This is a genomic window from Sinomicrobium weinanense, from assembly GCF_018863395.1.
GTDB classification, from domain to species: domain Bacteria; phylum Bacteroidota; class Bacteroidia; order Flavobacteriales; family Flavobacteriaceae; genus Sinomicrobium; species Sinomicrobium weinanense.
Window position 1 is genome coordinate 807402 of the sequence record NZ_JAHKRR010000001.1, and the last position, 461373, is coordinate 1268774.

Sequence of the window (461373 nt, forward strand, 5' to 3'; positions counted from 1 at the left end):
TAAATTACGGCTCAAGGAACGGGAAATGGAATTCCTGAAACTGGCCTGTACGGAACGGACCTATAAAGAGATTGCCGAAAACATGTTCCTCTCCCCGAAAACGATAGACGGTTACCGGGAAGTACTCTTTGAAAAACTGGAGGTAAAGAGCAGGGTAGGACTGGTGCTGTATGCCATAAAGCATAAACTTATTGAGGTATGAACACCGAATACCACCCGCCTTAGCGGTAGTCCTTTTTGATCCTGTCCAGGTTTCGCTTGTTATCCCGATCCTTGATAGTCTCGCGCTTGTCGTGTAGTTTCTTTCCCTTTACCAGGGCTATTTCCATCTTGGCCAGTCCGCGGTCGTTGACAAAGAGGCGCAGGGGGACTATGGTCAGTCCCACATTCTTGACTTCCTTATTCAGTTTGCGAAGTTCGTTCTTGTTGAGAAGGAGTTTGCGTTCACTCCGGGGCTGGTGGTTGTAATGCGTACCGTGCGAATATTCCTGGATATACATATTGATCACAAAAAGTTCGCCCCGGTCGTTAAATTCACAAAAACTTTCGGCAATAGAGGCCTTCCCCAAACGTATGGATTTTATTTCCGTACCGGAAAGCACTATCCCGGCAACATACTTGTCCAGGGTCTCGTACTCAAAGCGTGCGCGTTTATTCTGTATGTTGATCTTTTTTTGCATAAGGACAGCAAAAGTAATAACTATTATCCGGATTTACGAATTACGGTTTTAGATTTGTGATTTGAGGTTGCTGACAAGAGTCGAGAGATACGATTTAGTTTGATGGGATGGTCCGGGCAAGCCCCCCTTGTGTCCGGGGGGCTTAATTCCGTTAAAAAGCCTAACAGCTCCCCCCTTGAGGGGGGCAGGGGGGTGTTACCCTACAACAGAATAAATCTTTCCCAAAAAAACTTTAGATCCCCAACGCCAAAGTGACCATCTCTTCCAGCGAAACCTGCCGTTCTTCCGTAGTAATATGCTCCCCTGTAATAAGATGGTCCGTAACCGTAAGGATGGCCAGTGCCTTTACACCGTATTTGGCGGCAATGGAATAGAGCGCGGCGGTTTCCATTTCTACGCCGAGTATACCGTATTCCGCCCATTTTTTGTAGTAATTGGGGTCGTTGTCATAAAAAATGTCACTGGTAAGGATATTCCCGGATTTAACAGCAATCCCTTTGGATTCGGCAGTTTTTACGGCTTTTAGAAAAAGTTCGGGATCTGCGGTCGGGGCAAAGCTGTCCTGGTTAAAATGGATACGGTTGATGTTACTGTTCGTCGAGGCAGACATGGCCAGTACAATATCACGGATCTTTATATGGAGTTGGTAAGAACCTGCACTGCCGATCCGGATAAGCTGCCGGGCACCGTAATCGTTGATAAGCTCGTGGGCGTATATGCTTATGGATGGAATACCCATGCCCGTGCCCTGTACGGATATTTGCCGCCCCTTGTACATGCCGGTAAAACCGTACATACCACGTACATCATTGTATAGCCTGGTTTCAGTAAGGAAATTTTCTGCGATCCATTTTGCTCTCAGGGGGTCGCCCGGGAGTAATACGGTTGCTGCTATTTCTCCTTTTTCGGCTCGTATATGTAAACTCATGTCAGTAAGATTCGTTAGAAGTAAGTCCTTTTACTATGGCTACGCCGCTGGAAGTCCCGATTCGGGTAACTCCCAAATCTATGTATTTTTTGGCAACTTCGAAACTTTTTATGCCTCCCGAGGCTTTTAGCCGGGCTTTTCCCTCTACCGCCTCTTTCATGATTTCGATATCGCGAAGCGTAGCTCCGCCTGTACCAAAGCCCGTGGAGGTTTTGACAAAATCGGCCCCGGCATCTGCGGCCAGGGTACTGGCCAGCGCTTTCTCGGCATCTGTAAGATAACAGGTTTCTATAATTACTTTGAGAATGTGTGGACCTATCGCTTTTTTTATGGCCCCGATCTCCTGTTGGGCCTTTTTTGTATCGCCCGATTTGAGCCATCCCAGGTTTATGACCATATCAATTTCGTCTGCACCGTCTGCAATGGCCTGTTCCGATTCAAAGATCTTGGTTTTGGTGCTCATGGCCCCCAGGGGAAAACCGGCCACGGCACATATATGAATGTCATCGGCATCGCCCAGGGTTTTGCGGGCTACGGATACATAACAACCGTGCACACATACCGAATAAAAACGATATTGCAGAGCCTCTTTGCACAGATGTTCGATATCCCTTTCGGTAGCCACAGGCTTTAATAGCGTATGGTCTATATAGCGATTTATTTTCATTAAAAATCCCGTTGTATTGCGTAAGCACTATTGATTTTCTTCATGCCGATTTTCTGGTAAAAGCCTTCGGCATCTGCGTTGGAATGAAGAATAAGTTTACAGCGTTCGCCGGCCTTTTCTTTTGTCAGCTCTACCAATTTTTTGCCTATGCCGCTTCCTTTATAATCATCCCTGACGGCGAGGTCAGATAAATAACAACAATAGCAGAAATCGGTAAGTGCTCTCGAAATACCTATAATTTTACCACGGTGCCAGGCAGAAACGACAAGATTGGCATTGTCGAACATTTCCCTGAGGCGTTCCGTATCATTTTTATCTTTAAAAGGGAAATAGCCCGAATGCTCAAACAGGTCCAGAAGCTCGTTGATCTTTAAATCTCCGGAGGTACTGTATGTAATTTCGTTTGTCATTTTTTCTTTTGGGTGCGTACTGAATATTCATTTTAATATTCTGTCGGGCTTCATTATCAATCTCATTCAACCTCTTTCTGATCTTTTATCAATACCTCAGACGTAAGCATTCATGAGGTCTTTTGAAACCTGAAACTTTTATGCCGTTCTTCAAAGGTAGTATTTTTTACGGGGAGTAATATTTCCCGGAAAAGCTCGAGGAATTCTTCCGGGTGTTTTTGTACTTTATTGGTCCTGAGGTTAAAGTGAACGAAGTTCAGCCAGGCCAGTGATTTCAGGATGTTTTTGTCCCGGTCCCACATACGGGCTTCCACGAGCAGGTGTTTGTCGGCATATTGAACAAGCTGGGTCTCTATAACCACTTCCTCCATGGTGAACACGGGTTTCAGGTAAGCCACCTGGCTGCTGCTTACTACCCATCCAAGCCCTTGTTCACGGGCAATCCGGAAAATGTCGATGTCGTAATATTCCAGCAACTGGTCTTCCCGGGCATTGATAAAATAATCCAGATACCGGCCGTTGTTCAGGTGGTTAAATGGGTCGCAGTCCTGGAATCGTATTTTTGTTCTGCTTTCCAAAATGGTGTTTTGTTTTTTCATAAGTATTCTTTTTTATACCGATCGGTATATTAGTGATTAAAAAAATAGTGTGCTGTCAGGCCTGTCTTTTTCTTTTGCTGTATTTTGTAAACTAATATTGCATTACTTGTTTTTCCATTCTTCCAGGATCATACGCTCCAGAATATCCATAGTACTCTCTAAATAGGAGAGGTCGTCCATCGTAAAACTCATAAAGACGGCACCTTCTATGATACTGAACATTTGCCGGGCATTTTTTACAGGGTCTGTATCGGGTTTCAGTTCACCGAGAGCCCGTCCTTCCGCTATGATATCTGCAAGGCTGCGTTCTATTTTCCGGATAATGTCCCTGACGCCTTCCAGGAGCTTTTTGTTCTGATGGTTGGCATCAACACCGATATTAATAATAGGGCATCCTCCGATATCCCTGGAAAAATCATAGTAATTCCGATAAAAATCGGTGATGAGGAGGAGTTTTTGCAAGGGAGAGGAACTGCTTTCCTGGTGTTCGCGTACCTTCCGCAAAATTCTTTTTACATTATAGCGGAACGCTTTTACGGCAAGTTCTTCCTTGTTCCGGAAGTTACCGTATATGGCGCCCTTGGTGAGTCCGGTTGCACTGGTAATGGTGCTCATACTGGTGGCGGCATAACCGTTCCGGTTAAAGATGGGAGCTGTAGAAGCAATGATGTGCCTGGATGTCCTTTCCGCTTTACTGTACATATGATGTCTGTGAAATTATATACAAATATATAAAAATATACCGAACGGTATATTTTTGTCGTTTAAAATTTCACTTATCACCAGGGGAGGGGTAATATATGTGAAATAAGCCAGCGGTGTGTACCTGTTTTTCTATACTTTTGTATTTCGCTTGTTCACAGTAAAAAAGGTAGATATGGCCGAACTCATCAGAATATACGAAGAGAACCCCAACCCGAGGGAAATACAGAAAGTGATAAAGGTGCTTAAGCGGGGCGGGTTGGTTATTTATCCTACGGACACTGTTTACGGACTGGGGTGTGACATCACCAATTCCAAGGCTCTGGAGCGTATTGCCAGGATCAAAGGTGTAAAGCTGGAAAAGGCCAATTTCTCCTTTATATGTGCCGACCTGAGCAATTTGTCCGATTACGTGAAACAGATCGAAAATTCTACTTTTAAGTTATTAAAGCGGGCACTCCCCGGGCCGTTTACCTTTATCCTTTCCGGGAACAATAACCTGCCGAAAGATTTTAAGAAGAAAAAAACCGTGGGTATCCGCGTGCCGGGCAACAATATTGCACAGGCTTTGGTGCAGGAACTGGGAAACCCGATCGTATCGACTTCTATACACGACGAAGACGAACTCCTGGAATACACTACGGACCCGGAACTGATCTACGAAAAATGGGACAATCTCGTGGATGTGGTCATCGACGGGGGGTATGGAGATAACATGGCTTCTACCGTAGTGGACCTTACAGGGCCTGAACCCGCAGTGATCCGGCAGGGCAAAGGTGATCTTGAGGAGATTTTATAAAATCCCGCTCCTACATCTTGTGTATCTTTTCCAGCGTATATGAAATAAGGCTTTCAACGATCTTTTTCGGTTGAGATGCAAAGGTGCCATTGGCCCGGTTGGCTATGATGGCATTAAGGGATATAGACCGGTGGCCGAGGAGCCTGGAGAGCCCGTAAATGGCCGAAGTTTCCATTTCGAGATTGGTTATTTTCAATTCTTTATGGATAAAGCTGTCTATTTTACGGTTGAGTTCAGCATCCTGTAATGGCAGGCGAAGTACGCGTCCCTGCGGGCCGTAAAATCCCCCTGCGGTAGCGGTAAATCCGGGATAGATCTCCTCATCGTTAAAATATTCCCGGAGCTTTTCATCGGCAGGGATCACCAGTGGCCTGGCCTTGCGGTCGCTCCATCCGGTGTGTTTTATAAAAGCGTCTTCTATTTCGGGATCAGTAATGTTTTCTGTACGGTAGGCGTGCAACATGCCGTTAAGGTCCAGCGCAAAAGAACTGGCAAGGAAAGCCCCGACGGGGATATCTTTTTGCAATGCACCCGAGGTGCCTACGCGGATAATGTTGAGGGAGGTGTGTTCTTTTTTAACCTTGCGTTCTTCCAGGTCAATGTTTACCAGTGCATCCAGTTCGTTGAGTACAATGTCAATATTGTCCGGTCCTATTCCTGTGGAGATCACGCTAAGCCTTTTGCCCCGGTAAATACCGGTCTCTGTCCGGAATTCCCGTTTTTGCGTCGTAAATTCCACAGTGTCGAAATGACGGGTGATCTTACCCACACGATCCTGGTCGCCTACAAAAATAATGGTGCTTGCTATGTTTTCCGGCCGCAGGTTCAGGTGGTACACACTTCCGTCGGCATTGAGCATAAGTTCGGATTCGGCTATTTTCATGTAAAAAGTGTTCTGGGACGTAAGACTATAAGGCTTATGACTTAAGATAAGAACATACGAAAATACTAAGTCATACGTCCTGTGGTCCTATGTCAATTCAAAATATCGTTAAAAACAGAAAGAAGGACAAAATGCCCTTCTTTCCGGTGCTGTTGTTTTTTTCGGGGGGTATTATAATTTCAATAACCTGGCTGTATCTTCGTGATACAGGAAGCTGTATTTTTGGGTCCCCCCGAGATAAATATCGTCTCGCTTTATAAAGGGATAATAATTTTGTACTTTGTTCAACACATCTTTGCCCATAGGGCTGAGTTTTACCGGGTTGAACGATTTAAATAAGGGCTTTATGGAATTGATGATCCTCAAATACTGCAAATCCCCGAAGCCGTAATTACTCTCATTTTTGATCAGGGTCTCCACAAATTTTTCCCTGGATACTATTTTTCTGCCGGCCGCAATTTCCAGGGTGCTGTTTTCGAGGTGATTTAATCCGTTCTTAACTGTGGGGAATCTGTGCAGGTGAAGGGCAATAGCGTCGGTGAGGTAAGGGAATTGGGAGGCGTTGAATTTAGAGAAGGTTTCGAGTCGGAGGGGAGTGTCGCTGCAGTAAAGTTGCCAGATGTAATCGGCATATTCTATATCGTCCTGTGTGAGTTGTGTTCGTGAATCGTATAATTTGAGTAGTTGCTGTTTGGTGTGGTTGGTAAGGATAAAAGATTTGTTCCCCTTTTTCTTTCCGCAGACCAGGGAGATCTGTGCTCCCTTGCGGTGTTTCTTCAGCCAGCTGACGACCGCTATCATATTGATCTGGCAGAAGAGGTCCTCGTCAAACCACAGAACGATCTCTTCCTGACTCTTCTGGTTACACAATCGCCTGTATTCCTTTAGTGTGGCCTCTATGAAATTGGTTTTGGAGATTTTGTAATTCTTGTTCAAAAACTCAAAACGGGCCTTCCAGAACGATTCGCTGCCCACTTCCGTCATAGTCCTCCCTTCACAGAGCATTTCTCTCCAGGTAATGATCTCTCCTTCCAGCTTTAATTCTTTAAGATGCGAAGTAAAGCCATCTCCATTGGTAATGTGCAAGGTTGTAGTCATTTTTATGGTTTGTTTAGATTAGCCAAAAATATGTTTTATATATGAGCCTAAAACCACTTTTATATTTTTATCAAATAACTTTGACTTTTTGTTATTTGCTTAACCTTATGTTCAATTATTAAAAAACGATCCTATCCGCCTACGCGTTTTATATGGTAGCCTTCGTTTTTCAGTAATTCCATGACCTTGTCGCGGTAATCCCCCTGTATGATGATCTCTCCGTTCTTGGTGGAACCCCCGACACCGCATTTGGTCTTCAGGAATTTTCCGAGTTCCCTGAGGTCTTCTTCCGGTCCCTGAAATCCCCGGATGACGGTAACTGTTTTTCCGCCTCTGCCTTTATTGCTGAAATGAGCTTCCAGATATTGTTCGGCAGGGGAGAGGCTTTCCGGTTCTTCTTCTTCGAAAACAGGTTGTTCTCCGGTAGAAAAAACAAAGTTTCCCAGGTCTTCCAGATTGTTCAGTTTGTTTTTGTTGCCCATGTTTCTCCCTTTTTTGACAAGGCTATCTTAAAGTAAACGTATAAAAAATGGTTAACGTATATTCTTTAACAACAATTAAGTAATAATGATTATAAATTCCAGGTAATCAACGGGTTGTGTTTGTGGGATTTCCATGATACGCGCCCTTCATATTGATGTTCTTACGTTTTAATAAGCCCGAGTTCTACGAGGCGTTCGTGCAGGAACTCGCCTGCAGTGATATCTTCATATAACCTGGGATGCTCGTCGTCTATACAGTTTTCCAGGCAATTAAGGGGCATTTCGCTGATCGGGTGCATAAAGAAAGGGATGGAATACCTGGAGGTGCCCCACAGTTCACGGGGTGGGTTTACTACCTGGTGTATGGTAGATTTAAGGCGGTTATTGGTATGGCGCGAAAGCATGTCTCCGACATTGATCATCAGCTCGTCCGGTTCGGCAATGGCATCGAGCCATTCTCCGTTGTGGTTCTGTACCTGTAACCCTTTACCGTGTGCTCCCATGAGCAGGGTTATCAGGTTAATGTCTCCATGGGCTGCGGCACGGATGGCATTTTCGGGTTCCCGGGTTATCGGTGGGTAGTGAATGGGGCGCAATATCGAATTGCCGTTCCTGATCCATTTGTCGAAATAGGTTTCTTCCAGATCCAGGTGCAATGCCAGTGCCCTAAGCACATATTTGGCTGTTTTTTCCAGCATTTTATAGGTTTCCTTTCCCACTTCGTTAAACCGGGGAAGTTCTTCCACAATAACATTCGGCGGGTATTGGGCCTCCAGTTCGGGATCGTCTTCTACATACTGTCCGAAGTGCCAGAATTCCTTGAGGTCGCCTTCTTTTCGTCCCTTGGCGTGCTCTTTTCCGAAGGAAGTATAACCGCGTTGCCCGCCGATGCCCTCAATTTCATATTTCTTTTTAATGTCTTCGGGCTGGGCAAAAAATTTCTTTATTTCGGTGTATAGATCCTTCTCCAGCTGATCGGAAAGGAAATGCCCCTTAAGCGCCACAAAACCTATTTGCTCATAAGCATCGCCGATCTCTCTTATAAACTTTTTTTTCTTATCGGGATCGTCCGAGAGAAACTCCCTTAGGTCCACACTTGGTATCTTGTTCATGTATTCCGTATTTGAAGCCGGAATCCCTGTTGGTATTTTCCGGAGTATATTGTGCTTTCTTATACAAAGTTAGGCAATTAGCAGGCTAATTTAAAAAGATAGTTATTAACAACATAAAAAAATATCACATTAGCATACCTTAATGTTATTTTTTCCTACTTTTGATACGGTTAATAAAGTATATTATACATGAATCCCGTGACCTCCAAAGATATGGCCTTCACTTACGACAGAAAAGGTCTGAGCAATAAAGAACTCCTCGGTTTATACAAAAAAATGCTGCTCCCCAGGATGATAGAGGAGAAAATGTTGGTATTGCTCCGGCAGGGTAAGATATCCAAATGGTTCAGCGGTATCGGCCAGGAAGCAATTGCAGTAGGGGTGGCCTCTGCCCTGGAAAAAGACGAGTATATCCTGCCCATGCACCGCAACCTGGGGGTGTTTACCACCCGGGAAGTGCCGTTACACCGTCTTTTTTCGCAATGGCAGGGAAAAGCCGGCGGGTTTACCGGGGGCAGGGACCGTAGTTTTCACTTCGGTACTCAGGAATACCGTATTGTGGGGATGATATCGCACCTGGGACCTCAAATGGGGGTTGCCGACGGTATTGCCCTGGCTCATAAAATAAGGAAAGAGCAAAAGATAACTGCCGTATTTACCGGGGAAGGGGGAACGAGCGAAGGAGATTTTCACGAAGCGCTCAATGTAGCTGCCGTATGGGACCTGCCCGTTTTATTTTGCGTGGAGAATAACGGTTACGGGCTTTCCACTCCCGTAGAGGAGCAGTTTAAATGTAAAAACCTGGCCGACAAGGGAGCCGGATATGGCATGGAAGCACATATCATAGACGGGAACAATATCCTGGATATATATAATAAGGTGTCAGAACTGACCGAAAGCATGCGAAAAGATCCCCGGCCGGTATTACTTGAGTTTAAGACCTTTCGAAGGAGGGGGCACGAAGAAGCGAGCGGTACCAAATATGTTCCGGCCGAACTTATGGAGTACTGGGAAGCCAGGGACCCCATAGCCCATTACAGCGAATTTCTGACCCGTGAAGGGATACTCTCCGGGGAAAAGGATAAGCTCCTCCGGCAACAAATGACTGCTGCGATACAGGAAAACCTGAAAAAAGCCTTTGACGAAGCCCCGGTGACTTTTGATGAAGAAAGGGAACTGGGCAACGTGTACGGCAAATTCGAATACCGGGAAACTGTTCCCGGCCCTTCCATGAAGAACATCCGCCTTGTCGATGCTGTTTCCCAGGGGCTGGAACAGGCCATGGAACGTTTTGATGATCTCGTGGTCATGGGGCAGGACATTGCCGAATACGGTGGGGTTTTTAAGGTAACCGAAGGCTTTGCGGAAAAATTCGGCAGGGAACGGGTTCGGAACACCCCTATTTGTGAATCTGCCATTGTATCTGCCGCCATGGGACTTTCCATCAACAGGATGAAAGCCGTTGTGGAAATGCAGTTTGCCGATTTTGTATCGACCGGGTTCAACCCCTTGGTGAATTATCTGGCCAAAGTACACTACCGCTGGGGGCAGCATGCCGACGTTGTGGTACGTATGCCCTGTGGCGCAGGAGTAGGAGCAGGGCCATTCCATTCACAGACCAATGAAGCCTGGTTTACAAAGACCCCGGGACTAAAGGTGGTATACCCGGCTTTTCCTTATGATGCCAAGGGCCTGCTCGCTACTGCCATAGAAGACCCTAACCCCGTATTGTTCTTTGAGCACAAGGCCTTATACCGCAGTATTTACCAGGAAGTCCCGGAAGATTATTACACCTTGCCATTGGGCAAGGCTTCCGTACTCCGGGAAGGCAACGATATTACCGTAATATCCTACGGGGCGGGGATACACTGGGCCCTCGAAGCCCTGGAAGAACATCAGGAGATAGGTGTGGACCTCATAGACCTTCGCACCTTACAACCGTTAGACACGGAAACCATCTTCACCTCCGTACGGAAAACCGGGAAAGTTATTATTCTCCAGGAAGATACCCTGTTTGGCGGGGTGGCCAGCGATATTTCTGCTATGATCGTAGAAAACTGTTTTGAACACCTCGATGCCCCTGTGCAGCGGGTCGGTAGCCTGGAAACCCCTGTGCCCTTTGCCGGTGCACTGGAAGAAGGCTTTTTGCCCAGACAACGGTTTAAAGCTGCATTACACCGATTATTGGTATACTGATATCGAATAAGGCGGCGGGATGACATTTAATTATTCCCTTTTATAATAAATTGATTTTTTTTACGTATTTTTAAACATAAAAAATACATAAATTATGACAAAAATTCGTGTAACCCTTATCTTATTGGTTGTCCTTGTGGCTTCTTCCTGTTCACTTTCCAAAGTCAACAGGGAATACAGAGGAGCTATTGTCGGCAACTGGATTTTGAATGAAGTTACTTACGCAGGTAACAGTGGAAATTTCAAATCCGTTCTCTTTAACGATGTTTCGGACGACTGCTTCAAGGGAAGCCAGTGGTTCTTCCGGAACAGTAACAGCACCGGCACCTACACCATCAATCCCGGGGCGGAATGTATGGACGGGGTGCGGAATATCCGCTGGTCCGTAAACGAAACGGGAGGTGGAACCAACCAGCTTCAGTTTAAGTTTATAGATGAGAAGAGAAAAGATGTCAGCGGAGGCTATGGTTACAGGCTCGATATCGTGAGCCTCAACCAGCAGGAAATGACCCTGCAAACCAATACCACGGTAGAAGGAGAGCCCATTACCGTAGTATATCATTTTTCAAGATCTTATTAAGTTAAAAATATAAAAGTCAGTTATGATAATCAATTCATTACAAAAATTGGGAGCCGGCCTTCTTGCCATAGCCCTTATGACAACAGGATGCGACGCTGTACAAAACGCCGGAAAAAAGGAAAAAGGAGCCGTGATCGGTGCAGCTGGAGGAGCTGTGATCGGTGGTATTATAGGGAATAATGTAGGCAATAAAAAGAATTCCGCACTCGGAGCCATTATCGGAGGTGTTGTGGGCGGTGCAGCCGGAACATATATCGGTGACCGTATGGACCGCCAGGCCGAACGTATCGAAGAAGAGATCCCCGGAGCGGAAGTGACCCGTGTAGGAGAAGGGATCAATGTAACCTTCGATGAGAAAAGCGGGGTGTATTTTGCTACGGACAAATACAATATCAACTCGGCGTCTGCAACAACGCTGAACAAACTCGCCGGTATTTTCAAGGAATACCCTAATTCCCTTATCCTTGTAGAAGGACATACCGATAATACCGGAAGGGCAGAATACAATACCGGGCTTTCCCAGCGAAGGGCAGAATCCGTGACCAATTACCTCGTAAGCCAGGGATTGTCCTCAGGCAGGTTTACAACCAAATGGTATGGCGAAGACCAGCCCAAGTACGACAATAGCACAGCAGAGGGCAGGGCCAAAAACCGAAGGGTAGAGGTTGCTATTGTGGCCAATGAAAAACTAAAAGAAGAAGCGAAGAAAAACACACAATAATTTGTTGTGATTACCGTACCATATTTTATGTGGGGGCGCGATACATTGCGCCCCCACATTTTTTTTACAGGGGTTTCGTGTTTTTTTCGTACCTTTTTATAAACAAAAGGATACATCATGCATCGCGTACTGATACCCACTGATTTCTCTGATAACGCATGGAATGCCATAAACTATGCCATTTCCATGTACCGCGGAGAGGAAACCGTGTTTTTCCTTTTCAATTCCTATTCTCCGAATGCTATTAATCCCGGGGAGGTGATGACGTCATCGGCGGCAACGAAAACACTTCTCGATGCGGTGAAGTCTTCTTCTGTGAAAGGGCTTAAAAAGTCCCTCGAAAAGATCATGTCTGGCAATCCGGATGAAAAACACCGTTTTGAAGCCATTTCCAAGTTCGACTATTTTACCAATGCCGTGACGGAAGTGTGCCGGGAAGAGGAGATCGACATGGTGGTTATGGGCACCACCGGAGCAAGTGGCCTCAAAGAAGCCCTGGTGGGCAGTAATACCGCAAGCCTTATAGGAAAAATAAAGATCCCGCTCCTGGCCATTCCGGAATCCTCCTCGTTTACATCACCCGGAGAGATCGCCTTTGCTACCGATTACGATACCGAATACCGGGAGAGGAACCTGGAGGTGTTGTTTCATATCGCCGATAAATTCTCTTCCGTCATCCGGATATATCACGTTATCCAGAAGAAGGCCGAACTTACGGAAAAAAATAAACAGGTACGGGAGGAAATGGAAAAACGGTTTTCCGGACATCGGCACGAGTTCTTTCTGCTTACAGATACTTCCCTGGCTACGGCCACACGCATTTTTGTACAGAGCCGGGGTATACAAATGTTGTGTATGGTGGCCAAGAAACACAGCTTTCTCCAACATTTGTTCGGGCTAAGCCATACCCGGGACATGTGTTACCATATCGATATTCCCCTGTTAATATTACAGAACGAGGTGGGGTAAATTCACCGATAATTTATAAATTTGAGCTTTTCGTACAAATAAAACCCAGGTCCCGGGCTTTCCGGTACAGGGAATTAAATAAAACAATCTGCAATGGAAAAAGTGCTTTTGCCCACCGATTTCTCGGATAACGCGTGGAATGCTATAACATATGCCTCACAACTCTTTAAAGATATCGAATGTACCTTTTATCTCCTTCATGTACTCCCGCCTACATTGGGAAGCCGGAAGACGCTGGCCTCGAGGACTACGGAAGAAATGTTGTCCAGTGCCGAGACCGATGCCGCGAAAAAACTGGAAGAACTGGCAGGTGAAATAGCGTCTTTAACAAATAACAACAAACACAAGATAGAGACTGTGACCAGGTTCGATCTTTTTTCAGATGCGGTGGAGGACGTTGTAAAAGATAAAAAGATCGATATAGTGGTCCTGGGGTCGCACGGAGCAGGGGGGATAAGGGACCTTTTCCTGGGAAGCAATACCTCCAACCTTATCGGCAATGTCAAATGCCCTATACTGGCTGTTCCGAAGGACCTGGAATTCCAGGAGATCGATGAAATAGGTTTTGCCCTCGATTACGAATTTGCGTACCGTAAAGAAGGGCTTGCCCCGCTATTCCGGATCGCAGAGAAATTCAAAGCCGGTATCCGTTTCTATCACGTCATGGAAAAACGGGACGAATGGACCGGGGAAAAGGAAAAGATAAAAAAAGAAATAGAGAAAGCCTTTGAAGGTTTTGATATCTCTTTTTTCCTGCTTACCGACGCTCCTCTCGATGTGGCCACCCGGCTTTTTGTGGAAAGCAGGGAAATAGACCTTCTTTGTATGGCTGCTGAAAAACGGAATTTTATGGATAGCCTGCTCGGGAAATCCCCCGTGAAGAACATGAGTTATCACAGTACCACACCTTTACTGGTGTTGCATAAGGACACCCTGAAATAGATTGAAGAAGATTGAATCCCGATGGTTATCGGGAGATTGATCCTGAACATTTCAATCTCATTCAATCTTCCCGCGTAGCGGGTTCAATCCCCTATCAATCTTTTAACCAGATACCCCGGATCATATGAAAGAAATACAGCTAAGGCGAGCGGTTTTGGACGACCTGGACACCCTGCTCGAATTTGAACAGGGCATTATCGAGGCCGAACGCCCTTTTGACGAAACCCTGAAAGAAGAAAAGATCAGCTATTACGATCTGAAAGCGTTTATCCTCGATCCGGATACGGAAGTCGTGGTTGCCGAAAGCGATGGAAAACCCGTTGGCTCGGGCTATGCCCGTATTATGGATGCCAAATCTTTCCTTAAACACGGGAAGTACGCCTATCTCGGTTTCATGTATGTACACCCGGAATACCGTGGCCGGGGGATCAACAAACGTATTGTGGATGCTTTGAAACAATGGAGCCTTTCCCGTAATATCAGCGAAATACGGCTGGATGTTTACAGCGATAACCTGGCCGCGATAAGAGCTTATGAAAAAGCCGGGTTTCAACGCCATCTTTTGAATATGCGGATAGCTTCGGGGTCTTCCGGCGAAAAAGAATAATGACCCGGATGAAAACAGGATAGGAAGCCCCGCTTTGCAGCTCGAATTTTAGCTTCCTGTAAAGTATACGTCTTCGCCCGGCGTAAATTCGGGAGAATTCATGAGATTCCGGACAATTATCGTACCTTTACGCGGCGGGAATCGTATAAATACTCCTTAAAGTAATGCTCAGGCCTTCTATCCGGCAGTTGCCGGTACTGCCCCTCGTTTTGCTCTCCGGCTATTATTTCTACGACCTGCCGGCCGCTTACCATAACGCGGCAATTATTTCATTCACTAAAAACCTGACGACTATATGGCGAGATCACAAGAGAGTTTTGGCAAAAAAGAAAGAGAGAAAAAGCGGCTGAAAAAGAAAAAAGAAAAGCAGCAAAAGAAAGAAGAACGTAAAGCAAGTGGCAAAAGCAGCAACCTGGAAGATATGCTGGTATATGTCGATGAATACGGCCGTCTGACCGACACCCCGCCCGACCCGGCAAACAAGACAGAAATAGATGCGGAAAGTATTGTAATAGGTATCCCTAAAAAAGAAGAAGAAGACGAACTTCCGTCTGAGTTTCACGGCAAAGTGGCCTTCTTTAACAACTCCAAAGGCTATGGCTTTATCCGGGAGCAGGAAACAGGGGAAAAATATTTTGTTCACATCAACGGCCTGCTGGATGACGTAGAAGAGAACGACAAAGTCGTCTTTGAACTGGAAAAAGGGCCCAGGGGAATGAATGCGGTTCGCGTAAAAAGAGTCTAATCCATAAAGCTTATTCCTCCCGGATCGCCCGGCATTTATAATATCTCTATCTATGTTGTAAATACGTGCATAAATTACGGAGGCGTTTTCCGGGATATTCTGAAAAACTTTTCGAAGTCCGTTTCTCTGTGTGGCTTGGCTGCATATCACCATTCCGTGGAGGTCATAAACACACAGAGAAAGAAAACGGCATTGCGGCATGGCAGTTACTTTATTGCTCCTTAACGGATCGGCCTGTGCACAATATTTCTAAAGATACCTTTTTGTAATCATTCTTCATCGTCCGTAGAACAGAAAAAGATTCGCCTCGCCTTGCGAAATGAGTTTTATAGGTATCGGAAGATTGATCTTAAACATTTTAATCTCCTTCAATCTTACGGCGTAGCCGGGTCAATTTCCTATCAATCTTTTAACCCTGCCTTTATACCACCGCCTTTTACCTCGCAGAAAAATGTTTGCTGTTAAATAAAATACAATTGTTTTGTTGACCGCTACATATTATGTAGCTTTGCTACACTAAATGTAGTGAAAGATAAAACTATGGCATTTCCAACACCCGGAAAACCTGTAAGGGGTTCCAGATCAGGTCAACCGATCATGGCACTTTTCGATCTTTTGGGGCGAAGCTGGGCCATGGGGATCATATGGCATCTCTCGGCAGGCCCCGGTACATTCCGCGCACTTCAGGAATATTGCGAAACCATTTCTCCGACCACCCTCAACAAGAGAATAAAAGAACTGATACAGGCCCGTATGGTCACAAAGACCCTGGAAGGTTATGCCCTTACGGAAACGGGCGAAGAACTTTTTAAAATGCTGTTTCCGCTGGGTAAATGGGCAAAAGATTGGGCACAAAACCTGAAAGAAAACAAATAATATGAAATGCCCATAAGCAAAATTGTTATGCCAACCGACATGCTTGTTCCGGGCATTCCATGCTGTGCCGGGTTTGTCGAAACATAACCTGTGAAAATTTATAGTGAGTTTACCGGGCCGATAAATAAAAAATAAACAGATGAAAGCAGTACAATATTATAGCAATACGGGGTTTGACAGGGCTCCGCACCTCAGGAAAAAGGAAGGTGAAGTTTTCACCGGCAAAACGATCTACTTGTGGAAAGGTAAAATTTTTACGGATCACAAGGGCAGTCCCTTTGTCCCTTTTACCGGGAAAGAGAGTGCTCTTTCCGACCGGCTCTTTTTTCTGGGGTGTGAAGGGCATAGTGAAATACTGTGTACCGACCTGTCGCACCTGGAAGACGGGATATTAGGCCATTTTACAGGGAAGGGCAGTTTTTACGACCTGCGTGAAATAGCCCATCGGCTGAGCAGAAAAGACGCGGCCGTGCTGGCCTATGCCAAGGGACTTGCGGAATGGAATGCCGGGAATGCCTTTTGCGGAACATGCGGGCATAGCACCCGGAGCCTGGAACGGGGACACAGCAGAATATGTGCCAATGCCTCTTGTGCAAGGATCATATATCCACGGATAGACCCGGCTGTTATTGTTTTGATAGAATACCGCCCGGAAAACGGAGAACCCCTGTGCCTTCTCAACCGCGTAAAAACTTCCGACGGGTATCGCTGTTCTACCTTTGCAGGTTTTGTAGAAGTAGGGGAGAGCCTGGAAAATGCCGTGGTGCGTGAAATGAAGGAAGAAGTGGACGTAGATGTAAAGCATATAACCTATGTTGCCTCCCAGCCCTGGCCGTTCCCGTCCTCTGTAATGATCGGTTTTACGGCAGAAGTTAAAACAACAGCATTTTGCGTGGACAACGAGGAGATCAAGGATGCCGCGTGGTATTCGGCAAAAGAGATCAGGGAATTGGCCGCCAGCGGCCAGCTGGTCCTTTCTAAAAGCGATTCTATCGCCCGGTCCCTTATAGAGCATTGGGTAGAAAATAACGAATGCGTTGAAAGCAAGGTCCGATAGATAGGAGTAAAAATCAAAATATTATATCGTTGCCATGCGGATCATAAATAAACCACTGCCCGAAGAATACCCCGACTACATCTGTATTTACATGGACCTGCTCGGAGAGGACGGAAAAATACTGGAACACCTGGAACAGAATTTTTCAGAGATCCGGGATTTTATTTACCGGCTGCCCGAAGAAAAGCTGTATTACAGGTACGATACCGGTAAATGGACCATAAAGGAAATCCTGGTACACCTCATAGATGACGAACGTATTTTTGCCTACCGGGCACTCCGTTATGCCAGGAATGACGATACCCCTCTTCACGGTTTTGAACAGAATTCCTATGCTCGATATTCCGAAGCAGGATCCCGAAGCCTGGAAAGTATTTTTTCCGAATACGAAGCCGTAAGGAAAGCCACCATAACCCTTTTCGAAAACCTGCCCAAAACCGCATTGGACAGGGGAGGGCGTTCCGCGAGCGGGCTGTACTGGAGTGTCCGCGCGCTGGTATATCATATTGCCGGTCACGAACTGCGCCATTTCAATATCATTAAGGAGAGATATCTGTAAGGGATTCGTTTCCCGGTGAAAAAATTTAGACAGTTCCTTAAAATATTTTAAGAACAGATCCGACTATAATAATATACCCCGCTTGTTATCCGGGGCAGATGAAAAAGAGATTTGTTCTAAAAATATTCTGCTATGAAAAAGGTACCTGTTTTAAATCCGGCCCGGAGATTCCCCGACACTTCTGCCGAGAAAAAAGGGATCATCATTATTCCGGATATTAGTGGTTTTACCAGTTTTGTTCGCGATATCGATGCCGTGACCGGAAAATACATTATACAGGATTTGCTTTCTTCCATAATAAACAGCAATATCCTCAATCTTAAAGTTTCCGAAATAGAAGGAGATGCCGTATTGTTTTACGGTTACACCATGCCCCCGGATATGCAGTGGATCATGCGGCAATACGAGATCATGCTCAGGAGTTTTAACCAGAGACTGTCCCGGCTGGAAAAGTATGTAGGCAGAAAAATTGACCTTTCACTGAAACTGATCGCACATTACGGCTCATTTGCCGAATACAGTATAGGTAAATTCCGGAAATTGTATGGAAACGTGGTCGTGGAAGCCCACCAGTTACTCAAAAACCCGATAAAGAGCAATACCTATATATTGATGTCCGACAGCCTGGTAAAAGCCCTGTCCCCGGCACTGGACTATCGGCCGTTGCACGAAATGAACGGTAGCCTGAAGGATATTGGCTATACGTATTACAACTATGCCCCCGTACGGATTCAGTAATCGGTAATTCGGTAATCGGTAATCAGTATCTGGTTTATCAAAAAAATACACCGATTACCGAACACAGGTGTCTTCCGTGAAACTTTAACCTCCAAACATTTTAATTCCGTGGCGTTTTTGCTAACTTTGAGAAGAATGTTTCCCGTAATATGCGAAATACCGGGATGTTTCCATCAGTCTTTTCAAACCCTTTTATAACCAAATCATATATTATGCCGGCATTGAACGTAGCGCAAAAACTTATTCGTTCTCATCTTATCGAGGGTGAAATGATCCCCGGAAAGGAAATCGGGTTAAAAATAGACCAGGCCCTGATGCAGGATGCCACGGGTACCCTGGTGCAACTGGAACTGGAAGCGATGAACCTCAAACGTGCCAAAACGGAAGTTGCGGTTCAGTATGTAGACCACAACCTGCTGCAAACGGATTTCAGGAATGCAGACGACCATTTGTTCCTCCATTCCGCAGCGCAGAAATTCGGATTGTGGTTCAGCCGTCCCGGGAACGGAGTAAGCCATCCTGTACATATGGAACGTTTCGGAAAGCCCGGGAAAACCCTGGTTGGGTCGGATAGCCATACCTGTGCTGCCGGATCGCTGGGTATGCTGGCTATCGGAACAGGAGGGCTGGATGTAGCGGCAGCCATAGCCGGACAACCCTATTATGTGAAAATGCCAAAAGTTATGGGGGTAAAGCTCACCGGGACATTACCGCCCTGGGTGAGCGCCAAGGATGTGGTCCTGGAAATGCTTCGCCGCCATGACGTCAAAGGCGGGGTAGGCAAGATCATAGAATATTACGGGGACGGCCTTAAACACCTTAGTGCGATGGACAGGCATGTCATTGCCAATATGGGGGCTGAACTCGGAGCTACCGCAACCGTATTTCCCAGTGATGAAGAAACCCGGCATTTCCTGAGATCACAGGAAAGGGAAGATGACTGGACGGAATTAAAGGCCGACGAAGGTGCGGAGTACGACCTGCACGATGAGATTGTTCTCGACGAACTCATTCCGCTTATTGCGTTGCCCACCAGTCCGGGAAATGTAGTTCCCGTTCGCGAGGTAGAAGGAAAACCCATCAGCCAGGTGGTCATCGGTTCCTCCGCCAATCCCGGCCTGCGCGATTTCTGGATCGCAGCCGAAATTGTAAAGGATAAATTTGCCAGCCCGGATGTTTCCTTTGACATCAATCCCACCTCCAGACAAATTATTCAAAACATGATCGATAACCGGGCCTTTGCCAATCTTATCAAGGCAGGAGCCCGTTTTCACCAGTCCGGTTGTATGGGATGTATCGGTATGGGGCAGGCACCTGCGTCGGGGACCATAAGCCTGCGGACCATGCCGAGAAATTTTCCCGACCGTTCAGGAACAAAGGACGACCAGGTTCACCTGTGCAGTCCTGAAACCGCAGCCGCATCTGCCCTTACCGGGAAAATAACCGATCCCCGTGATATGGAAAAATTATACGGGATGACCTACCCGGAATACCGCTCCCCGGAAAAAGAGATCATCAACACCGATATGCTGGTCGCTCCTCCCGAAAATGGGGAAGGGATCGTGCTCAAAAAAGGCCCCAACATCAAATCCCTGCCGCAGATATCTCCTTTACGCGACAATTACGAGGTTCCGGTATTGCTGAAAATGGGAGATAACATATCTACGGACGAGATCCTGAAAGCAGGGGCAGAAGTATTGCCTTTCCGGAGCAACCTGCCGGAGATCAGTAAATTTGCCTACATAGTGATCGATGAGACCTTTTATGACCGCGCGATGAAAAGCAAAGAGGAATTTGGCGGACATATCGTAGTTGCAGCCGACAACTACGCCCAGGGGTCCAGCAGGGAACACGCTGCCATAGCGCCGAAATATCTCGGCCAAGTGGCTGTCATCGCTAAAAGCTATGCGCGCATCGCCTGGCAAAACCTCGTGAATTTCGGTATCCTTCCCCTCGAATTTGTGAATAACAACGATTACGACAAAATAGACCAGGGAGACATGGTGGGTTTCAAAAACCTGGTAGCGAATGTAAAGAACCGGGAAGATATTGAAGTGAAAATTGTAAAAAAAGATGGAAAGACCTTAACGGTACCTACGAAACACTCCCTCAGCGACCGGCAGATACGGGTGTTGCTCGTAGGAGGGATCATCAATGATTTTAAACAAAAACTGGCAGATTAAATAAACGGACAAACTAAAATATTTGACAAAAAAATGCCATTTGATTTTCAATCTGCCTGGTAAATACTTCCCTGAATTTTTCCCCGGATGGCGCTGATTTTCGCAGAAAGCAATAAAAATCAGCGCCTATTTACGAGATCTGCGGGCTGTATTTTTCATGCAATAAATTAAAGTCATTGTTTTATGAAGCCTCTATATCCCTTTGTTTCTCATTCCATTAATGGTCCGGTTCAGGCTTCTCAACGTCACCCCGAGATAGTTGGCAATATCCCGCTTGGCAATCACATCGATAAGCCGGGGAAATTGTTTTTTTAACCGGAGCAGGTTATCCTCTATGGCGTGCGATTGGTGGTAGGAATGCCGTATGGCCGTGTAGTGCACTTTGGAGGCAAGAGCTTTAAGGATTAATTCGTTGAATTTTTTATCAGTTTGCAATAATTCCCCGAAACGGTCGCCCGGAATTTTACAGACTTCCGTATCCGTAATGGTTTCCAGGGCACAGAAGCTCGGATTACCGTTCAGTACTTCGATTTCCCCGAAGATCTCGCCTTCACCAAAAAACTCCTGGATAAAATCGTTGCCGTTGTCTTCGGTCAGGTAGCATTTTACGATACCGCTTTTTACAATGCGGACAGAAAGCACCCTTTTCTTCTGGCCAATGATCTCTTCCCCGGGACCGTAGGTCTCACAGGTGATGCCCGAATCTTGCAGTTCGGTAATGTATTGTAATAATTCCCTGTTGATGCGTATCATAATATGGGACAAATGTCCTTTTTCATTATCAAAAGTAATGTTTCCTTTGCAAAGGATAAAACTTAGACAGTTTCTAAGAATAGTAAATGCAAATAACTCAAAACAATCGTCCTATGCCATCCAACAGATTAGCAGCACAGATAGCGTTTATCCATGAGATCGACAAACTGAAATATATCCGGCGCAAGACCCGGCTGTTCAACAGTGACAGGAATGAAAACGATGCCGAACATAGCTGGCACCTGGCCGTGATGGCCATAGTACTTGCCGAGCATGCCGACGAAGACATAGACCTGCTTAAAGTACTTAAAATGGTACTGATACACGATATTGTGGAAATAGATGCCGGAGACACTTTTCTTTTCGATACCGTAAAAGGCCACGACAATACAGAAGAAGAACTGGAAGCCGCAAAAAGGATATTCGGCGTGCTCCCCGAAGATCAGGCCGAAGAACTCATTAAAATATGGCAGGAATTCGAAGCCAGAAATTCCCCGGAAGCAAAATTTGCCAGAACACTGGACAGGTTTGAACCGGTACTGCAAAACATTTCCAACAAGGGCGGTACCTGGGCCGAGTTTGACATCAGTTATCCGAAAGTCATGGAAAAAGTAAAAGTGATCAAAAATGGTTCTGCCAGGATCTGGGACTATTCAGAAGCCCGGATCCGGGAGAGTGTGGACCAAGGCATATTAAGAGAACAGTAAATGTAAAGAGCTACGGATAAGCGTATATTTCATGTGTATATTTTTTAACAATCATTATGTCCCAATTTGCATTTAGCAGCCCTGTATACAATTTTCGCTTCGGCCTGGTTTGTCTCAGTTCATTGTTGTTCTCCTCCAGTTACAATATGCTTATTCCCGAACTTCCGGCCTACCTGAGCAGGCTGGGAGGTGCGGAATACAAAGGACTGATCATTTCCCTTTTTACGCTCACTGCCGGGTTGTCCCGCCCTTTTAGCGGCAGGTTAACAGATACTATTGGCCGTATTCCCGTGATGATCGCGGGAGGTATTGTCTGCCTTGTATGCGGACTGTTCTATCCGGTGCTGGGAAGTGTTTCGGGCTTTTTGTTCCTGCGCCTTGTACACGGATTTTCCACGGGATTCAACCCTACGGCCACAGCAGCATATGTAGCAGATATCATCCCCAGAGAGCGATGGGGGGAGGCCCTGGGGTTGCAGGGCCTCTGTTTTAGCCTGGGTTTTGCCCTTGGGCCTGCCATAGGCAGTCTTGTTAAGCTGCATTATTCCTTTGATATCCTGTTTTACACTTCCTCAGTCTTTGCATTGCTCTCGGTTGTTATACTGGTAAACATGAAAGAAACCCTTGGCCATAAGCAAAACTTTAACCCGGGGCTGCTACGGATCACAAAAAGAGATATTATTGCGCCCGAAGTATTGCCCGCAGCTATGATCACCTTTTTTTCCTATGTGGCCTTCGGTATTATTCTCACCCTGATCCCTGACTGGAGCGAACACCTGGGGATATCCAATAAAGGAGCGTTTTTTATCGCTTTTACCATATCTTCCCTGACTGTCCGTATCATCGCCGGCAAGGTTTCCGATAAAGTCGGGCGGCCACCGGTCATATATGTAGGGCTGGTCTTTCTGTTTGTTGCTCTTCTGCTTATAGGTTATTCCGGCTCATTTGCCGGGTTGATGACCGGTTCTGCCGTTTACGGTATGGCCATGGGTATATTGCCCCCGACCTTAAATGCCTGGACCATAGACATGAGCCTTGAAGGACAACGGGGAAGGGCACTGGCTACAAGATATATTGCCCTGGAAGCGGGAATCGGACTGGGAGCGTTTTTTTCCGGTTGGTATTATTCAGATATCATTAACAGGATCCCCGCGATCATGTATACCGCCGCAGTTATCCCGCTGATAGCCCTGGGGTATATGTGGTATCTGCGATATCGCCGCGCGGAGGTAAAGCATCGGTAATAAACCACTTACAGTAAAAGTACAAATAAATCGCGGGAAAACTTCGTCAAATAAATCGTTTGCAATACATTTGATATTCAGTTTGCGAATGATTTGAAAAAGGAGAAGAAAAAGAGATCGAAGTTTTTACGGATCGCAGCGAGGATATTGCTGGGGTTTTTCGTGTTTGTCATACTCCTTCTTCTCTTTATCCGTAGTCCCTGGGGGCAGGGGATCATCGTGGATAAGGTCATCTCGTATGTTTCCGGGAAAACCAACACCAGAGTAGAAATAAAACGCCTTTTTGTCACCTTTTCCGGTAATATTGCCCTCGATGGGTTATTTCTAGAAGATACCAAAGGAGACACGCTTGTCTATTCCCGGAATCTTGAGGTCGATGTTCCGTTGTGGCCCCTTATCCGGGGCAGGGATATTGCAGTAGACCGGGTGGACTGGTCGGGCTTAAAGGCAAATATTATCAGGAAAGACTCCCTGGAAGGTTTCAATTTCCAGTTCCTTATCGATGCTTTTGCAGGTGAAGATACTACTGCGGTTGAAACGCCGGATACTACCGGTACAACCCCCGGTATACACCTGGGGAAGATCAGTTTTGAAGATATGGACCTGGTATATAAAGACGATGTGAGCGGTATGGACGCCCGGCTTAAGCTGGGAGAACTTTTTCTCAGGATGAAAGAGACTGACCTGGACGGTATGAAGTTCCACATCTCAGAAGCCCGGATCAGCAAAACCGATGCCTGTTATCTGCAAAGCCTGCCGTTTTCCGAAACCGATGAACCGGAAGATACGGAGACCACCATGCCCCGGCTCATAGTCGATAATTTTGAAATAGAGTCCCTCACCGCGGATTACCGCTCGCTCCCGGACGGTATTTCCACACAGGTAGACATCGGGAGTTTTACACTGAAATTACCAGGGGCCGATCTTGTAGAAAACTCCGTAAATGCAAACCTTATTCGTCTCGAAAATTCTGATTTTTTAATTGAAACTACCTCTAACGATAAGGGAGTTAAAGATACATTGAATCAAGAGGTTGAAAAGGTTGGAAATGATGAGCCTTTCGAATGGCCTGACTGGACGGTACACATCGGGGAAGTGGCTTTGGAAAACAATAATATCAGGTATTTTGCAAACGGCTCCCGGCCCGAACCGGGATCATTTAATGCTGATGCCATAAGCCTGGAAAACCTTCATTTTTCCGCAAAGGATATTTTCCTGGCCGATCGGGCAGCAGGGCTAGACCTGGATGGACTTCAATTCCGCGAGGCCTCGGGGGTCGATCTCAGGGAATTTGTTTTCAGGGCAAAGGCAGATCATAAAAACCTGACCGTTTCCGGTCTTAAGTTACTCTTAAACAACAACCGTATCCTCGGTGATCTCACCCTGGACTATAACACCATAAACGAGCTGATACAACACCCGGAAAATGCGGAAATAAGCCTTCGCCTGTCCGATTTTGCCCTGGCTACCTCATATATTTTCTATGTTCAGCCCGATCTGAAAGAGAACGAATACCTCCTTGCCCTGGGCAAACACAGGCTCAAAGGAAATATAGACACCAAAGGCACCCTGAACGCTCTTAAGGTCCCCGTGTTCAATATCCGCTGGGGAGAAAACACCGCTATTGATGTTAACGGGAACCTTAGTAACGTAATGGAGCCCGACAGCCTCAGATATGATCTTTCGGGGATTGATTTCGCTACGGTCAGGGAAGACATCCTCGCTTTCGTTAACGAAGAAGAACTCGGGCTAAGTTTCCCCGACACGCTCGCCCTGTCCGGGAATGCCAAAGGCAGCCTGCAGGACGTAGAGGCTGTACTTGATCTCCGGACAACAGATGGCGGAATAAGCCTTGCCGGGAATTTTAAAAACGGGGAGGAGATGATTTTTGATGCCGATATGGTAGCAGAAGATCTCCATCTGGAAAAATTATTGCGCAATGAGCAACTTGGCCCGCTGGACTTCAGCCTGAAAACTTCCGGAAAAACCCGCGACATTAATACGCTGGACGCTGTCCTCGAAGCAAATGTTTCCCGTTTTGAGATGAAGGACTACACCATAGAAGACCTTCCGCTTTCCGGGAAGATCACAAACGGGGAGGGAACCATTACTTCCGGATATAAAGACAAGAATGTGGATGTGGCCCTGGAAGCCTTCGTGCAGCTCGATTCCGTTTCCCCGCGGCTTGTGGCCGATATTGACCTGAAAGGAGCCGACCTGAAAGCGCTGGGCCTCATGCAACAGCCCGTAAAAAGTGCCCTGAAACTGCATGCGGACTTCAAAGGAAATGCCGAGAGTTTTACCCTGACTTCCAATATAACAGACGGTGTCGCTGTGTATGACAAAGATCCCTACACCATGGGGGGGCTGACGTTAAAAGCCCTGGCAGACACAGATACCACTTCGGTAGAAATAAGGAACAAAATACTGAACCTGGACCTGTATTCCAATACAGGCCCTACGGGAATTACCGACGCACTGCAAAGGCATTTCCGGTCCGTTTTGGGCAATGAACAGGATACGGTATCAATTGCAGGGGATTCGCTTCAAAATAAAGTTCCTGAAAAACCTGCGGAACTAAAACTAAAGGCCAGGATGAACAATGCCCCCATCCTGAGCGATGTTTTCCTGGCTGGTCTCCAGGAACTGGATACCGTACGGATGGAGGTAGACTTTAACGAGCAGGATCGTTATCTCGTAGCCGATATACGCATGCCTCATGCCAATTATTCCGGTAACGAGCTGGACAGCCTGTTGCTTCGTATCGACTCCCGGAACGGGCAACTTTCGGGGCATTTCGGGTTTAAGGGATTGAATGCAGGCCCGGTAGCTATTAAAAACACCTCGCTGGACGGACGTATTTCTGACAAAAAACTTTACCTCGATTTCAATGCTTTGCACGAAAAGGAAAAACTTGTCGGGATACAGACAGAAATATCCCGGATAGGGGATACCCTGAATATTCATATCAATCCTTCGGAGTTCATCCTTAACAAAAAGCAGTGGAGCATACCGTCTTCCAATGCCATTCTAACCCATGGAAATATTGTGGAATTCCACGATTTCCGGCTTGGGCATAACGGGCAGAAGCTGGACATCCGGAGTGAAATGGCGGCGACTGAAGGGCGGTCCCTGAGTGAAGCCAAAGGGGAGAAAGACCGTATTGCCGTACAGTTCAGCAATTTCGGGCTGGATGCTTTGTTCAGTTATCTGAACCCTGAAGAACCTCTCGCCAGCGGCACCCTTAACGGCAATATTGTAGCAGAAGACCCTTTTGGTATCCCGGGGTTCCTGGCCGACCTCAAGATAGAGCAGCTGGAAGCCATGAAGGCCCCTCTCGGAACACTTTCCGTGAACGCCAGGTCACCCGGCGGAGAGCGCTATGACTTCGGGCTCGACATGAAGGGTGGGGATATGGACATGGACCTCGCCGGGAGTTATGAGGCCGATGAAACCGGGACAATAGAACTGGACCTGAACCTGAATGAACTGAAAACAAGCCTTGCGGAGATCTTTGCCGACGGGCAGATCACCGAGCCGGGAGGATACGTCTCCGGAAAGGTGAAGGTCAGCGGAACTACGGCAGATCCGGTATACGACGGTGATTTCCGGTTTAACGATGTCCGCTTCAGGGTAACACAGCTCAATACATTGTTCCGGTTGCCCGATGAACGCCTGAAAATAGACAACGGAGGCCTGTACCTGGACAATTTTGCCTTGGCGGATGAAAATGACAATAGATTTACTGTGAACGGGAAGGTTGTCACGGAAAATGCACTCAATCCCGTTTTTGACCTGCAATTCAAGACCAAAGATTTTCAGGTGCTCAATTCTACCCGGGAAGATAACGATCTTTTTTACGGCAAGGCCTTTTTTGATATTGACGCCAAACTAACGGGCGACCTGAACATGCCCAGGATAAGTATGAAACTGAATATAGGTCCGAAAACCGATGTGACCTATATCCTCCCCGAATCCGAGCTCGATATAGAGGAAAGGGACGGGGTGGTGATCTTTGTCAACCGGGAAGACCCCGATGATATTCTTGCCAAGACCAGGAAAGAATCTGCCACCCTGTCCGGTTTTGAGGTATATTCCCTGATCTCCCTGGACCGGAATGCGGTCTTTAATGTTATTATCGATGAACGGACTAACGATAACCTTCAGGTCTCGGGAGAGACAGATCTGAGCTTTAATATCTATCCCAACGGCAGGACCACCCTGTCCGGAAAATACATAGTCAACAAGGGGCATTACGAAATGAACCTGTACAATATGGTACGGCGCAGGTTTGAGCTCGCAGAGGGCAGTAGTATCACCTGGGCCGGGGATCCGTTGGATGCCGAGCTGGACATGAAAGCCACCTATGAGGTAAAAGTGGCCGCTTCCCCCTTAATGGCAGGCCAGATCTCGGGCATGAATGAATCGGAAAAGATGAAGTTCAGGCAACAATTACCATTTCTGGTGTATCTTAACGTAGCAGGAGAGCTCATGGAACCCGATCTCAGTTTTAATCTCGATATGCCGGAAGACAACCAGGGAGCCATAGGCGGACAGGTATACAGCCGGGTACAACAGCTCAACAAGCAGGAAGAGGAACTCAATAAACAGGTGTTCTCCCTGCTCGTATTCAAAAGGTTTTTCCCTGAGTCCGGCAGTGACGGGAGTGGTGGTGGAGCAGCTTCCATTGCCAGGGACAATCTCAATCAGGCACTTTCAGGGCAGTTGAACGCCCTGTCCGATAAATTGCTGGGAGAATCGGGAGTAGAGCTCGATTTTGGATTGGACAGCTATACCGATTACCAGGGAAGCAGCCCCCAGGAAAGGACACAACTCGATATTACCGCAAAGAAAAAACTGTTCAACGACAGGGTCATTGTCAGTGTAGGCAGCGAAGTGGACATACAGGGGAGCAACCAGGAGCCCGGACAGGGCAGCCCCCTCATCGGAAATGTGAGTATTGAATACCTCCTCACACAAGACGGCAGATACAGACTGAAAGGTTTTCGGAAGAACGAATATGAAAATGTCATTGACGGACAGCTTATCGTAAGTGGCATTGCCCTGATATTTACCCGGGAATTCAATAAATACAAGGAACTGTTCGAAAAGGCCATCAGGGAAGAAGAAGATGAGAATGATGAGGATTAATGTGTCAATCAGGAGATCAGATAAAATTTTATTAAGGCAGGATATCACGCGAAGAACAAAAAAGTATATATGAGCATAAGGGCTTTGAACATACGGAAACAGACCGGGGGATTTTTAAGAAAAAGTTTTTTCGCAGGAGTGTGTGCACTGCTGCTTTCGGCCTGTAGCGTAAAAAAATACATGCCGGAGGAGGAATTGCTGTATACAGGGGCAGATATTGAAGTCCAGGTTCCGGATTCCTTAAAAGAAGGGATCAAAGACCTGGGGAGTATTAAAACAGAACTGGAAGGCGTGTTGAAGCCCAAACCCAACAGTAAAAGCCTGGGAGTCCACTGGGGGCTGCTCGCACATTACAAGGTTCAGCGAGAAAAACCGGGGTTTATCAATAAATTCCTGAACAAGAAAATCGGGGAAAAGCCGGTCTATGCTTCCGATGTAAAAACCTCAAGAACAGAAGATATTATCCGGAACCGGTTAGAGAACAGGGGATTTTTTTACAGCAATGTTACTTCTGAACTTCAAAAATATAAAGACAAGAGAGAGGCCCAAGCCTTCTATACTGTTCGGCTCGCACAACCTTATCTGATGGAAAATTACGTCGTAGACCCGGATACGGTTCCCGTAGTAAAGGATATAGAACAAAACCTGGGTGGAACAAGGATCAGATCCGGTTCGAGGTTTGACCTGGGAATGTTGAAAGCAGAAAGGGAACGCCTGGACAAAGTAGTTAAGGGCAAAGGTTACTATAACTTCAGTCCTGGCTTCCTGATCTTTGAGGCAGACACGAACCAATATAAAAATAAGAAATTCGATCTCTTCCTTCGGCTCAAAAAGGATGTTCCCCCGAAAGCTACGGTACCTTACCGTATAGAACAGGTAACCATTTATCCGAATTATGTGGCGCAAGACACGATAAACCGGGATACCGTAAAACTGGATAACAAAGATTTTATCCAGGGTGAAGATTTTTTCAAACCCAAACGTCTCGATCCTTTTGTGCTCATAAAAAAAGGGCAGCAATACAACCCGGACGTTTCCCGGAATACCAGCCGCAGGCTCACTTCAATAGGGACTTATAAATTTGTGAATATCCGTTATGACGAGATCGATTCTCTGGCTACCGATAGTACAGGGGCCCTGGCCGCCAGTATTTATTTGTCTCCCATGAACAAAAGATCGCTTCGTGCAGAATTACAGGGAGTAGCGAAATCCAACAACTTTGTGGGGCCTAACCTGGCATTAACCGTGACCAACAGAAACCTCTTTAACGGAGGGGAGATCCTCAATATTACCGCTACGGCCGGGTATGAAATGCAGATTGCAGGAGGGGACCAGGCCGGGCTGAACAGCCTGCAGCTTGGTTTGAAGACCGACCTGATCTTTCCCCGGATGTTGTTCCCCATCCGCATTCAGGACGACTGGTTTAAATACGCCATTCCAAAGACAAAGATCAGCCTGGGGGTAGATTACCTGAAGAGGAGTAAACTATACAGCCTTACCTCCGTCTCTTCTACTTTCGGTTATATATGGGATGCGAACAGGTACGTCACCCATGAGTTTAATCCCGTTTCCCTGAATTATGTGAACCTGGGAAATACCACTCCGGAATTTGAAAAGATCCTGGCCGACAATCCTTTTTTGCAAAGCAGTTTTAACCAGCAGTTTATTGCCGGACTTACATATTCTTTTACCTATAACGGTATGGTGGATGTTTATAACAGGCACCAGTTCTTTTTTAATTCTACTTTTGATATTGCCGGAAATTTAATAGACCTTTTCAGTGGAGGAAATGAAAGGCCCCGCACTTTTCTGGGCCTGGAATACTCGCAATATGCAAAAGCCGATGTAGATATCCGGTATCACTTCCGGCTGAATGGGGAACAAAAGATCGCGACCCGATTTTTTGCGGGATTGGGTGTGCCTTACGGAAACTCGGATATTATGCCGTACAGCAAATTGTTCTTTTCGGGAGGGCCGTATAGTGTAAGGGCCTTCCGTATCCGTTCTCTCGGTCCGGGAACATTTAACCCGGAAGATTCAGGCGCCGGCTCTTTTTTCGACCAGACAGGGAACCTGAGACTGGAATTCAACGTGGAATACCGATTTCCGATCATATCTTACCTCAAGGGAGCCTTGTTTGCCGATGCCGGCAATGTATGGAACACCACAGAGAACGACGCCCTTCCCGGCGGAAAGTTCAGCGGAAGTTTTATAAAGGAACTCGGCGTAGGGGCAGGCGCCGGGATGCGTCTCGATATTCAGGGTTTTGTAATACGCCTGGACCTGGCCGCACCACTTAGCAAACCCTGGCTGCCGGAAGGAAAGCGATGGAAGTTCGACTACGAGAACCCGGTGGTGAATTTTGCGATAGGATATCCTTTTTGATAAAGTTCAAAGTTTAAGGTTCAAGGTTCAAGGTTTGGGTATGAACCGAAACTTTAAGCTTTGAACCTTAAACCTCTTATCCTAAGCACAGTCGAAGGGCTGAACTTTCCCATTCCCTTCCAGCCATTTCCTGGCATTCACAAAGGCCTCTATCCACGGAGAAACTTCATCGTTCCTGTCATTCGGATAGTATGCCCAGTTCCACGGAAATATGGAACGCTCAAAGTGTGGCATGGCCACCAGGTGCCTGCCATCGTCAGAAACCATCATGGCTGTGTTGTAATCCGAACCGTTCGGGTTGGCCGGATAGCCTTCGTAAGCAAATTTGGCCACGATGTTATAACGGGACGCTTCGTACGGAAAACTGAATTTGCCTTCCCCGTGTGCAGACCATATTCCCAGCCTGGTGCCGGCAAGGGAGCCGAGCATTACCGAATTGTTCGGTTGTATTTCCACAGCCGAGAAGGTACATTCGAATTTACGGGACTCGTTGTGCAGCATTTTCGGTTTTTGTTCATGCCCGGGGTTTATCAGCCCCAGTTCAACAAATAGCTGGCAGCCGTTACAGACCCCGAGAGAGAGCGTGTCTTCCCGTTTAAAGAAATTTTCGAGGGCTGTTCTTGCCTTTTCATTGTAGAGGAATGCTCCGGCCCACCCTTTGGCAGAACCGAGGACGTCAGAGTTGGAAAATCCTCCCACGGCACCGATAAAACGAATATCCTCGAGGGTTTCCCTTCCGGAGATCAGATCGGTCATATGTACGTCCTTAACATCAAACCCGGCCATATACATGGCATTGGCCATCTCGCGTTCGGAATTGCTCCCTTTTTCCCTGAGGATGGCGGCCTTTGGTCTTCCTTTTGTTTCGTTAAGAGGTTGAATAACAGGGCGTTTCCCGGTAAATGAAGCGGGAAAATCATATTTTAAAGGCTGCTTCTTATAATTGTCAAAACGCTGCTCCGCCTTTTCTTCCCCGCTCTGTTTTTTATCGAGCAGGAAAGAGGTTTTGTACCAGGTGTCTCTCAGGCTGCTTATGCTGAACGAGAAATTGTCGCTGTTGTTTTTCAGTTGCAGGCGGTCGCCCTCCACGACGTTTCCGATACGGAAAAACTCGATGCCGTTTTCGGTAAGAAAGTCTTCTGCTTCGGAAGAAACGGCCTGGAACACTATACCTGCATTTTCATTGAACAGTAGTTTTACAGAATCGGGTTCTCCCAGGGCGGTAAGGTCCAACTGTGCTCCCAGGTTATTGTCCGCAAAACACATTTCGAGAAGCGTGGTAATAAGCCCGCCGCTTCCCACATCGTGGCCGGCCGCTATTTTGCGGTCTTTAATAAGCTGCTGTACCGTATCAAACGCCTTTTTGAAATAACCTGCATCCTGAATGGTAGGGGCCTCGCTACCTATTTTATTGCGGACCTGTGCAAAAGACGATCCGCCGAGTTTAAATTTGTCAGCAGAAAGGTTTATGTAATAGATACTTCCACTGTTTCGTTGCAATACGGGCTCAACGATGCCTGTAATATCATTACAGTTTCCGGCTGCGGAGATGATAACGGTCCCCGGGGCGATGACCTCTTCGTCGGGATATTTTTGTTTCATGGAAAGGGAATCCTTGCCCGTAGGGATGTTTATCCCGAGTGCAATGGCAAAATCCGAGCATCCTTTTACGGCTTCGTAAAGCCGGGCATCTTCACCTTCGTTTTTACAGGGCCACATCCAGTTGGCGGAGAGGGATACACTTTTTAAACCATCTTTAAGCGGCGCCCATACCAGGTTGGTCAGTGCTTCGGCAATACTGTTCCGGCTTCCGGCCACAGGGTCGATCAGGGCAGAGACGGGGGAGTGGCCGATGGACGTGGCTACTCCTTCCCGGCCCTGGTAATCCAGGGCCATGACCCCACAATTGTTCAGGGGCAGTTGCAGGGGGCCGGTGCATTGTTGTTTGGCAACACGTCCGCTAACACAACGGTCTACTTTGTTGGTCAGCCAGTCTTTACAGGCCACGGCTTCCAGTTGCAATACCTGTCGGAGGTAGTCTTCCAGATGATTGGTATCGTATTCCGGATCGGCGTATTTAATCGGTACCGTTTTGTCTTTCATAATGGTTTTCGGGGAACTGCCGAACATGTCCTCCAGTTCAAGGTCCATGGGTTTCAGTCCGTTGGAGGAGGATTCGAAAGTAAAGCGATCGTCGCCTGTAACGTCCCCTACCTGGTACATGGGTGAACGCTCCCTTTCGGCTATACGGCGCAGTGTATCAACATCTTTTTCCCCGATGACCAATCCCATACGTTCCTGCGATTCATTCCCTATGATCTCTTTGGCGGAGAGTGTGGGATCGCCGATGGGAAGTTTGTCCAGGTCTATTTTTCCACCGGTTTCTTCCACCAGTTCTGAAAGACAGTTCAGATGTCCCCCAGCACCGTGATCGTGAATAGAGACGATGGTATTGACCTCGTTTTCCACCATACCTCGAACGGCATTGGCGGCCCGTTTTTGCATTTCAGGGTTGGAGCGTTGGATGGCATTGAGTTCGATGCCGCTGCTGAATTCCCCGGTATCTGCCGAAGAAACGGCGGCGCCTCCCATACCTATGCGATAGTTGTCCCCGCCTAGTATCACTATTTTATCCCCTTTTTTCGGAGTTTGTTTTTTGGATTGGTCCGCTTTGCCGTAACCGATACCTCCGGCCAGCATAATAACCTTGTCAAATCCCAGTTTACGGGCATTTTCCTGGTGCTCGAAGGTGAGAAGGGACCCCGTAATGAGGGGCTGTCCGAACTTATTGCCAAAATCGGAGGCTCCGTTAGAGGCTTTGATAAGGATGTCCATCGGGGTTTGGTAGAGCCATTTCCTTTCGGGCATTCCGTTTTCCCATGGACGGTTTTCTTCAAGGCGGGAATAAGAGGTCATATAAACAGCTGTACCTGCAAGTGGCAGTGAACCCTGCCCGCCGGCCAGCCTGTCGCGGATCTCACCTCCCGATCCGGTTGCAGCACCGTTGAACGGTTCTACCGTGGTGGGGAAGTTATGTGTTTCCGCCTTGAGCGAGATCACCGATTCGAAATCCCTGATCTCGTAAAAATCGGGCTTATCAGCGGTTTTAGGTGCAAATTGCTGTATTTTAGGGCCTTTTATAAAGGCTACATTGTCTTTATAAGCGGAAACAATATCGTTAGGGTTCTCTTCGGAAGTCTTTCTGATTAGCTTGAACAGCGATACGGGTTTTTCTTCCCCGTCTATAACAAAAGTGCCGTTGAATATCTTGTGGCGGCAGTGTTCTGAATTTACCTGTGAAAAACCAAATACTTCAGAATCTGTAAGTTTCCTGCCCAGTCTGGCAGCGAGTTTTTCGAGGTATTCTATTTCCTCTTCATTCAGTGCCAGGCCTTCCTTTTGGTTGTAAGCAGCGATATCGTTTATTTCGATGACGGGCTCGGGCTGTATGTTTATAGTGAATATATCCTGGTCGAGCCCGTTGTATTTCTGGGAAAGCATGGGGTCGAAATCTGTAAAATCTTCCGGAACCCTTTGAAATTCCTCTATCCTGGTTATACCGGAGATCCCCATATTCTGGGTAATCTCCACCGCATTAGTGCTCCAGGGTGTGATCATTGTGGCCCTCGGGCCAACAAAAAAGGCGTCGAGAGACGCCACTTCGAGGCTCGGCTCACCGCCAAACAGCCACGTTAATTTCGAATTATCTTCTTTAGAAAGTTCTTTGTCGGTCTGAACTGCAAAAACCTTGTGGTCTGGGTTTCCGAAGAAAAGGATCATCATGTTGTTGAATTAATGCCTGTTTATACTGTTTGGTAGTATCGTTGTTTAAAGCTGCAAATTTAATTATTTATTTAGATCATTCCCTCTGGTTTCAGGGTTATTTTAGAACGGTTTTATAAAAAGGTAAATGAAAAAAACAGTGAAATGGCTAAGGGGAGAAGGAAGTTTTTATACTTAATGCAGAAGGTTTATTTTCTGCCTTTCCAAATTTGTGGGTTCCTTGAAGTGTTGAATATGGCTCTTATCGTAACTTCTTTCCGTTTTTTGTCAATAGTGAAGTGTATCATGTAGGGGTATTTTTTTATAGGGAGGCAAGTGCGTAGTATCATAACGAACCTGGAAGAAAGGATTTTTCTTTAACGCGATTAAATGTTTATTCAGAACAGCTTCAAATTTCTCTCCAAGTCCGGGTTGTTGTTCGTCATAATAGTCAATGGCTTCCTGAATATCCTGAATGGCCACAGGTTCTACAATGACAGAATAAGCCATTATTACGATTTATTTTTAAAAGTGAACTGTTTACGGGCTTCTTCCCAGGGAATTAAGTTCTCAGGTTTGGAATTTTTAATCCGTTCTCTGACAATGGCCTTGTGCTCTTCTGAGATTTCAATATCATCAGCCACCTGAATGCCCAGCTGCCTGATCAATTCCATAAAAAAAGAGAACTTTTTATCCGGTATTTTAAGTGTTATTTCCCTCATGAGATATTGCTTTTCTACAAATATACGAATTGCTTTGTGATTTTGGTTCTAAAAGTCAGGTAGGGGTAGCTGATCGAATTTAAATAATGGTTATCAGTGAGTAACACATTTTATTTCCACCCCGTAAAGCTGTTCGAATATTTCGGCGACCATCCCGGCCTCCCTTTTTCTGACGGTAATGGTGATCCTGCAATCCAGTTCCAGCTTTTGGTCTGCAATGTTCAGGTTCTTCTCCTTGATGATCCGCATCACCTTGTTCATGTCCTTGTACTCAAAGGCAAGTTCATATTTTACGTCGATCGTTCTTTCTTCAATGTCTGCGGCTTCCAAAGCCATTTGTGCGGCATTGCGGTAGGCATTGATGAGTCCGCCCACACCGAGTTTCACCCCGCCGAAATAGCGGACCACGACAATAAGCACATTCGTTACGTCAAAAGATTGTATTTGCCCATAGATAGGCATTCCGGCAGAGTTGTTGGGTTCCCCGTCGTCATTGGCGCGAAACCGGGGGTTTTCCATGCCCAGTTGCCAGGCATAGCACCAGTGCCGGGCTGAATGGTGTTTTTTTTTCAGGGATTCCAGGTGATCCCTGATCTCTTCTTCTGTGGTTACCGGGTAGGCATAGCCGTAAAATTTACTGTTCCTGTCCTTGAAGAGTACTTCAGGAGAAGCCCCGGTTATGGTTTTGTAGGTGTCTTTTTCTGTCAATCGTCCTGGTTTTCTTGTTTTATGATATTTAACAGGTTGCCCTTAATGTTTTTCTTTAAGAATGGCCGCCCTGTGATCCCGGGAGCACGGGTACCGCCATTGAGCCGTACATTTCCCCGGAATACCCGGGCTTCGTCCCACAGGCCTTCTTCTATAAAGGTGCGGAGTGTTTGTGCCCCGCCTTCTACAATGACGCTCTGAAGTTGGTGCCGGTAGAGTACCTCACAAACCTGCCGGGCAATATCTCCGGAAAAATCAATGGGTTCGATATAAATGTTTTCTTCCTGTGGTGCCTCCTTTCCGGTTATAAACAAGGTTTTTACACTTTTGTCCCAAACGGCAAAATCTTTCGGGCTGCGCAGGTTTTTATCCAGCACTACCCGCACCGGGGACTTTCCGGTCCAGTCTCTTGTGTCCAGTTTCGGATTGTCTTCCACGACTGTATTGGTCCCCACCAAAATGGCCTGTTCCTCACTTCGCCATTTATGCACCAACTGGCGGGAATAAGGGTTGCTTACCCATACCGGTGCCGTCTTTTCCTTTTGAGAGGGACTGATATATCCATCGGCACTCTCAGCCCATTTTAATATGATATAGGGCCGTTTTTTGTTGTGGAAGGTGAAAAAACGCTTATTCAATTCGAGACACTCTTTTTCGAGAACCCCCACAACTACATTACAACCGGCCTCCATGAGCTTTTTTACACCTCTTCCTGCAACGGCGTCGAAAGGGTCGATAGTGCCGATGATCACATTTTTAATGCCTGATGAGATGATGAGATCACTGCATGGCGGGGTCTTTCCGTGGTGACTGCACGGCTCCAGGCTTACATAGATCGTGGACTCTGCCAGCAGGGATGTATGGGTAACGGACCTGATTGCGTGGACTTCTGCATGGGGCTCACCTGCTTTCCGGTGCCAGCCCTCCCCGATAATGGTATCATTATGAACCACAATGCTTCCTACCAGCGGGTTCGGATAGGTGGTCCCCAGTCCATTTTTGGCTAACTGGATGCAGCGTTTTAGGTATTTTTCATGTATATTCACGTGCTCAAAATTCTTGTTTTTGCGAAGGAACAAAATTGGTTCCAGCTAACAAAAATAACATAATAAAGAGGACCCGCCGTAATATGAAACAGTAAGTTGTAAAAAAACTAAACGGGAAACAATATAACCTGAAAGCTGCGCGGGAATTATACAAAAAGAAAGGATTTTATTATCTGGATGCATCCCAGGGAACTACCGGATATTGTTCCGGCCCCAAATGGATGCCCAAAGACCTGAAATAAACAGATTGCGATTTTGAGATTAAAGGAAATTCAACATATTTTTCAGTCGGAACTGAAAGAAATATACGATGAAAAGGAGATCGATACGCTGTTTTTCCGGCTGACCGGGGATTTTTGCGGTATCTCAAGGCTCACTTTAGCTTTACAACCAGAAATAACCTTGACCAGGGAAGAAGAACAACCGCTATTCGAGGCTCTCGCACGCCTGAAAGAACATAAGCCGGTTCAGCAGATCCTGGGGAAAGCTGATTTTTACGGTCTTGAATTCAAGGTTGATGAACACGTATTAATACCACGGCCCGAAACCGAGGAGCTGGTAGCCTGGATATGTAAAGACCATGAAAAGGAAAAAGGAAAGGGCCTTACCCTGCTCGATATAGGTACGGGCAGCGGTTGTATTGCAGTTTCCCTTGCCGTGCATTTACCGTTGGCCAGAGTGGCAGCGCTGGATGTTTCTAAAAAAGCGCTGGCCATTGCAAAAGAGAATGCAAGCAGACACAAAGCGCATGTGGGTTTTATACATCTCGATATTTTAGCCGTAGAAGATATACCTATATCAAGACTTGATATAATAGTATCTAACCCTCCTTATATTAGGAATTTAGAGAAGTCAGAAATAAAAAATAATGTATTGCTGCACGAACCTCACCGGGCTTTGTTTGTAGAAGATACAGCACCACTTGTTTTTTACGAAAAAATAGCCCGGCTGGCCTGGGAAAAACTACAAAAAGGAGGGAAGCTGTATTTCGAGATCAATCAGTATTTAGGTAAAGAAACGGTTGATATGTTAAAAGGTAAAGGATTTAAAAATATCGAATTACGAAAAGATCTGTCAGGTAATGACCGGATGATAAAAGCAACAAAAAAGTAGCCCCATAGGGGCGCCCTGTTTATAGAACGTTTATTATATAATCACATAAAAATCAAGCTCCATGGGAGCGCCCTGTAAACATGCCTAATACCTATTCACAAATCTACATTCAAATCGTTTTTGCCGTAAGAGGCCGGCAAAACCTTATTTCAAAACATCACAGAGAAGAATTACATCAATATATAACGGGTATTGTACAGAAAAGAGGACAAAAAATGTTGTCTATATTTGCGATGCCTGATCATATTCATATATTGGTAGGCCTTAAGCCAGGAATTGCCATTTCAGATCTGGTAAGGGATATAAAGGCGGGATCATCCAAATTTATAAACGACAATCGGTGGATCAGGGGAAAATTCCATTGGCAGGAAGGTTTTGGGGCTTTTTCGTATTCTCTTAGCCAGATAGATCGGGTTATAAAATATATTCAAAACCAGGAAGAACATCATGGAAAGAGATCGTTTAAAGAAGAATACCTGGATTTTTTGGAAAAATTTAAAATTGAATACGATACCAAATACCTGTTTGATTGGATAGAATAAACAGGGCACCCCTAACGGGGTTGAATATGATTTTTACATACATTTTCTATAAACAGGGCACCCCTAACGGGGTTGAATACGATTTTCACATACATTTTTTATAAACAGAGCACCCCTAACGGGGTTGTATTATGCATAAAACAGATTATAAATTATGAATCCCGCTCAAAAACAAATAGAGGAACTCAGGGCAGAGCTCACAAAACACAATTACAACTATTATGTATTGGATAATCCCACCATATCCGATTATGAATTTGACATGAAACTGAAGGAACTCCAGCAACTGGAGGCCAAACATCCGGAATATTACGACGCTTTGTCGCCAACTGTTCGTGTGGGAGGGATGATCACCAAGAATTTCGAGACCGTGGTGCACGACTATCGCATGTATTCGCTGGATAATTCCTATTCCAGGGAAGAACTGGAGGAATGGGAGAAGCGGATATTGCGGATTCTGGGAGATGTTAAGGTGGAATTTGTCTGTGAACTCAAATATGACGGGGCTTCTATGAGTCTTACTTATGAGAACGGGGAACTGGCCCGTGCCGTGACCAGGGGCGACGGTTTTCAGGGAGACGATGTTACCAATAACGTAAGGACCATACGCTCGGTACCGCTACGATTAAAGGGCGACTATCCTGAAAAATTCGATATCCGGGGAGAGATCATCCTGCCCCGTGATGGTTTTGCCAAAATGAACCAGGAACGAGTAGAGGCCGGGGAAGATCCGTATATGAACCCCAGGAACACGGCTTCCGGAAGCCTGAAATTACAGGACAATTCGGAAGTGGCTAAACGGCCGCTGGACTGTTTGCCATACAGTATCGTCGGGGATAACCTGAATTTCTCCACCCAGTTCGAGGGATTGGAAAAAGCCCGGGACTGGGGTTTCAAGGTCCCTTCGGTGGCCAGGCTATGTCAGAGTACGCAGGAGGTCATGGATTTTGTGAATTACTGGGATGTACACCGCCATGAACTTCCGTATGAAACGGATGGTGTTGTGGTTAAGGTCAACAGCATAGCCCATCAGGAGGAACTGGGATACACTGCCAAAGCCCCGCGTTGGGCAATGGCGTATAAATTCAAGGCAGAACAGGTTTCTACCACATTGAACAGTATATCCTATCAGGTGGGAAGGACCGGGGCTATCACTCCTGTCGCCAACCTGGAACCTGTACTGCTTGCCGGAACTACGGTAAAACGGGCCTCCCTGCACAATGCAGACCAGATCGGGAAGCTCGACATCCGGGTAGGAGATACTGTGTTTGTCGAAAAAGGAGGAGAGATCATCCCCAAGATCATCCGGGTAGATTTTACGCAGCGTAAACCGGATTCGACACCTACATCATACGTAACCCATTGCCCTGAATGTGATACAGAACTTATCCGAAGGGAAGGAGAAGCACAACACTACTGCCCTAATTATTACGGTTGTCCGCCGCAGATCACCGGACGTATACAGCATTTTATTTCCCGTAAAGCCATGGACATTGAAGGCCTGGGGGGCGAAACCGTGGAGCTCCTCTACAAGGAAGGGTTAATAGAAAACTATGCCGACCTTTATCTCCTTAAAAAAGAACAGATCGTTCCGCTGGAGCGTATGGCTGAAAAAAGTGCCGAAAACCTGGTGGCCGGGGTAGAAAAATCGAAAGAGATCCCATTTGAGCGGGTATTGTATGCCCTGGGAATCCGTTTTGTAGGGGAAACTGTGGCCAAAAAACTGGCCAGGGCCTATACTTCTGTTGAAGCACTAAAAGATGCTACGCTCGAAGACCTGGTTACGGTAGACGAAATCGGTGTAAAAATAGCGGAAAGTGTGGTAGAATTTTTCCGGAACGAAAACAATGTGGATATCGTGGAACGGCTTCGGTCCTATGGCGTACAGATGGAGATTGCCCCGGAAAAACTGCAAAATCAAAGCGATAAATTAAAGGGACTGACTTTCGTAGTGTCCGGAGTATTTGAAACCCTGTCCAGGAATGACCTTAAAAAACATATCGAGGACAACGGCGGGAAGGTAGCTTCTTCCATATCTTCCAAAACCAGCTATGTCGTAGCCGGGGATAATATGGGCCCCAGCAAAAGGGATAAAGCCGAAAAACTCAATATTCCCATTATTTCCGAACACGAATTTTTGGAAATGCTGTAAAAGATGATAAGGTGATTTGTAGAGATTTGTGGTGACTTATGGCGATTCGTAGAAATTTGTTGAATGATGTGTCACTAAAAAACTTTACAAATCACCATAAGGACCTATAAAAACATTTTATTCGTTGACGGTTTTATTTTTCATTTCCCGCTTTTTCCGCATCTTCATATTCAAAAATTCCACAAGCAGGGAGAAGGCTATCGCGAAGTACAGGTAGCCTTTTGGAATAGCTCCTATTTCCTGGTCAAACACTTTGGTATGCGACAGGTGTGCGGCTTCTGCAATAAGCATAAAACCGATCAGGATAAGAAAGGCCAGGGCCAGTAATTGCACGGACGGATGCTGGTTGATAAATTTGCGGATAGGGTTGGCAAATGTCATCATAATCACAATGGAGACTACCACGGCAATGATCATCAGTATCAGGGCATCACCGGGTTTATTGCCAATACCATTGGTCATCCCCACAGCAGTGAGAATGGAGTCTATGGAAAAGATAAAATCAATGATCACGATCTGGGTGATGGCTTTGGACAACGAGCTTATCTTTTTGGATTTCAATTCTTCCTCACCGTGTTCCGGCATATCCACTTTTTCGTGTATTTCCGATGTACTTTTATACAGCAGAAAAAGGCCTCCTACAAACAAAATAATACCCTGTCCGCTGATCCCCATGGAGAGCCATGATGTGTCTATATGATAAAAAGGTGCTTTGAGGCCCACGAGAAACGATATGGCAAACAACAGGAGTATCCGTTGTAGCATAGCCAGGAAGAGTCCCCAATTGGTGGCTTTTCGCTGTTGGTTTTCCGGTAACTTGTTAGCGGTTATGGATATAAAAACAATATTGTCTATCCCGAGAACGATCTCGAGGAACGTAAGTGTAAGCAGGGCAATCCAAGCGTCGGGTGAAGAAAGGATCTCAAACATGGACTAATTGACTTTTATTGCGGTTCCCCGCTGTTTATTTTTATTGTCTCCAACAATGGAATATTCGAAAGTATAGGAATCCTGGTCCGTGGTGAGTATTCTAACCTGTACGGCCTTCCGCTCCCTGATGGAGTTTGGGTGTAGCTTTCGCATAACAAACTCGCAATCATTCACCCAGTTCACAGAAGAGGTGTCGATATGTTCACCGATATAATCGATGTTGATGGAATCATTTCGCACAAACCTGGATTTCACTTCTTTTCCATCCAGGGTATAAGTAAATTCAAAGGTGCCTGTTTTGAAATCTTTGCAATTGCGTTCGGCCTGATAACAGGAAACCAAAAGAATAACCAAAGACAGACAGGCGATCTTGATAAATAATTTCACGGATATACGGTAATTTTTGTGATACGATACAAACAAAGATACATATTTATAACACACAACAAATTGATGTCAGGGAACATTTTCTGAGCCCTTTTTTAGAAATGATACGGAATTTTAGTTTTCGTTCCTGTATTCCTTGAAAGTACCGTCTTTATAAAAGAAAACGATGCGTTCCAGTTCGGCATTACCCTGCTGGAAGCTGGTGTTTTCGGGTACAGAAAGTGTTTTGCCCGGACCGGAAAAGAGGTCGGGAGAAGGACCGGCCTTTGTTTCTTTTGGTGTTTTTTGTTTTTCTGACGGGAAAACCCCTTTGCCGTTCAATAACCAGTAGAGCTCCACCTCGGGAAAAGTCTGCAATATTTTCAGCACAAAATCCAGGCTCGGTTTGTTTCTTCCGGAAAGTATGTGAGATATGGACGAGCGTTGTACCCCGATCCTGTCGGCAAAGGAGGAAGCGCTCAGGCCGTAATAATCCAGCACCTCCTGAAGTCTTTTGCTAAAATCTTCAATGTTTACCATTGTAAACAGGGTTAATGAAAGAGTGTGAGTTACAAATGTAAACAAGATAGCTTAGAATAGCAAATTTCAAGCTAATATAAGTTGATTTATCTTTTAGTTATTGTTTATATTAAATATTATAAATAATTGAATAGATGGTAATTAAATATAAGATATAAATTTCAGGCAATTTGATGCTTCTCTTAGGCGTCCATAGTGTGTTACAAAGGATGTACCTGTTTAAATATGTAAACATAAAGCAATCAATTCGCTGTTTACAAATGTGAAATTACAAATGTTTACTTTTGTAACCTTATAAAATCAACCTGATGGAATTAGCGCAGTGGCACGACAATAACCGGGAAAGAAATGTAAACAACAGGTATATTATTCTCGACGATATAGAACCCCTTTTAAAAAAATATAGAACCCTGGGGGAACTTTCGATAGCAGGATATTCGGTAGAAGATCGTCCTATATATCTTTTTAAAACAGGAAGAGGCCCCAAAAAGGTGTTGATGTGGTCGCAAATGCACGGCAATGAATCCACAACGACCAAGGCTGTTATGGATCTTCTGGCATTGCTGGATCAGGGAGGGGAAGTGGCTTCAGCTATACTCGACCACTGTACCATATATATAATACCCATGCTGAACCCGGACGGGGCAAGGGCTTATACCCGGGTAAATGCCAACGGGACGGACCTGAACAGGGATGCTGCAAAACTCAGCCAGCCGGAGAGTCTTACACTCAGGCATGTATTTGATACCGTTTTGCCCGATTTTTGCTTTAACCTGCACGATCAGCGTACCATTTTCAACACGGGGAATGCGGCAAAACCGGCTACATTGTCTTTTTTATCGCCTGCAACCGACGAAGAACGGAATATAACCCTCCCCAGGAAAAAGAGCATGGAGATCATTGCGGTCATAAACAATGCCGTTCAAAAGTTTATCCCGGGACAGGTGGGGAGGTACGACGATACTTTTAATATAAATTGTGTGGGCGACAGTTTTCAGTCGCTCGGAGTGCCCACCCTGTTGTTCGAGTCCGGACATTTCCCGGAAGACTATGCCAGGGACATCACCCGGAAATATGTGTTTTACGCCCTGGTCACCGCCCTTCAGTATATTGCCGAAAATGAAGTGGACGGAACAGGTTTTAACGCTTATTTTGATATTCCGGAGAACAATAAACTCTTTTTCGATATATTAATACGTCGTTTTCCGTTCAAAGAAGGAGGGAAGATACAATATAAGGATATAGGTATATTATATAAGGAAGAACCCGGGGATTCCAAAATCGAATTTGTGCCCTATGTCTCAGAAACCGGTGATTTACAAGGGTTTTACGGTCATAAGGAATTTGATGCAGACGATCTGGAAGCCGACCCCATAGAAGAAAAAAGATTAAAAACAAGTGAATTACTTAAATTATTCATTTAAATTAACCCTTTCTTAACAAAATATCCAAACATTTACGTGTATATATTGAATATTTTTCATTTTTTTGCATTTTAATATTCTGTGTTAAACAAAGCAAGTGTAAATTTATTTAGTTTAAAGTAAGATTAATATGGCAAAGTTTAGATTAGACGAAGTAGATCACCAGATTTTAGATATGCTTATTGACAATACGCGTACACCGTTTACCGATATAGCAAAAAAATTGCTGATCTCCGCGGGTACCGTTCACGTAAGGGTTAAGAAAATGGAAGAGGCCGGTATCATTAGGGGTTCTTCACTTACCCTTGACTATGTAAAGCTCGGGTATTCTTTTATAGCATACGTAGGTATATTCCTGGAAAAGACGCACCAGACGAAATTCGTTATCGAGCGTCTCAATGAGATCCCGAATATTACTGTGGCTCATGTCACCACGGGTAAATTTAATATTTTCTGTAAAGTAAGGGCCAAAGATACCAAGCACGCCAAAGACATTATCTTCCGTGTCGATGATATCGACGGAGTGGCAAGGACAGAGACCATGATCTCCCTGGAAGAAAGTATCAACGATAAAAAACGCCTGATGCACTCCATTTTTAACGAAATGTAAAATTTTTGTTTATAACAAGCTAAAGAACCCTTTCCAGTGCTGTATTGGAAAGGGTTTTTTGTATCTTCGGGCAAAGAAAAAAGAAGAGTATTTATGTTGAGAAAACCTAAAATTGAACGTTTTAACGAAAGTGTATTGTCCAAATATCAGATATACAACAGTATACTGATGACCCTGCCTTTTGATGAAATAACCAATACAGGGGTTTTATTGCCCTTATTCAGTGAAATTTGTGAGAAAGGGTATGACGAGAACAAGAATCCGTCCGAGATCGTGGAGGCTTTCTTTTCCAAGTTTTATGACAATCCCGATGAAGAGGAAAAGAACGACCTGCTTTTTCGTTTTATCCAGTACATAGAGCGGCAGGTAGTATTGTTCGATGCCATTGAAGACGCCGCTTTTCCTGTTGTGAACAATATGGATGGGCGGGGGACCCTGAGAAGCATCAAAGAAGAAGCCGAAGGAAAGAACAAGACGGCAGCGCTACGCGAATTTCTTCAAAGGTTCAAGGTAAGGCCCGTGCTCACTGCGCATCCTACACAATTCTATCCCGGCCCGGTGCTGGGGATCATTACCGATCTTACCAGGGCCATACGCAATAACGACCTGGCCCTGATTGAAAAATTATTGGCCCAGCTGGGGAAAACCCCGTTCTTTAAAAAGGAAAAGCCCACACCGTATGACGAGGCCGTAAGCCTTATCTGGTTCCTGGAAAATGTGTTTTATCATGCCGTAAGTAAGATATACAACTATATACAGAACAATATCTTCGAAGAGGTTGAGCTCAACAACCAGATCGTCAACCTGGGCTTCTGGCCGGGAGGTGACCGTGACGGGAACCCTTTTGTCAACAGCGAAACCACCCTGAGAGTGGCTGAAAGGCTGCGTATTACCGTATTGAAAAATTATTACAGGGACATCCGGAGACTCAAACGCAGGATCACATTTAAGGTCGTGGACAAACTGATGGCCGACCTGGAACAAAAAGTATACGAAAGTATTTATATCCACACGCAAAAACCGACCATAACGGCAGAGGAAATGCTTGCTACCCTTCAGGAAATAAAGAATATCCTTGTCAACGAACACCAGTCGCTTTTTGTGGAAGAGATAAACGACCTTATAAACAAGGTGAAAATATTCGGATTTTATTTTGCCTCGCTCGATATCCGCCAGGACTCACGTGTGCATCATACTGTCATTTCCGACATTATCCGTGAATCCAGGACACTCGGACTGGATATTTTCCCCGACAATTATGAAAGCCTGTCCGATAAGGAACAGGTCGAAGTGCTTGGAAAGGTCAACGGAAAACTGAACCCGGAACTCTTTAAAGAAGAGATCACCCGGTCTACCCTCGAATCCATTTACGCCATTAAGGAGATCCAGAAGAGCAATGGCGAACTGGGAGCCAACCGTTATATCATCAGTAACAACGGTAGCGAGCTCAACGTCATGGAAACTTTTGCCATGATACGCCTGTGCGACTGGAAAACCCCGACCCTGGATGTGGTTCCGCTGTTTGAAACCGTAGATGATCTGCAAATCGCCGATAAGGTTATGGAAAACCTTTACACAGACAAGGTCTATGCCGAACACCTGAAAAAACGGGGCAACAAACAGACCATCATGCTCGGTTTCTCGGATGGTACAAAAGATGGCGGGTACCTTATGGCCAACTGGAGTATCTATAAGGCCAAGGAAGTACTTACCGAAGTGTCCAGGAAATACGGTATTAAAGTGGTATTCTTCGACGGCCGGGGAGGACCACCCGCCAGAGGAGGCGGAAAAACCCACCAGTTCTATGCTTCACTCGGACCTACGATAGAAAACGAAGAAGTACAGCTCACCGTACAGGGGCAGACGATCAGCTCTAATTTCGGTACGCTGGATTCCTGCCAGTACAACCTGGAACAGCTACTCAGCTCCGGGGTGGTGAATGAAGTGTTTGCCGATGAAGACAGTATTCTCCGTGACGAAGATAAAAAGACCATGGAGGAACTGGCCGATATCAGCTATGACACTTATGTGGAATTTAAAAAACACCCTAAATTCCTGCCATACCTGGAAGAGATGAGTACGCTGAAATATTATGCCAAGACCAATATTGGCAGCCGTCCGTCTAAACGGGGAAAATCAGATAAACTCGATTTTTCTGCCTTGAGGGCCATACCCTTTGTAGGTAGCTGGAGCCAGCTAAAGCAAAATGTACCCGGATTTTATGGCGTGGGTACAGCCATAGCACAACTGGAGAAAAAAGGAGAGTTCGAAAAGGTACGATCATTATATAGAAATTCCGCATTTTTCCGTACACTTCTGGAAAACAGTATGATGAGCCTTACCAAGTCATTCTTTAAGTTAACAGCTTATATGAAAGACGACCCGGTATATGGCGAATTCTGGAGCATCATTTACGAGGAGTACCTGCTCAGCAAGGAAATGATACTCAAAGTGACCGGAGATAAAAGCCTGATGCAAAATACCAGGTCCGGAAAGGCATCCATAGAAATACGGGAAAAGATCGTATTGCCATTGCTCACCATACAGCAATATGCACTGCGTAAAATACAGGAATTGCGAAAAGAAGGAAAAGTTGATACGAAGCAACTCGACATTTACGAAAAAATGGTAATGCGTTCACTCTTCGGTAATATCAACGCCAGCAGAAATTCCGCCTAGGCCGGAATGAAGCGGGGAATATATAGGGGGGCCACGGATACACCAATTACATTTTATTGGTGTATCCGTGGCCTGTTTATTTTAAGGGCTTTGCATAAAAACACTCCGGTCACTTGCTAATTGAGCGAGTCATTTACATCTTATAGGTTCGGCACTTTAACGCTACCGCCGATCCAGCAATTGAATTTAATGGTTTTTCCGGCCATATTAGAACTGAAAATGTCCTGTCTGCTCGGTGCCCGGCCTTCATAGCCGGCGACGGCCTGTGCAGCCCTGCTCTTCAGAGACGGGTCTACCTGGCCGGCCTTTCTGGCCATTTCGGCCGCTTTCCAGTAAATGGCCCTTTTCTCAAAGGTAGTACTTCCACACTCGTTGGCGCTGTTGGCATACAGGTTGGCGAGGATCAGGTAGGGGGTACCGTTGGCAGGATTTAACTTCAGGGCCTGTTGCGAATAGTTCCGTGCCGCAGATTTCTGCCCGCGTTTACTGACCTTGGATGCTATATAGGTTAGCCTTTGGGATTTTTTTAAAGGATCGGCTTCCAGGTCTATGGATTGTTTATAAAACTCCAGGGATTTGGAGGAATTTCCCTGTTCTTCATATAAAGAGCCCAGGTATAGTTTGGAACTTGCAGAAGGTTCTATTTTATCCAGGGCCTCAACGAGTTTAACAAAAACGGCATCTGAAGTACACCCTTTTTCATCCATTTTTCCTGCGGCGCTCTTCAGCCAGGCAGCATCGTTTTTGTGAGCTTCGAAATTTTTCTGGTAAAGAGGAATAAGGTTATCACAATCCGCCAGTTTTCCGAGTTTGGTATCGATACTGCCACTTATTTTCTCATAGTTCTCCCCGTTCTGACGGGCGGCGGCCAGTATTTTTTTCTCTTTGCTCTTCAGGGTACCGGCATCTTCCCCGGGGACATATTTTACAATGGTCTCCGCAAGCTCCTGGTTTTCAGTAGCGATCTTTTCCGTAACGTCGTCATAGACGTCAAAAACCTCCTGAAGGTCTTTTTTTCCCGCAGCCTGCAGATCGACCAGGGTGGAGAAGTAAAGGTACAGGGCCTTGGGGTTTTTAAAGTCGTCCTTGTTTTTTTTGAAAGCCTTGTCCAAAAGATTGTAGATCTCCTCGTCCGAACCCAGCTTATAATCGTTTTTCATCAGGGCCATATCGATAAGGCTACCTACTTCAGTATAATGGTCAGGGAAATTTTTCGGGGCGGTTTCGTAAAGTTCTGTCAGCATTTTAATATACATCTCCTTGTTGGCCGGGTCCTTTTTTATTTTGTGCTGTAAGATCCGTTCCCCATAATGATAAGTGGCCCAATGCAGTTTAGGACAATTTTCATAGACCATCTTCCAGGGGTCATAAGCAGCGTCATAATCCTTTTTCTTGGCATGCTGATCAAAGATGGAGAGGTTTTGCGGACATTCCGGATTCTGCACCTGTTGCCCTGAAGCAACAAAGATAAAGCCCAGAACGGCGGCCCATACGGAGATTTGCTTTTTCATGATCTGTGTTTGTTGGTTAACCATTAACGTACTGCCTAACAAACTTATAAAAACAAAAGTTGCTTAAAAGTACATCTACTAAATTACAAAAAATCTTAGTAGCAGTTTAAATTTTGTTTACGGAAGATTAATCCTGAACATTTCAATCTCATTCAATCTCCCGGCGTAGCCGTATCAATTTCCTATCAATCTTTTAACGGCAACCAAAGGCGTTTCCGGGATCTTTTTTGTTATTTCGTAGCCCATCGTAATCCGGAAACTCAGCCAGTCATGGAACAAAATAAAATAACAACGCCAGACAATACCGGAGAGATAGTTCCTTTTTTTAGTTCTGCACTATTCCCGGAAACAGCTTCCGGATACAATCTTACAGAATTAAAAATGAGGTGGATAACTTATTTTTTCTGCTCCTTTTTTTCGGGAATTTGGTATATTTACGTAGCCCTTTCTTTCTAACCGCATAAAAAGGACCAGGCTAAACTCACCTTTTGAGACCGATAGAAACATGGTAAAGGACGGTTACGTTATACAAAACCCGGGAATAAATTATCGGGCATAGCTTTCTATAAATAACACAATAAGTAAAACACCATGAAAAAAATCATTGTGATCATGACGTTAATTGGGGCCCTTCAAACGACTGTAGCACAAGGCTTAGCTCTTGTTGAATATGCCGATGACACTCAAAAGCTGAACGGGCTGGTTACTGGTAATTCCGGGAAAAAATCTCCGGGGGTTTTAGTGCTTCCCGCCTGGATGGGAATTGACAATGAGGCCAGAACGGCTGCGTTAAACCTTGAAAAAGAAGGCTACATCGCATTTGTTGCGGATATTTACGGAGAAGGGAATGTCCCTGCCAACAGGAGCGAGGCCGGAAAAATAGCAACAGCATTTAAAACCGATTATGCCTTATACCAAAAACGTATTCAACTGGCGTTAGATCAACTTCAAAAAGCAGGTGCTGACCCGGACAAACTGGCTGTCATAGGGTATTGCTTCGGCGGCACAGGGGCCCTGGAAGCTGCTCGGGGCAACCTGCCGGTATCGGGTGCGGTTTCCATACACGGCGGACTGGGCAAGGATGCCACCCGGGCCAATGTGGCCTTAAAACCAAAAATACTGGTTCTTCACGGAGCTGATGATGCCTCGGCCAGCGAACAGATCTTAAAGGACTTCCGGACCGAACTCGATGAAGGAAAAGCCGACTGGCAGATGATCTATTATGCCAACAGTAAACACACATTTACCAACCCCGAATCGCCGGACTATAATGAGATCATGTCCAAACGCTCATGGCGGCATACCTTGATGTTTTTACAGGAATTATTTGATGATTAACTTCTTTTTAAGACACGGAAATATTTGAATTTCATAACTTACTGCTTGAATTTTATAATAAAATATTTCGATAGCATCCTTAAATTAACCAAAAAAACAAACATGACTAATTTTAACCTTACGATTAACGGAAAGACCCGGCAGGTCGATGTCGATCCTTCTACCCCCATGCTTTGGGTGCTCAGGGACCATCTCGGGCTGGTGGGAACCAAATTCGGTTGCGGCATTGCCCAATGCGGAGCATGTACCATTCATCTCGATGAAATGGCGGTCCGTTCGTGCCAGATCCCCGTCTCGGCCGTCGGAGAAAAGAAGATCACTACCATCGAAGGCTTGTCTGAAGAGGGCGACCATCCCGTACAGAAGGCATGGCTCGAACAGGATGTGCCCCAGTGCGGATACTGCCAGGCCGGACAGATCATGACCGCCGCTGCACTTTTAAAAGAAAACCCTCATCCCACAGATGAGGAAATAGAAACAGCGATGAACGGTAACATTTGTCGTTGTGGCACCTATACCAGGATTAAAGCAGCAGTTAAAGCGGCCTCGGATTCATAGCCATCCGGAGATCCGGAAAAGGGAATTCTACTCATCACCACAAAAACATTCAAAAATGACAATCATTAAAACAACATACAACAGGCGTTCTTTCCTGAAAAGTACGGCATTGGCAGGAGGCGGTATGATGCTCGGTTTTAGCTGGTTCGTGTCCTGCAAACCGAGTCCCGAACAGGTATCCAACATGCCCAGGGAATGGTTTGAGATCAACGGCTTCCTGAAAATAGGGGAGAACGGAATGGTCACTATCATGTCGCCCAACCCTGAAATAGGGCAGAACGTAAAGACTTCCATGCCCATGATCGTCGCCGAAGAGCTCGATGCGGACTGGAAAAAAGTCATCGTGGAACAGGCGCCGCTCAACACCTCCATATTTACCCGTCAACTGGCAGGAGGGAGCCAATCGATCCGGCAGGGCTGGGACGGCCTCCGTATGGCCGGGGCTACGGCAAGGCAGATGCTGGTAGCAGCAGCAGCCAGGGCATGGGAAGTGCCCGCAGAAGAGATCACTACGGACAACGGTACCTTGCATCACAAAAACAGTGGAAAATCGGCAGGTTATGGCGAAATGGCTTCGGCCGCTACTGAGATCCCCGTACCGGAAGAAGTAAAACTGAAGGACTCCAAAGATTTTAAGATCATAGGGACATCCCGAAAGAATGTCGACGGCAAGAAGATCGTCACGGGGAAACCGCTGTACGGACTGGATTACCACAAAGAAGGAATGCTCATTGCCATGATCGCGCACCCGCCTGCTTTCGGCCTGAAGCTAAAATCGGTAGACGATGCCGAAGCAAAAGCCATGCCGGGGATCAAAGATGTTCTAACCATAAAAACCTATAAAGACGATTATGTAAGAAGTATGTTCGATGCCGATGCTTTCCAGGAATTGGTGGTGGTTGTCGGTAACACCACCTGGGAAGTTATGAACGCCAAAAAAGCACTGAAACTGGAATGGGAACCCTTTAAAGGGTATGAAGAAGCCTTTAAGACGTACTCGGGTGACGACACATTTTCCAAAAAAATGCCGGGCGGATTGGAAAACACCGGTGTCCATATGGAAAAAATGGACAAGTTTCCGGCCAAACAGTTAAAGGTGGCCCGTAAAGACGGTGACCCGGAAGCGGCTTTCAAAAAAGCCGCAAAAGTCATCGAACGCAGCTATACTGCTCCTTTCCTGGCACATAACACTATGGAACCGATGAACTTTTTTGCCCACGTAACGGAAGATAAGGCCGAGCTTGCGGGGCCGGTACAAACCCCGGAGTTCATGGAGCAGTCTGTGGCCGCCCGGATCGGTCTTCCGCTGGACAAGATCGATATACAAATGACCCGTCAGGGTGGTGGTTTCGGACGACGCCTTTACGGACATTTTGTTGTAGAGGCCGCCGTGATCTCCCAGGAGATAAAAGCCCCGGTTAAACTGATCTATACGCGCGAAGACGATATGACTTTCGGAAATTACCGCCCGTCGTATCACGCCACCTACCGGGCTGCCCTGGATGCCGACAATAAGCTCATTGCATTTCATGTAAGGGCAGGAGGGATACCCGAGAGCCCGCTCTTTGCCAACAGGTTCCCGGCAGGTGCCATAGACAACTATCTCGCCGAGTCCTGGGAGATGGAGTCAAATATTACCGTAGGTGCTTTTCGTGCCCCGCGTTCCAACTTTATAGCTGGTGTGGAGCAGGCCTTCCTGGACGAGGTGGCAGAGACCATGGAAAAGGACCCCATTGATTTCCGCCTGGAACTTTTAAAACGGGCCACTTCAGATCCGGTAGGGGAAAATAATGATTACGATGCCAGCCGTTATGCAGGTGTTTTAGAACTGGTCAGGGAAAAATCGAACTGGAAAACGGAGAACAATACCGGTGTGCACAGGGGTGTTTCGGCTTACTTCTGTCATAATTCATATGTGGCCAATGTTCTGGAAATGGTCATGAAAAACAACAAGCCCGAGGTCCGGAAAGTATATTGTGCCGTAGACTGTGGTATCGTGGTCAACCCGATAGCGGCCATCAACCTCGTCGAAGGAGGTACCGTAGACGGAATAGGACATGCCATGTACAGCCAGTTGACCTTTAAGGACGGCAAACCGGAACAACGCAATTTCGACCGCTACCGGCTTATCAGGCATGAAGAAGCTCCAAAAGCCATAGAAGTTCACTTCGTAGAAAGCGATGAACATCCTTCCGGCCTCGGAGAGCCACCTTTTCCGCCCATCATGGGAGCCCTGGCCAATGCCCTGTACAAAGCTACCGGACAGCGCCATTATCACCAGCCGTTTATTGCAGAAAAACCGGTGATCGGGTAGTGATGGGGTTTAAAGTTCAAGGTTTAAGGTTGCAGGTTGTAGATTGATCTAAACCTGCAACCTGCAACTTGTAACCTGCAACTTGTAACTTGTAACTTGTAACCTGTAATTGGCAACCGCCCTTTAATTCCAAAAATTATTTTAACCTAAAAACATAGATGACCTTTCAGAACCCGGTTTTGTTTTTTTTCTGTGCCCTGGGGGTTTTTAACGGATTTCTTGTAAGCCTGTATTTTCTGTTTTTCTCCCGTCAAAAACGGGTTCAGAACTTTTTTTTCGGCTTGTTGATGCTTATGCTCAGTTTGCGTATAGGAAAATCCTTATATGCCCTTTTTGTTGAACCCCCGAACCTGTTATATATCCAGATCGGGCTTTCTGCATGTTTCCTGATCGGGGTTTCCCTGTATTTTTACCTGAAATCCTCGGTAGAGAACACTAAAAAGGTCCCGGTTTCCTGGAAGGTTCACTATGCGGTTTTAGTGATCCTTATCCTCGGTATCGGCATAGTTAAGCCTCTTGCGACCGATGAAAAAGAGTTCTGGGACAATTATCTGGCATTGTTCATTTATATCGTCTGGGGAATTTATTTGCTTCTTTCGGGCTTTGTTCTCAGGGATATCATCAAAAAACTCTTTGACAGGAAAGCACAGTGTACCACCCAGGAACTGTGGCTTATAGGGGTATATACGGGGAACGGGCTGATCTTTACGGCTTATGTTATCGGCTACTTCCTGCTCTACCTGGTCGGGACATTGACCTTTTCTTTTGTATTTTATGCATTGCTGTTTTTTCTGTTGTCCAAGAAAAACAGGGATACGGTCTTCCGGGATATCCCGCAGAAATACGCCTCAAAAAAAATCGAAGACGCCGAGGCCTCGGCCCTGGTGCAGGCCCTGCACAAAACAATGCTGAGCGAAGAATTGTACAAGGATCCCAATATTAAATTGGGGCAGGTGGCACGGAAAATAAATATCCCGCCCCATAAACTCTCTCAATTATTGAATGACAACCTGGGAAAAAGTTTTGCCCTGTTTATCAATGAATACCGGATTGAAGAAGCCAAAAAGCTGATCAGGGAAAGTGAGCAGTTCACGCTGGAAGCCATTGGTTTTGAAGCCGGGTTTTCTTCGAGATCTACATTTTACACGGCATTTAAAAAATGTATCGGACAAACCCCTGCCGAGTTTAAAAAGCGGTTTTCCTGATTTTATCCGAATTTATAATTCCGGACCTCTTGTGATGACCGATCATCTCATTTTGTAATAATTTAAATATTTTTGTTTAAATCCCATGATTCACATATGTACAAAATCTGTATTTTATTCCTGCTCCTTTTTACAGGAGGAACTATACAGGAGGAACTATAAAGGCCCAGGACATTATCGTTAAGGATATTGATATCATTCCGATGACTTCGGACACTTTGATAAAAAGACAGAGTGTTTTGATCCGGGAAGGAAAGATCAAACAGGTCGATAAGTTCTCGAAAATCAAAAAAAACAAGCGGACAAGGGTCATTAACGGAAAGGATAAATTTTTAATGCCAGGCCTGGCCGATATGCATGTCCATATGCCCGAACTTGAAAAGATTGATACCCTTTTACTCATGAATATTGCAGCCGGGGTAACACATATCAGGGTCATGAACAGCAAAGTACCTCAAAAGGAGATAAAAGAAAGAATAGCTTCAGGACAATTGGAAAGCCCAAAAATTTATTACAGTCATATTATAAAACGAGATGAGACCTATTCAGGGCCGGAAGCAGACAGCCTGATGGTTACGATCAAAAATCAAGATATCAGCTTTATCAAACTATTTAGCCTATCTGACGAATCCACTTTTGACAATCTTGTAAGGTCTGCCCAAAAATATAATATTACAATTTGCGGGCATTATCCGACTTACCAGAATGAGGGTAAGACCGTTATGGTTGAAATGGAAAAAGTGCTCAAAAACAAGTATAAAAGTATTGAACACCTGGCGGGATATAACGGATTTGAAACTAATGAACAATTACAGGAAGCGGTTCTGTTAACCAAAAAATATCAGGTGTATAATTGCCCAACACTCGACTGGGACATCATGGCTTATGATTTACAATACCCCGAGCTTTATAAAAAGCGGCTGACCTACCGGATGCTTCCTTCAAAATATATACAAAAATGGGAAAGCAGGTATGCTGAAGCAATTGATAAAGCGGGCGGGAGTGACAAAGTAACTGTTGCCAGGGATAAATACAAAGAACAATTTAAAAGGAAACAGTATATTCTTAAAAAGCTCTATGAAAATGATTGCATACTTCTAATCGGAGGAGATGCCGGGAACCATTTTCAGGCGGACGGGTTTAATGTATACGAAGAAATGATAAACTGGAGCCGGATAGGGGTAGACAATTATACCATACTCAAATCGGCCACCACAAATCCTGCAATGTTTTTTAATAAAAACGGCCAATGGGGAACTGTTGAAACCGGTAAAGACGCAGACCTTGTTATCCTTGCTAAAAATCCGCTTGAAAATATAGAAAATATAGCTACGATTACAGTAACCATTACTAACGGCAAAGTTTTTCATCAAAAAAAGCTGCTCGAAAAAATTATACGATAGGAAGTACAGGACATCCATACTTGCCGGATATCAAAACCTTTAAGTATATATCTTTTTATATTTTGCAGGCGTAGTACCTTTGAGGTTTTTAAAGGCCGAATAAAATGTAGATTTTGAAGAAAACCCGCATTCGTATCCTATCGCCTCTACGGTAAGGTGATGGTCGGTGGCCAGCATTTTTTCGGCTTCCTTCACCCTGTATTCATTGATAAATGCCGAAAAACCCCTGCCCAGGTTATCGTTCAGGCATTGCGATAAATGATGTGAAGGCATGTCCAGTTGGTCGGCGACATCAGCCAGTTTCAGGTTTGGATTTTTATAGGATTCCTTTTGTTCAAAAAGTATATTTAACCTGGAGAGGATTTCAGTAGCTTCACCCGTTTCGATTTTCTTATTGGCATATTTCGTCTGTTCGGCAAAGAAAAAGGGAGTTGTTTTTCTTCTTTTAAAAAACCAGAGGAGCAGTATCAGGTAAAAGACAAAAGAAAAGGACAAAGCCCCTACGATATACGAGGTGTATTCCGTTGTTCTGTAAGCGGCCCAGATAATGGCTACTCCGGCTACCAGGCTGATAAGCCAGATTTCTTCATCGGTCATTTTTTTTCCTTTTTTGACCAGGGTGGCAAAAGCACTTTTTATAACGATTCCCGAAAGGATCACATAAACAATCCACTGCGTATATAAAAAGTTGAAACCGAAAAAATTCCAGAACCCCCTATGCTGTCGGTAAGGATAGAGGTATTCAATAATCACCATAACCAGCACTGTGGGTACAATATGATAGAGCCAATACCTGTTGCGGTAATTTTTACGGGTAGTGGTGTTTTTTACATACAGATACAAAAATGGCCCGATGAGTGCACAGGCAGATAATCCGATATGTATAAACAGCTCGGAAATGAACGGATAAAAAAATAGAAAAACGGATTTTATGATCCTTATACTAAGTACCAGCATCAATGCCGAAAGAAAATAATTGGCCCTGTTTCTGTGCTTTACAAAAAAGGCAAAATAAATGCTAAGAAAGAGACCGTTAAAAGCACCTATGGCACTAAAGAAAAACAGGAGTTGATGTTCCGGATCCATAAAATATTTTAAACACAAAGATTTTAGTACATGACAAAAATTCAAAAATCCATTGTTTTTTGACTTAAGACTTCAAGACATAAGATATAAGACATTAGATTTTAGATTTACAGTTAGTAGTGATGCGTTAATTTTTGGTCAATCCTTGTAAAGTACTAATACAACTGGCTTTAAGCATATTATTTGTTTTTTTTGATTTGATTTTGCCCCTGTGAGCTTTGTGTAAACCTTTGTGGTCTCCGTGGTTAAATATCAACCACAGAGGACGCCAAGTAGGCACAAAGAGCACAGAGTAGACTTAACGCATCAGTAATAATTTACGATTATGGTTCATTTTATTTGAATGCCTTATGGAGCCTGTCCTAAGTCTTACGTCCTATAATCTTACGTCCAAGATCTCATATCTGAAATCTTCCTTCATGCCGATATTTTTTTTGTCAAGTACAGAACACAAAGATATTCATTGAGCAAAAACAGGAGGGATCCGGAAGGGCAATTTCCCGGTTTTTTTATTCGAATTTATAAATCCGTACATCTCCATTATAACTTAATACCCTTTTTTTACCCGATTTAAGGATGTTTACCCAAAATTTAAACATCGGTCAAAATGAAACACTTAGTTTTTTGGGTATTTACAATAGTCTTTTTCTCTTCTTTTACGGGTATTTCCCAAACCAATAAAAGGGATAGTATTGAAGCGGTAAAACAACAGCTGCTCATAAAGATCTACGGGAACAGGAACGAACAGCAGATCGTCGATCACGATAAAAGTTTTGTAAGTGACAGCAGGCTCTATTACGAAGGCCTGGGAGGTTCCCCGGCTCGTAATACTTATACGGACCGGGACCTTATAGAAAAAACACTTCAAAATTATATAACAGGTAGTTCATACAACAAGCTAGATAAGCTGGAAAGTGCATTTGCCGGGAATGCAACCTTATATTTAACTATCAATAATGAATTTAAAATAATCACCCCTAAAGAGTATCTAACATACTTTAAAGGGAAACCGGGCACATTCAATGGCAGAATAGGCGAGATTTTAACCATTGATATTTCGGATGATATTGCTACGGCTAAAGCCGAAATTATAATCCCCGCAAGAAAAACACGGTTTACAGACCTCTTTTTGCTGAAGAAAACCGGAGAAGGATGGCAGATTGTCAGCAAATCTGCGAGCTATGAGAAAAGCAATCGATCCGGGAACCGTATTCTTTTTATTGTATCTAATGCATATTATCATGGCAGTTCTGACATACCGACAGGAAACAGTTTTTCAGAAATCGTAAACGCCTATGATACCTTTAAAGAGGCCGGGTTCACCGTAGATTTTGTAAGTCCGGATGGTGGGAGTATACCACTAGCCTATATTAATACATCCGATTCTCTGCACAGGAAATATTTGTATAATCCGGATTTTATGTATGCCCTTAAACACACGCATAAACCTGGAGAAATAAAACCGGAACAGTATAAAGCTGTTCATTATATCGGGGGAGGAAGCGCTATGTATGGAGTACCTGAAAATAGCCATATCCAAAAAATATCCATGGAAATTTTTGAAGCCTATAACGGTATAATCTCTTCAGTATGTCACGGAACTGCGGGAATTGTTAACCTGAAAACAAAAGAAGGAAAGTATCTCGTACATGGAAAAGTGATTAGCGGATATCCTGATGCGTACGAAAAACAGGATGCGGATTATTTCAAACAATTTCCTTTTCATATTCAAAAAACCATTGAGAATAGAGGCGGAACATTTAGGTTTTCCCCAAGAAATTCTCCACATGTTGAAGTACAGGAAAACCTGGTAACCGGTCAAAACTATTTATCATCTAAAGATGTAGCCATAGAGGTAATTGAGAAAATAAAAACGAAAACAGACAGGGAAACCAACCGAAGTTAGAAAATATAAAAATCAACAGGAACGGATGAAAAAAGTGGTGCTATTATGCTGTTTTTTGGGCATGGCAGGTATCAAAGCACAAACAATAGTGTTTAGAGATGCTGAAATAACTATTGACGGAAATCCTAAAGAACCTGTCTGGCAACAATTACCGGAATATACCGGGTTTTACAACCATCTCCCTACCGATGAAGGCCTGGCCGAAAACCAGACTTCGGTAAAGCTGTTTCACAATGGGGAGTATTTGTATATCAGCGCAATTTATAAAGACAGCACTTCAAAAGTGCAGATAAGCTCTTTAAAAAGGGACGATCTGACCAACACAGTATCTTCCAGTGATACATTTGTGCTTATTCTCGATACGCAATACCAACAACAAAGCGCCTGCTATTTTGCAGTTAATGCAGGCGGTGCACAGGTGGACGGACTGATAGAGCGTGTGGGCGACGGCGACAGCTATGGTATAAATACCAGTTGGAATGTAGTCTGGAAAACCAACACTTCCACAGCAGGAGATTTAAAAAGATATGAAATAGAAATTCCGCTGAAAGCACTGAATTACAATAAAAACAACCCTGTTTTCGGGGTACAGTTTTATGTACGAGATATAAAGAACAATTCGTGGACCATTTTTAAAAATGTAAAACGGAATTACAGGCTTTTCGACCTTCGGTTTACCGAAGCATTTGACGTGGAAAATTTGCCCGATATCTCTGCCTCCCGCTTTGCAGTAACGCCGTCGGTTACCGTAAACCATCAAAATGATGTGATAAATGATACCGAAACAACCACGATAAAACCAAGTCTGGATGTCCAGTACAATCTGAATTCCTCATTAAAACTGGATGCCACCATAAACCCGGACTTCTCCCAGATCGATGTGGATCAGCAGGTAACCAATTTAACACGCTTTGCCGTCTTTTTTCCGGAAAGGCGCAATTTCTTTTTAGAGAACTCGGACCTGTTTTCTAATTTGGGGGCCGATGGGGTCAACCCGTTTTATTCGAGGCGGATAGGTGCCGGTACCGACATCCAGTTCGGCCTGAAGTTATCCGGGAACATTTCACCGAAAACACGGTTGGGGGTTTTAAATGTACAAACGGAAAAGGAGGGAAGTGCAGCGTCTCAGAATTACGGGGTTTTGGTTACAGAACACCAACTGTCCAAAAACTTCACCACTACCGGTTTTTTAATCAACAGACAGCAAACCGATAAATTCAATTTTATAAATGAGTACAATCGTGTAACAGGAGTTAACCTTAACTATAAGTCGGACAATAACAGGTGGACAGGGTTGGCCAATTACGGCAGGAGCTTTAATCACGGGGTCTCCGGGGATAACAGTTTTTACAATGCAGGTATATGGTATAATAAAAGAGGCTTTCTGTGGAATGCTTCCGTAAAAAATATAGGCCGGAATTATATGGCCGATGTTGGGTTTATCCCTCGCCTGAACCATTATGATGCCTTAAACGATACAGTGGTCCGGGAAGGGTATACACAATCTTCAACGGGCCTGCAACTCACCAAATATCCTGAAAATTCAAAGGCTGTTAATTCCTATCGCTATGTCAATTTTTCCAACGATACCTATTGGGATGATCATGGGGAGGTCACAGAATCTGCCACATTTTACAATGCTGCGGTTTTCTTTAAGGACCTGTCTGCTGTTTATTTCAATGCCTACCACAATTATGTAAACCTGAAATACGCATTTGATCCTTTGGGCAATGGCCATGTGCTTATGCCGGATACTTACCGGTTTGTCCGGGCGAGAATAGGATATAATTCCGTAAGTAATAAAAAACTCGTGTACCAGGGATATATACATCACGGAGAATATTACAGCGGAAAAAATTCGGCCGCATTTGCCGGCCTGACCTATCGGCTATTGCCCCTCGCCAATTTAGGGATTTCATATGAGGTCAATGCGCTGGATCTGAATGAACTGGGTAATAAAACTTTTCACCTGGCTCAATTTACGGGAGAAGTGTTTTTCAGTAACCGTCTGAACTGGACCACTTATGTACAATACAATACCCAGGAGAACAACTTTAATATAAACAGCAGGCTGCAATGGGAATATAAACCGCTTTCGTACATCTACCTGGTGGTAACCGATAATTATAGCGATACCATTTCCAGGACCGATTGGGGAGTGGCTTTTAAGATGAATTACAGGTTTGATTTATAGAAGCTACCCGGGCTTTATCATGCAATACCTTAGCTATTTTTCAATATATGGGTTATGACCCGCCCATGCCTCCTTGTTTTTTGATAAATCATATCGCAAATTATAATTTTGTCAAATCATTTTTTTAATTTCCATCTTTATATCGGCAATATGAAATCCGGTAATATTATGGAAGAACAATTAAGAAAATATTTTGGCCGTTATGTGGCTTTGGACGATGCAGAGTTCAATATGCTTCTCACTAAGCTGGAATACAAAAAATACGGGCGAAAAGGCCATTTACTGGAACAGGGGGAGGTTTGCCGGTTTAATTATTTTATTCTTAAAGGCCTGGTCAGGACGTATTATTTTGACAAGGAAGGGAAAGACAGGATCACCCGCTTTGCCATAGAGAACTGGTGGGTGACTCAAATGGAGAGCTTCGTCAGCGAAAGCCCGAGCAAATTGTTTATGCAGGCCATAGAAGAGACTGAGGTTTTAAGGATAAGCAGGAAAAACTTAGAAGCCTTGTATGTTTCCGTCCCCAAACTGGAAAGGGCTTTCAGGATCATTACCCAAAATATGCTCATCGCTATCCAGCGAAGAAATGACTTTTACTCGCAATTGAACAGTAAAGACCGGTATTTTAACTTCGTTCAAAGCCTTCCTGATTTTGCGCAACGGATCCCTCAATATATGATAGCGTCTTACCTGGATATCTCTCCGGAATACCTCAGCACGATCCGGAAATTTTAAACAGGGAAGGCTATTTATTAATATATCTTAAGCAATGGTCCGCAGGCTATTGCTAGCTTTGTTGTATAACATAAGAACATATACAAAAGATGCAAAGTACAAAGAACAGGATTGGCGCCTCCTTATCCCGAAATAACATTCGGCTTTACTTTAAAACACACCTTAATAGTAACACATCTCCTTTTAAAAAGTAAGCATGAAATTTACTGAAGAAAAAATAATAGAATGGTTTTTACGTATTGCTATCAGTGCAGGGTTTTTATCGGCTGTTGCCGACCGGTTTGGCCTATGGGACGAAGCGCATACGGTCTGGGGAAACTGGGATAATTTCATAGCCTACACACAAACTTTAAACCCCTGGTTTCCCACTCCCATGATCTCTTTTACAGGAGGCCTGGCCACCGCATTGGAAATTGTTTTTGGTATAGCTTTGCTCACTCCTTTTAAAACCTCGCTTATTGCCAAAGGCGCCGGAGGCTTACTGCTTTTATTTGCACTGTCCATGACATTTTCCGATAGTATAAAGGCTCCCCTGGATTATTCCGTGTTTTGCGCTTCGGCGGCTGCCTTTGCTTTAAGTCTGCTCACAAAAAAAAGGTGACCTAAGTACATAACAAAAAATAATATCCATATCATTTTCAGTCTTTTGAGTAAATGTTGCGCCTGGATTTTTCCCGCAGATGGCACAGATTTTCGCAGAAGGCTATAAAAATCTGCGCCTGTTTTTTAAGTCAGATCATAGATTTGTTTCATAATTCACATAAGAATGTCCAATTTCCCTGATCCCGATCATTATTGATGTGTATAACCATTAAATATTTAAACCAATATGACAACCATGACTCTTTATCACATGGCCCTGGTAATACATATTACCGGTCTGACAACGATGGCAGGAATTACCCTGGGAAACTATGTAATGACCCGACAATTCTGGAAACAATATGCCATTGATAAACACAGGGGAATTGCCATTCACCAGACTATTTCCCGGTTGGAGATACTGATCCGTATCGGTATAGGTCTCCTTATCCTGTCAGGGATCTCCATGATGGCCCTCACCCAGGGTGTGTTTGGCGAACATACCTGGTTCCGGACAAAGATGGGATTACTCCTTATTATTATTTTCAACGACCTTATTGTTGGAAGAAGGCAACGCTCCAGGCTCAAAAAACTTTTGAGTGAGGGGGCATCCGATCAAAATGAACAGCAAAAACTATTAAAGATCAAAGCCAATATCAACATATTATACATGGCCCAGATCACCTTGTTTTTAATCATATTTGTGTTAAGTGTTTTTAAATTTAATTAAAGAACCTGTTTAAACTTCCTTAATCGATTTCAAAATGATCTTTTTACTTCATATAATACTCTATTTTTTTCTAATCAATCTAACAGGCGGAAATTGAAAATGGAACTCAAAGCTATCGGAACCATACACTCGGAGCTCCAAAAGCCCGGGGAATGCCCTTTACAGGAAAATGAACATGCCCCTGAAGCGGTCATTGAAATTTTTGATGAATTTACCGTAGGACTAAAAGATATAAAACCAGGTGATCATATTGTCCTGCTCACCTGGTTACACCGGGCAGACAGGACCGTTCTGGCCACCAGGCCCCGCAATGATCCGAAGGTGGCCATAACAGGTGTTTTTTCAACCCGGTCACCGGACAGGCCCAATCCTATTGGGATCCATTATGTGCATGTAACCTCAATAGAACAAGGTGATAAAATAACAGTTTCCGGACTGGAGGCTATAGATCAGACACCGGTGATAGACCTAAAACCCGATCTGAAAAAAGAACACTACGGTATTAAATAAAAACCACCTCTTGTTACAGTTGTTTAACCTCAAAATAGTAAATATGAAAAATAAAAATGCATTTCTGAAATTTTATGCGGTCACCCTTACCGCCTTTTTGTTGTATATCGGTATTACAGGGTTTCGACCTGATTCTTCCCCGAAAAAATTTGAAGAGATCACTGTGGAACGAATTAATGTTGTTGAACCCGACGGCAAACTTAAAATGGTGATCAGCAACTCTGACAGACAACATCCCGGGATGCTCGACGGTAAAATGATCGGGGACAGGAAAAGGCCTCCCGGAATTATATTTTTTAATGAAGAACAGGATGAAGTGGGCGGACTGGGCTACGGCGGAAATAAAAAGGAAGGTGCAAGCATGGTTTTTTCTGTCGATCAGTATAAGAACGATCAGATCATGCAAATGCAATATTCCAGGAACAAAGACGGAAAGCAGCGTTATGGATTGAAACTCTGGGACCGGTCAGAAAAAGTAACCCTCTCGGAATTAATACATGTTTGGGATTCACTGAAGGCCAAAGGTTTTTCCGATGATAAAGTGATGAAAGTGCTGGAAGCACAAAACGATGGAAAACCCGTTAGAGCGACACGCATGTTCACAGGTAAAAACTTTGACGATCAGGTGGGCATGTTCCTCAAGGATGAATTTGGCAATGACCGGATCAAAATATATGTCGATGAAAATAATGAACCGAAAATTGAAATCCTGAACAGTGAAGGTAAAGTATCAAAAGTGGTTGCCAACTAAATCTCGAAGATACGGTTCGCATTTAAAAGCGATGTAAATAAAGATCAGGCAGGGTCTAAGCCTGCCTGGTTCTATATGACAAATAGTTTGTCCCTTCTTATCAAAGATTAAATCATACATTTGGCAAAATTTATCCAGAAAATCAAGATATGTGCCGGTATGGCATGACCACATACAAACCTCATTATGCCTGTCATTCCCAATTTATGCAGTTGTTAAAACATTACTTCTTGCAATCTCCGGCTTTTAACTCATCTAATGTCGGATTGTATAAATTACCTCTCGCCGTAAAGTATTCAGCCCCGGATTGAACGAAGGGCACAATAGCACAATAGTCCGACAATCCGGCATTATCCTTAATTTGTAAAGAAGTGCCGATTTTGGTAAGATTATTTAATCCGTCTAAGTTTGTGACCTGGGTCCTGACTATCGATAACGATTGCGTAATTTCCCTGAGGCTGGACAATCCTGATAAATCGTTGATCTTTGATATCGAATCATCAATCCCTATAAGAATAATGACCCGGCCTTCAACTTTTTCATAATTCCTTTCGGCAAAAGTATCGAGTGCGGATTGACTTCCGATCCTCATTTCACCGTGATATGTGTTTGACGGTACTTCCTTTTGACAAACACCGTCGATAATTTCAGTAAGAGTGGGGTTATACCTGTTATACCTCATGACATAAAAAGTTCCGTGCAGCCCCCCGGAAGACAGTAAGGGCCTGAGTCCGCAAAAGCTGTATAACTGATCATTATATGAAATGGAAATATTCCCGTTTACTACAGACAGATTAGCCAGGGCATCCAGGTGGGTTATTTTAATGTTCTCTCTGATGGTCAGCCCGTAGTTAATACTTTTTAAATTGGCCAGCCCGTCCAGGTTTTCCAGGTTTTTATTACGGGCCAACTGCAAAAAATCTATAGAAGTAACACCGGAAAGGCCGTTAATATCGATCAGGCTGGAATTTTCAGCGATATTGACAATAGCTATTTCCTCATTGTTCTTTGGAAAATGATCCAAATTGACCAATAATTCGTTTTGCCAGATCGTTATGCCCGTTTTCAGTTCCATGTTTTCAATACCTTCGAGCGAGGTAATTTTTGTATTGAAAATTTTCAGCCTGTCCACCGTGGTAATATTTTGCAATGGTTTGAGGTCAAACAGGTCGTTCGGGTCAAAACCCGGATTACACGACCCCAGGCACAGGTCTCCGGTGACCCCGGTATATCCCGAAGTGACAAAATCTTCAAGCTCTTCCTGGGTTTTCAAAAGAATATCTCCGTCATATACCGGGCTTATCCCGGTTCCGGTGACCGGGATGGAATATGAAGCATTGCTTGCATTGCTCGAAAATGTGATTTTTCCCGAATACTGTATTTCCTCGGTGGGCAAAAAGGTTATTTTTAAGGTTTTGGATGCTCCCTTTTTGATAGTGCCGGAAGTCCAGTCGCCAGAATAACCATTGGGCAATGTTATATCCGAAACAGACAAGTCCGTATCACTATCGTTATAAACAATAACTTCTTTGACCTTATCGATACGGGTCACAACTTTTCCAAAATCAAATTGAGAATCGTCGGCAGTTTCCACCCTTATCTCAGCCGATGATGCCGTAGGAGGGGCTTCCGGCTCATCGGAATCGGAGTTGGAACAACTAAAAATCCCAAAGGCTACAAAGGTGATCATCAAAAATCTAACTAAAGCATTTGTTTTCAAGTAATTATTGGCCATATTAAGGTTGTTTTTAAAAATTAGTATTCCCGTAGAGATTTCATCAGGAGGATGGGGGAAATTCCCGGTATAAAATCCTAAAATTACGAATTTAAATAAAATGGCTTCCTGTCCTTCCTTAACTTTTAGAAAACAACTGTAACATTTTACATTGTATGTCATCTTTACGATAAAAACGTAACCGATGAAAACCATTATTTTATGGATGACTTTGCGTCTTGATCATAGAGTTGGATTATACCGACCGGAAAACCATAGAAACCTTTGTAGAGGGTACAGGTTATTTTCCCAAAAGGCTGAATTTCTATAAAGAATAATATGAAAACAGCAGGCCAACAGTAGAGATACAGGACAGAAAATGCGATACCGTTAAAACCTTACACCCTCAAATTCAGAACAGGGAAATAGAAACAGTTGCGTTACCGTCCGCGATCATCAAATGTCAGCCGCGATAAGGATATTAGTTTCAATGAAAAAATATTGTTTTTTAGTTGTTATTGTTTCAACCCTATGCTTTGGGCAAGACCCGGTCGGGGACCTGATTGATGCAGAATATAAAAACGGGCATTTTAACGGGACTGCGCTAGTGGTCAAGGATAAAAAAGTGATCAGTAATATAAACAGGGGATTTGCAAACTTTCAATTTAAAGTCCGTATCGATTCCTGCACAAGATTTCCAATAGCATCTATAACCAAATTATTTACAACCGTTGCCATTTTACAACTTCAGGAAAGATCAGTGATCGATTTGAATGACAAAATTTCAAAATATATCGAAGGCCTACCGGCAAATTGTCAAAATATACATATTTCCGATCTTTTGATTCATCATTCGGGCCTGTCTAATGAACCTGTTCGGGCATATCTTTCCAAATATAAAATAGATCGCTATATCAAAGAATTTGTGTTCAGAAAAGATACGGCCGGCCCTGCAAAGTTCAACTACAACAATGTAGATTTTGTTTTGCTGTCCGGAATTATAGAAAAAGCGACCCAGAAAACCTTTTCCGAAGTCATCGAATCCCAGATATTGATCCCTTTGAAGTTGGACAATACAGGGTTTGTAAATGAGAGCGATATTATTTTAAACCTGGCATACGGATATCATAATTATTCTTTTGGAAAGGGAGGGGCAAATGATCCTCTTTATAACGACAGGAGATTCCTGTCAAATTATTTTGGTGCAGGACAGATGTATTCTACGACCGAAGATTTGTACAGGTTTATAATGGCATTAGGGAATGATAAATTAATTTCTGAACAAACCCGCCGGGCTTATTTGATAAAACCTCAGAAAGAAAACCGGATCGATGGGTTACAGGGCATGCCCACATACGGGTTTTATTTTGACGACAAAACATATGGCCATCCCGTTTTACGACGCGGAGGAAGTATTGACGGCTTTAACACGGAAATTATCACGGATATGAATTTCAACAAGATCGTGATCATTCTGTGTAATACCGATACGGGCGATCTGAAAGAAATAAGTAATAAGATATTCAGCCTTGTAAATTAGGAGACTGTAAGTGCATCACAAGAATAATACCCATACGATCCCCCGGTCTTTTGAATTGGTATTTCGCCTTTCTGCGGTATCTGCGGGCGGTTTTATGTGTAATTTATGAGGTATCAGTAAAATATGAATTTTTATGGCGTGGTAAAAAATAACGGTTTGCTGTAACTTTTTAATAAATTCATAGTCCTATTTATATACGAAAACCAATACCGGGATAGGGTAGGAGAATAACGGATGTAAACAGGTTGTGTTTAATTCCGGTAAAAATACAGTTCACAAATTAAAACTGCAGGCATGAGTATTAGATTTTTTTTAGCTGTACTAATAATGGGTACTACGGTATGTTGCAAACAAGCAGAACCGGGTGACAGTCACAAACTCATTGAGAAACATACCGATCGGATTTTCGACAGTTTAGTCGAGATCAGAAGGGACCTGCATAGGCACCCGGAAGTTTCAGAACAAGAACAGAGAACTTCCAAAATTATAGCGGAGTATTTATCGGGTTTAGGCCTGGAAGTTAAAACAGGTGTCGGAGGATATGGCGTGATAGGCATTTTAAACGGGGACAAAAAAGGTAGAAAAATAGCCTGGCGTGCAGATATTGATGCCCTTAAAAGCGACGCACCTGATAAAGTTACGTTCAGGTCGGAAAATGAAGGGGTAAGACATATTTGCGGGCACGATATCCATACCGCCATAGGATTAGGGATTGCAAACGTTCTTGTAAATCAAAAACCAAATATAGAAGGAACGGTCTATTTCATTTTTCAACCGGCTGAAGAAAATTTTAAAGGGGCCAAACGAATGATTGATGACGGTTTACTCGAATTCGCCAGGCCCGATGAGATCTATGGCGCTCATATCGTCCCTATGCCATCAGGGTATATTTCGGCAAAACCAAATGAAATGTATTCATATACAAGGCGGATTAAGGTCAGGTTTAAAAAAGGGCAGGGCCTGGAGAAGTTAAAGCCGATAACCGATTCAATATATAAAGATCTGTTTCGTGTAATAGCTGACAGCCAGCCCTGGGCATTGGAGCATGTATTTGCCCCTGAAACCGGGCTTGAGAATCCTCAAACCATTTATCGGGATTATTTGATCTTTCAGGGGGAATTTGCAGGTACGGAAAATGATAATGATATAGCGTTCGAAGTTACTTTTAACGAAACCAACCGGGCCAGGCTCGAACAAATTCCCTTGAGCATAGAACAACGGATCCGAAAATCGAACTATAAAGACGAGTTTTTGTCCGTTGAATATGTTAGTGAGGTCCCAACGGTCATTAATGATCCGTTGCTCACCGAAGAAGCGTTAAACACCATACGTAAAATTTACGGAAATGAATTCGTAAGGCCCATTTACGGACAAGTACCATTTTTTAATGACGATTTTGCCTATTTTCAACAACAGACCCCCGGGGTATATTTCTTTTTGGGGGGGTCTAACCCGGAGAAAAACTTCATTGCCATGCCACATTCGCCCGGTTTTGCGGTTGATGAAGAAAGTATAAGGTTTGGTGTACACTATTTTTCATCATTGCTCCTGGAAAGGGCAAACAGTAAATAGCCGCCTAAATATAACTGGCTATAATTCAATCTTGAAGCTAAGCGATACGGAAAACACCCGTTAGAAAAACCGCAGAAAAATTTGCGTAGTTAAATAACTACATATATATTCGTAGCCAAATAACTTCATAATGAATTTAAGGCGAGATGTATTTCAGGCCATAGCAGACCCGACAAGAAGGGCCATACTGCTGTTGGTAGCTTCCCAATCCATGACGGCAGGAGCAATAGCTTCAAACTTTGACACCGCAAGACCGACAGTTTCAAAACACCTGCAAATACTCACCGAGTGTGAGTTGCTCAAACCGGAACAAAACGGGAGGGAAATACACTATCACCTGAATCCTCAAAAATTAAAGGAAATAGCAGATTTTATTGAGCCCTTCCGCACGTTGTGGGACGACAGGTTTAATAAGCTGGAGAGCATCATGAAAAAATACCAATCAAAACAATAGAATAATATGAAGCGCAAAACAAAGATCGACGCCGAAGAAGGTCAACAGGCATTACTGGTAACAAGAGAGTTTGACCTTCCCCTGGAATTACTTTTTAAAGCCTATGTAGAGCCCGACATCGTTGAGCAATGGATGGGTACAAAGGTGCTGAAACTCGAAAATAAAAATCACGGCGGCTACCGGTTCGTAACCACTGATCCCCAGGGAAACAAACACGGATTCAACGGGGTGATCCACGAATTTATCCCGGACCGGAAGATCACACGGACCTTTGAAATGGAGAATACGCCTTTTTCCGTTCAGCTTGAGTTCCTGGAATTTGAAAAACTTACAGACACTACCAGCAGGCTCCGTATGCATATCGTATTCAGATCGGTGGCAGACAGGGATCAAATACTGCAATTACCCTTTGCCCAGGGAGTCAATATGGCACATAACCGGTTGCAGGATGTCGTACATCAATTGATGGACCATCAGTAGATCAATATATATACAACCTTAAAGTAAAAAGATCATGACCGAATTTATTTTAATTTTCAGAAGAGACATTGAGGAGTTTACACAGGACTACAAAGAATCCCTGGCCACAGCCGTTCCCGGGATTGGGAAAAAATGGTTTTCATGGATGGGTAAACTCCATGAAGAGGGGAGAATGGTCGGTACTTATCAAAGGATCAGCAAAGCAGGCAGGACAGTGATGCCGGATTCAACCGTGCAAGAGAAGCCATATACGGAAATAAAAGATGCGTTCTCCGGTTTTTTAATCATCAGGGCACATGATTTTGATGAAGCCTTATCTATCGCCAAAGACTGCCCCAACCTGTTACAAAACGGGAGCGTAGAGGTCAGAAAATTCATAGACCACAATGACCAGGTGAGCTAACCTGAACAGAATAATGCAATCATAACAAATTTAAATCACACTTTATGACTAAGCGAAATAAGATCATTTATTGGATTGCCACGGTCTGGCTTTCCCTGGGCATGCTTTCAACAGGAATAGTACAATTGATAAGAATGCAGGAGGAGGTAGACATGATAGCACATCTGGGTTACCCGGCCTATATTCTGACGATATTGGGTATCTGGAAAATTTTAGGGGTTATTGCCGTACTTATCCCGAAATTCCCTATATTGAAGGAATGGGCGTATGCAGGTTTTTTCTTTGTTATGTCGGGCGCTGTTTTTTCGCATGCCGCCAATGGAAGTGATGCCAAAGAGTTTTTCGGCCCCGTCTTATTAATTGTACTCACTGCGGTATCGTGGTATTTAAGGCCTGCCGGCAGAACATTGAACTATCAAAAATAATTGTATCTTTAATACTGATGCGTTAAAATTTTAGTTGTTGGAATGATCTTGGTTTTAACAGATTTTAAAAGTTCCTCTCTTCAGATGAAGAGAGGTGGGCCACCTTCGGTGGGGCGGAGAGTTTGACCAAGCCGAAGCCTCGGGATTCAATCCTAAACTTTTATGTTTCACCAATGCCCCGGGCTTTCTAACCCTCCGTCCAAACTAAAGTTTGACCACCTCCCTTTGTCAAAAGGGAGGAACCTCGTTAGGCTTTATAAAATCAAATGTAAAAATTCAAAATAGTGTTCAATCAACTCATAATAAGCATTTTGTATTTAATTTTTAAAAATTAACGCATCATCAATATTGTATCTTTAATTAAAGAAAAACATGAAGAAACCAGAAAACGTCGATTTGTATATAGCCGGTTCCGCCATGGAAGCCCGCCCTATTATGGAAGAACTCCGGGAAATAATACGGTCCACCGTTCCGGAAGCAGAAGAAGGAATAAGCTGGGGCGTTCCGTATTACAAATACTATGGTGAACTCGGCGGATTTGATGCAGCAAAGAACCATGTCAGCTTTGGGTTTGATGCGGGGACACTTGAGGACAAAGACCGGGAGATGCTCGAAAAAAAGGGGTATAAACTCGGAAAAATGACGCTGCAAATCCGGTTCGACCAAAAAGTGCCGGCTGCGGCAATAAAGAAAATCCTAAAAACAAAAGCAGGGATCAATGAAGCTAAAAAAGCAATGAAATAAATATATTTTTTGTCATGTACTTAGAAATATAATATAAATAGCAGTATGAATCCTAAAGCAGACCCCTTTTTTAACAAAGCCCAGAAATGGCAGGAAGCATTTGAACAATTGAGAAAGATCGTTCTCGATTGCGGGCTGACCGAAGAAATGAAATGGATGCATCCTTGTTACACATTTCAGAAAAGCAATATCGTTCTGATACATGGATTTAAAGACTACTGTGCACTTTTATTTTTCAAGGGGGCGTTGTTAAAGGACAGCAATGGTATTCTTATCCAGCAAACGGAGAATGTCCAGGTAGGGCGCCAGATCCGTTTTACCGATATCCAGGAGATCGTTGAGATGGAAGCCACGCTGAAGGCCTATATTTACGAAGCTATCGAAGTGGAAAAATCCGGTTTAAAAATGGATTATAAAAAGACTTCGGAATTCACCGTCCCCGAAGAATTTCAAAAGAAACTCGATGAAACCCCCGAGCTGAAAACCGCTTTTGAAGCCCTTACCCCGGGACGGCAAAGAGGGTATCTTCTTTATTTTTCGTCGGCCAAACAATCAAAAACCCGGGAATCCAGAGTGGAAAAATATATGAATAAAATTCTCGATGGAAAGGGGTTGAATGATTAATACGACTTTTTATAACTTACTCAGTTCCCTGAGTGCGGCCTCCAGTTGTGTATCAATACCTTTTCTGGTATCTGCAACGGTTGGAAGCACCAATTTATCCGGTAGCACCCCTTTTCCCACAAAATCCTCTCCATTTGCAAGCATATCCCGTTTGGTACAAATTCGTGCTTTTCCGTTTCCGGGTAAGCTGATAAACAAGGGTTGCCCCGAGCTGCCCCCGGTGGGCTCTCCGACGATCAATCCCCGATGTAGGGATTTAAAAGCCCCTGCAAAATCTTCCGCTGCCGAAAAAGTCCTGGCACTTGTCAATACAATGACAGGTTTGTTATAGAAAAACTTTCCATTTGGAGATAAGTAGCTTTTGCCGCCATGAACCTGCTGAATATGGTTCCACGCTCTGTAACTTGGTTTATATTCCCTGGTATACCAGGAATGGACCAGTTCGGGCTTTTCAATAAGGTAATCCAGGATTTTCCATCCTACAGAAGTGTTGCCGCCACCATTGTTCCGGACGTCGAAAATAATGGCTTTTGCTTTTGAAATCTGTTCATAGTGGGCCGTAAAGGCTTTTGCCGCAGAATCATTGCCAAAGCTATTCAGGGCTATATAAGCAATATTTTCCTTTAGCATTTTATGTTCAAAAGGGGGGACTGCCATTTTCCCGGAACGCTCCTCACCCTTTACCCGATAAATGGTATGATCTTCTGTATTTCCTTTTGCATCACGCAATCGTAGTTGAATGGGTTCATTGATCGATCCGGAAAATAATGCGTAATCATAAGCCCGGACCTCCAGATCCTGGGGTGTAGAAGAACATTGATAGGGAATCACATATTTTGCAGCATATTCTTTTACCGGCAATCCATTTATCTCAACAATTTCCTGACCTTCCCTGATCCCCTGTTTCTTCAGGGCAGGGTCGTAGATACCTGTCACTAAAACCTTGTTCTCTGTTAATCTGCTACGCAGTAAAGGCCTTGCATATACCTCATTAGTGAGCTCTTTCGGAACGATAACATTGGTGTGCCCGTCTCTTAACAGGGCCGCAAATTTCTCCATTGTTCTGTAATACTCCAGAGTAGACCTGGTTTGCCTGACCTTTGGCAGGTAAGCAAAGTAAAGAGAATCCAGGTCAACATCGGGGATCAGGTCAAAGTTGACAAAATTGTATTTGGCCTCCGACCAGAATTTTGACAATCCTGCTATTTTTTCATTTTCCGATATATTTTCCCGATAGGGAGTTTGTAGTATCCCGGATTCCCAAAAACTAGCCTGATTAAAGAAAGTCCCCTCCGCTTCCTTATATTTAGCTGCATTATCCTTTACTCCTTTATATATAACAGGCCAAAGCGAATCCTTATGCAGGGAGTTCAGGTCAGTATCTTTTTCTATGGTTTTTAAGTTGGAAAAGCCATCGTCAAACACCGCTTTTTTAAGATATGCAAAGGCCAGGGTTTGTTCTCCCTTCAATGCAAAGTAACATGCCGTGTTATAATTTGATATTTGTGCCTGACCATTTACAATTTTTTTTCGTAATTCCTCTGCTTGTTTAGGGGTGTTGTCGCTTTCCTGTGAGCAGCATATGGTTGCAGATTGTATTACAAATAAAACAAGAAAAAGAAGTTGTTTTTGGTTCATAATCGACTGTTTAATTTGTTCTACTTTTGTATTAAAGATAAAACAATTTGGGTTTTGTTACAGACCATGGTTTCCAAGATGTAGCAATGAGGATACCACGGAATCCGGATAGCATCTGATCGGATATAAGAAATATAAATGATCTCACCACCTTTTTAATCCACAATATATTCCCGGCCTTCGAGGTTTACCACGAATTCCCTGTTATCCCTTTCGGCCTTGAGTAAATGGGGCGTAACATGTAAAAGGGAGTGGTATGAAAAGGGGAGGAGTACCTCTCCGCGGGCAGACAACAAACCATATTTGCCTTCTTTTTTAGCTATAAAACACCCGTATTTCAGTGTAATATCTTCATATGGGCCTCCAAGGGGTTTTCCCTTTAAATTCATCAAGCGGTATTTATGGTCATTTTCTGTGGGAAGTGTTACCTCTATGACCTTATCGAAAGGCAATATTTTTGTATATTCCGGTGAAATGACAACCCCGGTTTTAATATTGATCAGCCCGTAGAGGTCGTTGTCTTTTACCGATACCCAGTCCTTAGAGTATTCTTCCGTCCGGTAATTATCTGCAATGTGAATATAATCATATTTTACGGGGATAAGTTGCTTGCCATGGCGGTTAAACATTCCCCATTTGTCGTCTTTTTTAGCGGTAAAATAAATTTCAGCCGTATCGTTTACGGTTTTAGTATTGAAGATGGTGTTGAATTCCAGGGGAAGGATCTCGTTGCCCAGGGAATCGATCACTCCCTGATATTTACCGTCCCAGACTTCGGCCAGGCCATCGGTGAAAGACAGGTGCCCCTTGTAAATAAAGGGGATTACAGTATTTCCTTTTGCATCTATAACGCCATATCCTTTTTTTTCTTTGTCGAGGGCAATATAGTGTTTGCCGTTTTCCATAGGGTGTATCTGCCTGTAAATAAAAGGAATGACTTCTTCGCCCCGGGTATTTATCACTCCGAGATATGGAAGTCTTTGATCCCCGGGGTTGGGGTTGGTAGCGATAATGCGGTCTTTGCCGTAAAAACGCATTTTTTGGTATTTGGGGGACAGGACTGTATTTCCTTCCGGGTCGGCCAGACCGTACAGGCCGTTTTCCCTGAAAACCCGCCAGTGGCCCAGCCCGGCTTCCCCGGGCGATACAGGGCTGCCGTCTTCCAGGCTAAAATAATCGTGTTCCCGCGTAACCGCTTTTTCGCAGGTAATAAACCCGTTGGTTACCGTTGGAAAGTAGCGGGAGTAAAACCGGGCAAGCTCTTTTCCTGTTCCGTCCAGCAGATAATTTTCCACCTTGTCATCCTCATTTTCATGGGCCATCATTTTTTCCAGTAGTTTTTTCAGTGCAAGAGAATCGGCTGCATTCAGGTTCCTTTCTCCCTTTTCATCCACCCGGGTCATCAAATCTTTGTCGGCCTGTGACAGCAGGTTGTCTTTAGAAGCGATAAACCGGTTGTTTTCAGGATAATAACTGACTTCCATATACTCAGCGGGAACTATGATATGTCCCTGCCAGTCGCTTATTCCCTTTTGATACCTGTTGTTGAGAGGGGTAATACGGAACAACTGGTTTTCCCGGTCGACCCAGTCGATACGATGCCCCTCCGGAACTTTATATTTACGGCCTTTGTCTATATAGACCCGGTTGTTTACCAAAAAACGTTCCCGGTCATAGCATATATAGTTGGGATAACCGCCATCGCCATTCCCGAATTCACCCGGAGCGATAATCCATTGCCCGTCAGTCATCCGGATGATGCCGCTACCTTTTCCGTTTTCGAGTTTAAGCAGGTCTTCCAGTTCCCTGTTGCCCGCCCTTACGGGAGTCCCCCTGGTATATTCAACAGGGCACAGTTCCTTTCCCGAGGTGTCGATAAGGCCGTTCAGGTACTTGTCATAATAATAACCGGAAGCGCCATTGGGGTCTATGTTACTTACCAGGGCGGTGTTTCCCTTAAAAAAACCAACCTTGTCGTAGCGTGCAGGTATGACCACCCGGCCGGATGCTGCATCGAGATAGCCCCATTTCCCCGTTTTGCTTTTATAGGGGACAAGGCTTTCGTTATAAAGCGAGTCTTTCGTCTGGCTATAAGCTATTCCATACGCCAGTATGAGCATTGCAAATAACAGCAGGACGGGCTTTTTGGAAGGGACATCGTTGAGCATAGCTTTATTTTCTGGCGAATTTAGATTACCCGGAGCAGTTGTACAACCCCTGAATACAGGGATTTCTTTCAGGCGGGCAGCGGCCAGATTATTTCGTACTAAAATCTGTATATTTGAATAGTTCTTTCTCCTTTGAGACTTTGTTTTACCACAGAGCCACGCGAAGCAGGCACAAAGTGACACAAAGAGTTTTAAAGATATAACCCGAAAACTTTATATACACCGTAAAGTAGTTTTTTTATGGAAAAGAACCTGATCCTTTTATATCTCATCATTGCGGGTTGTTCTACGCATACGGGACGGACGCCGGACATCAATTATCCGTCCCCGCGCCCGGATTCAACAGCGTTGACTTTTTTGCCCGGGACAGTATCGGGCGACAGCCTTGATTTTAATGCCGCTTTTTCGCCGGATGGCAGATCTTATTATTTTTCGCGGTCCTCTGACGGAATATCCGATATTTATGTTTCTCAATTTGAGGATAACAAATGGCAACTCCCCGAAATGGTCAGCTTTAGCGAAGGGCCGTTTTCTGAAGCCGATCCCGTTTTTGCCCCGAACGGGGCCCTGTATTTTATATCCGACAGGCCGGTGGATGAAAATGATAGCCTGAACAATTTTAATATCTGGTATGTAAAGCGCAACGGGAAGGAAAAATGGACAGCACCGATCAATGAAAAAGCCGTTAACTCGGACAGTACCGAATTTTATATTTCCTTCGGCGCTAACGGAAATCTCTATTTTGCGTCAAACAGGCCCGGCGGATACGGTTCGCATGACATCTACATCAGTCGCTTTGAAGACGGAAATTATACAACACCCGTAAACCTTGGCCCGGCCATAAATGCCCCGGAAATGGAACACGATCCTTATATAACTCCCGATGAAAGTGCTATCATATTTACATCAGTGGACCGTAACGATTCAAAAGGTACGGCAGACCTGTATTATTCCGTTAAAGACCCGGATAATTCCTGGATACCGGCTAAAAATTTAGGTGCTTTGATAAATACCCCGACCTATGATTTCTGTCCCTATATCACACCGGATGGGAAATATTTCTTTTTTAGCAGTGAAAGGGACGTAAAATGGATAAGGACCGAAACCCTCCCTGATGAATTGAAGCTTTCGATCGTTAAAACGGAATAGCCGGTTGTGATGTACAAAAACCGGTCAAAACCAATAAAACAAAAAATGATTTATCATCAAGTTAAACCTCACCCGGACCTGGCGGACTTCATCGATGCTTTCTGGACTGCGGAAGGTGCCGGTAAGCCGTGCGATAAAGAGATCATATTACCCGATGGCTGTGTCGATCTGATTTTTAACCTCAGGGAAGATTGCAAAACAGACCACGGAACATTAACCATGCATTCGCAAAAAACCTACCTGGTCGGGACCATGACCACTTTTAAAGAAACCTTTTTGAACGCATCGAATAAACTCGTGGGAATTCGTTTTAAGCCTGCCGCTTTTTCATCATTTTATCAGTATGCCCCGCTCCACGAGATCACCGACAAGACCATAGAATTTGAATCGTCGATCTCGCCCGACATTCACAAAATAGAACAATCTTTCGTTTCTTATCTCAATACTTTTTTTTTAAACAGGCTGGGCAAACCGAAACACAACCTGGCTGCTGTTGTTAAAGATATTCAAACAGCCAACGGGCAGATCGGTATTGGTACACTGGCAAAAAGGAACTATACCACCATAAGGCAGCTGGAAAGGAATTTTAAAAAACATATCGGTATCAGCCCCAAAGAATTTGCCAATATTGTCCGTTTCAAGGCAGCCCTTTCCAGAATAAAACACAACAAGCAACAGCAAAGCCTGTTGGATATAGCTTTTGACTGCGGGTATTACGACCACGCCCATCTGACCAATGAAATAAAACGATATTCAGGAATTGCTCCTTCCCACTTTTAATCGCGGTTAAACTTATCCCTGCATTGAAATAAGTTGTGACCGGCTCCTTTTAAATATCGTGCGGAGCCTGTCCAAATATAGGTTGATTTTTGTCGTTTTTTTCCAAAGACCGGAACATCATTGTCGTGTACATTTGTAAAAAAACAAGACATTATGACTAAAACTGATCCACAAAGAAAATTAAAACACGAGCAGGTACAATACATCGAATTCCTTTCAGGGGATATTGTCCATGCCAAAAATTTTTACACCAAAAGTTTCGGTTGGAAATTTACCGACTACGGACCGGAATACACTGCTTTTGAAGGTGACTATGTCGACGGTGGCTTTACTTCCGGGACCCCGGTTAACGGAAGCATCCTGATAGTCCTCTATTCCGGGGATATTGAAACGACCAAAGCCAGGGTGATCAGTGCCGGAGGTACCATTGTAAAGGATATTTTCAATTTCCCCGGAGGTAAGCGCTTTCATTTTACAGACCCGGACGGCTATGAGCTCGCTGTTTGGTCGGAATAAACCAGATATACCGGTTATATGAAACGAATTGCCATCATTTTAATTGTAAACACTTTGATTTTGCTGTCCTGTAATGACCCTGCAAATAAGACAAATTCAACTGTAAACCCCTCAATAACATCAAATATCATGACCTATCCCGTAAAAAATATCAGCATCTCCATTAACAAACCTGCCGATGAAGTGTATCAATTCGCTTCAAATCCGGAAAATTTTCCTGCCTGGGTCGCATTTATTAAATCCACAACCCGGGAAAAAGCGAATATCTGGGCTGCAAAAACAGACCTGGGAAATATAAAAATAGCATTCACACCGAAGAACAATCTCGGGATTATAGATCACCTGGTCACACTCCCTGACGGTTCAACGGTAAACAACCCCATGAGGGTGGTTGCCAACGGAAAAGGGAGCGAGTTTATTTTTACGCTGTTCTGGATGCCCGGCAGAACAGAGGAAGAATTTAATCAGGACGCAAAAATGGTAGAAAGCGATTTGCAGGATCTGAAAAACATACTTGAAAAAGGGTGACCGAAGCAGCCTTTAATTTCCAACATCATTTTTTTGTATTTCCTCCAGCATTTTTTCAGCATTAGCATTCTCAGGATTAAGTTCCAGGGACTTTTTATAATTTTCAACGGCCAGGTCTAACTCGCTATTTTTCAGGCATGCTTCGGCATAGCTGTCATAAACGTTGAAACTATCAGGGTAGAGAAACATATTTATTTTAAATATATCCCTGGCCAATTTTACCTTTCCCGAGTTTAATAAACGATACCCTGTCTGGTTCAAACGCGTTTCCTGAATGGCAGGGTCGTCCGGATCGGCTTTTGTTAACCTCTGATATTCCTTTGCAGCCTGTTCAAAATTTCCTGCTTCCAGAAATTCAAACGGAAGTTTTTCGCCATCTTTCATCCGGGAAAGATCAGATTCGATCGTTTCATTGTCAGCGTTCAGGATTAGCATATTGAACCCGTTCTCCGTATTGGCTTTGAACAGGATGGGCTGGTTATTTTCACGGCTAATATATGTACTGTCAGAGATTTTAAACAGCTCCACCGCATCTTCCCTTAATTCTTTTTTGAATAAGCTATTGCCGCTTTGGTATATTTCAATGAGCGCATCGTTATTTAAACGGTAGCGTCCTGTAATTTCTGCAATTTCAGATTGATCCGGTTCCATTTTTTTATACACCGGAACAAAATTATCCCATCCATAAGTAAGCGCTACCGATCGGATCAGTTCCTCAACAAATGCCGGATGATTAGCGTTGGTTAATACTACAACCCCATATCCCTTGTTTTTGTGGGCTATAAATTGGCTGGAAAACCCTTCGTTCCAGCCTCCATGTCCAAAATATATATCATCTTTCTTTTTATCCAGAAAAATTCCAAGGCCGATAAAATCTTCGACAAAAGGGGTCAACATTTGTGCCGCCATATGTTTAGACAGAACTGTTTCACTTTCTCCTTTCAGTGTTTTCTGTATGTCTATGGGAAATTTTGCCAGGTCTTCTGCGGTGGTCCATAATCCTGCTGCGGCCATTTCCGGGTATGTATGGCTTTTACCTTTTGTCATAGAACCATCAGGTAAATAACCGGTCGAAGCCATTTTTAATTGTTCGTCCCGTAAGGGTTGGTCATAGGTGCTGTTATTCATTCCCAAGGGTTGTAATACCAACGCTTTCATAATAGCGGGAAACGGATTTCTTTCTGTATCGATCATCATTTGTTGTACAATACAATATCCTCCGCCCGAATAACGGAAACTTTCCTCCGGAAGTTTGTCTACCCGGATGGCGGCCGAGTTGGCCGGGGGAGTTCCGTCCAGTACCTCTGCCAGTGCCGGTACCGGAAGGCCCGGACTATACCCCAGGAAACCATGGACGGTTAAACCTCCTGAATGATTGAGTAGTTGTTTAAGAGTAACCGCCTTTTCTTCGGTGAATTCATTGTCCGGTAAATTCCAGGACTGTAAGTAGGTGTTTACATCTTTGTCAAGCCCCAGTTTATTTTGTTCTACAAGTTTCAGGGCTCCGTATGCGGTTAACGGTTTACTGATAGAGGCAGCCTGAAAAAGGGTCTGCGTGGTAACCGGGGATTGACTTTCCTTATCCACCACACCATAGCTCTTTACCCAATCAATTTCAGAGTTCCGGATCACTGCAATACTCACACCCGGAACCCCGTAATGTGCCATTCGTTCTTCAATTGTCCATGTCGAATCACCTTCGAGGTATACGGGATGGATAAGGCCCGTTTCTACCTTTCTGATCTTATCCGTTTTAGATTCTGAAGGATTGGAACACGCCTGAAGAAAAATAAGGGTCAGGAAGAATAAAGAGGTGGTTTTCATATGGTTTGTTTTGATGTTGGATAAAGTCAGAAAGATAATAAATGATGCATCTGTATCCCAATAATTTTTCAGGGATCATTTTTTGTGTTTTTATAAAAGACGAGGTCATTTCTATTTGGTTACAGATAAAGAGATTATTTTGCTTTTTTGATATTTTTGTGTAATAAATATCTATTTGTGGAATGAAGTATTTAGTCTTTACATATAAAAGACATTAAACTTATGCCCGTCAGGGTCGGCAAAAACAAAACCGTAATATCCCTTTCCGAATTCTTCCGGCTTGGAAACAATTTTTCCGCCTGCGCTTTCAACCTCTTTCGCCCAATGGTCCACTTGGTCTTTGCTTTCTGCAGAAAGTGTAAACACAATCTCGTTTGCACTTTGTGAGTCGGCTATTTCACTTTTTAAAAAGTTTTGAAGTATGTTCTTTAAAAAGAAATGTATAATAAAGTGATCTTCCCCGACAAAAAAACTTGTCAGTTCATCAGAGTCATTTGCACCGTTGGGCTTAAACCCTAATTCAGTATAAAATTTAGTTGTCCGGTCTAAATCGCTTACGGCTAAATTTGACCATATCTTTTTCGGATTCATAATTTCTGGTTTTTGATGGTTAATTTAATGAACTCGTTTAAACTTTTTCTATTACCTGCAAAATTAAGGCCCGGAGAACGAACTTTTGTGGTGCTTAAATGACATTTGGGAGGGGTATTTGTGACAAAGGGCAGGGGAGTAGGTGTGAAATGAAGGGTTTGGCTAAACCCTCAATATCAGAGACCCTGAAAAACAATTAACAAAATTTAAAGGGGTCCACTTTTATGATGCCTGGTTTTCCGCAAATTCTTTAAAATCACCCAGGTATTTACGGGTTTGTTTTTTAAAAACACCGGACATCAGGGGCGCTATGAACTTCATTATTCCCTTAAACCTGTACTCGGTATCGACAACCAGCCTGGTCCGGTTTTCCTTGAGTTTTTCGAACCTGTTCCGGACCGTATTGAAAACGGTCCCGGCATCGTATGTAAAACTCATTTCTTTCGGTAGGTCTATGGCGGTGATAGTCTCCGTCATTTCCATTTTTCGTTTACCCGTTTGAAATGTAAGGCGCGATTTGGCCCCCTGTGTTCCGGGGGTTCCGCTTAGATGCTCAATGTTTTGGAATCCGTCCATCCATTGGCCGAGATGATCGGGATTTGTGAAAAGCCTTACAACCGTTTCAACAGGCCGATCGATCTCTATTGATTCTGAAAATTTCATAATAATGTGTTTTTAGTTTGGAATTTAAGTATTGAACCCGTTTAAATAAGTTTGCTATCCCGGCAGTTGGGACTCGTCTACCCAGGTAAGTTCCCACTGGTGGCCGTCGGGATCGGCAAAGCTGTGTTGGTACATCCAGCCATGGTCCTGGGGATTGGCATAAATCTCAGCTCCCAGTGATTGTGCCTTGCTTATCTTTTGTATCACTTCCTCTTTTGATGAAACTTCAAGGGCGATAAGCACTTCAGTGACCGTTTTGGCATCACTGACAGGTTTTTTCGTAAAGGTCCGGAAATAGCCCTCCGTGAGCAGCATCACCGATAATGTATCGCTTATGATCATACAACCGGCTTTCTCGTCCGTAAACTGGTCGTTAAATTTAAAACCTATGCCTTTAAAGAAATCCATTGACTTTCCCAGGTCTCTCACCGGCAGGTTAATAAAGGTTCTCTGTGCCATAATTGTATTGTTTTAAAGTTTAAGTATAACACAAAGATGAGGCAGGGCGGGGAACAAAACTTTTACATTTGTTGAGAAAATGAAAAATTATTTGTTGGCAAAGAGAATCCTGCTCAATTGCGTGGGGGTAATGCCGAGATAAGAAGCAATATGATGCTTTTTAAGCCGCTTCACCAACCGGGGGTATTTGATCAGAAAATCACGGTAACGCGCCGCAGCCGTATCGTTGCGAAAAGAGATCTCATCGGGTTCTTTTTCTATGACCCAGTATTTTTCCATGTATTGAATATAGGCATCTGCAATACACGGGTGTTTCCGTACCAGTTTTTTAAATTTAAGGAAATCGAACTCAAGAACAGTTGCTTTTTCCAATGCTTCTATGGCAAACGGACTTTCTTTTCCCGTAAGGGTAGCCGGAACAGAACCGGCCAGCCTGCCTTCGGGAAAGAAGTTTTTAATGACGTAATTTCCCGCTTCGTCTATATAGTACTGAGAAAATAACCCCCGGGCCACATAAGCCGTTTTTCTGGGAATTTGCCCTAGCCTGATAAAATAATCTCCCTTTTCATAGACCCTCAATTTTAAAAGGGAAGCCCAATCTCCCTTGGCGCCAGCACTTAGAATGACGTACTCTTTTACTTGTTCGAAGAATTGTTCTATGATGTCGTTGTCATTCATTATTGTCCCCTAAATCAGGAGGTACTCGGGTTTCTTTGTTTGAACTAATTTAGTTAAAGTTTTTGTTTTTTGCCTTTTGAACGGTAAAAAAGTCTTCGGATAAGCGGCGGAAAGGAATATGACACGCCGGATAAAAACCAAAAACACGGTGGCTCAATCCAGTTTCCACCTTTTGGCCAATTCGGCGTTAAACCCTTCTTTATCTTTTGGATTGGGGTCCCCTTTGCCGGTGGTGATCAGGTTGTAAAGACTGGTTTTAATATATTGTGCCCACCCATCCCTGCAAACGTCATAGCACTCATAATCGGGGACCAATCCTTTGTGTGTAAAGGTTATTGTGGTTTTCCCGCCTTCCTTTGTGATGTCAAAAATCAGTTGGGTATCTACCCACTCGGTCTTGTCTTCAATAAAATTAAACTCGTTTTCCAATACCTGGTAGACCAACTTTTTGTTTTTATCTATTTCAACCAGCTTTATCTTACATAAATGAATGTCTTTGTAATGATAAAAAAAGGTTTTGTTGAGTTGGTCTGTCGGCCCTTCGATTTCTTCGGACCACCAGGCCCGGATGTCCTTAATGTAGTTAAAAGCCGTTTCCGGGGTTTCGTTTACTACGATCGCTGCGGTGTAATCTCGGTTTTCCATGTCATTTTGTTTTAAAGGTTTTACTGTTGTTTTATTTTCCCGGGTTCGCCCCCTTTCGTTATGGGGTATTGCCAGCAAGAATACCGACAAAAGGATCAGTATTGTTTTCATTTTTATGATTTTTAAGGGTTATCGCTTGTTTTTTTGACCGTTGTTTCCATAGACCTGATGTTTAAATGAAACGGCTGACTTCTTTTTACTCTACAAATGTAGTGTCTGTATAAGCTCCTTATAGATGTGTATATAGACATTATTACGGGTTGATTTGGACAATATTCCTTTTTACCTTTGTCTAAAACCCATTGTGATGAAACATATAAGTATCCTGGTCCCCGACGGGCAAAGTAATTTAACCACCATCTCCAGTATAGTGGGGGCTTACGAAATTTTTATCAGGGCCAATGCCCATTGGGAAGAAAAACAACAAAAAACGCCCTATACCATAGAACTTGTGGGAGCTGCCGACAAGGTGGATGTATATCAGGGCCTTTTTTCTGTCCGGTCCCAAAAGCACGTATCGGAAGTACCCGCATCCAACCTTATTGTTATCCCGTCGTTGGTCAGGAGTTACGAAAAGGCACTTAAAGGGAACCAATTGTTGGTTAAATGGATAAAGGAACAATACAAAAACGGGGCAGAAGTGGCCAGCATGTGTACCGGGGCATTCCTGCTGGCCTCCACCGGGTTGCTCGATGGTAAAAGTTGTTCTACCCATTGGGCGGCAGGTCCTGAATTCAGGGAGAGGTTTCCCAGGGTAAATTTGAAAACCGATAAATTGATCATCTACCAGGACGGGCTCTATACCAACGGAGGCGCCTTTTCCTTTCTGAATTTGATCATTTACCTGGTGGAAAAGTATTACGACCGTCAAACGGCCCTGTATTGTGCCAAGATTTTTCAGATTGATATGGGAAGGAACCTTCAGTCGGAATTCAGTGTTTTTAACGGTCATAAAAAGCATGAAGACAAAGAAGTACTGGAAGTTCAGGCTTATTTTGAATCCCATTATCAAGACAGGATATCCATTAAAGAGTTATCGGAGAAACTCCATGTAGGGCGAAGGAACTTTGACCGGAGGTTTATCAAAGCCACCGGTATTACTCCATTGGAATACTTGCAGAGGGTCAGGGTTGAAGCGACTAAAAACTACCTTGAAAACACAAGAAAGACGGTTAGTGAAATCATGTACGATGTAGGGTATAATGATGATAAGGCTTTTAGAAATGTGTTTAGCCGGTTTACAGGTATTTCACCCAACGATTACAAATCGAAATACAATAAGGAGAGAATACTATCATAAGGAAGATATCAGATATGAGATCTTAGACGTAAGATTATAGGACGTAAGACTTAGGACTTTAAGATATGACTAAGTCAACTACCTCGGAGAAGCCCTTCGATAAATACTATACTGAGCTTGCCTGCACTGAGCTTGCCTGCACTGAGCTTGCCTGCACTGAGCTTGTCGAAGTGTCGAAGTGTTCAGGAACAACTTGCCCAAGTGCTTAGGACAGGCTCCATAAGGCATTCAAATAAAATGAACCATAATCGTAAATTATTACTGATGCGTTAAATTCTAATGACAGGTCTATTCTGTGCTCTTTGTGCCTACTTAGCGTCCTCTGTGGTTGATATTTAACCACGGAGACCACAAAGGTTTACACAAAGTTCACAGAGGCAAAATCAAATCAAAAAAACAAAAAATATGCTTAAAGCCAGTTGTATTAGTACTTTACAAGGATTGACCAAAAATTAACGCATCACTACTAACCGTAAATCTAAAATCTAATGTCTTATATCTTATGTCCTGAAGTCTTAAGTCAAAAAACAATGGGTTTTTGAATTTTTGTCATGTACTAAAATCTCATATCTAATAAATGGTAAAAGTTTAAACGGGTGCTCTATTCAAACCTTTTGTACAGCGCTTCGGCGGCCACCCGGTAAGCAGTATTTGCTTGCTGTTGTTCAATGATCTTTAATGCCTGGTCATTGAGCCCGTTCGGGGTTGTGGCCTCCTTTTTTAATTCGGAAAAATCAAACGGAATATTCTTCCTGGGATAGCAGGTCAGGGCTGAAAATAATTCCATAACATACCTGTTGGCTACCGAAGGTTCCACATTATGGGATTGCGCCCAATGGCTCAGGGTTTCGGTAAGGTCGTAAAACGGGGCTATTAAACCGGTAAGGGTCCATAATAGTTTCAGTTCCGGTTCACTTGCTACGGGGACGGGAGTGCCGATATTTTTAAATATACCCGAAATCGTTTCGTCGGGATGGTAAAGCAAGATCGGGCATTCGTGATTTTCCACTGTCGGGAAAGGGACCGCCCTGCTTACTTTGGAGGCGGGACCAACACTGTTGAGAAGCTCTTCCAGATCGAGAAAAGGCACAAACGAAACCACCCTGTGATCCTCATTAAAAGACAGGCCTTTAAGTATATCTTTTGCAAAGGCAGGGGGCAGGGCAATAAAAATAACTTCGGAATGGTCCAAAACCGATTGGTTGCTCTCCATCCTGGTGACCTTATCAAAAAGCCCTTCCAGAAACAGCGACTTCTCCTTGTTCCTCGGGGAAATATTGATGTGACTTGTACTATTTGAGGTACACAGCCCCTTAATTACCGAAGTGGCTATATTTCCTGTACCGATAAATCCTAAATTCATTTGTTTTTCGATTATTGTAGTTCAAACTTCCTTAAAAATGTAATGGAACACTCTTTGCCTGGAGTAGCGGTAGGAGGGGAGGGCATCCTACCGCTACTCCGGGCAAAGTTTAAAGAACACAGTAGTATGGGTGTTGGATTTAATATTGATGTCAGATATTAAAAAACGTGATACAACGCTGCACATTGGCTACAAAAAATCTGCCTCAGGGAACGGAAAGCCATTGTTTGAAGACCTGAAAAGCCCGGTGGGATTAAAATGAACAAAAAAAAGGTGCGGGCAATACCCGCACCTGTATCATTGTGCTAAAATATTAGTAAAAAAGCGGATTTCTCACCCTAAAAGCACCGGATAAAAATTCATGGTCATTAGCAGCATCGATATCAGTAAAAGGCTCGGTGCCGCCGGTTATTTCCTTCGATTCCTGGATACTGAGTTTTTTCAAATTCAAATTTTCTAAGTTCATAATATTCAATTTAATTATTAATTAAGTGTATATTCTCAAATATACCCTGCTTTATCTTGAATCTTAATTTAAAAATGAATATTTTTAACCATATTTTGAATTAAACAATGAATATAGGTGTTAAAATCAAGCGCTTAAGAGAAAGCAGAAAAATGTCACAAGAGGAATTGGCTATTGAATTAGACATTTCTCAAACCAAACTGAGCAACATAGAGAGCGGCACAACAAAAGCTGTCGATTTTGAATTAGTCAATAAAGTCCGCAACCTGTTTGAGGTGAGTTTTGAATACTTCACGGAAACCAGGCAAAGCCATAAGAAAAAACACAACCAGGGCAAGGTAGCGGGGAATAACTACGGCACCATCAACAACCATCCTACGCCCGAAGCACTTCTAAAACAAGTTAAAGCCCTGATCGGGGAATCGCTCTCAAAATTGGAAAGGGAACTCCGTCAGAACAGGAATTAACCCGTTAAACTTCTTTACTTCCGGCGTTCTATACTCAAGAACGAACCATATAAGTACCCAGGTAAAAGTTTGGGATTGCACCACACAACATATTATAATTCGTACCTTTATAAAATGCACCGGGAAAGTGAGTGTATGTAAATAATAAGGAGATGGCTGATAAAAATGATTTGGATTTTACCTATACCACGATCGACAGGATATTCCGACTGAGCATGGGAGAAACCGGCGATTACAGCGGGGCAAAATACGACGGTGATTTTTCCCTGACGCTTGAGGAAGCGCAGCGCGCAAAGCATCGCTTTATCGCCGATAGCCTCAACATCGGAAAGGGGAGCAAAGTATTGGACATGGCCTGCGGGTGGGGCCCTTTTCTAAAATACCTTAAGGAAGAAAGAAGCGCTGAAAGTATGGGGCTGACCCTTTCGGAAGGACAGGCAGCAGCATGCCAAAAGAACGGGTTGCAGGTATTCGTGCAGGACTGCCGTTATGTGAAGCCCGGGGATTATGGAACATTCGATGCAATTACCTGTATCGGCGGACTCGAACATTTTTGTTCGGTCGAAGAATGGAAAGCGGGAAAACAGGAGCAGGTTTACAGGGATTTTTTCACCACATTGACCAAACTGCTGCCCGTTGGCGGCAGGTTTTACATGCAAACCATGACCTTCAGTAAAAATATGCCGGACTTTGAGGATATCAATATCCACGCCAAAAAGGGTTCGCCCCCTCATGTAATGGCATTAATGATCAAGGAGTTTCCGGGTTCCTGGCTTCCATACGGACCGGAAATGGTTATACAAAATGCAGCTCCCGGCTTTAAACTGATCTCAAAGAGCAGCGGCCGGCTCGATTATATCGAAACGATCGGGCAATGGAGAAAAAGATTCAGGAAATTTAACCTGAAAAAGTACGGGCTTTATTTTTCCCTAATGCTGAAATACATCACCGATAAGGAATTCAGGCACCAGGCAGATGTATTCAGGATCAGCCCCAACCGTATCTGTTTTGAACAGGAGATCATGGATCATTATAGGCTGGTGTTTGAACGGGTTTAAGAAAAACACTGCAATAAATGATCATTGCTCCGGGGCTTAAAAAATACTAAACGATGAAATTTTACTACCTTTTTCTTAGCATAGTATTGTTTAATTTTCATAGCCTCGTCCTCCTGGGGCAGGTTAGTCAACAAGATCCATTAACTCCTTTGAGTTTTGCCCGGCAGGATAGTTTTTATTCGGAGGCCTTAAATGAAAACCGGAAGATGAACATTTATCTTCCCGAAAGTTTCCATGAAGTATCAGACGATCATACATATCCCGTACTTCTGCTTCTCGAAGATGAATTCTTTTACATGGTTTCCGGTGTGGTAAAGCATCTGAGTTCCGTGGAAAGGATGCCCGAAACGATAGTGGTCAGCATTTTAGACATGTCATATGTTCCTACGGTCCATACCAACGGAAGTACCTTTTGGCCCACTGAGAAATTAGCAGACCAAAACCCGGATCCTTTTACCAAACACCTGAAAGAAGAACTTTTTCCCTATCTCAAATCAAAATACCGCGCCAACGATTTCAGGATCATCATGGGGCTTTCTTTTACCTCCGTTTATGTTCATCACACTTTTGTAAACGAACCGGGGTTGTTCGACGCTCATATTGCCATTGCTTCAGGAGATATTTTAGGTATGGGCTATAAGGAAGGGGAACGTTTTATTGATTTGATTGCCGGTGAAGTGAAGAATCATCCCGGCAGAAAAAACTACCTGTATGTAACCTCGGCAGATGGCGATGGCGGGGGCAACTCCCCCGAGATCGGGGAGAACCTTATGGAGCTGGACAGCATTCTTTCGCCCCTTGAATCGGAAAATTTCAAATACATCTCAAAACTATTTCCCGATGAGGGGCACTACGATGTGGCACTTCCGGCATTGATCGAGGCCTTAGGTATGGTTTTTCCGAAAAAAGAGTGGTTTGCCAGGTACCGGAACATCGTAAACCAGCCGGGAAATGCCATGCATAATATTGACAAATACTATGAACGGCTGTCAAAAAAATATGGCTTCCGGATTTTACCGAGAGCAGAACGATGGAATAGCGGGAACAGGCTAAGCCTCATTGGCCCTTACCTCATAAAACAAAAAAGGGTAGCGGAGGGGATAGAAATTCTGGAAAGGTGCGTTGAACTACGGCCCAATTCCCCCGATTCATTTTATGACCTTGCAAAAGCATACGAGAACGATAACCAGATAGAAAAAGCTGTTGTAACATTGTCAAAAGCCTACGAGCTTTCTCGTCAATTGAAATTACCAGGTTCGGAACAATACCTGGATCACCTGGAAAAACTAAAAAAGAATGCTGACAAACAATAAGCTCAATATAAACTAAGGCCGAAGGGTAACTTTACTTGGGGAAAAAGCATCCTGCCTTCGGAAGAACAGGGTGCTTTTCCGCTTTAAAGCCCGGAAAACGGTTATATAAGGGATTGTGTATACGCCGAACGGGGTTGCTTAAGCAACATACCGGTTTACGTATGCGGCGTAAGGGGTTCAGTTCACCGCTTACCGGGTTGCTTAAGCGGCATACCGGTTTATGTATGCGGCGTAAGGGGTTCAGTTCGCCGCTTACCGGGTTGCTTAAGCGGCATACCGGTTTACGTTTGCGGCGTAAGGGGTTCAGTTCGCCGCTTACCGGGTTGCTTAAGCGGCATACCGGTTTACGTTTGCGGCGTAAGGGATTGTGTTCGCCGCTTATACCGGATTGCTTAAGCGATATACCGGTTTGCGTTTGCGGCGTAAGGGGTTCTGTTTGCCGCTTACCGGATTGCTTAAGCGGCATACCGGTTTACGTTTGCGGCGTAAGGGATTCAGTTTGCCGCTTACCGGATTGCTTAAGCGGCAGCCCGGTTTACGTTTGCGGTATAAGGGATTGTGTTCGCCGCTTACCGGGTTGCTTAAGCGGCATACCGGTTTACGTTTGCGGCGTAAGGGGTTCAGTTCGCCGCTTACCGGATTGCTTAAGCAGCATACCCAACCCGGTTCGGCGTATACACAATCCCTTAAATGGCCAAAGCATGTATTTGAACTATAATGTACTTGTGTGTAGCCTGTCCTGAGTATAGCCGAAGGATAACTTTGCTTTGGGGGAAAAGCATCTTGCTTTTATTTATCTTCTGAAAAGTTTTTTTAAAGGATTTGAAAAAAATAGCGGAAATACTCGATGTAGATATCCGGGACTTACTGGTTTCTACAAAGGACTAATTATAGTATGCCTGGCTGTCACGATCTTTTCCCGGCCTCAGAAAACTTTGGCTAAAACAATAGGGGAGTGAGCGTTAAATATTTTAGGGGGCTGGCTCTAAAGTTCTTTAAACAGATAAATAATCAACAGCGTTCAAAACGGTCTGAATAAGACACAAACGTTCCTAAAATATAGCGAGCGACCCGTACATTGTTTCCAAAGTTTTCTGAAGCCTTGATTTTTTGTTTCTTTTGTATCAAGACAAAAGAAAAGGCTGCATCTTTCAGGGAAGATTACACGAACTATTCATTATGATCCCCACAGACAACGACATACAAAACTTTATGCTCGCTGAAACAGAAGCAGCGAAGTTTGTGGTTACACCAAATGGCAATGGGAGAGAAGGAACAGACTACATTTTAAAGACCGAAAAAGGCAATCTCTACAACTTATATCTTTGCTCGATAAACCTCGATATAGAACGAGATATAAAAATCCCCAAACATACACTCGGAGATTTAAAAGACGATCTATGGATAGCCTTAGTTGTACTTCTAAAAGAAACACCCACGATATTGTATTTAATTCCGTCCAGAATATTTGAAACCCCTGATAACCGAATATTCTTTGATAATGAGATAACTGTAATGCCAAATCTATCGAACTGGCATATCAAGGTCTTTACCAATGCCATAAAAGAATTAAGCCAGTACGAAATTCAGAATATCAAAGACAAATTATAATCTCTATTTGACATAATGTAAGGATGGATTAAAAAAAATGTGCAACAAAAGCGAGAACGAGTAACGGCTAAGAAATTTTACAACCAGGAGAATGCGGCAGGGAAAATTTTTAGCGGTTACGGACAAGCTGGCCAAAACTTCCTCAAAAACTTTTCACAGCTAAAATAATCAGTATAGCGTAATTTTCAGGCAACAGCCAAAACGTTCTGCTTTTTTAGCGCTGGCCAGGCGGCTGGAAATTGTGTGTAAAAATAAATACCAAAGCATTTAATTTTTACAAAGCAATAGCACGTTGGCAAAGCGGCAATTTTACATAACGGCAAATTATAGGGCAAATGCAGCCAATTTGGTTTAAATTACAGAAACAGGTATTTGAACTATAATGTACTTGCGTTATGTAACTTTGCTTTGGGAAAAAAGCATCCTTACCAAAATAATCTTCTGAAAAGTTTTTCCGCCTAACATCCTTTACCCAACGAATGGAATACTCTTTGCCCGGAGCGACGGTAGGAGAGTAGGGGAATGTGTATGGAATGGTGGAATAGACAAAATATTCTATTTTAATGTGGCTTCCCGTAAAATTTGTTACGACACTTTTTCTATATTTGATAACACCCTGATTAAAAAGAAAAATGAATAAACTCTACAAATATGGACAGATTGAATTACTATTTAAATATTGAAGATAAAAAGACTTCGTAACTTTGCATTAAAATAAAACACCTTCTTGAAAATAGAACAAAACATAGCACGATTAAATTATTTGCTGGATTTATATAAAATCTCGCACAAGGAGTTTTTGGCTATGATTAGTAAAGGATTAAAAAATTCTTTAACTGAAAATGATGTGTTTGTCAAAAACATAAAAGTTGCCTATTTAAAGCGAATTGATAAAATTTTCAATAAAGGACTTCACTATTATTTAGACCCAAAAACCCCCGAAGCCAACAAAGAAGCAAGTATATTTTTCAGGAAGAAAAAATTCAATACAGAACTGAATTTTGGAGCCAAAAAAATAGTTAACCAATTTGAAGAATTTAAAATTTCGCTCTCTACAATAGCAAAACTTGCCGAATTAAAAATTGAGCGTACCGTTCCTGTCTATACGGTTCAAGACTCATCTAAAGTAGTTGCTCAGGCAATTAGAGCCGAGTTTTATCCTAAAAAGTATAGAAAAAATAAAGATTTTTTAAAAGCATTAATTGGTAAGCTTGCAGAAAAAAATGTTTTGGTTTTTGAATTTGTAGAAACTTGGAACAAAAAAGATACTGCAAACATTGAGGGGTTCTTTCTTAATCCAAATGTCATTGTATTAAAGCGTATGCAAGATGCAATGAGTAGAGAAATTTTCACATTGGCTCATGAATTGGGTCATTACCTTTTAAATATTGAGGAAATTGAAAAAATTGACTTCAATGACATGACAGGAGCAAGTCTTTCAAAAGTAGAAAGATGGTGTAACGATTTTGCTTATTATTTTTTAGTTGGCGAATATGGTGATGTATTAGATAATTTAGAAACTGCAAGTGCGAAAAATGATTATCATTTTGATTTAATCGGAAAAATTTCGATGGAAACTCACCTTAGTAGATTAGCATTATTTACAAGGCTTTTGTTCAAAAATCAAATTTCCAATACTAATTACAACAAGGTAAAAATCGATTTAGAAGAACAATATAGAGCAAGAAAAGAAAAAGAAAAGAAGCAAAGAGAATTGGAAAAAGAGATGGGTAAAAAGCCGGGTGGTTCAAGTCCGAAACCCATTAATTCTCCCTTGTTGATTTCAACAATTCAAACTGCATTTTACGAAGGTATTATCAACGAGCAGGAAGTCTGTAAAAGACTAAATATAAAACCCGAAAAATTAACCCAGTTTATTAGATGAGAATAGTAATAGATACCAGTTCGCTTATTGCCTTGGTTCGTTACTACTTACCATTTGATGCAAACAATAATCTTTATGAATTAGTAAAGAAAAAAATTCAGTCAGGTGATATTGTAATTTTAGACGCAGTTCTTACAGAATGTAAATTTCAATCTAATGGTTTGGTTTTAAAAAAACTCGACTTTTTAGAAGATAAAGATTTCAAAAAGAAATATAAAATTCCTTTAAAAACCGATGATTTATTTCCTCCAGCACCTGCAAAGTTTATACGCCAAGTAGAAAATCAGTTTTCTATTGGAGTAATGAAAAATAAATTAAAAGATTTTGAATTTGAACTGGAAAAAGAGAGGTGGCTAAATTCAGCAGATGCCAAGCTGATTATTTATTGTTTAAACCATAATAATCAAGGAACATTTGAAGAAATTTACCTTGTAACAGAAGAAACAAAAGCTCAAAATGATTTGAAAGTATTTCAAAAGATTCCAGCTATTTGCGCTATATTAAACATTAATGTGCTCGCATTACCCGAATTGATAAATAAATTCAATAATGAGATCAATGTTGATTTTATTAACAAATAACTAAATACTACAAATACGCCCAACAGTATTCACCGCTATATTGATACAATACAATTTGAACTATAATGTACTTGCGTTATGTAACTTTGCTTTGGGGAAAAAGCATTCTGCCTTTATAATCTTCTGAAAAGTTTTTCTCCTTAACTTTCTTAAAAATGTAATGGAACACTCTTTGCCGGGAGTGGCAGTAGGAGGGGAGGGCAATGTGTGTGGAATGGGTTGTTCAGCCAAAATTTTTCGATGTGGTTTTCCGTAAATTATTGCCTGTTAGTATCTTTATCTTTGTATGAAATCTTTATTTACCAATATTTATTATCAATGAGCACAGCAATTACATTAGAAAGTAACCCTATTGAAAAGGACTATGAAGACTATATTTGTGCGTACTTTCAAAGTGGTGGACTTTATGTAGAAAGGTCTATAATACATAGAGAAACAGAAGAAATACTCGAATTAGATATAATTTTTACTGATTTCAAGGAAGATACTACTACTAAAAAACTTGTAGAGATTAAATCAGGAAAATGGGGTTTTAGTGAAATATTCAAGGTTAAAGGATGGCTCGTTTATCTAAAAATGGGTAATGGGATATTTATTGTTAAAAAAACAAGAAATTCAATTGATTACTTTAAAAGAAAAGGGGAGGAACTTGGTATCGAATTAATTGATAATTCTGATTTAAAAAAAACAAGGAAATGTTTAGAAAAATTCCTTAATCAACCTACTGAAGAAAAAGAAATTGAAACTTTGCGTTTTTCCTATCTTTTAGAAAGAAAACTTTTAAAACAAATTAAGAATTTAAAGAAAGATTATCCTGATAACGAAGGCTTCAAAAATTTAGATGATTACTTTTTTAAAATCAATAGCGGTTCTTTTTTCTCAAGTAATCCTGTTAAGAGGATTAAACAGCTCTTTGAAACTTTCATTAAATACAAAAATGTGACGGCTAAAATATGTCACGAACTTGAAACGGAGGAGTATGATGATGAAGTAGAAGAACTATCGGCCGATTGTTTTAAATCTTTATTTTACAAAGCAGAAAACTCACCATTACAGATAGCTCTGTATGTAGAGCACATGGCTCGTTTAACAATCTTAAAATCATGTACAGAGCATTTAATTGAAAATCATAGAGAAGCATTCTTAGAAGATACATTTTCAGAAAATTTGGATTACTTAGGTATCCCTCAAACAATTAAAAATGGGCTTGCCATTCTTGTAAAAGAACCATTTTTTCATAGATATCCTGTTTTTTGGCAATTTTTCACTTATGTAATGGGAGGATTTATTTTAACAGACCTACGCGAACAAGAATACCAGTATATTTCTGAAAACACAGGTATACCTGTGGAGGAAATCCCAAATGCATTTGAAAGTTTCAACAAACTTTTTCCGAAGGTAGACGGCTGGATGTTTTCTATGCCAAAATCAAATATTGAATGGCATAGGTTTTTTCCTATTCCTTTTAGTGGTGTAGGAGCTAACCACAGAAGATTCCTTCACTTAAAAGAAATGGCTGAAGACGATCAGACTTATGAAGAACTTTCTAAACTCATTAGTGGAGCAAAGACCATGACGGATCTTAATAAATGGAATAATTTGGGATATGAGATGTTAAAACAGTAGTTTATTTATACCAAGAGTGTTCAAATTTATAACTTTCTAATATCCCATTTAGTAAGCCCAGTATATTTTTTGATAGTATCTATATCAATACCGTCATTTTTCATTTTTTTGGCAATCATAAGGTTACTGTCCTTAACTGCCTGTTCCTTTTCAAATTCAGCTTGCCACTTTCTTGTTTCAGCTTTTTCTTTATCAAGGATTTCGTATTTGCCATTCTTTTTTAATTGGCTCATAACACCTGCATTGGCAAAACTATAATATTTATGCTCGGAAATAACCAAATGATCAACAACTTCAATGTTAATCAGTTCCCCGGTTTTCATCATCCGATCAGTTAAATCCAGGTCTGCTTGGGAAGGTTCTGTTTCACCACTCGGATGATTGTGTACCAGGATCATTTTTACAGCCATTTTGTAGATAGCCATTCTGAATATCTCCGGCGGGTTGACCATAACACGATTAACCGCCCCAAGACTAACCAGTTCTATAAAGAGGATTTTGTTCGCATTGTCTAACCCGACTACCCAAAAATGCTCCTGATTTCGCCTGATCTTATTCTCACGCAACAAAACCTGCTGCATGACCTTATAGACATCATCGGAGTTTAAAATTCTTATTTTTTGTTCCTGGGTAAGACGTACGTTCATATTTCAAATATACAAATAGTATTAAGTAAAAATTCCAAAATTAAGGGGATATGATGTTATTCGGAGATTTCAATACGGTTTCCCGTAAATTGTTGATTGCTATAATTCTGTATATTTGGTAAGAAAAAAGAATAAATAAACAATAGTATATAATTTGAATGAAAATGGAAATAATTAATAAAATATTAGAAGATAAAGTATTAAAAACCACTTTCCTTGTTTTGGTAATTATAATCGTCTTGATTTTTGTGGTCTTTTTAGTACAATATAATATTGATCGATCCAGAGGTGTGCATGCTAAGTTTCTTTGGTTTGAATCAAACATCCCGTCAAAACAGAATGAAAACACTGAAAAAAAAGAACCTCCAATTAAAATTGACGATTCAAAAAATGTAAACACTGGAACTAATCTTGGTAATATTGGTGACACTTATGAAGGGATTGAACAAAGACATGTAACCAATGGTGATGCAGAGATATTATTAAATGAAATAAAAAACTTTAGGGAAAGTTATAGTGGCAAAATAAATTATTCTCACATAACCATTGGGTATCCAGGAGATAAGGAAAGTATAATTTTAGCCCAAGAAGTAGAAATATTGCTAAGAAATAATGGATATGATAAAATTGAGCCTATGATCTTACAAACATATGGTGTTACAGGAAAAAAGTTTGGAATATCTAATGCTCCTGATAATTCTATAATGGTAGAAATTTACCCTGCTGATAACGTTAAATAGAACAAACTGTACTTAAAATTCACAATCTAAATCCCGGCCTCAGAAAACTTTGGCTAAAACAATAGGGGAGTGAGCGTTAAATATTTTAGGGGGCTGGCTATAAGGTTCTTTAAACCGATAAATAATCAACAGAGTTCAAAACGGGCTGAATAAGACACAAACGTTCCTAAAATATAGCGAGCGACCCGTACATTGTTTCCAAAGTTTTCTGAAGCCTTGATTTTTTGTTTCTTTTGTATCAAGACAAAAGAAAAGACCCCAGCTTCCGGGAAGATTACACGAACTATTCATTATGATCCCCACAGACAACGACATACAAAACTTTATGTTCGCTGAAACAGAAACAGCGAACTTTGAGGTAGAACCAAATCGCAGTGGGAGCGAAGGAACAGACTATATTTTAAAGACCAAAAAAGGCAATATCCACAACTTATATCTTTGCTCGATAAACCTTGATATAGAACGAGATATAAAAATCCCAAAACATAAACTCGGAGATTTAAAGGACGATCTTTCGGTGGCGTTAGTTGTTATTCTACAAGAAACACCCACAATATTGTATTTAATTCCGTCCACGATCTTTGAAACCCCGGATAACCGGATATTCTTTGAAAATGAAATACCTGCAATGCCAAATCTATCGAACTGGCAAATCAAGGTTTTTACGAATGCCATAAAAGAATTAAGCCAGTACGAAATACAAAACATCAAAGACAAATTATAATTTCTATTTGACATAATATTAGTAGGATGTGTCAGAATCGGGAAGCGTCCAACAGAAGCGAGAAACGAGTAACGGCTAAGAAATTTTACAACCAGGAGCATGCGGCAGGGAAAATTTTTAGCGGTTACGGACAGGCAGGCCAAAACTCTCTTAAAAACTTTTCTCAGCCAAAATATCCGGTATAGCGTAATTATCAGGCAACAGCCAAAACGTTCTGCTTTTTTAGCGCTGGCAAAGCGGCTGGGAATTGTGTGTGAAAATAAATGCCTAAAGCATTTAATTTTTACAAAACAATAGCACGTTGGCAAAGACGGCAATTTTACATAACGGCAAATTATAGTTAAAATACCGGCCGTCCTTAAAAAGCCGAATTTTACTTTTCTCTTTAAAAGATAAAACGTTCAGGAAAGCCTGATCTATATATTTTACATAATATAATTATAGGGCAAATGCGGCCGATACAGTGTAAATTACAGAAACAGGTATTTGAACTATAATTTATATTATGTAAAATATATAATTTCAGTCTGTCCCCGATTTTACTTTTTTCATCAAAACTACCCGCTCAATACTCGCGTATTTGAAAACTTCCTGGGCATCGGTACGATTTGGCGAAGTATTTAGAATAAGCGACCAACCTTATTCTAAACTCCACCTAAGGCATTTATTCCATTGGGATCTTTATTTCGTCTATGTTTTTTATAAGATCATCCAGGTATTCCATTTCTTCATATGGCAACAGCTGTAACGCAAATTCGAGTGCCGATCGTATATTGATATGAGGTTGTGGCACAAGCTCGGAAAAACTGTCCCCCGAATCTCCAAGGGCTACGATACACACTTTGATAAGACCTGATACATTATACAACACATCTGCCGGGCCGTCGAACATAAAATCACTTTTGTAAAATGTCCTCGGCGAACCGGGACGAAGTTTAAAAAACTTTCCCGCTACGAGTTTTTGCAAGCCCTGTTTTATGTTTTGGAATTCCTCCAAAGTATTTTCTGATGATCTTTCCCCAGCCTTTTCCTTGTTTATACTTTTCGTTCCATATATTTCCCCGCCTTCGGGATTGAACAATTTTTCGAGGATAGCCAGTTGCTTCTCCGATTTGACACTGATATGTGCCAGCTGTTCCGGCGTAATACTGAAGTCCCTGCTATAACGCACTCCTTTATAAGCATGGTCCAGCAGTTGCAACAAATTGTTTTCTTCTTCCTTTTCCGGATTAAATAAGGTATATAGTTCCGGGATAAATACCTTTACATATTTACGGTGTCCCGTAATGCTGTGACATATCTTCTCCTTGCCCATGGCCTCCAGTTCGGCAAGGCGGAACCCCAACTCCACTGACTGATGCAACATAAATGCAGCCTGCGAATAATCTTCCTTTTTCTCAAAAAATACTGCGCCTTCCCGGAAAGCCCTGGCCCTGGCCATTCCGCTGTCAAAGTTTCTTTTTGCAGCTGCAAGGGCTAGCTCCTGGTCCATATCTTTTGCCGGAGCCGGAGCATGTTGTTCCGGATGCCTGTATACCAGGTTTTTGGTCTGACAAATGCGAATAAAAAAGAGGTTTCCCTCCCGGATCAACCGCTCTGCATAAGGAAGCGAATATACCCGAAGTAAAAAACCGGTATGCTCCCGGAATACTTTCCCGGTAAGTGAGACCACGTCTTCCGACAGGCCGGGATCTCCTTCCTTTAACAATACGACCAGTAATGTTCTTTCTTCTTTGCCTGCCGGCATGGCTGAAGCATAAATATACTGCGCCTCCAGGAGATTGGTCAGCCGATTGATTGCCTCTTGTATAGAAGTGTTCATGATATAATTATTTATAGGTTAACAGAAAATGGAACAGGCTGGCTTGCCCTCTATCTGTTTATTGTACACCCAGATGAATATAGAAGACCCAAATAAAAAAGCATTTTTTATGTGCGGTAAGAACAGGAAATCCTGGTCGAAGCACTGAATACAAGCCATCAGGCTGTTTTCAGATACGAAGAACTACCGGAGCAGGAAGATAAAAAGCAATAATAATTACTGAAGTGTTTGCAAGGAACTAATACCCTCTCCCCGCACTTTTCCGGTAAGCTACCGGGCTCTGGCCGTTGTATTTACGGAACTGACGGCTCAGGTGGCTTTCGTCGGTATAGCCCAGTTCACCTGCGATCTGGCTTACGGTAAGCGGACTGTGTGCCAGGCGTTGTTCTACCAGACGTACTTTGTATTGTGTAATATAGCGTTGCAGGCTCTCCCCGGTAAACTTCCTGAAATATTCGCTCACATAGTTGGCCGAAAGATTGAACCTTTCCGCAAGGTGTTCTATACGGAGCTTTTCGGGATTTCCGATATGTTCATGGATATACAGGAGTATACGGTTTATCAGCGGTTCCTGTTGCACATGGCCTGCAACGGTATCGTCCGTGACATTTCTGGATAGTATATTGAGTACCAGGGTAACAAGATGTTTCAGGTTTTCTTCATACAAGGGTGGTTTGTGGGTATATTCTTCTACCATATGGTGAATGAGCCCCGAGATCATCCGGCCGTCTTCCGGCCGTCTTATTTTTAATTCCCGGAAGCGGTTGTGATGAAAGAAAATGTGTTCCAGTTGTCGCAGCCATTCGGTGGTCCGCTCCTTTTCGGCCTTGGTTTTGCACTGTCCCAGGAACATTTCAGAAAAACGGATGGAACAAAAACGTGTGGGTTCTTCGATATCAAACCCCCGGCAATCCAGTGGCGTAAAGAGAAAAATACTGCCCTGGTCATAAGGAAAGTGATTGTTGTTGACCTCACGACTCCCCCTGCCCTCCAGGATCTGCACGATCTCAAAAAAGTGATAGACCAGCGGACGTTGACCCCAGCAATCCATATCGGATACATACAATTCAAAGGGACGATATAATACCTTTTGTTCCATAACCTGTAAAAGTACAAAAATAACCCCGTTTTGTATCTGTTTTGCCCTCCCCCGCTCTATTAACTTTGACCCTGTAAATCATCAAAAGCAAATTAGTTATGAGCATAAAAAGAACATTACTGGAACCTTTCCATACGCCTTCACTTCATCTTCGCAACCGGGTAGCTATGGCCCCTATGAGCAGACGGCGGTCCAAAAAAGGTATTCCCGGCCCCTCCACGGCCATCTATTACGGGCAACGGGCAGGCGCCGGACTTATTATTGCGGAAAATACCGCAGTGGCCCCCAACGGCATAGGCTACCTGCATACGCCGGGAATCTACAACGAAGCCCAGAAAGCGGGATGGAAACGGGTTACGGACGAAGTGCACCGCAAGGGCGGCAAAATAGTTATGCAACTCGTACATGCAGGCCGTATCGGCCACCCGGTAAACCATGAGGACGGTTCGCCCCTGGTAGCGCCTTCTGCCGTAAGGGCTACCGGGAGTATCCGCACCCTGAATCACGGCCATTTACCTATTCCCGAACCGGAGGGCCTGAGTACGGAAGGGGCAAAAGCTCTTGTAAACGCCCATATACAGGCTGCAATCCATGCCGTGGAAGCAGGTTTTGACGGGGTGGAGATACACGGGGCACACGGTTTTCTTCCGGAGCAGTTCCTGCATCCCCTGACTAACAGGAGAACAGATCGCTATGGCGGAAGCATTGCCAACAGGAGCCGTTTTTTACTGGAGATCATGGAAGGTGTGGTTGCCGCTATCGGAAAAGAACGTACGGGAATAAGGCTCTCCCCTTTTGCTACGATCAACGACCTGCCAGCTTATGAGGAGGAAAAGGCAACCCATGAATATATCATTGATGCGCTGCACGAAATGGATATTCTCTATATTCACCTGTCCGATCAGCCTGTAAATGGCAAGCCTTCCATAACCCCGGGTTATGTAAAAGAGGTCAGGGAGCGATTTCCAAACCTGCTGATCCTGGCCGGAGGGTATACGGCCGATTCTGCCGAAGCCGTATTACAGGCCGGGCAAGCCGACCTTATCGCTTTCGGCCGGCCGTTTATAGCCAATCCGGACCTGGTGGAACGTTTTCGTTACGGGACCTCTCTCGCCCCTGGAGATAAAGATACATACTACCAGGGCGGAGACAAGGGATATATTGATTATCCGGCCGTCTATGATACACCGGTAGTCTGAAAAGGAAAAAGGGTTTGTTTCTGGATGGAAGACCGGTGACCGGTGACGGATGACAGGTATATACATCGGTCATCGGTCCTCCGTCACCGGTCCTCCGTCTTCCGACAGGAATACTATAAACGTGCCTCAAGGTTCTATTTAAAATGCCGTTCCAGAAACCTAAGGGCATTCTCCGAAAAGATACGCGCCACAATTTCATCGGCCTCTATCCTGTTCTCCTTGACCCGGAGTTCAGGGGCATCAGATTCCATATAATTATAGGCATGCCGTTCCAGAAAATCGGCCAGGTAAGGCAGTTCTTCGGAGGTCCAGAAGCTGTTCAGGGGGTCTATAATGCCGTCGTAATCGGTGCCCAAAGCCATACAGTCCCAGGCAAACAGCCCGGCATGGTCCAGCACTTCCAGGATGTGTTGTACCTGGTACCACAACAATTCAGAACGATAGTGCATGATCTTGGATCGCCACACCGAATGTTTAACCTCTTCCAGGGTCTCTTTACCCGCTATCCGCCTTTCGTCCAATTGAAGCCCGAGTATTCCCTCGCTTTTCGCTATTCTGATGAGCTCGTCGTTAAAGATGTTGATATCCACCGGGTTCAGCTTTCCGGCAACCTCAGAACCTTCTGCGGTTTTGTCCCCGAAAGACCGGAGCCCGTTGGCCGCACCGTGACTCACAATGACCGGAACATCTTTAAACCCGGGATTATTTTCCAGCATCTGGTAGAACTCGTTCCGCGATACGGGGCTCATATGTTTTACATCAATGAGGATGCGTTTACCGTCAGTACGGTCCAGCAATCGGGTTATGATCTTCTTTCCCAGGGGTGTAAAACCGGTATTAAGCCCCTCTGTCTGATCTACCTTCTTTTTTACAAGGCCGCTGAAACTCTCCGAATGCCCGCATAGGTGGTTCCAGAAATGGTGGGCTACCGTGACGAAAAACGGAGGATGTTCCCAGTTTTTGAGCTTTTGAAGATTGTTTAAAAAGGATGCCTCCCCGGGCTTTTTGTCAATATCGGGGTTCAGTACGTGCATGCCTTCGATAGAAAGCACTACACATATGGTATTTATATTTTTGGAGGGTTGTTTTTGCAGCGCTTTGATCTCCGCATAGCTGTTGACTATCCGGTATGTGAATTTCCCTTCCGGCAAGCGGATGACCTTACCGTCCAGTTGCCGGTAAAAATCGTATTCCTGCTCGAGATCTTTAAAATAATTGGTCATTGCCTGGACGGCATCCACCCTGTTTTTTCCGATCCCAGTGGCAAAATTGGCCGTGATGTCGCGGATAAATTCATTTTTGATCCTGTTCACAAAAAACCATTTCTCTATGGGGTACAGGGAGGCACATATCACCCGGACCCCTCCCCTTGCAAGGCTTGTAAAATCCGATTGCCGGAACTTGGTGAGACCGGTCAGGTAATTGAGTATTTTGTCACCGATCGAAGGCGGATCGTGTTTCCAGATACTGTTCAGGCGGCTTCTATGGGGATGATTGATCCCCACGGGCTCGTAGTTAAAACTTTTTCCAAAGGGTTTTAAGGCCGCGTGGCAATGCAGGTCCACATAACCGTTTTTCCAGTCTTTATTTTTAAAATTGGCCATGGCGCATAAGATTTTGGACGGGTTAGTGTTGATGAAATGAACGGAAGCATGGAAATATAAAGTTACAAAAATACCTGCGTTAAGAAGTTGTCTAAGTTTTATTTCCTTCGGCAGGCTCAGGGCAACGCCTTCTTTTTTTTACGCATCTTTTTCATGTTAACAAAAGTAGGGTTAAAAGATTGACAGGAGATTGACCCGGTTACGCCGGAGGATTGAATGAGATTGAAATATTTAAAATCAATCTCTCCCACTATATTGTTAATATGCGTTATTTTATCACGAAGCGACAGAAATTTTTACAATAAATTTAACACGGTGTATGGAATAATAAGTTCTATTTTCGCGTTGAACACGATATATCCTTACTTGCCATTACCTTAAATTCTAACTTTCCAGCGGATATGAACAACGCTTCGGATACCGTTTTAGTCAAATTGTTGTCAGAAGGCAATGAGAGCGCATTTACTACGCTGTATTACAGGTATGTTGGAAAACTAAGGGCTTTCCTGATCCGTTTGAAGCTGGACAAGCACATGGACGACATTATCCAGGAGACCTTTATCATCATCTGGAAAAAGCGCCATGTACTCCAGGTCTCCCGGTCGCCGGAAGCCTATATCTTTACCATAGCTAAGAACCTGGCCCTGAAATCCCTGAAAATTGAACTGCAACTTGCAGTTTCCGATCTTCCCGACACCGAGATCCCCGACCTGGCAGATGCTGAGAGTGCCATGACCAGGGAAGCCTTCCACCGGGCACTGGAAGCCTCCATTGAAAAATTACCCGACCGCCCCCGGGAGATCCTTATCCTAAAGCGAATCAAAGGGCTGTCTACCGAAGAAATTGCCCGCGAACTCGGTATCAGTAAAAGCACGGTAGAAAACCATATGAACCGCGCCCTGGCCACACTAAAGGAAGAACTTTCCAGTTTTTCTGCCATCTCCCTGTTATTCCTGGAAATCTATTTTCTGAATTGATACGAGTGTTCCGGTGTTCCAGTATCCGGGTATATGAATGTTCCGATCTATAACTAAACAAAGACCCGAACACTCGTGTACTCAAAAACTCATTTTTAACATCCATTTAACAAAAAAGCATTAGGTGTTTTTGCACTTCTGCGGATATATCTTATAACGAAGGCCTAAAAAGCAATACAAATGGACCAACTAAAAGTTTTGTGGCAAAAATATCTCCGGGGGGAATTGTCGGGCGAAGAAACCAGGCAATTGCTGGAAGCTATGGAAAAGGAAGAAAACCGCCTGCTGTTTTCCCTGCTCATGAAAGAAGAATGGGAGGCTTCCGAAATACAGGAGAAAACCGTTTCGGACCGTAAGCTATTGAACAAGATCAGGAAAGGACTCGGAATGAAACAACAGTCTGCACCCCCTTCGCGAAGGACCTTCATCTATACCGCAGCGGCCTGTCTGCTACTGCTGTTGGGGGGCTGGTGGGCCTTTGTTCAAAAAGATTTCATCAGGCTGGAAGTAGCTGCGGGACAACCGGCAAGTGCCTTTACCCTGCCCGACGGTTCTGTAATATGGCTCAATTCGGCCACCGTACTGGAATACCGTAAAGATTTTACAGAGGCCAGGGACATAAGGCTGGACGGGGAAGCATATTTTAATGTGTCTCCGGACAGCAACCATCCTTTTAGTGTACAATTTCGAAACAATAAACTCGTGGTTACCGGGACCCGTTTTGTGATAAAATCATATGCCGGAGAAGAACTATCGCAGGTCAATGTGGAAGAAGGGAGTGTAAAAGTCTATCACGATTCCGGCACTACGGACCTGTTAAGGAATAACAGCCTTATTATTGATGAGAACAAGGATACGGCAACATTCCATGTATCTGACTTTGCCGGGGCCGATTCCTGGAAAGACGGTCTGTTGAGTTTCAGGAATAGTTCTCTGGACGAAACCCTGAACACCCTCGAAAGGTATTACGGCATACATATCGATACCGGTACACTTTCCGGCACCGCGGCAACAAAGCACATCACTGCAACATACCCCGCCGGGACATCGCTTAAAGAAGTTATGAACGGCCTGAGCGACCTCCTGGACCTCCATTATGAATTTACGGGTCCCGGAACGCTGAAAATCTACGAAACACAAGATATGGAACACCCCTGAATCTTTTCTGCCTCTTTATCGTCAAACAACTATAAACATTAAATCCAAAACAAACGTATGATGAATCTTTTATGTAAAAGAGCAACCCTCTTTGTGCTTATAATTTGCGGCCATATCCCCACATTGATGGCCCAGGAGGGCAATATTCCGGATAATGTCAGGGTACGCCTCAAGCCGGGGAGTTTACGGTCTGTCCTCGAACAGGTACAACAACAGACCTCCTATTCCTTTGCCTATAATAACGAAGAAATAGACCGGGTATCTGACGCGGGAATAAAACAGGGAGAATACAGCCTTGCCGATCTGTTAAAAACGCTGAAACAAAAATATCAGCTGAATTTTAAGAACAGGAACGGGGTGATCTATGTAAAGCGAAAAAAGTCCGGCACCCTCCGAAGCATAAAAGGCCGTGTGCTGGACGAATCTGGCGGGCCCCTTCCCCAGGCCAATGTCCTGGAAAAGGGTACTTCTAACGGTGTGGTAACGGATATGAACGGGAATTTCAATATCCGGATTTCGGCCGAAGATGCCGTTCTGGCCGTTTCCTACCTGGGATATTTGTCGCGCGAGATCCGGCCGGGAAACAAAACCGCGATCAACGTAGATCTCGAACCGGACGCTGCCCTGCTCGACGAGGTGGTGGTCACGGACCGGCGGAACATTGCGGAGATCAAAAAACCGCAGATGAGCGTCAACCGGCTCTCCGCAGAACAGATCAGGAAAATTCCGGCGGTGCTCGGGGAGACCGACCCGTTAAAGTCGCTGTTACAGCTTCCGGGAGTGACCAATGCCGGGGAAGCCTCTTCGGGCTTTAATGTCCGCGGGGGTGCTGCCGATCAAAACCTGATCTTGCTGGATGGTTCCCCTATTTTCAGCGACTCCCACCTTTTCGGCTTCTTCTCCGTGTTCAATGCCGACGCCATCAGTGATATGGAACTCTATAAAGGCGGTATTCCTTCAACTTTCGGCGGGCGCGTTTCTTCCGTGCTGGACGTGCATCAAAAAACCGGGGACTACCAGGGTTTCCACATGAACGGCGGCATCGGATTGATATCGAGCAGGCTATTGGCGGAAGGACCATTTGCAAAAGGAAAGGGTTCGTTTCTCGTCGCCGGAAGAAGTTCTTATGCACATCTCTTTTTAAAACTGGCAGACAATGATAATTCTGCATATTTCTACGACCTGAATACAAAACTGAATTACAGGTTAAATGAAAACAATACCCTGTATTTCTCCGGTTACTTCGGCCGGGATATTTTCAACTTCAATAAAAGTTTTTCCAGCTCATACGGAAATACCATGGCCAACCTCCGGTGGAAACACGATTTTTCCGATAAGCTGAGTTCCGATCTCTCCCTGATATACAGTGACTATCGCTTTGGCTTGGAACTGGATGCCCAGGATTTTCAATGGGACAATACTATTGAAACGTACAGCGCAAAATACGATCTGAGACACCATTTATCAGATAATTTCAGCCTGCACTACGGCGCCCATGCTACATATTACGACTTTAATCCCGGTACGTTAAAGCCGAAGGGAGAAGACTCCGGGATCAATTTTGAACAGCTGGATAAAAAATATGCCCTGGAGCCGGCCTTTTATATCGATGCCGAACATAAGATCTCTGAAAAACTATCGGTAAGGTATGGCCTGCGATACAGCATGTTCTATCGCTATGGGGAGCAGGATGTCAATGTTTATGAAGATGACCGGGCAGTAGTCTTTAACCCGGATTTCCACATCTATGAAGAAGGAACCCCTGTGGGCTCAACACATTACGGCAGTGGAGAGACCATTGCCAGTTTTGATAACCTGGAACCCCGCATAGGGATTTCCTATGCCTTGAATGATAATGCATCCATAAAAGCCAGCTACAACAGAATGTCGCAATACCTGCATCTGCTCTCCAATACCCAATCCCCGACTCCTATAAATATCTGGACGCCCAGCGGCCCTTTTATAGAACCACAACTGCTGGACCAGGTAGCATTGGGGTTTTTTAAAAATTTCAGGGATGAAGCCTATTCTCTGGAAACCGAAGTCTTTTATAAAAAAGTAAAGAACCGCATCGATTATATCGATGGTGCAGACCTTATTGCCAATAACGATATAGAACAGGTGATCCTGAACGGGAAAGCCCGTTCTTATGGTCTGGAGGTATTGCTGCGCAAAAATACCGGAAGGCTCACAGGATGGCTCTCCTATACCCTCTCCCGTGCCGAACAAAAAACGGTGGGGCGTACTCCCGAAGAACCGGGGATCAACAATGGCGACTGGTACCTGTCTCCCTACGATAAGCTGCATAACCTGTCTTTAACCGGAGGGTATGAACTCAATGAAAAATGGTCTTTGGGAGGAAGTTTTACATTTCAGACCGGGCAAACGTACACCTATCCAAAAGGACAGTACGAGATCGGGGGAATTATGGTGCCCAATTACACATCGCGGAACGAAGACAGGCTCCCCTCCTATCACCATCTGGACGTTTCGGCGACTTATACGCCGAAACCAAAAAAGAAAAAGGGCTGGCAGGGCGAATGGGTCTTTAGTATCTATAACCTTTACAGTCGGAAAAATTCAGCTTCCGTCAGCTTCCGGCCCAATGAAGATACCGGTATTAACGAAGCGGTCCGCCTTTCCATATTTGGCATTATTCCCAGTGTAACCTATAACTTTAAATTTTAAAACATGGCCTCTTTTAAATATATATTTCTTTTCGTCGTACTTGCGGGTTTAACTTCATGCGAAGACACCGTTAATGTTGACCTGGACACCGCCGAGCCGCGCCTGGTCATCGACGCCGGTATAGGGTGGGTAAAAGGCACTGACGGAAGCCGGCAAACCGTTAAACTGAGCACAACCACCGATTATTACACCTCCGAGATCCCCCCGGTTTCCAATGCCGTGGTGTCTATAACTAACAGTGATGGCACCCGCTTTGATTTTAAAGAAACACCCGGAACCGGAATATATGTCTGCACCAATTTCATCCCTGTTATCGGCGAGACCTACGAGCTGACCGTTACGGTAGATGAACAGACCTATACAGCCAGCGAACAGCTTATAAGCGTTCCCGGGATTACACGTATAGAACAGGACAATGAAACAGGATTCGGGGGCGATGAGATCGAGGTTACATTTTATTATCAGGACAACGCCGAAGAAGATAATCATTACATGGCCAGGTTTGACGCTGATGTTCTTGTGAACCCGGAATACGATATCGATAGTGATAAATTTACACAGGGCAATGAAATGTTTGACAGTTTCAGTCATGAAGACCTCGAAGCCGGAGATAGTATCGATATAAGCCTGAGCGGGATCTCCGAACGTTTTGATAACTATATGTCCCTGATCCTGGAAGCTGAAGAAAGCGGCCCTTTTGGCACACCACCTGCCAACATACGGGGAAATATTATAAACACAACTGCTGAAGAGAATTTTGCCTACGGTTATTTCAGGCTTTCTGAAGTAGATAAAACCTTATATGTGGTAGAGTGATTCAAAGCGTCTCATAGTCTACTTTAAGCCCTCCTCTTCGAAAGCCTGTACTGAGCTTTCCGAAGCGGAGGCTTCCCTGAGAAAAAAGAGTTTAACAGAAAACAAGCCCCTTAAAAGAAACCTGCAACTGGTAACCGGAAACCCGCAACAAAAACACAAAATCCAATGAAAAAAACACTACAACCCACCATAGAGATATTCAGTACCAACATTACCGACCCGGTTGTAGCCGACATATGCACCCTGGTATTATCTCATCACTTCCCCCGCACCCGTATTGATTTTGACCTGGAAGACAGTGACCGCATCCTCAGGGTCGAAGGCAGGGAGATCGATGCGGAGAAGATCATAGCAGTGCTTGCTTCCCTGGAGATAAACTGTATGCTGCTGGAATATTAGCCCCCGGAACAGAAAAGGCTGTCCCCGGTAATAAATAACCTGTGGGACAGCCTCCGTAAATATGGTTTGACCCGGTTTTGCTAAAACAGATTTTCCAAACATGCTTTAGAAAACAGGGTGCTTTGGAATTTTATTATTTTATCTCTACGAGTTCCAGGTCAAAAACCAGGTCGTACCCGGCAAGGGGATGGTTTCCATCCAGGACCACATGGTCTTCTTCAACTTTTGAAACGCGTAACTGGTATTCCGAGCCATCGGGATTTTTGGCCACCAGCCCCATACCCACCTCGGGGGTGATATTGGGAGGCAATTCTTCTTTTTTTACGGAATGAAAGAGCTCGTCACGAATTTCGCCATAAGCCTCTTCCTTGGGGATGGTTACGGTTTTCTTTTCGTTCACCTCCATATCTATAAGCCCTTTTTCAAAGCCGGGGATCAGGCTTCCTTGTCCCAGTTGTACTTCCAGGGGATCCCGGTCCACAGAGCTGTCAAACACCTGTCCGTTTTCTAGTTTTCCCGTGTAATGTACTCTTACCGTGTCGTTTGCTTTAACTTTAGTCATAAATGAAATATATCTAATTTTTAGTCCTTTAGCTACAAAGGTAAGATTTCTGAATTTCCCTCCAAGGAATATATTATGATAAATTCCTGATTATGACCAATTTTCCCGTGCTTAGCTTCCAGGTTCGTGCTTTTTAGCTTTCCCCGGGCCGTTTTTAAATCGTAATACGGCGCCTCCTGGCAGTAATTTCCCAGACCTCTGCTTTTTTGCCTTTCCTGATCACGGAAACCTCGTCGTGGAGGTTGATCGTGGGACATATATGATACGGCACACCATACAGCACATCCCCTACTTTGATATTTTCCCAGTCCTGTACCCGGAGGACCCCGTGTTCTTCACTCTGCGAAAGAAGTTCGTAACCAGACAGGTTCAGGAACCTTACCCTGTTGTGGATAGGGTTTTCTGAAGCTACGGCCTTATGCCCGAGGTCTATGGTCACTATACCATTTGTGGGTTTGGAAATGACCCGGCTTACGAGGAGTACGGCAAATTTAAAGTCCTGCTCCGTAAGTTTTTCGTTATACCCCCAGTCCCAGAACACACAGGTTCCCGGGCTGCATATCCGCTCCTTCTCCTTTAAATGTGAAGTAAAAGAAGGCGTTCCGCCCGATATAAGCTCCAGGTGCGGCCTGTTTTTCTTCAGGCTTTTATACAGGGCAAGAATGTCCCGGAACCCCTCCTCTACCTTGTGTTTCCGGGTCGGGTAGTCCTGGTCCCGATGATGTCCGTCATAAACATGTAATCCTTTTAAAATTAAATGATTAAAATTATTTATCTCATCAATCAATTTATAAAGTTCCGGCCCCGGCTCTATCCCCGACCTGTTCATCCCGTTATTGATATCCACATAGATCTTTACCGGCTTATTACCTCGCTTTCCCGCTTCCATATCCAGCCCTGCCGCAGATTCCGGATTGTCCACTATGGTAGAAAATTCCGTAGCCGGAAAACGTTGGGCAAGCGTAAAAAGCCTTTTCACCTTTGGCCCTACAAGCTGATGTGCTATTAAAACACTGTCTGCACCTTCCTCCGCTGCCATTTCTGCTTCTGCTATGGTCGAAGCCTTGAAATTCTTTATCCCCAGCCCGATCATACGCTTTATCACTTCAGGCATTTTATTGGTCTTGATGTGAGGGCGTAACCTACGGGTATCACCTCCGGTCATTTCCAGCATTTTATGGAGATTGTAGGCCAGGTGGCCCTCATACAATACGGCCGACGGGGAATCGACTTCTGCTATATTACTTATGGTAAACCACGGTTTCATAAAAGTTGTTTTAAGGGTTGTAAACAGCCTCAAAATTAACTAAAACCGCTGTATTTCCGGCAGCTTTTATCCGGAAGTGATTTACGTTTTTCTTTCCGGGCTCTCTGTGTCACTTTGTACCTGCTTTGTGAACCTTTGTGGTAAAACAAGGCTTACGACATAACTCAATAATCACACACCCATTCAATAAATCTCTATAAGTCTTTGTAAATCAGCACATTTACCCTCCTGTTATCATCCGTCAGAACAAAAAACATCAAAATAAAATTGTGTAACCGAATGGTTTTATATAGATTTGTAACCAAAATGTTACATATAAGATGAGGAGAGATGTATTCCAGGCCATAGCCGACCCTAACCGGAGGGCGATCATTCACTTACTGGCCAGTGAAAGACTTACCGTCAATCAGATCGCAGATAATTTTAATGTGAGCCGGCCGGCCATATCCAAACATATCAAGATACTTACGGAATGCGGACTGGTAGCGATCAAGCCACAGGGCAGGGAAAGATATTGCGAGGCGAAGTTCGGTAAATTAAGGGAAGTATCGGAATGGATAGAACAATACCGGAAATTCTGGAACAGCAAGCTGGATGCCCTGGAAGATTTTCTGGACAACAATTAAAAGCCTCCACCCTGCTCCGCAAAGAAGATAAAACCATTTAAACTCAAGTATTTTATGAAAAACGATCCATTAATCATTGAACGGACGCTGAATGCTCCCGTAGAAAAGGTATGGCAGGCCCTTACCGTTAAAGAGCAGATGAAGCAATGGTACTTTGACCTGGCAGAATTTCGTCCCGAAGTAGGGTTTAAATTCCAGTTTATGGCAGGAAAAGATGAAAAGATGTATCTTCACTTGTGCCAGGTAACCGAAGTCGTGGAGAACAGGAAATTGTCCTACACCTGGCGTTACGATGGCTATGAGGGAAACTCACACGTTATTTTTGAATTGTTCCCTGAAGGGGACCGAACCCGGATAAAGCTCACCCACGAAGGCCTGGAGACCTTCCCGGAAAGCAACCCGGACCTGGCCCCGGAAAACTTTGCCGAAGGCTGGACGTATATTATGGGTACGGCACTCCCCGGTTTTGTGGAAAGCGTTGTAAAAGGATAAAGTATCTCCCGGGACGGCGGACCGATACGGCAGGAATGCCCGGAAGTATCGGTCAGCCTGTCTGGAGACCGGATTAATTAAACCGCTCCTATGGATTTGAGATCTGCAGGTTTATATCAGACTGAAAGTCTGTCTGCCACGGATTCACGAATCATTTTTTAACTATTAATATATATCAGTGTATTCGTGGCAAAAGCTATAGAAGCTAAAGTAACCGCAATGAAATTGCAGGGCTTGAACCTTTAACTTGATAATCAAATAACGATGACGACAAACAGATCAAACTGTGTTGAAGCACAAATGCTTATCCGAAAGCCTGTTGCTACCGTTTTTCAGGCATTTATCGATCCGGAGATCACCCGGAACTTCTGGTTTACCAAAGGAAGCGGTAGTCTCGAACCGGGAAAATCCGTGACCTGGGAATGGGAAATGTACGGCTTTTCTACCGATGTTTTCGTAAAGGAAATAAAGGCTGATAAATTGATATCCATCACATGGAACTCCCCTCCTACCACAGTCGATTTCGAATTTACGCCCCATGGAGGCCATGCCACCTATGTAGTGATCCGCAACTACGGATTTGACAAGGAAGGAGATGAACTACTCCGGGTTATCATGGATTCCACCGGAGGGTTTACTACCGTATTGGACGGACTTAAAGCCTACCTCGAACACGGAATACAACTTAATCTTATTGCCGACAAGTTCCCCGACCGGAACATTAAGTAAAAAATAGTAAACCTACATTTCATTTTTGCTTTGTTTGTCATCAGAAAACAAGGGGTACTTCCTGTTGTTTAATGAGATATAGTGAAATAAATACCTTACCGGAAGTATGGCTTTAATTTGAAGAGTTGATAACGATCAGCTCTTTTTTTTACAGATCACATTGGTTTATATCGACAATTTTTATAATTTGCAATCCCGATTGTCCGGATATTTCCGTATATTTACTGTAAGAGGACAGGGTTTAAAACAGCAGAAGATGACCGAAGTTACCCGTATTTTTGACATCCCCCATTACCAACTCAAAACATATGATCTTAAAGATGCTTTAGTAACCAAGCAGAACGGTGAATGGAAAAAGACCTCCAGTGCAGACTACGTAGAAAAAGCGGCTGCAATAAGCAGGGGGCTTCTGAGAATAGGGCTGGAGAAAAATGACAAGATAGCCATAATCTCTTCCAACAACCGTACTGAGTGGCATATCCTCGATATCGGGATACTTCAGACAGGCGCACAGACCGTCCCCATCTATCCTACCATTTCTGAAGAAGACTACCAATATATACTGAACCATTCAGGGGCTGTTTATTGTTTTGTGTCTGATGAAGAGGTGCTGGTCAAGGTCAATGCTATACAGAGCAAGGTACCTGCACTGAAGGAAGTGTATTCATTCGATAAGATCGACGGTATAAAACACTGGACAGAGATCCTGGAACAGGGAAAGGACGATGCTAACCAGGAAGAAGTAGAAGCCAGGAAAAAATCCATAAAACCGGAAGACCTTGCCACATTGATCTACACTTCCGGAACTACCGGAAGGCCCAAGGGAGTTATGTTGTCGCACAACAACCTTGTATCTAACGTGCTGAGTTGTTCTGAAAGGGTGCCGCTCAATGCAGGAAATTCCAGGGCCTTGAGCTTCCTCCCCATCTGCCATGTTTTTGAGCGTATGGTGGTTTACCTGTATCAATATTACGGGATCTCCGTTTATTTCGCCGAATCCATAGATAAAATGGGAGACAATCTCAAGGAGGTAAGCCCCAATGTCATGACCGTAGTGCCGAGGCTTCTGGAAAAAGTGTATGACAAGATATACGCCAAAGGCGCGGAGCTTACGGGCATTAAGAAAAAACTCTTTTTCTGGGCGCTGGAACTCGGAGAAAAATATCAGCCATACAAAGCTAACGGTTGGTGGTACGAATGGCAGCTGAGCCTTGCCCGTAAGCTGATCTTTAGTAAGTGGCAGCAGGCTTTGGGAGGCCAACTGGATGTCATGGTTTCTGGTGCCGGGGCCTTACAACCCAGGTTAGGCAGGGCATTTGCAGCAGCCGGTATTCCCGTTATGGAAGGCTATGGCCTTACCGAAACATCACCGGTAATTGCCGTGAACTGCCAGGAAAACCGTGGATGGAAAATAGGAACTGTGGGAAAAATAATCCCGGGAGTGGAAGTGAAAATAGCCGAAGACGGGGAAATACTGTGTAAGGGCCCCAATGTAATGATGGGGTATTACAAGGAACCCGAAAAAACGGAAGCGTCCATGACCAACGGGTATTTCCATACCGGGGATATCGGAGAAGTGGACGAAGAAGGTTTTTTACGGATCACTGACCGGAAAAAGGAAATGTTCAAGACGTCCGGGGGGAAATATATTGCCCCGCAGATCATCGAGAACGAAATGAAACAATCGCGTTTTATAGAGCAGATCATGGTTATCGGGGAAGGCGAAAAATTGCCTGCCGCTTTTATACAGCCCAATTTTGAGTTTATCAAAGAATGGGCGGCACGGAAAAAGATCGATATTGGCACGACAAACCAGGAGATCGTAAAAAATCAGGAGGTCATAGCCCGCTATGCTGAAGAGATTGCACGGTACAATAAAAAATTCGGCCATTGGGAACAGATCAAGAAATTTGAACTGACCCCCGATGTATGGTCCATCGAAAGCGGCCACCTTACGCCTACATTAAAACTGAAACGAAAGATCATCCGGGAAATACACAAAGACCTGTATGACAAGATCTATAATCACGAAAACGGAAACAAAAAGTAAAAACATGATATAAGATAAGAGATCCGGCACCACTCCTCCCCCTGCGTATTGCCGGAATATAGTGAAAGAAGTCCTTAAAAAATTGTTTGGGTGCTATGTGCCCCACCGGCCTAATCGGGTATTGTTTTCCTAAATTTGTTTTTTCATAATCAAAAACTACCTCACTCTCGACCACCCGGACAACAAGCAAACCAAAATTTTTAAGGACTTTTGTTTTTTTAGTCTTGGAGTTGATGAGTAGAGTAGTTCCGGAGTTAAAAAGATTATTTTTTCTCCCCTTGAGGGGAGATGCCATGGTTACTGAGCTTGCCGAAGCAAAGGCAGAGGGGTGTAAACTCCCCAACTCCAAAACTAAAAAACTATTTCTCTTCTTCCACTTTCGGGCCATACTTATTGAACAGTTCCAGCGGGCTGTCCAGCTCTACTTTCAATACGGTCATATAAGTGTCAATAACATTTTCCGGGACTTTGATATATGCGATACCCGGATATTTGGCCCAGTCTATCGCCCCCTTGGTATAAAAGTCCAGTTGCTCTCCGCTGCCTACTACGCTGACAGAATTGATCTTGTTCTTAACTCCTTTCAGCACCAGTTCGTTTTCTGATGTTCCGGGCACAAAAAGATAAAGGGTTTTCCGGTCTTTGGACAAGGTGGTCGGCCCGTAGAAATAGTGCAGGTCTATTCCCTTTCGGGTAGCATAGATCGCTTCTTTGTGTTTGTTGAGCCATTGTCCCAGTTCCTTTAAAATATGTACCTGCTCTTCCGGGATTTCCCCGTTTGCTTTAGGACCGATATCCAGCAGCAGGTTACCGCCCATGCTTACCATATCTACAAAGATCCGGACCACCTCATAAGGGGTTTTATATTCGGTATCCAGAGGTTGATAACCCCAGCTCCCGTTCATGGTAAGGCAAAGTTCCCAGTATTTTGCAGGGGGATTGAATATCGGGGTCCCCTGTTCCGGTGTGGAATAGTCTCCATGCCCCTGTAACCTGGAATTAATGATAGTGTTCGGGTTGTTCTTAAGCAATAGCTCCCTCACCTTCGGGGCCTCCCACTCTTCAGCACTGTGCTCCCAGTCGCCGTCGAACCACCACAGGTCGGGGTTAAAGTTCTCTGCCACTTCCCGTATCTGTCCGAACATGTATTTTTTGTAACGCTCCCAACGCCTGGGCTCTTTCTTAATGTCGTAGCGTTTTTCTTCGCGGGTAAATTCGTTGTAATCCTTGTGAGACCAATTGGAAAGGGAATAATACATCCCTACCTTAATATCCCTGGCTTTTATGGCATTTACAAATGGAGTTACCAGGTCGCGTTTGGCCGGGGTGTCTTTTATGGTATTCACGCCCCCCTGTTTGCTGTTCCACAGGGCCACTCCGTCGTGATGGCGGGAAGTGAGCACGGCATACTGCGCCCCGCTCTCTTTAATGAGGTCTGCCCAGTACTCCGGATCGTATTTGTCCGCCGTAAAACCGCGGAGCTGTTTCATATAATCCTTATGAGATATTTTGTCGTTATAAAAAGACCAGGATTCGTCGATCCCGTTTACCGCATAGATCCCCCAATGGATAAATATTCCCAGTTTGGCATCGGCAAACCATTCCATTTTACGCTCATCGACCGCATCCGATAGTTTTTCATTACCCTGTCCATAACCCATAACGGACAGTACACAAAAAGATAAGGCAAGTAAGTAGTTTAATTTTTTCATCTGGACCATAAATTATAAAAACGTGTTCGAAAACAAATATACGCTTTTGTTCGGTATCCCGGTAATCGGTAATCAGCGGTCAGTAATCCAGTATTCGGTGATCGGTATGACCGTTTTACTGACCACCCTTTTGCATTTCCTTTAAATTATTGTTAAGGCATCAGGTCTTGCAGGTTTTTGTTAAAAAAATGTCATAAATTAATAGTCCTTGCTGTTGATAGTGAAATTTAAGTTTTATTTATTATGCATGCATAGCAAATTTTTGTATATTTGGCATTCAGGCCCATCCAGATGAAACGAACATGATTTTTTTTAATCAAAAACTACCCGGAGGGTGTGATTAAAAAAACTTTATGTAAGAGTGTAGCGGTGCTATCTGTGCAATAAATTTTTTGCACATTTCATCTTCGCAAAAAATTTTAAATGCATGAAAGACAAAACCATAGATTATGCCCTGAGGGCTACCTGGCAGGCCGTCGCCAGGATGTATAACGAAGAAGCCGGTAAATACGACACAACGATGGCCACCGGGTTTACCCTGCTGAGCATTGACCGGGAAAAGGGAACCCCTTCCACCTCGCTCGGGCCTAAAATGGGAATGGAAGCTACCAGCCTCTCCAGGATATTGAAAAACATGGAATCCAAAGGGCTTATTGAACGCAAGCCCAACCCTGAGGACGGCCGGAGCGTGCTTATATGTCTCACCGAACTGGGCAGGGAAAAAAGGGAACAGTCCAAGACGGTGGTGCTGAAATTCAACGAGGTTGTCCAGGAGCAGGTTTCCGAAGAAAAGCTCCGCCATTTTTTTGAGGTTATCGAAGTGATCAATAATCTTATTGTAGAAAAAAAGATATACCGGTAAAAGAATGAAGTACAAAGTACAAAGTACAAAGTACGAAGAACAAAGTACAAAGTACAAAGAATGGAATATGCAGGGACTTAAAATTTTACGTCCTCAATACAAAGACAGATTTAATGAATATATAACAACACCCGAACACATATAAAAAAGTAGGAAGTCAGAAGCAGAGTTATCCCGTATGCAAAACCTCGGACCTCGGACCTCTGGCTTCGGACCTGAAAAATCATAATTTATGAAACGACACATTAAAAAGGTAGCGGTCATTGGTTCCGGCATTATGGGAAGTGGTATTGCCTGCCATTTTGCCAATATCGGTGCAGAGGTGCTGCTCCTCGACATTGTTCCCCGGGAACTCACGGACAGGGAACAGCAGAAAGGGCTGAGCCTGGAAGACAAGGCCGTACGTAACCGTATTGTAAACGACAACCTGGCATCTGCATTAAAATCCAACCCCTCTCCTATCTATCACAAAAAATTTGCAGGACGGATATCCACCGGGAACCTCGAAGATGATATTTCCGGGATCGCTGATGCGGACTGGATCATCGAAGTGGTCGTAGAGCGGCTCGATATCAAGAAAAAGATCTTTGAACAGGTCGAACAACACCGCACACCCGGATCCCTCGTTACCTCCAATACTTCGGGGATCCCGATTCACTTTATGAGCGAAGGGCGGAGCGAAGACTTCCGGCAACACTTCTGCGGCACGCATTTCTTTAACCCCGCAAGATACCTGAAACTTTTTGAGATCATCCCCGGGCCGGAAACTTCAAAAGAAGTCCTCGATTTCCTCAATGCCTATGGCGATAAATTCCTCGGAAAAACTTCTGTTGTAGCTAAAGATACCCCGGCCTTTATCGGTAACCGTATCGGGATTTTCGGCATTATGAGCCTTTTCCATCAGGTTAAGGAAATGGGACTTACCATCGAAGAAGTGGACAAACTTACGGGCCCCGTCATAGGGCGCCCCAAATCCGCCACCTTCCGCACGGTAGATGTTGTAGGGCTGGACACCCTGGTACACGTAGCCAACGGCCTCTACGAAAATTGCCCGGATGACGAAGCTCATGAGCTGTTTAAACTGCCCGGATTTATCAATACCATGATGGAAAACAAGTGGCTGGGAAGCAAAACCGGGCAAGGGTTTTACAAAAAGATAAAAAATGATGCCGGGAAAAGCGAAATACTTTCGCTCGACCTTGATACCATGGAATACCGCCCCCGTAAAAAAGCCTCCTTTGCCACGCTCGAGCTTACCAAGACCATAGACAGGCCCATAGACCGGTTTAAAGTACTTGTGGGCGGGAAGGATAAGGCCGGCGAATTTTACCGCAAGAACTTCTCGGCCATGTTTGCCTATGTCTCCAACCGTATCCCCGAGATCACAGACGACCTGTTTAAGATCGACGATGCCATGAAAGCCGGTTTCGGCTGGGAAAACGGCCCTTTTGAAATATGGGATGCCATCGGGGTGGAAAAAGGTATGGAGATCATAAAGGCCGAAGGATATGAGCCCGCAGCCTGGGTCAGTGAAATGCTCTCTTCCGGGAATGACAGCTTTTATACCGTAAAGGAAGGAGCTACCTATTATTATGATATCCCGTCCAAAACACAGGTAAAAGTACCCGGACAGGATGCCTTTATCATTCTTGACAACATACGCGAAAGCAAAAAAGTATGGAGTAACAGCGAAGCCGTTATAGAAGACCTGGGCGACGGTATCCTCAACCTGGAATTCCAGTCCAAAATGAATACCATCGGCGGCGGGGTGTTACAGGGCATTAACAAGGCCATTGACCTGGCCGAAAAGGAATATGCCGGATTGGTCATCGGTAACCAGGCGGCCAACTTTTCCGTTGGTGCCAATCTCGGAATGATCTTTATGATGGCCGCAGAACAGGAATACGACGAACTCCATATGGCCATAAAAATGTTCCAGGACACCATAATGCGGGTACGGTATTCTTCCATTCCCGTTGTTGTTGCCCCGCACGGCATGACCCTCGGCGGCGGATGCGAGATGAGCATGCATGCCGACAAGGTAGTCGCCGCAGCAGAAACCTATATCGGACTGGTGGAATTTGGCGTAGGTGTCATCCCTGGCGGCGGAGGCTCCAAGGAAATGGCACTGAGAGCGGCCGACACCTTTAAAAAAGATGATGTGGAACTGAATGTCCTTCGCGAGTATTTCCTCACCATCGGAATGGCCAAGGTGGCCACATCGGCCTATGAAGCCTATGATTTTGGTATTCTCCAGAAAGGGAAGGACATTGTGGTGGTCAATAAAGACCGTCAGATCGCCGAAGCCAAAAAGCATGCGCTTCTTCTCGCTGAAGCAGGTTACACCCGGCCCGTACGGAGAAAAGACGTCAAAGTCCTCGGCAAACAGGCACTGGGCATGTTCCTTGTAGGAACGGATAGTATGGAAGCCGGAAAATATATTTCAGAACACGACAAAAAGATCGCCAACAAACTCGCCTATGTCATGGCCGGGGGCGACCTTTCCGAAGCAACGCTTGTAAGCGAGCAATACCTGCTCGATCTGGAAAGAGAAGCCTTCCTCTCCCTCTGTACCGAACGAAAAACCCTGGAGAGGATACAGCATATGCTGAAGACAGGGAAACCACTGAGAAATTAATTGTTTGACTTAAGACTTTACGACTTAAGACATAGGACTTAGAACTTAGAACTAAATGATTATGGCTTCAACACACAATTTTAGAAAATTAGCTATTTGGAAAGATGGTATACAGATAGCTAAGGAGACCTATGCAACCACTAAAATATTCCCTAAATCTGAGGTTTATGGTCTATGTAGTCAAATGCAACGTTCAGCTGTTTCTATTCCATCAAATATTGCAGAGGGGACAGCCCGAAGCACAAATAAACATTTTATTCAATACCTTGAAAATGCACTTGGATCGGCATATGAATGGGAAACACAACTCATTATTGCCTTTGAAGTGGGATATGTGTCAGAAAAAACATATACGCATTTAGAGACAAAAATCAATAAAATTCAAGCAATGATTTCAAAATTTATAGATGGATTATCCCAAAATTAGTCCTACGTCTTAAGTCTTGAAGTCATAAGTCATAAATCACAATACTATGAAACAAACAGCATACATAGTCAAAGCATACAGAACCGCCGTAGGCAAAGCCCCCAGGGGAACTTTCCGGTTCAAAAGGCCCGATGAACTGGCCGCAGAGACCATTCAGCACCTCCTGAAAGAGCTCCCGGACCTCGACAAAAGCCGTATAGACGACGTCATGGTAGGCAATGCCATGCCCGAAGCCGAACAGGGCCTGAACATGGGGCGGCTCATTTCCCTGATGGGACTTGATATTGTCGACGTACCCGGGGTAACGGTAAACCGCTACTGCGCCTCCGGAATAGAGACCATAGGCATGGCCACCGCCAAAATACAGACAGGAATGGCCGACTGTATCATTGCCGGCGGGGCGGAAAGCATGAGTTATATCCCCATGGGAGGATATAAACCCGTTCCCGACTACGGTATGGCCAAGGCCGGGCATGAAGATTATTACTGGGGTATGGGGCTAACCGCTGAAGCCGTTGCGGAAAAATTCAAGGTCTCCCGCGAAGACCAGGACGAGTTTGCTTATAATTCCCATCAAAAAGCCCTGAAAGCCCAGGCTGAGGGTAAGTTTGACAAGCAAATCGTCCCTATTGAGATCGAACAGGTGTTTGTTGATGCTTCAGGAAAAAAAGCGACAAGGTCATATACCGTAACCAAAGACGAAGGCCCCCGGGCAGATACCTCAATGGAAGCTCTGGCCAGGCTCAGGCCCGTATTTGCCAATGGAGGGAGCGTCACTGCCGGAAACTCGTCCCAGATGAGCGATGGAGCGGCTTTTGTTATGGTAATGAGCGAAGAAATGGTAAAAGAACTCAACCTCGAACCCATAGCCCGGCTGGTGAGCTTTGCCTCAGCCGGTGTAGAACCCCGTATTATGGGAATAGGCCCGATAAAAGCCATTCCCAAAGCACTGAAGCAAGCCGGGATGCAGTTAAAGGATATCGAACTCGTAGAACTCAATGAAGCCTTCGCTTCTCAATCGCTTGCAGTGATCCGCGAACTGGGCATGGACCCCGATATTGTAAATGTAAATGGCGGTGCAATCTCCCTGGGCCACCCGCTGGGATGTACCGGGGCCAAACTTTCGGTACAATTGTTTAACGAAATGAAGCTCAGGGGCAATAAATACGGTATGGTAACCATGTGTGTAGGTACCGGGCAGGGTGCAGCGGGGATTTATGAACTTCTGGGTTAAGAGAGTACATAGTACTAAGTACTAAGTACCAAGTATTAAGTACAGTGTTGTGATATAATAAGTGAAACTGATAAAACTTAAATTATGCATCGATTTGAAGAACTAAAGATCTGGCAAAAGGCTATGGATATAGCAGAACATTGTTACCGGGTTTCAGCTGATTTTCCTAAAGAAGAGAAATACAATTTAACTTCACAGATCAGGCGTAGCAGTGTTTCTATTCCTTCGAATATTGCGGAAGGTGCAGGAAGGAATTCTAATGGTGAATTTAAGCAGTTTTTAGGAGTTACCAATGGTTCGTCATTCGAATTACTCACTCAATTATATCTTTCGGAAAGACTAAAATTTTCAACAAAAGAAAGAGTACAACCCATTATAAAAGAACTCCTTGAAGTTTGTAAAATGAACTATTCGCTACAAAAATCATTATTGTAACGACAGAGCAAAGTATTCGGTCATCAAAATCACCTACACAATTATACTTAGTACTTGGTACTTAATACTTTGTACTCTACATAAAATCTAAAAAAAAATGGAAACAACAACAGAAAAAGACAACATCCTCCGCGGCGGGCAGTTCCTGGTCAGGGAAACCGCATGCGAAGACGTCTTCACTCCGGAAGACTTCTCAGAGGAGCAAAAGATGATGCGCGACACCGTAAGGGACTTTATCGACCGGGAAGTATGGCCCAATAAAGAACGCTTCGAAAAAAAGGACTATGCCTTTACCGAAGAGATCATGCGGAAAGCCGGTGAACTCGGCCTGCTGAGCGTAGCTGTTCCGGAAGAATACGGGGGTATGGGAATGGATTTTGTGTCCACCATGCTGGTCTGTGATTATATTTCCGGGGCAACGGGCTCCATAGCCACTGCCTTCGGGGCGCATACCGGAATAGGCACCATGCCCATCCTCCTCTACGGAACCGAAGAACAAAAAAAGAAATACGTACCCAGACTGGCCACAGGAGAATGGTTTGGCTGCTACTGCCTCACTGAACCCGGCGCGGGAAGTGATGCCAATAGCGGAAAGACCAAAGCAGTACTCAGTGAGGACGGAAAACACTACCTTATATCCGGCCAGAAAATGTGGATATCCAATGCCGGGTTTTGCGACCTCATGATCGTATTTGCCCGTATTGAGGACGATAAGTACATCACCGGGTTTATTGTGGAATACGATCCGGAAAACGGCATTACCCTCGGAGAGGAAGAACACAAGCTCGGTATCCGGGCCTCCTCTACCCGGCAGGTATTTTTTAACGAGACCAAAGTTCCCGTAGAAAACATGCTTTCCGAAAGAGGCAATGGTTTTAAGATCGCCATGAATGCCCTGAACATAGGCCGAATAAAACTGGCCGCCGCCTGCCTGGATGCCCAGAGGCGCGTGATCAGCAATTCGGTAAAATACGCCAACGAACGCGTACAGTTCAAAACACCTATCGCCCAATTCGGGGCCATAAAAGCTAAACTGGCGGAAATGGCCGCTACGGCTTATGCCGGCGAATCGGCATGTTACCGGGCAGCGAAAAATATTGAAGACCGGATAGCCATCCGGAAATCGGAAGGTAACAGCCACCAGGAAGCCGAACTCAAAGGCGTGGAAGAATATGCCATCGAATGTTCCATACTCAAGGTAGCCGCTTCAGAAGATGTGCAGAACTGTACTGACGAAGGCATACAGATCTTCGGCGGTATGGGCTTTTCTGAAGACACCCCGATGGAAGCCGCCTGGAGGGATGCCCGTATTTCCCGTATCTACGAAGGTACCAATGAGATCAACCGGATGCTCACCGTTGGGATGCTCGTAAAAAAAGCCATGAAGGGACATGTAGACCTCCTTACCCCTGCCCAGAATGTCGCAGACGAACTGATGGGGATCCCTTCCTTCGATACGCCCGACTATTCCGATTTATTCTCCGAAGAAAAGGAAATGATCGGCAAACTGAAAAAGGTATTTCTTATGGTGGCCGGATCTGCAGTTCAGAAGTACGGCCCGCAACTGGAAGAGCATCAACAGTTGCTCATGGCCGCTGCCGATATCCTTATTGAGATATATATGGCCGAGTCCGTAATACTCAGAACGGAAAAACTCGCCAAAAAAGAAGGAGAAGACAAGGCAGCCGCACAGATAGCCATGGCCAGGTTGTACCTGTACAAAGCTGTGGATATCATTAACCTGAAAGGAAAAGAAGGGATCGTTTCGTTTGCAGAAGGCGACGAGCAGCGCATGATGCTCATGGGCCTCAAACGCTTTACAAAATATACGAACATCCCCAACGTAGTTGCCCTGAGGAACACTATTGCGGACAAGTTGATCGCAGATAACGAATATAAATTCTAATCCCGGTTTCATCGCCGGGAGGTTTTGGTTGGTTGAAAACGCCCTGTATTGTTCAGGGCGTTTTTTTATATTAGAAGGAGTGTAAAGCGCATGATGTAAAACAATACTTGATTTAATTTTCAGCCTGTTCAACAAGTATTTTACCCGGTTTTTTTCTGCAGAAAGCAATAAAAATCAGCGCCTATCTGCGATATCTGCGGGCTGGCTTTTTAAATTTTACCATTAATTACAATGCTCTGTGTCTCTTTGTGCCTGCTTTGTGAACCTTTGTGATAAAAACAAAACCCATAACATTGGAAATCATATCGTAATTTTTATTACCTCTCCAAAGCCTGAAATACGTTCTGTGCAGTAATATTTCCATGTGAAGTATGGTAGACGACCTTTCCGTCCTTCAAAAGCAGCAACTGCGGGCTTTCGTGCGCAATCCCGAAGCGGGAGGCAACCGCATTGGAAACCTGGCGGTATGCAAGCAGGTCCAGGTAATACAGTTTTATCCCATCCACGGTCGTATCCCAGTCGCTTTCAAAGTTCCGATAGGCCATCCGGCTGATCCCGCATCTTGTACTGTGTTTAAAGATAATCACAGCGGTCGAGGCGCTCTCCTGCACAATTTCATCCAGCTGTCCTTCTGATGTCAACGGGATCCACTCCGGCCCTTTTTTTCTTTTATCCTGCTCCTCTCCTCCCCTTCCCGGGGTCTTTTTTCCAAAAATAGTATCGAAAAAACCCATAACTTTATATCGTAATATAATATTCAGTTTGCAAATGTACGGCATCCTGATGACTTATACATCAGGGAGATCCATTCAGATACCTGCATACTAACACGTCAAATTGTCGTTTATTTTTAAGAAATTACTGACATATTGTCTGCACATCTCTCTTGGAACAGGAATTGACTAAGCAAAGTCATAACGCAAAAAAACAAAAGAACACATACAGATGAACCTTAACAATTTTACCATAAAATCACAGGAGGCCATCCAGCAGGCACAGCAGATCGCCCAGGGATACGGCCATCAACAGATCGAGAACGAACACCTCTTCAAAGCCATTTTTGAAGTGGATGAGAACGTATTGCCTTTTCTCCTTAAAAAACTGCAGGTCAATGTACCGCTGCTCAAACAGATACTGGATAAGACCCTTGAAAGTTTTTCTAAGGTAGAAGGCGGGCAGCTCATGCTTTCCAGGGAAGCGGGGTCCACCCTCAACGAGGCCGGTATTATAGCCAAGAAAATGAACGATGAATACGTTTCTGTCGATCATTTGATCCTGGCTATTTTTAAGTCCAAAAGCAAGATCGCCCAGATACTGAAAGACCAGGGAGTGACCGAAAAAAACCTCAGGGCTGCCATTGACGAACTCAGAAAAGGCGAAAGGGTTACGTCGACCGGGGCTGAGGAAACCTATAACGCCCTGAACAAATATGCCAAGAATCTCAACCAGCTGGCCAATGACGGAAAGCTCGACCCCGTGATAGGCCGGGACGAGGAGATACGCCGTGTGTTGCAGATCCTCTCAAGGCGGACCAAGAACAACCCCATGCTGGTCGGAGAACCGGGTGTGGGTAAGACTGCGATTGCCGAAGGACTGGCGCACCGGATCATACAGGGAGACGTTCCTGAAAACCTCAAGGACAAGGAAATATACTCCCTGGATATGGGGGCACTGATCGCCGGTGCCAAATACAAGGGTGAATTCGAAGAGCGGCTGAAATCCGTGATCAAGGAAGTCACCTCTTCTGATGGAAATATCGTGATGTTTATCGATGAGATACACACCCTCGTAGGTGCCGGGGGGGGCGAAGGCGCCATGGATGCAGCCAATATTCTCAAACCTGCCCTGGCCCGGGGTGAGCTCAGGGCCATCGGGGCCACCACGCTCGACGAATACCAGAAGTATTTCGAAAAGGACAAGGCCCTGGAACGCCGTTTCCAGAAAATCGTAGTGGATGAGCCCGACACCGAAAGCGCCATTTCCATACTCCGCGGTATCAAGGAAAAATACGAAACCCACCACAAGGTCAGGATCAAGGATGAAGCCATTATTGCTGCTGTTGAACTGTCTCAGCGATACATCACCAACAGGTTCCTTCCGGATAAGGCAATCGACCTTATGGACGAGGCCGCATCGCGCTTGCGTATCGAGATCAATTCCAAACCCGAGGAACTCGATGTCCTGGACCGGAAGATCATGCAGCTCGAAATTGAGATCGAAGCTATAAAACGCGAAAACGACGAAGAGAAACTCAAAGCGCTGAACGCTGACCTTGCCAACCTGAAAGAAGACAGGAAGGAGATCTATGCCAACTGGCAGGGCGAAAAAGAGGTGGTAGATAATATCCAGAATGCCAAAGAGGCCATAGAGAATTACAAACTCGAAGCCGAACGCGCCGAACGCGAAGGCGACTACGGAAAAGTGGCGGAATTGCGCTACGGAAAGATCAAGGAAACCCAGGAAAAACTGGACAAACTGCAGGAACAGCTCACAGAGCAACAGGAAGGTGGAAGCCCGCTTATCAAGGAAGAAGTGACCAATGAGGATATTGCCGAAGTCGTTGCGAAATGGACAGGCATCCCGGTAACCAAAATGCTGCAAAGCGACCGGGAAAAGCTGTTGAAACTGGAAGACGAACTGCACAAAAGGGTGATCGGCCAGGAAGAGGCCATACAGGCCGTTTCTGACGCCATTCGCCGAAGCCGTGCAGGATTGCAGGATGAAAAGCGCCCCATCGGTTCTTTCCTCTTTCTCGGAACTACGGGAGTAGGTAAAACCGAACTGGCAAAAGCGCTTGCAGAATACCTGTTTGACGACGAAAGTGCCATTACGCGTATCGATATGAGCGAATACCAGGAGCGCCATGCCGTAAGCAGGCTTGTAGGGGCACCTCCCGGATATGTGGGTTATGACGAAGGCGGACAGCTTACCGAAGCCGTGAGGCGTAAACCCTACTCGGTAGTCCTGCTCGACGAGATCGAAAAGGCCCACCCCGATACTTTTAATATATTGCTCCAGGTCCTGGATGAAGGCCGTCTTACGGACAACAAGGGGCGCCTGGCAGATTTCAGGAACACCATTATCATCATGACCAGTAACCTCGGCAGCCATATCATACAGGAAAAGTTCGAAAATGTGAGCGACCTGCACAGCGCCACCGAAGCCGCCAGGGTGGAAGTGCTCGGGTTATTGAAACAGACCGTAAGGCCGGAATTCCTGAACCGTATAGACGATATCATTATGTTTACACCTTTATCAAAGGCCGATATCAGTGAAATTGTCCGGTTACAGCTTAAGAATGTTACCAAAATGATCGCCAGGCAGCACATTGTCCTGGATGCGACCGAAGAAGCCATTTCATACCTGGCTAAGAAAGGATTCGACCCCCAGTTTGGTGCAAGACCGGTAAAACGGGTGATCCAGAAGGAAGTGCTCAATGAACTTTCCAGGGAGGTCCTGAGCGGCAAAGTATCTGCCGACAGCATTGTGCTGCTGGATGAATTTGACGATAAGCTGGTCTTCAGGAACCAGACAGAGACAGATACGGTAGAGAAATAAATTTAATAACATATCAACAAAAAAATAGCGGGAAAGAAGATCCCGCTATTTTTTTATTTGAATTCAGCGTGTTGCCGTTCACTATTGTTCCATAGAACCCAGCTTCGCTTTCATTTCTTCGTATTTGGCATTCTCGCCTATCGAACCGTAAATATTCATAAGTGTTTTTGTTGCTTCAACACTTTTAGGGTTCAGTTCCAGGATCTTTTCCAGGTAAGGGATCGCTTTCTTGTACAGGCCTTCCCTTTTATCTTTCAACACGTCATAACGCTTGTTGTCGGCCTGAGAAGTCCCGAGACTGTTCATTTCGTCTACAATAGCCACTTCTTCACCCAGGACCAGGGAAGCCATGTTCATATAACTGGCTTCGTTTTTAGGATCGAGCTCAATAGCTTTTTCGTAATACTTTTTGGCTTGCTCCTTATCACCTTGTTCGGCAGTGATAACACCCAGGTTGTAATAAAGCATGGGATTGTTCGGGTCTTTCTGAATAGCCTGCTCCATAATCTCCTTGAACTTGTCTTTCTGGTCGAGTTTGATGTAAAGGTTGGCTTCGGTCATCAGAAGGTTAAGATCTTCCGGATCAATTTTTCTGGCCTCTTTTACTGCATCTATGGCTTTCTGGCTATCTCCCTTCTGATTGTAGATATACGCGATGTTTTTTACAATCTCAGGCAACCTGGATTCTGTTTTCTCTTCTTCCGGGTCCTTGTAGGTACCGGCCTTTACCATAAGGTCGCGCTGGTCCTTGGGCAGTTCTTCTCTTTCACCACTTTCTTTGTTGGTGGCAAAATACCTTGTGGTTTCTCCGGTGTATCCCAGGTCTTTCAACTCTTTGTAATATTCCAATGCAGTGTCGAAATCTTCGCCGTTCACGGCGCTGGATGCTGCAAAGTAGAGGTAGTCCTGATTGTTAGTGTCGAGCTGGTAAGCCATGTACAGTTTTTTGGCTGCTACGGCATAGTCTTTGTTCTTATTGTCTTCTACGGCAGCATTCACCAGGTCGGCAGAGATGGTCTGGATGAGTTGGGAGGCTTCTCCCGTATATTTTTCTCTTCCTGATTCTTTTTCGACAGCGATAAGTTGTTTAAAGGCCTCTACTGCTTTTTGATAAGCGGCATCGGTATTTCCTCCTTTTTTTGCTTCCTCGTAGTTTACTTTACCTTCAAGGAAATAATATTGTGCCTTGTACTTATCGTCAGCAGAAGAAATGGAGCCGTCAAGGCTTTGCAAAGCTGACTTGGCTTCCGTGATACTCCCGTTTTTTAATGCCTTTTCCGCATCTCTAAGTTCTTTCTTCTGCGCGATGGATAACGAAGAGATCAACAACGACGCGGAAAAAATAAAAATCTTTTTCTTCATGGGTCTTGAATTAATAAGTTTTTAGTTCTTTAATTATATCCGTGTTAACAACGGCTTAAGATTAGGTTTATTTTTTGATTTTACCCAAAAAAGGGCAAAAGTATTAACAAAATTAATCATTTATATCCACATGGTCAGTCCCGGCGTCTATGATATCCTCATCTCCGTTCTCTTCACGCATCACCTTGGCTACCGCTGCAATGGAATCCTTGCCTTTGATATTGATAAGTCGTACGCCTTGTGTTGCACGGCCCATAACACGCAGGTCACTCACTTTTAATCGTATGGCAATTCCGGATTTATTGATGATCATCAGGTCATCCGTATCCGATACGCTTTTTATAGCTACTAATTTACCGGTTTTTTCCGTAATAGAAATAGTTTTTACGCCTTTTCCGCCCCGGTTGGTGATCCGGTATATCGGGCTGCCGTCTTCCGGATCGTCTATAAAGGTACGTTTCCCGTAGCCGTTTTCCGATACGACCAGCACGCTTTCTTCCTGCGGATTGTTAACGGTGATCATGCCTACAACTTCGTCCGATTCGTCGGCCAGCCTTATTCCTCTTACTCCGGAAGCGTTCCTTCCCATCGGCCTGGTCTTCTCTTCTTCAAAACGAACCGCCTTGCCCGACCTTACGGCCAGCATTACCTGGCTGTTGCCCGTAGTGAGCTTGGCTTCCAGCAATTCGTCGTCTTCCCGGATGGTAATGGCATTAATACCATTTTGCCGCGGACGGGAATACTGTTCCAGCGAGGTTTTTTTCACGATACCTTTTTTGGTGGCCATGATCACATAGTGATTGTTGATATATTCCTCGTCCTTGAGGTCTTGCGTACAGATAAACGCTTTCACCTTGTCGTCCTGGGAGATATTGATAAGGTTTTGTATGGCTCTTCCTTTGGAGGTTCGCGTTCCTTCCGGAACTTCATAGACCCTCAGCCAGAAACATTTTCCTTTCTGGGTGAAGAACAGCATGTACTGGTGATTGGTCCCTACAAAAAGATCTTCCAGGAAGTCCTCGTTCCGTGTTGTAGATGCCTTCTGCCCTACACCTCCCCTGTTCTGGGTCTTGTATTCCGAAAGCGAGGTCCTTTTAATATATCCCGCATGAGAAATGGTGATCACCACCTGCTCGTCCGGAATCATATCTTCGATACTCAGGTCACCTCCGGCATATTCGATGTCAGACCTTCTCGGGTCACCGTATTTTTCTTTGACCTCGAGAAGTTCTTCCTTGATGATCTCCATCCTGCGCTCTTTACGGGCCAGGATGTCCTTCAGTTCTTCGATAAGGTTTTTGATCTCCTCATATTCTGCACGGAGCTTATCCTGCTCCAGTCCGGTGAGTTGTCTCAGGCGCATTTCTACTATGGCCCTGGCCTGGATTTCAGAAAGTGAGAACCGTTCTATCAGTTTTTCCCGGGCCTCTTCCGTATTGCTAGATGCCCGTATCAGGGCGATCACTTCATCTATATTGTCCGAAGCAATTATAAGTCCTTCGAGGATATGTGCCCTTTCTTCGGCTTTTCTCAGCTCGAACTCGGTCCTTCGCACCACAACCTCGTGACGATGTTCCACAAAATGGTGGATCATCTCCTTCAGGTTCAGTAATTGCGGCCTGCCATGCACCAGGGCAATGTTATTGACACTGAAGGAAGATTGCAGGGCCGTATATTTATATAAGGTATTGAGTACGATATTGGGTATGGCGTCCCTTTTCAGTATATATACGATACGCATTCCCTTCCGGTCCGATTCGTCCCGTATATTGGAAATGCCTTCCAGTTTCTTATCGTTTACCAGTTCGGCGGTTTTCTTGATCATTTCCGCCTTGTTCACCTGGTAGGGGATTTCCGTGACCACAATACACTCGCGTCCCTGTATCTCTTCGATAGTGGCCTTGGCACGGATAACCACTCTTCCTTTTCCTGTTTTGAATGCTTCCCTTACGCCGTCATAGCCGTAAATGATCCCCCCGGTAGGAAAATCAGGGGCCTTGATATGCTGGATGAGCTCATCTATTTCTATATCGTTATTATCGATATAGGCAATGGTACCGTCTACCACTTCCGACAGGTTGTGGGGAGGCATATTTGTAGCCATTCCTACGGCGATCCCCGAAGCACCGTTGATCAAAAGGTTAGGTACCCGGGTAGGCAGTACGGTGGGCTCTTTTAAAGAATCGTCAAAATTAAGGCTATGGTCTACTGTCTCTTTGTCTATATCTGCCAACATGTCTTCCGAGATCTTACGCATCCGCGCCTCGGTATATCGCATTGCAGCGGGCGGATCTCCATCGACAGAACCAAAATTACCCTGTCCGTCAACCATCATATAACGCAGGCTCCACTCCTGGGCCATCCGTACCATGGTGTCATACACAGAGCTATCCCCGTGCGGGTGGTACTTACCTAAAACCTCTCCTACTATCCTCGCCGACTTTTTGTACGATCTGTTGCTCATCACCCCAAGCTCATACATTCCAAACAAAACTCTCCGGTGTACCGGCTTTAATCCGTCTCTCACATCGGGAAGGGCACGTGACACAATGACCGACATCGAATAATCGATATAGGCGGATTTCATCTCGTCTTCGATATTAATAGGTATCAGTTTTTCTCCTTCTGCCATATTAAAAAAATTAATTATACAGGTTTAATTTCAAATCGAGCCAATATACGGATTTTATTGACTTTACTTTTCTAAAACGCGCTCCTTTTTTAAGTATTTTATCAACAGCGGGCGCGAACAGTAATATGTGGTATTATTTTTGCTGATTGCCAGTGTATTCGGTGGTCGGTGCCCGGTATTCAGTAATCGGTATGCGGTGATCGGTAAGTAGTTTTAAATACAGGTTACGAATACAGACAACCTCTTATTAAGAGGTAAAAGACCCCGCAGGCAACCGTCAAATCAAAATGCGAACCACCTGCCACCGAATACCGAATACCGTATACAAATTACCCCCGCCTTCCGGTTAATAAATTGAACCCGAAAAATTTTTGTTTTTCATAGATTTTTCGTCTATTAGCAGTAAGTTCCATTTCAAAGGGTACAGTTTTTGTAATAGTGTTGTAGATTTTTATTATTTTTAAACCTGTCCCCATTACATGTACCGAATTAATGACCCGGGGATATCGAAAGGAGACAAAATTATGGATGACAATTTTTCACCAAGAGTAAAAGATGTTATTGCCTATAGCAAGGAAGAGGCCCTGCGTCTCGGTCATGACTTTATAGGAACGGAACACCTTATGCTTGGACTATTACGTGATGGTAGTGGCAAAGCAATCAATATACTTAATGCAATGGATGTGGACCTGGATGTGCTCCGGCGAAAAGTGGAGATCCTCAGCCCGGCAAACTCCAGTTCCTCCTTTGTGGCCCATGACAAAAAGAATTTACACCTCACCCGGCAGGCAGAACGCGCATTGAAAACGACTTTCCTGGAAGCCAAGCTCTTTCAGAGTTCGTCTATCAATACAGCACATCTGCTGCTGTGTATCCTGAGAAACGAAAACGACCCCACCACCAAATTGCTCAATAAGCTGCGGGTGGATTATGACGGGGTTAAAGAACAATTTAAATATATGAGCACAAACGAAGACGAATATATAGACCTCCCCTCGGCCGAATCCTATTCGGACGAACCGGGAGCGGCCGACGAGCCTTCCAGGGACAACCCCTTTAACAATCCCTCCGGAGGGAAATCTGCCAAGAAATCCAAAACCCCGGTACTGGACAACTTTGGCCGGGACCTGACCCAGCTTGCCGAAGATGGCAAACTGGACCCCGTAGTAGGGAGGGAAAAAGAGATCGAAAGGGTATCCCAGATACTCAGCCGGAGGAAGAAGAACAACCCGCTGCTTGTCGGTGAGCCCGGAGTGGGTAAAAGCGCCATTGCAGAAGGGCTCGCCCTGCGGATCGTAAAGAAAAAGGTATCGCGCATACTCTACAACAAAAGAGTAGTGACGCTCGACCTGGCCTCTCTCGTCGCAGGGACCAAGTATCGCGGGCAGTTTGAAGAAAGGATGAAGGCCGTAATGAACGAGCTTGAAAAGAATGACGATATCATTCTTTTCATCGACGAGATCCATACCATTGTAGGTGCCGGCGGAGCAACGGGCAGCCTCGATGCCTCCAATATGTTCAAGCCCGCACTGGCACGTGGGGAAATACAATGTGTGGGAGCAACCACACTGGACGAATACAGGCAATATATCGAAAAGGACGGCGCCCTGGAGCGACGGTTCCAGAAAGTGATCGTAGAGCCTACCACTGTTGAAGAAACCATCGAGATACTCCACAACATCAAGGAAAAATATGAAGACCACCACAACGTGGATTATACAGACGAGGCTATCGAAGCCTGTGTAAAACTCACCAACAGGTATATGACCGACCGTTATCTTCCGGACAAGGCCATCGATGCCCTGGACGAATCGGGCTCAAGGGTACATATCACCAATATGGAAGTCCCGAAACAGATCCTCGAACTGGAAAAACAACTCGAAGACGTGAGGGTGCTTAAAAACTCGGTGGTCAAAAAACAGAAATACGAAGAAGCCGCCAAGCTGCGCGATGACGAAAAACGCCTGGAAAAAGAACTGGCCACTGCCCAGGAAAAATGGGAAGAAGAAAGCAAGCTCCACCGGGAGATTGTCAGCGAAGAAAATGTAGCCGACGTGGTTTCCATGATGAGCGGAGTTCCCGTAAACCGTATTGCACAGGCCGAAAGCAACAAGCTGGCCAAACTCCCCGAACTCATCAAGGGCAAGGTTGTAGGCCAGGACGAAGCGGTGAGCAAGGTGGTAAAAGCCATACAGCGAAACCGCGCTGGGCTCAAAGACCCGAACAAGCCTATTGGTTCTTTTATATTCCTCGGACAGACCGGAGTCGGAAAAACCCAGCTCGCCAAGGTACTGGCCAGGGAATTGTTCGATTCCGAAGACTCCCTGGTACGTATAGATATGAGCGAATACATGGAAAAATTTGCCATATCCAGGCTTATAGGAGCGCCTCCCGGATACGTTGGATATGAAGAAGGCGGACAACTCACGGAAAAAGTAAGGAGAAAACCCTATGCCGTGATCCTGCTGGACGAAGTAGAAAAAGCACATCCCGATGTGTTTAATATGCTTCTCCAGGTACTCGATGACGGCTACCTGACCGATAGCCTCGGAAGAAAAGTGGATTTCAGGAACACCATCATCATCATGACCTCCAATATCGGTGCGCGACAGATCAAGGATTTCGGACAAGGTGTAGGTTTCGGTACTTCAGCCAAAAAATCACAGGAAAGCGACTACCAGAAAAGCGTTATCGAAAATGCACTGAAAAAGGCTTTTGCTCCCGAATTCCTGAACCGTATAGACGATGTCGTGGTCTTCAACTCACTCGAAAGGGAACATATCCACCAGATCATCGATATCGAACTGGAAAGGCTTTATACCCGGATCAAAGACCTCGGCTATGATCTTACACTGAGCGACAGTGCCAAAGACTATATCGCAGAAAAAGGCTTTGACAAACAATACGGTGCACGTCCGTTGAAAAGGGCCATCCAGAAATATATAGAAGATACACTTGCCGAAGAGATCATCTCATCCAAGATCGCTGAAGGCGACAGCATTTATATGGACCTGGACAAGGATAAAGATGAATTGACCGTGGCCATCAAAAAAGAAGAAGAGTCCACCAAAAGTTAACGGACCGGAATAAATCAGTACAACGCAAAGCCGTACTTTATTTTTCTTATAAAGTACGGCTTTGTAAGTTAATGTGAGTTTACGTAGGCCAAGAACAGCGCACTACTCCTGCGTCGTAGCACTCGGCCTGACGATTCCGTAAAAAGCAGGAAACAAAGATTTAATTTTTTTTCTTTTATAATTTTAATAGTTTGCAGTTTATTTGCCGCAGCAAACGGACAAGCATATACATCCAGCATGATAGAAAACAAAACCATAGTTGGCAGTGAGGAGTGGGTTGCTCTTCCCCAGCTCCAGATACCGGCCATAAAAGTACGCGTAGACAGCGGGGCTAAGACCTCTGCCCTTCACGCCGTGAATATAACCCCGTTTCAGCGAAGCAACGAAACCTGGGTAACGTTTGATGTTTTTCCCATACAGAACAACGGTAAAAAACACATTCGCTGTGAAGCCCGGGTCGTCGACAAACGGATAGTAAAAAGTTCTACGGGCAATCGCGAACACAGGTATCTTATCAGGACTTCCCTGCATGTAAACGGATCGGCCTGGGACATTGAGCTTACACTTACCAACAGGGACAGTATGGGCTACCGGATGCTCCTGGGGCGGGAAGCCATGATAGGCCGGATGCTTGTTGACCCCGAAAGCAGTTTCCTGCTCGGGGAATTGTCTGATGAAGATGTGGAAAACACATATAAATTAAAGACAAACAGTGCTAACGGCCTCAAGATCGGGCTGCTTGCCAGCAATCCCGATCTTTACAGTAACCGGAGGATCATAGAGGCCGGAGAGCGGAGAGGCCATGACGTACAGTTTTTAAACATCCGTCAGTGCTATATGAAGCTGGACGCCAAAACTCCCGAAATACATTACCGGGGCGGTAAAATACTTAATGACCTGGATGCCGTGATACCCCGCATTCGCCCGGCCATAACATATTACGGCTGTTCGCTGGCATGGCAGTTCGGATCCCTCGGAATATTCTGCCTTAATAGCGCCAAGGCCATAAGCCAGTCCAGGGACAAATTGTTTTCCCTGCAACTGCTCCTCAATAATGGTATAGATATCCCCACTACCGGATTTGCCAACTCTCCCCTGGACACTAACGACCTTATAAAAATGGTAGGTGGCTCTCCCCTGATCATTAAACTCCTCGAAGGGACCCAGGGCAAAGGAGTGGTCCTGGCCGAAACCAAAAAAGCCGCAGAAAGTGTTATCAATGCCTTTAAAAGCCTCAATGCCTATATCCTGGTACAGGAGTTTATCAAAGAGGCCAACGGAAAAGATATCCGGTGTTTTGTCATAGACGGCAAAGTAGTTGCCGCAATGCAACGGGAAGCTCCTCCCGGAGAATTCAGGGCCAATATGCATATGGGCGGCACAGCCTCCCTGGTCAAAATTACAGCGGCTGAAAAAAAGATGGCCATAAAAGCTACCAAAGCCATGGGGCTTCAGGTTGCGGGAGTTGATATTATCCGGTCTTCCAAAGGGCCATTGTTGCTCGAGGTCAATTCTTCTCCCGGACTGGAAGGAATTGAGGCTGCTACGGAAAAAGATATCGCCTCCTTAATGATACAGGCTGTGGAAAGACATCTGAAATACCATTCGCAGGGGTGATCTGTTTAGTGGTTTCCAGTATTCGGTAATCGGTATTTTTGGTAATTAGAGCAAAACACAATGTCGGTGCGGATTCCATCCGGATAGGTTGCAACCTGTAAACCACCACACCGAATACCGATCACCGAATACTGTTCACTGAATACCCTTAAAAGTTTTTTCTTCGATAAAATCTGCCTTTCATCCGTTTTTTTTCTATCTGCCTCAAAACCAGCTTACTTTTGTGGCGTTCTCTAAAGACAGTCTCTGTGCTACTTATATTTTTTTAACTGCGATGCCACCCCTTATTACTATTATGCCTAAAAGAGTAAAACTGGATTTTGGAATTCTCGAGTTTCACGAAAACTTTGTCATTAGTGAATTGGACGAAGGAATCCACTTTGTCTCAGAACAGAACAAGGTCCTGATCTCTGCCTGCCTTAAACATTTTAAAGACAAGCCTTTCGGATATATTTCCAACCGGATATATTCCTATTCTGTGGACCCTTTTATTTACGTGGAAACAGAGCATATAGAAAATTTTGTTGCCATGGCCGTAGTGGTAAGTACTTCCGCACAAAAACTCAGTTCCAGGGTAGAGAAAATGTTCTGTAAACGGCCTTTTAGATATTTCTACAACCTGGAAGAGGCCCGGGCATGGATCGAAAACACAATAAACACAGGGATAGCATCCGGGCAACACCCCTTTACTAGGCCCCCCGGAATTTAAGGAAGTTAGAGCCCAAAATCCATAAGATTGACGGAAGATTGAATCCCGATCGCTATCGGGAGATTGATCTTGAATATTTTCAATCTCGTTCAATCTTCCCGCGTAGCGGGACCAATCTCCTATCAATCTCCTTCAATCTTTTAACCTTAATCCACCAGCATATCTTCACTGATCTCAAAATTCTTCAGAAAATCTGTTGCCGCCATAATATCATTGTGCAGCACCCTGTCCTGACTGATAAACGGGACCTCCTTCCGGAAGGCCTCTAAAAATTCCCTGAGAAAAGGTGATGTTTGTGCCGGTTCGCGGAACACCAGCGCCTGGGAAGCATTAATTAGCTCAATAGCCAGTATACGTTCTACATTGTCCAGCAGCCTGAGGCATTTGGTCGCGGCATTGGCTCCCATGCTCACATGGTCTTCCTGCCCATTAGACGACACTATGCTGTCTATACTCGCCGGAGTGGCCAGTTGTTTGTTCTGGCTTACAATACTTGCTGCGGTATATTGCGGTATCATCAGCCCCGAATTAAGCCCGGGGTCGTTGACGAGAAATGCAGGTAATTCCCGTAACCCGGAAACAAGCTGGTAGGTACGCCGCTCTGAAATATTTCCCAGTTCGGCCATTGCAATACCCAGATAATCCAGGGCCAGGGCGAGGGTTTGCCCGTGAAAATTCCCTCCTGAAATGATCTTGTCCTCTTCCAGGAAGATATTCGGGTTGTCCGTAACGGAATTGATCTCCGTTTTGAAAGTCTTGCGTACAAAATTCAACGTATCTTTCGTAGCCCCGTGTACCTGGGGCATACAGCGGAATGAGTAAGGATCCTGTACGTGTTTCTTTTCGCGGACAATAAGCTCGCTTCCCTCGAGGAAAGCGGAAATGCGTTCGGCGGTCTTGACCTGTCCCCGGTGCGGCCTTATAAGGTGAATGGAAGCATCGAAAGGTTCTATTCTACCGTCATAGGCTTCCAGGGAAATGCTCCCGATCAGGTCTGCCAGGTAAGAGAGTTTATAAGCCCGGATAACCATGGATATCCCGTAAGCACTCATAAACTGGGTGCCGTTCAACAGGGCAAGCCCTTCCTTGGACTGTAATTGTATCGGCTGCCAGCCCATCTCCTGTAACACCTTTTCTGAAGGTAATATTTCTCCTTTGTAATACACCTCTCCTTTACCGATAAGGGGCAGGGAAAGATGCGCCAGGGGAGCCAGGTCGCCCGAAGCCCCCAGGGAGCCCTGCGTATAGACCACAGGTATAATATCATTATTATAAAAATCAATAAGCCGCTGTGCGGTAGACAACTGTGCCCCGCTATGCCCGTATGAAAGCGATTGCACCTTGAGGAGCAACATCAGTTTTACAATATCGGCCGGGGCCTTCTCCCCTGTTCCGCAGGCATGTGAGGCTACCAGGTTTTCCTGGAGTTTGTTCAGGTGTTCCCCCGATATTTTTATGTTATAGAGAGAGCCAAAACCAGTGTTGATCCCGTATACAGGCTCCTTTTGTTTTTTCAGTTTTTCATCCAGGTACGTCCTGCACTTTTTGATGTTTAGTTTGGCCTCTTCAGAAAGGGCTATTTCCTTGTTATTTTTAACAATATCCAGTACCTGTTCTAAATTCAGTACGTCCGTACTTATATAATATGTGTCTCGCATGCTATCAGAAGTTGAAAATCGGTCAAAATTCCATATTCGACCCAAAAAATCCAAGTTTATTGCCAATTATTTATCAGCATTTCGAAAAAATAAGAATCCCTCATTTTGAAAAACGGTACGGCTGGTTATATTGCCCTTTGCGAACTTGTGTACAAGAGCTTTAAAATAATAGGGCCAATGGAATTTTCAACGGGAAAAACGGGAGGTGTTTCCTTCATCGGCCATTGTTTTAACCTTTTTCCGGATCTTCTTCTTCCTTTTCCGGAGGAAGGTGTTCCTCCCTGGCAAAAAGGTCCATAAAAGCATTTCCTATATGGTCGATGATCCCGGTTGCGGTGAGTGCTTCATAGCCCATACCGGAAACGGCAATGTCTCCGGCTTTTCCGTGCAGGTAAACCCCGAACACGGCTGCGTATAAAGCAGTATACCCCTGGCTTATCAGCCCGGTGATCATACCTGTAAGGACATCGCCGCTGCCGCCGGTGGCCATTCCGGGATTCCCGGTGCTGTTTACGTATATCCGGTCTTTGTGTATGGTTGTGGTATGAGCACCTTTGATCACCAGGATCAAATTGTATTTCCCGGCAAATTGCCTGCTTTTTTCCAGTTTTTCAAAATCGTCTTTCCAGCTCCCTATCAATCTTTCCAGTTCTTTGGGGTGAGGGGTCAGTACGGATTCCAGGGGCAGTAATTCCAGCAGGTCGTGGTTTTCAGAAAGTATGTTAAGTGCATCCGCATCGACGACCAATGGAGATGTGTTTTTCCGAAGGAAGGCCTTGAAAGCATCGACGGTGGCCCGGTGCCTGCCCAACCCTACTCCTATACCGATCACGGTAGGTTTCAGGTCGAACGCTATGGTAGAAATATGGTCTTCATTGACGTCAGTGAGTACCATGCCCTCCGGCAATGCGGTTTGCAATACCGGATATCCGCATTTGGGAAGGTAGGTGGTCAACAGTCCCGCTCCAACCGACAGACAGGCTTTTCCGGCCAGGTAAACGGCCCCGACCTTTCCGTAGCTTCCGCCAATTACTAAAGCATGGCCGTACGTCCCTTTATGGGAAAATTTCTTCCTCGGGATATAAAGAGACAAGGCTTCCTGTTTACCTATAAGAACGGCTTCCGGTTCCACACTTTGCAGATAAGCCGCATCCAGGCCGATGTCTACAGCCTCCCAGGAATCGGTATACACGCCTGATCCCGGAAGAAAGAAAGCCAGTTTGGGCGACTGGAAGGTCAGGGTGTGATTGGCCTGTATAACCGGTGCATCCGTTTTGGGAGCAACATGCATGGAAAGTCCCGAAGGCATGTCTACGGAAAGTACAAAAGCGCCGGATGCGTTGATATGATCGATGAGCTTGCCCACCCAACCCGAAGCCGGGCGGTTGAGCCCTACCCCGAATATGGCATCGACTATGATGTCCTCGGGTTTTAGTTGGGGTAGCTCCTCCCCTTTTTCTCCCCCGAAATGTTCGGGCCAGTGTTTCAGGCTTTTTATCCGGTCCAGGTTCAGCAGGAAATCTTTGGATCGCTTTTCGCTGAAATCTACAATATAGCTCTTCACCTTATAACCGCTTTCCAGTAAAAGCCTGGCAATAACAAGGCCGTCCCCTCCGTTATTCCCGATACCGCAAAAAACATGGATCAGCACCGGGTTGCCCTGCAACCTTCCGTCGAGCCATTCAAAAACTCTTGTTCCGGCCCGCTCCATCAATGCATCACTGGTGATATTCTGGTTTAAAATTGTCAATCTGTCAGCTTCGCGTATCTGTTCCAGGGAAAAAATATTCATTGTGCATTAATTTTTGGCTAATGATTAATATTTCGCAAAAGTTAAAAAAATGTTTGCTTCTTTTGGTAAAAGTACTACTTTTGGATTGTAAATAATTCAATTCAGTGTCAAAGAATATACACATATCATCAATCACTCCCACAGCGTGCGCTTCTGCATCTGAGTGTATTTCTTCCGGCATTATTATTACAATTACCGGTATTACCCCATTCGGGGTATAATTTCATTTCATATCATCCGTCCTTTTTTTGTTTGAACCAAATTCAAACCACTAAAACTATATATAAATTCAACTTTTTCACACATGAAAGTTTTAAAATTCGGAGGATCCTCCGTAGCCGATGCCAAACGTATAAAATTGGTAAAAAAAATTGTAGAAAACAATATCAAAGACGATAAACAGATCATTGTTGTCTCTGCTTTTGGCGGTGTTACGGACCTTTTGCTGGAAGCTGCCCACCAGGCTTCCCTGCGTGACGAAAACTATACCGGGGTCATGGAAAAAATAGAAAAACGCCACCTCGAAACCATGCAGGAGCTGCTGCCCATTGCTTCCCAGAGCAAGGCGATCAGTGCCGTAAAAAGGGAACTGAACACCCTGGAAACCCTGCTCGAAGGGGCTTTTCTTATCGGTGAGACCACCCCGAAACTGCTGGACAGGATACTGGGCTATGGCGAACTCCTTTCGTCCTACATCGTCAGCGAATTTTTTACCTCCGAAGGCATGGACTGTATCCACAAAGACAGCAGGGCACTTATCAAGACCGATGAAAACTACGGAAAAGCCGCAGTCGATTTTAAAATGACCAACCGTCTTTGCGAAACCTATTTTGGGACCGTTACCTATAAAACCATCGTAGTCCCCGGTTTTGCGGCTTCTTCTCCCGAAGGCAATTCCACCACCCTGGGAAGGGGCGGATCGGACTATACCGCGGCGATCATGGCCGGGGCCGTAAACGCTTCCGTACTGGAAATATGGACCGATGTAAGCGGTATGTACACCGCCAATCCAAAACTGGTAAAACAGGCCTTTGCCATTCCTGATATATCCTATGAAGAGGCTATGGAGCTCTCTCATTTCGGAGCCAAAGTCCTTTATCCGCCCACCATTCAACCTGTGCTTTCCAAAGGAATACCGATACACATCAAAAACACCTTCCAGCCGGAAGAACAGGGAACCCGCATACGGAAAAACACCAACGGTTCTGCCCGTCCGGTAAGAGGCATAAGCCATATAGACAATATGGCACTCCTTTCTCTCGAAGGAAGCGGCATGGTAGGGATCTCCGGTATATCCAAGCGGTTTTTCGAGGTGCTTTCACTCCACAATATCAATGTAGCCCTTATTACCCAGGCCTCTTCCGAACACTCTATCTGTATAGGTATTGCCGAAAGCGATATGCAAAAAGCAGAAAAAGCCGTTAATGAGGCCTTTGAATATGAAATAGCGACTAAAAAGATCAACCCGGTCGTTGTTGAAGACAATTTGGCCATCATAGCATTGGTCGGCGATAATATGAAAAGCCACCAGGGGCTCAGCGGTAAGATGTTCAGCTCCCTGGGGCAAAACAACGTCAATATAAGAGCTATTGCCCAGGGAGCCTCGGAAAGGAACATCTCAGCGGTGATCGACAGGGCCGATGTTAAGAAAGCCCTGAACACCCTGCACGAACACTTTTTCGAAGAGCATGTAAAACAGCTCAATATCTTCGTTATGGGTGCCGGGAATGTAGGTGAAAAATTCCTGAACCAGATCCGCCAGCAAAAGAAATACCTGAAGGAAAAGCTACGGCTTAACGTCCGCGTAGTGGCCCTGTCCAACTCCCGGAAAATGTATTTTGACGATGGCGGTATAGACCTTAAGAACTGGAAGGACTTTCTCGATAAGGGGGAACCGGCCGACATCGATAAATTCTTTGAAAAAGTAAAGGCCCTGAACCTGCGGAACAGTATATTTGTGGATAATACGGCCAATGCCGTAGTAGCGGGCACCTATGCGGGTTACCTCAAAAACAGTATCGCCGTGGTCACCTGTAACAAAATAGCCTGTTCTTCCGAACTGGAACACTATTCGCAATTAAAGGATCTTTCGAGGCAATACAACGCGCCTTTCCTTTTCGAGACCAATGTAGGTGCAGGACTGCCTGTTATCGACACCCTGAAAAACCTGATCGCCTCCGGGGACAGGGTCAACAAGATACAGGCCGTATTATCCGGAAGCCTCAATTTTGTCTTTAACAATTTTGACGACAAAAGTTCTTTCGAAGGTGTGGTAAAACAGGCCCAGGCAGAAGGATATACAGAACCCGATCCGAAGATCGACCTCAGTGGTGTCGACGTGATGCGGAAAATACTTATCCTGGCCAGGGAAAGCGGCCATGAACTGGAGATCGACGATATAGAGAACGAGTCCTTCCTGCCGCAGGAAAGCCTGGACACCACCACGGTCGATGACTTTTACGCATCCCTTGTCAAACACAGCTCCCATTTTGAAAACATATATGCCGAAGCAGCCAAAAAAGGATGCAGGCTCAAATATGTGGCGCAGTTTGAGGACGGCAAGGCCAAAGTGGGTCTTCAGCATATCCCGAAGGACCACCCGTTCTACAACCTGGAAGGAAAAGACAATATTGTACTTTTCTTTACAGAAAGGTATAACGAACAGCCACTGCTGGTAAAAGGTGCGGGTGCAGGTGCGGATGTCACCGCATCCGGTATTTTTGCAGATATTATCCGGGCAGGCAATTTTTAAATGATATGGCCCATCTCGTAAAGACGCACGGCCGTCTTGCACGATTGAGACGCACGGCCGTGCGTCTCTACATAGATAGGGTTTAAAAAATAATAATATGAACGAAATACGAATTTTCTGCCCCGCTACCATTGCCAATGTCTCCTGTGGATTTGACGTGCTCGGACTCTGCCTGGACAAGGTGGGAGACGAAATGGTGATCCGCAAAACGGGGAACAACCAGGTGACCATTTCCAAAATCGAGGGCCAGGACCTGCCTCTCGACACCGAAAAAAATGTGGCCGGGGTATCTGCTTTGGCACTGCTGGACCACCTGGGAAGCACCCAGGGGTTTGACATTGAGATCTACAAGAAGATCAAACCCGGCAGCGGTATCGGCAGCAGTGCCGCAAGTGCGGCCGGAGCAGTATTTGGCATCAATAAGTTGCTTGGGGAACCTTTGTCTGCCAGGGAACTTATTCCTTTTGCCATGGAAGGCGAAAAACTGGCCAGCGGATCATGGCACGCCGACAATGTAGCCCCTGCCCTTCTCGGCGGGTTTTCCCTGGTGCGAAGCTATGAACCGCTCGATGTGATAAAACTGCATACTCCCGGGGAGCTCTATGCTTCCATCATCCATCCGCAGATAGAGGTAAAAACGGCAGACGCCCGTTCCGTGCTTAAGCATTCCGTTCCCCTGAAAAAAGCGATACAGCAATGGGGAAATGTGGGAGGATTGATAAGCGGACTATATACCGAAGATTACGATCTCATTTCAAGGTCGCTTCACGACGGGATCATCGAACCCCTGAGAAGCCTGCTTATTCCCAGGTTCTCTCTGGTTAAGGGGGCAGCGCTCGAAGCAGGTGCCCTGGGCAGTGGAATTTCCGGCTCAGGTCCATCTATATTCGCATTGAGCCGGGGCGAAGATACAGCTCAGAAGGTGGCAGAGGCCATGGCCGGGGGTTATGCAGGTTCCGGGGTGGATTTTGATATCCATATTTCCGGTATAAACCCGGATGGTATGCGGGTGCTGCAATAAACTAAAAACACAATTATAATGCCCATTAACCAGCAAAAACACAGGTTTTACGTTATGACAGGTGGCCCTGGTGTGGGTAAGACCACTACCCTGCTGGCACTGCAAAAGCACGGGTATGATCACGTGCCCGAAGTGGCCAGGCAGGTTATCCGGGAACAAATGGCACAGGATGGAGACGCCCTGCCGTGGAAAAACACGGAAAAATACAGGGACCTTATGCTAAGCCGATCGGTTGATTCCTATCTTTCAGCTCTGGAGAAGCAAGCAGAAAAGCCCTTGTTTTTCGATCGCGGCATCCCGGACACCCTGGCTTATTCCTATCTCGAAGATATTCCCGTTTCCGATGAACTGAAAGAAGGATTGCAGGATTATCGCTACCGCTCCGAAGTGTTCATATTTCCTCCGTGGGAAGAGATCTATAAAACTGACGGGGAAAGAAAACAAGACTTCGAAGAAGCCGTAAGAACCTATGAAGTAATGGCGGAAGCCTATACCCGGCAAGGATACGAACTCCTGGTAGTCCCGAAAACCGATGTGGAAGAACGCGTAAAATTTATATTGAACCATCTCAACACTTAGAACAAAAATGAAACCCCCAAGATAAAATTTCATTTAACACAAACAAGCATGAATATGGGTGTTCCATGTGACCGTTGAAAAACAAATAAAAAATATACACATGAAATATTACAGCTTAAATCATAAAAGCGAACAGGCTTCTTTTAAAGAAGCAGTTATAAGGGGCCTCGCGCCGGACAAGGGATTGTATTTTCCGGAATCTGTCCCGCCCCTTGATCCCGCATTTATCGAGGACCTGGAAAACCAGTCAAATGAAGAGATCGCCTACCGGGCCATTGCGCCATTTGCAGGAGATGAGATCCCGGAAAATGAACTCCGCAGGATTGTAGGTGAAACCCTGTCCTTCGATTTTCCATTACAGGAAATTGAAGAAAATGTTCACTCCCTGGAACTCTTTCACGGCCCTACCATGGCTTTTAAGGATGTAGGTGCGCGCTTTATGGCCAGGTGCCTGGGCTATTTTAACCGGGACAAAAAACAGGATACCGGAAAAGTAACTGTCCTTGTAGCTACCTCCGGGGATACGGGAGGAGCCGTTGCCAGTGGTTTTCTCGGGGTAAAGGGTGTAGATGTGATCATCCTCTATCCAAAGGGCAAAGTAAGCGACATCCAGGAAAGGCAGCTCACCACCCTGGGGCAGAACATCACTGCCCTGGAGGTAAACGGTACTTTCGACGATTGCCAGGATATGGTAAAAAACGCCTTCCTGGACGATAGCCTTAGCGCAAAGAACCTCACTTCTGCCAATTCCATAAATGTAGCCCGCTGGCTTCCACAGATGTTCTACTTTTTCTTTGCCTACAAGCAATTAAAGGACAAGAGCAAGGATGTGGTCTTCACCGTGCCCAGCGGTAATTTCGGTAATATCTGTGCAGGGATCATGGCGCGTAAGCTCGGCCTGCCCGTAGATCATTTTGTCGCTGCTACCAATATTAACGATACCGTTCCGCAATACCTCCAAAGCGGGGTCTATACCCCGAAACCGTCCAGACAGACCATCTCAAACGCTATGGATGTGGGCAACCCCAGTAATTTTGTGCGTATCCAACACCTGTTCGACAATGACCTGGATGCATTGAAGGCCGGCTTTTCCTCTTATAGTTTTACGGATAAAGCTACCCGCGATGCCATGTCGCAGATATATAAAAAGTCCGGGTATATTGCAGACCCTCATGGAGCCGTAGGCTACCTGGGACTGAAGGAATACCTCAAAAACAACCCGGGAAAGGCCGGGATATTCCTCGAGACCGCCCACCCGGTAAAGTTCCTCGATATTGTAGAAGATACCCTGGGTGTTCACATATCCATACCTGAGCAGATCAAAACCGTAATGGATAAGGACAAGGTAAAACACAACATCAGTAACTATGAAGAGCTGAAAGGGTTTCTTTTGGAAAGGGAATAGACTGTATTGCTTTAATGAGCGGTTTCCTGAAATGCAATTTCGTCATGCTAAACTTGTTTCAGCATCCCATCCCCATTGTCGGACCAGTGTGATGAGACCCTGAAACAAAGCCTGTCCCGACACATCGGGGTTCAGGATGACGGGTCATGCATGATCTTTCAGGAGACCGCTTTTTTTGTTGTATTTCATTTTTTTCTCCTTATCTTGTGTGGATAAAATATCCTGATAAACAACACTAAATCAAAAATATACGATATGCGACATTTATGGGTACTGGTGCTGTTGGTAACGCTCATAGCGTGCAAACAGGCACAAAAACAAAAGGACGAAGACCAGCAAAACGTTTCTGAACAGGAAACGACAGATACTATTGAAAAACCCGCTGTTGATTATGCCAAATTCGGAATTGATACCGGCGATCTTCCGGAAGGGCTTCAGGAAGGAGACCCCGCTCCGGAGGTATCTTTTGTATCCGGGGACGGAGAAACCGTAGCCCTGGCAGACCTTTATAAAGAACAACCGGTAGTGGTGCTGTTTTACCGCGGGTATTGGTGCCCGGTATGCAACGCATACCTTTCGGACTTTGCCACCCGGGCCAGGAAGATCGAGGAAAAAGGGGCAAAACTCATAGCCATTACCCCGGAATCCTATGACAATGTAGCAAAGACTGTTGAGAGTACCGGGGCTGACTTCACCATTTATTCAGATACGGACGGGCAGATCATCGAGGCCTTTGATGTGGATTTTGACGTTACGCAGGATTACCAGAACCTGGTCGAGGAAAAACTGGGGGCTTCCATAGCTGATGTCAATGCTTCAGGGGATGCGGTATTGCCGGTACCTGCAACCTTTATCATCGATACGAATGGCAAGGTTGTTTTTAAACAGTTCAATCCGGACTATACCCAAAGGGCATCTGTGGATGAGATCGTAGAGAACCTGCCGTAAATGAAATTCAAAGTAAAATAGGCCCGCCGGAGGTTCTTCGCTTTGCTCAGAATGCCGGAGGGGATTTTCAGACGATTAAGGCTTCTCTGAGAATGGTGACCGGATGTTTGGCCTTTTTGCCTGTCCCGTCCAGGATCTGGTGGCGGCAGCTTGTGCCGTTTGCCGCGATGATCGTATCTTTTCCGGCATTGCGTACTGAAGGGAACAATCGTAACTCCCCTACTTTCATGCTGATGTCGTAATGCTCCTTTTCATAACCGAACGATCCGGCCATGCCGCAACAACCGCTGTTAATGATACTCACCTTGTAGTTTTCAGGGAGATTGAGCATGTCAAACGTCACTTTTTGATCAGACAGGGCTTTCTGGTGACAATGGTTATGTATTTTAACCTGCTTCGTTTCTTTGGTAAACTGCGAAGCGGAAATATTCCCCTTTGTTATTTCGGAGGCGATAAATTCTTCGATCAGCCATGTGTTACCGCTTATCTCTTCTGCAGCTTTACTGTCGGAAGCCAGTTTTAAGTATTCGTCCCGGAAAGACAAAATAGCCGATGGTTCAATCCCTATCAGGGGGCAATCTGCGGAGACCATATCCTTCAGGTCCCCGATATTTTTGTTGGCGGCCTTTTGTGCCTGTTTTAAAAAGCCTTTCGAAATAAAGGTCCGTCCACTTTCCCCCCGGTACACTTTTACCTTATATCCCAGCCTGCTCAGGAGTTCAACCGCATCATTGCCTACATTTCCATCTAAATAATTAGTAAACTCGTCAATAAACACAACAACTTCAAGTTTTACTTTAAGTGTTTCTGATCTGTGGTTTGTGATATTACGTGACTTTTTAAAAGGGATGAGCGGCGGAAAACTCCGCTCCCCGGAAATGCCGATCGCCTTTTTAAGGAAGGCGCCCGTGATCTGGTTTTTATACATTTCATTGGCCAGCCAGGGAAAAACAGAGGCCATACTATTGAGCCGGGTATTATATGCAAAGGCCTTGTCCCTGATGCTCGTTCCGTTTTCCTTTTGGTACTGATACAAAAACTCTGCTTTGAGCGTGGCCATATCCACATTGCTCGGGCATTCACTGCCGCAGGCCTTGCAGCTCAAACACAGGTCCAGGACTTCCTTGATCTCGCTGTGATCAAACCTGTTCTCCTTTTCGGAGCGGGTCAGGAATTCCCTCAGTGTATTGGCCCTCGCCCGGGTCGTATCTTTTTCATTCTTTGTAGCGTGATAACTGGGGCACATGGCTCCGGCCGACAGATGTGTTTTCCTGCAATCACCGCTGCCATTGCACTGTTCCGCAGCCCTTAATATGCCTTTTGTTCCCGAGAAGTCGAGAAAGGTCTTTATTTCCGGTTCGGTACGATCCTTTTCGTAACGCAGGGATGTATCCATCTGTGGGGAATGCACTATTTTTCCCGGGTTAAAGATGCCTTTGGGGTCAAAAACCGATTTTATCTCCGAAAGCAGCCGGTAATTCTCCTCTCCCAGCATCAGCTTTATAAATTCCGAACGCACGATCCCGTCCCCGTGTTCCCCGCTCAGGGAACCCCTGTATTTTTTGACCAGGTGCGCCACATCTGTGGTGATCTGCCTGAAGAGGGCTACATCTTCGGAAACTTTCAGGTTCAGTATGGGCCGAAGGTGAAGCTCTCCGGCACCCGCATGGGCATAATAGACCGCTTTTTGCCCGTATTTCTTCATCAATCCGGAAAATTCGGAGATATAGGGAGCCAGGTCCTCCACGGCCACCGCCGTATCTTCAATACAGGCCACCGCTTTTTTATCGCCTACGATATTTCCGAGCAGCCCCAACCCGGCCTTACGCAATTCCAGGGCTTTCCGGATATCGTCGGCATACAGCACCGGGAAAGCATAGCCGAGCCCGCTTTCTTTCATAGTGTCCAGGAGCCGTTTTTTCCTGTCTTCCAGCTCATTTTCGTCATCCGATCTCAGTTCGAGCATCAGGATGGCTTCGGGATCGCCTTCTATGAAAAACCGGTTGGGTAGCTGGCCCTTGTTGCTCTTAGTACGATCCAGGATCACTTTGTCCATCATTTCGCAGGTAAAAAGCTGGTGGTTCATGGCCGGGACCACGGCGTTCAGGCAGTTTTCGATACTTTCGAAATGAGCGGCCACCATAACGCTGTATTTCGGCGGCAGGTCTTCCAGTTGCAGCCTGATCCTGGTTATAAAAGCCAGGGTGCCCTCGCTGCCACAGATCAGCTTACAGAGGTTGAAATCCCCGCCTTCCGGCGCAAAGGGTTTTAGCTTGATGATCTCATCTATGGCATAACCGGTATTCCGGCGGTGTATTTCCGGTTTCGGGTAGTTGTCTTTGATCCTTTCTCTCGTTTCTTTAGATATTAGCCTGTTATGTAACTCCCTGTAAATACTACCTTCCAGTGTTTTTAATTCAAGTTTTTCTTTAAACTTTTCTTCTGAAAGGGATTTAAAGACCACTTCAGATCCATCAGAGAGTATGGCTTCGATCTCCAACACTTTGTCGCGGGTAACGCCATACTGTATGGAAGTGGTTCCGCTGGAATTATTGCCCACCATTCCACCGATCATACAGCGGTTGGATGTGGAGGTGTTCGGACCGAAAAACAGGTTATACAATTCGAGGTACTGGTTCAGTTCGTCCCTGATAACCCCGGGTTCTACATCTACTGTTCTCTTTTCCTGGTCAACGTGAAATATCCTGGTGAAATGTCTTGATACGTCCACCACGATCCCCTCTCCTACACATTGTCCCGCAAGAGAGGTGCCGGCAGTCCTGGGAATCAGGGAAAGACGATGCTGCGAGGCATAAGTGATCAGTTTTTTGATATCTTCTTTGGTACGGGGGTAAGCCACGGCCATCGGAAGTTTCCGGTATACAGAAGCGTCCGTGGCGTATATATTCCTGTACAGATCGTCAACATGTAGTTCTCCCTCGAGTTGTATCTCTGTTTTTTTCAACATCCGCATAAGATTTGTGTAAAAATAGCGTTGTAATGGCACTAAACAAAGTTAAAACATATTATATGAAAAAATTATTTGTATTCCTTATCATTGTCCTGGGGGGTATTACAGTATCACAGGCACAACTGATATCACCAAATGCCCTGGGACTCCGTATAGGGGATAGCGATGGCTTTGGTGCAGAGATATCTTACCAGAGAGCCCTGAAAAGCGACACCCGACTGGAACTGGACCTGGGATGGAGGGATTCCGACCATGTAGACGCCTATAAACTCACTGCCCTGCATCAATGGGTATGGAACATTGACGGTGGTTTCAACTGGTTTGCAGGTGCCGGTGGAGGAATCGGGAGCTATGATTACGACTATATCGACGAAAGCGGAACCTTTCTTTTCGCTGCCGGGGATATTGGTATTGAGTACAATTTTGATATCCCGCTGGTACTTTCCCTGGACATGAGGCCGGAACTCGGCTTTACGGACGAGTACCGGGACGACCTGGACCTGGACATTGCTCTCGGGATCAGGTTCCAGTTTTAAATTTTCCCCGGCTGACTTACAGGGTTTTGTAGTTAAATCTGCAAATTTGATGTCGGTTTTTGGGAGGATCAATTGAGAAAAAATCCATATATTGCATATATTGGACCATTAATTTAATAGTATCTGTTATGAAGAAATTGATTTTTTTAGCTGTTTTATCATTGGGATTTATGGCGACTTCCCAGGCACAGGAGATCTCTCCGAATGCCATAGGGCTTCGTTTAGGGGATAGTGATGGCTTTGGTGCAGAAATCTCTTATCAAAGAGCATTGGGAGCCAACAACCGTCTGGAACTCGATCTCGGATGGAGAGATTCGAAACATACAGACGCTTTTAAACTCACAGGTTTATACCAGTGGGTTTGGAACCTCGAAGGTAATTTTAACTGGTATGCCGGTGCCGGTGGCGGCCTGGGAGGCTACGACAATAATAAAATCGACGATAGCGGCGCTTTCTTTTTCGTAGCAGGTGATGTAGGTATTGAATACGATTTCGATATTCCGCTTATGTTGTCCCTGGATTTTCGTCCTGAACTCGGTTTTACCGATGAATACCGGGATGGATTGGACCTGGACATCGCACTGGGTATCAGATACCAGTTCTAAAAATAAACGTTTATAATTTATGCTCCCGGGAAACACTGCTTTTCCGGGAGCATTTTTATTGGTACCCTTTATATCTTTGAGGAACTGTCCATTTTATTGCACAGGGATAGGATTTTAGTGGTTTATTATTACCTTTAGGTCCAAAATCAACCAGAATGCGCAGAAAAAGTTTTTATCTTATTACAGGCTCTTTTTTTCTTATCACAGCAATTTCCTGCCACTCGTCCCGAAAGGATAAGGCAGGAGACAATTCACAAAAACAAGTTCCGGATAGCATCACTTCCTGCGAAACAGGGCTGCCGGACCGGTTCTCTGCAGGCAGGGAGAACTCCACAAACATTCCGAAGGGAGAAGCTTCCCTTGAAGGGATGGTATGGATCCCCGGTGGCGAATTTACTATGGGGGCAAGTGATGATGAAGGCCGTCCGGATGAATATCCCGCGCATCAAGTAAAGGTCAACGGTTTCTGGATGGATGAAACCGAGGTGACCAATGCACAGTTCAGGGAATTTACAGAGGCCACGGGCTACGTGACCACGGCAGAGCAGGCCCCGAAATGGGAAGACATCAAAGAACAACTGCCTCCGGGCACTCCTAAACCTCATGATAGTTTACTCGTAGCTTCATCCCTTGTATTTACACCGCCCGATCATCCTGTTCCCCTGAACAATGCGGCTCAGTGGTGGAGCTGGGTAAAAGGTGCCGACTGGAAGCATCCCAACGGCCCGGAAAGCAGTATTGAAGGAAAAGGCAACTATCCCGTAGTGCATATTTCATGGGATGATGCCAAAGCCTATGCCCGATGGGCCGGAAAAAGGCTCCCGACCGAAGCCGAATGGGAGTTTGCCTCCCGCGGAGGACTGGACGACAACAAATACCCCTGGGGCAATGAGGATATCGAATCGGGAAAACCCAAAGCCAATACCTGGCAGGGTACGTTTCCCAATAAAAATACCGATTGGGACCAATACGACCTGGCGGCTCCCGTAAGGTCTTTTTCACCTAACGGTTACGGCCTGTATGACATGGCCGGGAATGTCTGGGAGTGGTGTGCAGACTGGTATCGTGACGATTATTACAAAAAACTGAATAACACCACCGCCGAAAACCCCACAGGACCGGATAACAGTTATGACCCGATGGAGCCCACAGTGCCCAAAAAAGTCATTCGCGGCGGTTCTTTTTTGTGCAATGCATCCTATTGCAAGGGCTACCGGGTGACCTCCCGTATGAAGTCCTCTCCGGACACCGGAATGCAGCATACGGGGTTCAGGTGTGTCAGTGATAAACCAAAAACAGGAAAGTAGGGTTATGAAGGACTTAGGACTGCAAGACATAAGACTTAGGACCTTATGTAATCGTCATACGCCATAAGTCGTGTAGTCTTATGTCAGCCCATCAATATACAAATCATTCTGAATGAAGACCATAAGAATAACCGGAGTGCCGGAGCATTTTAACCTTCCCTGGCACCTTGCCATGGAAGAAGGAGCGTTTGAAAAAAGAGGTATTGACCTTCAATGGGCAGATACGCCCGAAGGTACCGGAAAGATGTGTCAGATGTTACGCGAAGGAACTACAGATATGGCCATCATTCTCACCGAAGGGATCGTAAAGGATATTACGGCCGGAAACCCTTCAAAGATCGTTCAAACCTATATAGAAACCCCATTGATCTGGGGTATCCATGTTGCAGCAGGATCTCCGTATCAAAAGACTGAGGCCCTGGAAAACACAAAAGTGGCGATCAGCCGTTTCGGGTCCGGTTCTCACCTGATGTCTTTTGTCAATGCGAGGAATATGGGCTGGGATATCAATACACTGAAATTCGAGGTCATCAATACCATCGAAGGGGCCGTAGATGCCCTTACGGCAGGTAATGCCGACTATTTTATGTGGGAACGTTTTATGACCAAACCCCTGGTAGACCAGGAGATATTCCGCCGTATCGGGGACTGCCCTACCCCCTGGCCCTGTTTTGTCATCGCGGTACGGAACGGGATACTCGAAAAAGACCGGAATATCGTAAAACACATCCTGGAAGTGATCAACACCTATACCGCCGATTTTAAGCAGATCCCCAGCATAGACCGGACCCTGGCCAACCGGTTCGACCAGAAGACGGAAGATATACGGGAATGGTTGACCTTAACGGAATGGAGCCAGGATACAATGTCCCCGGAAACCCTGAAAACCGTGCAGGACCAATTATCGGAACTGGACCTTATCCCGGAAAAACTGTCTTACGAAAAAGTAGTGTCCCCGGTGTAAATGATTTACATTACTTTTAATAGGTATCGTATTTTTGATTAAATTTGATATATGAAACACCTCACACTTAACATACCTGATAAATTAAATCTTGATGAACGAGAAATAAAGAGGTTTCTAGCGGCAAAAATGTATGAGTTTGGAAAACTTTCACTGGGACAAGCTGCGGAACTGGCCGGGCTGTCCAAAATTGCTTTTACAGAAATATTAGCGGACTACGATGTTTCATTAATTAATCATCCTTCTTCAGATATATTAAGAGATGCCGCTCAATTCTGAAATTATTATTTCTGATACAAGTTGCCTGATTCTTTTGAGTAAAATTGATGAGTTAGAGTTATTGAAAAAAATGGGGGAAACCATTTATATAACCTCTACAATTCATAAAGAATTTGGGAAGAAATTACCCAATTGGATCAAGGTCAAAAAACTAAAAGACAATCATTACCAAAAAATTCTTGAAATGGATCTGGATCCTGGTGAAGCAAGTGCCATTGCTTTATCACTTGATCTTGAGAATGCCGTACTTATATTAGACGACCTTAAAGGAAGAAAGGTTGCAGAACGATTACAACTGAAATACTCGGGAACATTTGGTTTGATTCTAAGAGCAAAACAAGAAGGTATTGTAAATCACGTACGACCTATACTGGAAAAAATAAGGATGACAAATTTTCGGTTTGATGAAAATTTATTCAAAATCATAATAGAAGAATCCGGAGAGTAAAAATTTATCGTTTATCCTTGTCCTCTCCGACTACTTCTTATAAATCACCACTGTATAGCAGCTTTACCCACACTCTCCAGGTATCCATTGGCCTTGCTAAAGTGTTTGTTACCGAACCAGAACCCCCGGTTGGCACTTAACGGTGACGGGTGGCCGGTTTCCAGCACCAGGTGTTTGCTTCTGTCTATCTTGCTCCCCTTTTTTTTGGCATAACCGCCCCAAAGCATAAACACCATGTTTTCCTTTTCTTCAGATACTTTTTGTATCACGGCATCCGTAAATGTTTCCCATCCCCTGTTCTGGTGGCTACCAGCCTGGTGGGCCCGTACGGTAAGGGTGGCATTGAGCAGAAGTACGCCCTGGTCGGCCCAGCGTTCGAGGTTACCGCTCTTGGGATAAGGAGTCCCGAGATCTGCTTCTATTTCCCGGAAAATATTGATCAGCGAAGGTGGATGGGCTATACCATCATTCACTGAAAAACAAAGCCCGTTGGCCTGTCCCGGGCCATGATACGGGTCCTGTCCGATGATCACCACTTTTATATCGTCAAAACGGCAATGATCAAAAGCGGCAAATATTTCACTGCCCCTGGGATAACATTTGTGTTGGGTATATTCATTCCTTACAAAGCCTGCAAGGGATTCGAAATAGGGCTTTTCAAATTCCGGTTGTAGCCGGGCTTTCCAGCCAGGGTCTATGTTTACGTTCATATTTTTGGGTTTGTCGCTTTCAAAAATACTTATTCTACAGGATTTGGGCAAAGAATTAAAAGCGCACGACAAGTTACCTTACCGCTAAAATCCCATAAAACATGGATATTTACAGGTAAAATCGGCGAATGTCCGTTACATCCGTGTCCCATCCCCCACCTCGGGAAGGCTTTTATCGCAACAAATCCCCGGTTCGTATCCGAAAACATCTCTTTGGTAGCTACTTTAATTCTATAATCCCTAAAAAGGTTAACTTTGAGAGGATACAGAAAACAATACATGGCCTTTCCCCTTAAATCCAAATACACCACACCTCTTCTCCACGGAATAATCTGGTGTGGTATTATGGTCCTCCCTTTTATAATAAGGAGTCCCGATGGCAATGTTTTTCCCCCGGCTTTTACCCTTATAGCCAATATCATACACCTGGGGCTGTTCTATTTCAATGCCCTGTATCTCTTTCCGAAGCTGATGAACCGCAAATGGTGGTGGCTTTATATCATCAGTGCTTTTGTGCTCATAGCCAGCATATTCCAGATCAAATCTTTGCTCTTAAGGCTCCTGGCTCCGCCTGAAGTTGTTGTGTTGGAATATACGAACGCTTTGATAGGTTCGCCCATCATTCTGTTTTTTATAGTCAGTATCATATACAGGATCGTGGCAGACCGGATCAATTATGAAAAGCGGTTAAAAGAGCGCGAAGCCGAGCAGCTTTCTACCGAATTAAAGTTTCTCCGCTCCCAGATCAGTCCGCATTTTTTGTTTAATGTACTGAACAATATGGTATCCATGGCACGGCATAAATCCGACAGGCTGGAACCGTCCCTCATCCGTCTTGCCGGGCTGATGCGGTATATGTTATACGAATCCGAAGCCAGGAAGGTCCCTTTGGCCCACGAGATCGATTACCTGAAAAGTTATATCGAACTCCAGAAAATGAGGTTTGAAGACCATGTAAAGGTTACTACGGATATTGATTACGAAGACCATTCGGAAACCATAGAACCCATGCTGCTGATCCCTTTTGTCGAAAACGCCTTTAAACACGGGGTAACATGGGTAGATCAGCCCTTTATTCACATAGAGCTCCATGTAAAGAAAGCTGCCCTTCACTTTTCGGTAAAGAACAAATTCAGTATGGATGAAGAACTGTCCAAAGATAAGGATTCGGGCATTGGCCTGGCCAATATACAAACACGTCTGCAATTACTGTATCCCGGTAAATACAAGCTGACGATAAATAATAGCGACGGAATATTTTATACACATCTAATTCTCCCTTTAACATGATACGTTGTATAGCAGTTGATGATGAAAAACCGGCACTCGACCTTCTGGAAGACAACATCCGGCAGGTGGCTTACCTGGAACTGGTAAAGCGCTGTAAAAATGCCATGGAGGCCATTGAAGTGCTCCAGTCAGAAAAAATAGACCTTATATTTCTCGATGTACAGATGCCCGGGCTGAGCGGCCTGCAATTTGTACAAACACTGATGGCTCCTCCCATGATCGTCCTGGTTACTGCATATGAAAAATACGCCCTTGAAGGATTTAACCTGGATGTTGTGGATTACCTGGTAAAACCTGTTGCCCTGGAACGTTTTATCAGGGCCTGTAACAAGGCCAAGGCCCTTTTTGACCTGAGGCAATCCAAAACCCCACAGGCAGACAGCAGTATCCGCGACCACTTTTTTGTCCATGTGGAATACGGGCTTGTAAAGATCGTTGTGGATGACATTCTTTACGTGGAGGGCTTAAAAGACTACATTAAGATCCATTTATCGTCTGCTTCCCGGCCGGTTGTTACCAGGATGAGCCTTAAAGCCATGATGGAACAACTTCCTGACGACCGGTTTATACGCACACATAAGTCTTATATTGTGTCTATTCCCCGGGTGACTTCCATTAAGCGCGATCTGCTCTATATCGGCGACATAGAGATCCCCGTAAGTGAATCTTATAAAGAGAGCATGGCAAGGATACTGGGCCGCTCCAAAAACTGAAGTCGCTACATTTCACCCTTTCGTCTCTTTGTTTTCCCCGTTGGTATACTTCAAAAAAAACCGATGGACATAGTCATTACTTTTATTTCAGCAATCGTAAAAATCCGGTAGCTACGATTCAGAAAATGAAATGTTTAACTTTTAAAATTTATGACTATGATATTCGGATTCATCATTTTTACCCGACTGTTATTTATTGCTTGTATGGTATTTGTCATCGGGCATGAATTCGGTTCTTTTTCAAAAAACCGGGTATTGCGAAGGATTACCAGAGTAGCAGCTATTCTGGCTGTTGTTCTGTTCTTTTTCTCTACGGGATTTGCCATGCGCGGTACTCCCTGGAGGGGACATTGTTTTGATCCGCAGGGTCGTCATTACAAAGACAGTACTATGACCCACCAGGGATACTACAATAAACCATACCATCTGCAATCAAATAACGCTGAACAGTAGATGTATATACTATATGTATACATCGAAACCGGTACCTGGCTACCCGGTACCGGTTTTTATCTTTTGACACTTCAACCTGTTTAAAGAAAGTCATTTTTTATCCTGTACAATCTCTGATGTAGCCGGGCCTTTCCGGTTCGGTATACCCACTCCCCTTTTGTTATGAAAACGTTCATATTTATTTTTATCGCAAGTATGTTTTCCGTAAACGCCGTGCTTTCCCAACCTGTCGTTCTTATCAAAGGGAGCAAGGCTCCAGGCATGGTCATGGAAATGGTAGAACAATTTATGGAACACCTGGATATCGTGGAAAACATACACCTCACGATAAGTTTCACCAGCCATGTGCCGAAAAACATGAAAGGAATAACCTTTTGCCTGGATTCTCCCAAACCAGATGGCTATCATCATATTGCCGTATGGCTGGATATAGATTTGAGCTTAATGCAAAACCTTGTCGTTCTGGCGCATGAAATGGTTCATGTAAAACAGTATGCCAAAGAAGAGCTCATCATGATAAACCGGGAATGGGTTGCCTGGAAAGGAAAGCGCTACAAGGCAAAAGTATATAGCCGGAAAATGCCCTGGGAAGTCGAGGCTTTCCGTTCTGATAATAAACTGGCCAAAAAGTACCGCACGGAAACATCCGGTTCTCTCCCGGAACTGGCCTTGAATCCATAAAATTTAAAAACACTGAAAAATCAATATTATGAAAGCATATAAAGAACGAAAAATAATCCGCTGGATACATATTATTTTAAGCATCCCGGTAATAGGGCTTATCTACGGGCCTGTTTACGAAATTCCCCGTGCTGTCACAGCTATTCGCTGGGTATTCTTTCCGGTTATCCTTATCTCGGGTTTCTGGATGTGGTACGGGCAATTTTTAAAACGATGGATTAAGAAAAAGTACCTGAAGAAAAGATCTTGAAACAGCTATCTTACAACTTCACTTCTTTGCCGCTCGCCGCCGATTTATAGATGGCTTCCACGACACGGATATCCCGTAGCCCTTCCTCCCCGGGAACGAGCATGGGTTTTCCTCCCATAATGGCAAGGGCATCATCGTCCATTTGCTTCGCCTGCTGCCAGGGAACCTGGTACGGGTGATCGATCTCCCCGAGCGGGCTACTGCCTTTAACCCCTGCATAAGCTGAAAAAGGAGCTATTTTGATATCTCCTTTTTCACATTCGATATCCAGGAAGTTGAAATTTTGCCCGAAACTGGTCTTGATATCAGCAAAAACGCCACCGGGAAATTCCAGTTTGGCTACCGCAGTTTCATCCAGTCCGTTCTTATAGATCTCCGGTCTGGTCGTAGATGTTTTTGCAGAGACCACGGCAACAGGTTCCATATTCGATCCCAGCCGGGCTCCCTGAATGGGATATACGCCCATATCATAAAGCGCCCCTCCCCCCATTTCTTTTTTCTGTTTCCAATGGTCGGTACGGTCGTCCCGGTAGCCGGCCCCACAGTTTATATATTTAACCGGCCCCAGCAACTGTTCACGGACAATCCGCCTGTATTCCTGTGTGTTTGGTTCGTGTTGCAGGCGATACCCTATGGCCAGCGACTTTTTGTTTTTGGCACAGGCATCTATCATATCCCGGCATTCCTGCGCTGTCAGGGCCATCGGTTTTTCGCACCACACATGTTTCCCGGCATCGGCTGCCCTGATGGTATATTCGCGGTGCATGGACGGGGGCAGCACCACGTATACCACATCGATATCGGGATTGTTGGCTATATCGTCAAAGTTTTCGTAGTTGTATATATTCTTATCGGGAATATTGTATTTTTTGCTCCATGCCTCTGCCTTGGAAGGTGTTCCGGTGACAATGCCTGCCAGGTAGCAATGTTTCGTCTGCTGAAGGGCCGGTGCCAGGAGGTCCGTGCTGTAATATCCCAATCCTACGAGGGCCACTCCCAGGCGGTCCTTTTGGAGATCTCTTGCTGACAGTAATAATCCGGGGGCCAGGGCTATGGCTCCACTGCTCAGGGCCATGGTCTTTAAAACAGTTCTTCGGGATGAGGAGTTCACGGTTGTATTTGTTTTTATGATGAGCTGTTTAAATTAAATCATTTTTTACAGTTTGTCAAATTTTCGTGTAGGATTAACAAATAAAACGGCCGGCAAAACGGCCGGCCGCTTCTTTTTCCGTATTTCCTTTATGGAATAAACGTTACTTTTTTACAAATCGAATGGCGGTCCCCCCGCCTTTTCCGAGATGCAGTTTCAGGCCGTCTTTTGCGGTTAGGTCCCGGCTGCTGATCGTTATGGCCGAAGGATTGGTTTCATAACCGGTACCTTCTGCGTCGGCATAGATACGGGCTTCATAGGTAGCCCCTTCGTCGAGAAAATCGAGTGCGATGTCCAGGTCCCTTGCTTTTTCGTCAGTGATGCTGCCCAGGTACCAGTCGTCGCTGTTTTTGTCTTTACGTACGGTGGTGATATACTTGCCGATTTCGGCATTGAGGACTTTGGTATCGAACCAGTCTACCGGGACGTCCTGTAAAAATTTAAATGCCGGGTTGCCCTCGTAATTTTCGGGGAGGTCGGCCAGCATTTGAATGGGGGAATACAGCACCACATACAGGGCCAGTTGTTTGGCGGCTGTGGTGTGGACATCCCGTCCTTCGTGTCCTTGTTTGATCTCCACATCCAGGACCCCGGGGGTAAAATCCATAGGGCCGGACAGCATTCTTGTAAACGGAAGGATGGCCGTATGTGAAGGTGGGTTTCCTTCGCTCCAGGCATTGTATTCCTGTCCCCTCGCTCCTTCGCGGGCCATCATGTTGGGATAGGTCCTGCGTTCGCCGGTGTCTTTAATGGGTTCGTGGAAGTTCACGGCAAGCTGGTATTCGGCGGCCTTGTCCAGTACAAACCTGTAATAGTTTACCCCGAATTGCCCGTGATGCCATTCTTTCATATTCAGTCTCGAACCTACCTGGCCGATCTTAATATCGTGCATGCCGTATTTATGGTAAAGCCCTATTCCGGCATCGATCTGTTCCAGGTAGTTGATGATGTTCGACCCGGTCTCGTGATATCCTATGATGCTGACATCCTTTGACCGGGCATAATCGGTCACCTCTTTAAGGTCAAACCCGTCCGCTTCTTTAGTGAAGCTGAACATATGCATGGCATTCTCATACCACTGCGGGGTCCAGCCCTTGTTCCATCCCTCGATGAGAAGGTGGTCTATACCGAGTTTCCGGCAGTAATCGATATACATTCTGGCATTTTTGGTGGTGGCACCCTGTATCGGGCTTTCCCAGAACGAATACTTGCCGATATGCATGCCCCACCAGATACCGAGATATTTGTGGGGTTCTATCCAGCTGGTATCTTCCAGCTTGTTGGGATCATTCAGGTTTAATATCATATAAGAGGTGATCAGTTCACCCGGTTTTTCGGCAATCTGAAGGGTTCGCCACGGGGTGGTGAACGAACCGCCGGTTTTTACCCGGTCGCCATCAGCCCAGGGGACCAGGTCGCACTTAAGGGTGGTATTGTTCTCCCGGGCCAGCGCCATGCTCGCATAGTTGACCAGTTTGGCTTCGTGAAAGCTCAGGAACAGTCCGTTGTTGCTTTTAATGGTAAGCGGGGTATGGACAGTATCTAAAGTGCTGACCGCCGACCTGGTGAACAGGTATTCGTAACGGTTGTCCTGATACGCAGGGATCCACCAGGCATTGCCATCGCGGTTCAGATTAAAGCGGGTCAGTTCATCCATGATCACCAGGCTGTCTTTGGTGCCATTGCCGGGGTATCGGTACCTGAATGCCACCCCGTCGTCAAAGGCTCTGAATTGTATTTTAAGCTGTCTTTGCTGCCCCGACTCTTCCTGAAGGACGACTTCCAGTTGCTGGTAATGGTCCTGTATAAACTGTTTTTCGCCCCAGACCTGTTCCCAGGTTTCATCGTGTGTGGTGGTATTGCTGCTTAACACCTTGAGGTTGTTATACAACGAATCCCCGTTCTTAAACACAAAGCCCATATCCGATGCGTTGATCACACCGGTTTCCCCGTGTTTTACCGAATAGGTCGGTTTTCCCTCTCTTAGCTCAAAAGTGATGGTGTTCTTTCCGCCGGGGGAATTAACGGTGAACTTCGAGGCCTTCTTTTCAGGTGCCCCGCAACTGAAGAAAAGCGGGGTGAATGCTATAAATATCAGTTTTTTGATCATTTTATCTGATTTAATCTTTTTCATTACGATTTCTGGTGGTGTTTATCACCAGTTTTTGAGGTTTTAAACCTTTGCTTTTGGCCGTGAGTTGTATTTCTCCTGCTGTTCCTGCCGACTGTACGATAACCAGGCATTTTCCATAAAAGGCTTTTCTGTTCTTTGCTTTAAAAGATTCGTGACTGGTAGGGTCTCCGTTGTCTACCCCGACAATTTTACCGGGGCCGGATATTTCAAATTCGATCCTGTTGGTTGCCGTAGGGACAAAATTTCCGGTAGTATCAGCGATGGAAACAGTTACAAAAGAAAGGTCCTTGCTATCTGCCGATATGGTGTTTCTGTCTGCTTCCAGTTGTATTTGGGCAGCCGTTCCGGCAGTTTTGATCTCTTTCACCAAAACGTCCCTGCCGTCTTTTCTGGAAACGGCCTTAAGTGTTCCGGGGTTAAAAGGAACGCGCCACATGACATGAAGGTCGTCGCCCTTTTTGGAGCGTTTTCCGAGCGATCTTCCGTTGAGGTACAATTCCACTTCATCGGCATTGTTGTAATAGGCCCAGATATCGACTTCCCTCCCGGGTTCCCAGTTCCAGTGCGGGAAAATGTGGAGAACCGTTTCGTCGGTCCATTCGCTTTTGTACATATAGTACGCATCTTTCGGGAAACCGGCCAGGTCTATCACCCCGAAATATGAACTTCTGGAAGGCCAGACATAGGGTGTGGGCTCGCCGAGGTAGTCAAAACCTGTCCAGATAAACATGCCCGACAGAAAATCGTGTTTTTTGATGATTTTCCAGGTCTCTTCATGGGTTGATCCCCAGGGAGCGCTCACCTGGTCGTAGGCCGAAACGGTATTGTCCGGGTTTCCGTCGAGGAAAAGCTGATCCCAGCGGTAAGGCCATCTTTTGACCGTATCGGATCTTTGATCGTAATAGCCCCTTGTGGCCAGGGCCGATGTCGTTTCGGTGGCTATGAACGGCGTTTCCGGAAAATTTATCTGGTGCTGTAAATAGGTCCGATGGGCATAATTGTAACCGATAAGGTCCAGAGCCCCCGATCCTGCCAGGGCATTGGGCGTGGCAGGCTCATCGAATTGCAGGGTGACGTCCTTGTTATTGGTGTGAATGGGCGGGTTCATACCGGCAGTTACCGGACGGGTATCGTCCAGTCTCCTGACGATCTTTGACAGTTCCCTGCCTGTTTCAGCGCCGCGTTCTTCCCACTGTTCGGGGATCTCATTACCTATGCTCCAGATAAAGACACTGGGGTGGTTGCGGTCGCGCTTAATAAAATCGATCAGGTCCTGCCTGTGCCATTCGTCCCAATACAGGCTGTAATCGTACCTGGACTTGCCTTTTTCCCACATATCGAAAACCTCGTCCATCACCAAGAAACCCATTTTATCACAGAGTTCCAGCAGTTCCGGCGCGGGCGGATTGTGTGCGGTACGGATAGCGTTTACACCCATACCCCGAAGTATCTCCAGCTGCCTTTCGAGTGCCCGCGTATTGACAGCAGTCCCCAGGGCACCCAGGTCGTGGTGATTACACACTCCCCTGATCTTAAGCTGCCTGCCGTTGAGGATAAAACCCTTGTCCGTATCAAAATCAAAACTGCGGATGCCAAAAGGGGTCCGGTGACGGTCCACAAGCCTGTCGTCGACATAGATCTCGGTTTCCAGCGTGTAGAGAGCCGGCGTTTCTACCGACCATAGTTGCGGGTTTTTAACAGTGTGATCGTCCGTGACCAAATGGGTGTTGCCGGCTTTCAGCGTTACGGTTTGTTCTTTTTCTGATACCTTTTCGCCCTTGAAAAGCACGATGGTCCTGACCACTCCTTTCCTGTCTTCGGCACGGTTGTTTATCACTTCTACCTCCGCATGTACATCCGATTGATCTTTGCTTACTTTCGGAGTGGTTACGTAGGTGCCCCAATGCTTCACGTGTACTTTACCGGTTACGGTAAGCCATACATTGCGATAGATCCCGGAACCGGAATACCAGCGGGAATTGGGTTGCTGCGAATTATCCACTTTTACTGTCAGGGTATTGCCTGCCCCGACATTGAGATAGGGCGTCAGGTTATATTCAAAACCGATATAACCATTGGGGCGCCTTCCCAGCAGTTTTCCGTTGAGGTATACTTCGCTGTTCATATAAACACCGTCAAACTCTATGTACACCTGTTTTCCGGCATAACCGGAAGGGACATTAAACTCCTTTTTATAATAACCGATACCTCCCGGCAGCGCACCTCCGCTGAACGTGGCCGGATGATCTTTATTGAATTCTCCTTCTATGCTCCAGTCGTGCGGAAGGTTTAGCTTGTGCCAGGAAACGCCGGCCGTATCCCCGGAGCAGAACTGCCAGTCCCGGTTAAAGGGTTGTTTTCTCACCGGTATACTTTTACTTTTCCCGGTATTCATACAGGACATGAACACCAGGGCCAGCAGACCGGCGCATACCGGCCATATTGATCTGTTTGCCTTCAATGAGATATTTTTTATTTCCTGACTTTATAATGAAAAACAATCCTGGCATCTCCTTCCCCGTTTCTGTCCTGATCCCTGAGAACACCCAGGCGCATGGAATTTTCAGAGACTTCTATAACCTTTATATTCTGCCAGTTGCTTACATCGGGGTAATAATCACCGCCGTATAACAACTCCACATCCCCGAGAAACCTAAGACTACGGTTGTCCGGATCAAAACTGAACCATGCGCTTTCCGTGGTTTGCGTACTTCCTTCCAGTTCCGTTTGAGTTACAGTTATGTTGGGAGCCCCGTTCAGGTCAAATGTCATTTCTCCCCAGTTTTTGTTTTCCATGACCCATTCATTCCCGGCATAATCGGGGAACCAGGCCCAGTTGTCCCCATCGGGATCGGGATAGTCCAGGCCTGCCCAGCCCATAGGGCTTTCCATATCCAGAACCCAGGTTTTTCCTTCGACACCCCCGGTAATCATTTCCCACTGCGGATCGGCAAATGCCTCCGGGTCTTCATACGGAACTGTTATGGGAACGGGTTCGGCGCTGACCGATCCGCCCCCGGCAAATGCGGTGAATGTTACCTGGTGCTCGCCGGCAAACCGAAGGTTGATCGTATCTTTGTTCTTATTGGAAGTCCCGAGCCTGTAATCCCAGTATGCCAGGGTTTCGGGGGTGTTGTTCTCCACTATGACCTTATATGCTTCACCTTCGATCTGGGTGACCGAAAAATCCAGCGCTGAAGCGTCCGGTCTATCTCCGAGGCCGGTCCTGTCCTCTTCAGGGGTACAGGAAATGACCAGTAGCGAGGCTAATATTCCTTTTGTGATGTTGGTTATTGTTTTCATGAGATTGTTTCTTTTGAGCCGGAAGAAGTTGTCTAAAAAATAGCCTTTACGTCACCCTGAGCCCCGATGTATCGGGACAGGCTTTGTTTCAGGGTCCCACAACGATTGTCCTATCAGTATCATGAGATGCTGAAACAAGTCAGCATGACGAGTATGGACTTTTAGACAGTCTCTTAATTCCGACTGTTTTATTCTTAATTATGGTTTACTCCCGGCCGGAAGAACAAAATCCTGTGTTACCTTTTAACTTCGGACCCCGGTCTTCCGGCTTCGGTCCCAGATTACCATCCTTCGTTTTGTTTCAGGGTTCCGCCGGACAACTGGATCTGATTGTAGGGGATGGCCAGAAAGCCCCCGGTTTCGGGACGGAAGGTGGTGCTGTATTCTTCTCCTCCTTCGGTATAATCGATGGCAGCTTTGGTTTTTGCCATACTGTTCCTGATCAGGTCCCAGTAACGGTGTCCTTCCAGGGCAAGTTCCAGTCTCCTTTCTTCCATAATGGCTTCTTTGGTCACGTTTTTGTTATGGCCCGGATCTCCACCAAAAGCACGCTCCCGGACACGGTTGAAGTATTGCTGTGCTTTTCCGGAATTAACCTCCAGGTTGAGTTCAGCCGCCATAAGCAACACATCGGCGAAGCGGAGTACGATATAGTCTTCGGGATTGTCCCGCTGGAAATCCCCCCCGTCGGCTTCCGTATCGGTCTCCTCTTCACTGCTGGCGGTAGGAATGTATTTTTTCCAGGCATAGCCGGTATATTGCCGTTGGTCGGAATCATCAAAGGGGACTCCTTCTTCATCAAAACCTATGATGGTGGCATCTCTCCGGCTGTCTCCGTTTTCATAGGCCCGGTAAAGCTCAGCCCTAACCGGGGCGGCGCCCCAGCCTTTGGAGTATGGCGGGTGTATCTGGTTGCGAAGCCCGATCATTACATTCCAGGTGTTGCCTTCGAGGAAGTCCCAACTGTCATTCCCCTTGTTCACATACCGTACGGACCAGATAAATTCCTTGTTATCTTCCCCGGCATAGTCTTCTCCGGAAGCGGCAGGCCAAAGCGTGGAAAAATCTTCAACAAGATGATGCCCGCTGTTATTGATCAGGTCTTCCAGATAGCCTATGACCTCTTCTTTAGATACCACACCCGCGAGATCGGGTTTTTCGTAATAGTCGGTATAAAACAGGTAGGCCTTGGCCAGGTAGGCTTCTGCCGCCCATTTGGAAGCCCGCCCGAAATCTTCATTGGCCACTTCCCCGAGGTTCTCGGCTGCAAATTTGAAATCCGATGCGATCAATGCATAAATCTCTTCGGGTGAGGACTGCGGGGTCTTATATTCTTCCTTCTCCCGTATCACATGATCGACCGCTACGATATTGCCGAATACCCGGGCCAGTTCAAAATGAAAATGAGCGCGGAGAAACCGTGCTTCGGCTTCGTAGCGCAATTTCAGTTTCTGCTGGTCGCCCCATTCTACCTGGTCTAGTTTTTCCAGGAGCACATTGGCCCGGTAGATTCCCTGATAATTAAACTTCCAGAGGCTACCGTTCAAATTGGGATTGGAGGTCTGCATAAAGTTGTTCCATTCCAGCGCCTCGGTATTATCGGTCTTGCCGAACCCGCCGAAACAATTATCGGAAATGAGCTCGGACGTTAAGATAAAATGCCCGTAACCCACACGCTGCAAATTGTCATATACGGCTATCAGTCCTTCAAAAGCATCTTCTGGCGTCTTGTAAAAGGTCTCTTCGTTCTTCTCGGTATAAGTGTCGGTTTCCAGGAAACTTTCGGAACATGCAGAGAGCAAAACTCCGCCTGCAAGAGCCATTCCCAGGAGTCTGGAATATAATTTGAATGTTTTCATCGTTCTCTGTTTTTAAAAGGTTAGATTCAGCCCTATGGTATAGGTCCGCGGTTGGGGATAGAAACCTACGTCTACCCCGGAAGCCCATGGATCGCCGGTATTTCCGCTAAATCCTATTTCCGGGTCCATGCCTTTGTAACTGGTGAACGTAAAAAGGTTGTTTGCGGACACATACAACCGCAGTTGGGAAAAAGGTAGTTTGTCGGTCAGTTTTGTAAGGTCACATCCCAGGTTTACGGTTTTTATCCGGAAAAAGGAAGCGTTCTGAATATAGAGATCGGAAAAACGGGTATAGTTCCCGTTGGCATCCCCGCCCGAAGTGACTCTCGGAATGCGGTTGGATGTCCCCTCCCCGTGCCAGCGGTTGAGGATGTCGGTGGTGTAGTTGTTGTAAAACCTTTCGTAGGTGCGCACACCGAAAGCGTTCTGGTTTCCGGCCACACCGTAGGTATATACCGAAAGATCAAAGGCCCTGTAATTAAGGTTGAGATTAAAGCCATAGGTGAGGTCCGGGTTAGGGTCCCCGATCTTGGTTTTGTCTTCGGCATTGATCACCCCGTCCCCGTTCAGGTCCACAAACCTTACATCTCCGGGCCGTGCATTGGGTTGAGCTTCTTGTGCAGCCACTTCTGCCTCGTTCTGGAATATCCCGTCGGTCTTTAATCCGTAGAAATAACCTACGGGCATGCCTTCCTCCACACGATACATTTCATCCAGTCCCTGGAAAAGCACATCAGTGGAACCTTGTATCAGCCCCTCGTCGTTCTCGATACGGAGTACCTTGTTCCCGTTACGGGCCAGGTTCCCGGAGGCGGAGATGGTGAAATCCCCGAAATGCTGTGTATATCCGAGCTCCAGTTCAAACCCTTCGTTGCGGATGTTCCCGCCGTTTATAAAAGTACCGTCGGCACCTACAATATCCGGTGTCGGGATATAGACCAGCCAGTCCTTGGTATCTTTCCGGTAATAGTCGAAAGTAAGGGTAAAGTATTTCAGGAGCCGGGCATCGAAGCCGATGTCTACCTGCTCTGAGGTTTCCCATTTGATATCCGGGTTGGCAATGGCATCGGCTACGGAACCGATGTATCGTTCCAGGGAATTTCCGATGCCGAAATAGTAATTCTTGTCTGTGGAACTGATCAGGGAGCGGTATACATTGTCCCCGATACGGTCGTTTCCGTTCTGCCCCCATCCGCCACGGAGTTTCAGGGAGGCTATAAAAGACTCTTTAGGGAAAAATGCTTCGTCACTGATGTTCCAGCCCAGGGAGAAGGACGGGAAATAACCGTACCTGTTGTCTGAACCGATCCGGGAAGAACCATCTCTTCGCAATGTAGCCGTAAAGAGATAACGGTTGTTGTAGTCATAAAGCACCCGTCCGAAATAGGACTGAATGGCATAATCGGTATTTCGCCCGCCGGATACGATATTTTCCACATTGGTGGCATTGCTCAGGTAGGCATGGTCAAAATCGTTGAACGTAAGGTTAAAACCTGTAGAACTGCTCCATTCATAAGTGGTTTTCTGGGCGGAAGTTCCCACGAGTGCATCCAGATTGTGTTTGCCGAACTCGCGGTGATAGCGCAATACGTTCTCCCAGTTCCAACGACGGCTCCTGCCACTGCCCTGGGTGACCTGCGATGAAGAATTATTGTTCCCGGACGACAGGTAGTATTCCGGCACAAAAGACCTCGTCTGTTCATTGCGTACATCCAGTCCGATATCGGTTCGGAAAGACAGGCCATCCAGCAGAGTGATCTCTGCGAAGATATTCCCTACAATGCGGTCGATCTTGGTTTCGTTGAAATTGTTATAATACAGATTCCCGAGAGGATTGGACTCATCGGCCCAGGGCGACATTCCGAATTCTCCGGCTTCGTCATACGGGGAAAAGATCGGGCTTGCATTGAGAAAACTGCGAATGGAATTGTTATAGATATCCTCATCGCTTACCCCGTTCTTTTCGGTATTCGTATAGGTGAAGTTCTCCCCTACTTTCAGCCTGTCCCTGACGATCTGGTGCTCGCTGTTGGCAGAAAAACTGATCCTTTCGAAATTGGACTGGTTGAACTGGCTGCCTATGATCCCCTCGTGCCCGAGATAGGAAAGTGAGGTAGCATAGCTCGAATATTCGCTCCCTCCGCTCACCGACAATGAATGGTTTTGCCGGATGGCACCGGAATTTACGGCTTCGTCCTGCCAGTCGGTACCTTTTCCGAAGGCCCTGATATCTTCGGGGGAATAGAATGGTGCATCGCCCGAATTTACGGTGGCCTCATTCATGATCACAGCGTATCCCTGCGCGTCCAGCAAGTCGAGTTTTTTATAGATATCCTGGAAGGAAATATAGCTGTTGAGTGCTATTACGGGTTTTCCTTCTTTCCCTTTTTTGGTGGTGACCAGCACCACCCCGTTTGCGGCCCTTGCCCCGTAAATAGCTGCGGCAGAAGCGTCCTTGAGCACATCGATCCGCTCTATGAATGAAGGGTCCAGATATCCGATGCCATCGGTTACCGGAACACCGTCCACCACGTAAAGCGGAGAAGAATCCCCTATGGTCCCGGCCCCCCGGACGAGGACTTTCATCTCTGAGTCGGGCTGGCCGGAAGTGGATGTGATGTTAACCCCGGCCGATTGTCCCTGAAGGGCCTGGGTAACATCCGAACTTACGGTATTTACAATGTCCTCGCTCTTTACCATTGAGGTAGAGGCCGTGGAGACTTTCTTTTGTTGGGTACCGTAGCCTATAACCACAACCTCGCTCAACTGGTCAGTTTCTGGTTCCAGGGAAATATCTATCTTTTCCCGGTTGTCCACGGGGACGGTTTGGGCCGTATAGCCGATATAACTGAACTTGAGCTCTGCCCTATCCGGTACTGATATTTCATAGTTCCCGTCAAAATCCGTAGTAGTGCCCAGGGTAGTCCCGACCACTACGATGCTCACCCCCGGAAGGGGAAAACCGTCATCTGCGGCAGTTACCTGACCGCGGACCGTGCGGTCCTGTGCCTGTGTGGGAACAATTACAAAACTGCTGCATAGAAGTAGCAGACAAAATTGAATTATCCCCGAAGGCTTAAAGCAATAATTCTTTGTCATAATGATTGATTTAGTGTTTCAATTAATAGTCTTATGTACTATTTCTTATAGTTTGTTTGACTACAAGTGTAATCAATAATTTTAAAAACCACAATAATTTTTGAGATCATTTTTGTAATTAGTAAAAAAATGAGATATTTATAACCCTATTGACAATAGTCCTTCTCCCCTTTTTCGTTTACCGGAAAAACAGGAACTTTGCAAACGGTATTCATCGGGAATAGAACTTAACTTAAACACAGTAACAGATGAACAAAAAGGCCATTGATTCCGTATCGATCAAAGAGATGGACAGTGATGTTGTAGATGCCGTAACCATAGATTGCACCATATTCGGGTTTCATGAGGGAACACTTGAAGTATTGCTGGTTCAACATGCAGAAGGGATAAGCAAAGGCAAATGGGGGCTGCCTGGTGGCTGGATAAAAAAGAATGAAAGTATTGACAACGCGGCATACAGGCTCTTACGCGACCTCACTGGTATAGATAACATCTACCTGGAACAGCTAAGGGCTTTCGGCAGCCCGGAGCGGTTTCCGCTGAGCCGGGTCATAACCATAGGGTATTACGCCCTGATCAAAAAGGAGGATTATCGTCTAACCCCCGGTTTCACGGCTTCTGCAGTAAAATGGTATAAAGTGAAGGAAGTGCCGGAACTCATCTATGACCATGCCGAGATCCTGGAGACCAGCATCAAGCGATTGAAAAGACGGGTGAGGCAGGCTCCTGTGGGCTTTAACCTCTTACCGGAAAAATTTACCCTGTTGCAACTGATGCACCTGTATGAAGAGATCCTCGAGGTGGAAATGGACAAACCCAATTTCCGCCGTAAATTCCTCCGGATGAAACTTCTCGTCCCCCTCAATGAAAAACAGACCGACGTATCGCACCGGGCCGCACAACTCTATAAATTTGACCCGAAAATCTATAAAAGCCTTACCGAAAGAGGGTTTAACTTTGAGTTTTGATACGGGTATACGAGTATCCGGGTGTTCGGGCATATTGGTGTTGTTTTAAAAATACTCATGTATCCGGATACCCTGCAACCGACAATTTCCACACTTTCCTTTTACTACTCCTTATTTTTTGAATACTTTAGCAGCGCTTAAAAAAACAGTTGTCCGTTCCCGGTTTTTCCGTTACGGTTTTTTACTGTACCGAGTTGCTTGAATCTTAAAATTTTATACAGACACTAACACAATTATACCAGTATGAAAAACACAGCACTTACCGATGTTCATATCGCCCTGGGCGCAAAAATGGTTCCTTTCGCAGGGTATAACATGCCTGTACAATATGAAGGGGTTAATGCCGAACACGAAACCGTGAGGAACGGTGTGGGCGTTTTTGACGTAAGCCATATGGGAGAATTTCTCATCAGCGGTGAGAAGGCCCTGGACCTCATACAAAAGGTCTCTTCCAACGATGCTTCCAAACTTACCATAGGCAAGGCACAATATAGCTGTATGCCCAACAACGAAGGCGGTATTGTAGACGACCTTATTATATATCGCACAAAAGACGATGAATACCTATTGGTGGTCAACGCTTCCAATATAGAAAAGGACTGGAAATGGATTGAATCTCATAACACTTTCGGTGCCGAAATGAAAAACATCTCTGACGATTATTCCCTCCTGGCCATCCAGGGTCCCAAAGCCGTGGAAGCCATGCAATCGTTAACTTCAGTAAACTTATCGGAGATCCCTTTTTACCATTTTGAAGTAGCCGATTTTGCCGGAGTACCCGATGTTATCATTTCTGCCACCGGCTATACTGGCAGCGGCGGATTTGAGATCTATTGTAAAAATAACGTAGCAAAACAGGTCTGGGACAAGGTATTCGAAGCCGGGGCCGATCACGGAATAAAACCCATAGGCCTGGCAGCACGCGATACATTAAGGCTCGAAATGGGCTACTGCCTGTACGGTAACGATATAGACGACACCACATCGCCCATAGAGGCCAAATTGGGATGGATCACCAAATTCACCAAGGACTTCGTCCATGCAGAAGAGCTCAAAAAGCAAAAAGAAAACGGGGTGGAAAGAAAACTGACCGCCTTTGAATTGACGGAAAAAGGCATCCCGAGACAAGGCTATGAGATTGTGGACAGTGAAGGTCATAAAATAGGCCATGTAACCAGTGGCACCATGTCCCCCTCCCTCGGAAAAGGCATTGGCCTGGGCTATGTACCCACTGAACTTGCCGGGGTGGGAAACACCGTTTATATACAAATAAGAAAAAAGGCTGTTCCCGCTACCGTGGTCAAACTGCCTTTCTATAAATAGTAGTGTAGATGACCGGTGATAGTTATTACCATCTGTCACCCGTCATCGGTCACCCGTCATCGGTCACCCGTCATCGGTCACCCGTCATCGGTCACCCGTCATCGGTCACCCATCCAAAAAACAATCCATGGAATATCAGCATATCCTGGAAGAAATTCACACCACGCTTCAAAACAGCCCGCAAAAAGGGACCGTGGCTTCCTATATCCCGGAACTCGGGAAGGTCAATGCTGACCACCTGGGCATCTATCTCTTTACTCTGGATGGGAAAGAATACGGCACAGGCCATTTTGATATTCCTTTTTCCGTACAAAGTATCTCCAAGGTACTTTCGCTGGCCAAAGCCCTGGACTTTGTGGGAACAGACCTTTGGAAGCGCGTAGATGTGGAGCCTTCGGGAAACCCGTTCAATTTCCTGACCCTGCTGGAGCTGGAAAAGGGGATTCCCAGAAACCCGTTTATCAATGCGGGGGCGTTGGTGATCAGTGATATTCTCCTGTCCCATTTAAAAAATCCGAAGGAAGATTTCCTAAATTATGTCAGGGAACTTGCAGAAGACAGCTCTATTTCTTATAATGAGGATGTGGCCGCTTCAGAGAAAGCTACGGGCTATCGCAACACCGCAGCAGCTAATCTGTTGAAATCCTTCGGGAATATGGAGCACAATGTAGAAGACGTCCTGGATTTTTATTTTTATCAGTGTTCCCTGTCCATGAATTGCAGGCAACTGGCCAGAACGTTCTATGTGTTTGCCAATTCGGGAAAGAATGTAAGTGGCAAGACCTTTCTGCCACCGGGACTGGTTAAAAGAATCAATGCCATTATGCTCACCTGTGGCTTTTACGATGAAGCCGGGGAATTTGCCTTCGAGGTAGGGCTTCCCGGAAAAAGTGGCGTAGGTGGTGGTATCGTGGCAGTACTGCCCGGAAATTACTGTATCTCCACCTGGGCACCTGGCCTTAACGAAAAAGGAAATTCGTTGCTGGGCATGCAGGCCCTGGAAATGTTTACCACAAAAACGAAACTTTCTATATTTTAAATTGATGGGTTTTGGAGTTTCTTGGTCCTGGAGTTCGGTAGTACAGACAACTAAAAAACAGCAACATTGAAAAGAGTATTGATTTTAGGAGCAAGTGGATTTTTAGGAGGAGCCCTCTACCGGGAGCTCTGCCCCTATTACGATACTTATGGCACCTATTTTACCAATACTTCTTACACAGACAACCAGCATTTTTTATATTTTAACCTGGAGACCGACCCGGTTGAATCCCTTATCGAATCCGTAAAGCCCACCTGTATCATATCGGCCCTACGCGGTAATTTCGAAGCACAGGTTAACCTGCACAAGGAGATAACCACGATCATAGCCAGGCGCAACATTCGGATCCTCTTTCTCTCCTCGGCCAATGTCTTTGATGCCTTCAGTAACTTTCCGTCATACGAATACGACAAGACCTTATCTGAAAGCGTATACGGCCGGTTTAAAATAAAAATAGAGAACATGCTCCTCCGCCTGCCCGTATGGCAATACGTCATTGCCAGGCTGCCTATGGTCTTCGGGCCAAAATCGCCCAGGCTTAATGAATTGAAAGATTTCCTCGAAAACCATCAGGCCTATGAAGTTTTTCCCGACCTGGTCATGAACGTTACCTGTGCCGACAAGTTTTCACAGCAGGTGCATTACCTGATCAACAGGCATATGTCCGGAATATATCATCTGGGGAGCAGGGATCTTGTTCACCACGACGAATTTATCCGGGATATCAGTGAAGAACTCGGGCATAAAAAACCGCTTTTCAAGAATGTATATACCCGGAACACCGACAGGTTCCTCGCCGTACTGCCCAAAGACAACAAGCTCCCCGAGCAATTACAGATCGAGGTCACGGATGTTATAAAAAGTACAATACTCCGGTAGTTCCCGGACCTATGAGAGCTTCTGCCCCGAGAGAGGCTTTGACAGGGAGCAAAGAATAAACTAAAGCGGGAGGCAGGAAGTTGGACAATACGATCGAACTTTATATTTTTGTACGGATACAACAAACAATACATAATTTATAACGCATAATATTTATGGGAAGAGCTTTTGAATTCAGAAAAGCACGGAAACTGAAAAGGTGGGGGGCCATGGCCAAAACCTTTACCCGTATCGGTAAGGATATTGTCATCGCAATAAAGGAAGGCGGGCCCAACCCCGAAACCAACGCACGTCTCCGGGCCGTGATACAGAATGCCAAGGCAGCCAATATGCCCAAGGACAATATAGAACGTGCCATTAAAAGAGCTTCCGACAAGAATACTGAAAACTATAAAGAAGTGCTTTTTGAAGGCTATGGCCCCCACGGGATCGCAGTCCTCGTAGAAGCCGCTACCGACAATAACAACCGTACCGTGGCCAATATACGCAGCTACTTTAACAAGTGTAACGGAAACCTGGGCACCAGCGGTTCGGTGGAGTTCATGTTCGACCATACCTGTAATTTCCGTATCAATGCGGAAGGGATAGACATAGAGGAACTGGAACTGGAAATGATCGATTTCGGTGTCGAGGAAGTGTTTCTGGACGATGATGGCATCCTGATCTATGCTCCTTTCGAGAGTTTCGGCGCCATACAAAAAGAACTGGAAAGCCGTGATATAGAGATCCTGTCTTCGGGCTTTGAAAGAATACCCCAGGTGACCAAAAAACTCGATCCCGAACAGGTGGCCGATATCGAAAAGCTACTGGAAAAAATAGAGGACGACGACGACGTGCAGAATGTCTACCATACTATGGAAGAATAGCGTGCAGGTTCAATTGATCTTTAAAAGAGGTCTCGACTGCGCTCGACCTGACAGATACTGTATGTGTAATACCAAATGCTTTACAAAAATGCGCCATTGGTAATGTTTTTCGGAGCCTGCGGTCTTCTGTTTTCTTAGTTTTTATATCTCAGAACCCCCTTCAAAGCTCCAGTCCATCACAAAATCGTCCATGACATAGCCGTTGCCGATAGAGATGACCTCTTCGGCGGTCTTTTTAAATCCTATTCTTTCATAAAAACCAATGGCCGGGTTGTATTTGTTTACGTTGAGGGAAAGAATAACATCGCCCTTCTCCCTCGCCACTTCCGCACTTTTCCGGATCAGTTTCTTTCCTACTCCCCTGCCCTGTGTTTCGGGCAGGATATATATTTTGTGAATTTTGGTCTTTGCCGAATTGTTATAGCCCGTTTCACAAGATACAAAACCCAGGCAACGACCTTCTTCCTGCGCCAGAAAAAACAGGTGCCCTTTTTGTTCCATCTGTTCGGCAAGCGATGCTGTGCTGTACATCATGTTAAGCATATAAGCAATTTGTTCCTCTGTCAAAATATCCTTAAATGTATCCGGCCATGTTTGCCGGGCTACCTGCTGAATCGCCGGGATGTCCCCGGTAGTGGCTTTGTGAATTTCTATCATTGATTTTATTATTGTGTATTCTGGACGGAAATACCCTTCCTTTCTGGTGTAAAAAATACAAAAACTCTCCCCTTAGGGGAGATACCGCGGTTGCTGAGCGTAGCCGAAGTAAAGGCAGAGGGGACCTCTACTCCATTATCAAATTATCTCATCAATGTTTTTGCTTTTTCCTGAATGATCTGCCCCACGGTCTTGTTCTCGATCTTGCTTTCCAGCCAGGAGATGATATCGAGGTAGAGAAAAGCCCTTCTTTCGTAGGGGTCATTTTCGAGTTCCTTAAAGCGGGCGTGAAGTTTCCTGAATTCCCCTTTCAGTTCGTGGGGGTAGATATAGCCCAGGTTCCTGAGGAATTTTATCATTTCTTTCTGCACTTCATGCAGGTCGTTCATTTTCAGCAAAAACTTATAGGTGCTTTTTAGCTGTACCTCCAGGTGATAGTCCATCCCGGCCTCGTAATGGGCCACCAGGCTCAGTACCCGTGCAAAGCACATAAGGTCTTCGCGCATAATAAGGTTTTTGTTTTCTATGATCTTTTTCAGGTAAGTAATACACATCCTGTTGTCCCCGGCCCCGAAATACATACAGGCTATCTTATAGTAAAAGACCATCACGTGGTGTTCGTCTATCCGGTCCCGGTGCTCTTTCAGTTCTTTCAGAATATCTTCAACCAGCGAAAGCCCTTCTTTAAAAGAACCTTCTATAAAGTGCATGTTCAGCCTGTTGGCATATATGTACAGGAAGGAAAGCGATTGTACATTGTCGTTCTTCGGGAATGGCTTGGAGGCAATGACTTCTTCAAGCCTGTCCAGGACCGCCTTGGACTGGGTTTTGTACTTCAGCATAAACAGGGATTCCAACAGATAATTGTTGGCTTTGAGGTAGAACACGGGATTGAGGTAGATCATCTGTTCATTCTCGTAGAACAGGTCTACCAACTTACTGGCATATTTAAAGCACGAGAGAAAATCCTGTGTCAGGAAACTGTACCACAAATGTGCCTTATAGAGCCAGAGCTTTTCGCGGAATCCCAGGTCCTCCATTTTGCATTTCGGCAGCCGGGAATAAAAATACTCCGTAATGCGCTGGTTTTCCTCATCGCTCTTCACATAGCCCGATTTGAGCAATATACCATAAAGTTGCAGGGAAAGGTTGGAGAGCCTGCTGGTAATGACATTTTGCATGCTCAGTTCCTTGGCCTGAACGGCAAGTTCATCTGCCCTGCCCCCGATACTTCGGGTGATGTATTGCGTTTCAATGATCTTTTCGAACTCCACGATCTCATAGGCAATGTTCTTTTCCTGGTTCTCTATGGCCAGGAACTTGGCCTTGTCCAGTATCTTCAGGCTTTGCCTATACAATCCTTTGTGATAGAGTATCGTAGCAAAATCTAGCTGTTCGCGAACCTGTATCCGTATGTTCTGATTTACGGGATTTAACCGCAAACTCACCAAAACCTGTTTGTACAAATGCGCTTTGAGGTTAGATAATTGCTGTTTCTTTACGATACCGCTTTTCAGTATTTCCCTTTCACTGTAATCCGGCATTTTATCCAGAAGATTAAAAAGGGCAAGAAATTTGGCGTCGGCATTTACCCCTAACCGGTTCACATACAGTTTGAATTGTCTCTTTTCGGACTTGGAAAGGGATTTGACCAAAACAAACAACGAATCTTTTTGTCCATTTGTCATTGTAATAAAATCGATATTAAAAACCTAATTATCAAATTGTTAAGTTTTATATTTTTTTGTTAAGCATTGTAAAGCACCACAACAAAACTTCTTTGTTTGAATTTGCAAAATATAAATTCGTATTAGAAAAATAAAATTAAGCCTAATAATTTGACATGAGTAAAGAAAAAGTACAAATCTTTGACACGACCCTCCGAGATGGCGAACAAGTTCCCGGATGCAAGCTGAATACCAAGCAGAAACTGGTAATTGCAGAGCGCCTGGACGAGCTTGGAGTGGATGTCATTGAGGCCGGATTCCCCATTTCCAGCCCTGGAGATTTTACATCGGTCGTCGAGATAGCAAAAATAGTGAAAAATGCAACGGTTTGCGGACTCACCAGGGCGGTAAAAAAAGATATTGAAGTTGCTGCCGAAGCCCTGAAATTTGCTAAAAAACCCCGAATACATACGGGGATAGGGACTTCGGACTCCCATATCAAATACAAATTCAAGGCTACCCGCGAAGAGATCATAGAAAGAGCGGTCACTGCAGTGGCCTATGCCAGAACCTTTGTAGATGATGTAGAATTCTATGCCGAAGACGCCGGGCGTACGGACAATGAATTCCTGGCGCGGGTCTGTGAGGCTGTGATCGAAGCGGGTGCAACTGTACTCAATATCCCGGATACTACGGGATACTGTCTTCCCGAAGAATATGGTGCCAAGATCAAATACCTTAAGGAAAATATAAAAGGCATTGAAAAAGCGATCCTCTCCTGCCATTGTCACAACGACCTCGGCCTGGCTACCGCAAATTCCGTGGCCGGAGTGATCAACGGTGCCAGACAGATTGAATGTACTATAAACGGTATAGGCGAACGCGCCGGAAATACCTCACTCGAAGAAGTGGTGATGATCCTTCGCCAACATCCCACGCTCAACCTCGATACCAATATCAATTCCAGGTTACTCTATAATACCAGCCAGATGGTGTCTGAAAGCATGGGAATGCCCGTTCAGCCCAATAAGGCTATTGTTGGGGCCAATGCCTTTGCTCATAGTTCTGGTATTCACCAGGACGGGGTGATCAAAAACAGGGAGACTTATGAGATCATAGATCCGGCAGAGGTGGGTGTTACCGAATCGGCTATCGTACTCACCGCAAGGAGCGGCCGCGCTGCACTGGCATACCGGGCCAAAAAGGTGGGCTATGAGCTCACCAAGCTGCAACTGGACAATGTATACCAGGAATTCCTGAAATTCGCCGACAGGAAAAAAGAGATCGTAGACGAAGACATTCATCAGATCATGAATGTTTGCAAAATAGGTGAAGTGAGAGCCGTTTAAATAAAGTACAAAGTATCAAGTACAAAGTATCAAGTACAAAGTATAAAATGCGGAATAGGATGTAGAGACGCAAGGCATTGCGTCTTCGGTATGAAATAAGAATTGTAAAAAAGGCATATAGCGTTATAAACAATCGGTACCCGAATGCAACCGGGAACACGATTTAAAGTCCCCGAGCAGTGGTCCCTGAGCGGAGCCGAGGGGAAAAAATAAAGAAAACAAATGAAAAAGACATTATTTGATAAAGTTTGGGATAGTCATGTGGTCGATTCTGTGGAGAATGGGCCACAGATCTTGTATATAGACAAACATCTTATACACGAGGTAACAAGCCCACAGGCCTTTGCCGAACTGGAGCAGCGGAATATCCCTGTTTTCCGGCCCGACCAGATCGTGGCCACGGCAGACCACAATGTGCCTACCCTCAACCAACACCTGCCTATCAAGGATGCCTTGTCCAGAAATCAACTGGAACAGCTCACTAAAAACTGTGAAAAACACGGTGTCACCCTGTATGGCCTCGGTCATAAATACCAGGGAATTGTTCATGTTATGGCTCCCGAACTGGGAGTAACACAACCGGGAATGACCATGGTATGCGGTGACAGCCACACCTCTACCCACGGTGCTTTTGGCACCATCGCTTTCGGTATAGGTACCAGCCAGGTGGCCCAGGTATTCGCCAGCCAGTGCCTGCTCATGGCCAAGCCGAAAAAGATGCGGATAAATGTCAATGGCAAACTCAAGAAAGGTGTGCTTCCCAAAGATGTCATTCTTTATATCATTGCCAAGCTCGGCACAAATTCGGGTACGGGATATTTTGCGGAATATGCCGGAGATGTTTTTGAAAACATGAGTATGGAAGGCCGTATGACGGTGTGTAATATGAGTATAGAAATGGGTGCCCGCGGAGGTATGATCGCACCGGACGAAACCACTTTTGCCTATGTTAAAGGAAGAGAATTTGCTCCCCGGGGTGAAGCGTTCGATAAAAAAGTGGCTTACTGGAAAACGCTGAAAACCGATGAAGGCGCTGTTTTTGACAAAGAATACACATTCGATGCAGAAGACATTGCACCCATGGTGACCTACGGAACCAATCCCGGAATGGGAATAAAAATAAACGGACATATCCCTGAGCTGGACGATATTTCTTTCGAAAAATCCCTGGAGTACATGGGGTTCCAAAAAGGAGAAGCCCTTTTGGGCAAACCTATAAATTACGTATTCATCGGAAGCTGTACCAACTCCCGTATAGAAGATTTCCGCATTGCGGCAAACTATATCAAAGGAAAACAAAAAGCGGCAAATGTAAATGCCCTTATCGTTCCCGGTTCGCAACAGGTGGCCAAACAGATCGAAGATGAAGGTTTAAAGCGGGTATTCGAAGAAGCCGGTTTTGTATTGCGCCAGCCCGGTTGTTCTGCCTGCCTGGCGATGAACGACGACAAGATCCCAGCAGGAGAATATTGCGTATCCACCTCCAACAGGAATTTCGAAGGCCGGCAGGGACAGGGAGCCCGTACTATACTGGCAAGCCCTCTCATAGCGGCGGCAACGGCGGTAAAGGGAGTCATAGCAGCTCCTTATGAAGAAGAAATGACTGCCTTGGCAGAATAAAATTAATAGTAGTAAAATATGTAAAGACGCACGGCCGTGCGTCTCAAACGAGAAAGACAATTATAATCTTTCAACGAAGAAAGAAAAAATGGAAAAATTCATCACTCATACATCAAAGGCAATACCACTGCCCATAGAAAATATAGACACCGACCAGATTATCCCGGCCCGTTTCCTGAAGGCCACCAACAAGGCCGGATTCGGAAAAAACCTTTTCCGGGACTGGCGGTATAAAAAAGACGATTCCGTAAATGAGTCTTTTGCCCTGAACGATCCCAGGTTCAGCGGCACCATCCTCATTGCAGGTAATAATTTTGGCTGCGGTTCCAGCCGGGAACACGCTGCATGGGCATTGGCCGACTACGGACTGAAAGTTATCGTGTCCAGCTATTTTGCCGATATATTCAAAGGGAATGCCCTCAACAACGGCTTATTGCCTGTACAGGTTTCTCCCGAATATCTCAAAGAGCTGCTGTCTGCGGTACAAAGCGACCCTGATACGGAAATAGTCGTAAACCTTGAGGAACAGTATATCGCTGTAAAAGGTTCGGACAAGAAGGAATCTTTTGAGATCGACCCTTACAAAAAACTGTGCCTGATCAACGGCTATGACGATATCGATTTTCTGATCAGCAAAAAAGATAAAATAGAAGAATTTGAGCTTCGGTCTTAGTTTATCCTGAGCCCCTTATCAACTGCCGAAAGACTCAGTTATCGAATTATAATAAAACAAGAAACAGACATGAAATTGAACATCGCACTTTTACCCGGAGACGGCATAGGACCGGATGTAGTGGTACAAGCCGTAAAATCCTTGCAGGCCGTGGCCGAAGCCTTCGGACATAGCTTTCAATTTGAAGAGGCCGTCGTAGGGGCCGCAGCTATTGATAAAACAGGAGACCCGCTTCCGGATGAGACCCTGGAAGTATGTAAGAAATCGGATGCCGTGCTTTTCGGTGCGATCGGGGACCCCAAATATGACAACGATCCCAAAGCCAAGGTACGCCCGGAACAGGGATTGCTGAAATTGAGAAAATCCCTGGGGCTGTTTACCAATATACGTCCCATAAAGGCCTTTCCTACCCTTATCGATAAATCTCCTTTGAAAAAAGATATTATTTCAGGAACCGATTTCACCATTTACAGGGAACTCACCGGAGGCATTTATTTCGGAGAGAAAAAACTCAGCGAGGATGGTACTGTGGCTTCCGACCTGTCGGAATATTCCGAAGCCGAGATCGAACGTATTGCTCACCTGGCCTTCAAAGCCGCAAGGAGCAGAAGAAAAAAACTGACACTGGTAGATAAAGCCAACGTACTGGAAACTTCAAGGCTATGGCGCAGGGTAGTGACCTCTATCGGAAAAAGCTATCCGGACGTGGAACTGGATTTTCTTTTTGTGGATAATGCCGCCATGCAGATCATCCTCAACCCGAGCCAGTTTGACGTGATCCTTACCGAAAATATGTTCGGCGACATCATTTCTGACGAAGGAAGCGTTATCGGCGGCTCTATCGGCTTACTCGCTTCTGCTTCGGTAGGCACGGACAATGCCATGTTCGAACCCATCCATGGGTCTTATCCGCAGGCCAAAGGCAAAGACATTGCCAATCCTGTGGCATCCATCCTTTCTGCCGCAATGCTCCTGGAGCACTTTAACCTGAAAGAAGAAGCCGAAGCCGTAAAATTTGCCGTGGAAAGGTCTCTGGAACGCGGTGTAGTAACCCCGGACCTCGATAAGGACAGCAAATACGGCACCAACAAAGTGGGAGATTATATCGCCGACTTTATCCTGCACGCAGAAGATACCTTGCAGGTCAACAAAGAAAACATCGAATTTGGGCAGTCTACTATAATATAAATTTGATTTAGCTAACTAAACTTTCCCAAAGAAAAAACCCGGAGCTTTTAAAGTCCGGGTTTTTGTTGTTTTATAATGAATAATCAGCATCACTGCGAGAACTAACATTTAATCAACCGCATAAATTGTACTGACATTTAAAACCGTCACTGCCAGCGAAGCAGCCTGCCCTGAGCCGAGCCGAAAGGTCGGCAGTCTCCCGGCCATGCCTTTGAGGGTCTGCTGCCAGCCTCCATGAGATTGCCACCCTCCGATAAACTCAGGGCAGGCTCAAGCTGCTTATGCAAGGTTCGCAATGACGTTTTAAATTAAAGAATATAATCCGTACTCACAAAGTTAGACGCCTTGCTGTCCAGCAGTTCGTTCAGAATGGCATTGTTGTATTCATTGTCCTTGGAGGCCACGAAAGTACGTACGGAAAAGGACCTCAGGGCATCGTGTACGCTGAGCGTGCTCACAGCGGAGTCTTTCCTTCCGGTAAAGGGGTATACGTCCGGGCCTCGCTGGCATGAGCTGTTCAGGTTTACCCGGCATACCAGGTTTACGAGGGTGTCGATAAGCGGTGCCAGGGTCTTTATGTTCTGCCCGAAGAGGCTCACCTGCTGTCCGTAGTTCGATTCGGCCATATCGTTCAGGGGTTCTTCTATATCCTTAAAGGACAATACAGGGATCACCGGACCGAACTGCTCTTCCTCATACACCCTGGCATCCTTGCTTACGGGATATAGCACTGCGGGAAAAATATAGTTTTCCGTCTGCTCCCCTCCTTTTTTATTCATGATCTTTGCGCCTTTCCTTACGGCATCATCAATAAGTTCACGGATATAACCGGGTTTGCCTGGCTCCGGAAGTGGAGTGAGCATAACTCCGGGTTCCCAGGGATTTCCGAATTTGAGTTCGTCCACCCTTTGGGCAAACCTCTTGTTGAATTCCTCAACGATATCTTCGTGTACATAAAGCACTTTAAGGGCCGTACAACGCTGACCGTTAAAAGAGAGGGTCCCGGAAATACATTCGTTCACAGCCAGATCAAGGTCGGCATCGGGCAGCACTATGGCCGGGTTCTTGGCCTCAAGCCCGAGCACAAGGCGAAGCCTGTTCTTATTGGGGTGCTGATCCTGCAATGCTATGGCCGACTTGCTGTTGCCTATCAGCGCCAGTACGTCTATTTTCCCAGTTTTCATGATGGGAGCGGCCACTACCCTTCCCCTTCCGTAAACGATGTTTACCACGCCTTCCGGAAAACTGTTCCTGAAGGCTTCCAGCAATGGGGAAAGAAGTAACACTCCGTGCTTTGCGGGCTTAAAGACCACTGTATTCCCCATGATAAGGGCCGGAATAAGCAGGGCAAAAGTTTCATTCAGGGGGTAGTTATACGGCCCCATACAAAGTACAACACCTAATGGTCCGCGACGGATATGTGCATTAACCCCGCCGTGTTTTTCAAAACGGGCGCTGTCGCGGTCCAGTTGTTTGTAGTCTTCTATGGTGTCGTAAATGTACTCTACGGTCCTGTCGAATTCCTTCTGGGAGTCGGGCAGGTTCTTCCCTATTTCCCACATCAAAAGCCGGACGACTTCTTCGCGCTGGCTTTTCATCTGGGCAACGAATTTCTCCATGCAGGCTATACGGTCTACCACTTTCATGGTAGGCCAGAGCCCCTGTCCCCTGTCATAGGCCTTACAGGCGGCATCCAGGGTTTCCAGGGCAGAGGTTTCGTCCATATTGGGAACAGTACCCAGTAGCGTAGGGCCGTATTCGCCCCGATCATTCCTGGTACGGATAGACGAATACACTTCGGCATGGTCTCCTCCCCATTTTTTTAACTCGCCATCGGCCAGATAGGTTTCCTGCCGTATGGTATTCTTTATCTTAAATTCTTCTTGTACGGTTTGCATTAATGTGTGTTGTGTTTTGAGGTTAATCAGTTCGTTTTTCGTGTTTGTGCTATACCAGATACTGGAACAGGTCCGGTTTGTCATTGAGGTAGTCCCCGTAAAAGTGATGGGCTTTCATACGCTCTATCAAAGGTAATAAATCCTTTTCACTTTTGAGTTCGATACCCACCACTGCGGGGGCATCTTCCCGGCTGTGTTTTTTGGTATACTGAAAATGCGTAATATCGTCATTAGGCCCCAGTATTTCCGCAACAAACTCCTTAAGTGCTCCTGCCCTCTGGGGGAAGCGCACTATAAAATAATGCTTCAGGTTGGCGTACAACAGCGCTCTTTCCTTGATCTCGGCCGTCCGGGTAATGTCGTTATTACTGCCACTCACTACACAGACCACATTTTTTCCCCTGATCTCGTCCTTATACTGATCGAGTGCTGAAATGGTGAGTGCCCCTGCGGGTTCTACCACAATGGCGTCTTTGTTGTACAAATCTAAGATGGTCTGGCAAACCTTTCCTTCGGGAACTGTTATCATATGATGAAGAAATTGTTTGCATATTTCAAAGGTTTTGTCCCCTACTTTCTGGACAGCCGCACCGTCCACAAATTTTTCAATTTTGGTGAGTTCTGTGTTGGCGTTGTTTTTGATGGACATGCTCATGGAAGGTGCTCCTTCCGGTTCTACACCTATGATCTTTGTCCTGGACGACAAGAGATTGAAAACGCTTGAAACCCCGGAAGCCAATCCGCCCCCGCCTACAGGAACAAAAAGGTAATCGATGGGCATATTGGCCTGTTCCAGGATCTCCAGTCCCACGGTGGCCTGGCCTTCTATCACTTTTTCGTCATTAAAGGGATGCACGAAGGTTTTGCCGAGTTTGTTACACTCAGCGATGGCCGCCTTGTTCGAATCATCAAAAGTATCTCCTTCGAGGACAATATCGATCTGGTCTTCCCCGAACATCTTTACCTGGTTGATCTTTTGTTTGGGCGTAGGTGCCGGCATGTAAATAGTGCCTTTTATGCCGAGTTTATTACAGGACATGGCTACTCCCTGAGCGTGATTTCCGGCACTGGCGCACACAATTCCCCTGGCTTTTTCTTCTTCAGACAGCGAACGCATCTTGTTATACGCCCCCCTGATCTTATATGACCTTACCACCTGTAAGTCTTCCCTTTTTAAAAAGACATTGGTGTCAAAGGCCCTGGAATAGGTAAGACTGTGTGTCAGGGGAGTATTGACCGCAACCCCTTTCAGGGTCTCTGCCGCCTCTCTGACCTGCTCTATTTTCGGTATGTACTTCGTTGTGACGTCCATAATTTATTGTTCAAAATCCAAGGTTCAAAGGTTATGGCTGCAGGTTTCAAGTTGCAGGTTGGGCATTCCTATCAAAAACCTGTAACCTGTAACGTGAAACCTGCAACCTGCAACTTCAAACTCTTTCTATTTAATCGCACCAAATGCCGCGAAACAGCTGTTTTTATGTAATATTTCCACAGTGCTGAACCCTACTTTTTTCATCAGCTGAAGCTGGTAGTTCACAGAACGGGGTGTGTCTTCCTTTTCGATATAGGCAAAGACTTTTTCCTGATAGTCCTTTCCTCCGATTTCCCGGAGATATTCGCCGTACCTGTTCCAAAGCAGGGTGTTTACGGCTTCTGAATCGTGTATCACAAGGTCGGATATCCAAAAGCTTCCTCCCGGTTTTAACATCCTGTAAATGTTTTTGAAAACCGATTCCCAGTCTTCGTCTTCCCTTAAATGGTGCAAAACTGCTCCTGCAAGTACAATATCGAAGTGCTTATCCGCAAAATCCGCTTCCCTTATATCCCCGTGAAAAGCATCGATCTTTCCGCTGGTCTCAATTCCCACTCTTTCTTCTGCCCTGTCCAGCATGGGCTGTGACAGGTCTACCAGCGTGCAGTTAAGACCTGGGCATTTAGACAGCATCTTCAAGGTATAATTTCCTGCTCCGCAACCGATGTCCAGAAGATCTTCTGCGCCGGGATTTACACTCCTGGCGGCTTCGATGATCAGTTCGAGGGCCAGGGGAGCATCTATGGTAGATTGCTGCCCGGTATCGAGATCGGAAAACCGCTCGACATCCTTATCAAACCGTTGCCTTATTTCTTCGTTGGTCGATTTTTGTATAGTGGTTGCTTTCATATATGTTGGGAATTAAAAGACGATAGTCATAATTTTTTCTGTGCCTCTAACACCCCCCCCTTGCCCCCCTCAAGGGGGGAACTATAAGTCTTTTTAAAAAGAATAGGGCTCCCCCCTTGAGGGGGGCCGGGGGGGCGCCCCTTTAAGACAATTCAATCTACCGGCTCCCACACACTTCTAAAAAAGAAGTTTATACGATCTTCTTCATCTCTGTCATGGAAGAACGCAGGTACTCCCCTACTTTCTCCACGGGATGGTTCCTGATCTCGGCATTGACCCTGATCAGTTCCTGGTTGTCCACGTCATTTCCGTTGCTGAAAGATTTGCCGATAACATTGGTATCGATCTTTTTCATAAAGTCAGACAGCAGGGGTTTACATGCGTGATCGAACAGGTAGCAGCCGTATTCGGCCGTATCGGAGATCACCCGGTTCATTTCAAAGAGCTTTTTACGCGCAATGGTATTGGCGATAAGCGGGGTTTCGTGCAGGGATTCGTAATAAGCAGATTCCGCGATGATCCCGGCTTCGGTCATAGTCTCAAAAGCCAGTTCTACTCCGGATTTTACAAAAGCCACCATCAGCACTGCATGGTCGAAATATTCCTGTTCCGATATAGGATCGTTTGTGATCCCGGTTTTCTCGAAAGCAGTTTCGCCGGTAGCCTTTCTCCAGGATAAGAGATTTTTATCGTCATTGGCCCAGTCTTCCATCATGGTCTTTGAGAAATGTCCGCTCATAATGTCGTCCATATGTTTCTGAAACAGCGGCCGCATGATCTCCTTCAGTTCTTCCGACAGACGGAAGGCCTCTATTTTGGCCGGATTAGAGAGCCTGTCCATCATATTGGTTATACCTCCGTGTTTGAGGGCCTCAGTTATGGTTTCCCATCCGTATTGTACCAGTTTGGCGGCATATGCAGGATCGATGCCTTTTTCTACCATCTTGTCAAAGCTCAGGATAGATCCGGTTTGCAGCAATCCGCACAGTATGGTCTGCTCTCCCATCAAATCCGATTTTACTTCGGCTACGAAAGACGAACGCAGCACTCCTGCCCTGTGTCCTCCGGTAGCAGCGGCATATGCCTTGGCCTGTTCCAGACCGTCTCCGTCGGGATCGTTTTCCGGGTGTACGGCAATAAGTGTAGGCACGCCAAAGCCTCTTTTGTATTCTTCCCTCACTTCAGAACCGGGACATTTGGGGGCTACCATGATCACGGTAATATCCTTGCGGACCTGCATGCCTTCTTCAACAATATTAAAACCGTGTGAGTAAGAAAGCGTAGACCCTTCTTTCATAAGCGGCATTACAGTGTTGACCACTGAACTGTGTTGCTTGTCCGGCGTAAGGTTACACACCATATCTGCAGTCGGTATGAGTTCTTCATAGGTACCTACCTTAAACCCGTTTTCCGTTGCATTTTTATAGGATTGTCTTTGTTCTTTTATGGCGGCTTCCCGGAGGGCATAGGAAATATCCAGTCCGGAATCTCTCATGTTCAGGCCCTGGTTCAGGCCCTGGGCGCCACATCCTACGATCACTATTTTTTTACCTAACAGTTTTTTTACACCTTCACTGAATTCAGACTTGTCCATGAATTCGCATACACCTAATTGTTGTAATTGAAGCCTTAGCGGAAGCGTGTTAAAGTAATTTGCCATTTTTATTGATTATTATTTTGATTTATAATTTAATTGTGCACTAAAATATACGGCCGTTTGATGTTTTATGGGAAAAGCCATGGAGACGTACGGCCGTACGTCTCTATCTGAAAATCATTCCAAGGATATATTGACCTATGCATTTTGAAATTCCTGTAACAGGGCGGATATATTCATTTCTGCCTTCGATACTGCTATCCTGCCGGAACGCACAAACTGCATAATACCAAAGGGAGCCAACTCATCGTAAAGGGCGTCGGTTTCGTGCCGCCTGCCGGTCTTTTCGATCACGAAAAACTCCCGGGCCACCGTAACGATATTGGCATTACTGTTCTTGATGATATTCTGTATCTGACGCTCGTCGAACAACAGATCCGACTTTATCTTGAACAGTGCAGTCTCCTGATAGATGGTCTCTTCATCGGTATGATAATAAGCCTTGATTACCTCGATCTGTTTTTCCAGCTGGCCTACGATCTTTCGCACCTGGTCCTCATCCATCGCGGCTACAATGACAAACCGGCTCACATGCTCTATCTCACATTCCGAAACGGTAAGGCTCTCTATGTTGATATGCCGTTTTAAAAATATGGCTGATATCCTGCTCAGCAATCCTATGTTGTTCTCCGAATATATGGAAACGGTATATGTTTTATTCATTTTAGTTTCTTATTTAAAATTGTTGTTGTAGAGTTTTGGAGTTCTTAGTTTTTTAGTTATCAATACTAACAAACTCCAGGGCTCCAAAACTCATTACTCCAATCTGCAATCAGATACGGAAGCGCCCGTGGGGATCATCGGAAATACATTGTCTTCCTTCTCCACGCAAACCTCCAGGAAATAAGCCTCTTCTGACGCGATCATTTCGTCAATGGCTCCATCCAATTCTTCCCGTCCGGTTACCCTTTTGGCCGGGATGTGGTATCCTTTGGCTATGGTTATAAAATCCGGATTTACCAGTTCGGTGGAAGCGTATCTCTTATCGAAGAACAATTGCTGCCACTGGCGTACCATACCCAGAAAGTCGTTATTGAGCACTACGATCTTTACGGGGACCCGTGTCTGAAAAATAGTGCCGAGCTCCTGGATGGTCATCTGGTACCCTCCGTCTCCTATGATGGCAACCACTTCCCTGTCCGGGGAGCCCATTTTAGCCCCTATGGCCGCCGGGAGGGCAAATCCCATGGTACCCAGTCCACCGGAAGTGACATTGCTCTTGGTCTGGTTGAATTTGGCATAACGACAGGCGATCATCTGGTGTTGCCCTACGTCAGATACGATCACGGCATCGCCCCCGGTACGCTTGTTTATCTTTTCTATCACTTCTCCCATGGTTAGTTTTTCTTTCGCAGGGAAAAGATCGTTCTTAATGACCTTATCGTATTCAATGGCATGCTTTTCTTCGAATTCACGGCACCATGCCTCGTGTTTGTTCTCTTTCACCAGGGGCAGCAGGTGTTGCAGCGTTTCCTTTACATCACCGAGAACAGCGACGTCGGTCTTTACGTTCTTGTCTACTTCGGCAGGGTCTATCTCAAAATGGATAACCCTGGCTTGTTTGGCGTAGGTATTGAGATCCCCGGTCACTCTGTCGTCGAACCGCATACCTATTGCTATCAGAACATCACATTCGTTGGTGAGCAGATTGGGGCCATAATTGCCATGCATCCCCACCATTCCCATATGTAACGGGTGTTCCGTGGGCAGAGCAGAAAGTCCCAATACCGTACTGGCTGCTGGGATCCCGGCTTTTTCGATCAGGGTCTTTAATTCCTCTTCTGCTTTTCCCAGTATAACGCCTTGTCCGAATACAATATATGGTTTTTTAGCGCTGTTGATCAGTGCAGCGGCCTCTTCCACCTTTGCAGGATCCATGACCGGTTTGGGTTTGTAGCTTCGTATCCCGGTACACTTTTTATAAGAAAAATCAAATTCCTCGAACTGGGCATTCTTGGTAATGTCTATAAGTACGGGACCGGGACGGCCGGAACGGGCAATGTAGAATGCTTTTGCCAGGGCCGTCGGTATGTCTGCCGCTTTGGTTACCTGGTAGCTCCATTTGGTCACTGGTGTGGAAATACCGATGATGTCGGTTTCCTGGAAGGCATCTGTTCCCAGCAAATGCCGGGGCACCTGCCCGGTGATACATACCATGGGAGTGGAATCGATCTGGGCATCGGCAATTCCGGTCACGAGATTGGTTGCTCCGGGACCGGAGGTTGCCATGGCAACACCTACTCTGCCCGAGACCCTGGCGTATCCCTGTGCCGCATGTGTGGCTCCCTGTTCGTGACGGGTAAGCACATGGTGCAGTTGATCCCGAAATTTATACAATTCGTCATAAACGGGCATAATAGCCCCCCCGGGATAACCGTAAATGAGGTCTACTCCTTCTTCCAAGAGACACCGGATCACGGCTTCAGCCCCACTGATTTTTATGGATGCTTTGCTTTCCGTCTCTACTAATTTTTCTTTTAATGTTTCCATATTTGTTCTTGTTGTTACACCAGATATGTACGGTCTAATATGTACGACCATACATATCCTGCGAGGCACAATGCATTGCGCCCCTACGGGGATTAAAATTCATCGGTAACACATCCTTCGGATGCGGATGAAACCGTTTTGGCGTATTTGTACAATATTCCTTTTTTCTCTTTTAATGGCGGTTGTTTCCACTTTGCCCTCCTCTGACTGATCTCTTCATCGGACAGTTCTACTTCTATCGTGTTCTTTACCGCATCTATGGTAATGATATCACCATCTTCTACCAGGGCAATAGTACCTCCGTCCTGAGCCTCGGGCGAAACATGCCCTACAACGAACCCATGAGATCCTCCGGAAAACCGTCCGTCGGTGATCAGGGCCACATCTTTTCCGAGTCCTGCTCCCATAATGGCAGATGTCGGTTTAAGCATTTCCGGCATCCCGGGGGCTCCCTTAGGGCCTTCATAGCGGATGATCACCACATCCCCTTTTTCCACCTTACCATCTTTGATCCCGGCATTGACCTCGGACTCGCCGTTAAACACCTTGGCTTTTCCGGTAAAACTCAGGCCCTCTTTTCCGGTGATCTTGGCTACGGCCCCTTTTTCGGCCAGGTTACCGTATAAGATACGTATATGCCCTGTGGTCTTTATCGGCTGGTCCAGAGGACGGATAATGTCCTGCCCTTCTTCCAGGTCGGGGACTTCTGCCAGGTTTTCTGCCAGTGTTTTCCCGGTAACTGTCATACAATCGCCGTGCAACATCCCTTCTTTCAGCATATATTTCAGAACCGCCGGAATACCTCCTATGCGGTGAAGGTCTTCCATCACATACTTGCCGCTGGGTTTCAGATTGGCCAGCAGGGGGGTGTTATCGCTTATACGCCTAAAGTCATCCAGGGTAAAGTCTACTTCCGCAGCTTTGGCTATGGCCATAAAATGCAGTACGGCATTAGTAGAACCCCCGAGAACGGTGACTACGCGAAAAGCGTTCTCCAGGGATCTTCTGGTGACAATATCCCTGGGCTTAATATCGTTTTCCAACAGGTGCCGCAATGCTTTACCTGCTGCAATACATTCTTCTTTTTTTCCATTGTCAACCGCAGGGGTCGAAGAATTATAAGGAAGCGACATTCCCATGGTCTCTATGGCAGATGCCATGGTATTCGCAGTGTACATACCACCACAGGCCCCTGCACCGGGGCACGCTTTATGAATAACATTTTTATACTCTTCTTCGGTGATGCTTCCGGCTACCTTGCTTCCCCAGGCTTCGAAAGCTGAAATAATATCCAGTTTTTTATCGTTGTGACATCCGGCTGCGATAGTTCCGCCATAAACCAGTACGGACGGACGGTTTAAGCGTAGCATTGCCATTAGTGCCCCGGGCATGTTCTTATCGCATCCCACTACCGTGGCAACTCCGTCATAACTCATCCCCTCGACGACCGTTTCTATGGAATCGGCTATAATATCCCTGGAAGGAAGGGAATAACGCATTCCCTGTGTTCCGTTGGAAATACCGTCGCTTACTCCGATGGTGTTAAAAATAAGCCCTACAAGGCCGGCTTCTTCCGTACCTTTTTTTACATATTCGGACAAACCATTGAGGTGCATGTTACAGGGGTTTCCTTCATAACCGGTACTTGCGATACCGACGAGTGGTTTCTTCAGATCGTCGTCGCTCAGGCCTATGGCATGTAACATGGCCTGCGCAGCGGGTAGTGTCGGATCCTGAGTTACTTGTTTGCTATACTTGTTTAACATTATTTAATAAATATTTATTTTTCCTGTTATAGTTTACGATCAGCTAAATTATTTGATATAAAATCACCAGTATTTTAACATTAAAACCGTTTTTTAAACTCAATCTTCTTTACAATTAATTACCGTGTTGATTTACAGAGTTTTATATTACTTATTCTTATCATATCCAAAAAAGAATAAAACTGTAAAAACAAAGGGCCCGTATCTTCCTTCTGGTTGATACAGGCCCTTTGCTATGGCATATCATTACTGTATCAACCCGGGAGTGAGTTCACAATGACAATAATAATAATGACTATTTGGTGTACCATTTGCATACTTTAATCTATAAGCTGAAACAAAAAAGCCTCCCCGTTTTTCCGGGAAGGCTTTGCATCAAAAATATATTGTACATACCATTCCCAGTCAGGGTGAAATAATCACAATGACGATGACGGTAATGATATGGATAAAATTTGTCTTCATTTATAAGTACAATATTAGTAAGATTTTTTTAATGATAAAGCACTTTTGTTTCACTTTTATCATATTATTAATAATCTGCTTTTATATCTTACATATATTCAATATGATACGGGTTTCTGTTTGCAAAAAAGCCGCCTTAAATAATTAAGGCGGCCTTTTCTAATTCAAAAAATTACAAAATTAGAACTAAACATGATCGATCATTTAACATCCCACCACAGTCTGGTATGCAGATTATCCGGTCCCTGGAAGGATATCATTTCATCGTAATTGGCTTTATTATTATCTGCGATGGAAGCATCGTAAGCATGTCTTACCGGGATCCTCGGATCATTCGCAAAGGAAGAAGGTGTCAGGGAAGGAGCGTCGAGTCTCCTCCATTCGGCCCAGGCTTCGGGACCGTTCAGGTATAATGCCACCCATTTTTCATAGGCGATGTCTTCAATGTCTCCGTAAGGATGGTCGGCAATATAGTCCGCAGTGTCTTCTTCACTAATCCCCCAATATTCCATAGACGCAACAATGGCCTCTTCATACAGGGTGGCTGCATCGCTTCCGCCTACATTCCATCCTTTTCCGGCAGCTTCCGCCAGGGCGAATTTTACCTGGGCAGCCGTATAGATCGGGGAAGGATAGTCGGGGGTGTAAATGATCTCAGCTGGCATAAAGGAGTAATTCGGTACATCTCCGTTTACCTTGCCGTTCGGGGCCCCTACATAACCCGCATCCATTCCATCGGGGAACTTGGTCACTGTGGAAACACTGTCCCTCGCCGGCTCTGCATATTTAAAAAGCCTCGGATCGAGGTTGTCCCGTAAAGATTCTATCATGGTCCGGGAAAGGATGTAGTCTTCACGGGTTTTGAAATTATCGTTCCACGGACTGTCGCTGTTATCGTCGGTGCCGTAATGATACTCTATATTATCGTCATTTGACATTACCAGCAATCCCGATGCCACAGCTTCTTCGAATTTGGTCTGGGCCAGCCCGGGCTTTACATCTGATATTCTCAACGCCATGGTCATTTTAAGATTATTAGCGAACGATGCCCATCTTTCCAGGTCCCCGTCGAACAAAAAGTCCCCGTCCGGCGCAGGAGTTTCGTAATCTATAAGCGACAAGGCCTCTTCGATCTCGGCAAAGAGAAAATCGTATATACTCTCCTGTGTATCGAATTTCGGCTGAGGGTTGTCAATCCCCATAAAAGCCTCCGACCATGGGAGTGCCCCCCACCTGTCGGTCATATAGTGCAGGAAATAGGCCCTGACTATTTTGGCTACGGCTATTTGATTGTCGTTGCTTCCGTAAGTCAGTACATCGTCTGCTGTTTCGGGATCACTATTGAGCTCTATGATCTTGTTCAGATCCTGTAACGGGCCCACATACCAATCGTCATAGCTATATGTCAATCCGGAATATCTCGATGCGCCCGGATACTGTCCTTCTGTAATATGTTGCATGTACAGAATGGGGGTTTCATCAATCACAATGTCCGGGATATTTGATAATGAATTTGCCAGTAATAAGGAAGTAACCCCTTTGGTCGGGCCATTCGGGTTATCGTTAGTGTCGCCATAATCGACAGTGTCACATGAGCTGTACAGTATTGTAAGGCACAGAACCCATCCAATATATTGATATAAATTACTCATTTTCATTTCTGTTTAAAATGTTAAGTTTAAATTGACACCAATAGTACGTGTCATTGGCAATGTACCGGCTTCCGCCCAATTGATATCACTCCTTTTTTCCAGCTCTGAAGGGTCTATCCACGGGAGATCGGATGAAATCAGCCACAGGTTGTTGGCAAATACGCTAATAGAAGCGGCAGACAGGTTGAACTTTTCTATGAGACTTTTATTGAAATCATACCCCACTCGAACAGTCCTCAGTTTTACGTATGAGGCATCGTGGAGATTATTTTCATAGATATTACCGAGGTTCCCCAGGTTATACAGCACCTGCGGATCGACATAGGTATCTACCACCGTTCCGTCGCTGACAGGATTTCCCTGGTCGTCTATCCCGGTTTGCAATACACCGACGATATGCTCTCCCCCGCCGGAAGCTGCGGGATCCCTTTTCGGGTTCCCTTTGTCGTTTAAGCCTGCGGTATAGGAAGCAAGCCCGGAGTGATCCATGTACCGTTCTGTTCTCGAATAATACTTTCCGCCTTTCTGGAAGTCAAATCCGAGAGCCAGGGAAATGTTCTTGTATTTGAAATTCGAAGTAATACCCCCTGTAAAATCGGGCAATAAAGAGCCGAGGAATTTGTTTTGCTGGATACTGTAATAATAGTTCCCATCATTTTCGGTAAACATAATATTTCCCTTATCATCGGTTGCAAAACCCGTTCCGTAGAAGAGTCCCCATTTTTCTCCAACCCGTTCCTGCAGCCTTATATTTGAAGTATAAGTACTCAGATCCCGTGCATCAATGCCGGGATACAGCTCATCGACCACTCTTTCCATGGTTGCAAAATTTACCCCGAGCTCCCAGCTTACATCCTCAGATTTGAAAATCTCCCCGGTTAAACCGATCTCAAACCCCTTTGTAGTCTGCTGACCGCTGTTTACCGTTATATTCGAATACCCGGTTGCTCCGTCCAATGGTACATTAATGGGGAGGTCGGTATCAATTCTGTTGTAGTAGGTAAGGTCGAGATAGATTCTGTTCCTCAGAAATTGCAATTCCGCACCAACTTCAAATTCGTCTCTCACACCGCCTTTCAGTGCCGGATTTTCCTGAGTATCAGACACGCCGATCCTTCCGGTACCCTGATAAAGCGACCCTACATCATATACGTTCTTTGTAAGATAGGGATCCGGGAAAAACGGGGCACTTGCATAACCGGCCCTGAGCTTGGCAAATGTCAGGACGTCGTTGTCCGGCAATACATTGTGCAACAGGAAGCTCAGTGAGCCACCGTAGGTCTCTACCCTGTTGGCATCTGACCTGGCTGTGGATGACCAGTCCAATCTGTACGACCCGTCCAGGTACAGTGTGCTTTTATACCCGAAAGAGGCCTTGGCAAACAATCCGTTCCTCTTTTCTCTTTCGGTTTCATTTGTTGCCGTAACCGGATCCTGCGACCCTGCCAGGTTATAAAAATCTGGGATCATCAGGTCTCCGTTGGTTGTGGCATTAAGTCCTCTATAGTCTTTTTTTATCTTTTCTCCTCCAACGGACAGATCGACATCGAGATTATCATTGAAGAAACGGTTGTTGTAATTCAACATCCCGAAGAAATCCTGCCTCTCATGCCGATAATGCTCTTCCTCGTAAGATGCGGGATCGAGCAAACTGATGGTCGTTGCCCGGTCGTCCCACATATAAGAGTGGAATGTTTTCCTGACATCAAAAACAAAGTTCAAATGGTCATTGATCTCGTATTGAATGCCCAGTTTTGCAAAATAGGTGTTCTTGTTCCAATGCGCTTCATTTTCATAAGAATGAAAGTAAGGCGAGTCCCAGTATAAAGGCCTTGCATCTCTCGGCCCACGGATATTCCAGGAAACAGTTTTACTATTGCGGACATAGTTCCGGAGCCTTTTAAAATCGAGCTGTCGCTGCCACCACTGGTTAAAATTAGATCCCAGGTTGTTGTAGTTTTGATCGGGATTGTTCAACATATCCCTGTCTTCCAGGTTGATATTGGCGATAAATTTCAGTTTTTCGGTGACATTATAAGAACCGTTTATCGATATTTTCATCGATTTGTTACTCGAGTTGGGGATCACACCATTTTGGTTGATGTATGTGGCCGTACTCATAATATTGTATTTATCTCCGGCCTTGGAAAACGACAAGGTGGTATTGGTGGTCAATGCGGTATCGTAAAAACTCCTGATACCATTCGGGGATTTAGTCCAGGGACGGAGTTTTCCAAACTCAGGTGTATCCTGGATCCAGCTATCCCAGTGCCTTACCATTTGCCCGTCCAATCTCGGTCCCCAGCTTTCATCGGCCCAGAAATCGGGATATTTTTGTCCGTCAAAAGCCGCCCATTCGGCGGGGTCTGCAGAAGGGTCATATTCAAATACGTTAAACGTTTGGCTATATCCCCCTCCGTATTCATCCTGATAATCCGGCAGCGTGGCCACCGAATTCAGTCCCATGGAATGATCTATTTGAAATTTAGCTACACCGGATGTTCCCGTTTTACTGGTAATGATAACAACACCATTCCTCCCTTCGGGTCCGTAAATGGCCGTTGCAGAAGCTCCTTTCAGTACAGAAATATCAGCGATATTATTGGTGTTAATGTCGCTGGAATTATAGATCCTGATCCCGTCTACCACATACAGGAGATCGTCGTTCCCCCTGAGCCTGATCCTGGACTCTCCGAAAGTAGAACTGTTGTTCCCCACGATCTGTACCCCCGAGATCTTACCGGCTACCGCGTTGGCAACATCGGTCTCTCTCGCCTGTATGAGCTGATCTCCATTGACAGACTGTTGCGAATACCCAAGAGCTTTTTTCTCCCTTTTGATACCCAGCCCGGTGACCACCACCTCGTCCAATGCCTCCGCATCCTGTATGAGCGTAATGTCCATAGTTCCGGAGGCGGCCACTGTCCGCTCTTCCGTCTTTTGTCCGATATAGGAGAAAACCAGAACATCCCCTACGTTGGCCTGGACGGAATAATTTCCATCAAAATCGGTTTGGGCACCGTTTGTACTACCCTTTACCAATACATTTACTCCGGGTAACGGCATACCGTTTTGATCGACCACCGTTCCAGTAACAGTTTTTTCCTGTGCAAAAATAAATTGCACAAGCAACGTCAAACTAAGCACAAAAAATGTGCGTAATGGTGCTTTCATATGAATTAAATTTGAATTAGTTGGCGGCGAATGTAAAAAAAATGAGTCCTAAAACAATTTTAAATCTTAATTTTTTCTTAACAAAACACTACTTTTAGTTAAAATTCAATAAAAACGTGTTAAAAATGTGAATTTTAATACGGATAAAAAATTAAATCTATCAAATTTCATAACATTATGTTACAATTTATAGACGGTGTATTCGAAAACATTTTTAAATTTGTACGATAACACAACTAATAAACACCATTGTAATGATCTGTCTGTACAAAAACATGAAATACCTGCTTAGTGCGTTATGCCTTTTTTTGATTGTATTCTTCTTGTCGTGTAACCGGTCTCCTTCCGGCACTAAAAAAAGCACTGAAAAGAAAACCGGCCCGAAAAGGCCAAATGTGGTACTTATTTATACTGACGATCTGGGCTATGGAGACATCAGCACTTATGGTGGTGAAATTCCCACGCCTCATATAGACCGGTTGGCCGAAGATGGCTTAAAGTTCACCAATGCCTATACCACGGCTTCTACCTGTACCCCGTCCAGGTACTCCCTTCTTACCGGAGAATACGCATGGAGGGCCAAGGGAAGAGGTGTGGCCCCGGGCGATGCTTCGAGCCTTATAAAACCCGGAACGGAAACATTGCCGGGTGTTTTACAAAAGGCAGGATATAAAACGGCTGTGGTAGGTAAATGGCATCTGGGGCTCGGCGGTGAAGATGGCCCGGACTGGAATGGAAAGATCGCCCCGGGACCGCTGGAAATAGGTTTTGATTATTCTTTTCTTATTCCCGCTACGGGCGACAGGGTGCCCTGCGTTTTTGTAGAGAACCACCACGTGGTCAACCTGGACCCTGACGACCCCATACAGGTAAATTATCGGAAAAAAGTAGGCAACTGGCCCACGGGAAAGGACAATCCGGAACTCCTGACCACCAAATGGTCGCACGGACACGATATGACCATCGTAAACGGTATCAGCCGTATAGGTTTTATGACCGGAGGCAAAGCAGCGCTCTGGCGGGATGAGGATTTCGCAGATAAGCTGGTAGAAAAATCTACCGCTTTTATCCGGGAGAATAAAGACAAACCGTTCTTCCTCTACTTCTCTACCCATGATATTCACGTACCCCGGATCGCCCATGAGCGTTTCCAGGGAAAGACAGACAGAGGCCCCAGGGGCGACGTTATCGTACAACTGGACTGGACTGTGGGTGAACTGACCAAAACCTTAAAGGAGCTCGGGCTTGAAGATAATACCATTGTAATATTTACCAGTGACAACGGCCCTGTCCTGGACGATGGCTACGAGGACCAGGCCGGGGAGCTGGTCGGTGACCACCATCCTTCCGGTATTCTCCGAGGCGGAAAATACAGTGCTTTCGAAGCCGGTACACGAATCCCCATGATCGTCAAATGGCCGAGGCAGATAAAGCCGGGGAGCACTTCCGGTACACTATTCAGCCAGATAGACCTGATAGGATCGTTTGCCGCGCATACCGGGCAGGATATTGCGCCCGGACAGGCCCCGGACACACAGAATCACTGGGATGTCCTTACCGGAAAAGATTCTGCGGGCCGTAAAGGAGTGGTACAGGAAGCAACTCACGGGGTCCTTTCTTATGTGAGCGGGGACTACAAATATATCCCTCCGAGTGATGGCGGGCCGAAGATCACCTGGGGGCCGGACATAGAAACCGGCTTCTCTGAAAACGAGCAGCTCTACAATATAAAGGATGACCCTTCCGAAACCAAAAATATTGCAGAAGAACATCCCGGGATTACCGGGAAGATGCGGGAGGAACTTATGGCTGTCAGGGAGATGGGGAGGTAGGTTTTATTGCCCGTCACCGGCTACCGGTTGAAGGTTGAAGGTTGCAGGTTGAAGGTTTGTTATTTTAGATTGGACCTGGTACATATTATAAAAAGCCCCATGGCGGGGCTTTTTATGTTTTGGAAGTTGGAACTTGTCTCTCCCTTTTATTCCAGGCCATATACATGGATCTCTGCCAGAAAAGCATAATGATCGGGGCCTTCTATGGCTACGTACTTAAAATATCTCGCTGTTGGATTTGACATTATTGTATAATTCTGACCTTCATCCGTACCGGGATCCATGTCGAAAGTTCCGGCATCCGTCCAGTTTTCCCCATCGCTGCTGACCAGGAACTGGTGTCTGGTCTGTCCGTTGTCATTGCCCTGCCTCCTGAACACTTCAAAACTGCCAATGGTTTTTTCGGCCCCCATATCGATCACCACATAATGGGGATATTCCGGGGTTCCGTTTTCCCAGGCAGAATGCCAGAAGGTATCCGGGTTATCGTCTATAACTGCCATGGCCTTGCCATTATCGGGATAAGTTTCCGTTCCTTCAGCGGGTTCTTCGGACGAAAAATCATATACGGTCCAACTGCTTTTGTCCAGTTTTACTGCTTTTCCCGGGGCAACGACATAGGTTTGGGGCCCAAAGGAATTGCCTTCTGTGTCCGAAATAGTTACCCGGACCTCCTGTTCTCCTGCTTCCATCCCGGAAATTGCGGTTTTCCCTGTTATTTCTCCGGATTCTACGGTATGTGTTTTTTCTTCCCCGTTTGCCGTATAGGCGAAATCCAGTCTCAGGTCCAGCCCGTCCGGGTTATTCCAATCTGCGGTAACCCCTCCCAGTATATCCGTAAAGGTGATGTTTTCTATGATCGGGAGTATCTCTGGCAGCTCCAGTACTTTCCAATCCGATCCGAATTCATCGAGAGCGGTTTCCACACCTTCCACTGCCGGAGTAGGAACATAATAGGTACGGTACATAATATCTTTTTCCACATCGCAACCCGGAAGGTGTATTGTATCTGTTTCCCTGGAAATAACCTCTACGGTTTCTTCATTGGCCGTATTGGTATATTTAACTTCCGTATTCCTTTCATTTTCAGTACCGGACACAAAAGCCATCATAGCCCGGGCACCGTCAAAAGAGAATGTACTGACTATTCTCGATACAAGGTTGGACCTGTAATTTTCGCCATAAGCCGTTGCGGAGTGTTCTACGGCAATGGATTTGTTTCCTTTACTGTCTTTGAGATATACCTCAAAATCATAATTGCCTTCGGGTATCCGGACCTCCACGTTCAGCGAATCTCTTTGGTATGTGGTACGGTCCACTTTAAAGTTTGTGGAGTCTTCCGCACTCCATCGAATAACACCTTCTTTTATCTTGGGGTCTGAATTAATGAATACTTGAAACAATATACGTTCCTTTCCCGAACGCGATATAATGGTGTCGGGCTTCCCTACACTCACCGGTTCTTCCTGATCGACATAATCATCATAGGTGTCGTATATATCCGAATTGCACGAGTAGCTTAGCCCGATTATAAGGATAAGCGCCCATGCTTTATACAATATGTTTTTTATAGGTATCATAGCTTTGTTTTTAAATTATTCTACAACCTGGCCGTACACTTCTACTTCCATGATATGCAGGTAGGTGGTTCCTGGCCCTGCCCAGCTTTGTAAATTGACAAAGCGTATAAAGCGAACTGGGGGCGCACTGGAAATAATGGTGGCTTCCTCTCCCCTGGCCGCAGCATCTACATCTTCGCTGGAATTTTGCTGAAGCGGTTGCCCGGACGGTTTTATGACCTCTCCGTTTTCCACGAGTTTGGTCCACCCGTCAAAACTGCCATCGCTGTTGAGCTGGTCTGTTCCCCATATTTCGTAATACCTGGGATTTCCGTGAAAATAGATCCACGACCCCTGTCTTTGCCAGAACTTCAAACGGCTAAGTTTGGCTGTCACCCCCAGGTCGAATGTAAAGAAGTGCGGGTCCTGGCCCTCGTATGTCGGCAAGGGGTCGTCGTCTTTCCAACCCTGGGGCGTATGGAAACCCGAACCGATGTCATCGTTGAACAGGTTGGACATCACCCATCCGAAGGCATCGGGTGCATCGTGTGGGAGTGACATAGGAGCATGAAGATTTTTGTCCAGTAACTGTTCAAATAATGGGGATACAGTGGTTTCTTTAACTTCAGAAATATTATCGTACCTGTCCCGGATAAAAACACTGAACGACCTTGGGATAGTATCATAGCCCCGTACGGCAAAATCGTCTTCTTTCCTGGAAGAATACCGTACTTCTATCTGTTCTGTCTGTCCGATTTCGTTATCCGTGAGTACGATCAGGGAAACGGGGGCCTCGGCTTCATTTTCCCAGTACAGGTGCATTCCCCCGAAATCTGCTTCCATGCTCAGGCTCTCCCGGATAAGTTGAATGGGAGGCGTTTTGGGTTTTATGACCACATCCACCGGTTCGGATTCATTTTCACTCTGGTCTACGGTAAATAATTGTACCTGATATTCGTTAGTATCCCCAAACCCTTCTACGGTCAATGAGTTATTATATACGGAAGACTTTACGCTCGCCATCTCACCGGTAGTACGTTGAAACCGGGCCACAACATATAAAATGTCATCATCACCCGGAAGCGCATAGGTTATATCAGCCCCGCCGGATATGCTCTTTATTTCTATGTCCGTCACCTGCCCCGGAGGGATATCGTCCGCAACCAAAGGCCTCCGTATATCGTCATCGCAACTTGTGCAAACAACAAAACACAACAGCAAACAATAAAAATGTATATTTTTCATTTTTTAATCATTTAAAGTTTAAAAAAATTACCAGCCGGGCGCCTGGTCCAGATTGGGATTTACGATCAGGTTTGCTTCGGGAATAGGCCATAAATAATCTTTTTTGGTAAACACGGTACGGTCTATGGTCCTTAAGCGGTAATATTCCAGGTCTGATTCCTGGTCAATATCCCATCCTTTAATATCACTGTTCATATATGCTTCCAGTTTTAGCCATCTCCTCAGGTCCCAGAACCGGTGCCCTTCGAAAGCCAGTTCAATGAGGCGTTCCTGGTGGATAATTTCCCGAAGGCCGTCTTTTGATGTGGGTTTACCGGGCTTATTGGAATAATTGGCCCAGGAGGTCATAACGCCTTCCAGGCCTGCCCTCTCCCTTACTTTATCTATATATTGGTACACTTCGGCACCGGGGCCTCCGGATTCGTTGAGGGCTTCGGCATAAAGAAGATAGAGGTCTGCCAGCCTTATTATCGGCCACGGATATGTTTCCTGGGTGTAGTTATTGGCCAGTATATCATCTTCATGGATCAGTTTTTTGGGCCAGTACCCGGTAACGCTATACTGATAACTGTTGATCCTGGCAGAGACCTGTCCGCTTTTGGCCTGGACCACCCAGGGGTCCTTGTCATTCTTTCTTCCCTGGCCATAGATGATACCACCGTCAAAAGCCAGGGAGGAATAAAACCTCGGCTCCCTGTCAAAATGCAGAGCGGCCGTCTTATACCCTTCCTGTATATAATATTTATGATCGGCACCTGCGGTTCTCAGGTCCATCCGGCCACTGTAATTGTAGGCCTTGTCTTCCTCTATGGGAACGCCATTGCTGGAATAAAACAACTCTGCCATACGGAACGTAGGCGCCCAATTAGAATTAACCCTTTCCACCACTTCGGCCTTAACACCGGCATCTACCCTTACAAAGGAAGAATTTTGCAGGGACCCGGCGGTGGGGTTGGCACTCCCCCATATGACTTCGGGATTCCACTTTTCGGAAACGGCTCCGCGCAAACTCATTTTAACGATGGTAGAGTCGGATAGTTCGAATTGTGCTGAGCCGGGATAGGTATATAGGGAATGGCCGCTGGATTCAGCTATGTCTATCGCTTCTTTACAGGCCACTGCTGCCTTTTCCCATTTGGAGGCGTCGAATGTCTGGTTTATATAATCCTCTCCTTCATCATTTGTAAAACCTGCATACTGACTGTTGCCATTAAAGATCGGGCTCGCTGCATACATCAACACCTTTGCTTTCACTGCCGCGGCAACCGGCTGGGTGACCCTTCCCAATTCTTCTCCGGGATTCTGAATTAATGGGGGCAGATCTGCAATGGCTTCGTCCAATAGAGAGACAATATACGTTACCGCTTCGTCTACCGGGCTTCTCTCTTTGCGCAGTTCTTCTATATCACTATCTACGGAGATGTTTTCGTCCATAATAGGAATAGGGCCGTACATCCGTAGCAGCCAGAAGTGATAATACGCTTTTAAGAATTTGGCTTCCGCTATCCACCTTTCCCTTTCGTGTGCCTCGATATCCTTTGGCCTGTCTATATTTTCTAAAAATATATTGCAATCCCTCAGGGCTATAAATGTTCCAAAACCCGACCAGTAATTCAAATAAGGGGTAGTGACACGTTGGTTGCCCCTGGCTATATTCAACCCGGGCAAATCCCTGCCTGCTACATCATTCAGCCATATTTCATCTCCTGCGATCAGGCCCGGATTGGAGGTCGAGGCATGTTCGGGCATATAACCATAGAGGGTATAAAAGAAGCGCTCTGCATTGACCCGGCTGTTAAAAGCGATGTCTATGGTGGCTATATTATCCGGTACCACATCGATGTATTTTTCACAGGAGGTGGTCCACAAAAGTGTGGACAGCACTATCAGTTTTATATTTTTTGCTTTCATAGTCTTAGTTTTTAAAAGTTAACTCTGGCGCCAAGGTTTATGACTCTTTGCAACGGATAATTAAATCCTTTGCCACGCAGTTCGGGGTCCCATAGTTTAAATTTGCTCCAGTGTACCAGGTTGGTGCCACTGAGGTAGATCCTGATATCGGCCAGACCGAGGAGGCCTCCTTTCCTGCCTTTTATATTGTAGCCTATTTCGGCTTGTTTCAGCCTTATGAAGGCTCCATCGCGCATAAACCAGGTGTTGGTCCGTGTATTGTTAGATACCGGATATGTGGAGAGGCGCGGCCACATGGCGTAAATATCCCTGTTGTCTTCAGACCAATGATTATCTGCAAAGGCCTGTATTATTTGATTTTCCGATCTCTTTTCGGGTAAATAATCGTAATAGGGGTCGCCGGAAACATCTGTATCCGAAAAAGGGGTTAGTTTAAACGCATCTATAAAAAAGGACATCCTGCCCAGGCCCTGGAAGAATGCTGAAATATCAAAATTCTTATACCCTATCGAAAAGCCGAAACCATAACTGACCTCCGGCTGGGTGGACTCTCCTATGGGGACACGGTCCAGATCTGTAATTACACCATCCCCGTTAATATCCTTGTATTTTATATCTCCGCCCATGACTTCACCGAAATCCTGCCGGGGCGAATTTGCAACATCTTCTTCATCTACAAAAAGGCGTTCTGCTATAAACCCGTAAGCCTGGTTTAAAGGCCGGCCAACCTTGGACAGCCAGGGTGTACCAAACCCTGCATAATCCGGTTCTTCAAAAACCGTGAACTCACTGCGGGTATCTACGTAATTGCTTCGGATCGAAACCCACAGGTTTTCGTTGAATTGGTGATTTATATCCAATGTAAGCTCAAACCCCCTGGATTTTGCTTTGCCTACATTAGCACGTATAGGGGCCTGAAGGCCAACCAAAGACGGTATATCGCTACGTGTTTGTAAAATATTGGTCCTTTTTTCGGAGAACAGCTCGCCCTGGAACTGGATGGCATCGTTGAACATGTTTATCTCCAGGCCAAAATTCTTTTTATACGCGGTTTCCCAGGTAACACTGCGGTTTTCGTAACGGGATATGGATACCCCGGGCCTGAAAAAATCGAAATTCGTCCCGAAAGAGGCTCCCCTGGAATTATCGATCAGATTAACATTTGACAGGTAGAAAAAACGGTCATTTCTGTCTCCGATAGCATCATTTCCTACTACACCATACGAACCTCTTATCTTTAAGCGATTCACCGCTTCTATATTCCAGAATTTTTCATTGGAGATCACCCATCCTGCACCTACCGACGGGAAGAAGCCAAAGCGGTGGTCTTTGGAAAACCGCTCCGAACCGTTATAGCCGAAATTGAATTCTACAAAATACCTCCTGTCGTAATCGTAGGTAAACCGTCCGGACAACCCTACGTTCCTGCTGGGCAGGGAAAGCTGAAGATCCTGGGCATTGCCATCCACATAATCGCGGATGATCCCAACCAAAAGCCCGCTAACCGTGTGTTTTTCCTTAAAAGTATGGTCATAATTCAACGCGGTTTCCATATATATCACGGAATTGACTATCCTGTCGCTATCATTCGGATCGAAGGTCAGGAATTCGGTACCGCTGTCCTCATTCAAGGGGGTTAAGGTATATTTATCTTCTGCGGAATTGTATAGGCCAACCCTGTAATAGAACGGGTTATAGGCCCTGTTGATCCCGTAGGCGGAAGTACGGTTTATATTCCCCAGAAACCGCCAACGCAATCCGGGTGCCACAAAAGACAGTTCCTGCTTTACCTCCAGTTGTACAAGGTTCAAAGAGCGGCTGTAATCCCGGTAACCGCGTACCAGTTCTGCGTAAGGGTTAAGAAAATTCCCTCCTTCGTCATTACCGAACAAAATGTGTTCTGTGAATTCATTGGCCTCATCCGGTTCAAAATAAGCCGGGAACCTTACCGGGTTGGACCGGGTTATCATATTATAAACCTGTGATCCTCCCGGTATAGGGCCGGTATAGTCATCGATCGTGGCATTTAACCGGACAATGGCTTCTGTGGTCTTGGTCAGGTTGATGTTTACGTTAGACCTTAGTGAAAACTTTTTGAGGTCTATATTGTTGTTAAAATTATTCCGATTGTCTACCTTCAGGATACCGTTGTCCTGCGAAAACCCACCGGCAACATAATATCTCGCCACCTTGCCGCCACCTGCCACACTGAAGTTAACCCTTTGGTTAATGGTAAAATCCTTGAGGAGCTCATCCTGCCAGTCAACATACGGATAGACATTCGGGTTACTGCCTTCCAGTAAGGTATTGTCTATTTTATTCTGGGCATACGGAAGCGGTGCCAAAGGGTCGCGGGTTCTTACGGCTTCGTTGTGCAGGCGCAGATATGTGAGAGGGTCTGCAAATTCCACATTTTTTGTTGGTTGGGAAAGGGAGCTTTCATATCTTAAATTCACTTTGGGTTTGCCAATTTCCCCGGTTTTAGTGGTTACGCTGATGACGCCATTTGCCCCGCGGGCACCGTAGATTGCCGTTGCAGTGGCATCTTTAAAAACCGAGAAACTCTCTATATCATCCGGCAGCATCCTCGCCAGGTCGTTTGTAGTTAATTCAATACCGTCTATCAATATCAACGGGCTCTGGCGGATACCAAAAGTGGTGGCACCCCTGATAAAAAACTGGGCATTATCCTGCCCGGGCTCTCCCGAAGGCTGATAAGAGATCATCCCTGCAACCCGGCCGGCCAATGCGGTAGTAAGGTTACTCGAGGGTATTTTCAGATCTTTGGGTTTCACCTGGGTAATAGAGCCCACAAGGCTCTCCTTCGTCTGTGTGTCATAACCGACAACAACCACTTCGTCCAGTGTGGAAACATCGGTCTTTAATGTGATGTTTATCGTGGCCTTCCCCCCTACCTTTACCTGCTGTGAAATCATCCCGATATAGGAAAACTCCAGGGTACTATTATCGTCAGGAACGCTGATACTGTACTTGCCGTCGAAATCGGTAGATACCCCTGTGGTCGTACCCACCACAAGTACAGAAACACCAGGCAAAGGTTGGTTGTTATCTTCAGAAGTGACAACCCCACTTACTTTCTTCTGGGCAAAAGACATCGTTCCGCAAAACAGCAGAAGGACATACAAACGCATTCGCCTCTTTTGGTAGTTTTTTTTCATGCTTTCAATAGTTTTAAAATTGGTTGGTGGTTTTACTTGATATGATCCCGATATTTTTACTTAAAAAAATACCTTTATAGTAGTGTTTTCACATTTCATCAAATGTATGTAGTTTAAAAATGTTAATATTGTCTTAAATTCACCATCTGTTGTATAATATTTGCAAAAATGAATTATTCTTAAAATAAATTGAGTTTTTTGCGTTTTTCAACACCAATCGATAGCTTTAATTGTTTTTATTACAATTAAAAGAAGGTTTAACAGAACAAAACAATGTGACGTAAAGACTATTTTTAGAAGACAGCCTGTATAGGGATGGTCAACGGTCGATACGTTGCGCCATAAAAATATTCGTAATATTGTTTTAAGGAAAAGAACTGACATGAATAACAATAACTTTATCGAAATAAATACGGAAAGGCTTTCCCTGCGAAAACTAAATTCCGCAGACTGGGAAATGATCGCTTACCTGCGTACCGACAAAGAGGTCAATAAATTTGTTAAAAGGCCGGATGCAGGATCAAAAGAAAAAGCACTTGCTTTTATTTCAAAAATTGAGGGTGGAATAAAAAAGGGGGATATGTACTATTGGAGCATCTCCGAAAATAACAATCCCGGAATGATCGGAAGCATTTGCCTGTGGAATTTTCCGGAAGGCCGTAAAACCGCAGAGATCGGATATGACTTAAGCCCTGAATTTCAAGGGCAAGGCATCATGAACGAGGCTTTAAAAAGTATTCTTGAATTCGGATTTTACAACTTAAACCTCGAGTCTATTGAGGCCTATACCCATAGGGATAATGAAAGCTCAAAAAGATTGCTGGAAAGAAACGGGTTTAAACGCATTACAGGTAAAAAAGACGAAAATAACCAGGACAATATAATTTATGAAATAAGAGAGCAGCAGTTCCATGTAACAGAAAAAGTAAAGGATGCCTAAAAGCTAATTTTTACGTCACCCTGAAACAAGTTCCGCATGACTGGATTCCACTCTTTTAGACATCCTGTATCCACAAAATTAAATATTAGCAATAAAAGGAGCTTTCCTTATAAAACTTTTCGAATCCAGTTGTCCGATAAGAAAAGTTGCCAGATCCGTAGCGCTTATTTTATCTCCGGGGCAATCTTTCAGGCTCATATCCACTTTACAGCTTTCTTCGGTTTGTACTATCAGTGGGAGACGAACCAATGTCCAATCCACAGAACTTGCGGTAAGTATTTCGTACTCCCTTTGTTTATCCGTAGTTGAAACCGGAAACGTTTTTTTCATCCATACCGTTCCGTATGCAGTTTTCGGCCCTTTGTTGTCCAAAGGCGTATCTACACTAAGGCCGGTAATTACAATATAGCGGTGCACATTCAATACATTCATTGCCTTTATAACATTTGCCGTTGCCTGACTGAATATAGTAGGTTCACTGGGCGGGACACCCAATCCTAATGTACTTATAACCGCTTTACAATCCATTATTAACCGAAGAACATCGGCATAGTTAGCTACATTTCCTTCTACAATTTCTACATTCGGATGGTTAATTATTAAATTTTTGGGGTTTCTCAGAAGTAGTTTTATGGGGAAACCCTGGTCTGTCAGTTGTCGGGTAAGATATTTTCCCGATTTACCTGTACCGCCGATCACGGCTATTTTTATGTTTTTATGCATGATTTACTCTTTATAAAATTAGATACAAAAATTGCGCCCGATCCTGCCGGAAAAGCCGATCGCGTACACAAAAGCCTTTTAGACTCTACTGAAAACTAATATTTATAAAGAGATTTTAATGTTGTAAATATATGGCCTTTATCCGGTTTGAGCAAAACATATAGCACTGGAAGTTAATACTCTCTTAATTGACAAAAATTTTAAAATCTATTATTCCCGGACTTAAGACTTCAGGACATAAGATATAAGACCGAGGAGTAATTAAACTTTATATTTTGAAATCACTCATTTAATTTTAGCTCACTTATTTACAGGTTATTCAGTTTATAAGGTTGTGTTTGACACCTTTTTATCCACATTTTAAAGTCCTATGTCTTACGTCCTGCGGTCTTATATCATAGCTGATTTTTTTTCATGTACTAAATTAAAAAGTAAATAATCGTATCTTTACGCTATTCAACCCAATCAAAATACACTGTGAACGTTTCCCTTAGTCCCCAGGTTTATACAACCATTATTTGCTGGTTGTTATTTTCTATCATATGGTTGTGGCAGCGCAACAAGACCAAAGAAAATGTCAGCACCCGTACAGTTTCCCAGAAAATCGCTGCATTTTCCGGATATGTCATTATTTTTTCCGCACTGTATTTACCTCTTTTTTTTACTAAAGGCACGGTAGCAGAAAGCATCATACCTCAATACGACATCATACAGAATTTTGGGGTTTTACTTTGTGTATGCGGTATTTTCACCTCCATATGGTCCCGTTTACTTCTGGGATGGAACTGGAGTGGCGGTGTCACCGCCAAAAAAGATCACGAGCTGATCGTAACAGGTCCTTATCGTTTTGTACGGCACCCTATTTATACCGGATTTATTGCGGCACTTATAGGAACCTGCCTTGTTACGGGAGGAATAGTAGGCATTGTCATTACCGGGCTCTATATATTCGGGTTGTACGCCAAGATCAACAAGGAAGAACAATTGTTGGCCGACCTGTTTGGAGATGTGTATTCCGATTATCAGAAACGGACCTGTAAATTAATCCCCTTTTTATGGTGATCGCGGTATCCATACCCATTGGGGCAAGGTAAAAGCACCTGTCGCAAAAAATAATATCCGGAATTTCAGGCCGGCGTTTCCCAAAAGTACACATTTGTCCCATTATACCCTCTGAAATGGCCTTTTTGCACCTTCGGAATATCAGGTATTATCGGGAAATTTGTATGTAACAAATCCTAAAGCATTAATTTTATGTCATTCCAAGCGTATTTAACCAATATTGAAACGAAAACCGGGAAAAGCCCGGAAGATTTTATACAACTTGCCACAGAAAAAGGACTCCTGCACCAGGGAAAATTAACTCCCGGAATCAAAGCCGGGCAGGTTGTACAATGGCTTAAAGATGACTTTGGCCTTGGCCACGGACATGCCATGGCCATTTATGCCTTCTTCAAAGGTAAACGAAGTTAATATTTTTTATCTATTATGGGAGGAAGAGTTTATGAACAAGCTCAACCATCCATTAAGATCGGAAATGGAAGCCGTAATCGGAATAAGATTTATCCCTGAGGCCGGTTTCTCCGGTATAAACACCTCCCTGTATTCCCATTTGCTTATAATTACTCTGGAGCATCCTTCCTTTGGTGCAAATCCTTTATAACTGGTTTCCGGGAATTGCTTTGTCGTTACTGAATTTCCCATGTGTTGATCCGTAATTGTTATATTTGCGCTTGCAAAATACAATAACAAACACCCGGGATTAACGATATACCCCAGATCGCCAAACAACTATGCAAATTAATATCAGGCAAATAAACCATGTCTCCGTTGCAGAACTCATCTCGGATAAGGTAGAGATCAAAAATGCACAGGATGCCCTGGATATTATGATGAACAGTATGTATCAGGGAGCAGAAAATATCATGATACGGGAAAAACATCTCATCCCCTCGTTTTTTGACCTGAAAACCGGGGTGGCCGGAGAAATACTTCAAAAATTCTCCAACTACAACGCTAAACTGGCCATCATAGGCAACTTTGAAAACATATCGAGTAAAAGCCTGAGGGATTTTATTCGTGAAAGTAACAGAACAGGCCGGATCAATTTTGTAAATACGCCCGAAGATGCCGGAAAGGCGTTTAGCAGGTAAAACATTCGAACATGACCGTAAAACAAATACTCAAAACTACCGAACACCGTCCCTGGGAGCTATCGCAGGGAAACTGGAAATTTTATCAGGAATGGAACAATGCCGTATTTCTGCATTGGAGGGTTGAACCGGAAGAATTGAAGAAATTTGTTCCGGACGAACTGGAAATCGACCTGCATAACGGGGAAGCCTGGGTATCCCTTGTTGCTTTTACCATGGAAAAGATAAGGTACAGGTATCTGCCCTCCTTTCCCCCGATCTCGGATTTCGACGAGATCAACATCAGGACCTATGTCAGATACCGTGACAAACCGGGGGTTTATTTTTTAAGTATCGAAGGCGGAACGAAGATCTCCTGTGAAGTAGCAAAACGGCTTTCAGAACTCCCATACCGTTATTCAACTATGAATAGAGATAAAGGGATATATACATCTTTAAATCAAAATTATAACGATCATTTAAATATAAAATATACCATTGGTTCTCCGGTCCGGGATAGGACCCCGCTGGATCACTGGCTCATCGAAAGATATGCCCTTTTCCAGGATACGGAGCGTACCATCAATACCTTTGACATTCATCATGTAGCATGGCCTGTATACGATATTCAATTACATCATGCCGAAGTCAATTATCCGCGATTTAACGGCTTAATACGATCGAATAAACCCGATAAGATCCATTATTCAACAGGGGTGCAGGTTATTGCCTGGGATAAGGAAACGTATCTTCAAGGATCAAAAGAGCATTAGATCACCCGGTTTTTTCCTGTCTGCCATCCATCCGGGATCAAAAAAATCCCGCCTGTGTCCAATTCAAATGTTTTCGATCATTATTAAGATATAACCATATATCTTTTTAAAATGAAACAAAATAATAAAGTTGAAAAGTGCAGGAAAATTGCTTATTGGATCACCACGGGTTTACTCTCATTCGGTATGCTTTCGGGTGGTATTGCACAATTACTACGATTGCAGGGCACCGCTGATGGTATATTGAACCTGGGGTACCCTTCCTATTTTATGTCCATTCTCGGAACGTGGAAAATAATCGGGGTGACTGTATTGTTGCTACCCCGGTTCCGGCTTTTTAAAGAATGGGCCTACGCAGGTTTCTTTTTTGCCATGACCGGAGCTGTTTTTTCACATTTGGCAAATAGCGAAGGTATCGGGGAAATAACGGCTCCTGCACTATTTGCAGTTTTGGCTGTGCTGTCCTGGAGATTAAGACCTTCTAACAGAAAAATTCCGTATATTAACTCATCCGTAAAGGTGAGCTCCGGAAAAAGTCTATAAGACGGACGGACCACAAATATTTATCGCAAAAACAGGAATCGGCGGGGCTGTATAATGTCCCGTCATTTCGCCGATCATAACCCCTATATTATACGTAAAATGGAATTTATTGAAAAGAGAGCCCTTTCGGAGAAACAAAAACAGCAGATCCTGGACCTCTGGAACAGGGAATACCCGAATGCCCTTTCACTCCCCGATATCAGGTCTTTTGAAAAATACCTCCGCTCCCTGGCAGACAAACATCATCTCCTGTTGCTGGACGATGAAAAGAACATCAAAGGGTGGCTTGTTTATTTTATCCGTGACGGAGCGCAGTGTTTTGCCATGCTTTTAAACCCCGATCAACAAGGTAAGGGGCTCGGGTCCCGCCTGCTGACACTTGCCAAGGAACGCACTGCCGAGCTTCACGGATGGGTCATAGACAACGATAACGAACCCAAACACAACGGAGAAAAATACAGGTCACCCATAGGTTTCTATGAAAAGAACGGTTTTGACATACTGCATGACCACAGGGAAGTAAAAAACGGCATCAAGGGAATAAGGGTCAGCTGGAAATCCCCCTGAATCTCCACCAATAAACTGAAAGTATATGGGAAAAGTAATATTAGACCTCGCCGTAACCCTCGACGGGCATATAGAAGGGCCGAACGGGGAAATAGACTGGCTCGTCAAGGATGATAAAACAGATTTCGGGGACATTCTCTTTGAAATTCTAGACGGCGTGGATGCTATCTTTTACGGAAGAAAGAGTTATGAAGCGTGGGGAAACTACCAGCCCGGGGAGAATACGGGTACAAAACTCCGGGATGCCTATAAACTATTGCACAGCAAAACAAAATATGTGTTTTCCACTAAGCTAAAAAGCGACGGCTCCAACACTGTTTTTATCAATTCCGGTATCAGGGAAAAAGTACTGAACCTCAAACGGGACATCAAGGGTCATATCTGGTTATACGGAGGTGGAGACCTCATAACTTCCTTTGTCAACCTGGGACTGGTTGATGAGTACAGGCTGGCTGTCCACCCAGTAATATTGGGAGAAGGAAAGCTGCTTTTCAAAAATATTAACAAACGCCTCAGACTAAAACTGACCAATACCAGGAGTTCTTCATCAGGAGTGGTACTGCTTACCTATACCGCAGAAAACGGTTCTTCATAAGCCTTAAACAAAATCTTGTATATATATATATATTTGAATATTGTTTGTCCACACCATACAACATCCATGAACATCACATTCGAAAAGTTACAGGAACACCATTTGCCGGAAGTAAAAGAAATATACGACTGGTATATAAAAAACTCTACGGCCACTTTTCATACGGAATCTTTACAGGTCAATGAATTAAAAGAGTTCATCTACATAGGGCATCCCCTTTATACCTCTTTCCTGATCTGTGCAGACGATAAACCGTCGGGTTATTGCTTTTTTGCCCCCTACAAAAAAAGGCAAGCCTATAACCGTACGGCCGAAGTTACCATATACCTGAAACCGGGGTTCGAAAAAAAAGGCATCGGCAAAACAGCCCTGGAATATCTCGAACAAAAAGGAAGGGAAAACGGCCTCAAAAACCTATTGGGCATCATCACAGGTGACAACGAAGGAAGTATGGCCCTGTTCAGAAAATGCGGCTATACACAATGCGCCTGTTTTAAAAACGTAGGGGAAAAATTCGGCAAGGTACTGGATGTGGTGGCTTTTCAGAAAGAGATCTGATATTACTCGTCATCCTCTTTTACAATGATCATCGTTGCCTTTCCCCCGGTATTGAGCAGCCATTCATTGGCAGAAAGGAGTTCTCCCTGGTCCCCGTATATGCGGAGTTCTGCCGTATTGGGACCGGAAGTTCCCTGGTTAAGGGCCTGAAAATCTATCTTATTGAAACCTTTTTGAAGCGGCAGGTCAAATCCTTTATACCCGCCCTCCAGGACAATATCATCCACCACTATACTGTCGTTGAGATATATCCTTACCCGGTCGCCATCTACATACTCGTGGTCGCGGCATACAATCTTTACGGCCCGGGATTTTGTCTTGAAATCGCCCAGGTACCTGGTTACTTTGTAATTACCTCCGCGGTCCTCCCCTTCACCTTGTCTCCGGTTTAGACGCTTTTCGTATTTTGTTCCAGGGTTCAGGAATTGCTCTTTTTCCATAAAATTGTCACTCTCGGAAGTCGACAGGTCAAAGGAGGAATTCGTATTATTTTTATTCAGGTTTAAGTTCGGTGATGGCAAAAATTCCGGAGAACTGAATATGGATGAATTATTTTCGGGTGTATTTGTATTGGGCAAAGCGGAATTTTCTGCCCGGATCGGGATAGACTTTTTGGGCAGCATTTCCTGGGCGTCCAAAGAGGCGGAAAATCCCATGACGATAAGTAATATTACAAGCTGTCTCATACTCCCAAGTCTAACAAATTTTATGCCCAACCGGACTAATATCCGGGAGTTTTTGATTCTTTTCTTTGTTCCGGATACAACCTCCTGGTACTTAACGTCAAAAATACACAAAGCTGCTTATAAAATTATAATATATTTGTTAAAATAACGTGAATTTGACCTGGGAATGCCCCTTATCATCAGGTCGGCAGCTATAACGCAGGAATAGTGTGCAACCCTGCCCCCTTCCTTTCCTGCCCGCGATTGTCAGAAGGTATGTTGTTTATAAGATAGTTAACAACTATGCGGCCTGCGGGCTTTTTCCCTCGTTGATATAAAGTATCTTTAAGAAAACTTCGTTATGGACATCAGAACAAAGGACTTACTTCACATCCGTCCGGAAATTCCAAACGCATTGGTTTATGAAGAAATGAGCAGCGACGAACGTTTTCAAAACGTCACCATTCGTCCTGTTATCAAACTGCAGGGGGAACTGTTGGTCGAGGCTTTCAGGAATTATGCCAACAAGCACAAAGGGGTGTTTTATACCCTTACTCTCGAAAAGCGGCTGGAATACATCGAAAATGCCATTCAAAAGGACATTAAATTCCGGAACTCACTCAAGGGAATGATCATCGGCCAGTTTACGGTAGAGGAATACCTGACCTATATTGAGAACTCCTCTGCCCTGAACAAAAGGATGATGGGCATGGTCATAGAAACCATAAAAGACCGTGTTCAGTTGCTGGATGTGAGCGTAGCGGTTTAAAGCGGTATTTTTACAGCCACTTTTTCTTTTTGAAATAAAGGAGCATGCCAATGAATATCAGCAGCATGGTCCCCAGGAGGATAAAATAGCTGTATTTTCCATGTAACTCGGGCATATAATCGAAATTCATCCCGTATATCCCCGCGATAAAAGTCAGCGGAATGAATATGGTGGCTATCACGGTAAGCACTTTCATTACATTGTTCATCTTGTTGCTTATGGTCCCCATATACATTTCCATAAGGCTGAGGATCATTTCGCGGTAGACTTCTATATATTCCACTACCTGAATGGTGTGGTCGTAAAGATCGCGATAGTAGTTCTTGATATGCGGTAAAATGTAGTCAGAATCCGATTTCTCTATGCGGCTTACGATCTCCCTGGCAGGGAAAACTGCTCTTTTGAGTCTCAGCATTTCCTTTTTGAGCCTTAGTATATCCTTGGAAATATCGTCGTGACTTTCTTCAAAAACCGCATCTTCCAGGTCTTCGATCTTGTCTCCCAGGGTCTCTATGACCAGGAAATAATGATCTACAACGGCATCCAGAAGTACAAAAAGCAGGTAATCCGCCTTTTCTCCCCGCACCCTGCCCTTGTTTTCGAGTATCCGTTTCCTGAGGTCGTCGAACACATCGGTATGGGATTCCTGGAAGGTCACCACATAATTCTTTCCCATGATAAGGCTCAGGTGTTCAATAACCGGGCGCTCTTCTTCGTAGTATATCATTTTGAATACCACGAACAGATAATCGTCAAACTCATCTATTTTGGGCCTCTGATAGGTATCTACAATATCTTCGAGGACAAGGGGATGCCATTTATAAAACGTTCCCAGGGCTTCGATGGCTTCGACATTGTGCAGGCCATTGACATTGATCCAGCTTACACTTTCGCTTCCGGCATATTCAAAGACCTCTTTAACATCATTGTAGACCTTATGGGAGCAATGGTCTCTGGAATAATCTATAACTTCAATATAAAATTTCTGTTCCGGCCGTGTCCCCGTATACGTGAGAGTTCCCGGAACGGAACCAATGCCTTTCCTGCGTTTTCTCCGACCCTGTGGTTTCTTCATACGATCAATTTTTGCGGACTGTCATAGCGTGAAATGCCGGACAGCGGCTTAGGAACTGTTCAAATTTTGTTTTAATACATGACACAAAATCATCAGCAATGACGTAAGACCGAAGGATGTAAGATATAAGACTTTAAATATGATGAAAAGGGTATCAGCCCCTCATTATAAACCAAATAATCTGTAAATAAGATGACTGAAATTAAATGGAGATTTTCCAGATTTGCAAAGTTTGACTGCAATTCCAGTCATATATCTTATGTCATGAAGTCTTAAATCCAAAATAACGGTTTTTGATTTTTGTCATATACTTAGCAGCTTCTTATTCCTCTCTCGGTACAAACGTCATGACCTCTCCTTCTTCAGACAGGAATTTTAGTGTTTTTTCTTCTATTTCGAAGTTGGTTACTGTTCTCAAAACAGATAAAAACCCGGCTTCTCCGTCCACTCCGGCACAGGCCATAAAGGTGGTAGCGAGTTTATCCAGGTTTATACCGTTCTTGTCTTCTACGGCAAAGCCTCCCGTAACCCTGTTACACCCTGCAAAGCCGGAAACATGCATTTCTTCCGCATCAAAATCCAGATAGGGGACTCCCCGGGCAAAACTGGTGGAATCTACCTCTTTTCCTTCCATGGTCTCCAGCATCCAGGTATTGGAAGTCAGTGCTGCAAACGGGTCTGTCTTCGGAGCGGTATTGCAGGACAATATCACCATGGAGGTACACAGGACCCCACTCAGGAACAGTGCAAGTTTTTTCATAATCCATATATTAATGTTCTCCTTAAATATAGAAAAAAACACTTACTTTTTATGCCGTTCACGGAGAATTTTCTCCACATCGGCTAAAGTGTATCCTTTCGCCTGAAGGAGGATCAGATAGTGAAACAACAGGTCTGCACTCTCGTTGAGAAACAGGTCTTCGTTGTCGTCCTTGGCCTCTATAACGACTTCAACCGCTTCTTCTCCCACCTTTTGTGCAATCTTGTTCATCCCTGCATTGAACAGGGAGGACACATAGCTTTTTGAGGAAGTATTTGCCCTCCGGTCACTGATAACATCTTCCAGGACCGAAAGAAACCCGAAATGAGATGTGTTCTCTTCTTTCCAGCAGGTATCGGTCCCGGTATGGCAGGTAGGGCCCTGAGGCCTTGCCCTTACCAGCAGGGTATCCCGGTCGCAATCTACCTTCATGTCTTCCAGGTACAGAAAATTGCCGCTCTCTTCTCCCTTGGTCCAGAGGCGTTGTTTGCTACGGCTGAAAAAGGTCACCTTTCCGGTCTCTAAGGTCTTTTTCCAGGCTTCTTCATTCATATACCCCAGCATAAGAACAGCCCTGGTCTCCGCATCCTGGATAACAGCCGGCACAAGGCCACCTCCTTTGTTAAAGTCTATTTCCATATTTTATGTCTTTTTAAAATTTGGTATTCAGGTATATGAATTTACCATAAGAATTATAATACATCCATATACCTAATATACTATCTCTCACATTCTCACCTTCTCACATTCTCACCTTCTCACATTCTCACCTTCTCACATTCTCACCACCACCCCAAGTTCTTTCAGGAACATTTTCAGATCCCTGATATCCATTTCCTTGAAGTGAAACACACTGGCAGCAAGGGCCGCATCGGCTTTTCCCAGGGTAAAAGCATCGGCAAAATGCTGCATATTTCCCGCTCCGCCGGAAGCGATCACGGGGATATTTACCATCCCGGATATTTTTACCAGGGCTTCATTCGCAAAACCGCCCTTGGTACCGTCGTGGTCCATCGAGGTGAACAGTATTTCACCGGCTCCGCGTTGCTCCACTTCCCGGACCCAGTCATAGAGTCTTATATCTGTGGGGACCTTTCCTCCTACCAGGTGCACCAGCCATTCCCCGTTGACCTGCTTGGCATCGACCGCCACAACTACGCACTGACTGCCAAACCTGCCGGCAAGATCATCGATAAGCCCCGGATTCTTTACGGCAGAAGAATTGACCGAAACCTTGTCAGCCCCATTGTGCAACAATATCCCCACATCTTCTACCGAAGCTATCCCTCCACCTACGGTAAAGGGAATATCTACTTTTTCGGCCACGCTTCTCACCAGTCCGGCCAGGGTCTTGCGTTTTTCTTCGGTAGCGGAAATATCGAGAAAAACCAATTCGTCGGCACCTTCTTTGGCATATAATTCGGCCAGTTCAACCGGGTCGCCGGCATCCCTGAGGTCTAAAAAGTTAATTCCTTTAACTGTCCTGCCGTTTTTGATGTCCAGACAAGGTATGATTCTTTTTGTCAGCATAATTATCATAACCTTCCACAAGGAGAAGGATATTTTATTTTTAAAACCGTTTTATCAATCGTTGTAATGCCTTTTGTTGTCGCAATGCATTGCGACGCTACGATTAACCTGCATTACGCTGTGATGTATCGTTCCAGCTCTTTTAAATGTATCTTTCCTTCATAGATCGCCTTGCCGATAATAGTGCCTTCGCAGCCTGCTTCTTCCAGCCGGGGCAATTCTTCAAAAGCGGATATTCCACCGGATGCGATCAGTTTTATGTCTTTCGTGTTTTCCAGTATTTTTTGATAGAGGTCAAAGGCAGGGCCTTTTAGCATGCCATCCTTGCTTATATCTGTGCATATAACATATTCAACTCCCTGTTCTTTATAATCCTGAATAAATGGAATTAAATCCATACTTGAATTTTCCTGCCAGCCGCTCACAGCGATCTTTTCACCGGTTTCTCCCGGAAGAACGTCGGCTCCGAGTATGATCTTCTCCGGGCCGTATTTCTCTATCCAGCTTAGAAAGACCTCCCGGTTCTTCACCGCTATACTCCCCCCGGTAACCTGACGTGCCCCGCTTTCAAAGGCTATTCTCAGGTCTTCGTCGGATTTCAGGCCGCCCCCGAAATCGATCTTCAGACTGGTTTTGGAGGCGATCTGTTCCAATACCCGGTGGTTTACAATATGACTGCTTTTAGCTCCGTCCAGGTCTACCAGGTGCAGGTATTCAATGCCGTGATCCTCGAACTGCACAGCAACTTCGAGCGGGTTTTCGTTGTATATTTTTTTGGTATTGTAGTCGCCTTTGGAAAGGCGTACACATTTGCCTTCTATAATATCTATGGCTGGAATAATCCTCATGTCTGTTTTATTGTTTTACCCTGTGGGGGCGCAATGCATTGCGCCCCTACGAGGGTTTTATTTTTAAAAAATTATTCAATATCCTCGCACCTGCGGTGCTGCTTTTTTCGGGGTGGAACTGTACGCCATAAAAATTGTCTTTTTGCAGCGCGGAGGCGTATTCCACATCATATCGGGTCAACGCTATGGCTTCGCTGCATTCAGGGGCGTAGAAACTGTGAACGAGGTACATAAACTCGTTTTCCTTTACGCCCTCAAACAAGGGCGATTTTAAACCGGATATCTGGTTCCATCCTATTTGCGGTACTTTTACCTGATCGGAAAACCGGACGATATCTACATCAAATATGCCCAGGCCTTTGGTCCTGCCTTCTTCCGAAGATTTACACATCAACTGCATACCCAGGCAAATGCCGAGTACAGGCTGTTTCAACTCCGGAATAACCCTGTCTATCCCGGTGGCTCGCAATTTTCTCATAGCACTTCCGGCTTCTCCCACCCCGGGGAATATCACCTTGTCTGCCTGACGGATGGTCCCGGCATTATCGGTTAAAACGGCTTCATAGCCCAGCCGTTCTATGGCAAAACGGATGCTTTGTATATTTCCTGCTCCGTAATCTATAATAACTATGTTCATAAGTATAACCCTTCGACTTCGCTTAGGGCGGGTGTTAGAAGTTAGAAGTACGAAGTGGAGAACTAAGCCAACTTCGTACTTCTAACTTCGTATTTCTAACTTCAGATCATTCCTTTTGTAGATGGCAGTACCATCTTTTCGGTATCGCGTTTTACTGCCATTTTTATGGCCTTGGCGAAAGCCTTGAAAATAGCTTCGATCTTGTGGTGTTCATTTTTTCCTTCCGCTTTTACATTCAGGTTGGCCCTGGCCCCGTCGGTAAAGGATTTAAAGAAGTGATAGAACATTTCCGTTGGCATTTTCCCTATCATTTCGCGCTTGAATTCCGCTTCCCATACCAGCCAGTTCCTTCCGCCGAAATCTATGGCAACCTGTGCCAGGCAATCGTCCATGGGCAGGCAGAAGCCGTAACGCTCTATCCCTAATTTACTTCCGAGAGCCTTGTGAAAGGTCTCCCCGAGCGCTATGGCGGTATCCTCAATAGTGTGGTGCTCGTCTACTTCCAGGTCACCCTTAACATGGATGTTCAGGTCCATCTGTCCGTGGCGTGCCAACTGGTCCAGCATATGATCGAAAAAGGGGATCCCCGTATAGATATCACTTTTTCCTGTACCGTCCAGGTTGAGCGTGATAGCGATGTCGGTTTCGTTGGTTTTCCGGGTGATGGATGCTGTGCGGCTCTGGAGTTTTAAAAATCCGTAGATCTCTTTCCAATCAGCAGTTTCCAAAGCAATACAGGCCTTTAATGCTTCCTGTTCTACGGTGACTTCTCCCGTTCCCAGGCTGGTATGATTATTCATAAAGATCCCCTTTGCCCCCAGGTTTTTGGCCAGTTCCACATCGGTCAGGCGGTCTCCTATAACAAAGGAGTTTTCCAGGTCGTAGTCCCCTGTAAGATATTTAGTGAGCAATCCGGTTTTAGGTTTGCGATTGGGTGAATTTTCTTCGGGAAAGGTCCTGTCGATAAAGATCTCATCAAAAACAATCCCCTCGTTTTCCAGGCTCTTCAGGATAAAATTCTGCACCGGCCAGAACGTTTCTTCCGGAAATGAATCGGTTCCCAGCCCATCCTGATTGGTCACCATGGCAAGTTCGAAATCCAGTTCACGGGCAATCCTGGCCAGCCAGGTGAACATCCCGGGATAAAATTCCAGTTTTTCGAATGCATCGACCTGTTCGTCTTCCGGTTCGCGTGTCAGGGTTCCGTCCCTGTCTATGAATAGTACTTTTTGCATTTTTTGTTTCTTTTATTGATGGAATATCTCTTAAAAGCCATACCTCGTTATGCTGAACTTGCGTGTACTGAGTGCAATCGAAGTGTTTCTGCATCCCATCCGCCATATCTTGGAAGATGAGACCCTGAAACAACCCTTCGGCTGTGCTCAGGGTGACAGTTCAGGGTGACGCAGGGATTACCTCTCAGGCATCTCTTATAGTAGATTTAAGGTTTTTATTAATTTTTCGTTCTCCCCTGGTGTCCCCACGGTAAACCGCAGGCAGTTTTTGCACAGCGGCTGGGTGGTGCGGTTTCTCACTACGATCCCTTTTTCCACCAATTGCCCGTACCTTTTGTTGGCATCATCTACCCTGGCCAGGATAAAATTAGCGTCAGAAGGATAAACTTCTTCTACGAAATTCACTTGAAGTAATGATTTAAACAACTCTTCTTTTTGCTCTTTAATACTGTGTATTTCATAAAAAATAACATCTGTTTCCCTTAACCGTTCCAAAGCTCTTCGCTGCGTGAGTTCATTGATATTATACGGAGGCTTGATCTTATTCAACACGGCAATGATCTGCGGGGAAGCATAGCATATTCCCAGCCGTATTCCGGCCAGTCCGTAGGCCTTGGACAGGGTTTGGGTCACTACGAGATTGGGGTATATATCCAGGCGGGACAACCAGCTTTCTTTATCGGAAAAATCGATATAGGCTTCATCGACGACCACCAGGCCGTTAAAACTTTCAAGCAATGCCTTTACGTGCCCTTCAGAAAAGGAATTTCCCGTAGGGTTATTCGGGGAACACAGAAATATGATCCTGGAATGATCGTCCACTTTCTCCAGGACCTCTTCCACCCTGGGCTGGAAATCTTTGGACAACAGTATCTCCCGGTTTTCCACATTGTTCACTTCGGCCAGCACCTTGTACATACCGTATGTAGGGGGAAGTGTCAGGATATTATCCTGTGCAGGCTCACAAAAGGCCCGGTACAGCAGGTCCAGCACTTCGTCGCTGCCATTTCCGAGCAGTATGTTCTCTACCCTGACATTTTTTTGCCCGGCCAGCTCAGACTTAAGCCTGACCTGCTGAGGATCGGGATAACGGTTAACATCGCTGGAGAACGGGTTTTCGTTGGCATCGATAAAGACCATTTCAGCATCAAAATCCTTGAATTCGTCCCTGGCCGAGGAATACGGCTTTAGCTTTGCTACATTAGGGCGGACCAGTTTGTTTATATCAAAAGGTATTGTTTTCATGTATTATTTATTGGTCATTTTTTTTGGCCATCCTGTGGGGGCGCAATGCATTGCGCCCTTACATAGATTATTTTTTTTCCTGTATATTCCGCAACCGAAGGGTTACTGCATTTTTATGGGCCTGCAGGCCTTCTGCTTCTGCCATGACCTCAATGGCTTTCCCGATATTTTGTATTCCTGTTTCGGATATTTTCTGAAAGGTTATCGATTTGGTAAAACTGTCCAGGTTTACCCCGCTGTAATTCCGGGCATAGCCATTGGTGGGCAGGGTGTGATTGGTTCCCGAGGCATAGTCCCCGGCACTTTCGGGTGTGTAACTACCAATAAATACGGATCCTGCGTTTACAATACCATTTACATAAAAATCGTCATTTTCCGTACAAATGATCAGGTGTTCCGGGCCGTAGTAATTAATGAGATCCAACGCTTCGCTGTCTTTTTCCACGAAAATGAGCCTGGAATTCTGTATCGCTGCTCGGGCTATTTTCTTTCTGGGCAATTCTTCTATCTGTACTTCTATTTCCTGTTCTACCTGCGCTATAAATTCTTTAGAAGTAGAAACGAGCACGACCTGGCTGTCCGTACCGTGTTCGGCTTGCGACAACAGGTCGGAGGCCACAAAGGCGGCATTGGCACTATGGTCTGCAACCACCAAAAGCTCCGAAGGCCCGGCAGGCATATCTATGGCTACGCCGTGTTGTGTGGCCAACTGTTTGGCTACGGTGACATACTGGTTTCCGGGGCCGAATATTTTATACACCTGCGGAATGCTCTCCGTACCGAAGGTCATCCCGGCAATGGCCTGGATCCCTCCTACTTTTAACACAGTGGTTACCCCACACAATTGGGCCGTGTAGAGGATGGCCGGATTTATTTTTCCTTCTTTATCGGGCGGAGAACACAGTATAATTTCGTCACACCCTGCTATTCCGGCAGGCACGGCAAGCATCAATACGGTGGAAAAGAGCGGTGCGGTCCCCCCGGGGATGTACAGCCCGATCTTCTGAATGGCTTTCTTCTCCTGCCAGCATTCGATCCCTTCGGTAGTGGTTACGGTAACCTTGTCTGTTTTTTGAGCCTTGTGAAATTTTTCAATATTAGCTTTTGCCAGACAGATAGCTTCTTTGAGCTCTTCCGAAACCTGGGTTTTGGCTTCTTCCATTTCGGCAGGAGTGACTTTAATTTCCGGAAGAACAACCCCGTCAAACAGCGAGGTATATTTGGCAATGGCCCTGTTGCCCTTGTCCTGTACTTCCCTGAATATTTCCTTTACCATGGCTTCTATATCCCCAATGGTCCTGGTAGGCCTTTTCAGCAATTCCGACCATTCTTCCCTTGCCGGGTTATATATTTTGTTCATAGCTTTATGTTTTATCTCCTTGAACTTATTTAAACTTTTTTAATTGACCGTAAAACGAGTTCATTATTAAAATTAACCCAGTTTTTTCTGAAAATGGTACCCGATGATCTTATATCCCGAGTTTACCCAGAATTTAACTCCTTCGGGATTGCTCACATAACAATTTAATTCGGAGGCATCACAGCCCATGGACCGGGCATAATCAAATATCCAGTTCATCATTAATTTGCCGATTCCCCGGCCCCTGTAATCGGAGTGTATCACTACATTATCTGGTTCTATATGTTTTCCGACATAATATTTGGTCAGTATCCATAATCCCGAAACACCTATCAGTTTATTTTCATCATATACCCCCAGGCATTTATATCCCTCTTCTACCATACCCTTCAGTCTTTGTTCCAGTATTTCTGTCGAAATTTCACCATCCAGTTGCCGCAGAAGGGGAATGATCGTAAAAATTTTATCGCCGGGTATCAGTTCCAGTTTAAAATTACCTGTATCCATACTTTTTATCTTTTGTGAAATTATTAAAGCACCATTTTCTCAATGGGACACACCAGAATGCCTTCTGCACCCACAGCTTTGAGTTCGTCTATGACCTCCCAGAACTTGTCCTTGTCGATCACCGAATGTACACTGCTCCATCCTTCTTCGGCCAGGGGCAGTACGGTAGGGCTTTTCAACACCGGGAGTATCTGTCCAACAGCTTCTATTTTATCATTGGGGACATTCATCAGAATATAGCGGGAATTCCTCGCTTTCAGTACTGATTGTATCCGGAACCGGAGTTTTTGAAGTATCTCCCCGCTTTCTCCCGATATTTTTGGCGAAACAGCAAGCACAGCTTCACTTTTAAGGATCACTTCCACTTCTTTGAGATTGTTCTTGAACAGGGTGCTCCCGCTGGATACGATATCGACTATGGCATCGGCCAGGCCAATATTGGGAGCGATCTCTACCGAACCGGAGATCTGGTGCAGGTCGGCCTTGATCCCTTTTGAAGCGAGAAAGTTATTTACGGTATTCGGATAGGAAGTAGCGATCTGCATCCCGTCCAGGTCTTGTATCGATTTATAGTCGAACGTTTTAGGTACGGCCACAGAGACCCTGCATCTGGAAAAACCCAGTTTTTCCATCACCTGTATTCCTTCGCCTTTTTCCACCAGCAGGTTATCGCCCACAATGGCGGCATCGACCACGCCGTCTTTCAGGTATTGCGGGATATCTGAATTTCTAAGGAAAAGAACTTCCAGCGGAAAATCCGAGGCTTCGGCCTTGAGCTGATCGTTGCCGTTATTTACCGAAATACCGCAGTTCTTCAGGATCCCCAGGGAGTCTTCATTGAGCCGCCCGCTTTTCTGAATAGCAATTTTAAGTTTGTTCATTTTTTATGATTTTCCCGGTTTAGATTCTGTTTTAAAATGATCTTTCTTTGTGAGCTCCGGATCACTTCCGGAAATAAAAAAAGCCCGTTTGATCTACTCAAACGGGCCTATAATGGGTTAAAGAATTACATACATACCATTATCACCTCGCCTGAGTGCAAGTGAAAAAATGGTGATGATGCAAAACGTTAGGATTCATTTCTCTTTTTTTGTTCTGCTGCAAATTTAAATTAAAAATTATTTATCAGAACAAAAATATTCGCAAAATTTTGTAACAAACCTCTTTTATATTGTAACAAAAACCCCATGACCTCCCGAAATTTCGGAATACAAAGGTTGTCTCTTTTGTAGGAAATTTATATTTTTAACAAATATTAACATGGCCCCGAAATAAGATTAGCTCTACTTTTGTTCAATGAATGCTAGTATGTTATGGAGATCAATGTGCGTTCTATCGCTGATACCCTGAGTCGGGCCGAAGATTTATCCGGCATAGGCCATAGCGGAGAATTAGATTTTATTCTCAATACAGGTCACGACGGTTCGGGATTGTTACTTGGTGATGAACCTTTTATCGACCATGAACTCATCTCCCAAAACCTGATCGACCCGCCGGATACTTACCGGGTAGATGCTATGGGGCATATCCGCTATACAGACAACAAGACCTATTACGACAAAAACGGTGACGTTGTACACAAACTCATTTCGGACAAGACCGGAAAATCCATACTGGTAAAACGCAGTATTTTGGAGAAGATGATCAAATGTACGTTTGTAGCTAATAAGAAAGAGATAGAACGGAACATTGAATTTGGATTAAAAAAAAGAGAGAAAATAGAAGAATTGACCCTTTTAACTGTCGAAGACGAAGGTGCCGCCTTGGCGTTGTTCAAGTTTCTGGCCGATAACGGTGATGCAGAGCAGGCAATGCAGGCTTTTTCGGATAGTTCGGGCGTAGAAACCTTTTATATTTATTCCAACAACCGTTTGGGAAGTGTACAAATGGACACCGATTTTTTTGACCTTGTAAATGGTTTTTCTCCTTTGTATAAAATTCACAGTCATCCGTTTGACGATCATGACCCGTGGGATGAATTCCCTTCCGGATATGGTCCCACTCAAGGTCTTCCGGGAGATCGACGTTCCAGGGAAAGTTTCATTAAAGACTATGGCTATCAGAAACACTATATGTACCACAATGGCAAGCATTCCCTGACGGAATATGCGGACGAGAGGTACGGTTTTGTAAAAAAAACCAAGATCACCTTAATTAGGTTGAAATCTCTAAATCTAAAAAAAGGGTTTGGTGCAAAATAATGATATGATGAAAAATACCCTGATCATTTTAATTTCTCTGTTTACTTTTCTCTCCTGCACGAAAAGAAATGAAGAAGCTGTGATATTGAACAAAAAAATAAAAGCAGAATTGGATGAATTTATCGCACTGACCAAAGATCACGAACTTATAGATGAATCCTATATTTGTCTTTATTTTGAAAAACCAAAAACTAAACTAAGGTTTGGCATTACCTTAACCCCTCCAGATGTTTGTTCTAATTTCAAAGGAGTGTTTTTTTATAATCAGGAACCAGTTTTTATCTACTATGAAAAACAAGATTCTTTGACGGCAGAAGATGTTAAACCCGTCATGCAGATTACAGACAGCGTTAAACTTAAAGAAAACTGTCTTGAGTATGGCTTAAACACTCCATATTATGGTAATTTTCACCCCCCGGTATGGGCATATGAAATAGACGAGGGTGAAATAAAACTCATCCACGAATCCAAATTGAGGCGGGACTAAACTAAAACGACAACCAAAAATAAGCCATCTATGAAAAATTTTATACAGGCATTTATAGTATTCCTGCTCTGGTCGGCTTTCGGAATATGGATATACGCCTGCCAGATCAAGAATCTGTGTGTGGAGGTGCCTCCGAAGGAAACTTCTCCCGAACCTGTGGCAACAGACACCGTTGCCACCCGTGAAGAATACGGCAGTGAATTTGCCCTGGAACAGTTCGACGATTTTTACATCGCCGCAAATACCGATTCTGTTTCCGTAACCGGAACTTCCGAGAACATAGAGCAGCTCCTTTTCAACTTCCTCAACGAACACCAGGACAAGGAACTCCTCATCACCGGCCTGCACAACACGGAGGAAGAAAGCGCTATGGGCGATGCCAGGGCCAGTATGCTTAAGGAAAAGTTTACAGCCTACGGTATAAACCCGGACCGGATCGTGACACAATCGTCCCGAAAACGTTTTGATTTTGACGAAGAAGGGCGCTACCGGGGAGGAATAGAATTACAATACCGCGACATTTCGGAAAGCAGGAAAGCGCTTATTGAAAAAGGCCTTTCCAACAAAATACTGTATTCCAATTTCGCATCGGAAAAATTCAAACCGGACAATACGCTTCAGGCCTATGCCGAAGAGTTGAAAAACTATCTCGACAAATATCCGGAAAAAGAGGTGGTCATTACCGGGCACACAGATAATGTGGGCCCCGTAGAAGCCAATGAATGGATCGGTATGCAACGGGCAAAAAACGTGATGAAATACCTGATAAGCGTGGGCATCCCTGAAGAAAAGCTGGAAGCATTATCCAAAGGCCCCCACGCCCCCATAGCCACCAATGCCACTCCCGAAGGCAGAAGGCAAAACCGCAGGATAGAAATTAATGTCAATTAACCCAAATCTGAACAAAATATCATGGAACAGTTAGCACCGGTAGCCGCAATAGAATATATTGTATTGTTCATTATATGCCTGGGGTGTTTCCTCATAGGTTATTTTTTTGCGAGAAGCTATTTCTCCAAAAGATACAGCAGGCAACTCAGGGACTGCCTCTCGGAAAAAGAGGTACTCCGGGAGAGCGTTAACAAACACGCCAACAGCACTTTCAACACCATTAAGGCCAGAAAGACCAGGGACCGCCGGGGAGCGCTCCACACCTCACAGGACAACCCGCTCGACTTTGACCGCATCGGCAAGGCCGACCATTCGGTAAAGGACGATCTGAAAAAAATAAGCGGTATAGGCCCGTTTATTGAGGAAAGACTGAACAGTATAGGTATTTTTACCTTTGAACAGATCAGCAATTTTACGGAGCAAGACATGGACCAGGTCACCGAACTCATACAGTTCTTCCCCGGCAGAATAAAACGCGACGACTGGAAAGGCCAGGCCGCCCGGCTGAAGGGTAAAAATTAAATTCCAAACTTCATCCTGTGATAAACCCCGGGATGAAGTTTGGAATCTGAAGTTTGGGACCTTATCCTTTATTATACATCTTCTCCCGCTGTTCCCGTATGGCCGGGTCCCTCATATAATCGTCAAAGGTGAGGTATCTGTCTATGACCCCTTTCGGTGTCAGTTCTATGATCCTGTTGGCAACGGTCTGGGCAAATTCGTGGTCGTGCGTGGTGAGCAGTATCGTTCCCTTGAAGTTCTTCAAGGTGTTGTTGAATGCGGTAATACTTTCCAGATCCAGGTGGTTGGTAGGCTCATCGAGCATCAACACATTGGCCCGGAGCATCATCATTCTGCTGAGCATACAGCGCACTTTTTCCCCTCCGGAGAGTACTCTCCCGGTTTTGAGGGCCTCTTCACCACTGAAAAGCATTTTTCCGAGGAAACCGCGAACGAAGACCTCTTCCCGCTCCTCTTCTGTTTTAGACCATTGACGTAGCCAATCTACCAGGGTAAGGTCGTTGTCAAAATATTCCGCATTGTCCAGAGGCAGGTAAGATTGCGAAGTGGTTATACCCCACTGGTACTTCCCTGAATCTGCTTTTTGCTTTCCGTTGACAATCTCGTAAAAGGCGGTTGTTGCCCTGGAATCTCTCGAAATAACAGCAACCTTGTCGCCCTTGGCCAGGTTGATATCTACGTTCCGAAACAACGTATCCCCTTCGATAGTGACCGAGAGTCCTTCTACATTGAGTATCTGGTCGCCGGCATCCCTTTCCTGTTCGAAAATAATGGCAGGATATCGTCTGCTGGAAGGCTTTATATCTTCCACCTTGAGCTTTTCGAGCATCTTTTTACGCGAAGTAGCCTGTTTGGACTTGGCTACGTTGGCACTGAACCGCTGGATAAATTCCTGAAGTTCTTTGGCCTTGTCTTCCGCTTTTTTGTTTTGCTGTGCACGCTGTCTTGCTGCCAGCTGGCTGCTCTCATACCAAAAAGTATAGTTCCCCGAGTAATGGGAGATCTTTCCAAAATCAATATCTGAGATATGTGTACACACCGAATCCAGGAAGTGACGGTCGTGAGAAACCACGATCACCGTATTGTCATAGTTGGCCAGGAAGTGTTCCAGCCAGCTTATGGTCTCGAAATCCAGGTCGTTGGTCGGCTCATCCATGATCAGTACGTCAGGGTTGCCGAAAAGGGCCTGTGCCAGGAGCACCCGAACCTTCAGTTTTCCGTCCATGTCTGCCATGGGGGTATAGTGAAATTCCTCGTGTATCCCCAGGTTAGACAACAGGGCCGCAGCACTGCTGTCGGCATTCCAGCCATTCATTTCCTCGAACTGCACCTGCAGTTCACCTACCCTTTCACCGTCGGCGTCGCTGAAATCCTCCTTGGCGTAAATATCTTCCATTTCCTTTTTTATGGCAAATAATGGCTTGTTGCCCCGTATTACGGTTTCCAGCACAGGATATTCGTCATAGGCATAGTGGTCCTGCTCCAATACGGACATCCTTTTTCCGGGTTCCAGTTGTATGTGCCCGGAAGTCGGTTCTGTTTTGCCGGAAAGGATCTTTAAAAAGGTAGATTTTCCCGCTCCGTTAGCCCCGATAATCCCGTAGCAATTGCCCTGGGTAAAGGTAATGTTCACATCGTCGAACAACACCCGTTTGCCAAATTGAACAGAAAGATTTGATACTGTTAACATTTATTTTATTTTTGAATTTCATTTAAGTCGATGCAAAAGTAACAAAACACAAACGAACTCATTTAAACTTTTTCGTTTCAATTCTGGAAAGTTTAAACGAGTTCATTATTACAACAGGGTGCACCCTCCCTTATAAGAGCATTTTTTAACTCGGTATTAACACAGGTACACCCCTAGGTTTGTTAGCTTTGCTATAATAAATAGTATAGTATTCAGTACTATATGTTTAACCGGATTGTATGAGGAATTTGCTGATAGCATTTTTAGTATTACCTTTTATTGGCTGTAATAATTCAAAAAATACTATCGCCTATTTCGGAGGCGAAGTCATAAATCCACGAGATAGCATAGTTGTTCTTTTCAGAGACGACAAACCGATAGACACTGCATTATTAGACAGCGAAAACCGCTTTGTATTTAAAGTAAAACTTAAAGACAATGAAGGGGACCTGTATAAATTCAGGCACTTCCCGGAATATCAATATGTGTTTATACAAGGGGGAGATAGCATTCTTGCCAGGGTAAACACCCTCAATTTTGACGAATCGCTCGTATTTTCCGGAAGAGGTGCGGAGAAGAACAACTTCCTCATTGAAATGTACCTCCTGGATGGGGATGAACAAAAGCTCGTTTATAGCTACTACAGCCTGAAACCGGACGAATTCGACCGGAAAATAGACTCTCTTCGGGACATGAAACTGCAACAATACGAGCACCTTATCGTTACCCAGCGCCTCTCAGAACCCGCAAAGAACGTAGCCCGGGCATCCATAAACTACCCAAGCTACAAGTCGAAGGAATTCTATCCGTACATGCACAAAAGACTAAAGGGCATAGACCGTAAGAACCTCCTCGATATGCCGGAAGGTTTTTTTGCCTACCGGAACACCATAAACTACAACGACAAGAACCTGAGCTTTTACAAGCCCTATTTTGACTTTATGGTGTATCACTTCAACAGCATGGCCTACGTGAAATGTGTAAAGGAATGTGCCCGGGATGACGACTTTATCGAGAAAAGCGTACACTACTACCTGCACAAAATGGATCTTATCGATGATAAGGTAAAAGAAAAAGGGCTGAAAGATTATCTTTTCCGCAACACCGCCTACACCTACTACCTGGACGACCAGGACGAAGCCAATAATACCCAGTTTATAGAAAAGTTCCGGGAACTCAATAGTGACAACGAATATATAGACGAGATAGAAACGCTTTATACCAACGTACAAAAACTGAGAAAAGGCTCTCATATCCCCCCTATGAAACTGATAGACATGAACGGGGAATACACCGACCTGGCCAAAATATGCCACAACCGGAATACGGTGGTCTATTTCTGGACCCTTTTCCAGAATGGCCACTCCAAATACATCAACAGGCATGTGATGAACCTCAAACAACAATACCCTACTGTAAATTTTGTTGGCATATGCCTCAACGAAGACTACGATGAATGGTTAGAGGCTATAAGCCTCAACGGCTTGCGCGATAACGATCAATACCTCTCCCAAAAGAGGGAAAACATCAGTAAGGGGCTCACTGTAAACAATCTGAACAAGGTGATCGTTGTGGACAAAGAGAATCAAATCGTAAACGCCTTTACCTATATCCACAGCCCGGAATTCACTGCTATACTCAATTCCCTTCGCTAACCCCCCAACTCCAGTTAAAAGAAAAATGACCCCGAAACAATAGTTTTGAGGCCATTTCCATATTTATTTTAACAAGGTATACTCCGGAAATATCAGGAGTTTCCTTTTTTGTAATCCGCTAGAAATTTTTCCAGTCCTATATCGGTCAGTGGGTGTTTCAACAGCCCGGTGATAGACGATAATGGCCCGGTCATTACATCGGCCCCTATCCTGGCACACTCAATAACGTGCATAGTATGGCGGATAGATGCTGCAAGGATCTCTGTTGAAAAGTTATAATTGTCATAGATCTGCCGGATCTCCGAGATCAGGCTTAACCCGTCCGTAGAAATATCGTCGAGCCTTCCGATAAAAGGAGAAACATACGCAGCTCCCGCCTTAGCTGCCAATAGTGCCTGACCAGATGAAAAAACAAGGGTACAGTTGGTACGTATGCCTTTGTCGGCAAAATATTTAATGGCTTTGACCCCGTCCTTTATCATCGGGACCTTTACCACGATCTGGCCGTGTAACTCAGCCAGCTCCTCCCCTTCTTTGACGATCCCTTCAAAATCGGTAGCGATCACCTCGGCAGAAACATCCCCGTCTACAATATTACAGATATCTACATAGTGCTTAAGGATATTGTTTCTCCCGGTAATCCCTTCCTTAGCCATCAATGAAGGGTTTGTCGTTACCCCGTCCAGAACGCCAAGCGCCTGTGCTTCTTCAATCTGCTCCAGGTTGGCAGTGTCTATAAAAAATTTCATTGTTTTAACTTTTAATATATTGGTTATGTGTGATTTCAGGCCGATCCCATGTGTTTTTCTTAAAAAAAACGATATGGTATTAAAGACTACAAAACTACAATTTATAATGGTTCATCAGCAATCTTTCATATACTTTATCCGGTAAAATACGTTTCAGGACTATCGAAAATTTCTGCATGGAGGCCCCTACTTTATAATGTATTCTCGGCGATCCGCTTTGTATGATAGCGTATACGGCCCGGGCCATCTGTTCCGGGTCACTGCCGGAATCGACATGTTCGTCCATGGTCTGCAGGGTATTCCCATAAGTTTCGCGATAGGGAGAACTTTCTTTCAACGGGGCATGGTACCTTCCTGCGGCAATATTAGTGGCAAAATCACCCGGGGCCACATTGACCGCCTGTATACCAAACTTCTTGATCTCCATGCTCAGGGTTTCAGTGATGAGTTCCAGCGCTCCTTTTGAAGCGGAATACACCCCCCTGTAAGGCAATCCCATATATCCTGCAATAGAGGTGACATTGATAATAAGGCCGCTTCCCTGTTCCCGCATATGGGGCAGTACAGATCTTATAACCCGCACAGGACCGAAAACATTGATTTCAAAGTTGTTTTTAACCTCTTCGTCCGGAATCTCTTCCAGCGGACCGGTAATGCCAACCCCGGCGTTGTTGATCAATACATCGACACGTGACTCTTCCTTAACCACACTATTCACTGCCTGCTCAACGCTCTCTTCTTCCCGGACATCCATTCTCAGCAATGGAAAAGCAGATCCGGTCACCCTTTCCGGGTTCCTGCTGGTACCGTAAACCCTGTACCCCCTGGCAGTCAGAAATTCTCCGATAGATTTGCCGATCCCCGACGACCCGCCGGTAATTAAGACCACTTGTGACATAGATTTTATCGTATTTTTATCCCATTGCGGAACGAGCAAACGAAGATAATTTTTTTCAGGTAAAAAACTCGGGGATTATTTGGAAAAATAAGATAATGCGATATGAAGCAATAAGTTTTGAAGTTGTTCATTAATAATCCGCACTAACTCCAGGACTCCAAAACTAAAAACCAATTGCCCAAAAGAAGGAAAATTCAGGGCACAAAAAAAGGCAAGCTACCTACATCGCACCGCTACAACCACATACCCTTGCTGCGTTCCCGCCCTGGGGGATTCTGCAGGAGCTGGTCGTGTAGGACTTGCCGGGTGCAAAGGTACGGCTTTTTTATATTTTCCCAAAGGTTTCACCATCTTAATTTTATTGAATAAATTGCCATCCCTTAAACTTATTTTTATGAAAATGCTCAAATGGCTAACTATCAATATGCTGCTTTGTTTCTTTATGGCCTGTAACGGGAACAAGACCTCGAAAAAGTTTTCCATACGGCTCGGAGAAGGACAGGAAAAGGTAAAATACAACCATAGCCTGAAAGCAGATATCGTCAACAGGAAAAAGCTCGAGATCGATTCGGTGGCTTACAGTATTGACGGCAACAGGCTGCATGCCGAAGGGAATGAACTACTCATAAAGGACATCCACCTGGGACACCAGACCCTCGATGCCGTGATATATTACGAAGGCACCTCCGAAAAGATCTCGAAAACAATAACCGTGCTTTCCGAAAAGGCCCCGAAAATATACACCTACACCATTCTCAACGAATATCCCCATGACGATAACGCCTTTACACAGGGGCTGGAGTTTTATAAGGACACCCTCTATGAGAGCACAGGCAGAAATGGTCAGTCCTCCCTCCGGAAAGTAGATTACAAAACGGGGAAGGTCCTGAAGAAAAAAGACCTTAAAGACGAGCATTTCGGAGAAGGCCTTACCATTATGAACGATAAGATATATCAACTCACCTGGAGGGCAAAGATCGGTTTTGTATATGATATGGCCTTTAACAAAATAAAGGACTTTTCTTATGGCCACAGCAAAGAAGGCTGGGGACTGTGCAATGACGGTACCCGTATCTATAAAAGTGACGGTACCGAAAAAATATGGATACTGGATCCGGAAACTCTCGAAGAAAAAGACCATATAGAGACTGTGACCAACACCTCTGTCTTTTCCCGGGCCAACGAACTGGAATATGCCAGGGGTAAAATATATGCCAATACCTGGCAAAAGGACGGGGTAATGATCATAAACCCGGAAACAGGCGCCATCGAAGGCGTGGTCGATTTCCGGGGGCTTAAGAAAAAGGTCACCCAAAGTCAAAACCTCGATGTACTCAACGGCATTGCCTATCATTCCGGCAATGATTCTTTTTTTATCACAGGCAAAAACTGGGACAAGATCTTCGAGGTAAAGATCGTCGAAAAGAAAGAATGATCATTATCTTTTAATATATAATACCCGAAAACAAATGCAATGGATAATTCTTGTTATAGCCGGCCTGTTTGAAGTAGGTTTTACGTTCTGCCTCGGAAAGGCCAAGGAAACCACGGGCAATACATCCTATCTCTGGATCACCGGATTTTTCCTCACACTATCTGTAAGCATGTACCTCCTTTACCGCGCTACACAGGTACTGCCCATCGGCACTGCTTATGCCGTATGGACAGGTATAGGCGCTGTGGGTACAGTACTGGTAGGCATAGTATTTTTCAAGGAGCCTGCCGATTTCTGGAGGTTGTTTTTTATTACCACCCTTATCGCTTCCATCATCGGGCTAAAGGTCTTTTCGCACTGATGGCCAGAAGTTAAGCCTATTGCCGCTTTCCAGTTCGTACGGCGCTTTGCCCTGTTCGAATATCCGGGCGGCAAGGGCGCCCTCGAGCGTAATGTCATCGCCTTCCACGTACAGCCAGCTCCCCTCCCGAAGGCCCACAACAGGCTGGGTGTTCTGTTTATGGAATTCCTTAATACGTGTTTCCCGTGTTTCGCCCATGTGTTTACTGCCCGGTAACGGATCCAGGTAATGCGGATTGATATTAAAAGGCACTAACCCGAGGGTCTTAAAACTCGGCGGGTATATGATGGGCATATCGTTGGTGGTCTGCATCGTAAGCCCGGTAATATTGGCCCCGGCGCTGGTGCCGAAATACCGGGTGCCGTTCCACACCGCTTCGCGGAGCGGTTCCATGATCCCGGTCCTGTAAAGTTGTGATACCAGTAAAAAAGTATTGCCACCACCTGTAAACACCGCTTTTGCTTCGTTTACCGCTTTTACAGGGTCTGCACAGGTGTGGATTCCTGTTATTTTTTTGCCTGTGCTTTCAAAACCTTTCCGGACCGCTTCCGTATATTCGTCATGCGATATGCCTCCGGGCCTGGCATAGGGAATAAAGAGGATCTCATCAGTTTTTGCAAAAAAGGTTTCGAGCCGGGGTAAAATATATGACAGGTAAGTTCCACCGTGTACCGTGGATGTACTGGCTATAATAAGGTTCTTCATGAAGCTGTTTTTCGCGTAATTCCTTTAACGAGATTTTTTGTAAATTTAAATATTGTATTTAACAAAACTTTAATTGCCGTACAGTTTTTTTTCCGGTAATCTTGTGTTTTCTTTACCCCTAAGTAAAACCAAACATCGCCTGTACGAAAGAAATTTCCATTTCGGGAACCTGTACACAACTGACATACAAACCAAAAACGACCCGATGCAAAAAATACTGCTTATCCTTGCCCTCATCTGTACGCTGACCACATACGCCCAAAACGACGAAAGGGTCATTCTACGAGGGAAAGTACTGTACAGGAACACCAGTGTAGCTAACCAGAACGTTATCAATATTACTACAGAAAAGGCCACAACCACCAACCAGGATGGGGAGTTTGAAATACTTGTAAAGTCCGGTGACCAGGTGGTGTTTTCCGCGGTGAACTACCAGCTAAAAAGCGTGAAGATCAATGACGATATATTAAAGAACAACCGCCTGGTGGTAGAAGTTAATGAAAAAGTGACTGAGCTGGATGAAGTGGTCATAACCCCCGAAAACCGGGAAAAATTCCTGGAGCTCAAAGGTGAAGAATTTAAGCAGTTCGATTATGAGGGAGATTATTCCTCCAACGTACCGAACATGGCAACGCCCGAACACCAATTGCAAAACGGTGTCAATTTCGTAAATATTTTCAAGGCACTTTTCCTCTCTAAAAAGGAAGCGGAAGAAGGTCCCAAAAAACAACTCAAGGTCAGCGAGGTGTTGCGACAGGTATATGACGATGAGTTCTTTGTGCTGGACCTGAAGGTCCCCCAGGACAAAATAGACGACTTCCTGTATTATTGTGATACTAAGATACCCCGCCAGTCACTCCTGCGAAAAGACAATGAATTTGAGCTCATTGAGTTCCTGGTGAAGCAGAGTGAGGACTACCGTAAATCCATTTCAGAATAACTGTCCCTCGGCTCCGGTTTATCCTGAGCCAGGTCGAAGGGCCCGGAGACCGGTTATGAACCAACCGGAGGGTTGTTGTACTAATAAAATGCACTTTACAGGCAATGTGACCTGTTGTTAGTTTTTATTAATATATCGTACTGTTCCTAAAACATATATCAGAATAGTTTGCAAAGAACGAGAAAAAACAAACTCCTGCTCTTTTTCCTGCCCTTTTCACTATGTGGTATCCAGGCTCAAAACACATTAAAAGGAAAAGTTGAAAGCCTCTCTTCAGATATAGAAGGGGTGCATGTCATCAACAAGACTTCCGAAACTGCTACCATTACAGATGCCGGCGGTTATTTTGAGATCCCGGTACGGGAAGGGGACACTGTACTGTTCTCGGCTGTTCAGTTTCACAATGAGAAAATTGCCATCACAGCAGAAATACTGAACACTCCCTTATTCACCATTCATCTCAGGCCGCAGGTTACCGAACTGGACGAAGTGGTCCTCAAAAACCTTACAGGAAACCTGACTACGGACCTTCGAAAGATAAAAACAGACAGTGTTAATGCAATGACCCTGGGATTCCCCAATGCACATAAACAACCTTTGAGTCAAGCCGAAAGAAAATTGAGAGAAGCGACTACCGGAGGCGGAATAGTACCGTTAAACCCTCTGATCAACGCTATAACCGGACGGACCAAAAGGTTAAAAAAACACGTACGGCTGGAAAAAGAAACAGAAAAGATCGAACAGATCCGAAAAACAATTCAACCTCATGTTTTCACTTCTATGGGCATACCCGGGGACAAGGTATACGATTTCCTGTTCTATTGCTCGAAACAGGAAGACTATGACCATATAAAAAACATCGACGACCCCATATCCCTGATCGAGTCCCTGAAAGTCAAGGCAGAACAATATATAAAAGAGAACGCCCCCGACTCATTAAAACACTGAACCCCGGGAATGCGCTATGGCTAAAAAACCTAAAACATACCACAGCAGCACTTCGGACTGCAGAAAAAAACTCGCAGTATTCCTCTTTGTCCTTCCCTTTTCTCTCTGTGATCTCTACGCTCAAAACAATCTGAAAGGAAAAGTGGAAAGTCTCTCTTCCGATGTAGAAGGGGTGCATGTCATCAATAAGACTACAAATACCGCCACTATCACCAACAGCCAAGGTTTTTTTTCCATCCCGGCAGCTTCCGGTGATACCCTGTTGTTTTCTGCTGTCCAGTTCCGGGAAAAAGAAATTGTTATTTCCGGAGCTCATACAGATCAATTCCCGCTTATTGTAGAACTGGAAGAACAGGTCACCGAACTGGATGAGGTTATCCTGAAAAACCTCACCGGAAACCTCACATCAGACCTCCGGAATGCCAGGACAGACAGTGTCAATGCCATGAGCCTGGGACTGCCTAATGCTCATATAATTCCCCGAACGAAATCGGAAAGGAAATTGTACGCTGCTACCGATTTGGATTTCGACCCATTAAGATCAATCTCCATAAAGATCGACCCCTTGATCAACATCCTGTCCGGTCGTACTAAAAAACTTAAAAACCGTCTTTATCTGGAAAATAAAACTACACAACTGGAAAAAATACACACCAGGTATGGCGAAGAATTTTTTATTTCCTCGGGAATCGTTCCAGAAAAGATATACGATTTTTTATACTTTTGTTCCGTACAGCCGGAATATGACCGGATCATAAAGGCCAACGATCGGATGGCATTGTCCCGGTTTTTAAAAGTACAGGCCGTCCGGTATAAGGAGGTCAATGATCCCTCCGCCACGAAAGATTAGCTTTCTTTACCTTTTATCCACATTTATGCATACCTTAAAGAAAATATCCGTTTTAGCCCTGTTCCTTCCACTGTTTGCCTTTGTCAATGCGCATAAGTTTTATGTGAGTACTTCCAACGTCCGGTACAGTGAAAAGGAGAAGGCCGTACAGATCATTTCCCGGGTATTTGCAGACGACCTGGAAAAGACCATAGATCAGCGGTATGGCATACGGTCCAGATTAGCTACCCCGAAAGAAGACCCGAAAGCGGACACCTATCTCGAAAGGTATTATACCGATAAATTCATCGTCAAGGTGGATGGTAAAACAAAAAAATTCCGGTTTATCGGCAAGGAATACAAGGAGGGTATGATCGTATCTTACCTGGAGATCCCGGATACTCCGCTACCCTCTTCCCTGGAAATCGAAAACAGGCTTTTATACGAAACCTACCCGGAACAGCAGAATATCGTACATATCCGGGCAAAAAATATCCGGAAGAGCTTTCTCCTGCTCAGGGACGACGACCATTGCCTGTTAAATTTATAACCGGAAGAAGCCTATTTTGAAAAAATAATTAATTTGCAACATTATTTCACCGACTAACACAACTCAGGTATGAATTCAGTTAAAACATTTTTCTCCTCTTTCCTGGCCCTGGCCTTACTCACCGGGACCTACGCCCAGGAAGAACCGCCGCAACAGCAACAGGGGCATATAAACAAGAACAAATTCCGCCAGATGTACCAGGAATTCAGTTCGCCCAATATGTTCCGCACAGCTTCGGGAGCACCCGGGCCTGCGTATTACCAGCAGCAGGCGGATTATAAAATGGACATAGAACTCGACGACAAAAATCAGAAATTATACGGGGAAGAGATTATTACCTACACAAATAACTCTCCGGACAAGCTGGAATATCTCTGGGTACAACTGGACCAAAACATCCGATCCAAAAATTCTCCAGCCCTGGACCGGAACAGCGAAAAAATGACCCCGGCCGAAACTCCGGATAGATTTACCGATAAATACCTGAAAGAACCTTTCGATGGTGGCTTTAACATCGAATATGTAAAAGATTCCAAAGGTAAGCCCCTGCCCTACACCATCAATTATACCATGATGCGCATTGATATCCCCCAGCCCCTGCAACCCGGGGAAAAGATATCTTTTTCTATTAAATGGTGGTATAATGTAAACAACCACGTAACGGACAGGGCCCGAAGTGGCTATGAGCACTTCCCGAAAGACGGTAACAACACCTATGTAATAGCCCAGTTCTTCCCGAGAATGGCCGTGTATAACGATACCGAAGGATGGCAGAACTACCAGTTCTGGGGCAGCGGGGAATTTGCCCTGCCGTTCGGGAATTACGAAGTGAACATCACCGTTCCGGCCGATCATATGCTCGAGGCTACCGGGGAATTGCAAAACCGCAAAGACGTGTTTACCAAGACCATGATGAAACGCTATGAAAAGGCTACACGATCCTTTGACGAACCGGTGGTGATCGTAACCCAGGAAGAGGTAGAAGCCAGGGAGAAATCCTTTTCCAAAAAGAAAAATACCTGGAAATTCAGGGCAGAAAGTGTCAGGGATTTTGCCTTTGCCACTTCCCGCAAATTTATATTCGATGCCATGGCCGTGAAAATGGGTAACCGGACCGTTATGGCCGAATCCCTGTACCCTAAAGAAGGTAATCCGCTGTGGGAGGAATATTCTACCAGGGTGGTAGCCCATACACTGAAGTCGTATTCCAGCCATACTTTCGATTATCCCTATCCGAAGGCCATTTCCGTACATGCCAGGAACCAGGGTATGGAATATCCCATGATCTGCTGGAACTACGGTCGCCCGGATGAGGACGGTACTTATTCCGACAGGGTAAAATACGGGATGATCAGTGTTATTATCCATGAAATAGGCCACAACTTCTTCCCCATGATCGTCAATTCCGATGAACGCCAATGGGGCTGGATGGACGAAGGGCTGAATACTTTCCTGCAATACCTCACCGAACAGACCTTTATGGAAAATTACCCGTCCAGAAGGGGAAAACCTTCCTCTATGGTAACTTATATGAAGGGAAACCAGGATTATATCGCACCCATTATGAGCAATCCGGAAAACGTATACCAATTAGGCAACAATGCCTATGGCAAACCCGCAGCCGGACTTACCATACTCCGCGAAACCATCATGGGCCCCGAACTGTTTGATTATGCCTTTAAGACCTATGCACAGCGCTGGATGTTCAAACACCCCAATCCGGAAGACTTTTTCCGCACCATGGAAGATGCATCGGGAGTGGAACTGGACTGGTTCTGGAGAGGATGGTTCTACACCACCGACCAGGTAGACATGGGCGTAAAGGAAGTTAAAAAATTCTTTGTCTCCCCTACCCCCAGTGACAAGGTCAAAGAAGTCATGGCAGAACGGAACGTACCGAAAGACATGCCCCTGGTCTTCCTGGCCGAAGAAGGTGCCGAAAACTTTGACGAAACGCTCAGGAACGGTTCTCTCCTGGAACATTCTACCCCGCTGAACGAATATATTATGGACAATTTTAGCCCCGAAGAACGTGCCGGGCTAAAACAACCCAAGTATTTCTACGAGATCACCTTTGAAAAACCCGGAGGCATGCCTATGCCGCTCATCGTGGAATACACCTATGCCGACGGCAGTAAGAAAACCGTAAGATATCCTGTGGAACTATGGAGAATGAACGACGCCGAAGCCTCCAAGGTCATCGCTGCAGACAAAGAGATCACTCAGATCACGGTAGACCCGAAAGAGGAAACTGCAGATGTGGAGACTTCCAATAACTACTGGCCGCGAAAGGAAAAAACATCGGAATTCGAGGCCTTTAAGAATCGAAACAAAAAATAACTTCCATACAGCGGGCGCTCCGGATCATCAGGGCGCCCGATTTATTTATGATAATTCCCTAAAACATTCCCTGAACAGCCATCCCCAAAAGGCATATAGGGTTTATTAGCTATTTTCATCCATCAATTCTACCTGTTGTTCCGGGTTGTGATATCTGCTGGTAAAAGGATCAAAAGCAAAATAGATGGCTATAAAAAGCTCAGCACGGTGTAAAAATTGCAATATCCGAAAATACACATAATCAGCAGGCTAATAAAAACAAGGATTTTTGTTTATCAATTATGTTTTCCACTTTACATTTTTTCTGTATATTCGCGCAGCATTTGGGATGAGGCTATCCCGGCAAAGGGAATAACGCATAAGTAACCCTTTAAAAAGCCACAATTTTCGGGGTGTGGCGCAGTTGGTAGCGTACACGCATGGGGTGCGTGTGGTCGCTGGTTCGAGTCCAGTCACCCCGACTTTTCAGTATCAAAAGCATTGTTAATCTATTGATTTTCAATGCTTTTTTTATGGGACTGATATTCATCTTATTTCGTTTTAAGGGATCATTACAACATTATAACTATTTCGATTCGAAAAATAATTGAACTTCGTCATAGAGTGCAAAACGGTTTTTTTCGAGATGTAAAACATGAGTTCCCCTATCTATGACCACATATCTTTTTGAAGGCGCATTCTCCATTTGTCCAAACAGTTTTTCCGCATCATCAAAATTAAAAGTCGTGTCCCATTCTCCCCTAATCAACAAAGTTGGATTTTTAATCTTGCGAGGGTCGAAAAAACAGTTTCCATTCCAGCAATCGAACAGATCAGCTTCCCATGCAGATGGAAATCGGACGGAAAAAGGGTTCCTGGTTTTTGAAGTGGGGTCGCTGTCCAGCCATTTGTCTCCCCATTTATCAAGCACTTCGCTTTCCAGGGTCATCTCCCTTCCTTCGGGAATCCTGCTTATAAATTGTTCCACTCTTTCTCCGGGTGTTAAATCTTTATACGACACTTTTGTTTTATCCCATTTGGTTGTTCCGTTTCTTTGTATGAATGGAGCAAACAAAACGAGTTTATCTATTTTTTCGGGAAATAATGATGCGTAATGTCCGGACACTGCTGCTCCCCAGGAATGCCCGATAAGGTTAATTTTTGAAACGCTCAGCTCCGTTAAAATATAATTGATGGCAATATCCATATCTTTTACAACTTCTTCTCCCCTGCCAATACTTTCATTTTCTGCATTCTTACCGGACATATAATCATATCTGTCAGATTTTCCGTAACCCAAAAAATCCAGGGCATATACCTCATAACCGGCATCAGCCAAATTGTCCATCCATGAAATTTCATTCATGCGAAATCCGAAAGCCAGTTCAGAAGGGAAAGACGCCCCGTGAATGAAGAGAACAGCTTCTCCCAGTTTTTTACGTTCTGGTCTCAGATGTGATAAATTGATGCTCTTCCCTTTTATTCTACTTTCTATCTTAATGTCAACAGGGTCGGTATTTTTCATTGAGCTACAAGATAAGATTGCCAATAAAACCAATAAATATGCTATTTTCTTCATGTAAATAAATTTTACCGATAAAGATAAGGCGGCAAAAAAGTGATTAGTTCATCACAAAATGAAATATGATATCGCCATAGGTATTGTACCTGGATTCTTCCCGCGGATGACACAGATTTACGCAAAAGACAATAAAAATCTGCGTCATCTGTGGTATCTGCGGGCTTTTTCAAGTTAGGTCATAAGTTTGTTCCATAATTCTTAAACAGAATTTTATTACTTTTAAAATTTCAATTCACAAACGAAAATCAGGCCATGTGCCTATACATAGTTGGTAGATGAATATAGGCGAACTGATCAGTGACATAGGAAAAATAGTGGTCTTTTTAATGGTGCTGCTGTCAATTTACCTGTTTACGGTAAAGTCGGAAAAAAGGCTGTCCAACAGGTTATTTGCATTATTCCTGATCATTACCTCTTTGGACTTAACAGGCTTCTTTATTAATCTTTGGGGAAGTTACCCGAATCTTTATCTCCTGAAAAGGGCATCCGTCTATTTGCAGCTACCCCTGTTTTATTTTTATGTATTATCCGTATGCTTTAACGATTTTAGTTTAAAGCGAAAACATGCCTGGCATTTCCTGTTGTTCTTTGTGTTCCTTGTCTTTTTTAAAATAACTTCATTTTCAGCGCAAAGCGTATCGGTTTTTCAAATTATTGCAGAAATACAATACTACGCTTATATGATAGCCATACTGGTAGTGCTGTATAGATATAAAAGAACGTATCTGAAGAATTATTCCAATGTAGATCATTCCGTCTACAAGTGGTTGTTCCAGGTCACCATGTTGTTTTTGATCGCACATATTTTCGTAATTGCAAAACAATTCTTCCCCTATTCCGGGAACAATGATTTTTTGCTCCATATAAACATGGTCATTAGCGTTAATATATTGCTGATCACATCCTGGTTTGTTCTAAAGGCTTTGTACCGTCCCCATATTTTTAACAGCGTCCCGTTATCCGGTTTCTTAGAAGAGATCCCATCAGCAAGGAAAAAGGAGAAAGCTACCGTGTATGGAAATGACGGGAGAGATTCCCTGGAAATGAAAAGGCTCCTCGATCATATGAAAAAAGAGAAACCTTACCTGGATTGTGATCTAACGCTGCAAAAGCTCTCTTCTCAAACCAATATTCCCGAAAAAGAATTGTCAGCACTTATAAACCGTAACCTAGGGATGCATTTTTTTGATTTTGTCAACGATTACAGGATCAATGATGCCAAAGCCATACTGAAAGACCCCGATCAAAAAGACCTGACCACCCTGGAGATCCTTTACCAGGTAGGGTTTAATTCGAAATCTTCTTTTTATACGGCATTTAAGAAAAACACCCAGCAAACACCAAAACAATTCAAAAAGGAACATCTTTCCAAAAAGTAGTCCTTAAAATCGGACTGATCTTTCCCATAAAAAAGAGTTCGACTTTATATAATCGGACTTTTTTATCACTCTTTCTGTTCATTTTTGCCTCTAAATAAAACCTTTTGTATAGTAGTCCTGTTTATACGGTGAATAGTTTAAAACAAAAGATGAAAACAGATTGTAGCTAACTGTAAACTGTAATATTTAACGATCTGACCAATCTTTAAACAAATACTATGCATTTGGGGAAAAAATATTCAAAAATGAAAGTGAGCTCCTTAACCGTTTTATTTTCCAAACTTAAAGTGATAAGAACGAACAGCTATTTAGTGTTCTCATTGTTATGTCCGTTTTTCGGTTTTTCACAGTTTTCCTTAACAGGAAATGTAAAAGACGAGACCGACCCGGTTGCATATGCCAATGTCGTATTGCAAGGTGACGAAGGAAAACTCATTGCCGGAACGATCACCGATGAAAGAGGAAATTTTGAGATCATTGCGGATAATGGTATTTATACACTGCTCATATCTTTTATGGGCTATAAGGATTATAAAAAAGAAATAACGCTGAACGGGGACATCTCAGTCGGGGAAATCCGGTTGCAGGAAAACGTAGGTCAGTTGGACGAAGTGGTTATAACGGGCCAAAGACCGCTCATAGAACAAAAGCCCGATCGGTTGGTATACAATGTGGAAAACAGTATTTCTTCCATCGGGGGCAATGCAGCAAACGTTCTGGCCACTGCTCCGGGGCTGATGGTAGCAAACAACTCGATAACGATGCTCGGGAGGGGAGCGCCCCGGGTAATGATAAACGGACGAATGCTGGAACTGACCGGGGACGAACTGATGGGTTTCCTGAACAGCCTGTCTGCTGATGATATAAAGAATATTGAAATTATCACCACTCCACCGGCCCGGTATGACGCCGAAGGCAATGGCGGGCTTATTAACATTAACCTGCGGAAAGGGGTTGCCAATTCCTGGAAGAACACCCTTACCACCGCTTACGACCAAAACACCTACAGTGTTTTTTCAATACGGAACAATTTTTACTATAACAAAGACAAACTTCGGTTTTCAGTCGGCATTGGAGGCAAAACCGGGGATTTCAGGGGAAAGCAAAAAATAAACACCTTCTACCCGGATGGTACATGGAAACTAAACTATAATTCAAGGAATCAGAGGGACAATATATCCGGGCGTACTACCCTGGATTATGATATTTCCGATAATATCAGTGTGGGAGGCCAATATATGGGAGATTATAGTATTCCTGATATGGACAGGACCACGATCATAGGGATCCATAACGCTTCCGAAACCTTAGATTCCTTTCTCATCAACACGGGGTATAATGACAGAAGCACAAAAAACCATACATATAATGCACATTTAATTGCGAAACTGGACACTTTAGGCAGAAAGGTCTCTTTCGATTTCGACTATTTCAATTACAATGCAGAAAGTGATAATCGTTTTCTGGCTGAAACTTTTACGCCTGAGATGGAGTTTTTAAATGTTAATATGTCTGCCCGGAATACATCGGGTATGGCCATTGATAACTTCAGCTATAAAGTGGATATGGAACATCCGCTCAATTTTCTAAACCTGTCTTACGGCGCAAAATTCAGTTTTATAGATACCGGGGCGGATGTAAAATTTTTTAATACCGAAACAGGAGATGAAATATTAGACCCCGATCAATCTAATATATTTGACTATAAAGAAAATACCCAGGCTGCTTATGTAAATGGGACAAAAAACTGGGGCGATACGTGGAGTGTGCAACTGGGGCTTAGACTGGAAAACACGCAGACCGAAGGGGTTTCAGAAACTCTGGGCCAATCCAATAAAAATGACTACTTAAAGCTGTTTCCCTCCTTTTATGTTTCCTATCAAAAAAATGAGAACCATATGTATTCCCTGAATTATGGAAAACGGATAAACCGACCGGGATTCTGGATGCTCAACCCTTTCCGTTATTATATAAGCAGTAACAGTTATGCTGAAGGCAATCCGTTTTTACAACCCTCTTTCAGCGATAATTTTGAATTTACGCATATGTATAAAGGCAAATTGAGGACCAACCTGTCCCTGAATATCACCACAGATGGGTTTGGAACTGTTTTTACGGCAGTTCCCGAAGAAAATATACAGATCATTACCCGTGAGAACTATTACAAACAATACCAGTTTGGATGGTCTGAAAGCTATACCGCCGATATCACTTCGTTCTGGCAGAACCGGAATGCGGTCAATGTGGTAGCTTATAAAACGGATCTATACCCCATTCTCGATGCCGAATCGTCCGATGGTGTACTGTTTTATTTTTCTACAAATAACACTGTTTCCCTGGGAAAATCCACCAAATTACAATTGGATTATTGGTACCATACGCCTTTTAAGTATGGATTGTATGAAATCGGAAAACCGATGTCCAGCCTAAATATAGGTGTTAAACAAAGTATGTTCGACGACAAATTGCAACTGGCGTTGTTATTCAATGATATTCTCAACAGGTCGCAATTACGGGAATACAACTCTGTAGTAAACGGTATAAAACAGTCGTATTATGAAGATAACAGCAACTGTTTTTTCCGTTTTTCACTGATCTATACTTTTGGAAATGACAACACCAATGTAAAGCAAAGGGCTTTCGGAAATGAAGATGAAAGAGGGAGAACGGATTAAGACACCATCCTGAACGGGGGCCAGGTTTTTGTCAGGCAAACCGGCCATTGGTCTGGCCCCGTTCAGGATGGCGTAAATATCTCTTTTAAGACCTCTTTTATATTTTATCTCACTCTTCCCCCTTATTCATGGCCTTCATCAGCAGTGTATAGGCATTTTTTACGACCACCTTTGAAGACGTTGACAAATGACCGGAAAAGATCTGTTTCATACCGTTTTGAATAATCCCGGTCTCAACGGGGATCATTTCATACCTGTCATCGCCTTTTGCTTCGAAAATATAGCTCTTCCCCTTCCAGTCTACAACACCTTCTTCCGGAAGGACCAGGGCTTTTTTGTTTTCCACCTGTATGTCGGCATTGACAAAAAGACCAGGCAGCAGGGCATTGTCATAATTCTCCAGCTTACAAATGACTTCGGATGTCCTGTCATCGTCAAGGCTTTGATTCACATAGGCTATTTTTGCTGCATACCTTTTATCCGGGTTATCATTCGAATATACTTCCACCTGTTGCCCTGCCTTTAAATAAGGCATATCTTTTTCAAAGGCATTGAACGACAACACAATGTCCTTCATATCAATCACTTCAAAAAGCATTTCGGTGGACGAGACATATTTACCTGCATTGACATTGACCTTTGAGACCAGCCCTGTAACCGGCGAAACGATACTTATGGATTTACTGATACCGGAAGCATTAAGCCTGTTCGGATCAATTCCGAGAAGCTCCAGTTTCTGTCCGAGGGATGCCATGGCGATCCGCTGGGTTTCCCTTTCGGCCCTTACCTGTTCGAGGAGCTTGTCACTGCTCGCTTTGCTGGCATTGAGTACTTTCTGCCGGTCATAGGCCTTATCGGCAAGTAAAAATTTTTCCCTGGCGGTGAGATAGTCCTGTTGCAACTGTATGTATTGCATATCTTCAATGACGGCCAGTACCTGTCCTTTTTTGACAGGTGTACCCGGCATGATGTTCGTTTTACGGATATATCCCCCGAGGGGAAAGGTAACATCTACCCGGCTTTGCGGCGATACGGTTACCACGCCTTGTAATTGCAGTATACCGCCGAGTTCTTTTTCGCGTAGATTTCCGATCCCGATATCGGCATTCCTGGCCTGGCCTGTACTGAGTTCCAGTATATTTGACAAAGAGGCGGCAGCGGCCGGTTTCTGTTCTATATTGACTTTCTTGTCACAAGACATGGCAACCGACAGGGCAATGACTATGATTCCTATATATTTCTTCATCGTATTACAAATGATTTAATGTTTGTACGCTAATAACAGCTTTATTATAATTGTTAACAGTATCCAGGTATTCGTTTTTTATGGTGATGGCCTGGTTGACCACCATGACCCATCTGAGGTAGTCAATATCGCCATTTTCGAGCTGGCTGTTGGCTGCATCGATAATGGCCTGTGCGTTGGCCAGCCCTTCCGACTCGTAATATTCAAGGCTTTCCCTGTATTTGAGCAATTCTTTTTCGGCATTGGCCACACGTGCTGAAAGCTCTGCTTTAACCGCATCGGCCTGTGCAAATTGTCTTTGCCATTCGACCTTTGCTGATCTGCTCTGTGCAGACCGGCTTCCGAAGAAAAGGGGAATGCTGAGGCCGGCATTGATGTAATTGAACCTATGCCCGGTGTCGTAATAGACTTCCTGCCCCGAAGCATTGGTCTGCCACCCTGTTATGCTGAGATTGTTATATCCGATGGTGATATCAGGCAGCATACGGGCCCGTTCGGTTTTCCATCGCCATCTCGCAGCTTCGGCTTTATGGCGAGACAATTTCACCCGGGGAAGGTCTTCTGTGTTCCGCTGCTCCGCCAGGGGGCTGAAATCGATCTTTATATGATCTGCAACAGGGACATACATCACGCTGTCCTGCAATACCGCATTAAAAGTGTTACGGGTCATTTCGATATCGCGGGATACCATATTCAGTTGATTGGTATAGAACTGCCGTGCCGACTGTGAAGCACTTTTTTCGAGTATATTGGTCTCCCCGATGCTAAACCTGAGATCGGACTTTTCCTCCATCAGGCGATAGATACTGTCTGCATATTGCAATAACTCTTTTTTGCGCTGAAGCCACACCAATTCATAAAAAAGAGTACGCACACGGGCCTTTGTTTCATAGCCGGTGTGTTCCGTTTGTATTTTTGCCACCATATAATCTTCCGTCAAGGCTTTTTTCCTTCGGGTATAGACCGTGGGAAAATTAAAAGTCTGGCTTATACCGAACCGGGTATCATTGAGCTTGCTGTTAAACTGGCCATAATCGATGTCTATCAGGGTCTTGGGAATATCATAGCCCGACCTGCTCAACAATTCTCTGGACCGCTCATTGTATTGCGCTGCCTTAACACGTTTGTTGTTTTTCATCGCAATTTCAATAGACTCTGACAGGGATACCTCTACGGGTTCCTGCGCCCACAGGTTAGAGCTCATAAACAACCCTATAAGCAACACGGTTAAACCACCGTTTTTCCTTTTTTTCATACTTATGGATGTTTTGGTGTAATAAGACATCAGGTAAATTGCAGGCAATACAAAGAGGGTCAGAAAGGTTGCCGTAATAAGTCCGCCTATGACCACCGTGGCCAGCGGGCGCTGCACTTCCGCTCCTGCCCCGTTGCTGAGGGCCATGGGCAAAAAGCCCAGCGAGGCCACTGCCGCCGTCATCAATACCGGACGGAGCCTCTTTTTGGTACCCGAAAGAACGATCTGCAAAGGATCAGTGACCTCACCCTGTTTCTGGATACGGTTAAATTCGGAGATCAGCACAATACCGTTGAGTACAGCCACTCCAAAAAGGGCAATAAAACCTACTCCGGCAGATATACTGAAAGGCATATCGCGCAGGGCAAGGGCAAACACCCCTCCGATAGCAGACAGGGGAATGGCCGTAAAAATAAGGACACCCTCCTTTATCGATCTGAATGCAAAATACAGCAGGGCAAAGATCAGCAAAAGCGCCACGGGGACCGCAACTCCAAGCCTGTTCTTGGCTTCCTTGAGGTTTTCGAAAGCACCACCGTAGGTGACATAATAGCCAGGATCAAAATTCATCTGCTCATTTACCTTTTGTTCCAGTTCTTCCACAATGCTCTCCACATCACGACCGCGAACATTAAACCCAACTATGATCCGGCGTTTGGCATTTTCCCGCTGTATCTGGTTAGGCCCTTCTACGGCCTCTACCGATGCCACCTGGTATAGCGGTATCTGCATACCTGAAGGCGTAGCTATCAGTAAATTGCGTACATTATTAATATCCCGCCTTTCCTTGTTTTCCATACGGACTACAAGGTCGAAGCGTTTTTCCCCTTCATAAATATTACCGGCCACAGCACCGGCAAAAGCAGCATTTACTGTCCGGTTGATATCCTGTACATAGAGTCCGTATTTGGCCATTTCCGCCCAGTGATAGTCAATGACTATTTGCGGCATCCCTGTGACCTTTTCTACATAAACATCCGCTGTTCCGTCCACAGCACGGCTAATTGTTCCGAGTTGTGTGGCATACCGGGCCAGTTTGTCAAGGTCTTCCCCGTATATTTTGCACACCACATCCTGTTTGGCCCCGGTCATCAGTTCGTTAAAGCGCATCTGCACGGGATACTGAAAACTCGTATTTACGCCGGGGGCTATTTCCTGTGCGGTCTGCCCCATTTTTTCCGCCATTTCCTCAAAAGAAGAAGCACTGACCCATTCCGATTTATCTTTGAGCACCACGATCATATCACCGCCTTCGATAGGCATGGGATCGGTTGGGATCTCGGCACTTCCGATACGGGAGACGACCTGCTCCACTTCCGGGTATTTCTCTTTGAGCCCGGCGGATATTTTCTGAATGGTCTCTGTTGTGGTGGTTAGATTGGTCCCCAGGAGCAGACGGGTTTCCACGGCAAAATCACCTTCCTCGAGCTGCGGTATGAACTCTCCTCCCATCCTGCTGAAAACAAACAGGGCTATGGCAAAAAGTACCAAAGCAGTGGCCACTATGCCTTTCCTGACTTTCAGGGCACGGCGAAGCCATCTTTCGTAAAACCGTTCCAGCTTTGACATCACCCTGTCAGAAAAATTGGGTTTATGACTTACCCTTTTGCTGATAAAAAGAGAACTTATCATCGGAACATAGGTCAGCGAAAGAATAAAGGCCCCTAAAATGGCAAATGCCACCGTTTGCGCCATCGGCTTGAACATTTTGCCTTCAATCCCTTGCAATGATAAAATAGGCAGGTATACGATAAGAATAATGATCTGTCCGAACACAGCGGCATTCATCATACGCGATGCCGATCCGGAAACATCCTCATCCATCTGCTGTTGGGATATACGGCCGATGCCTTTGTATTTTTGCGAAGCATGCAGGTGATGTAATATGGCTTCCACAATAATGACAGCCCCGTCCACGATAAGTCCGAAATCGAGTGCTCCCAGGCTCATCAGATTGCCACTTACCCCGAAAGCATTCATCATAATAACGGCAAAGAGCATGGACAAAGGTATCACCGAAGCCACAATAAATCCGGCCCTCAGGTTCCCCAGGAAAAGTACCAGCACAAAAACGACGATAAGCGCCCCTTCTATAAGGTTCTTCTCCACGGTGCCTATGGCGTTATCGACCATCTTTGTCCGGTCCAGGAACGGCACTATTTTCAGGCCTTCGGGCAGTATCTTTTCTATTTCGGCAACCCTTTCCTTAACGTTATCTACAACAGTATTGGCATTTTCGCCCTTGAGCATCATTACAATACCCCCTACTGCTTCCCCGATATCGTCAGTGGTCAGCGCCCCGTAGCGTATGGCCGATGAAATATTGACATCCGCCACATTCTTGACCAGTACAGGGCTACCGGATTGCGTGGTTTTGATAACTATATGCTGTATATCCTCTATACTTTTTGCCAGGCCGATGCTTCGTATGTACAACACCGCAGGCCCCTTCTCTATATAGGCTCCTCCCGTATTTTCATTGCTCCTGTTCAGGGCGGTAAAAACATCGCTTATGGTAAGGTTGTGTGCCTTGAGCCTTGCAGGGTTTACAGCTACTTCGTATTGTTTTAATTTTCCTCCGAAGGTAGACACATCGGCAACACCAGGTGTGCCGAGCAACTGTCTTTTCACCGTCCAGTCCTGAATGGTACGCAGCTCCGTCAATGAAAATTTGTGCTCATAACCCGGCTGAGGTTTCAGTACATACTGATAGATCTCACCCAGTCCGGTAGTTACGGGAGTCATCTCCGGCGTATTGGCATTTTCGTCTATTTCAACATTTTGCAGGCGTTCGGCTACCTGTTGTCGGGCCCAGTACACATCGACATCATCGTCAAAGACCGTGGTAACTACCGACAGCCCAAACCTGGAAATACTCCGGCTTTCCTTTAGCCGGGGTATATTGCTCATAGCCTGCTCTATGGGGAAAGTAATAAGCCGTTCAACATCTTCACCCCCGAGTGATGGTGCTGTAGTGATGATCTGTACCTGGTTGTTGGTAATATCCGGTACGGCATCAATGGGTAAACGGGTGACTTCATACACGCCATAAACGGTCCACAACAGTATAAATATGCCAACGGCCAGTTTATTTTTAACTGAAAATTGAATAATCCTGTCTAACATAACTTCTTAAATTGAAAATATGGGAAAAGCGGCAACAATCATAAAATGTCGTGCCGTTCTCAAAATCGATAAAACCGGAAAGAAGTTATGCCATGGGAGGTCTGAACAAGTCGCCTAAATGAGGGTTCGGGTGCAGGCTTTTTTGAGAATTGATCCTGGAATGGGGAATATATTGTGTGATGCCTACCGGTGTATACATCCGTGTTGGAATAAATACGGAATGGGCAACACCGGGGTCGACCGTTTTAAAAGGAAGTTGCATATCACGGTCGTCATCCTCATCGTTGAAATCCTCTCCCCAGTAATGCATGGCAAGGAAATCGACAAACCCCAAGTCTCCGCAATTTTTCTGGTGTTCCGTATAGTGCTGGAACAAAACAGGAACTTTGAACAATTGCTGAAAGAGGCAACTGTTTGCGCTCATCAGAAAAACGAGTATGTATACATACCATCGGGTCACGATACAAAAATAAGCGCCCGTGTTTTATAAACAAAATTCAGAAAGGAAAATCGTACCGTGAAGATTTACACCAGGGTGTTGAAAAATCCGGGGCCTCAAAATTTTTCTGAGCTCACCGGAACTTCCGGGCCGGGAAAACTTTGAAAATCTCCTTGTACTTTAACAAATTTTACAAATGCAACAATATTGCATTTAATAATTTTATGTTACCTTTGCCGAAGAAAGAAGAAGAATCAACCTCTTTAACCCCATATCCTGAAACACTATTCCTATGAAAAAACAACATTGTTTTGAAGCTATTATCGTCGGCGGAAGCTATGCCGGTTTATCGGCAGCCATGGCCCTGGGAAGATCACTCCGGGAAACACTGGTTATCGACAGCGGAAAACCGTGTAACCAGCAAACGCCTTATTCCCATAATTTTATTACCCACGACGGTGTTCCTCCCGCCATGATCTCAGAGAAAGCCCGGCAACAAGTACTCCAATACGATACCGTAACTCTTGAACAGGGCCTTGTTACCAAAGTGGCCCCACAGGGTAACGATTTCCAGGTAAAACTCGAAAATGATGTTGTTTACTACGGAAAAAAGCTACTGTTTGCCACCGGGGTCAGGGATATTATGCCATCCATAAAAGGATTTGCAGCATGCTGGGGTATTAGCGTACTTCATTGTCCCTACTGCCACGGTTACGAGGTCAGAAATGCCAAAACCGGGATACTGGCTAACGGGGAAGCGGCATTTGAAGCCTGTAAACTCATCCGCCACTGGACCGACAACCTTAGCCTGTTCACCAACGGGAAAGCGGAACTCACCGAAGAACAGACCCAACTCATACACAAACTCGGCATAGAGATCATCGAGAAAGAGGTCTCAGAATTAACACATGTCAACGGACAGTTGAAAAGTATTGTTTTCCGCGACACCACCGATCTTGAAGTGGAAGCCATCTACGCCCGTCCGGCTTTTGAACAGCATTGTAAAATCCCTGTGGAATTGGGATGCAAACTCACCGAACACGGACACCTGGACGTAGATTTCCTGGGAAAAACTTCTGTTCAGGGCATCTTTGCAGCCGGGGACAACACCACTCCGATGCGTTCCGTTTCGGTAGCCGTGGCAGCAGGTACCAAGGCAGGTGCAATGATAAATCTGGAACTGATAAATGATGCCCTGTAACAAAATGATGTAGGGGCGCAATGTATTGCGCCTCTATGACGACATGGCAGGGATATATACCTCCAGCATCGCAATTGTCCATCGCTCTATATCTTCGGGGGTAGCCTTGTCGGCCCTGTCAAAATAAAAATGTTGCCGGACATCCAGCCCGCAATACGTATAGATCCCTCCGTCAGATGTCATCGAAAGCGCCTCATCCATTCCGGTTTCCCTGTATTCTTCAGCAGACTTTCCCTGAGTGTTGATGATCACGGCCTGTTTTCCCCTCAATAACCCTTTCTGCACTCCCTGGTCGTAGCGGTAAGCAAAGCCATAGCTGAAGACCCGGTCTATATATCCCTTTAGAATGGCAGGCAGGCCCGTCCACCATATCGGATGAATAAAAGTAATACAGTCAGCCCAGCAAATATGGTCCTGCTCTACCCTTACATCATCCGCGACTGTTCCTTTTCGCTGCCCCACAAGATCATCACGGGACAGGACCGGATTAAACGAAAGTTCATATAGATCTCTTACCCGGATCTCATGGCCGGCGTTCAGCAAATATTCCTCAAGATTTTGTTTAAAGAAAGCATTAATACTTTCCGGATTCGGATGTGCATAAATGATCAAATGTTTCATTTTTTCTACTTTTAAGAAACTATCTAAGTTTAACGTTGTAAAAGTAGAACAGCCTTGTCTCCCAGAATTGTATGAAAACGAAAACTAGCCGACCGGGTTGCAGATCTCCTGCTGGAATTTGAGATACCGTGTCGGGGTGAGATCGAGGTAGTGTTTAAAGTCCCGGATCAGCTGGCTCTGGTCGTAATAGTTGCACTGGTGGATGATGTCAAACCAATTGACACCGGAAGCACTGGTAATTCCCTGCTGCACCATTTCCACAGCTTTTAAAAAACGATAATACCGCCGGATCTCTTTTGCAGAATATCCCAGGTATTTCCTGTGCCATAATTGCATGTTTCTTTCGGTCTGCCCTGTTTCTTCGGCCAGCGTTTTTATGACATCCAGGCTTTTATCGTCAAAACTGGCAAGGCGCCCGATCACCGGGTTCCTCTTTTTTAAATAAGGACGGCAAAAATCAAGAATAAAATTTACCCGGAGGTCTGTATCCGGAAGAGTGTTCAGTTGTTCCCACAAATCGGAAAAACAGCCCTCCCCGGTCAGTGCATCCGGATCTGATCTCAGGTTTTCCGCGATCATGGCATTACCGAAAAAACGATAGAATGCATCGTCCCTGAAATTCACCACTAATATTTCCGAACCCGGGGGCAGGGTATATTCAAAAGCTCTTTTTACCGGCCCCAGGGCCAGGCACTTTCCCGTCTCTATTTCCTCATCTCCGGACTGCAACAGGGCCTTCGTACCAAAATTAAAGATCAGTATGGTCTGATAAGAAGGTAGCAAACGCCTTCTCACAGCATTCCGGGAAGTATTCTCTGCAACATAAAAATGAGAAAAAACCTCCTCGAATTCGGGCGGAACAGGGATTCGGTAAGCGTTATATTCCGACTGGTCCTTCATGAATAAAACTTTATTGCGGTATATCGTTAGATACTTGTATTAAACCCAAAAACAAATGGTCCCTGACTTCGTGACCTCTGTGAAAAAACCAGTGGTCTCCCGGCTTTATTTTACCACAAAGCAGGCACAAAGTACACAGAGAATTATATAGAAATAAAACTCGAAAACTTCAATTTTTTCTATTTTAGTGACCGTTAGAATAACGGCTCCCGCATTATCGCTGCCCTATGATCCGAAACAGTCCAAATAAAGCCTCTTATGACTTTTCCCAAAAAAGAGGTTATCTTATAAAAAATCTTATAATCCGTCATGCGGAACTTGTTTCGGCATCCCATCATGTTGATCAGACAATCATCATGAGACCCTGAAACGACCCTTCGACTTTGCTCAGGGTAAAAGTTCAGGGTGACGTAAAGACTATTTTTATAAGACAACCTCTTTAATTCACAAACATCCTTATAAAAAGGAGAGCAACCCTACATGGCACCCCATTCCTTGAGGGAATCTTTATTCATTTTCACATAGTCGGGATTATTGGCTTCTTCAGCAGCTGCCAGGGATTGTTTGGCAGCTTTGATGGCTCCTTTTTTGTCTCCTGCTTTGTGATAGATCAGCGCCTTTTGTCTCAGCATCCAGAAAGGTACCTTTCCTTCTTCCTGCATTCCCACGGCTTTGTCTACCCATTCCTTTGCTTTTTTGATATCCTTGCCTTCCTGAAAGTAATACATGGCTGATGAAAAATAATCCCTTGCAGAAGGCCCATTCAGTGCATCTTCTATGCTTGCCATGGCTTTCTTTTCGGTAGGGACCTCTATCTTTACCCCTACATAAGTGCGTTCCCAAAGTATATCGAGCATGGCAGAATTATTGGTGATATCGCCGAACAATATGGTAAAAGATTCGATGTCAAACGGTAAACTTTCAGTAGAGACCGTGGTTTTCAGGGCAACTTTACTGTCGTCCCATTTTTCCGGGTTGCCCCAGTTATTGGCATCTGAATAAAAGATCACATCCCATGAAGAAGCATTGGGCACGGTGTAAACGGCATAAGTTCCTTTTTTGAGGGCCTTGCCTCCTATCTTTACATCGTCGCTGAAAGTTATCTTCGTATTTTCATTGGCCCCGGTACGCCAGACCTCTCCGTAGGGTATCAGGTCTCCCATAATAGTCCGTCCGCGCATGGCCGGACGGGAATACTCCAGGGTAATATCGGTCAGCCCCACCCGCTGTTCGATTTTCGCCGAAGGGCTCGGTTGGGGGGTTTGTACCTGTGCAGTAATGGCAAACGAGGCGAAAAGAATACCACACAGCGTTAAAATCTGTTTTTTCATAGTAGTTGTCATTGAATTAGTTGTTAAGTTGATAAAAAATTCGTCATAAAGATAATGAAGAAATACCATTTTTCGGTATTCAGTATTCAGTATATGATGCAGATCACCGATCACCGAATACCGATCCCCCCTCTACTCCCCCCAGGTGATTTTTTTACCCTATCTTTGATATTGTAAATCTTCCGTTACAGATCGATATGGATACCCTGGAAAAAAATAAAAAACTCATCCTTTTTGACGGTGTATGCAACCTGTGCAACAGCTCTGTTCAGTTTGTCATCAAAAGAGATAAAAAGGATATCTTCCGGTTCGCTGCCCTGCAAAGCGAATTAGGACAAAAACTGCTTAAAGAACGCGGTATCATCCCCGATAAAACTGATTCCATTATTGTTATTGAACCGGACGTGGCCTATTACACCAGGTCGCAAGCCGCCATAGAGATAGCCTCGGAGATGGGCGGCGGATGGCCATTGCTGCGTATCTTCCAATACATACCCCGGCCCCTGAGAGACAGTCTCTATAACCTCATTGCCAAAAACCGCTATAACTGGTTTGGAAGAAAAGACCAGTGTATGATCCCTACCCCCGAACTTAAAGCAAAGTTTTTGGGATAGTTTTATTTATTTCTTTTCCTAATTCGTTCAATATGCATCGTCTTTTTTTTAGAAAACATATTTTTAGTATATTGTTCTCGAACACATATTTATTTTCCGGTGAAATAAAAATCATATGTCCTTGGATAAAACAGCATTAGGCAGGTTTTCTGTACAACGCACACCGCTGAACATTCAACTCTTAATCTTCATTTAAACTGAAAGAACATGAAGAAATTTACTTTTATGCTTCCGGTGCTTCTTTTACATTTTGGTATGCCGTGGCATATATGGCCCCAGGCGGAGAAAAAACCGAATATCATTGTATTCCTGGTAGATGATATGGGCTGGCAGGATACTTCTGTGCCTTTCTGGGCCAGGGAAACCCCGCTCAATAGGAAGTATCATACGCCCAATATGGAACGGTTGGCCAGGCAGGGCATGAAATTCACGAATGCTTATGCCACTTCGGTCTGTACCCCTACCAGGGTCAGTATGCTTACCGGAATGAATGCAGCCCATCACAGGGTTACGAACTGGACATCTCCGAAAGCCAATAACAACACTGATTATCCGGATCAGCAATTCGGCCCGGCCGACTGGAACTTTAACGGGTTAAGCCCGGCCCCCGGAGTAGACCATACCATCTACGCCACGCCTTTACCGCAATTACTAAAAAAAGCCGGGTATTACACCATACATATAGGAAAAGCACATTTCGGTTCGGACGGCACCCCGGGTTCTGATCCCCTTAACCTGGGATTTATGGTCAACATAGCCGGGCATGCCGCAGGCCATCCCCAAAGTTACCTGGGAGAAAAAAATTTCGGTAATATTCCGGGAAAGGCCGGCTGGCAGGCGGTACCCGGACTGAAAGAATATCACGGAAAGGATATTTTCCTTACGGAAGCACTTACACAGGAAGCCATCAGGGCCATTGAAAAACCCGTAAGCGAAGAACAGCCGTTCTTTTTGAATATGGCCCATTATGCCGTACACGTTCCTTTGGATAAAGACAAACGGTTCTACAAAAAATATATAGCAGCCGGACTGGAAGAAAAGGAAGCGCGATACGCAGCATTAATCGAAGGCATGGACAAAAGTCTGGGAGACCTGATGGATTACCTGAAAGCCCGGAAAATCGAAGACAATACGGTGATCATCTTTATGAGTGACAATGGCGGGCTTAGCCTTGCACCACCCCGTGGCGGTGTACCGCATACCCATAATTTGCCCCTGAAAGCGGGAAAAGGCTCGCTATATGAAGGCGGAATACGGGTTCCCATGATCGCAAAATGGAAAGGGAAAATCAAGGCCGGTACCGTGACAAAATACGGTGTTATGATAGAAGATTATTTCCCTACCATATTGGAAATAGCCGGAGTTACCTCTCCGAATACTGTACAGCAGATCGATGGGAAAAGTTTTGTCCATATGCTGAAAACTCCTGCTTTAATTGATTCTACACGTACGTTTATCTGGCATACTCCCAATAAATGGATCCCCGATAACGGCCCCGGCATAAATTACAAAAGTGCCATAAGGCAAGGGGCATGGAAATTAATTTACAATATGCGAAACAGGAGCCTGGAACTCTATAACCTGCACGAAGATCTCGGGGAAACTACCGACCTGGCGGAGCAATATCCGGAAAAGGTAAAACAATTGTCCGCATTACTCAGCAAACAACTGCGTGAATGGAAAGCTCCCATGCCCCTGATCAAAAACAGTGGCCGGTCTGTTCCCCTTCCCTCGAAGCCATGAATTAATCCTGTGTCAATAAAAATAAAGTCATGACCCGATCCCTCACAAAAATACTGTTGACCGGAAGTATAGCAACATGCTTACTGTCCTGCAATGAAAAACAAAAAACAAAAGAAACAGTTCCCCCCAACATTATATACATTCTTGCGGACGACCTGGGCTACGGAGAAGTCGGAGCATACGGACAGAAAAAAATAGAAACACCCAATATCGATGCCCTGGCTTCTAAAGGCATGCTGTTCACCCAACACTACACGGGGGCTCCCGTATGTGCCCCTGCACGTTATAGCCTCTTAACCGGTAAACATATGGGGCATTCTTACATCCGGGGAAATGACGAATGGGGAGAGCGAGGCGATGTAAAGAACTATCTGGCCACCATCCGGGATTCTACTCTCGAAGGCCAGCGCCCCATGCCCCTGAATACAGCCACCATTGCTCATATGCTTAAGGAAGCCGGGTACACTACCGGGATGGTCGGGAAATGGGGGCTTGGTGCTCCACATACTGAGTCTGTCCCCAACAATATGGGCTTCGATTACTTCTACGGCTTCAATTGCCAGCGGCAGGCACATACCTACTATCCGGTACACCTGTACGAAAATAAGGAGAGGGTATATCTCAGCAACGATACTGTTCCACCCCATACCGGGCTCCCTGAAAATGTAGACCCCAATAAGGAAGGCAGCTATGCCATGTACACCTCAAACGATTATGCACCTGAGCTGATGTTTAACAAGGTTTCCGCATTTGTAAAACAGAATAAGGACCGTCCTTTCTTTATGTACTGGGCAGACCCTGTTCCCCATGTTCCTTTACAGGTACCAAAAAGATGGGTAGATCATTACATCCAAAAATTTGGCGAAGAAAAACCCTATACCGGGGACAAAGGGTATTTTCCGAATAAAAATCCACGGGCCACCTACGCCGCTATGGTTTCTTATTTTGATGAAAATATCGGAAAACTGATCGCACAACTAAAACAGGAAGGCCTTTACCAAAAAACTATTATTATTTTTACGTCAGACAACGGTCCCACTTTTAACGGAGGATCGGATTCGGAATGGTTTGAAAGTGCCGGGCCTTATAGCAGTATACGTGGTCGCGGTAAAGGTTTTTTATATGAAGGGGGCATACGTATCCCGATGATCGCTTCCTGGCCGGGCAACATAAAAGCGGGTACAAAAACCGACCTGCCTTCAGCCCAGTACGATGTTATGGCCACACTTTGTGAGCTCACGGGACAGGCACCTCCGAGGGAAACGGACGGTATCAGTTTTTTACCAACCCTCCTGGGTAAAGAAAACGAACAACAAAAACACGATTTTCTATTCTGGGAATACCCGGAATACGGCGGACAGGTTGCCATCCGTATGGGAGACTGGAAGATCCTGAGGCGTGACCTTATGGATGCGGAAAAGGCGACCCTGGAGTTGTATAACCTAAAGACCGATCCCCGGGAAGAGCACAATGTGGCCGGCCAGCATTCGGAGATCGTTAAAAAAGCGGAAGCTATTTTTAAAGAACAGCATTCCGACGCCGAAATAAAAAAATTCAGGATCCCATTGATCGAAAGCGGGTTGCTGAACAAAACCGAATATGCATCATCCAATGACCTGTAATCCTGTAAAAGTTTTAAACCGATCAAAAATGAAATACAAAGCCAATATTTTGTTTTCCGTGGGAAGCGCACTGTTTATATTGCTTTCCTGTAACACCAAACCCAAAACACAGAAAGAAGAAAGATCCGCGGAGCCCTCCCGCCCCAACATCATTTTTATCCTGGCCGATGACATGGGCATAGGCGACCTGGGATGTTACGGGCAGGAATACATCAAAACACCCCATATAGACCGGATGGCATCGGAAGGGATGCGTTTTACCCAATTCTATGCCGGGAGCACTGTTTGTGCTCCTTCGCGTGCCAGCCTCATGACCGGGCAGCATACCGGTGTTACCCACGTCAGGGGCAACGGCGAGTTCCCGCTCCTGGAGACCGATACTACCGTAGCACAACTGCTTCGTCAGCAGGGATACTCCACGGCCATGTACGGCAAATGGGGCCTCGGGCTGGAAGGCACAGCGGGAGAACCACAAAAAAAGGGATGGGAACACTTTACCGGACACCTGCATCATGTAGATGCACACTACCAGCGCCCCGATTCCCTCTGGAGGCTGAAAGACGGAAAGCTGCAAAAATTCGCCACCCCGGAAAACAGTTACAGCAACGAAATATTTGCACAGGACGCGCTGCAATTCATCAAACAACAGCCCGAAGACAAACCTTTTTTCCTCTACCTTTCCTTTACCATTCCCCATGCCGAACTGGTCGTGGCCAACGAATATATGCAGCCCTACCTGGACGATAAAGGAGAAAGTGTGTTCACGCCCGAAACTGCGCATCCGGACGGTAAGCACTATGGCCCGCAACCCTATCCGAAAGCGGCCTATGCAGCCATGGTAAGCAGTATTGACCATTATACCGGGCAGGTATTGCAACAACTCAGGGAAAAGGGAATTGATAAAAATACCCTGGTTATTTTTTCCAGCGATAACGGTACCCACGTGGAAGGAGGCCGGAGTATGGACGACGTGGCTTTCTTTAACAGCAGCAGCAACTATAAAGGTGTAAAAAGGGATATGTACGAAGGCGGGATACACGAACCGTTTATTGTCCGCTGGCCCGGACAGGTAAAACCCGGACAGGAAAGCGATCATATTGCGGCTTTCTGGGATGTATTGCCCACACTGGCCGAACTGGGAGGTGTGGAAAAAACCCCGGAAAATATCAACGGTATTTCTTTCGTTCCGGAATTATTGGACCAGGGAAAACAGCCGCAACACGAATATCTCTATTGGGAATTTTACGAACAGGGTGGTAAGCAGGCCGTACGCAAGCAAAACTGGAAAGCAGTTCGCCTCAATATCAAAAAAGACCCGGATGCTCCCATAGAACTATACGATCTCTCCGCAGATCCGGCCGAAACGCAGAACATAGCAGACAAACATCCCGATATTGTCGCAGAAATGGAAAACATCATGCAGGAAGCACATACGCCCAGCCCCCTGTTCTCCTTTTAAAGTTCAAACCAGGACTGAACCCGGGCTTTTGCAGCGGTAGCGTATGATTTGTGGAGAAATTCGTTTTTGGATTTGTCATATACATAGTCCGCTCCCCATTCCCGGTGATTTTCGGCCAGGGCCTTGATGCTTTCACAGGTATATCTTATTTCCTCACAACTCAGTGTAGGATGAATGGACATCCGTATCCATCCCGGTTTTTTGATGAGGTCTCCAAGGGATATCTCCTCAACCAGTTTATTCGAGGTTTCCTGGTCCACATGCAGCAGGTAGTGCCCGTAGGTGCCTGCACAGCTACATCCACCGCGGGTTTGTATGCCGAACCTGTCGTTCAGTAGTTTAACCCCAAGATTGTAGTGCAGGTCATCGATAAAAAAGGATAAAACCCCCAGTCGGTTCTTGTGTTGCGAAGCAAGTATCTTAACATTGGGCACATCCGAAAGAAAATTGAACACCTGCTCCAGAATCTCGTGTTCCCGGTCCAGGATATGCTGCACGCCCATCTGTTCTTTCAGTTTTATGGACAGGGCTGTTTTAATGGCCTGCAAAAAGCCGGGGGTACCCCCGTCTTCCCGTTCTTCGATATTCTCTATGTACTTGTGTTCTCCCCAGGGATTGGTCCAGGTCACCGTACCTCCCCCGGGAGAATCGGGGATCATATTCTTGTATAGTTTTTTATTGAACAGCAACACTCCAGAAGTCCCCGGTCCTCCCAGGAACTTGTGAGGTGAAAAGAAGATCGCATCCAGATAGGCCTCTTCATCCTCCGGGTGCATATCTATGGATACATAGGGTGCAGAACACGCAAAGTCCACAAAACAAACCCCGCCGTGGCGATGCACCAGCCTGGCAATATCGTAGTAAGGGGTTTGTAGGCCGGTCACGTTGCTACATGCTGTTACAGATGCTATTTTGAGCGGCCTGTCCTGATACTTTTCGAGCAATGCTTCGAAGTTTTCCATGCAAAACAGCCCGTCTTCACCGGCAGGGATCACTTCCACTATGGCCATGGTCTCCAGCCAGGAGGTCTGGTTGGAGTGATGTTCCATATGGGTCAGAAAGACCACCGGGCGCATATCGTCGGGGATATCGGTGTGTTTCCTGAGGTTTTCCGGGACCTTTAGTCCGAGAATACGCTGAAACTTGTTGATCACCCCGGTCATTCCGCTTCCGGACATGATCAGTATATCGTCTTCCCTGCCGTTTACGTGTTCCTTAATGATATGCCTTGCTTCATGATAGGCCAGCGTCATCGCCGTTCCCGATACGGTAGTTTCGGTATGTGTATTGGCGACAAAAGGGCCGAAATCCTGCAACAGCTTTTCCTCGATCGGGCGGTACAATCGTCCGCTGGCCGTCCAGTCTGTGTAAACAATGCGTTGTTTGCCATAGGGCGACTCAAATTCCTGGTCGATGCCCACCACATTGTCCCGGAACGGCTTAAAATACGCTTCGAGTTCCGTCCGGAATATTTTCGGGCCTTCCGCTGTTGCTATCATGATTTGTCGTTTATGATTTTATAGTTGCAGGTTCAATCAATCTGAAATCATCAAGATTTTATTGATACAATATTCTCAATCTCCCTGATTATTTTATCTGCAAGGGTATCGGCTTCCGACTGACTCTTGGCTTCGGTATAGACCCTGATAATTGGCTCTGTATTTGATTTCCGGAGGTGTACCCAGTTTTCGGGAAAATCGATCTTTACTCCGTCTATGGTCGATATATCCTCATCTTTATATTTTTCCTTCATGGCCGATAAGATGGCGTCCACATCGATCTGCGGGGTAAGCTCGATCTTTTTCTTGCTCATAAAATACGCAGGATACCCGGCCCTGAGCTCGCTTACCGGAATTTTTTTCTCGGCCAGGAGCGACAGGAAAAGGGCTACACCAACCAGGGCGTCCCTGCCGTAATGCAGTTCGGGATAAATAATACCGCCATTACCTTCTCCGCCTATCACGGCATCAGTTTCCTTCATCAATACCACTACATTGACTTCTCCAACGGCACTGGCTTTATATTCTCCGCCATGTTTCAGGGTAATATCGCGCAGCGCCCTGGTCGAAGACATATTGGATACCGTATTTCCAGGCGTCTTGCTCAACACATAATCTGCACAGGCCACCAGGGTATATTCTTCTCCGAACATTTCGCCATCCTCACTTATAAAAGCAAGACGATCCACATCGGGGTCTACCACTATTCCAAAATCGGCTTTTTTCTTCACCACCAGTTCCGAAATATCGGTGAGGTGTTCCTTCAATGGTTCGGGGTTATGCGGAAAATGCCCAGTAGGGTCGCAATAGAGTTCCGTGACCTCTACTCCCAGGCGTTCCAGCAAACGGGGAATGGCAATTCCCCCGGTAGAGTTCACTCCGTCTACCACCACGTGGAATTTTGCCGCTTTAATCCCTTCGCGGTTCACCAATGGCAGTTTTAGCACTTCGTCGATATGCATGTCGATATAGGCTTCGTTGAGGGTTACTTTCCCAAGGTCGTCCACTTCTGCAAATTCAAAATTTTCGGCTTCGGCGAGTTCCAGTATCCTGGCTCCGTCTGCCGCGCTCAGAAACTCCCCTTTGTGGTTTAGCAGCTTCAGGGCATTCCATTGTTTCGGGTTGTGGCTGGCCGTGAGGATAATTCCCCCGTCAGCGTGTTCCAAAGGCACGGCCACTTCTACTGTGGGCGTGGTGGAAAGATCCAGTTTAACAACATCAATCCCCAGGCCTGTCAGGGTTTGAATGACCAGTCCCTGGATCATCTCCCCGGATATCCGGGCATCCCTTCCTATAACGACTTTCAACTGATCTTTGCCCCGGTTTTCTTCCTTCAGCCAGGTGCCATAAGCTGCTGCAAACTTTACGGCGTCTATCGGTGTCAGGTTATCTCCGGGAACTCCCCCTATGGTCCCGCGTATTCCGGATATGGATTTTATTAATGTCATTTTTCAGTATTGATTTTTTATATTTTGACTTCTGTTTCCTCTTGTCAGTTTCCGGTTATTTGGTCCGCAAATAGAGCAGAAATATATCGGAAAAACAGAACAAATATACAATTATATGTACAGAGACTGTCTAAGTTTTATCCTTTGGTTCTTTTATGCGTCTTTTTCCGCCATGCTTCGGCTGCGCTCAGCAACCGTACTTCAGCTATTTTTCGTCACGTAGCTTTGGCTATGTGCCTCAAAATACCTTCGCATGACAAAAAAATACACTATAAAATATTCCAAAAACAAAATTTAGACAATCTCTTACCATTTTTGCGAAAAAAGGAATTCCCCAATCATGGCGAAAGGTTTTTTTGTATTTTCGGGAAATGAACTTTTTAGCACATATCTATCTTTCCGGTGAAGACGAATTTATCCGGATCGGAAATTTCATTGCCGACGGCATCAAAGGAAAAAAATACCGGGAATTTCCCGAAAAAATACAGCAGGGAATAATCCTGCACCGGGAGATCGATTCCTTTACCGATCATCACCCGGTAGTAAGGCAAAGTACAAAGAGGTTACACGCCAATTACAGTCATTACAGCGGGGTCATTGTAGACATGTATTACGATCACTTCCTGGCCCATAACTGGGAGCAGTATTCCGACATTCCGCTGGAGGCCTTTGCGGAAGATTTTTACGAAATGCTTCAAAGGAATTATGACATTCTTCCGGAAAGGACCAAAAACATGATACCATACATGATAAAGGACAACTGGCTGGTAGGCTATGCCTCCCTGGAGGGTATGGACCGGGCCCTGACACAAATGAACCGGAGAACATCCTACAAGGCCCATATGGACCTGGCAGTAAACGATCTCCGGGAACACTACAAGTACTTTGAAAACGAATTTACCGAATTTTTTAAAGAGTTGATTATCTTTACAAAATCAAAGCTGGCCGACCAGCCATAAAACGGAAAACAGAACGGGACAAGGGAAAGAAGAATGAAAAAAACCGTTTAACCAAAAACCTTACCTACAAATGATAAAAACATACACAAGGGCCTGCCTGTTCGTTCTGGGCATTTTTCTTTTTGTCGGTTGTAAGACCAAACATGTCCGCACTACGGGACTGGTTACTGAAAAAACCATGATCGTATCGGCCCGTGAAGAGGCCTCACAGATCGGGGCAGACATCCTCAGAAAGGGCGGGAATGCCTTCGATGCCATGGCTGCAACACAGCTTTCCCTTGCCGTAGCCTTCCCCTTTGCCGGAAATCTCGGCGGTGGCGGGTTTATGGTTTACCGAAAGGCAGATGGAGAGACCGGCTCTCTGGATTTCAGGGAAAAGGCACCTCTTGCCGCGCATAAAGACATGTACCTGGACAGCCTGGGCAACGTCATTCCCGGCAAAAGTACCCTGGGCGCCCTGGCCGTAGGTGTACCGGGCTCGGTAGCCGGAGTCTTTGAAACACATCGCAAACTGGGCTCCCTGCCCATGAACGAGATCCTGGAACCTGTCATTGCCCTGGCCGAAAAAGGTGTTGTGGTCACGGAAAAACAGGAAAGAAGCCTTAACCGTTACCGCGACCTCATTATTGAAGTAAATGGCGACAGTACGCTCTTTGCCACTCCTTTCAAAAAAGGCGATACCATAAAATACCCCGCCCTGGCCCGGACGCTTAAAAGAATACAAAAAGAAGGAAAAGACGGCTTTTACCGTGGGGAAACTGCCCGAAAACTGGCCGCGCTAATCCAAAGTAAAGGCGGACTCATCACGGAGGAAGACCTGGCAAAATACGAAGCCAAATGGAGGACCCCTACGGTGTTCAACTATAAAGACCTCACGGTTATTTCCATGTCCCCACCCAGCAGCGGTGGGGTTACGCTGGGGCAGATCATGAAGATGATCGCTCCCTATCCCCTGGAGGCGTACGGACATAATTCCGTTAAAAGCATTCAGGTCATTACGGAAGCCGAACGCAGGGCTTATGCCGACCGGAGCTATTTCCTCGGGGACCCGGATTTTGTAGACATCCCGCAACCCACCCTGTTGGGCGAAAGCTACCTGCGCAAGCGGATGCAGAACTTTTCTTTTGATCGCGCCACTAAATCCTCTGAAGTTTCTCACGGAGACATCCAGGTCGTGGAAAGCGATGAAACCACACACTATTCGATCGTGGACGCTTATGGAAATGCCATTTCTGTAACCACCACCCTCAATGGGGCCTATGGTTCCAAGCTATACAGTGACGGGCTCGGCTTTTTCCTCAACAATGAAATGGACGATTTCAGCGCCAAACCCGGGGTGCCTAATATGTTTGGGCTTACCGGGGCCGAAGCCAACAGCATCGCACCAGAAAAACGCATGCTCAGTTCCATGACGCCAACCATTGTGGAAAAAGACGGAAAACTGTGGATGGTAGTAGGGACTCCCGGAGGATCGACCATTATCACTTCGGTACTCCAAACCATACTCAATGTATACGAATACGATATGGGCATGCAGGAAGCTGTCAATGCCCCCCGGTTTCACCATCAATGGTTACCGGATACCATTACTTTCGAACCCGGAGCTTTTTCTTCCGGAATACTGGATAGCCTGAAACAGAAGGGCTATCTCATTAACGAAAACCGTACCCCTATCATCGGCAAGGTCGATGCCATCCTGGTATTGCCCGACGGCAGGCTGGAAGGCGGTGCGGATAAAAGAGGTGATGATACAGCAGCGGGATACTGATCCTGTTTATGCCGCACCTGTCCCGGAAAGCCTAAAAGCCGGTTTTTCCGGGAGTCAAATGTTAAAATACTTTCCCCATTAAACCCAAGCTCTTTATCCCGGTCTAAACGTCGGGAAACGGGTCATTAAACTTCTGTTAAATTGTATTAAATTATATATAACAGAATAGGAAAAACCCGATTTTACCAGTAATATAGCTAAGAATTTTAACCAACAGTCGCCGTATAATGTATTACCGAACCGTACTTGCTTCCATGGCCTTGCTATGGACCACGTTTTTATTTTCCCAAAACACCGTTGATATCCGCGGAACGATCATCGATGCTGCAGATCAATCTCCCCTGGAATCGGCAACGGTGTATCTCACTACCCAAAAGGATTCCACGGTACTGGATTATACCATAAGCAACCGGAAAGGTTCTTTTTCACTCGAAGTCCGTAAAACAGATCAGCCGGCATTTATCAAAATTTCTTTTATCGGTTATAAGCTGTATTCCAAATCGCTCGAAAACCTGAATTCTTCCGTAGATCTGGGCACCATTACACTTGCAGAGAATGCCGATGAGCTGGCAGAAGTTGTAGTACAGGGTGAAGCCCCTCCCATCCAGGTAAAAAAGGATACGCTAGAGTTCAATGCCTCTTCTTTTAAAGTACGGCCGGATTCCAATGTTGAAACCCTGCTGAAACAGCTCCCCGGAGTAGAAGTTGACTCGGATGGCAAGATCACAGTAAACGGCAAGGAGGTGAACAAGGTGCTTGTCAACGGCAAGCCCTTTTTCGGGAAAGACGGCCAGATCGCCACTAAAAACCTTCCTTCAGACATTATTAATAAAATCCAGGTCTCAGACACCAAAACCAAGGAAGAAGAGCTGTCGGGAGAAGAGGCCAGCTCAGACGAAAAGACTATCAACCTCACCATACAAAAGGACAAGAACAAGGGATATTTCGGCAGGGCTACGGCGGGTTACGGTACGGATGAACGCTATGAAGGCAACCTGCTTGTCAACTATTTTAATGACGATCAAAGGATAAGTGTACTCGCCGGATCGAACAACATTAACAGTATTGGTTTTTCCATGGATGAAATATTCGACGCCATGGGAGGCGGAAGGAATGTATGGTCTTCCGGAAGCGGAGGGGTGAATATTAACGGGGTATCGTTCGGGGCCACAGGGTCCGGGATCACTACGTCTCACATCGGGGGGATCACCTATGCCGACGATTTCCTCAACGACAAACTGGAAACAGACGCCAGCTATTTCTATACCCAGACCAGCCGGGAAAACGACAACAGGACGGAACAACAAAACCTCACTCCCGAGGGGCAGTTTACTTCCAATTCTGAAAATACCACAGAGAACGAATCGAGGGATCACAGTTTTAGTACCAACCTGGAATTCAAACCGGATTCCCTGACCACCATCGGCTTCTCTCCCACCCTGAACAAAACCGATTCGGATTTCAGTTCGGAACAGACCCAGTTCTCCGTTGATGAGAACGGTGAGCTGCTCAACGAAAGTGAAGGGATCAACCGCAGTTCCTCCAATCGCGAATCCTTCCAGTCGGACCTTTTTATCGTAAGACGGTTTAAAAGAAAGGGAAGATATCTCAATTTCCGCTTCGGGAACAACAATTCTTCCAACGATTCGGAAGGCCTCAACAAGTCTTCTACCATCTTCCATCAGAATGACGATCCGGACGATATCCGTGATCAAAAGGAATTCAACGAAAACCAGACGGATAACTATTCTTTCCGCCTGAGGTATAACGAACCTATAACGGATTCTCTCAGCCTGACGGCAGGTGTAAGTTATGACAGCAATAAAACGACAACCAGCAGGGAAACCCTCGATTTTGATGAAACCACAGGCAGTTATACCTCCAGGAACGACCCGTTATCCAACTATACGGAGTCCAAAACGGACGCTGTAAACCCAACTGCTGGGCTAAGGATAAGAAAAAAGAACCTCTGGGCACGGATAAACCTCGGAACCAATATTTCCGATTATCGCAACGCCTCACTCTACATGGGCGATCAAACCCGGCTGAAAGAGCAATATATCTACCCGACGGCCCGGGCCAATATACGATATGAGATATCAAAGGGCAAATCGATCTATATCAATTACAATTACAGGGTAAACCTGCCTTCTGCATCACAACTGTTACCCGTGGAGGACCTGTCCAATCCGTTGAGCACTACCATCGGAAACCCGGACCTGAGACCCACAAAAACCCATTCGGTATATTTCAATTTTAACAATTATGATTTTGCCAGCAGATCGGGCATCTTCGCCTACGGAAATTTCGGTTATGACGAGGACAAGGTCGTATCTGTAACCACCTATGACGACAATTTTAAAAGGACCACCACGTATCAGAACCTGAGTGGTACCTATTCCGGGTATGCAGGACTGAACTGGAATGCATCCAAAAAAAAGGAAGAACATACTTTTCGCTATCGACTGGGGGTTAATGTAAACTTTTCCCTGAACAAAGGGATCACAAACAACGAGAATTTCAAAGCCAACAATATTTCCCTGCACCCATCGGCATCCTTTGCCTGGGAATACGGTGAGCTGCTTACTGTGGAGCCCAGCTACAACTTTAATTACAACGAGTCCCGGTACACCAATTACCGCATAGACAAGAGCTCCAATTTCCGACATAATTTCAAGATACAGACCACCTCTTACTGGCCTGAAAATATTGTTTTCGGAAATGATTTCGGGTATACTTACAACTCTAATATTGCCGACGGTTTCCAGAAATCGTTCTGGTTGTGGAACAGCAGTATCGGTTACAATTTCATGAAAGAAAAAATGACCTTTAAAGTAAAAGTGTACGATATCCTGGACCAGAATGTGGGCACCAGGCGCAATATCAGCGACTCCTACATCCAGGACGTCGAAAATACGGTGCTGCAACGATACGTTATGTTTTCACTGAGCTGCAAGCTCGATAAATTCGGAGGAAAGAAACCAAAAAGCAAAAGAAGGTTCTACCGGTTCTAAAAGGTTTTACCGGCATACAAAAAAACACATCCATAAAACAGTATCCAAAAAAGCTGCACTCCTCAACCTGGGGAGAGCTTTTCGGATACTGTTTTTAATTTTCCCTTCGATCTTGTGCCCTGAACATCATAAATTCGTTCAGACCTTTTTCTATTGGCTGTAAACATCGGCATAAATGTCCGGATGGATTGATCTATGTTGGTAATTAATATCGGATAAGATGTTTTTTTATCAGAAACGATTTTATATCTTTGTGGGGTGTGGGATATAGATCTGACATACAGAGAAGAGTTTCAGGATGTTTTTGACCGTTTGCTCGAGAAAAAAGAGGTGCTGGAAAAACAACGTCCCCTTCCCGCTGTGGCCTTAAAAAAAATAAGGGAAAGCCTGATGATAGAATGGACCTACAATTCCAACAGCATCGAAGGAAATACCCTGAGCCTCAGAGAAACACAAATGATCCTTCAGGAAGGTATCACCATCAAGGGCAAATCATTACGGGAACATTTCGAGGCCAAAAACCATGAAAGTGCCATTAATCACCTCTATACCCTTGTAGAAAACACGTCGCACATTCTGCTCAGTTCGGATATACTTTCCCTGCACGGCTACATTCTGAGAAGCATCGAAGACGAATTTGCCGGCCGTTTGCGCAATGGTGGGGTCCGGATCGCCGGTGCCAATTTTACCCCGCCCAATGCCCGAAAGGTCTCCGGGCTGCTCGACGAGTTAATACAATTTGTACAAAACAACCCGCTCGGCCTCAACGATATTGAGCTGGCCACAGTATTTCACCATAAATTCGTATGGATACACCCTTTCTTTGACGGTAACGGAAGAACGATACGCCTGGCCATGAACCTGTTGCTTATGCGCAAAGGGTTCCCTCCGGCGATCATCCTTAAAAACGACAGGAAAAAATATTACGACGCACTCAACCAGGCCAACAAAGGGAATTACAAAAAACTAATGCTGGTTATTTCCCAGGCCCTCGAGCGCACTTTAAACATTTATATCGGCGCCCTTCCGGGAAGTGATTACGAATATACGGAGATCTCCAACCTCGTAGAAGAAGAAAGCCTGCCTTACGGACAGGAATACCTGAGCCTTCTGGCCCGGCAGGGAAAGATCGACGCCTACAAAGAGGGCCGGAACTGGCTCACCACCAAAAAAGCCATCAAAGACTACATAAAAAGCAGAAAAAGAAAACGCTGACCGGGAACGATCAGCGTTTTTTTAAAATATTATCTGTATGCTCCCTTTACTTCAACTATTCCGGGTGCATAAATTGTTGTTTCCCGAGGAGTACTTCTTCGGTTTCCACATTGTCTTCATCGGGCACGCAACAGTCTACCGGACATACCGCAGCACATTGCGGTTCTTCGTGAAAACCTTTACATTCCGTACATTTATCCGGAACTATATAATATATCTCGTCAGAAACAGGTTCCTGGGCTTCATCAGCGTTTACAGCCTTTCCGCTGGGCAAAACAACATCTCCTTCCAGGGAAGTACCATCACTATATCTCCAGTCGTCCGCGCCTTCATAAATCGCAGTGTTGGGGCATTCCGGTTCACAAGCCCCGCAGTTTATACATTCATCTGTTATGATTATTGCCATGATTTTTTCTTTTTCGTGTAACTTTGCCCAGCAAAAATACGTCGAAAAGGAATTCTATACAAAAAAACTAGACTTTTCATGACCACTGATTTTCTGAGCAGAAAACAAAATGTTGTATAAATTCCTATGTATGCTTGTTTTTTGCCTATTGTACCTGTAAAAAAATTATTGAACTGCTATGCATAACCTGGACAAAAACATCACTGCCTTTGTTAAATTAGGGAACTTCCTGATACAATTTAGTGACAAAGAAAACAATAAAAGAGAAGGCGTGGAACACAACGAGTTGTTTTATGACGGCTTTTGTCATCAATTACAATTGGCCAGGGAACACAACGGGTGGTTTACCAAAGACAACCTCGCTTTTGCCCTCGGGCAATGGTCCAGGGCACTTTCCCGCGAAAACCTTACACACTGGCTCTCCGCTTACAAAACCTCCCCGGCCTCTTCAAAACGGGTTGCGGTGATCATGGCCGGGAATATCCCCCTGGTAGGCTTCCACGATTTTATGAGCGTACTGCTCTGCGGGCATTCGGTAATTGTGAAGCAATCGTCCAATGACAGGCACCTCCTTCCCTATCTCGCCAAGTACCTGGAGTATGCAGAACCATCTTTTAAGGGAAAAATAGCATTTACCGAAGACAAACTGGAAGAGTTTGACGCCGTGATCGCCACCGGAAGCGACAATACTTCGCGCTATTTCGAATATTACTTCAGCAAAAAACCGAACATCATACGAAAAAACAGGAACTCCGTAGCGGTCATTACCGGGAAAGAAACCGAAGAACAACTCGCTGCCCTTGGTGAGGATATTTTCCGGTATTTCGGACTGGGGTGCAGAAACGTGTCCAAACTGTTTGTCCCGGAAAATTATGACTTCGATCCTTTCTTTAAGGCCATATACTCCTTCAGGGATATTCTCGAGGTACAAAAATACACCAACAATTACGACTACAACAAAGCAGTTTACCTGATGAGCCTGTTCAAACTGAGGGAAAATGGTTTCCTGATGCTTAAAGAAGACAAAAATTATTCCTCTCCTATCGCCACACTCTTCTACGAAACTTATTCAGATAGTGAAAGTTTACAGAAAAAACTGACAGAAGATTCTGAAAAAATCCAGTGTGTTGTAGCCAGTGGCTTTAGCGATAATGAAGTAGCCTTCGGAAAGACGCAAAAACCCGAATTATGGGATTATGCGGATGGTGTGGACACTGTTGAATTCCTGTTAAAAATATAACAAATAATTATTGTTTTTATAACTGTATTTCCTCCTATTTTTAGCATTTTTGCAGTGCACTCGTTTAGCTTTTTTAAGTGAAGTAAAAATATAGAAATCCCAGCTCCGGTTTCGGGCTGAAATATTGTTTTGCTCCCATTCGGAAAAGTTGAGATGAGTTCATAGAACATTCAACACAACATTGTCAAATCCACATGATGAAAAAACACAATTTTAGTGCGGGCCCCTGTGTTCTTCCGCAGGAGGTAATGAAAAAAGCCTCAGAAGCCATTATCAATTTCAACGGTTTAGATCTTTCACTTATAGAAATTTCGCATAGAAGTAAGGATGTCGTAGAGGTTATGGAGACCGCCCGTTCCCTGGCCCTGGAATTGCTGGGACTGGAAGGGAAAGGCTATAAGGCCCTGTTCCTTCAGGGAGGTGCCAGCCTGGAATTTTTGATGGCAGCCTACAACCTGCTGGAGAAAAAAGCAGCTTACCTGAACACGGGGACCTGGAGCAGTAAGGCCATTAAGGAAGCGAAAATGCTGGGAGAAATTGTAGAGGTCGCTTCTTCAAAAGATGCCAACTTCAACTATATCCCCAAGGGCTATTCGATTCCGGAGGATGCCGATTATTTTCACTGCACCAGTAACAACACCATCTTCGGAACGCAAATAAAGGATTTTCCAAAGACCAATATCCCCATGGTTTGTGATATGAGCTCGGATATCTTTTCCAGACAGCTCGATTTTTCTAACTTTGACCTGATCTATGCAGGTGCGCAGAAAAACATGGGGCCTGCCGGGACTACCCTGGTGGTGGTCAAGGAAGACATTCTCGGGAAAGTGTCGCGCCCTATCCCTTCCATGCTGGATTACAGGACACATATCGACAAGGACAGCATGTTTAACACTCCCCCGGTATTTGCGATATACGTATCCATGCTCACCCTGCAATGGCTGAAAGACCTCGGAGGCATTCCCGCCATCGAAAAGATCAACGAACAAAAGGCATCGCTGGTATACACTGAGGTTGACCGCAACCCCTTGTTCAAAGGATTTGCCGCTGTTGAGGACAGGAGTTCCATGAACGCCACTTTCAACCTCACCGACGAGTCGCACAAGGAGACCTTTGATGCCCTCTGGAAAGAAGCCGGCATTAACGGACTGAACGGCCACCGTAGCGTAGGAGGATACCGGGCATCCATGTACAACGCCCTTTCCGTAGAAAGTGCACAGGTTCTCGTAGATGTCATGCAGGAACTGGAAAGAAAAGCCGGGTAAGGCACCACCGAGGATATCAATAACTTATAATAATCTGCTTCCCATATTCCGGGAAGACATAAAATACAGTAAAATGAAAGTATTAGCTAACGACGGAATTTCAAAAAGCGGAGTCGAGGCCCTGGAAAAAGGAGGTTTTGAAGTGATCACTACAAAAGTGGCCCAGGAACAGCTTGTATCGTACATCAATGAAAACAAGATCGATGTTCTTCTGGTTCGTTCGGCTACCAAGGTGAGAAAAGACCTTATCGATGCCTGTGAAAGCATCAAGGTCATAGGCCGTGGCGGTGTAGGTATGGACAATATTGATGTGGAATATGCAAGATCCAAAGGAATCAGCGTTATAAACACCCCTGCCGCTTCCTCACAATCCGTAGCAGAACTGGTGTTTGCTCATCTATACGGCGGTGTAAGGTTCCTTTATGACGCCAACAGAAACATGCCTTTAGAAGGAGAAAGCAAATTTCCCCAACTGAAAAAGGCTTATGCCGGAGGTCAGGAACTGAGAGGAAAGACCATCGGTATCATCGGCCTTGGCCGTATCGGTATTGAAACCGCAAAAATTGCCCTGGGAGTGGGCATGAAGGTCATCGCTGCAGATAAGTTTGTAGATAAGGCCGATGTGGTTGTGGACTTCTTTAACGGGCAGTCCGTTAAAATAGAGATTGAGACCCAGCCGCTGGAAGAGGTATACAAAGTAGCAGACTTTATCTCCCTGCACGTCCCCGCACAAAAGGGATATGTGATCGGAAAAAAAGAGCTGGATCTTATGAAAGAAGGGGTCGCCATCGTCAATGCTTCCAGAGGAGGCGTTATTGACGAAGTGGCCCTGATCGAGGCACTGGACAGCGAGAAAGTTGCTTTTGCCGGTCTGGACGTCTTTGAAAACGAACCCACACCCGCCATTAAAGTGCTCATGCATCCCAAAATTTCCCTGACTCCCCACATCGGTGCTGCTACCAAGCAGGCCCAGGACAGGATAGGAACAGAACTGGCACAACAAATAATCAGCATTTTAAAGTCGGAAACAGTATAATCGTCGATTTTTTCGCGATTTTTCAAAGTCCGCTCACTTCCGGTGAGTGGACTTTTTCGTATATTAGGGTTTTCTTAACATAAAAAACAAAACAATGGCAGGGATAACAGACCTACTCAACAGTGACCTCGGCAGACAGATCATCGGCGGGGTAAGCAGCGAAGCAGGAACTTCAGAACAGGATACTACAAGTGTTCTCGGGATGGCTCTTCCCATCCTGACAGGTGCTATGCAAAAAAATGCTTCCTCCCCGGAGGGAGCAGCAAGTTTACTGGGAGCTCTTTCGGGAGATAAGCATTCCGGAGGTGTTTTAGATAATCTCGGCGGCTTTTTCGGCGGCGGGGTCAACCAGGAAGACGAAGCCGATGGTGCGGGTATTCTGGGGCATATTCTGGGCGGCAAACAATCTACCGTAGAAAATGCCATCAGCCGGAAATCGGGTATCAATTCGGGAACTGTGAGCAAGATCATAAAAATAGCGGCACCTATACTTATGGGATACCTGGGCAAGCAGGCCCGCCAGCAGAATGTAAATTCCGCAGACGGGGTATCCGGATTGCTCAGTAGCCTTATGGGCAGCCAGGCCAATAAAAACCAAAGCCTGGTCACTTCCCTACTCGATTCTGACGGTGACGGCAGCGTTATAGACGATATTGCAGGTATGGCCCTGGGAAATAAAGAAGGCGGCGGAGGGCTCCTGGGAGGCCTTTTCGGGAAATAAACAATTTAAAACAGTTAAACAGAACACCTTGTAATATCTTTGCAAGGTGTTTTTTTCTTTAAAAATTAAAGCTATGAAAAACAAAACAGCATACATCACCGGAGGCTCCAAGGGTATAGGCCTCGGAATAGCAGAAGCACTTTTAAAACAAGGAATGAAAGTAGCCATAACCTGCCGGGACAAAAACCGCGGAGAAACAGCCATGCAGGGCATCACGAACGACAAGGACGCTTACCTGGTCATAGAATCTGATGTGAAAGACTACAATGCCGAGTTGGCGGCCATTCAAAAGGTTACGGATAGCTGGGGGCAACTCGATCTTGTTATTGCCAATGCCGGGATAGGCACTTACGCCCCGATAGACGAATTATCGCCGGAAGCGTGGAACAATACCATAGACACTAACCTCACAGGCGTTTTTAACACGGTTAAGGCTGCCGTCCCCGAACTGAAGAAAAGCAAGGGATATGTCATTACCATCGCCAGCCTTGCCGGAACGAACTTTTTTGCCAAAGGTGCTGCCTACAATGCCAGCAAATTCGGTCTTGTCGGGTTTTCCCAGGCTATTATGCTCGATCTGAGGCCATATGACGTCAAGGTAACCACCATAATGCCCGGTTCGGTAGCCACATACTTTAACGGAAATATCCCCGATGCTTCCGACGCCTGGAAGATACAACCGGAAGACATCGGCCAGATCGTGGTAGATCTGCTGAACATGCCTGCCAGGACTTTGCCCAGTAAGGTAGAAGTACGCCCCAGTAAAACATCGTTGGATTGATGAATAGGACAAGGTTAAAAGATTGATAGGAGATTGATCCCGCTACGCGGGAAGATTGAACGAGATTGAAATGTTAAGATCGATCTCCCGATCGCTATCGGGATTCAATCTCGTTCAATCTTCTTAAATTCATAAATCGTCAATCTAAAATCGTAATTCTAAAATAACTATTGTATTTTTACCGCCTAATTTTTCACCTATGCGACTGCACAGAAACCTGGTCTTTACCGTAATCGACTCCCTGAACTTTATTTTCAACGAAGATGAATACGCCGACAAGGTGGTTGCCAGGGCATTGAAGAGAGACAAACGCTGGGGCAGCAACGACCGCAGGTTTGTGGCAGAAACCATCTACGATGTGGTACGGTGGAAAAGGCTTTATGCAGAAATCGCCGGGGTAAAAGAACCTTTTGACAGGGATAATCTCTGGCGCATGTTTGCCGTCTGGGCTGTACTCCGCGGTTACAAACTGCCCGATTGGAAACAATTGGCGGGCACTCCTCCGCGAAAGATCAAGGGACGATTCGAAGAACTCTCCAAAATACGCAAATACCGGGAATCCATCCCCGACTGGATAGACGAGCTCGGCACCAGGGAACTCGGGGAAGCTACCTGGGAAAAAGAGATCGCTGCCCAAAACGAACAGGCCAAAGTAGTCCTCCGGGTAAACACGCTCAAAACTAGCAAAAGCAAACTAAAGGCTATATTGGAGGAAATGGATATTGCTACGGAAACAGTGCAGCACTATCCGGATGCCCTGGTATTGAAAGAACGCGCCAATGTATTTCTGACCAGTGCTTTTAAAGAAGGTCTTTTCGAAGTCCAGGATGCTTCTTCCCAGCGGGTGGTACCCCTACTGGACGTACAGCCGGGAATGCGGGTCGTGGATGCCTGTGCCGGTGCCGGGGGAAAAACGCTTCACATGGCTTCCCTGATGCAGAACAAGGGACAGATCATTGCCATGGACCTGTACGAAAGTAAGATGAAGCAACTAAAAACCAGGGCAAAAAGAAACGGGGCATTCAATATAGAATACCGGATCATAGAAAGCAATAAGGCCATAAAAAAACTGCACGAAAAAGCAGACCGGGTATTGATCGACGCCCCGTGCAGCGGACTCGGTGTCTTAAGACGAAACCCCGATGCCAAATGGAAACTGCAACCCGAATTTGTGGATAACATCAAAAAGGTACAGGAAGAAATACTCACCGGTTATTCCCGAATGGTAAAACCCGGGGGCAAACTGGTCTATGCTACCTGCTCCGTGCTTCCGTCGGAAAACCAGGAACAGGTAAAAAAATTCCTGGCCACCGAAAGCGGTAAACAGTTCACCCTGGAAAAGGACCAGAAGATCCTGGCTTCCACTTCCGGTTTTGATGGTTTTTATATGGCATTACTAAGTAGAAAAAACTAAATGGGCCCAGCCCTCATTCCCTGATCTTTTCCAGGAGGTAATCCGGGCATCTAACAGGCCTTCCCGTCTTCATATCCACGAATGCGAGAACGGTGCTTCCAAATGTTAAAATTTCCCTTTTTTCATTATAGATTTTATACTCGAATTCGATCTTCACACCGGGCATTTTTTTCAGCGTTGTCGACACCGAGATCAGGTCGTCATATCTGGCAGGCTTTTTGTAGTCCAGTTGCAGGGAAATGACCGGGAGCATTATACCATTCTCCTCCATAGATCTGTACGAGACCCCGATATTCCTGAGCCACTCCACTCTCCCCATCTCTACAAACTGGGCGTAATTGCCGTGATATACCACCCCCATCTGGTCGGTTTCGCCGTAGCGAATTCTTATCTGGATTTCATGTGTTTTCATAAAAAAATTATCGTATCTTTTTCGTGTTAAGTTATTGTAACATTATTGTTAATAAGCATGCGAAAAAAAAACTAGAAATTCAACCGGTATTTCATTTTTTTTTTCAATTTTTTGTTCACATATTTGTTCAACCTAAGGCGGGAAGATAGCTCATTTTCGATCTTCTTCATAATCACTAATCTAACGGAAATAAATATATACGAGGAATGAATTTAACTGCGCAATCGGTATGGGACAATTGTCTATCGTTCATAAAGGACAACATTCAGCCCCAAGCATACAAAACCTGGTTTGACCCCATAAAAGCTGTCAAACTTACCGATAACGCCCTGAGTATACAAGTTCCCAGTAAGTTTTTTTACGAATGGCTCGAAGAGCATTACGTTAAATTGCTAAAAGTTGCCCTTACAAAGGAGCTGGGAGAAAATGCCAAGCTGGTATACATTATTAAAATGGAGAACACCTACGGCAATCAGCGTCCGTTTACAGAGAAGATACCCAGCAGCAACCGTTCTAACCTGCAACCCCAGGAACTGGACGTTCCCGTAAAGCACAAAAACCCGGAACTGAAAAACCCTTTTGTAATACCGGGTATCCGAAACATAAAAATAGAATCGCAGTTAAACCCCAACTATAATTTCGATAATTTCCTGGAAGGCGATTCCAACCGGCTGGCACGTTCGGCCGGGCTCGCAGTGGCCAATAAGCCCGGAGGGACTTCTTTTAACCCGCTCCTTATTTTTGGAGGTGTTGGCCTGGGTAAGACGCACCTCGCCCACGCCATCGGAGTAGACATCAAGGACAAGTATCCCGAAAAAACGGTGTTGTACATTTCAGCAGAAAAGTTTACACAACAATATATAGAATCCGTAAAGAAAAATACGCGTAACGACTTTATCCATTTTTACCAGCTTATCGATGTGCTCATTATCGATGACGTACAGTTCTTTTCCGGAAAGTCAGGTACGCAGGACGTGTTTTTCCACATCTTTAACCACCTGCACCAGAACGGAAAACAGGTGATCCTTACCTCAGACAAAGCTCCGGTGGACATGCAGGACATCGAACAACGGTTGTTGTCCCGTTTTAAGTGGGGCCTGTCTGCCGAACTGCAAACTCCCGACTACGAAACCAGGATATCCATCCTTAAAAACAAGCTCTACCGCGACGGAGTGGATATGCCGGAAGATATCGTGGAATATGTAGCCAAAAACATCAAGACCAACGTGAGGGAACTGGAAGGAGCGATAATATCCCTTATCGCGCAATCCTCGTTCAACAAGCGGGAGGTCACCATTGAACTGACCACCCAGATCGTGGAGAAGTTCGTAAAAAATACCAAAAGGGAAGTCTCTATCGACTATATCCAGAAAGTCGTATCGGACTATTTCCAGATGGACGTGAGCACACTGCAATCCAAAACCCGTAAACGGCATATTGTACAGGCCAGGCAACTGGCCATGTTCTTTGCCAAAAAATTCACCAAGGCTTCCCTGGCAAGCATCGGCTCTCAAATCGGTAAACGCGACCACGCCACGGTCTTACACGCCTGCAAGACCGTAGACAATCTCGCAGAGACCGATAAGCAGTTCCGCAAACACCTGGAAGACCTTACCAAAAAGCTCTCCCAGTAAATATTGACCAACCTCCCACTACCCCATCCCCCTTTTTTAAATAATGAATATTGAATGATGAACGCCGAATATCGAAGTGTAATACATAAAACTTCATCACTCCTCTCATTCAATAATTCTGTATGCGTCATTGTTTATAAATTCCTATCTTGCGTTTGCAAGCAAGGCTTTCTAATGATCACATCAACATGAAGAAAACCAAGATACTCATGGTATGTCTCGGCAATATATGCAGGTCGCCCCTGGCCGAAGGTATTTTACGCTCCAAAATATCCGGCGAAACGATAACGGTCGATTCTGCCGGAACGGCCGCCTATCATATCGGGGAAACCCCGGACCCGCGGTCTGTATCCATTGCCCAAAAACACAATATCGACATCAGCAATCAAAGAGGAAGAAAGTTTCAAGTATCTGATTTTGATAATTTTGACTACATTTATGTAATGGACAACTCTAACTACAAAAATGTAGTAAACATGGCCAGGAACACAGAAGAGGAGCAAAAAGTAGACCTTATATTGAACCTTACATATCCCGGGAAAAACATGGATGTTCCCGATCCCTATTACGGCGGCCCTCAGGGATTTGAAAATGTTTACAATATGCTGGACCGCGCCTGTAAAGTACTTGCCGAAAAACTAAAAAATAACACTCCGGGATAGAGCGTTTTCCCGCTTTAATATATTCAGCATCTTGAAAACTTTAAACAACAAATACGGAAAAATATATCTTATTCCCTCCACCCTGGGCGATACAGACCCCATGCAGGTGCTCCCGCTGTCTGTAAAGGCCATTATAGGCGAAACGGACCACTACATCGTGGAGAACGAAAAATCCGCAAGGCGGTTTATAAAAAGTACCTGCCCGGAAAAAGCTCAAAACCAGCTACAAATCCAGGTACTGAATAAATATACACCTTCGGAAGCAATTCCAGGGTTTTTATCTCCATGCCTGGAAGGACTGAATGTGGGGGTCATTTCCGAGGCGGGTTGCCCCGGTATTGCAGACCCCGGTGCCGAAATCGCCGCACTGGCCCATGAAAAAGACATTACCACAGTCCCCCTGGTCGGCCCTTCTTCTATATTTCTAGCCCTGATGGCCAGCGGTATGAACGGGCAAAGTTTTGCTTTTAACGGATATCTTCCGATCGACAAAACAAAACGACGCCAGGAAATCAAAAAACTGGAAAAGCGTTCTGCCGATCTCGACCAGTCCCAGATCTTCATAGAAACACCTTACCGCAACGACCAGTTACTGGCCGACCTTTCCTCTACACTGAAGACCAATACCCGAGTCTGTGTGGCTTGTGACATTACCCTCCCTACCGAGTTTATACACACAAAGCCTGCCGGGCAATGGAAAAAGAATACGGAAAGCCTGCATAAAAGGCCGTGTATCTTTATCATTCACGCCCGTTGACCGTACGGGAATAATCCACTAAGAAATCATTTTTATAATTACCGGCTGGCCCAAAAAACAAAACCCCGAGCCTTTATCCGGCCCGGGGTTTTGAAAAACGTATGTTTAACCAATTTTAAATCTTTGCTTTTTTATCCGGTTGGATATAGGATGTATCATACCCGGAAAACTTTCTCATATAATAGCGAATAGAAGTTCCGTTGGCATCTTTAAACCCTGTAACTCCTCCGGAACGAAGGTAGGTTTTTACATTCCCCGGCCCTGCCAGATGTGCGGCAGCCAGAATACCGGATTCCGTAACATACACTCCTCCGATGCGCTTTCCGACAGATCGCTTTATATCCCTGCGAAGCACCCATTTGTTCCGTGCCGTATTAGCTATGAATGCGCGCTCCTGTAATTCCGGGTCATTGAGAAAATCTGAAGAATCGTGAATACCTATTAATCTTAAGGTAGATGCTCCGAACTGGTATTTCCCTATATACCCCAGGTGATTGGTGACAAAATAATCGCCCCTGGACTCCTTGAACCCCAGAGCTTCCTTAAAGCCTACAAACGATTTTCCAAGAAACGGGGGGGTTACTTCAACCAGAGGTTCTTCTTCCATGGATACCGTATTCAATAAAGATCCGGTTACCTTGAAATTCTCATTGATCTCTATCTCTTTAATTGAGGTGAACCCCAAACTTATAAAGATCAGAAAGATGATTAAAATAGAATATTTTAGTATATTCTTTCTCATTGAATATGATTTCTTCGAGGCTTATGGGACTATAATATTACATTCCGAAAACGGATCCGATAAACCGAAAAAACTACTTAAAATTTGCGGGGGCAAATATACAACTTTTTTATAAACCTGAAAATCAAAGTGTTAATTTATTCTAAAAATCGTTTTTGCCTTTTTGTAATAATTTGTGTTTTTAAATATACAATAAAAATTTAGACCCGCTTATTCTTTTTTACCGGTGTATTTTCTGATCGTTCAACCATCTCACGTATTCCTGTTTATTGGCATTGTGCTGCGAGAGCGTTTTGGAAAATTTGTGATACCCTGGCTGATTTATATTGGCCACAAAATAATAGTAATCGTGCTTTTCCGGAGCAAGTACGGCATCGATAGAAGAAATGTCGGGCATGGCAATAGGGCCTGGCGGGAGTCCGGCATATTTGTATGTATTGTACGGAGAGTCTATTTCCAGGTCTTTATACAACACTCTTTTAATGATGGTATCAAAGTCCCCGGTGTGTTTTTTTATGGCGTAGATCACTGTGGGGTCGGCCTGAAGCAGGATGTTCTTGCGCAACCTGTTCAGATACACTCCTGCCACGCGGGGCCTTTCGTCGGCCCTGGCTGTTTCCTTCTGTACGATGGAGGCCAGCGTTATAACCTGTTCCCTGTCCAGGTTCTGGCTACGGGCGCGAGCCAGGCGTTCTTCGTTCCAGAAACGGTGGTATTCTTTCAACATCCGCTGGCGAAACTCTTCTGCCGAAGTGTTCCAGAAAAACTCATAGCTGTTGGGAATATAAAGGCTCAGGGCCTCCGCTTCGGTAAGCTGTATACTGTCCAGAAATACACTGTCTTTAAATGCTTTTACCAGCGATGTGCTGTCTGCCTCTACCTGCATAGCTATCCGCCCGGCGAGTTTTTCCAGAGTCTCCTGGTTGTTAAAAGAGACCTTGACCGGGGTGTTCTTACTACGCAGGGTATTTACAATATCGTTATTGCTCATCCCTTTTTTAATCACGTATTTTCCCGGTTTCAGATGAGTGGTATACCCTTTTTTTTCTGCTACCTGTTCAAAGGTTCCTATATTTTTCAGAAGGGGCTCCAATTGCTCTTTTACTTCCGAAAAATGTGCCCCGGTCGGTACATATACATAGGCTTCTTTATTATTAAAGCCCGTATTCGGGGCAAATACAGCCGTATAGACCTTATATACAAAAAATAATCCCAGGACAACTCCCAGGAGTAATATGATTACTATTATTTTCCGAAGATACATTGTTGGATTTACTGTTTTTTTAGATTTTAGAGGTTAGATAATAGATTTGTGTTTTCAGGTTCAGTTTATCCCGGATACTTCAAAAACCGGGCAGGTTAAAAACTTCCTATTTCTAACCTCTCAAACCTAAGGTCTAACTTCTGTTTATTTTTTGATATAATATTTCGTTCTTGAACTCCCCTTCGGTGAAATGCCAGTCTTTTTTGACTCCTACCCTTTCAAATCCGAGGTTGGAGAACAATTGTATACTTGCCGCATTGTCTTCGGTGATATTAGCATAAAGCTGGTGCACTCCCAGTCTGGCAAAGGAATAATTGATCAGCAGCCGTAGTGCCTCAGTCCCGACACCCCTGTTCCGGTTGCCTTCTTCCAGGACCACAATACCTACCCCTGCCCTTTTGTTTTTCGGGTTAAAATCGAACAGGTCTATAAAGCCGAGGAGTTTTTCATTGTAGTCCGAAATGGCCAGTCGAAGCTGTTTAACCTCATAAATATCCTTGTGACTGTTTTTAAGGTATTCCCTGAGTACGTAACGGGAATATGGCGCCTGGGTTTCACTGACCTCCCATACGGTCTCATCATTTTCCAGCCGGTACAGGAAATCCAGGTCTTCGGGCTCCAATGCTCTTAAAAAGATATTTTTTCCGGTCAGTGTTACCATTCTTGATCAAAATTATCCATCGGCTCCCTGTGCTTCGACTGTGCTCAGCACAGGCTCTTCTGTTCAGGGACCGCCGCTCAGGAACCTACTCTGTTCCCGGCTTATCGTAATTTACAAAATTTTTCTTACAGAACGTTTATTTTTCCCTGAAATACTCTTGTTGCGGGGCCTTCCAGGAATACTTTTTCGTATTTTCCGTTCTTTTCCTCAAACGATACTCTGAGTTTTCCTCCAGGGGTATCAAGCATAATAAGGTTTCCGGTGGCTTTGCCCGTGCGGTGCATGGCAATGGCCACAGCGGTGACACCCGTACCGCAGGACAGCGTTTCATCTTCCACACCCCGTTCGTATGTCCTTACCTTAAATTCATTATCCTTTACCGGGCTAACAAAGTTGATATTGCTCCCATTCCTGCCGTATTTTCCATAACGAAGTTTTTCTCCTCCGGCCTTTACATCAAAATGGTCTATATCTTTTATTTCCTGTACGTGGTGCGGAGACCCGGTATTCAGAAATACGTAATTGTCGAAAATCTCGATCCGGTCTACATCTGTCATCTGCAGGCATACCCGGTCTTCTTGCACGGTAGCATGGTGTATGCCGTCGACAGCCAGAAAGCGTGCTTTTTCTTCCACTATTCCCAGAAAGCGTGCAAAAGCCACAATACATCTGCCGCCGTTGCCGCACATAGAACTTTCATTACCGTCGGCATTGTAATACACCATACGGAAATCCGCATCCGCATCGTTTTCGAGCAGGATGAGGCCGTCAGCCCCTATGCCAAATTTTCGGTCGCAAAGCCTGGCAACCAGTTTGGTATCATTTTTGGGAAATTCCCGATGACGATTATCGATCATTACAAAATCGTTTCCCGTACCCTGATATTTATAAAAGTCTAGGTGCATTCGTTCTTTGGTTTAAACCGGAATCCGGCATATGGTTCAGACAGGGCAAATATACAATTTAACAGCTATTTCCCCCCTGTTAAACTGCCGTTAAAGTTGAAATGTTAAAATAATAAACTCTTAAATTTGAATGTTAAAATAAACTGCGGGAGAGCACTGCCTGGCTTAGGCAAGGGCTTTTCTGCCGAACAAATATATAAATCCGGTGAGGGGCACTGTGCCCGCTAACCCCAAAGGCACAGACCGGAGATCTCGTTCCACCTCTCTCTTTCGGGTGACAACAAAAGATAAAAACCAGATTCATAATTAATAGATTCGATAAATTCTAAAATTTCAAACCTATGAAAAAGTTTATTGGTCTGCTTACAGTATCCGTCCTTGGAGGACTTATTACTTTGGGAGTTTATAAAGCCTTTTTCGAAAAAGGCGAGGTTATTGTCGAAACCCGGGACAATACCCCCAATTTCGTAACGGCAAGCTACAACTCCTCTCCTCTTGTAGCGGCGGAAGCTACGGACTTTACAGTGGCAGCAGAAAAAACAGTACACGCCGTGGTACACGTAACCAATCGTATGACCAGCAGGGCCCCGATGAGCCTTCGCGATCTTTTTTACGGAAACGCCAGGGAGCGTACCCAGGTAGGAACAGGTTCGGGAGTCATTATTTCCCCCGATGGGTATATCGTTACCAACAACCACGTTATTGACGGGGCTACCGAACTTTCCGTGACCCTGAACAACAACAAGACCTATACGGCCGAGCTCATCGGTTCCGATCCGTCTACGGATATAGCGTTGATAAAGGTAGATGCCGATGAAGACCTGCCTTATCTCGCTTTCGGAGATTCTGACGGCGCCAAGGTAGGAGAATGGGTCCTGGCCGTGGGGAATCCGTTTAACCTCACCTCTACGGTGACAGCAGGGATTATCAGTGCCAAATCACGGGATTTGAGCGGAACCAACAAAAGCCAGTCCTTTATCCAGACCGATGCTGCGGTAAACCCCGGAAACAGTGGTGGGGCTCTTGTAAACACCAGGGGTGACCTTATCGGTATCAACACCGCCATCACTTCACGTACGGGAACATATATCGGCTATGCCTTTGCCGTGCCCAGCAACATTGCCAAAAAAGTAGTGGAAGACCTCCTGGAATACGGTAATGTACAAAAAGGACTGCTCGGAGTGTCTATCATTCCAAAAAACTCCCGCTATGCCGTAGAAAACGGTATTAACGATATCGAGGGCGTGTATGTCGGTGGTGTTGAAGAAGATTCCGGAGCCGAAAAAGCAGGGATCACGGAAGGGGATATCATTAAGAATATAGACGATATCAAAATACGCAAGTTTGCCGACCTCACGGGATACCTGAACTCTAAACGTCCCGGTAACGTGGTTAAAGTTACTGTGGACCGGGATGGAAAAACCAGGACCTTCCCGGTAAAGCTGAGCAAAATAAACACTTTTGTGTTGAACAATCTGGGCATGCAGGTAAAAAACATTTCCGAAAAAGATAAAAAGAGGTTCAATATCGATGGCGGGGTAAAAATCACCCGGACATCACCTTATCTCAGCAATGCTCACCTGGAAGGCAGAATATTAGTTGAGATCAATGGCAGCAGGATATCAAATGTCGAAGATGCCAAAGAGATCGCTTCAAAGATCAATCCCAATGAAAAGAATGTGATGCTTATCCTCAATGAAAAAGGAGAAGCTGAAAGATATTTATTCTAAAGGACCGTTTTCATCACAATATTTTAATCCCGGATCTCAGCACTTATCAAACTGTTGAGATCCGGGATCTGTTTTTTCGCAACACGCCTGTAATTTAATGGGGTAATACTATTGCGATGTGTATACTGAAGCCTATACAATTATCGGGAGAGCCCTCTATTCCTCTATCACTTCCAGCCGGGCAAAGCGGAGCAGCAGTTTTTTGACTTCTCCGTTATCGAATTTTATCTCAGCCTTTTTGTCATTGCCCATACCTTCCATTTTGATCACTGTACCATTTCCGAAGCGGGTATGTGAAACCTTACTTCCGACAGAAAGATCGGAAGGTGCACCATTCTTATTGCCTACGGGTGTTCCGATATCGGGTTTTATTTTGCGAAGTTTTCTGAGCTGGCTTTCCGGAGGTCTTTTTTTGTCCGGCGGGGTGCTGCTTACCGGTTTATTGAGACGTAGCCTGCTTTTGTCCACCTCTCCGAAAATATCGGCGTCGATCATAGGCTTATAGCGACTGCCGGAGTCCATTGGCGGAGTGAGGTATTCCAGGTACTGTTCGTCTATTTCCTCGATAAACCTGCTGGGTTCGGCATCGATGAGTTTTCCCCAGCGATAACGGCTTTGAGTATAGGTAAGGTAGGCCTGCTTTTCTGCCCTGGTCAGGGCCACGTAAAACAGCCGCCTTTCTTCTTCGAGCTCGCTCCTGGTGTTCATACTCATGGCCGACGGGAAAAGGTCTTCTTCCATCCCCACGATATACACATAGGGAAACTCCAATCCTTTGGCCAGGTGAATGGTCATGAGGGCCACCCTGTCGTCATCTGAAGTATCCTTGTCCATATCGGTAGCCAGGGCTACATCTTCGAGGAATTCGGACAGGGAACCGGTGGCGCCGTCGATCTCCTGTTGCCCTTCTACAAAATCGCGGATACCGTTCAGCAGTTCTTCCACGTTTTCCATCCGGGCGATACCTTCCGGCGTACCGTCTTTCTTAAACTCGTGCAATAATCCGGTCTTTTTGGCCACATGCTCTGCAAGCACAAAGGCATCTGCACTCTGGGCCGTGACCTGGAAACTCTTTATCATCGTTGTAAAATCTTCCAGTTTGCGCCGGGTCCCTGCATTGATCTTAAGGTCTATTTTATCCAGGTGTTCCATAACCTCAAATATGGAACGTTTATAATGATTGGCAGCCACGGTCAGTTTTTCCAGGGTGGTCTGCCCGATCCCCCTTGCCGGGTAGTTAATGACCCTGTTCAACGCTTCCTCGTCTTTGGGGTTGATCACCAGGCGGAGGTAGGACAGTACATCTTTTATTTCCTTGCGCTGATAGAAAGACAACCCTCCGTATATCCGGTAAGGAATATCCCGTTTGCGCAGGGCATCCTCTATGGCGCGGGACTGGGAATTGGTTCGGTAAAGTACGGCAAATTCTCCGTTAGGAAGTTGATGCTGCATTTTGTTCTCAAAAATGGAACCTGCCACAAAACGGCCTTCTTCAGCATCGGTGATACTGCGATGGACCATGATCTTGTTCCCGTCCTCATTGGCCGTCCATACCACTTTTTCCAGCCGGGTCTTGTTTTTTTCTATGACCGTGTTGGCGGCATTGACAATATTTTTTGTAGAGCGGTAATTTTGTTCCAGCCTGTATACTTTTACATCGTCATAATCCCGCTGGAAATTCATAATGTTATTGATGTTCGCTCCCCGGAAGGCATAGATACTCTGGGCGTCGTCTCCCACTACACAAATATTCTGGAACTTGTCGCTCAATGCACGGACGATCAGGTACTGCGAATGGTTCGTATCCTGGTACTCATCTACCAGGATATAGCGGAAACGGTCCTGATATTTGGCCAGGACTTCAGGGAAACGCGTGAGCAGCTCATTGGTCTTGAGCAACAGGTCGTCAAAATCCATGGCACCGGCCTTAAAGCAACGCTCTACATAAGCGGCGTAAATATCTCCCATTCTGGGGCGTTTGGCCATGGCATCGGCCTCTACGAGTTCCGGGTTGTTAAAATAGGCCTTGACGGTGATGAGACTGTTCTTATAGGAAGATATCCTGCTCTGTACCTGTTTGTATTTATACACGTCCTTATCCAATCCCATTTCCTTGATAATGGCATTGATAAGACGCTGGGAGTCCTGGGTGTCGTATATGGTAAAATTACTGGGGTATCCCAGCTTATCGGCTTCGAAACGAAGTATCTTGGCAAACACGGAATGGAAAGTCCCCATCCACAGATTTTTGGCCTCGCTACTACCTACGATATCGGCAATACGTTTCTTCATTTCCCGGGCTGCCTTGTTGGTAAAGGTGAGTGACAGGATATTAAAGGCATCCACACCTTTATTCATCAGGTATGCTATCCGATAGGTGAGCACCCTTGTCTTGCCCGATCCCGCCCCGGCAATAACCATTAAGGGGCCCTCTACGTGAAGTACAGGGGCGCGTTGTGCATCGTTGAGTTCCGCTAAATATTTTTCCACAACAGTTTTTCTTTTGCGATAAATAAATGCGTGAAATTAACCATTATGACCTTATTATTAAAACTATTTTGAGGTCTTTTATTAAGAGAATATAAACGGGGAAGGATGTCACAAGCCTGGAGGCTTGCGACAATGGCATACGACAGAGGTTAAGGCCTGTACGGCCTTGTTGGAAAAATATTAAAGTGCATATGTGCTTCTTCCGGCTGTCTGCCTTTAAGATCAGGCTTTCAGGTCTATCGGTAATTTGTATATCCGTTTTCCCGTTGCCTTGTAGACGGCATTACAAAGGGCCGGGATAAAAGGTGGCACGGGAGGTTCTCCCACACCCGTAGGTTTGGCATCGCTTTCTACAATATCCACATGGATCTTTTGCGGAGACTGCGGCATCCTTACGATCCGGTAGGTGTCGAAATTATCCTGTTGTACCTGTCCGTCCTTCACCGTGATCTCACTGTTCAATGCCAGACTGGCAGCAAACTGGGAACCGCCTTCGAACTGGGAACGGATTCGGTCGGTATTTACGGCCAGGCCGCAATCCAGGGAATAATATACGTTGGGAATGGTGATCCTGTTTTTGTCGTCTACGGCAACTTCCACGACACAGGCTACGTATGTCAGGAAACTGCGGTGCGCGGTAAATCCCAGGGCATACCCTTCCGGCATTTCCTTTCCCCATCCGGAATTTTTGGCAACACGTTCTATAACCTGCCTGAGCCTTCCGGTTTCCCAGGAATAGTTTTCTATGGGTTCGCCGTAGTTTTCGTATTTGCCCCCGGGCATTTCTTCAGTAAAAGTGATGTTGCGGTCGGCTCCCAGCATATCCAGGGCATTGGCCACGGGGTCCATTTTCCGGGCTTCTGCTATTTCATCGAGCATTCCCCCGATAGCAAAGGCATGGTGTATGTTACTTACCGAGCGCAGCCAGCCTATGCGCAGGTGTGCTTTGGCATCATGGGTTTCTATGCGTATATCCGGGACGTCGTAAGGGAAATCCACACATCCCAACCCGAGCTCTCCGTCCGAAGGCTGTATGGCTTCTGCATTAGAGGTCGCTCCTATGGAGGGAAAGGTAGTATGGTGATTCCATCCGGCCACCTTATTATCCTTATCAATAACCGCTTTGATACGTTGTGCGCTCAGGGCGTGGTAAAAGTCGTGTTGTATATCGTCTTCCCTGGTCCACTGGACTCTTACGGGATGTCCCGACTTCTGAGCCAGCAGGGCGGCTTCCACGATAAAATCGGGTTTGGATTTACGGCCAAAACCACCGCCGATAAGCGTTACGTTTACAGCAACATTTCCGACATCCATTCCCAGGGCCTCGGCAACAGAGTTTCGGGCAAATTGCGGGTGCTGTGTCGGTGCCCATATCTCGCATTTTCCTTCCTGTACACGGGCCAGGGCGTTGGGAGGTTCTATGGTGCCGTGAGCAAAATACGGGGCCAGGTAAGTCCGCTCTATGGTTTTGGACGCTCCCCGAAGGGCCTGGTCAAAATCTCCTCTTTCTCTTCTTACCGTACCTTTGTTTTTGGTACTTTCCAATAATTCCTGCTGCTGTTTTTCAGAATCATACCCGGCATTCGGTCCGAGGTCCCACTCGATATCAAGAGCTTTTTTCCCCTGTATTGCAGCCCAGGTATTTTCGGCTATGACCGCCACTCCGCTCAGCGGTTTGTTCAATTGCGGCGGAATGCCCGCGCCTTTGAGTGTGATCACCTGTAATACACCATCTACGGCAAGAGCGGCTTCGTCATTAACCGACTTTACCGTTCCCCCCACTACGGGGCAGCGTTGTATTACAGCTATTTTCATATCGGGGACGACGGCATCCATACCGTAAACCGCATTTCCGGTCACAATATCCTGCAGGTCTACGATAGGCATACCCTTTCCGATCATCTTAAATTCCGACGGGTCTTTCAGGGGTACTTCTTCTATTTCAGGAACAGCAAGGCTGGCGGCAGCTTCTACCAATTCTCCGAAACCGAGTTCTTTTCCTGAAGTTTTGTGTACTACTTTGCCATTGTCCGTACTACACTCTCCTTCGGGTACTCCCCATTGTTGAGTGGCGGCGCGAATAAGCAACAGTCTTGCCGTAGCCCCGGCCTCCCTCATTGGTTTATAGAACATTCGAACGGAGAATGAACCGTCAGTGTTCTGGTTCCCGTATTTTTCTTCATCGCCCTGAGCCTGTACGATCTCTACCTTTTCCCAGTCCGCCCCGAGCTCATCGGCCACGATCATCGGCAGGGAGGTTCGTACGCCCTGCCCCATTTCGGAACGGTGTGCCGTGATGATCACTTTTCCTTCGGAAGTAATACTGAGATAGACATTGGCCGTAAAAGTGGTGACTTCCCCTCCTTTTTTACGGTCCTTACAACTGAAGTTAACCCCCAGCACCAGTCCCGTTGCTGCCAGGGAACCCAGTTTCAAAAAGTCCCGGCGGCCGGGTTTGTATATACGGGTGTTTTCTTTGGTCTTTTCCGGATGGGTTATTGATTTCATCTGTTCATTTTTTAATGGTGTTCACTGTGTGCTCCGCATTGGTTTTTCTTAGGTCAGGACTGTTCCGCAATAGCGGGATGGAATGCTCTAAGAGTATTTTCGATCGATTTCAAAATTTTGTTAATGGGCATTTTATAACCTAATAGTTTTTGTCGGGGGTTTATTTTTTATCAGCGGCCGTGTGGATAGCCGCCTTTATCCTGTTATATGTACCGCATCGGCAAAGGTTCCCCTGCATGGCATTGTCGATCTCCTCGTCCGTAGGGGATGGATTTTCCCGGAGCAGGGCTGCAGCCGACATGATCTGCCCGGTCTGGCAATAGCCACATTGGGGCACTACGTGTTCTGTCCAGGCTTGTTGCAACGGATGGTCGCCGTTTTCCGAAAGCCCTTCAATAGTGGTGATTTCCGAAGATTGCACTGCTGATACCGGAAGGCTGCACGACCTTGTGGCCACCCCGTCGAAATGAACGGTACAGGCCCCGCAAAGTGCCTTGCCGCATCCGAACTTAGTACCTCTCATTCCAAGGATGTCCCGTAATACCCACAGCAGGGGCATATCGGGAGTTGCGTCTACCTGATGTTCCTTACCGTTTATACGAATAGTATACTGTGCCATAACGAATTATTTTAAACATTAAACCCCGAAGCAAATGTATCTTCGATTAGTTTAAATTTAATCATAATCCGCCGGTTACAAGAAGTTACGGGTTAATTTTTAGTGTAGTGCAGACCTATTTATACCTTTTCAAAATAAGTGTATCGGACGGGATGCCGGTTACGGGCTGATTTTTGACCTGGTATATTAAACAATGTTAGTTATTGACCTTCCATTGGTAGCTTTCCCCTTCGAGCAGTTCTTTTCCCCATATGGGCAGTTCGGCTTTTATCCACTCTACAAGTTCGTTACAGGCATCCGTGGCTGCTCTTCTATGCCCGGAAGAGGTGAAGACAAAGAGGCATATTTCTCCCGTAGGCACCGTACCGAGACTGTGATACACATGCATACAGGTGATCGGGTATTTTTCAAAGACCGATTCGCGTATTTCGTGCATTTTTTGAAGTGCCATTTCTTCATAGGTCGTGTACTCAATAGCTTCCACCTTCTTTCCGTCCACTTCATCGGCCCTGACCTGTCCCAGAAAAATGCTATGGGCGCCGATCTCCGTTTTGCTGCTGTGTTTCTGAATGCTCTCTCCGATAAAGGATGCGGGGATGGCTCCCTGGCGGAATATGTTTTTCGGGGTACGTTTCTTCATCTGTATCTGTTCAATTCGATTTATTTATTGTGACGGGAATTTCAACTCCTCCCAACTTCGTACTTCTAACTTTTTCATTATCCTCCGGAGAACGGGGGGAGCAGGCTTACTTCGCTTTCTTCTCCGAGTGTCGTGTTTTCTTTTACAATCTCTTTGTCGATAGCTATGAGATACTTCATTTTTTTTAACGCAGGATATTTTTCTTCCAGTTTCCTGATCATGGTATCGGTATCCGGAATATCCTTAAGGCGTATAAAAGAACCTTTAAAAATGTCTGTCAGCTGTCCGAAAACCAGTATTTTCATCATCTTGCATTTTTTAACGTGAATCATATAAGCCAGATAGGGCATCTCTTCTGAGGGGCTTGATACGTTGCTCCTACCCCGGAACACTCAACCTGGCGAGGTTATCTCGTATCAAATTCACATTTAGTTATGTTATTTATTAGTTTAAAAAGCGTTGTTGACCTTACAAAGATAAACAATCCGTCCCCCTCTTGTCCTGCAAAAGGGTGCAATACTCAAACCCTATCCATATACCGGTAACAGGTGAACCTCAACTTCTTCTCCTTTTTTATAATCCCTTACCTCTTCATTCAGTTGAATAAGGCAATTGGCCCTGGCAAAGGAGCCGAGGCGGAAAGATTCCTGCCCGGCAGAAGGGGTTACTTCCCCGTTTTTATACACTCCTTTTAAAAAATGGGTAAGCGCGTTCTTTTTGCTGAATGCCGTGCTCAAAGGAGCGCGGAATGCCGTCAGTTTCCTTTCCCGTCCGGCGAGAGTTTCCAGGGTTGTCCATACATATTCGTAAAAGCAGGTAAGCACGGACGATGGGTTTCCGGGCAGCCCGAATACGAGTTTGCCTTCCTTTTTTCCGAAGTAAAGCGGTTTGCCGGGGCGTTGTTTCAGCCTGTGGAACAGGGTCTGTACGCCACAATTCCCGGAAGCCTCTACCACAAAGTCATAGTCCCCCACGCTAACCCCTCCCGTGAGCAGTACCACGTCGTTATGATTCAGGGTTTTTCTCAAAACAGCGGTCAATTCATCCAGGTTGTCCTTTGCTCCGTCTACCATTATATTTTCCACTCCCATTTCCAGCAGTGCCGATCGGAGCATAAAGGAATTGGATTCGTAGATCTGCCCGTGTTGCAAGGGTTCTCCGGGGGATTGCAATTCATTTCCCGTAACAATAACAGCAACCGAAGGTCTCGGGTATACCCGGACTTTTGCAATACCTACACCGGACAGGAAGCCCACTCCGGCAGGTGTAAGTGTTGTTCCTCCGGGTAAAGCAAGATCCCCTTTCCGGATCTCTGTTCCCCTACGGCGGATATTTTTTCCTTCTTCCAGTAATTCGTCTTCTATGAAAAGCTGCTCCCCTTCCCGGTTCACCTTTTCCTGCATCACCACCGTATCAGCGCCTTCGGGCACAGCCGCCCCGGTAAATATCCGGACAGCCTTTCCCGGCGATAGAGAGACATTGCTTTCTGTTCCTGCGGGGACTTCACCATTAATGAGGAGGCTTCCTTTGTTTTTCCAATCCGCAAAGACAAAGGCATACCCGTCCATGGCCGATTGGTGGAACGGGGGAATATCGCAGGAGGCATATACATCTTCTGCCAGGACATGGCCTATGGCTTTAGCTATATTGAGTGTAACAGGAGGCAGAGTGAAGGTGTGTTCCTTTATTATTTTCCGGGCTTCGGTTACTGGGATCATTCGATTTACGAATTACGATTTATGACTTACGACTTTTTAAAGGTTGGGGCGGAAAATTTTCCGCCCTTACGGGGGCTTTGCTTTTCGTGAGCGTTATCCTCCTATACTTATCATGCTGCGGTTCTCGATGTCTTTTCCGTCGAGTTTTTTAAAGTCTTTACCGAGTTGCCCTCCTAGGCCTCTGGCTTTTTGCAATATATTTTTTCTTATCAGGAGTTCGAGGTCTTCTCCCCTGCGCAATGCAGATAACAAGTCGGTTTCTCCTTTGGAAAAGAGACAGTTTTTCATCTTTCCGTCGGCAGTGAGCCGCATGCGGTTGCAACCACTACAGAAAGGGGCACTCATGGTGCTTATCACGGCAAAGGTTCCCTGATGTCCGGGGACCCTGTATTTCTTAGCAACATCGTGCGGGCTTTCTTTAAGGCGTTCCGGCTGATATTCCGTTTCTATGACCTCCAGCATTTCTTTCCAGGTAAAGACCTGGTTGCTGGTCCATTTATTCCCGCTGAAAGGCATAAATTCTATAAAACGTACGTGAACCGGTTTGTCTTTGGTCCACTTTATAAAATCCAGTATTTCATTATCATTCAGCCCCTTCATCACTACGGCATTTATCTTTACATGAAAACCGCTGTTTATGGCCAGGTTTATGTTGTCCAGCGCAGCCCTGAACTGTTTTCTGCGGGTCATCCACAGGAATTTTTCGGGTTTCAGGGTGTCGAGGCTGATATTCAGCGACCGTATCCCGGCCTCTTTCAGGATGTCTATATAGCGGTGTAATAAGGTGGCATTGGTAGTCATGGTCAGGGTTATGGGAAACTTTGAAAGCCGTTTCACTATGTCCCCCACATCTTTCCGGGCCAGGGGTTCTCCCCCGGTGAGCCTTATTTTGTCTACTCCCAGGCGGACAAAGGTTTCGGCTATGGTCTCTATTTCATCGACCTGCATCAGCCGGGCTTCGGGTGTAAAGTCATAATCCTCATCGGGCATGCAATAGAAGCACCTCAGGTTACACACATCAGTGAGGGATATCCGGAGATAATTGTGGGTTCTATTGTAGGTGTCTTTTATCATGTTGTCCTTTCTGCTGTTTTTATCGTCCGGAGGAGTTGCCTGTGGTCAGGTTCCTGTAATCCTCAAGGGTGTCTATGTCTATATGTCCTTTCGGAAATTCGACTGTTGCCGTTCCTTTCCCGTATTTTTTTATAATGCTCCTAGCTCCACGGTCTCCTTTAAGGTTTATCAATTCCGGAAAAACACTTTTGTGGAACACGGCCGGAACCGCTTCGATGCCCTTATAGGTACTTGCAACTATACGGCATCCTGTGGCTATCTGTTTTCCTATTAACCTTATTAAAAGTTCCGAATTTACAAAAGGCTGATCACATAACATAATCAATATCCCTTCTGTCATATTTTCCCTGCTTTTTGTGAGGTCATGTACTCCCAGGCGTATTCCTGAGGCCATTCCTTCTTCGTGATCCTGGTTTTGCAGGAATCTTATCTTATCTTCTTTTATAACTTCTCTTATTTTCCCGGCATGGGCTCCCAGGATCATTACAATGTTTTCTATACCTGTCCCGAGGGCTTCATCTACCGCGTGTTGCAACAGGGTTTTTCCGTTGTATTCCAGTAACTGTTTGGGCTGCCCCATACGGCTGGAACTCCCGGCGGCTAATATGACAATGCCGAAAGCTCCTGCTTTTATTTTATCGGAAACAACCATTCTACAACCTGTGTTTTTTGTCAGTTTTGCGCTATCAACCCATCTATCATATTCATGACCCCGGCAGGTTTTTCTATATCCGAGTCTACAATCCTTCCTTTTTTGTCTATAAGTATATATTTAGGTATACTTTGTATGTTATAATATTTTCCAAAATCTCCATTCATCCCATCCCTGACCAATAATTCCATTCCGGATTTACTTTGTTTTTCCATAAGAAACCCCTCCCACTTTTCCTTCGATGCATCTACGGAAACCATCAATATACTGACTTCCCTATTATCTCTATATTTTTCAGCCATGGAAACGACATGTGGCCTTTGGTTTATACAAGGTCCGCACCAGGTAGCCCAGACATCTATAAATACGATCTTTCCTTTTAGGTCCGACAATCTTATTTTTTCACCATTTAAGTTTTCTCCTTCAAAATCATAGCCCATCCTTCCCTTTTGTGAGGAAACATATGAGATTGATGCACTTTTTAGTTTGTCGTAAAACCTATTGGCCTGTTCCTTTTCCAATATCCGCTCCAAAACTGCTACGTTCAACTTATTACTATGATTCTTCCATTGCTTCGGGGCCTTTATCAGGCTCGTTACATAGGCAGCCCTATATCGGTCTGATAAATCCCGGTTCTCTGTTTTCTGTTCGATAAAATCCAAGAATGCATCTATGTTTTCCAAAGAATCTCTTTCCTGAAAATATTCTCGTTCCAGTTTGTGTATGGCTAATGAAGGATGCTCCATGAACATTATATCATTGTGATCAATTTGTTCTGAATAGTCAAAATAGCTATCCGTCAATTCAATATTATTAAAGCTCCGCCCAAGTAAAAAAAGGAAATTATATATTCTTATCGCATTTTGCATTTTCAGGATACCTATTTCTGTCTCCGTCAATTCATCGGAATAAATATTTACAATGCTGTCTCTTTGCTTCCGGAAACCTTCCAGAACTTCAACAGCTGTATGCATATCCGAACCATCACCGAAAAAAACATCCAGGTTTTTGTTGAGAAAAGGGAGCGTACTGTCATATATATAATTTAGAAGGGAATCACTCAAACTTTGTGTTTGTATGGTTGAATCCTTGCGAACCACAACATCAAGTTCCCTGCCGGGAGCAAGTATTGTGAAATACTTTTTTTCCCCGTCTTTTGTATGCAAACTGGCTATAATAGGGCGTTTTACGGGATATGTTTTCCTTTCTTCCTTATTGTCCAAAGAAATCCTTGCCAGGTATTTTTCATTTTCATCCTGTATTTTGGAAATATAAATACTATCTATACCTGTATTTCCCTTAATTGAATTTACAACAAATGTATCCGGTCTTTTACAGGAAAAGAACATTATTGTTAAAGTAATAAAAATGAGATTCTTATACATTTATTTTGTTTTTATCCGTTGCATAGGTCTTTTTACCTTCTTCGTGAATACGCCCGTCATGGTCCCGGAGAGATCTGCCTTCCCTGCCGGTAAAGACCGCTTTGATCTCCGAAACTATTGAAAGAGCGATCTCCTCGGGTGTTTCCGCACCTATATCGAGCCCTGCGGGGCTAAAGATATTTTCAGGGGCCTCCGGAACGTCAAGGCCTTCTTCCCTTAATTCCCCAAACATGCGTTCCCGTTTTTTTCGCGGGCCCAGCATGCCGATATATTTTACCTTTCGCCTGAGCAGTTGCTTTATCAGGGTCTTGTCGTAATTATAGTTATGTGTCATCAATAACACGGCGGTCCGGTGGTCTGTTTCCACCTTGTCCAGTGCATTTTCCGGTTCTCCTAGGATAATATTGCAGGAGGAAAAACGCTGTTTATTGGCATAACTGGGCCTGCCGTCGATCAGGGTGGTTTCCCAGCCCAGTATACCAGCCATATCAACGACCGGGAATATATCGTTACCGGCCCCGGCGATAATGAGTTTTATTTCGGGGGGTACATACTCGATAAATGCATATAATTCACTGTTTTCCGACCTGTACTGCCTGAAAGCGGATTCCTGTTTTTGCAGGACCGTTTGCCCTTCTTTTACAAGGGCTCCATGGAGCGATAAGGGGTCTTCTTCCTTAGTCCAGCCCCCTTCCTCTTTTAATAATATTCCTGTTCCCTGGGCCCGGTCTCTCCTGTTCTCCAGGGAATAAAGTGTGATGAGCACGGACGGAGACCTGTCTTCTGCCAGTTTCCGGAGCAGCTCCACCGGGTTCTGCCGAACCGTGGCCAGGACGGGCTCTATGAGTACTTGTATTATACCGTTACATCCCAGCCCCACACCGATAAAGGCATCGTCTTCGTCGGAAGTATCATAGGTCACCAACATGGGATGGTCCTGCATAATGACCAGCAGGGACTTGCGCAGGGCATCTCCTTCCAGGCAACCACCGCTTATGGCCCCGGTGAGTTCCCCGTTTTCTGTGATAAGCATCCGTGCTCCGGGACGGCGATAGGAAGAGCCTTCCACATGTACAACGGTAGCCAGGGCAGTCCTTTTACCTTCTGCTCTTGCCTGGTCATAGGCCTTGATTATCTGTTTTATTTCCTTCACTGGGGTTAGATGTTAGATTTTAGATATGGTTATGATGAGGAACTTAGAGTGTTTATTATATGTTTTTTTCTTTGTGTTGTTACCGTGTCACCGATCACTTGTGCGGCAAAACGGACCTCTTCTTCGGTGGTGAACCTGCCGAGGCTGATACGCAGGGAGTTCCGGGCGTCTTCATCGGAAATACCCATAGCGCGGAGCACATGCGAAGGAGCGTGCACATTTCCTGAACAGGCACTGCCACGGCTTACGGCTATGTCTTTGGCCAGTGACAGTACAAGGCTCTCCCCTTCCACACCTTCAAAAGAAATATTGGTCACATGAGGGAGCCTGTTTTTCCGATTGCCATTTACCGAAGTCCCGGGCATGGCCAGTAATTCATTTTCCATGGTATTTCTCAGGTATTCCAGGCGTTTTGCCTCATTTTCCATTTTTTCCCTGCATACAGAGGCCGCTTTTCCAAATCCTGCGATCCCCGGAACATTGAGGGTTCCACTGCGGTAGCCGTTTTCGTGTTTCCCTCCGTGTATCAGCGGGGCCACTTCCGGTTTGATACTTTTATTTACATACAAGGCCCCTACACCCTTGGGGCCATACATTTTGTGGGAGGAAAAGACCAGCAGGTCCACACCATCCCCTACTGCATTTACAGGGATCTTCCCTACGGCCTGGGAGGCATCACACAGAAAAAGGAGTTGGTGTTTTTTAGCAATCTCCCCTATCTGCTTCACGGGATGGACAAGGCCTGTTTCGTTATTGGCATACATCAGGGCAATACCAATGGTTTCCGGTCCTATATTTTCCTCGAGTTCCTCCAGATCAATATTTCCTCCGGCATCTACCCCCATATATGTGACCCTGTACCCTTTTTTTTCGAGGTAACGGCACGTATCCAGAACGGCTTCGTGTTCGGTTTGGGAGGTTATGATATGGTTTCCGGAAAAGTTGCCTGATGCCATTACACCTTTCAATGCAAGGTTTATAGCTTCTGTGGCCCCGGAAGTGAATATCATATCTTTGGAGCGTGCTCCTATTAACCGGGCCACTTCTTCCCGGGCGTGCTCCACGGTTTCGGATGCTTCCCATCCGTAGCTGTGGTCCCTGCTCGCTGCATTGCCGAAACCTTGTGTAAAACAGGGTATCATAACGTCAACCACCCCGGGATCGCAGGGCGTTGTGGCATTGTAATCGAGATATACCGGTTTTTGGTGCATTTTTTCGGGGATTTTTATAATTAAACCTTGTTTTCCGGTACACGGTCGGAGTTTACAGATTGATAGACGATTCAATCTCATTCAATCTCCTATCAATCTTTTCTATTCAAAACCAATACTTCAAACTATCTTGTTGTGCACTCTGCCTTTTTAGGTAACTCTAATATATGGCTTATTTTCGGCCCGGTCAACTCCGGCTGACATTCAAGATGAAAATCATGGGATATTTATACTTTATTTAACAGTCCGATATGTAATTTTTTCTTCTTATCCGTGTTCCTCTTCTGCTGTGGCTTCTTCCAGGAATTCTTCCCTGTCGGCTTTCATCAGCATGTCGAGCTCCTGCATTTTTTCTCTTACGGCTACAATATACTCTTCACTGTTTCGAATACTGGAAAGGTATTTGAGTGTCTTTTCATCGTGTATAAAAAAGGTTTTGGCTGCCCGGACAGCTTCGTGTCTTTTGTGCCCGAGGATCTTAAGGGCGTCGACCCCCAACCGGAGGCTGGTATCCAATGTTTCCCTGTATATATGCATCATTCCGGCATTCATTTGGTCATAGGCTTCGTTCCTGTTCCTGGCACGGACCAGCATATGGAGATGGGGAAAGTGTTTTTTGACGGTCTCGATTAAGAGCATCCGTTTTTCTTCATCTCCGATGGCCACCACAAGGATTTCGGCCTTGTTGGCCCCCGCTATTTCGAGCAGATCGTGCCTGGTGGCATCGCCAAAATAGACTTTCAATCCTACTTTTCGGAGAAAATCTACATTATCGCTGTCGTTATCCAATACGGTAACGGGGACATTGTGTGTTTGAAGAAACCGTCCTACGGTATTGCCGAAATGGCCATAACCGGCTATGATAACGGGATTTTCCTCTTCCTGTACATCGTTATAGTTACTGTCCTTGCCATCAGTACTGACAGCACAGAGCCCGGGCAGGATAAGTTTCTCGTTGAGCATCAAAATAAGCGGGGTGAAGGCCATGGATATGGCTACAACAGCTGTCATTACGGCATTTACTTCGTTAGAAATGATCCCTTCGGTGAAGCTAAAACCCAGTAGTACAAAAGCAAACTCCCCGATCTGGGCAAGGCTAAGGCTAAAAATGGTATTTTGTGCATTCCGGAGGTGAAATATTTTTCCGAGAACAAAGAGGACCAGTGCTTTTAACAATATAACCCCAAACACCAGGCCTGCCATACGCCCTGGTTGCTCCATAATGAGGCCGAAATCTATGGTGGAACCCACAGTCATAAAGAACAGCCCGAGCAGCAATCCTTTAAACGGGTCAATGGCGCTTTCGAGTTCGTGGCGATATTCACTGTTGGCCAGCAGTACCCCACCCAGAAATGCCCCTAAAGCGGGGCTGAGCCCAACTACATTCATTAAAATGGCGATCCCCACTACGAGAAGCAGTGCCATGGCAGTAAACATTTCCCGCAAACGTGTTCGGGCTATGATACGGAACACGGGGTACAAAAGATATTTACCTGCAATGATAATAATGGCTACGGCCCCGATAACAGCAAGTGTCTGCCCCCATCCGGGCAGGTGCCCCAGAAGTGTTGTTTCTTCTGCAGTTCTCCCGTTGCCGGATAAAAGCGGGAGTATGGCCAGGATGGGAATAATGGCGATGTCCTGAAAGAGCAATACGGCAAAAGCACTTCTGCCCGCCATGGTCTTGCTCCAGCCTTTTTCATCGAGTATCTGCAATACGATGGCCGTTGAAGACATGGAGATGATCATTCCCAGTGTCAGGGCCACCTGCCATGAATATCCAAGGGATTGTGCAATGCCAAAAACAAGCAGGGCCGTAGTTATAAGCTGGGCACCGCCGAGCCCCATGATCCGGCGCCGCAGGCGCCATAACCGTAAAGGCTCCAGTTCAAGGCCTATAACAAAGAGCATCATCACCACTCCAAATTCAGCAAAATGCATAACGTCCTGGCTTTCGCTGCCCACAAGCTTCAGGAAAGACGGTCCAATGAGCATTCCGGCCAGCAGGTACCCCAATACGGAACCGAGTTTTAAGTATCGGGCTATCGGAACCATAATAACAGCACCGGCCAGGTAAATGAAAGTGTGGATAAAAAAAGTTTCGTGCATTGCTTTTTACGACTAAAAAATAAGGAGTTCGGTCTCTTTTTTTTACCCGGAGACAGCCTCCGGAAATAAAATACCAATTTACAAATAAAAAGGGACTGTCTCAAAAGTCAGGAAAACCGTCATGCTGAATTTGTTTCAGCATCCCATCACGCTGATCGGACGATCGTTGTGAGAACCTGAAACGAGTTCAGGTTGACGGAAATGTTACTTTTGAGACAGTCCCTTTTTGCAAACCATAGCTGTTCACCGGTTAAATTCAACAACTATTACTTTATTTTGTGCTGAGGGATCTGTTTTAATCTACAAGATCGTGAAAAATCACATTGTGCACTTTCCATATTTCTACAATGTTCTTAGCGATCATTTTTATCTTTCCCGGAAGGATCTTGTTGTCGCCGGGGATCACGTAGATAATATCGTCTGTGCCCCTGTCCCGTTCTACGCGGCCTGTAAAAATCCCCTGTACCTTGTTGACAAATACATACATACCGCCCTCAACGACAGCATCGAGCCCCTGTACCCTGTTTCCCACCACATACGATACGCCCGTAAAAGTGGAAAAAGTGGAAAAATCCGTTACCTGGAAGGCCCTGGCACCTTCTCCGTAAGCAAAAGGAAACTGGTACCTGGGTAAATTGTTTATGAATCCCTGATCTTCCCTTTGCGATACATACTGGTATTGCAATTCAACAGGTACAACTATAATGCTGTTTTGCTCGTGAATATGATGGGAAAACAATTTATTGAAATCAACGTTGTGTAACTTGCCAATTGTGATCAGTCTGTAATAGTCCAGAGTGTTTCGTTTTTTCCAGGTAGATATGGTATTGGGTTTTACGCCCAGGAAATCTGCCAGTTCCAGGTTGGTCTTAAAACCGAAATAGTCTTTAAGGTTTTGCAAGATGTCTTCAGCGGAAAATGTTTCTTTTACAAAGGTCTTTTTATGTTCCTGCTCATATCCGGTCTTTTTCCTTTTTTCCATGTGATTCCAGTTTACACATATCGCCTATTCGCGAAATGTCTTCTTCCTACTTACACTATAAAACGTCACACCTCCGCTAGTTTAGTATATTTCCCCGTTATTTTATTACATTTTAACAAGAATAAATTCGTTTCTCCTGTTTGGCCCGGGTTCTTCTGCAATATATAATACACTGTCGAAACAGTGATTGACTGGCCCGGGTTTACTAAATATTTTACCGGTTATACGACCGGGGAAGATCCCTCTGTTGTTTACAATGTTTTAGCTCTTTTTTGGTAATAATATCCACTTAAATGCTTTCGGGAGAAAAATAAATATCCTGTTTTGCGCTTATCTTGTCATAAAAATTGTGCTTTTTTCTTCTTTTTAAGATGAAGTGTATTACATTTCTGTCTAAATTACCATTCTACGGCAGGATATTTCCTGCTTAACGGTACAAAGAGCTATATAGCAAAATCCGGGTTTTCCAATAATGTTTCCGCTCTTAGCTTTGCAGTATAAAATTGAAATACCATGGAAGAACAACAGCAAATCAATTACGACCGTATTGCGGAAGCCATAAGCTACATCCGCCGTAATTTCAAGGAGCAGCCCGGTCTGGAAAAAGTGGCCGAACAGGTACACCTGAGCCCGTTTCACTTTCAGCGGCTGTTCCGGGAATGGGCCGGGGTAAGCCCGAAGAAATTCCTGCAATACATCAGTGTGGAACACGCCAAACAGATCTTAAAGGACAAAGACACCACCCTGTTTGATGCAGCCTACGAAACCGGGCTTTCCGGGACCGGAAGGCTTCACGACCTTTTTATTAACATCGAGGGTATGACCCCGGGCGAGTATAAAAACGGCGGAGCAAACCTCACGATCAATTACAGCTTTGCCCAAAGTCCTTTTGGGGATATCCTGGTGGCCTCCACACCAAAAGGCATCTGCCATATGGCTTTTGCCGACCATGAAGAAGAGGCCTTTTCGGCATTGACACGGCAATTTCCCAATGCAAAATTCAAGCAGAAAACCGACCTCATGCAACAAAATGCCCTGTATGTCTTTACCCGCCAATGGGACGAGATAGACGAGGTAAAACTGCACCTGAAAGGGACAGAATTCCAGCTCAAAGTCTGGGAAACCCTGTTGCGGATACCCATGGGGCAATTATCGGCTTACGGGGATATTGCAAGAGAAATACAAAACGAAAAGGCATCCAGGGCCGTGGGTACTGCCATAGGCAATAATCCTGTTGCATTTCTCATTCCCTGCCACCGGGTTATCCAATCGAACGGAACCACGGGTGGCTATCGATGGGGTGCCGACCGGAAATCGGCTATTATAGGCTGGGAAGCGGCCAGGACAGATATCGTAATATAAGAAAGAATACCATGACAGATATAGTTGAAAAAGTAGCGCAATGCAACTGGGACCTCATTACCAGGGACCTGCACGAAAAAGGGTATGCGGTGATCCCCGGATGGCTCACGGTAAAACAGTGTGAGGAACTGATCCTGGAATATGACGGCTCTACCGCATATCGCAAGACCGTAAATATGAAACGCCACCGCTTCGGGTTCGGGGAATACAAATACTACGACTATCCCCTGCCGGATATCGTACAGGCCATCCGCCAAAGCGTATATCCCCGCCTTGCCCCCATAGCCAACCTGTGGATGAAAGTATTGAAAACAGGCACCGTATTCCCCGCCACGCACAAAGAGCTGTTAAGCCTCTGCCACGGCAACGCCCAGGAAAAACCCACGGCACTGATACTCAAATACGGCAAAGGAGGATATAACACCCTGCACCGGGACCTCTATGGCGATGTCTTTTTTCCCATGCAGGCCGCACTCTTCCTGAATGAACCGGGAGAAGAATATGAGGGCGGGGAATTTGTGCTTACCGAACAGGTTCCGAGGGCACAATCGAAGGCCATCGTATTGCGTCCCCAAAAGGGGGACATGCTTATCTTCACCACAAATTTCCGTCCCGAAAAAGGCAGCAGGGGGTATTACCGGGTACATATGAAGCACGGGGTGAGCGAAGTCACATGGGGAGAAAGACATACCCTGGGCATCATTTTCCACGATGCACTGAATTGAGAAAGCGTAGCATGACACCACATCAAAACATTTCCGACAGCCGTCTCAAAGCTGAAATACGGAATGGGAACATATGCCTTGGAGGGAACCACAAGTTAAAAATATACGGAAAGCTCCGTTGCTCTTCCGGAAAGCGTATGAAAAGGGAAAACAGGGTATTCTTTTCTTCTGAGGAAGAAGCCCGGAGCAACGGCTACCGTCCGTGCGGGCACTGTATGCCGGAAGCGTACAGAACCTGGAAATACGGCATATCACAGAAAAGATAGATCACGGAATAAAGGGTATATTTGTACGGATCAAAAAAACGGTTTGCCATGCCCGAAAAGTCATATGCCGTAATTTTCGATATGGACGGTGTACTCATAGATTCTGAGCCTGCCTGGAAAAAGGCTGAAAAGGAAGTTTTTACTGCCGTAGGTGTAAATGTGCTACCCGAACTATCGGAAACCACGGCTTCCATGACCACCACCCAGGTCACCAGGTTCTGGTATGACCGCCAGCCCTGGAACGGCAAAAGCCTTTTGCAGGTGGAGCACGAGGTTATTGACCGGGTAGGCCACTTTATCATCCGGGAGGGAAAGCCCATACCGGGTATCAGGGAAGTCCTGGAACTTTTCCGGAAAAAGGGATTTAAGATAGGCCTGTCCACAAATTCCCCCGCCAGGCTCATCCCCCTGGTACTGGAAAAAACGGAAATTACAGATTATTTTCACGCCGTGTCTTCTTCCGAGCACGAAAAGGAAGGCAAGCCCCATCCTTCCGTATACCTGTCCACGGCCAAAAAACTCGGAATCCCGTCTGCCAACTGTATTGTTTTTGAAGATTCCGTACACGGTGTCATGGCTGCAAAAAATGCGGGGATGAAGACCGTAGCCATACCTTCCGAAGCTGATTACCCGCGCAAAGGATTTGACCTTGCCGATCTCAAACTACAAAAACTGGCCGATTTTAATCAGGAGTACCTGGACCTTCTTCTGAACGGTAACTGACCCCTACTTTTTTCCTGTACGCGAATAAAAACGGTGCGCCAGGAACGACAGGGGCAGCCCGACGGCCACGATCAGGATGCTTATGGCCAGGACCAGGGAGAGCAGCCGCACCGGTCCGCGGGGCACTTCAGAAAGCGGGACCACCACAAAATTCATTATACACCCTATAAAAATACCATAGAAGACCCCGGTCATGATCCTGTTATAGCGCAATAGATCCAGTTTCCGGTATACCAGAAAAAACAGGATCGTCCAGCACATCGCTATAAAATAATGGAAAACCAGCCCGTAAAATGCAAACAGCACGCCCCCGGAAAAAGCAGCCGTTCCGAATATACCGCTGGCCACATACTGCAACAGCTTAAGCGGGCCTGTCCCCCCGATCCCCGCCTGGATGATCGCCGCTGTGATATCCAGTGTCCCTGCCAGAAGCCCGGAAAGCAAAATGGCTTTTAATGAAGGGTTTCTATATGCTTTCAAGTCATTATTTCCCATTACTGGTGATGCGTGAATTTTTAAAACAAAAACATAAGTTACTGAATATAAATTAATTAAAAATTATTTTTGTTTTACATTTGATCTTGGTTTGGGCGGGTCAAACTCCCCGTCCCGCAAGCGGGACACCCTTCTTCATCTGAAGAGGGGTGCTTTTGAAATTTGCTAAAACACAGGTTTATTTCCAATAACAAAAATTAACACATCACCAATAATTTTCCATAAAGAGTTCATTACAAATTTTTTAGACCCGTGTTATAAAGGTACTTATTTTTCTGTTGCGTTAAATATCCGTTTCTGTTTGGCCATTTTGTCTTTATTACCTTTATTTGCAACATCGTTTCATTTACGACATTGTTTCACCAATAACCAGATCCAGACTTTGAAAAGATCGTCCGGGCATATCGCATTTTTCTTCCTGATACTCTTCTGTATCTCGCAACTGGCTTATCCGCTGCATATTTTGAATGGGAGCCATAGCCAGGAGACGGAAGCGCATGTTATTGCAACAAAAATTGCTGCTTCCGGGGATCATTCTCCCACACATTACGAACAGGAAACCCTGGCGCACAACTATTGCGATTGTCTTATCTGTATGCAAAGCCGTACGGTACCGGCATTCGGGCAACACCTCCCGTTATATCCCCCGGTTCTTATTCCGGCCCCTACAACACGTAAATATACCATAATACCCAAGTCTTTCCTCTCCATACACTTCACAGGCGATAATCCCCTGCGCGCTCCTCCTGCCGCCGCTTAAGCACACAGCAGCCAAAAAACAAATACATTTTTCAACTGGTCAATACATTGCACTATGTGGCAAAATTGCATCGGAACACTCCTCGGTGTGTTCCTGTGTTCCGTTTCATATACCCAGGAACTATATGATATCAGGGGAAAGGTTACGGACAAGACTTCCGGAACTCCCCTGTCCGGAGCATATATTACCGTAGGAAAACATACGGGCATTACAGACATCAATGGTATTTTTCAGGTACGGGACATTCCCGAGGGCCATTATAAAGTAAAGGCCACCTTTCTCGGCTATGCCGATACTGTTCTGGCCATAGCCATCCCCGCAGACACAACGTTGGAGATTACCATGTACGAAGGCGCTACCGCACTGAACGAAGTAGTGGTCAACGGCATAAAACACAGGAATTACAATGAAGTTGCCTCGCTTCCCTCCTATACGGTCTCGGAAGACTTTATGAACGAAAACAGGGAGAACAGCCTTATGCAAACCCTGAAAAAACTTCCGGGCGTAAGCACTATCAATATAGGGTCCGGGCAATCGAAACCGGTGATCAGGGGTTTGGGTTTTAACAGGGTCGCCGTAATTCAAAACGGGGTAAAACACGAAGCCCAGCAATGGGGCAGCGACCATGCACTGGAGATAGACCAATACGGTATTGAAACCATAGAGATCGTCAAAGGGCCTGCCTCTTTGCTATATGGTTCCGACGCCATTGCCGGAGTGGTCAATATACAACCTCCCGGGATACCGGAGAAAAACTCCCTGAGCGGGGAAGTAAACCTCCTGGCCGAGAGCAACAATGACCTCTACGGGATATCGGCCGGTATCCGGGCCAGGAAAGACAAATGGTTTTACAGGGGGCGGCTTACCTTCAGGGATTATGCCGACTATAAAGTGCCCACAGATCAGATCAACTACGAAAATTATATTTTCGACCTGCACAAAAGCCGGTTGAGGAATACTGCGGGTAATGAGATCAACGGCAGTTTTAGCCTGGGTTATGTTTCCGATCGGATAAGATCTGAGACCTTTTTCAGCAATGTATACGCCAGGAACGGTTTTTTCGCCAATGCACACGGATTGGAGGTCCGGACCTCAGAGATCGATTACGACAGATCCGCCAGGGATATCGACTATCCGTACCACGAAGTCAACCACTTCAAGATCACCAACAATACCGTAGTGTTCAGTGGAGACCATACGTTCCGTTTTGAGCTTGGGTTTCAAAACAACCACAGGGAAGAACACTCAGAACCTGTTCCCCACGGCTATATGCCCAAACCGGACAACGGAAAGGAACGGGTGTTCAAAAAGAATACCTATACTTTAAATGCAAGAGACACTTTTAAAGCCGGTGATAAACACACCCTTACAGCGGGAGTTAACCTTGAGCTTCAGGACAATACCATTGGCGGATGGGGCTTTTTAATTCCCGGATACCAACGATTTACAGCCGGAATATTTGCCTATGACCAGTTTGAGATCCGCAATGACCTGCACCTTCAGGCCGGGCTGCGCTACGACTACGGGGTGATGGACACCGAGCCATATTACGACTGGTTCCCTTCTCCCCTAAGCAACAGTGACGGCACCACTTCTTATGTTCATTTGCAAAGGGCACAGGACAAAACCCGGAACTTTGGCAACGTTAGTGCTTCCCTGGGTTTAAATTATACGAAGGGCAATACCACCTACAAAATAAACCTCGGCAAGAGCTTTAGAATGCCGCTGGCCAACGAGCTGGCTTCCGACGGGGTTAATTATCACATGTACAGGTTCGAAAAAGGAGATCCTGACCTGGACCCCGAGCAATCCTATCAAATTGATCTTGCTCTCGAACACAGCAGCGGGGCTTTTGATTTCGGGATCAGTCCGTTTGTCAATTTTTTTCACAATTATATTTACTTAAACCCCACTCCCGATTATTACGAATCCCTTCAGATCTACGAATATACCCAAAGCAAGGTATTCCGGATCGGGGGAGAGATCAGGGCCGGGATAACCCTTTTTGGAAAACTACGGCTCGATGCATCCGGGGAATATGTCTATTCCGAGCAAACAAGCGGTGTTAAAAAAGGCTATACCCTGCCATTCTCACCGCCATTGTCCGGTCTGTTCTCTGCCGAATATAAATTGAAGGACTTTCTTTTCTTCAAAAGCCCGCTGGTATTTACCAGTTACAGGATAACAGCCGAACAAAACGAGATCGTACCCCCGGAGCGACGCACTGCCGGGTTCCGGGTGATGGATTTTTCTTTTCTGACCGAAATAGACCTTTTCAGGACTCCCGTAGAAATGCGGTTAAAGGTCAACAACCTGTTCGACTCCAAATACTTTGATCACACCAGTTTTTACAGACTTATAGAAGTGCCGGAAGCCGGCAGGAACTTTTCTGTTTCACTTGCAGTACCATTTTAAATTAAAACCATAAACAATTAAAAATCAAATCACATGAAATCAAAATTCAGTTTTTTACACCTTTCATTTTTTATGACCCTGTTCGTACTGCTGACCTCATGCAGCAACGATGACGACAACATCAGCGACTCCGGCGACGACATCAATGCCGACCGTTTCACGGGATTAGAGATCGGAAATTCCAGTTTTGAGATCCCCCAGGCAACCACGGACCTGCATGTAGAATTCGACTATGAGGGCGAAAGCCAGGTGGAAAGCATCCGCTTTGAGATCTCCCCGGTCGATGTGGAAAGCCCGGGCAAGGGGGAAGTGGCCTGGGATGTCCCGGACTACGAAGTCCCTTCTAGTTATTACGAAGGACAGATCAATCCGCATATCCACCATCACGTATATTTTGACCCCGAAAACGGGAAATTCCCCAAAGTGCGCCCGGCCGTTGGAACATACAGGTTCAAGGCTATCGTAACGGAGAGCAACGGTACGGAAAGCTCCATTGCCAGGGAATTTAATGTGGTCAAAAAATTTGAGGATATCGAAATTGGTCACGAAGGAAAGGTGGAGGAAGGCAGTGACGACCTTCACACCGAATTCGGATATAACGCCGGCGACAACGTGGTAGAAGACATTCGTTTGGAGATCTGGTTCGTGGAATGGCGGGAAGGCCAAAATGTAGCGCCCGGTGAATGGGACAAAGTAGATCACATACTACCGGAAAACATGTATAAAGGGCAAAAAAATCCTTTTATCCACTACCACCTTCCCATTGAACCGGAATATCCACAAGGAGATTACTGGCTCAACATCTACGTAACGGAAAGCGGCGAAAACGAGGCCATAAAACTGTCCCTGCCCTTCCAGGTCGTGGAAAAAGGGAGCCTGGACGGGGACGGGCATGATCATTAAAATACGCTAAACTGTCATTTCGGCGGGGCCGGGTACTCCCCGACTCCGCCCATATGGCAAGTATCGAAATATTTAAACACAAAAATTATGACCCTTAAAACAAAAGTATTATACCTTCTGCCCATGGCCCTGATATGGAATTCCTGTTCTGACGACGATACGGTCGTAGACGACGAGAAACCGACAATAACGGTTGCTTATGAAAACGGATTCCCGACACCCTGTACCGGCCTGCAACGGGGCGGGACCTACACGATAAGGGCCAGGGTCAGCGACAATGATGCCCTGGCTGCATACAGTATCGATATTCATCACAATTTTGACCATCATACCCATGACGACCAGGGAGCGAGTTGTGAGCTTGCCCCGTTGAAACAAGCCGTAGATCCGTTTATTTATATGCAAAACTTTCAGATAGAAGGAAACCCGGGGACCTATGAAATAAACCGGGAAATAACCATTCCTGAAAATATCGATACGGGTGACTATCACTGCCAGCTTTCAGTCACCGACCGGACGGGATGGCAGTCACGGACCTCCATTGACATAAAGGTCATCGAATAACCTTAGCTGTTCCCGACGCCAACGGCATATTCCCTGTCGTTGGCCAGGAACTGCTGCTGGTAGTGCAGCGGGCTTTTGCCGGTGATGCCCTTGAAGTATTTGTGAAAGCTCGTAACATTATTGAACCCGCTTTCGTAATAGATCTGCTTGATGCTCATGTTATTTTCCATAAGGAGCTTACAGGCATGCCCGATCCTTATTTCGTTCAGGAACCGTATAAAAGTCTTCCGGGTCTTCGACTTAAAGTACCGGCAAAAGGAATTTTCACTCATATTGGCCACCTCCGCGATTTCCTTAAGGCTGATCTTTTTCCTGAAATTGGCATGGGTATATTCGAAGACCCGGTTGAGCCTTTCTTCACACAATTCATCAGCGTTAAGCCTGAATCCGGGAGAAGCCAGCATCTGTTGCCGGCACCTGGAGATCAGCGTAAGGATCTCCATTAACAGAATAATCCTTCGCGATCCTTCGGAATGCAGGCTTTCTTCTAACAGGTCTTTCACTTTTTCCCTGTGTTTTCCGCTGACCTGTATGCCCCTTCCGGCTTTTTCCAGCGTTCGTTTTATAAGCCTGTTCTCGGGGAGGTCCAGGAAATCGTCTCCCCAGAAATTTTCACAGAAATGGGCCACCCGTACATCGATATGATCGGTGAGGTCACTGTCGAACCGCCAGCAATGCGACAGGTTTGACCCTACCAGTACCACATCTCCGGCACTGAAGCGCGAAACACTGTCGCCCACATATTGTACGCCTCTGCCACTTTTAAAGTGTATCAGTTCGATCTCGGGGTGATAATGTAACCTGTTGTTCACACCCGGGACTTTATCCTGCCGGATGCTGAACGAGTAATCGGGACCAACGGGGATCTTCAATAATTGGGACTTCATCTGGATAATTGTTTTGGTTAGTAGTTTTTGTCAATAATCACTTTCAGGGCGATTGGTTTAAGCCGATCGTCAATGGTCGTTTAACAGCGTCTCCAAGTTATCCCTTTTTAAGGTCCCGATCGTCCGAAAAAGGGGTATCCAGCGTTCAGATATGGCGCTGGCAGCGGGCCCGGAACGGGTTATTTTTATCCTGTTACCGTTTTTAATTGCTAAAATCGTTTACTGAATGGTTAGATAAAAACAATCTTTTCAGGAAAGGGAATTTTAATTTGCGGTCTCGCTGATCCAGTAATATTCATATCATCAAAATCAACTGATAAACCCATAATTCATATCCATTGACCTGCAAAGCAATATATATCACGGTATGCCTGAGTTTTATTTTCTGTATCACAAAAGCACAGGGTCCGGTAAGCCCCGGGGGCTCTCAGACCAAACACGGAGAACATAGCATACCATCGCAATGGCCGGATGTAGACTATGGCAAACTCATATCCCGGGCAGACCTCGTATACAACACCCCCGCAGAGCGAAGTGAAGCGGGGCATCCTGTGGGTAACGGCCGTATGGGCAGCCTGGTTTGGACCATTCCTTCTTCCCTGAAATTCCAGCTCAACAGGGTGGATGTTTTCGGCAACAATTCCGACTCCGATAATTTTTTCGAACGTCATACCGATTACTGCGGGGGCATTGGCTATGTGGATGTCGATTTCGGGGAGGACATTTTTAAGGGACCTGAATTCCGGCAGCACCTGTCTTGCCATGACGGGCTGGAAACTGTTGACGGAAAAGCTGTTCAGGCCAGCATACTGGCATGGGACGAAGCCGATGTCATGGCCATAAAGGTCAGGGACCGCCGCACTTCACAAGCCCCGGTATTTACAAACCTGAGAATGCTCCGGCCGGCCATTGCACGGAGCGGGGATCACTCAGCCATTTCCAAACTGGATATTGCAGGAGACCGTATTGTACTGACCCAGGAGTTCCGGGAAGATGATTACTATTGCGGTTCTGCCGTAGTTATAGGTATTTCCGGCAGAAAGGGAAAAGCGGAAATCACCAATGCATCTACCGTGCGCCTGTCTGCCACGCCCGGGAACGATACATTTACCGTATTTATGGCCAGTGCAGCGAGTTTTGATCCGGATGAAAATATTGTGGACAAGGCTTTGAAAAAGCTCGAAACCGCACAAAAACAAGGTTTCGAGGGTTTATACGAGTCCAACCGAAAGTGGTGGGATGCCTACTGGAAAAGATCGTTCGTTCATTTGAGCAGTCCGGACCAGACAGCCGATCTCATCGAGCGGAATTATAACTACTACCTCTATGTCATGGCATCCAGTTCGCGGGGCGATTATCCTGTGAAATTCAACGGTATGCTATGGACCACAGGAGGTGATGCCCGGAAGTGGGGAGGATTGTACTGGGGGGCCAATCAAAGTTGCCTGTACAATGCGCTGTTCCCCGCCAACAGGCCCGAGCTCATGGACCCCATGTTCAATATGTATTCCAGGGGTTTTGAATCGTTTGCCACGGCAGCACGGCAACAATGGGGCAGCAAAGGTATTTTTATCCCCGAAACTACGGGGTTCGACGGCATCCCTGCCCTGCCGGATGATATTGCAGAAGAAATGCGGCAATTGTACCTGGCTGAAAAACCGTGGAAAAACCGGTCGGAACGGTTTATGGACTACGCTTTTACCAAACTCCCCTTCCACAGCAGATGGAACTGGAAAAAGGACGCAGGGTGGAAAGACGGGCAATGGCACGTAACAGATAAAGGTGGGGGACCCTTTGGCCATGTGACCCATATTTTCTCCAGGGGAGCCAAGATCGCCTATCAATACTGGTTGAAGTATGAATATACAGGAGACAGGAAATGGTTAAAGGACTACGCTTACCCTATGCTCAAAGGAGTTACAGAATTTTATCGCAACTTCCCGAATGTTAAAAAGGGAAAAGACGGAAAATACCATATTTACCACATCAATGATAATGAGTCGGTATGGGGAGCGCATAACACGATAGAAGAGATATCTTCCATGCGGGGTATTCTGCCGGTAGTTATCAGGGCTTCCGAAATACTGGGTACGGACGCCGGCATGCGTCCCGTATGGAAGGAGTTTATGGACCATCTCTCCCCGCTACCGTTAAATACCGGTCTTTCCGAAGATAGCGTTCCCACTTCCCGTACATGGATCAAGGGATTACCACCCGTGGTACAGGGAAACCCCGATCGCAGCCCGGACCCCAACACCATGCCTCCCTGGTTCTTTGACCTGTGTACCCTGGAATCGGGGCAGGAAACCCTGGAGATCGCCAATAACACTTTCGATTCCTATTTTCCGGACGGGATAGATAAAGACACCAAAGTCAATGTGCTTTCCAAATTACCCGTTGCAGGTGTTTTGCTCGGCAGGACAGCGGCTACCAGGTTTCTTATTCCCAACCAGATCGAAACCACCGAAACTGAAGTGCTTCAAAACCGTATGGACCTTCGCGAAGGTTTTCAGGCCACCAGTGTTCAACGTTTGGGAAGGGCCGCAGAAGCCCTCCACTATGCACTTTGTCAAAGCGTACCCCCGGGACCGGGACAAGATCCGGTAGTTCATCTGTTCCCCGCCTGGCCCAAAACATGGAATGCCGATTACACCTTGTTGTGCAGGGGCGGGTTTCTCGTGTCCTCTGCCATGAAGGACCAGGAGGTAAATTTTGTAAAAATACGGTCCAAGGCAGGAGGAACATTCCGGTTGCGAAATCCATGGCCGGAACGGAATGTAATAATTTACAGGAACGGGGAAAAAACAGGAAGTTCCCGTAACGGCCTCATTGTTTTGAACACTGAAATTAACGATCGCTATATCGTTGTTCCCGAAGGGACACATCCTCAAGAGCTTAAAAGATCAATACCATAATGCATCGGGAAATGTATTTTTCTCCCTTTTTTATCAGAAAATAAAAAAATTCGCTTTTTATATTTTCATTAAAAGAATAATATTAAATTTGAGAGCATGAAAAATAAGATAAAACCAACCGACCGAAGAAATTTTATAAAATCAGCATCCCTCGCTTCCGCAGGTTTATTGGGTTTTAGTACCATGCAGGCCGGAAATACCGTTAAAAAAACATCCCTTAGCATTCCGGGTAAACTCACTGTATTGTTCCAGGGAGATTCCATTACCGATGCCGGAAGGGACCGGGGGCATTACTATGCGAACGACGTTCGCGGTATGGGGCACGGCTATGTGCTCGATATTGTAAGCCGTATCATGGCCGAGAACCCAAAAACGGAATGGGCCATCTACAACCGCGGGATCAGCGGCAATAAGGTGTATCAACTGGCCGACCGATGGAAAGACGATTGCCTTCAACTACAACCCGATGTACTGAGCATACTGATAGGTGTTAACGATTTCTGGCACACCCTGAACGGTAACTACAACGGAACGGCCAAAGTCTATGAACAGGACCTGAGAAAATTACTGGACCGTACCCTGAAAAAGTTCCCCGATGTAAAACTTATCCTCGGTGAGCCTTTTGCAGTAAAAGGCGGCACAGCCATTACGGATCGATGGTCCTCCGAATTCAATGCTTACAGGGAAGCTGCTGCACAAATAGCCAAAGATTATAATGCGGTTTGGATACCTTACCAGGAAGTTTTCGACAAGGCGTTGAAGACTGCCCCTGCCTCGTACTGGTGCCCGGATGGTGTGCATCCATCCATGCCCGGGGCTTATCTTATGGCAGATGCCTGGATAAAAGGGTTTGAATCCATTTACAATACATAGCGTATTAAAGTAAACCAACCAAAATTTTTTATATCCGGAATTACCCCGATGTTCGTGTCGGGGTAATTTTTTTACCCACAAAGTAAGATTCATGCTATAAGCCTGTCTTGAGCTCGCCTGCACTGATCCCTTTGGTAGACTCAGGATAAACTAAAGCCGAAGTGTCGAAGGGCCTGCCCTGAGGTAGTTGATTCTTATTTCCCTTCCAGGTGCTTTTTCCGGAGCAGTGCTTCCAGGTAGTAATAGTCGGCGTAAACCAGAGGTACGTCCACTTCGCTTCCGGACGGTTTGGAGCCTACACTGTGCAGTAGTATAAAGCCCTGTGCACCTCCTTCCGGAGCTGTGTATACTGTGGAAAGGGATTTTATGATCTTATCGGCAGCACTGCGATACTTTTTTCCTGCTTTGCTGAAGGTACTCAGTTCATACAAAGCCGAGGCTATTACAGCGGCTGCGGAAACATCTCTTTCCTCGTTAGGGATCTCCGGGGCATCGAAATCCCAGTAAGGTACCAGATCGGCAGGCATATTGGGGTGGTTAAGGATGCAAGCTGCGATCTTATCAGCTTGTTGTAAATACTCCTTGTTCCCGGTTTCCCTGTAACACATGCTATAACCGTAAAGCCCCCAGGCCTGTCCCCTGGCCCAGGCCGATCCGTCACTGTATCCCTGGTGGGTATTCCTTTTTTCTACGGCACCGGTCACGGGGTCATACCCGATAACGTGGTAGGAGCTGTTGTCTTTGCGGAAATGATTTTTCAGGGTGGTGTTGGCATGGCTGACGGCTACCTCATAAAAAACTGAATCTCCTGTGATCTCCGTGGCTGCAAAAAGCAATTCCAGGTTCATCATATTATCGATGATCACCGGGAATTTCCATTTGTCCTTATTATGGTCCCAAGAGCGTATGGCTCCGACAGCAGGGTTAAAGCGCTTTATCAGGGTTTTGGCCGACTGTACGATCACATCGCGATAATCCCTGTTTTTGGTAAGCCTGTACCCATTTCCAAAGCTGCAATAGACCTTAAACCCCATATCGTGGGTCCCGGCATTCCATTTTTCCTTTTCTATACCGGCTGTAAAAGTTTCTGCATTTTTGAGCCATACACTATCCCTGTTGTATTCGTACAGGTACCACAATACTCCCGGGAAAAAACCACTCGTCCAGTCGCCGGAATGGACCAGGCGGAGTTTCCCGGATGGTTCCAGGTTACGGGGGGAAATGCCTTTGCCATCGCCCTCCTTTTTTTCCTTTTCCACAGCGTTCAGCATAATCCCCGTTTGTTTTTCGGCATGCCGAAAGGCCCGGTCTACATCGGTCTGTTGTGCTGTACAGGAAAAAACAAGCAGCAGGGATAAGAGAAGAAAGTAAAGTTTTTTATACATCATTGTTGGTTTTTAATATCAATAAGTGAGATTGGATCTTCAAGTTCAAAACTAAGCACCTCCCTTATGTTTTTATTATGCTTTTTTAACCTGACATTATACGATATTGGCCATTTTCGGAAAAAGGACGGAACTGTATCAAGAGGATTTTTTTTTGCCCTGGAATCAGCGCAGCAAGGCGGTGGTACACCACAGCACGGGGGCCTGCCCGTGCATATCCCCCACTATACGTTTCCGGTCGAGGTAATACTGTCTGTTGTTCTTTTTATTGGTCCCCTGGCACACTTCCCGCACATCGCCATCGGGATTGATATAACCGGTCAGGGCTATCCAGCCTTTTCTCGCTGCCGGGCCGTATATCTCCTTGTCGAGCCATCCCTGTTTAACCCCGGTGATCATGGCAAAGGTGAACATCCCGGTACAGGAGGTTTCGGGCCACGAACCGGGATCGTCGACAAGCTGCCGCCACATACCGTCTTCAGCCTGATATTTCAGCAGGGAGGCCATCATGGTCTTATATCCTTTCATGATACGCGGATAATCCGGGTTCTCTTCGGGGAGTGAACGGAGCAACTCGGCCATCCCGGCTGCCATCCACCCGTTACCCCTTCCCCAGTAAAAAGGGACGTCGGGGGCATGATAGAACAATCCGTTGGGCTTTTGTAAGGTATCGAGATATACCGTCATTTCCCGGGCGGCGCGTTCCATGTATTTCAGATCTCCCGTAGCCCTGTATGCCTGGGATTGTATGGCAGTGATCATATACATATCATCTATCCACATACGGGTTTGCCAGGTAAGCCCCTTATCGTAATAAATGTGGGACTCCGGGGTTACCCTGGGGCCTTCCGGAGGCCCCCACTGTTTGTCTGCAAAGCCTTTTCCCATCTCCAAGTATTTTTGTTTGCCGGTCTGCATGTACAGTTCCAGGGGTACGGTACCGAAAACGGTATAATCGACATGATCGGGATAAGGCACAAGATCTGCCTTTTCTGAGAGCAGTGGTTTAAAACGTTGCTCGAGACGCCGCGTCAGTACTGTATCTTTTATTTGTCCGGAAAAAGTAAGTGCTCCATACCAGGCACATACTTCGGAATAGGTGAGATTATTTGGTTCGCCCGGCCTGCCAAAATTCTGATAGGGTACGGCCAGAAAACGTTCTGTTACTTTCTGGCCTACTTCCCGTGGAGCCGCTCCATCGGGAAAATCCTTAAAATATTTGTCTGTTCCGGTGCTTTGGGGATCCTTACAGCCCAGGAGCAGCATACCGAGCATTACGGGGACCTGCCATCTTTTATTCATCGTTGTTCTGCGGTTAGGGTTTTCAATCAAAAGTCAAACCGGTTGCAGGGGCTTTTCCATGCACCAGGTTATTTTGACAAGTTAAGGATAACAGCAGAACAAATATGGTCTGTTTTTAACCGGGTATTATATTTTTTTTGCAGATTACTAACAGAGGATTGTGTTTTCCTGAAAATAAAAAGGAGCTATCTAAAAAGCCTATACCCGCCATGTTGAACTTGCCTGTACTGAGTACAATCGAAGTGTTTCAACATCCCATTGCACTGATCGGACAGTGAGGATGAGACCCTGAAACAAGTTCAGGGCGACGTAAAGGCTACTTTTAGATAGCTCCCCTTATATTTCTGTAAAACAGCTTTTTATTAAAGTTCCTTGGCGTTCTTTACCTTCTGTGAGGTAATGGCCAGTTGAAGCACTTCGCTCATATCGGTAACATAGTGGAAAGTAAGTCCCTTGAGGTATTCGGGCTTTATTTCCTCGATGTCTCTCCTGTTCTCTTCACAGAGCAGTATTTCCTTGATACGGGCCCTTTTGGCGGCCAGTATCTTTTCTTTGATACCGCCTACGGGCAGTACCTTTCCTCTCAGGGTAATCTCCCCGGTCATGGCGATGTTCTTTTTAACTTTTCGCTGGGTAAAGAGCGACACCAGTGAAGTCAGCATGGTTACCCCTGCACTCGGGCCATCCTTGGGGGTGGCTCCTTCGGGAACGTGGATATGCACATTATAGTTACTGAACACTTCGGGATTAATGCCGAGGTCTTCCGCATTGGCTTTGATGTACTCCATGGCAATGGTGGCAGACTCCTTCATGACCTTCCCCAGGTTCCCGGTTATGGTAAGGGTTCCTTTGCCACGGGAGAGTATAGACTCTATAAAGAGAATATCCCCTCCTACGCTGGTCCAGGCCAGTCCGGTAACCACTCCGGCCACTTCGTTATTTTCGTACTTATCGCGCTCCATTCGGGCGGGGCCGAGGACCTTTTCTATGTCTTCTATGGAAACCTTGATATTGTACTCTTCTTCCATAGCAATAGATTTGGCGGCATAGCGCACCATTTTGGCGATCTGTTTTTCCAGGCCGCGCACTCCGGATTCTCTGGTATAGCCTTCGACGATCTTTTCGAGGCCTTTTTTTCCTATTTTCATGTCATCAGAAGTCAGGCCGTGTTCTTTCAGTTGCTTGGGCAACAGATGCCTTTTGGCGATCTCCACTTTTTCTTCTATGGTATACCCGGTAACGTTGATGACTTCCATACGGTCGCGCAATGCGGGCTGTATGGTGCTTAAATTGTTGGCTGTGGCTATGAACATGACCTTGGAAAGGTCGTAGCCGAGCTCCAGGAAGTTATCATAAAAAGCAGTGTTTTGTTCCGGGTCGAGCACTTCGAGCATGGCCGAAGAAGGGTCTCCTGCGTGGCTGGAAGTGAGTTTATCGATCTCATCCAATACAAAAACGGGATTGGAAGTACCTGCTTTTTTCAGGGACTGTATGATCCTTCCGGGCATAGCCCCGATATAGGTTTTCCGGTGCCCCCTGATCTCGGCTTCATCGCGCAGTCCGCCCAGCGACATTCTTACATATTCCCTGCCCAGCGCCTCGGCAATGGATTTACCCAGGGAGGTCTTCCCAACTCCGGGAGGGCCGTACAGGCACAGTATGGGCGATTTCATGTCATTGCGCAATTTCAGTACGGCGAGGTATTCGATGATCCTCCGCTTTACCTCATCGAGCCCGTATTGGTCCCTGTCCAGGATGCGCTGCGCCCTTTTCAGGTCGAACTTGTCTTTGGAATAGGTGTCCCAGGGCAGTTCCAGCAGCAGGTCCAGATAGTTCCGTTGAATGGAATATTCGGCCACCTGCGGGTTCATGCGTTGTAGTTTGGCCAGTTCCCGCTCAAAGTGTTCTTTTACCTTGTCGTCCCATTTTTTTCCTTTGGCCTTCTTCTGCATTTCTTCGATCTCCTCTTCGTAAGATACCCCGCCGAGTTCTTCCTGTATGGTCTTCATCTGCTGATGCAGGAAGTATTCGCGCTGTTGCTGGTCCATATCGTGGCGTACCTTGGACTGGATATCTATTTTCAGTTCCAGTTTCTGGAATTCTACATTGAGGTATTTTAAGGTAGCCAGCGCCCTTTCCCGAAGGTTGTTCATAGACAGGAGTTCCTGTTTTTCCTCCACACTAAGGTTCATGTTGGAAGAGACAAAGTTGATCAGGAAAGATCCGCTTTCTATGTTTTTGATGGCAAAGGATGCTTCTGAAGGGATGTTGGGACTGTTCTTTATGATCTGAAGGGCCAGTTCCTTGATAGATTCAATGATGGCCAGGAATTCGGGATCATCCCGTTCCGGTCTTACCTCTCCTACTTCCCTTACCTTGGCCTGCATATAAGGTTCCGTGACCACTACCTGGTCTATTTCGAAACGCTTTTTCCCCTGGATGATTACCGTGGTATTGCCGTCGGGCATCTGTAATACCCGGAGGATACGGGCCACGGTGCCCAGGTTGTTGATATCTTCTACGGCAGGGTTTTCTACTTCTTCATCTTTCTGGGATACCACCCCGATCACCTTATCGCCATTATTGGCATCCTTGATCAACCGGATGGACTTGTCCCTTCCGGCCGTAATAGGTATCACTACACCCGGAAACAACACGGTGTTCCGCAAGGGCAGTATGGGGAGCTCCCTTGGCAGTTCTTCCCTGTTGATCTCTTCCTCGTCTTCCGGGGTCATTAACGGTATAAGCTCTGCGTCTTCGTCAATACCCTGAAATGACAAACTGTCAATATTTAAAAACTTTGATTTAGCCATAATTTTTTATACGTCATTCTGTCATTGCAACAGATTAAAAAACAAACAATTGTTCAATATTTAACTTTCTAAAAATCAATATACAAACAAACTCAGCCACTTAAAGGCACTAGCATATCGCAATAGTTATGCCAAGTGCTATCGTAATGGGGCTACCTTGGTTTCAGAGTATGGTGGACATTGTTAAATCGATTGCCAAATCACTATAATTCATGTTCTTATTGCAACAAAATCATAAAAAAACATGAATAATCTGCAAATTTTATGTAAATTAGATACTACACCCTATGAAATCAATAATCTTAAAATCCCTGTGTTATGAAAAATTTCATTTATGTCTTAGCCACTGTGTTCCTGGCTACCGTGTTTCTCGCCTGGAATCATTCCCAGGATACTGAAAAAGCCCGGCCGCTTTCACTTGAAGGTGTATGGGAACTGGTGAATTATTATACTTATGAAGAGAATGAGGTCATAGACAGCTTTCCGAATTCTGAAGGATACCGTCAGGTAAAAATGTACAAGGACGGGAAAGTGATGTGGACCAGAAAAGTCCCGACAGACTCTACACAGTGGTATGGTTACGGTGGATATATTACCACAGATACGAGCCTGGTTGAAACACTGGAATACGGTTCTGCCAGTATGATGCGGATCATAGATACTTCCAGAGTGTTCTCATTTGAGTTGCAGGGAGGAAAAGACTGGTTCCGGCAGATCAGCATCAACGAGAACGGCGACAGAACCTTTTCAGAAAATTATATCCGGATCAAATAAGAAAAACAAACTCCGTGGATGCCCCCGGATCACCCCGGGAGCGGTGAAAGAGAACCAACTATCGGGACACCGCCAGTATTTTCTTTACGAGGCCTATTTGCCCCAGGTGGTAGATATCGTGTTGTATAATGCCTTCCAGCATGTAATCTAAAGTATCCCCTCCGGGCACTGTTTCCAGGAGAAAATCATCCGTTTTATTGTTTAGCAACCTTATGATTTCTGCCTGGGTTTGCTCCAGTTCTCCCCATAAGGTACCCCATCCCTTCTGCCTTAGCTCTTTTACCGGCAGAAAATTCAGGGTTTCGACAGTATTATCCCTGTAATTCATATCTCCTGTGGCATACCTGATAAAAACCGTTCGCCAGTAAATACAATGCCAAATAATCTCGGCAATGCTGTGTACGCCCGGAACAGGTTGCTCAAAAGCCTGGCTATGGCTTACATCTTTTAATTTTTCACAGAAACTCTCCGAGTGCCAGCTTTCCCCGTTAAACAACTCGTTTACCTGCCTTGTATAGTCCTTAATCCTGCTATTAGATACCGTAAAGGTCTCACAGTGCTTTACATTCTCTTCAAACTCCAGTAGCATATCCTTGTCTTCGGGATAATACTTTGCCTTCTCCATATCCTCCCCTGTAAAAGATCTTACCGCATCCGGCCCCGTCCATTCGGTCACCGTATAAAAATCGCAGTGCTCCTTTCCCGGCGCCCTCCATACTTTTGCAGAGCGGTTGCCCTTGCATTGCAGGTATTCCGAAGTGCCCTGGTTCAGGAGGAACCAGAGGTATTTGTCCGCATCTTCCGGCCTGGTGCGGCCATGCCATATCCTTGTTAGCATTGTACTGTTTTTAGGTTAATGAATGAATTGACTATCTTTGCTTTACTATTAAAAATATTTTAGATAGTAAAATTAATTTATTTTACCAGTAAAACAAATACTAATGGTAAAAAAATATTCCATAAACAATATCCGTCTCGACGGGGGGACGCTTTGTCTGGACTTTGTCAATACGGTACACGATCGTAAAAAAGAGCCGCTGCCTGACTATCTCTTGCACACAGATGATCTCGTGGCCTGGGGGATCCGCCTTGAATTGCTTCCGGAAAATACCCTGACACTGGCAGCCACCCAAAAGGGAAAGGATCCACTGAAGGAGGCCATTATCTTTCGCGAGTTGTTATACCGTATTTTTTTTGCATTGGGCAAAGACGGATCCATTGTCCCGGAGGACCTGAAAACCTTTAACCATTACTTGTCTCACTACCTGCCATACCTGCGGATAACAAAAGAGAATAACGGTTTTGACAGGACATGGGAACTCCCGGCAGAAGAAGTTTCCCGGATCATCGCCCCGGTTTTACTGGATGCGTACGACCTTATATTATCGGATAAACTGCACCGGGTTAAAGAGTGCCCGAATTGTGGCTGGCTCTTTTTCGATGCAACCAAAAACGGCAGGCGCCGATGGTGCAGCATGAAGAGTTGCGGCAGCAGTGTCAAGGCTTTGGAGTGGTATCACAGGCAGAAGAAAAAGGGGTAGTTTTGGAGTTGTTGAGCTGATTGGTTTGGGCCGATAAGGTGTTGGTTGATCAGTATTACAACCTGCAGCAACCGGAAACTGGGAACCGGCAACCGCCCTTAAAACTAAACCACCAACTTCACCGCCACAAGCAAAACTTCCTGTTCCTTACCTTTCAGTTTAATAGCTCCGAGGTGACGGATAGTAAAGTTATTTTCGAAATCCAGTTCGGAAAACAGGTCGGATGTGGCTATGACCTCTTCCCGGTACTTGGTGCACATTCCCAGGATACGGGAGGTAGTGTTCAGCACATCTCCGGAATAGGTAATGTCGCGTTTTACCACTCCGATCTCTCCGGCCACTACCCTGCCGCAATGTATGCCTGCCTTAAAGGAAGGTACTATACCATAACGTCGTATATATTTGTCTTTTTTCTGATCTATATGTTTTTTCATTTCAGAAAAACACCGGATGCACTGAAGGTTTTCCACACCTTCTTTGAACTTCCATACCACAACCACCTCATCTCCCACATACTGATAGATGTTTCCGTGGTTTTCCAGGATAGGGTCGGTGATGTCCGCAAAAAAATCCTTGAGCAGGGCGTGGTAGGCTTCGTTGCCCAAACGTTCGGCTATGGCCGTAGAAGAGTTCAGGTCCAGGAACATAAATATCCTTTTTTCCGTTTTGGGCGTATTGTATTTTCCCATGATGATATTCCAGAAAGTATCGGGGCCATATTTGCTGTTCATCTGGAGGAGCAGCTGGGTCATCACCACGATAAACGACCATACCATCCCGTTCTTTACCGGGTAGCTGTCCGTGACAAAGTCGTAAAACGCTTCTCTGGAAACAGGATCATACAAAGGCCTCCCGGTCTGGAAAGGCACAATGATCGCTGCCATGATAAACGTAATAAGGGCAATGATACAAACAAAAGTAACACTTACAAACAGGATGGTATACCAGTAGGGTTTATCACGGTATTTTACATTGATATAAAAGACCAGCAAACTCCCTCCGATCAATGCCCCTATAAGCCCGCCTCCTACATTACGCATTACAGAAATGGCAAACGAATAATCTGCCGTGGGGCCCAGGGAAGTCCTGGTATGCAGGATCAGGTGGTCGTAAACTGCAATAATAAAGCCCAGGACCATCCAGGCTATGACAATGGCCAATAATTGTTTAAGTTTGAGTTGCAGCCCCCTTTTCACTTGTTGAATTTTCCCGGGATGTATCCCGGCAGCTTAATTCAACTAAGTTAACAATTTTTTTAATGTTTTTGTACAGGTATACTTCCGGGCAAAAGAAAGGTTAAGTTCAGGGATGGAAGGTTATAATCACTCACTTAAACTCTCAATATACCGTTGTTTATACCCTCCATAGTCGTCCTGAAAAAGTTGAAATGTCGTTACATCGTAGTCTACAGTACCTCCTGTACTGCTGTTCAGATTTCCGACATTTCTCTCTCCCCGGATCACTATGCCCATTCCAAAAGAAGGGAACCCGGGAAAAAGTTCTCCTTCCTCTGCATATACATCGGAAAGCAGTTCCCCGCTATCGGCATCGAATATTTTGCCCGCAGTGGCTTTTAATTCCTGTCCGACCTCCACACTGATAGTTTCCAGTTCCGGAATGTTAATAAAAGAAGTGAAATCATCCGGAGAAATATTTTCAATAATATATACAGGTTCTTCGGTCATGGCTTCATTATAAAAGTTGGCTGCATTTAATTCCGTATTATATATTCCATACACTTCAAACCTCAGGTTTTTGCCTTCCAGAACGTTCTTATCATTTTTAATAAAATTGATAAACCGGACCTTCTTATAACCTTCAGGGGCGGGTTCTCTCTCTTTGTCCGTTAATGGTTCCATTGGGATTACAATATCTCCCGTATAAAAAGCGGTTATTACTATATCTTCGCCAAAAACGGCGGTTCTTGTACTATCCAGCAATACTTCTCCGCTTTTCTTTTTCTTTAACTCTATATTTAATTCTGTTCCCTCGGGATAATAATTTCCAGATGACCGCAAAGAGTCTCCGTTGATATAAAAGCCCAGTTCGTTTTCGCTGTCTCCTATCTTGGTGAAATTGAAATTCCGGACAGTTACATATGTCTCTTCCCCGACCAGGTCTCCTTCGGTGTCACAACCAGAAAATATTCCAGCAAATACAAGGCACGATATCCAGTATCTGATGTTTTTTATTTGTTTTGTATGTTTAATTTTCATAGGTCTGTTGGTTTATATTTTTCTTTATTAAAGCTGTTCTCCTTTCAACCATTATTTATAAAGAAGTACGGCGGTAACAGCCGTACTTCTTCCCTATTATTTTCAAGCGTTCTTCAAAGTAAATAATTAATACGGGTTGTTGTTAGGTTGATAGGACGCCCAATTGTCATCCCATCGACCGGAAGCACTGGCTCCAAATGCTCCTTTGTAATCTACCGGAACAAAAAAGCTCGAAAGGCCTGCATAACTGGTCCCGAAAGCAGGAAAAGGGCTTGCCAGGCCGTAATCCGGGCTGGAAGTATTGTAGGGATCTGTCAGGTTCATAAAATTCGAATTTCCGGTATTTGTAGTGTTATCCATGTAATTAGGCTCACCGGTGGCAGAGGACGGCGATACAGGAGTGGTAAAAGCGTGTACCAGGTTGTTCCTGAATTCGGCTGTACCTCCCGATCCCAGTTTTCCGTCTGTTCCATTAAAATGAACTCCGGTATCATATCCTGCGATGATGGAATTCCGGAACACAAACGATGTATTTCTCCTCCAGTGATTGCCATTTAAAAGCGGGGTTGCAGCACCCCCGGTTTCCATACCGAGAATGGTAACGTTAGACAGTACCGGGCGGGTTATCGGGTTTCTACTACTACCATTACCGTCATTGTCGCACTCTATTCCATTGGGGTCTCCGGAAAAAACCACTCCCGGAACTTTTTTGGCCACGGCAAATTGGATCTGCCCGGAATATCCAAAGTCAAAATCAAAATCATCATCGGCATTACCGAAGGCTATGAGGTTTTTGGCATTGACGGTTCCTCCGAAAAACTCAAAACCGTCGTCCTTACCGAAAGATACCTGGATGTTTTCCAGGGTAGTTCCGTGACCTACACCTCCTAAGGTAAGACCGTTGATCTCGTTACCTCCGCCGAGGTCTCGCCCGGCATACTCGATACGTACGTAACGCAGGGTTCCCGCGTTATGCCCCGGATTGGAACCTCCGAATGTTATACTTACGCCGTTAGGGATATCCTCATCCAAAATCCCCTCTATCTCTTCTGTATTTGGTTGATTGGTAGGTGCATCGCCCAACAGTATAATACCTCCCCAGTCTCCGGCAGCCCTGTTTCCCTTAGCCTGATCGGAAGTAAATACAATAGATTCCGCAGGGTTTTCTCCGTCGGCTACCAGCCTGCCTCCTTTTTCAACCAAAAGATAGGAGGCGCTTCCGCTTGTAGGTTCTGTCTTCCACTTCACCAGGGTATTTTTTTCTACGGTAAGGGTAACACCGTTAGCTACATATGTAGGTCCGTCTATAAACCACACCTTGTCATTGGTCAGGGTGGTATTGGTATTTATTAAACCGGAAATGGTCCCGGTGGCGGAAGGCCAGCTCCTGTTGTCCACACCTACGGAAAGTGTTGCAAATTCCGCATTAAGGGTCGGATCGCTTTCTTCGATCGGGTCTTCTTTAGAGCAGCTTGTCAGCAGCACGGCCACGGACATAGCAAGTAAGCTAAATCTGGTTTTCATAGGATTTGTTTTTAAGGTTGTTATTTATAGATCACTTAAAACTAATAGGCACTTTTCTAAAAGGTGTATTTAAAACTTAGGGTAAAGCTCCGCTGGCGGTCGTATCTGCGGCGTACCAGGTCGTACCTGGGATCGTAATTCTTTCCACTGGGGTCATGCAACGGTATGCTTAAACTATGCCCTTCCCCGTCCGGGTTCGGGGCTATTTTAACCCTGTTCTGCTTGGTTTTCGGGTCTATATTGTTATAATAGCGGATAATGGGATTGTTAAAAATATCGGCAAGGTTCAGTTTGATCTCCGCACGATTGTCCTTTAAAAAGGCATAGCGAAACTGGAGGTCCAATACATCGCGCGGCTTTTCGTATTCGTGATAAAAAGGGTCTCCGCTGGGCAATACGATACGGGACCCTACCCGGTTATAACTGGCGGTAAAGCCAAAGTGTGCACCCGTATATTGTAAACCCCCGTTCACAATATAGGGAGCCTGCCCGTATAGCGGCCTGTTTTCCTCAACCACGGTCAGCTTATATATGGGGTTTCCTTCCTCATCGGTCTCTCCGGTATCTACGGGGACCTGTTCCCGATCATAGTAAATGTCGGACCATATCAGGGATGCATTGCCAAACAGGTACAGGTTCTCCCCAAAGGTAGAGTTCAGGAAAGCGAAGGATTTCCTGAAATCGATCTCCACCCCATAATTCGTGGCCCGTTTCAGATTATAGAAACTTGCCCTTAAAGGTGTGGTTCCACCTCCGCTGTTGTTATCTAACTGTAGTTCAATGGGCTTGTCAAAATCCTTGTAAAAACCGGAAACCGAAAAAGATTCTTCGGGAGTGGGATAAAATTCCCATCGAAGTTCAAAGTTATCTACGGTAGTTTGCTCCAGGAGCTTTTCATTGCCTTCTTCATCTGTAATACCGTAACCTGAAACGACCACGGTACGCAAATTATAATCGTAATAGGTGTATTTGCCCAGTTCTGTAAACTCCGGCCTTGCCAGGGACCTGAAATAGGAAGCCCGGGCATTCATCTGTGGCGTAACCTCGTAAATAAGATTGGCCGAAGGCAGGAGGTCTGTTTCATATATCGTATAGGATTCGGGCTCTTCACTTATGGTCACCTCTCCTGTATCTTCATTTTTTTTCGTCTCCCTGATCCCGGTATCGGTTCTCATATCGTTATATTCTACCCGAAGCCCTCCGGAAAAATGCAGCTTGCCGAACAGGTAGGCATCCAAAGACAGGTAGCCCGCATGCAGGTCCTGCGATCCCTCATAGCCATTGCCCAGGCCATTTATTCCGCCTACTCCGACAGATTGCGGGTAATAGTGGAACAATTCTTCGTCAAAAGCATTCTGGTTCAATATCCTATAAATGGGAAGCCCAGCAAAATCAGAAAGACGGGTCCCGGTTTCCCCATGCGGACTGATCACGTACCTGAACTGATCAAAATCGGTTTTTCGTATACTTCCGGAATAACCGGCTGATAATTTGTTCTTATTATGAGTGGCCGAAAGCGGTATTTCCAGGTTTAGTCCAGCCGTATACCGCTTTTCCCCGTACTTGCTGTAATAGTCCTTCGGACTTTCGATCTGCCTGTTGGTCACATACGAATCATAGGGAGGGTGAGAATTTCGGAATTCCTGAAAAACAAGCTCCCTGTCAGCGCTGCTAAACGAGGTAGAATAACTTCGCCCTTCATATTGTATATTGTTAGGCTGATTCCGGGTATAACCGGCGATCCCAAGGTCCCAGCCCAGTTTGGCATTTCGTTGCCCCAGGCTATGTTCTCCTTTTAATGTACTCTGTCCGAAACTATTGACGATCCGCTCTTCTGCTACCCCTGTAACCGGCCAGCCTTCGTACAGGTTTATCCCGTTATAAATGGTATTTTCCGTTTCCAGCTTTTGGTAGAAGGTATTTTTAAGGCTTATCTTATGGGTGTCAAAGGCATAAGTGGCATTGAGCACCCCGCCCAGGCGGGTCAGGAAATTATAACGGTCTCCCCCGGTAATAAATCTGCTGCCCGGTTCTTCTTCAAAATAAGCCTGTTTGGTCTGTTCATTGCGATAGGTCAGGGCTGCGGTCATGCCCAGGCGGTCATCGCCGGCAAGGTCGATGGTCTTCCCCAGGCTAATAGCATAATCCTGGGTAGGTTGCTGCGTATAACGGCTGATCCGGAAACGGTCGTTGCCGGGCATTTGCCGGGAAAGCGGCACCAGTTCGTTTTCATTGACCCCGGCCCTGGCAGACTTCCTTAACTCATGGGCCAATACAGGCAACTTGCTGTCGGAACTTAACAGCCCCAGGTAATCGTTCTTAAAGCGCGGCAGGGAATAAAAATCATCGAAGGTATTTTTATTGCCGCCTGTTCCGATCTTTATCGTTAAAAAATCTTCGCTGGGGATCTCTACCGTATTTACATTGACATAACCACCGGTAAATTCTCCCGGCAGGTCAGGGCTTGCCGTTTTGTGAACAATAACGCTTTCTACCAGGTTGCTGGGAATAATATCAAAGGCATAGTTCCTGCGGTTGGCTTCGGTACTGGGCATCAGGGCATTGTTCATGGCCACATTATTATAGCGTTCGGAAACCCCGCGTACCACTACATATTTATTGTCCTGTACATGGAGCCCGGTAACACGGGTAAGCACCTGGGCCACATCGTTGTCCGGGGTCCGGGCTATCTGTTCTGCCGTGATCCCGTCTATGGCGGTGACCTCGTTTTTACGGATGGCATTCAGTGCTGCTACGTTGTTTGCCCTGCGGTCATATTGAGCTGTGACCACCACCTCCTCCAGGGTTTCGCTGGAGGGTTGCAGTACAATGTCGAGCGTTGTGGTTTTTCCGGCTTCGACTACCACATCGGTGACGCGCTGTGTGGCGAAGGATATGTAGCTCACCCTCACGGTATAGGTTCCGGGAAGCAGTTGTATATCGTAATCCCCGTCAAACCCGGTAGAGGTTCCCAACGGCCTGCCCTCGATGATCATATTGGCTCCGGGGAGCGGTGCGTTCTGATCGTCATAGACATGCCCGTTGAGCCTTCCCTTTTTTTGCTGCTGAGCCCGTGGTACAAGGCGTAGGGACACGTTTTTCCCCTCTATACTGTATTCTAAGGGGACCTGCCTGTCAATATCACGAAGGATATCCTTTATAGGCCTGTTACCAATGTTTATATCTTTCTTTAATGTGGCATTTTCTAATTGAGATTCATCGAACAGAAAATTATAGTCTGTCTCTTCTATCAGTCTTTCCATAAATACTTTCAGGCTCTGTCCGGATTCCTGACCATATGGAATAATCCCGGCGACAGGCGTAATGCGGGCATTTAACAGCTGTGTACATGTAAAAAATAAAAGGCAGACTTTTCCCAAATACCTGTTTGTAATTAAACAGTATTCCTTAATTTTGGCTTTCATGTATTATCGGTATGTATGGATTAATTAATAATTATTGATTTTGCGATCGATCCTTATATTATTTTTCTTTGCATACTTTATAAAAGCGTTGTTGGCCGCAACGCTTTTTTTATGCGTTAATCTTTCTTTTTAACAAGTAGTTTTCCCTCTCCCTGTTCCAGTTTCATATGATGGATAAACAATATTTTCTGCATGGCATCTACGGGCGAAGTGTTATGAAAAAAACCGGAAACGTGTTTCGCCCGGTCTTCGGATGACAGGGCACTCATATCTATTGCTATGTGATATACCCTGGATATCCTGGTCAGAGCTTCTGCTATGGTGGTGTTATGAAACACCAGCTTGTTTCCTTTGTAGAGACTTTCCCTGGTGTTTTGTATGGTTTCTATGCTGGTGTTATTGTTGATCTTGTCAAAGTTCAACAGCTCACCGGGGCGCATTTTGGCTAGTTCCCTTTCTTTGTTCTTTTCTTTGTCTTTCAGGATCACCTGAACAGAGCCTTCGGTAAGGACAACCTGGATGTTCTCCTCGAACGGATAGGCCTTAATGTTAAACATGGTACCGAGGACCCTCGTGGTAATGTCATCTGTCAGCACCTCAAAAGGCCTGAGGGTATCCCGGGCTACATCGAAATAAGCCTCTCCCTTTAGTTTTACATTCCTTTTTTCTTTCCCGAACCGGTCGGAATAGGAAACGGATGATCCCGGCTTGAGCCATATGACCGTTCCGTCTTCCAGATGTATTTCCCTTGCAGCAGGCCTGGTGTTATTCACTACGGTCCATTGCTCCGCACGGTTTTGTTGCAGCAGGTATACTGCGCTCCCTCCTGCCAGGAACAATAGTATGGAGGCAGCCAGTATCAACGATCTTTTAATTTTGGGGCTTAAAAGGCTTTTTACTCCCCCGGTCTCTTCCCGTATCGCGCTAAAAACAACGTCCCGGACAGCCCGGGAATCTTCCTGCGTTACCAACTCCGGAGCATTGTCCCATTCTTTTTGCAGCAGCCGGTCGGTTTCTTCCGGCTTTTCGCAAAGAAACTTTTCCACTTCCGCCGCCTCTTCGCCGGAGCACTTTCCTTCCCGGTATTTTTTAAAGAGTTTTAAATCCATTGGTCTTCTTAATTCACTTGTAGAACGATATGAAGACCTCTGAAAAATGAAATTAATGTTATGGGGAAATGAAGTTAGGGTTAATAGGGTTGCCAGTTACCAGTTGCCGGTTACAGGTTTAAAATGTTATGCTAAAGAGCTTCTTCTGAAAAAGGTAACTTTATTCAGGCATGCAAACCAGCAACCCGAAACTGGCAACCCGAAACCGGTACCTAGCTCTAATTCCGGAATTTTTTAAGTTCGCGCCTCAGAAAGAGTTTGGCGGTCTCTATATTGGTCCTTATGGTAGTCACGGACAGTTGCAGGGTGTCGGCTATTTCGACGGGGCTTAATTCTTCGAACTGATATAGTGTGTAAATACGCTGTATGTGTTCCGGGAGTTTTTTTATGGCAGAGTGTACTGCCGCAAAGGCTTCTCCGGCAACCGGGCTGTCTCCCGAAGTATCGGCTATGGTATGATGGAGGTGTTCGTTCTCTTCCATAGAGGTCAGCAGGGCGTTCAACCGGTTTTGTTTGCGCATTTCGTCCAGAAAGGTGTTTTTTACCGTAACATAGACCAGGGCCTTCGGATTAGGGTGATCTTTGAATTTGTCTATATGTTTCCATATTTTTATAAAGGAAGTCTGGGTGATCTCGCGCGCCACATTCTCATCCCTGCTCAGGGCCTTTAAAAAATTAAAAGCCTTGCCGTGAGTTTCGTCGAACAGTTTCCGGAAAAAGATTTCGTTTTTGGCTGCCATCTTCTGAACAAAAATTGCAGCTCTAATTTAGAAATATGCCGTGGGCCGGCCGTTCTGTTATTGTTAACGGAATGTTACTTTTTAAACTCTGTCCATGCCCCGGATTCTCCCTTGTTTTGTTATAAATGAAGTACCCGGAATACAAAAAATATCCGTAAAGGATCGGGGTGTAAAATGCCTCCCGGGTACCTCAACAATACACTATATCATACATAAACTTCACATAAGGTTAACCTTATTTTCATTTTTCAAACCGGGTAACAAAAGGGGAAATCCGGATACTCAAAAATCATTGATCCGGACTACGAGACTGTCTAACTTTCAAACCTGGGGTCCTGGATATAATCTTCTTTTCTCATCTTTACCACTTCTATACTGAAAAAACCGAACTCATTGACTACCTTTCCGTACATGCGGTATATACCTTTCCCCCTGAATTTGTTTTTATGTGCCACCGGAGGGAAAAGAACGGTATCGAATACCTCTCCGTAACAATCGATAAAGGTGGCAAAGAACATTTCCTTCCCGCGGTGGGTCTGTGTCTTTTTTATCGCCACGAGATAGCCGTAAATATCGATATACCTGTCCTGGCTGTATTTCAGGTCCTGGGCACCTTTGTGGCTCCGCGGCCTTTCCTGCAACAGTTCGAAAGGGCTGCACAGGCAGAACCCAAGCAGCTCCAACTGGTCAAACGCAGCTTCCAGCCCGGTGGTTTGCAATGCCGGGACTGCAAACTCTTTTTGTTGCGTCCTGAACATCTGGTACTGGGATTCTTCCCCGGGGACCACACCTTGTCTCAGATGTGCCTGCCACAGCAGTTCGTACTTATCTGTCCCTGTAAACCGGAAAGCACCAACGCGTATGAGTATGGCCAGCTGCTCCACACTTATGGGCACCCTGTTTATAAAATCTTCCAGGGAGGCAAACAGGCCGTTGCTGTCGCGTTCTTTCAGGATCCGGTAACAAACCCGGTCTTCGAGCTCTTTCAGATACCCGAAACCGAGATAAATGTCTTTTCCGGATATCCGGGTCTCCATACGGCTGCTGTTAATACAGGGTACGTGAACTACGGCCCCCAGCATCCGGGCTTCGTGTATATAGATCTCCGGGCGGTAGAAGCCGCCTCCGTTGTTCAGCACGGCTACCATAAATTCCAGCGGGTAATAAGCCCTGAGAAACAGGCTCTGGTAACTTTCTATGGCATAGGAAGCGGAATGCCCTTTGGCAAAGGCATACCCCGCAAAACTTTCTATCTGTTTCCACACCTCCAGGATCACTTCATCGTCATATCCCTTTTGCCTGCAGTTGGCAATAAACCTGGCTTCGACCTCCCCGAATTCTGCCCGTGAACGGAACTTTCCGCTCATTCCCCTTCGCAATACATCAGCTTCGGCCAGGGTAAGCCCTGCAAAATGGTGAGCTACTTTAATCACGTCTTCCTGATAGACCATGACGCCATAAGTCTCGGGCATGATCTTCAGCAGTACGGGATGTGCCTGTTGTACCCGTTCGGGATCCTGGTGCCGGAGGATATATTCCCGCATCATCCCGCTTTTGGCCACTCCGGGACGGATAATGGAACTGGCCGCCACCAATCCCAGGTAATTGTCTACCTGCAATTTTTTGAGCAGCATCCGCATGGCAGGCGATTCTACATAAAAGCAGCCCATACACTGTGCACTCTCCAGCATGGCGTGTATTTTCGGGTCTTTTTTAAAACGGTTTACATCGTGGATATCGGGGACTTCGGCTTCCGGACGGTTATACCGGATAATCTCCAGGGCCTCCTTGATCTTGGCCAGTCCGCGCTGGCCCAGTATATCGAACTTGTACAGCCCTACGTCCTCGGCAATATGCATATCAAACTGTACGGTAGGATATCCCTTGGGGGGCAAAAAGGTGGCGGAAAAAGTGTTTAAGGGCACTTCACTGATAAGGATACCACTGGCATGTACGCTGATATAGTTGGGCATCCCCTGGATGAGTTTCCCGTACTTTAAAACCAGTTGCGAAGGCTGGTCCAGGTCGTGAAGGTTGTAATGGCCTTCACTCAGGCGGTCGATATCTTCCTTGGGCAAGCCGAAGACCTTTCCCAGTTCCCGCACTACTCCTTTATAATTAAAGGTAACATAGGTGCCCAACAGAGCTACATTGGAAAAACGTTCAAAAATATACCGGGTAACATCGTCCCGGTCTCTCCAGGAGAAGTCGATATCAAAATCGGGCGGTGTACTCCGGAACAGGTTCATAAAACGTTCGAAATACAAATCCAGCTCCAGGGGGTCCACATCGGTAATGCCCAGCAGATAGGCCACGATGCTGTTGGCTCCGCTGCCCCTGCCCACGTGAAAGAACCCTTGTTGTTTGGCATAGGTTACAATGTCATAATTGATCAGGAAATAAGAGACAAAATCCTTTTGCCTGATGAGTTCCAGCTCCCTCTGCAGGCGTTCCAGGGCCATATCCTGGTTGTCCGGGTAGCGGTAGTGGATGTTTTTCATGCAGCATTCCAGGAGATATGCTTCGTCCCGGGCCTTATCCCCGGTGTAAGTTTGCTGGTTACTGCTCTGTTTGGCCGCAGAAAAATCGAAGGTCACATGGCATTCCTTCATCAACCGGGCCGTATTTTCCAGGATAAAATGATACTGATCGAAAGCCTTGTACAGGTTTTCCGGGGGATACATTTTTTCGTCTTCCGGAGCGGTATCTTCGGGAGACAATTTACTGAGCAAAATATTCTTGTCTATGGCCCGAAGCAGTTTGTGGGCGTTAAAGTCCCTCCTGTTCCGGAAAGTCACAGGTTGAAGGACCACCAGCTTGTTCTGCTGATTCCGGTATACAGACAGGGGCAGCTTTCGCAGGTCATTGACAGAGATCCCTATGTATTCGTTTTCCCCGAGATCTTTAAACTGGTGTTGTGCTGCCTTTTCCAGGGGATAAATAATAACGGTATGCGGAATGGCCGGGGGGCGGCCGGGAAAATCCCTGCCTTCGTGCAGGTGTTCGGACAGAAAACTATTGAGTGCGGCATAGCCCGTATTGTCTTTGGCTATACCTACAAACTGCTGATCTGTGCCGTTCCTGAAATCCACGCCCACAATGGGCTTCACATCCATACTTTCTGCCTTACGGATAAAATTAAGGCAGGCCGAGGTATTGTTGATATCGGTCAGGGCCAGTTGTGCAACGTGGTTTTCACGGGCCAGTTCCAGGAGTTCCACTTCGGAAAAAGTACCGAAGCGCAGGCTGTAATAGGTGTGGCAATTTAAATACATTACTGTTTTCTATGTGCTAAAATGGTTGGAGGTTGTCCGTTAAAGGGATTGGTCATTCTCCCTATGGTCTTTACTCCCATGGCCGCGGCCCGGGTAATGCTGCGGTCGCCATACCGCAGGCGGATCTTGTCCATAGCCTGGTACAGGCGGATGGTCTCTTCGGTATCTTCAAACAGGTTGATCTGATAGTTGCCGTGCACCAGGTGGCTGAACTTCACCCCGATAAGGCGTACAAGCAGCCTTCGGTTATACAGCCGGTGGAACAGTTCCAGTATCCTGGGGATAAGGATATGGTCGGCACTGGTGTAGGGGATTTTCATTTGTTTGGAATAGGTCTGAAAATCGGAATACCTGATCTTTACACTGATACAGGCCGTAAGTTTTTCTCCTTTCCGAAGCTGAAAGGCCAGGTTTTCCGTCATGGCGGTCAGCAGCGACCGGAGCCGGTGCACATCTATGGTATCCCGGTCAAAAGTCCGCTCTGTGGAAATGGATTTTCGTTCGGAAAAAGGAATTACCGGGGTCTTGTCTATCCCGTTTGCCCGCTCCCAGATGGTCAGTCCGTTACGGCCCAGCACGCGGTACAGCATTTCCCCCGGCATTTCCTGAAGGGTCCTTACCTGCTTTATGCCGAGGTTGCGCAGGGTCAGGTAGGTCTTGTCACCTATCATGGGAAGTTTCCTTATTGACAATGGGGCTAAAAAAGGTTTTTCCCGTCCGAACGCTATCCTGATCTGGTTATTGGGCTTGGCTTCGTTGGTGGCTACTTTAGAAACCACCTTGTTCACAGAAAGCCCGAAGGATATCGGCAATCCGGTTTCCCGGATGATCTTCTGCCGGAGCTCGGAAGCATAGCGATAAGTACCGAAAAAACGGTCCATACCCGAAAGGTCGGCATAGAACTCATCTATACTGGACTTTTCGAACAGGGGCACGTTTTCCCGGATCAATTCGGTGACGGCCTCGGAATACCTGGTATATGTCGCGGCGTCTCCCTTAATGACCTTAGCGTCCTGGCACAACTCCTTCGCCAGTTTCATCGGCATACCGCTGTGTATACCAAAGGCCCGGGTCTCATAACTACACGCAGCTACCACTCCGCGGTCACTGATCCCTCCTACCAGCAAAGGCTGTCCTTCCAAGCGGCTGTCTAACAACCGCTCTACGGAAACAAAAAACGTGTCCAGGTCCAGGTGAAGGATAGTCCGGTTCATATATCAGGAATTTTTCCAAAAATATGGAATTTTTCCATACAAAAGGAAATGATCCGGTGTTTTTTTGGAATTTTTCCAAATTAAAGCCTATATTTGTCTTATGTCCAAAAACTTAAATACCGAAATACGGCACTTTAAAATGCTCCGGCAGGAACTGAACCTGACGCAACAGGCTTTTGCCGAGCGCCTGGGTATCAAAAATTCCACGGCAGATATCGAAAGGGGAAAGACCAGGATATCCGGGGAAGTGGTCGCCGCATTGCTCGAACAGTTCGGGATCAATCCGCTGTGGCTGTTCGGGAAAAGCGAACAGAAGTATCTGCGGAGTACGGAACAAAGTATACTTCCCAAAGTAGTGACCTTAAATTCGTCGGAAAACGAAAATATCGTACTGGTAAATGTCAGGGCCTCCGCCGGGTATGCACATAACCTGCAGGACCCGCAGTGGTATGATACCCTCCCCGCCTTTGACCTGCCCCTGCCCGAATACCGCAATGCCTCGCACCGGGGGTTTCAGGTAGAAGGCAACAGCATGCACCCCGTATTGCATTCCGGGGAATGGGTCATTGCACGTGCAGTAGAAAAGCTGTCGGACATTAAAGAAAACCTGATCTATGTGGTAGTACTGCCAGATACGGTGGTCGTGAAAAAAGTCGTTGTTTCCGGAGAAAAACTACAGCTTGTCTCTATCAATCGGGAATATCCTGCAATTGAAGCAAATGCCGGGGACGTACAGGAGATATGGCAGGTAATCAGTAAGATCTCCGGCCAGCTGGAAATGGCTTCGCAAAACCTAGGGACCTGGGCCGAAGAGATCAGATCGGAACTGAAAGAGATACGAAAACGGCTGTAAATCGGTGGTTCGGTATTTGGTGATCAATATTCGGTAATCAATATTCAGTGATCGGTATGGAATTATGCGGGTGGTATTTTGAAAATATCTCCTGCATTCAATAAACAGGCAATTGAATAAGAAGATATGAAAAAAGATTTTTTTCAAACGATCTATAACAGTCCTCATATCGGGAAAACAGATTACGAAGAAATCGCTAAGGCACATAGCCAAATGGATGTACGGTCAGGAAGCTTGCTTTTAGAAGAAGGTAAAATTGCCAGTGAGTTTTATATTATTGAAAAAGGGTTGTTCAGGTCATTTGTTTATGATTATGACGGTAATGAAGTGACGACTGAATTTTATGGCCCAAAAGAATTATTAATAGAGTCTTTTTCCTTATTTCACAGAAGCCCTTCGATGGAAAATTTTCAGGCGTTATCAAACGGAACAGTCTGGAAAATTGAATATCAATTATTTCAGCAATTGCTTGGTAAAATAGAAGGGTTACGGGAATGGGGAAGAACCTGGGCCACCAGTCATTTGTTTATCATAAAAAAACGCTCTATCAAAATGCTGACAATGAATGCTACCGACAGGTATTTAAATCTGTTAAATGAAAGACCTCAGATTATCCGGCAAGTTCCATTAAAGTTCATAGCATCTTATTTAGGTATTACCGATACCTCATTGAGCAGAATACGAAAAGAAATTGTAACCACATAGTATTTCTTGCCATATGGAAAGAGTATCCTGATTTTCCGACATTAATTTTGCTGCATTGATCATTTTAAAAACAGTAACTTTAATGTCATCGGATATGAAACAAAGCAAAAAAACAGCACAACCCGACAACACAGCATTGCGGACAGCTTTATGGAGAGCTTTACACGTTTTGGCAGACGACAGGCCTTATGTCATTGAAGACAAAATAGGTTATGACCTGATCAAACCCGAAGACAACTGGCAGGAACGTCCTGATATGAAATATACCAGACGGCTTCGTGCTTCTATTGTTGCCCGTGCCCGTTTTGTTGAAGACCTGGCAAAAGAACAAATCGAAAAAGGAGTAAAGCAGTATGTTTTGCTGGGGGCCGGACTTGACAGTTTTGCGCAACGAAATACAGAAATCGGTCCGCAGGTTGATATTTATGAAATTGATCAACCGGATACATTGGCCTGGAAAGAAGAAAAACTTATTCAGAACGGTTACAAAGTTCCGGGCAATCTTCATTTCGTTCCAGTTGACTTTGAAACTTCATCCTGGTGGAATGAATTGCTAAACAAAAACTTTGACATCAGCCAAAAAGCCTTTGTTTCCTGTACAGGGGTTACCCTTTATCTTACCAAAGAAGCCATTATGGACACACTTGAGAAAATGACTTTACTTGTTTCGGGTTCGGTTATTGCAATTGCATTTTATTTACCATTGGACCAGCTCGACGAAGAAGACCAACCGATGCAGGAAATCGCTAATAAAGGAGCCGAAGCATCGGGGACTCCATTTCTTAGTTTTCTATCAATCAATGAAGTAGTAAAACTTGCAGAAGATATCGGGTTGAAAGGCCTGCAAATCATATCAACAAAAGATATGACAGAAATGTATTTTAAAGACAGAAAAGATAACCTTTTACCGGCAAGCGGAGAATATTTTCTGGTTGCGAGCATATAAAAACATATCGGCAAACGAAAGGTAAAGCGCTTCTGATTCCGCACTACACTTGTACTTCATCACCATCCTTATATCATCATACCGCATACCGATCACCGAATACCCTTTTTAAATCCCCGTATTTTCTTAATAAATATTTCCGTTATCCTTACTTTTGTAGCCAGCAAACCGGAATATGAATCGCCAGCTCCAGAAATTCCTAGAAAGTACCGACTTTATCAGGGCCGTTAAAGTAGCCATCGCTGCTGCTACACCGGTTATCCTGTTTTCTTACCTGGATCTTTTCAGCATTGGTTTTACCATAGCCCTGGGAGCACTGTTTACATTTATCAGTGATATTCCGGGCAACCTGCGCCACAGGATCAACGGAATGCTGGCTTCTAACCTGATCGCTACCGGGAGCACCGTGATCGTCAGCCTGGCTACGGTAAACCACTGGATCTTTTATCCCGTACTTATCCTGCTGGTATTCTTCCTGTCCATGATCGCCGTTTACGGGCACCGGGCCACCCTGGTCTCCTTTTCCGGCCTGCTGGCTATGTCGCTTTCCTTCGCTCACAGCTACACCGGATGGGACCTTCTCGAACACGCCGGACTGATGATAGCCGGCGGATTGTTCTACCTGTGCATTTCCATGACATTTCATTACATAAGGCCTTACAGGTATGCAGAACTCCAGATGGCCGAATGTATCCTTCTCACTGCCAGGTACCTGAAACTCCGGGGCAAGTTGTGGGATGCCCATGCCAACAGGGATAAGATCACTGAAAAACTGCTCACCCTCCAGATAGAGCTCAACGATATTCACGAAAAACTCCGGGAAACCCTGATACGCAACCGGACCAAGAGCGGTTCTTCCAATCAGAACAGGAGGTTGCTCATTGCCCATATAGAACTGGAGGAGATCCTGGAACTGGCCATGGCCACTTCTTTTGATTACGAAAAACTACACCAGGCATTCGGCAAATATTCTTATGTGTTAAACGCTTATCAGCACCTGGCTTATAACCTCGCCGCTCTGCTGAACCAACTAGGGCAAAGTGTGGAAAAAGGGAAAAAATACACTTCCGAGCACCGCCCGTATAAGGAGCTGGAATCTTTCAAAAAAGCCATAGACCGCTATGAGGCAGAGGCAGGTTTGTCGTCTTCCGGTACTTCCGAGGAAGTACTGATGCTTATCAATATGTTCAACTATGTGGAAAAGCAGGTAGAAAAGATCAAGGTAGTGGAATATACTTTTACCCCTGCTGTAAAACCGAAGGAACTGAAACGCGGGGACAGGGAATTGGAAAAACTGCTTACACTACATCATTATTCGCCTATAACACTGACTCAGAACCTCAGTTTTTCCTCTACCATATTCCGGCACTCCCTCCGCCTCACCCTCACTGTGCTGGCCGGGTTCCTTATCGGCAACATACTGACTATACAGAATACCTACTGGATATTGCTCACCATCGTGGTGATCATGCGCCCGGGTTATGGACTCACCAAACAGCGCTCTTATCACCGTACTATCGGAACCCTGGCCGGAGGAGCCATTGCCTTCGGTATCATTTCCATAGTACACAACACTACCATACTCGGTATTTTGGCCATGACCTGCATGGTACTCGGATTTTCCTTTACCCAGCGGAATTACCCGATCGCAGCCACTTTTATCACCCTGTATGTGATCTTTGTCTACGGTATGCTTTCCCCGGATATACAGGATGTGATCCTGTTCCGGATCACAGATACCCTTATCGGTACGGTCCTGGCCTTCAGTGCCAATCATTTTTTATGGCCTTCGTGGGAATTTCTAAGCCTGCCTACCTTCCTGGAAGATTCCATAAAGGCTACGAGAGATTATATCCGGGAGATATCTGTCTTTTACAATAAAAAAGGAGAAGTCCCACTTTCCTATCCCCTGGCCCGGAAACATGCCTTTATTGAAACAGGCAACCTGATGGCCTCTTTTCAGCGTATGACCCAGGAACCCAAGTCCAGGCAAAAGCAATTGAGACAATTTTATACGCTTGTAGTACTCAACCACGCTTTATTGTCTTCCGCAGCCTCCCTCGGCGCCTTTATACAGTCGCGAAAAACAACAAAGGCATCGGAAGCCTTTAACGCCATTACCAATGCCATTATCAAGAACCTGGACAATGCTGCTGCCTTACTCACCGAAGGCCAGAAAATACCTGTGGACACGGAGACCAGAAAAATGCTGAACCTCCGGTTTACCGAGCTAAAAGCGATACGCGAAAAGGAAATAAGAGCTTCCAACGGTGTCCATGACGATACTTTTAAGTTAAAAATGGAAGAAAGCCAGTTGGTTATCCAACACCTGATAGGATTGACCAACCTCTCCGAAAATATCGAAAAAGCTGTAAGGGAAATACAGAAGAACCGGTAAAGGACAATTTATAACTCATTAACCCGACATGACCCCGAATAAAAAGCATTACTTTTTCATCATATTCACTGTGATCATGGCATGTAAAAACCCATCTCCCGAATTCGAACTCCTTCACCGCCAGACATTGCCGGGAATACCTTCTGCTTCGGGAATGGTCGTGACCGAAAGTGGTATATACATCACCGGGGACAATACTCCAAAATTATTTAAACTCGATCAGAACTACGAACCCATTGCAGAAATACCTGTATCCGACCCTGCACTTTCCGGGCCCGACGGTATAATTCCCAAACCGGACAAGCCTGACTTCGAAGCCCTGGAAATCATTACGTACAAAGGCAGAAAAAACCTGTTTCTTTTTGGTTCCGGCTCCAAATCCCCGCAACGGGATGTCATGGTACAGGTCGATCCCGAAACCAAACAAAAGGTACATACCTTTTCACTGGAAAAACTCTATGACCGCATCCGGAACAATCATATCCCCGAAGGCCGCGAACTCAATATCGAAGCCGCAGCAGTCAACGGAGACAGATTGTATCTCTTCCATCGGGGGAGCAACCTTATACTGGATTATTCCCTCAATGCCTTTTTCCGGTACATCGACGGAAATACAGATTATCCAGAACCCCGGGCCTTTCAGGCAGAACTCCCCCGGATAAACGGTATCGAAGCCGGATTCTCCGGAGCCACAGCCATTCCAGGCGAAAATAAAATACTCTTCACCGCATCCGTAGAAGACACTCCCAATGCCATCGACGACGGGGAAATACTGGGCAGCTTTACAGGGATTGTAAACTGCGCCGAGTTAAAAGACGGCTATCGCCCGGATACCGTGCTTCTTTCCGAAAGTACAGAAAAGGAGGAAGCCCTAAAGATAAAGGTAGAATCCGTAGCCATTCTCCGGCAGCTCTCCCCCCGGAAGATCAGGATTGCCCTGGTCACAGACAGTGACAATGGCAGGGGTTCGGAATTGCTGGATGGAATACTGAAATGGTAATGCCGTAACACGTGGATAACGGCATCCCTATCCATTTTACTTCCAGTATCATCTTCCCCTACAAGGCATATTTACTGTCAAAAAAATATTATTTTAACCGATGTATTTCCTTAACTTTATGATTTAACAAAAAATATTTTATGCATAAAATCTTTACCCTATCATTATCATTCATCTTCTTTTTTACATTTTCCACCTCCGTCCGGGCACAGTCCGTAACTGACAGCCTCAGAAATGAGCTGCAAAAAGCCACATCCGACAGTTCCAGGGCTGCCCTCAGGATGCGCATTGCCGAAAGGCTCCCTATGAGCGACAGTATTGAAGCGGAAAACCATTTCCTGGAAGCACTATCGCTTGTAGACCGGGAAAAACATATCGTACTTACTGCCAGTATCTATGCCGACATGGGCCGGTTGTACTACAACCTATACAGGTATGAGGAATCTCAGCAATACATGGACACTGCAATAAATGTCTTAAAAAAGGATACCTCCCTGATGTCCCGGAAAAAGCGCGCCCATTTTCAGATGAATATTGCGGCACTCTATGGCGTGAACGGAGATGTCAGGAAACAGCAGGAACAGTATTTCAGGCTCATCCCCGTTTTTATCAAACTTGGCGATACGGCAAACCTGGCCTTTACGTACAGGAACCTGGGAGAGATCTTTTCCAATAAGAAACAATACCCCAGGGCCCTGGAATATTACAAACAGGCGCTCCATACTTACGATGAGTCGGATAGAAATAGTTATTACGCCGGTGCAAGTCACCTCGATGTTGCCATGTGCCTGGGCGAAATGGACAGCTTACAGGGCATGGAACACTATTTACAGGAAGCCGAAGATATTTTGAGATCCAGCGGGGATACTGTAGAACATATGGCTTTTTTATATTACCTGAAAGGAGAACTGGCTTTTAAGAAGAACGACTTTCGCAAAGCGGAAGAAATGTACCGGACCGGCCTTGACATTGCCAGGGATTTTAAAAGTTTTCACTTTATGTCCACTGCCTTTATGGGCCTGGCCAATACATATCAGGAACAGGAGAAATATGAAAAGGCCCTGGCCGCTGCCAAAGAATTTTATCGCCTCGGGGGAGATCTCAGGGATGTTAGCTTTCAGTTGACCGCCCTGGAAATGCTGGGCGATCTGGAATTTAAACTCAATCATTTTCCGGAATCGTACTATAATCTCAAAGAATACATCAAGGTCTCGGACAGCCTTAACGAGGTGGAGATCACCAAAACCATGCACCAGCTGGACAAACAGTACGAAACTTCCCAAAAAGAAAAACAGATCGCAAAACTGGAGTTCGAAAAAGAAACTGCAGAGTTAAGGCTCGTAAGAAACAGGCTTGGCATATGGTTGCTTCTCATCACCGTTATAGCCCTGCTGGTCATCAGCATACTGTATTACCTGTATTATAAGAAAGGGAAAAGGCTTATTTCTCAACACAAAAGGGTACATCAACTGGAAATGGACACCATGAAACAGGAGCACAAAATATCGCTACTGTCTGCTACGATAAAAGGGGAAGAACACGAGCGCAGCAGAATAGCCCAGGATCTTCACGATGGCCTCGGCGGACTGCTTTCGGGAATAAAACTGTCCCTGTCCAATTCCCTGGGAAAAATGCAGGAAGCACCTGAAAAAGAAGCTGTTTCCGGAGCTGTAAAACACATCGATGAAGCTGTGGACGAATTGCGTTTCATTGCACAAAGCCTTATGCCCCAGGTATTGCACATCCAGGGATTGGGCGAAGCCGTAAAGCAGTTTTGCAGCAAGATCGCCCACCCCGACATTTCGGTGACCTGCCAGGTGATCAATGTGGGCAACGACATTCCCGAAGACACACAGATCACTGTATACCGTATTATCCAGGAACTTGTAAACAATGCCGTAAAACACGCCGAAGCCTCCCAGATACTGGTGCAACTGCAACAAAGCAAGGATGTACTTTTCCTTACCGTGGAAGATAACGGAAAAGGATTTGATCCGGACACAACCCTGAAATCCGGAGGGCTTGGTATGTCCAATCTAAAAGCCAGAATGGAATTGCTGGAAGGGGAAATGGATATAAGTTCTGCCCCCGGCACGGGTACATCGGTGAACCTGGAATGCCGGGTGGGGCGGTAGTCGGTGATCGGTATTCGTTCCGGGTGTTAAATATCTATATTATGTGTTTCCCTGAATACCGTTCTTTGGGGCCATCCTGCGGGTTTCATAAAAATCCCTGATTTCCGGTATTTCCGGGTAAGAGGTACCACAGTATATTTGTTAATACAATACCGGTTGTGCGGATAGAGGGGGTAATTTTATCCGCACTAAGGTATTCGTAAGTTTGGGGTGATGAAATAGCCATAGATACACAAAACGGACCCTGTTCTGGATCCGGATTGCTTCTTTGGCTATTTCGCTTTTATTATTGAGGGATCTTACCGGAGTGACCTATACGGCCAGCACCTCAGTCAGTTCTTTGAGCGACACTGCTTTTTGTTCTCCGGTCTGCATGTTTTTCAGGGTATAGTGGCCTTTGTTCATCTCATCTTCCCCAACCAGTATAGTGAACGGAATACTCCTTTTGTCGGCATACTGCATCTGTTTTTTCATCTTGGCATTGTCAGGGTACAGTTCTACCTTAATACCCGATCTTCTCAGTGACTGTATTGCTTTTATGCTGTACAGGGCTTCTGCTTCTCCGAAATTGATAAACAATGCCCTGGAGGAAGAGGTCACGGTTTCGGGAAATAACCCGAGTTCTTCAAGGACGAGATAGATGCGGTCCAGCCCGAAGGAGATACCCACACCGCTGATGCCTTTAAGGCCGAATATTCCGGTGAGGTCGTCATACCGGCCGCCTCCGCCTATGGAACCCATGGCCACACCAGAGGCTGCCACTTCAAAAATGGCGCCGGTATAGTAGTTGAGCCCGCGTGCCAGGGTAACATCCAGGTCGAGAGTAGCGGCCTCCAATCCGGTCGCTTCGATCGTATTGCAGATAAAACGCAGTTCTTCCACTCCTTTTGTCCCTTCTTCCGAGCTGCCTAGCAATTCGGATAAACGGTCCAGTTTTTCAACGGCTGTCCCGGTAAAGCGGAACAAAGGCTGTACTTTTTCTATGGCAGCTTCGGAGATCCCCTTTTCCAGCATTTCCTTCTTCACTCCCTCTTCTCCTATTTTATCGAGCTTGTCCAGGGCTACGGTAAAGTCGATCAGTTTGTCTTTTTCGCCTATCACTTCGGCAATACCCGAAAGTACTTTCCGGTTGTTGATCTTGATCGTTACCCCCTTGAGCCCCAGGGCAGAAAAAACCGTATCGTAGAGCTGAACAAACTCCACTTCCTGCCAGAGCGACTGTGACCCTACAACATCGGCATCGCACTGGTAGAACTCCCTGAAACGCCCCTTCTGGGGCCTGTCGGCACGCCATACGGGTTGTATCTGATACCGTTTGAACGGGAGGTCTATTTCGTTCTGGTGCTGCACCACATAACGGGCAAAAGGAACGGTAAGATCGTACCGGAGTGCTTTTTCCGATATTTTCCCGGTCAGCCTGGTGCTGTCCTTACTTGTATACAGGGCGTCATCTACCTTACGCAGAAAATCGCCGGAATTGAGTATTTTAAAAATAAGCCGGTCCCCTTCATCCCCGTATTTTCCCATCAGGGTCGATGAGTTTTCAAAGCTGGGGGTCTCGATAGGCTGAAAACCGAACAATTCAAAATGCTTTCGTATGACCGAAATGATATAATTTCGCTTGGCTACTTCTGCGGGAGAAAAATCCCGGGTTCCTTTAGGTATACCTGGTTTTTGTGCCATGTTGATGGGTTCAATGTTTAAAGTTCAACCCTTCGACTACGCTCAGGGTGACAGGTTCAAGGTTCAAAGTTTGGTCCTTGAGCGGTGGTCCCTGAGCGAAGCCGAAGGGAGCCGAAGGGCAAATATCTTAATTTTTGACATAACCGCCATTATTCTTCGTTCATTATCTCATAGAACCAGCGATACAGTTCGCCTTTGGTAATTACGGCACCCTTTTCGATCAGTTCAAACCTGTCCCGGTTCCGGTCTTCGGAATACGCTTTGGTGGCTGTCATGATCTCTACCATATCGGTCATAAAGTGTTTTTTGAACCAGCCGAAGCCTTCCTTTGTCGTCAGGTCAATATCCGGGTTCTGTACTCTTATGGCGATGAGCTTCATCTCCTTGTCCGCAAGGTAAAAGAGGTGCATTTGCCGGGCCGATATGTTTTCCAGGTATTCTACCTTGTTGAGCACGCCTTCCCAGATCAGGTCGCTGAACACATCGAGTTCCTCCTCAGCGGCTTCGGGTTTTTCCTGCTTTATCTCTTTCCATTCGTCGGCAGTGATGGATTGTGTGGCCAGGAAATTGATAAATTCCTGGTGCAGTTCTTCCATCTGCTCTTTTGTAAGTCGCCTGTATTTCATGTTTATCCTGTTATCCTATCTATATAAAAAAACCGTTTTCATCCCTGAAGAACAAAAACGGTGCAAATTTCTTATTTTTCTTTCAGAATTAAAAGCTATAACGCAAACCAAATTGTATCTGCCACCTGGAATCCAGGTTGCTGTTGTAGACAAATGTCCTGGTTTGATCCGGATTAAAGGTATATACAGGGGTGTTATTTTCTACCCTAACTCCGATAGGTTGTGTATTAGTGATCTCCTGTACCAGTCCCCAATCAGAATTGATGAGGTTGCCAAGGTTAAGGATATCCACACTGAACTGAATGGTATTGACCTTGTCTTCAGAGACCTGAATATTGTAATCCTGTAAAAATTTAAAGTCCCATCTTCCCCTCCACGGCGCTATGGCCCCGTATCTTTCGGCATACTGCCCCCTGCGGTCGCTGAGATAATCGTCTTGTTGAATATAATTTTCCAGGGCTTCTGCCTGGCCCTGACCGGTGAACTGCATTTCGTTGACCTCGGCAGCGGTGGGAATATAGATAAGATCGTTCATCACCGAACCGTCGTTATTAATATCCCCTCCATAAGTATAACTGAAACGTCCGCCCTGAGCATATTCGAAAAAAGTGGATATGGTTGTAGCCCATTTGTCGTTACCGTATTTCCATTGCTTGGATGCTATTCCAACAATACGGTGTTTGTCCCCGTACTTGGAATGTGCCAGCACATCGTTGTTTACGTTGTTCAAAGCGGGGTTGAACGTAAAAGCATCGCCGGTGATCTCGGCTTCAATGGAATTTACGTCCCTGGAATCGAGATAATTGTAAGCCAGGCTGGTGTAAAGGCCGTTATCAAAGTGCTTCTGCAGGCGAAGGGAAGCATTGAACACCCTGCCCTTGTTTGAATTGGTCAGCACATAGCCGGGGTACTCCCCTTTATCTTCAGGGCCATAGACCATCCTGGAATCTACACCGTTTAGTGTAACGGTAGGGGTTTTTAATCCCCAGTTCTGTACATGTACGGCATTGATATCCCTGGTATAGGCCAGGTCGGCCGTTGCGATCAAACCGTTCTCAAACCTGTAATCGATGCCCAGGCTGCTTCTCCATACCTGGGGGAATTTAAAGTCGGGGTCGACGATCTGATAAAAGAACTGGTCTATTCCGCTCACCTGGTTGCCTATCCATACAAAAGGTAACCGCCCGGTAAAAACACCCGTACCTCCACGCAATTGCAGGGATTTATCGCTGTTTATATCCCAATTAAACCCGAGGCGGGGCGACCACAACAGGTTATCATTCGGCATTTTGGTGGAATCAAAGAATACCTCTTCTCCCGTATCGGGATCAAAATAGGCCGTGGACGGGTTGTAGAACTGGCCGTTGTCGGTATCTATGTATTTCTGCACCAGGTCGGAGGTATTAAAGTACAGGGGCTTATCGATACGGACGCCGTAAGTGAGCTTAAAGTTTTCTGTAATATTCCATTCGTCCTGCAGGTAAAAGGCCAGTTGCCCCACATTGACCTCAGAAAGGTTCCATCCACCGTCATTGCCATCGCCCGCAGCGTTTTTTGCTTCGAAGGTGGCCATGGCGTTGTCAAATGCTTCCTGGTAATTGGCTGCACTAAAATCATTGATATCCACACTTGCGAATATATCAAAACCATACCCGGTGAGGTTAAAGGAATTCTTGAACATGAACTTTTCAAAAGAAACTCCAAAGGTATAAGTGTGGTCTCCCCGGAAATAATTGAGGTTATTGGTCACCTGGAAAACCTTTTGATCCAACCTGTTATTTATGGAAAAGGGCTCATGCCCGGCAATGATATAAGGAGAACCGTCCTTGGTGATATTGATCACCGGAGCGGGAGTGGAAAAAGGGTCCCGGAAATCGTTGAAATGGGTATATCCCACCTGCAACTTATTCGTTATATGATCTGTGAAGTTAGAGTTCAGCTCTATCAAAAAGGACTGGATCTCATTGTTTATACGATACCCGGAATTCCTGAACTGAAGCGTAGTGGCATCCGGTCCCCTTCTGCTTATGGCAGTGGGATGTGCCGGCTTTTCCTTGGAAGCGTCGAGAAAGTTATAGATAAAAGCCAGGCGATTCTTGTCATTGATGTTCCAATCGAGCTTAAAAATTCCCTTTACAGACTCTGTCTCGTGGATATATCCTTCATAAGACCCGGTTTCGTAGCCCAGGGCTGCCAAATCATTGGAAACAGCCATAAGATCGCTTTCAAGTACGCGCGATTCATTAATGGTGCCCGTACCCCTGTTAGCTATCCAGGAAGACCCCAGGTCTTCCCGTTGGTCACGTTCGAAATTAGCAAAAAAGAAAAGTTTGTTCTTTACTATCGGGCCTCCTATACTCGCTCCGTATTGCGCCTGGGTGAGTTTGGGGACAAAGATTTTTTCGCCTTTCACTTTACTGCCCGTAAGGTCCTGGTTCCGGTAAAAGCCGTAGACCGTACCGTGAAATTCATTGGTTCCGCTCTTGGTCACGGCATTGACCGATGCCCCTGTAAAACCAGATTGTGTTACATCATAGGGTGCAGTGGCCACCTGTATCTGGTCGATAGCATCCAGTGAGATAGGTTGCGCCTCGGTTTGTCCGCCCGGGGTGGCAGCATCCAATCCGTAGGGGTTATTAAAAATAGAACCATCCAGGGAAAAATTATTATACTGGTCGTTCCTCCCTCCGAACGATCCTCCGCTGGCCGATGGTTCCATCCTGGTAAAATCCTGTGCAGAACGCGTAATGGTAGGCAGGGTGGTCAGTTCCCTTCTTCCCACATTGGTCTCTGCCCCTGTCCGGCCACTGCCAAAGACTCCCGTCCTGCTCCCGGTAATCACCACCTCTTCGAGTTGCTGGCTGTCTTCTATCAGAGCCACATCTGCGGTTAGGGTCTTTCCGAGTTCCAGGAAAACATCGGTATATTCCCGGGTTTGAAAGCCAATATAAGATATGGTTACTGTATACGGCCCTCCTACTCTCAGGTTGAGTAAATTGAACCTGCCATCGAAATTCGTAGCAACGCCATAGGTAGTTCCCGTCGGTGTATGAACGGCAACCACATTGGCACCGGCAAGTGGTTCATTATCAGTATCGGTAATAAGGCCTTTCATATTGGCCGTAGTTACCTGTGCCCGGATAGCCCCCGCAAAGACAAACAGCAAAAGCGCTAATAAAATCTTTGTTTTTTTCATAAAGTGTTGAGTTAGTTGTATATTAAAACTGATTTTAACATACAATATACAACAAAAAAAAGCCGCTTTATAAGCGGCTTTTAAGATTTTATTAACGCTGTCGGTTAACTATTTGGCTTCCGCAGCAACCTCGAAAGGCAGGTCTACGATAACCTCCCTGTGCAGTCGGATAACGGCATTGTATTTTCCGGTTCGCTTAACGCTTCCACCGTTGATAGTAATATATTTCTTTTCAATGCCATGGCCTTCTTTTTCGAGGGCTTCTGCAAGGTTTATAGTGGTCACGGAACCAAAGAGTTTGTCTCCGCTTCCTGCCTTGGCAGTGATCTTGATCTCTAGTTTATTCAGGGCTTCGGCAGTTTTCCTGGCATCGTCGATGACCTTCTGCTCTTTGAATGCCCTTTGTCTCAGGGTCTCTGCCAGTACTTTCTTGGCAGAAGGTGTAGCCAGTATGGCAAACCCCTGCGGAATAAGATAATTACGACCATAACCGTTCTTTACGGTTACCAAATCGTCTTTAAATCCTAAATTATCTACGTCTTTCTTTAATATTAATTCCATAGTCTGCCCTTTTTTATTTTAACAAATCAGCTACATAAGGCATTAAAGCCAGGTGCCGTGCTCTTTTGATAGCCACAGACACTTTTCTCTGGTACTTCAACGACGTTCCGGTAAGTCTCCTGGGTAAGATCTTGCCTTGTTCATTTACAAATTTGAGCAGGAAATCCGGGTCTTTATAGTCGATATATTTGATTCCGGATTTTTTAAAACGGCAGTATTTTTTAGCCTTGCTCGTTTCTATGTTCAGCGGGGTCAGGTATCTGATTTCCCCGTCTTTTTTTCCTTTGGCTTGTTGTTCGATAGATGACATAATTCCTTACGCTTTTTGGTTCAACTTGTTCCTACGTTTCTCTGCCCAAGCAATAGCGTGCTTGTCAAGACTTACGGTTAAATAACGCATAACCCTTTCGTCCCTTCTGAATTCTGTTTCGTAAGCAGCGAGAACCTCTCCGGCCACTTTGAATTCAAACAGGTGATAAAAGCCGCTCTTTTTGTGCTGAATGGGATAAGCCAGCTTTTTAAGCCCCCAATCCTCTTTGGATACAAATTCCGCTCCCCTGGAAGTTAAGAAATCTTCGAACTTCTTAACTGTTTCCTTTACCTGGGTATCAGATAAAACGGGATTAAGAATGAAAACAGTTTCGTAATGATTCATTTGTTAATATTTAATTTGTTTTTAATAGGTTAAATGGAATGCCTTTTGATCATTTCTGTCGATATCCGAAAACTTCAGATACGGGCATTTCATAATTAACATTTTTATTTTGAGGCGCAAAAATACTGCTTTTATGTTTTAACAACAAAAAATATGCATCAATATTTGATCCTATTATTTATTTTATTCCTTTTTTCTACCACAAAATTGGTGGATGGGAAAAATTTCAGTAAAATTGTTTATTATTTTTGTCTTATCCCAACTACCCCCGGGATAAAACCATAAACGCAGGGCCCCCCAACCAAGTGCCCATAGACGATTTTTTCGCATATAACAGGAATGAACTTAACCAAAAGGCAATAGCTAGCAATGAAGATGAATTGCATAATTGTAGATGATTCCAACATTCAGCGAATGGCGGTGGCGAAACTTATTAAGAATAACAACTCTCTTCAACTCATCGCTGAATACGGAAATGCCATTGAAGCTAAAAACGGATTAAAGCTGAAAAAGGTAGACCTTATTTTTCTCGATATAGAAATGCCTATCATCACCGGATTTGACCTCCTGGAATCTTTGCAGGATCCTCCGCAAGTGATCCTCATCACCGGGAAAGCGGAATACGCACTGAGGGCCTTTGACTACGATGTCACCGACTACCTGCACAAGCCCATATCCATGGAACGCTTTGACATGGCCGTTAAACGGGCACTGGAAAAACACAAGCTCAAAACAGCGGCCAAGGAGGACGACGATCATATTTTTGTGAAGAGCAACCTGAAAAAACACAAGGTTTTCCTCAATGAGATCAAATGGATAGAGGCTTTGGGCGATTATGTAAAACTGGTTACCGAAGAAGAGAGCATCATTGTGCTTTCGACCATGAAATCCTTTGAGAACGAACTCCCGTCAGAACGTTTTATGCGGATACACAAATCCTTTATTATCAACCTGGACAGGGTAGACCGCTATAACAGCCGTATTGTAGAAGTAAGCGGCACCAAACTACCCTTAAGCCGTAACCGCAAGGCCCAACTGGCAGAAATACTCGGGAAATGATACGGGTGTTCGGGTATGCGGATGTGAGGATATATGAGCTGGAAATTTATAGCACTTTGAACCTTCCCTTCGATTTTAGTTTATCCTGAGTACTTCGATAAACTCAGTATAGTATTTAACCGAAGGGCTCAGGGGCCAAAACTTTAAACCTTGAACCATTCAATACACTAATACGTATCTACATCAAAAGCCACCCGGACACTCCTGTAAGTTGCTATGGCTCCGAAACTTTTGTGAATACGCAATATCCCCTCTTTTACGGCCCTGAGGTTTTGTCCCTGCGGGATCTTTATCAGTATATCCTTGATATAATGGTTCCTTATCCTCCCTACCGACGGTGATTCCGGCCCCAGTATATATTCTTTTTTCCATCCGGCGGCACCGAAATAGTTTTGCAGGGCTCCTGCATACCATACAGATCCTTCCTGCACCGTATTGTAATTTTTGTGCCTGAGGGAGATCTTTATAAGCCGGTAAAACGGCGGATAGCAAAACTGTTTCCTGTCATTGAGCTGATCGGTGAACATGTCGCCGTATTTATTCATGGAGGCCTGCTGCAATATCTGGTGGTAGGGGTTGTAGGTCTGTATGATAACCCTGCCCCGTTTTTCGGTCCTTCCCGCACGGCCCGCCACCTGTAATATCAGCTGAAAACTGCGTTCGAAAGCCCGGAAATCGGGATAATTGAGCAGGCTGTCCGCATTCATGATCCCCACCAGGCTCACATTCCGGAAGTCCAGTCCCTTGGTAAGCATCTGTGTTCCTACGAGAATATCGATCTCCTGTTGTTCAAATGCGGTGATGATCTTTTCATAACCGTATTTGCCGCGGGTGGTGTCAGAATCCATCCTTCCGGTCCTGGCATCGGGAAACAGTGATCTCAGTTCTTCCTCTACCTGTTCGGTGCCGAAGCCTTTGGTCTCCAGCTCGCTACTTCCGCAGGCCATGCAGCTCAGCGGCAGTGCTATATGATACCCGCAATAGTGACAGCGCAGCTGCTTCCTGGTCTGGTGATAGGTGAGGCTGACATCACAACTGGGACACTGCGGACTGTGCCCGCAGGTATTGCATTCCATAACAGGAGCATATCCCCGCCTGTTCTGGAAAAGGATAACCTGTTCGTCTTCAGCCAGGGAATCCCTGATCTCTTCCATCAAGCGATCGGAAAAATGGCCTTTCATTCTTTTCTTTTTCCGCTTGTCTTTGATGTCCACCAGCTCCATTTCCGGCAACAGTACATTGCCATACCTCCGTGTCAACCCTACCAGCCCGTATTTCCCTGTTTTGGCGTTGTAACTGCTTTCCACGCTCGGTGTGGCAGAGCCGAGCAGCACCCTGGCCCCGTACATGTGTGCCAATACTACGGCAACATCGCGGGCGTGGTACCTCGGAGCGGGATCGAATTGCTTGAAAGAGGCCTCGTGTTCCTCGTCCACAATAACCAGTCCCAGGTCAGAAAACGGCAGGAACACCGACGATCTGGCACCGAGTACGATCCTGGTCTTAGGGGAATTCCTTAATAAGTTGTTCCATACCTCTACCCTTTCGTTATTGGAATATTTGGAATGATACACACTTACCTGTTCGCCAAAATAATTTTGCAGACGATGAATGAGTTGCGAAGTAAGGGCGATCTCGGGCAACAGGTAAAGCACTTGTTTTCCACGTGCGAGCACCTCTTCAATGAGCTTTACGTAGATCTCCGTCTTTCCGGACGACGTAATACCGTATAGCAGGGTAACGTCCCCGCTTTCAAAATGTTCTTTGATCTCAGACAGTGCTTTGGCCTGGAACTCATTGAGTTCCCTGGTTTCATTCACAGGGTTCCCCGAATATTCTACCCGGTCGGTCCGTATATGGTAATCTTCTAGTATTTTCTTGTCCAGCAAGGTCTTGATCACAGCGGCAGACGCGCCGGTCTTCTCCTGAAGTTCCTTTAGTTTTACCGGTTTTTTGGTGCTTGCAGAAATGGAAAACAGGCCCATCAGTACTTCCTTCTGTTTCTGTGCCCTGCCCAGGGTATCCAGCAATTCCCGCAAGGCTTCTTCGGAGTCGTAAGCCGGGGCTACACGTACAAACCGTACCAGTTTGGGGCGATACTGTTCGTGTATCTCCTCCTTGACGCGGATAACGTCTTTTTCCAGCAGGCGCTTTAATACGGGAAGCACGTTCTTTTTGTCTAGGATTGCCGAGATCTCGGTGACTTTCAGTATGGGCTGGTGTTGTAGTGCTTCATAGATGAGCCATTCGTCGTCTTTCAGTGTGGTTTCGGAGGCGGAGAACTCTTCGTTCCTCAACACGATGGTCTCGCTTTCTATGAGCAATGCCCCCGGAACAGCAGCCCGGAATACTTCGCCCGGAGCACACATATAATAGGAAGCGATCCAGAACCAGAGTTGTAATTGCTTTTCCGTTACTATCGGGGCTTCATCAAGGATCTGGTGTATCTCCTTGGCTTCGTAGATCTCCGGCGCATTTTGGTGTAACTTACAGGCAAGTGCGGTATATATCCTTGATTTGCCGAACGGCACCGCTATCCGCATTCCCGGGCGTATAAAACCATATTCCCTTTCGGATATGCGATACGTAAATTGTTTTTCTATGGGTATGGGCAGAATAACGTCTACAAAATACTCTTGTTGCATGGAACAAATATAAGGAAGAAGAAAGACGTTATTTCACCCGGAACCAGTTTTGCGTACGGAAAAAGAAAGCAACATAGCCCCGTACGTTCAGTTTGTCCGGGTCGTCTTCGTCCAGCCATAGTTTACAGCGGTATTCTTTTCCCTTGTTAGGGTCCAGTATGCTTCCGCCGGAATATTCACCGCCGTCTTTTTCCAGACCCTCGACAATGACCATTCCCAGGATGGGCTTGTCCTTTTTATCTCCTTTGCATTTATCGCATTTGGCATCCTGCCTGTCTTTATTTACGATCTTTACCACTTTTCCATATACCTTTCCGTTTTCCTGATATATTTCTACTACCGATTTTTCCTGTCCTGTTTCGTCGTCTATCGTCTTCCATTGACCAAAAATATCCTGGGCTGTTGCAGAAACAATCCCCATCAGGAAAAAAATACCGCATAACTTTACGATGTGTCCCATCTTCTCTGTTTTTTATGATTACAGAAATAAATATATTAAAATTTTCGTTTCAGGCTGCGCAGGGAAGCATTTAGTTCAAAACCGAGCAGCAGTATATTGGAGTTGAGCCAGATATACAGCATCAGTATCAACAGGGCTCCGATAGAGCCGTATAATTCGTTGTACTGGGAAAAATTTTCAATATATACCCCGAAGAAATAAGATGTAAGGACAAACAATATGGTAGTCAGGAGTGCGCCGGGTGAGAAAAAGCGGGTGTTTTTGCCTTCGGCTGTACCAAAATAATAAAGTATGGAAGTAAAAAGATAGGCTATGAACACAAAGAACAGGTATTTTCCCATATTGATCCACAGTTCCACATTTTCGATATAGCCCCCCTTGCTCAACCTGTCTATGATATCGGTCTGAAAAAAGATAAAGGCCGCGACCGAAAACAGTAGCAACAGGGCCATGATAACCGCTACCCCCAGGGCTATAAAATATTGCCTGATCACGTTTCTGCTGATCTTTACATGATAAGAAGTCTCAAACCCTCCGAAAACGGCATTGATCCCGTTGGTCATCAGAAAAATGGAGAGCACGAATACCGAAGACAGCAGGCTCCCCCTTTTTTTTCCGGCAATATCACTAAAGATCGGATTAAAATAAGAAGCGGTTTCCGGGGGTAGCAACCCATCGATAAACTGGAGGAACTGGGTTTGAAAATCTTTAATGGGCACATAAGGAATGAGGTTGAGCACAAACAGCAAAAAAGGAAAAATAGCCATAAAAAAACTAAAGGAAATGGCACTCGCCCTGTATGTCAACGCCCCTTTGACTATGCCGAGCACATACATTTCCAGCAGATCATAAACCGAAAGCCCTTCAAATGCCCTCAATTTTATCTTCTTGAAAAAGGCAACAAGAAGGTTGATCACAGGAATTTTAGAGAGCTTTTCTTCTATTTCTAATGACATATCGATTTACGATTTGAGGTTATTTTGGGTTACCCCCCCCTAGCCCCCCTCAAGGGGGGAACTTTTCTCTTTTAAAGAGCGCTAATGTTCCCCCCTTGAGGGGGGCTAGGGGGGTGTTCCCTTCCAGATAATCCGATCTATTCCAACTTCTTCTCTACCCATCAACAGCTTTCAGGCTCAGGTCCATATTGTAAACCGAATGTGTGAGTGCTCCGGATGAAATATAATCCACACCGCATTCGGCATATTTTCTTATGGTGCTTTCATTGATCCCACCCGAAGATTCCGTCTGGCATTTTCCTGCGATGCGTTTTACGGCCGTTGTCGTATCTTCAAAACTAAAGTTGTCGAGCAATATTCTGTACACCCCTCCGCATTGCAGGATCTCCTCCACTTCGTCAAGGTTCCTGGCCTCCACAATTATTTTAAGGTCTTTTCCTTTTTCCTCCAGGTATTTCCGGGTCTTGGTAATGGCTTTGGTGATCCCCCCGGCAAAATCGATATGATTGTCTTTAAGCATAATCATATCATAGAGCGCAAATCTGTGGTTTTCACCACCTCCGATCTTTACGGCCCATTTTTCCAGGGCCCTTATTCCCGGGGTGGTCTTACGGGTGTCGAGTATTTTTGCCCCGGTACCTTCCAGAAGGTTCACGTATTTCCGGGTCTTGGTGGCAATGGCACTCATACGCTGCATGGCATTGAGCGTCAAACGCTCTGCTTTGAGTATGGACTGTGACCTCCCTTCCACATAAAAAGCAATATCACCGTGTTTTACCTTTTGTCCGTCCCGGATCTGTACCTCCAGGCGAAGGTCTCTATCTACATGGTCAAAAATTTTTTCAGCAAACTCCACTCCGGCTATAATACCCTGGTCCTTGACCAGCAGTTTGGCCTTTCCCTGTGCCGAAGCGGGGATACAGGCCAGTGAACTGTGATCGCCATCGCCCACATCTTCGCGTATGGCATTGGCAACGATCAGGTTTATTTCACGGTCGAATTGTTCTTTTGAGATCATATATTGACGGTTTTGTCGCTAAAATAATAATATATTTACGATTTATCCCTCGGCTACGCTCGGGAACCGGTGGAAATTTCCCGGAAAATACTTGCACCTTATAATTCCCGGGGTTTATTTTGTGCCTATGAATATAAAACTTCTGGCCATAGGCAAGACAGACCGTACTGCTTTGCAATCGCTCATACAGGATTACGAAAAGCGGCTCGGGTTTTACGTGCGATTTGAAACGGAGATTATTCCGGATATCAAAAACACCGGAAAACTGAGTGAAGCGCAGCAAAAAGAGAAAGAGGGCGAGCTTATCCTCAAAAAATTACAGCCCACGGACATCCTGGTCCTGCTGGATGAAAATGGAAGAGAATACACCTCGGTCGGTTTCTCCGAATTTCTTCAGAAAAAGATGAATTCAGGCATCAAACAACTGGTCTTCGTCATCGGTGGCCCTTATGGCTTTTCGGATGCAGTATACCGGAAAGCACAGGGAAAACTGTCCCTGTCCCTTATGACATTTTCGCACCAGATGGTCCGCCTGTTCTTTACCGAACAGTTATACAGGGCCTTTACCATACTGAATAACGAACCTTATCATCACAAATAAAGTACGAGGTTAGAAGTACGAAGTCAGCAAGTCTCCTTTTAACTTCGTACTTCTAACCTCGTACTTTTAACTTTAAATCAACTATAATGAAACTGGTTTTTGCAACCCACAATAAGAACAAATTACACGAAGTAAAAGCATTGCTGCCGGACAACATCGCACTCCTTGGCCTGGATGATATAGGTTGTGACGAAGATATTCCCGAAACTTCAGATACCATTGAAGGGAATGCCATCCAAAAAGCAGACTATATTAAAGAGAAATACGGCTATGACTGCTTTGCCGACGATACCGGGCTGGAGGTCGATGCCCTTGATGGTGCTCCGGGAGTGTACTCGGCCCGTTATGCCGGGGAAGCAAAAAATACGGACGACAATATAGAAAAGCTGTTGCGTGAACTTCGGAGCAAAGAGAACAGGAACGCCCGGTTCAAAACAGTGATCGCCCTTCACCTGAACGGGGAACGGGTACTCTTCGACGGTATTGTAAAAGGCCGTATCACTGAAGAAAGATCGGGTAAGGGCGGATTCGGGTATGACCCCATATTCCTGCCGGAGGGTTATGAAAAGACTTTCGGAGAACTTCCCCTGGAAGTAAAGAACCGGATAAGCCACCGCGCCAGGGCCGTAAATCAGCTTATTGATTATCTGAAAGAGATGAAATAGGCAGGGTTAAAATACACCTACCACTCCTACTCTTCCCGGGCCGACATTGAGGTTCCAGGACACTTTCCTGGCTTTTTTCTTATAGGGCGAGGCATATTTTGTGTCGAGATAGCTGTCTACGGCCTCTACTGTGGCTATACTTATGGCAACACTCAGCACTACGTCGGTCAACCAGTGAGCCCCTTCCCATAGACGGGAAACCGGCGGTATAAGCCCTACGGTGTAGATCCCGGCTTTGGCCCAGGGGTTATTTACCAGTTTGGCCAGGGCGTAAGCATTGGTAAAAGACAATATCGTATGCCCCGAAGGGAAGGAATGATAGTCTGCACTATCGGGAAAAGGGTCGAATGTGTCTTTGGATTTTCCCGTTCTTGGCCGGGCACGGCCTACCACCATTTTACTCACCTGCTGCAGCAAACCTGCGGCACTTGCCGAAGAAATAAGGAGCACTCCAGTCCTCCTCCATTTTTCATTTTTGGTGAACAGCCCCGTGAGGTAAACCGCTCCGGTAAGCATATAATTGTTCTGCGGGCTTCCGTAATACCATCCGTAATCGCGTATCACTTTGGGAATATCATCCCGTTGCCGCATAAAGAAATCGCTGGCCTCTTCATCCACAAGATAAAGCAGGCCTGTGCCTGCCACTACCCCGCCAAAGGTAAGCCAGTCGTCTCCTTCCCAGTGAAAAGGGCGGCTGTAAACATATCCTATTCCACCAAGCATATTAACCCCGTCGTATTTGAACATCTGCCAGCGGGTCTTCTCTTTTTCAGGTTTTTCGATCTCCTGACCATTAGACAACAGGGAAATCCCCAGAAAACACAAAGCAAAAAGATTCCGTAGGTAAGTGGTATGAAGTTTAAGCATATTTGATCTGTCTTTTATCACAGTGCCCGAAAGGAGCCCAAAAACGGATCGCAAGATACGACAAAAGGTCCGAAGTCCGAAGTTGGAGGTCAGGGGTTTTAGGGTAGACATACCTTAGCTTTGAGTATTCGGGGATATGAACAGGAAAATTATAACTTGCATGTCAGAACACCAAAACCTGTTATCCTGAGCGCAAAAGTTTATACTGAGCGTAGTCGAAATAAAGGATTGAACCTTGATTCAATATTAAGATGCATGTCCTGTCTGAAGTCTACGTACATCAATTCTACTTCGGACTTCGGACTTCGGACTTCCGACCTAAAGTCAGTTTTTCCCGGAGTTAAAAAAAGAAACCTTATAACCGGGGTTTTTCAATGTGAGTACATCGCCAATATCGCCCAGGATCTCGTCAACAAGGCCGTAATCTTTGGCTTCCGGGGCACTCATAAACCTGTCGCGCAAAAAGAGTTCTTCGATCTCTTTCCGTGTATGACCGGTATTGTTACCTATGATATGAAAAAGTTGCGCCTGGATACGCTCCTGCTCATGGGTGGCAATGCGCACATCCTCGGTATAACCTTTAGCCCCGCCGCTGGCCGGGTGCATGTGTACTGTGGCATGGGAAAGCGCATAACGTTTTCCTTTTGCCCCCGAGGTGAGCAATGCCGTGGCCATACTTCCCGTAAAACCCACGGCCACCGTAGATACGGGGGCAGACATCATTTTAATAGTGTCATAAATGGCCATGCCTGCATAAACACTGCCTCCCGGGCTGTGGATATACAGATCTACCTTCTTTTTGGGGTCCTGGCTGTTGAGATAGAGCAACTGCGCCACGACAAGATTGGCCACCTGGTCGTCTATGGGCGAGCCCAGAAATACAATACGTTCTTTTAGTAACAGGCTGTATATGTCATAGGCCCGTTCTCCCCGGTCTCGGTTATCGATGACCATGGGGATCACTCCGGATGAAAATTCCATTTTTTTAGATGTTAGATTTTAGATATGAGATTTTAGATTTGGGGGATTGGGTGGGCGGGTTATATTTTATTATTAGCGGAAAAAATTTTTCGGATCCTCTTGCGGAAATTGTTGTGTTTTTCTTCGTGAAAAAGTTTGTGGTGTACTGATGCTATTTCGGTTTTCAGTTTTTTCCGTCCATAAGCCTGGATGTAGCCATAGGCGTCTTTTTGGGCGGCGAGTTTCTGCCTGAGGTCCTCGCTCAGGTATAGTTTTACATCCATCATCAGGGCATCAGCCCCGGTGTCTTTCCGGAAGATACGGTCTTCCAGTTGTTTGGTCTCAAGCCATGAAGTCTTCATAGTGCAATGATTTTTCCCGGATCTTATTTCTCACTTTTTCCAGGCATTTATATTTCTGAACCGTCGCTGAACGCACACTTCGAAAACCGAAGTGCCCCGCCATTTCCTTCATGCTGATTTTGTCGTAATAGAAGGCTTTCAGCATATCCATACATTTCTTCCCCGCCTGTTCCAGGAAATCTGCAATATTTTCCCGTGCCGGGCTTCCAACAAGAGATACCCCGGCAATGTCTTCGGAAATACTGTTTTGCCCTGCCGCTTCGCTAAACCTGTTGCCTTCCGCATACATCCTGTACCAGAGCTTTTTGGCCACTCCCATCAGGTAAGCCCCCTCATTCCGTATGGCAGGAGCGTCCGGGGCAACTGCTTTTTCATAATAAACAACAAGGCAGTCCTGGAAAATATCCCTGGCATCTTCCAAAGTCCCGCCCCGCTTTCGGACGTAGGTGGCTACATCGGGAAAAGACAGCTTATAGAGCCGCAAAAACAACTTTTCCCTTTCCCCGGGTGTTTTTATGTTATTTTGCATAGCAGTTTATTAATGTATTTGACTTTATTCCGGTAACACTTCCGGAACGGCTTTTATATCTATGTGTCCGTTCGGGCGGAAATATCACCCTGAAAAAACATATTTTTTTTATCCACATCTAATTTACGACCTTTTGCGGGTATCGAAAAAAACACTTTCACTCTCCTAACTATATCTGTCACAATTAATTCCGAAAACACAGGTCAAAACAAATAATTGGCAAAAAGTAACGAATAACCACGAATAAAGAGTACCTTTGCCCCTTATTTTAAATTAATATATGAACAAATTTGAACAATTAGGACTGAACGAGGAGCTTTTAATGGCTATTGAAGATATGGGGTTTGAAACACCTTCCGAGGTACAGGAAAAAGCGATCCCGGTCCTTCTCGCCGATAATACCGACATGGTTGCCCTGGCACAAACCGGAACAGGGAAGACCGCTGCTTTCGGTTTTCCGCTCATCCAAAAGATCAACGCTAACGATAAGACCACACAGGGGCTTATCCTTTCGCCCACAAGAGAATTGTGCTTACAGATCGCCAACGAACTGAAAAACTATTCCAAATATGTCAAAGGCCTCCGCGTTGCGGCCATTTACGGCGGGGCGAGTATTACCGAACAGGCCAGGGATGTAAAGAAAGGGGCCCAGATCATTGCGGCCACTCCGGGAAGAATGCAGGATATGATAAACCGGGGGATGGTAAACATATCGCAAATAGAATACTGCATACTCGATGAAGCGGATGAAATGCTGAACATGGGGTTCTATGAAGATATCACTTCTATCCTCTCTCATACTCCGGAAGAAAAGAACACCTGGCTGTTCTCTGCTACCATGCCCAAAGAGGTATCCACTATTGCCAGGAAATTCATGCACAAGCCCGAAGAGATCACCGTTGGTGCCAAAAACTCCGGGACCGATACGGTACAGCACGAATACTATCTCGTAAACGGCAGGGATCGTTACCAGGCACTGAAACGCCTGGCCGATGCCAATCCGGATATATTCTCGGTTATATTTTGCCGAACCAAGAGAGACACGCAAAACGTAGCTGAGAAACTCATTGAGGACGGCTATAATGCTGCAGCGCTGCATGGCGACCTGAGCCAGAACCAGCGCGATATGGTTATGAAATCTTTCCGCACCCGTCAAATACAGATGCTGGTAGCCACCGATGTGGCCGCAAGAGGGATCGATGTGGATGACATTACCCACGTGATCAATTATCAGTTGCCCGATGAAATAGAGACCTACAACCACAGGAGCGGACGTACGGGCCGTGCCGGAAAATCAGGTATTTCCATGGTGATCGTTGCTAAAAGCGAACTGAGAAAGATAAAGGCTATCGAAAGGATCATCAAAAAACAGTTCGAAGCCAAAAAGGTCCCCAACAGCATGGAGATCTGTGAAATACAACTCTATCACCTGGCCAGCAAGATCAAGAATACCGAGATCAACGAGGAGGTGGATCATTACCTTCCTGCCATTAACGATGTACTCCGGGACATTGACCGGGAAGATCTTATCAAAAAGATGGTCTCTGTGGAGTTTGGAAGGTTTTTCAACTATTACAAGAAGGCCAAAGACCTGAACGTAAGCAGCAGTGGAGGCCAAAACCATGCTTCTGCTCCCGAAGACCTTCCGGAAGGAGGGAACGTACGCTACTTTATAAATGTAGGTGAACGGGACGGTTATGACTGGAAGTCCCTGAAAGATTTCCTTCGGGATACCGTAGACCTTGGCCGGGACGATATTTTCAAGGTGGATGTCAAAGAGAGTTTTTCTTTTTTCAATACCGATGCCACGCACACTGAGGACATTCTCAGGACCTTTACCGATTTTAAAAAGAACGGGCGTTTTATCAATATCGAAATTTCCAAAAACCCCGGAGGAAGTAAGAAAGGCCGCGACCGGAATCGCAAAGGCAACAGGTTTTCCGCTTCGGACAAAGGCTTTGGTAAAAAAGGAAAAAAAGGGAGAAGACGATAAGAAACTGTTTTAATTTTATACTATGGAGGTTTGATTTTCAACATGGAATACGGCCTCCATATTTCCCGGCGTGTTTCTGACAAAAGTGTAAAGCCCCTTATTACACAGGCCTGTCTAACCGGGTTGTTACTGGGATTTCAACAGCAAACCAGCTGTTAATTGTATATTAAAAAAATACGGAAACACGCACTTTTTTCATTTTGGTTTAGTATTTTTAGCCTCCGGACAAACCTTAACGGAAAGGGCTATATTTTTCAGATTGGGATTCACGAATGTACAGGAACATATCTCTTTCTACGCTCCCGGAAAAAATAAATTGACTAGTGAAAAAGACAATTCCATTTATATTCTCCCTGTTTTTTACGGTGTTATGCTTTTCTCAGGAAACAAGCAGCGTTAAAGGCGTGGTATTCAACACCAGTACTGATAAGACCATGGACAACGTACACGTGGTAAACCTCAATCAGGTGATCGGTACCGTGACCAATTCCAACGGGGACTTCCAGATCACTGCCAGTGTCAATGACACGTTATATTTTTCCTTCCTCGGTTTTAAATCCATAAAGATCAGGGTGACCAATGACATGCTTAAATTCGACGGCACCCGGATAGGAATGACGGAACTTGCCTATGCCCTGGAAGAAGTGGTCTTAAAACCCTACAAACTCACAGGCTACCTGGAGATCGATGCCAAGAACATCCCTATAAACAATGCGGGACGGTACAGCATCTCCGGGCTTCCCAAGGGCTACGAAGCAGGAAACGCCAATCCCGGAGCTATTTCCAAGGCGTTAGGCGCCATTTTTAACCCGGTGGATTTCCTGCATAATATCTTCGGCAAGAAACCCAGGGAAATGCGTAAGCTGCGAAAGATGAAAGAAGACGATGAAATACGTAATCTCCTGGCCTCTAAATTCGACCGAGAAACCCTGGGCGAACTTCTACAGATAGAGCGCGTAGACATCGACGAAATATTGCGGAACTGCAACTATTCCAAAGATTTTATCCGTACTGCCAACGACCTCCAGATCCTGGATGCCATACACGATTGTTACGAAGAATACAAAGTACTTAACCGCGTCGACCAATAAGATTATTTATTCGGAGTCCCGGAATAAGATTATCTGTCTTTATCGTTCCCGCGGGTTTTAAACTCGCTATATCCCGAATAATATCTTTTCAGGACATCTTCTGAACTCCTTATGCTTTTTTTGGCCCAGTCTATCCGTTTCTCCAGCACCTCTTCTTCCGTAAGCTGCCAGGAAATATCCGACCTTCGCAGTTTTTCGGTCAGGGTATGCAGGATGATGGCAGCTGAAACGGAAATATTAAGGCTTTCCGTAAATCCCGCCATCGGTATCTTTAAATAACCGTCAGCTTCAGCCATGACTTCTTCCGAAAGCCCTTCTTTCTCCGTACCGAAAAATAAGGCCGACTTTTCGGAAACATCAAAATCATCGACAAAACAGGAATCGTTATGCGGTGTGGTGGCGATGATCCGGTATCCCTTTTCCCGGAGTTCTTTTATACAGTTTTGTGTAGACGCATAGCGGTGCACATCCACCCATTTCTGTGCCCCCATAGCTATGTTCTTGTCCAGTTGATGGCCAAAACGTTCCTCGATGATATGTGCTTTCTGTATTCCAAAAACATCACAGCTACGTATCACGGCACTGGTATTGTGCATTTGGTAAACGTCTTCTATGGCCACAGTAAAATGATTGGTCCGGCCGGATAGTATCTCTGCGAACTTTTGTTTTCTTTCCTCGGTGAGGAAGCCTTCCAGGTATTGCAGTAATGCAGTATCTGCCATTTGGGTTTACGAATTACGATTTTGGATTTACAATTTATCATTCCCGGTTCACGAGCCTGACAAGGGGCTCAGGGCAAACTAAAACCCTGGGGAAAACTGCCCCAATTTACATTTTTTTGATCAACCGGAATATAAATGCTCTTCGTGTATTCGTGGCAAAATAAATCACAACCACAATTTCCGGACACCACTAATCAAAAAATTAATATATTTCCGGGACAAAAGCAGTACGATGAAAAAAATAGTTGTTTTGACCGGTGCGGGGATCAGTGCGGAAAGCGGTATCAATACCTTCAGGGACGCTAACGGACTTTGGGAAGGGCACGACATCATGGAAGTAGCATCACCGGAAGGTTTCCGGAAAGATCCGGCACTGGTGCTGGATTTTTACAACAAACGGAGGCGGCAACTCTTCGAAGTAGGCCCGAATACCGCCCATTATGCCCTGGCCGACCTTCAAGAGGTATATCAGGTGAGCATTATCACTCAGAATGTGGACGATCTGCACGAACGGGCGGGAAGCAAAAATGTTGTCCACCTACACGGTGAGTTACTGAAAGCCCGCAGTACTTTTGACGAAGACCTGGTCTACGACTGGAAAAAAGACATCCACATCGGTGATTTTTGCGAACACCACCACCAGCTCAGGCCTCATATTGTCTGGTTTGGCGAAGCCGTGCCCATGATGGACAAAGCCATTTCTGAAGTAGCTGATGCTGATATCCTTATGGTGATCGGCACCTCCATGCAGGTATATCCCGCAGCAGGGCTGGTTCACTATACCCAAAAAAATATTCCTGTTTATTTTATAGACCCCAAACCCAATATTCAGGAAAACAGCATGGACAACCTCACTATCATTGCCGAAAAGGCTACGACAGGTGTCCCAAAAGCCATTTTCCAAATCAAAAACCCCTGAACATTGCCAAAAGACATATATCACAAACTACAATACGTAACCGCCCTGCGGAAACCCCGAAAGGAGCTCTCCGAAGAGATACTGGCCACTCCTTCCCTCTTTCCGGACCTGTTAAAGGCCTGCTTTGCGGAAGACAACAAGACTTCGACCAAAGCCTGTTGGGTACTCGAATTTGTCTGCAAGGAAAAACTCGAATGGATACTTCCGTATACAGACACTTTTATCGACAATATCCCGAAGCTAAAGGCCGACGGTGCTATAAGGTCCACCGGAAAAGTATACGAACTTCTTTGCGAATACTATTTCAGCAAACAGCAAAACCCGGTCAGGAAATCGCTTACTGAAGAACAGCTCGGAAAGATCGCAGAAACCTGTTTCGACTGGCTTATCGGAAATGAAAAAGTAGCTGTAAAGGCCTATGCCATGCGTTGCCTTTTCCTGCTCGGGAAAAAATTTCAATGGATATATCCGGAACTACAACTGGTACTCCAACAGGGTTACACCCAACACTCTGCTGCCTATCGCTCCAGGGCAAAACACATCCTGGACAAGATCAGGGAAATTGAGGTAGATGGAAACAGATTGATTGAATAGGTGGGGAACACCCCCCTGCCCCCCTCAAGGGGGGGAGTTCTATATTTTTTTAAAGAGCGTTATAGTTCCCCTATCGAGGCGGGCAGAAAGGAGTAAAACGTAACGAAATACTCAAAACCTTAAACCCTGAACCTTCCCTTCGACTCTGCTCAGGGACCAAACTTTGAACTTTGAACCTTGAACTTTAGACCTGTTAATATCTCAATTTTACTTAAATTCGCAACATAGACCTTTGGGAGTATGCAGACAAGGTACAGCAATGTATACAGGATGAAGGACAATACCCGCTCAACTCCCGAACTGTACGGCAAAAACACACTAAAAACAGAATAAAATGTCAAGAAAAGTAGTAATAGTCGCAGCAGCAAGGACTCCGATAGGGAGTTTTATGGGAGCCCTGTCCGGCGTCCCTGCCCCGAAACTGGGAGCTGTGGCCATAAAAAGTGCTCTCGAAAAAGCAAATGTATCCCCTACCCTGGTAGACGAAGTACTTATGGGCAATGTGGTACAAGCCGGAGAAGGCCAGGCCCCGGCCAGGCAGGCGGCAATTTATGCCGGAATACCGGATACCGTGCCCTGCACAACCGTGAACAAGGTATGTGCCAGTGGTATGAAAGCCGTTATGCAGGGCGCACAGGCCATAGCCCTCGGCGATGCAGATATTGTGGTAGCCGGAGGAATGGAAAATATGAGCTCTATTCCACATTACGTACATATGCGCAAGGGACTGAAATTCGGCCCGGCATCATTAGAAGACGGTATGCAGAAAGACGGCCTTGTGGACGCCTACGACCACAATGCCATGGGTGTATGCGGAGACCTCTGTGCCACGGAATATGGTTTTTCGAGAGAAGACCAGGACAATTTTGCGATTCAGTCCTACCAGCGGTCCGCCAAAGCGTGGGAAGAAGGTAAATTTTCCGAGGAAGTGGTCCCGGTGGAAGTACCACAACGAAAAGGAGATCCTGTTCTGGTAAAAGAAGACGAAGAATATAAAAATGTTATCCTCGATAAAATACCTTCCCTGCGTCCTGCGTTCTCTAAAGACGGTACGGTAACCGCTGCCAACGCCTCAACCATAAACGACGGTGCCGCAGCCTTTGTATTGATGAGTGAAGAAAAAGCAACAGCACTGGGGCTTAAACCCCTGGCTACCATTAAGGGATATGCCGATGCTGCCCAGGAGCCGAAATGGTTTACCACCGCCCCGGCCAAAGCACTTCCCAAAGCTCTTGAAAAAGCAGGAATAGCCCTGGAAGATGTTGACTTTTTTGAGTTTAACGAAGCCTTTTCCGTAGTGGGACTGGCCAATATGAAAATACTCGGACTGTCGGACGATAAAGTCAATGTTAACGGCGGAGCTGTTTCTCTCGGCCATCCCCTGGGATGTTCCGGGGCCCGTATCCTGGTGACGCTGATCCATGTCCTGAAACAAAACAACGCAAAAACAGGTGCCGCTGCCATATGTAACGGCGGAGGCGGAGCTTCGGCCATCATTGTTGAAAGATAGTAAATTAGTTTTGGAGTCTTGGAGTCCTGGAGTTTATTAGTATAAACAGCCACAAAATAAGAACTCCCCAAGTCCGGGACTCCAAAACTAAAAAACTAAAAAAACTGACGATAAAATAAATGCAATACGGAATTTGTAACCTTAGTATCGTTCCTTTACGATCTCATCCTTCCGACACGGCCGAACTTACCTCTCAGGTCTTGTACGGCGAACATTTTAAAGTACTAGAACAACAAAAATACTGGAGCAGAATCCGTCTGGCATTCGACAGGCACGAAGGGTGGATAGACAACAAACAATTCCTGAAAATAGAAGAAGAAACGTATAAAAATATGGACAAAGACGCCCCGGGGCTGTCTTCTGACATGGTGGAATTTATCACAGACCACAACGGGCAGCTTATGCCCGTTTCCATAGGGTCGCATGTAAGCACTTCTTCTTTTTTTTCACATCAGTTCGAAGGCCGGGTGCAATCCGGAAAACAAGCCAAGGAAAACCTGGTCGATACTGCTTTCCTGTTTCTGAACTCCCCACACCAGCACGGCGGAAAAACTCCATTTGGCATCGATGCCGCAGGACTGGCACAAATGGTCTATAAGTTAAACGGATATTCCCTGTTAAGAGAAGCCGCACAACAGGCTACACAGGGAGAACCCCTGAGCTTTATCGAAGAATCGGAACCGGGCGACCTGGCGTTTTTCGACGATGACGAAGGCAATATCGTACATGTTGGGATCATCATGGAAGACAACTATATTATCCACGCCTACGGCAAGGTCCGCATTGACCGTATCGACCACACAGGCATTTTTAACACAGATGCCCGAAGGCATACACACAAGCTCCGGGTTATTAAAAAGATCATTTGACAACACATTTCAAACGCATAAACAACTGTCAGGTCGAGCGCAGTCGAGACCTCTTTTAGAGACCATTCGGGCTAAAATCCCTCGACTACGCTCGGGGTGACAGAAATGTCATTGCCAATTTATGCAGTTGCATAGATGTCACTTCTACTAATTAGGTGTTGAGATTTAGCGTTTGTTACTCCCTAATTAGCTTTTTATACTTAATCCGTTTCGGTGTTACATCAGTACCGAGGCGTTTTCGTTTGTTCTCCTCGTAATCGGAAAAACCACCTTCGAAAAAGTACACTTCCGAATTGCCTTCAAAGGCGAGGATATGTGTACAGATACGATCCAGGAACCAACGGTCGTGCGAGATGACCACGGCACACCCTGCAAAGTTTTCGAGGCCTTCCTCGAGTGCTCTCAGCGTATTTACGTCGAGGTCGTTCGTGGGTTCGTCCAGGAGCAATACGTTCCCTTCTTCCTTGAGGGTCATGGCCAGGTGGAGCCTGTTCCGCTCTCCTCCGGACAAGGCCTCTACTTTTTTGTTCTGCTCACTTCCCGAAAAGTTAAAACGGCTGAGATAAGCCCTGGAATTGACCTGCTTCCCTCCCATCATAACGAGTTCCTGACCTTCGGAAAAGTTTTCCCAGATAGATTTTTCCGGGTCTATATTGGAATGCCTCTGATCCACATAGGCGATCCTGGCAGTTTCTCCGACCACAAACTCACCTTTGTCCGGCTTTTCCTCTCCCATGATCATTTTAAAAATGGTCGTTTTTCCCGCTCCGTTTGGGCCAATGATCCCTACTATCCCTGCCTGGGGAAGGTTAAAGTTCAGATTGTCATACAGGAGTTTGTCCCCGAATGCCTTGGCCACCCCTTTGGCTTCTATGACATTGGTCCCCAGCCTCGGGCCGTTGGGAATATAGATCTCCAGCTTTTCGTCCAGTTTCTTCTGGTCTTCGTTAAGCAGTTTGTCGTAGTTATTAAGACGCGCCTTTTGTTTGGCCTGCCTGCCTTTCGGGGCCATACGCACCCATTCCAGTTCCCGTTCCAGGGTTTTCTGCCGTTTGGAGGCCTGTTTCTGTTCCTGGGCCAGGCGTTTGGACTTCTGATCGAGCCAGGAGGAATAATTCCCTTTCCAGGGTATGCCTTCTCCCCGGTCGAGCTCCAGTATCCATCCAGCTACATTGTCCAGGAAATAACGGTCGTGGGTCACGGCGATGACTGTTCCGCTGTATTGTTGTAAATGCTGTTCCAGCCACAGTACAGACTCCGCATCGAGGTGGTTGGTAGGTTCATCCAGCAGCAGGACGTCCGGTTGTTGCAGCAATAACCTGCAAAGGGCCACCCTACGGCGTTCCCCTCCCGAAAGTACTTTTATGGGAGTATCCGGCTCGGCAGTACGCAGGGCATCCATCGCAATCTCCAGCTTGGTGTCCAGTTCCCAGGCATTGGTGGCATCGATCTTGTCCTGAAGCACGGCCTGGCGGTCCATCAGCTTCTGCATTTTATCGGCATCTTCATACACTTCGGGCAGCCCGAACATATCGTTTATCTTGTTGTACTCGTCCAGTACGGCCACCACTTCTGCCATACCTTCCCTGACAACCTCGATCACCGTCTTTTCCTCGTCCAGTTGCGGTTCCTGTTCCAGGTATCCCACCGAATAACCGGGAGAGAACACAACATCGCCCTGGTAATTTTTTTCTACGCCCGCAATGATTTTCAGCAAGGTGGATTTTCCGGAACCGTTAAGCCCCAGGATACCGATCTTGGCCCCGTAAAAAAAACTCAGATAGATGTCCTTGAGCACGGTCTTGTTCGTACTCTGGTACGTTTTGGAAACGCCCGACATCGAAAAAATGACTTTCTTATCGTCTGACATATTTATGTTGTTTGTTGTTTATGGTTACAGGTTGCAGGTTGTAGGTTTACTAGTTTGTTTGTAGATAACTTTATTACAGGAGAAATTGAAACCTGTAACCTACAACCTGCAACTTTCAACTCCTATACTCTCCCTTTTAATGCGTTGAATATCCATGACATGGCAAAAAAGCCGATGCCCACTACCGAAAACCCTATGGCGTAATCCTTGTATTTCAATACGCCAAGTAACACAAGTGCTGTGCCTATTAAAAACATGATCAAAGAAGCCCAGCCAAATATTGCATTCTTATTCATTCCCATCGATGTATCCATTAAATGATGATTTAAGTACAAAAGTCCGTATTTGTACTAAATTAGCGCGCAAATATCGCACAATTTATGAAATATTTAATGATTCCCGGTAGAGTTCCCTTGAAGTCTACCGGTCATACTGCTTAATTTCAAAAGCCCAAACTTTGTGTTCAGAGTGAAGAACCCGGTGTACTTTTTGATTTTCGATGTTGCGGGCTTTATTTTACCACAGAGCGGCACAAAGCAGGTACAAAGTGACACAGAGAATATTATCACTATCCCACAGACCACTTCCGGCTTCTGACTTCGGATCCAGACACAATGCATTGTGCCCCTACTTCTAACTTCGCACTTCGTACTTCTGACTTTGTTTCGTATTTTAGCAGCATTCTAATCAAAAAGCATGGACATTAACTTCAATAAAAACGAAGACCACAATAAGATGCTCTTGTCCGGACACAGGGGCCGGCTGGCCAAAATAAAAAAGGGAGGCGGAGAGAAACGGATCGAAAAGCTGCATTCGGAAGGTAAAATGACTGCCCGGGAACGTATAGACTACCTGCTCGACAAAGGTGCCAACAACATAGAGATCGGTGCTTTTGCCGGAGATGGCATGTATGAAGAACACGGCGGATGCCCTTCGGGAGGGGTCGTTGTAAAGATCGGGTATGTCAAAGGGCGGCAATGCGTTGTTGTGGCCAATGACGCCACGGTAAAGGCCGGGGCGTGGTTTCCCATTACAGGAAAGAAAAACCTGCGCGCCCAGGAGATCGCCATGGAAAACAGGCTGCCCATCATCTACCTGGTAGACAGCGCCGGGGTATACCTGCCCATGCAGGACGAAATATTTCCGGACAAAGAACACTTTGGCCGTATTTTCCGCAATAATGCTATGATGAGCAGTATGGGCATCACCCAGATCGCAGCGGTGATGGGGAGCTGTGTGGCCGGGGGTGCATATCTGCCCATTATGAGTGATGAAGCCCTGATCGTAGACAAAACCGGCAGTATTTTCCTGGCAGGAAGTTATCTCGTAAAAGCCGCCATAGGAGAAACCATCGATAATGAGACCCTGGGAGGAGCCACCACACACTGTGAAATAAGCGGAGTAACGGACTACAAGGCCAAAGACGATAGGGATGCTCTGGACACCATAAAGAATATTATGGATAAGACCGGCGATTTTAACAAGGCCGGTTTTAACCGTACAAAACCTGCACGCCCCAGGGAAAACCCGGATGATATCTACGGTATCCTTCCCCGGTCGAGGGCAGATCAGTACGATATGACGGAGATCATAAAACGACTCGTAGACGGTTCGGAATTTGAAGAGTACAAGGCCGGATATGGCAAAACGCTCATCACCGGCTATGCCCGTATCGACGGATGGGCCGTGGGTATCGTGGCCAACCAGCGCAAAGTGGTAAAGACCAAAAAGGGTGAAATGCAGTTTGGCGGGGTCATTTATTCTGACAGTGCCGACAAGGCTACCCGGTTTATTGCCAACTGCAACCAGAAGAAGATCCCGCTGGTATTCCTTCAGGACGTTACCGGGTTTATGGTGGGCAGTAAGAGCGAACACGGCGGAATTATAAAGGACGGTGCCAAAATGGTCAATGCCGTGAGTAACAGTGTGGTCCCCAAGTTTACCGTTGTCATTGGCAACTCTTACGGTGCCGGGAATTACGCCATGTGCGGCAAGGCCTACGACCCCAGGCTTATCTTTGCCTGGCCGAGCGCCGAACTGGCCGTTATGGGCGGTGCCCAGGCCGCTAAGGTGCTGTTACAGATAGAAACGGCATCTTTGAAGAAAAAAGGAGAGAACATTACCAAAGAAAAGGAAGAGGAACTGTTCAACAAGATAAAATCGAGATACGATACGCAAACTTCTCCCTATTACGCAGCCGCAAGATTGTGGACCGATGCTGTGATCGATCCTGCCGATACCCGGAAATGGATCAGTATGGGTATTGAAGCTGCGGATCATGCACCAATAGAAAGGCCATTTAATCCAGGGGTGATGCAAGTGTGATGGAAAATCCCAAATGTTGTTGAGCGAAGCATGACATTTGGGGTTTGTTATTCAGGATTTAATACCTTTGTCCCAAAATCAGGAATCCATGAAAAAAATTATACTTTTTAGTTTGCTGTTCACAGGTATTCTGGGCGTGAATGCCCAGTTACTTCAGGAGAAGGAAAGTTATACCAAGGGAGATACCTTAAGGGGTTCCCTCCGCAGGGAAAGGAATTTCAATGTGCGGGAATACCACCTGAACGTCAAAGTGGACCCCGGGAAAAAATATATCGAAGGCCATAACCGGATCGTGTTTGTCCCCCAGGAAAAACTGCACACCATTCAGATAGACCTTTTTGAGAATATGGATGTGGATTCCATTCTATACCGTGGTAAACCCCTTCCTTACCGCAGGGAATACAATGCTGTTTTTATAGACAACAGCAAAGGTTTTCAAAAAAACAGGAAAGACAGCATTACGTTTTATTATTCCGGCAACCCCATCGCTGCCAAACGTGCCCCCTGGGACGGTGGTTTCGACTGGAAGACCGACAAAAACGGCAAGCCCTGGATCGCCACAGCCGTTCAGGGTACAGGTGCCAGCGCCTGGTGGCCCAACAAGGACCACCAAAGTGACGAACCGGAAAACGGGATGACCATAAAAGTGGCCGTACCCAACGGACTCATGGACGTCTCTAACGGCAGGCTGACCGGCAAAAAAGACCTGGGCAACGGTTATACCCGGTGGGACTGGAAAGTGACCAACCCTATCAACAATTACGATGTAGCGCTTAACATCGGGGACTATGCCCATTTCGGTGAAACCTACAAGGGGCTGGATATGGATTTTTACGTATTGAGCTACAACCTGAAAAAAGCTAAAATGCATTTTCAGGAGGTGAAACCGATGATGGACTGTTTCCAGGAAAAATTCGGAACCTATCCCTTTAAAGAGGACAGCTACAAAATGGTGGAGACCGCTCACCTGGGAATGGAACACCAGAGTGCCGTAGCTTACGGCAATAAGTATATGAAAGGCTACCTGGGGCGCGACCTTTCGGGTACGGGTATAGGTAACCGCTGGGATTTTATCATCATCCATGAAACCGGTCACGAGTGGTTCGGCAACAGCATTACCTCTTCCGATATTGCCGATATGTGGATCCATGAAGGTTTTACTACATATTCTGAGGCGGTATACGTAGAATGCCGCTGGGGATATGAGGACGGCCAGGCCTACGTAAACGGGCTCAAACAGAATGTAAGGAACGACCGGCCCATTATAGGCGATTACGGAGTGAACAAGGAAGGTTCGGGAGACATGTATCCCAAAGGGGCCTTAATGCTCAATACCATCCGCCATATGATCAATGACGATGATAAATGGTGGCAGCTGATACGAAATTACAGCGAGACCTTTAAACACATGATCGTGGATACCGAAATGGTCCTCAATTTCTTTGAGCAGGAAACCAAACTGGACCTCGAGCCTGTTTTCGATCAATACTTAAGACACAAAGACATCCCCGTGCTGGAGCTGAAAAGGGAAGGCTCTGGCACCGCCTATCGCTGGGTGGTTGATGCGGATAATTTTAACATGCCCGTAGACGCCAGTATCAACGGGAAAACGGTCCGCCTCCACCCTACTTCGGAATGGCAGAAACTGGATGTTCCCCCGGGTGGAATATCCGTCGCCACCGACCGGTTCTTTATTAATGTAAAGGTCGGCAAACAGCCTTAAGCACTTAAACAAAGCACTGAAAAACAGCAAATTATTTAACATTTGCTGTTTTTTTTGTACCTTAAGGGTAGATTTTAAAGACCGGAACCATGGGAACAGTAAAAACTTTAAACAAATGGGCCAACGCGCATACCTATTATCCGCTTGACCTTTTACGGATAGCCCTCGGGGTATTCCTTTTCCTGAAGGGGACTTCCTTTATCGTCAACAGCCAGTACCTGATCGACATCATAAAACCGATACAGAACTGGTGGGGTGCCATGCTGACCGTTCACTACGTAGCCCATGCACATTTGCTCGGGGGTATACTGATCGTTTTCGGGTTGCTCACCCGTTTGTCCATTGCCGTACAGATCCCGATATTAATAGGGGCTATTGCTATTAATTTTATCGGGGAAATGCACAGCGGGAACCTTATTGCTTCTTCCGTCACCTTCCTGATATGTATTTTCTTCCTGATCTACGGTTCAGGAAAACACTCGGCGGATTATTATTTTAAGATGCAGCAGTGATCGTTATCTCCTGATCATTACTGAATTTTAAAAATTAGCGTATCATCCATAGGATAGAAAAATAAAGAGGCTGCCCGGAAAGACAGCCTCTTCGTTTTTAAGTTCTGATGAGGTGATGAAATATGTTTCCGGTTAATATCCGGGATTCTGTTCTATGGGCGCTGTTGTGTTATTCTGGATCTCAGATAGCGGAACAGGCCATATAAATCTATAATCGGAATACGGAATGGCATGATCCAGGGCCACTTCTTCTTTTCCTGTATAAAAATCAAGAGATGTAACGGATCTCGAGGTGGCCTTAAGCGGTACTCCCTCCATCAGGCCTTCTCCGGACAACCTGTGTATATCGGGCCACCTTCTGCCTTCGGCCAGAAACTCTATTCTGCGTTCGTTCCACACCGCCTGCAGCACTTCGTTTTGTCCGCCCAAACCTCCTGAGGTATAGGAAGGGGTTCCTTCCGGGAGTGCCCTGTCACGTACTGTATTGAGGAGGTCTACCCCATCATCCAGTTTATTGAGGCGCGCATTGGCCTCCGCGGCGTTCAAAAGCACTTCTGCAAATCTTATGGTCGGGATATTATCGTCCTGGGTTACCTGGTTCATGTATTTACCGGTATAGATCCCTACATTGTTGTTCGATGTTATATCTCTCCTCAGGTCATCTTCGAGCCAAAAATCGGCACGCCATATTACAGGGCTGATCTTTACCAGGCCCCTTCCGCCATTATCCGGGTTTCCGTACATTCTGGACAACGTTCCGTTAGTCCCCGGGTTGGATTGTGCCGAATGCTGGAAACCAAAAATATTATCTGTACTTTCACTTTCATATGGGGCAAGCAGGTTTGTCGTAACGGCATAATCCCCGGCAATTTTATCGTATTCGGCCAAAACTCCTTCCCAATCTCCCTGATGGAGTTTTATTCTTGTTTTTAATGCTATTGCAGCGCCTTTACCAGCCCTGTATGGTGTAGTCCCTATATCACTGAGCAACTCTTCTGCTTCATCGAGATCTGTGAGTAACTGGCCATAGTCTTCCCCGACAGTTGACCTGCCCACAGCCTGGCCTTCCTCTACTTTACCTACTTCGTCTATGGCGAAAGTTCTGTAAGGGATTCCTAAACTTGAAGGATCGTCTGAGTAAGGCCTTGAAAAATGGATCAGCAATTCGTGGTGAGACAGTGCTCTTATAAATAGCATCTCTCCTCTGTACCGATCACGCGTAGCCTGATCTATCACTCCGTTTTCAACGGCTCCATCCAGGTTCTCAATAACCAGGTTAGATCTGTTAATAAGTCTGTACAGGGAAATCCACATCCCATTATTGTTCAATGTATTAGGTGTATATCCCGCTGTATAGGTCGCTTCATAGAAAAGCTGGTCGTTATACATATCCTCCCCTCTCATGTCTCCCTGCTCGGTAGATGCTGCACCAAAAGGATAACCGCGATCCACAACTCCGTTATAATATCCTGCCTGGGCCGCTTCGTACACTCCCAGCACAGCAGATTCTATCCTCTCGGCAGTGCTATATGCCTCTTCATCCGGTACAATATCGGCCGGGCTCAGGTCTGTTACATCACAGGAAGCCAGGAAGATCACAGCAATTCCTGCCAGCGCCAGCCTTATTTTATCTAAAATGTTATTTTTCATCTGTTTATTTTTTATTGTCTTTTTAGCTATCGATTAAAATCCAATATTAAGTCCCATGGACCATGTTCTTATTATCGGTGCCACGTTCCAGTCCACCCCCATTCTTAATTGCGGGGAATCTGCTCCTGTTCCGGAAGTATACCGGTTCAATTCAGGATCCAGTCCGGAATATCCCGTAATAACAAACGGGTTTTGTACCTGGGCAAAGATCCTGACAGAAGTGATGGCTCCGCTAAAGGCCCTGTTCAGCCACTCCCTGGTGGGGCTGTAACCAAAAGCAATATTCTGTACCCTGAGGAAATCTCCTTTTTCCACAAACCTGGAGTTTGCGGCACTGGTCTGCCACATATTACTGTCCTGCCCGGAATACAGCTTTGGAATATCTGTTTCCTGCCCCGGGGCTGTCCAACGATTCAATATATCTTTATGGTTGTTAGAGAACCCTTGCCCTAAAAGGCCGGCCAGTGATTGGTTCATAATATAGTTTCCACCGGAATACCGGACAAACAGTTCTGCATCGAAATTCTTGTATTTGAAATTATTGGTCCATCCACCATACCATTTGGGCAATGTGTTCCCCAGGTAATCCTGTGTAGGGCCTCCTTCTGCTGCGGTACTTACATCTCCGGGATTGTCAGGGTTATAAGTCTTCCATGCCAAATCTCCCTTCTGAAGGTTGTACTGTATAATATCGTCATTCCTGTAATACATGGGATTACCGTTCTCGGGGTTTACCCCGGCCCATTTATAGCCATACAATTGAGCTACGGACCCTCCTTCTTCAGTAATATTATAGGTGGTTATAATAGGAGCGTTCATTTCGGTAACTTCATTTTCTATAAAACTGAAGTTAAAGTCTGTGGTCCAGCTAAAATTACCGTTATCGATGAGCTTGGTCATCAGGCGCAGTTCCACCCCTTTGTTGACCATGGCCCCGACATTCTGGGAAATATTGTTACCGGGAATACCGAGAGACGGGATGGTCGGCGCATCCAGGATAAGGTCGCTTATGTTATTCCGGAAATAGTCAAAATTCAGGTTAACATTGGCAATGGTCATGTCCAGACCTACATTGAACTTTTTGGAAGTTTCCCATTGCAGACCTCTGTTCGACATATTATCATAACCGATCCCGGCCCCTATACCTCCGAGGACCGCGGCATAACCACCGGCATAGGGAAATGCCCCTATCTCGGTATTTCCTACCTCTGCATAGGATCCCCTGATCTTTAAATCGGTTATCAGCCCGCTATTGAAAAAGTTTTCGTCAGATATTCTCCATCCTACCGAACCCCCGAAAAAAGTCCCTCTCCGGTTGTCTTTCGGCAATGAAGAAATTCCATCGTTCCTGGCAGAGAACGAAAGCATATATTTTCCCTGATAGCTGTAATTCAATCTTCCGAAATAAGAGTCAAACCCTATTTCTTCATATTGTCCTCCTGAGAACTGGTTGGCATAAGATCCCGAGATCAGGTTTTCTTCCATAAAGAACCGGTCAGAAAAACCTGTTCCCGAGGCATTGAAATTATAAAAGCTGGTTTTCTGATACTCCGCCCCCGCCGTTACATTAAGGATATGATGATCCGCAATCACCTTACGGTAGTTCAGCGTATTTTGCCAGTTCCACCTTTGAGCTGGCCTGTAGGACATATACATGCTTCCATTCGGGCCATTACCATCGCCATGTCTCGGATCCCAGGACCTGAGATCTTCATTCAGGGTAAGGTCTACCCCAATCTGTGTCCTGGCTTTTAACCCCTCTATGATCTCCAGCTCTCCGAAAGCATTTCCGATGATCCTGTGGGTTCTGCTCCTGTACCGGTTGTTTGCAATAACAAAACCGATGTTCGGAATGTTATTGTCGGGTCCTGTCAGGTTATTTCCCCAACCTGTTGACTGCCCGTCCTCAGTGACATTATACCCGTCATAAGCCGTGTTTTCAGGATCGTAGATAGGTACGTTCGGGAGGTTTCTGGTGGCGTTGTATATAGCGCCCGACAAGCTGTTTGCCCCCTGGTTCAGACCATTGAGCTCGGTAAATGAATACGACAAACTCGTCCCTATGTTAATCCGGTCGCCGATCTTATGATCTACATTTGACCGAAACGAATACCTTTTCATATCATTGGGCTTCACGATCGCTTCCTGGTCCATAAATCCGAGTGAGAAGAAAAATTTGGTCTGTTCATTTCCCCCGCTTAAGGACAGGTTGTGCTGTTGTGTAAAACCGGTCCTGAGCACATGATCCTGCCAATCCGTATTTACTCCGGGAGCAGCCAGCTCTGACTGTCCTGCATTGGTACGTTTTTCATTGGCTATGGTCACAAACTGGTCTCCGTTCAACAGGTCAAAGCGATCTACATCCTCGTTAAATCCTACATTCATATTATAGGATACCTGGGTTTCTCCGGCTTTACCTCTTTTTGTAGTGATCAGAATAACCCCGTTGGCGGCCCTGGAACCGTATATCGCAGTAGCAGAACCATCTTTTAGAACTTCGAAAGATTCGATATCCGCAGGGTTGATATTTGAAAGCGAGTTGGCCGATTGAATGGCAGATCTGTCGTTATCTACCATAGGCACCCCATCTACAACAATCAGAGGATTAGCGCTGGATGTCAGTGAATTTACCCCCCGGATCCTGATAATAGGCCTTGCTCCGAGCACTCCTCCCGGGTTTGTTACCTGCACACCGGGAGCACGACCGGCAAGCTGCTGATCAAATGAAGGTGTTACAAGGTCTTGCATGGATTCGTTATTGATAGAGGTAATAGAACCGGTCAGTTCCCTTCGCTCCTGGGTACCATATCCTACGACAACCACTTCTTCCAGGGCCTGGGCGTCTTCTTCCATTTGCACGTTCACCTCTCCCGACGGGCCTACGGTCACTTCCCTGGTCCTTTGCCCTACATAGGAAAATACCAGCACCTGTCCTTCATTGGCAGAGATGCTGTAATTCCCGTCAAAATCTGTCTGGGTCCCTGTCTGTGTTCCTTTTACAACAATATTTACACCGGGTAACGGCATCCCGTTCTGGTCTGTGACATTCCCGGTTACAAGGTTCTGGAATGCCCTGGCCAGATTGGTTGTAGTTTCATTTAAAATCTTCTCTTTTGCTCTTTCCTTATCGGATCTTTTCTTTTCCTCTGCCGATTCCAGGAGTTCTTCTAAGATCTTAACCACATAGGTATCGCCCCTGGGAAAAAGCACGATCTGGTTTTTTACCAGTTTATAATCGATATTTAAATTATAAAGCAACTGTTTCAGTACAACTTCCAGTTCCGTATTTTTCACATCAATGCTCACCTTTCTGGAAACATTGATCAACCGGGTATTGTAAAAGAAATGATAATCAGTTTTCTGTTCGATCTCTGCAAGAGCTTCCGACAGGCTTTTGCTTTCCATTTCCAGAGAAATGCTCTGGGCCCGGATGTCGGTTGCTAAAAGTTCTCCAAGGGTAAGACATATCAAAACAACATAAATTTTCATGACCCTGATCATTTGTTTTACAGGAGCATTTCCGGGAAGTAGATAGAAATGCCTGTAAAACAATTTAAAACGATTGTTTTTTTTCATAATTTTAAACGTTTTTAGATTAAAACAAGACTGGTTTTAGTTTAATTAAACACGAATCGGAAGAAGGTGTTGCCGCACCTTCTTCTTTTTTCTAATACAAGGTTATTTTCTCCTTTCCTTTTTTATAATTGATAGATGACGAGATCTTCAATACCCGTAACACTTCGTCGATCGTAAGATTGTCAAAAGTGCCGGTGAACAGATAGTCATAGAGTACTGCCGACCCGATTTCGAATTGTACGTCGTACCTCCGCTCCAGGTCTTCCAGTACATCCTCCAGGGGTGTTTCCTTAAAAATGAGCTTTCCTTCTTTCCAGGAAACCGCTTCTTCTCTGGATACTTCTTTTATTTTGAGTTGTGTCTGCCCATGGTTGAGCATTGCGGCCTGTAACGGTTTTAGTTTTACCGGAGCTACATCATCGCTGCTCACTTCCACGGTCCCCTCTACCAGGGTAGTCCTGGTATCGGAATCGCCTGAATAGGAACGGACATTGAACGATGTTCCCAATACCCGGATATTCATATCCCCGGCGTGGACTATAAAGGGGAGCCGGGTGTCTTTGATCACTTCAAAATAGGCTTCTCCGGTAAGAAAGACTTCTCGTATACTGTCCTTAAACACCGGCGGATATTTTAGCCGGCTGTCTACATTCAGTACAACATGCGTACTGTCGGGCAGCACGATCTCCCGGCTTATTCCTCTCGGGGTGACCACTTCCACCATCTTTTCTTCTTTTGTGTTCACAACATCCTTTTTGGTGTCTGAAGAAGGGAGCATGTCTACAACAAACCACATCAAAACAAAAATCGCCACGGCGGAGGTCAGTCGTAACAAAATCTTCCTTTGCCTCTGCTTTTTGTCGTGCTTTTTCCACCGGGAATAAATTTTTTCCACATCCAGGGCGGGCCTGTTAAACCCGGACACCGTGTGTTGCGCCTTCAGGAAATTGTACTTCTTCTGATGTTCTTCTGACGACGCTATCCACCTCATAACTTCCTGTCGTTCATTATCTTCCAGTTCTTCCCTGATGTATTTAACGATAGTTTCATCTTTCATGTCCCTGTGATAAATTGTTAAGCCTGTATTAATAAGACGTTAAAATACTGTTACACCCTTAGTTTTATATGGATTTTTATGATATATCTGATTTTTTAGTGATAAAATATGGGGGTTATCGAAAATCCCCGTTTTATTTTAATCACGCCTCAAAAAGGATAGAGAAATAAAGAGTAAGGACAGGGGTAAGTTGACAGTTTGAAGTTTAGGATGGGAGACTTGGTGATTGCGGGTTTTGTTTGGTTTATCGGCTTTTAATTAGGGATTAAGAATGTGTGTGCCGATCTCAAATGGGGTCAGCCAATCAGGGAAAAACAGGACAGGAACTCGCGCAAGTGCAGGCGCATATGTTTTAATGCCTTGGTCATGTGGCTTTCTACGGTCTTTACGGAAATATGGAGCTCTTCGGCAGTTTGTTTGTAGTTAAGGCCATCCATCTTGGTCTTCAGGAATACTTTTTTACAGGTTTTCGGCAATAAGGCCACGGCTTCTTCAATACGTTTTTCCAGTTCTTCTTCGAGCAGGAAAGAGGCTTCCTTGTCTTGCAGGGCTTTAAAGTTTATCTTGTTTTCCAACAGGGTGGCCTCATCTTCCATGGAGACCAGTTTTCTCGGTTTTCTCAGGATATCCAGGCAACGGTTTTTTACCATTTTAAATAGGTACCCTCCCATATTTCCCCGAATATGAAGGTCTTTTCTTCGGTCCCATAAAGAAATAAAAATATCCTGCACCACTTCTTCTGCCAGGTAATCATCTCTGAGATAAGACTTCGCTATAACGAACAGGTTGTTGGCATACAGGTGATAAAGGGTTTCGAAAGCTCTTTCGTCCCCCTGTTTTACGAGGTATATGAGATTATTTGAATTAGCTTGAGTCAAGAAATAATATTGTGTTAACAATTTTTGATTTTCAATGCTAAATCTACAAAAAAAGCTCCCGTTTTGTTATTTTTTTTATCCGTTTTTCTCATCCCGGAAAATACGCGACTATATTTCAAAGGAATACAAAAAAATCCCCGGGCGGAAATAAGTACGAAATATATTCCCCGGCCACGGTATAAAAAGGGCGATAGGTTTAAACAAGGTTGAACCCGTACCTCTTTTTTTTCGTTTTTTTGATTATATTCCCCCAAATTCTAAAATTGCGTTTATGAGTTTCAAATCTTTAAAACTGGGTCTCGTGATCACCGTTATATTGAGCGGTTGCCAGGAGAAAAAAACCAAAGATCATACGACAGATCGTGTCAATATTGACAATGTTCTGTTACAGGATTACCAGGGGCCTTACGAGGGTGTCCCCGCCTTTGATAAAATGGAAGTCTCCCTGGTACAGCCTGCCATAGAAAAAGGGATGGCCATGCATCTGGCAGAGATCGATAAGATCGTGGCCAGCCAGGAACCTCCTACTTTTGAAAACACCATTATCCCCTTTGAAAAATCGGGAGCAGCCTTAGACCGTGCATTTACCTACTACGGTATTTTCAGCAGCAATATGTCTTCGGATGCTTTTAGGGAAATACAACAAAAACTGGCTCCCGAGATCAGTGAATACACCTCAAAGATATCTCAGAACGAAGGCTTGTTTAAACGTATAAAAACGGTGTATGAAGCAGCAAAGGACAATCCGCTTCCTGCCCAGCAACAACGTACGCTTCAACTTATTTACGAGGATTTTGCCATGAGCGGAGCCGACCTGAATGCAGAAGACAAAAAGAAATATGCTGCGATCAATAAAGAACTCTCCGAACTTTACACCCGCTTTTCCAACAATGTCCTGGCGGATGAGGAAAACTATGTGGTTTACCTCACCGAAGATCAGCTTGGCGGCCTGCCCGATTCTTTTATAAAATCAGCAGCCAAAGCAGCGGCAGATCGCGGCAAGGAAGGCCAATTTGCCATTACCAACACCCGTTCGTCCATGGATCCTTTCCTCACCTATTCTACCGAAAGGGCCTTACGCGAAAAAGTCTGGAAAAATTATTATTCCCGGGGCGATAACGAAGATGACTACGACAACAATGCCATTATTGCCAGGATCCTGAAATTGCGCGATCAGCGGGTAGCACTATTGGGCTATGAGAATTATGCCGAATGGCGCTTACAGGACCGCATGGCCAAAACTCCCGAAAATGCCATGGACCTGATGATGAAGGTATGGCCCGCGGCTTTGGCAAGGGTAAAAGAAGAAGTAAGCGACATGCAGGCCGTAGCTGATGAAGAAGGTGAAAACATCACCATAGAACCCTGGGACTACAGGTTCTATGCCGAAAAAGTGCGAAAGGCCACTTACGACCTGGACAGTGAAGAAGTAAAGCAGTATCTGGAATTGGGCAATCTTACCCAGGCCTTGTTCTTTACGGCGGGAGAATTATTTAATTTTAAATTCACCCCGGTCGAAAAAGGCAGTGTTCCCGTATTTCACGAAGATGTAAAAGTCTGGGAAGTTACCGACAAAGGCTCCGGAAAACTTATAGGCCTGTGGTACCTGGATCCTTATGCACGGCAGGGAAAACGCTCCGGGGCCTGGGCAACTACCTATCGCAGCCGTACGGAACTGACCGGAAATCAACCGGTGCTGGCCTCCAATAATTCAAACTTTATTAAACCTGCCCCGGGAGAACCTTTGTTGATTTCCTGGGATGATGCCGAGACCTTTTTTCACGAATTCGGGCATGCCCTGCACTTTTTATCTTCTGATGTCAAATACCCTACCCTGAACGGCGGTGTCAGGGATTATACCGAGTTCCACTCGCAATTGCTGGAACGCTGGTTGTCTACCGACAAGGTGATCCACCAGTTTTTACGCCATTACAAAACCGATGAGGTCATTCCCAAAACACTGGTGGCCAAAATAAAAAAGGCAGCCACCTTTAACCAGGGTTTTGCCACAACCGAGTTTCTGGCCTCTGCACTGATGGATATGAAATACCATACCATGAGCGATGAAGACCTGAAAAACCTGGATCCCAGGCAATACGAGAAAGAAACACTGAAAGCATTGCATATGCCCGGGGAGATCGTTATGCGGCACCGCACTCCGCATTTTGGGCATGTGTTCTCCGGAGAAGGTTATGCAACCGGTTATTACGGGTACCTGTGGGCTGATGTTTTAACTGCTGATGCGGCAGAAGCCTTTGCCGAAGCTCCCGGTGGTTTTTACGATAAAGAACTAGCCCAAAAACTGGTGAGGTATTTATTTGCGCCGCGTAATTCGGTAGACCCTGCCGAAGCGTACAAAAAATTCAGAGGCAGAGAAGCCAACATAGATGCTTTGATGCGCGACCGCGGCTTTCCGGTTGAGTGAAGATGACCGGGAGATGGGGTGACGAGGGAGGAGACAGGGAGAATTGATGATTTGTAGTGACTTGTTGTGATAGATGCAAATTGAAGATCATCGCTATTGAGTTTGGAAGTACAAAACAACAACAGGTAAACTTTGAACTTTGAACCTTGAACCTGTCACCCTGAGTGCAGTCGAAGGATTGAATTTTAATATGTTAAAAGCCTTTTGCTCCAATTAAAATAATTATTTATATTTGCACCCGATTTCAGACCAACCTCTGGCGATAGACGTGAATGTTGCTTTGAAAAAACCTTGTTAAACATAATATCATGGAAGATTTAGTAAAATTCGTTCAGGACGAATTTGTTTCCAAAAAAGATTTTCCGGAATTTTCTGCCGGAGACACAATCACTGTGTATTACGAGATCAAAGAAGGTGAAAAAACCCGTACACAGTTCTTTAGAGGTGTGGTCATACAAAGAAGAGGCAGCGGTGCTTCAGAGACCTTTACCATCAGAAAAATGTCTGGTACCGTTGGTGTAGAACGTATTTTTCCTATAAATATGCCTGCCCTCCAGAAGATCGAAGTGAACAAAAAAGGTAAAGTACGAAGAGCCCGTATATTCTATTTCCGCGGACTTCGTGGTAAAAAAGCAAGGATCAAAGAGGTTAGATCATAATCTTTTTTTGTACAGAAACATTTCAAGGTCATCCTTCTCGGGTGACCTTTTTTTATTAACCATTGTTAATAACTCCGGTTTATAAAATGTTGATTTTAAATAGGCTAAATATTCTTTTTATGAATTTTTTTTTGTATATTTATACCTCTCCTACCAATTAAGGAATGTTCTTGTACATAAATGCTTTTTTAACGAAGGTCTCGAAAAGTTACTATTGCGATTGCAATGCAAGGGCTTGACAGAAATTTGGAAATCCTGTTTCCATGCCGAAAAGATTAGTTAAGCGATTAACAAATGGAGTAGGAAGTTAAAAAAGTATATAGGAAGCACGATAGATGACGAAAGTCACAAAAAAGTGTTTCTGTTAGGAAATAGTTGAGCGGACTGGCAACCGGAGTTTGCAAACTCGGTATTAAAACCGAGGGATAAACGGATTTGCACAACTATTTCCAGAAAGCCATATCAACATGGAAACAGTGATGATATGGCTTTTGTTTTTCCTTTTTTAAAGTTATTGATTTTTTTTCCGCTTTTATTCTGACAATTTCTCAATTTACCCCACCATTTTTTGAAACATCTAACCTCCTCATTCCCACATTTAATTGTATATTTGCTGTCGCTTAAAAACGCGTCATACCTAAAAATCTCATAAAAAAATTACCTTTTATAATCATGTCACAATTACCCAAGATAGTTTATACTAAAACAGACGAGGCACCTGCCCTCGCCACACATTCCTTATTATCCATCATACAATCGTTTACCGCTTCTTCCGGAATTGAAGTTGAAGTCAAGGATATTTCCCTGGCAGCACGTATTCTGGCCAATTTTCCGGATTATCTCTCCGAATCACAACGCGTAAGCGATGCCCTGGCCGAGCTGGGAGCACTGGCCAAGACTCCTGAAGCCAATATCGTAAAGCTCCCGAATATCAGTGCTTCCGTTCCTCAACTGGAAGCCGCCATTAAAGAACTGCAGGCCAAGGGTTATGCCCTCCCTGACTATCCCGACGATCCGAAGGACGAAAAGGAAAAGGATATCCAGGCCCGTTACGACAAAATAAAAGGTAGTGCGGTGAATCCTGTGCTCCGCGAAGGAAATTCTGACCGGAGGGCTCCGAAAGCTGTAAAGAACTACGCACGTAAACATCCGCACAGCATGGGAGAATGGACCTCGGCTTCCAAAACTCATGTAGCCACGATGAGCGAAGGCGATTTCAGGCACAACGAACAATCCCGTACCTTTGCTCAGGAAGACAGCATTAAAATAAGCCTTAAACAGGCAGATGGCTCCGTAAAAGTACTTAAGGAAGGGCTTGCCATACAAAAGGGAGAGGTCATAGACGGTACTGTTCTGAGCAAAAAAGCATTGATAGCCTTCCTGCAACAACAGGTAAAAGAAGCCAAAGAACAAGGTGTACTCTTTTCCCTGCACATGAAAGCAACCATGATGAAGGTTTCCGACCCCATCATATTCGGACATGCGGTAAAAGTCTTCTTTGCCCCCGTTTTTGAAAAATTCGGTGAGCTTCTCGACAAAGCAGGAGCCGACCCCAATAACGGGCTGGGAGATATCCTCACCGTGGTACAGTCCCTTCCGGAAGAAGAAAGAAAAGCGGTAGAAGCAGGGATCGAAGCCTGTATTGCCAACGGCCCGGACCTGGCCATGGTAAACTCCGACAAGGGAATTACCAACCTCCACGTGCCCAGCGATGTTATTATCGATGCCTCCATGCCCGCCATGATACGCAATTCGGGCCGTATGTGGAATGCCCAGGGAAAAACACAGGACACCAAAGCCGTTATACCCGATAGCAGCTACGCTGCCGTGTATGAGGCCACCATAAATTTCTGTAAAGAGCACGGGGCTTTTGACCCCACCACTATGGGAACTGTACCCAATGTGGGGCTTATGGCACAAAAAGCCGAAGAATACGGTTCACACGACAAAACCTTTGAGATCCCTGCAAACGGTATCGTACAGGTTACCGACAGCAAAGGGAACGTTATCATGGAACACCCGGTAGAACAGGGAGATATATGGAGAATGTGCCAGGTAAAGGATGCTCCGGTACAGGACTGGGTAAAACTCGCCGTAGACCGTGCAAGGGCTACGGGGACTCCCGCTGTTTTCTGGCTCGATGAAGAAAGGGCCCACGATGCGGAACTGATCAAAAAAGTAAAACAATACCTGCCGGAACACAACACGGAAGGGCTGGATATCCGTATCCTGTCTCCCGCAGAAGCTACGCTTTTTACCCTGAAGCGTCTCAGGGCAGGTAAAGACACCATATCCGTAACAGGAAACGTATTGCGCGATTACCTCACCGACCTCTTCCCTATCCTGGAATTGGGCACCAGTGCCAAAATGCTGTCCATAGTACCTCTTATGAACGGCGGAGGCCTGTTTGAAACCGGTGCCGGGGGGTCTGCTCCCAAGCACGTACAGCAATTCCTGGAAGAAAATCACCTGAGGTGGGATTCACTGGGAGAATTCCTTGCTCTGGCCGTATCGCTGGAACACCTGGGTAATAAATATGGAAATGACAAGGCCCTTATCCTTGCCGAAGCCCTGGACGAGGCTACCGAAAAATACCTGGAAAACGACCGCTCCCCTTCGCGCAAGGTCAATGAGCCGGACAACCGTACCAGCCACTTCTACCTGGCGCTCTATTGGGCACAGGCTCTGGCACAACAGACCAAAGACAAAGAACTGCAGGCTGAATTTACTCCTCTGGCCTCTGAGCTCGAAAGCAAGGAACAGGATATTGTAAAAGGACTGAACGATATACAGGGCAAACCTATCGATATCGGAGGTTACTACATCCCGGACGAACAACTTGCCGCGGCAGCCATGCGTCCGAACAAAATTTTCAATACTGCGTTAGATAAGTTACAGGAAGCATAGATATCCCTGTTATTTAAAATACCGGAGAGACCGCCTCAATACGGCGGTCTCTTTTTTATATGCCCCCTGCATATACGGATATCCGCTTCTTTTCAGAGCTTTTCCCTGCTTATTTTATCATCCTCTCACACACTTAACTGCCCTATATCAGATATAATTTCCTATTTTAGTAAAATACAAACTAAAAATAATCATTAAAATGAAAAGAGAAAAGTCATCGTCCAACCTGGGACTGGCCCTACTTAGAATCGGTGCCTCCGCTCTTATAATGACACATGGTTACGGAAAATTACAAATGTTATTGAGCGACGAAGAAATCCAGTTTGGAGATCCTATTGGCCTGGGGATAAAAACCTCGTTTGTCCTTGCCATGATCAGCGAGTTTATTGCTCCTATCCTGGTTATCATAGGTTTTAAGACCAGATGGGCCACCATACCCCCCATCATCACCATGGCAGTTGCGGCTTTTATAGCACATAGCGGCGATCCGATAAATGTTAAGGAAATGGCTTTATTATACCTGATAGCCTTTATAACCATCGCCCTGCTTGGCCCGGGCAAATACAGTGTAGACGGCGCCATGGCCAAAAAGAAGTATTTCATATAAAGTATTAATACAAAGAGGCTGTCTTCTGAAAAATAACCTTTACGTCAACCTGAAACGACCCTTCGACATTTCGACTGTACTCAATGCAGGCAAGCTCAGGATGACAGTTCAGCATGACGGATTATAGGATTTTTCAGAAGGCAACCTCTTTTATCTGTACCGGCCGGGAACCTGTATCAGTTCATGATCTTTACCAGTAATTCCTTGAGCAGGTCGGCCTGGGGTATGCCTGCAGCTCCGACCCCTTTTCCTTTCACATCCATATCCCGCAATACGGCAACGGCTGCACTCACTTTTTTCATCGGGTAATTCCGGGCTGCTACATCGTATTCCTTTACAAAATACGGGTTTATACGCAACGCACCGGCCACGCTCTTCGGAGAATGGTCGCTGAGCCCGTGGTACTGCAATAACTGGGAGAAAAAATTAAATAACAGTGCTACGGTGACCACCAGTGGATTGTCTTTGGGATTCTGGCCAAAATAGTGGACGATCCTCGTAGCCTTTACTACATCTTTTTCGCCAATGGCCTTACGAAGTTCAAAATTGTTATAGTCCTTGCTTATCCCGATGTTCTCTTCGATATGGGAGGGAGTGATCTCCGTACCCTGAGGCAGGATAAGCTGTAGTTTTTCCAGCTCATTATTGATCTTCCCCAGGTCCGTACCCAAAAATTCCACCAGCATCAGCGCTGCTTTCGGGGAGATGGTGTATTTTTTCCCGGCCAGTACCCTTCTGATCCAGTCGCCAACCTGGTTTTCGTACAGTTTTTTGCTTTCAAACAGAACCCCGTTCTTTTTTACGGTCTTGTAGAGTTTTTTCCTTTTGTCCAGGGTCTTATATTTATAGCACAATACCAACACGGTAGTCGGTTGCGGGTTCTCCGCATACGAAGCGAGGTTTTCGATGGTCCTGGACAGCTCCTGGGCTTCCTTTACGATAACCACCTGCCGTTCGGCCATCATCGGGTAGCGTTTGGCGCTTTCAACAATATCTCCAATAGCCACATCCCTGCCGTAAAGCACTACCTGGTTAAAGCCCTTCTCTTCTTCAGAAAGCACATTCTTCTCAATATATTCCGCGATCCGGTCAATATAATAAGGTTCCGCTCCCATCAATACGTAAAGCGGTTTTATATCTCCCTTCTTTATATCCGTGACTATCCGTTTTACTTCATCCATGTGTCTGTTCAAAATTCAAAGTTCAAAGTTTTACTCGGTCCCTAAGCAGAGTCGAAGGGAAAGTTCAAGGTTTCTTGTTCAATTTTTACCCGGTTCCCGGGCGGAGCCGAGGGATTCTTTATATTTGCGGCATGCAGCCGTTAAATTTCCCTCCATATGACTTTCGCATCAAAAATAGAGAAAATAAACCCTATATTTTTGATCCGATCCGTAAAAAATTCATTGCCCTTCAACCTGAAGAATGGGTACGCCAGCACGTGGTCCGGTTTCTTATGGATGAAAAAGGGTATCCAAAATCTCTCATCAATGTAGAAAAGGAACTCCGGATAAACCATATGAAAAAGCGCTATGATGTGGTGGTCTACACCCCTCAGGGCCATATTACCCTGATCGTGGAATGCAAAGCCCCCGCCGTACGTATAACACAGGAGACTTTTGACCAGATAGCCCGGTATAATCTTGCCCTGAAAGCCGATTTTCTTATGGTTACCAACGGCCTGCGCCATTATTTTTGCCGTATGGATTATTCTGAAGAAAAATATATATTTTTAGAGGATATTCCCGTATATAGTCGTTAATTTGTGCCCTTGAACTATAATCTGACGGAATATTCCCGCAGCTGTTCCCCGTCCGCAGGGGAATAGTCCACCTGTAACCTATGAAAAAGTCAGAAGTCAAAGGTCGGCAGTAGAACAGATCCCTATACAATCTTTCGAACTCCGGGCACCACGCTTCAGATCAAAAAAACAGATGAAAATAGCTGTAGTTATACTAAACTGGAACGGAAAACAATTACTGGAACAATTTATGCCTTCAGTACTGGCCTATTCTCCGGGAGCCGATATTTATGTAGCGGACAATGCCTCTACGGATGATTCGGTCCGTTTTCTCCGGGAAACCTATCCGCAGGTGCAAATCGTTCAGAACAAGGTAAACGGTGGTTTCGCCAAGGGGTATAACGATGCATTGAAACAGGTGGATGCCGATATTTTCTGTCTGCTCAATTCGGACATCGAGGTGACCGAAGGCTGGCTGGGCCCTGTGATGCAGGTTTTCCGCGAACGCCCGGAGGTTGCCATCATTCAGCCCAAGATCCTGGACTACAAACAAAAAGATCATTTCGAATATGCCGGCGCTGCCGGAGGATATATCGATATGCTCGGATATCCCTTTTGTCGCGGAAGAGTATTCCAGACTCTGGAACGGGACAACGGACAGTATAACGATACCCGGGAGATATTCTGGGCAACCGGGGCCTGTATGTTCATACGCCGTGAAGTTTTTGAAGGCCTGAAAGGGTTTGACGAGGATTATTTTGCCCACCAGGAAGAAATAGACCTTTGCTGGCGTGCCAGGAATGCAGAACATACCGTTTTATATGTAGGACAAAGCCACATCTATCACGTGGGCGGGGCCACACTGCACAACATGAACCCGAAAAAAACCTTTTTGAACTTTCGGAATTCCCTGTTTTCCATCACCAAAAATGCGCCTTCACGACTGGTGTTCCCCTTGATTTTCATACGCCTTTCCCTGGACGGTATTGCAGGGATACGCTTTATATTCCAGTTAAAGTTCGGGCATTGCCTGGCCATCCTCAGGGCACATGTCAGTTATTACTATCATTTAAAAAATACCATAAAAAAACGGGAGAAAGGTAATAAGAAAGGACATTACTACGTTATTAAGTCGATTGTTTGGGCATATTACATCGCAAATGTAAGAAGATACCCCCAATTAGTTAAAGATTAACAAAAACATGTTGTTTACTAAGAAGATTTTAATACTTTTGGGAACTCATTTTTAAAACCAAATATAACACAAACAAGAAAAACAGGCCTTGCACTAAATAATGTAAGAACCGTGCAGGCATAAATCATTAAGACCAATGAGAAAAATAGTTTTGTTAGGGGCAGGTATTGCCATTTTCTTCTCTTCTTGTGTATCGCAAAAGAAATATTCAGAACTTGAAGCGAAGCAAAAAGAAACACAGGATCTGTTGAATTCAGCTACGGTAAAGCTCAATTCCTGCCTGGAAAGCAAATCCAGACTTGAAGCTGACAATCAAAGTCTGAGAAGCGAAAAGAATGCTCTTATAGACAATATGGGCAACCTTACCACACTGTCTAAAAAAGGAGCAGAAAACCTGGAAAGATCTCTCGAGAGCTTGCAGGAAAAAGACCTGCGTATCCAGCGTTTACAGGATGCCATAAACAAGAAAGATTCCGTAACTCTCGCCCTGGTTACCAGCCTCAAAGGAGTGTTGGGTAACCTGAATGACGAAGACATCGAAATAAGCGTGGAAAAAGGTGTGGTATTCGTTTCTATTTCCGATAAACTCTTATTCCGAAGCGGAAGTTATACCGTAACGCAAAGAGCCAAAGAAGTTCTCGGAAAAGTGGCCAAGGTGGTCAACAACAAGCCTGACTTCGAATTTATGGTGGAAGGACACACTGATAATGTGCCGATCAAGCGACCCGGGCTCGAGGATAACTGGGACCTGAGTGTACACAGGGCTACTGCCGTGGTTAGGATACTCCAGAACGACTTTAACGTAGCACCCGCAAGGATGACTGCCGCAGGTAGAAGCTACTACATTCCTGTAGACAGCAACGAGACTGCTTCCGGACGTGCAAGGAACAGAAGGACAAGGATCGTTGTTCTTCCTAAGATAGACCAGTTCTACGGTATGATCGAAGACACTATGAAAGATATGTCCGGTAAATAAGAACCGAACACTTAAAATATAAAAAGGCCGCCCTTTTAAGAAGGAGCGGCTTTTTTTATGGCATAAAAATGCATTTCTCCCGGAAATTTTGTATTTTTAATACTATGAAGGCCTGCTTTACATACCTGTCTGTTATTTTACTGGCCATAACGGCCATAGTGGCCTGCAATACGGGAAAGTTAACCTATTCTTCAGAAGAGTCGGAGATCTTTAACGATACTTCCGGTGATACCGTTGCTATTTCCAATGACAGCCTGGAGTACGAGATTATCATTATAGAACCCGGTTTTGATACCTGGCTGCACAGCGTGGCCCGTCCCGAAGGCTATTATTCCCAGCATTTCCTGGAAAACCGGAACTGGATCTACGTCACTAACTGGAACCAGAGGGTCCTGGAGCCTTTCCGGTACGACCCGGACCTTTACACCCTGCAGATCGATTATGATCCCAATATCGACTACGGTTATGAAGTCAATTACAAACTCTACAACTATTTTATTTATTTTCAGCGGAAATACAATCAGAGACTGGCAGGTTTTATTCCCCGGATATGACCAAAATAATCCGCGATATCACAAATCTTCACTATCTTTATCCCGTCAAATGGATATCGTATGAACAAATTAAAAAAGCGTTGGGGAATCCGTTCCAATTTTCAGCTTTTCATCATACTTGTCGTATTCGCCCTTACCGGGTCGTCGGCCGCTAAACTCGCCGGCCCGTTCCTCACCTTTTTGGAAATACACGAGGGAGAGATACACTCTTTCCTCTACTGGACACTGAGAATATTGCTCATCTTCCCGATATACCAGGCACTACTGGTTGCTTTTGGCTGGATATTCGGACAATTTGAATTTTTCTGGAATTTCGAAAAAAAGATGCTGAAACGAATGGGATTGGGATTTATCTTTACGAAGTAGGCTCCGAGGATAACACAAATTACCCTGAACAGGCCCGGGCAGAAAACTCCAATGCCGGGAACGCAATTGAGACCGGTCATTCCATGACATCCCACCCTAGGAACAATACTTACAGGTACCGTTGATAAGCAGAGATGACGTTCTGACGATAAAGCCTTCAGGGGTACTCACCCGTGGTATACCGGTATTCGGAAGGCAATAGGTCTGCTCGCAATGATCGCATTTAAAGTGTACATGTGCTCCCGGGCTCTCTATTTTTGTAACGGCGTATTTAATACCCCCGCTACCGTCGTTCACAGCATGAATGATCCCTTTTTCCTCAAAGCTGTTCAAGGTGCGGTAAACGGTAGATTTGTCGAACCTGTCGCCCAACTCCTCGTTGATATCGTTATAGGAAATGGCATGCCCGCTGCCTAATAACAACTGCAATATATCCATCCGTGCCAAAGTGCGTTTTAAACGATGTGACTTCAGCACCTTATTGATGTCCTTTTCCAAATTTGCTACCTCTGCACTCATACGTTTTTGTATTAATCCGGTACTTTAACAAATATACGAAGAAACTGTCTATGTTTCATCGCCTTCGGCAAGGTTAAAAGATTGATGGAAGATTGAATGAGATTGACCCTAAACATTTCAATCTCATTCAATCTTTCCGCGTAGCGGAATTCAATCTTATAAAAAGACATCCATTCCGGAACACTTCGTTACAAAGCGAACCCACTGGCCCCCGTTAGGATGTAATTACAATGATTGATATCATCGGCATTCAGTTTCAGCTTGCCGGTTATGGTCACCACTTCGTCCGTTTTAAAGGAAGGCTTTTCTTTAAACTTGATCTCCAGCACCGATTCGGGTCCGCCTCCACCGCAGAAAAAGCAGGAAGCCATCGGGTTCTGGGAAAGCATGTAGACTCCGTCTTCCGGAGAAAGGCTTAAAAAATATCCCGTAATAGAGATCTCTTCCCCTTCCAGTTCCTTTACACTTTTGCCAAAATCGGGGACCAGGAAATAATCGTCCGAGCTTTTAAAATACTTGGATTCAAAGGAAACATCCGACAGGTCTTGCCAGGTGACTTCCTGCTGGGCGTGCATACAAAATACTGTCAGTAAAAATATCCCTGTCAAAAAAACATTCTTAATCATCCTTAGCTAAAATTTTAGATACGTTGAGATAAAAAACCGGAACTGCCGCCAGTACAGTGGCAAATATCGTCAATAGTACGGTAAAAATAAACAAAAAAACTTCCTCTTTCATCATCCCCGAACTTCCTATGGTATACCTGTAACTGTCCTCGACATATCCGGATAGTATCCACATTCCGAGCCTGCTGAACAGTATTCCGGCCACAAAACCGGTCACACCGATAAGCAGTCCCTCCACCATTACGGAAAGCAGGAGTTGTAGTCTGGAAGCCCCATAAGTGCGCAACAGGGCCATTTCGTATTTGCGCTCCCGGACGGCCTTGTACAGGTTTACAAAAATGCTGATCCCGGAAACCAGCATAATAACCACGGCTATGAGTGTTATGGCCCTGCTCCCGGCATTCAGAAGATTAAAGAGCCGTTCTACCTCATAGTTGGGCAGGGCGGCCTGCATATTGGTGTTTTCATTGATCATCCTTGGAAGCCGCACCATGGCCATCGGGTTCTTGAACTTCACCAGCATTGAAGTGATCTCCCTGTCCTCTTCCGGGATATCGTGCTCGTGTTCATGCCCGGAATGATCGTGGTCGTGCGCATCACCGTGTTCTTCTGCGCCATCGTGTTCCTCCTCTCCATGTTGATGAACAAGCCACACACTTTCCAGGTTACCAATAATCAATTGGTCGGCCACGGTGTTGCCGGGTTTCAATATGCCCACCACGGTAAAAGGGTGATGGTCATGGGCCTCCGTACTGTTCTCCATCAGGCCGTGCGACCCGGAAAATGTACTGCCCAGGGTTAACCCAAGTTTTTCAGATACAGTGGCGCCGATCACCACCTCGAAAGGTTTCTCCCAGAGCCTTCCTTCTTCCGGTTCGGCACCGTAGAGCTCCAGAAAGCTCTTTTCCGTTCCCAATATCCGGTATCCTTTGTAATTATCGCCATAAGAAACCGGGATGCCTTGTTTTACCAGTGGGTTCCTGGCTATTTTTTCGGCGTCCTTGAGCTTTATGTTACCTGTGGGGACATCGATATGCAACACGGAAGACAATACCAGTTGTAAAGGGCTTCCCTTGGCCCCTATAACCATATCTACCCCCTTGATGTTCCTTTCCAGCTTGCCATCGAGCTGCCTGGTAATCTGTAACATCAATGAAATAAGGCCAATACTGAGCACAAGTAACAAAGTGCTTAGCAAGGTGCTCAACGGGTTGGCCAGGGCATTCTTTATTCCCAGTTTATAGATGTTCATAATCGGATGTTATTGGAAAATTGAGAGGCAATTCTTTGATCGTGGGTAATGACTACCAGGCTGGCATTGGTATGCCCGGCCTGTTCTTTGAGTAATTCGGTCACGGCCATACAGTTTTTATCGTCCAGGCTGGAGGTCGGTTCGTCGGCCAGGATAACATTGGGATTGTTCACCAGGGCTGCGGCTATGGATACTCTTTGTTTCTGCCCTTCACTGAGATTTGCTCCCCTGGCCCCTGCCTTTTCCGCAATATTCAGCCTCTCCAGTATATCCCGGACGCGCAACCTGTCCTGCCCCACCCCGGAAAGGCGCTGAATAAGCAGGAGGTTTTCTTCTACCGTAAGGGCATGTATAAACCGGGCTTTCTGGAATACAATACCAATATGCCTGCCGCGGAATTTATCCAGTTTACGGTGAGAAAGCCGGGTAATATCTGTTTCTCCTATATTTACGGTACCGCTGTCGGGCGTAAGTAAGCCCGCGAGCAGATGAAGAAAGGTGGTCTTCCCTACTCCGGAATCGCCCAGTATGAGCAAATGCCCCTTCTTTTCTATCGCTATATCCGGAAACCGGAATTGTTGTTCTCTGTCATAACCGAAACAGAGTTCTTTTGTCAGTATCATTCCTTCGAATTTTATGCACAAATATACACAATGCTTTTATTAATGCAATTTTGTTGCATTTATATTTTTATTATATATTTGCAACAAAGTAGCATTTATGAAATACAGCAAAACAAATTATCGGTACCTGTACGATTATCTCGGTTTTTCCGCCTCCTTTCTGTGTGCCATACATTGTGCCGTGGTCCCTCTTCTGATCACTTTTTCTGCCCTGGGCAGCCTGGCCTTCCTGGCCAATCCTGCCATAGAATGGACCTTTATCGGTCTCGGTCTTTTTCTGGCCTTGTTATCCCTGTGGCCTTCGTATAAAAAGTATCACCATAAAAAACGGCCGCTCCTGTGGGCCATATCAGGGTTTGCACTTATTGCCCTCAGCCGCATAGAGGTTCATGAACTCTGGGAAGCTGTCCTTACTCCCCTGGGAGCACTGGGAATTTCTATGGCACATTATATCAACTGGAAATATCTGAAGCAATGCAGACATAAACACTGAGCCCCGTACCCATACTTTTTCTCATAACTATATAAATAGCCCTGTATCCGTTCCTCTGACCGGATACAGGGCCGGGGCTTGGTTATATGCATTTTAACTGTTGAAGGATCAGGGATTATTTTCTTCGACTTCAACTACCCTTTTCTTTTCAAAGACATAGACATAAAACCAGGTCAATGTAAATGTAGGGATCACATCCAGGCCGGGGGCCAGTTCTTCTATCAGGGACACTACGGCTGCCACTTTACCTGTTTGTCCCTTATACATCCGGGAAATGAGCCATGCCGAGGCCGGAGCCCATAATACGTCGACAAATTCTCCATAGCCGGGGACTATATAGGAAACATAGCCTATCGCATCGAACAATAGCCCGAACAGGAGTTTTTTATACTTTCCGCTGTTATTTTTTTCCATATCATTCTTCGGAGTTTGCGGGTTGACGGTTGACGGTTGACGGTTGACGGTTGACGGTTGACGGTTGACGGTTGACGGTTGACGGTTGACGGTTGACGGTTGACGGTTGACGGTTGACGGTTGACGGTTGACGGTTGACGGTTGACGGTTAGTCAATATCAGTTATATTTTGTTATTGTCGTTCAGGAGTCTATTTGTTTTTTTAACTTTTTTTCAACACATTCTCATCCTCAATCTACTATCAATCTCCAAATCTCCAAGCAACAACAACCTACATCTACGACAGATCGGACCCTATGAGCCTCAGAAATTCCGTTCTGGTCTCCACGGTTTCAAACACTCCCCGGAATCCTGATGTTGTGGTCACGGAATTTTGCTTTTGGATGCCCCGCATCATCATACACATATGTGAGGCTTCGATCACCACAGCAACTCCCTGGGGCTTCAGGGTTTCGTTGATACATTCCAGAATATCGTGTGTCAGGCGTTCCTGTACCTGCAAACGCCGGGCAAAGACATCTACCACCCGGGGGATCTTGCTCAGGCCTACGATCTGTCCATCTGGAATATAGGCTACATGGGCTTTGCCGAAAAAAGGCAGCATGTGGTGTTCGCACAGTGAATACAATTCGATATCCTTGACGACCACCATATCGCTATACCCTTCCCTGAACATGGCGCTTTTCAGTATCTTTGCAGGATCCTGGTGATAGCCCTGAGTAAGGAACTGCATGGCCTTAGCCGCCCTTTCGGGAGTTTTCTTCAGGCCTTCCCTCACCGGGTCCTCTCCCAATTCGGAAAGAATGGTTTGATAACTGCTCCTTATCCCGTCAGTTACTTTAACATTGTATTCTTCAAATCTCTTATACCCCATTTTTTGTTGTTTTATAATTAAACCGGTTTAATGTTTTTATCGATGATTTGGTTTTTGGTAATACTATTAATTATCCGAGCGGGCACATCAGATATTGAGTTCTCCCCGATCGCCCCCCGGAACACGTTTAGCTGACTTCAGCGCGCATTTCCTTTTCTTTAGTACTTCCCGGCCGTAAACCAGTAACTCTGCATAGGGATCGGTCTGTATTCCCAGTAACATCCCGAAAGCGGGTTCTGTTTTGTGCCCTTTTCTTTTGAGGTCCAATATTCTCTGCCTGAATATCTTTCCCCGCTCTTGCAACAATGAATCTTCCGCGATCATGTGTATGTATGCGGCCTGTTCACATACGGGAATATCCTGCCCGAAAACCTCGATCTTAAAGCCATCGGCATCAAACCTCGCCAGTACGGTATCCGAACCGGATATTGTCTTGGTTTTCAGCAAAAATCCCGGATAGTTCCCGAAGCAGTCTTTCAGATTCCGGATAAAAGTTTCCTTGTCTTCCCAGTAACATATAATATCCAGGTCACTGTCTTCTATGGCCATATCTAACGGAATGGTCCCCGCCAGAACAGGATCGTAAGCGTTCAGCTGTTTGAGAATACTGTGTTCTGTAAGCACCTGATACGTCTTTTTTTGTATTTCACTACCTGTCTTCAGGTAGGTTATATCTTCAAAATCGATCATTTTTATGCACCTTGCAGCTTGTCATTATACAAATGATGTAGTTTTTGCAGTTTCGGGGCAATGATCACCTGGCAGTAGGGCTGGGTGCTGTTGCGATCGTAATAATCGAGATGATCTTCTTCCGCGGGGTAAAAAGGCCCGGCCTCCGTGACTTCGGTAACAACAGGATCGTTATACACTTTTTCTTTTTCCAGCCATGCTATGAAGTTCAAGGCCTTTTGTTTTTGTTCCTCATCCCTGTAAAACACGGCAGACCGGTATTGTGTTCCCACATCATTTCCCTGGCGGTTCAGTGTAGTGGGATCGTGCGTAGCGAAAAAAACTTCCATCAATTCTTCAAGGCTTATCTCGTCCTGGTTATACGTGACCCTAATCGCCTCGGCATGGCCTGTTCTTCCCGAGCAGACTTCCCGGTAGGCCGGGTTCTTTATATGTCCGCCCGTATAGCCCGGTTCTGTTTTTATCACACCTTTCAGCCGTTTGAATACTGCTTCTGTACACCAAAAGCACCCTCCTGCAAATACTACTTCTGCCGATTTTTCGTTTTCCATAGTTATATTGACTTATTAAAATTAAAGGTAATAATAAAAATTTACTCTGATATTTTCCCAAAACCCCATTTAAAGGTTATTTTTGCCCCTCGACCCCGCTCGGGAACCGGACTTACTTCTTGGTTCCCGAGCGGAGCCAAGGAAGAAAATTACCATTCATGATCAAAGCAGAGAATATCCACAAGCGTTTCGGAGACCTGGAAGTACTCAAGGGAGTAGGTTTACATATTAACAAGGGAGAAGTGGTTTCCATCGTCGGGGCCTCCGGTGCCGGGAAAACCACCCTGCTCCAGATACTGGGCACCCTGGAACGAATGAGTGGTAACGGCAAAGGCCGGCTTCTCATTAACGATGTGAACATAGAGCTGCTCAATCCCAAAAAGCTGGCCCGGTTCCGCAATAAACACATAGGGTTTATCTTCCAGTTCCACCAGTTACTGCCTGAATTTACCGCAGTCGAAAATGTTTGTATCCCGGCCTATATTGCAGGGACATCCCGCAAAGAAGCCGAAAAAAAGGCAAGGGAACTACTGGATTTTCTGGGATTGTCTCACCGGTACGACCATAAACCCAAGGAACTTTCCGGCGGAGAACAACAAAGGGTCGCCGTAGCCAGGGCCCTGATCAATAATCCGGACATCATTTTTGCAGACGAGCCCAGCGGTAACCTCGATTCGGAATCTGCCGAAAACCTGCACCGTCTCTTTTTCAGGTTGCGGGACGAATATCAGCAAACCTTTGTTATCATAACCCACAACGAGGACCTGGCCGATATGGCCGACCGCAAACTGGTTATGGTAGATGGAAACATCGTCTGATCACCATCCCCGGAACTACCATACCTTAAAACTGCCCCCTATTTTATAACAATTCGTAATGATTTATAGGGACTTATGGTCTTGCAAAAGCCCCTCTTCGCATACCTTAAAAAATAACATCCTAAATTACAACAACTTAACCTTATCCTTCCGATCCGAACATCCTTTTTAAAAACTTTGGCACGCTCATTGCAGTTCCTTTAGCGTAGCCGATCAAAAAAAAGATTTTATCAATTAAAAAAGGAAATCATGAAAAGGTTATTAATATTATTTACGGCAACATTATTCAGTTTCAGCTATGTCCGTGCCTCTACGGCAAGTACTGCTGCGGCCAGCACTTATCAGTATAATGATTCGTTCATCTTTGTGGAAAATGGGATCACTTTTTCCGTATTCCCCGACGGACAGTTCGATTTTTATGTCGACAACGGTCCGAATGTAAGTGCCAATATCAATCTCGGAAACGTAAACATCGGTTTTAACTCCGGGTACGATTATAACTCTTATGTACAGTATGACGATTATGGTGCTGTGATCCAGGTGCTCAACACTCCCGTGTTTTACGACTATTACGGTAGGGTTTCCAGGATAGGTTCCATTAACGTATATTACAATGGCGGCAGAGTGATCCGGGTCGGAGGCCTCCATGTTTATTACGACCCTTATGGAGCGTTCAGCCGTTTTACCGGATATATTAACGTCTATAACCGCAGGTATGTGTACAGTCCTTACCACCGTTATTTTATGAGGCCGCACAGGCATTATCGCATTATAGATTACAGGCCTTACAGAAGGTATTATCACCCGGCACGATACAGCTATCACAAGCCTTACAGGCACAATCGCAGAAGGGCATATGCCACGGTGGGAAGAACTTATCACTATAAGGAAAACAACAGAAGGCGATCTGTGTATAACAACGACAGGAGGGTAAAAAGACATAACTACGATTCCTATCGTAAAGAAGTTGCACAAAGAAGTGGTAACAAGAATGCCAGAAGGTCTTCCTATAACACCCGCGGAAATAACAGCCGGGACACCCACGCCAGAAGAAGTGTTGCACCTAATTCCAGGAATGCAGTAAAAAAATCTTCTTCTACGCGTAACAAAAATGTAAGATCGCATACTAATACAAATAGAAACAGGCCCAATGCTGTTCGAAACAGGACTTCAGGAAATCAAAGAGGTACTTACAGCCGGGGGTCCGGACAATACAAAGTAAAGTCAAGGACCGGGCAGAATGCCAGGAGAAGTTCTGCTCCCCGTGTGAATAACAGGTCGAGGAATGTACAATCCAAACGAAGTACTTCCCCCAGGGTAAACAATCGTTCAAGGAGTGTACAACGCAAACAGTCTGCAGCCCCCCGGCAAAAAAGCCAGGTAAGGAGATCCGCCCCGCAAAGGAAACAGGTAAGATCTTCGGCCGGAAAGACAAGAAGTGAAGCAAGAACTTCCCATCGATCTTCTTCCAGAAACGGGAGAGGACGGGGATAAAAATAAGGTTTAGTTAGTTAGTTTTTAGGTTTGAAGATAAAGTCCGCAGTATAATTACCTGCGGGCTTTTTTCTTTAACACCTTTCGTATTGCCTCTACAATATCTTCAGACAGGTGAAATTGATACACCAGAAACAAGTATACTGCACCGATTAGCACGGACTTAAGCCCGATATTCACCAGCGGATAAAAGTCAAAATCCCAAAAACCGAATACCAGTAATACAAAGAGTATGGCCAGGGTAGTTTTCCATGTTTTATCGGTAAACGGATGCATTTTTAATTTAAAATATACAAAGCCGATTTTAGTACTGTTATATACCAGTATGGCCAGGAGCGTGGCAAAAGCGGCTCCGTGAATGCCCCAAACCGGGATAAAGATCATATTGAGCACTACGGTAAGACCGGCAAGGAATACACCAAAAAAGAGGATGATACGATAATAGTCGGAATTGAACAGGATGGAATTGTTATTCCCCATAAGATTTTCAGATAATTTGGCCACGGCAATAAAGAACACCACCGTGATCCCGTCGCTGTAATTCCCGGGTATTACCCGGTACAGCTCCCCGACATTCAATGTGATCCACAGGAATAACAGCCCCCCGATCACGTAAAGGGTCAGGGAACTGCGTTTGTAAAGCAGCCCGAGCTCCTCCCTGAGATTGTTGTTCATCAGTTTTGCCGTCATCGGATAGGTGATCTGGTGCATAGCCCGGGACGGGACTACAATGACCATGGCTATATACACGGCTACATTGTAAAAGGCCACATTATCGATGACTACATACTGCCCGATCATAAACTTGTCGATGTCCAGCAATACTACTGCAATGGACCCTGCGAGAACGATCAGTCCTGAATATTTCCATACCTGGGTTGCATTCACGGGAAAAGCACGGATAAAATGGGGTTTTTGAACCTTCCAGGCATAGATCATCATGAGAAGGGTACGCAAAATATACATCCCCATCAGATAAATAACAAAACGTTCCACACCTATCCAGTTGAAATATACGGCAAAAAGTAGGATCATGACCACCGCCCGGGAAAACACTTCCTTCATAAAATTCCCGAAAGTGGAGCGCATATGCACCTTGACCCAGGCAAAGAATACCTCGAAATAGGCCATAGCGAAGGCCACTCCGTAAATAGCCCAGACATAATCCCTGACCACCGGGTTCTTTTGCGAGAGAAAAGCGGCGATATAATTGTATCCCACTATTCCCAGTAAACCGGCAGGAACAATAACGAACAAAGGCAGCACAAACATCATAAAAACGAATTTCCGCTGCTCCTCCCCTTCTTTATAGAAAGAAAAATACTTAACCATCGTATTGTGCACCCCGAAAGCAAACAAGGGCATCAGTATATTGGCTGTGGAAAGCAGGTATCCCACCAGACCGTAATATTCTTCTGTAAGGAAATTCGTGTAAAGAAAAAGCGTATTGACCGCCCCAAGGGCAAACCCCGAATAGGTACTAACCGTATTTTTTAATGTCTGCCGGGCTACTATTCCCATCGTTTTCTGGGTTTCAGGTTCAAGGTTTAAAGTTTAAGGTTCAAAGTTTTAGCCCCTGGCCCTTCGGTTAAATACTATACTGAGTTTATCGAAGTACTCAGGATAAACCAAAGCCGAAGGGAAGGTTCAAATTAAAGATTTTATTGGGGATTTTATCTCTTTCCATAATTCAATACTATTAATACATGAGCTCATCTTCAATCTACCATCAATCTCATTCAATCTCCTATCAATCATATTAACATAGTATCCGATCGGGCGGGCACATTAAATATTCCACTTCCCCCTATCTCCAAGTCTCCCCGTCTCCTACTTCTCCTCCTCTTTTATAATAGCCGCCAACTTTCCGGCCAGGGACTTCCGGCTGTATTTTTGTATCCCGGTAGGTGATACTTTGAGCTTGTTCCAGAGATATCTTTCATAGCTTTGGTACAATTTGTTTTTTATCGCTTCTTTTTCCGGGTAGGTAAAGGTGGTCCCGCATCCGGTTTCTGCGATGATCTTCGCTACATCCCAACCTTCAGGCCCTATGGCAATGACCGGTCTTTTAGCGGCCATGTATTCGAACAGTTTGCCGGGAATAATACCCCGGGTCTCGGGCTTATCCATCTCGAGAAGCAGCAGGATCCGGGAGGACCTTTGCAACTTTAAGGCTTCTTCGTGAGGCAGGTATCCCAGTAGCTTCATATACTTGTCAAGGCCGTGTTTTTCCAGGCTTTGCAGTACTTCTCCGCTGACCGTGCCGGCAAATTTGAGTATGAGGCTATCTGCAAAGTCCTTGTGTTCCCGTACAAGTTCGGCCAGGGCTTCCCAAAGGGCTTCCGGGTTTCTTTCGGTAAGTAGTGAACCTATATGCGCAATGGTAAATGTTTCATCAGGTTCTGTCTTTTCCACAAACATCGGGTCATAACCATTAGTGATAACTTCCACGAGTTTTGAGGTCTTGGCCCGGAATTCCTCAGCTGTTATATAACTGGTCACTATAAGCCTGTCCGCCGTATTCAATACCTTTTGCTCCAGTTTTCGATGCTTTTTCTGTGATAAGCGGGACAATTTTAATTTTTCGTGATAGCTTATATTGGTCCAGGGATCCCTGAAATCGGCGATCCATCGTATACCGGTCCGTTCCTTTAGCTTCATCCCGATAAGATGTACGCTGTGCGGTGGCCCGGTGGTGATCACCGTATCTATATTTTCCCGGCGAAGGTACCCGGAAAGGTAGCGGACAGAAGGCTTAACCCAGAATTTCCTGGCATCGGGAATAAAGAAGTTGCCCCGTATCCACAACAAGGCCCTTTCTGCAAAAGATTGTTTCTGCTCTGAGATAAGGCCGGAGCTGATCTGCTTTGTTTTCTTCCCGGAAAAAAGGGAAGCCAGCGCATAGGGCTCGAAAATAGGGCGTTTAAGGACAGTTATATCTTTGGGTACCTCTTTTTCAAAACTTTTGTCTACAATAGGATAATGTGGGTTTTCGGGAGCATACACCACAGGTTCAACATCAAATTCGTCCAGGTATTTTACGAACTTGAGCCACCGCTGTACCCCGGGACCGCCCGCGGGAGGCCAGTAATACGTAATGATAAGTACTTTCTTTTTCAGAACAAAAATGGTTTCAGATTACAGGTTTCAAGTTACAGGTTTCCTGAGCCCTTCGGTTAAACTCAGGATAAACTAAAGCCGAAAAGCAGGTCTGGAAGTTGATAAATACCGGAGGAAGCACACCTAACTTACACTACTTCTCCTCATCTCACTTTCTCACCCTCTCACTTTCTCACCTCTTTTCTTCCCTAAAAAAATCCCTCCTAAGAGCAACAGTCCCAAAATTATATTCCCGGCAAGGGCAATGGTACTTCCCTTCTCCACTACTTCAGGTTTAAACCTGAATTCGATAGTGTGTTTCCCTGCCGGAACCTGCATACCCCTCAGGGTATAATTTACCCGGAAGAACGGAACTTCCTTCCCGTCAATCATCGCTTTCCAGCCGTGGGGATAGTACATTTCAGAAAATACGGCCAGGCCGTCATTGGGATTGTCCGAGACATATTTCAGGAAATTCGGTTTATACTCCACAAGTGATATCGAAGCTCCGGGGCTCAGGTCATATACAGCATTGCCTCCTTTAAATTTACTGTGGTCAAAAACCGCTTCATTTTTGATATTAAGGCTGTCCAGCGCATTCATTTCCGCGTCGGCATTGTTCACCGGAGTGAGTTTTTTGACGAACCAGGCGTTTCCGGCGGCATCCGGGTTTCTGGCCGGGTATAGCTTACCTTCGTTATCTTTTTGGATGATGTATTTTACATTGAGCATATTCAATACCTCCATATTGTTCCTGACCACCTGGTACTGGAACAGTTCCTGTAATTTTCCGGGCTTTGCCGCATGATACCCGCCTACGGAGTGGTGAAAATAAGATGCCCTGGAACCATTAAGCCCCTGGGACGGCTCGTAAACCCTGTAATAAGTGGTATCCTTTAATATCTCTTTATCCACCGGGGTTGCCTGGAAAGGAACGTCCATGGCCTTGGCCTGGACAAAATCGTCCTTATTCACATAGCGTTTAGCCACACCTCCGAGATCAAACAAAACAAGAGCAGTAAAACCTGCAACGGCATACATATATTTTAAACGGCCTTTCAGGTAAAACCAGAGTACTCCGGCCGACAAGGCAATAAATATCAGTGTACGCAAAAGGTCACTGCCATACATGGCCTTGCGATCGGCCCGGATCATATCTACGATCTCATTGCCGTAATATTGCCTGATCATTTCGTCTCTATCCCCGATAAAATCAAAAGTCCCACGTCCGAGAAAAAGCAATACCACGACTCCCAAAGTGATGATCGCCGTCCATTTCAGAGCCCGTTCTTTTTGCGCTTCGGGTACAGAAGTGTCCAGGAACCTGGCCAGTCCGAGGATGGCCAGAACAGGGATGCACAGTTCCAGGATCACTTGTATGGAAGAGACCGCCCTGAACTTGTTGTACATCGGGAAATAATCGATCATCAGGTCGGTCAGTAAACTGAAATTCTTGCCCCAGGAAAGCAACAGGGACAACAACACTCCGGCCAGAAGCCATCTTTTGGCTTTTCCTTTCACCAGGAACAGGGCCATCACAAACAGGAACAGGATCACTGCACCTATGTAAGCCGGTCCGGCCACACCGGGTTGTTTTCCCCAATACGACGGAAGGCTCTCTGCAAAGTCCAATGCCTGAACCCTGGGCACACCCTGTTTCAGCAAAAAATCATAGGTCTTGGATTTCTCACCCAGATTTTCGTGGTTAGACCCTCCGAAAAGCCTGGGTACAAAAAGGTCCAGCGTTTCCAGGATACCATAACTGTATTGCGTAATGTATTCTTTATCCAGTCCGTCGGTATCTTTTTTAGGTGAACCATCGGGATTTATGGTGAGTTCACTTGTGCCCCGGGTACTCCATGCTGCATACTCTTTTGTAGCCATCAGATTCGTGGCATTCGTAAGTACAGCCAGCACCACCGCTACCACGAGTATTCCGCAGGTCTTCAGAAAACGGGGAATCTCTTTTTCTTTAACGGCTTCTATGGCATAGACTACGCCCATGGCCAGTACCAGTAACATCAGGTAATAGGTCATCTGAATGTGATTGGCACTGATCTCCAGCGCCATACCAAAGGCCGTAAGCAAAAAACCGGTAATATATTTTTGCCGGAAGGCCAGCAATATTCCTGCTAATATTATGGGAAAATAACCTATGGCATGTGCCTTGGCATTGTGCCCCACCCCGATGATGATGATGAGGTAGGTAGAAAAACCAAAGGCCAATGCTCCCAGAAATGCCAGTTTATAATCTATTTTCAGAACCAGGAGTAATATATAAAACCCTATAAAATAGAGAAACAGATAATCCGCAGGCCGGGGTAAAAAACGGATAATCCTGTCCAGCTTTTTTATGTAATCATGCGGGTAATTGGCGCCCAGCTGATATGTTGGCATTCCTCCGAAGGCACTGTTGGTCCAGTAGGGTTCCTCTCCTGTTTTTTTGATAAAGTCCCGCTGTTCCTTGGCCATACCATTGAACCAAACGATATCGCTTTGAAAGATCTTTTTCCCTTGCAGTACGGGAGTAAAATATCCCACGGAAATAACGATAAACACCAGAACTATGATAGCATGAGGCAGTAGTTTTTTTATCTGCATGAAAGAGAATTTGGTTTCGGTTAGTCAATTTCTTCAAAATCTATGTATTCCCCTATTTTTTTTCCGGATTTTGAAGTTTTCCGTTTTCTTAGACTTTCGGGTGGGGTATCGATCACTACTTCACCTTCCTTATTCATTTGCTGTTTTCTGTTACCCTGTGTGTACTTCCCCTGCTGACCCTGGTATTTTTCCTGTGCTTTTCGGGATGCATACCGAAGCAGGTAAGGCCCGAATATCCTTGCAAGGAACTTAAAGAGGTAATAAAAAATAATGATAAACGCTATGGTTCTCAGTAACTGCATGCAACTTCAATATTTATTCTAACGTCAAAAATACAATTCTCTTGCCTTAAAATGGCCTGCAATTTCATAAAAAAATAATAAAATCCCGGGATTTATGATTTCAATCGGGGCCTCACAAGCCGTAAATCGCAAATCTAAAATCGTAACCCGTAAACCGCGTGTAACTCAAAAAATCTATATATTTGGCAAATATAGGAGCAGGTCGTACGTTATAATTTTTAAAATGGCATCCGTCCGAAATGCCGGAAACACTAACTCCTGATTCGCAATTATGAAACACATTCACTGCAAACTGCTCATCCTGATATTGATCGGAAGTCATCCGTTATACGCTCAATATACAGATATCATCAACTCCAACCGTCCCGGAAGGTCTGTGAGCGCTTATTCGGTAGGCAAAAATGTTTACCAGGCAGAGCTGGGTGGTTTTTACGAAAGGCGCAAACACAATGGCCTGCTCACCGAAAACGACCAGTATGGTGTTGACTTTGCCTTAAGATGGGGAGTTCTCGAGGAAAGCCTGGAAGTCTCCTGGGAAGGTACCTATATCTGGGACCGGACAACCTACAACAATACAGCTTCGCCTTATACCCAGAATCAAAGTAATTTTTACGCGCATTCCCTTGGGGTTAAATACCTCATTTTCGAACCCAAAAAAAGGGAGGCCAACCTGTATAGCTGGAGGGATGACCACACGGCCTTTCACCTGAAAGACCTCATTCCTTCCATATCTGCATATCTCGGCACGGACCTGCTCTTTGGCGGCAATCCTTTTTACCCGGGAGAGTCCGGCCTTGCTATGAAGGCTATGATCATCACTCAAAGCCATTTTGCCGGCCGATGGGTGCTCAACACCAATATAATGTTCGACCGGGTTGGCTGGGAAGACCCTATGTTCAGTTATATCCTCACTCTTACACATTCACTGAGAGATGCCCGGTATTCCGTCTTTGCAGAACACCAGGGCTATAAGAGCGACGCTTATAGCGATGGAGTCTTTCGGCTGGGAGCGGCAAGGCTGATAAACAGCAATCTGCAGGTCGACGCCTCGGCAGGGATAAACATAAAGGACACCCCATCCCGCTTGTTTGCCGGCCTGGGGGTTTCGTACCGCCTCGATTATCACATCAATGAGCTCGTACCCCTCCCCATTGAAGAAGAAGAAACCAAAGAAGGCCTGGAACAAGAACAGGAAGACCCGGAAAAACTGGAAGAGCTGGAAGAATTTGACCATAAAGCGGGGAAAAAGGTCCGAAAACGAAAAAAGAAAGACCGAAAGAAAAACAAAAAGAAAAGGCGCAGAAAGAAGAAAAACCCGTTCGATATAGACAACACCCTATGATTACCGTAAAAGAAGTAAAGCACCCCAGAGAAATAAAGGCTTTCGTAAAATTCCCTTTTAAACTCTATAAAGGGTCACCATACTGGGTACCCCCGATCATCAAGGAGGAAATCGCAGTTTTTGACAAGGACAAAAATCCTGCATTCGAAAATGCCGATGCCAGGCTTTTTCTGGCCTATAAGAATGGAGAGATCGCAGGGCGCATTGCTGTTATTATTAACCGGATCGAGATCGAAGAACAGCAAAAGAAAAAGGTGCGCTTCGGATGGTTTGATGTTATTGATGAAATCGAAGTCACCAAAGCCCTGCTCGACAAGGTTACGGAAATTGGCCGGGACCACGGACTGGAATACATGGAAGGCCCTGTCGGCTTTTCTCAAATGGACAAGGCGGGTATGCTGGTCAGGGGTTTTGACAAGCTCAGTAACATGACAACCATATATAACTATCCCTACTACCCGGAACATTTCAAAGCGCTCGGTTTCGAGGAAGGCGCCGCCTGGCTGGAATACCTCATACGTATACCGGACGAGATCCCGCAAAAGATAGACAAGTTTTCCGATGTCATCCTCCGCCGGTACAAACTGAGGGTGCTCCGCTTTAAATCCTCCAAAGAACTGGTAGCTTACGCAGACGATATGTTCGACCTGATGAACCGGTCTTTCAAGGACCTGCAATCATTTGTTCCCATACAAAAAGCACAGATAGAGCAGTACAAGCAAAAATACCTGAAGTTCATCCACCCCGATTTCATAAAGTTCATTGTGGATGAAAACGACAAAATGGTGGCATTTTCCATTACCATGCCTTCCTTTTCCAGGGCATTACAAAAGGCCAACGGCAAACTTTTTCCCTTCGGTTTCCTACATATACTTCGCGCCCAGAAAACGAACGATTCCGCCTCTTTATACCTTATCGGGATCGACCCTAAATACCAGAACAAGGGTCTTACGGCCATTATTTTTAAAGAAACCAACCGCCTGTTCCAGCGACGCGGTATGAGGTATGTGGAATCCAATCCCGAACTCGAGGAAAACACTGCCGCCCATCTGCTCTGGAAATATTACGACGACAACGAGCAGCACAAACGAAGGGTGACCTGGGTAAAGCAACTGCACGATATGTAGTAGCGGAAGGCGGTTAACAAAGAAGTGATTTAAATTTTTTAGAAATATATAAGGCTCCTCCCTTGTGATGAAGGGAGGTGTCAGGCGTATAGCCTGACGGAGGGTTAGAAAGCTCAAACCATTAGTAAAGCGCAAACGTTTGGGATTACTCCCTAAGGTTTAGGCGGGGTCAAACTCCCCGACCCACTGAAGTGGCCCACCCCTATTCATCTGAAGAGGGGAGCCCTTATTTTAAACTTCAAAAGTTCATTTTCATTTCAAATTAAAGTAATCCGAAAAGTTTTTCTAATCGTTATGCTGAACCCCTATGTATTGGGACAGGCTTTGTTTCAGGTTCTCATAACGATCGTCCTATCAACGTGATGGGATGCTGGAACAAGTTCAGCATGGCGTAGTTATGGCTTTACGGATCGGTTTAATTGTCCGATATTTTTTTTCTGTCCGGAGAATATCCCGTTTTTTCCGGCCGGGGTGTTCCGTTTATGGGCTGCCCTTCGTTTTCAGCAGCCTGTTCGGCGAGTTTTTCCTGTTTTTCAAGGGCGTAAGCATAGCCTTGCTCCCACCAGGAAGCCATGAGTTTCTTATTGAACACCAGGGAATTTTCGGTGAGTTTGGTAGGCGTGTAATATAAATTGAGCTTTACATTTTTATTGATGGCCGACAGCTTTCCTTCCACAATATCGTGAAATTCCACCTGGTCCAGTAAAAAGCCGAAGAGGTTTACCATCAGTGAAAAGGGATTTTTTCCCAGCACCTTGTTATATTCCATATTCTCGGCCTCTAGGATAATGGCATCTACTTCCGTGGCACCTCTTTTTATGGCCTCCCTAATAGGCACCACACAACCCAGTCCGCCATCGGCATACTCAAAGCCTTCTTTTTTGGTCAGGGACATAAAAGGTACGTAATTGCAGGAGATCCATATCCAGTCGCAAAAATCGGCATAGTCGAAATCGTGGATAGACTTGTATTCTACCCGGTTCTTGGAAAGATTAGACACGGTAACGATCACCTCTTTTCCCTGTTCTTTTAACCTGTGAAATTCTTCCGGGGTAAAATTTCTTTTAATGTTACGCCTCAGGTTCTTGCTTTCACCAAAGGTCCGTTTTCCTTTGACAAGCTGCCATATCACATTGAGATAATTGATGGTCACATATTCCCGGCCTTCCTTTTTTCTTACGAGAAAAGGATTGTTACTGAATATTTTCCGCTGGTTAACGGAGGTGTAAATATCGTATATCTTGGGAATATCATTGGCAGCCAGGTGAGGTATAAGCAGGCTTCCGGTAGAAGTTCCCACGAACATGTCGTACTGCTTTTTGCGCTCTTCTATCAGATATTGAGCCACTCCCCCGGCAAAAGCACCTTTGCTTCCTCCTCCCGATATGACTAAGGCTTTCATATTTACGATTTACGATTTATGATTTACGATTTTAGAATTTTTGATTAAGCTAAAGAATTCGTTTAACATTCACAGTTAACAGTTCAGCATTCGTAAATCCGGTTCCCGGGCGACGGTTCCTGAGCCCTTCGGTAAACTCAGGATAAACCGGAGTCGAAGAGGGCCGAGGGATCAGATCTCCGAAGACCCCTGGTTTTTCATCTTGGCAAAATCATACCCGTTCTTCCACCACTTGGTCATTTTCTCCTTGTTAAAGATAAGGGAATTTGTGGTTAAAACGGTCGGGGTATAATAAAAATTGATAATGGCTCCCTGATGCGAGGCTACATACTTTCCTATTTTGATATTCTGGTGTTCTATCCTGTCGAGCATAAACCGGAACATATTGGTCAGCAGGTCAAAGGCGTTCCGGGAAGGCATCCGGTTCATATAGGTTACTTCGGTATGAAGGATTATAGTGTCGATCTCTTTAGCTCCCCTCCTTATCGCTTCTTCAATTGGCACCATTGTACTCAGCCCCCCGTCTGCATATTCGCAGCCATTTTTACGTACCAGGGTCATAAACGGGGTGTAATTGCACGATATCCATATCCATTCGCAAAACTCGTCATAATCGAAATCATTGATGGATTTGTATTCCACCTGGTTCAACGACAGGTTAGATACGGTAACTATAATATCTTTGGTCTGTTCTTTTAAGGTATGGAACTCTTCGGGAGTAAGGGTTTCCCGGATCAGTTTCTTCAGGTTATAGCTTTCCCCGAAAGTCTTGCTCCCCTTTAAAAAGCTGCGCAATACGGTAAAGTGATTGATCGCTATCTGCTGCGCACCGTACTTCTCTTTTATCGTAAACGGGCAATGACTAAAGATCTTGTCCTGGGTTACCGAGGTATATACGTTTTTTATCTTTTCCACTTTTTTCAACGCCAGGTGCGACACCAGCAGGCTTCCCGTGGAAGTCCCGAGATATAACTGATAATCTTTCCGCAGCCCTTCGATGAGAAATTGTGCTACACCACCGGCAAAAGCCCCTTTACTCCCTCCCCCGGATATGACTAGAGCCTTCATATTTATGGTTTATGGTTCAAAGTTTAAAGTTCAAGGTTTGAGCAGTTCAAGGAGGGGGTGTCCTCCTTCAATCTCTATCAATTTGCTCCACCGCCATGACCCCTTCCAAAAACGCTTTTTCCTTCTCCCCGAATTTAGGCATTAATTCCCGTACCTCACGGGTGTATTCTTCGCTTTTTAAAAGGCTTTTCAACATGTTCCTGGAATCCCGGGCAAAACCCCAGGTATGGTGCACGCAGGCCCGGATCAGGTTTTTAAGCACTTCACCATGAAGCAATCCCATCTGGTACAGCATACCAAAGGCATTCTGCCTCACTTCATAGGCATACCGGGGAGAGGTGTAGCCCTCCAGCTCTTCTTTCCACCTGTTTTTAGCCCGGAAAACATCGGTTTCTGTTCCGGTCGGATAAGCGGGTGCGGACATGGCCAGAGCCAGCCACAGCATACGGATGTTCTTTCGTGCAAATCCCGCTATATTTTTCGTTTTTTCCAGGTAGGCCGGGGCATTTTCCGGAAAGTTCACCCATAGTTTTATCAGGGCATTTTCCGCGGTTATATAGCTGCGGTCTGCCAGCAGGGACTCAAATGCCGTTTTCAGTTCCTGCGGAATGGTATCGATACTCAGGGCCAGGGCCTGGCGCGTTTTAAGGTCCCCGGAACGGAACCATTTTCTGTTCCATTCCACATCTACGGTGTCGGCATTTTTCTGAAAGACGATCTCCTGCTTTACGGGATAATAAATATCGGAATGCAACAACTTTTCCCGTTCTTTCTGAGTGATCTCCCCATCTTTCAAAGCCATATAAGTACGGATAAAATTACTTTTTTTCAGGGAAGCCAGCGCTTCTTCGGCCGGGAAAACGGTATCCCGGAGCCACCGGTCCGTAAAAGCGGACAGGTCTTTTCCGCTTGCGAATTCCATTTCTTTCATTAGCTCCGATGTCACAGCGTTACCAAACTTGTATTTTTCGAGATACTGCCGTACACCTTTCCGGAAAGCACTGTCCCCTATTTTATCCCTTAATATATACAATACGAAAGCTCCTTTTTCGTAAAAAGTGAGGCTGCCGGCTTTCGGGTTGAGCACCGCTTCTCCTTCCCCGTCTTTAGACCATTCTATAAGCGTCTGGGCGGACCGGTACAATTTCCAGTAATAGTGATCTTCCCCAAAAACTGCTTTTTCGGCCAACAACGCGTAATAGGTGGCAAATCCTTCCTGAAGCCAGTGATGTTCACCACTCCGGGCTGTTACCATATTACCGAACCACTGGTGGGCCAGTTCATGAGCGTTCACATTGAGGTAGTTCATATCGTTATATCCTATGGAATCTACCATAAAATGGTCAGAAAACAGGGTAAGTGTGGTATTCTCCATACCCGCATGCAAAAAATCGCGTACCGGGGCCTGCTTGTATACCTGCCAGGGAAAAGGCATCCCTATTTCTTTTTCCAGCACATCAAAGATCTTTTTGGTATAACGGTATGTCGGTTCTGATCTCGCCTTGTCTTCAGGATAATAATACATGTCTACCGGAACACCACTTTCAGAAAAATCCCGGATCATATCATATTCCCCTATGGCCAAGGCAAGCAGATAACTGCTCATAGGATGCTGCATATCATAGCTCCACACATTTAAACTGTCATTTTCAATAATGTTATTTAACTTCCCATTAACCAACACTTTGAAGTTTTTATCAAAATGAACAGTGAGATCAAATTCCACTTTTTCGTTGACATCGTCAAAAGACGGGAGCCAGTTACTGGTATATCTTCCCTGCCCTTGTGTCCATACCTGTTTTTTGGCACCTTCCGTTTCCCATCCAGGAAAATACATTGCCTTTTCGGGGGCTGCCCTGTATGTAAATGTCAGCTTGTTCTGTTCAGAAGGTTTAAAATGCCCCGTGATCCACAGTTTGGTACCATCATTGTAAAACCCTGTTTTTTTGCCGTTCAGCATCACCCTGTCAAACTTCATATTACGGGCATCTATATAAAGGGAATCCGCCGGACGGAGGACATCAAAAAAATAAGCCACCTTTCCGGAAACTTCTTTTTTATAAGGATCTATGCTTATATCGGCTTCTGCCCGGGTAAAATCGGCCGTCTTCATTTGCTGTGCGCAGGCCGGCAGGATGTAATATCCGCAAATCAGGAAGTACAGTAACTGTTTTTTCATCTTCAAAAATTCGGTAAGCGATCTCCTAAAATACATATTCGGTGTAAATCAGGAAATATTTCTGGAAGAATTAACGATATTTGGTTGGAAATTTCGGGTTGCCGGTTGCTGGTTACAGGTTGCATGTTTAAAACTTTCAACCTGTAACCTGTAACTTGAACCTTGAACTTTAGATGCTGATTAATTATCTTCGCCCTCATGAACTCTAACCTGTTACAAACTCCTATCGATTACCTCAAAGGCGTAGGGCCCAATCGGGCCGACCTGCTTCGCAAGGAGCTGGGAATACACACGTACCAGGACCTTATCAACCTGTTTCCGAACAGGTATATAGACCGGACCCGGTATTACAAGATCAGGGAATTACAGGAGAATATTTCGGAGGTACAGGTAATCGGCAGGATCGTGCACCTGAAAACCGTACAACAAAAACGGGGGAAACGCCTGGTAGCTACTTTTGTAGACGATACGGGAGAAATGGAACTGGTGTGGTTTCGCGGGCATAAATGGATACGGGAAAGCATTAAGATCAACGTACCCTACGTCATTTTCGGCCGCTGCAACCGTATAGGGCATCTCTTTTCCATGCCCCACCCGGAAATGGAACTCCTCGCCGACCATGAACGCAGCCTGCGCACAGCCATGCAACCGGTATATCCTTCTACGGAAAAGCTCGGCAATAAAGGTATCACCAACAGGGTGATCAACAAGCTGATGCAGCAACTCTTTACGGAAACGGGCGGAAAGTTCACAGAAACCTTGTCCCAGCCCCTTCTCAGTGAACTGAGCCTCATTTCAAAACCGGTTGCCCTCTTTAATATCCACTTCCCGAAAAGCCAGGAATTACTGGCCAAAGCACAATACAGGTTAAAGTTTGAAGAACTTTTCTACATACAACTGCAACTGCTTATAAAAAACCAGATCAGGAAACAAAAGATCAAAGGATATGTCTTTGACCAGGTGGGCGGACAATTTCTCCGCTTCTACAACGAACTCCTTCCCTTCCCCCTTACCGGGGCGCAGAAAAAAGTGATCAGGGAGATACGGAACGACCTGGGCAGCGGCGCCCAGATGAACCGCCTGCTCCAGGGCGATGTGGGTTCGGGAAAAACCATTGTGGCCCTGATGTCCATGTTGCTCGCCATAGACAACGGTTTTCAGGCCTGTATCATGGCCCCCACCGAGATCCTGGCCACACAACACTACAATGGCATCAAAGAATTAGTTAAGAAACTGGGGGTGAATATACAACTGCTTACAGGTTCAACTAAAACTTCAATAAGAAATGAAATACACGAGCAACTGCAAAACGGGGAATTGCATATCCTTGTAGGCACTCATGCCATACTGGAAGACAAAGTAAAATTCCACAATCTGGGACTGGCCGTTATCGATGAACAACACCGTTTCGGGGTAGCCCAACGAGCCAAGTTATGGCACAAGAACACTACACCCCCCCACGTTCTGGTCATGACCGCCACCCCCATTCCCCGCACCCTGGCCATGAGCCTCTACGGCGACCTGGATATTTCGGTGATCGATGAACTTCCCCCGGGACGAAAACCTGTAAAAACAGTGCACCGTTACGACAGCAACAGGCTAAAAGTCTTCCGCTTTCTGAAAGACGAGATCGCCAAAGGCAGGCAGGTCTATATTGTATACCCATTGATACAGGAGTCCCAAAAAATGGACTACAAAGACCTTATGGATGGTTATACCAGTATAGAAAGGGAATTTCCGAAACCGGATTACCAGGTATCCATAGTACACGGCCAGATGAAACCGGCAGACAAGGATTATGAAATGGACCGTTTTGTCCGGGGGGAAACACAGATCATGGTGGCTACTACTGTTATCGAGGTCGGTGTAAACGTTCCTAATGCCTCGGTAATGATCATAGAAAGCGCCGAAAGGTTCGGCCTGTCGCAACTGCACCAGCTCCGCGGAAGAGTGGGCCGGGGCGCCGAACAAAGTTACTGTGTACTCATGACCGGGCATAAACTCTCCAACGACTCCAAAACACGCCTGGAAACCATGGTACGGACCAACGACGGTTTCGAGATCGCCGAGGTTGACCTGAAACTCCGCGGACCGGGAGACATTATGGGTACCCAGCAAAGTGGTGTACTTCACCTTAAAATAGCGGATATCGTCAAGGATAACCAGATACTGAAAGCGGCACGATACTACGCACAACAATTACTGAAACACGACCCCGCCCTCGCTACGGAAGAGAACGGGGTCATACGGTATACTTACGGCCAGCTGAGCAAGTACAAGAATATCTGGAATTATATTAGCTGAAGTTACCTCAATCCTCTCCCTCCAAAGAAATTCTCTTTCCAGATTTTAAAAAAAATTCGTATATTTAAGTCTCACCTTCCCGCACAATAATTGAGCTGAACGGGAAGCAACTACCTCAAAAAGCAATATTCTGCCGGGCGACCCTTACCTGTTACCGGGTCCCGCTCCGTCTTCTGATTGCGGATTTTCAGGCCCCTTGCCTTTTCGCAATACCTTCATACGGCATAACACCAACAGGCTCCGGACAAAACGGTTTTATTCCCTGTCCGGATAATCAGGAAAAATGAATAAAAAGCATGATTATACGTTTTAGAAAATTACTTCCATTTATCATTTTTCTTCCTGTCTACGGTATATCTCAGGATAAACCCATGGTGAAATTCGGCGGGGCACTCCGTTTTAACTACATCTACTCTTCCTGGAAAAAAGAACAGAAAAAGCAGGGAGGTGATTTTATGTACGATATGTTCCGCATTAATGCTGAGGCTTCCTATAAAGGGATCGCACTCAATGCCGAATACCGCTTGTATTCCGATGAGTTCGGCGGCGGGGTCCTGAAACAGGGATGGCTGGCCTACAAATTCGACGAAAAGAACGAGATCCAGGTAGGGCTCACCCAGGTACCATTCGGGATCCAGCAATACAACTCGCACAACTGGTTCTTCAATATAGGATATTATATAGGCCTCGAAGACGATCACGATATCGGCGTCAAATTCATTCATCAGAAAGAAGAAGGGCTCAATTATCAGTTCGCCTTTTTTAAAAATGCAGAAAGTATCGCTTTCGGAGGTGCTTCAGATGTTTCTCACAGCAGGTATTCCTATGATGTGGCTTCCATGGATGTGGACGGTGACGGCGAGCCTGACTACCGGAACAAAGAGGTGAACCAGTTTAACATAAAACTCAATTACAAGATCGCACGCAACGACTTCAAACACCAGCTTGGCGGTTATGCCCAATATGGCGGGCTCTATAATCTCGATACCGAAGAACTCGGCCATCATTACGGATATGGCCTCTTTTACGAGCTGGATTACAAGGCTTTCAACCTGAAATCTGAAGTTCTGCATTACGCCAAGTCTCCGGAAAATCCGGAAACGGAAAATCCGGATATTTTTGCGATGGCCGCTTATGGTTCGCCCTATCTGGTGGCGGCTAAGGCCAACCTCCTTTCACTGGCGGTGGCCTACACTCTTCCCGTATCCTGGGGGCCCGTGGAATCCCTTCAGTTCTACAATGATTTTGGCTATATCCATAAGATCGAAAAAGAGTTTGCAGACAGTTATATGAATGTCACCGGGATAGGTGTGGCAGCCGGACACCTGTATACATACATCGACTTTGCAGCAGGAAAAAACCACTCCTGGCTGGGCGGTAATTTTAAGGACGATTTTGCCCGCGGAATCCCGGATGCTAAATGGGAAGCACGATTTAACATCAACATAGGATATTATTTCTAATCAGGAAAAAACAATAATTATGGCAAAAAAAGTGGTTCGAAGCGATGAAAAAAAATCCATATTGGGGCTGGAGATCAACGGCCCTGTATTTTTTTCCTCGGCGATCATTATGATTATCAGCATTACCCTGACGCTTATCTATAAAGACAGCGCAGGAAAATATTTTAACCGGATCCAAAGCCTTGTGGCCGACAATGGCGGATGGTTCTTTGTCCTGGTCGTCAATCTTTTTCTCTTTTTTATGATCTATATGGCCTTCAGCAAATTCGGCAGGCTCCGCATCGGGGGACAAAATACGAAGCCCGAGTTTAAAACGATGTCCTGGTTTGCCATGCTGTTCAGTGCCGGAATGGGTATAGGGCTGCTGTTCTGGAGTATTTCAGAGCCCATTTCCCATTTTGTTTCTCCCCCTACAACCACGGGCAACACCGTAGAAGCAGCACAGGAAGCTATGAACTTTACTTTTCTGCACTGGGGGTTTCACGCCTGGGGCATCTATGCACTGGTGGGCCTTGCCCTGGCCTACTTTACTTATTCAAGAGGGCTGCCCCTGACCATCCGTTCCGTATTTTATCCCTTCCTAGGAGATAAGGTGTATGGCATACTCGGCGATATCATCGATATTATTGCCGTACTGGCCACGGTATTCGGGCTGGCCACTTCCCTGGGCCTAGGGGTAAGACAGATAGCCGGAGGGCTTAACCATGTCTTTGATATACCCGGCGGGACCGTTACACAGATATTGCTTATCGCCGGAGTTACCCTCGTGGCAACCACTTCCGTAGTCCTTGGAGTAGATAAAGGCGTAAAATTCCTCAGCGAATGGAACATGCGCATTGCAATATTATTTCTTCTCCTGATCGTGATATTAGGCCCTACGATATACATTTTCCAGTCTTTCGTTCAAAACACAGGAAGCTATTTTTACAACTTCCTGAACATTGCCACATGGACAGAAAATTATGTCGATACCCACTGGCAAAATGGCTGGACCATCTTTTACTGGGGCTGGTGGATTGCCTGGGCACCGTTTGTAGGTATCTTTATCGCACGAATATCCAAGGGAAGGACCGTACGTGAATTTATCCTCGGGGTTTTGATCGTTCCTGCACTGGTCACATTTTTCTGGATCAATGCTTTCGGTAGTACCGCCGTGCAGGATGCTCTTGCCGGCAACATGGCCGTGGTGAACGAGGTCAAGATAGATGAGGCCCTTGCCATGTTTGTCTTTCTGGAAGACTTTCCCCTGCCCATGGTATTGAATATCATCGCCATTATCCTGGTGGCGGGCTTTTTTATCACATCGTCCGACTCCGGATCGCTTGTGGTGGACAGTATCACCTCCGGCGGAAAAATAGACTCCCCGGTAGGACAACGGATCTTCTGGGCGGTCCTGGAAGGTGCAGTTGCTGCCGTACTATTGGTAGGTGGCGGGCTCAAGGCGCTCCAGACTGCAGTTATCGTTTCCGGGCTGCCGTTTGCCATTATCCTGCTCGTGATGTGCTATTCCCTCTACAAAGGGCTTAGCGAAGATTACCGTAAATTAGAACGGCGCGAAGAGCAGAAAGAACTGGATAATTATAAAGACATTGTATCTGACATCCTGAAAAGAAGAAAACCCAAGGAAAACAAACAATAAAAACAGTAAAAGATCATGAAAACCGATATTAAAAACATACTGGTGGCCCTGGACCTTTCCGAAATGGACGATACGCTTATCTCCTATGCGGCCTTTCTCTCTGATACACTGCATGCTGATAAGGTTTACTTTGTACACAACATTAAAAAATACGAGATCGGCGAACTCTTTGAAGATGAACTCGGCGATATCAACATCGAGGAAAGTATCGGGGAAGAACTGAATGAAAAAGTAGCTGCCGGGTTCAAAGGTCATACGGAGTGGGAAGTACTTATATCCAATGACCCTTATACCGAATCGTTAATTGCTTATATCGTGAACAAGTATGCCATACACCTCACCCTGGTGGGCAGTAAAAACCGGGTAAAAGGCACCGGGGTAGTGAGCAGCAAACTCCTGCGAATGCTGCGTTGCCATATCCTTACCATCCCGAAAAACACCACACCAAAAGTTGAGAACATATGGATCGGCACCGACTTTTCCAATGCATCCAGGCGCGGTTTTGTTATGGCACAGGTTGTCGGGAAAGCCATGTCTGCCCCGATAAAAGCCATACATATCTATAATATTCCGTTACAGTTTGCCCCTTATCTGCCAAAAGAAACCCTGGTCCCAGTCGTAGAAAAACACACTACCGAAAAAGGCCGGAAATTCATGAAAAAAATTCCCGGGGCAGACCATATCCCGCTCGAGATCGTCCCGGGAAGGAGCTCAAGCATCACCGAAAACCTGGCAGAACACGGTAAAAAGGAAAGAACAGACCTGCTGTTTATTTCCGATAAAGGGGGCAATACATTTTCCTCCCTTCTCGTAGGCAGTGTCGCCGAAGAGTTGTTTAATGAAGACCTGCATTTTCCTTTGTGGGTATGTAAATAATATAATTCGTATTTTGGTTCGAACTAACTTTTTTAACCAATATACACTCCAATGAAATTAAAAGCCTTCCTACTCCTGCTTTTTTGTTGCACTATCATGCCAGCTCAGGTATCGGACAAACTTGAGCTTACAGACGTGTTTAACCTGGAATACATTTCCAACCCCAAAATTTCCCCCGACGGGAAAAAGATTGTTTACGTTCGGCATTTTTCAGACATCATGACGGATAAAAACCTGTCCAACCTCTGGATGGTGAATGTGGACGGGACCAACAACAGGCCGTTAACCTCCGGAAACCAAAATGATGTACAACCTGTCTGGTCTCACAACGGTAAAATGATCGTATACAAATCCAATAAAGACGGCAAAATGCAATTGTATCTCCACTGGATCGACACCGGGGAAGAAAGTAAACTCACCAACTCCGTCACTACTCCGGGAAGTGTAGGTTTTTCCCCGGACGACAACTACCTGGCCTTTACCATGTTTATCCCTTCGAATAAAAAACAAACAGCCATTAAACTACCGGAAAAACCCAAGGGAGCCAAATGGAATGCCCCTCCGAAATATATAGACGATCTGAAATACAGGGCAGACGGTACCGGCTATTTAAAAGAAGGCTACTCCCATATCTTTACGCTACCCGTTACCGGGGGCACTCCCCGGCAGCTTACATCCGGAGACCTCGATTACGGCACCCCGGTCTGGGATGGCAGCGGATCGCACCTGCTGTTTTCGGCCAACCTGCACAAAGACCGGGAATACGAACCGAACAACAGCGAAATTTATCGTATTTCCGTAGCCAGCGGAATTATCGATACATTGACTACAAGGAAAGGCCCGGACAGAAACCCGGCAGTCTCTCCCGACGGTAAGACCATAGCCTACCTCGGAAACGACGAACGCTATATGGGCTACCAGGTTTCAAGGCTATACACGATGAACAGCGATGGTTCATCGCCAAGGCTTATCTCGGGCGATCTCGACAGGGACGTCAGGAATATCTTCTGGGCAGGAAACGGCAGGTCGTTGTATTTCCAGTACGACGAAAAGGGAGATACCAAAATAGGCACCATAGACCTGAACGGAAAGGTAAAGACCCTTGTTGAAGGAGCGGGAGGATTAACCCTTGGGCGCCCGTATAATGCAGCAGATTTTTCTGTTTCGGAAAACGGGACCGTCGCCTACACCTTGGGAGGGACACAGCATCCGGCGGACCTGGCCGTTCTCAACGGAAAAAAACCGTTGCGCCTTACCCATGTGAATAAAGATGTATTCGACTATAAAAAACTGGCTCAGGTCGAAGAAATATGGTACAAGTCTTCTTATGACGGAAAAGATATACAGGGCTGGATCGTAACACCGCCCGATTTTGACCCTTCCAAAAAATATCCCATGATCCTGGAGATCCACGGCGGGCCTTTTACCAGCTATGGCCCGGTTTTCTCGGCAGAGATACAGATGTATGCCGCTCAGGGATATGTTGTTCTTTATACCAATCCCAGGGGAAGTACGAGCTATGGAGAAGCATTCGGTAACCTGATCCATCACGACTACCCTAACCACGATTATGACGACCTGATGAGCGGCGTGGACGAAGTCATTAAAAAAGATATATCGATACGGACAACCTGTTTGTCACCGGCGGAAGCGGTGGCGGCGTGCTCACGGCCTGGATCGTTGGCCATACCGACCGTTTTAAAGCTGCGGTAGTGGCCAAACCGGTGATCAACTGGTATAGCTTTGTGCTCTATGCAGACAATCCTGCGTTTTTTGCCAAATACTGGTTCGGGGAATATCCCTGGGATAATCCGGAGCCGTATTTAAAACGGTCCCCGTTGAGCCATGTGGGGAATGTAACAACCCCTACCATGCTCCTTACTGGGGAATCCGATTTCCGGACGCCTATCCCGGAATCCGAGCAGTTCTATACCGCCCTGAAACTTCGGAAGGTCGATGCAGCCATGGTCCGGATACCAGGGGCTTCCCACGGTATTGCTTCCAAACCGAGCAACCTGATCGGGAAAGTAGCAGCAGTCTTGTACTGGTTTGAAAAATATAAAGAATAATCCGATTTCCAAACCCGGAAAATATTACTTGTTATTATATCTTTGCCACTTCACAAAAAACAATGTTGATATGCTAAAAAAATTGCTTTTTATTCTGACATTTACCCTCGGGGTATCTTCTGTATTTGCACAGAAAACATTTGACAATGGGGTTATCACCTATGAGATGAACCAGACAAAGGAGGCCCGGGACGGATCGGAAATAAAAACCAAAGCCACCACGGTATTCCACATCAAAGGAAAAGAAGCCAAAATGAATATGGCCTTGAAATATATGAATATGGACCTTCGTATGGAATACCTTATCAATGCGGAAAACAAAACAGGCCTGTTTCTCACAGAGGGCATGGACCAAAAAATGGCCTCTAAGTTAACACCGGCGGACTACGACGATCTTGTTAAAAAGAACCAGTTTCCCATTGAAGAAATAGAACCTACGGATGAAACCAAGGAAATTCTGGGCTATACGTGTAAAAAGGTTATTGCGACTGTCAAACAGGGAGAAGGAATGAAAATGGATATCTATTATACCGAAGCCATAAAACCCCTGGCCGTGGAAGGATTAGGTTATGCCTATGTGAAAGAGATCAACGGCCTGCCATTGGAGTATAACATGTACAATTCAACATCAAATACCACCTTTAAGGCAACGGAGATCAAGGAAGGTGATGCAAAAGATTCGGATTTTGATTACGATATTCCCGAAGGATACGAAGAAATCCCGTATTCAGAGTTAAGCAAGATGATGGGGGGTATGTAATTTACGGGCATCTGTCATTTTCAATCATCCACGATCTCCATTTTCCGGAGGAGAAAAGAAGCATTCATATTCCGGCAGATCCCGTCCTTGAAAGTATAGTCGAAATGTAATTCGTCATTGATGATCTCGGCATCAAAATAATGGTTCTTTACCCGGTCGATCTTATCGGCCACCTCACACAGGCTTAAATCGTGCGTAGCGATGATCCCGGTGGCACCGGAAGCAACGAGTTTTTCTACAAACTTACGGGAGCCAATAGCTTTGTCAGTGCTGTTGGTTCCCTTTAAAATTTCATCGAGGATTATAAAATAATTATCCTTACCGATCTCATCTACAATAAATTTTAACCGGCTGAGTTCCGCATAAAAATACGAAGCCTCATCGGCCAGGGAGTCGACCGTCCGCATACTGGTAATGAGTTTTATGGGCGTATATTCACAAGTACGGGCACAAACGGGTAAACCGGCATTGGCCATAATGATCTGGAGGGAAACCGTTCGCAAAAACGTACTTTTCCCGGCCATATTGGCCCCGGTGATAATGAAAAACTCCTCTTTTTGAATGGTGTAATCGTTCCTTACCGCTTCCTGCGGATCGATCAGGGGATGGACCGCCTGTGTGGTCTTTAAAATGGTATTCCCCGGCTTAATCTCCGGAAAAACATATCCCGGATGATTAAAGGCAAAATTCCCCAGGGAATTTCCGGCATCCATAAAATGAATAATTTCAAACCAGTCCCCTACCTTGTCCCGATAGGTTTTTATCCATTTTTCGAGCTTATAGCATTGCCTGAGGTCCCATAACAGAAAACCATTGCCCAGCACCCCGAAGATCATATTGTTTCGCTGGTCCAGCGCATCTATGTTCCCGGAGAACTGCCTGAAGATACCGGAGGCCTTTCGCGATGATTGCTGAATCCGGTCTTTTCGGTGTTTAAGTAAGGATGAAGTAAATGCCTCTTTCTCCATGAGATCCAGTAACTGGTGATACTGGCGAAAAGTATCCTGTATTTCACCCAGGTGCGTGGAAAGCAGATTGATCTTTTTTAACTTATTCGCAGTAATACCCAGCCCCAAAAAAAAGACCCCTGCAACGAAATAACCCGATACCAGATCGAAAAAATTCAGGCAGACAAGACCGATCGATATCAAAGAAAATAAAAATGGCAACCATCTAAAATACAATGGAACAAATGTCTTGTATTCAATAAACCATTTAAGTATAGTGTCAGGCGGTGTTTCAGTATCTATGATCCGTGCAACGGCTGTAAATTCCTGCCTGAATTTTACTTTTTCCGCCAGTTCCTTTACAGCTTCCTGTTTTTGAGGAATATCTTCAATATCGTTAGAGGTCAGGAATTTTGCCAGTTTTTGCTTTCCCGATAGTAAGGCCGTCCGGTTCAGGTATTGAAAAAAAGAACGATCGCCAAACAGGTCAACATCCTGGCTGAACTCATGCGTTGCATCCGTGAATTCTTTACCGTTGGGAAGATGATGAAAATTGCGATGCAGAACTTCGATCTCGGTCTCATTCAGCAAAATGAGTTCCTGCAATTTTCTTTTCTGCTGTCGCAGATTGGCATGACGGGTGACCAAAAACAGGAAAACCCCTATCCCGATCAAAAGAGACACGATAAGCAACCTGGCATTACCGAAAAACCGATAAACAAGGAATGCCAATACCAGAAATACCGCCAGCCGGAGCATACTAAAAGTAAAAAGCTGCTTTTTTACCCTGCTTAATTCCTCGCGGTATTGTTTGATGTTTTGCCGATAAACCGATAAGGGTGAATTCATGTAAGATCGTTATGGATTTCAATGGCTAAAATACATAAACTTCGCAGATTTTTGCTTTATAGCCCGGAAATGCCTTAAGGTAAACGGGGTAAAAGGGTGTTCGGTTATTTCCATTATACCCTTATCTTTGCCAACGAATTATAACATCCTGCGGTCAATGACCAATTTTATCCTTATCGCTGTATGCATCCTGTCCGGTATCTTGGTAAAACGCTACAAGGCCCTGCCTCCGGATAGTTTTAAAGCTGTCAATGCCTGGTTGATCAACATTGCACTGCCTGCTGTGGCATTGAAATACCTGCCTCGGATGCAATGGACGGAAGAACTGCTTTTACCCCTGCTCATGCCTTTTTTTATCTGGACAGCAGCTTATTTTTGCATCAAGGGCCTGGCCCGGGTACATCCTATGGACAAAAAGACAAAGGCTGCCCTGCTGCTCACTGCCGGACTGGGGAATACCTCCTTCCTCGGATTTCCGCTTACCCAGGCCTATTTCGGGGATAAAGGACTTCCCATCGCTGTTTTTTACGATCAGGCCACTTTTATCATCATTTCCACCCTGGCTATTTTTACAGCAGTAAAAACATCCAATGGCGGGGTCTTTCATCCTGTTACAACCTTGAGAAAGATCTTCTCCTTTCCCCCTTTTATAGCATTTATCCTCGCTTTTGTCCTGCCGCCCTTTATCGACCTGAGCCCTGCGCTTCCCGTGTTGGACGCCCTGGCCGTAACCCTGGTCCCCCTGGCTCTTTTTTCGGTGGGGATGCAGCTCCCTTTCAAAGGCTGGAACACAGACGGAAAACTCATTGCCTTTGCCCTTTCCTATAAACTTGTCCTGGCTCCCCTGGTGCTCTTCCTCGTCTGCCTGTTTTTTTCCATAAAAGGGCTCGTAGCCGAAGTGAGCATCCTGGAATCGGCCATGGCCCCGATGGTAACAGGAGCCATCATTGCCACCGATTACGAACTGAATCCCGGACTGGCCAACAAGATCCTCGGTATTGGTATCCTGGTCTCGTTCCTTACTACTTTTATATGGTCGCTTGTAATCCCGGGGATCGGTTGAAGAAAATTGAGCTCTCTTAAATGGGACACCCCCCTGCCCCCCTCATGGGGGGAGCTTAACGCTCTTTAAAAGAAATAAATCCCCCCTTGAGGGAGGACACAGGGAGGTGTATCCCGCAACTGGCAACTCGCAACCGGAAATCATCCCTCCCCCCTTTTATAGGAAATTCATAACCATTATCTTTGCGCTTCTATAACCAAGGAAAAACAGCACGTACGGGAATCCCGTCCGTACAACAACCTGTAAGCTACAAATATTCGAAATAGATGAAAATATCTTACAACTGGCTCAAACAGTTCATCAAGCTGGACTGGGAAGCGGAAAGGACCGCAGAATTGTTAACAGATCTCGGCCTGGAGATTGAAGGGGTCGAACCTTACCAGTCGGTTCAGGGCGGATTGAAAGGCGTTGTGGTGGGCCATGTCGTATCTTGTGAGCAACACCCTAATGCCGACCGGCTAAAACTCACCAAAGTAGATGTCGGCGACGGCGACCCGATACAGATCGTATGTGGTGCCCCCAATGTAGCGGCCGGGCAGAAAGTTCCCGTAGCTACCATAGGAACGATATTGTACGATGACAAGGGAAACCCCTGGAAGATCAAAAAAGGGAAGATCCGCGGAGAGGAATCCCATGGCATGATCTGTGCAGAGGACGAGCTGGGCCTCGGTCAGGGGCATGACGGTATTATGGTACTGGACGAAAGCCTTAAACCCGGAACTCCGTGCAGCGAAATATTCCAGGTAGAGGACGATATAATATTCGAAATAGGCCTTACCCCAAACCGCGCAGATGCCATGAGCCATTTCGGCGTGGCCAGGGATCTCCGGGCAGGTCTCATACAACAAGATATACAACTGGAGATGATCACACCTTCCGTGAGCAGTTTCCGCGTAGATAACAGAACACTCCGCATCGATGTGGATGTACAGGACAAGGCCCTTGCCCCGCGATATGCCGGGGTAACGATCTCCGGGATCAGGGTCATGGACTCTCCCAAATGGCTCCAGAACCGTTTAAGGGCCATCGGGATCACCCCGAAAAACAATGTGGTGGATGCCACCAATTATGTACTGCACGAACTGGGCCAGCCCCTACACGCTTTTGACGCTGCAAAGATCGCGGGAAACAAGATCGTTGTAAAAACCGCCGAACCGGGAACAAAGTTCACCACCCTCGACGACGTGGAAAGAGAACTGCACGAAGAAGACCTGATGATCTGCGATGCTGAAAAGCCCATGTGTATTGCCGGGGTTTTTGGAGGAACTTATTCCGGCGTAACCGAAAATACGACGAGTATTTTCCTGGAAAGTGCCTATTTTAACCCTGTATCTATCCGTAAATCCGCCAAGCGGCACAATCTGAACACCGATGCTTCCTTCCGTTTCGAAAGGGGAATCGACATCAACAATGTGGAGTATGCCCTGAGAAGGGCAGCACTTCTTATACAGGAAGTTGCCGGCGGAGAGATCACCAGCGACGTGGTAGACCTTTATCCCAGGAAATTTGAGGATTTCCAGGTATTTCTGCACTATGAGAAGATCAACCGCCTCATCGGCCAGAACCTGCCCGAAGAAGTCGTAAAATCCATTCTCAGCTCCCTGGAAATCAAGGTCAATAATATTACAGAGGCAGGTATGGGACTTACCATTCCTTCCTACCGGGTGGATGTACGACGCGAGGCCGATGTTATCGAGGAGATCTTACGGGTATTTGGCTATAACAACGTAAAATTCGGTGAAAAGCTGAACGCCTCCATCTCCAATTCATCCAGGTTCGAAGATTACAAGATACAGAACAAAGTTGCCAGCCAACTAATAGCACAGGGCTTTTTCGAGATCATGTCCAATTCGCTTACTTCTCCCAAATACAATACATTGTCGGCCAAAATAAAGGACGAGAACAATGTGGTCATGCTCAATCCGCTGAGCAACGATCTGTCTATCATGCGAAGGACACTGCTCTTCTCCGGGCTGGAAGCCATAGCCTATAACATCAACAGGAAGCAGGCCGACCTGAAACTTTTCGAATTTGGTAATTCCTATCATCAATTCGGAGAGGAAAGGGTGGAAAACAAACACCTTGCCCTTTTCCTTACAGGGAACAAGACCGGGGAAAACTGGAACAATCCCCATGAAAAAAGTAATTTCTTCTACGCCAAAGGTATCATATCCGGAGTCCTGGAACGCCTTCGCTTTGAAGATATCAAATACACCCCTGTAAAGAGCGATGTCTTTTCGGAAGGGATCACCTTTAATCTCGACAAGGTTAAACTCGTAGATATAGGTGTGGTCAACTCCGAAATACTGAAAACCTTCGATATTAAACAGGAAGTACTGTATGCAGATTTTTACTGGGACAATATCCTGGAGCACCTGCAAACGGACGGGATAAAATATAAAGAAATCCCGAAATTCCCCGAAATACGAAGGGACTTTGCCTTATTGCTGGACACTTCGGTGCAGTTCAGCGATATTTATACCACTGCACGCCAGGCAGAGCGAAAGCTCCTGAAAAATATCAACCTGTTCGACGTTTATGAAGGCGACAAGCTGCCGGAAGGCAAAAAATCCTACGCGGTGAGTTTTACCTTCCGGGACGAAAACAAGACCCTTACCGATAAACAGGTAGACAAGATCATGGACAAGTTCCGTCAGGCTTTTGAAAAGCAGTTACAGGCAGAATTGCGATAAAAACATACAAAGACAAAATCAAAGAGCAGATAACGGCATCTTCGCCCCGTTGTCTGCTCTTTTTTTATTGCCGACTGCCACCGGTTATTCACCCCACAACCCGTACGGTATACTGTTTTTTCGCATTCAAAATAATCAATAACAATAAAAACAGATATCTATATAACTAAAATCGATTTTATTATTATAACATTCTATCCAAAGAATTGAGTTCAGGCAGATTTTTTAGTAATTTTAAAGACAAGAACTTACGTATAATACAATAAAAACGATTAAACATGGAAAGCAACTCAAATGACATGAGCAAGTGCCCGTTCCACGGCGGTGGCGCACCCAAACAGGCTGCCGGTGGGGGGGCAAGAAACCGCGACTGGTGGCCAAATCAATTAAAAGTGAGTATTCTGCGCCAGCACTCATCCATATCCAACCCGATGGGTGAGGATTTTAACTATGCCGAAGCGTTTAAAAGCCTTGACCTGAAAGCCGTAAAGAAAGACCTTAACGAGCTGATGACCGACTCCCAGGATTGGTGGCCGGCGGATTTTGGCCACTATGGAGGCCTGTTTATCCGTATGGCCTGGCACAGTGCAGGTACCTATCGTATAGGCGATGGCCGTGGAGGTGCCGGGGCCGGACAGCAACGCTTTGCCCCGCTAAACAGCTGGCCGGACAATGCCAGCCTCGACAAGGCACGCAGGTTGCTTTGGCCCATTAAACAAAAATACGGCAAAAAGATCTCGTGGGCCGACCTGTTGATCCTCGCAGGGAACGTTGCCCTGGAATCGATGGGATTCAAGACCTTCGGTTTTGCCGGAGGCCGTGAGGATGCCTGGGAACCGGAAGAAGATGTGTACTGGGGATCTGAAACCAAATGGCTGGACGACAAACGTTATTCCGGCAAACGGGACCTGGAAGACCCGCTCGCAGCCGTAGTTATGGGGCTGATCTACGTAGATCCGGAAGGCCCCAACGGAAATGGTGATCCGCTTGCTGCTGCCGTTGACATCCGTGAGACCTTTAAACGTATGGCCATGAATGATGAAGAGACCGTTGCACTTATCGCCGGAGGCCACACCTTCGGAAAAACCCACGGAGCAGCAGACCCCGGCAAATATGTAGGACCGGAACCGGAAGCCGCTCCTATTGAAGAACAAGGCCTCGGCTGGAAAAACAGCTTTGGTTCAGGAAAAGGCCCTGATGCCATTACCGGGGGGCCGGAAGTGATCTGGACCCAAAAACCTACCCAATGGAGCAACCTGTTCTTTGAGAACCTGTTTGGTCACGAATGGGAAATGACCAAAAGCCCCGCAGGCGCCAAACAATGGGTGGCAAAAGATGCCGAGGCAAGCATCCCGGATGCTTTTGACCCGGCTAAAAAGCACCGTCCCACCATGCTCACCACGGACCTCTCTTTGCGCTTCGACCCGGTTTACGAAAAGATATCCCGACGCTTTATGGAGCATCCGGACGAATTTGCAGACGCTTTTGCCCGCGCCTGGTACAAACTGACTCACCGCGATATGGGGCCACACGCCCGCTACCTGGGGCCAGAAGTTCCCGATGAAGAACTTATCTGGCAGGACCCTATCCCGGCCGTAGATCACGAATTGATCGATGTACAGGACATCACTGCATTGAAAGCTAAAATACTGGATTCAGGACTGTCCGTATCCCAACTGATATCAACAGCCTGGGCCTCAGCCTCGACCTTCCGGGGTTCCGATAAACGCGGAGGTGCCAACGGTGCCCGCATCCGCCTGGCTCCGCAAAAAGACTGGGAAGTAAATGATCCGGCACAACTCGCTACCGTACTGAAAACATTTGAGGGCATTCGAAAAGAATTTAACGATGCGCAATCCGGTAATAAAAAGGTCTCCCTTGCCGACCTTATCGTACTGGCAGGATGTGCAGGTGTGGAAAAAGCCGCGAAAAATGCCGGTCACAATATCACTGTTCCGTTCTCCCCCGGGCGTATGGATGCCTCGCTGGAACAAACCGATGTAGAGTCTTTTACCTATCTCGAACCGGCTGCCGATGGTTTCCGTAATTATCGCAAGACCAAATTTGCCGTATCTACCGAGGAATTATTGATAGACAAAGCACAACTGCTTACCCTGACCGCACCCGAAATGACGGTCCTTATCGGCGGTATGCGTGTTCTGAACACTAATTTTGACCATTCACAACACGGTGTCTTCACCAAACGTCCCGAAGCACTTACCAACGACTTTTTCATAAACCTGCTGGACATGAATACCGAATGGAAGCCGGTTTCGGAAGACAATGAAATATTCGAAGGCCGTGACCGTAAGACCGGTGAATTAAAATGGACCGGTACACGTGCTGACCTTATCTTCGGTTCCAATTCAGAACTGAGGCCGCTTGCCGAAGTTTACGGATATGCAGATTCCGCAGAGAAATTCGTACAGGACTTCGTCGCAACTTGGAACAAGGTCATGGACCTCGATCGCTTTGACCTGGCATAAGCCCAGCTTCTTTGTGTATCTCTGTGTGCTCTCTGTGATACTTTGTGAATAGCTCCCTCAAACCTGGGATTTGTTACACGGAGACTCACAGAGGCAACACAGAGGTCTCACAAAGATTTTGATCTGTTAATTCCACATACAATACAAGCTATGAGTGTTATCTGACATACATTTCCGCCGGATATTTCATTTGACAGTTCCCCTCATTTTCCGTACTTTTGAATATATCTTCCTTACTTCAAAAAAATGCTATTATCCAGGGTTAACATAGAGGATAAACTGCGCCGGTATCGTAACAGGTCCGCTCCCGATATACTGCAACAAGTGGAACGAATACTGGAAGAAGACCATCAAAAAGACCTCCTGATCGCCGGGAAACTGCAAAACAGCCCCTCCGGAATCAATAAACTCAATTTCGATAAATTAGATGCGGATCGCATATACCATATTTCACATATAAAAAAAATATGTACCGATTACAGGCTCCGTTTCCTGGACACCAGGTATTACAAAGGAGAATTTCCCCGCGAGGCCGTCACGGAGATCAAGCAACTGGAAAGTGAGCACCATGCCGAACTGAAAGGTTTTAAGCTCGTGGCTCCGGCAGGCCTGTTCCGCCTGAAAAATGCCGATGATCCCCTGCTCTTCGCTCCCCTGGGCAACGATTACTTTTACCTTATCCACCGATGGGGCAACGACCTCCATCCCTTTAGAAAATGGATGATGCTCCCGTTCCGGAACCTGTTTAACCTGTTCCTGCTTATCTTCGTCATAAGCCTGGCCATCACGGCGATGATACCGCTAAAACTGTTCACCCCCCACCCCGACGCCTCGCATTTCTGGATGCTGTTCTTTTTTGTACTCAAGTCCATATGCGGTATTACGCTTTTCTATGCCTTTGCATTGGGGAAGAATTTTAACGGAATGGTCTGGAACAGTAAATACTATAATTAGACTTTTGCAGGAATGGACCCGACTCCCCTTTTGAATTATATCTCCCGGTATGTAAACCTGTCTGCCGAAGAAGAAGCCCTTTTAGTCTCTAAAGCAGGTTACAGAAAATACCTCAAAGGCCAGTTTGTCGTTCAGCAGGGTGATATTTGCCGTTACGAGAATTTTGTGCTTTCCGGCTGTCTCAAAACTTTTTACCCCGACCCGGAAGGACAGGAACACATCGTAATGTTCGCCGTTGAAAACTGGTGGGTTACCGACCTCGGTAGTTTTATTACCCGGACCCCCGCCCGCTTCAATGTGCAATGCCTGGAAAACACGGAACTGGTACAGTTCTCATATGATACCCTGGAGCAGCTCTATCTCGACATCCCGAAACTTGAACGCCTTTTTCGTATTATTCTTCAAAAGGCGTATGTGGCTTCACAGGACAGGCTTGTGAGGAATTTCAGCCTGCCCGCAAGAGAAAGGTATACCGAATTCCGCAGGCAGTACCCGGGTATAGAGCAACGTGTACCGCAATATATGATAGCTTCATACCTCGGCATTACCAAAGAATTCTTAAGCAGGATCAAGAACAGGCCTGAAGAAGAAAGTTAAACTGGTTTAACCTTTTTTATTGACCTGGTTCATTTTCTCCCCCTTTTTCTTTACGGACCTTTACAGGGAACAAAATACCTTACTGCGATGAATACCATAAAAAGAAAAATTTTCCGGACCTCCGGAACCATTGTTCCTTTGGTTTTACGACTGGGCCTCGGCATAGTGATATTACCACACGGTTATCAGAAAATAACTGCCTTCTCCCCGGTTATGGGCCATCTTACACAGGATTACGGCCTTCCCGGTATAATTGCCGTAACTGTGATCCTGACAGAGTTCCTTGCTCCCCTATTTTTGCTGACCGGCCTGGCCAGCCGCATTGCCGCTTTTCTCATAGGTATAGTAATGCTCGGGGCCATCCCTTATCACTGGGGCAACGGATTTTTTATGAACTGGTTCGGCAACCAGGCCGGGGAAGGTTTTGAATTTCACCTGCTGGCTATCGCCATGGTCATAGGAATTGTAATCGAAGGCGGAGGAAAATTTGCTTTAGACAGGATTGTTATACGCGAACACAGGCAGAATGATTAAGAGTTGTGAAGAACCCCGGGGGTTCCGGGGTTCATTTCGCAGGCTAAATGTCCGGTTTGTGGTGTGTTCAACCGGAAGCAGCCCCAAAAGGCTGTCATTTTTTCCAGGATAAAATTGTATTTTTACCTTAAGACCCGAGGCTACACCGATATAAAACCCTGTTTTAGATCATTTGCACCTCTATATGACCACTTTCCGGAAACGAATACCGTTACGGTAAAACAGGTACTGGTTTTAGTCGGGCTTAACACCATAAAATATTAAGGCATAATATTCCCGGACTTTAAAATGAAAAAAATACTCCCGACCGAAAAATTCCACACCCTCAAACCGAAACAATTGTCTTTGCATAAGTATATCGCTTATTACTATTTCCACTCCATTCCGGAAAAAGGACTACAACGAAAAATTGTTTTTTATCCCAATTATCTTTTGGCCTTAACCGTTTACCAGGCCTCTATGTTGAAATTTGACCAAAACACGGCAACGAGTCAACCCGTCAATTCTGATTACTTTCATCATTACTACGGCGGTATCAGGCGGGAGTTCAGGGGGTCCATAATGAATTCTCCCTTTGAAAAAATAGGAATCGTCTTTCAGCCCCTGGGCCTGCAATATTTTTCCGATGTCCCTATCGGCCCGTTTATTCCCCGGGGAACCGATTTGTCGTTCAGTTACTTCAGGAAGAAAATGCAGGGCACTCTGAAAAAAGTCTTTAAAACCGGGGACTTGAATGCCAAAGTAGGTTTCTTGGATGACTTTTTCACCTCTCAATTATGTGTTTTTGACAACAAATTGTTGATCAACTCGGTAGAACTCATTATAAATACCGAACAAAACAAGAAAGTCAAAGAAGTAGCCGAATCGATGAAAACATCATCCAAAACGCTGAACAGGGAATTCAAAAAGCATATGAATTGTACGGTGAAAGACTACCTGGAAGTGGTGCAGTTCAGAAAGGCTTTTAATCACTATTTGAGCGGGAATGGCGAAAAAAATTTAACCGAACTCGCTATGGAATTTGACTACTATGACCAATCGGAATTCATCAATAAGTTCAGGAAACTAACCGGGATCAATCCTAAAAAACTATTTTCTTCGGTAGAAAACTTTGGCGGAGAAAAATTGTACTGGAACACCCTTTGAAATTTGTTCTTTACCATATTTTTCAGGGCATCTGTCCCATTTTTCCAATTTTTTGATCGTTTACCACAGTAGTTTTGTCTCCAACCTTAATTTTATAAATATGAAGTATCAAATTACACTATTATTTATTCTTTCGGGAATAATTTCATTTGCCCAGAACATCCGGAAAATCAACTTTCATTCAGATGTTCTCAACCAGGACAGGAAAGTCTGGATCTATACACCGGCAGGTTTTGAAGAGGATGAGGACCATTATGAAGTTATTTACGTATTTGATGCTCAGGTACGGTTTTATTTTGACCTGATCCATTCGGGCATTCAGTTTTTGAGTAATGAGCGGTACATCGTTGTCGGGGATGTTTCGCCTTATGATGAAGCGACCCAATACAATCGGAATACGGATTTTTTCCCTAAGCCCGTACACGAAAATCCGGAAACCTATTACGACGGGTGGAACGGCAATGCACAAAAGCACCTGGAATACCTTTATAAAGAATTAACTCCCTACCTGGAAAAAAATTACAGAACCCTGCCCAACCGAACGGCCGTGGGGCATTCCAACGGAGGGACATTTATACTTTACTGCCTGCTTCAACAACCCGATCTGTTTAACAACTACATTGCCGTTTCGCCCAATATGGCTTATGATCAGGAACAGATGATAGAACGGTTTAAAAAGTTTGATGGTAACTCGCTCAAATCAGAGAAATTTATCTATGTCAGCCATGCCGATGAAAGCCAGTGGAAAGGCTGGAAAGAAGCACGGGAGAAATGGTACGATTGGTTAAAAACCAACCCTTCAGATCAGATAACCTATGAAATTGAAGATTTGTCAGACTATACCCATTTTAATTCTTTTCCGTTTGCTTCCATGTCCGGTTTAAAAAAATTTACAACCTATTGGTCCCATGACGTAGACAGAGTACTCAGCTATAAAAAGAGCTTAAAAACCATATTAGGTCCGGCATACAGCTCAAGTTTAAACACCCTGGCTTACAGTTATTTTCACGATGACAAACCCGACTCAGCAATAAAAGTCATAGACACCGCCATTGCCGAATGTCCTGAAGATGATAATCTGTACGACAGTAAAGGAGAGTTTCTGGAAGACTCAAAACAATATGATAAAGCGGGGAAATACTACCAAAAAGCCCTGGAAGTCCTGAAAACCAACAAAGAAAAAATGAGCGCATCAGATTATGATTATAAAATAAAACTCTATCAGAAGAATTATATGCGGGTAAAGGATCTGTAAAGTTTTTGAAAACCCGGGCGTTGCAGGCATTATAAATATTGTATTTTATCTGGATTTTACAGGCATGAGGGTCGTATTTTCTCCTGAAGTTCACAGGTCATAACCTACTTTGATCCACTTCCGGCCAGCCATCTTTCCAGGATACTTCCATTATTTTCAGTTTGGGTTTTCCCTCATCCGAATTGTCATAGGCGTGAAAGATCAGGTAATCCTTTCCGTCAAAAGTGTAGATGCTGTTGTGTCCTGCACCGGCCCAGCGGGCATTACCCGTTATGACCGGGGTACCGCCTCCTTCGGTCATGGGTTTTCCGGCTTTATCTGTATAGGGACCGGAAATATTTTCGGAACGCCCTGCCATAACTTTATAGGTGCTGTCTTCTCCACGGCAACAGAAATCAAAGGAAACGAACAGGTAATACCAGTCGTCTTTTTTAAAGATAAAAGGCGCTTCTATGGCCGCATCTCCCGGCTGGGTGTCTTCCGTAAAGGAATGGCGTTCTCTTTTGGCGATGGTATACCACTCTTCGGGCCGTGCTACGGACAGGAGGTCATCCGATAAGCGAACGAGTTTCATCCCTCCCCAGAACGAACCGAAGGTGAGCCAGGGAGCCCCTGCATCATCAAACACGAGGTTGGGGTCTATGGCATTCCACAGGTCCCGGTTGGGAACGGACTGCACAACAATGCCGTGATCTGTCCATTTGTAATCCTTATCGCCGGGACTCAGTGTAACATTGGTAGCCACACCAATAGCACTGGTATTCTTTGCAAAGGCGGAAACGGAATAATAGAGATAATACCTGCCGTTGTAAAAGGAAATGTCCGGAGCCCAGATATGGTTCTTAAATCCGGGGACAACTTCTTCCGACCAGGACGGCGCCGTTTGAAACACCGGTTTTTCCTTCTTCCATGTCTTCAGGTCGGGAGAAGAGAACACGGAAACGCCCATACCGGTACAAAAGAGGTAATACCTATCCCCTTCTTTGGCCACCACGGGGTCGTGGACACTTATATCCTGGGCACAACCTGGGGAAATGATATACAGTACGGCCAGAAAGAATAAATATTTCCTGAAATTCATGGTATATGGTTTAACCACAAAGGGCACAAAGCAGGCGCAGAGGACACAAAATTGCGATCTTTTTAACTGCTTATGTGTTCATTGCTTTGTACCTGCTCTATGTTTTTGGTGATTGTTTATTTTCTTTCTGTTTTTAAAAGCCTTCCGGGTTTATCTTTTCTTTACCCGGATCACATTGACCGAATACGGTTGCAGGGCAACATCCAACCTGTCCTTTTTCGCCTTTACGCTCTTCTCTTTCGGCGATATACTGACCGGGTGATCCAGAGAGTTTTCGGCGGCGAGGTCACCGGTTTGCAATACAGTGATCTTTGCAGTATCCGCGAGGCGGGAAACTCCTCTGAATGTTATCTTTTCCTGCTTCTCCTTTCCGGATGTGTTTACGATCTTTACGATGATCTCATTGGTGTTTTTGTCCAGGGAAGCGGTAGCGTAAAGTTCCCCCTGCCCGGTGATGGCCTTACCGTTTAGCCGTACCGGAACTACATGCGTGCCCTTGTTCCGGGAAAATAGTTTCTGCACATAATAATTGGGTGTTCCGTAAGATCCCAGATTATCGAACCAGATGAGGTCCGGCGTCCATTGCCAGCCGTCTTTATGAGCCATGAGAGGTGCGTATGAAGTGAGGTGCACGACTTCGGCATTGCGTTCCAGCCCGGTGATAAATGCAGCTTCCGAAAGGGCGCATTCCCAGTTGTTCCTGTTTTCGGGGCTGGCGATGGCCACACTTTGTGCGGCATATTCCCCGGCAAATATTTTCGGGCCGTTGCGGTCGTAACTGTCATAACGGTCTGCATTTTCCCGAAACCATTCCGGAGAGCGGTAATAATGTTCGTCTATGATCTCGGCGTTCAGTTTTTTGAGTTCCTTCATTCCGTATTCGAAATATTCTCCGTCCGGGAAGGGACCGCTTCCGGATACGATGATCATATCGGGGTATTTTTCTTTTATGGCTTTTTCAAAGACCTTATAACGTTTTATGTACTCAGGGCCCCACTGTTCGTTTCCGACCCCGATATATTTCATGTTAAACGGCTCGGGGTGCCCCATGTCTTTCCGTATTTTACCCCAGGAGGAATTTACAGGGCCGTTGGCAAACTCTATGAGGTCGAGCGCATCCTGTATATACGGATCGAGTTCATCCATAGGAGCCAGTTCTCCTGTATTGAACTGGCAGGCGATCCCGCAGCTCAGGATGGGCAGGGGCTCTGCACCCAGGTCTTCAGCCAGTTGGAAATACTCGAAAAACCCCAGCCCGAAAGACTGGTAATAATCCGGTGTAAGCCTATGCTCAAATTCCATGTTCCAGCGGTTGACCATGCCTTCCCGGTCTTCAATGGGGCCTACGGTCTTTTTCCACTGGTATCGTTCGTTCAGGGTCCTTCCCTCTACTATACAGCCCCCGGGGAACCTGAGGAAGCCGGGGTCCATATCATACAATAGCTGCACCAGGTCCTTCCGCAGCCCGTTGGGGCGGTTTTTCCAGGTCTCTTCGGGAAAGACCGAGATCATATCCAGGTCAATGGTGCCTTTCCCTTCAAAGGTGATCTTTAACTGTGCTTTGGCTGCTGTTCCGGTCGGGATGATGGCCGTTTTATATTTTTTCCATTCCCCGTCCCCGGGCTGTATGGATGTCTCTCCCAGCACCTTTCCGGATTCATCGACAAAACGGAAATGTACCCGGGAAATATTTCCTTCATGCTTTGCGGCCATCAAGGAAAGGTTGTAAGTCTCTCCTTCTTTTATTCCCATGCCGCGGAAACCTTCGTTGATAAGGCTGTATCCCTTATCGTTCTTCACCTCCACCCTGCAAAAATGAGGATTGTGTTCCCTGTTCGATCTCAGGACGCTGGCAAAACCGGAATTTTCATTCAGGGAATGACGGTCGCTATTGGGCTGGGACCACCCCATCAGCGGGAAAGTAAATTCAAAAGAACGGTTTTTAACCAGCTCGGCATAAAGTCCGCCGTCCGCAGCGAAGTTGATGTCCTCAAAGAAAATGCCGTACATAGTGGGCTGTATTTCCGCTACGATGTCATCCGCACTGACCACCAGGGGGGCGGACTGCTGGGCACGAACTCCGGCGAAAAAAACGAGGCCGGCTAAACTTGTTATGATTGGTTTTATCATGATGGTTAGATGTTAGATTTCAGATATTAGATTTTAGATAACTTATTATCAAATTATCTCATTACACATGATCTTATTGTTCTACCGGCTACCTGGCGGGATCAACGCCTTCAGAGGTCATAATTACCCTCTTCATGGTGCCGTCTTCGTTATAATAAAGGTAATCAATACACACCGAACGCCGGAAACTTCCTCCATCCGTAGGGATACTGCCATTGTGATAGATAAAATAATCCTTATCCTTAAAACGGATAATGGCCTGGTGATTGGTATTGCTGTTCCCTGCTACCTCGTTAAGAATACCCTTGAACTCCCAGGGTCCGGTGATCGACCGGCTCATGGCATAGGCTGTTTTTTCCGGGAACTGATAGGCATAGGAAAGGTAATACCAGTCGCTCCGCTTGTGTATCCAGGGAGCCTCGGTAAATTCCGGGAGATCAACTGTCAGAACAGGGCCGTCAAATTCTATCATGTTTTCTTTTAACCTGGCATAGTAGCATACCGTATTTCCCCAGTACAGGTAAGCCTGTCCGTCATCGTCTATGAAAACCGTAGGGTCCAGGTCGTCCCAGCTGATATCGGTAGCTTTGGTCATATCGTTAGTCACAAGGGCTTTTCCCAGGGCATCTCTGAACGGGCCCGTAGGACTGTCAGATACCGCCACTCCTATGGCCTTACCGGGATTGGTAGCGTGAGTAACAGTGACATACCAGTAGAACTTTCCGTTGCGTTCTATAACCTGTGCGGCCCAGGCATCGGCCTTGGCCCATTTAAAATCGCTGACCCTGAGCGGAACTTTATGTTCTTTCCAGTGTACCATATCGGCAGAAGAAAACACCAGCCATTCTTTCATGTCATAAAAGTTAAAATCTTTGGCCGCCTCGTCGTGACCGGTATACAGATAAACGGAATCGTTATGGACAAGAGCAGCGGGGTCTGCCGTATATTTATGGGTGATTACCGGGTTTTGTGCCCGTATTCCCGACATGGTGAGAGATATCAGAGCGAATACTCCGGATAGTCTTCTACATCGTTTCAAACCTGTCATGTTTTAATGATTTTCATTGTTTAAATACCACACGGCAACAGGAGGTCGCCGCGTGATATTTTTTAAACACACCTACTAATTAATTTTCTAATTGGCCGAATTCGGTTCTAAGTTAGGATTGATGTCCAGTTCCGTTTGCGGAATGGGCAGGTATTCCTTTCCGGGCGACCAGGATACAAAATCGGCATCGCGCTGCTTTAATTCGGCCAGCTTTTCCTCGTCATACAGCCATCCCCAACGGATAATGTCGTGGATACGGATACTTTCTATGGACAGTTCCGTAGTACGTTCGTGAGCGATCTGGTCGCGCATTTCGTCCTGGCCCATACCGGGTTTTACTACGGACAGATCGGGCAGGCTGGCCCTGTCCCTTACCTGCTGGATATAGTTATAGGCATCTGATGTCTGTCCCATTTCATTCAGGGCCTCGGCATACATGAGCAGGACATCGGCATAGCGCATAAGCCGGTAATTGATGCCCGACCTTTCCACACCTCCCTGGCTTTCGGTGGTGTAGCCTTCCAGGCCGTCGTGCGTGTATTTTCGGGGATAGATGGCGCCTTCGGCATGAGGCCATGGTGTTCCGCCGTATACGGTGGTAGAATTATCGCCCGGTTCGTAGGAGGCAATAGTGGCCAGCAACCGGGGATCGCTTTTGCCATCCATCGTTTTTTCCTTTTTGAATTCTTCATATACCCATCGTGTAGGCAGAAAATCGGAATAGCCGTAACCGTCCATGGCGTAAGTATGCCCTACGGATGATACCTGCCTCCAGTTCGACCCGGGTTCTCCACCGTAATTCATCACCGTCCCGCCTACTTCTTCCGGGGTGGCGAACTGCACTTCGAAAAGGGATTCTTTATTGTTCTCGGCTCCCGGGCTGAAATTGTCCCGGTAATTATCCATCAGGCCGTATATATTAACTTCAGGCCCTTCTATCAGTTTCCTGAACTCAGCAGCAGCTTGCGGCCATTTCCGGGTGTAGAGGTAAGATTTTCCCAGGAAACCTGTCGCCGCCCCTTTGGTTGCCCGTCCTTTTTGCTGATGGTCCGGACCATCGACACTGGCATAATCTACGGGAAGCATTTCCTGTGCATTGGAAAAATCGGAAATGATCTGTTCCCAGATGACTTCCTGCGTAGCGGTGGGCTCGTAATATTCCTCTTCTTCGACAGGTACGCTGAGGATCAGCGGTACTTTTTCAAAATTGGTCACCAGGTGAAAATAGGCCAGTCCCCTCAGAAAATATGCCTGTCCGAGACACCTGTCCCTCAGGGCTTCATCCATCTCGATCTCCGGAACATAGGTCAGCACCTGGTTGGCCCGGAAAACCTGTTGATAGTAGGCGCTCCACATCCACTGTACAGGACCGGAGGTAGGCAATATGGTAAAATTTGCCACCTGTATAAGATCGAGCCAGGGGCTGTCTCCCTTAAAATCGTCTCCCCGGCCGTCGGTAAGTGCAGGAGTCATCCGCATATAATAGCCGTCAATGAGAAGGCTGTTATAAACTGCATTGATCCCCTCTACGGCATGGTCTTCCGTAGACCAGTAGGCTGCGGTTTTGGGGGCATTCGGGTTATCCAGGTCCAGTTCGTCATTACAAGCTGCAAAAAGGACCGTAGACAACGCTATACTGAAAATTATTTTTTTCATCTCTTTGTCTTTTGGCTGATCTTGGTTTAAAAAGATAATTGCACTCCCAGTATAAATGTTCTTGGCCTGGGATAGGTTCCGTTATCAAATCCGGGATTCCACACTCCGGAATTAAAATCGGGATTGAACCCCTTGTACTTCTGAAAAGTATGAAGGTTTTGCACCGTAGCATATATCCTCGCTGATTGCAGAAAACTGCTGAAGGTGTCTTCCGGGATGGAATAGCCCAGGGAAATGGTATTGATCCTCAGGTGATCTCCTTTTTGTAACCATCCCGGCCTGTCGGAATCCCTTGCATTCCCGTTCGGGTCGTTGGTAACTACCCGGGGAATGTTCGTATCTGTATTTTCTGGGGTCCACCGGTCCAGGATATCGGTGTGGGAATTGATATAATCTGTCGACCACATCAGGCTACGGTACAAACGGCTGTTGATGTAATACCCGGCCGCTCCGGAGGCGAACAGGGTAAAATCGAAACTTTTGTAATTTGCCGTAAAGTTCAGCCCGTAGGTCACGGTAGGCAGGGCACTGCCGAGATAGGCACGGTCATCGGCATTGATCACATTGTCACCGTTCAGGTCCCTGAACCTGATATCACCTGGGGCAGTGATCGCGCTTTGGAAAGCGTAATCGTCAACCTCCTGCTGTGACCGGAAAATACCGTCGTATACATAACCGAAATGCCGCCCTACTTCTCCCCCGACCTCGGTTTTGGAACCGGTGCCGTAAACAGGTTCGTCATTCCCTCCCAGGGCAAGTACCCGGTTTTTCAGCGTGCTGGCGTTGGCAGATATATCAAAACTGAATTCTTTTCCGTTGTTGTGGTGATAGGTCAGTTCAATATCCAATCCGGAGTTCCGGATGCTACCTGCATTTTTGGTGGGCGCTGTGTTGATAGACCCGGTAGATGCGGGGATGGGCACTCCTACCAGGACATCGGTGGTCTTTTTGTTGTAATACTCCACAGTCAGGTCCAAAGCATTGTTGAACAGACTGGCATCCAGCCCGATATTGGCCGATGTCGTAGTTTCCCATTTTATATTTTTTGAAAAGATATTGGTCTGCAATCCACCCGAAACTTTATCGATTTGTTCCCTGTTCATGAAGTTATACAGTATATTCCTGTTCACAACATCCTGGTACAGATAATCATTAATATTCTGGTTTCCGAGTTGTCCGTAGCTTCCCCTGATCTTGAGTTCGGAAATAATATCTTCGGGGACATTAAAGAAACTTTCGTTAGAAAGCCTCCATCCCACGGCTATGGACGGGAATGTACCGAACCTGTTTTCCGGGGCAAAGCGGGAAGACCCGTCCCTCCTTACCGTGGCCGTGATGAGATACCTGCTGTCAAAGTTATAGTTGATACGCCCGAAATAAGACACAAGGGCACTTTCTTCCTCCAGTCCGCCGGAGGTCTGGTTCTCCCCGTTGGAAAGCACCGGGTAATAGGGTTCGGGCAGGTTTTCGGAATGTCCTGTCTTAAGTACATACTTGTTTTTCTGGTAGGTTTGGCCCAACAAGACATCCAGGGAGTGGTCTCCCAGTGTTGCCGTATAATTCAGGGTATTTTCTACCAGGCTTACCGTATATTCCCTCGAGTTGTCGTCCAGGAGCGACATGCCGGATTTGAAGAAATATCCCATTTCAAAAGCGGGAACGAAGGAAAAATCGCGGGCATGGGTCTTATCGTAGCTCAGGTTGAGTTTATAGGTGAGCTTATGATCTTCTGTGTCCAGTAATTTTATCTCGGGATTGACCACTGCAAACACGCGATCTGTTTCTACCCAATTTTCAAAAAGACTGTTTATCCCCGGAACGTTCAGGGCAATGGCCTGATGTATCTCTGAATCGGTACCTCCCCAACCTCCCCTGTTGTTCTCATCATGTAGCCGCATCGTGGGGACAGCTATGACCAGGTCATTGATCAGCGGGGGCCGCCCTCCGGTGAGTACATCGGTCCTGTAAGTCAGTGAATTTTCAAAAGAGTGCGCATAATACAGAGAGGGTGACATTTTAAACCTGTCCTTTTCAATGCTTGTATTGATCCTTCCGGAATACCTTTCGTAAGTAGGCCCGTTCCCCACAAAAACCCCTTTGTTCTCAAAATAATCGAGAGAGGCGTTATAGGTAATGTTTTCCCCACCTCCCGAAAAGTTAAAGTTATGGCTTTGGCGGCTTCCCGTTTTTAGTCCTATTTCCTGCCAGTCGTTGTCTGTATCATCCACAAAAAGCGGAGAAGAAGGATCACTTCCCGGAAGGAGGGCCAGGCCTGCGTTGGTCTGTTTTTCATTGATGATCACCTGGTAGTCTTCCCGGCCGAGCACAGGGATCTTACGGTTTACTTCATCTACACCGTAGTAGCCGTGATAATCTATTTTCAGTGCGGTATTTTTCTTTCCTTTTTTAGTGGTGATGATCACCACACCATTCGCGGCCCTGGAACCGTATATAGCCCCCGCCGAGGCATCCTTGAGCACTTGTATGCTCTCTATGTCACTGGGACTGAAGTCGCGAATGGAAGTCCCTACGGGAACACCGTCTACAACATACAGGGGCTGGTTGTCCCCGAAAGTACTTACCCCCCGGATACGTATGTTCGGCGCCGCTCCCGGCTCGCCGTCCCCGGTTACCGTGACCCCGGCGGACCTTCCCTGTAAAAGCTGCCCGACATCGTTGCCGGACACCTTGTTCACCTCTTCTGCATCCACCACGGCGATTGACCCGGTAAGATCGGATTTTTTCTGGGTCCCGTAGCCGACAACGACCACTTCGTCCAGTTTGGCGAGGTCTTCTTCCAGGGAAACATCAATACGGCTTTGACCATTTACAGAAACTTCTTCCGTCCTGAACCCGATGTAGGAGAAGATCAGTACATCACCTTCTCCTGTGGCCCGGATGCTGTAATTCCCGTCGAAGTCGGTTACGGCACCCTTGTCGGTTCCCTTTACGCGGACAGTTACCCCCGGTAAAGGCACATTGTCTACCCCGGACAGAACAGTTCCGGTTACGGTACTCCCCTGCTGGGCATACAACCCTACGGCTGTATATAACATCACCACCACGTACAACAACCTTTGACAACGGCTGAAAGAGTGGTGATCTTTTGATGGTTTGGTTACCATGTAATTGAGTTTTGGTTGTGGCTATATTTTATAAGTGTAATAATGACATTTACAAATGTAACCAAAGATTTCCCAAAAAAGCAAATATTTTATTGTAAAAATTACACTTTTAAACTCAAAAATATTTCGAAATACCAAAATTTCCCTGATAAACTAAGGAAAAGCTATTTGTATTTTTATCAGGATTTTAGAGAATACGTTGTCTTTACCGAAACAAAAAAAGAAGCGGGCTAAAGTAATCTGTTCAGGGTGACGTTAACAGATTACTTTAGCCCGCTTCTCTTTTGTTCCTTTTTCTCTTTAAAACAGAATTGAAGTATACAGATCCTGCCTTTCAGATCACCACTGGAAGAGTGGTTTTTCTTTCATCATGGCATTTACTTGTGCTCTCACCTCTTCGATCACTTTATCGTTCTCAAAATTGGTAATCACTTTATCTATTAGTTCTACGATCGTTTCCACATCGGCTTCTTTCAGTCCTCTTGTAGTTACAGCCGATGCTCCTATACGGATACCGGAAGTAACGAAGGGTGATTTATCGTCAAAAGGCACCATGTTCTTGTTCACGGTGATATCGGCTTTTTCAAGGGCATTTTCGGCATCCTTTCCGGAGATATCCTTGTTTCTCAGGTCTATGAGCATCATATGATTATCCGTACCTCCGCTGATCACCTTGTAGCCTTTATTTACAAAAGCTCCGGCCATGGTCTGCGCATTCTTCCTGACCTGGAGGGCATAGTGCAGGAACTCATCGGTAAGTGCCTCTCCGTAAGCAATGGCTTTAGCGGCAATAATATGCTCCAGTGGTCCTCCCTGGTTACCCGGGAATACGGCACTGTCGAGCAGGGACGACATCATCCGGGTTTTACCGTTCTTCAGTTTTATTCCGAAGGGATTTTCAAAATCTTTCCCCATCATGATCATTCCGCCTCTCGGGCCCCGGAGGGTCTTATGGGTGGTGGTACTAACAATATGACAGTGCGGCAGGGGATCGTTCAGGATGCCCTTGGCAATGAGTCCCGCAGGGTGAGAAATATCGGCAAAAAGGATGGCCCCCACACTGTCGGCGATCTCCCGGAAACGCTTAAAGTCAATATCCCTCGAATAAGCAGAGGCTCCGGCAATGATGAGCCTGGGTTGTTCTTTTTTGGCGATCTCCTCTATTTTATCGTAATTGAGCATCCCGGTCTCTTCTTCCACCCCGTAGAAAACGGGATTGTACAGTTTTCCGGAAAAGTTTACCGGAGAACCGTGTGTCAGGTGTCCTCCGTGAGACAGGTCAAAACCAAGGATCTTATCACCTGGTTTCAGACAGGCGTGATATACTGCAGTATTGGCCTGAGAACCACTGTGTGGCTGAACATTGACCCATTCGGCCCCAAACAGGGCTTTGGCTCTTTCAATGGCTATGTTTTCCACTTCATCCACAACTTCACAGCCTCCGTAATAACGCTTCCCGGGATAACCTTCGGCGTATTTGTTGGTCAGTACGGAACCGGCCGCCTCCATGACCTGTTCGCTTACAAAGTTCTCGGACGCTATCAGTTCCAGCCCGTGTAACTGACGTTCTCTTTCGGCTTCGATCAGTTCAAAAATCTGTTTGTCTCGTTGCATTGTATAAAATTCAAAGTTCAACCCTTCGACTGCGCTCAGGGTGACAAGTTTAACGTTCAAAATTCAAGGTTTAAGGTCCGGTTCAATTCCCACAGGGCCGGGATTACTTTTCGTTTCTTCATTTTTTAAAGTATTAATTTCGCCTGTTAAAATCAACCGTTTTACCTCGTTTCCGGAGTACCGGATCAACTTTCTCTTAAGAAATGCCCAAAAATAACAAATACATTCGGTAAATTGGATGAAAATAATATCTTTGAATACATTTTTATCAAACATAAATCAACAATTTTATTATGCCTATCACCGCGAACGACCCTCAGAGAAGATCCTGGATACAGGTAAACAAGGATTCCGATTTTCCCATCCAGAACATCCCTTTCGGTGTTTTTCTTACCCGGGACGACGTTATTACCATAGGTACACGGATAGGAGATACCGCCATAGACCTCGGCGCTCTGCACCAGCTGGGTTATTTTGAGGGCATTCCGCTCACGGACGATATTTTTTTGCAGGACAGCCTTAACGATTTCATATCCGACGGAAAAAAGACCTGGAGGCTGGTACGTAACCGCATTGCAGAAATTTTCGATATAAACAACCCCAAACTCAAGGATAACGAAGAACACAGGCGTATTGTACTCTTTACCCTGGACGAAATAGAAATGCAACTGCCTGTACAGATCGGCGACTACACCGATTTTTACAGCAGCAAGGAACACGCCACCAATGTAGGCAAAATGTTCAGGGACCCGGAGAACGCCCTGCTGCCCAACTGGCTCCATATTCCCGTGGGTTATCACGGCAGAAGTTCGTCTATCGTACCTTCGGGCATTCCTATACGCAGGCCAATGGGGCAAACATTGCCTCCGGGAACTGACACCCCCCTATTTGGTCCGTCAAAACGAGTGGATTTTGAGCTCGAAATGGCCTTTATCACCACTGATGCCAATCAGCTCGGGGAGCCTATTCCCGTAGACGAAGCCGAAGACTATATCTTCGGGATGGTACTCTTTAACGACTGGAGTGCCCGTGATATACAGAAATGGGAATACGTACCGCTCGGGCCTTTCCTGGCCAAGAACTTCGCTTCTTCCATTTCACCCTGGATCGTAACCATGGATGCGCTCGAACCTTTCCGGGTAGCAGGGCCGAAACAAAGCCCAGCACCCCTGCCCTACCTTCAGTATTCGGGCAATAAGAGCTTCGACATCAACCTGGAAGTCAGCCTTGCACCGGAAAACAGTGAACCACTCACCATCTGCAAAAGCAATTTTAAATACATGTACTGGACCATGGCACAGCAACTTGCTCACCACACAGTAAACGGATGTAATGTCAATTCGGGCGATATGATGGGCAGTGGCACTATTTCCGGCCCCACACCGGACAGTTACGGCTCCATGCTGGAACTGAGCTGGAGTGGAAAAAAACCGTTGAAGATGAAAGATGGCTCAGAAAGGACCTTTATTGAGGACGGGGATACCGTTACCATGAAAGGATACTGCCAAAACAATAAGGTTCGGATAGGGTTTGGAGAAGTCTCCGCTAAGTTACTCCCTCCTTTTAGTGAAAAGAAAAAAAACGGAGACCGGTAAATGCAGAAATTTTAGCGTTACCCTCTTAAGAAAGCAAATCTATATCGGTAATTTACAGCACTAAAGAACTCCTTTTTTTGATAAAGGGTGGCGGCACGACTTCTGTCGTGCCCGTCCCTGCTAATAGCGATCCACCCCTCTTCAACTGAAGAAAGGGCTCTTTTAATCTTAAAAACAAAAAGGTTTCTTTAAAAAGATTTAAATCATTTCAAAATTATCTGCAAGCTGAAAAAATTGACTTCAATGAAAAAGAACCTATACGAATTGACAAAAGAGGACTGGAACACGCTCTTCCCGGTAGAACTGACTGAACACAAACCCGAATGGAAAACCGTATTTGAAAACGAAAAGCAAAGGATTCTCTCAAAAATCGGAAACCAGACTATACTAAGGATTGAGCATTTCGGAAGTTCTTCCATTCCAAAAATCAAGGCTAAGCCGTACATTGACATCATGATAGAAATTCCTGAAGAATTACTGTTTGAGCAAAGCCTTATTGACCAGTTTCAGGATTTAGGATATACATACTTCAAAGTTCCCGAACGGGATAATATAAAAGCATATATGTCCCTCGCCAAAGGTTATGACCCAAATGGTGAAAAAAAAGAACAGATATTCCATATTCACATGTGCCCGAAAGACAATGCAATGTGGAATCAGATTGACTTCAGGGATTATCTGATCGCCAATTACGAGAGGGCAAAACAATACGAGGATTTAAAAACGGAATTAGCATCCAAATACAAACACGACAGAGGAGCATACGTATTAGGTAAAACGGAGTTTATAAATGAAACCCTGAGATTAATTAAAGAAGCTCAACATCCCAGGCATTTCCCCTCCCCAAATACGTAATTGCTGATCATTAAAAAACTACCTACATTTGATTTATACCTTAAACCCAACCATTATGAAACCTCATATCACATGTATTCTCATCTTCTCCGCCTTCCTCTCCTTTGCCCAGACCGATCCCCGTATCTACGATATTATCGACGGGGTCTCTGCCGAAAGGATTGAAAAAGACATCCGAACACTGGCCGGCTTCGGCACACGAAACACCTTTAGCGACACCATTTCCGAAACCCGGGGGATCGGTGCGGCAAGACGGTGGATCAAATCAGAATTTGAAAAGATCTCCAAAGACTGTAACAACTGTCTCGATGTATTTTACCAGAAAGACCTGGTCACCACCGAAGACGGCGACCGTGTGCCCCACGATGCCTGGGTGGTGAATGTCGTGGCCGTACAGAAAGGCACCAAATACCCCGACCGATATATCATTATGAACGGGGATATCGATTCCAGGGCCTCTGACGCCGTAGACTTCACGACCGACGCTCCGGGCGCCAATGACAATGCCAGCGGTATGGCAGGGGCCATCGAAGCTGCCAGAGTTCTGTCCGGGTATTCTTTTGAAAGCAGTATTGTCTATGTGGGCCTGTCCGGTGAGGAGCAAGGGCTTTTTGGCGGGAAAGGCTTGGCGGAATATGCCAAAAAGAACAACTGGGACATCATCGGGATACTTAACAACGACATGATAGGCAATATTGAAGGTGTGGACGGGGTCATAGACAACCGGACCTTCCGTATCTTCTCCGAACCTGTTCCGCCTACCGAAACCGAAAAGGAACGCAGCATGCGCAGGTTTTACGGCGGGGAGGTCGATGGTATTTCCAGGCAACTGGCACGTTATATCCATAAAACCGTACAGACCTATATGCCGGAAATGAACCCCATGATGGTCTATCGCCTGGACCGTTTTGGCCGCGGCGGACATCATCGGCCATTCAACGACCTGGGCTATGCGGGTGTACGGATCATGGAAGCTCATGAAAATTACAACAGGCAGCACCAGGATGTCCGGGTAGAGAACGGCATTGCCTACGGGGATGTCATAGAAGGGGTGAATTTCGGTTATGCCAAAAAACTTACGGCAGTAAATGCCATTAACCTTGCTTCACTGGCCTGGGGCCCTCCCGCTCCCGCACAAGTAGCTATTGGCGGCGTCGTTGAGGCTTCTGCCAAACTGAAATGGAAAAAGGTCAACGATCCGAACATAAAAGGATACAAAATATACTGGCGTTATACCACCTCTTCGCAATGGGAGTTCAGCCGCTTTGTTGGTAATACCGACCATCTTACACTGGATGGTATTGTTATTGACAACTTCTATTTTGGCGTAGCTGCTGTGGACAAGAACGGACACGAGAGCGTAGTGGTATTCCCTTCGGAGACTTTCCGGGATTGATAGTTTTACAGAGTCCTCTCTTTTGATAAAGGGAAGTGTCTCACCACAAGGTGTGACGGAGGGTTTGAATCGCGCTATCAGGAGATTTACCCTAAAATTTCCATCTCATTCAATCTTCCAGCGTAGCCTGGTCAATCTCCAATCAATCTTTTAATCCGCACAGTCCATACCGATGGGAGAACCGTCCGGGATTTTGGGAACGGAAAGGGTCTTGAAGGTTTCGGGCTTCTCCATAAATCTTTTTATCCTGTCCAGGTATTCCAGGGCATAGGTTTTACGATCTCCTTTTATAACCATCGGGCTCAGCTCCTGTGCCATTTCCCGCAGCTTTTCTTTGGCAATGGCATTGACCTGAGGATATCCCTTTTGATCTTTGGCCAGGTTCATCAGGTAATACAATACCCGGAAATTGACGATATGCTGTACTTCCTGCCTGTAACTGTCCTTATAGTTCTTTTTCAGGGTGGCCGCGATCAATTCGTCCAGTACTTCGGACAATCCCGGTTGAGCATTGTCCAGGGCTTTTTGCTGTACCAGCCGGGATGCCTTTTCCGGGTGAAGTAACAGCCTCAGGGTAAAATCGGCTGCGGTCTCTGCAGCACTCAGGGCATCGAAAGCCACCCCGGTTTTTCCGGTAAACGATTCCCTTGTCCTCGGATATCCCAGGGCTCGTGGCGGGAACAGGTTTAACTTATCTTCCGGAATGGCCAGGGTTTCTGCCGAAACCGTCCGCAACACAGATCTCAGGGCGTTTGTTTGTTCTTCTTTGTCCACTGCCTTAGTTATAAATTGTCCATCTCCCTTTACGGCATAGTTATAATCCAGTCCGCCTATAAGTTTTACGGCAGCTTCGGTCTGATAGCGGTGAAAGAAATAAAGCGGTACGAATACGTCTTCCAGTACGGAATAGGGTTCTCTGCCGCGAATATTATCTTCTGAAAAATTCCGGAGCGCTACATCCCGGACCTCGAGCACCCGGTTCAGCTCAGTTACGGCATCCTCCCCATTGTCCCACAGATGGGCATAGGCATGGGCCCCGCCTTGTGCCCGGGCATCGGCATCGGAAATAAAACGAAGGCCACGGGACTGTGCTTCTTTCAGTATATTGTGCAATTCCTCTGCTTCATTTGCTCCTTTTCCGAAATCGGAATAGGCATAAGCTACGGTAACTTTGTCCCATGCTCCTATCCCCGTAGCATAAGCCTCCGAAATATCTATTTCCCTGTTTTTGAGTTTTACCACCGGATGCGGATAATCCATTACGGAAGCCCTGTTGCTTATACTGGCTGCAAAGTTATGGGCAAAACCAAGGGTGTGCCCTATTTCATGGGCCGACAACTGGCGTATCCGCGCCAGGGCCATATCCAGCATGGCCTGGTAGTTATCGTCACGCTCGGCAAAGGGTTTGTTTATCAGGGCCTGGGCGATGAGAAAGTCCTGCCGGACGCGCAGGCTTCCCAGGCTTACATGTCCTTTAATGATCTCTCCCGTACGAGGGTCGCGCACACTGGCACCGTAGCTCCACCCTCTTGTAGAGCGGTGCACCCACTGCACTACATTATATCGTACATCCATTGGATCGGCGCCATCGGGAAGCATTTTCAACCGGAAGGCGTTTTTATACCCGATACTCTCGAAAGCCTGGTTCCACCACCTTCCGCCTTCCAGCAATGCGGAGCGTACAGGTTCGGGCGTTCCGGGGTCGAGGTAATAAATGATCGGCGTTTTGGCTTCGCTTACTTTTGCTGCCGGGTCTTTCTTTTCCAGCCGGTGCCTGGCTATATATCTCTTAATGATAGGTTCGTATACCGGACTGGCATAATCATAATAGGAAACCGAGAACATACCACTGCCGGGTGTAAAGTCCCTGGGGACATAACCGTCGTCCGGAAGCTCAATAAAAGAATGGTGCTGCATTACAGACACCAGTCTGGCATCGGGAGTGACCGAGCGTATCTCTTTTCCTTTAGGATCGCCTTCAAACGTAATTAAGGCTTCAAATTCCGTATTCTTCGGAAAGGCTTTGGTACGTTCCATGCTCAGGGCGCTCCTGTTTTTGTCCAGCTTATACGTTCCCTGCTTTTTCTCCTTTAACCTGTGCGCCACACCATGGGCATCGCGCAATAAAAAATCGGTAACATCTATAATATATGCCCCGTTTCGTTTTTCCTTGATCTCAAAGCCAAACAATACGGATTTTGCAAAAGCCTGCTCCACGGACCGGCGTTCTTTTACATTGTCCGTAATGGCGCGGTATTTCATGTTGGGTTGTATCAGTAGCAGTTTATTGCCTTCCTTTTTAAAATACACGATCTGTTCGTTGCCCAGTTGCCCCCGGTCGAGCCCTATATCATTACTGCCTACCCCCTGGCTTAAGGAATAGACATACAAAAATTCAGTCCCGGGATTTTCCACTTCCAGGTAGATCTTTCCTTCGGCATCGTCGTAATAAAAATCAAAGTATCCGTTAAACTTCTCGAGATCTTTCTTTTTGTCCAGGAACTGGCCTTGTACCATTTCTGCGAAGCATAGCAGGATGAGGAAAATGGTCTTTTTCATACGGTTCGTCGGTTTAGATTATAAATTTATAATAAATAATTTTTCCTGCTCCCCGTAAATAGTATTTTTGCTTGGAAAATGAGCTGGCGGTAAAATACCGTCAAAAACAGAAATTACATACATGGTTACATCCGAACAGGTGAAAAGCCTTATTGAGCGCCTTGGTGCGTTAAGGAGGTATCTTTGACATTGATGCCAAACTCATAGAAATACAGAACGAAGAAGAAAAAACCTATGCTCCGGACTTCTGGGATAATCCGAAAGAAGCCGAAGTCCTGATGCAATCGCTCCGCAGCAAAAAAAAATGGGTGGAGGGCTATGAAGAGAGTAAAGCCCTCGCAGGCGACCTGGAAGTACTGTATGACTTTTTTAAGGAAGGCGATGTCGATGCCGAAGAAGTGGAAATTCAGTATAAGAACACCCTCGAGCACATAGAACATCTGGAGTTCAAGAACATGCTTTCGGAAGAAGGCGACAATATGAGTGCCGTATTACAGATCACTGCAGGAGCCGGAGGTACGGAAAGCTGTGACTGGGCATCTATGCTCATGCGTATGTACCTCATGTGGGCAGAATCCCAGAAATACAAGATCAAGGAACTCAACTATCAGGAAGGCGATGTTGCCGGGATAAAAACAGTAACACTGGAAATCGACGGCGAATATGCTTTCGGATGGCTCAAGGGAGAAAATGGAGTGCACCGCCTGGTGCGTATTTCCCCGTTTGACAGCAATGCCAAACGTCATACCTCTTTCGCCTCGGTATACGTATATCCCCTCGCGGACGACAGTATAGAGATCGAGGTCAACCCGGCCGATATTACCTTTGAGACCATGCGTTCCAGCGGTGCAGGAGGACAGAACGTCAACAAGGTAGAGACCGCTGTACGACTGCGCCACCACCCTACGGGGATCGTTATAGAGAACTCGGAAACCCGGTCGCAACTGGACAACAAGACCAAGGCCATGCAGCTCCTAAAATCACAACTCTTTGAAATAGAGCTGAAAAAACGACAGGCGAAAAGGGCCGAGATCGAAGCCGGAAAAATGAAGATCGAATGGGGTTCCCAGATCAGAAACTATGTGATGCATCCGTATAAACTGGTAAAAGATGTAAGAACAGCAAAGGAAACCACCGATGTGGATGCCGTGATGAACGGAGAAATAGACCCGTTCCTGAAGGCCTACCTGATGATGATGGGCCAAAAAGAAGAGGACAATTAGAAATAAATGTAGGGGGAGGGGTCTAAAAAGTCTATATCCGTCATGCCTGTTCAGCATCCCATAACACTGATCGGACGGTCGGAATGGGACCCTGAAACAAGTTCAGGGTGACGTAAAAGCTACTTTTTAGACAGTCCCATGTATTGCGTTTAAAATACAGGATAAGAAACAGAACGTTCTAAAATCTCAAGTCTCAAATCTATTATCTAAAATATCATGAGCCAAGAAATTGACAGCATCATCTTCGACCTCGGAGGTGTACTTATCGACTGGAACCCCGAATACGTATTCCTGGATGTTTTTAACGGCGACCGGGAAAAAATGCAATGGTTTTTTGACCATATCTGTACTTCGGACTGGAACGAGGAACAGGACGCCGGCAAAAGCCTGGCCGAAGCCACCGAAGAACGGGTTGCCCTTTTCCCGGAACACGAAGATCACATACGTATGTATTACGGCCGGTGGGAAGAAATGCTCAGCGGAGCCATTGACGGGACCGTCAATATCCTCAGATCCCTGATCGCACAGAAGAAATACAAAATAGTGGCCCTGACCAACTGGAGCGCCGAGACCTTCCCCATCGCCCTGGAACGGTTTGACTTCCTGCACTGGTTTGAAGGTATTGTTGTATCTGGTACGGAAAAGACCCGAAAACCTTTCCGTGACATTTACGACCTTACACTGAACCGCTTCGGGATTGAGCCGGAAAAGTCGATCTTTATCGACGATAACCGGAGGAACATAGAAGCGGCCAATGAAATCGGTATAAACGGTATCCGGTTTACATCGCCATCACAACTCGAGGAAAGCCTTAAGAAATTTGATATCAGTATTTAAAACCTTAAAATGGCACGCGGATGACACGGATTTTCGGTTGTAAAAAGCGTTATCCGGTTTGCTGTTTGACTAAAAAATTTAAAAAATGATAAAGATATATCACAATCCGCGTTGCACGAAATCCAGGGAAGGGCTTGCCATACTGGAAGAGTCCGGAAAAGAATTTGAAGTGATCAAATACCTGGAAGAGGTCCCTTCAGAAAAAGAGCTCCGCGAAATCGTAGACCTGCTGGGCATATCACCAATAGATCTTGTACGTAAGAATGAGAGCATCTGGAAAGAAAATTACAAAGGCAAAACCTTATCGGATGACGAAGTCATAAAAGCCCTGGCCGAAAATCCCAAACTGATCGAACGGCCGATCGTCATTGCCGGGAAAAAAGCCGTTATAGGCCGCCCGCCGGAAAACATCAAGTCCGTTCTTTGACGAAATCGGGAAGTGTTTTACCTAGGTTAACGTAAATAACGGATAAGCTCTTTGAAGCCAAAGTGCTTTAGACTGTAACCTTATTTGAATTTTTCTAAAGAGTTCCTCCCTTCAGACGAAGGGAGGTGGTTCCGATTGAAATCGGGATCGGAGAGCCTGTCCCGAGATATCGGGAGTTTGAAAGCCCAAGCCATGGGGAAAATATAAAATTTCAGAGTTACACCCAAGGTTCGGGCCTGGTCAAACTCCCCGTCCCGCAAGCGTGACACCCCCCTACTTCGACAAGCTCAGCACGTGCCTTCATCTGAAGAGGGGAGCCTTTTTTCTTATCCATTATTCATGTTAGGCTAGTAAAGTGCTTTTAAACCGTAATCGCGAAGGATGTCGTTGTATTCCGGCTGTATCCGTAACAGGGAAATATCTTCGTCCTCATTCAGTTTTTTCACATCTTTAAAACCGGTTTGTAACAGTTTTTCGAGGTAAAAGAGCGCCATGCCGTATTCGCTTTTCTCCACACTGTATTTCAGTATGTTGAAATAGGCCTCTTCCTGTTCGGGATCGAGTAATACCACAAAAGCATTGACAAACAGCAATTTATCAATGTCCTTTTCTTCATCCAGTGAAGGTATGGTTTCCAGGACTACGGATTTCAGCATGTTCTTCAGGCGCCTGGCCATTTTGGCCTTGGCCTGGTTCTTGCCCTTTTCGAGTTTTTCCAGCGCTATGATCTCTTCTTCCCAGGATGGGAGCTGTCCTATGTTTCCAGCAGAAATATCTTCTCCCAGAAAAGTCAGGTAGTCCACCATATAATAGTTTTCCAGTTCGGAAATCCCGTAACTGTCGTTACGCTGTTTCCGGAACTCATTGTTCTTCCGGATCTCCTTTCGCCTTTGTTTAAACCCGTCTTTATCTTTATAACTGCTGTAATTGGTTGTCAGTTGTTTCAGGTCTTCAAAGGCATAGAAAACCCGGCCTTCCTTTTCCTGTTTTCTGTTAAAGTCCATATCTTTCAGATAGAGGGAGTCTATCTTCCTTTCACTGCCTGGCAGGGCTCCTTTTGCGATGGATTTTACAGTCAGGGTCCGGAGGGCTTTGTCCACGTATTCCGCCGGAGGATAATGAGATGCCCCCTCATATACCAGAAGGTCGGCATGGAACTTTTTCCCGTTGAAGCTGCTCACCGTACCTTTCATCTCCCTGTAACTACCATCCTCATCTCCTACCAAGCCCACAAACAGGAAATCGTTTTTCCGGGGCATATATTTTTCATTCCCGGGCAGGGCAGCACCACAGGCAATGACTCCGTCCACATCCTTGGAAATGGCACCAATGGCGGTGGCCAGCCTTCCCCCTGCGGAAAATCCTGCAGTATATATTCTTTTAGGGTCTACCGGGAATTTCTCCAGAACAATATCAAAAAGTCTTTTGGCCAGATAAAAATTGGCTTCGTATGAAGTGTTCTTTACACTGTTGCCCCCCACGATAATATACTGACGCCCCCCGGGAGCAGCAGTAAAGGCTTCTACGGCTTCCCTGTTCCTCTTTTCGGTATCGAAAACAAAGATCACCGGCCATTTCTTTTCCGCAGTATATGCTTCCGGCAGGTAAATGGCGTAGTGCAAAAGGTCAGTACCTGGTATGGGAACAGAATCCGTAACC

Annotated in this window: 382 protein-coding genes, 1 tRNA gene, 1 other RNA gene and 1 pseudogene (2 of these 385 running past the window's edge); 212 read left to right on the plus strand and 173 right to left on the minus strand. The window is 45.6% G+C overall.

The annotated features are described in order from the left end of the window. A protein-coding gene (locus KN811_RS03525; protein WP_187965480.1) for a response regulator crosses the window boundary here: on the plus strand, positions 1-202 show its final stretch. The gene continues 443 nt to the left of window position 1, outside the view; the window shows 202 of its 645 coding nt (coding positions 444-645); its start codon lies beyond the left edge, outside the window; the stop codon is at positions 200-202. A gap of 19 nt (positions 203-221) precedes the next feature. Here the strand turns inward: KN811_RS03525 and smpB are convergent, their stop codons facing one another. The 6 genes from smpB to KN811_RS03555 form a co-directional block, all read right to left on the minus strand. Continuing rightward, positions 222-680: an SsrA-binding protein SmpB gene (smpB, locus tag KN811_RS03530; RefSeq protein ID WP_187965479.1), complete on the minus strand. Its 459-nt coding sequence runs from the start codon at positions 678-680 to the stop codon at positions 222-224. 232 nt (positions 681-912) lie between these two features. Next, on the minus strand, positions 913-1608 hold the full coding sequence (gene deoD / locus KN811_RS03535) for a purine-nucleoside phosphorylase (RefSeq protein WP_187965478.1): 696 nt from the start codon (positions 1606-1608) through the stop codon (positions 913-915). A 1-nt stretch (position 1609) separates the two neighbouring features. Continuing rightward, entirely contained in the window at positions 1610-2275 is a 666-nt protein-coding gene (gene deoC, locus KN811_RS03540; protein ID WP_187965477.1) for a deoxyribose-phosphate aldolase, read from the minus strand. Further along, on the minus strand, positions 2275-2685 hold the full coding sequence (locus KN811_RS03545) for a GNAT family N-acetyltransferase (protein ID WP_187965476.1): 411 nt from the start codon (positions 2683-2685) through the stop codon (positions 2275-2277). Before KN811_RS03545 ends, deoC begins: the two co-directional genes overlap by 1 nt. A 110-nt stretch (positions 2686-2795) precedes the next feature. After that, entirely contained in the window at positions 2796-3284 is a 489-nt protein-coding gene (locus KN811_RS03550) for an acyl-CoA thioesterase (RefSeq protein WP_187965475.1), read from the minus strand. A 102-nt stretch (positions 3285-3386) separates the two neighbouring features. Beyond that, entirely contained in the window at positions 3387-3986 is a 600-nt protein-coding gene (locus KN811_RS03555; RefSeq protein WP_187965474.1) for a TetR/AcrR family transcriptional regulator, read from the minus strand. 175 nt (positions 3987-4161) lie between these two features. Here KN811_RS03555 and KN811_RS03560 point away from each other — a divergent pair, with 175 nt between their 5' ends. Then, entirely contained in the window at positions 4162-4785 is a 624-nt protein-coding gene (locus KN811_RS03560) for an L-threonylcarbamoyladenylate synthase (RefSeq protein ID WP_187965473.1), read from the plus strand. Between the two features lie 10 nt (positions 4786-4795). Here the strand turns inward: KN811_RS03560 and KN811_RS03565 are convergent, their stop codons facing one another. The 4 genes from KN811_RS03565 to KN811_RS03580 all read right to left on the minus strand — a co-directional run bounded on the left by KN811_RS03565 (position 4796) and on the right by KN811_RS03580 (position 8360). Beyond that, positions 4796-5668, minus strand: coding sequence for a nucleoside phosphorylase (locus KN811_RS03565; RefSeq protein WP_187965472.1), 873 nt, complete (start codon positions 5666-5668; stop codon positions 4796-4798). A gap of 171 nt (positions 5669-5839) precedes the next feature. Further along, positions 5840-6766: a DUF1835 domain-containing protein gene (locus tag KN811_RS03570; RefSeq protein WP_187965471.1), complete on the minus strand. Its 927-nt coding sequence runs from the start codon at positions 6764-6766 to the stop codon at positions 5840-5842. Positions 6767-6897: 131 nt separating this feature from the next. Continuing rightward, positions 6898-7248, minus strand: a complete 351-nt coding sequence (locus KN811_RS03575; RefSeq protein WP_187965470.1) for a translation initiation factor — start codon at positions 7246-7248, stop codon at positions 6898-6900. 161 nt (positions 7249-7409) lie between these two features. Then, positions 7410-8360, minus strand: coding sequence for an isopenicillin N synthase family dioxygenase (locus KN811_RS03580; RefSeq protein ID WP_187965469.1), 951 nt, complete (start codon positions 8358-8360; stop codon positions 7410-7412). 189 nt (positions 8361-8549) lie between these two features. On the opposite strand from KN811_RS03580, the gene KN811_RS03585 reads away from it, so the two are divergent. The 12 genes from KN811_RS03585 (at position 8550) to KN811_RS03640 (ending at position 20533) form a co-directional block, all read left to right on the plus strand. Further along, positions 8550-10556 (plus strand): alpha-ketoacid dehydrogenase subunit alpha/beta, encoded by a 2007-nt coding sequence (locus KN811_RS03585; RefSeq protein WP_247716391.1) that lies wholly within the window; start codon positions 8550-8552, stop codon positions 10554-10556. Positions 10557-10650: 94 nt separating this feature from the next. Continuing rightward, complete coding sequence (locus tag KN811_RS03590; protein WP_216334662.1) at positions 10651-11136, plus strand: lipocalin-like domain-containing protein; 486 nt, start codon at positions 10651-10653, stop codon at positions 11134-11136. A gap of 22 nt (positions 11137-11158) precedes the next feature. Beyond that, entirely contained in the window at positions 11159-11857 is a 699-nt protein-coding gene (locus tag KN811_RS03595; protein WP_187967737.1) for a YiaD family glycine zipper/OmpA-like lipoprotein, read from the plus strand. 117 nt (positions 11858-11974) lie between these two features. Continuing rightward, positions 11975-12826, plus strand: a complete 852-nt coding sequence (locus tag KN811_RS03600) for a universal stress protein (RefSeq protein ID WP_187967736.1) — start codon at positions 11975-11977, stop codon at positions 12824-12826. Positions 12827-12919: 93 nt separating this feature from the next. Beyond that, on the plus strand, positions 12920-13768 hold the full coding sequence (locus KN811_RS03605; protein ID WP_187967735.1) for a universal stress protein: 849 nt from the start codon (positions 12920-12922) through the stop codon (positions 13766-13768). A 124-nt stretch (positions 13769-13892) separates the two neighbouring features. Further along, positions 13893-14375 (plus strand): GNAT family N-acetyltransferase, encoded by a 483-nt coding sequence (locus KN811_RS03610; RefSeq protein ID WP_187967734.1) that lies wholly within the window; start codon positions 13893-13895, stop codon positions 14373-14375. Positions 14376-14670: 295 nt separating this feature from the next. Beyond that, positions 14671-15120 (plus strand): cold-shock protein, encoded by a 450-nt coding sequence (locus KN811_RS03615; RefSeq protein WP_187967733.1) that lies wholly within the window; start codon positions 14671-14673, stop codon positions 15118-15120. A 540-nt stretch (positions 15121-15660) separates the two neighbouring features. Next, positions 15661-15996, plus strand: a complete 336-nt coding sequence (locus KN811_RS03620; protein WP_187967732.1) for a winged helix-turn-helix transcriptional regulator — start codon at positions 15661-15663, stop codon at positions 15994-15996. Between the two features lie 139 nt (positions 15997-16135). Beyond that, complete coding sequence (gene nudC, locus KN811_RS03625; protein ID WP_216334663.1) at positions 16136-17053, plus strand: NAD(+) diphosphatase; 918 nt, start codon at positions 16136-16138, stop codon at positions 17051-17053. A gap of 34 nt (positions 17054-17087) precedes the next feature. Then, entirely contained in the window at positions 17088-17612 is a 525-nt protein-coding gene (locus KN811_RS03630; protein WP_187967625.1) for a DinB family protein, read from the plus strand. A 132-nt stretch (positions 17613-17744) separates the two neighbouring features. Beyond that, positions 17745-18350 carry a DUF2652 domain-containing protein gene (locus KN811_RS03635; RefSeq protein ID WP_187967624.1) on the plus strand — a complete coding sequence of 202 codons (606 nt, stop codon included), beginning with the start codon at positions 17745-17747 and terminating at the stop codon, positions 18348-18350. A 212-nt stretch (positions 18351-18562) separates the two neighbouring features. Then, a complete protein-coding gene (locus tag KN811_RS03640) occupies positions 18563-20533 on the plus strand; it encodes an aconitate hydratase (protein WP_187967623.1) in 1971 nt (656 codons plus the stop codon). A 192-nt stretch (positions 20534-20725) separates the two neighbouring features. On the opposite strand, the gene KN811_RS03645 is transcribed toward KN811_RS03640, so the two are convergent. Continuing rightward, positions 20726-21286, minus strand: coding sequence for a Crp/Fnr family transcriptional regulator (locus KN811_RS03645; RefSeq protein ID WP_187967622.1), 561 nt, complete (start codon positions 21284-21286; stop codon positions 20726-20728). A gap of 113 nt (positions 21287-21399) precedes the next feature. Between KN811_RS03645 and KN811_RS03650 the strand changes: the two genes are divergently transcribed. The 4 genes from KN811_RS03650 (at position 21400) to tamL (ending at position 30773) form a co-directional block, all read left to right on the plus strand. Then, on the plus strand, positions 21400-21993 hold the full coding sequence (locus tag KN811_RS03650) for an HD domain-containing protein (protein WP_187967621.1): 594 nt from the start codon (positions 21400-21402) through the stop codon (positions 21991-21993). 56 nt (positions 21994-22049) lie between these two features. Then, a complete protein-coding gene (locus KN811_RS03655) occupies positions 22050-23237 on the plus strand; it encodes an MFS transporter (RefSeq protein ID WP_187967620.1) in 1188 nt (395 codons plus the stop codon). Positions 23238-23330: 93 nt separating this feature from the next. Then, on the plus strand, positions 23331-28388 hold the full coding sequence (locus tag KN811_RS03660; RefSeq protein ID WP_216334664.1) for a translocation/assembly module TamB domain-containing protein: 5058 nt from the start codon (positions 23331-23333) through the stop codon (positions 28386-28388). A gap of 69 nt (positions 28389-28457) precedes the next feature. Beyond that, entirely contained in the window at positions 28458-30773 is a 2316-nt protein-coding gene (tamL, locus tag KN811_RS03665) for a translocation and assembly module lipoprotein TamL (RefSeq protein WP_187967551.1), read from the plus strand. A gap of 81 nt (positions 30774-30854) precedes the next feature. On the opposite strand, the gene purL is transcribed toward tamL, so the two are convergent. The 5 genes from purL to ribD form a co-directional block, all read right to left on the minus strand. Beyond that, on the minus strand, positions 30855-34553 hold the full coding sequence (gene purL / locus KN811_RS03670) for a phosphoribosylformylglycinamidine synthase (protein ID WP_187967553.1): 3699 nt from the start codon (positions 34551-34553) through the stop codon (positions 30855-30857). A gap of 270 nt (positions 34554-34823) precedes the next feature. Next, the gene (locus KN811_RS03675) at positions 34824-35045 is read right to left on the minus strand and encodes a hypothetical protein (protein ID WP_187967550.1); all 222 of its coding nucleotides are present in this window, start codon (positions 35043-35045) and stop codon (positions 34824-34826) included. Positions 35046-35047: 2 nt separating this feature from the next. After that, a complete protein-coding gene (locus KN811_RS03680; protein ID WP_187967549.1) occupies positions 35048-35257 on the minus strand; it encodes a hypothetical protein in 210 nt (69 codons plus the stop codon). A gap of 93 nt (positions 35258-35350) precedes the next feature. Then, complete coding sequence (locus tag KN811_RS03685) at positions 35351-35965, minus strand: IMPACT family protein (protein WP_187967548.1); 615 nt, start codon at positions 35963-35965, stop codon at positions 35351-35353. Then, complete coding sequence (gene ribD, locus KN811_RS03690; RefSeq protein ID WP_216334665.1) at positions 35962-37011, minus strand: bifunctional diaminohydroxyphosphoribosylaminopyrimidine deaminase/5-amino-6-(5-phosphoribosylamino)uracil reductase RibD; 1050 nt, start codon at positions 37009-37011, stop codon at positions 35962-35964. Before ribD ends, KN811_RS03685 begins: the two co-directional genes overlap by 4 nt. Positions 37012-37266: 255 nt before the next feature. Between ribD and prmC the strand changes: the two genes are divergently transcribed. From prmC to ligA, 3 genes are all read left to right on the plus strand, one after another. After that, positions 37267-38124: a peptide chain release factor N(5)-glutamine methyltransferase gene (gene prmC, locus KN811_RS03695; protein ID WP_187967476.1), complete on the plus strand. Its 858-nt coding sequence runs from the start codon at positions 37267-37269 to the stop codon at positions 38122-38124. Between the two features lie 80 nt (positions 38125-38204). Then, a complete protein-coding gene (tnpA, locus tag KN811_RS03700) occupies positions 38205-38666 on the plus strand; it encodes an IS200/IS605 family transposase (protein WP_187967475.1) in 462 nt (153 codons plus the stop codon). Between the two features lie 154 nt (positions 38667-38820). After that, positions 38821-40818 carry an NAD-dependent DNA ligase LigA gene (gene ligA, locus KN811_RS03705; RefSeq protein ID WP_187967474.1) on the plus strand — a complete coding sequence of 666 codons (1998 nt, stop codon included), beginning with the start codon at positions 38821-38823 and terminating at the stop codon, positions 40816-40818. 117 nt (positions 40819-40935) lie between these two features. Here the strand turns inward: ligA and KN811_RS03710 are convergent, their stop codons facing one another. The 3 genes from KN811_RS03710 to KN811_RS03720 all read right to left on the minus strand — a co-directional run bounded on the left by KN811_RS03710 (position 40936) and on the right by KN811_RS03720 (position 42654). Beyond that, positions 40936-41748, minus strand: a complete 813-nt coding sequence (locus KN811_RS03710) for a TerC family protein (RefSeq protein ID WP_187967473.1) — start codon at positions 41746-41748, stop codon at positions 40936-40938. A 3-nt stretch (positions 41749-41751) separates the two neighbouring features. Continuing rightward, positions 41752-42135 carry a hypothetical protein gene (locus KN811_RS03715; protein WP_187967472.1) on the minus strand — a complete coding sequence of 128 codons (384 nt, stop codon included), beginning with the start codon at positions 42133-42135 and terminating at the stop codon, positions 41752-41754. 114 nt (positions 42136-42249) lie between these two features. Beyond that, a complete protein-coding gene (locus tag KN811_RS03720) occupies positions 42250-42654 on the minus strand; it encodes a helix-turn-helix transcriptional regulator (protein ID WP_187967471.1) in 405 nt (134 codons plus the stop codon). Between the two features lie 308 nt (positions 42655-42962). On the opposite strand from KN811_RS03720, the gene KN811_RS03725 reads away from it, so the two are divergent. The 3 genes from KN811_RS03725 (at position 42963) to KN811_RS03735 (ending at position 47367) form a co-directional block, all read left to right on the plus strand. Continuing rightward, positions 42963-44078 (plus strand): M14 family metallopeptidase, encoded by a 1116-nt coding sequence (locus KN811_RS03725; protein ID WP_187967470.1) that lies wholly within the window; start codon positions 42963-42965, stop codon positions 44076-44078. Between the two features lie 130 nt (positions 44079-44208). Then, positions 44209-44688 carry an Lrp/AsnC family transcriptional regulator gene (locus KN811_RS03730; RefSeq protein WP_187967469.1) on the plus strand — a complete coding sequence of 160 codons (480 nt, stop codon included), beginning with the start codon at positions 44209-44211 and terminating at the stop codon, positions 44686-44688. Between the two features lie 93 nt (positions 44689-44781). Next, positions 44782-47367, plus strand: coding sequence for a phosphoenolpyruvate carboxylase (locus KN811_RS03735; RefSeq protein ID WP_187967468.1), 2586 nt, complete (start codon positions 44782-44784; stop codon positions 47365-47367). A gap of 140 nt (positions 47368-47507) precedes the next feature. Here KN811_RS03735 and KN811_RS03740 read toward each other — a convergent pair whose 3' ends face one another. Continuing rightward, the gene (locus KN811_RS03740) at positions 47508-48878 is read right to left on the minus strand and encodes a tetratricopeptide repeat protein (RefSeq protein ID WP_187967467.1); all 1371 of its coding nucleotides are present in this window, start codon (positions 48876-48878) and stop codon (positions 47508-47510) included. Between the two features lie 591 nt (positions 48879-49469). Here KN811_RS03740 and KN811_RS03745 point away from each other — a divergent pair. From KN811_RS03745 to KN811_RS03765, 5 genes are all read left to right on the plus strand, one after another. After that, entirely contained in the window at positions 49470-50216 is a 747-nt protein-coding gene (locus tag KN811_RS03745) for a dienelactone hydrolase family protein (protein ID WP_187967466.1), read from the plus strand. Between the two features lie 102 nt (positions 50217-50318). Beyond that, positions 50319-50774: a (2Fe-2S)-binding protein gene (locus KN811_RS03750; RefSeq protein ID WP_216334666.1), complete on the plus strand. Its 456-nt coding sequence runs from the start codon at positions 50319-50321 to the stop codon at positions 50772-50774. 55 nt (positions 50775-50829) lie between these two features. Further along, positions 50830-53088: a xanthine dehydrogenase family protein molybdopterin-binding subunit gene (locus tag KN811_RS03755; RefSeq protein WP_187967767.1), complete on the plus strand. Its 2259-nt coding sequence runs from the start codon at positions 50830-50832 to the stop codon at positions 53086-53088. 158 nt (positions 53089-53246) lie between these two features. Then, positions 53247-54293, plus strand: a complete 1047-nt coding sequence (locus KN811_RS03760) for a helix-turn-helix domain-containing protein (RefSeq protein ID WP_216334667.1) — start codon at positions 53247-53249, stop codon at positions 54291-54293. A 203-nt stretch (positions 54294-54496) separates the two neighbouring features. Beyond that, on the plus strand, positions 54497-55696 hold the full coding sequence (locus KN811_RS03765; protein WP_187967200.1) for an amidohydrolase family protein: 1200 nt from the start codon (positions 54497-54499) through the stop codon (positions 55694-55696). A gap of 39 nt (positions 55697-55735) precedes the next feature. On the opposite strand, the gene KN811_RS03770 is transcribed toward KN811_RS03765, so the two are convergent. Then, positions 55736-56782: an AraC family transcriptional regulator gene (locus KN811_RS03770; protein WP_187967199.1), complete on the minus strand. Its 1047-nt coding sequence runs from the start codon at positions 56780-56782 to the stop codon at positions 55736-55738. 607 nt (positions 56783-57389) lie between these two features. Here KN811_RS03770 and KN811_RS03775 point away from each other — a divergent pair. The 7 genes from KN811_RS03775 (at position 57390) to KN811_RS03805 (ending at position 64190) form a co-directional block, all read left to right on the plus strand. Continuing rightward, on the plus strand, positions 57390-58688 hold the full coding sequence (locus tag KN811_RS03775) for a nuclear transport factor 2 family protein (protein ID WP_187967198.1): 1299 nt from the start codon (positions 57390-57392) through the stop codon (positions 58686-58688). 25 nt (positions 58689-58713) lie between these two features. Further along, positions 58714-60882: a DUF5916 domain-containing protein gene (locus KN811_RS03780; protein ID WP_187967197.1), complete on the plus strand. Its 2169-nt coding sequence runs from the start codon at positions 58714-58716 to the stop codon at positions 60880-60882. Positions 60883-61050: 168 nt separating this feature from the next. Continuing rightward, entirely contained in the window at positions 61051-61617 is a 567-nt protein-coding gene (locus KN811_RS03785; RefSeq protein WP_187967196.1) for a Crp/Fnr family transcriptional regulator, read from the plus strand. Positions 61618-61813: 196 nt separating this feature from the next. Continuing rightward, positions 61814-62218, plus strand: a complete 405-nt coding sequence (locus KN811_RS03790; RefSeq protein WP_187967195.1) for a DoxX family protein — start codon at positions 61814-61816, stop codon at positions 62216-62218. 228 nt (positions 62219-62446) lie between these two features. Further along, positions 62447-62929 (plus strand): hypothetical protein, encoded by a 483-nt coding sequence (locus tag KN811_RS03795; protein WP_187967194.1) that lies wholly within the window; start codon positions 62447-62449, stop codon positions 62927-62929. Between the two features lie 99 nt (positions 62930-63028). Beyond that, a complete protein-coding gene (gene tsaA / locus KN811_RS03800; RefSeq protein WP_187967193.1) occupies positions 63029-63439 on the plus strand; it encodes a tRNA (N6-threonylcarbamoyladenosine(37)-N6)-methyltransferase TrmO in 411 nt (136 codons plus the stop codon). A gap of 43 nt (positions 63440-63482) precedes the next feature. Then, positions 63483-64190 (plus strand): hypothetical protein, encoded by a 708-nt coding sequence (locus tag KN811_RS03805; RefSeq protein ID WP_187967192.1) that lies wholly within the window; start codon positions 63483-63485, stop codon positions 64188-64190. Between the two features lie 223 nt (positions 64191-64413). Here the strand turns inward: KN811_RS03805 and KN811_RS03810 are convergent, their stop codons facing one another. Then, positions 64414-65925, minus strand: coding sequence for an Ig-like domain-containing protein (locus tag KN811_RS03810; RefSeq protein WP_187967191.1), 1512 nt, complete (start codon positions 65923-65925; stop codon positions 64414-64416). A gap of 469 nt (positions 65926-66394) precedes the next feature. On the opposite strand from KN811_RS03810, the gene KN811_RS03815 reads away from it, so the two are divergent. The 8 genes from KN811_RS03815 (at position 66395) to KN811_RS03850 (ending at position 72146) form a co-directional block, all read left to right on the plus strand. Continuing rightward, the gene (locus KN811_RS03815) at positions 66395-67444 is read left to right on the plus strand and encodes a serine hydrolase domain-containing protein (RefSeq protein WP_187967190.1); all 1050 of its coding nucleotides are present in this window, start codon (positions 66395-66397) and stop codon (positions 67442-67444) included. 294 nt (positions 67445-67738) lie between these two features. Next, positions 67739-69016, plus strand: a complete 1278-nt coding sequence (locus tag KN811_RS03820) for a M20 metallopeptidase family protein (protein WP_187967189.1) — start codon at positions 67739-67741, stop codon at positions 69014-69016. Between the two features lie 130 nt (positions 69017-69146). Further along, positions 69147-69470, plus strand: a complete 324-nt coding sequence (locus KN811_RS03825) for an ArsR/SmtB family transcription factor (RefSeq protein WP_187967188.1) — start codon at positions 69147-69149, stop codon at positions 69468-69470. Between the two features lie 6 nt (positions 69471-69476). Beyond that, positions 69477-69950, plus strand: a complete 474-nt coding sequence (locus tag KN811_RS03830; RefSeq protein ID WP_187967187.1) for an SRPBCC domain-containing protein — start codon at positions 69477-69479, stop codon at positions 69948-69950. Between the two features lie 34 nt (positions 69951-69984). Next, positions 69985-70353, plus strand: coding sequence for a YciI family protein (locus KN811_RS03835; protein ID WP_187967186.1), 369 nt, complete (start codon positions 69985-69987; stop codon positions 70351-70353). Between the two features lie 44 nt (positions 70354-70397). Then, complete coding sequence (locus tag KN811_RS03840) at positions 70398-70778, plus strand: DoxX family protein (RefSeq protein ID WP_187967185.1); 381 nt, start codon at positions 70398-70400, stop codon at positions 70776-70778. A gap of 372 nt (positions 70779-71150) precedes the next feature. After that, a complete protein-coding gene (locus tag KN811_RS03845; protein WP_187967184.1) occupies positions 71151-71522 on the plus strand; it encodes an iron chaperone in 372 nt (123 codons plus the stop codon). A 45-nt stretch (positions 71523-71567) separates the two neighbouring features. Continuing rightward, the gene (locus tag KN811_RS03850; RefSeq protein WP_187967183.1) at positions 71568-72146 is read left to right on the plus strand and encodes a YdeI/OmpD-associated family protein; all 579 of its coding nucleotides are present in this window, start codon (positions 71568-71570) and stop codon (positions 72144-72146) included. Between the two features lie 9 nt (positions 72147-72155). Here the strand turns inward: KN811_RS03850 and KN811_RS03855 are convergent, their stop codons facing one another. Then, positions 72156-73784: a S41 family peptidase gene (locus tag KN811_RS03855; protein WP_187967182.1), complete on the minus strand. Its 1629-nt coding sequence runs from the start codon at positions 73782-73784 to the stop codon at positions 72156-72158. A gap of 155 nt (positions 73785-73939) precedes the next feature. After that, entirely contained in the window at positions 73940-75952 is a 2013-nt protein-coding gene (locus KN811_RS03860; RefSeq protein WP_187967181.1) for a WG repeat-containing protein, read from the minus strand. Positions 75953-76192: 240 nt separating this feature from the next. Between KN811_RS03860 and KN811_RS03865 the strand changes: the two genes are divergently transcribed. The 4 genes from KN811_RS03865 (at position 76193) to KN811_RS03880 (ending at position 78925) form a co-directional block, all read left to right on the plus strand. Continuing rightward, positions 76193-77101 (plus strand): PD40 domain-containing protein, encoded by a 909-nt coding sequence (locus KN811_RS03865; protein ID WP_187967664.1) that lies wholly within the window; start codon positions 76193-76195, stop codon positions 77099-77101. Positions 77102-77146: 45 nt separating this feature from the next. Continuing rightward, on the plus strand, positions 77147-77881 hold the full coding sequence (locus KN811_RS03870) for an AraC family transcriptional regulator (protein ID WP_187967663.1): 735 nt from the start codon (positions 77147-77149) through the stop codon (positions 77879-77881). A gap of 153 nt (positions 77882-78034) precedes the next feature. After that, positions 78035-78397, plus strand: coding sequence for a VOC family protein (locus KN811_RS03875; RefSeq protein ID WP_187967662.1), 363 nt, complete (start codon positions 78035-78037; stop codon positions 78395-78397). A 129-nt stretch (positions 78398-78526) separates the two neighbouring features. Next, positions 78527-78925 (plus strand): SRPBCC family protein, encoded by a 399-nt coding sequence (locus KN811_RS03880; RefSeq protein WP_187967661.1) that lies wholly within the window; start codon positions 78527-78529, stop codon positions 78923-78925. Positions 78926-78937: 12 nt separating this feature from the next. Here the strand turns inward: KN811_RS03880 and KN811_RS03885 are convergent, their stop codons facing one another. The 6 genes from KN811_RS03885 to KN811_RS03910 form a co-directional block, all read right to left on the minus strand. Continuing rightward, positions 78938-80749, minus strand: a complete 1812-nt coding sequence (locus KN811_RS03885; RefSeq protein ID WP_187967660.1) for a serine hydrolase domain-containing protein — start codon at positions 80747-80749, stop codon at positions 78938-78940. Between the two features lie 198 nt (positions 80750-80947). Continuing rightward, positions 80948-81340, minus strand: a complete 393-nt coding sequence (locus tag KN811_RS03890) for a VOC family protein (RefSeq protein ID WP_187967659.1) — start codon at positions 81338-81340, stop codon at positions 80948-80950. 222 nt (positions 81341-81562) lie between these two features. After that, positions 81563-82003 (minus strand): SRPBCC family protein, encoded by a 441-nt coding sequence (locus tag KN811_RS03895; protein ID WP_187967658.1) that lies wholly within the window; start codon positions 82001-82003, stop codon positions 81563-81565. A 54-nt stretch (positions 82004-82057) separates the two neighbouring features. Continuing rightward, a complete protein-coding gene (locus KN811_RS03900; protein ID WP_187967657.1) occupies positions 82058-82462 on the minus strand; it encodes a VOC family protein in 405 nt (134 codons plus the stop codon). An 87-nt stretch (positions 82463-82549) separates the two neighbouring features. After that, positions 82550-83140 carry a Crp/Fnr family transcriptional regulator gene (locus KN811_RS03905; RefSeq protein WP_187967656.1) on the minus strand — a complete coding sequence of 197 codons (591 nt, stop codon included), beginning with the start codon at positions 83138-83140 and terminating at the stop codon, positions 82550-82552. Between the two features lie 153 nt (positions 83141-83293). Next, positions 83294-83896: an SRPBCC family protein gene (locus KN811_RS03910; RefSeq protein WP_345725308.1), complete on the minus strand. Its 603-nt coding sequence runs from the start codon at positions 83894-83896 to the stop codon at positions 83294-83296. 196 nt (positions 83897-84092) lie between these two features. On the opposite strand from KN811_RS03910, the gene KN811_RS03915 reads away from it, so the two are divergent. Then, complete coding sequence (locus tag KN811_RS03915) at positions 84093-85085, plus strand: GlxA family transcriptional regulator (RefSeq protein WP_216334668.1); 993 nt, start codon at positions 84093-84095, stop codon at positions 85083-85085. A gap of 601 nt (positions 85086-85686) precedes the next feature. Here the strand turns inward: KN811_RS03915 and KN811_RS03920 are convergent. Next, positions 85687-86448, minus strand: a complete 762-nt coding sequence (locus KN811_RS03920; protein ID WP_187967219.1) for an NAD(P)-binding domain-containing protein — start codon at positions 86446-86448, stop codon at positions 85687-85689. Between the two features lie 313 nt (positions 86449-86761). After that, complete coding sequence (locus KN811_RS03925) at positions 86762-86914, minus strand: hypothetical protein (protein ID WP_187967218.1); 153 nt, start codon at positions 86912-86914, stop codon at positions 86762-86764. Positions 86915-87021: 107 nt separating this feature from the next. On the opposite strand from KN811_RS03925, the gene KN811_RS03930 reads away from it, so the two are divergent. From KN811_RS03930 to KN811_RS03960, 7 genes are all read left to right on the plus strand, one after another. Further along, a complete protein-coding gene (locus KN811_RS03930; protein ID WP_282097939.1) occupies positions 87022-87381 on the plus strand; it encodes a helix-turn-helix domain-containing protein in 360 nt (119 codons plus the stop codon). Positions 87382-87533: 152 nt separating this feature from the next. Then, a complete protein-coding gene (locus KN811_RS03935; RefSeq protein ID WP_187967216.1) occupies positions 87534-88439 on the plus strand; it encodes a class I SAM-dependent methyltransferase in 906 nt (301 codons plus the stop codon). A gap of 53 nt (positions 88440-88492) precedes the next feature. Next, positions 88493-89752 (plus strand): alpha/beta hydrolase, encoded by a 1260-nt coding sequence (locus tag KN811_RS03940; protein WP_187967215.1) that lies wholly within the window; start codon positions 88493-88495, stop codon positions 89750-89752. Positions 89753-90931: 1179 nt separating this feature from the next. Continuing rightward, complete coding sequence (locus tag KN811_RS03945) at positions 90932-91363, plus strand: hypothetical protein (RefSeq protein WP_187967213.1); 432 nt, start codon at positions 90932-90934, stop codon at positions 91361-91363. A gap of 727 nt (positions 91364-92090) precedes the next feature. Beyond that, on the plus strand, positions 92091-93248 hold the full coding sequence (locus KN811_RS03950) for an ImmA/IrrE family metallo-endopeptidase (RefSeq protein ID WP_247716392.1): 1158 nt from the start codon (positions 92091-92093) through the stop codon (positions 93246-93248). After that, on the plus strand, positions 93245-93829 hold the full coding sequence (locus KN811_RS03955) for a DUF4411 family protein (RefSeq protein WP_187967212.1): 585 nt from the start codon (positions 93245-93247) through the stop codon (positions 93827-93829). The genes KN811_RS03950 and KN811_RS03955 overlap by 4 nt, the downstream gene beginning before the upstream one ends. 318 nt (positions 93830-94147) lie before the next feature. Continuing rightward, positions 94148-95455, plus strand: coding sequence for a hypothetical protein (locus KN811_RS03960; protein ID WP_187967211.1), 1308 nt, complete (start codon positions 94148-94150; stop codon positions 95453-95455). A gap of 26 nt (positions 95456-95481) precedes the next feature. Here KN811_RS03960 and KN811_RS03965 read toward each other — a convergent pair whose 3' ends face one another. After that, positions 95482-96102 carry a JAB domain-containing protein gene (locus KN811_RS03965; protein WP_187967210.1) on the minus strand — a complete coding sequence of 207 codons (621 nt, stop codon included), beginning with the start codon at positions 96100-96102 and terminating at the stop codon, positions 95482-95484. Positions 96103-96266: 164 nt separating this feature from the next. Here KN811_RS03965 and KN811_RS03970 point away from each other — a divergent pair, with 164 nt between their 5' ends. Beyond that, complete coding sequence (locus KN811_RS03970) at positions 96267-96842, plus strand: hypothetical protein (protein WP_187967209.1); 576 nt, start codon at positions 96267-96269, stop codon at positions 96840-96842. 292 nt (positions 96843-97134) lie between these two features. Further along, a complete protein-coding gene (locus KN811_RS03975; protein ID WP_187967208.1) occupies positions 97135-97566 on the plus strand; it encodes a hypothetical protein in 432 nt (143 codons plus the stop codon). A 664-nt stretch (positions 97567-98230) separates the two neighbouring features. Here KN811_RS03975 and KN811_RS03980 read toward each other — a convergent pair. After that, complete coding sequence (locus KN811_RS03980) at positions 98231-99388, minus strand: HEPN domain-containing protein (RefSeq protein WP_187967207.1); 1158 nt, start codon at positions 99386-99388, stop codon at positions 98231-98233. A 238-nt stretch (positions 99389-99626) separates the two neighbouring features. Further along, positions 99627-100487, minus strand: a complete 861-nt coding sequence (locus KN811_RS03985) for a helix-turn-helix domain-containing protein (protein WP_187967206.1) — start codon at positions 100485-100487, stop codon at positions 99627-99629. Positions 100488-100585: 98 nt separating this feature from the next. Here KN811_RS03985 and KN811_RS03990 point away from each other — a divergent pair, with 98 nt between their 5' ends. Continuing rightward, a complete protein-coding gene (locus KN811_RS03990) occupies positions 100586-101686 on the plus strand; it encodes an alkene reductase (RefSeq protein WP_187967205.1) in 1101 nt (366 codons plus the stop codon). Between the two features lie 134 nt (positions 101687-101820). On the opposite strand, the gene KN811_RS03995 is transcribed toward KN811_RS03990, so the two are convergent. Next, positions 101821-103290 carry a membrane dipeptidase gene (locus KN811_RS03995; RefSeq protein WP_187967204.1) on the minus strand — a complete coding sequence of 490 codons (1470 nt, stop codon included), beginning with the start codon at positions 103288-103290 and terminating at the stop codon, positions 101821-101823. A gap of 401 nt (positions 103291-103691) precedes the next feature. On the opposite strand from KN811_RS03995, the gene KN811_RS04000 reads away from it, so the two are divergent. The 5 genes from KN811_RS04000 to KN811_RS04020 all read left to right on the plus strand — a co-directional run bounded on the left by KN811_RS04000 (position 103692) and on the right by KN811_RS04020 (position 109328). Beyond that, a complete protein-coding gene (locus tag KN811_RS04000) occupies positions 103692-104267 on the plus strand; it encodes an RNA polymerase sigma factor (RefSeq protein WP_187967203.1) in 576 nt (191 codons plus the stop codon). A gap of 180 nt (positions 104268-104447) precedes the next feature. Further along, complete coding sequence (locus KN811_RS04005; protein ID WP_187967202.1) at positions 104448-105425, plus strand: FecR family protein; 978 nt, start codon at positions 104448-104450, stop codon at positions 105423-105425. A 57-nt stretch (positions 105426-105482) separates the two neighbouring features. Continuing rightward, positions 105483-108113 (plus strand): TonB-dependent receptor, encoded by a 2631-nt coding sequence (locus KN811_RS04010; protein WP_247716393.1) that lies wholly within the window; start codon positions 105483-105485, stop codon positions 108111-108113. A 3-nt stretch (positions 108114-108116) separates the two neighbouring features. Then, positions 108117-108929, plus strand: a complete 813-nt coding sequence (locus KN811_RS04015; protein WP_187967284.1) for a DUF4249 domain-containing protein — start codon at positions 108117-108119, stop codon at positions 108927-108929. 165 nt (positions 108930-109094) lie between these two features. Continuing rightward, positions 109095-109328, plus strand: a complete 234-nt coding sequence (locus KN811_RS04020) for a hypothetical protein (RefSeq protein ID WP_187967283.1) — start codon at positions 109095-109097, stop codon at positions 109326-109328. Positions 109329-109461: 133 nt separating this feature from the next. On the opposite strand, the gene KN811_RS04025 is transcribed toward KN811_RS04020, so the two are convergent. Both KN811_RS04025 and KN811_RS04030 read right to left on the minus strand, forming a co-directional pair. After that, on the minus strand, positions 109462-109890 hold the full coding sequence (locus KN811_RS04025) for an FKBP-type peptidyl-prolyl cis-trans isomerase (protein WP_187967282.1): 429 nt from the start codon (positions 109888-109890) through the stop codon (positions 109462-109464). Between the two features lie 154 nt (positions 109891-110044). Further along, the gene (locus tag KN811_RS04030) at positions 110045-111157 is read right to left on the minus strand and encodes a D-TA family PLP-dependent enzyme (RefSeq protein WP_187967281.1); all 1113 of its coding nucleotides are present in this window, start codon (positions 111155-111157) and stop codon (positions 110045-110047) included. Between the two features lie 320 nt (positions 111158-111477). Between KN811_RS04030 and KN811_RS04035 the strand changes: the two genes are divergently transcribed. From KN811_RS04035 to KN811_RS04050, 4 genes are all read left to right on the plus strand, one after another. After that, complete coding sequence (locus KN811_RS04035) at positions 111478-111783, plus strand: ArsR/SmtB family transcription factor (RefSeq protein WP_187967280.1); 306 nt, start codon at positions 111478-111480, stop codon at positions 111781-111783. 54 nt (positions 111784-111837) lie between these two features. Continuing rightward, positions 111838-112275, plus strand: coding sequence for an SRPBCC family protein (locus KN811_RS04040; RefSeq protein ID WP_187967279.1), 438 nt, complete (start codon positions 111838-111840; stop codon positions 112273-112275). A gap of 264 nt (positions 112276-112539) precedes the next feature. Continuing rightward, complete coding sequence (locus KN811_RS04045) at positions 112540-113004, plus strand: SRPBCC family protein (protein WP_187967278.1); 465 nt, start codon at positions 112540-112542, stop codon at positions 113002-113004. A 256-nt stretch (positions 113005-113260) separates the two neighbouring features. After that, positions 113261-115054: an AMP-dependent synthetase/ligase gene (locus tag KN811_RS04050; protein WP_187967277.1), complete on the plus strand. Its 1794-nt coding sequence runs from the start codon at positions 113261-113263 to the stop codon at positions 115052-115054. Positions 115055-115413: 359 nt separating this feature from the next. On the opposite strand, the gene KN811_RS04055 is transcribed toward KN811_RS04050, so the two are convergent. Continuing rightward, complete coding sequence (locus KN811_RS04055; protein ID WP_187967276.1) at positions 115414-116766, minus strand: alpha-L-fucosidase; 1353 nt, start codon at positions 116764-116766, stop codon at positions 115414-115416. A gap of 427 nt (positions 116767-117193) precedes the next feature. Between KN811_RS04055 and KN811_RS04060 the strand changes: the two genes are divergently transcribed. From KN811_RS04060 to KN811_RS04085, 6 genes are all read left to right on the plus strand, one after another. Then, positions 117194-117628, plus strand: a complete 435-nt coding sequence (locus KN811_RS04060; protein ID WP_187967275.1) for a MarR family winged helix-turn-helix transcriptional regulator — start codon at positions 117194-117196, stop codon at positions 117626-117628. Between the two features lie 232 nt (positions 117629-117860). Next, positions 117861-120266: a 3-hydroxyacyl-CoA dehydrogenase/enoyl-CoA hydratase family protein gene (locus tag KN811_RS04065; RefSeq protein ID WP_187967274.1), complete on the plus strand. Its 2406-nt coding sequence runs from the start codon at positions 117861-117863 to the stop codon at positions 120264-120266. Between the two features lie 61 nt (positions 120267-120327). Next, positions 120328-120693 carry a four helix bundle protein gene (locus tag KN811_RS04070; RefSeq protein WP_187967273.1) on the plus strand — a complete coding sequence of 122 codons (366 nt, stop codon included), beginning with the start codon at positions 120328-120330 and terminating at the stop codon, positions 120691-120693. Positions 120694-120739: 46 nt separating this feature from the next. Next, a complete protein-coding gene (locus KN811_RS04075) occupies positions 120740-121927 on the plus strand; it encodes an acetyl-CoA C-acyltransferase (RefSeq protein ID WP_187967272.1) in 1188 nt (395 codons plus the stop codon). A gap of 84 nt (positions 121928-122011) precedes the next feature. Then, entirely contained in the window at positions 122012-122362 is a 351-nt protein-coding gene (locus tag KN811_RS04080; protein ID WP_187967271.1) for a four helix bundle protein, read from the plus strand. Between the two features lie 97 nt (positions 122363-122459). After that, positions 122460-124268 (plus strand): acyl-CoA dehydrogenase family protein, encoded by a 1809-nt coding sequence (locus KN811_RS04085; RefSeq protein ID WP_187967270.1) that lies wholly within the window; start codon positions 122460-122462, stop codon positions 124266-124268. A gap of 317 nt (positions 124269-124585) precedes the next feature. On the opposite strand, the gene ytxJ is transcribed toward KN811_RS04085, so the two are convergent. Beyond that, the gene (ytxJ, locus tag KN811_RS04090; protein WP_187967269.1) at positions 124586-125002 is read right to left on the minus strand and encodes a bacillithiol system redox-active protein YtxJ; all 417 of its coding nucleotides are present in this window, start codon (positions 125000-125002) and stop codon (positions 124586-124588) included. Between the two features lie 211 nt (positions 125003-125213). Here ytxJ and clpB point away from each other — a divergent pair, with 211 nt between their 5' ends. Continuing rightward, positions 125214-127826, plus strand: coding sequence for an ATP-dependent chaperone ClpB (clpB, locus tag KN811_RS04095; RefSeq protein WP_216334669.1), 2613 nt, complete (start codon positions 125214-125216; stop codon positions 127824-127826). Between the two features lie 81 nt (positions 127827-127907). On the opposite strand, the gene KN811_RS04100 is transcribed toward clpB, so the two are convergent. Then, positions 127908-129188 carry a tetratricopeptide repeat protein gene (locus KN811_RS04100; RefSeq protein WP_187967654.1) on the minus strand — a complete coding sequence of 427 codons (1281 nt, stop codon included), beginning with the start codon at positions 129186-129188 and terminating at the stop codon, positions 127908-127910. 112 nt (positions 129189-129300) lie between these two features. Then, positions 129301-131820 (minus strand): DNA gyrase subunit A, encoded by a 2520-nt coding sequence (gene gyrA / locus KN811_RS04105; RefSeq protein WP_187967653.1) that lies wholly within the window; start codon positions 131818-131820, stop codon positions 129301-129303. Between the two features lie 524 nt (positions 131821-132344). Between gyrA and KN811_RS04110 the strand changes: the two genes are divergently transcribed. The 3 genes from KN811_RS04110 (at position 132345) to KN811_RS04120 (ending at position 137223) form a co-directional block, all read left to right on the plus strand. Further along, a complete protein-coding gene (locus KN811_RS04110) occupies positions 132345-134897 on the plus strand; it encodes an ATP-dependent Clp protease ATP-binding subunit (protein ID WP_187967655.1) in 2553 nt (850 codons plus the stop codon). A 237-nt stretch (positions 134898-135134) separates the two neighbouring features. Next, the gene (gene rimK, locus KN811_RS04115) at positions 135135-136514 is read left to right on the plus strand and encodes a 30S ribosomal protein S6--L-glutamate ligase (RefSeq protein ID WP_216334670.1); all 1380 of its coding nucleotides are present in this window, start codon (positions 135135-135137) and stop codon (positions 136512-136514) included. Between the two features lie 295 nt (positions 136515-136809). Then, the gene (locus KN811_RS04120; RefSeq protein ID WP_187967521.1) at positions 136810-137223 is read left to right on the plus strand and encodes a SpoIIAA family protein; all 414 of its coding nucleotides are present in this window, start codon (positions 136810-136812) and stop codon (positions 137221-137223) included. Positions 137224-137369: 146 nt separating this feature from the next. Here the strand turns inward: KN811_RS04120 and hutH are convergent, their stop codons facing one another. Beyond that, positions 137370-138881 carry a histidine ammonia-lyase gene (gene hutH, locus KN811_RS04125; RefSeq protein WP_187967520.1) on the minus strand — a complete coding sequence of 504 codons (1512 nt, stop codon included), beginning with the start codon at positions 138879-138881 and terminating at the stop codon, positions 137370-137372. Positions 138882-139110: 229 nt separating this feature from the next. Continuing rightward, complete coding sequence (locus KN811_RS04130) at positions 139111-140673, minus strand: NAD(P)H-hydrate dehydratase (protein WP_187967519.1); 1563 nt, start codon at positions 140671-140673, stop codon at positions 139111-139113. A 304-nt stretch (positions 140674-140977) separates the two neighbouring features. Here KN811_RS04130 and thrA point away from each other — a divergent pair, with 304 nt between their 5' ends. The 5 genes from thrA (at position 140978) to KN811_RS04155 (ending at position 147378) form a co-directional block, all read left to right on the plus strand. Next, a complete protein-coding gene (gene thrA / locus KN811_RS04135; protein WP_187967518.1) occupies positions 140978-143425 on the plus strand; it encodes a bifunctional aspartate kinase/homoserine dehydrogenase I in 2448 nt (815 codons plus the stop codon). A 97-nt stretch (positions 143426-143522) separates the two neighbouring features. Further along, a complete protein-coding gene (locus KN811_RS04140) occupies positions 143523-144446 on the plus strand; it encodes a homoserine kinase (RefSeq protein WP_187967517.1) in 924 nt (307 codons plus the stop codon). Positions 144447-144464: 18 nt separating this feature from the next. Continuing rightward, positions 144465-145025, plus strand: coding sequence for an AAA family ATPase (locus tag KN811_RS04145; protein ID WP_187967516.1), 561 nt, complete (start codon positions 144465-144467; stop codon positions 145023-145025). Positions 145026-145125: 100 nt separating this feature from the next. Beyond that, positions 145126-146430 carry a threonine synthase gene (thrC, locus tag KN811_RS04150; protein WP_187967515.1) on the plus strand — a complete coding sequence of 435 codons (1305 nt, stop codon included), beginning with the start codon at positions 145126-145128 and terminating at the stop codon, positions 146428-146430. A 255-nt stretch (positions 146431-146685) separates the two neighbouring features. Next, positions 146686-147378: a peroxiredoxin-like family protein gene (locus KN811_RS04155; protein ID WP_187967514.1), complete on the plus strand. Its 693-nt coding sequence runs from the start codon at positions 146686-146688 to the stop codon at positions 147376-147378. Between the two features lie 67 nt (positions 147379-147445). Here KN811_RS04155 and KN811_RS04160 read toward each other — a convergent pair whose 3' ends face one another. Then, a complete protein-coding gene (locus KN811_RS04160) occupies positions 147446-150346 on the minus strand; it encodes an FAD-binding and (Fe-S)-binding domain-containing protein (RefSeq protein WP_216334671.1) in 2901 nt (966 codons plus the stop codon). 62 nt (positions 150347-150408) lie between these two features. Between KN811_RS04160 and KN811_RS04165 the strand changes: the two genes are divergently transcribed. The 6 genes from KN811_RS04165 (at position 150409) to KN811_RS04190 (ending at position 154488) form a co-directional block, all read left to right on the plus strand. Continuing rightward, positions 150409-150885, plus strand: coding sequence for a hypothetical protein (locus KN811_RS04165; protein ID WP_187965548.1), 477 nt, complete (start codon positions 150409-150411; stop codon positions 150883-150885). 128 nt (positions 150886-151013) lie between these two features. Beyond that, a complete protein-coding gene (locus KN811_RS04170) occupies positions 151014-151490 on the plus strand; it encodes a hypothetical protein (protein WP_187965547.1) in 477 nt (158 codons plus the stop codon). A gap of 155 nt (positions 151491-151645) precedes the next feature. Then, positions 151646-152797, plus strand: a complete 1152-nt coding sequence (locus KN811_RS04175) for a formylglycine-generating enzyme family protein (protein ID WP_187965546.1) — start codon at positions 151646-151648, stop codon at positions 152795-152797. 112 nt (positions 152798-152909) lie between these two features. Continuing rightward, a complete protein-coding gene (locus KN811_RS04180) occupies positions 152910-153761 on the plus strand; it encodes a substrate-binding domain-containing protein (protein WP_187965545.1) in 852 nt (283 codons plus the stop codon). A 51-nt stretch (positions 153762-153812) separates the two neighbouring features. After that, positions 153813-154040: a UPF0175 family protein gene (locus KN811_RS04185; protein WP_187965544.1), complete on the plus strand. Its 228-nt coding sequence runs from the start codon at positions 153813-153815 to the stop codon at positions 154038-154040. After that, positions 154024-154488: a PIN domain-containing protein gene (locus tag KN811_RS04190; RefSeq protein WP_187965543.1), complete on the plus strand. Its 465-nt coding sequence runs from the start codon at positions 154024-154026 to the stop codon at positions 154486-154488. The genes KN811_RS04185 and KN811_RS04190 overlap by 17 nt, the downstream gene beginning before the upstream one ends. Before the next feature lie 44 nt (positions 154489-154532). On the opposite strand, the gene KN811_RS04195 is transcribed toward KN811_RS04190, so the two are convergent. Beyond that, positions 154533-155198: a uracil-DNA glycosylase gene (locus KN811_RS04195; protein WP_187965542.1), complete on the minus strand. Its 666-nt coding sequence runs from the start codon at positions 155196-155198 to the stop codon at positions 154533-154535. 255 nt (positions 155199-155453) lie between these two features. Here KN811_RS04195 and KN811_RS04200 point away from each other — a divergent pair, with 255 nt between their 5' ends. From KN811_RS04200 to KN811_RS04220, 5 genes are all read left to right on the plus strand, one after another. Beyond that, positions 155454-156488 (plus strand): sensor histidine kinase, encoded by a 1035-nt coding sequence (locus KN811_RS04200; protein ID WP_216334672.1) that lies wholly within the window; start codon positions 155454-155456, stop codon positions 156486-156488. Continuing rightward, on the plus strand, positions 156485-157201 hold the full coding sequence (locus KN811_RS04205; RefSeq protein WP_187965541.1) for a LytR/AlgR family response regulator transcription factor: 717 nt from the start codon (positions 156485-156487) through the stop codon (positions 157199-157201). Before KN811_RS04200 ends, KN811_RS04205 begins: the two co-directional genes overlap by 4 nt. A gap of 156 nt (positions 157202-157357) precedes the next feature. Further along, a complete protein-coding gene (locus KN811_RS04210; RefSeq protein WP_187965540.1) occupies positions 157358-157654 on the plus strand; it encodes a hypothetical protein in 297 nt (98 codons plus the stop codon). A 162-nt stretch (positions 157655-157816) separates the two neighbouring features. Further along, the gene (locus KN811_RS04215) at positions 157817-158335 is read left to right on the plus strand and encodes a hypothetical protein (RefSeq protein ID WP_187965539.1); all 519 of its coding nucleotides are present in this window, start codon (positions 157817-157819) and stop codon (positions 158333-158335) included. Between the two features lie 28 nt (positions 158336-158363). After that, entirely contained in the window at positions 158364-158585 is a 222-nt protein-coding gene (locus KN811_RS04220) for a hypothetical protein (RefSeq protein ID WP_187965538.1), read from the plus strand. Positions 158586-158595: 10 nt separating this feature from the next. Here the strand turns inward: KN811_RS04220 and KN811_RS04225 are convergent, their stop codons facing one another. The 6 genes from KN811_RS04225 to KN811_RS04250 form a co-directional block, all read right to left on the minus strand. Next, a complete protein-coding gene (locus tag KN811_RS04225; protein WP_187965537.1) occupies positions 158596-159696 on the minus strand; it encodes a Gfo/Idh/MocA family oxidoreductase in 1101 nt (366 codons plus the stop codon). Positions 159697-159838: 142 nt separating this feature from the next. Beyond that, positions 159839-161845, minus strand: coding sequence for a glycoside hydrolase family 97 protein (locus KN811_RS04230; protein WP_187965536.1), 2007 nt, complete (start codon positions 161843-161845; stop codon positions 159839-159841). 10 nt (positions 161846-161855) lie between these two features. Then, the gene (gene galB / locus KN811_RS04235) at positions 161856-164330 is read right to left on the minus strand and encodes a beta-galactosidase GalB (protein WP_345725283.1); all 2475 of its coding nucleotides are present in this window, start codon (positions 164328-164330) and stop codon (positions 161856-161858) included. Positions 164331-164341: 11 nt separating this feature from the next. Further along, positions 164342-165172: a hypothetical protein gene (locus tag KN811_RS04240; protein ID WP_223129381.1), complete on the minus strand. Its 831-nt coding sequence runs from the start codon at positions 165170-165172 to the stop codon at positions 164342-164344. A gap of 281 nt (positions 165173-165453) precedes the next feature. Then, entirely contained in the window at positions 165454-167031 is a 1578-nt protein-coding gene (locus KN811_RS04245) for a RagB/SusD family nutrient uptake outer membrane protein (protein ID WP_187965535.1), read from the minus strand. Between the two features lie 12 nt (positions 167032-167043). Continuing rightward, positions 167044-170130 carry a SusC/RagA family TonB-linked outer membrane protein gene (locus KN811_RS04250; RefSeq protein ID WP_187965534.1) on the minus strand — a complete coding sequence of 1029 codons (3087 nt, stop codon included), beginning with the start codon at positions 170128-170130 and terminating at the stop codon, positions 167044-167046. A gap of 248 nt (positions 170131-170378) precedes the next feature. On the opposite strand from KN811_RS04250, the gene KN811_RS04255 reads away from it, so the two are divergent. From KN811_RS04255 to KN811_RS04275, 5 genes are all read left to right on the plus strand, one after another. Further along, positions 170379-171098: an NUDIX hydrolase gene (locus tag KN811_RS04255; protein WP_187965533.1), complete on the plus strand. Its 720-nt coding sequence runs from the start codon at positions 170379-170381 to the stop codon at positions 171096-171098. Between the two features lie 243 nt (positions 171099-171341). Then, a complete protein-coding gene (gene gcvT / locus KN811_RS04260) occupies positions 171342-172421 on the plus strand; it encodes a glycine cleavage system aminomethyltransferase GcvT (RefSeq protein ID WP_187965532.1) in 1080 nt (359 codons plus the stop codon). Positions 172422-172548: 127 nt separating this feature from the next. Beyond that, positions 172549-173460 (plus strand): glutaminase, encoded by a 912-nt coding sequence (locus KN811_RS04265; RefSeq protein WP_187965531.1) that lies wholly within the window; start codon positions 172549-172551, stop codon positions 173458-173460. Positions 173461-173526: 66 nt separating this feature from the next. After that, complete coding sequence (locus KN811_RS04270) at positions 173527-174339, plus strand: sugar nucleotide-binding protein (protein WP_187965530.1); 813 nt, start codon at positions 173527-173529, stop codon at positions 174337-174339. A 155-nt stretch (positions 174340-174494) separates the two neighbouring features. Further along, a complete protein-coding gene (locus tag KN811_RS04275; protein ID WP_187965529.1) occupies positions 174495-175205 on the plus strand; it encodes a YebC/PmpR family DNA-binding transcriptional regulator in 711 nt (236 codons plus the stop codon). 141 nt (positions 175206-175346) lie between these two features. On the opposite strand, the gene KN811_RS04280 is transcribed toward KN811_RS04275, so the two are convergent. Together KN811_RS04280 and KN811_RS04285 are read right to left on the minus strand one after the other, a co-directional pair. Beyond that, a complete protein-coding gene (locus KN811_RS04280) occupies positions 175347-175862 on the minus strand; it encodes a GNAT family N-acetyltransferase (protein ID WP_187965528.1) in 516 nt (171 codons plus the stop codon). Positions 175863-176005: 143 nt separating this feature from the next. Beyond that, positions 176006-177550 (minus strand): hypothetical protein, encoded by a 1545-nt coding sequence (locus KN811_RS04285; protein WP_187965527.1) that lies wholly within the window; start codon positions 177548-177550, stop codon positions 176006-176008. 155 nt (positions 177551-177705) lie between these two features. Between KN811_RS04285 and KN811_RS04290 the strand changes: the two genes are divergently transcribed. The 4 genes from KN811_RS04290 to leuB all read left to right on the plus strand — a co-directional run bounded on the left by KN811_RS04290 (position 177706) and on the right by leuB (position 182359). Continuing rightward, positions 177706-178878, plus strand: a complete 1173-nt coding sequence (locus tag KN811_RS04290; protein WP_187965526.1) for a 2-isopropylmalate synthase — start codon at positions 177706-177708, stop codon at positions 178876-178878. A 222-nt stretch (positions 178879-179100) separates the two neighbouring features. Further along, positions 179101-180498: a 3-isopropylmalate dehydratase large subunit gene (leuC, locus tag KN811_RS04295; RefSeq protein ID WP_187965525.1), complete on the plus strand. Its 1398-nt coding sequence runs from the start codon at positions 179101-179103 to the stop codon at positions 180496-180498. 88 nt (positions 180499-180586) lie between these two features. Continuing rightward, entirely contained in the window at positions 180587-181171 is a 585-nt protein-coding gene (leuD, locus tag KN811_RS04300; protein WP_187965524.1) for a 3-isopropylmalate dehydratase small subunit, read from the plus strand. A 69-nt stretch (positions 181172-181240) separates the two neighbouring features. Further along, a complete protein-coding gene (leuB, locus tag KN811_RS04305) occupies positions 181241-182359 on the plus strand; it encodes a 3-isopropylmalate dehydrogenase (protein WP_187965523.1) in 1119 nt (372 codons plus the stop codon). A gap of 308 nt (positions 182360-182667) precedes the next feature. Here the strand turns inward: leuB and KN811_RS04310 are convergent, their stop codons facing one another. The 9 genes from KN811_RS04310 to KN811_RS04350 all read right to left on the minus strand — a co-directional run bounded on the left by KN811_RS04310 (position 182668) and on the right by KN811_RS04350 (position 197622). Next, positions 182668-184257 (minus strand): NADP-dependent glyceraldehyde-3-phosphate dehydrogenase, encoded by a 1590-nt coding sequence (locus KN811_RS04310; protein WP_187965522.1) that lies wholly within the window; start codon positions 184255-184257, stop codon positions 182668-182670. 49 nt (positions 184258-184306) lie between these two features. Then, on the minus strand, positions 184307-185569 hold the full coding sequence (gene ilvA, locus KN811_RS04315; RefSeq protein ID WP_187965521.1) for a threonine ammonia-lyase IlvA: 1263 nt from the start codon (positions 185567-185569) through the stop codon (positions 184307-184309). Positions 185570-185695: 126 nt separating this feature from the next. Next, the gene (locus tag KN811_RS04320) at positions 185696-186418 is read right to left on the minus strand and encodes a class I SAM-dependent methyltransferase (protein WP_223129380.1); all 723 of its coding nucleotides are present in this window, start codon (positions 186416-186418) and stop codon (positions 185696-185698) included. A gap of 190 nt (positions 186419-186608) precedes the next feature. Next, positions 186609-188078: a ketol-acid reductoisomerase gene (ilvC, locus tag KN811_RS04325; RefSeq protein ID WP_187965520.1), complete on the minus strand. Its 1470-nt coding sequence runs from the start codon at positions 188076-188078 to the stop codon at positions 186609-186611. Positions 188079-188213: 135 nt separating this feature from the next. After that, positions 188214-188738: an acetolactate synthase small subunit gene (gene ilvN, locus KN811_RS04330; protein ID WP_187965519.1), complete on the minus strand. Its 525-nt coding sequence runs from the start codon at positions 188736-188738 to the stop codon at positions 188214-188216. A 93-nt stretch (positions 188739-188831) separates the two neighbouring features. Beyond that, a complete protein-coding gene (gene ilvB, locus KN811_RS04335; protein ID WP_187965518.1) occupies positions 188832-190565 on the minus strand; it encodes a biosynthetic-type acetolactate synthase large subunit in 1734 nt (577 codons plus the stop codon). Between the two features lie 92 nt (positions 190566-190657). Continuing rightward, positions 190658-192334: a dihydroxy-acid dehydratase gene (ilvD, locus tag KN811_RS04340; RefSeq protein ID WP_187965550.1), complete on the minus strand. Its 1677-nt coding sequence runs from the start codon at positions 192332-192334 to the stop codon at positions 190658-190660. 662 nt (positions 192335-192996) lie between these two features. Next, positions 192997-194448 carry a SusD/RagB family nutrient-binding outer membrane lipoprotein gene (locus KN811_RS04345; RefSeq protein WP_187965517.1) on the minus strand — a complete coding sequence of 484 codons (1452 nt, stop codon included), beginning with the start codon at positions 194446-194448 and terminating at the stop codon, positions 192997-192999. A 12-nt stretch (positions 194449-194460) separates the two neighbouring features. Then, the gene (locus KN811_RS04350; protein WP_187965516.1) at positions 194461-197622 is read right to left on the minus strand and encodes a SusC/RagA family TonB-linked outer membrane protein; all 3162 of its coding nucleotides are present in this window, start codon (positions 197620-197622) and stop codon (positions 194461-194463) included. 395 nt (positions 197623-198017) lie between these two features. Between KN811_RS04350 and KN811_RS04355 the strand changes: the two genes are divergently transcribed. Next, positions 198018-199454 carry a sulfatase family protein gene (locus KN811_RS04355; protein ID WP_345725282.1) on the plus strand — a complete coding sequence of 479 codons (1437 nt, stop codon included), beginning with the start codon at positions 198018-198020 and terminating at the stop codon, positions 199452-199454. 146 nt (positions 199455-199600) lie between these two features. Here KN811_RS04355 and KN811_RS04360 read toward each other — a convergent pair whose 3' ends face one another. From KN811_RS04360 to KN811_RS04375, 4 genes are read right to left on the minus strand one after another with little or no spacing between them, the layout of a single operon-like run. Next, the gene (locus KN811_RS04360; RefSeq protein WP_187965514.1) at positions 199601-201034 is read right to left on the minus strand and encodes a DUF4998 domain-containing protein; all 1434 of its coding nucleotides are present in this window, start codon (positions 201032-201034) and stop codon (positions 199601-199603) included. 15 nt (positions 201035-201049) lie between these two features. Continuing rightward, entirely contained in the window at positions 201050-202258 is a 1209-nt protein-coding gene (locus tag KN811_RS04365) for a DUF5000 domain-containing lipoprotein (RefSeq protein WP_216334673.1), read from the minus strand. Positions 202259-202285: 27 nt separating this feature from the next. Beyond that, positions 202286-204169 (minus strand): RagB/SusD family nutrient uptake outer membrane protein, encoded by a 1884-nt coding sequence (locus KN811_RS04370; protein WP_187967386.1) that lies wholly within the window; start codon positions 204167-204169, stop codon positions 202286-202288. Positions 204170-204180: 11 nt separating this feature from the next. Continuing rightward, positions 204181-207348, minus strand: coding sequence for a SusC/RagA family TonB-linked outer membrane protein (locus KN811_RS04375; RefSeq protein ID WP_187967385.1), 3168 nt, complete (start codon positions 207346-207348; stop codon positions 204181-204183). 382 nt (positions 207349-207730) lie between these two features. On the opposite strand from KN811_RS04375, the gene KN811_RS04380 reads away from it, so the two are divergent. Continuing rightward, positions 207731-208288 (plus strand): GNAT family N-acetyltransferase, encoded by a 558-nt coding sequence (locus tag KN811_RS04380; RefSeq protein ID WP_187967384.1) that lies wholly within the window; start codon positions 207731-207733, stop codon positions 208286-208288. Between the two features lie 78 nt (positions 208289-208366). Here KN811_RS04380 and KN811_RS04385 read toward each other — a convergent pair whose 3' ends face one another. Continuing rightward, entirely contained in the window at positions 208367-209011 is a 645-nt protein-coding gene (locus KN811_RS04385) for an NAD(P)-dependent oxidoreductase (RefSeq protein WP_187967383.1), read from the minus strand. Positions 209012-209536: 525 nt separating this feature from the next. Here KN811_RS04385 and KN811_RS04390 point away from each other — a divergent pair. The 8 genes from KN811_RS04390 (at position 209537) to KN811_RS04425 (ending at position 214179) form a co-directional block, all read left to right on the plus strand. Then, entirely contained in the window at positions 209537-210073 is a 537-nt protein-coding gene (locus KN811_RS04390) for a methyltransferase family protein (RefSeq protein WP_216334674.1), read from the plus strand. Between the two features lie 192 nt (positions 210074-210265). Next, positions 210266-210484: a DUF4287 domain-containing protein gene (locus tag KN811_RS04395; protein ID WP_187967381.1), complete on the plus strand. Its 219-nt coding sequence runs from the start codon at positions 210266-210268 to the stop codon at positions 210482-210484. A gap of 320 nt (positions 210485-210804) precedes the next feature. Next, on the plus strand, positions 210805-211164 hold the full coding sequence (locus KN811_RS04400) for a DUF4180 domain-containing protein (RefSeq protein ID WP_187967380.1): 360 nt from the start codon (positions 210805-210807) through the stop codon (positions 211162-211164). 11 nt (positions 211165-211175) lie between these two features. Next, complete coding sequence (locus KN811_RS04405; RefSeq protein ID WP_187967379.1) at positions 211176-211916, plus strand: YqjF family protein; 741 nt, start codon at positions 211176-211178, stop codon at positions 211914-211916. A gap of 111 nt (positions 211917-212027) precedes the next feature. Beyond that, on the plus strand, positions 212028-212459 hold the full coding sequence (locus KN811_RS04410; RefSeq protein WP_187967378.1) for a DoxX family protein: 432 nt from the start codon (positions 212028-212030) through the stop codon (positions 212457-212459). 99 nt (positions 212460-212558) lie between these two features. Continuing rightward, on the plus strand, positions 212559-213026 hold the full coding sequence (locus KN811_RS04415; RefSeq protein WP_187967377.1) for a GNAT family N-acetyltransferase: 468 nt from the start codon (positions 212559-212561) through the stop codon (positions 213024-213026). Between the two features lie 25 nt (positions 213027-213051). Further along, a complete protein-coding gene (locus tag KN811_RS04420; RefSeq protein ID WP_187967376.1) occupies positions 213052-213621 on the plus strand; it encodes a dihydrofolate reductase family protein in 570 nt (189 codons plus the stop codon). Between the two features lie 66 nt (positions 213622-213687). Beyond that, positions 213688-214179 (plus strand): GNAT family N-acetyltransferase, encoded by a 492-nt coding sequence (locus KN811_RS04425; RefSeq protein ID WP_187967375.1) that lies wholly within the window; start codon positions 213688-213690, stop codon positions 214177-214179. A gap of 2 nt (positions 214180-214181) precedes the next feature. On the opposite strand, the gene KN811_RS04430 is transcribed toward KN811_RS04425, so the two are convergent. Next, positions 214182-214865, minus strand: coding sequence for a hypothetical protein (locus tag KN811_RS04430; protein WP_187967374.1), 684 nt, complete (start codon positions 214863-214865; stop codon positions 214182-214184). 340 nt (positions 214866-215205) lie between these two features. Here KN811_RS04430 and KN811_RS04435 point away from each other — a divergent pair, with 340 nt between their 5' ends. Further along, positions 215206-215613, plus strand: a complete 408-nt coding sequence (locus KN811_RS04435; protein ID WP_187967373.1) for a glyoxalase — start codon at positions 215206-215208, stop codon at positions 215611-215613. A gap of 10 nt (positions 215614-215623) precedes the next feature. On the opposite strand, the gene corA is transcribed toward KN811_RS04435, so the two are convergent. The 11 genes from corA to hisG form a co-directional block, all read right to left on the minus strand. Beyond that, positions 215624-216688, minus strand: coding sequence for a magnesium/cobalt transporter CorA (gene corA / locus KN811_RS04440; RefSeq protein WP_216334677.1), 1065 nt, complete (start codon positions 216686-216688; stop codon positions 215624-215626). Between the two features lie 322 nt (positions 216689-217010). Beyond that, on the minus strand, positions 217011-217448 hold the full coding sequence (locus KN811_RS04445) for an META domain-containing protein (protein ID WP_187966802.1): 438 nt from the start codon (positions 217446-217448) through the stop codon (positions 217011-217013). A 42-nt stretch (positions 217449-217490) separates the two neighbouring features. Beyond that, positions 217491-218087, minus strand: a complete 597-nt coding sequence (gene hisIE, locus KN811_RS04450; RefSeq protein WP_187966801.1) for a bifunctional phosphoribosyl-AMP cyclohydrolase/phosphoribosyl-ATP diphosphatase HisIE — start codon at positions 218085-218087, stop codon at positions 217491-217493. 135 nt (positions 218088-218222) lie between these two features. Then, on the minus strand, positions 218223-218978 hold the full coding sequence (hisF, locus tag KN811_RS04455) for an imidazole glycerol phosphate synthase subunit HisF (protein ID WP_187966800.1): 756 nt from the start codon (positions 218976-218978) through the stop codon (positions 218223-218225). A gap of 113 nt (positions 218979-219091) precedes the next feature. Next, a complete protein-coding gene (hisA, locus tag KN811_RS04460) occupies positions 219092-219826 on the minus strand; it encodes a 1-(5-phosphoribosyl)-5-[(5-phosphoribosylamino)methylideneamino]imidazole-4-carboxamide isomerase (protein WP_187966799.1) in 735 nt (244 codons plus the stop codon). Between the two features lie 46 nt (positions 219827-219872). Continuing rightward, complete coding sequence (gene hisH, locus KN811_RS04465) at positions 219873-220463, minus strand: imidazole glycerol phosphate synthase subunit HisH (RefSeq protein ID WP_187966798.1); 591 nt, start codon at positions 220461-220463, stop codon at positions 219873-219875. Positions 220464-220564: 101 nt separating this feature from the next. Further along, entirely contained in the window at positions 220565-221698 is a 1134-nt protein-coding gene (gene hisB / locus KN811_RS04470; protein ID WP_187966797.1) for a bifunctional histidinol-phosphatase/imidazoleglycerol-phosphate dehydratase HisB, read from the minus strand. 195 nt (positions 221699-221893) lie between these two features. Further along, entirely contained in the window at positions 221894-222943 is a 1050-nt protein-coding gene (hisC, locus tag KN811_RS04475) for a histidinol-phosphate transaminase (RefSeq protein ID WP_187966796.1), read from the minus strand. Positions 222944-223010: 67 nt separating this feature from the next. After that, positions 223011-224303 carry a histidinol dehydrogenase gene (hisD, locus tag KN811_RS04480; RefSeq protein WP_187966795.1) on the minus strand — a complete coding sequence of 431 codons (1293 nt, stop codon included), beginning with the start codon at positions 224301-224303 and terminating at the stop codon, positions 223011-223013. Positions 224304-224375: 72 nt separating this feature from the next. Then, a complete protein-coding gene (locus KN811_RS04485; protein ID WP_187966794.1) occupies positions 224376-224810 on the minus strand; it encodes a GNAT family N-acetyltransferase in 435 nt (144 codons plus the stop codon). A gap of 23 nt (positions 224811-224833) precedes the next feature. Then, the gene (gene hisG / locus KN811_RS04490) at positions 224834-225691 is read right to left on the minus strand and encodes an ATP phosphoribosyltransferase (RefSeq protein ID WP_187966793.1); all 858 of its coding nucleotides are present in this window, start codon (positions 225689-225691) and stop codon (positions 224834-224836) included. Between the two features lie 432 nt (positions 225692-226123). On the opposite strand from hisG, the gene KN811_RS04495 reads away from it, so the two are divergent. The 4 genes from KN811_RS04495 to KN811_RS04510 are packed head-to-tail and all read left to right on the plus strand — an operon-like array spanning position 226124 to position 228911. Next, entirely contained in the window at positions 226124-227011 is an 888-nt protein-coding gene (locus KN811_RS04495) for a JAB-like toxin 1 domain-containing protein (protein ID WP_187966792.1), read from the plus strand. Between the two features lie 4 nt (positions 227012-227015). Continuing rightward, a complete protein-coding gene (locus KN811_RS04500; RefSeq protein ID WP_187966791.1) occupies positions 227016-227498 on the plus strand; it encodes a hypothetical protein in 483 nt (160 codons plus the stop codon). Positions 227499-227528: 30 nt separating this feature from the next. Next, on the plus strand, positions 227529-228389 hold the full coding sequence (locus KN811_RS04505; RefSeq protein ID WP_187966790.1) for an OmpA family protein: 861 nt from the start codon (positions 227529-227531) through the stop codon (positions 228387-228389). A 21-nt stretch (positions 228390-228410) separates the two neighbouring features. Next, positions 228411-228911 carry a hypothetical protein gene (locus KN811_RS04510; RefSeq protein ID WP_187966789.1) on the plus strand — a complete coding sequence of 167 codons (501 nt, stop codon included), beginning with the start codon at positions 228411-228413 and terminating at the stop codon, positions 228909-228911. 61 nt (positions 228912-228972) lie between these two features. Here the strand turns inward: KN811_RS04510 and KN811_RS04515 are convergent, their stop codons facing one another. Beyond that, the gene (locus KN811_RS04515; RefSeq protein WP_187966788.1) at positions 228973-230601 is read right to left on the minus strand and encodes an ABC-F family ATP-binding cassette domain-containing protein; all 1629 of its coding nucleotides are present in this window, start codon (positions 230599-230601) and stop codon (positions 228973-228975) included. A 239-nt stretch (positions 230602-230840) separates the two neighbouring features. Between KN811_RS04515 and KN811_RS04520 the strand changes: the two genes are divergently transcribed. Then, the gene (locus KN811_RS04520; protein ID WP_187966787.1) at positions 230841-232256 is read left to right on the plus strand and encodes a TlpA family protein disulfide reductase; all 1416 of its coding nucleotides are present in this window, start codon (positions 230841-230843) and stop codon (positions 232254-232256) included. Positions 232257-232348: 92 nt separating this feature from the next. Here the strand turns inward: KN811_RS04520 and fsa are convergent, their stop codons facing one another. The 3 genes from fsa to ffs form a co-directional block, all read right to left on the minus strand. After that, positions 232349-233005, minus strand: coding sequence for a fructose-6-phosphate aldolase (fsa, locus tag KN811_RS04525; RefSeq protein ID WP_187966786.1), 657 nt, complete (start codon positions 233003-233005; stop codon positions 232349-232351). Between the two features lie 94 nt (positions 233006-233099). Beyond that, positions 233100-233903 carry an SDR family oxidoreductase gene (locus tag KN811_RS04530; RefSeq protein WP_187966785.1) on the minus strand — a complete coding sequence of 268 codons (804 nt, stop codon included), beginning with the start codon at positions 233901-233903 and terminating at the stop codon, positions 233100-233102. Positions 233904-234109: 206 nt separating this feature from the next. Further along, positions 234110-234208: signal recognition particle sRNA small type (gene ffs, locus KN811_RS04535), an RNA gene on the minus strand. A gap of 89 nt (positions 234209-234297) precedes the next feature. Here ffs and KN811_RS04540 point away from each other — a divergent pair. Further along, positions 234298-235338, plus strand: a complete 1041-nt coding sequence (locus tag KN811_RS04540) for a glutaminyl-peptide cyclotransferase (protein WP_187966784.1) — start codon at positions 234298-234300, stop codon at positions 235336-235338. A 34-nt stretch (positions 235339-235372) separates the two neighbouring features. Then, positions 235373-235699, plus strand: a complete 327-nt coding sequence (locus KN811_RS04545) for a DMT family transporter (RefSeq protein ID WP_187966783.1) — start codon at positions 235373-235375, stop codon at positions 235697-235699. Here KN811_RS04545 and pepE read toward each other — a convergent pair. After that, positions 235679-236404 carry a dipeptidase PepE gene (pepE, locus tag KN811_RS04550; RefSeq protein WP_187966782.1) on the minus strand — a complete coding sequence of 242 codons (726 nt, stop codon included), beginning with the start codon at positions 236402-236404 and terminating at the stop codon, positions 235679-235681. The two genes, KN811_RS04545 and pepE, sit on opposite strands and share 21 nt — an antisense overlap. Positions 236405-236609: 205 nt before the next feature. On the opposite strand from pepE, the gene KN811_RS04555 reads away from it, so the two are divergent. The 6 genes from KN811_RS04555 to KN811_RS04580 all read left to right on the plus strand — a co-directional run bounded on the left by KN811_RS04555 (position 236610) and on the right by KN811_RS04580 (position 242472). Then, positions 236610-237344 carry a carboxypeptidase-like regulatory domain-containing protein gene (locus tag KN811_RS04555; protein ID WP_187966781.1) on the plus strand — a complete coding sequence of 245 codons (735 nt, stop codon included), beginning with the start codon at positions 236610-236612 and terminating at the stop codon, positions 237342-237344. Positions 237345-237512: 168 nt separating this feature from the next. After that, positions 237513-238292 carry a carboxypeptidase-like regulatory domain-containing protein gene (locus KN811_RS04560; protein WP_187966780.1) on the plus strand — a complete coding sequence of 260 codons (780 nt, stop codon included), beginning with the start codon at positions 237513-237515 and terminating at the stop codon, positions 238290-238292. A 16-nt stretch (positions 238293-238308) separates the two neighbouring features. Then, positions 238309-239142 carry a carboxypeptidase-like regulatory domain-containing protein gene (locus KN811_RS04565; protein ID WP_187966779.1) on the plus strand — a complete coding sequence of 278 codons (834 nt, stop codon included), beginning with the start codon at positions 238309-238311 and terminating at the stop codon, positions 239140-239142. 25 nt (positions 239143-239167) lie between these two features. Further along, entirely contained in the window at positions 239168-239671 is a 504-nt protein-coding gene (locus tag KN811_RS04570) for a DUF6702 family protein (protein WP_187966778.1), read from the plus strand. Positions 239672-239740: 69 nt separating this feature from the next. After that, positions 239741-242011 (plus strand): M1 family metallopeptidase, encoded by a 2271-nt coding sequence (locus KN811_RS04575; RefSeq protein ID WP_187966777.1) that lies wholly within the window; start codon positions 239741-239743, stop codon positions 242009-242011. A gap of 388 nt (positions 242012-242399) precedes the next feature. After that, a tRNA-Pro gene (locus KN811_RS04580) sits at positions 242400-242472 on the plus strand. 104 nt (positions 242473-242576) lie between these two features. Here the strand turns inward: KN811_RS04580 and KN811_RS04585 are convergent. Further along, a complete protein-coding gene (locus KN811_RS04585) occupies positions 242577-243515 on the minus strand; it encodes an alpha/beta hydrolase (protein ID WP_187966776.1) in 939 nt (312 codons plus the stop codon). 332 nt (positions 243516-243847) lie between these two features. Here KN811_RS04585 and KN811_RS04590 point away from each other — a divergent pair, with 332 nt between their 5' ends. Together KN811_RS04590 and KN811_RS04595 are read left to right on the plus strand one after the other, a co-directional pair. After that, complete coding sequence (locus tag KN811_RS04590; protein ID WP_187966775.1) at positions 243848-244951, plus strand: helix-turn-helix domain-containing protein; 1104 nt, start codon at positions 243848-243850, stop codon at positions 244949-244951. A 245-nt stretch (positions 244952-245196) separates the two neighbouring features. Beyond that, on the plus strand, positions 245197-247626 hold the full coding sequence (locus KN811_RS04595; RefSeq protein WP_247716394.1) for a TonB-dependent receptor domain-containing protein: 2430 nt from the start codon (positions 245197-245199) through the stop codon (positions 247624-247626). Positions 247627-247735: 109 nt separating this feature from the next. On the opposite strand, the gene KN811_RS04600 is transcribed toward KN811_RS04595, so the two are convergent. From KN811_RS04600 to KN811_RS04610, 3 genes are all read right to left on the minus strand, one after another. Beyond that, complete coding sequence (locus KN811_RS04600) at positions 247736-248872, minus strand: efflux RND transporter periplasmic adaptor subunit (RefSeq protein ID WP_187966232.1); 1137 nt, start codon at positions 248870-248872, stop codon at positions 247736-247738. A 4-nt stretch (positions 248873-248876) separates the two neighbouring features. After that, positions 248877-253253 carry a CusA/CzcA family heavy metal efflux RND transporter gene (locus KN811_RS04605; RefSeq protein ID WP_187966231.1) on the minus strand — a complete coding sequence of 1459 codons (4377 nt, stop codon included), beginning with the start codon at positions 253251-253253 and terminating at the stop codon, positions 248877-248879. 85 nt (positions 253254-253338) lie between these two features. Next, positions 253339-253677 (minus strand): hypothetical protein, encoded by a 339-nt coding sequence (locus KN811_RS04610; RefSeq protein WP_187966230.1) that lies wholly within the window; start codon positions 253675-253677, stop codon positions 253339-253341. Between the two features lie 307 nt (positions 253678-253984). Between KN811_RS04610 and KN811_RS04615 the strand changes: the two genes are divergently transcribed. Next, positions 253985-254893: an NAD(P)/FAD-dependent oxidoreductase gene (locus KN811_RS04615; RefSeq protein ID WP_187966229.1), complete on the plus strand. Its 909-nt coding sequence runs from the start codon at positions 253985-253987 to the stop codon at positions 254891-254893. 33 nt (positions 254894-254926) lie between these two features. Here the strand turns inward: KN811_RS04615 and KN811_RS04620 are convergent, their stop codons facing one another. From KN811_RS04620 to KN811_RS04630, 3 genes are all read right to left on the minus strand, one after another. After that, positions 254927-255514: an NAD(P)H-dependent oxidoreductase gene (locus KN811_RS04620; protein WP_187966228.1), complete on the minus strand. Its 588-nt coding sequence runs from the start codon at positions 255512-255514 to the stop codon at positions 254927-254929. A gap of 84 nt (positions 255515-255598) precedes the next feature. Continuing rightward, on the minus strand, positions 255599-256414 hold the full coding sequence (locus tag KN811_RS04625) for a helix-turn-helix domain-containing protein (RefSeq protein WP_187966227.1): 816 nt from the start codon (positions 256412-256414) through the stop codon (positions 255599-255601). A 476-nt stretch (positions 256415-256890) separates the two neighbouring features. Then, positions 256891-257745, minus strand: coding sequence for a DUF2911 domain-containing protein (locus KN811_RS04630; protein ID WP_187966226.1), 855 nt, complete (start codon positions 257743-257745; stop codon positions 256891-256893). Positions 257746-257942: 197 nt separating this feature from the next. On the opposite strand from KN811_RS04630, the gene KN811_RS04635 reads away from it, so the two are divergent. The 4 genes from KN811_RS04635 to KN811_RS04650 all read left to right on the plus strand — a co-directional run bounded on the left by KN811_RS04635 (position 257943) and on the right by KN811_RS04650 (position 263183). Next, positions 257943-258359: a thiol-disulfide oxidoreductase DCC family protein gene (locus KN811_RS04635; RefSeq protein WP_187966225.1), complete on the plus strand. Its 417-nt coding sequence runs from the start codon at positions 257943-257945 to the stop codon at positions 258357-258359. Between the two features lie 207 nt (positions 258360-258566). Further along, positions 258567-260102, plus strand: coding sequence for a sulfatase (locus KN811_RS04640; RefSeq protein WP_187966224.1), 1536 nt, complete (start codon positions 258567-258569; stop codon positions 260100-260102). Between the two features lie 29 nt (positions 260103-260131). Next, positions 260132-261724, plus strand: coding sequence for an arylsulfatase (locus tag KN811_RS04645; RefSeq protein WP_187966223.1), 1593 nt, complete (start codon positions 260132-260134; stop codon positions 261722-261724). A gap of 28 nt (positions 261725-261752) precedes the next feature. Beyond that, positions 261753-263183, plus strand: a complete 1431-nt coding sequence (locus KN811_RS04650; RefSeq protein ID WP_187966222.1) for an arylsulfatase — start codon at positions 261753-261755, stop codon at positions 263181-263183. Here KN811_RS04650 and KN811_RS04655 read toward each other — a convergent pair. After that, the gene (locus KN811_RS04655) at positions 263180-264682 is read right to left on the minus strand and encodes an aminotransferase class V-fold PLP-dependent enzyme (protein ID WP_187966221.1); all 1503 of its coding nucleotides are present in this window, start codon (positions 264680-264682) and stop codon (positions 263180-263182) included. The two genes, KN811_RS04650 and KN811_RS04655, sit on opposite strands and share 4 nt — an antisense overlap. 50 nt (positions 264683-264732) lie before the next feature. Continuing rightward, a complete protein-coding gene (glmM, locus tag KN811_RS04660; RefSeq protein ID WP_187966220.1) occupies positions 264733-266130 on the minus strand; it encodes a phosphoglucosamine mutase in 1398 nt (465 codons plus the stop codon). A 371-nt stretch (positions 266131-266501) separates the two neighbouring features. Here glmM and KN811_RS04665 point away from each other — a divergent pair, with 371 nt between their 5' ends. From KN811_RS04665 to KN811_RS04680, 4 genes are all read left to right on the plus strand, one after another. Further along, a complete protein-coding gene (locus KN811_RS04665) occupies positions 266502-267089 on the plus strand; it encodes an acyl carrier protein phosphodiesterase (RefSeq protein WP_187966219.1) in 588 nt (195 codons plus the stop codon). A gap of 70 nt (positions 267090-267159) precedes the next feature. Continuing rightward, positions 267160-268857 (plus strand): gamma-glutamyltransferase, encoded by a 1698-nt coding sequence (ggt, locus tag KN811_RS04670; protein ID WP_187966218.1) that lies wholly within the window; start codon positions 267160-267162, stop codon positions 268855-268857. Positions 268858-269084: 227 nt separating this feature from the next. Continuing rightward, positions 269085-271871 (plus strand): outer membrane beta-barrel protein, encoded by a 2787-nt coding sequence (locus KN811_RS04675; protein ID WP_187966217.1) that lies wholly within the window; start codon positions 269085-269087, stop codon positions 271869-271871. Between the two features lie 258 nt (positions 271872-272129). Further along, a complete protein-coding gene (locus KN811_RS04680) occupies positions 272130-273086 on the plus strand; it encodes a Fic family protein (protein WP_187966216.1) in 957 nt (318 codons plus the stop codon). Positions 273087-273141: 55 nt separating this feature from the next. Here KN811_RS04680 and KN811_RS04685 read toward each other — a convergent pair whose 3' ends face one another. Continuing rightward, complete coding sequence (locus KN811_RS04685; RefSeq protein WP_187966215.1) at positions 273142-273492, minus strand: 4Fe-4S dicluster domain-containing protein; 351 nt, start codon at positions 273490-273492, stop codon at positions 273142-273144. A gap of 178 nt (positions 273493-273670) precedes the next feature. On the opposite strand from KN811_RS04685, the gene KN811_RS04690 reads away from it, so the two are divergent. From KN811_RS04690 to KN811_RS04715, 6 genes are all read left to right on the plus strand, one after another. Continuing rightward, positions 273671-274732 (plus strand): acyl-CoA reductase, encoded by a 1062-nt coding sequence (locus KN811_RS04690; RefSeq protein WP_187966214.1) that lies wholly within the window; start codon positions 273671-273673, stop codon positions 274730-274732. Positions 274733-274929: 197 nt separating this feature from the next. Continuing rightward, a complete protein-coding gene (serC, locus tag KN811_RS04695) occupies positions 274930-275997 on the plus strand; it encodes a 3-phosphoserine/phosphohydroxythreonine transaminase (RefSeq protein WP_187966234.1) in 1068 nt (355 codons plus the stop codon). A gap of 73 nt (positions 275998-276070) precedes the next feature. After that, the gene (locus KN811_RS04700) at positions 276071-277033 is read left to right on the plus strand and encodes a D-2-hydroxyacid dehydrogenase (protein WP_187966213.1); all 963 of its coding nucleotides are present in this window, start codon (positions 276071-276073) and stop codon (positions 277031-277033) included. Between the two features lie 94 nt (positions 277034-277127). Continuing rightward, the gene (locus tag KN811_RS04705; RefSeq protein ID WP_187966212.1) at positions 277128-277754 is read left to right on the plus strand and encodes a DUF937 domain-containing protein; all 627 of its coding nucleotides are present in this window, start codon (positions 277128-277130) and stop codon (positions 277752-277754) included. Positions 277755-277827: 73 nt separating this feature from the next. Then, a complete protein-coding gene (locus KN811_RS04710) occupies positions 277828-278535 on the plus strand; it encodes an SDR family oxidoreductase (protein ID WP_187966211.1) in 708 nt (235 codons plus the stop codon). A gap of 199 nt (positions 278536-278734) precedes the next feature. Further along, positions 278735-279949: an RsmB/NOP family class I SAM-dependent RNA methyltransferase gene (locus KN811_RS04715; RefSeq protein ID WP_187966210.1), complete on the plus strand. Its 1215-nt coding sequence runs from the start codon at positions 278735-278737 to the stop codon at positions 279947-279949. Positions 279950-279962: 13 nt separating this feature from the next. Here the strand turns inward: KN811_RS04715 and KN811_RS04720 are convergent, their stop codons facing one another. Next, positions 279963-280361: an acyl-CoA thioesterase gene (locus tag KN811_RS04720; protein ID WP_187966209.1), complete on the minus strand. Its 399-nt coding sequence runs from the start codon at positions 280359-280361 to the stop codon at positions 279963-279965. A 206-nt stretch (positions 280362-280567) separates the two neighbouring features. On the opposite strand from KN811_RS04720, the gene dnaA reads away from it, so the two are divergent. From dnaA to KN811_RS04735, 3 genes are all read left to right on the plus strand, one after another. Then, a complete protein-coding gene (dnaA, locus tag KN811_RS04725) occupies positions 280568-281995 on the plus strand; it encodes a chromosomal replication initiator protein DnaA (protein WP_187966208.1) in 1428 nt (475 codons plus the stop codon). A gap of 188 nt (positions 281996-282183) precedes the next feature. Further along, entirely contained in the window at positions 282184-282657 is a 474-nt protein-coding gene (locus KN811_RS04730; RefSeq protein ID WP_187966207.1) for a low molecular weight protein-tyrosine-phosphatase, read from the plus strand. Positions 282658-282688: 31 nt separating this feature from the next. Continuing rightward, a complete protein-coding gene (locus KN811_RS04735) occupies positions 282689-283414 on the plus strand; it encodes an SAM-dependent methyltransferase (RefSeq protein WP_187966206.1) in 726 nt (241 codons plus the stop codon). A gap of 115 nt (positions 283415-283529) precedes the next feature. Here the strand turns inward: KN811_RS04735 and KN811_RS04740 are convergent, their stop codons facing one another. The 4 genes from KN811_RS04740 to dapF all read right to left on the minus strand — a co-directional run bounded on the left by KN811_RS04740 (position 283530) and on the right by dapF (position 286986). Continuing rightward, a complete protein-coding gene (locus KN811_RS04740) occupies positions 283530-284156 on the minus strand; it encodes a peptidoglycan-binding protein LysM (RefSeq protein ID WP_187966205.1) in 627 nt (208 codons plus the stop codon). Positions 284157-284376: 220 nt separating this feature from the next. Further along, positions 284377-285420, minus strand: a complete 1044-nt coding sequence (gene mltG / locus KN811_RS04745; RefSeq protein WP_216334679.1) for an endolytic transglycosylase MltG — start codon at positions 285418-285420, stop codon at positions 284377-284379. 133 nt (positions 285421-285553) lie between these two features. After that, entirely contained in the window at positions 285554-286081 is a 528-nt protein-coding gene (locus KN811_RS04750) for a GNAT family N-acetyltransferase (RefSeq protein ID WP_187967545.1), read from the minus strand. Between the two features lie 125 nt (positions 286082-286206). Next, the gene (gene dapF, locus KN811_RS04755; RefSeq protein ID WP_187967544.1) at positions 286207-286986 is read right to left on the minus strand and encodes a diaminopimelate epimerase; all 780 of its coding nucleotides are present in this window, start codon (positions 286984-286986) and stop codon (positions 286207-286209) included. A 341-nt stretch (positions 286987-287327) separates the two neighbouring features. Here dapF and KN811_RS04760 point away from each other — a divergent pair, with 341 nt between their 5' ends. Further along, positions 287328-288716: a trypsin-like peptidase domain-containing protein gene (locus KN811_RS04760; protein ID WP_187967543.1), complete on the plus strand. Its 1389-nt coding sequence runs from the start codon at positions 287328-287330 to the stop codon at positions 288714-288716. 156 nt (positions 288717-288872) lie between these two features. Here KN811_RS04760 and KN811_RS04765 read toward each other — a convergent pair whose 3' ends face one another. The 13 genes from KN811_RS04765 to KN811_RS04825 form a co-directional block, all read right to left on the minus strand. Next, positions 288873-291206: a UvrD-helicase domain-containing protein gene (locus tag KN811_RS04765; RefSeq protein ID WP_187967542.1), complete on the minus strand. Its 2334-nt coding sequence runs from the start codon at positions 291204-291206 to the stop codon at positions 288873-288875. A gap of 222 nt (positions 291207-291428) precedes the next feature. Beyond that, the gene (locus tag KN811_RS04770; protein WP_187967541.1) at positions 291429-293714 is read right to left on the minus strand and encodes a xanthine dehydrogenase family protein molybdopterin-binding subunit; all 2286 of its coding nucleotides are present in this window, start codon (positions 293712-293714) and stop codon (positions 291429-291431) included. Between the two features lie 160 nt (positions 293715-293874). Further along, positions 293875-294333, minus strand: coding sequence for a (2Fe-2S)-binding protein (locus KN811_RS04775; RefSeq protein WP_187967540.1), 459 nt, complete (start codon positions 294331-294333; stop codon positions 293875-293877). A gap of 196 nt (positions 294334-294529) precedes the next feature. Next, complete coding sequence (locus KN811_RS04780) at positions 294530-294973, minus strand: molybdenum cofactor biosynthesis protein MoaE (protein WP_187967539.1); 444 nt, start codon at positions 294971-294973, stop codon at positions 294530-294532. Between the two features lie 77 nt (positions 294974-295050). After that, positions 295051-295281 (minus strand): MoaD/ThiS family protein, encoded by a 231-nt coding sequence (locus tag KN811_RS04785; protein ID WP_187967538.1) that lies wholly within the window; start codon positions 295279-295281, stop codon positions 295051-295053. A 219-nt stretch (positions 295282-295500) separates the two neighbouring features. Beyond that, positions 295501-296691, minus strand: coding sequence for a molybdopterin molybdotransferase MoeA (locus KN811_RS04790; protein WP_216334681.1), 1191 nt, complete (start codon positions 296689-296691; stop codon positions 295501-295503). Positions 296692-296784: 93 nt separating this feature from the next. Further along, positions 296785-297765 (minus strand): GTP 3',8-cyclase MoaA, encoded by a 981-nt coding sequence (gene moaA / locus KN811_RS04795; protein WP_187967677.1) that lies wholly within the window; start codon positions 297763-297765, stop codon positions 296785-296787. Between the two features lie 19 nt (positions 297766-297784). Continuing rightward, positions 297785-298417 (minus strand): nucleotidyltransferase family protein, encoded by a 633-nt coding sequence (locus KN811_RS04800; protein WP_187967676.1) that lies wholly within the window; start codon positions 298415-298417, stop codon positions 297785-297787. Positions 298418-298437: 20 nt separating this feature from the next. Further along, positions 298438-299802: a TlpA family protein disulfide reductase gene (locus tag KN811_RS04805; RefSeq protein ID WP_187967675.1), complete on the minus strand. Its 1365-nt coding sequence runs from the start codon at positions 299800-299802 to the stop codon at positions 298438-298440. Beyond that, positions 299795-300955 carry an XdhC family protein gene (locus tag KN811_RS04810; RefSeq protein WP_187967674.1) on the minus strand — a complete coding sequence of 387 codons (1161 nt, stop codon included), beginning with the start codon at positions 300953-300955 and terminating at the stop codon, positions 299795-299797. Before KN811_RS04810 ends, KN811_RS04805 begins: the two co-directional genes overlap by 8 nt. A gap of 29 nt (positions 300956-300984) precedes the next feature. Next, positions 300985-302166: a cysteine desulfurase family protein gene (locus tag KN811_RS04815; protein ID WP_187967673.1), complete on the minus strand. Its 1182-nt coding sequence runs from the start codon at positions 302164-302166 to the stop codon at positions 300985-300987. A gap of 267 nt (positions 302167-302433) precedes the next feature. Then, complete coding sequence (locus KN811_RS04820) at positions 302434-304275, minus strand: monovalent cation:proton antiporter-2 (CPA2) family protein (RefSeq protein ID WP_216334683.1); 1842 nt, start codon at positions 304273-304275, stop codon at positions 302434-302436. Positions 304276-304570: 295 nt separating this feature from the next. Further along, the gene (locus tag KN811_RS04825; RefSeq protein ID WP_187966351.1) at positions 304571-305257 is read right to left on the minus strand and encodes a helix-turn-helix domain-containing protein; all 687 of its coding nucleotides are present in this window, start codon (positions 305255-305257) and stop codon (positions 304571-304573) included. 513 nt (positions 305258-305770) lie between these two features. On the opposite strand from KN811_RS04825, the gene KN811_RS04830 reads away from it, so the two are divergent. The 4 genes from KN811_RS04830 to hxpB are packed head-to-tail and all read left to right on the plus strand — an operon-like array spanning position 305771 to position 308333. Next, complete coding sequence (locus KN811_RS04830) at positions 305771-306619, plus strand: methylated-DNA--[protein]-cysteine S-methyltransferase (RefSeq protein WP_187966350.1); 849 nt, start codon at positions 305771-305773, stop codon at positions 306617-306619. Positions 306620-306630: 11 nt separating this feature from the next. Further along, positions 306631-307344, plus strand: coding sequence for a 2OG-Fe(II) oxygenase (locus KN811_RS04835; RefSeq protein WP_187966349.1), 714 nt, complete (start codon positions 306631-306633; stop codon positions 307342-307344). An 11-nt stretch (positions 307345-307355) separates the two neighbouring features. Further along, complete coding sequence (locus KN811_RS04840) at positions 307356-307610, plus strand: Ada metal-binding domain-containing protein (RefSeq protein WP_187966348.1); 255 nt, start codon at positions 307356-307358, stop codon at positions 307608-307610. Positions 307611-307658: 48 nt separating this feature from the next. Beyond that, positions 307659-308333 carry a hexitol phosphatase HxpB gene (gene hxpB / locus KN811_RS04845; RefSeq protein WP_187966347.1) on the plus strand — a complete coding sequence of 225 codons (675 nt, stop codon included), beginning with the start codon at positions 307659-307661 and terminating at the stop codon, positions 308331-308333. A 3-nt stretch (positions 308334-308336) separates the two neighbouring features. On the opposite strand, the gene KN811_RS04850 is transcribed toward hxpB, so the two are convergent. Then, positions 308337-308828: a DUF1440 domain-containing protein gene (locus KN811_RS04850; protein WP_216334685.1), complete on the minus strand. Its 492-nt coding sequence runs from the start codon at positions 308826-308828 to the stop codon at positions 308337-308339. 382 nt (positions 308829-309210) lie between these two features. On the opposite strand from KN811_RS04850, the gene KN811_RS04855 reads away from it, so the two are divergent. The 4 genes from KN811_RS04855 (at position 309211) to KN811_RS04870 (ending at position 313470) form a co-directional block, all read left to right on the plus strand. Then, positions 309211-309588, plus strand: coding sequence for a hypothetical protein (locus tag KN811_RS04855; RefSeq protein WP_187966345.1), 378 nt, complete (start codon positions 309211-309213; stop codon positions 309586-309588). 54 nt (positions 309589-309642) lie between these two features. Then, positions 309643-312003: a TonB-dependent receptor gene (locus KN811_RS04860; protein WP_187966344.1), complete on the plus strand. Its 2361-nt coding sequence runs from the start codon at positions 309643-309645 to the stop codon at positions 312001-312003. Between the two features lie 33 nt (positions 312004-312036). After that, positions 312037-312906 (plus strand): hypothetical protein, encoded by an 870-nt coding sequence (locus KN811_RS04865; protein WP_187966343.1) that lies wholly within the window; start codon positions 312037-312039, stop codon positions 312904-312906. Positions 312907-312993: 87 nt separating this feature from the next. Next, positions 312994-313470, plus strand: coding sequence for a DUF4625 domain-containing protein (locus KN811_RS04870; protein ID WP_187966342.1), 477 nt, complete (start codon positions 312994-312996; stop codon positions 313468-313470). A 2-nt stretch (positions 313471-313472) separates the two neighbouring features. Here the strand turns inward: KN811_RS04870 and KN811_RS04875 are convergent, their stop codons facing one another. Further along, entirely contained in the window at positions 313473-314357 is an 885-nt protein-coding gene (locus KN811_RS04875; RefSeq protein WP_187966341.1) for an AraC family transcriptional regulator, read from the minus strand. A gap of 338 nt (positions 314358-314695) precedes the next feature. Between KN811_RS04875 and KN811_RS04880 the strand changes: the two genes are divergently transcribed. Continuing rightward, positions 314696-317272, plus strand: a complete 2577-nt coding sequence (locus tag KN811_RS04880; RefSeq protein ID WP_187966340.1) for a glycosyl hydrolase family 95 catalytic domain-containing protein — start codon at positions 314696-314698, stop codon at positions 317270-317272. Positions 317273-317368: 96 nt separating this feature from the next. Further along, positions 317369-318145 carry an SGNH/GDSL hydrolase family protein gene (locus KN811_RS04885; protein ID WP_187966339.1) on the plus strand — a complete coding sequence of 259 codons (777 nt, stop codon included), beginning with the start codon at positions 317369-317371 and terminating at the stop codon, positions 318143-318145. A 194-nt stretch (positions 318146-318339) separates the two neighbouring features. Here KN811_RS04885 and KN811_RS04890 read toward each other — a convergent pair whose 3' ends face one another. From KN811_RS04890 to lon, 3 genes are all read right to left on the minus strand, one after another. Next, entirely contained in the window at positions 318340-319533 is a 1194-nt protein-coding gene (locus tag KN811_RS04890; protein ID WP_187966338.1) for a glycoside hydrolase family 88 protein, read from the minus strand. Positions 319534-319695: 162 nt separating this feature from the next. Further along, positions 319696-320832 (minus strand): glycoside hydrolase family 88/105 protein, encoded by a 1137-nt coding sequence (locus tag KN811_RS04895; protein ID WP_187966337.1) that lies wholly within the window; start codon positions 320830-320832, stop codon positions 319696-319698. Positions 320833-321194: 362 nt separating this feature from the next. Continuing rightward, on the minus strand, positions 321195-323645 hold the full coding sequence (lon, locus tag KN811_RS04900; protein ID WP_187966336.1) for an endopeptidase La: 2451 nt from the start codon (positions 323643-323645) through the stop codon (positions 321195-321197). Positions 323646-323963: 318 nt separating this feature from the next. Between lon and KN811_RS04905 the strand changes: the two genes are divergently transcribed. Beyond that, positions 323964-324419 carry a hypothetical protein gene (locus tag KN811_RS04905; RefSeq protein ID WP_187966335.1) on the plus strand — a complete coding sequence of 152 codons (456 nt, stop codon included), beginning with the start codon at positions 323964-323966 and terminating at the stop codon, positions 324417-324419. Positions 324420-324477: 58 nt separating this feature from the next. Here KN811_RS04905 and KN811_RS04910 read toward each other — a convergent pair whose 3' ends face one another. Further along, positions 324478-325257: a DinB family protein gene (locus tag KN811_RS04910; protein ID WP_187966334.1), complete on the minus strand. Its 780-nt coding sequence runs from the start codon at positions 325255-325257 to the stop codon at positions 324478-324480. A gap of 103 nt (positions 325258-325360) precedes the next feature. Here KN811_RS04910 and KN811_RS04915 point away from each other — a divergent pair, with 103 nt between their 5' ends. Then, positions 325361-325960: a CGNR zinc finger domain-containing protein gene (locus KN811_RS04915; RefSeq protein WP_187966333.1), complete on the plus strand. Its 600-nt coding sequence runs from the start codon at positions 325361-325363 to the stop codon at positions 325958-325960. Between the two features lie 104 nt (positions 325961-326064). Here KN811_RS04915 and KN811_RS22000 read toward each other — a convergent pair whose 3' ends face one another. From KN811_RS22000 to KN811_RS04955, 8 genes are all read right to left on the minus strand, one after another. Further along, the gene (locus tag KN811_RS22000; protein ID WP_187966332.1) at positions 326065-327156 is read right to left on the minus strand and encodes an adenylate/guanylate cyclase domain-containing protein; all 1092 of its coding nucleotides are present in this window, start codon (positions 327154-327156) and stop codon (positions 326065-326067) included. Between the two features lie 126 nt (positions 327157-327282). Next, on the minus strand, positions 327283-328176 hold the full coding sequence (locus KN811_RS04925; RefSeq protein ID WP_187966331.1) for a hypothetical protein: 894 nt from the start codon (positions 328174-328176) through the stop codon (positions 327283-327285). Between the two features lie 126 nt (positions 328177-328302). Continuing rightward, the gene (locus KN811_RS04930) at positions 328303-329700 is read right to left on the minus strand and encodes a hypothetical protein (protein ID WP_187966330.1); all 1398 of its coding nucleotides are present in this window, start codon (positions 329698-329700) and stop codon (positions 328303-328305) included. Positions 329701-329756: 56 nt separating this feature from the next. Next, positions 329757-332963, minus strand: a complete 3207-nt coding sequence (locus tag KN811_RS04935) for a TonB-dependent receptor (protein ID WP_187966329.1) — start codon at positions 332961-332963, stop codon at positions 329757-329759. Positions 332964-333241: 278 nt separating this feature from the next. Further along, positions 333242-334234 carry a FecR family protein gene (locus KN811_RS04940; RefSeq protein WP_187966328.1) on the minus strand — a complete coding sequence of 331 codons (993 nt, stop codon included), beginning with the start codon at positions 334232-334234 and terminating at the stop codon, positions 333242-333244. 218 nt (positions 334235-334452) lie between these two features. Continuing rightward, a complete protein-coding gene (locus KN811_RS04945) occupies positions 334453-334974 on the minus strand; it encodes an RNA polymerase sigma factor (RefSeq protein ID WP_187966327.1) in 522 nt (173 codons plus the stop codon). Positions 334975-335288: 314 nt separating this feature from the next. Then, the gene (locus tag KN811_RS04950) at positions 335289-338249 is read right to left on the minus strand and encodes a DNA polymerase III subunit alpha (RefSeq protein WP_187966326.1); all 2961 of its coding nucleotides are present in this window, start codon (positions 338247-338249) and stop codon (positions 335289-335291) included. Further along, positions 338249-339463 carry a DNA polymerase Y family protein gene (locus KN811_RS04955; protein ID WP_216334687.1) on the minus strand — a complete coding sequence of 405 codons (1215 nt, stop codon included), beginning with the start codon at positions 339461-339463 and terminating at the stop codon, positions 338249-338251. Before KN811_RS04955 ends, KN811_RS04950 begins: the two co-directional genes overlap by 1 nt. A gap of 100 nt (positions 339464-339563) precedes the next feature. Between KN811_RS04955 and KN811_RS04960 the strand changes: the two genes are divergently transcribed. From KN811_RS04960 to KN811_RS04985, 6 genes are all read left to right on the plus strand, one after another. Further along, positions 339564-340316 (plus strand): XRE family transcriptional regulator, encoded by a 753-nt coding sequence (locus KN811_RS04960; RefSeq protein ID WP_187967003.1) that lies wholly within the window; start codon positions 339564-339566, stop codon positions 340314-340316. 126 nt (positions 340317-340442) lie between these two features. Further along, the gene (locus KN811_RS04965; RefSeq protein ID WP_187967004.1) at positions 340443-341021 is read left to right on the plus strand and encodes a Crp/Fnr family transcriptional regulator; all 579 of its coding nucleotides are present in this window, start codon (positions 340443-340445) and stop codon (positions 341019-341021) included. A gap of 94 nt (positions 341022-341115) precedes the next feature. After that, on the plus strand, positions 341116-341967 hold the full coding sequence (locus KN811_RS04970) for a class I SAM-dependent methyltransferase (protein ID WP_187967005.1): 852 nt from the start codon (positions 341116-341118) through the stop codon (positions 341965-341967). A gap of 175 nt (positions 341968-342142) precedes the next feature. Then, positions 342143-344365 (plus strand): FUSC family protein, encoded by a 2223-nt coding sequence (locus tag KN811_RS04975; protein WP_187967006.1) that lies wholly within the window; start codon positions 342143-342145, stop codon positions 344363-344365. Between the two features lie 76 nt (positions 344366-344441). Then, the gene (locus KN811_RS04980; RefSeq protein ID WP_216334688.1) at positions 344442-345365 is read left to right on the plus strand and encodes a DUF6929 family protein; all 924 of its coding nucleotides are present in this window, start codon (positions 344442-344444) and stop codon (positions 345363-345365) included. 140 nt (positions 345366-345505) lie between these two features. Then, positions 345506-347500, plus strand: a complete 1995-nt coding sequence (locus KN811_RS04985; protein ID WP_187967008.1) for a tetratricopeptide repeat-containing sensor histidine kinase — start codon at positions 345506-345508, stop codon at positions 347498-347500. A gap of 312 nt (positions 347501-347812) precedes the next feature. Here KN811_RS04985 and hisS read toward each other — a convergent pair whose 3' ends face one another. The 6 genes from hisS to rpsF all read right to left on the minus strand — a co-directional run bounded on the left by hisS (position 347813) and on the right by rpsF (position 354221). Continuing rightward, positions 347813-349183, minus strand: a complete 1371-nt coding sequence (hisS, locus tag KN811_RS04990; protein ID WP_187967009.1) for a histidine--tRNA ligase — start codon at positions 349181-349183, stop codon at positions 347813-347815. A 149-nt stretch (positions 349184-349332) separates the two neighbouring features. Then, a complete protein-coding gene (locus KN811_RS04995) occupies positions 349333-349809 on the minus strand; it encodes a DUF6495 family protein (RefSeq protein ID WP_187967010.1) in 477 nt (158 codons plus the stop codon). 88 nt (positions 349810-349897) lie between these two features. Beyond that, a complete protein-coding gene (locus KN811_RS05000) occupies positions 349898-353005 on the minus strand; it encodes a TonB-dependent receptor (RefSeq protein WP_187967011.1) in 3108 nt (1035 codons plus the stop codon). A gap of 108 nt (positions 353006-353113) precedes the next feature. Next, positions 353114-353566, minus strand: coding sequence for a 50S ribosomal protein L9 (gene rplI, locus KN811_RS05005; protein WP_187967012.1), 453 nt, complete (start codon positions 353564-353566; stop codon positions 353114-353116). Between the two features lie 13 nt (positions 353567-353579). Continuing rightward, complete coding sequence (rpsR, locus tag KN811_RS05010; protein WP_187967023.1) at positions 353580-353879, minus strand: 30S ribosomal protein S18; 300 nt, start codon at positions 353877-353879, stop codon at positions 353580-353582. 3 nt (positions 353880-353882) lie between these two features. After that, positions 353883-354221, minus strand: a complete 339-nt coding sequence (gene rpsF, locus KN811_RS05015; protein WP_187967013.1) for a 30S ribosomal protein S6 — start codon at positions 354219-354221, stop codon at positions 353883-353885. Positions 354222-354590: 369 nt separating this feature from the next. On the opposite strand from rpsF, the gene KN811_RS05020 reads away from it, so the two are divergent. Further along, positions 354591-355280, plus strand: a complete 690-nt coding sequence (locus KN811_RS05020; RefSeq protein ID WP_187967014.1) for a LytR/AlgR family response regulator transcription factor — start codon at positions 354591-354593, stop codon at positions 355278-355280. Positions 355281-355447: 167 nt separating this feature from the next. Here KN811_RS05020 and priA read toward each other — a convergent pair whose 3' ends face one another. The 4 genes from priA to nadC form a co-directional block, all read right to left on the minus strand. Continuing rightward, the gene (priA, locus tag KN811_RS05025; protein ID WP_187967015.1) at positions 355448-357925 is read right to left on the minus strand and encodes a replication restart helicase PriA; all 2478 of its coding nucleotides are present in this window, start codon (positions 357923-357925) and stop codon (positions 355448-355450) included. Between the two features lie 28 nt (positions 357926-357953). Next, positions 357954-358385 carry a DUF2147 domain-containing protein gene (locus tag KN811_RS05030; protein ID WP_187967016.1) on the minus strand — a complete coding sequence of 144 codons (432 nt, stop codon included), beginning with the start codon at positions 358383-358385 and terminating at the stop codon, positions 357954-357956. A 35-nt stretch (positions 358386-358420) separates the two neighbouring features. Further along, positions 358421-359341 (minus strand): YihY/virulence factor BrkB family protein, encoded by a 921-nt coding sequence (locus KN811_RS05035; RefSeq protein WP_187967017.1) that lies wholly within the window; start codon positions 359339-359341, stop codon positions 358421-358423. 154 nt (positions 359342-359495) lie between these two features. Next, positions 359496-360359: a carboxylating nicotinate-nucleotide diphosphorylase gene (nadC, locus tag KN811_RS05040; protein WP_187967018.1), complete on the minus strand. Its 864-nt coding sequence runs from the start codon at positions 360357-360359 to the stop codon at positions 359496-359498. 127 nt (positions 360360-360486) lie between these two features. On the opposite strand from nadC, the gene rlmH reads away from it, so the two are divergent. Next, on the plus strand, positions 360487-360960 hold the full coding sequence (gene rlmH, locus KN811_RS05045) for a 23S rRNA (pseudouridine(1915)-N(3))-methyltransferase RlmH (RefSeq protein ID WP_187967019.1): 474 nt from the start codon (positions 360487-360489) through the stop codon (positions 360958-360960). Positions 360961-361046: 86 nt separating this feature from the next. Further along, the gene (locus KN811_RS05050; protein ID WP_187967020.1) at positions 361047-361625 is read left to right on the plus strand and encodes a non-canonical purine NTP diphosphatase; all 579 of its coding nucleotides are present in this window, start codon (positions 361047-361049) and stop codon (positions 361623-361625) included. Positions 361626-361631: 6 nt separating this feature from the next. Here the strand turns inward: KN811_RS05050 and KN811_RS05055 are convergent, their stop codons facing one another. The 4 genes from KN811_RS05055 to KN811_RS05070 form a co-directional block, all read right to left on the minus strand. Continuing rightward, a complete protein-coding gene (locus KN811_RS05055; protein ID WP_187967021.1) occupies positions 361632-362492 on the minus strand; it encodes a phosphatase PAP2 family protein in 861 nt (286 codons plus the stop codon). A 324-nt stretch (positions 362493-362816) separates the two neighbouring features. After that, positions 362817-363473, minus strand: coding sequence for a ClpP family protease (locus tag KN811_RS05060; protein WP_187967022.1), 657 nt, complete (start codon positions 363471-363473; stop codon positions 362817-362819). Between the two features lie 59 nt (positions 363474-363532). Further along, positions 363533-363814 carry a hypothetical protein gene (locus KN811_RS05065; protein WP_187966438.1) on the minus strand — a complete coding sequence of 94 codons (282 nt, stop codon included), beginning with the start codon at positions 363812-363814 and terminating at the stop codon, positions 363533-363535. Continuing rightward, entirely contained in the window at positions 363795-364343 is a 549-nt protein-coding gene (locus tag KN811_RS05070; protein ID WP_187966439.1) for an RNA polymerase sigma factor, read from the minus strand. Before KN811_RS05070 ends, KN811_RS05065 begins: the two co-directional genes overlap by 20 nt. A 280-nt stretch (positions 364344-364623) precedes the next feature. On the opposite strand from KN811_RS05070, the gene KN811_RS05075 reads away from it, so the two are divergent. Together KN811_RS05075 and KN811_RS05080 are read left to right on the plus strand one after the other, a co-directional pair. Next, entirely contained in the window at positions 364624-366336 is a 1713-nt protein-coding gene (locus KN811_RS05075; RefSeq protein ID WP_187966440.1) for a DEAD/DEAH box helicase, read from the plus strand. Between the two features lie 323 nt (positions 366337-366659). Next, positions 366660-367427 (plus strand): carboxypeptidase-like regulatory domain-containing protein, encoded by a 768-nt coding sequence (locus KN811_RS05080; RefSeq protein WP_187966441.1) that lies wholly within the window; start codon positions 366660-366662, stop codon positions 367425-367427. A gap of 29 nt (positions 367428-367456) precedes the next feature. On the opposite strand, the gene KN811_RS05085 is transcribed toward KN811_RS05080, so the two are convergent. After that, on the minus strand, positions 367457-368149 hold the full coding sequence (locus KN811_RS05085; RefSeq protein WP_187966442.1) for a TrmH family RNA methyltransferase: 693 nt from the start codon (positions 368147-368149) through the stop codon (positions 367457-367459). Positions 368150-368381: 232 nt separating this feature from the next. On the opposite strand from KN811_RS05085, the gene KN811_RS05090 reads away from it, so the two are divergent. The 4 genes from KN811_RS05090 (at position 368382) to KN811_RS05105 (ending at position 372041) form a co-directional block, all read left to right on the plus strand. After that, complete coding sequence (locus KN811_RS05090) at positions 368382-369068, plus strand: SIR2 family NAD-dependent protein deacylase (protein ID WP_187966443.1); 687 nt, start codon at positions 368382-368384, stop codon at positions 369066-369068. A gap of 3 nt (positions 369069-369071) precedes the next feature. After that, on the plus strand, positions 369072-369662 hold the full coding sequence (locus KN811_RS05095) for an adenylosuccinate lyase (protein ID WP_187966444.1): 591 nt from the start codon (positions 369072-369074) through the stop codon (positions 369660-369662). A gap of 334 nt (positions 369663-369996) precedes the next feature. Beyond that, on the plus strand, positions 369997-371172 hold the full coding sequence (locus KN811_RS05100) for an acetyl-CoA C-acyltransferase (protein ID WP_187966445.1): 1176 nt from the start codon (positions 369997-369999) through the stop codon (positions 371170-371172). A 119-nt stretch (positions 371173-371291) separates the two neighbouring features. Next, the gene (locus KN811_RS05105; protein WP_187966446.1) at positions 371292-372041 is read left to right on the plus strand and encodes a C40 family peptidase; all 750 of its coding nucleotides are present in this window, start codon (positions 371292-371294) and stop codon (positions 372039-372041) included. A 175-nt stretch (positions 372042-372216) separates the two neighbouring features. On the opposite strand, the gene ettA is transcribed toward KN811_RS05105, so the two are convergent. Continuing rightward, positions 372217-373911 (minus strand): energy-dependent translational throttle protein EttA, encoded by a 1695-nt coding sequence (gene ettA / locus KN811_RS05110; protein ID WP_187966447.1) that lies wholly within the window; start codon positions 373909-373911, stop codon positions 372217-372219. 122 nt (positions 373912-374033) lie between these two features. Then, complete coding sequence (locus tag KN811_RS05115; protein WP_187966463.1) at positions 374034-374213, minus strand: CAL67264 family membrane protein; 180 nt, start codon at positions 374211-374213, stop codon at positions 374034-374036. Between the two features lie 394 nt (positions 374214-374607). Here KN811_RS05115 and KN811_RS05120 point away from each other — a divergent pair, with 394 nt between their 5' ends. From KN811_RS05120 to KN811_RS05130, 3 genes are all read left to right on the plus strand, one after another. After that, entirely contained in the window at positions 374608-376236 is a 1629-nt protein-coding gene (locus tag KN811_RS05120; RefSeq protein WP_187966448.1) for an acyl-CoA carboxylase subunit beta, read from the plus strand. Positions 376237-376324: 88 nt separating this feature from the next. Continuing rightward, positions 376325-377959: a M1 family metallopeptidase gene (locus KN811_RS05125; RefSeq protein ID WP_187966449.1), complete on the plus strand. Its 1635-nt coding sequence runs from the start codon at positions 376325-376327 to the stop codon at positions 377957-377959. 89 nt (positions 377960-378048) lie between these two features. Then, complete coding sequence (locus tag KN811_RS05130) at positions 378049-378471, plus strand: DoxX family protein (protein WP_187966450.1); 423 nt, start codon at positions 378049-378051, stop codon at positions 378469-378471. A gap of 132 nt (positions 378472-378603) precedes the next feature. On the opposite strand, the gene KN811_RS05135 is transcribed toward KN811_RS05130, so the two are convergent. The 4 genes from KN811_RS05135 to KN811_RS05150 form a co-directional block, all read right to left on the minus strand. Then, positions 378604-380121, minus strand: a complete 1518-nt coding sequence (locus tag KN811_RS05135) for a RagB/SusD family nutrient uptake outer membrane protein (RefSeq protein WP_187966451.1) — start codon at positions 380119-380121, stop codon at positions 378604-378606. A gap of 33 nt (positions 380122-380154) precedes the next feature. Next, positions 380155-383697, minus strand: a complete 3543-nt coding sequence (locus tag KN811_RS05140) for a TonB-dependent receptor (protein WP_187966452.1) — start codon at positions 383695-383697, stop codon at positions 380155-380157. A gap of 91 nt (positions 383698-383788) precedes the next feature. Next, positions 383789-384754, minus strand: a complete 966-nt coding sequence (locus KN811_RS05145; RefSeq protein WP_187966453.1) for a FecR family protein — start codon at positions 384752-384754, stop codon at positions 383789-383791. 296 nt (positions 384755-385050) lie between these two features. Continuing rightward, positions 385051-385632: an RNA polymerase sigma-70 factor gene (locus KN811_RS05150; protein ID WP_187966454.1), complete on the minus strand. Its 582-nt coding sequence runs from the start codon at positions 385630-385632 to the stop codon at positions 385051-385053. Positions 385633-385903: 271 nt separating this feature from the next. Here KN811_RS05150 and KN811_RS05155 point away from each other — a divergent pair, with 271 nt between their 5' ends. The 4 genes from KN811_RS05155 to KN811_RS05170 all read left to right on the plus strand — a co-directional run bounded on the left by KN811_RS05155 (position 385904) and on the right by KN811_RS05170 (position 392230). Then, positions 385904-388057 (plus strand): M3 family metallopeptidase, encoded by a 2154-nt coding sequence (locus tag KN811_RS05155; RefSeq protein ID WP_187966455.1) that lies wholly within the window; start codon positions 385904-385906, stop codon positions 388055-388057. Between the two features lie 308 nt (positions 388058-388365). Beyond that, a complete protein-coding gene (rplS, locus tag KN811_RS05160; RefSeq protein WP_187966456.1) occupies positions 388366-388716 on the plus strand; it encodes a 50S ribosomal protein L19 in 351 nt (116 codons plus the stop codon). 672 nt (positions 388717-389388) lie between these two features. Then, entirely contained in the window at positions 389389-391623 is a 2235-nt protein-coding gene (locus KN811_RS05165; protein ID WP_187966457.1) for an NADP-dependent isocitrate dehydrogenase, read from the plus strand. Between the two features lie 199 nt (positions 391624-391822). After that, positions 391823-392230, plus strand: coding sequence for a DoxX family protein (locus KN811_RS05170; RefSeq protein WP_187966458.1), 408 nt, complete (start codon positions 391823-391825; stop codon positions 392228-392230). 176 nt (positions 392231-392406) lie between these two features. On the opposite strand, the gene holA is transcribed toward KN811_RS05170, so the two are convergent. After that, positions 392407-393411: a DNA polymerase III subunit delta gene (gene holA / locus KN811_RS05175; protein ID WP_187966464.1), complete on the minus strand. Its 1005-nt coding sequence runs from the start codon at positions 393409-393411 to the stop codon at positions 392407-392409. Positions 393412-393542: 131 nt separating this feature from the next. Between holA and KN811_RS05180 the strand changes: the two genes are divergently transcribed. The 5 genes from KN811_RS05180 (at position 393543) to KN811_RS05200 (ending at position 397059) form a co-directional block, all read left to right on the plus strand. After that, a complete protein-coding gene (locus KN811_RS05180) occupies positions 393543-393989 on the plus strand; it encodes a type I restriction enzyme HsdR N-terminal domain-containing protein (protein ID WP_187966459.1) in 447 nt (148 codons plus the stop codon). Positions 393990-394161: 172 nt separating this feature from the next. After that, positions 394162-395163: a glycosyltransferase family 2 protein gene (locus KN811_RS05185; protein ID WP_187966460.1), complete on the plus strand. Its 1002-nt coding sequence runs from the start codon at positions 394162-394164 to the stop codon at positions 395161-395163. 136 nt (positions 395164-395299) lie between these two features. Continuing rightward, a complete protein-coding gene (locus tag KN811_RS05190; RefSeq protein ID WP_187966461.1) occupies positions 395300-396139 on the plus strand; it encodes an OmpA/MotB family protein in 840 nt (279 codons plus the stop codon). Between the two features lie 104 nt (positions 396140-396243). Further along, positions 396244-396693 (plus strand): DUF6146 family protein, encoded by a 450-nt coding sequence (locus KN811_RS05195; protein ID WP_187966462.1) that lies wholly within the window; start codon positions 396244-396246, stop codon positions 396691-396693. Positions 396694-396753: 60 nt separating this feature from the next. Beyond that, on the plus strand, positions 396754-397059 hold the full coding sequence (locus tag KN811_RS05200; protein WP_187967742.1) for a DUF6787 family protein: 306 nt from the start codon (positions 396754-396756) through the stop codon (positions 397057-397059). Between the two features lie 96 nt (positions 397060-397155). Here KN811_RS05200 and KN811_RS05205 read toward each other — a convergent pair whose 3' ends face one another. The 4 genes from KN811_RS05205 to KN811_RS05220 all read right to left on the minus strand — a co-directional run bounded on the left by KN811_RS05205 (position 397156) and on the right by KN811_RS05220 (position 400079). Further along, positions 397156-397578: a Fur family transcriptional regulator gene (locus tag KN811_RS05205; protein ID WP_187967743.1), complete on the minus strand. Its 423-nt coding sequence runs from the start codon at positions 397576-397578 to the stop codon at positions 397156-397158. A 188-nt stretch (positions 397579-397766) separates the two neighbouring features. Continuing rightward, a complete protein-coding gene (locus KN811_RS05210) occupies positions 397767-398204 on the minus strand; it encodes a hypothetical protein (protein ID WP_187967744.1) in 438 nt (145 codons plus the stop codon). Next, complete coding sequence (locus KN811_RS05215; protein ID WP_187967745.1) at positions 398197-399456, minus strand: ABC transporter permease; 1260 nt, start codon at positions 399454-399456, stop codon at positions 398197-398199. The genes KN811_RS05210 and KN811_RS05215 overlap by 8 nt, the downstream gene beginning before the upstream one ends. Beyond that, entirely contained in the window at positions 399453-400079 is a 627-nt protein-coding gene (locus tag KN811_RS05220; protein ID WP_187967746.1) for an ABC transporter ATP-binding protein, read from the minus strand. The genes KN811_RS05215 and KN811_RS05220 overlap by 4 nt, the downstream gene beginning before the upstream one ends. A gap of 97 nt (positions 400080-400176) precedes the next feature. On the opposite strand from KN811_RS05220, the gene KN811_RS05225 reads away from it, so the two are divergent. Then, positions 400177-400572: a MerC domain-containing protein gene (locus tag KN811_RS05225; protein ID WP_187967747.1), complete on the plus strand. Its 396-nt coding sequence runs from the start codon at positions 400177-400179 to the stop codon at positions 400570-400572. A 108-nt stretch (positions 400573-400680) separates the two neighbouring features. Here KN811_RS05225 and KN811_RS05230 read toward each other — a convergent pair whose 3' ends face one another. The 4 genes from KN811_RS05230 to msrA all read right to left on the minus strand — a co-directional run bounded on the left by KN811_RS05230 (position 400681) and on the right by msrA (position 403101). Beyond that, complete coding sequence (locus KN811_RS05230; protein ID WP_187967748.1) at positions 400681-400986, minus strand: hypothetical protein; 306 nt, start codon at positions 400984-400986, stop codon at positions 400681-400683. A 277-nt stretch (positions 400987-401263) separates the two neighbouring features. Further along, positions 401264-401860: a GTP cyclohydrolase I FolE gene (gene folE / locus KN811_RS05235; protein WP_187967797.1), complete on the minus strand. Its 597-nt coding sequence runs from the start codon at positions 401858-401860 to the stop codon at positions 401264-401266. An 87-nt stretch (positions 401861-401947) separates the two neighbouring features. Then, positions 401948-402550: a DUF4269 domain-containing protein gene (locus KN811_RS05240; protein WP_216334689.1), complete on the minus strand. Its 603-nt coding sequence runs from the start codon at positions 402548-402550 to the stop codon at positions 401948-401950. A gap of 2 nt (positions 402551-402552) precedes the next feature. Continuing rightward, positions 402553-403101 (minus strand): peptide-methionine (S)-S-oxide reductase MsrA, encoded by a 549-nt coding sequence (msrA, locus tag KN811_RS05245; RefSeq protein ID WP_187964789.1) that lies wholly within the window; start codon positions 403099-403101, stop codon positions 402553-402555. Positions 403102-403259: 158 nt separating this feature from the next. On the opposite strand from msrA, the gene KN811_RS05250 reads away from it, so the two are divergent. Continuing rightward, positions 403260-403919, plus strand: a complete 660-nt coding sequence (locus KN811_RS05250) for an ABC transporter ATP-binding protein (protein WP_187964790.1) — start codon at positions 403260-403262, stop codon at positions 403917-403919. Between the two features lie 249 nt (positions 403920-404168). Continuing rightward, a complete protein-coding gene (locus KN811_RS05255; protein ID WP_187964791.1) occupies positions 404169-405413 on the plus strand; it encodes a hypothetical protein in 1245 nt (414 codons plus the stop codon). Positions 405414-405467: 54 nt separating this feature from the next. Here KN811_RS05255 and KN811_RS05260 read toward each other — a convergent pair whose 3' ends face one another. The 4 genes from KN811_RS05260 to KN811_RS05275 all read right to left on the minus strand — a co-directional run bounded on the left by KN811_RS05260 (position 405468) and on the right by KN811_RS05275 (position 411415). Continuing rightward, the gene (locus tag KN811_RS05260; RefSeq protein ID WP_187964792.1) at positions 405468-406934 is read right to left on the minus strand and encodes an oligosaccharide flippase family protein; all 1467 of its coding nucleotides are present in this window, start codon (positions 406932-406934) and stop codon (positions 405468-405470) included. Positions 406935-407243: 309 nt separating this feature from the next. Then, entirely contained in the window at positions 407244-408422 is a 1179-nt protein-coding gene (locus KN811_RS05265) for a glycosyltransferase family 4 protein (RefSeq protein ID WP_345725270.1), read from the minus strand. Positions 408423-408689: 267 nt separating this feature from the next. Continuing rightward, complete coding sequence (locus KN811_RS05270) at positions 408690-411107, minus strand: YfhO family protein (RefSeq protein ID WP_187964844.1); 2418 nt, start codon at positions 411105-411107, stop codon at positions 408690-408692. A 26-nt stretch (positions 411108-411133) separates the two neighbouring features. Continuing rightward, positions 411134-411415 (minus strand): DUF4834 family protein, encoded by a 282-nt coding sequence (locus KN811_RS05275; protein WP_187964793.1) that lies wholly within the window; start codon positions 411413-411415, stop codon positions 411134-411136. A 271-nt stretch (positions 411416-411686) separates the two neighbouring features. On the opposite strand from KN811_RS05275, the gene KN811_RS05280 reads away from it, so the two are divergent. Continuing rightward, positions 411687-412757, plus strand: coding sequence for a transporter (locus tag KN811_RS05280; protein ID WP_187964794.1), 1071 nt, complete (start codon positions 411687-411689; stop codon positions 412755-412757). Then, positions 412754-413884, plus strand: a complete 1131-nt coding sequence (locus KN811_RS05285) for a GTP cyclohydrolase (protein ID WP_187964795.1) — start codon at positions 412754-412756, stop codon at positions 413882-413884. The genes KN811_RS05280 and KN811_RS05285 overlap by 4 nt, the downstream gene beginning before the upstream one ends. Positions 413885-414299: 415 nt before the next feature. On the opposite strand, the gene KN811_RS05290 is transcribed toward KN811_RS05285, so the two are convergent. The 3 genes from KN811_RS05290 to KN811_RS05300 form a co-directional block, all read right to left on the minus strand. After that, positions 414300-415286, minus strand: coding sequence for a patatin-like phospholipase family protein (locus KN811_RS05290; protein WP_187964796.1), 987 nt, complete (start codon positions 415284-415286; stop codon positions 414300-414302). Between the two features lie 171 nt (positions 415287-415457). Then, positions 415458-416354, minus strand: coding sequence for a patatin-like phospholipase family protein (locus KN811_RS05295; RefSeq protein WP_187964797.1), 897 nt, complete (start codon positions 416352-416354; stop codon positions 415458-415460). Between the two features lie 67 nt (positions 416355-416421). Beyond that, on the minus strand, positions 416422-418533 hold the full coding sequence (locus KN811_RS05300; RefSeq protein ID WP_187964798.1) for a M1 family metallopeptidase: 2112 nt from the start codon (positions 418531-418533) through the stop codon (positions 416422-416424). A 198-nt stretch (positions 418534-418731) separates the two neighbouring features. Between KN811_RS05300 and recG the strand changes: the two genes are divergently transcribed. The 6 genes and pseudogenes from recG to KN811_RS05330 all read left to right on the plus strand — a co-directional run bounded on the left by recG (position 418732) and on the right by KN811_RS05330 (position 427644). Then, complete coding sequence (gene recG, locus KN811_RS05305; protein ID WP_187964799.1) at positions 418732-420837, plus strand: ATP-dependent DNA helicase RecG; 2106 nt, start codon at positions 418732-418734, stop codon at positions 420835-420837. A gap of 296 nt (positions 420838-421133) precedes the next feature. After that, complete coding sequence (locus KN811_RS05310) at positions 421134-422300, plus strand: hypothetical protein (protein ID WP_187964800.1); 1167 nt, start codon at positions 421134-421136, stop codon at positions 422298-422300. Positions 422301-422319: 19 nt separating this feature from the next. Continuing rightward, positions 422320-423939 (plus strand): BCCT family transporter, encoded by a 1620-nt coding sequence (locus KN811_RS05315; protein WP_187964801.1) that lies wholly within the window; start codon positions 422320-422322, stop codon positions 423937-423939. A gap of 15 nt (positions 423940-423954) precedes the next feature. Then, positions 423955-424815 carry a universal stress protein gene (locus tag KN811_RS05320; protein ID WP_187964802.1) on the plus strand — a complete coding sequence of 287 codons (861 nt, stop codon included), beginning with the start codon at positions 423955-423957 and terminating at the stop codon, positions 424813-424815. 483 nt (positions 424816-425298) lie between these two features. Further along, a pseudogene (locus tag KN811_RS05325) lies at positions 425299-426884 on the plus strand (S9 family peptidase). 70 nt (positions 426885-426954) lie between these two features. Then, positions 426955-427644, plus strand: coding sequence for a hypothetical protein (locus KN811_RS05330; RefSeq protein WP_187964803.1), 690 nt, complete (start codon positions 426955-426957; stop codon positions 427642-427644). A 20-nt stretch (positions 427645-427664) separates the two neighbouring features. On the opposite strand, the gene KN811_RS05335 is transcribed toward KN811_RS05330, so the two are convergent. Further along, positions 427665-429440, minus strand: a complete 1776-nt coding sequence (locus KN811_RS05335) for a MutS-related protein (RefSeq protein WP_187964804.1) — start codon at positions 429438-429440, stop codon at positions 427665-427667. 157 nt (positions 429441-429597) lie between these two features. Here KN811_RS05335 and KN811_RS05340 point away from each other — a divergent pair, with 157 nt between their 5' ends. The 8 genes from KN811_RS05340 (at position 429598) to KN811_RS05375 (ending at position 440168) form a co-directional block, all read left to right on the plus strand. Further along, positions 429598-430503 (plus strand): AEC family transporter, encoded by a 906-nt coding sequence (locus KN811_RS05340; protein WP_187964805.1) that lies wholly within the window; start codon positions 429598-429600, stop codon positions 430501-430503. Positions 430504-430769: 266 nt separating this feature from the next. Then, positions 430770-433196 (plus strand): phenylalanine--tRNA ligase subunit beta, encoded by a 2427-nt coding sequence (gene pheT / locus KN811_RS05345; protein ID WP_187964806.1) that lies wholly within the window; start codon positions 430770-430772, stop codon positions 433194-433196. A gap of 278 nt (positions 433197-433474) precedes the next feature. After that, positions 433475-435682 (plus strand): catalase/peroxidase HPI, encoded by a 2208-nt coding sequence (katG, locus tag KN811_RS05350; protein WP_187964807.1) that lies wholly within the window; start codon positions 433475-433477, stop codon positions 435680-435682. A gap of 246 nt (positions 435683-435928) precedes the next feature. Beyond that, the gene (locus KN811_RS05355) at positions 435929-436636 is read left to right on the plus strand and encodes a hypothetical protein (protein WP_187964808.1); all 708 of its coding nucleotides are present in this window, start codon (positions 435929-435931) and stop codon (positions 436634-436636) included. A 12-nt stretch (positions 436637-436648) separates the two neighbouring features. Continuing rightward, positions 436649-437233 carry a Crp/Fnr family transcriptional regulator gene (locus KN811_RS05360; protein ID WP_187964809.1) on the plus strand — a complete coding sequence of 195 codons (585 nt, stop codon included), beginning with the start codon at positions 436649-436651 and terminating at the stop codon, positions 437231-437233. Positions 437234-437320: 87 nt separating this feature from the next. Continuing rightward, on the plus strand, positions 437321-437767 hold the full coding sequence (locus KN811_RS05365; protein WP_187964810.1) for a DoxX family protein: 447 nt from the start codon (positions 437321-437323) through the stop codon (positions 437765-437767). A 288-nt stretch (positions 437768-438055) separates the two neighbouring features. Further along, positions 438056-438913 (plus strand): helix-turn-helix domain-containing protein, encoded by an 858-nt coding sequence (locus tag KN811_RS05370; RefSeq protein WP_187964811.1) that lies wholly within the window; start codon positions 438056-438058, stop codon positions 438911-438913. 100 nt (positions 438914-439013) lie between these two features. Further along, positions 439014-440168, plus strand: coding sequence for an alpha/beta hydrolase-fold protein (locus tag KN811_RS05375; protein ID WP_187964812.1), 1155 nt, complete (start codon positions 439014-439016; stop codon positions 440166-440168). Positions 440169-440265: 97 nt separating this feature from the next. Here KN811_RS05375 and KN811_RS05380 read toward each other — a convergent pair whose 3' ends face one another. The 6 genes from KN811_RS05380 to glyA form a co-directional block, all read right to left on the minus strand. Further along, positions 440266-441249, minus strand: a complete 984-nt coding sequence (locus tag KN811_RS05380) for an arabinan endo-1,5-alpha-L-arabinosidase (RefSeq protein WP_187964813.1) — start codon at positions 441247-441249, stop codon at positions 440266-440268. 150 nt (positions 441250-441399) lie between these two features. After that, on the minus strand, positions 441400-443379 hold the full coding sequence (locus KN811_RS05385; RefSeq protein WP_187964814.1) for an alpha-L-arabinofuranosidase C-terminal domain-containing protein: 1980 nt from the start codon (positions 443377-443379) through the stop codon (positions 441400-441402). Positions 443380-443467: 88 nt separating this feature from the next. After that, entirely contained in the window at positions 443468-444367 is a 900-nt protein-coding gene (locus KN811_RS05390) for a glycoside hydrolase family 43 protein (protein WP_247716407.1), read from the minus strand. A 147-nt stretch (positions 444368-444514) separates the two neighbouring features. Continuing rightward, positions 444515-446083 (minus strand): RagB/SusD family nutrient uptake outer membrane protein, encoded by a 1569-nt coding sequence (locus KN811_RS05395; protein WP_187964816.1) that lies wholly within the window; start codon positions 446081-446083, stop codon positions 444515-444517. 26 nt (positions 446084-446109) lie between these two features. Next, the gene (locus KN811_RS05400) at positions 446110-449208 is read right to left on the minus strand and encodes a SusC/RagA family TonB-linked outer membrane protein (RefSeq protein ID WP_187964817.1); all 3099 of its coding nucleotides are present in this window, start codon (positions 449206-449208) and stop codon (positions 446110-446112) included. Positions 449209-449547: 339 nt separating this feature from the next. Next, positions 449548-450822 carry a serine hydroxymethyltransferase gene (gene glyA / locus KN811_RS05405; RefSeq protein WP_187964845.1) on the minus strand — a complete coding sequence of 425 codons (1275 nt, stop codon included), beginning with the start codon at positions 450820-450822 and terminating at the stop codon, positions 449548-449550. Positions 450823-451115: 293 nt separating this feature from the next. On the opposite strand from glyA, the gene fahA reads away from it, so the two are divergent. The 3 genes from fahA to KN811_RS05420 all read left to right on the plus strand — a co-directional run bounded on the left by fahA (position 451116) and on the right by KN811_RS05420 (position 454668). Then, entirely contained in the window at positions 451116-452417 is a 1302-nt protein-coding gene (fahA, locus tag KN811_RS05410) for a fumarylacetoacetase (protein WP_187964818.1), read from the plus strand. 243 nt (positions 452418-452660) lie between these two features. Then, positions 452661-453272, plus strand: coding sequence for a GrpB family protein (locus tag KN811_RS05415; protein WP_187964819.1), 612 nt, complete (start codon positions 452661-452663; stop codon positions 453270-453272). A 55-nt stretch (positions 453273-453327) separates the two neighbouring features. Continuing rightward, the gene (locus KN811_RS05420) at positions 453328-454668 is read left to right on the plus strand and encodes a M28 family metallopeptidase (RefSeq protein WP_187964820.1); all 1341 of its coding nucleotides are present in this window, start codon (positions 453328-453330) and stop codon (positions 454666-454668) included. Positions 454669-454818: 150 nt separating this feature from the next. On the opposite strand, the gene KN811_RS05425 is transcribed toward KN811_RS05420, so the two are convergent. Then, positions 454819-457227: a zinc-dependent metalloprotease gene (locus KN811_RS05425; protein ID WP_187964821.1), complete on the minus strand. Its 2409-nt coding sequence runs from the start codon at positions 457225-457227 to the stop codon at positions 454819-454821. A gap of 121 nt (positions 457228-457348) precedes the next feature. On the opposite strand from KN811_RS05425, the gene prfB reads away from it, so the two are divergent. The 3 genes from prfB to arsC all read left to right on the plus strand — a co-directional run bounded on the left by prfB (position 457349) and on the right by arsC (position 459714). Further along, positions 457349-458450 (plus strand): peptide chain release factor 2 gene (gene prfB / locus KN811_RS05430; protein ID WP_187964822.1). Its coding sequence is split into 2 segments (ribosomal slippage): positions 457349-457411 and positions 457413-458450, totalling 1101 coding nucleotides; the frame shifts between segments, so codons are not numbered across the junction. A gap of 216 nt (positions 458451-458666) precedes the next feature. Next, a complete protein-coding gene (locus KN811_RS05435; protein ID WP_187964823.1) occupies positions 458667-459287 on the plus strand; it encodes an HAD family hydrolase in 621 nt (206 codons plus the stop codon). Positions 459288-459372: 85 nt separating this feature from the next. Next, complete coding sequence (gene arsC, locus KN811_RS05440; RefSeq protein WP_187964824.1) at positions 459373-459714, plus strand: arsenate reductase (glutaredoxin); 342 nt, start codon at positions 459373-459375, stop codon at positions 459712-459714. Positions 459715-460061: 347 nt separating this feature from the next. Here the strand turns inward: arsC and KN811_RS05445 are convergent, their stop codons facing one another. Next, a protein-coding gene (locus tag KN811_RS05445) for an acetylxylan esterase (RefSeq protein WP_187964825.1) crosses the window boundary here: on the minus strand, positions 460062-461373 show its 3' portion. The gene runs 95 nt beyond the window's last position; the window shows 1312 of its 1407 coding nt (coding positions 96-1407); its start codon lies off the right edge, out of view; the stop codon is at positions 460062-460064.

Coding starts and splice junctions, on each gene's coding strand:
- KN811_RS04410 (WP_187967378.1), top strand. CDS start 212,028: ATGAAACAAAATAATAAAGTTGAAAAGTGCAGGAAAATTGCTTATTGG.
- pheT (WP_187964806.1), top strand. CDS start 430,770: ATGAAAATATCTTACAACTGGCTCAAACAGTTCATCAAGCTGGACTGG.
- KN811_RS04760 (WP_187967543.1), top strand. CDS start 287,328: ATGAAAAAGTTTATTGGTCTGCTTACAGTATCCGTCCTTGGAGGACTT.
- KN811_RS04590 (WP_187966775.1), top strand. CDS start 243,848: ATGAATATAGGCGAACTGATCAGTGACATAGGAAAAATAGTGGTCTTT.
- KN811_RS04875 (WP_187966341.1), bottom strand. CDS start 314,357: ATGAAGTCCCAATTATTGAAGATCCCCGTTGGTCCCGATTACTCGTTC.
- hisH (WP_187966798.1), bottom strand. CDS start 220,463: ATGAACATAGTTATTATAGATTACGGAGCAGGAAATATACAAAGCATC.
- KN811_RS04720 (WP_187966209.1), bottom strand. CDS start 280,361: ATGAAAACACATGAAATCCAGATAAGAATTCGCTACGGCGAAACCGAC.
- KN811_RS04175 (WP_187965546.1), top strand. CDS start 151,646: ATGCGCAGAAAAAGTTTTTATCTTATTACAGGCTCTTTTTTTCTTATC.
- KN811_RS05210 (WP_187967744.1), bottom strand. CDS start 398,204: ATGATTAAGAATGTTTTTTTGACAGGGATATTTTTACTGACAGTATTT.
- KN811_RS04435 (WP_187967373.1), top strand. CDS start 215,206: ATGGACATCAGAACAAAGGACTTACTTCACATCCGTCCGGAAATTCCA.
- KN811_RS04640 (WP_187966224.1), top strand. CDS start 258,567: ATGAAGAAATTTACTTTTATGCTTCCGGTGCTTCTTTTACATTTTGGT.
- KN811_RS04630 (WP_187966226.1), bottom strand. CDS start 257,745: ATGAAAAAACAGATTTTAACGCTGTGTGGTATTCTTTTCGCCTCGTTT.
- KN811_RS05230 (WP_187967748.1), bottom strand. CDS start 400,986: ATGGAAAAAAATAACAGCGGAAAGTATAAAAAACTCCTGTTCGGGCTA.
- rpsF (WP_187967013.1), bottom strand. CDS start 354,221: ATGAATCATTACGAAACTGTTTTCATTCTTAATCCCGTTTTATCTGAT.
- mltG (WP_216334679.1), bottom strand. CDS start 285,420: ATGTATCTTCGGAAAATAATAGTAATCATATTACTCCTGGGAGTTGTC.
- KN811_RS05435 (WP_187964823.1), top strand. CDS start 458,667: ATGAGCCAAGAAATTGACAGCATCATCTTCGACCTCGGAGGTGTACTT.
- KN811_RS04515 (WP_187966788.1), bottom strand. CDS start 230,601: ATGTTAACAGTATCAAATCTTTCTGTTCAATTTGGCAAACGGGTGTTG.
- KN811_RS05140 (WP_187966452.1), bottom strand. CDS start 383,697: ATGAAAAAAAACAATCGTTTTAAATTGTTTTACAGGCATTTCTATCTA.
- KN811_RS04545 (WP_187966783.1), top strand. CDS start 235,373: ATGCAATGGATAATTCTTGTTATAGCCGGCCTGTTTGAAGTAGGTTTT.
- KN811_RS04690 (WP_187966214.1), top strand. CDS start 273,671: ATGCATAACCTGGACAAAAACATCACTGCCTTTGTTAAATTAGGGAAC.
- KN811_RS04430 (WP_187967374.1), bottom strand. CDS start 214,865: ATGAGACAGCTTGTAATATTACTTATCGTCATGGGATTTTCCGCCTCT.
- KN811_RS04910 (WP_187966334.1), bottom strand. CDS start 325,257: ATGCTAACAAGGATATGGCATGGCCGCACCAGGCCGGAAGATGCGGAC.
- KN811_RS05290 (WP_187964796.1), bottom strand. CDS start 415,286: ATGAAAGCCTTAGTCATATCGGGAGGAGGAAGCAAAGGTGCTTTTGCC.
- KN811_RS03975 (WP_187967208.1), top strand. CDS start 97,135: ATGATCCCCACAGACAACGACATACAAAACTTTATGTTCGCTGAAACA.
- hisG (WP_187966793.1), bottom strand. CDS start 225,691: ATGAACAAACTTAAAATTGCTATTCAGAAAAGCGGGCGGCTCAATGAA.
- KN811_RS04345 (WP_187965517.1), bottom strand. CDS start 194,448: ATGAGTAATTTATATCAATATATTGGATGGGTTCTGTGCCTTACAATA.
- ggt (WP_187966218.1), top strand. CDS start 267,160: ATGATAAAAACATACACAAGGGCCTGCCTGTTCGTTCTGGGCATTTTT.
- KN811_RS04510 (WP_187966789.1), top strand. CDS start 228,411: ATGGAACAGTTAGCACCGGTAGCCGCAATAGAATATATTGTATTGTTC.
- KN811_RS03590 (WP_216334662.1), top strand. CDS start 10,651: ATGACAAAAATTCGTGTAACCCTTATCTTATTGGTTGTCCTTGTGGCT.
- KN811_RS04805 (WP_187967675.1), bottom strand. CDS start 299,802: ATGTATAAGAATCTCATTTTTATTACTTTAACAATAATGTTCTTTTCC.
- KN811_RS03845 (WP_187967184.1), top strand. CDS start 71,151: ATGAAGAAACCAGAAAACGTCGATTTGTATATAGCCGGTTCCGCCATG.
- nudC (WP_216334663.1), top strand. CDS start 16,136: ATGAAAGCAGTACAATATTATAGCAATACGGGGTTTGACAGGGCTCCG.
- KN811_RS04530 (WP_187966785.1), bottom strand. CDS start 233,903: ATGTCACAAGTGGTCTTAATTACCGGCGGGTCGTCGGGGATCGGCAAA.
- rimK (WP_216334670.1), top strand. CDS start 135,135: ATGATAGAAAACAAAACCATAGTTGGCAGTGAGGAGTGGGTTGCTCTT.
- KN811_RS04780 (WP_187967539.1), bottom strand. CDS start 294,973: ATGAAGAAACGTACCCCGAAAAACATATTCCGCCAGGGAGCCATCCCC.
- KN811_RS04655 (WP_187966221.1), bottom strand. CDS start 264,682: ATGATAGCAACAGCGGAAGGCCCGAAAATATTCCGGACGGAACTCGAA.
- KN811_RS04320 (WP_223129380.1), bottom strand. CDS start 186,418: ATGAAAGCAACCACTATACAAAAATCGACCAACGAAGAAATAAGGCAA.
- KN811_RS05320 (WP_187964802.1), top strand. CDS start 423,955: ATGAAAACCGATATTAAAAACATACTGGTGGCCCTGGACCTTTCCGAA.
- KN811_RS04110 (WP_187967655.1), top strand. CDS start 132,345: ATGGATGACAATTTTTCACCAAGAGTAAAAGATGTTATTGCCTATAGC.
- KN811_RS03620 (WP_187967732.1), top strand. CDS start 15,661: ATGGCATTTCCAACACCCGGAAAACCTGTAAGGGGTTCCAGATCAGGT.
- KN811_RS03760 (WP_216334667.1), top strand. CDS start 53,247: ATGACCTTTCAGAACCCGGTTTTGTTTTTTTTCTGTGCCCTGGGGGTT.
- KN811_RS04790 (WP_216334681.1), bottom strand. CDS start 296,691: ATGATCCCAGTAACCGAAGCCCGGAAAATAATAAAGGAACACACCTTC.
- KN811_RS04965 (WP_187967004.1), top strand. CDS start 340,443: ATGAAAAAAGATTTTTTTCAAACGATCTATAACAGTCCTCATATCGGG.
- KN811_RS04400 (WP_187967380.1), top strand. CDS start 210,805: ATGCAAATTAATATCAGGCAAATAAACCATGTCTCCGTTGCAGAACTC.
- nadC (WP_187967018.1), bottom strand. CDS start 360,359: ATGATCTCAAAAGAACAATTCGACCGTGAAATAAACCTGATCGTTGCC.
- KN811_RS03915 (WP_216334668.1), top strand. CDS start 84,093: ATGAAACATATAAGTATCCTGGTCCCCGACGGGCAAAGTAATTTAACC.
- KN811_RS05250 (WP_187964790.1), top strand. CDS start 403,260: ATGATCAAAGCAGAGAATATCCACAAGCGTTTCGGAGACCTGGAAGTA.
- KN811_RS04240 (WP_223129381.1), bottom strand. CDS start 165,172: ATGAAAACAATAACCAACATCACAAAAGGAATATTAGCCTCGCTACTG.
- ilvN (WP_187965519.1), bottom strand. CDS start 188,738: ATGAATAAAACATATACCGTTTCCATATATTCGGAGAACAACATAGGA.
- KN811_RS04825 (WP_187966351.1), bottom strand. CDS start 305,257: ATGGAAAAAAGGAAAAAGACCGGATATGAGCAGGAACATAAAAAGACC.
- KN811_RS04570 (WP_187966778.1), top strand. CDS start 239,168: ATGCATACCTTAAAGAAAATATCCGTTTTAGCCCTGTTCCTTCCACTG.
- KN811_RS03720 (WP_187967471.1), bottom strand. CDS start 42,654: ATGGTAAACATTGAAGATTTTAGCAAAAGACTTCAGGAGGTGCTGGAT.
- KN811_RS04940 (WP_187966328.1), bottom strand. CDS start 334,234: ATGGATTTAAAACTCTTTAAAAAATACCGGGAAGGAAAGTGCTCCGGC.
- KN811_RS05030 (WP_187967016.1), bottom strand. CDS start 358,385: ATGGGACACATCGTAAAGTTATGCGGTATTTTTTTCCTGATGGGGATT.
- KN811_RS03880 (WP_187967661.1), top strand. CDS start 78,527: ATGACCTATCCCGTAAAAAATATCAGCATCTCCATTAACAAACCTGCC.
- KN811_RS04565 (WP_187966779.1), top strand. CDS start 238,309: ATGGCTAAAAAACCTAAAACATACCACAGCAGCACTTCGGACTGCAGA.
- priA (WP_187967015.1), bottom strand. CDS start 357,925: ATGCAACAAGAGTATTTTGTAGACGTTATTCTGCCCATACCCATAGAA.
- rplI (WP_187967012.1), bottom strand. CDS start 353,566: ATGGAATTAATATTAAAGAAAGACGTAGATAATTTAGGATTTAAAGAC.
- gcvT (WP_187965532.1), top strand. CDS start 171,342: ATGAAAAACACAGCACTTACCGATGTTCATATCGCCCTGGGCGCAAAA.
- KN811_RS04350 (WP_187965516.1), bottom strand. CDS start 197,622: ATGAAAGCACCATTACGCACATTTTTTGTGCTTAGTTTGACGTTGCTT.
- KN811_RS03725 (WP_187967470.1), top strand. CDS start 42,963: ATGGAATTAGCGCAGTGGCACGACAATAACCGGGAAAGAAATGTAAAC.
- glmM (WP_187966220.1), bottom strand. CDS start 266,130: ATGACATTAATAAAATCCATATCCGGAATACGCGGGACCATAGGGGGA.
- clpB (WP_216334669.1), top strand. CDS start 125,214: ATGAACCTTAACAATTTTACCATAAAATCACAGGAGGCCATCCAGCAG.
- KN811_RS04275 (WP_187965529.1), top strand. CDS start 174,495: ATGGGAAGAGCTTTTGAATTCAGAAAAGCACGGAAACTGAAAAGGTGG.
- hisS (WP_187967009.1), bottom strand. CDS start 349,183: ATGGCACAAAAACCAGGTATACCTAAAGGAACCCGGGATTTTTCTCCC.
- KN811_RS04865 (WP_187966343.1), top strand. CDS start 312,037: ATGAAATCAAAATTCAGTTTTTTACACCTTTCATTTTTTATGACCCTG.
- KN811_RS04860 (WP_187966344.1), top strand. CDS start 309,643: ATGTGGCAAAATTGCATCGGAACACTCCTCGGTGTGTTCCTGTGTTCC.
- ettA (WP_187966447.1), bottom strand. CDS start 373,911: ATGTCAGACGATAAGAAAGTCATTTTTTCGATGTCGGGCGTTTCCAAA.
- KN811_RS03630 (WP_187967625.1), top strand. CDS start 17,088: ATGCGGATCATAAATAAACCACTGCCCGAAGAATACCCCGACTACATC.
- KN811_RS04395 (WP_187967381.1), top strand. CDS start 210,266: ATGTCATTCCAAGCGTATTTAACCAATATTGAAACGAAAACCGGGAAA.
- KN811_RS03640 (WP_187967623.1), top strand. CDS start 18,563: ATGCCGGCATTGAACGTAGCGCAAAAACTTATTCGTTCTCATCTTATC.
- KN811_RS05275 (WP_187964793.1), bottom strand. CDS start 411,415: ATGCAGTTACTGAGAACCATAGCGTTTATCATTATTTTTTATTACCTC.
- KN811_RS04120 (WP_187967521.1), top strand. CDS start 136,810: ATGCCTAAAAGAGTAAAACTGGATTTTGGAATTCTCGAGTTTCACGAA.
- rplS (WP_187966456.1), top strand. CDS start 388,366: ATGGAAGATTTAGTAAAATTCGTTCAGGACGAATTTGTTTCCAAAAAA.
- KN811_RS05280 (WP_187964794.1), top strand. CDS start 411,687: ATGAAACACATTCACTGCAAACTGCTCATCCTGATATTGATCGGAAGT.
- KN811_RS05130 (WP_187966450.1), top strand. CDS start 378,049: ATGGGAACAGTAAAAACTTTAAACAAATGGGCCAACGCGCATACCTAT.
- KN811_RS03555 (WP_187965474.1), bottom strand. CDS start 3,986: ATGTACAGTAAAGCGGAAAGGACATCCAGGCACATCATTGCTTCTACA.
- KN811_RS03820 (WP_187967189.1), top strand. CDS start 67,739: ATGAGTATTAGATTTTTTTTAGCTGTACTAATAATGGGTACTACGGTA.
- purL (WP_187967553.1), bottom strand. CDS start 34,553: ATGATCCTTTTCTTCGGAAACCCAGACCACAAGGTTTTTGCAGTTCAG.
- KN811_RS05115 (WP_187966463.1), bottom strand. CDS start 374,213: ATGGGAATGAATAAGAATGCAATATTTGGCTGGGCTTCTTTGATCATG.
- KN811_RS05125 (WP_187966449.1), top strand. CDS start 376,325: ATGAAAAAAATTATACTTTTTAGTTTGCTGTTCACAGGTATTCTGGGC.
- hisD (WP_187966795.1), bottom strand. CDS start 224,303: ATGAACAAAATATATAACCCGGCAAGGGAAGAATGGTCGGAATTGCTG.
- hisC (WP_187966796.1), bottom strand. CDS start 222,943: ATGAAAACAATACCTTTTGATATAAACAAACTGGTCCGCCCTAATGTA.
- KN811_RS04035 (WP_187967280.1), top strand. CDS start 111,478: ATGAGGAGAGATGTATTCCAGGCCATAGCCGACCCTAACCGGAGGGCG.
- KN811_RS04180 (WP_187965545.1), top strand. CDS start 152,910: ATGAAGACCATAAGAATAACCGGAGTGCCGGAGCATTTTAACCTTCCC.
- KN811_RS03780 (WP_187967197.1), top strand. CDS start 58,714: ATGAAAAAAGTGGTGCTATTATGCTGTTTTTTGGGCATGGCAGGTATC.
- KN811_RS05035 (WP_187967017.1), bottom strand. CDS start 359,341: ATGTCATTAGAAATAGAAGAAAAGCTCTCTAAAATTCCTGTGATCAAC.
- KN811_RS03610 (WP_187967734.1), top strand. CDS start 13,893: ATGAAAGAAATACAGCTAAGGCGAGCGGTTTTGGACGACCTGGACACC.
- KN811_RS05100 (WP_187966445.1), top strand. CDS start 369,997: ATGTCAAGAAAAGTAGTAATAGTCGCAGCAGCAAGGACTCCGATAGGG.
- KN811_RS04145 (WP_187967516.1), top strand. CDS start 144,465: ATGCCCATTAACCAGCAAAAACACAGGTTTTACGTTATGACAGGTGGC.
- deoC (WP_187965477.1), bottom strand. CDS start 2,275: ATGAAAATAAATCGCTATATAGACCATACGCTATTAAAGCCTGTGGCT.
- KN811_RS04785 (WP_187967538.1), bottom strand. CDS start 295,281: ATGATGAAAATACTGGTTTTCGGACAGCTGACAGACATTTTTAAAGGT.
- KN811_RS04190 (WP_187965543.1), top strand. CDS start 154,024: ATGCCGCTCAATTCTGAAATTATTATTTCTGATACAAGTTGCCTGATT.
- KN811_RS04290 (WP_187965526.1), top strand. CDS start 177,706: ATGAGTAAAGAAAAAGTACAAATCTTTGACACGACCCTCCGAGATGGC.
- KN811_RS05400 (WP_187964817.1), bottom strand. CDS start 449,208: ATGGTAACCAAACCATCAAAAGATCACCACTCTTTCAGCCGTTGTCAA.
- KN811_RS03795 (WP_187967194.1), top strand. CDS start 62,447: ATGACAACCATGACTCTTTATCACATGGCCCTGGTAATACATATTACC.
- KN811_RS04265 (WP_187965531.1), top strand. CDS start 172,549: ATGGAATATCAGCATATCCTGGAAGAAATTCACACCACGCTTCAAAAC.
- KN811_RS03815 (WP_187967190.1), top strand. CDS start 66,395: ATGAAAAAATATTGTTTTTTAGTTGTTATTGTTTCAACCCTATGCTTT.
- glyA (WP_187964845.1), bottom strand. CDS start 450,822: ATGCAACGAGACAAACAGATTTTTGAACTGATCGAAGCCGAAAGAGAA.
- KN811_RS04935 (WP_187966329.1), bottom strand. CDS start 332,963: ATGGAAAGACTGATAGAAGAGACAGACTATAATTTTCTGTTCGATGAA.
- fsa (WP_187966786.1), bottom strand. CDS start 233,005: ATGAAATTTTTTATAGACACTGCCAACCTGGAGCAGATTGAAGAAGCA.
- KN811_RS03650 (WP_187967621.1), top strand. CDS start 21,400: ATGCCATCCAACAGATTAGCAGCACAGATAGCGTTTATCCATGAGATC.
- KN811_RS04505 (WP_187966790.1), top strand. CDS start 227,529: ATGAAAAATTTTATACAGGCATTTATAGTATTCCTGCTCTGGTCGGCT.
- KN811_RS04170 (WP_187965547.1), top strand. CDS start 151,014: ATGAAGAAATTGATTTTTTTAGCTGTTTTATCATTGGGATTTATGGCG.
- KN811_RS04610 (WP_187966230.1), bottom strand. CDS start 253,677: ATGAGCGCAAACAGTTGCCTCTTTCAGCAATTGTTCAAAGTTCCTGTT.
- hxpB (WP_187966347.1), top strand. CDS start 307,659: ATGCCCGAAAAGTCATATGCCGTAATTTTCGATATGGACGGTGTACTC.
- KN811_RS03635 (WP_187967624.1), top strand. CDS start 17,745: ATGAAAAAGGTACCTGTTTTAAATCCGGCCCGGAGATTCCCCGACACT.
- KN811_RS04870 (WP_187966342.1), top strand. CDS start 312,994: ATGACCCTTAAAACAAAAGTATTATACCTTCTGCCCATGGCCCTGATA.
- KN811_RS05090 (WP_187966443.1), top strand. CDS start 368,382: ATGAAAAAAATAGTTGTTTTGACCGGTGCGGGGATCAGTGCGGAAAGC.
- KN811_RS04815 (WP_187967673.1), bottom strand. CDS start 302,166: ATGCACCAAAAACCGGTATATCTCGATTACAATGCCACAACGCCCTGC.
- KN811_RS03945 (WP_187967213.1), top strand. CDS start 90,932: ATGATCCCCACAGACAACGACATACAAAACTTTATGCTCGCTGAAACA.
- KN811_RS04715 (WP_187966210.1), top strand. CDS start 278,735: ATGCGACTGCACAGAAACCTGGTCTTTACCGTAATCGACTCCCTGAAC.
- KN811_RS04635 (WP_187966225.1), top strand. CDS start 257,943: ATGGATACCCTGGAAAAAAATAAAAAACTCATCCTTTTTGACGGTGTA.
- KN811_RS03885 (WP_187967660.1), bottom strand. CDS start 80,749: ATGAAAACCACCTCTTTATTCTTCCTGACCCTTATTTTTCTTCAGGCG.
- KN811_RS03860 (WP_187967181.1), bottom strand. CDS start 75,952: ATGCTCAACGATGTCCCTTCCAAAAAGCCCGTCCTGCTGTTATTTGCA.
- KN811_RS04915 (WP_187966333.1), top strand. CDS start 325,361: ATGGTAAAAAAATATTCCATAAACAATATCCGTCTCGACGGGGGGACG.
- KN811_RS03965 (WP_187967210.1), bottom strand. CDS start 96,102: ATGAACGTACGTCTTACCCAGGAACAAAAAATAAGAATTTTAAACTCC.
- KN811_RS03865 (WP_187967664.1), top strand. CDS start 76,193: ATGGAAAAGAACCTGATCCTTTTATATCTCATCATTGCGGGTTGTTCT.
- KN811_RS03910 (WP_345725308.1), bottom strand. CDS start 83,896: ATGAAAACAATACTGATCCTTTTGTCGGTATTCTTGCTGGCAATACCC.
- KN811_RS05330 (WP_187964803.1), top strand. CDS start 426,955: ATGCTAAAAAAATTGCTTTTTATTCTGACATTTACCCTCGGGGTATCT.
- KN811_RS03890 (WP_187967659.1), bottom strand. CDS start 81,340: ATGAATCCGAAAAAGATATGGTCAAATTTAGCCGTAAGCGATTTAGAC.
- KN811_RS03810 (WP_187967191.1), bottom strand. CDS start 65,925: ATGGCCAATAATTACTTGAAAACAAATGCTTTAGTTAGATTTTTGATG.
- smpB (WP_187965479.1), bottom strand. CDS start 680: ATGCAAAAAAAGATCAACATACAGAATAAACGCGCACGCTTTGAGTAC.
- KN811_RS04980 (WP_216334688.1), top strand. CDS start 344,442: ATGGCATGTAAAAACCCATCTCCCGAATTCGAACTCCTTCACCGCCAG.
- KN811_RS04955 (WP_216334687.1), bottom strand. CDS start 339,463: ATGAACCGGACTATCCTTCACCTGGACCTGGACACGTTTTTTGTTTCC.
- KN811_RS03900 (WP_187967657.1), bottom strand. CDS start 82,462: ATGGCACAGAGAACCTTTATTAACCTGCCGGTGAGAGACCTGGGAAAG.
- KN811_RS04055 (WP_187967276.1), bottom strand. CDS start 116,766: ATGAAAAAATTAAACTACTTACTTGCCTTATCTTTTTGTGTACTGTCC.
- KN811_RS05105 (WP_187966446.1), top strand. CDS start 371,292: ATGCAATACGGAATTTGTAACCTTAGTATCGTTCCTTTACGATCTCAT.
- KN811_RS05180 (WP_187966459.1), top strand. CDS start 393,543: ATGCAGCCGTTAAATTTCCCTCCATATGACTTTCGCATCAAAAATAGA.
- KN811_RS04485 (WP_187966794.1), bottom strand. CDS start 224,810: ATGGATACAGGTAATTTTAAACTGGAACTGATACCCGGCGATAAAATT.
- KN811_RS04665 (WP_187966219.1), top strand. CDS start 266,502: ATGAACTTTTTAGCACATATCTATCTTTCCGGTGAAGACGAATTTATC.
- KN811_RS03585 (WP_247716391.1), top strand. CDS start 8,550: ATGAATCCCGTGACCTCCAAAGATATGGCCTTCACTTACGACAGAAAA.
- KN811_RS04995 (WP_187967010.1), bottom strand. CDS start 349,809: ATGAAATACAGGCGACTTACAAAAGAGCAGATGGAAGAACTGCACCAG.
- KN811_RS05425 (WP_187964821.1), bottom strand. CDS start 457,227: ATGAAAAAGACCATTTTCCTCATCCTGCTATGCTTCGCAGAAATGGTA.
- KN811_RS04130 (WP_187967519.1), bottom strand. CDS start 140,673: ATGAATATTTTTTCCCTGGAACAGATACGCGAAGCTGACAGATTGACA.
- KN811_RS03680 (WP_187967549.1), bottom strand. CDS start 35,257: ATGAGGGAAATAACACTTAAAATACCGGATAAAAAGTTCTCTTTTTTT.
- KN811_RS04205 (WP_187965541.1), top strand. CDS start 156,485: ATGATACGTTGTATAGCAGTTGATGATGAAAAACCGGCACTCGACCTT.
- KN811_RS04650 (WP_187966222.1), top strand. CDS start 261,753: ATGAAATACAAAGCCAATATTTTGTTTTCCGTGGGAAGCGCACTGTTT.
- KN811_RS03565 (WP_187965472.1), bottom strand. CDS start 5,668: ATGAAAATAGCCGAATCCGAACTTATGCTCAATGCCGACGGAAGTGTG.
- KN811_RS04080 (WP_187967271.1), top strand. CDS start 122,012: ATGCATCGATTTGAAGAACTAAAGATCTGGCAAAAGGCTATGGATATA.
- recG (WP_187964799.1), top strand. CDS start 418,732: ATGAACTCTAACCTGTTACAAACTCCTATCGATTACCTCAAAGGCGTA.
- KN811_RS04885 (WP_187966339.1), top strand. CDS start 317,369: ATGAAAAATAAGATAAAACCAACCGACCGAAGAAATTTTATAAAATCA.
- KN811_RS03825 (WP_187967188.1), top strand. CDS start 69,147: ATGAATTTAAGGCGAGATGTATTTCAGGCCATAGCAGACCCGACAAGA.
- gyrA (WP_187967653.1), bottom strand. CDS start 131,820: ATGGCAGAAGGAGAAAAACTGATACCTATTAATATCGAAGACGAGATG.
- KN811_RS05220 (WP_187967746.1), bottom strand. CDS start 400,079: ATGATACTGACAAAAGAACTCTGTTTCGGTTATGACAGAGAACAACAA.
- KN811_RS03570 (WP_187965471.1), bottom strand. CDS start 6,766: ATGACTACAACCTTGCACATTACCAATGGAGATGGCTTTACTTCGCAT.
- KN811_RS03955 (WP_187967212.1), top strand. CDS start 93,245: ATGAGAATAGTAATAGATACCAGTTCGCTTATTGCCTTGGTTCGTTAC.
- KN811_RS03580 (WP_187965469.1), bottom strand. CDS start 8,360: ATGAACAAGATACCAAGTGTGGACCTAAGGGAGTTTCTCTCGGACGAT.
- KN811_RS05315 (WP_187964801.1), top strand. CDS start 422,320: ATGGCAAAAAAAGTGGTTCGAAGCGATGAAAAAAAATCCATATTGGGG.
- moaA (WP_187967677.1), bottom strand. CDS start 297,765: ATGATAAAAGACACCTACAATAGAACCCACAATTATCTCCGGATATCC.
- KN811_RS04730 (WP_187966207.1), top strand. CDS start 282,184: ATGAAGAAAACCAAGATACTCATGGTATGTCTCGGCAATATATGCAGG.
- KN811_RS03970 (WP_187967209.1), top strand. CDS start 96,267: ATGGAAATAATTAATAAAATATTAGAAGATAAAGTATTAAAAACCACT.
- KN811_RS04925 (WP_187966331.1), bottom strand. CDS start 328,176: ATGAAAATTAAACATACAAAACAAATAAAAAACATCAGATACTGGATA.
- KN811_RS03940 (WP_187967215.1), top strand. CDS start 88,493: ATGAAATTTTACTACCTTTTTCTTAGCATAGTATTGTTTAATTTTCAT.
- KN811_RS04040 (WP_187967279.1), top strand. CDS start 111,838: ATGAAAAACGATCCATTAATCATTGAACGGACGCTGAATGCTCCCGTA.
- KN811_RS04710 (WP_187966211.1), top strand. CDS start 277,828: ATGAAAAACAAAACAGCATACATCACCGGAGGCTCCAAGGGTATAGGC.
- KN811_RS04000 (WP_187967203.1), top strand. CDS start 103,692: ATGAACAACGCTTCGGATACCGTTTTAGTCAAATTGTTGTCAGAAGGC.
- ytxJ (WP_187967269.1), bottom strand. CDS start 125,002: ATGGGTTTTTTCGATACTATTTTTGGAAAAAAGACCCCGGGAAGGGGA.
- KN811_RS05355 (WP_187964808.1), top strand. CDS start 435,929: ATGCTATTATCCAGGGTTAACATAGAGGATAAACTGCGCCGGTATCGT.
- deoD (WP_187965478.1), bottom strand. CDS start 1,608: ATGAGTTTACATATACGAGCCGAAAAAGGAGAAATAGCAGCAACCGTA.
- KN811_RS04585 (WP_187966776.1), bottom strand. CDS start 243,515: ATGAAAAATACCGACCCTGTTGACATTAAGATAGAAAGTAGAATAAAA.
- KN811_RS03835 (WP_187967186.1), top strand. CDS start 69,985: ATGACCGAATTTATTTTAATTTTCAGAAGAGACATTGAGGAGTTTACA.
- KN811_RS04255 (WP_187965533.1), top strand. CDS start 170,379: ATGAACAAAAAGGCCATTGATTCCGTATCGATCAAAGAGATGGACAGT.
- KN811_RS03740 (WP_187967467.1), bottom strand. CDS start 48,878: ATGAAAAAGCAAATCTCCGTATGGGCCGCCGTTCTGGGCTTTATCTTT.
- KN811_RS05385 (WP_187964814.1), bottom strand. CDS start 443,379: ATGATAAAACCAATCATAACAAGTTTAGCCGGCCTCGTTTTTTTCGCC.
- KN811_RS05170 (WP_187966458.1), top strand. CDS start 391,823: ATGAAAAGAGAAAAGTCATCGTCCAACCTGGGACTGGCCCTACTTAGA.
- KN811_RS03645 (WP_187967622.1), bottom strand. CDS start 21,286: ATGATACGCATCAACAGGGAATTATTACAATACATTACCGAACTGCAA.
- KN811_RS04050 (WP_187967277.1), top strand. CDS start 113,261: ATGACCGAAGTTACCCGTATTTTTGACATCCCCCATTACCAACTCAAA.
- KN811_RS04285 (WP_187965527.1), bottom strand. CDS start 177,550: ATGACAAATGGACAAAAAGATTCGTTGTTTGTTTTGGTCAAATCCCTT.
- KN811_RS03560 (WP_187965473.1), top strand. CDS start 4,162: ATGGCCGAACTCATCAGAATATACGAAGAGAACCCCAACCCGAGGGAA.
- leuB (WP_187965523.1), top strand. CDS start 181,241: ATGAAATTGAACATCGCACTTTTACCCGGAGACGGCATAGGACCGGAT.
- KN811_RS03850 (WP_187967183.1), top strand. CDS start 71,568: ATGAATCCTAAAGCAGACCCCTTTTTTAACAAAGCCCAGAAATGGCAG.
- thrC (WP_187967515.1), top strand. CDS start 145,126: ATGAAATATTACAGCTTAAATCATAAAAGCGAACAGGCTTCTTTTAAA.
- KN811_RS05310 (WP_187964800.1), top strand. CDS start 421,134: ATGATTATACGTTTTAGAAAATTACTTCCATTTATCATTTTTCTTCCT.
- hisF (WP_187966800.1), bottom strand. CDS start 218,978: ATGCTGACAAAAAGAATCATACCTTGTCTGGACATCAAAAACGGCAGG.
- KN811_RS05155 (WP_187966455.1), top strand. CDS start 385,904: ATGAGTTTCAAATCTTTAAAACTGGGTCTCGTGATCACCGTTATATTG.
- KN811_RS04445 (WP_187966802.1), bottom strand. CDS start 217,448: ATGAAAAAACTTGCACTGTTCCTGAGTGGGGTCCTGTGTACCTCCATG.
- KN811_RS05415 (WP_187964819.1), top strand. CDS start 452,661: ATGAAAAAGAACCTATACGAATTGACAAAAGAGGACTGGAACACGCTC.
- KN811_RS03985 (WP_187967206.1), bottom strand. CDS start 100,487: ATGGAACAAAAGGTATTATATCGTCCCTTTGAATTGTATGTATCCGAT.
- KN811_RS05070 (WP_187966439.1), bottom strand. CDS start 364,343: ATGCAAAATAACATAAAAACACCCGGGGAAAGGGAAAAGTTGTTTTTG.
- KN811_RS05255 (WP_187964791.1), top strand. CDS start 404,169: ATGAAAAGGTTATTAATATTATTTACGGCAACATTATTCAGTTTCAGC.
- thrA (WP_187967518.1), top strand. CDS start 140,978: ATGAAAGTTTTAAAATTCGGAGGATCCTCCGTAGCCGATGCCAAACGT.
- KN811_RS03550 (WP_187965475.1), bottom strand. CDS start 3,284: ATGAAAAAACAAAACACCATTTTGGAAAGCAGAACAAAAATACGATTC.
- KN811_RS03675 (WP_187967550.1), bottom strand. CDS start 35,045: ATGGCTTATTCTGTCATTGTAGAACCTGTGGCCATTCAGGATATTCAG.
- KN811_RS05365 (WP_187964810.1), top strand. CDS start 437,321: ATGAATACCATAAAAAGAAAAATTTTCCGGACCTCCGGAACCATTGTT.
- KN811_RS05000 (WP_187967011.1), bottom strand. CDS start 353,005: ATGAAAAAAACAAAGATTTTATTAGCGCTTTTGCTGTTTGTCTTTGCG.
- KN811_RS04360 (WP_187965514.1), bottom strand. CDS start 201,034: ATGATACCTATAAAAAACATATTGTATAAAGCATGGGCGCTTATCCTT.
- KN811_RS03545 (WP_187965476.1), bottom strand. CDS start 2,685: ATGACAAACGAAATTACATACAGTACCTCCGGAGATTTAAAGATCAAC.
- KN811_RS04370 (WP_187967386.1), bottom strand. CDS start 204,169: ATGAAAGCAAAAAATATAAAACTGATAGTGCTGTCCACACTTTTGTGG.
- corA (WP_216334677.1), bottom strand. CDS start 216,688: ATGAAGAAACCACAGGGTCGGAGAAAACGCAGGAAAGGCATTGGTTCC.
- KN811_RS03745 (WP_187967466.1), top strand. CDS start 49,470: ATGAAAAAAATCATTGTGATCATGACGTTAATTGGGGCCCTTCAAACG.
- KN811_RS04675 (WP_187966217.1), top strand. CDS start 269,085: ATGTATTACCGAACCGTACTTGCTTCCATGGCCTTGCTATGGACCACG.
- KN811_RS04005 (WP_187967202.1), top strand. CDS start 104,448: ATGGACCAACTAAAAGTTTTGTGGCAAAAATATCTCCGGGGGGAATTG.
- KN811_RS03960 (WP_187967211.1), top strand. CDS start 94,148: ATGAGCACAGCAATTACATTAGAAAGTAACCCTATTGAAAAGGACTAT.
- KN811_RS03895 (WP_187967658.1), bottom strand. CDS start 82,003: ATGAAATTTTCAGAATCAATAGAGATCGATCGGCCTGTTGAAACGGTT.
- arsC (WP_187964824.1), top strand. CDS start 459,373: ATGATAAAGATATATCACAATCCGCGTTGCACGAAATCCAGGGAAGGG.
- KN811_RS05380 (WP_187964813.1), bottom strand. CDS start 441,249: ATGAATTTCAGGAAATATTTATTCTTTCTGGCCGTACTGTATATCATT.
- KN811_RS05185 (WP_187966460.1), top strand. CDS start 394,162: ATGAAAATAGCTGTAGTTATACTAAACTGGAACGGAAAACAATTACTG.
- KN811_RS04185 (WP_187965544.1), top strand. CDS start 153,813: ATGAAACACCTCACACTTAACATACCTGATAAATTAAATCTTGATGAA.
- KN811_RS03710 (WP_187967473.1), bottom strand. CDS start 41,748: ATGTTTGAGATCCTTTCTTCACCCGACGCTTGGATTGCCCTGCTTACA.
- KN811_RS05260 (WP_187964792.1), bottom strand. CDS start 406,934: ATGGGAATAGTAGCCCGGCAGACATTAAAAAATACGGTTAGTACCTAT.
- KN811_RS03930 (WP_282097939.1), top strand. CDS start 87,022: ATGAATATAGGTGTTAAAATCAAGCGCTTAAGAGAAAGCAGAAAAATG.
- leuD (WP_187965524.1), top strand. CDS start 180,587: ATGGAAAAATTCATCACTCATACATCAAAGGCAATACCACTGCCCATA.
- KN811_RS03840 (WP_187967185.1), top strand. CDS start 70,398: ATGACTAAGCGAAATAAGATCATTTATTGGATTGCCACGGTCTGGCTT.
- KN811_RS04930 (WP_187966330.1), bottom strand. CDS start 329,700: ATGAAAACCAGATTTAGCTTACTTGCTATGTCCGTGGCCGTGCTGCTG.
- hisA (WP_187966799.1), bottom strand. CDS start 219,826: ATGAGGATTATTCCAGCCATAGATATTATAGAAGGCAAATGTGTACGC.
- fahA (WP_187964818.1), top strand. CDS start 451,116: ATGCCTATCACCGCGAACGACCCTCAGAGAAGATCCTGGATACAGGTA.
- ilvC (WP_187965520.1), bottom strand. CDS start 188,078: ATGGCAAATTACTTTAACACGCTTCCGCTAAGGCTTCAATTACAACAA.
- KN811_RS04945 (WP_187966327.1), bottom strand. CDS start 334,974: ATGGCAGCCAAAAACGAAATCTTTTTCCGGAAACTGTTCGACGAAACT.
- KN811_RS04620 (WP_187966228.1), bottom strand. CDS start 255,514: ATGAAACATTTGATCATTTATGCACATCCGAATCCGGAAAGTATTAAT.
- KN811_RS03605 (WP_187967735.1), top strand. CDS start 12,920: ATGGAAAAAGTGCTTTTGCCCACCGATTTCTCGGATAACGCGTGGAAT.
- KN811_RS05295 (WP_187964797.1), bottom strand. CDS start 416,354: ATGAAGGCTCTAGTCATATCCGGGGGAGGGAGTAAAGGGGCTTTTGCC.
- KN811_RS04030 (WP_187967281.1), bottom strand. CDS start 111,157: ATGAAACCGTGGTTTACCATAAGTAATATAGCAGAAGTCGATTCCCCG.
- KN811_RS04595 (WP_247716394.1), top strand. CDS start 245,197: ATGAAAGTGAGCTCCTTAACCGTTTTATTTTCCAAACTTAAAGTGATA.
- KN811_RS04405 (WP_187967379.1), top strand. CDS start 211,176: ATGACCGTAAAACAAATACTCAAAACTACCGAACACCGTCCCTGGGAG.
- KN811_RS04850 (WP_216334685.1), bottom strand. CDS start 308,828: ATGGGAAATAATGACTTGAAAGCATATAGAAACCCTTCATTAAAAGCC.
- KN811_RS03750 (WP_216334666.1), top strand. CDS start 50,319: ATGACTAATTTTAACCTTACGATTAACGGAAAGACCCGGCAGGTCGAT.
- KN811_RS05215 (WP_187967745.1), bottom strand. CDS start 399,456: ATGAACATCTATAAACTGGGAATAAAGAATGCCCTGGCCAACCCGTTG.
- KN811_RS04420 (WP_187967376.1), top strand. CDS start 213,052: ATGGGAAAAGTAATATTAGACCTCGCCGTAACCCTCGACGGGCATATA.
- KN811_RS05120 (WP_187966448.1), top strand. CDS start 374,608: ATGGACATTAACTTCAATAAAAACGAAGACCACAATAAGATGCTCTTG.
- KN811_RS04975 (WP_187967006.1), top strand. CDS start 342,143: ATGAATCGCCAGCTCCAGAAATTCCTAGAAAGTACCGACTTTATCAGG.
- KN811_RS05225 (WP_187967747.1), top strand. CDS start 400,177: ATGAAATACAGCAAAACAAATTATCGGTACCTGTACGATTATCTCGGT.
- KN811_RS03830 (WP_187967187.1), top strand. CDS start 69,477: ATGAAGCGCAAAACAAAGATCGACGCCGAAGAAGGTCAACAGGCATTA.
- serC (WP_187966234.1), top strand. CDS start 274,930: ATGAAAAAACACAATTTTAGTGCGGGCCCCTGTGTTCTTCCGCAGGAG.
- KN811_RS03775 (WP_187967198.1), top strand. CDS start 57,390: ATGAAACACTTAGTTTTTTGGGTATTTACAATAGTCTTTTTCTCTTCT.
- KN811_RS03980 (WP_187967207.1), bottom strand. CDS start 99,388: ATGAACACTTCTATACAAGAGGCAATCAATCGGCTGACCAATCTCCTG.
- KN811_RS04740 (WP_187966205.1), bottom strand. CDS start 284,156: ATGAGAAAGAATATACTAAAATATTCTATTTTAATCATCTTTCTGATC.
- KN811_RS03790 (WP_187967195.1), top strand. CDS start 61,814: ATGAAATTTACTGAAGAAAAAATAATAGAATGGTTTTTACGTATTGCT.
- KN811_RS04070 (WP_187967273.1), top strand. CDS start 120,328: ATGGCTTCAACACACAATTTTAGAAAATTAGCTATTTGGAAAGATGGT.
- KN811_RS05060 (WP_187967022.1), bottom strand. CDS start 363,473: ATGGAATTTTCATCCGGAGTGATCCCCATGGTCATCGATAACCGAGAC.
- KN811_RS05050 (WP_187967020.1), top strand. CDS start 361,047: ATGAAACTGGTTTTTGCAACCCACAATAAGAACAAATTACACGAAGTA.
- KN811_RS04895 (WP_187966337.1), bottom strand. CDS start 320,832: ATGAATAAAAGATGGCAGGTCCCCGTAATGCTCGGTATGCTGCTCCTG.
- KN811_RS04520 (WP_187966787.1), top strand. CDS start 230,841: ATGAGGAATTTGCTGATAGCATTTTTAGTATTACCTTTTATTGGCTGT.
- KN811_RS04085 (WP_187967270.1), top strand. CDS start 122,460: ATGGAAACAACAACAGAAAAAGACAACATCCTCCGCGGCGGGCAGTTC.
- KN811_RS04060 (WP_187967275.1), top strand. CDS start 117,194: ATGAAAGACAAAACCATAGATTATGCCCTGAGGGCTACCTGGCAGGCC.
- KN811_RS04375 (WP_187967385.1), bottom strand. CDS start 207,348: ATGAAAAAAAACTACCAAAAGAGGCGAATGCGTTTGTATGTCCTTCTG.
- KN811_RS03575 (WP_187965470.1), bottom strand. CDS start 7,248: ATGGGCAACAAAAACAAACTGAACAATCTGGAAGACCTGGGAAACTTT.
- ilvB (WP_187965518.1), bottom strand. CDS start 190,565: ATGGAAACATTAAAAGAAAAATTAGTAGAGACGGAAAGCAAAGCATCC.
- KN811_RS04830 (WP_187966350.1), top strand. CDS start 305,771: ATGGAAGAACAACAGCAAATCAATTACGACCGTATTGCGGAAGCCATA.
- KN811_RS04010 (WP_247716393.1), top strand. CDS start 105,483: ATGATGAATCTTTTATGTAAAAGAGCAACCCTCTTTGTGCTTATAATT.
- KN811_RS04500 (WP_187966791.1), top strand. CDS start 227,016: ATGATGAAAAATACCCTGATCATTTTAATTTCTCTGTTTACTTTTCTC.
- KN811_RS03770 (WP_187967199.1), bottom strand. CDS start 56,782: ATGGATCCGGAACATCAACTCCTGTTTTTCTTTAGTGCCATAGGTGCT.
- tnpA (WP_187967475.1), top strand. CDS start 38,205: ATGCCTAATACCTATTCACAAATCTACATTCAAATCGTTTTTGCCGTA.
- KN811_RS04615 (WP_187966229.1), top strand. CDS start 253,985: ATGAAAAAACAACATTGTTTTGAAGCTATTATCGTCGGCGGAAGCTAT.
- KN811_RS04800 (WP_187967676.1), bottom strand. CDS start 298,417: ATGGTTGTTTCCGATAAAATAAAAGCAGGAGCTTTCGGCATTGTCATA.
- KN811_RS04835 (WP_187966349.1), top strand. CDS start 306,631: ATGACAGATATAGTTGAAAAAGTAGCGCAATGCAACTGGGACCTCATT.
- KN811_RS04970 (WP_187967005.1), top strand. CDS start 341,116: ATGAAACAAAGCAAAAAAACAGCACAACCCGACAACACAGCATTGCGG.
- KN811_RS03615 (WP_187967733.1), top strand. CDS start 14,671: ATGGCGAGATCACAAGAGAGTTTTGGCAAAAAAGAAAGAGAGAAAAAG.
- KN811_RS05340 (WP_187964805.1), top strand. CDS start 429,598: ATGACCAATTTTATCCTTATCGCTGTATGCATCCTGTCCGGTATCTTG.
- KN811_RS04245 (WP_187965535.1), bottom strand. CDS start 167,031: ATGAAAACATTCAAATTATATTCCAGACTCCTGGGAATGGCTCTTGCA.
- KN811_RS05195 (WP_187966462.1), top strand. CDS start 396,244: ATGAAGGCCTGCTTTACATACCTGTCTGTTATTTTACTGGCCATAACG.
- KN811_RS05020 (WP_187967014.1), top strand. CDS start 354,591: ATGAAGATGAATTGCATAATTGTAGATGATTCCAACATTCAGCGAATG.
- KN811_RS04820 (WP_216334683.1), bottom strand. CDS start 304,275: ATGCACGAAACTTTTTTTATCCACACTTTCATTTACCTGGCCGGTGCT.
- KN811_RS04165 (WP_187965548.1), top strand. CDS start 150,409: ATGAAAAAATTATTTGTATTCCTTATCATTGTCCTGGGGGGTATTACA.
- KN811_RS04195 (WP_187965542.1), bottom strand. CDS start 155,198: ATGAACGTAAACATAGACCCTGGCTGGAAAGCCCGGCTACAACCGGAA.
- KN811_RS04365 (WP_216334673.1), bottom strand. CDS start 202,258: ATGAAAAATATACATTTTTATTGTTTGCTGTTGTGTTTTGTTGTTTGC.
- KN811_RS05375 (WP_187964812.1), top strand. CDS start 439,014: ATGAAGTATCAAATTACACTATTATTTATTCTTTCGGGAATAATTTCA.
- KN811_RS05055 (WP_187967021.1), bottom strand. CDS start 362,492: ATGCTTAAACTTCATACCACTTACCTACGGAATCTTTTTGCTTTGTGT.
- KN811_RS03905 (WP_187967656.1), bottom strand. CDS start 83,140: ATGAATGACAACGACATCATAGAACAATTCTTCGAACAAGTAAAAGAG.
- KN811_RS04770 (WP_187967541.1), bottom strand. CDS start 293,714: ATGAAATCAATAACCCATCCGGAAAAGACCAAAGAAAACACCCGTATA.
- KN811_RS04950 (WP_187966326.1), bottom strand. CDS start 338,249: ATGTATTTAAATTGCCACACCTATTACAGCCTGCGCTTCGGTACTTTT.
- KN811_RS04385 (WP_187967383.1), bottom strand. CDS start 209,011: ATGCATAAAAACATAAAAATAGCCGTGATCGGCGGTACAGGTAAATCG.
- KN811_RS04540 (WP_187966784.1), top strand. CDS start 234,298: ATGAAAATGCTCAAATGGCTAACTATCAATATGCTGCTTTGTTTCTTT.
- lon (WP_187966336.1), bottom strand. CDS start 323,645: ATGGCTAAATCAAAGTTTTTAAATATTGACAGTTTGTCATTTCAGGGT.
- KN811_RS04075 (WP_187967272.1), top strand. CDS start 120,740: ATGAAACAAACAGCATACATAGTCAAAGCATACAGAACCGCCGTAGGC.
- katG (WP_187964807.1), top strand. CDS start 433,475: ATGGAAAGCAACTCAAATGACATGAGCAAGTGCCCGTTCCACGGCGGT.
- KN811_RS03920 (WP_187967219.1), bottom strand. CDS start 86,448: ATGAATTTAGGATTTATCGGTACAGGAAATATAGCCACTTCGGTAATT.
- KN811_RS05335 (WP_187964804.1), bottom strand. CDS start 429,440: ATGAATTCACCCTTATCGGTTTATCGGCAAAACATCAAACAATACCGC.
- KN811_RS04045 (WP_187967278.1), top strand. CDS start 112,540: ATGACGACAAACAGATCAAACTGTGTTGAAGCACAAATGCTTATCCGA.
- tamL (WP_187967551.1), top strand. CDS start 28,458: ATGAGCATAAGGGCTTTGAACATACGGAAACAGACCGGGGGATTTTTA.
- KN811_RS03735 (WP_187967468.1), top strand. CDS start 44,782: ATGTTGAGAAAACCTAAAATTGAACGTTTTAACGAAAGTGTATTGTCC.
- KN811_RS05200 (WP_187967742.1), top strand. CDS start 396,754: ATGAACAAATTAAAAAAGCGTTGGGGAATCCGTTCCAATTTTCAGCTT.
- ilvA (WP_187965521.1), bottom strand. CDS start 185,569: ATGGACGTCACAACGAAGTACATACCGAAAATAGAGCAGGTCAGAGAG.
- KN811_RS04985 (WP_187967008.1), top strand. CDS start 345,506: ATGCATAAAATCTTTACCCTATCATTATCATTCATCTTCTTTTTTACA.
- KN811_RS04140 (WP_187967517.1), top strand. CDS start 143,523: ATGAACGAAATACGAATTTTCTGCCCCGCTACCATTGCCAATGTCTCC.
- KN811_RS05420 (WP_187964820.1), top strand. CDS start 453,328: ATGAAACCTCATATCACATGTATTCTCATCTTCTCCGCCTTCCTCTCC.
- KN811_RS04215 (WP_187965539.1), top strand. CDS start 157,817: ATGAAAACGTTCATATTTATTTTTATCGCAAGTATGTTTTCCGTAAAC.
- dnaA (WP_187966208.1), top strand. CDS start 280,568: ATGAATTTAACTGCGCAATCGGTATGGGACAATTGTCTATCGTTCATA.
- KN811_RS05075 (WP_187966440.1), top strand. CDS start 364,624: ATGAACAAATTTGAACAATTAGGACTGAACGAGGAGCTTTTAATGGCT.
- KN811_RS03765 (WP_187967200.1), top strand. CDS start 54,497: ATGACTTCGGACACTTTGATAAAAAGACAGAGTGTTTTGATCCGGGAA.
- KN811_RS04250 (WP_187965534.1), bottom strand. CDS start 170,130: ATGACAAAGAATTATTGCTTTAAGCCTTCGGGGATAATTCAATTTTGT.
- KN811_RS04015 (WP_187967284.1), top strand. CDS start 108,117: ATGGCCTCTTTTAAATATATATTTCTTTTCGTCGTACTTGCGGGTTTA.
- KN811_RS04155 (WP_187967514.1), top strand. CDS start 146,686: ATGCGACATTTATGGGTACTGGTGCTGTTGGTAACGCTCATAGCGTGC.
- KN811_RS04625 (WP_187966227.1), bottom strand. CDS start 256,414: ATGAAGGACCAGTCGGAATATAACGCTTACCGAATCCCTGTTCCGCCC.
- KN811_RS04100 (WP_187967654.1), bottom strand. CDS start 129,188: ATGAAGAAAAAGATTTTTATTTTTTCCGCGTCGTTGTTGATCTCTTCG.
- KN811_RS05205 (WP_187967743.1), bottom strand. CDS start 397,578: ATGAGTGCAGAGGTAGCAAATTTGGAAAAGGACATCAATAAGGTGCTG.
- KN811_RS03730 (WP_187967469.1), top strand. CDS start 44,209: ATGGCAAAGTTTAGATTAGACGAAGTAGATCACCAGATTTTAGATATG.
- KN811_RS03990 (WP_187967205.1), top strand. CDS start 100,586: ATGAGCATAAAAAGAACATTACTGGAACCTTTCCATACGCCTTCACTT.
- KN811_RS04750 (WP_187967545.1), bottom strand. CDS start 286,081: ATGGTAACACTGACCGGAAAAAATATCTTTTTAAGAGCATTGGAGCCC.
- KN811_RS05285 (WP_187964795.1), top strand. CDS start 412,754: ATGATTACCGTAAAAGAAGTAAAGCACCCCAGAGAAATAAAGGCTTTC.
- KN811_RS03785 (WP_187967196.1), top strand. CDS start 61,051: ATGGAAGAACAATTAAGAAAATATTTTGGCCGTTATGTGGCTTTGGAC.
- KN811_RS04575 (WP_187966777.1), top strand. CDS start 239,741: ATGAATTCAGTTAAAACATTTTTCTCCTCTTTCCTGGCCCTGGCCTTA.
- KN811_RS03855 (WP_187967182.1), bottom strand. CDS start 73,784: ATGAACCAAAAACAACTTCTTTTTCTTGTTTTATTTGTAATACAATCT.
- KN811_RS03925 (WP_187967218.1), bottom strand. CDS start 86,914: ATGAACTTAGAAAATTTGAATTTGAAAAAACTCAGTATCCAGGAATCG.
- KN811_RS04890 (WP_187966338.1), bottom strand. CDS start 319,533: ATGATGTATAAAAAACTTTACTTTCTTCTCTTATCCCTGCTGCTTGTT.
- leuC (WP_187965525.1), top strand. CDS start 179,101: ATGAAAAAGACATTATTTGATAAAGTTTGGGATAGTCATGTGGTCGAT.
- KN811_RS03655 (WP_187967620.1), top strand. CDS start 22,050: ATGTCCCAATTTGCATTTAGCAGCCCTGTATACAATTTTCGCTTCGGC.
- KN811_RS03805 (WP_187967192.1), top strand. CDS start 63,483: ATGAAAAATAAAAATGCATTTCTGAAATTTTATGCGGTCACCCTTACC.
- KN811_RS05370 (WP_187964811.1), top strand. CDS start 438,056: ATGAAAAAAATACTCCCGACCGAAAAATTCCACACCCTCAAACCGAAA.
- KN811_RS05395 (WP_187964816.1), bottom strand. CDS start 446,083: ATGAAAAAAATAATTTTCAGTATAGCGTTGTCTACGGTCCTTTTTGCA.
- KN811_RS04645 (WP_187966223.1), top strand. CDS start 260,132: ATGACCCGATCCCTCACAAAAATACTGTTGACCGGAAGTATAGCAACA.
- KN811_RS04210 (WP_187965540.1), top strand. CDS start 157,358: ATGATATTCGGATTCATCATTTTTACCCGACTGTTATTTATTGCTTGT.
- KN811_RS04775 (WP_187967540.1), bottom strand. CDS start 294,333: ATGGCACAGTATACTATTCGTATAAACGGTAAGGAACATCAGGTAGAC.
- KN811_RS04425 (WP_187967375.1), top strand. CDS start 213,688: ATGAACATCACATTCGAAAAGTTACAGGAACACCATTTGCCGGAAGTA.
- KN811_RS04020 (WP_187967283.1), top strand. CDS start 109,095: ATGAAAAAAACACTACAACCCACCATAGAGATATTCAGTACCAACATT.
- rlmH (WP_187967019.1), top strand. CDS start 360,487: ATGAATATAAAACTTCTGGCCATAGGCAAGACAGACCGTACTGCTTTG.
- KN811_RS04840 (WP_187966348.1), top strand. CDS start 307,356: ATGACACCACATCAAAACATTTCCGACAGCCGTCTCAAAGCTGAAATA.
- KN811_RS05240 (WP_216334689.1), bottom strand. CDS start 402,550: ATGATCGATTTTGAAGATATAACCTACCTGAAGACAGGTAGTGAAATA.
- pepE (WP_187966782.1), bottom strand. CDS start 236,404: ATGAAGAACCTTATTATAGCCAGTACATCCACGGTACACGGTGGAACT.
- KN811_RS03755 (WP_187967767.1), top strand. CDS start 50,830: ATGACAATCATTAAAACAACATACAACAGGCGTTCTTTCCTGAAAAGT.
- KN811_RS03875 (WP_187967662.1), top strand. CDS start 78,035: ATGACTAAAACTGATCCACAAAGAAAATTAAAACACGAGCAGGTACAA.
- KN811_RS04025 (WP_187967282.1), bottom strand. CDS start 109,890: ATGACTAAAGTTAAAGCAAACGACACGGTAAGAGTACATTACACGGGA.
- KN811_RS05085 (WP_187966442.1), bottom strand. CDS start 368,149: ATGGCAGATACTGCATTACTGCAATACCTGGAAGGCTTCCTCACCGAG.
- KN811_RS04415 (WP_187967377.1), top strand. CDS start 212,559: ATGGAATTTATTGAAAAGAGAGCCCTTTCGGAGAAACAAAAACAGCAG.
- hutH (WP_187967520.1), bottom strand. CDS start 138,881: ATGCGAGACACATATTATATAAGTACGGACGTACTGAATTTAGAACAG.
- KN811_RS03935 (WP_187967216.1), top strand. CDS start 87,534: ATGGCTGATAAAAATGATTTGGATTTTACCTATACCACGATCGACAGG.
- ligA (WP_187967474.1), top strand. CDS start 38,821: ATGAATCCCGCTCAAAAACAAATAGAGGAACTCAGGGCAGAGCTCACA.
- KN811_RS03995 (WP_187967204.1), bottom strand. CDS start 103,290: ATGGCCAATTTTAAAAATAAAGACTGGAAAAACGGTTATGTGGACCTG.
- KN811_RS04065 (WP_187967274.1), top strand. CDS start 117,861: ATGAAACGACACATTAAAAAGGTAGCGGTCATTGGTTCCGGCATTATG.
- hisB (WP_187966797.1), bottom strand. CDS start 221,698: ATGCAAAAAGTACTATTCATAGACAGGGACGGAACCCTGACACGCGAA.
- folE (WP_187967797.1), bottom strand. CDS start 401,860: ATGGGGTATAAGAGATTTGAAGAATACAATGTTAAAGTAACTGACGGG.
- KN811_RS05190 (WP_187966461.1), top strand. CDS start 395,300: ATGAGAAAAATAGTTTTGTTAGGGGCAGGTATTGCCATTTTCTTCTCT.
- KN811_RS04905 (WP_187966335.1), top strand. CDS start 323,964: ATGAAAAATTTCATTTATGTCTTAGCCACTGTGTTCCTGGCTACCGTG.
- KN811_RS05390 (WP_247716407.1), bottom strand. CDS start 444,367: ATGTCGGGAATACGGGCACAAAACCCGGTAATCACCCATAAATATACG.
- KN811_RS04700 (WP_187966213.1), top strand. CDS start 276,071: ATGAAAGTATTAGCTAACGACGGAATTTCAAAAAGCGGAGTCGAGGCC.
- KN811_RS04310 (WP_187965522.1), bottom strand. CDS start 184,257: ATGCAAACCGTACAAGAAGAATTTAAGATAAAGAATACCATACGGCAG.
- KN811_RS05300 (WP_187964798.1), bottom strand. CDS start 418,533: ATGAAAAAACAGTTACTGTACTTCCTGATTTGCGGATATTACATCCTG.
- hisIE (WP_187966801.1), bottom strand. CDS start 218,087: ATGGAAATAGACTTTAACAAAGGAGGTGGCCTTGTGCCGGCTGTTATC.
- KN811_RS04160 (WP_216334671.1), bottom strand. CDS start 150,346: ATGTTGAAAAAAACAGAGATACAACTCGAGGGAGAACTACATGTTGAC.
- KN811_RS04685 (WP_187966215.1), bottom strand. CDS start 273,492: ATGGCAATAATCATAACAGATGAATGTATAAACTGCGGGGCTTGTGAA.
- KN811_RS05135 (WP_187966451.1), bottom strand. CDS start 380,121: ATGAAAAATAACATTTTAGATAAAATAAGGCTGGCGCTGGCAGGAATT.
- dapF (WP_187967544.1), bottom strand. CDS start 286,986: ATGCACCTAGACTTTTATAAATATCAGGGTACGGGAAACGATTTTGTA.
- KN811_RS05145 (WP_187966453.1), bottom strand. CDS start 384,754: ATGAAAGATGAAACTATCGTTAAATACATCAGGGAAGAACTGGAAGAT.
- KN811_RS03595 (WP_187967737.1), top strand. CDS start 11,159: ATGATAATCAATTCATTACAAAAATTGGGAGCCGGCCTTCTTGCCATA.
- KN811_RS04280 (WP_187965528.1), bottom strand. CDS start 175,862: ATGATAGAAATTCACAAAGCCACTACCGGGGACATCCCGGCGATTCAG.
- KN811_RS04960 (WP_187967003.1), top strand. CDS start 339,564: ATGTCCAAAAACTTAAATACCGAAATACGGCACTTTAAAATGCTCCGG.
- KN811_RS05065 (WP_187966438.1), bottom strand. CDS start 363,814: ATGAAGACTTCATGGCTTGAGACCAAACAACTGGAAGACCGTATCTTC.
- KN811_RS05165 (WP_187966457.1), top strand. CDS start 389,389: ATGTCACAATTACCCAAGATAGTTTATACTAAAACAGACGAGGCACCT.
- KN811_RS04220 (WP_187965538.1), top strand. CDS start 158,364: ATGAAAGCATATAAAGAACGAAAAATAATCCGCTGGATACATATTATT.
- KN811_RS04705 (WP_187966212.1), top strand. CDS start 277,128: ATGGCAGGGATAACAGACCTACTCAACAGTGACCTCGGCAGACAGATC.
- KN811_RS03870 (WP_187967663.1), top strand. CDS start 77,147: ATGATTTATCATCAAGTTAAACCTCACCCGGACCTGGCGGACTTCATC.
- KN811_RS04230 (WP_187965536.1), bottom strand. CDS start 161,845: ATGATCAAAAAACTGATATTTATAGCATTCACCCCGCTTTTCTTCAGT.
- holA (WP_187966464.1), bottom strand. CDS start 393,411: ATGGATGAAGTAAAACGGATAGTCACGGATATAAAGAAGGGAGATATA.
- tsaA (WP_187967193.1), top strand. CDS start 63,029: ATGGAACTCAAAGCTATCGGAACCATACACTCGGAGCTCCAAAAGCCC.
- msrA (WP_187964789.1), bottom strand. CDS start 403,101: ATGGAAAACGAAAAATCGGCAGAAGTAGTATTTGCAGGAGGGTGCTTT.
- KN811_RS04495 (WP_187966792.1), top strand. CDS start 226,124: ATGGAGATCAATGTGCGTTCTATCGCTGATACCCTGAGTCGGGCCGAA.
- KN811_RS04600 (WP_187966232.1), bottom strand. CDS start 248,872: ATGAAGAAATATATAGGAATCATAGTCATTGCCCTGTCGGTTGCCATG.
- KN811_RS04605 (WP_187966231.1), bottom strand. CDS start 253,253: ATGTTAGACAGGATTATTCAATTTTCAGTTAAAAATAAACTGGCCGTT.
- KN811_RS04555 (WP_187966781.1), top strand. CDS start 236,610: ATGCAAAAAATACTGCTTATCCTTGCCCTCATCTGTACGCTGACCACA.
- KN811_RS03600 (WP_187967736.1), top strand. CDS start 11,975: ATGCATCGCGTACTGATACCCACTGATTTCTCTGATAACGCATGGAAT.
- KN811_RS04380 (WP_187967384.1), top strand. CDS start 207,731: ATGAATAACAATAACTTTATCGAAATAAATACGGAAAGGCTTTCCCTG.
- KN811_RS05360 (WP_187964809.1), top strand. CDS start 436,649: ATGGACCCGACTCCCCTTTTGAATTATATCTCCCGGTATGTAAACCTG.